The following is a 461,373-nucleotide window of genomic DNA, read 5'->3' on the forward strand; positions in this document are numbered from 1 at the left end:
GATATCTTCTTGTGTGATTGCATACGTGGCTGTGTACACTATTGTTCCAGCTCCTACTGCTAAATCTGCTAAATCCATATCTAGGTCTAAGTCCGCGCCTCCACTCTGATAAACTGGTGTTGGTAAACTACCCGTTCCTGTAAAGTCTGCTGCATCTTCAGATACACTTACATCAAATAAAGTCAAATCACCTGTGTTACTTACTGTATACGTATAGGTAATGATATCGCCTACACTTACAACGCCATCGGCTCCTAAGTCTAAACTACTCTCTTTTACAATACTAATATTTGGAACGCCACATTCAATAGAAATGACCGTTTCGTCATAGGCGCTAACATTATTTTGTCCTGTTGAAGCAACAACATCAGGAACTCCATTTCCATTGTTAACTACAACGTCTCCAAGGCTATCATCAGCATCTAAATCGGCTAAAGTAAATCCGCCATCAGCTTCAACCGCATCAGGACAACCATCATCGTCACTATCGGTATCTAAGAAATTCGGAATACCATCTTCATCATAATCCAGCTCAGTAGTTTGCGGATTAGAATAATTAGTAATACAACTAAATTCTAAGTTACTTCTTCGTTGTGTAAATACAATTGGAGCTTCAGAAATTTGAGCACCAACTCTAATATTAAATGACGATAAGTTTACGAATCTTCCAGAAAAATTCACTTGAGGATTAACATTTGTAGATCCTGGATAGTTAATTATTCCTGAAGTTGCAATTAACCAACCACCTTCGTAATCGAAGCTTAAAGTTGTTGGATTTTCGGTAGTATAGCTTTGAGGGTATTGTGTCCAGTTAATTTCCTGTAATCCAGTATTACCATCAATATCATTAAAATTAACAAAGAATTCAGGAATAGCAACCGGAGTTCCATCAATAGATGACACAAAATCGAAATTGTATTCTACAAAAGCAACATCACCAACAAATAAGTTTTGGTAATCTGTTAAAGGCGTAAAGCTTGCCGTGTTACCTGTATTATCATCTAAAGCTCCAATAGTACAATTCTCGATTTCTTGAATTGTAATAAGTGCATCAACGTTTGGAAGTACAGAGGCAATTCTAAACACTTCACCTTCTAAGAATGTTGATGGGTTTCCATCTCCTGATTCTTCAGTAGGTATTGCACTAAAATCTAAACTAGCTTCCGATCCACAATTTGGTTGCGTATTAGTAATTGGACCATTTTCATCAACATCAAGAAGTCCGTCGTTATCATTATCTTCATCACATCCATCTGGTACTAAATCGCCATCAGCATCAAATGCATCGTTAAATCCTTCACATAAATCTGCTGAATTTGGCACACCATCATTGTCACAATCGTTTGATGGGAAATCTAAACAATCTCCTATTTCGATGGTAACTTCTGCTGTATCACAAATTGTATTATCAACATCTAAACAGATTTGGTACTCTACAGTATATGTTCCTGGAGATGAATTAGCAGGAATGTTTAATGTTCCGTCGGTATTAATACTTACTCCTACTAAACCACCATTATCGGTGACACTAATATTATCAGCAATATTGCCATCATTTGCTGCAATACCATCTGCGGTATCTGTTCCATTGCCATTGTCTTCAAAAACACTGGCTGTAGTTCCGCCTGTATCAGGATTAAAAGCTGTACCACTGAAATCATCATCCTCTGCATTGATACTTGGATCCACTTCTATGATGACATCTGCTGTATCACAAATGGTATTATCTACATCTAAACAAATTTGGTAAGTAACTGTATAAGTTCCTGCAGTTGTTCCGGCTGGAATATCGATGGTTCCATCGGTATTAATAGACACGCCTGTTAAACCACCATCAGCAGTAATACTGATATTATCGGCAATATTACCATCGGTTGCTGCAACACCATCTGCGGTATCTGTTCCATTGCCATTGTCTTCAAAAACACTGGCTGTAGTACCGCCTGCTGCTGAATCAATTGGTGTCCCACTGAAATCATCGTCCTCAGCAATAACACTTGGATCTACTTCTATGATGACATCGGCTGTATCACAAATTGTGTTATCTACATCTAAGCAGATTTGGTAAGTAACTGTATAAGTTCCTGCAGTTGTGCCTGCCGGAATATCGATGGTTCCATCGGTATTAATAGACACGCCTGTTAAGCCACCATCAGCAGTAATACTGATATTATCGGCAATATTACCATCGGTTGCTGCAACACCATCTGCAGTATCTGTTCCGTTGCCATTGTCTTCAAAAACACTAGCTGTAGTGCCTCCTGCTGCTGAATCGATTGGTGTACCGCTGAAATCATCGTCCTCTGCATTGATACTTGGATCTACTTCTATGATGACATCTGCTGTATCACAAATGGTATTATCTACATCTAAACAAATTTGGTAAGTAACTGTATAAGTTCCTGCAGTTGTTCCGGCTGGAATATCGATGGTTCCATCTGTATTGATTGACACACCTGTTAAACCACCATCAGCAGTAATACTGATATTATCGGCAATATTACCATCGGTTGCTGCAACACCATCTGCGGTATCTGTTCCGTTGCCATTGTCTTCAAAAACACTAGCTGTAGTACCGCCTGCTGCTGAATCAATTGGTGTGCCACTGAAATCATCGTCCTCTGCATTGATACTTGGATCCACTTCTATGATGACATCTGCTGTATCACAAATTGTGTTATCTACATCTAAGCAGATTTGGTAAGTAACTGTATAAGTTCCTGCAGTCGTTCCGGCTGGAATATCGATGGTTCCATCTGTATTGATTGACACGCCTGTTAAACCACCATCAGCAGTAATACTGATATTATCGGCAATATTACCATCGGTTGCTGCAACACCATCTGCAGTATCTGTTCCGTTGCCATTGTCTTCAAAAACACTAGCTGTAGTGCCACCTGCTGCTGAATCAATTGGTGTACCGCTGAAATCATCGTCCTCAGCAATAACACTTGGATCCACTTCTATAATGACATCTGCTGTATCACAAATGGTATTATCTACATCTAAACAAATTTGGTAAGTAACTGTATAAGTTCCTGCAGTCGTTCCAGCTGGAATATCGATGGTTCCATCTGTATTGATTGACACACCTGTTAAACCACCATCAGCAGTAATACTGATATTATCGGCAATATTACCATCGGTTGCTGCAACACCATCTGCAGTATCTGTTCCGTTGCCATTATCTTCAAAAACACTAGCTGTAGTGCCACCTGCTGCTGAATCAATTGGTGTCCCACTGAAATCATCGTCCTCAGCAATAACACTTGGATCTACTTCTATGATGACATCTGCTGTATCACAAATGGTATTATCTACATCTAAACAAATTTGGTAAGTAACTGTGTAAGTTCCTGCAGTCGTACCGGCTGGAATATCGATGGTTCCATCGGTATTGATAGACACACCTGTTAAGCCTCCATCAGCAGTAATACTGATATTATCGGCAATATTACCATCGGTTGCTGCAACACCATCTGCAGTATCTGTTCCGTTGCCATTGTCTTCAAAAACACTAGCTGTAGTACCGCCTGCTGCTGAATCAATTGGTGTGCCGCTGAAATCATCGTCCTCAGCAATAACACTTGGATCTACTTCTATGATGACATCTGCTGTATCACAAATGGTATTATCTACATCTAAACAAATTTGGTAAGTAACTGTATAAGTTCCTGCAGTCGTACCGGCTGGAATATCGATGGTTCCATCTGTATTGATAGACACACCTGTTAAACCCCCATCAGCAGTAATACTGATATTATCGGCAATATTACCATCGGTTGCTGCAACACCATCTGCGGTATCTGTTCCATTGCCATTGTCTTCAAAAACACTGGCTGTAGTGCCTCCTGCTGCTGAATCAATTGGTGTGCCACTGAAATCATCGTCTTCTGCTACAATATTAGGATCAATAACAATCGTTGCTTCAGCTGTATCACAAATAGTATTGTCTTCATTTAAACAAATTTGGTACTCTACAATGTAAACTCCTGAGGTTGCATTGGCAGGAACATCTATGGTTCCGTCGGAATTAATACTCACTCCTGTTAAGCCACCATCATTAGTAATACTAATATTATCATCGATGTTAGCATCAGTAGCTGCGACACCATCTGCATCATCAACACCGTTACCATTATCATCAAAAACACTAGCCGTTGTTCCTCCTGAACTATCAAAAGGTGAACCACTAAAGTCATCATCTTGGGCAACTATAGTAGGTAAAGACACACAAAAACCTATGTCTGGAATTTCATCACAATCTAAAACTGTAATATCTGGAGGGTCAGAAACGCCACTTCCTAAATTTCCTTCAAGGGTATGTCCAACAAAACATGGCGCAGGGTTTCCTTGAATTTGTACTAAAGAGTAGTGACCTGACATTTCTAAATATATTGCGATATCAGTTCCTAAAGTAAAACCGGCAGGTATAACAGGTAGTACTTGATCTGCTGAAGCTGCACTAGAAAGCATTGAAAAGGAATTATCTCCCCAAAAATAAGGTGTACCATCATTAGTTATCGCTCCAATACCTCCATGACCATCAGAATTATCAGCTGCGTCAATAAAATATACGTCTTGTAAATTCCCTGTTCCTGTAGCGTTTTGAACTATAACCCAACTGGTTTGGTCAATAGTATTACCAATACCAAGTCTACCATCATTATTATCTCCTAAAGAATAAATAAAACCATTAGCAGGATTTAAAGCAAAATAACTTGGATCTGCTTCAGTCGTCAAACTAATCATACTAGGTATAACGCCTGGAAAAGGTGATGTCATCAAAACTGGTGTGGCACTTGAAGTAAGACCCGTTCCGTTTCCTAAATATATAGCACCTCCCCAAGTATAAAACTGACCTGTGGTTGTATAAGCAAATACGGCGTCTTCAGACACCTTAATACTTTCTACATTAGAAATTGAAGCCTGGTGCCATGTGGCATCTGTACCTGTAGTTGTTCCATCACCATATAAATCATCAGAATTTAATGCTCGTATCCACACATCACCACTGTTGGTTAAAATTCCCAAGATGTCATTTGATGCTTTTAATGATTTAACATCTGTTGGTAGTACCCCTACAGGTAGTGTTGTTGCTTGAAAAGTATTACTTGATGTTAAAGATGCATTGATAACTTGTCCCTCATTTCCCCAAACATATAAACCATCGGTTGTAAGTAAAAAACTTTGAGGATTAGAACTAGATATTTGATCTCCTAAAGTAGCTAATAAAGGTGTTCCAGTATAAATATATCCATTAACAGGTGCAATTTGCGTTGGCGAAGTCAATTCTGTCCCTGTTGCACTCATGGCATCTCCCCAAGCAAAGAATCCGTTAGTTGTTCTTGCTATTGTACAGTGATAACCAGCTACCCAAATTTGATCATCATTATTAAAAGGATATGATGCAGTACATTGGGCTGATAATTCATTTTGCCAAGCAAATGAAACCAAAATTAATAATAACGTAGCTACGTTTGTAAACGAGAATCGAGTAAAGATTTTCATATTATCTTAAAGTAAAATTATTTATATCTATATAATATCTAATTATTCAATACAAAGACTAATAACCTAACCTTAAAACATGACAACCTTAAACAATAAACAAAAAAAACCCACACTCATAAATGAGTAAAGGCTTAACATATTGGGGACATGTAAATCAAAATTATTGCTATTAATCTTATAGTAACAAAAATAATATTAATTCTATGAATTAATAAAATATAATTAACATTTATTTTATCGATTAAGTGTTTAAAATAATCGATGAAACGCAAATTTAAAGTTTTTTTTTATAAAACAAAGCCTTTACTGATAATTTCTGAAGAAAATCAAAATTAACATAGGTTAATTTTGATTTATAGATTAGAATTATTGCTAACAATTAATCAATCTCTATCAGTTATCATTTTAGACACGTATTTGTTTATTTAGGCACTTGCAATTACTACACCTACGGAAAAATTATAATTAAGGTTTTTAAATATTAATTATTTAATAGAATTATATTTGCAACTACTAAAAACAAGTATGAGTTTTATTAAAGAAATCAATAGGAGACGTACATTTGGAATTATCTCACATCCAGATGCAGGAAAGACAACATTAACTGAAAAATTACTACTATTTGGTGGTGCTATTCAAGAAGCTGGTGCTGTAAAAAGTAATAAAATTAAAAAAGGAGCTACGAGTGATTTTATGGAGATTGAGCGCCAAAGAGGAATCTCGGTAGCAACCTCTGTTTTAGCTTTTGAATATGATGGTATTAAAATAAATATTCTAGATACACCAGGCCACAAGGATTTTGCCGAAGACACTTTCAGAACTCTTACTGCAGTAGATAGTGTTATTGTTGTTATTGATGTCGCCAAAGGTGTTGAGGAACAAACCGAAAAATTAGTTGAAGTTTGTCGCATGCGTAATATTCCAATGATCGTATTCATAAATAAAATGGATCGTGAAGGTAAAGATGCTTTTGATTTATTAGATGAAATAGAGCAAAAATTAGGACTAACCGTTGTGCCTTTGAGTTTCCCTATTGGAATGGGATACGACTTTAAAGGCATTTATAACATTTGGGAAAAAAATATCAATTTATTTAGTGGCGACAGTAGAAAAGATATTGAAGAAACCATAGAGGTTAACGATTTAAAATCTCCAGAGTTGGAAAAGTTTGTAGGCGAAAAAGCCGCTCAAACCCTTAGAGATGAAATTGAGCTTGTAGAGGGTATTTATCCTGAATTTGATAAGGATGCGTATTTAAACGGCCAACTTCAGCCTGTATTTTTTGGTTCTGCTTTAAATAATTTCGGAGTAAGAGAACTTTTGGACTGCTTTGTTGACATTGCTCCTAAACCCAGACCTAAACAGAGTGAAGAGCGATTAGTGAAGCCAGAAGAAGATAAATTTACTGGTTTTGTTTTTAAGATTCATGCCAATATGGATCCAAATCATAGAAACCGATTGGCCTTTATCAAAATTGTTTCTGGTGAGTTTAAACGTAATACGCCTTATCTTCATGTAAGACATGACAAAAAACTCAAGTTTTCTAGTCCGAATGCCTTTTTTGCTGAAAAGAAAGAAATTGTAGACATCTCATATCCAGGAGACATCGTAGGCTTACAAGACACCGGAAACTTTAAAATTGGTGATACATTGACTGAAGGCGAAGTGCTTAATTATAAAGGCGTACCAAGTTTTTCACCTGAACATTTTAGATATATTAATAATGCCGATCCGTTAAAATCTAAACAACTTTACAAAGGGATAGACCAGTTAATGGATGAAGGTGTCGCTCAGTTATTTACCTTAGAACTCAATGGCAGAAAAGTAATAGGAACCGTTGGCGCCCTACAATATGAGGTTATTCAATACCGACTAGAACATGAATATGGTGCAAAGTGTACGTATGAAAACCTCAATGTTCATAAAGCCTGTTGGGTAGAAACCGACAATGTCAAGAGCACAGAGTTTAAAGAGTTCCTTAGAGTAAAACAGCGTTTTTTAGCTAAAGATAAACGCGGACAACTAGTGTTTCTGGCAGATTCAGCGTTTTCTCTACAAATGACACAACAGAAATACCCGAGTATAACCTTTCATTTTACTTCAGAGTTTGATTAAAAAAAACAGTGCCGTTCGTCTAAAATTTTCGAATAAATTTGTTTTTTACCGATGATTTTATACTTTTAATCGTTGATTAAGTTACGATAACGTTTTAGTTATCTAAATTTAAGATAGATTCAAACCCCAAAATTGATCTACACATGAAAACAAATCCTAACGTGTTCAGTAATAGCGATATTACTGTAACTTACAATCCGTGCAAATGCATCAACGCTGAGCGTTGTGCAAGAGAGCTTTCAAATGTATTCCGTCAATCTGTGATTCCGTGGATCGACTTAGACGGAGCATCTACAAAAAAAATTATTAAGCAAGTTAAGAAGTGCCCTTCTGGAGCGCTCCAGTTTTACGTCAATCAAGAAGTCGCCTAAATGATTTTCATCTTGATGAAGTTGCTATACAATTTTTTGAAGAAAAAGTATATGCAAAGAGTAAAGTTAGCTAAAGTAGCTTATGATTGATAAGTATATAGAATACATCCTTTCTAAACAATATATAACAATAGTCAAGCCGACTATACCCTACTTTATTTCATTAAAAAAGCCCTAACTAATTGTTAGGGCTTTTTTTATAGGCAAAACTAGGCTTGTCCTGTTGGTCCGAAATTTAAAGGTATGGGAGGCTGTACAAAAAAGTATTTTGAACACCTCTCCAACACAGTTTCAAATCTCGTTATATTAAAAATACTAGGCTTGTCCTGTTGGTCCGAAATTCAAAGGTATGGGAGGTTGTTCATAATCTTTGATTTCACCATGGGATTTTTCAAAACGCTGCACATTATCTCCCAGCGCTTTTAATAAGCGTTTCGCATGTTGGGGCGTTAAAATAATTCTGGATTTCACTTTACTTTTAGGTGTTCCAGGCATGATGCTTACAAAATCGATTACAAATTCTGAAACGGAATGGTTAATAATAGCGAGGTTAGAATAGGTGCCTTCGGCAATTTTCTCATCTAACTCAATATTAATTCCTGGTTTTTTATTTTTATTGTCTTCTGCCATCTTAAACTTGTTTAAGCTTCCATGAATGTGGAAGTCTAATTAATATTTATTTTAAAAGTAAAAAGTCCTACTAGTTTAGCAGGACTTTTTTATTATTAAAGAGATTCCAACCTGCGTTGGATTAAATTTGACTACCAGATGTCACTTCGCTTTTAGCTCGTGAAATCTGAATCTCATTTAATTATAATTCATCTCCTCTTTTGCTTTCATCATTTCATTAAATTCTTCTTTAGAACCTACAATGATGTTATCAAATTTTCTAACACCTGTTCCTGCTGGAATTCTATGACCAACAATCACATTTTCTTTCAATCCTTCAAGATCATCAACTTTAGCATTTACTGCTGCTTCGTTAAGAACTTTAGTTGTTTCCTGGAACGATGCTGCAGAGATAAATGATTTGGTTTGTAACGATGCTCTTGTAATACCTTGTAAGATAGGAGTTGCTGTAGCTGGTTGTGCATCACGTGCAGTAACCAGAGCTTTATCTTCTCTACGTAGTATCGAATTCTCGTCTCTTAACTCTCTTGAAGTTAAGATTTGACCAGCTTTCAGATTTTCAGATTCACCAGCATCTTCAACCACTTTCAATCCGAAAATTTTATCATTTTCTTCAATGAAATCCGATTTGTGAACCAGTTGATCTTCTAAGAAAATCGTATCACCAGAATCAATGATTTTAACTTTACGCATCATTTGTCTTACAACAACCTCAAAGTGCTTATCATTAATCTTCACACCTTGTAAACGATATACTTCTTGAACTTCGTTTACTAAGTACTGTTGAACAGCCGCTGGACCTTTAATATTTAAAATATCGTTAGGTGTAATTGAACCATCAGATAAAGGCATACCCGCTTTTACGTAATCATTTTCTTGTACAAGAATCTGATTTGATAATTTCACTAAGTATTTCTTAACCTCACCAAGTTTAGACTCAATGATAATCTCACGGTTACCTCTTTTGATTTTACCGAAAGACACCACACCATCAATCTCACTTACAACAGCAGGATTTGAAGGGTTACGCGCTTCGAATAATTCGGTTACACGAGGTAAACCACCTGTAATATCACCTGCTTTAGCAGACTTACGAGGAATTTTCACTAAGATTTTACCAACCTTAATTTTCTCTCCGTCGTCAATCATAAGGTGTGCTCCAACTGGTAAGTTGTAAGAACGTATAGTTTCTCCTTTTGAATCTTCAATATGTAATGTAGGAATCAATTTCTTATTTCTCGATTCTGAAATTACTTTCTCCTGGAATCCAGTTTGCTCATCAATTTCTACTTGGTATGTAACACCTTGCTCGATATTTTCATACTTCACTTTACCAGCAAATTCTGAAATAATCACACCGTTATATGGATCCCACTGACAAATAGTATCGCCTTTTTTCACTTTATCTCCTGGTTTAACATAGATAAATGATCCGTAAGGGATATTATTAGTACTTAATGTGATACCTGTTTTAGCATCGGTTAATTTTAATTCAGAAGTACGAGAAATAACAACGTCAACTTCTTTTCCTTCATTATCAGTACTCTTAACCGTTTTAAGATCTTCGATTTCAGCGATACCATCGAATTTCACAGTTAATTTATTCTCTTCTGAAATGTTACCTGCAATACCACCTACGTGGAATGTACGAAGTGTAAGCTGTGTACCTGGTTCACCAATAGATTGTGCTGCCACAACACCAACGGCTTCTCCTCGTTGTACCATCTTACCTGTCGCCAAATTACGACCATAACATTTAGAACAAATACCTTTTTTAGCTTCACAAGTTAATGCTGAACGCACTTCGATAGCATCTAATGGAGATGCCTCAATACGTTTTGCAATAACGTCGTCAATATGACCACCTGCTTCTACTAATAACTCTTCAGTAATTGGATCGTAGACATCATTTAATGAGGTACGACCAACAATTCTAGCTTCAAGAGTTTCGATAACTTCTTCGTTTTTCTTTAACGGATTAACTTCAATACCTCTTAATGTTCCACAATCTTCAGTGTAGATAATAACATCTTGAGATACATCTACTAAACGACGTGTTAAGTAACCTGCATCGGCTGTTTTAAGAGCGGTATCGGCAAGACCTTTACGCGCACCGTGAGTAGAAATAAAGTATTCTAAAATTGAAAGTCCTTCTTTAAAGTTAGATAAAATCGGGTTTTCAATAATTTCTCCACCACCAGCATTAGATTTTTTAGGTTTCGCCATTAATCCACGCATACCTGTCAACTGACGAATCTGTTCTTTAGATCCACGAGCTCCAGAATCAAGCATCATAAATACTGAGTTAAATCCTTGTTGATCTTCGCGAATACGCTTCATTGACAACTCGGTTAATTCAGCATTGGTAGACGTCCAGATATCAATAACTTGGTTATAACGTTCGTTATTAGTAATTAATCCCATGTTATAGTTACCCATAATACCATCAACTAAGCCATTGGCTTTGTCAATCATACTTTGCTTTTCAGCAGGAATAATAATATCACCTAAACTAAAAGATAAACCACCTTGGAAGGCGAACTTATATCCTTGCGTTTTAATCTCATCTAGGAAAGCAGCCGTTTCTGGCACACTTGTCTTTTTAAGAATACCGTGGATAATATCTCTTAAGGATTTTTTAGTTAAGACTTCATTGATATAACCAGCTGCAGCAGGAACCTTTTCGTTAAAAAGTACACGACCAACAGTTGTTTCAATAATTTGAGTGGTTAACTCACCGTCTTCATTGAAATCCTGAGTTCTTACTTTGATTCCAGCATTTAAATCAACTTTCTTCTCATTATAAGCAATAGTAACTTCTTCAGGTGAGTAGAACGTTAGGCCTTCACCTTTAACAGTGTAGTCTTTATCAGATTTTCTAAGCTTGGTCATATAGTAAAGACCAAGTACCATATCCTGAGAAGGAACGGTTACTGGCGAACCATTTGCAGGGTTCAAAATATTATGAGACGCTAACATTAATAGTTGCGCTTCTAAAATCGCTTCAGGACCTAATGGTAAATGTACAGCCATCTGGTCACCATCAAAATCGGCATTAAATGCAGTACACACTAATGGGTGTAACTGAATTGCTTTTCCTTCAATTAATTTTGGTTGGAAAGCTTGAATACCTAGACGGTGTAATGTAGGCGCACGGTTTAGTAATACTGGATGTCCTTTAAGAACATTCTCCAAAATATCCCAAACCACAGGCTCTTTACGGTCTATAATTTTCTTAGCAGACTTTACCGTTTTTACAATCCCTCTTTCAATCAGTTTTCTGATGATAAACGGCTTGTATAATTCGGCTGCCATGTTTTTAGGCAATCCGCATTCGAATAATTTTAATTCTGGTCCAACAACAATCACCGAACGCGCTGAATAATCAACACGCTTACCTAGTAAGTTTTGACGGAAACGTCCTTGCTTACCTTTTAAGGAATCGGATAATGATTTTAATGGTCTGTTAGAATCCGTTTTAACAGCAGAAGCTTTACGTGTGTTATCAAATAATGAATCAACCGATTCTTGTAACATACGTTTCTCATTTCGTAAGATAACTTCAGGTGCTTTGATTTCGACCAAACGCTTTAAACGGTTGTTACGAATAATCACACGACGGTAAAGATCATTTAAATCGGAAGTTGCAAAACGTCCACCATCTAAAGGCACTAAAGGTCTTAATTCTGGCGGAATGATTGGAATAGCCTTCATGATCATCCATTCTGGCTTATTCTCTCTATTAGCATTAGAATCTCTAAAAGCTTCAACAACCTGTAAACGTTTTAAAGCTTCAGTTTTACGTTGTTTAGACGTTTCAGTATTTGCTTTATGACGTAATTCGAATGATAATTCGTTTAAATCGATTCTTGACAAGAGTTCGATTAAACATTCAGCTCCCATTTTAGCGATAAACTTATTTGGGTCTGTATCATCTAAATGTCTGTTTTCTTGCGGAAGAGATTCCATAATATTAAGGTACTCTTCTTCTGTTAAGAAATCCATTTTTTGTAATGGTTCGCCTTCAGCATTTTTAGCTTCACCTGGTTGGATAACTACATAACGTTCGTAATAGATAATCATATCTAAACGCTTCGAAGGTAAACCAAGTAAATAGCCTATTTTGTTAGGTAACGAACGGAAGTACCAGATATGAGCTACAGGCACAACAAGATTGATGTGTCCTACGCGATCACGACGTACTTTCTTTTCGGTTACTTCAACTCCACAACGGTCACAAACAATCCCTTTGTAGCGTATTCTTTTATATTTACCACAAGCACATTCAAAATCCTTTACAGGACCAAAAATTCGCTCACAGAATAAACCATCACGTTCTGGTTTATGGGTTCGATAATTAATAGTTTCTGGTTTTAAAACTTCACCACGAGATGCTGCCAAAACAGATTCTGGTGATGCTAGACCAATAGAAATTTTACTGAATTTCTGTATTGTATTCTTATCTTGTCTTCTTGCCATTTTCTTTATAGTATTCAGTCGCAGTCGCAGTTTTCAGTTAGTAATATTTACCTTCTGTAAACTGAGACTGTCAACTATAAATTTATTCTTCTAATCTAATATCTAATCCTAATCCTTTCAATTCGTGCATAAGTACGTTGAAAGATTCAGGTAGTCCTGGTTCTGGCATTGGCTCTCCTTTTACGATTGCTTCGTAAGTTTTAGCTCTACCTATAACATCATCAGATTTAACAGTTAAAATCTCACGTAAAGTACTTGATGCTCCATAAGCTTCAAGTGCCCAAACTTCCATCTCACCAAAACGCTGACCACCAAATTGTGCTTTACCACCTAATGGTTGTTGTGTAATTAATGAGTAAGGTCCAATTGAACGTGCGTGCATCTTATCGTCAATCATGTGACCAAGTTTAATCATATAGATCACACCAACGGTTGCTGGTTGATCAAAACGATCTCCTGTACCACCATCATATAAGTACGTGTGTCCAAATCTTGGTACACCTGCTTCGTCTGTAAATGCATTGATCTGGTCTAGAGTGGCACCATCAAAAATTGGCGTCGCATAGGTGCGTCCTAATTTTTGTCCAGCCCAACCAAGTACCGTTTCATAAATCTGACCGATGTTCATACGAGATGGTACACCTAACGGATTTAATACAATATCAACAGGGGTTCCATCTTCTAAGAATGGCATATCTTCTTGACGAACAATACGAGCAACAATACCTTTGTTACCGTGACGTCCTGCCATTTTATCACCCACTTTCAATTTACGTTTTTTAGCGACATAAACCTTCGCTAATTTGATAATACCTGCTGGTAATTCATCACCGACTGAAATAGTAAACTTCTCACGACGTAATGATCCCTGAAGGTCATTTTCTTTAATCTTATAGTTGTGAATTAAATCGGCAACTAATGAATTTAAATGCTCATCGGTAGTCCAGGTTCCTGACGTTAAGTGTGTATAATCATCAACAGCATTTAACATCTTAAGGGTATATTTCTTTCCTTTAGGAATGATTTCTTCACCTAAGTCATTAAAGATACCTTGAGCCGTTTTACCATTAACAAGTGCAAATAATTTTTCAACTAAGACCGCTTGTAAATCATCAAACTTTTGGTAGTAGATATTTTCTAATGCTTCAATATCTTCTTTATCTTTTGCTCGCTTACGTTTATCTTTAATCGCTCTTGAGAATAATTTTTTCTCGATAACGACACCATGTAATGATGGCGATGCTTTTAAAGACGCATCTTTTACATCACCTGCTTTGTCACCAAAGATGGCACGTAATAATTTTTCTTCAGGCGTTGGATCAGATTCTCCTTTTGGTGTAATTTTTCCGATAAGGATATCCCCAGGCTTAATCTCTGCTCCAATACGAATCATACCATTTTCATCAAGGTCTTTAGTCGCCTCTTCAGAAACATTAGGAATATCATTAGTTAATTCTTCGTTACCTAATTTGGTATCTCTAACTTCTAATGAATATTCATCAATATGAATCGATGTAAATATATCATCGCGAACTACTTTTTCAGAAATAACGATCGCATCCTCAAAGTTGTAACCTTTCCATGGCATGAATGCCACTTTCATGTTACGACCTAATGCTAATTCGCCATTTTCGGTAGCATAACCTTGACAAAGGACTTGTCCTTTCTTCACCTTATCACCTTTCTCAACGATTGGCTTTAAATTGATAGACGTTCCTTGGTTGGTTTTTCTGAATTTTACCAGAGGATAAGTTTTGGTATCGCTATCAAAACTCACCATAGCTTCTTCTTCAGTACGTTCGTATTTTATAGTTATTTCATTAGCATCAACGTACTCAACTGTTCCGTCACCTTCAGCATTAATCAATACTCTTGAATCTGAAGCGACTTGACGCTCTAATCCAGTTCCTACGATTGGTGCTTGCGGACGTAATAATGGTACAGCCTGACGCATCATGTTAGATCCCATCAAGGCACGGTTGGCATCATCATGCTCTAAGAACGGAATCAATGAAGCCGAAATAGATGCAATTTGATTTGGTGCAACATCGGTGTAGTTTACCGTAGAAGGCTCAACTACTGGGAAATCACCTTCTTGACGCGCAATAATTTTGTCTTCAAGAATTTTACCGTTATCATCCACACTAATATTCGCTTGAGCAATTAGCATGTCTTCCTCCTCTTCAGCACTTAAATAGGTAGGCGCATTTTTGATATCTACAACCCCATTATCAGACTTTCTGTAAGGTGTTTCAATGAATCCCATTGAATTCACTTTAGCATATACAGATAAAGATGAAATTAATCCAATGTTTGGTCCTTCAGGAGTTTCAATTGGACATAATCTTCCGTAGTGCGTATAGTGAACATCACGTACCTCAAAACCTGCTCTTTCTCTAGATAAACCTCCAGGTCCTAGAGCCGATAGACGACGTTTGTGTGTAATCTCTGCTAGTGGATTGGTTTGATCCATAAATTGAGATAACTGGTTGGTTCCGAAGAATGAATTAATAACAGACGATAAGGTCTTAGCGTTAATTAAATCAATAGGTGTAAATACTTCGTTATCACGAACATTCATACGCTCACGAATGGTACGAGCCATACGTGCTAAACCAACACCAAACTGAGATGATAACTGCTCACCTACAGTACGTACACGACGGTTAGATAAGTGATCGATATCATCAATCTCTGCTTTAGAGTTGATTAACTCAATTAAGTATTTAATGATTGTTATGATATCTTCTTTGGTAAGTACTTGCTTATCCATTCCGATATCTAACTGTAATTTTTTGTTCATTCTATAACGACCTACTTCACCTAAAGAGTAACGTTGGTCTGAGAAGAATAATTTATCAATAATACCACGCGCTGTTTCCTCATCTGGCGGCTCAGCATTACGTAATTGACGGTAGATATGTTCAACAGCTTCTTTTTCAGAGTTTGTTGGATCTTTTTGTAAGGTATTATGAATAATTGCGTAATCTCCTTGTTGTGATGTTTCTTTGTGTAATAAAATAGTTTTTACACCAGCTTCAAGAATTTCTTCAATATTATCTTTATCAATAACTGTGTCACGATCTAATACAATTTCGTTACGTTCGATAGATACTACTTCTCCAGTATCTTCATCAACGAAATCTTCATGCCAAGTGTTTAACACACGTGCAGCAAGTTTACGATCGATCACTTTTTTAAGTCCGGATTTTGACACTTTAACTTCTTCAGCAAGGTCAAAAATCTCTAGAATATCTTTATCACGCTCAAAGCCGATAGCTCTAAATAAAGTTGTAACAGGTAACTTTTTCTTTCTATCAATGTAAGCGTACATCACTTGGTTGATATCTGTAGCGAATTCAATCCAAGAACCTTTGAAAGGAATAACTCTCGCAGAATATAATTTAGTTCCATTGGCGTGGAATGACTGACTAAAGAATACACCTGGAGATCTGTGTAATTGGGATACAACGACACGCTCTGCTCCATTGATACAGAAAGTTCCGCTAGGTGTCATGTAAGGGATTGTTCCTAAATATACATCTTGAACAATGGTCTCAAAGTCTTCATGTTCTGGATCTGTACAATACAATTTTAAACGTGCTTTTAAAGGCACACTGTATGTTAATCCTCTTTCGATACATTCTTCAATTGTATATCTTGGTGGATCAATGAAATAATCCAAAAATTCTAATACGAATTGATTACGAGTATCTGTAATTGGAAAGTTTTCCATGAAGGTATTATACAATCCTTCATTTCCTCTTTCTTCTGATTTTGTCTCTAACTGGAAAAAATCCTGGAAGGATTTAATTTGAATATCCAAGAAATCTGGGTATTCAGTTCTGTTTACTATGGAAGAGAAATTTAATCTTTCAGCTGTATTTGCTAACATCGATGAACGAGATTTTGATTAAAAAAATAATTAGTTTATTTGTGTACCTTTTTTATACACAAAAGGGTTTAGGTCATTCCGAGTATTTCGGAAGACCTAAACCATACTTTGTAGGTTAGTTAAGCTTACTTAAGCTCAACCTCTGCTCCTGCTTCTTCTAATTGAGATTTTAGAGCTTCTGCTTCGTCTTTAGCGACACCTTCTTTGATAGCACTTGGTGCTTCGTCAACTAAACCTTTTGCTTCTTTTAATCCTAAACCAGTTAATTCTTTAACTAATTTTACAACAGCTAATTTAGAACCACCTGCTGCTTTAAGGATTACGTCGAATTCTGATTTTTCTTCAGCGGCGTCTCCACCTGCTGCTCCGCCACCTGCTGCTACTGCTACTGCAGCTGCTGCTGGTTCGATACCATATTCGTCTTTTAATATTGTAGCTAATTCATTAACTTCTTTTACTGTTAAATTAACTAATTGTTCTGCGAAATCTTTTAAATCTGCCATTTTCTATCGTTTTAATAATTTTAATAAAATATAATTTGTTTAAGTGCGTACTTATTTGATTATCCTTCTTTTTCGGATAAAGTTTTGATGATACCTGCAATAGTTCCACCACCTGATTTAAGTGCTGAAATAACATTCTTAGCTGGTGATTGTAATAATCCAATGATATCTCCAATCAATTCTTCTTTAGACTTGATATCAACTAACATGTCTAATTGATCATCTCCAAGGTATATAGCCTCTTCAATAAAAGCTCCTTTAAGCAAAGGCTTATCAGATTTTTTACGGAAGTTTTTAATGACTTTAGCTGGAGCATTACCAGTTTCAGAATACATTACTGAGGTATTACCTTTTAAAACTGTTGGAAGGTCTCCGAAATCTTTATCAGAAGCTTCCATAGCTTTGGTTAATAATGTATTTTTTACTACGTTTAATTGTACGTTTGCTTTAAAACAAGCACGACGTAAATCTGAAGTGTTACTTGCGTTTAATCCAGAGATATCTGCTAAATAGATATTTGCATTGTCTGCTAACTGAGCAGTTAACTCTTCAATTACTTGTGATTTTTCTTCTCTTGTCATAATAATAAAGATTTAACTACTTATGCAAATTTTACATCAATTGCAATACTCGGGCTCATTGTACTAGACATGAAAATACTCTTCATGTAGACCCCTTTTGCAGCAGTTGGTTTTAACTTATTTAAAGTGGTTAACAATTCCATTGCATTGTCCTTTAATTTATCAGCACTAAATGATGCTTTACCTATTGGAGCGTGTACAATTCCTGTTTTATCAACTTTAAAATCGATTTTACCAGCTTTAACTTCAGATACTGCTTTAGCAACATCCATAGTAACTGTTCCTGTCTTTGGGTTTGGCATAAGTCCTCTTGGACCTAATACTCTACCTAACGGACCTAATTTACCCATGATAGCTGGCATGGTAACGATAACGTCAACATCGGTCCAACCACCTTTGATTTTCTCTAGGTATTCGTCTAATCCTACATAATCAGCGCCTGCAGCTTTAGCTTCCTCCTCTTTATCTGGAGTTACTAAGGCTAAAACCTTCATATCTTTACCTGTACCATGCGGAAGCGATACAACGCCTCTTACCATTTGATTTGCTTTACGAGGATCAACTCCAAGTCTTACAGCTAAATCAACAGATGCATCAAACTTTGTATAGGTAATTTCTTTTAATAATGCTGAAGCTTCTTCAAGAGAATATAATTTATTCTTCTCTACTTTAGCTCTTGCTTCTTTTTGTTTTCTTGTAATTGCCATTTCAAAAATTTTTAGTTAGGTGCTTCACCACCTTTAACTGTGATTCCCATTGATCTTGCAGTTCCTGCAACCATCTTCATTGCAGAGTTTACACTAAATGCATTTAAATCTTGCATTTTGTCTTCTGCGATAGCTTTCACTTGATCCCAAGTTACTTTTGCTACTTTCTTTCTGTTCGGTTCACCAGATCCTTTTTTTACTTTGGCCGCTTCCAATAATTGTACCGCAGCTGGAGGAGTTTTAATAACAAAGTCGAAAGACTTGTCTTTGTAAACTGAAATTACAACTGGAAGAACTTTACCAGGCTTATCCTGAGTTCTAGCGTTGAATTGTTTACAAAATTCCATGATATTAACTCCAGCAGCTCCTAAAGCGGGTCCAACCGGTGGCGACGGATTCGCAGCACCTCCCCGAACTTGTAATTTAACTACTTTACCTAATTCTTTTGCCATTTTAAAAATTTTAGTTTTGTATATCTTTTATTGTGGAAGCAAAAAAGACATACTATCTATATATGTAACAATTATTATACTTTTTCAACTTGCATATAGCTTAATTCTAATGGTGTTTTTCTTCCGAAAATCTTAACCATTACTTCCAGCTTACGCTTCTCTTCATTTATCTTCTCAATAGTGCCGTCAAATCCATTAAACGGACCATCAATAACTTTTACGGTTTCACCAATCGTGTAAGGTATAGCCACATTTGCATCAGCTTCTACAGCTAATTCATCTACTTTACCTAACATTCGGTTAACTTCAGATTGTCTTAATGGCACTGGATCTCCTCCTTTAGTTTCCCCTAAAAACCCAATAACATTCGTAATCGATTTTATAATATGAGGAATCTCACCACTTAAATTCGCCTGAATCATAATATATCCAGGAAAATAGACCCGTTCTTTATTGATCTTTTTTCCATTGCGAATCTGGATAACTTTTTCTGTAGGAACTAATACTTGATCTACATAATCTTCTAATCCTAATCTTGAAATTTCATTCTCGATATAGGCTTTGATTTTGTTTTCCTGACCACTTACAGCTCTAACAACGTACCACTTTTTATTTACATTTGTCTCTGACATTCCTCTGCGTTATTTTTAGTTAAATTAAATTAAAGTAAGCCTTAATCACTTTACTAAAAACAGTATCAACACCCCAAATAGCTAATGAGAATATAATTGAAAAAACAGCAACTAAAATGGTTAAACTTTGAGCTTCTGCTAAAGTTGGCCATGATACGTGGTTTTTCAATTCGTCAAAAGATTCTTTTATGTAATTTACTATTCCTGCCATTTGATTTTTAATTTGTACGATTAAGATTTTGTCTTACTTTAATTAGCACACATATCTTGCCTCGTATTTTAACTTGCACGGGTTGAGAGACTCGAACTCCCGACACCTGGTTTTGGAGACCAGTGCTCTACCAACTGAGCTAAACCCGTAAAAAGAAACAACATTTATTTATTGTTTCTAATTTGTTATTTCAATAAGTCTACCTAATTTTTCCTAGCGCTCAGTTCTGAGCCCTGCCTGCCGGCAGGCAGGTAAACCCGTAAATATAAATCAAGGCGTTCCGACAAATCGGAACACCTTAATTAATATTTATTTAATAAATATTTAGTCTAAAATTTCAGTAACCTGACCTGCACCTACTGTTCTACCACCTTCACGGATTGCAAAACGTAAACCAACGTTCATTGCAATTGGTTGAATTAATTCAACAGTAATAGTAAGGTTATCTCCAGGCATTACCATTTCAACTCCATCAGGAAGCGCAATGTTTCCAGTTACGTCAGTTGTACGTACGTAGAACTGTGGACGGTAGTTATTGTGGAATGGCGTGTGACGTCCACCTTCTTCTTTTTTCAAGATATAAACCTCAGCTTTAAATTTAGCGTGTGGTGTTACAGATCCTGGCTTAGTAATTACCATACCTCTAGAGATTTGAGTTTTCTCAATACCTCTTAATAAGATACCTGCATTATCTCCAGCTTCACCTCTATCAAGGATTTGACGGAACATTTCAATACCAGTAATAGTAGATGTTAACTTCTCAGCTCCCATACCGATGATCTCAACAGGATCACCTGTATTAGCAACACCAGTTTCGATACGACCTGTAGCAACAGTTCCACGACCAGTAATTGAGAATACATCTTCAATTGGCATTAAGAAAGGCTTGTCCATATCACGAGTTGGCTCTTCAATCCAGTTATCAACAGCTTCCATTAATTCCATTACTGTATCAACCCATTTTTGCTCACCGTTAAGTGCACCTAATGCAGATCCAGCAATTACAGGACCATTATCACCATCATATTCGTAGAATGATAATAAATCTCTGATTTCCATTTCAACTAACTCTAAAAGCTCATCATCATCAACCATATCCACTTTATTCATGAATACAACAATTCTTGGAATACCTACCTGACGACCTAAAAGGATGTGCTCACGAGTTTGTGGCATTGGACCATCTGTAGCAGCTACAACTAAAATTGCACCATCCATTTGAGCAGCACCAGTAACCATGTTCTTTACGTAATCGGCGTGACCTGGACAGTCAACGTGAGCGTAGTGACGATTAGCTGTTGCGTATTCAACGTGTGATGTATTAATTGTGATACCTCTTTCTTTTTCTTCTGGAGCGTTATCAATTTGATCGAATGATCTTGCTTCAGATAAACCTGCATCAGCTAATACTTTAGTAATAGCAGCAGTTAAAGTTGTTTTACCGTGATCTACGTGTCCAATAGTACCTATGTTAAGGTGTGGTTTTGAACGATCGAAAGTTGCCTTTGCCATGTTTAATTTATTTAATCTTAATTTATATTAGTGTTCAATTTAATTTTCAATTTGAAAAGAGCCAATGACGAGATTTGAACTCGTGACCTCTTCCTTACCAAGGAAACGCTCTACCCCTGAGCTACACCGGCGTAAAGTGTTTAATTCCTATTCTTTTTTGCGTTTCAATTCTTTACTATCACGCCAAAAAGAAGAGATGCCTGCCTCCGCAGGAATTTTGAGCGAGAGACCGGGTTCGAACCGGCGACATTCAGCTTGGAAGGCTGACGCTCTACCAACTGAGCTACTCTCGCATTTTATAACTGTTTTACCAGTTAAAGGTGTTCAATATTTCAAAGTTTGAATTACCTTGTCTAATAAAGTAATTCCGGATTGGCAATCCAATCCAAAGAATTTTAAAACGCAGTTTTACAAAAGCAAGCTTTTGACAACTTCTTATTTAAAATTCTTAGTGGGGAGAGCAGGATTCGAACCTGCGAAGACGTAGTCAGCAGATTTACAGTCTGCCCTCGTTGGCCGCTTGAGTATCTCCCCAATTTTAAAGAACTTTTGCTAAAAATAACTATTCCTATTTTCAGACTTTTTAAGAGCCGATGGAGGGACTCGAACCCACGACCTGCTGATTACAAATCAGCTGCTCTAGCCAGCTGAGCTACATCGGCTTTTATATAACTTTTTTGCTATAAAAAAAGCCCGCTATTTCTAACGGACTGCAAATGTAAAGATTTATTTATTTATTCAAAACATTTTTTGAAAAATTTTATCACATATGTGTTCTTAATTTTTCTTTTCGCCTTTTTAACTGTCGTTCTAAAGACGAAACGGCCATATCTGTCCCCTCTTCAAATGTTTTACATTGCTTTTTTACTACAAAGCTATCTCCTGGTACTTTTACTCGTGCTTCAAAGATTTTATTTTCTTTATCACTGGTGTTTTCTACTTTTAAATACACATCAGATTGAATAACTTTGTCATAAAACATATCTAGTTTATCCATTCGCTTCTGAATAAAATCAATTAATTTTTTGTCTGCAGTGAAATTTACAGATTGTGTGTTTACCTTCATAATCGTTCTTTATTGGTTAGACAATATTATTTTTTACTTCTTGGATGTGCATTGGTATACACTTTTTTTAATTCTGCTATACTATTATGGGTATAAACCTGAGTCGCTGCTAAACTTGAATGACCAAGAAGTTCTTTTACAGCGTTTAGATTTGCACCTTGATTAAGTAAATGAGTCGCAAATGAGTGCCTTAATATATGCGGACTCCTTTTTACTTTAGCAGACACCTTACTAAAGTAGTTATTTATAATTCTGTAAACAAGGGTTTCATAAATTTTAACGCCTTTTTGTGTTAGAAATAAATAGGATGTATCTCTAATTGTTTCTAAGTCATTTCTTTTATCTAAATAATCGTTAATGGTTTCACAGACCGAATCAATTAAAGGTATAAACCGTTCTTTGTTTCGCTTTCCTAAAACCTTTAATGTTTTATTTGACAAATCAACATCCGATAGCTTGAGATGCACCAGCTCAATGCGTCTAATTCCTGTGGCGTAAAACAATTCTATAATAAGGCGGTTTCTTATACCTTCAAAATCTGTTGCAGCATGTAATGCCTCAATCACTTGTTGCAGTTCTTCTTCGGAAAAGGGCACCTGTATTTTTTTACTCACCTTTAAAGCTTTGTGTTTATTTAAAGGATTAACCTTTATAGTCTTCGTTTTTAATAGGAATTTATAATAGGTGTTGAGTGAGGATACTTTTCTATTGATACTTCGGTTAGTTATTCCGCTTTGTACCAAACTTACAATCCAGTTGCGGATTTGTTGATAGTTGACTTGTTCGATGGAATCGGATTGAAATTCAGAAGAAATAAATTCCTTAAAAGCTTCCAAATCTGAAATATAGGCTTTGAGTGTTAACTGCGAATAGTTTTTCTCAAGCAGGAGGTAATCTGAAAATGCTTTAAAACTCATAGGTATCCTTTTTCTGAAGCATAAACTAAATGTACAACTTTTATTCTTACTTAGATTTGGGCTAAAAAAAATCCCGCTATAAAAAGCGGGATATATTTATGAAAAGCTAACCTTATACGGTTTCCTGATCTCTAAGACCTTGAATGTATTGAGCTTTTTGAACTTGTGCTCTACGTGCTACAGAAGGCTTTGTAAATTGCTTACGTTCTTGCAACTGATTTTTAATCGTTGTCTTCACAAACTTACGCTTGTAACGCTTCAACGCTCTATCTATATTTTCTCCTTCTTTTACTGGAATTATTAACATAGTTCTTAACCTCCTCTCTTTTAGAATTTTTAAGGCTGCAAATATAGAAACTAATTTAAAATGTCCAACTAATTTTTTTATAAAATTATAACTAGTCCTTAAATAAAGATGCTCTTTGACTTAAATCATCAATAAGTTTTTCGTCTTCTTCGCTCTCGAGAAGGATATTATAATTTTTCCAAAAGGCTTTGTCATAAGGTTTAGGTGAAAAAATATCCATATCCCAATCGTTATTTAAGGCTGTTTGTATGACCTCTTTATCTAATATAATTTCTGAAAATAATATTTCCTGAACCGTATAATAATAGCGTTCTTCTTTATTATAACGCTCTTTTTCTTCTTCACTTACTTTTTGATCGGCTTTAAAACCTACATTAACCAGCTTTGGTGTTTCGTAATACACATAATTAGGATACATCTTATCCTGATACTCCATATAATTAATAATCAACTTATGAGTCACCTGTGTATCAAAGAGTCGTTTGCTTCTTATTTTTTGTGCATCTGAAGCTGCTACCAATTCGTATTCTATTTTTTTAATCGCATAATTATCATAATAAATATAAAGCCATCCGTTTGCTTTATAACCTTCATTATAAATACCTTTAGTATCTAAGCCAACAAAATCCTTTCCTTCAGCTATTTTAATTTTATAGATTTTACGATCATTATCAACAAGAATTGTATCCAATTCAAATTGGTGCCTATCTAAAATATCATCACCAAATAAGGCCTTGGTATCTGCTGCATTCCTAAGTAAATTTAACTTACCCTGAAAAATATTCTGGAGTCCGTTAACACGATTGTCATTCCATTTAATAGCTTTAACCAACTGAGCCGTTTGGAGTTGATTTCGATTCACGTCTTTAGGCTTAATTCGGCTACGAGAATTTTGATTTTTATAGGACACATAAGAGAAAATACTATCTACATCTCTCAAATCGTAACTCTTACGCATTTGATCTACATTAATTTTCAGGTGTTCTGAACTTTTAGAACCGTAACCCGAATCATAAACAGTTATAGCACTTTCAATAAGCCATTTAAATTCGACTTTATTACGTTCTTTATGTCTTAAAAACCCTTTTTGAATATAAGCCGAATCTGGTAAGTTGACGTCTAGTTTCTCAATTGCTTTCAGCACAATATCGTTTCCTGTTTTTGGTCGTGTTTCAGCAATTAAAACAATTTCATCTAAGGAGGCAATATCTTCTTCGAGGTAAATTTCAACGGTATTATCAAATTCATTGACAGGTGTTTTAAAGCTCTTATACCCGATAGAAGAAATAATTAAAGTATCGGTAGAAAACTCATTAGGTACTTGAAGCACAAACTTTCCGTCAGAATTACTCACTGTACCAATGGTTGTATTTTTGATATAAATACTTGCACTCTCTATTGGTATTAGTGTGCCAAAATCTACAATTTTGTTTTTTATTTCAGTTTGAGAAAATCCTACTATTGAAACTAGTAGAACTGCAACCATAAGAAGTTGCTTTAGATGTTTACCTACCATATGCATTATTCAATTAAATTATTAGGAACAGCCTGTTCACTAATTTCTAAAACTATTAGGTGGCTGGCTTATAGTCCTTATTATCAATTACCATTTTAGCAAAATTGATTTACTATTTTCGCTAAAATAGCAATTAAACTTTTTAGGTGGCTGGCTTATAGTCCTTATTATCAATTACCATTTTAGCGATAATTTCTCGCAAAATTTCAGAGGTTCCACCGCCAATTGGTCCTAATCGGCTATCACGCAATAATCTTGCCATTGGGTATTCTTCCATATAGCCATACCCGCCAAGAAACTGTAAACATTGATAAATTACTTCATCTGCCATTTTGGTCGAACGCAGTTTAGAAATGGTCGCTTCTTTTACCACATATTCACCTTTATCCAATCGTTGCGCGACTGTATAATTAAACTCTTTACACATCAACATATCTGCATAGCAATCAGCAAAGGAATGACGTAAAGCCTGAAACTTATCAATCGATCGTCCAAAAGCCTGTCGTTCACTCATATATTGCTTGGCATAATCTAAGGCAAATTCGGCTCTAGCATGCGCATTAATTCCCATGATTAAACGTTCTAAAGCAAAATGTTGCATGATATAAGGAAAACCTTTATTCTCCTCGCCCATTAAATTTGAAGCAGGAATTGTAACATTATCAAAAGCAATTTCTCCAGTATCAGAAGCTCTCCAGCCCAATTTATCTAATTTAGTTGCCGAAATGCCAGGAGTGTCTCGATCCATAATAAAGATACTAATGCCTTTATTTCCAAGTTCGGGATTGGTTTTAGCAGCCACAACTAAATAATCACTATAAACGCCATTTGTAATAAAGGTTTTAGACCCATTTATAACATAGCTATCACCTTTTTTAACTGCTGTTGAGCGCATACCTGCAACATCACTTCCGCCAAAAGGCTCAGTAATACAAAGGCAGCCTATTTTATCACCAGAAATACTCGGTGTAAGATATTGTTCTTTAATGGCATGATCTCCTTCTTTATTGACATGCGTCATGGCCAGATAAGCATGCGCCCAGATTGCTGCTGCAAATCCGCCAGAATTTATTTTTTGAAGTTCTTCGAGCAAAATAACAGTATAAAACAAATCCAGGTTCATCCCACCATAGGCTTCCGGATAGGCTAATCCGAAAAATCCCATATCTCCAAACTGTTTCCAAATGAAACGTTCAATATGACCTGTTTCCTCCCATTTATCCAAATGTGGAACGACTTCTTTTTGCAAAAAATCTTTTAAACTTTGTCTGAATAATTCGTGTTCTTCGGTAAAGTACCTACTGCTCATAAGCTGTTCTTTTATCTAATCTATTTGAAGGTCAAATATAACTTAATTATCTCACTTTTTTTGAGTGGAAAATCTTTAACTTTTGTTAATTCCTCAAAAGACTTGAACCCTTCTCTTAGTGTACGTTGCTCGATAATATGATGCGCAATTTCATAATCGATATATTTTATGGTGACCAGTTGCTCTATTGTAGCTTCATTAATATTGATTTTAACAATGGGTTTTGCTGATTTTACAGTGAATTCGTTTAAAACACGATCAATAACTTCAGGAGATAAACCATAAACCTCTTGAAGTTGCACATCGGCTACAAAGCCGCCAGATTTATTTCTAAAATTCACAATGCGTTCGGATAGTTTTTCGCCAATCCCATAAATACGTTTCAGCTGTGCTGCAGAAGCTGTATTTAAATCTTGCTTTTGATCGTAGGTTTTAGGCTCCTTATCTTTTGAATAATTTGAACTATATGCTGGCTTCGGTTTTGGGTTTGTGACCCAATCTGGAAACTTAAAATAGGGCGCTATTGTGGCCAAAAGGGAATCGGAAACTTGGGTTACGTTTTGAAATTCTTTAGCAGAATTAACCCATTTGTTGGTGCTTCTGAAAGCGTGCAACCTATCTATTTCTTCATTAGACATGCCGAGCGTATAGCCTTTGTAATCGGTTATATAATTGGGATTAAACGGATAGATTTTAGGTTGACTATTGGCTATTTTCAGCTGCCTTAACGAATCTACTTCGGCTCTAAATTCTGCAATAAGCGGGTTGTTTGTTTCAATTTTTTCCGAAGAAAAATCAACAAAAAAGTAAAGACATTGACCAAATAAGATGAGTAATAACAATAAAAAAATCCCACTCCGTTGTTGTTTAGTAAACGTAAAGTGGGATTTAATTTGTGACATGAGTTTTTATGATTTATTGGCTTTTATAGCCGCCATATATTTATTTAATTCTTCTTTAACCTTAGGTGCTAAGAGTATCAGACCAATCATATTGGGTACCATCATGGCAAATACCATGGCATCTGAGAAACCAATTACAGAACCTAAGCTAGCTGCTGCACCAACGACAACGAAAACACAGAAAATAACTTTATAAGTATACTCTGCTTTTTTAGATCTTCCGAAAAGGTAGGTCCATCCTTGGAATCCGTAATAAGACCACGAAATCATGGAACTGAATGCGAATAATACAACTGCAACAGTTAATACATAAGGAAACCAGGAAATGGAAGATTCAAAAGCACTAGACGTTAATAAAATTGCTTGTGCATCATTAGCTGGCGGATTTAATGGATCAACAAATCCAGTTATAATTAATACCAAAGCAGTCATTGTACACACGACAACTGTATCAATAAAAGGTTCTAGTAAAGCCACCATACCTTCACTCGCTGCATATTTTGTTTTTACTGCTGAATGCGCAATAGATGCCGAACCAATACCTGCTTCGTTTGAAAATGCGGCACGTCTAAAACCTTGGATTAACACACCAACAGCACCACCTGCAATACCTTCTGGGCTAAATGCACCATTCCAGATTGCAGCAAAAGCGCTACCAATCATATCAAATTTTGCAAAGATGACAAATAAGGATGCAGCCACGTAAATAGCCACCATGAATGGTACAATTTTATCGGTAACTTTGGCAATTTTTTTAATTCCACCAATAATTACAATACCAACAAGCACAGCCATTACCAGACCAAAAGCCCAGCCATAACCATGTAAGAATGATTGTTCACCACCAGTAATATTTTCTACTAATTGAAAGGCTTGGTTTACCTGGAACATATTTCCACCACCAAAAGAACCTCCGATAACAAAAATGGCAAATAATACGGCTAATACCTTACCGAGACCAGCCATCCCTTTAGATTTTAAACCTTTGGTTAGATAGTACATCGGTCCGCCATAAACCGTTCCATCTTCAGCAATATCTCTATATTTAACACCTAGTGTACATTCTACAAATTTGGAAGCCATTCCTAAAAAGCCGGCAATAATCATCCAGAATGTTGCTCCGGCACCACCAATAGAAACTGCAATGGCGACACCTGCAATATTCCCTAAACCTACAGTTGCAGACAATGCTGCTGTTAAGGCTTGGAAGTGAGACACCTCTCCTTCATGTCCTTCCACTCTAATAGTATCAGGATTATCATCTTCATCAGTGAACGCAGATTTTTCAACTTCAACTTTATGGTTTTCTCTTCCTTCTAAATCATCGTATTTACCTCTAACGATATTAACTGAGGTGAAAAATCCTCTAAAATTTATAAAATTGAAATAGAATGTAAAATAAATCGCACCAATTATAAGTGGAAAAAGGACCCAATATACACTTATGGTATCAGTAAACGGGATTTGATAAAAAACAGCCTCTACAAACCATCCTGTGAGATCACCAAACTTTTCATCGATAACCTCATCAATGCCTTGCTCGGCATCTTGGGCAAAAGTTAATAATGGTAATGCGAATGTTAAAAAGGAAAGAAGATATTTCTTCATACTTGAATTATTTAAGTTAGTTAGTTTTATTATAATGTTACAAGATGCTAAAAAAAAACGACTTTAAAAAAAACACCTTGTTAAAATGAAATTTGGTCTATGTAATATCGTAAAGCGAATTGAGTTTTTGAATTTGCTCAGGCCTGCCTAAAACTATAATTTTTGAACTCGGCACTAATTTTAAATCGGCCTCAGGATTAACAATATACTCTCCGTTTCCATCTTTAAAACCAATGACTGTACAGCCTGTTTTCTTTCTAAGATCTAAGTCTCTAATGGTTTTTACATCAGAAGAATTATAAAGTTTTTCAACAGCGATTTCTTCTATATTGATATTTGTCTCACCAACAATTGACAGGTTATCGATAAACTCAATTAAATCTGGCACCACCACTAAAGACGCCATATGATCGCCTCCAATTCTATCGGGTAATATCACATTATTAGCACCAGCTAATTTTAATTTTTGATAGGACGTTTCTTGAGAGGCCCGACTTATAATATTCATCCCTTTATTTATTTGTCGGGCAGAAAGCACCACAAATAAATTATCGGCATCGTTAGGTAAAGCACTAATAAGTGTATCTGCTCTGTCGATTCCAGCTGTTAAAAGCACTTCGTCTTCGTTAGCATTACCTAAAACAAAAGGAACCATCTCACTTTGAAACTTTTCCAAAACCTCTTTGTTTTTTTCAATAACCACAAACGGTTTTTTGTAAGCTAAAAGTTTTTTGGCTGCTTGTTTTCCGTTTCTTCCGTAACCACAAATTATGATATGATTATTGAAACTATCGATTTTTTTTTGCATCTCTTTTTGTTTTAATTCTTCAATATCATTTTTGCTCAAAATATATTCAGTAATCACAGTAATGGCGTAACCCAAAATAATGACACTTGCTAAAATTAAAAAAATGGTAAATATTTTAGCATTGTCATCAAGAGGTTGTACCTCTCCAAAGCCCACTGTTGTAATGGTAATGACTGTCATGTATAATGAATCGACCCAAGTATAGTCTGACATGACCTTAAACCCTAAAACACCAACAATTAAAATTAAACACAATAAAAAGATTGCGGTATAAATTTTAGTTCTAAAAAATTTGATAAGTGGATTCATAGTTTACAAATCAAATACAGAGGAGCGTTTTGTGTAGATAATGTCTTTGATTCTTATCCAGAATGCAAAAAACAAATACAAAGCAAAACCAAAACCTAAGGTGACAAATGTAAGATACATAAATGAGGTACGCACCACCTTTGCTCTAATTCCGAGACGATCGGCAATACGCTGACAAACATAATAACCTCGTTTTTGGAAATAATATAGCATTTGATAAAATAACTTCATACTGCAAGTTAAAATTTATTTGCTTAATAGCGCATTTCCGATCGCACATTTTAAACATCTATTTTTATCGCAATATAGCGTTTTCAGTTCGAGAAGTGCCTGAGATTCTAAAGCAGATTCTGGCATTATATTTAATCGTTTAAAACCGTCAATGATTGTATTTTTTTCAGAAGTTATTTGACGCACAATATCAAGAATGATTTCGTCTTTCAATTCACCTTTCTGTTGATGATAACAAAATTTAATAGGTAAAATAGTATTGATGAGCAATAAATTAATGAATGATTTTGTCACTTTTTTTACTGAAGATTTGCCTTCTTTTCCAAAGGTAAAATGAGTTTCCCAATAGGGGTTTGTGGTTACTTCAAAAATCTGGTATAACTCTAACAGGCTGTTACTTATTATGACTTTAGAAAACAACTGTTGCTCCTGATGGTAAAGTTGTGCCAACTGTGACCATCGTATTGTTGGAAAATTTCTAGGTCGCAGTCTAAAAAATCGTAACGGCTGAACACCTTGATTGTTCAATTGAAACTTTTGCTTTAAAAACATATAGTCATTCTGAAGTTGCAAATAGTAAGCATCTAAACCATTAGTATTATCGAGCAACCCAGATTGCCCCAAGAATAAGGCTTCTAAAATCAAAGCATCTGAACTGGTTTTTCTAACAACAGAAAAATCAAAAGAATTAACAACACTAAAAAATGAATCACCATTAACTTTGAGTCCGAAATTTTTAGCAAGCATTTTAAACAAAGTGCCTTCCCAATCATTTTTCGAGGTTTTTAAGATCTCTAGTATCATGTCAGATTTGCGTTCTAAACGCTCAAAATACAAACGTTCGAGCCAGTTGCTGATTTTAAATTTTGATACACTTGTGATATCCTGCTCACAATTGATCCACTTATTATTAGATAAATACAGTTTATAATAAGTGTTTAAAAGCGTTGTATCAATGCGTGTTTTAAGCTCCAAAGTTGGAATAATTGTATTATCTTTTCTAAAAATATCAATATCATGCTCATAGACCACGTGTAATATGACATTATCATAGGACGCATCCTGTTCGTGACCATGAACAAACCAATTGCTGGATTTGATATGAATTTCAATATTACCTGCCCAGAGTTGATTGGCAATACGCAACTTACCATTGAAAAAATCTGGACCGCTATGGAAATTTAAAATTCCTCCAGAGATAATTTCCAATGGTTCATGTTGCGTAGTTTTTAAGTTGAGAATATTAAACTTTTTGTGTTGCCATATATAATGCAGAAAGTCCTCTTTCATTTTCAAAAATAAGAATATTATTTTAAATATAGAATATTTTCTACATAATAATTACCTCTTTTGGTAAGTTTTATTTATAAATGCGTTACAAAGTTTGTTCTGATGACCACAACTCAGGTCTACTGTAAGAAAACAGATGTTATAAATATCTCAAAGTAAATTGCTCTAAAAATTTTGTGATAAAGAAGTGAAGTAAAAGACTTATACAAATTCTGCTTCAAAAAGCGCTTTAAAATGCTTTATAAGTTTTGATTTTACTTCGGATTCGTCTATAGTTTCAACTCCTAATTCGACATTTAATGAAGTTACCGCTTTACCTCGAATTCCGCAAGGAATGATATTATCAAAATAGCCCAAATTCGCATTCACATTAAGTGCAAAACCATGCATGGTTACCCAACGACTCGCTCGAACGCCCATGGCACATATTTTACGGGCAAATGGTGTCCCAACATCTAACCAGACGCCTGTTTCTCCCGGACTTCGTTCAGATTTCAAACCATATTCGGCTAAAGTGAGAATAATAACTTCTTCTAAAAAACGAAGGTATTTATGAATATCTGTAAAGAAATTATCCAAATCTAAAATGGGATAACCCACAATTTGTCCAGGCCCATGATAAGTGATATCGCCTCCTCTATTTATTTTGTAGAATGTAGCACCTTTTTGCGTAAGCTGCTCTTCCGATAAAAGTAAGTTAGACATATCGCCACTTTTACCTAAAGTATACACATGAGGATGCTCAACAAACAGAAAATAATTATCGGTTTCTAATCCAGCCTCCTCACGTCTATTCTTAATTTTGGTATCTAGAATGCCCTTAAAAAGTTGCTCTTGATAATCCCAGGCCTCTTTAAAATCTTTGGTTCCTAGATCCTCAAATATGATATTTTTATTCAATGTATTAATCTTCTAAAACGACATCTAAAGTCATCATTTCTGGTGTCTTTAACATCTCAATAAAATTCATGCTAAGCGTGACCGTTTTTCCATCGTTACTAATTTTAGCATTCTCATTAGTCACCGATTTAACAGGTTTTGGGAAATTATAAACAAGCGTATAACTCATAGACTGAAACATCTCTTTCGATTCTTCTCCCATTTGAGCGATCTCATTATTTAAGCCCTCTAAATCTTGATTTGAGTCCTTATAATCTTCTTTTAAACGTCTTGAAAACGTTTTACCATCATAGGTAAAATCCAGATATTCAAACATGCCTTGAGAAGCTTTCGCTACTTCACTATCTCCCATTTTAGACATGGTTTGATCATTTGCAGAATTAAAAGATTTGGCTTGTTCAATTTTCTCTAATGCTTCAGGAAGTTCGGCTAAACTTTTAAACTTAGAACCAACGCCAATATTAAAAACACCCTTTTCTTCATCCATTTTCATTTTCATAACAATGTCTTCTAAAGACTTAATGCGGTCTTGTTCTTCCTGTGGAAGTTGAGCAATACTATCGGCTTTTTCAACCAGCATATCATTGAAATAAAACACACTATCAATTTTTACTTTTTCTTTACCTTCTTTTTTATTACCACCTCCCATTTGCTCTTCCATAGTTCGCATCACTTCACTCATATCGTAGCTCATTATAAACTCTCCAGAACCATCTTCATTAAAAGTGATTTCTTCAGTAAAGTTGCAACTGGTTAATAAAAAAAGGCTTGCGAATAAAAATAAATAATGCTTCATTGTAAATAATTTATTGAATTAGTGACGCAAAGATACAATTTATCTTTCAGGATTATTAAGAATTACTAATGCAGCAATAACGCCAGGAACCCAGCCACAAATCCATAATAAAAAAACAATAAATATAGATCCGCAACCTTTTCCAATAACAGATAACGGCGGAAAAATGATAGCCAGAATGACTCTCCAGAAACTCATAATATATAATTTGATGATTGATGTAATTATAGGACGTCTATTCACATTATTTGTTACATTTCAATAAAATATAGTAGTTTAGTGCTGTGAGATTTATACTATATATTATTATTTTTCTTTGCTTCGGAAACCACGCCTTTGCTCAATATCTTTTTAAAGGTCATATTGACAACGAGCGCTGGCAAAATGAAGTATACTTATCTGTAATTGAAGATTATCGGACGCTTGATGCTATTAATGATGAGCAAATCATTACGAAAGTGTCGACCGATGCTGCAGGATTTTTTCAGTTTAAAGGCAATCAACTTGACGACGTACAAAAAATCTACAAGTTGCACGTTGATAATTGCACCTCTTTTAATCAAGGCAGCAATCATTTTGAAGGGCACTGTACCGACAGCAATGCTATTTTATTTATTGCAAAAAGCACAGATACAATCTCATTTCCTTTATCGTTTGACGCGCAAATGTTTTGCGATATCGAATCGACCAATCCAAAAACGGCGGCTTTTATAAAAATAGATTCATTAAAAGAAGAAATGAAATTTGCCTACTCTGAATTTAGGAGCAAGGCGAATCGCGATCTCAATAACAAAAAATGGTTTAAAACACTTCAGGATTTTGGCTACAACCTCAACGAACCTTTAGCCGAACTGTACATTTATACTTTTTTATCAGACCGAAGTCATCAGTTTCATAATTATTATTTAGAGGATTTAAAAACAAATAGCTATTATGATGAATTATTGGAACGATTAGAAGATGCGTATCCTGATTCGCCTTATGCAAGGCAATATAAAGCGGAGTTGAATTCTGATAAATTCATCGTACAGCCTTCCGAAGCTACAAATAACCTGTTTTGGGTTTATATACTCATTGGTATTTGCCTCTTTTCTATCGCGCTTAATTTCTGGCTTCTCTATTCAGCAAAAAAGAAAAAAGCACAACAGCAAACTACAGCTAGAGAACAACTCACCAATCAAGAACAAAATGTATTGGATCTTTTACTAAACGATCATAGCAATAAAGCTATTGCCGAAACTCTTTTTGTAAGTGTAAGCACCGTAAAAACACATGTAAATAATGTCTATAAGAAACTTGACGTTAATTCAAGAGACGAATTAAAAACGCTGTTTTCCAGGTAGTTACAAAATTCAACCCAGGTACTAGTACCGATTTCCACCTTAATTTTTACCAATTTTACATCTATAAGTTTGATGTTTGTTTCATAGTAATCATTTAAAAATATCAATTATGAAACGAACTTTAAACATTGTAATCGTATGTGTATTGGCACTAAGTTTTTTTAGTGTTGCACCTATTAAATTTAATATACACGACTCTAAAGTCGCTGTTATTACATTTAAAACTGAAGTTGTTGACTACGGAACCATCATTCAAAACTCCGATGGCACAAGAGCATTTACATTTACCAATACAGGTGATGCGCCTTTATTAATAACAAATGTAAAAACCAGTTGTGGTTGCACCGTCCCAAGTTATTCTAAGACCCCGATTCAGCCTGGTGAGCAAGGTGAATTAAAAATCAAGTATGACACCAAAAAGCTTGGAGCATTTACGAAGACCATAACGGTAACGTCTAATGCTGAAGGCGGTAACAAAATCCTTAAAATCAAAGGAAACATCATCGCTTCAAAATAAGCTTTTAGCCATCATAGCTGTCCTGTTAAGTGCAGTCGATAATAAAAAGTAATATATCGCCTGCACTTAAACAGACAGCTTATTTTTCATCAATCAAAAAACGTACATTATGAAAATACACATGACTTGCCTCATCGTTGCCTTAACCTTTGTGTTTCAGATAGAAGCGCAAACTCTAAATCTTGAAATCAACAACGAAAACGATCAGCCCTTTTTATTAGGGAAAATTGACAAATCAGGATTAACGTCAGAACATTATAACAGCTGGTTTTCAAAAAACTATGAAGACTATGATGTCGACCAAACGACTATTGAAGCTTTAAAACCAATCTTAAAAGATTATCAAATCACACTGTTTATGGGAACTTGGTGTGGTGATAGCAAACAAGAAGTTCCTCGGTTTTATAAAATTCTTGAGGCTTGTAATTTTCCTGAAGACCAACTCACAGTAATCGCTCTAAGCAGTAAGCCTTATATGTACAAACAAAGTCCCAATCACGAAGAAGCAGGCTTAAATATTCATCGCGTCCCCACCTTTATTTTTTACAAAAACCGAAAAGAAGTCAATCGCATTGTAGAGCATCCTGTAAAAACTTTAGAAGAAGACATGCTTAATATTGTCACTAAAAACGATTACAAATCCAACTATCAAATTGTAAGTAAAATACATTTAATTTTAAAGGAAGATGGTCTTAACGGATTAAAAAAACAAAGCCGAAAATTAATCAAAACCTTTAATGCCAAAGTGTCCAGTATGTTCGAATTAAACACTTATGGTCGCATCTTATATGCTAATAACAACATAGCAGAAGCCATAGAAGTCTTTAAATTGAACACTAAACTATTCCCAAATGAACCTAGAACCTATATGAGTTTAGCCAACACTCTAGGCGTTTATAGTCATACTGAGGAAGCTATTCAAACTATCGAAAAAGCCATGCAGCTATTTCCAGATAACGACGACTTGGTCAAAAATCTTGAGGCTTTAAAAACGCGATAAATCCAACTTCAAATAATAACACCGTTAGGTTGATAAAACCTAGCGGTTTTTTTGTTCTAATTCTTGTAAATAATGTAATTTTGCAGCTTAAAATACATTTAGCATGCAGCTTTCAGAACAAGAATTAGTAAGACGCGATAAACTCGCAAAATTAAGAGCCTTAGGAATTAACCCGTATCCAGCAGATTTATATCCTGTAAACCACACGTCTAAACAGGTGAAAGACATGTATGAGGATGGTAAGAAGGTTATTATTGCTGGGCGATTAATGTCTCGACGAATTCAAGGAAGTGCAAGTTTTGCTGAGTTACAAGATAGTGCAGGAAGAATACAAGTGTATTTCAACAGAGACGAAATTTGTACTGGCGAAGACAAAAGCAAGTACAACGACATTTATAAAAAACTTCTTGATATAGGAGATTTTATTGGTATTGAAGGTGAACTTTTTACCACTAAAGTTGGAGAAAAAACAGTCATGGTTAAAGACTTTACATTATTAAGTAAATCTTTAAAACCCTTACCATTACCAAAAACCGATAGCGAAGGCAATACCTTTGACGAATTTAATGATCCGGAGTTACGCTACAGACAACGTTATGCCGATTTGGTCGTCAACCCAAATGTGAAACAAGTTTTTGTAAAACGTACAAAGCTATTTAATGCCATGCGTGAGTTTTTTAACAACTCAGGCTATTTTGAAGTTGAAACGCCCATACTACAACCTATTCCTGGAGGTGCCGCAGCACGACCTTTTGTAACGCACCATAACAGTTTAGATATTCCGTTGTATATGAGAATTGCAAACGAGTTATATTTAAAACGTCTTATCGTTGGTGGCTTTGATGGTGTGTATGAGTTTTCTAAAAATTTCAGAAATGAAGGTATGGACAGAACTCATAATCCTGAATTTACAGCCATGGAAATCTATGTATCCTACAAAGATTATAATTGGATGATGGATTTTTGCGAACGTCTTTTAGAACATTGTGCAATGGCCGTAAACGGAACTACTGAAGCAACTTTTGGCACACATAAAATCGACTTTAAAGCACCTTATGCTCGAGTCACTATGGCCGATTCTATAAAGCATTTTACCGGATTTGATATTACAGGAAAATCGGAAGCTGAAATTCGTCAAGCTGCAAAAGATTTAGGTGTCGAAGTTGATGAAACTATGGGCAAAGGGAAATTAATAGACGAGATTTTTGGAGAAAAATGCGAAGGCAATTATATCCAACCTACGTTTATTACTGATTATCCTAAAGAAATGAGTCCTTTATGTAAAGAACATCGCGATAATCCAGAACTAACAGAACGCTTTGAATTGATGGTCTGCGGAAAAGAAATTGCTAATGCCTATTCTGAATTAAATGACCCAATCGATCAACGCGAACGCTTTGAACACCAGCTTAAATTAGCGGCAAAAGGAGATGATGAAGCTACCGAATTTATTGACCATGATTTTTTAAGAGCATTAGAATACGGAATGCCTCCAACATCTGGTATGGGAATTGGAATGGACAGACTTATCATGTTTTTAACGAATAATCAATCCATTCAAGAAGTATTGTTCTTCCCTCAAATGCGACCAGAACGCAAACAAGTTGAGATGAGCGAAGAGGAAAAAGCTGTTTTTGCTATTCTGAAATCTAATTCGCCAATCGATCTTAACGATTTAAAAGCACAATCTGGATTGAGCAATAAAAAATGGGACAAAACAATTAAAGGTTTAACCGGAAAAAAAGTTGCTAAAGTCTCAAAGACTGATGATGGTTTGCATGTTGAAGTGTTATAAATCTGAGACCATTTTAACTTAACTATAATAAAAAAGGAATTGCATTACTGTGATTCTTTTTTTATTTGTAACACTTATATTTATACCTTCAATAACAATTCTAAATGCTAAAATACCAACAAATCAAGCTTAGCTATGTGGTTCCTGTCTACTTAGATCAAAACCTCGACGCTTTGCATCAGCTGCTTAAAACCTATGAAAATTATAATGCCTCACTTTTAAAGCAGATACACTTTATTTTTGTTGATGATCATTCTCCTGTCGAAGTAAAAATCCCTAAAAACTGTAAGCTCAATTATACCTTAGCTAAAATTTCAACAAATATTATCTGGAATCAAGGTGGCGCAAGAAACCTGGGAGTTCATCTGGCAAAATCTCAAAAAATGTTGCTTACCGATTTAGATCATACATTTCCAGAATCTGTTTTTGAATTTTTAATTAAGGCTAAGGTGCCCAATCATATTTTTACCTTTAAAAGAATTCGAGATAATGAAGTCACTATGCCGCATTTCAACACCTTCTTTTTAAGTAAAAGCACCTTTTATAAATCACTTGGTGTTGATGAAGAGTTTTGCGGACATTATGGTCACGAGGATGTATTCTTTATAGAATTTCAGAAACGTTTAGGCACTAAATTATATACATACAAACATCAAACTCTGTTCTCCCACGAACATAAAAACTCTAAACAGCCACAACATCAACTCCATAGGGATTCTAGCATTACAAAACCATTATTCGATGCAAAGTGTAATATTTTAAAAGACAAGAATAGAGATCCTTTTGATGCCCACAGCCGATTATTTTTAAACTTTGAATGGCATCAAGTCGAAGAGCACATTAAGCTTTAAAAGGAATAGCAAAGACTAAACCTTCATTGACTAAAGCTGTAATTAAAGGCTTTAGATTGGCTTCTTTAATATCGCTTTCAAAAAGATCATTTTGTACCAATTGCTCAAATTCTAATTGCTCAGCAGGCGCTTTAAATTCTAATAAAAGCTCTTTTTCCTTGGTATTCAACAGAAAGCCACGATTGGTGTTTTTAATCACTACTTCAGGATTAAATATAAACTTGATTTTTGTATTTTGGTCTGCTTCCATACTATTTTGAAGTAATTTATAAACTGCTGCAACAGCTTTATTAACTGTAATCGAGTGTAAACAAATACGATGCTCGCAAGCAATGGCTATATCGTATTTACATTTAATATTACAATGTCCTGGTTTTCCCCAAACCACTTCTCGGTTTTCTGCTAAAGTGGCCCAAGAACCTGGTCCCGTTAAACCATGAAACGAAACAGAAGGCACGTTGTAAACACCAGCAAAATGTGTTATTCCAGAATCATTACCAATATGAAATGTTGCACCAGAAAGACAAACAGCAACTTCATCTAAATTTCCAGTTTCAATGGTAACTCTGTCGATAGCTGCAAAATGTTTAGGCTCTGGATCATTAGGACCAATAATAACTGTACAACGGTACGTTGGAAACTTTTTCAGAAGCACTTCAATTAATTCGACATAGCGTTCGGTTGGCCACCATTTGGGTTTAAAACCTGCACCAGGATGTACTGTAAAATACGGTTGTTCTGTATTGGTATTACTTTTAAAATACGGGAATCCAGAATACGAATTATCAGCTTCAGGATGCATAGTTGCTATAGCATCAATATAGTGCTTTAAAGCGTGCTGTCTTAATTTATGATGTGTTTCATAATTAATAACACCTACATTTCTAAAACGTCTGCTTTTAGGATAATTCCCTAAATTTATAACTTTATCATAAGCCGAAAGGTCTGTCGTTTCAATATCCTTTATCGACATAAAGTTTAGGTCTTTGGTATGCGCCTTAAATACTTTAATCAAATTATCTGGCAATGCAACGGTAACTTGTTCTGAGACAGCTTGAAGTTTGTTAATCGCAGGAATAGCTATAAACTGATCGCCCAAACCTCCATAGCTTTTATATATTAAAGCGTGTTTAAACTTAGGCGTTGTTACTGTTTTTCTTAAGGCTAGATTGACCTGCTCCCAAAAATAAATTGGAGCATTTTGCATAAGTTGTCTGCCTTTTTCAATAGCATTGGGATAGAAATCATAGGAAAAAGTACCAACCCTTTCGTTTGAAATTATTTTAGCTCCAGACAAAAACGCTTCCGCTGCAACGCGCCCAGAAGGTTCAGGCCAGCGTGGTTTAAAGAAAAAATATTCTGTTTCGCCTAAGGCTTTTAAAATTTCAGTATTTGTTGTTTTTTCTTTAAAGCTAATATTATTCGGAATTTTCCGACGCAAGCGGTTTTTACCATAAACTGTAATGTGCTTTTCTGGATGGGTTTCGGCATATTCCAACAATTCATGTCCACCTTTAATAAATTTAATATCGCCTAAAAATAAGACCTCATCTTTCTTTTTTTCTTCGGAAACAGATAGCGCTTCAACCTGTATTGGTGGCGGAAGTACTATGTGATTGGTCACAGCTTCACCATACAAACGCTGGTGGTATTCAAAATGCATTGGTGATTGAAAAACGTTGAGTTTAGAATTGACAAAAAGATTTCGATACTGATGAAACCTATTTGTGTCACAGCAATTCTTAACTTTGGAATCTACATAACAATATATACTGCGCTTGGCGCAAAGTCCATAGTCATGTTCCCATTTTACATATGGAATATCATGTGCGATTAAATGCGTGATTAATTCAAACTCATAATCGCATTTAACGATATTATTCACAATGGCAACATCACAATCTGAAAGCCAAGTTTTAGTCTTTTCAAAATTGGTTAAATCGTCATAGAATATAGTATAACCAAGAGATTTTGCCGCATCAATAATTTTCTTATTAGATAATTCAGCGCCACCAATATAGTCCATTTCTACATCGTGTAAAAATGCAACTTTTAGCATATAAAAGGGTTTATAAAGAAATGAGAATAAAGTGACTATTAGTAGCCATCATCATAGTAACCATCATCGTAATAGCCATCATCATAATAACCATCATCGTAGTAACCATCGTCATAATAGCCATCATCATAATAACCATCATCATAATAACCGTCATCATAGTAACCATCATCGTAATAACCATCATCAAAAGAATCATCATCACTATCAGAACTACAAGAATTTAAAATGACCCCTGTTAGTGAAATGGTTGATGTTACTAAAATTGCTTTCCCGCTATTTTTTAAAAAATCTCTTCTTTTCATATGGTTTACTTAATAAGCTGACAAGATAAAAAAAAAGTTTTAGTTTAAAAAACATCCATCAGAGTTTTATTACAACAATAACTGCTATATACTGCATATCAATAAGATACAAAACAATTATCTCAACCACTCTAAACACCTCTAACAGCAACTCAAATACACCTAATAAATTCTTTTCAAAGTTAAAATTAGGCATCACGACGAAATAATCTTTTGCGTAAAAAAGAATTTTACTACATTCGCAACTAGCTATAAATCAGAAAAACAACCCAAATGTTTAAAAAAACCTGTCTACTCCTCTTATTCATAAGTGCTGTCGTTTCTTGTAATAATGACGATGATCTTATTGCTGCTTGTGATAACGTTACTAACGTATCTTCAAACACTATAACTAACAATTCTGCAACCATTACTTGGGAAGCTTCTAATGCTTCAGCCTTATACACTTTAGAATATGGTGTTTCGGGATTTGCTCTTGGCAGCGGTATAACGGTTTCAGAATCAGACACAGACGCAGAACTCACAGAGCTTCAAGCCAACACAACCTATGATGTTTACATTCAAACTATTTGTAGTGCATCTAACACAAGCATGTATACCGATGTATACAGCTTTACAACTTTAGCGCCAAGTGTGGTCACTGAATTCAGACCTACAATGTCTGAAATGAATTTATTCGCAGGAACTTTAGAAGATTTACAACCAACACCTTATGCCTTTGAATACGACTTAAACACAGCATTATTTTCAGATTATGCTCACAAACAACGTTTTATCGTATTACCTGAAGGAGAAAAATTAACCTATGATGGTGAAGGCTTACCGCTTTTCCCAGATAACACCTTAATAGCTAAAACATTTTATTTCAATAATGATGAAACCGATTTATCTCTAGGGAAACACATTATTGAAACCCGAATCCTTATTAAGATTGATGGTTCATGGGAAACAGGAGATTATGTATGGAATGAAGCTCAAACTGAAGCCGTTTTAGACTTAGATGGCGGCATTGTTCCTGTCACTTGGATTGATGCTAATGGTGAATCAAATAGTATTAACTATGAAATACCATCTGATACCGATTGCTTTACCTGTCATGCGACTTATGGTGAAAAAACACCAATTGGACCAAAACTACGAACACTTAACTTTAGCGTAAACGGAACGAATCAATTACAACAATTAATTGATAATAATCTTATCGAAGGGCTTACCGATCCATCATCAGTTAGTGTATTGCCTAGATGGGATGATGCTTCGCATTACTCACTTGAAGAACGCGCCAGAGCTTATTTCGACATCAATTGTGCGCACTGCCATATTCAAGGTGGTTTTTGCGAAGAACAATCTACCTTAAATTTAGCGTTTGAAACTGCTTTTGAAGAATCGAATATCTTACAAAGAAAAAACAGTATTTTAACAAGAATTCAAAGTACAATTCCTGAATACGGAATGCCTTATATTGGAACTACAATTCTTCATGATGAAGGTGTTGACCTTCTCATTGAATATTTAGATTCTATTTAATAAAAAAAACATACAATCATTTTCTAAGAGTCACTTTATAGTGGCTCTTAGTGTTTTAAGTCGTTATATTTAAGTTAAAATAGCATTAACTTTTTCTACACAAAACTAGATTGCTTATTTTAGGACACTAATTCAAAAAAAATCAACCACATTGAAAAACTTTTCTATTAAACTACTTCTTGTAGTTTCAGTATTCTTTGTTGCTGCATCATGTTCATCAACAAAAAAAGCAAGTAAATCAAAAGCAGGCGCAACCGCTGCCAAAGCTCCAGCTAAAAAACCTGGAAAGAATGACATTAAACCTTATAATAAGGTAATTACTAAAGACGCTAAAAGCGATGCCGGACTATTCACTGTCCATTCATTAGACGACAAATTCTACTACGAAATACCAGATTCTCTTTTTGACAGAGAAATGTTAATGGTGACTCGTATTTCTAAAACTGCCAGCGGATTAGGTTTTGGTGGCGGAAAGCAAAACGAACAAGTACTTCGTTGGGAGAAAAAAGGAAAAAAAGTTATTGCTCGCGTTGTATCCTACAACGTAACAGCAGCAGACTCACTTCCAGTGAATGAAGCTGTTAAAAACTCTAACTTTGAACCTGTACTATACACCTTCCCTATTCAAGCCTTTAGTAAAGATTCAACAAGCACTGTCATTGATGCAACACCTTTATTTGAAAAGGATGTTAAATCATTAGGTTTACCACAATTTAGAAGAACGCCGTATAGAGTTACGCGTTTAGAAAGTGATAAATCATTTATCGAAAGCATTAAAAGTTACCCTAGAAATATCGAAGCGAGACACGTTAAAACTTATGCTGCTGGTCGTCCGCCTTCAAACTCTAGCACAGGAACTATTTCTATTGAAATCAACAATTCCATGATTTTATTACCAGATACACCAATGAAGCGTCGTTATTTTGACGAGCGTGTAGGATGGTTCACAAGTAGCACAACCGATTATGGTCAAGAAGATCAAAAAAGTAAATCATTAACTTACTTAGATCGATGGAGATTAGAAGTTAGAGATGAAGATATTGCCAAATTTAATCGTGGTGAATTAGTAGTTCCTAAAAAACAAATTGTTTACTATATAGACAGAGCAACACCTGTTAAATGGAGAAAATATATCAAGCAAGGTATCGAAGATTGGCAAGTTGCTTTTGAAGCTGCCGGATTTAAAGACGCTATCATTGCTAAAGATCCGCCTACAGTTGAAGAAGATCCTGAATGGAGCCCAGAAGATGCGCGCTATTCTGTTGTAAGATATTTAGCATCTCCAATTCCTAATGCTAATGGACCTCACGTAAGTGACCCAAGAAGTGGAGAAATTTTAGAAAGTGATATCAACTGGTATCACAATGTTATGTCATTATTACGTGGCTGGTTCTTTGTGCAAACTGCTGCCATCAACCCAGATGCTCAGAGTCCGCAATTTAAAGATGAAGTTATGGGACGATTAATTCGTTTTGTATCTGCTCATGAAGTTGGACATACTTTAGGTCTACCTCATAACATGGGAAGCAGTGTGGCGTATCCAGTTGAAAAACTACGTGATGCAGCCTTCACAAGAGAATATGGTACAGCGCCATCAATCATGGATTATGCACGTTTTAATTATGTTGCACAACCTGGTGATGAAGGCGTTGCTTTAATGCCAAATATTGGTATTTATGACAAATACGCTATTGCTTGGGGTTATAAGCCTATTTTAAATAAATCTGCTGAAGAAGAAAAACCTATTTTAAACCAATGGATACTAGAGCACGCAGGTGATCCTATGTATCGTTTCGGACATCAACAAGCTGGTGATGTTGTGGATCCAAGTTCGCAAACTGAAGACTTAGGTGATGATGCCATGTTGGCTAGTTCTTACGGAATTAAGAACTTAAAACGTATCGTTCCTAACTTAATTGAGTGGACTACAGAAGCTGGTGAAGACTATGATGATTTACAAGAAATGTACGGTCATGTAGTATCTCAATTTAACCGCTACATGGGTCATGTCTCCAATAATATTGGTGGTGTTTACGAGCACTACAAAGCAGCCGATCAGCCTGGAGCAGTTTACACTCCTGTACCTAAAGCGAAGCAAAAAGAAGCAATGCAGTTTATTCAGGATAATTTATTTACAACGCCAGATTGGTTAATTAACAAAGACATTTTTGATCGTATTGAATTTACCGGATCTGTAGAACGTGTTAGAGCAATACAATCAAGAACACTTAGAAACATTATTAGCTTAGGTAAAATGCAACGTTTAACTGAAGCCCACACCTATGATGATAAGGCTTATTCACTACCAGAAATGATGAGCGATCTTCGTAAAGGTATTTGGAGTGAATTACGTACCGGTAGGAAAATTGATACTTACAGACGTAATTTACAACGTGCGCATATTGATAGATTAGGCGAAATGATGACGGCTGAAAACCAAAGCGGAAGATCATTCAGTCCTTACGTCAAAGTAACTGCTGTAAATACGAGTCAATCTGATATTAGAGCTGTGGTAAGAGCAGAACTAAAATCATTACGCAGCCAATTACGTTCGGCTCGTGGTGCTGATACCTTAAGCAGAATGCACATTGCTGATGCTATAGAGCGTATTGACGCAATTTTAAATCCGAATGGATAAAACAAATAAAACGTTTTGACATCTTAGCTGTTAAGACGATAGATATAAGAAAAGCTTCAGAGACCTCTGGAGCTTTTTTTATTTTATATTTACATGCGCTTAAAGCCTATAGAATGAAAATAACGCACCAAAAATACCCAGAGCATCATTTAGCCAACGAAACCGAACGTGGTGAAAACCTAGGAATAGATTTTATATTATCTTCAATTTTAGGTGTTGGCGCTGTGGTCATTTATTTTTTAATAATTGACGACTATGAACCCATTCCTTTTAAAATTAAAGCCACCGCTTTTTTAATCTATCTCGCTGTGCGCTTTGCCTATTACTTTTGTTTTGAAGCCATTTACGGCAGAACACCTGGGAAGTTTCAAACACAAACCAAAGTCGTTGATAAACATGGAAACAAACCGAACTTGTTTCAATTATTAATACGAAATTTAGTTCGGTTTATTTCGGTGCTTTCTGGTATTAGTGATGACGAACGAGCCATTCACGACAGCGCATCAAACACTTTTGTTGTTCAGGATAGTCAACTTAAAAGAATTGAATCCAGACAACCAATGATCGTTCTTTTCAATCTTTTAATAAGTGTTTTTTGGATCTACTACTTAACGAGAACAGCGGGAAAATCTGCTGAAGAAACAGCCTTACTCATAGCGCTTATTTTAACTACAGTTTATGCTATTGTTGTTGGCTTTAGGAGAATTGGCAAGAAATCAAACCTTAAAAAATACAGATAACAATCGCTAAAGAATGTGGTCTATTCCGTTAAGATAATCTTCAAATTCTATCAAATTATTATGGCTTCCGCCTTCAATCGTTATAAATGTTATGTCCTTTTTTGAAGCAACAGCTTTTAATTTTTCTGCGGAAGTATAAGGCACCACCTTATCTTCTGTTCCGTGGAAAATGGTAATCGGACAATCAACATTAACAATAAATTCGTTGGAAGGAAACTTATACTTCAGCAATATTGCTACCGGAAACACAGGAAATCGGTGCTTTGCCACATCCAGGATACTATAATACGGTGTTTCAAGAATCAACTGTTTCGGTTTGTTTTTTGACGCCAGATAGGTCGCTATTCCCGTACCTAATGAGCGTCCATAAAGCGTTATATCACTTTCAGAATACTGCTTCAGCAGATAATCATAACAGTATTGGGCATCGTCATAAAACGCCTGCTCGCTCAGTTTGCCTTTACTTTTTCCGTAAGAACGGTAATCCATAATAAAGACATCATAGTGTTTGTCGACAAAATATTCGGTAATTGTTCCCCAGCGACTCAAATCACCAGCGTTTCCATGGAAATACAAAATCACACCCTTAGGCTTTTCGGCTTTAAAATGAATGGCATTTATGGAAACATCCTCTGTGGGTTTCAAAAATAATTCTTCGAAATCAGCCTTGAATTCGAACTGATATTCCTGCTCCAAAACCGTTGGGAGAAACAATAATTTTTCTTGTAAAAAATAAAGTGATGCGCCTATCATAACATATAATATCAAAAGTATTTTGAATACTTTCTTAAGCCTTTTTTTTAGTCGGTTTTGAACTGTGAATGACATTGATACTTGTGGTTTCTAAATCGATGGTTTTGGGTGTTTTATTTAAAATATCGTCTAACATACTGTGGTAGGATTCAAAATTATTCAGGTTTTTATGACCGCCACCAATAACCGTATGCAGTTGGGTGCGTTTAGGGTTTACCTTAGACAATTTAATACTGGTTTTAAAGGGAATTAACTTATCATGAGTGCCGTGAATAATATGAATAGGACATTGCACATACTTTAGCCATTTATAAGTAGGTAATGGATATTTCATCAATAAGGACAAGGGCATAAAAGGCGCATAGCGGGCAGTGACCTTAGTTAAACTGTAATAAGGCGCATCTAATATGAGCATTTTAGGATGATTCATCGACGCCAGCTTGGCAGCAAAACCAGAACCTAGTGAGCGTCCGTAGAGAATAATACGATCTTCGGTGGTTTGCTCTTTTAATTTATTATAGACCAGTTGCAAATCACGTTTAATCGCTTTTTGTGAACGTCGTCCTGTACTCTTTCCGAAGCCGCGATAATCTACCATTAGCACATTATAACCATGTCTGGTAAAATCTACGGCAAATTTTCCCCAGCCTTTAATACTTTTAGAATTCCCTTTGAGATACAAAACCACACCTTTGCTTTCTCCTTTCGGAAAAAAACGCAAACCATTTATTAGGGCGCCATCACGAGTTTCTAAGTTGTACTCTTTGGTTTCCTGATGTTCATAATCAAACTGAAAATCGGCAGGCAACTTTTCTGGCTTAAACAACATATAGTCTTGCAAATAGTATAAGGCTACACTAATGGCAATGTAAATCACAAGAACAGTAATAACTATAGACAACCAATATGGCATGAAACAAATTTTATCTTAACAAGATAGGAAAAAATCACCATGGAAATCAAATACCTACTCCTCAACAAAAGTTGCAATAGGAATAGCATTGATAAACACATTGTCTAAAACCGCTTCTCCATTTTTCACATACACCAAAGCATAGGTATTGTTTGGCAGCGAATCTCTTGAGGCTTTTCTATGTGCTAACTCGGCACTATAAGCCTTGGTTTCATTCATATAAAACTCATTAAAGGGCAATGAAAAATGTAAAGTGCTATCGCGTTCTGTATACCAATCTACTTTTGCTTTTACATAATCGCCTGTTTCTGGTGCTTCCAAATCTGCTGAAATCACTTTAGCAAAACCCAAACTATCGTTAGCGATGGAAATATAAATATCCTGTTCTCTTTGCCATGCTTTGTTACTGGTTTTAAACCTATCCACTTGATATCTCAGAACGATATATTTTCCTTTAAACGGATCTGAAGGATCTATAGGTTCTGTATTAAATTTATAGGCCGTTCCTGTTTTTAGAATGTGCTCGCGACCAAAAATCATTTGCGCTGGCACTGCTATTTGCGCAATTGCTAAAACAGCAAATAGAATAAGTATATAATTACGTTTCATGAATTAATGTTTTAAAGATTCAACTTTTGACTTTTGTTTTTTAAGTAGGATATAATTGGTTAAAAAGAACCCTATACCAACAGACACAAACAATAAACCTCTGATAACAAAACTCATATTGGTATCAAAAAACCGACAGGTGACCAGAGCTGTTATAATTAGGAGTCCGTAGTTTAATATTCCGAAGTGGAATTTATCAGCACCAATTTTAATGGTCGTAATTCCTAAGGCTAAGACCATCAAATTAACCACAATAGTACCAACGATTGGAATATTTAATCCGAAGACATACAGTATAGAAAACAGAATAAATAAGTACTGAAATAAATTAAAAGTTTTTAACCATCCTTTTGAATAAGAATAGATCAGCAACCCAACATTAGCTGCACATAAAATTGCTGAGACATATGTTTCCTGTGCATTGAAAAAGAAACGTTCTAAATACCAAAAATCATCAAAACTCATCGTTAAAACCATTATCACAATTCCCAAAGATCCCTGGACGAGATAGCCATTACGACGCAATTTTTGTTCATTAAAAAACGGAAGCTTCCCCATATTATAATAAAGACTAAAGAGTAAGAGATACATAAGAAAGCCTAACTCTGAAAGCTGACTAACAAACGTTCCAAGCACAATGGTCACACTCAAGGGAAACAACCAATTAAATACAGATGTAATATTAGCGTTTGTGTGATTTTTAAGCAAGCTATAATAATGCGGTAGTATCAAAGTCATTAATACCAAATACAACCAAGGCGACTCACTAAATGAACTAAAACTGTAGCCAACTTCGCAAGCGTAATAGGTGATCGCTATCATATTCAATAAGGCAACTGTATTGGATTTGAGAATGTAAATTAATGGGAGACTCAACACAATCCAGGTTAAAATATAAGTACTCAAATTACCAGGAATATTATAAATCTGACTCACAAGCGCAATACTTGATCCTATAGCAAAGAATAAAAATGTTCCTGAAGACTCTTTCCAAACGCTGCTTTTTTTCTTCCAAACTGAAAATGCCACAAAAATCTGTCCGATAACTAATGGCAGAAAAGCGAAAACAGTTTTTATGCTTCTGGTAAAATTATCCCAATTATGGGCAAGAATTAAAATCACACCTAACCCAATTAAAAGCGATCCCAATACGCCAAATACGGTAAACAGTTTATTAGGCTTGTGTTGTTGTTTACTTAAAACGTATTGCTCTATTCTTGAAGCAGTATCTTGAGTAATGACCTTATTAGTCACTAAATCGGATAGTTCGTTAATTAGTTTTGAATTCATAATCTGTAAATTTTAAATTTATTTAAAACCCTTCAGGCTTTGACACCTGAAAGGTTTAAGGTTACTAACTAACCAATCATCAAAACAAAAAAATCATGTAGACGATAATACCTTCGGCTATTCCGGTGATGATGCTCATACCTAGAATATCTTTAATTTTACTTCTTAAAAAGAATACAGTACTTAAAATTGCCATAATAGCTGCCAGTAAAATTTCTAAAGCTTTAATTTCTGAAAGTAAATAGGTCACTCCAGTAAAAGCTGCGGTGATTCCTACGGTTATCAAACAGAATTTTATAATTTCATGTTTCGAATAATTTCCTTCTTTAAAACCTTTTCGTAAATCTCTAAGAATAGATAAAACAAATAATAGCGGGACTACAGATAAAAATGGTGCAAAAATGACTTTAATACCATTTATAATTGGCAAATCTTTATACAGAAAAAAAGCAATGACAGTAAAAGCCAGTAAAGCGACCACAATGATCGATTGAAATGTAAACAACAATTCTCTTTTATTAGAATTGGTTCTCGGTTTTGGAGGTTGAACAATTGGATTCATAATTTTAAATTTTTGATGATTTCACTTTAATTTTAGAGGTTGCGCGTTGCCCTTAATGACCTTCATTACTTGAGCAATTACAATTAAGCGGTTAAAAAAAACACATGTATAGCTAATGAGAGTAAGACGCCACTTAAAATTCCGTTGACTCTCAAATTGTTGTACAAAATATAATTAAGCACATAACTACTTAGGGTTGTAGAGTTGATAAGGTGCGCAAAAATTAGATGGTTTTCAAGCTTCTGCCCTGTCAACCATTCTATGAGTTGCATACTTACCACACCAATAACAACAGTTAGTAACAATAATAAGGTCGCTGGTTTTTGGTGCTTCAACTTGTATGCATCGGTGTTTAGTGGTAAAAAATGTTCTATTAAAACAAAACGCACAAAAAACAACATAGGAATTGGGAATAAAATGGATGCAATAATTTTAATCACGTCCTTTAAGGTTTTGATTTCATCATAGCCCAAAAACACTAAATAGATAAACACAACGACCGAAACACCAGTAGTGATTATAAATGCGGTATTTAATTTTTTAAGTTGCATTTTAAAAACCTATAGGATTGGTGCTTGTTAGTGTTTGACTTGCTAATTGAGCTACACAATAATTATAAGTTTCAATAAACTCATTTTGAATTTGTTTTGAAAACACAACTAGTGCACTTATGGCAACTATAAAAAGTGTGATTTTAATAAACTGTTTCATGGGTTTGTTTTTTTTGTTTGTTAATGACACTACAAATGTGCAACACTAAATGTGGCTAGCAAACACAGGTTTCACAAAAAACTGACGATTTTTTAATATCATTATTACTTTAAATGATTATTTTTACTGATATATTTTATATTTAACTGACGATTAAATGACAGATTTAAACGCTATTGTTTCGACGTTTTCTTCGGAAGATGAGCAACGTTTCATCAATTATTTAGAAAAAAAGAACAAACGCAATGACACCAAAAACATTGATTTGTTTAAACTCTTAAAAGCCGACGAACTCACTTCAAAAGAGATTTGCCAAAAACTATATGGCAACACTAAAAAAGATGCTTATCACGCCTTGAGAAAGCGACTATACCAATCACTTATAGACTTTATTGCCAACAGCAACTTAGAAGAAGAGAACTCAGTAGATATGCAAATTATTAAATACATTCTGGCATCGCGAACCTTCCTCATTCATAAAAAACCTAAAATTGCTTATCAAATCCTTGACAAAGCTGAAGCCTTAGCCCAAGAGCATTTTTTGTTTCCTATTTTAAATGAAATATACCATACTAAAATTCAGTATGCTTATATGAATCCTTCGGTAGATATCAATGCATTGATTAGTGATTTCCGAAGCAATCAAAAACAACATTTTCTTGAAGAAGAATTGAATTTGGTCTATGCTAAAATCAGGCAAACCTTAAGCGACATGACCTATAAAGGTAAAGTCATTGATTTTAATACTGTACTCAACGATACTTTAAAAGCACATAATATTGACAGCTCCGAATCGCTTTCTTTTAAATCCTTATACCAACTTATTAGTATTGTGAGCTTATCGGCACTGGCAACTAATGATTACCTTAAAATTGAACCGTTTTTAATCAGCACTTACGAAAAAATCAAACATCATAAAACCAGAGACAAGCAATTGGTTCACCATATTAAAGTCGTTTACATGATTGCAAACACCTTGTTTAGAAATAAAAAATTCACCGAATCTCTTGCTTATCTGAACATCATGGAAACACTTATGCTTCAGCAACGCAAAAAATATTACGCAACATTTAAGCTTAAATATGCCTTATTAACTGCTCTCAATTACAACTACATCAACAAGCAGGAGGAAGCTATTTCCGTATTAGAATCGGTTAAACAAAGCAAGCATGCCGACATAGAATCTCTGTTGGATATACACTTAGGGCTGGTGATGTTTTATATTCAGAAATCCGATTACAAAAATGCCAAAACCATTTTTTCGAAATTTTACCATACCGATAAGTATTATATTGAAAAAGCAGGAAAGGAATGGGTTATTAAAAAGAATTTAGCCGAAATCATCCTCTACATCGAACTCGGTGAATTTAATTTAGCCGAATCGAGATTACTCAGTTTTAAACGCTCCTACTTTAGCTACCTAAAGCAAATCAATCAGGCACGTGTCATTACATTTATTAAGTTGGTTGAATCGTATTTTAAACATCCCGATCAGGTGACTTCTGAAAAATTTAAAACCACAGTCGAAAATGCATTTGACTGGGTTGACGAAAAACATGAAGATATTTTTGTGATGAGCTTTTACGCATGGCTCAAAAGTAAAATGGAAAACAAGCCACTGTACCAAACTACTTTAGCCTTAGTTAGAAAAGCACAAAATGTTAATTAGAGGTTAAAATAGACAAACGCTTTAAACCAAATTAAAATTTGCAAGTCAAAAGAACAGTCAATTAAAAACATAACAATATTAAATTTTAAAGACATTATGAAAAAAATAATTTTAATCGCATTGGCATTTGTAACATTACAAGGCGTTGCACAAGACAAAAAAAGAGGAGATAGAGACGGAAAACGCGACATGGCGAAAGACATGTCTGCTGAAGACATCGCCACCTTAGGTTCAAAAAAACTGACTTTAGCACTAGATTTATCTGAAAAACAACAAGCTCAGGTTAAAGAAGTACTTTTAGAACAAGCGACTGCCAGAAAAGAAAAAATGGAAGAACGCCAAAAAGAGAAAGAAAAAGAAGATGCTAAAAAACCTTCAAAAGAGGAACGCGTTAAAATGATGAATGCACGCTTGGATGATCAAATTGCCATGAAGAAAAAAATGAAATCCATTTTAACAGCAGAGCAGTTTGAAAAATGGGAAACGATGCAAGCTAAGCGCCATAGCAACTCCAAAGGAAAACATAAAAAAAGAGGACAACGATAAGTTAGATTAGATTAGTAGTTTTTTTGTTAATTAGCATCGATTTTTAAAGTCGATGCTTTTTTATATCATAAAAATCCTTAATTTTAATCTTTTAGAACTATTTACAATACCAAAACGATGAAAAAAATATTTACACTTTGCTTTTTTGCAATAGCATTTCTGTTTAGCACTCAAAATACAACAGCTCAAAATACATTAGAAATTAATGAAGCGGCATCTGTAAAAACCAAAGAATTGAGAAAAACACTCAAGTTTGACAAAGAAAAAATGGACGATGTTTACAGAGCTTACCAAGAGTTTGGAAAAGCTTATAAAAAAATAAGCAACTCGTCTGGTGACCACAAAGAGCGTTTAGACAAAATTAATCATCTGCTGGATGAAAAACTAAGAACCATTTTAACAGCAGAGCAATTTGACCGCTACTTAGAAATTGAGAGAGGACAAACAGAATAATAACTCATTTGATATAACATTAAAAAAAGCGACTTAATTAAGTCGCTTTTTTATTTTATAAGGTTTGTGCTACTTTTTCAACAGCACTTATGGTTGCGTCTAAATCGTCGTAAGAAAGTGCATCAGTAATAAACCAAGTTTCAAAGGCACTAGGTGCAATATAAATACCTTCATTTAACATGCCATGGAAAAAGGATTTAAAAGTCTCATTATTTCCTTGGGCAGCCGAGCTAAAATCTACAACTTCGGTTTCAGAAAAATGAATAGATATCATTGACCCTTTCCTATTAATTGTATGTGTAATTTTATGTTTGTTTAACACTTCAGCACAACCTTTATGCAGGTAGGCTGTTTTATCTTCTAATCTTTTAAACAGGTCTTGGTCATTTTCAATGGATGTGAGCATCGCCAAACCAGCAGCCATAGCGAGAGGATTTCCACTCAATGTTCCGGCTTGATAAACCTTACCTAAAGGCGCTAAATGATTCATAATTTCATCACGAGCAGCAAAGGCACCAACTGGCAAACCTCCACCTATTACTTTTCCGAAGCAAACTATATCAGCATTCACTCCGTAGAGTTCTTGGGCGCCACCTTTGGCTAAACGAAAACCAGTCATAACCTCATCAAAAATGAGCAAAATCTGATGGGCATCACACAGAGCTCGCAATTGTTTTAAAAAGTCATCTTTTGGAGGAATACAACCCATATTTCCAGCAACAGGCTCGATAATAATACAAGCGATTTCATCTGTATTTGCTTCAATTAACGACCTCACATTATGAATATCATTAAAAGTAGCCAACAAGGTATCTTTGGCCGTACCTTCAGTAACACCAGGACTATTAGGACTCCCAAAAGTAACAGCGCCACTGCCGGCTTGAATTAAAAACGCATCACTATGTCCGTGATAACATCCCGCAAATTTTATAATTTTTTCCTTTCCAGTAAACCCTCTCGCTAAACGCACAGCACTCATACAAGCTTCAGTTCCAGAGTTTACAAATCGGATTTTATCAATATTCGGCACCATTGAAACCGCCAATTCAGCGATTTGAGTTTCAATTTCGGTTGGCATTCCGAAGGAAGTTCCTTGCTTTGCTTTTTCTATAACCGCATCTACTACTGGCGGATAGGCATGACCAAGCAGCATAGGCCCCCAAGAATTAATATAATCGATATAGCGATTTCCATCGGCATCATAGACATAAGCCCCTTTTGCTGAATGTGCAAAAATTGGCGTTCCTCCAACAGCTTTAAAAGCTCTAACGGGAGAATTAACACCACCTGGAATAACATTTTGTGCCGCTTTAAATAAGGCACTGCTACGTTGATATAACATATTATCTTGTTTTAATGATAAGCATTTGACCCAAAGAAAGATCATTAGTTTTTAAACCGTTAAGACGCTTTAATTCGTCAACCGTTGTGTTGTATTTTTTAGACAGAGAATACAAGGTGTCACCTTTAACAACTCGATGACTTACAGACACATAATCTTCAGGCAAATCGTCTTGAGTTGGAGACGGCCTATTATTTAAGACCATATCATCATATTTATAAAGTTGGTAGCGCTCAATTAAACTGATTAGTTTTTGAGGATATTTCTTATCAGTTGCATAGCCTGCAGCTCTTAAACCTTTAGCCCAACCCTTATAATCGTCTGGTCGTAGTTTAAATAAATTAGCGTAGCGACTTCGGCCTGTTAAAAATTCGGAATGATCTTCAAAAGAACTAAAGGCATAATCGTATTTTCTGAAACATTCTTGAGACTTATCATCGTCGTGATAGATTTTTTTTCCGGTCCACCCATGACATTTAATTCCGAAGTGATTATTAGCTTCTACTGACAAACGCCCTTTTCCAGATCCAGATTCTAAGATGCCTTGTGCCAATGTAATGCTTGCCGGAATTTTTGATGTACGCATTTCGTCCATCGCAATCGCATTATATTTCAGAATGTATATTTCGGTAGAATTTAAAGAAGAATTTGAAGGCACATCAGGTACTTTCGATGTATTTTCAGGAGTTGTTGTTTTTGGTTTGACAACGACTTGTTCCGTTTTCTGGGTTCGTTTATCTTTTTTAGTAATGATTCTTTTTTTTGATCCACAGCTAAATGCAATCAAACAGACGAGGACAACAACACATATTTTTTTCATAAACTTCAAACGATTAAAGGTCTATTTTGTTGTTTTAATTTTTGATTCATGCCTTCAACACCTTGCAACCCTCCAGTGTGAATTGCTAAAATTTTGGACTGCTTCGGAAAATAGCCTTTGTCAATTAAATTATAAATACCGAACATCATTTTCCCAGTATAAACTGGATCTAAAGGGATGGTATGCTTGCACTTAAATTGATTCATAAAAGCAATGAGTTCATCACTAATTTTTGCATAGCCTCCAAAATGGTAATCGGTAATTAATTCCCAATTTTTATTCTTTGCAAATTTAGTAATTTCTTCTTGTAAAAAATCACCTTTTAACGCCGGAAAACCAATAATTTTCTGATGAGACAAAGCAGAATTTATCAAGCCAGAAATCGTGCCTCCAGTTCCCACCGGACAACAGATAAAATCAAATTTAGCATCAGCCTTAGTTAAAATTTCTTCACAGCCTTTAACAGCCAATGTGTTTGTACCTCCTTCGGGAATTAAATAAAAGGCTCCAAACTCCTTTTGCAATTCAGAAATAAAAGCAGAATCAGATTTATTTTTATAAGCTTCTCGGGTTACAAATTTTAATGTCATTCCGCAAGATTGAGCAAAACGCAATGTAGGATTGAGCGACGTGTTTTTTAATTCTTCACCTCTAATAACACCAATGGTTCTAAAACCAAATTCTTTCCCTGCTGCTGCAACAGCACTTATATGATTTGAATAGGCGCCTCCAAAGGTTAACAATATCGTTTTACCTAAAGTTTTGGCCTCTAAAAAGTTATACTTTAGTTTGCGATATTTATTTCCAGAAATAAAAGGATGGATAAGGTATTCTGGTTTTATATAAAGCTGATTTTCAAGTTTTAAGTTACACTTGTCCTCGTTTTTCAACATGTTAACTATTTTTTTAAATAAATTTCAAAAAAAGTGTTAAGATTACCCTAATTTTTAATACTTTAACACTAATAATCCCCAAATCTATATTTTAAAGTATTTACCTACAAAATAACATTTTAATGATGTTATCGAATATGTATATCAAAAAATATAGTTTATGATTAAAAAACTACTCTTTATACTTTTCTTATCAGCAAACTTAGGGTTTTCACAAGGAACTGATGTCCTTGGTGCTGAACAATTTTGCTCAGGAACCTCTAAATTAATATTTAATAATGTTACAGGAATGCCTGACAATACTCAGGTAGGCTGTTTGGGATCTATTCCTAACGCCGCTTATTTCTATCTGGAAATTGATCAACCTGGTGATTTAATTTTTACGATTCAACAAGAGGATGCTGGAGGATTTCCTATTGATGTTGATTTTATTGTTTGGGGTCCTTTTACCGACCTTATTGATGCCGATAACACCATATCTTTTACCGACTGTCCAACATGCCCTAACAATACTGCAAACCCTGGGTATTATCCTTATTTAGATACCGCACCAAATCCTGACAGTCCAATTGTTGACTGCAGTTATGATACCGCTGCTGTTGAAAGAATGAGAATTACAAATGCATTGCAAGGTGAAGTTTATGTTGTATTAATAACCAATTATAATGGATCTCAAGGTATTATTGACCTTCAACAAACAGGCGGAAATGGCACAACAACATGTGCAAGCAGACCTGTATGTGGCAGTAATTTTTACGATTCAGGAAATACTGCAGGACCTTACTCTAGCAACGAATCAAATCTTGATGTGATTAATCCTTACTTTTCAGGAGGTACAGTTACTGTAGATTTTACCATGGTTGACATCCCAGATACTGGCGATGTATTAACCGTTTATAATGGTCCAGATGCCTCATACCCCGTATTAGGAACTGTTACTGGTCTACCTGCTACATTTACTTCAACCACAGTAGGAAACCCCACTGGTGCCATTTCTTTTGGATTTATAAGTGATGGTGATAGCAATGTTGGCTTAGGCTGGGCGGCAGATATAACCTGTACACCGCCTCCAACACCGCCAACATGTGGCCAAACTTTCTATGATAGTGGAGGACCAACTGGCAACTATTCTAACTACGAATTTGAGACGACTACATTTTATCCAGATACAGCTGGTGACGCACTCACAGCTACTTTTACATTATTTGATTTAGAATTTGCTGATGATTTATATGTATATGATGGACCAAATACTTCCTCGCCTCTTTTAGGCGTATTTAATGGTACGACTATTCCTGGTCCTTTTACGTCATCTCATCCCTCTGGAGCCTTAACTTTTGTATTTGATAGTGATTACTCTGTAACATATGATGGTTGGGCTGCAGATTTAACTTGTGCACCATATGTACCTCCAACAGTTTGTAATTCTACATTTACCGACAGCGGTGGAGCTGGTGGCAATTACTCAAACTATGAAAGCACAACAACAACATTAACACCTGATGTTCCAAATACGTTTTTAGAAGCTAATTTTACAACCTTTGGAACTGAAAACAATTATGATTATTTATACATTTATGATGGACCAGATGCGACTTTCCCAATTATAGGAACTTACACAGGAACAAATAGCCCAGGCACAGTAACATCTACACATTCTAGTGGTTCATTAACTTTCGTGTTTACAAGTGACTTTTCTAATACAAATATTGGATGGACAGCAGATATCACTTGTATAGATCAATGTAATTTAGCCATAACAGATACAGTATACCCATTAGGCGCAGATGAATGTAATCTCGATTATACCGAACTCACAACAAATGCTCCTATACCAGCTCCTGGAGCGACTGTTTATTCTGAATCTTTTGATGGTGCCACATTCCCTACGGGTTGGAATGTTTTCAACGGATCTACAAATGCAGCTTGGAGCATCTCAAATTCTAATAATGCAGGTGGAACAGCCAATGAAGCACATTTAGAATGGTTAACTGGTAGCCAAAACAGTAATTGGAGAATTACTTCTCCAGCCATAGATATTACTGGTCAAACCAATCTTCAACTGAGTTTCAAGCATGAATTAGATGTGTTTGGAGCTGGAACTGGAATTTCAATTCGTGTACAAACCTCCTTAACCGGAACTGGCGGCTGGACCAATCAATATGTCGTCACTAATGGAGGTGATATCGCAGCGACCACTCAAACCATTGATCTTTCAGCTCTTGATGGAAATACGACCTTGTATATAAGATTTCGATTAAATGGAAATTCTTATAACTTTAATGACTGGTATGTCGATGATATTTTACTCACTGCCGATGGACCGCCTTTACAACCTCAAGTAACCTGGTCTCCAACAGCTAATTTATACACAGACAACACCTTAACAACACCGTATGTTGGTGGTTTTGCAGGTACAGTTTACGCAGCTCCTAATGGTACTCAGGTTTATACAGCTACAGACAATAATGGCTGTACTGACAATGTAACGGTGCTTTATAATAAAAAGACTTGGAATGGATCTGTAGATGATAATTGGTACAGAGGTGCTAACTGGACACCAGCTGGAGTTCCAACTATTAATAATTGTATCGTCATACCTGATAATGCTTCTGTTCCTAATGATCCAATCTCTAATAAATTTTTAACACCTCCTCCTACACCTCCGCAGCCTGCACAAGGAAGAAATTTAACTCTTGAGGATGGAGCTTATCTTGAGGTTGAAACCAATACAGAATTAATAATTCAAGAATGGATTGATGTTCAAGGGACTGGAATCTTTAACTTAAAGAGTAGCGCCAGTCTTATTCAAATTGAAGATTCAGCAGTGAATTCTGGAAACATTCATGTACAACGTTCGCCAAACTTTGATGAAAGTGCAGTGGCTGGTAGTGAATATATTTACTGGTCATCGCCTGTTGCAAATTTTCAAGTAACCAACATATCGCCATCCTCTAGTTTATTATTTGATTGGACACCAACAGTTGTTGGCAACGGAGCCGGAAACCATGGCCAGTGGTATGCAGCTTCTGGCGCTATGACAAATGGAAAAGGTTATATTGTTAGAGGACTAGGTGGCACACCTGCTACAATTCCTGCAACAGCTTATCCTGTATCAAACAATACAGCCCTTTTTAGTGGCACGCCTAATAATGGCGTTATTACCAGAAACATCTTTCATGGTAATTGGAATGGTGGTGACTATCCTGGAATTGGAAACACAGCTACCGATCAAGATGACAACTGGAATCTAATAGGAAATCCTTATCCTTCAGCAATTTCAGCAAATGCATTTACAGATATAAATACTAATATCAACGGAACAATTTATGTTTGGCCTCATGATAATACGTATTCAGCAATTAATTTAGATCCGTTTTACGAAAATTACGTTTATAATTATGATGGCAATGATTATATTGAACATAATAATACTGGATCAAACCCTCCAGGAACCAATGATTTATTTATTGCTTCTGGGCAAGCCTTTTTTGTATTAATGAATCATGGCGCCACATCTGGCACATCTGTCACTTTCAACAATAGCATGAGGCAAGTACTGTCAACCTATGATAACAACACTTTTTTCAGAACTGAAAATCCACAAGAAGACAGCAGTCAAGTCATTGTAAACAAACATAGAATCTGGTTAGATTTATTATCTCCTAATAATACGACAAATACACTATTAGTGGGCTATGTAGCTAATGCTTCTAACGACTTTGATCGTCAATACGATGGTTATGATTTTAGCAGTGGTGATAATAGTGGCTTTTATTCTATTTTGAATGATGAATCGCTTTCTATTCAAGGTAGAGCATTACCGTTTTCTGAAGAAGACACTGTTCCTTTAGGACTTATTGCCAACGAAACAGGAAGTCATACAATTGCGATTAATACATTAGACGGTCTATTTTTAAATGAGGATCAAAATATCTACATTGAAGACACCGAATTAAACAGTATTCACAATATTAAAATGTCACCTTATACCTTCACAATAGATGCTGGTATTCATAACGACCGTTTTATTTTAAGGTATACAAATCAAACCTTGAATGTTAATACTTTTGATACTAACGATATCTTAATTACAGCTCCTAAAGGTGATTATATTAAAGTCACCACAGGGATTGGAACTATTAATACCGTTGCTGTTTATGATATAGTAGGTAAAGTTATATTCGCCTCTAAAAACATTAACCTTTCTGAATTTGTCTATGAAGAATCGAGACTGTCTGCTGGTGCCTATATTGTTAAAGTAGAATTGACTAATGGAAAACAAAAAATTCAAAAAGTAGTATTGCGCCAATAACTATAGGTAATTTATAAAACGAAACAAAGGCCTTGATTTTAGATAATTAAGGTCTTTTTCATTTGTATGAGCTTCCTTTTCAAAGGAAATACTTAAATAGGCTCTATGCCAGTGCTTTAATTTCATGAGTCGGATTAAAAACTCAACACCATAAATAATATAAAATGGAATAACAAGCAATTCAATTTGTTGTCTGAGATGAATTTGTTCGTGATTTAGTAATACAGCATTCGTTTTTAGATAATCGAATTTCAGAAAAATAAAAGGAAAAATAGTAATACCCACATACCCTTTTGGAACCATAAATTTTGAAATTAAAACCATATCAAACAAGAATCAAAAATCTTTCCAATTTACATTATCTTTGTGATATGAAGAAGATAATTCCAGTAGAAGAAGGTGATTTTTATTTAACACCAGAAGGTTACCGCTGCTTTACCGAGCAATATCACTTAAAAAGAGGATATTGTTGTGAAAGTGGTTGCAGACATTGCCCTTATGGTTTTAATCCTTCAACTGCGCTTAAGTCAAGTAAAACTACTTTAAAAAAAAAGTAATGCCAACAACTACATTATCATTCAAAGATCAAATAAAAGAAGGAATACCAAACGTTTTACCTCAATCTCAACCGTTTGACTCATCGATTAATCATGCCCCAAAACGAAAAGCGATTTTAACTTCGGAAGAACAAAAATTAGCTCTAAAAAATGCCTTACGTTATTTTGATAAGTCACAGCATGCTACTTTGTTACCCGAATTTAAAAACGAGCTTGAAACCTACGGAAGAATCTATATGTACCGCCTGCGACCTACTTATAAAATGTACGCGAGACCTATTGACGACTATCCTTCAAAATCAAAACAAGCCGCTGCAATTATGCTTATGATTCAGAACAATCTGGATAATGCTGTTGCGCAACATCCTCACGAACTGATTACCTATGGTGGCAATGGAGCTGTATTTTCTAATTGGGCACAATACAGACTCACGATGAAGTATTTATCTGAAATGACCGATGAACAAACTTTAGTGATGTACTCTGGGCATCCAATGGGTTTATTCCCTAGTCACAAAGAAGCTCCAAGAGTTGTAGTGACTAACGGAATGATGATTCCTAATTATTCGAAACCTGATGATTGGGAAAAATTTAACGCGCTAGGTGTGACTCAATACGGACAAATGACTGCCGGAAGTTATATGTATATTGGTCCGCAAGGTATCGTACACGGGACAACAATCACCGTTTTAAACGGATTTAGAAAAATAAAAAAATCACCTAAAGGTAACCTATTTGTAACCTCAGGTCTTGGCGGCATGTCTGGTGCTCAACCAAAAGCAGGAAATATTGCTGGTTGTATCACAGTTTGTGCCGAAATCAATCCGAAAATCACTCAAGTTCGTCTGGATCAAGGTTGGATTGATGAAAAAATTACCGATTTAAATGCGTTGGTTGCTCGTGTGCAAAAAGCAAAAACTGAAAAAGAAACCATTTCTATCGCTTATTTAGGAAACATCGTCGATGTTTGGGAAAAATTTGATCAAGAAAACATACATATCGATTTAGGAAGTGATCAAACGTCACTTCATAATCCTTGGGCTGGCGGTTATTATCCAGTCGATATGACTTTTGAAGCATCTAACGAGATGATGGCTAACCAGCCAGAATTGTTTAAAGAGAAAGTCCAAGAAACCTTACGAAGACATGCCGCTGCCATAAACAAACACACCGCAAAAGGGACTTATTTTTTCGACTACGGAAATGCATTTCTACTTGAAGCTTCTCGTGCCGGCGCTGATATCATGGCCGAAAATGGTATAGATTTCAAGTATCCGTCTTATGTTCAGGATATCATGGGACCTATGTGTTTCGACTACGGATTTGGACCATTTAGATGGGTTTGTGCTTCTGGAAAGCCTGAAGACTTAGTACAAACAGATACTATCGCATGTGAAGTTTTAGAAACTATAAAGAAAAACGCTCCGGAAGAAATACGACAACAAATGGCCGATAATATCCAATGGATAAAAGGTGCTCAAGAGAATAAACTAGTTGTGGGCTCGCAAGCCCGAATTTTATATGCAGATGCCGAAGGCCGTATGAAAATAGCCGAAGCCTTCAACAATGCTATTTCCAGAGGAGAAATTGGACCTGTAGTATTAGGCCGTGACCATCACGATGTCTCAGGAACCGATTCCCCTTATCGTGAAACCAGTAATATTTATGATGGCTCCCGCTTTACAGCAGACATGGCGATACATAATGTTATAGGCGATAGCTTTAGAGGAGCAACTTGGGTTAGCATACACAATGGTGGTGGTGTTGGCTGGGGCGAAGTCATTAATGGTGGTTTTGGTATGGTTCTTGATGGTAGTATAGAAGCATCACAACGTTTAAAAGCAATGCTTTTTTGGGATGTCAATAACGGAATTGCTAGACGAAATTGGGCTAGAAATGAAGGTGCCGTTTTTGCAATTAAACGTGCTATGGAAATTGAGCCTAATTTAAAGGTGACGATTCCTAATATAGTAGATGAGGACTTATTTAACTCGTTATAATTAAAAAAAATTAAACATTATGAAAAAACTACTCAAATTATTACCGATAGCTGTACTAACATTAGTTATCGCCTCATGTAGTTCTGTTAGGGTTGCAGCTGATTACGATAAAAATGCTGAATTTAATAACTACAAAACTTTTGCCTTTTTTAAAACAGGAATTGATAAAGCTGAAATTAGCGACCTAGATAAACGTAGAATCCTACGTGCTATCGAAAGTGAATTATTAGCTCAAGGCTTTACCAAATCTGAAAATCCAGATTTATTAGTCAGCATTTTTACAAAGTCTGAACAACGCGTAAACGTTTACAATAATGCCTGGGGCTACGGTGGCTGGGGCTGGGGAGGCTTCAGACCAGGTTGGGGCTGGGGCTGGAATACGCAACCATCTGTTTCAACGAGAACTGAAGGCACATTATATGTCGATTTAATTGACGCCAATAAAAAAGAATTGGTATGGCAAGGCATGGGAACTGGACTTTTGACTCAAAGAAGTGTTGAAAAGAAAGAAGCAAAAATTAAAGAATTTGTCACTAAGATTATGGAAAGCTATCCGCCTAACTTAGCACAATAAAGACCTTTAAACATCTAAAAATAATTAAAACGCTAATGTTAATTACATTGGCGTTTTTTTTGTAGCCTTAGTCAATATTTTACACTTCATTTCTAAAACGCTATATTTGCCGACTTTTAAATGAAGTATTATGATACTAGGCCAAACAACCAGAAAAAATTTTACCCAAAACCCAAAAAACGATATCCTTTCAGGATTAACTGTGGCTTTAGCATTAGTCCCAGAAGCTGTGGCTTTTGCATTTGTTGCTGGAGTAGATCCTCTTGTCGGACTTTACGGTGCCTTTATGATGGGTATAGTTACTGCACTTTTTGGCGGGCGTCCCGGAATGATTTCTGGAGCAACTGGAGCCATGGCTGTCGTCATGGTGCATTTAATCCAAAAAGGAAATGAGGTTGGTCTGGGATTAGATGTTCCTATAGAAAATCTAGGACTGCAATGGCTATTCATAACCTTACTATTTGTTGGAGGCATTCAAATTTTAGCTGGTGTTTTTAAACTAGGAAAGTTTGTCCGTCTCATTCCGCATCCTGTTATGATGGGATTTGTTAACGGTTTAGCCATTGTTATTTTCCTCTCGCAGTTGGGCTTATTCCCAAATGCTGTTCCTAAAGATATATCGATTTGGAAGAACACTTCTGAATGGTTTTCATACTTATTCTCTAATACAGCGCTATGGAAAATGTTAGCCTTCATTGGTTTAACTATGGGAATTATGTTTGGTTTACCAAAACTTACTAAAAAGATTCCTGCTGCGTTAATTGCTATAATTGTAGTCGCTTGTATTACTATTTTTGGTGGAATTGAAATGAGTACCGTTGGTTCATTTATTCAAGAAGGTGGCGGAAAAGGCCTCGAGGGTGGACTCCCAACATTTCAAGATCAAATATTTGGTCTTTTCGGAACCTTAGCTGGACATTGGGATCTTATTATTTCTACGGCATTTATTCTCGCTGCTGTAGGTTTAATAGAATCATTAATGACACTTAATCTTGTTGATGAAATTACCGAAACCAGAGGTAACGGAAACCGAGAGTGTATTGCTCAAGGTAGCGCCAATATGCTGAATGGCCTTTTTGGCGGAATGGGCGGATGTGCGATGATCGGACAATCGATTATTAATGTAGATTCTGGTGGTCGCGGACGATTATCTGGAGCTATTGCTGCTGTTGCCTTATTATGTTTTGTACTATTTGGCGCACCTCTAATTGAACAAATCCCGATTGCCGCTTTAGTTGGCGTTATGTTTATGGTTGTTATCGGTACATTTGCCTGGAGTAGTTTCAGAATTATTAGAAAAATACCATTATCAGATGCCTTGGTTTTAATTGCTGTATCTGCTATTACTGTTTGGAAAGATTTAGCAGTGGCTGTTATTGCAGGTGTTATTATTTCGGCACTTGTTTTTGCCTGGAAAAATGCAACCATGATTAGAGCTCGTAAACGCATTCAAGCCGATGGCACAAAAACCTACGAAATTTGGGGCCCATTATTTTTTGGTTCCATACAAAATTTCAATTCTAAATTTGATGTCAAAAATGACCCTCAAAATATAGAAATAGATTTTGTTGAATCTAGAGTTAGTGATCATTCTGCTTTGGAGGCTATCTTCAATTTAGTCAACAAATATGAAGCCGAAGGCAAGACCATTAAATTAAAGCACCTTAGTAAAGACTGCAAGGAACTCATGTATAAAGCTAGTCCTAAATTTAAAGAAGTCATCATTGAAGATATCGATGACCCAAGATATCACTTAGCCGCTGATCCAGAAAAGTTTACGAAACCTCTTTCTGAATACAACATATAAAAAAAAGTGACCATTTTGTGGTCACTTTTTTTATTTAATTAATACGCTATTTAATGAGCTGTCATCTTTTTGGTATAAAGCGCAAACTGTTCACTCGTTAATACTTTTTGTAATTGCTCATTAGTAAACTCATGAAGCTTTGTTAATTTCGCCTTTTGCTCAGCAGCATCTGTAATATTTTCTATAGCACTTTTCTTTTTATTTACGACAACAAAAACTTCATAAATCTCGTTTTTTTGATCCGAGCTTACCTTCGTCTCACGTTTTAGTAAATTTATGACTTTCAGCGCATCATTTTTAGCGGCATCATTTGTGTTCTTAATCGTTGTATTATCCTTACTAACTGCTTTTTGAGCAAATGATAGTTGGTTACCTGCAAATAAAAAACACGCGAATGTTAATAAGAGTAGTGACTTTTTCATAATAGTAGTTATTGTATTTAAAGGTTCAATATACAAAATTCAAAGAATTAATTTAAATAAATATAGTCTTAATAACTTAATAATTGTTTAATCTTAGCTTTTACTTTTTCTGTGGAAGGAATCATTGTTTCCTCTAAAGTTGAATTTAAAGGAATAGCAGGCATATTTTCACTACCAATGGTCATCACAGGTGCATCCAAATATTTGAAGCACTCTTCCTGAATTTTTCCAGCTAAAGCTCTTGCAAAACTGTTATTTGAAGGTTCTTCGGTAACTACTAAACATTTACCTGTTTTCTTTACAGACTTCATAATCGTGTCTTCATCCAATGGAAATAAAGTTCTCAAATCGATAATTTCAATCTGATCTCGCATATCCAGTTCTCCTGATGCATTATAAGCCCAATGCACACCCATTCCGTAGGTTACAATCGTTAGTGTTTCTAATTGCTCTTGCTTCCAGATTTCTTGCAATACCCACGCTTTACCAAATGGTAACACATAATCTTCGCTAGGCTCTACTGAAGTTGCGCCTTGAGTGCCTTTCACTTTAGACCAATACAAGCCTTTGTGCTCTAATATCACTACAGGATTAGGATCATAATATGCCGCTTTCATCAAGCCTTTTAAATCTGCGCCATTACTCGGATAAGCAATTTTAATCCCTCGAATATTGGTAATCACACTTTCTACCGATGACGAATGGTAAGGACCACCACTTCCATAGGCTCCAATAGGCACACGCAAAATCATACTTACAGGCCATTTTCCGTTGGATAAATAGCAACTGCGACTCACTTCAGTAAACAATTGATTTAATCCAGGCCAGATATAATCGGCAAACTGAACCTCAACGATTGGTTTTAAGCCGACAGCACTCATCCCAACAGTTGAACCTACAATAAAGGCTTCTTGAATAGGTGTATTAAACACTCTGTCGTCTCCAAATTTTTGAGCTAAGGTCGCAGCTTCTCTGAAGACGCCTCCCAAACGACCACCAACATCTTGCCCATAAAGCAAGCATTCTTTATGCTTTTTCATCAACTCTTCAACGGCAAACAAAGCACAATCAACCATCACGACTTTATCTGCGCCTTCTGGCGTACGCTCCCCTTGTTCTTCTGTAATTGGCGTTGGCACAAAATCGTTGGTAAATAAATCTTCTGGTTTTGGATCTTCTGCTTTTAAGGCGTTTTTGAAATCTGCTTCTACTTTCGCTTTCGCGGAATTTTCTATCGTTTCAATTTCTGTTTCCGTACAACCAGCATCTAGTAATTGTTGCTTCAAAACCGGATAAGGATCACGTGAACGTGCTTCCTCTAAATCATCACGATACCATTCCATGCGAACACCAGAGGTATGATGATTTAATAAGGGTACTTTAGCATGAACCAGAAATGGTCGTCTTTCCTCACGAATGGTTTTAATAACGGTTTCAAGCGCTTCATAACTTTCAGTAAAATTAGCGCCATCAATAGAAATGGCTTCTAAACCATGAAAGCCAGCAGCGTATTCTGCTGCATTTTGTGCTCTGGTTTCGGCTTCATTTGCCGAAATATCCCAGCCATTATCTTGCACTAAATACAAAATAGGCATTTGCTTTAAAGCAGCCATTTGAAAGGCTTCAGCAATTTCTCCTTCGGTTACAGAAGCATCACCTAAACTACAAACCACCAAAGGTGGCTCTATTATCTCACTCTTGCTGGAATTGTTATGTGGTATTCCTTGAAGTTCTTTATACTGCATACCCATAGCCACACCTGTTGCAGGAATAGTTTGCATGCCTGTTGCAGAGGATTGATGTGGAATTTTTGGTTTATCGTCATCCTTTAAACTCGGATGCGAATAATAAGTCCGTCCTCCTGAAAACGGATCGTCTTTTTTAGCCAAAAGCTGCAACATGAGATCGTAAGGCTCTAATCCAAATGCCAGTAGCATGGCATCATCTCTATAATACGGAAATGCATAATCCTGAGGTTTTAGCTGTAAGCCTAAAGCAACCTGAATCGCTTCGTGACCTCGTGAAGTCGCATGCACATATTTTGAAACCTGTTTAAAATTGGCTTCGTATAATTCGGCCATAGCCTTAGCTGTGCAAAGTTTTGAAAATCCTTTTTTAAGTATGTTTTTGTTCATTGTCTTTATTTTGTCATTGTAAGTCGTGAAACGATCTCGCAATCTTTTCAAAGATTCTTCGCTTCGCTCTGAATGACATTTTATTAAATTTCTCTATTGACATCAAATTGTTCGAAATAATCAGCTACACGACGTACGAAGCTTCCTCCTAAAAATCCGTCGACCACACGATGATCAAAAGACAAGGATAAGTACATCATACTGCGTATGGCGATTTCGTCACCTTTTTCGGTTGTGATAACTTCTGGTCGCTTTTTAATAATCCCAAGCGCTAAAATTGCGACTTCGGGCTGATTGATAATTGGCGTTCCCATAACACTACCAAACGTACCAACGTTTGAAATGGTAAACGTACTTCCTTTGATGTCATCACCAGCCAATTTATTGTCTCTTGCTTTTCCAGCGAGCTCATTGACATTTTCAGCTAAGGTTTTTAAATCTTTAGTATCTGCATTTTTAACCACAGGCACTATTAAATTCCCACTTGGCAATGCGGTTGCCATGCCGATGTTTATGTCTTCTTTTACGATGATAGCATGACCATCAACTGAGGCATTAATATTTGGAAAATCTTTAACCGCTTTGGCTACTGCTTCTACAAACAAAGGTGTAAAGGTTAATCGCTCACCATATTTTTCCTGAAAAGCCTTTTTGTTGGCATCTCGCCAGTTGACCATGTTGGTTAAATCGGCTTCTACATAAGCCGTAACGTGAGGCGAGGTATGTTTAGAATACACCATATGATCGGCGATCATTTGACGCATGCGATCCATTTCAATCACTTTGCCTTTGCCTTTATCGAACGACAACTGCGGAATACGATAGGCTGTTGGATCTTGTGCTACTGGCTGTGCAAATTTATAAGGTCGTCCGTCTTCTATATATTGAAACACATCGCTTTTACGCAAGCGACCTTCATGTCCTGTTGCAGGAATACGTGCCAACTCTTCAAAGCTAATGTGATGTTCTTTTGCGATTTTAATAATTAATGGTGAGAAGAAGGTATTAGAATTTGAAACCGAAAAAGACTTTGAAACTGAAGGTTTTTTTCTTTTTTCACTAGGCTTATTCTCGACTGTGCTCGTACTGACTGTTTTAGATGCCTTTTGAGTTTCCGATGTCAAATTTGGTTCCGACTTTAATTTCGTATCCTTTTCTGAAACTTCTAGAATTGCAATCACTTCACCAACAGGAACGACATCTTTTGCCTGAAACATGGTTTTTGTAAGTGTTCCTGAAGCTGGTGCTGGCACTTCATTATCTACTTTATCGGTAGCGACTTCCAGAATGATATCACCTTCATCAAAAGTATCGCCTTCATGTATCAACCAATTAATAATGGTTCCTTCTGTTATGCTTTCGCCCATTTTGGGCATTTTAAGTTCGAATTTCGACATTTGTATTAACTAGCGTTTGTTAGTTTGTTCTCTCTTGAAAGATGGTTCCATTTGCGTTAGCGATTGAAACGGCATCCTTTTTTATTTTTCTTAAAAAAGATATAGTGTAAAGCGCGACCCTTGCGGTAACGCCCAACTACGTCTTAAATGTATCTCTTAACGTTTTATAAGCCTCTTCCTGCATTGTCATGTTTTCTGGCACTTCTCTCAATGGCTCGACAGCTTTTAAAGTGTCATGGCAATCTTTGGGTAATTGCTGATATAATTGCGTTCCTTTTGTTTTCCAGGCAATCATCTCGTCGCTTACTTGCTTGATGACTTTTGCTGGATTCCCAACCACTAAACTGCGCTTTGGGATGATCGTTTCAGCCTTTATAAAAGCCATAGCTCCCACGATAGATTCGTCTCCAATTTCGGCATCATCCATAATGACGGTGTTCATGCCGATGAGGCAATTTCTCCCCAAATTAGCACCATGAATAATGGCGCCATGACCAACGTGCGCACTTGCTTTAAGCGTGATCGACTTTCCTGGAAACATGTGTATGGTACAGTTTTCCTGAACGTTGACACCATCTTCCAAAATGATTTGTCCCCAATCGCCACGAATGGCAGCGCCTGGACCGATATAACAGTTTTTGCCAATAATAACATTTCCTGTTACGGCAGCTAGTGGATGCACGAAACTGCTTTCGTGAACAACTGGTGTGTAGCCTTTGAATTCGTATATCATACTATTTATTTATGTTCATTTTGTCTTGAAACAAAACGAACCAAAAGTTCAAGTTGAAATGAGGAATTTTTCAATCTCTTACCGAGTTTGAAAACCAAAAATAAAACCTAAATTTCTTCCAAGGTTTCAGAAATTCTTAACGATTTGATTTTCATATTCTGCATTTCAACGATGACCTCCTGCCATCTTGGTTCTTACCCCTAACAGCGTAATGGTCTAATTTCTATCTTTTATTTAAATCCTTTCAATTTCTCTTTGGTAAAGTCTGACAATACTAATCGTCCGCTAGTTTGCGCGCGTTCGGCCAATAGTTCGTCCCAGTCATCAGTGCCTTTCCAGAAGACTTTTTTCATTTCCAGCATTGCTTCGGTATTATAGGTACACAAATGCTCAGCGGTTGTTTTTACAGCTTCATCAAGTTCTTCAGTACTTTCATAAACATGCGTATAGAGTCCTTTTTGTTTCGCCCATTCTGCTGGATAAAACGAATTGGCATCAATAGCGATTTGAGACATGGCGCTTAATCCCATTTTGCGCTCAATTGCTGGTCCGACCACAAATGGTCCGATCCCAATATTCAGCTCACTCAATTTGATGGCTGCAAATGTTGTGGCCATACAATAATCGGTTGATGCGGCTAATCCAACTCCTCCTCCAACGGTTTTCCCTTGGATGCGTCCGATGATAAATTTCGGACACTTGCGCATGGCATTGATGACGTTGGCAAATCCTGAAAAGAAGACTTTCCCTGTTGCTGCATCATTAATACTAATGAGTTCTTTAAAGCTTGCGCCAGCACAAAAGGTTCTGTCGCCTCCACTTTTAAGAACGATGACTTTAATAGCATCGTTTTGTCCTGCATCAGTAATGGTTTGTGCTAATTTCGCCAATACATCTCCTGGCAAAGAGTTATGAGCAGGATGAAAAAACTCGATGTATCCTACTTCGTTTTTAATGTCTAATGTTACGTATGGTTGTGTCATGATTTAAGAATCAAGATTTATAGAATCAAGAATCAAGACAATCTTGGTTCTTGATTCTTGTTTTTAATTATCTAATAATCCGAATTGTTCAAAATGATGGTTCAGATGTTTTCTTTCAAGCAAATACGATTCGTATTTATTTAATTCTCCGAACACTAAATTCTTTAGTTTAGCTTCCGGGTGTTCTTTGAAAAATTGAATATACTTTTCCCTTTGCTCCTTAAACTTTTCTATGGCTGTAGCTAAGTCTGGATGTTTTAAATCATCTAAGGTGTCTTTTTCCAAATGTGGAAAGTGACTGTTTTTTGGAAACTTATCATAGTTATACAGACTATGATGTACCTTTTCTAATATCTTTTCAGGGGTTGCGATTTCAAAATCCTGAATCTCTCCCGACGAAATTTTATAAGTGTATTCTAAATGCTCGATCATGTGTTGGGCAGTCATGATTCCCCATTTTGGTTTTGTATCTTCAGAAAGCTTAGATAAACATTCATTAATTTTAGCTTCAGTCATCTCCACAAACGTCTCTTGTTTTTTCTGAACCATCGTTAAAATAGTGGCTACAGCTACTAAAGGACTGTCTTTTTGATTTTTTTGACTTTCAGGTCTATTCTCAAAGTTGGCATCAAACACTTCGACATGCCATTTTACAATACCGCTTGGATGTTCGGCTGAAGCGACATCACGATCTACTTTTTCCTTACAGGTGAGTCGCACATCAATGGTGTCGTTATGATACAATGGTCGTAAAAAACGAATACTATCTAAACCGTAATTTGCGGCTACTGGACCTTTATTTGGGTAGACAAATAATCCTGCAGCTGCAGAAATAATGAAATAGCCATGCGCTGTTCTTTTTTCAAAAATACTTCCGTCGAGAGACGTGATATCGGTATGCGCATAAAAATGATCCCATGTGACATTGGCAAAGTTGATGATATCGGTATCGGTTATCGTACGCTTATGGGTTTTTAGCGACATACCTGGCTGGATGTCTTCCCAATGGTATTTAAATGGATGCTGTTCAGCTTCCTTATACTTTGCATTTTGTTGGTAAATCCCAGTGATTTCGGTAATGGTTGTTGGAGATCCTTGAATTGCTGTACGTTGCAAATAATGCTTAATACCACGCATGCCACCCATTTCTTCGCCACCACCAGCACGACCTGGACCACCATGAACTAAATATGGTAATGGTGAACCATGACCAGTACTTTCTTTAGCGCTTTCTCGGTTCAATACTAAAATTCTTCCATGATGACTGGCAGCATTAACAACATAGTCTCTAGCAATTTTATCATCGTTTGTTGCGATGGAAGATACCAAAGACCCTTTACCCATTTGCGCTAATGTAATGGCTTCGTCTAAATTTTTATAAGGCATGATTGTGCTTACTGGTCCGAACGCCTCACGTTCATGAATCACTGTATTTTGGAACGGATGATCGGCTCTTAATAAAATCGGACTAATAAACGCACCTTTTTTGGCATCTGCACCAATGGTTTCAATTTTGTCTAAATCGCCATACACAATTTGTGCTTCTTTAGCTAAGTCGTTTACAGAATCTCTAACTGCCTGAACTTGTTGACGGCTCACAAGCGATCCCATTCTGACTTCTTTTAATCGTGGATCTCCAATAGTGACTTTATCTAAAGCGTTTCCTAGAGCTATTTGTACGTCTTCAACTACGTTTTCAGGAACAATAATTCGGCGTATCGCTGTACATTTTTGTCCCGCTTTAACAGTCATTTCTTTACGAACTTCTTTGATAAACAAATCAAATTCTGGTGTACCAGGAACCGCATCTTCACCCAAAATAGAAGCATTAAGCGAATCGGCTTCCATAGTAAAAGGTACAGATTCCTGAATGAGTCTAGGATGCGCTTTTAATAAACGTCCCGTTTGTGCTGAACCTGTGAAGGTCACAACATCTTGAGATTCTACAGTATCGAGGATTGTTTTAACCGTTCCGTTTATAATTTGCAAAGCACCTTCAGGCAAAATTCCAGAATCGATGATCGTTCGTGCAACAGCCTCCGCCAAATAAGAAGAAGAAGGTGCAGGTAACACCACAGCCGGAACACCTGCCATCCAATTGACTGCACATTTTTCAAGCATGCCCCAAACCGGGAAGTTAAAGGCATTAATATGTACGGCAACACCTTTTTTAGGCACCATAATATGATGCGCCATAAAGCGTCCGCCACGAGATAAATCGATAGCATCCCCTTCGACATGAAAGGGTTGGTTTGGAAATAATTTTCTTAGTGAAGCATTGGCAAATAAGTTTCCGAAACCACCTTCGATGTCTATCCAGCTATCTACTTTAGTCGCTCCAGTTCTGTAGCTCAAATCATAAAATGCATCTTTACGCTTAGTCAGATATAATGCTAACTTTTTGAGCATATTACCTCTCTCTTGGAAGGTCATTTTACGAAGTTGCTCGCTTCCTTTGGTTCTTCCGTAGTTTAGTATTTCGGGAATATCCAATCCTTCAATAGCGACACTTGTAAATGCTTCACCAGTGATTGCATCTAGAATTGGTGTTCCTTCTTCGTTTCCTGTTGTCCAGTTTCCTTGGACGTAGTGTTGTATTTTGTTCATAACCAATGCCTGTCTTTCGACTCCGCTCAAGATAAACTCCAGCAGGTATCTTTTACTTATTAATTCTAAACTCTTTATTATCTAAATTCCAATTTGTACTTAAATCAAACCAACTTGGATTCATATCTACTATTAATTTCACTTTCCATTCACGTTTCCACTTTTTGAATTGTCGTTCTCTTACTCTTTCAACAATATTATCTGTTACACCATATAAATTACTCCACTTGGTTTATTTGTCATTATATAGACGTACCAATGTTTCATTCTTCTTTTTAATGAGATTCCTGCCTACGCAGGAATTCGTTCAATAATCGCAGCATACCCTTGTCCGACACCAATACACATGGTTACCAAGGCATATTTTTTATTTTGTTCCTGCAATTCTACAGCTGCAGAATAGGCTATTCGTGTTCCTGTGACTCCTAAAGGATGACCAATAGCAATCGAACCACCATTTGGGTTTAATCTTGGATCGTCATCTGCTAATCCCCAAGCTCTTGTACAGGCTAAGGCTTGAGCAGCAAAAGCTTCGTTAAGCTCGATAACATCCATATCGTCCATGGTTAATCCTGCTTTTTCCAAAGCTTTGTTAGACGCTTGAACAGGACCAATACCCATAATTCTCGGCTCGACTCCAACCACAGCAGAACTCACAATTCGAGCTAAAGGCTCAAGGTTATATTTTTTAACAGCATCTTCGGAAGCGATAATCGTAGCAGCTGCACCATCATTTAAACCTGATGAATTTCCTGCAGTGACGCTTCCGCCATCTTTTTTGAACGCAGGACGTAATTTCCCTAATACTTCTAAAGAGGTTGTTGGCTTCACAAATTCATCTTTTGAAAATCGGATGGGATCTTTTTTACGTTGCGGAATTTCTACGGTTACAATTTCTTTAGCAAGTCTTCCGTTTTCTTGAGCTTTGGTGGCTTTCATCTGACTCCAATGTGCAAATTGATCCTGATCTTCACGAGAAATATTATATTTTTCGACCAAGTTTTCTGCGGTGTTTCCCATTCCATCTGTGCCGTACATTTCGTGCATTTTCGGATTAACAAAACGCCATCCAAAGCTTGAGTCGTACATTTTAGAATCGTTGCCAAAACCACTTGACGGTTTAGCAATCACGTAGGGTCCACGTGTCATGTTCTCCACACCTCCAGAAATAAACAGATCACCATCGCCTGCTTTAATCGCTCTGTTGGCATGTATGATTGCAGATAATCCTGAACTACATAAGCGGTTTACCGTTTCTCCTGGGACTGTAAATGGCAATCCTGCTAACAGTGAAGACATTCGTGCTACGTTACGGTTGTCTTCTCCTGCTTGATTGGCGCAACCCATAATGACATCGTCATAAGCTTCTTTTGGGATGTTCGGATTACGTTTTACGACTTCTGAGATGACTAGAGCGCCTAAATCGTCTGTTCTAACGGCAGATAGGGTGCCTTTGTAATTTCCTATTGGCGTTCTTATGCCATCAATGATATATGCTTCTTTCATTTTAAATGCCTGCGAAAGCAGGTATCTTTTAATTATTAATATTCTTTTTAGCGTTCCCTAAAGGTCGGGCTTTCCGTTATATCTTTTTTACTTGTTCTCAATTCAAAATTGCTAAAAGCAATTTCACTCGAACGGATGTAAAAAAGGATGCCACATCAATCCCTAACGCACCTACTTGTTATGTTTTTTTTCTTAGTCAAAATTCATTTTCTTTCTACTAAGAGATTCCTGCCTTCGCAGGAATTTTATTCCCAATCTTTTTGAGTTCTATAGACAACCCCTTTAAAAAGGGCTACTAATTCGTCTCCGCGTTTCACTTCTATGATATTAAAACCGAGCTTATTGTTTACTTTCTCAATTACTGATTCTGCAACGATATAATCACCTTCGTCTAAAGCTTCAATATGATTGATACTGGTTTCAATAGATACCGCATATTTACCATGCGTATTAGCTGCAAAACCGAAAGCCGTATCTGCTAATGAATAACTAATTCCGCCATGTGCTTTATTCATACTATTCAACATGTCTTTTCGAATGGTCATAGCCACTTTACAACGTCCGATTTCACATTCTAGAATTTCGATCCCCAACCATTGGCTGTAGGCATCTTGTGATAGCATTTTATATGGAATTTGTTCTCCTTTCATGTTTACCTTCCTCTACTATAGAAACTCAGTTTTTATTAATTATGTGATACTGAAACACGTTCAGTATGACCTTATGCTTTATTAAAAAATGTTTTGTTTTCTCTATGCATTTTACGTAACAACGGACTACAACGATAGCGATCTTCGTGATAGTCGTTATATAATTCATCCATAGTATTGACACACCAATCGATGCCTTTTTCATCTGCCCAAGCCAATAATCCTTTTGGATAATTGACGCCTTTGGTCATGGCATTATCAATATCTTCTGCGGAAGCGATATTCAGAAACAACGCATCGGCAGCTTCGTTGATGAGCATGACTAAAACACGGTTAAAAATTTGTTCTGCCAACTCGGTATTATGAGATTCTGAAACACCTTCAGCATGACGTGATATTAGCTTTCCATTGGCATCGTAGTCATAATAACCTTTTCCAGATTTACGTCCTAAGTAACCAGCTTCAGCAAAACGTTTTTGAGTGAATGCTGGCTTGTATCTCGGATCGAAATAAAAGGCTGTAAACACGGTTTCCGTAACGGTATAATTCACATCATTTCCGATAAAATCCATCAATTCAAAAGGTCCCATTCTGAAACCTCCTAAGGTCTTTAAACTATAATCAATAGTTTCAAAATCGGCAATTCCTTCTTCATAAATTCTTAAAGCTTCACCGTAAAAAGGTCGCGCCACTCTATTGACAATAAAACCAGGTGTGTCTTTGGCTACGGCTACCACTTTTTTCCAATCGGAAATGGTCTCAATTGATTTTTGTAGCACCTCTTTAGATGTTTGAATCGCAGGAATCACCTCAACTAAATTCATTAAAGGCGCTGGATTGAAAAAATGAATTCCGATACAACGCTCAGGCTTCTTCAGTGATGCAGCAATGGATGCAATGGACAAACTGGATGTGTTTGACGCGATGATACAATCTTCAGACACATAGCCTTCAAGTTCTGAAAAGACCTTTTGTTTGATGTCCAGATTTTCAATAATGGCTTCGATGGTTAAGTTTGAATCACTTAAATCTTTTAAGCTATTGATATAATTGATATTACTTTGGATTCTGTTTTTTTCAGAAGCATCAATTCGTCCTTTTTCAATTAAACGTGATAAAATGTTTTCCAATGAAGCTTTTGCCTTGTCTAAAGCCGCTTGATTGGTATCGTATAATTTCACTTGACAACCAGCAGTGGCTGCCACTTGTGCGATGCCACTTCCCATTGTTCCACTTCCTATAATTCCTACGTTCATGTGTTTTCTTATATATTGAGATCCTGAATCAAGTTCAGGATGACGATTCAATGTTATTTGCCTTTAAAATTAGGTTTACGTTTTTCTATAAATGCAGCAACACCTTCGGCATAGTCTTCGCTTTGTGCTGCCTCTATCTGCAATTTAGATTCTAAAGCCAGTTGCGCCTCTAAATCATTGGTCATCGATTGATTGAACAATTCTTTAATCATACCCAACGCCTTGGTTGGCATGTTGGCTAGTTTTACAGCTAATTTTTCAATAGTTGTTTCAAATTCTTCTGTAGGAACACACTTGTAAATCATACCCATATCTTCAGCGTCACTTGCAGAAATTTTATCTCCTAACATCGCCAAGGCTAAAGCTTTCTGAAAACCGATTAATCTCGGCAAAAAGAACGTTCCTGCACTATCAGGCACCAAACCAATTAAACTAAACGCCTGAATAAAACTCACGTTTTCATGCGCCACTACAATATCACAAGCCAACGCAATATTTGCTCCTGCTCCAGCTGCTACGCCATTAACTGCTGCAATAACTGGTTTTTTTATAGCACGAATTCTGGTAATGATTGGATTGTAATGTTCGTCCAGAATTTTTTTAAATCCGGGATTTAACTCTGGGTCTGTGACTTCTTTTAAATCCTGACCTGCACAAAATGCTTTTCCGTTTCCAGTGAGCACGATGGCTCTCACCTCAGCATTGGTTTTGCAGTCATCTAAAACAGATTGAAGACTAAATGCCATCTCTCGATTGAAGCTATTAAAGACTTCTGGTCTGTTGAGCGTGATATACGCTACTTTGTTTTCAATTTTTAAAAGAATTGAATTATTGCTCATACCTATTATTTTTATCTCTTTTCTTTTTTCCATTGATGAAAAAAGAAACAAAAAAATCTAGACTGACTAAACCTTGACTAAATTTTTCTTTTGAATTCTTAATCTTCCGACCTTTTCAGCTAAAAAGCTGAATTCGAACAAGCGGAAGCCTTCAACGAATTCTTCAATTCAAATTTTACGTCAACCTTTAGTAGGTCAATTATTATATACAAAACCATTTTCGCGTTAGCGATTGAACGGTTTGTTTGAGCTCCTTGAAAAGAGCGAGTAGTGAAAGCGCGACCCTTGGGTAACGCCATACTTACTTTAAACATTTAAAATAGTCGAAAGGTTCCTGGCAATCGTCGCACTGAAATTGTGCTTTGCATGCTGTTGAACCAAACTGACTGACGAGTCGTGTGTTTTGCGAACCACAATGGGTACACTTTACGATTCGTTTACCGTTTAACAATACCTCCTTATCTGCTTCGGCATCTAAAGGTGCTGCTATACCGTAATCTTCTAATGCTTTTCGACCTCTTGGAGTGATCCAATCGGTTGTCCAAGCCGGATGCAAAATCAAATCAATTTCAGATTCATAACCTGCATCTTTTAGTGCTTTTTTTATATCATCGCCTATCACATCCATTGCTGGGCAACCACTGTAGGTTGGTGTGATTTCGACTTTAACTTTATTATTTATAATCACAGCAGAACGAACAACTCCCATATCCATAATAGATAATACTGGAATTTCTGGATCTGAAACCTGTTCCAGAATTGGAATTAAGATGTTGTCTATATTTTGTTCTGTTGTTGTCATAACTTAAAATGAGATTCTTCACTTTGCTCTGAATAACATCTAATTCTTTTTATGATGAGATCCTGAATCAAGTTCAGGATGACATTTCTTTTATCGGCTTATGAGATTCCTGCTTTCGCAGGAATTTTTACCACTCCATATTTGGATAGGTGCGTTGCATGTATTGCAAGTCGCTTAATAAATACCCTAAATGCTCTGTATGAATACCCTCTTTACCTCCTTTTTGGAACCATTTAGATTCAGGAATTTCGAGATTTGCTTCTTTTAGAAGCTCATTTACTTGTTTGTAATACTTCTCTTTTAATTGGGTTACGTCGACGCCAACGCCTTCGGCAACCATGGCTTTATCGGCTTCGGTTTGGTGAAATAGTTCGTCTGTATAGGTCCACAAATCGTTGATAGCTGCTTGCATTTTCTGGTTACTTTCTTCGGTACCATCACCGAGACGCTTTACCCAATCTGAAGAAAAACGCTCATGGTAACTCACTTCCTTTATGCATTTATTAGCAATGGCAGACAGGGTCAGGTCATTACTTTTTTGTAATTCTGCAAGGAATGCTAAATGATAAACATCAAATAAAAATTGGCGTCCGATCGTATAGGCGAAATCCGTATTAGGTTGTTCTACCAGCAATACATTTTTGTACTCACGTTCTTTACGAAGCATTGCGATATCATCTTCGGTTCTATCATCTCCTGCAATTTTGGCTGCATACTGGTAATAGCTGCGCACTTGCCCAAATAGATCTAAAGAAATATTGGTGCAAGCAATATCTGTTTCTAAAGTTGGTCCGTGTCCACAGAGTTCACCCATGCGCTGACCAAGGATGAGGCTGTTATCGGCTATTCCGAGGATGTAGTTGTATAAGTTTTCGTTTTTCATATTTAATCTTTAAATAATGAGATTCTGAAACACGTTCAAAATGACGTTAGCATTACATATGTTTTACTTCATCTGGTAAATCATAAAATGTTGGGTGACGATACACTTTATCCTGAGCAGGCTCAAACAATTCGCCATTATTTTCTGGATTGGACGCGGTAATGTGTTTGGATTCTACAACCCAAATACTCACACCTTCATTACGTCTTGTATACACATCTCTTGCATTTTCGAGAGCCATATCAGCATCTGCAGCATGAAGGCTACCAAAATGACGGTGTTCTAATCCGTTTTTACTTCTGACGAAGATTTCCCAAAGTGGCCAGTTTTTTTTATTTGACATGATGTTTATTGTTATTCCTATTTAATAGGAGTCTGTTTGTTGTATTTCTTTTTTCCTAATGAGATACTGAAACAAGTTCAGTATGACGTCTCTTGAACTAAACGGCTTGTTTTTCTTGGCGTTTTTGTTTCTTTTCAGCGTGAGCCATAGCGGCATCACGAACCCATTCGCCACGTTCCCATGCGCCTACTCTGGCTTTCATTCGTTCTTTGTTGCAAGGCCCATGACCTTTAACAACTTGCCAGAACTCATCCCAATCAATTTCGCCAAAATCGTAGCTTTGCCGTTCTTCATTCCATTTTAAATCGGGATCAGGAATTGTGAGTCCGATTAAATCCGCTTGAGGAACCGTTTGATCTATAAATTGCTGACGTAAGTCATCGTTTGATTTTCGTTTTAGTTTCCATTTCATAGATTGTTCTGTATGAACTGAGACATCATCGGTTGGTCCTAACATCATTAAACTTGGCCACCACCATCGGTTGAGAGCATCTTGAGCCATCTCTTTTTGCTCAGGTGTTCCTTTTGCTAATTTCATCATGATTTCATAGCCTTGACGTTGGTGAAAGCTTTCTTCTTTACACACACGAATCATGGCTCTGGCATAAGGACCGTACGAGGTGTTACAAAGCGGCACCTGATTGATAATCGCAGCACCATCAACCAACCATCCAATAGCTCCCATGTCGGCCCAAGTAATGGTTGGGTAATTAAAAATGGATGAGTACTTGGCTTTTCCTGAGTGCAACTGTTCGTAAAGTTCGTCTCTGGACACCCCTAAGGTTTCGGTAGCGGAATACAAATAGAGTCCGTGACCAGCTTCATCCTGCACTTTTGCAAGCAAAGCGACTTTACGTCTTAAGGAAGGCGCTCTAGTAATCCAGTTGCCTTCGGGTAGCATACCTACGATTTCAGAATGCGCATGCTGTGACATTTGTCGGATATGGGTTTTACGATACTTTTCGGGCATCCAGTCTTTAGGTTCGATTTTTTCGTCCCTTGCAATTCGTTCTTCAAATTGCTTTTCTAGATTTTTAATTTGTTCTTCACTCATTTTTTTAGCTTTTAGCTATTGGCGTTTGCCTTTAGCGTGTTGAACTTTTAGTTTTCTTTTTCAATATATTTTAAGGTTCCAATACCAATTTCACTCATACTTAATGATAGTGATGGAACTTATACTTTATTTTAATAATGTGATTCTGAAACAAGTTCAGAATGACGATTTGATTTACTTTGAGACTCCAATAGTTGCTTTGTAAATTACCACAAACCACCATGGACTCCTGTTTTTAACTTTTATGATGCCATTCTGAAATCAAAGATTCATGAATACCTTAATTTACATTAGATATTTATGAATAAACGTGTTCAGAATGACGTCTTTGTTTTTTTAAGGTTCAAAGGTTAGTTTATAACAAACCATAATGGACTCTTGTTTTTTTACTCTTATAATGTGATTCTGAAACAAGTTCAGAATGACGATTTGATTTACTTTGAGACTCCAATAGTTGCTTTGTAAATTACCACAAACCACCATGGACTCCTGTTTTTAACTTTTATGATGCGATTCTGAAATCAAAGATTCATGAATACCTTAATTTACATTAGATATTTATGAATAAACGTGTTCAGAATGACGTTCTTAACAAACACGTTTACACATCAAAATCGACCACCACTTTATCTGATGTTGGTACAGCCTGACAACTCAATACCAGATTCTGACTCACTTCTTTATCATCTAAAGCATAATTGATTTTCATTTCGACAGCACCTTCTTTCACTTCACATTTACAGGTACTACACACACCACCTTTACACGCAAAAGGCAAATCGGCTCCAGCACCTAAAGCTGCATCAAGGATATTGTCGTATTCTTTGGTCATGGTGAACACAAATTCTTTTCCGCCATCGACAATCGTGACTTCAATACCTTCAACATTTTGTTGCGCCAGACGTTCGGCACGTTTGATATCCTCATCTGACAATCCGGTAACAAACAATTCAAAATGCACCAATTCTTTTGGCAAACCAGCATTTATTAAATACTCACTTACATAATTGACCATTTGTTCTGGTCCGCAAAGAAACACTTCGCTGGTATCGGGAATATCAATAAATGTTTTGGTGAGGACTTTCATTTTTTCATCATCAAAACGTCCATTAAACAGTTCGATATCACGACGCTCTTTGGTTAGGAAATAATAGATTTCCAGTCGTCCGAAATAGGTATTTCTAAGTTGTTCCAGTTCTTCTTTAAAGATAATGGATTTTGCTGTTTTATTGACATAAAACAATTTACATGTCGAATTGGGTTCAGCTTTAAGATGCGCTTTTATCATTGACAAAACAGGTGTAATCCCGCTACCTGCTGCAAAAAACAAGTAATTTTTTGACGTTTCAGCGTTTACCTCAACACCAAAAGTTCCGCTAGGTGTCATAACTTCGAGCTGATCTCCTGCTTTTAATGTATCGTTGATGAAAGTTGAAAACTTTCCGCCAGGAATTAATTTTACAGCGACTTTCCATTGATTTTCAGATGGACTAGAACACAAAGAATATGAACGACGCACATCTTCGCCATTTATATCGGCTTTAAGAGTAAGATGTTGCCCTTGTCTGAATTTAAAGGTTTCTTGTAATTCAGATGGAATATCGAAAGTTACTACTGAGGTATCTTCAGTTTCTTTGTAAATATCTGCAATTGTTACATTGTGAAATTCTGCCATAACTTGTACTTAAAACAACAAACTAACAATTGTTAGTTTCGTTTACAAATTTACAAAATTATTTGATAACTATTTGTTAATTCCTTCAATGAGAACTTCACTTAAATTATCAGCCAAATCGTTTGACTTAAGATCTTCTTTTTTGGGAATCCACAAATACAATGAACGTAAAGTGGTTAGCATAGAGAACATGATGATTTCGGGATTACTATCTTTAATTTCTAAGGAAGAAACACCCTCTTTTATGATGTTAAGAAAATTAGCCTCGTAGTCATTCCGAAGTTGAAGATAGTAGTTCAATTGATCTTCAAGATGCATCCAGTCATTATTTAAAGATGCCATCCCATTAGTGTTGTTTGCTGTAATATTCACATGAAGTGTGACGACGCTTTTGAGTTTGGAAATACTCGAATCTTGAGACTGGATAATTGTTTCCATGCCGTTTGTAAACTCTTCAGCAATAGAAATGATAATTGCTTTTAGGATGTCTTGTTTAGAATTGATATGATTGTACAGACTTGCGGCTTTAATTCCCATAGCTGTTGCCAGGTCGCGCATAGTAACAGCGCTATACCCTTTTTCTTTAAAGAGTTTTGCTGCGGTATTTATGATTTCGTCTTTACGTGTTTCCTGTTTCAAAAACTAAGTATTGTAATTCTTCGTAAATTTAAACAAAAAAGACACTATGGGATTTTTAAGTTTCATATTTGGGGCGAAAAAGCGTCAGGTAGAGCAGTATATTGAAAATGGAGCCATTATTTTAGATGTAAGAACACAGCGTGAATGGGATCAAGGCCATGTTGAAGGTTCGGTTCATATTCCTTTAAATGAGTTAAATAATCGTGTTGGGGAAGTTAAAGCGCTTAACAAACCTATTATTGCATGTTGTGAAAGTGGTGTGCGCTCGGCAAAGGCTGCAAAGTTTTTAAACCTCAACAATATAGACGCCATTAATGGTGGCGGTTGGGTAAGCGTCAAACATAAACTATAATTTTAACGACTGCAGTTCTTCGGAAGACTCAATAGGATTTTGGTTATATTCTAGTGTCCAACCCATAGAATTGGTCAGAATATAAAATTTAGCAAGCTCACTAATGAGTCGGTTTTGGGCGTTTGATTTTAAATCGGAAGCCTCAATTTTTTTCATGAGTGATTTGTTGACGGTTTCTTTGATAGCATTATAATCTTTGGCTTCAAACTGATTGAGAAAATCGGCTTGAATATCGTAGTATTCAAAATCTGGACTGATTTTAATTTCTTCCTTTGGAATATTTATAATGCGAAGTGTTTTATTGAGTTCGTCAATTTCATATTCTATCAAGCTTAAGTCGTATCCAATGGTCACATCGGCATTGACGATAACAATAGCTTGTTTTTTAGCTTCGATTAAATCTGCAAAAACAGCCTTAGAATTTTTATAGGTAAAAACTTCACTAAAATGGCCTTCGGTAACGACCAGTTTACCAACATTTTTAATCTGTTCTCTGATGAGTGCTGTGTGTTCCTGAAGTATGATTTCATCTTCTTTTTGATCACCACAATATTTAAATGTGAAGAGCACAATTAATGTTACAACAACTCCAAATAGTATTTTTCGCATGTGTTAATATACATAAAAAAAACATTAGTTTTCTTCGACAGAGAAGCCTAACTAATGTCATTTAGTATTGAATTGACAGCAGTTCAAATATAGTCGATTTCTTCTTCAGCTATATTATCTAAGCTTTAACCAATGATTAAATAATTACTTTTGTTTTAATTCTAATTTTTCAGCAAAATAATCACAAAAATCTTTCATCGTCGCTGTCATTTTTTCATCTTGAGTTGCTCTGTGAAAAGTATTGCTCATTTCGACAAGGGTTTGATGAAAAAACTGCTTCATCTCATCGACAGGCATATCTTTTGTCCATAAATCGATACGCAACGTTTCTTTGGCTTTGGCATCCCAAACGGCAAGCATCATTGCTTTAGCTTCTTCATTTGAAATTCCGCCATCAGCGGCCGTCCAATGCAATTTTTCAGGAACTCTGTTTTCATCAAGTTCTACGCTTAATTCTATTTTTGAGGTATGTGTATTTGCCATTATTTTGGTGGTTTATAATTGGATTTATTAAATATATCGACTGCATCCGTCTGCAACATTTCTTTTAAAGAAACGTCATTGTTATTCATATAAGCTCTTACAATTTGCCATCCTATATATTGTCCGAGTCGTCCTGGAGTTTGGTTATCGAGTTCTAAATAAAATTTAGAAAACGGAGCATCAGCAATAAACCGAGCAGGCAAACTACTATCGGTATCATAAAGCATTTCTTTTTCAACAAATTGAGTCCAAATCATGGCTTCATTTGCTCTTGCGAATTCTAGCTGCTGAGAGGTATAGCCAATCTTTTCGGCATCAGTTTTAAACGGAATCATAACATCTTTGAAGTACAATTGCTTTCCGAAGTAAATCATCTCATCTAAAAACGTCTTTTTTTGAGGCTGAAAAATTTGTTGCTCACTATAGGCTTTTGCCATATCTACAACAATTTGTGAAGGCGTCATATTATCTACTAAATACCTTTGAATTCCTGAATAAATCTCATGATCAGTTCCTAAGTAATTATCAATAGCAATTAGTGCAATCGTATCTGTAACTATTAATTTTTCTCTGTAGTTTACAAAATTTGTTAGCGTAATAATACGTGGCTCCTGAAAGGTTTTATCATAGTATTTTAAATGCTGAAAAAGCCTTTGAATATCCTGAGTTACACTTTTAAAATCACCAAATTTTTCATGCGTAGCCGCATTTAAATGAAGCTGATTGGTATCGCGCATACGCTCTAACCAAAACGAATCTGGAATACTTTTAGAGAATAAAAAGGGGAATGCAGCCTTTAATTGTGATAAGTTTTCTGGTTTTGCGTTAGCAAATGCACGATCAAAACGCTCTACAGTTACATTGGTTTCTATTTTAGCAATTTCAGCCTCAATTTTATCATCATCTTTACAACTATATAAAGCGAGTAAAAAAAGGCAAAATGTCAGGATTCTTTTCATAGGCTTATTAACAAAAACTTAATCGTACTAAATTTTTATTACTAACGTGTTTAGGTTATTTTTGTTACACAAAGGTACTACATTAGATAAAAAAATTCATCAAAAATGCAAACAGAAAAAGTTGTTGACCATATTGTAAATTGGCTTAAAGATTATGCGACCAATGCAGGCGTAAAAGGATTTGTTATTGGAATTTCTGGCGGAATTGATTCTGCTGTCACCTCAACCTTATGTGCAAAGACAGGTTTAGACTTGCTTTGTATTGAAATGCCAATTCATCAGGCTGCCAGTCATGTGAGTAGAGCTCAGGAACATATTACCCAATTAAAACAACGCTTTTCCAATGTAAAGGATACGCGTGTTGATCTCACTCCTGTTTTTGAAGAATTTAGAACCGAAGTATCTCTAGAAGGCAAACAAGCTACTGTAGATATGGCTTTAGCAAACACGAGAGCTCGTTTACGTATGACCACTTTATATTATCATGCGGGTTTACTCGGACTTTTAGTTGCGGGAACAGGAAATAAAGTTGAAGATTTTGGGGTTGGATTTTATACCAAGTATGGTGATGGCGGCGTAGATTTGAGTCCGATTGCCGATTTAATGAAATCTGAAGTTTATGCTATCGGTGATTATTTAAATGTTCCAGAATCGATTATGAAAGCTGCACCAAGTGACGGACTTTTTGGGGATGCGCGTAGTGATGAAGATCAAATTGGAGCCTCTTACCCAGAATTAGAATGGGCCATGCAAATGAAAGATGAAGGTAAAACTGAAGCCGATTTTGAAGGACGCCATAAGCAAGTGTTTCAAATATTTATGAGATATAATCGTTCAAATACACACAAAATGGTTCCGATTCCTGTTTGCGAAATTCCTAAAGAATTAAAATAATCTTTGAATTTATCATTAAAAAAAGTCTGCTCTATTGTTTTTTTTAGTAATTTTACTGTGCAAATCTCCACATTCTTGAATTTATTTAGAAATAAGTTCTGGCACTCTTTACTAACTAACCAATTAAAAATGTATTATGATTAAGGTACTAGTCGTTGACAATCATCCTATCGTAACTACTGGCTTTCAACTTTTATATAACAATCACGATGAAATTCAAATTGTTGGAACAGTTGGAAGTGGAGTGGAGATATTTGAATTTGTAAGACGTCACGATGTCAATGTTATTGTTTCAGAAATTGAACTTCCCGAATTAAATGGTATCACAGCGCTTAGAGCCATTAAAAAAGAACATCCTCATATTAATATCGTCATGTTTAGCTACCATCCCGAAGAAATCTATGCGATTAGCACGATTAAAGCGGGATCATCTGGATATGTTTCAAAATCGGAACCAACCGATGTGATCACCAAAGCTATTAAATTGGCGCATCAAGGTGAAATACATTTAAGTGATAAAATGTCTAAACACCTCAATTACAACGACACTAAAAATTCTAAAAGCAGAATATACAAACGTTTATCAACACGTGAAGTTGAAGTTTTAAAGTTATTATCTTCGGGTAAAAAGAATAAAGAAATCGCTCAGGAACTCGATATTAATGAAAAAACGGTAAGTACTTACAAAGCTCGTTTATTTAAGAAATTAAATGTCAATAATCTTATTGATTTGGTCAATCAAGGCAAGCAATTAGACTTAACCTAGATTTTGCCTCCAATAACTTTTCCTAGTTTTCTTGAAAGCAGCATTTTTAAACCAACATAATCTCTTACATCTTCTAGTACACTTCTAGAATTAACACCTTCTTGTAGCGTCTCGTTTTGGTACTCGGCTACTTTTTTATCAATTAAATAACATCTTAAGGTTAAAATTGTTTGTGTAACCAATTGCGCAATGGTATGCTTTTTTTCTTTTGGAATGATATGATTGCGCTCCCAATCATGTAACCTGTAGCGTTCATCATTCATTAAAATGGTAGTTACATCGTTTGCCAATTGCTGATCCAGATTATTCACAAAATTCTTAGTAGAAAATTCTGGTTGCTGATGCAGCGTATCAATGATGGTATAGTAAAGCGTTTTAAAATTAGGGTTTGTAAATTGCATTTCATCTTCTTGCAAATCCAAATAAACCTTCTCAAAAACCTTAGCATTGTGAATCACAGGTTCTAATTGCAATTCACCATCATCTGCCTCTTTAAGTACCAAGTCTTCAAAATCTTCAGTTTCTGTGCCATAAAGCAAAAGAATTTCAATGATTTTCTGCTCTAATTCAAATTGTAAATCAACTTTAGGTGCTTTGACTTCAGGCTTAACCACATCAAAGGCCTTGTGCAATTGTGTTTTAAAATTTTTATTGGCCTCCTGAACTTCTTTTTTATTGATTTGAGCGAGTGTACTAAATAATACATCTTCACTAATATCCATAATGCGAGAACACTCCTGGATATAAATCTCTTTTTTAATTTGGTCTGGAATTTTAGAGATACTATTCACAATATCTCTAATGGTTTCTGCCTTTTTTATAGGATCATTATCAGCTTCCTTGATTAACAAAGAGGCTTTAAACTGAATAAAATCTTTAGAATTGTCGTTGAGATAAGTAGTTAATTCTTCGAGTGTATTTTGTCTTGCAAAACTATCGGGATCTTCACCTTCGGGAAAACCACACACCTTCACATTCATCCCTTGTTCTAAAATCAAATCAATACCACGAAGAGACGCTCTAATACCTGCAGCATCACCATCAAAAAGCACCGTAATATTGTTGGTAAGCCTATTAATAAGTCTTATTTGCTCTGGTGTTAAGGCTGTTCCTGAAGAAGCCACCACATTTTTGATTCCGGTTTGATAAAACTGAATTACATCTGTATACCCTTCAACCAGATAACAATTATCTTCTTTGGCTATGGATTGTTTTGCATGAAAAAGCCCATAAAGAATTTTACTCTTATGATAAACTTCACTTTCAGGAGAATTTAGATATTTAGCTGCTTTTTTATCCGTTTTTAAAATTCGTCCACCAAACCCTAAAACACGTCCGCTCATACTATGAATAGGAAACATGACACGACCTTTGAAGCGATCGAATTTTTTTTCAGGTTTAACAATGGTGAGTCCTGTTTTTTCAAGAAACTCCAGCTGATACCCTTTATTTAAGGCCTCATCTGTAAAGGCTTGCCATTCGTCTAGACAATAGCCCAAATTAAATTGTTTGATGGTTTCGTTTGTGAAGCCGCGTTCTTTAAAATAGCTCAATCCGATTGCCTGACCCTGATCGGTTTTAAACATGATTCGCTCAAAATATTCTTTAGCAAATTCATTGACCAGATACAAACTCTCACGTTCATTAGCTTCCTGCTTTTGCTCGTCGGTTTGCTGGGTTTCTTCAATTTCGATATTATACTTTTTGGCCAGATATTTTATCGCTTCAGGATAGGTAAAATGTTCATGCTCCATTAAAAATGTAACGGCATTTCCACCTTTTCCGCTAGAAAAATCTTTCCAGATTTGTTTTACGGGAGATACCATAAAACTAGGAGAGCGTTCGTCACTAAACGGGCTCAAACCTTTAAAGTTACTTCCTGCTTTTTTTAATTGTACAAAATCACCAATAACCTCCTCTACTCGAGCGGTTTCAAAGACTTGTTCTATACTGGATTTTGATATCAATTTTTGAACTAATTTGGAAACGTAAATTTAACAAAAAAGCTCCATTACTAAAGTAAATGAAGCTTTTTAATTGGAAATGTAATTAGACTAATCCAAATCAAATCTAAATCCTAATGATAAATTATTTTGATCAAAGGTTTGGTCTTTAAACATTGGGCTTAAGTCATACTTGGCATAAATACCAATGCCGCCATAACCTACATAAGCACTTAAACCATACACAAAAGGTGACGCATTATAATTTCTTCTGATTTTTTGTTTCACACGATCGCCGTCTTCTTCAAATCTCAGTTTTTGTTGCGTCCCAATATTAAAACCTGCGTAACCTCCAATACCGACTTTAACATGTTTACTAGTGGTATATCTAAAATAATTTTTGCGTTCAATTTTTTTGGATGGACCAAATTCAAAATGCACCGGAAACACAAGATTTGTTATTCTAAATTCCGATTCTTTGAGTTCGCTAGGAAAGGTTTCCAGGGTAGTTGTATTCCCATTTTGCACAAAATAACGATCATCTTTAGGGGTTAGCTTATTCCATTGCACTGAAAATCCGTACTTTAAACGAACGGCATTATTATCTTCAAACACGCGTGTTTTCCATGCCCAGCCTAACTCAACAAATCCCGAATGCATAAAATTGTATGCATCCCCAATTTTTTGTCCGTCACCAATAGCATTATTAAAACCCAGTGCAAATACTAAATCACTGGTGGTGCGTTTATCAAATTTTCTAGGCCTATTTCTAGAGTTAAACGTCAAACCAGTAAAGCTCCCAATACTCACTCCAAAGTTGAGTGATTCACTTGGATTATCATCATAATAGGCTTCATTGCGCTTCATTAATGCAATTTTATTATCTACAATTGCTAATCGGTTTTCAATATTCAGTGCTCTTTTTTTAGCGGCTTCCTTTTTTAATTTTTCGGCTTCTTCTTCGGTTATTTGCCCTTTTTCTAATTGTTGATTGATTAATTCAACTTCGGTTTTTAAGAACTCGCGTTCTTCTTCTTGAATTTTACTTTTTACCTCTTCTAATAGTTTAATTTTAGATTCTATCTTCTTAATGGATATAGAATCATTTTCAGTTTCTTGTGCCTTCACAATATTAACAATAAAGCATAAGGTGACCAGCACTACGTACTTTGTGATAGTGTTCATAATGTTTGTTTTAAATTGATGATTGTTTAATGGTTACGTTCGGCAACTGCAGTTTTTACCGTCTTGTAACTGGATTTTAAAGTTTCAAATACTTTGGTTCTAAACGACCGTTCGAGATCCTCTTCAACGTCTTGAAGTAAGGCATCTGCATTAACGGTTCGAGTAGTTTTATCATATATTCGTTGCTTTAAAATTTCTTTTTCAGCTTGCTTTAAAAGCGCTTCTATTTCTTGATCTGTTGCGGCGGTTCCATCTAAATCCAGTTCCTTGATTTTGTTAACTACATCAAGTACTTTTGCTTCTTCTAACGTTAACTTATTCGTTGCCACAACTTCATTTTTACTTGTGTTTTTTGTATCGATATTAGCAACAACTTCTAGTGTTTTAAAATCGTTAATAGGCGTTTCTTTCTTGGTTAAAGGCGTCGATTTTTCTTCGGAAAGCTGTGCTACTTTAGGTTCGTTTTTGATGGATGATGTTGGTATTGCAGATTTGACAGATGCTACGTTTTCTTTATTCTGAATAGCATCAGAATTTGAATTGGCAGTTGTATTTTCAGACTGCGCTGTACTGATGATATCTTCAGACGTCTCAGACTGTGTTTTTAGGTTAGTATCTACAATTTGTGGTGTAATGGTTGAGTCTTCCGAAGTATTAAAAAATACGGTCGTTACAAACAGAACACCCACAATACTTGCAGCAATTCCGAGGTATAGAAATAGATGTCTCGAATTTCTTTTTTTATGAGTATCGAGTTGATTAGAAAGTGTGCTCCAAGCATCATTTGACGGCTGTAACGTTCGTTTTTCTAATTTATCTTTTATGTTATTGTCAAATTTAATGGGTGCCATAACTTGTTGTATTGATGTCTTTAATTTTTTTCTGAAGCATTTGTCGTGCTTTAAATAATTGTGATTTTGAAGTCCCTAAAGAAATCTGAAGCATGTCTGCAATTTCATGATGCTTATACCCTTCGATGGCATACATTACAAATATCATTTTATAGCCTTCAGGCAACTCATCAATGAGTTGTTGAATTTGCGCCACCTCAATTTGAGATTCAATATTGTTGTATTGCTCCTGACGAACGGGCTCCTCTTCAACCGAAAATTCTATATGCTTTTCTTGTCTTAAAAAAGAAATAGATTCTCTAGCCATAATGCGTCTTAACCAGCCTTCAAAACTGCCTTCATTTTTAAAATTTTTCAGATTTGTAAACGCTTTGAAAAATCCGTTTAACATCACCGATTCTGCATTTTGCATATCTCTGATATAATATCTACACACACTCAACATTTTAGGCGCATACATTTCGAATAATGTATGTTGAGCATCACGCTTGCCCTTGGCTGCTTTTTTTATAAGCGCTGTGTTATTTTTGTGATGTAGTTGAATAACTTTCAAAATAGCTTTCGTTTGGTCTTCTATTTATAAAGACGTAAAAGTTAAGTAAATGGTTGCCCAGACTTTAATTTTTTATAAAAAAAATAAAATAAACGATGTATACACCGCTCTATGACACTGAAAATCAATTTACAATTATTTTGCCAATACGATATCATGATTCTATTATTTTATATTTTAAATAAAAAACAGCTATTTTTAACCCTTAAATCAAGTCACCTACCTTATGAAAAACTTTAGTTATATTATATTGTCAACACTAGTATTGTTTTGTAATTGCAAAAATGATGATGACCTTTTCATTGAAGAAGAAGAGGAGTTAATTCTAACTGAAAACATTGAAACTTATAATGGCGACCTTGTAGAAAACAGTCTTGTTTTTGCAGTAGAAAATGGCGGAAGCAAATCTTATCTTTTAGATAAATCGGGTAACAAAGTTAAAGAATGGAGCTTTAGTGACAACTTAGGCAATGATTTAGAATTACTCCCTGAAGGGCAACTCCTTGGCATCTTTAAAGTTGATGATCCTGCCTTTTTCTTTGGTGGCTATGGAGGTCTTATTAAAATAATAAATGATGATGGTTCAACAGATTGGGAATACGAATATGCCAGTTCTAATTACATTGCACATCATGATGTAGAGCTTTTACCCAACGGCAATGTATTATTCTTGGCCTGGGAAAAAATTGACACACCTGAAGCGCAATCAAATGGGGTTAGCACTACCAATCCTATATATCCTGAAGCGCTTATTGAGGTTAATCCAACAACGAACGAAATTGTATGGCAATGGCGAAGTTTTGACCATATTATTCAAGACCAGAATGCAGCAGCATCTAACTTTGGTAGCGTTAGTGACAATCCGCAATTAATAGACATCAATTATGATGTTATTGATAATGGAGACCTTATGCATGCTAATGGTATTGATTACGACTCAGATAAAGATATCATTTATATAAGTGTTAACTATTACAGTGAAGTTTGGGTTATTGATCATAGTACAACAACGGCTCAAGCTGCTACTAATAATGGCGGGAATTACAACAAAGGCGGTGATTTATTATACCGTTTTGGAAATCCGTCTGCCTACAAAAACACCGAAGGTGCACGTTTATTTTACAATAACCACTTTCCCAATTTATTAGAAATGAATGAGCCAGGTGCAGGCAATATTTTAGTTTATATGAACGGTGTTAACAACAACCAATCTGTGGTTTACGAATTTGAAATGCCTACTAATTTTGATCTCATTTCCAATACAGACAATGAACCTAGTGTTGTTTGGAGTTTTACAGATGCTGAATTGTTTCATGGAAGAATCTCAGGGGCGGTACGTTTGAGAAATGGTAATACTTTAATTGCTGAAGGTGATTACGGCTTTTGGGAAGTAACTCAAAACGGTGACATTGCCTGGAAATATAATGGTTTAGGTCCTAATTATTGGCGATGCTATAATTACAACCTCGATGATCAAGAAATTTTGGATCTTAATTTGGAATAGGATAAAAAATCAAACAATAGATTTTTTAAAAGGTAGAACTTTCTATTTTTTTCGTTCAATGACGTAATTCACCATTAATTCTAGAGCCGTTCGGTATTCTGAATCTGGATAGGTATTTAAAATTTCTAAAGCTTCCGATTGGAATTGCTTCATTTTACCTATCGCATATTCTAATCCGTTGTTAGCTTTCACAAAAGCAATAACGGCTTTCACACGTTTTTTATCTTTGTTATGATTTTTAACCGAATTGATGAGCCATGACTTTTCCTTTTTTGAGCAATTATTGAGCACGTGAATTAAAGGTAATGTCATTTTTTGCTCTTTAATATCAATTCCGGTTGGTTTGCCTATAGCTTCTTCTCCATAATCAAATAAATCATCTTTAATTTGAAAAGCCATTCCAATGAGTTCTCCAAATTTTCGCATCGCTTCAACATGATCGGAGTTTGGTTTAACTGAAGCTGCGCCTAAACTACAACAGGCTGCAATGAGTGTTGCTGTTTTTTGTCTGATAATATCATAATAAACCGCTTCAGTAATATCTAATTGTCTTGCTTTTTCAATTTGCAGAAGTTCACCTTCGCTCATTTCTCTTACTGCAACCGAAATAATTTTAAGCAAATCAAAATCATTATTATCAATAGAGAGCAACAGTCCTTTTGATAATAAATAATCACCAATGAGTACAGCAATTTTATTTTTCCAAAGGGCATTTATAGAAAAAAATCCGCGTCTGCGGTTACTATCATCAACCACATCATCATGCACAAGTGTCGCTGTATGGATTAATTCGATGACTGAAGCACCACGATAGGTACGTTCACTTACTTCTCCATTATTAACCATTTTAGCGACTAAAAACACAAACATTGGTCGCATTTGTTTCCCTTTTCGGTTGACGATGTAATGCGTAATTCGATTCAATAAAGCCACCTTACTAGACATTGATAACAAGAACTTTTGTTCAAAAAGTTCCATTTCATAGGCGATAGGTTGCTTTATTTGCTCAGTGATTTTCAATTATAGATAAGATTAGTTTCAAGTTTTTACAAAATTACTAATTAAGTAGCTATGCTTTTACATTAGTAATAATAATTAGTTAAATTTTAATTGTGAGAAAATGACTGTAAGAAATTTTTGTATATTTATTCGTCAATTAATTAAAAAACACACATTTATGAAAAAAATTACTTTATTACTTATTTTATTATCATTCTCATTTTCTTTTGGTCAAGTCCTAACGGAAGACTTTGAAGGTGGGTTAACAATTCCTGCAACATGGACTAATGATGATATTGCTGGAGGTGGCGAAACATGGGCTATTGCTACTGGAGGTGAGGCTGTTGGCTACCAACCTCCAAACACTATTTATTATACTGACGGACTTATGAGCGGGAACTATGCCTTATTTGATAGTGATGGTTTTGGCGGAGCTGGACCAGCTGAAGAAGCAGCATTAACAAGTCCGGCATTTAGTTGTGCAGGTCTTACATCTGTTAGGCTTTCTTTTAATCATTTTTTTACTGCTGGTTATGGTGGAGAAGGATTTGTTGAAGTTTACGATGGAAGCACTTGGGTTGAAGTTGCATATTATACTGGTGCAGCACAAGAAAACTCTTCTTTTGGATTTGAACAATTAGATGTTTCAACCGAATTAGCAGGTGTCACTAATGCCCAAGTACGTTTTAGATGGGTTGGTGATTATGCTTGGGGATGGGCATTTGACGACGTTATTGTAGAAGAAGGTCCTTCTTGTACAACACCATCTGATTTTGCAGCAGGGACAGTGACCACAACGACATTTGAATTAACCTGGTTAGATTCTAACCCAGGATCAACTTCATGGGAAATTGAATGGGGTGATGAAGGATTTACTCAAGGCACAGGTACTCCTGTATTTGGATTAACCACTCCAACTTATGATTTTATGGGATTAACTGCAGATACTGCTTATGATGTTTACATTAGAAGTAACTGTAGCGGTGGTAATGGTAACAGTGAGTGGGTTGGCCCATTAACATTTTTAACTCCATTTGATTGCACTACCTATGGAATTCCTTATTCTCAAGATTTTGATAATGACAATGCATTTGTATCTTGTTACACTATTGAAGATGTTGATGGTGATGCTATCGCATGGATTTCTCAGCAAGATTTAGATTTAGATGGAGACTTAGTTCCTGAAACATTTGCTACAAATGGTAATTCTACAGCTAACACTAAAAATGACTGGTTATTTAGCCCAGCGTTTTCATTAACTCAAGGTACTGAATATGAAGTTACAACACGTTTTAACACATTCCAAGGTAATGGAAGCTTAGAAGCGTTTATTGTAGATTCTCCTTCATCTACTGCAACCGTTCAAATTCCGTTATTTTCGGTAACAGATGTTCCAACTCAAGGTGAGTTCGAAACTCTTGAAACTATGGCTTATGAAGAGATCAATGCATTTACACCTTCTACAACTGGAGATTACTATATCGCCTACAGATCTTTTGGACCAGCAAACAGCGGATTTATTCTTATGTTTAATTCATCATTAGACACATCACTTAGTGTGGATGATTTTGATAGCAATAACTTCAGCTACTCTTACAACAAGACTACGCAAAAGTTAACTATCGAATCGTCTAACTTACCTTTTGATGGTATTGAAATTTACAGTCTTTTAGGTCAGAAAGTTATTGATAGAAGATTATCTCAAGCAACTGAGGTCATTGAAATGTCTCAATTAACTAAAGGCGTTTATTTAGCTACAGTTACAATTAACGGAAATAGTAAAACTATTAAGTTGATCAAACAATAAATAGTTGATATATCAAATAAAAAAGCGACCAATATGGTCGCTTTTTTTATTAACTTTTATTTGCCAATTGCCCGCAAGCGGCATCGATATCTTTACCTCGAGATCGTCTTACGGTAACGGTGATACGATTCTTTTCTAACAGCTCAACATACATATCAATAGCCTTAGAGCTCGCTTGCTGAAACTCACCATCGTCAATTGGGTTGTATTCAATTAAATTAACCTTACTAGGTGCAAACTTGCAGAATTTAATCAGTGCATCTACATCCTTTTTAGTATCATTAATACCGTCCCAAACCACATATTCATAAGTGATTTTCTGTTTTGTTTTGGCATACCAATATTCTAAAGCTTCTCTTAAATCTTCTAACGGAAACGTTGCATTAAAGGGCATTATTGACGTACGCACCTCATTAATCGCCGAATGCAAAGACACCGCTAAATTAAATTTTACTTCATCATCTGCCATTTTCTTAATCATCTTCGGAACACCAGAAGTAGAGACTGTAATACGTTTTGGAGACATTCCCAATCCTTCAGGCGAGGTGATTTTATCGATTGCTTTTAACACATTGTTGTAATTCATGAGAGGTTCTCCCATACCCATAAACACAATATTGGTTAGTGGTCTATCAAAATACAAACGGCTTTCATTATCTATAGCAACCACTTGATCAAAGATTTCATCTGGATTGAGATTACGCATGCGTTTCAGTCGCGATGTGGCACAAAATCGGCAATCTAAACTGCAACCTACCTGACTTGACACACAGGCGGTTGTTCTCGTTTTGGTTGGTATCAATACCGATTCGACGACCAATCCATCATGTAGTTTTACAGCATTTTTAACAGTTCCGTCTTCACTTCGCTGCATTTGATCGACTTTGATGTGGTTTATCACAAAGTGGTCTTCAAGCATTTGACGGGTCTCTTTGGAGATGTTTGTCATGTCTTCAAACGCATGGGCACCTTTATTCCATAGCCATTCATAAACTTGATTGCCTCTAAACGCCTTATCGCCTTGAGCGACAAAAAAGTCTCTCAATTGTACTTTGGTTAAGGCTCGTATGTCTTTCTTTTTGGTACTCATAAGTTGAAATGCTGATGCAAAAATAGATAAATATTATGACGAAGTCCGCATTAGCGGTTGAAACGGCATCCTTTTGTTTTTTTAAACAAAAGATATAGTGTAAAACGCGGCGCGCCGGAGCGCTAGCGGAGGCGGGAAATGCCCAAAACAAAAAAAGCCTTATCGTTACATAAGGCTTTTAACTTGATTTTATACGATTATATAATTAACATCGCATCACCATAAGTGTAAAAACGATATTTTTCTTTAACAGCTTCTTCATAGGCGCGCTTCATGAAATCATGACCTGCAAATGCAGACACCATCATTAATAGGGTTGATTTTGGTGTGTGGAAATTAGTAATCATACTATTGGCGATACTAAATTCGTAGGGAGGAAAAATAAACTTGTTAGTCCATCCCGAAAACTCATTCAATGTACCGCTTGATGACACCGAACTTTCAATGGCACGCATGGCTGTTGTTCCTACAGCACATACACGTTTTTTATTAGCGATACCGTTATTGATAATATCGGTTGCCGGCTGGGTTATGAATATTTCTTCGCTATCCATTTTATGCTTAGACAAATCTTCAACCTCAACAGGATTGAATGTTCCTAATCCAACATGAAGCGTCACTTCTGGCAACTCAACACCTTTAATTTCGAGGCGTTTTAGCAGATGTCTTGAAAAGTGCAAACCAGCAGTTGGTGCAGCAACAGCGCCTTCATTTTTAGCAAAAATGGTTTGGTAGCGCTCTTCATCTTCTGGTTCTACCTCTCTTTGAATATACTTAGGAAGTGGTGTTTCACCAAGTTCTGTTAATTTTCTTCTAAACTCGCTATACGAACCGTCATATAAAAAACGTAAGGTACGTCCTCTTGAAGTTGTATTATCTATCACTTCGGCTACTAGTGTTTCGTCGTCACCAAAATACAGCTTGTTCCCAATTCTGATTTTACGTGCTGGATCTACCAGTACATCCCAAAGGCGTTGCTCTTCGTTTAATTCTCTTAATAAAAACACCTCAATACGTGCACCTGTTTTTTCTTTGTTTCCGTATAAACGTGCAGGAAATACTTTGGTGTTATTTAAAATCATCACATCGCCTTCATCGAAATAATCAATAACATCCTTAAATAATTTGTGTTCTATAGTTTGATTTTTTCTATCCAAAACCATTAGTCTCGACTCGTCTCTGATATCTGATGGACGTTCTGCTAATAATTCTTCTGGAAGCTTAAAATTGAAGTGTGATAATTTCATTAGTTATTGTTTTATTATTTTTAATAAGTCGCACTGAATCTCTTGTCTTGTACTTTTGATTTATTTGCTACGGACTTATTTTTTTACAAGTTGCAAATATACAATCTCAACATAGGGGTTGTCAAGTAAATTGCCGTATTTATTTGGAAAATTTAAAACCCAAAGTTTTTAAATCCTCCCAAAAGGTAGGATATGATTTAGAAACCACCATATAATCTTCTATAAAAAGCGTGGTTTTTAAAGCCAATGGAGCGAAGGCCATAGCCATTCTATGATCGTTATAAGTAGCGATTTTAACCTGTTCGTTAATTTGAGAACAGGCATCTAAACGGAGTGTGTCTTCTGAAATAGCTACACTAGCACCAAGCTTTTCAAGTTCGGTTTTGAGAGCAACAAGCCTATCAGTTTCTTTAATTTTGAGCGTGTGCAAGCCTGTAAGATAACAAGCCACACCTAAGCCTAAACAGGTAACAGCGATTGTTTGAGCGATATCTGGAGAATCGTTAAGCTGAAATTCTAAAACGCGATTACTCACCATTGTTTCCTTTCTGATGGTAATGGAATTTGCTTTAAAAGTTGTTTCCACACCAAAGGCTTTATAAATTTCAACTAAAGCGGAATCACCTTGTAAGGATGACTGCTTATAAGATGACAATGTTATTTCGGTATGTAGCGGACTTAAAGCAACAATACTATAAAAATAAGAAGCGGATGACCAATCAGATTCAACTGTTAAATGGGTTGCTGAAAGTGCATCTGTTTTTGGTTGTACCTTTATCACCTGGTCTTTAAATTCGGCGTTAATCCCAACCTGGCTCAGCAGGTTAAGCGTCATATTAATATAAGGTACAGATGTGATCTTGCCTTCGAGCGTTAATTCTAATCCATTTTCTAAGCGTGACGCAATTAGCAATAATGCAGAAATATATTGACTGCTTACATTAGCGTTTAAACGAACTTTATCGTTTGTGATTTTTGTTCCTTTGATTTTTAATGGCGGACAACCAGCCGTTTCAAGATAAGAAATTTCAACACCTAATTGATGAAGTGCATCGACAAGAATTGCGATGGGACGTTCTTTCATTCGTTGTGATCCCGTAAGCGTCACTTCTCTTCCCTCCTGACAGGCAAAATAAGCTGTTAAAAAGCGCATGGCTGTACCTGCATGATGGATATCTATGAGCGAATCTTTTGAAGACAAAGCCTTTTGCATCACATTTGAATCATCAGAATTAGATACATTATCGATCTGCAATTCTGGATATAGCGCTTGTAAAAGCAATAATCGGTTAGACTCACTTTTAGAGCCTGTAATCGTAATATCAGACTGCTTTTTAAGGGATGATTTGTGAAGCTGTATCGTCATAAAAAAATCCTGCATTGAAGCAGGAATAGTTTATTTTAGTTTGTCATTGTTATGGTGCCTATCGTGATCTCGTTTGGTTTTTTTTGCCATTTTTTTATCAAAAGCACTTTGCAAATCTATTCCTGTTTGATTTGCTAAGCACAAAACTACAAAAACTACATCAGCTAATTCTTCACCAAGGTCTTTATCTTTATCACTTTCCTTTTCACTTTGTTCTCCGTAGCGTCTGGCAATAATGCGAGCAACTTCTCCAACTTCTTCAGTAAGCTGCGCCATGTTGGTCAACTCATTAAAGTATCTTACGCCATGGGCTTTTATCCAAACATCTACGTCTTTTTGAGAATCTTTAAGGTTCATTATATTTAAACTTTTTTCAAGACAATTTGCTCGCCTTGTTTTTCAACAACTTTTTCAAAATAATCTTTAAACAACGTATAATCTGTTGAATTGATAAACGATGAATTCATTTCAAAAGTAATCGTTAATTGCAAATATTTACCATTTTCTTTGATGATATATGTTAATTTTGAGTCATTACTTTTAAACTCAAAGGCTTCACTTTTTGGTAAAGATTCTACTTGGTAGCCTTCAGGCAGCATAATATTTATCACATATTTGTCTTCAAAAGGGAAAATAAAATCAATAGGATATTGACGCTCGTCCAACTTAAAAGGGCTCTCTTTTGTAGCCAGAAAAAATAATGGAGAGAAATATAAATTGTCACCTATTTCGTCAATACCATCGTTGAGTTTATAATCGTAGGTTAATTTAACAGGTTCTGTGATATTGATGTCATTTTCAAAATTTAGTTCAGAAATTTCGATATCACCTTTATTTTTTTCCAGTTGTTTGATATGCTCTGATTCGCTGGCTCCAGTAAAACTTTTTCTGTAGCTCAGTGCCAAATGATCTGTCAAACTTTTTCTCACTTTTCCTTCAAGGCTATAATCGTCGTTAATTTTCACATTTAACATGGTTGTTTCGGTTGCTTTTTCAGAAGGTCTTAACGACACCCAACCGGAACTTCCATCGTCTTTAATAAGTCGTCCTTGCCAATTGAGAGTACGTTGTGGTAATACATTAATCATACTATACACTTCGGTAGCATCTAACAAAGCATATCCACCTTCACTCTGCACCATACAAATCACATAATTAAAGCCTTTACGTGTTGGAAATAATGGCACACCATTACTTTTGGTACTCACTAAAACCGGATTCGCATTAATCCCTTGCGACCTGAGCATGGCAATCAACAACAGATTGATATCTGCAACATTACCTTCGCCATCTATATAAGCTTTTCGTGTCCCGTTTTGTGCTCTAAATCCGTAAAGCCCATTCCACTTTACTTTAGACTTTACAAAGCTTTGCAGCAGGAATGCTTTTTGAATGTCATTATTAACTGTAGCGACAAGTGCCGCAACATCATCTTTAAAAAAGTTAAATCGATTAAGTTGGTTTCCAAAATCTGAATCCTCATAAATAGATTTCGACACTTTTTCCCAAGAGGAGGAAAAAGACTTTTCGACAGCGCCATATTGGTTTAATATAGCTGATAATTCCATACTCATTTTAGCTCTGTAATTATCCATATTGCCAGCAAAAGCTTCGCCTTTAAGAGCAGGAACATTCAACTCTTCGGAACTAATTACTTGTTCTTCATATGAAAATGATCCTGCAGAAACATTGCTATTAGAAACCGTATTTTTACTTATATAATCTTTTCTATTGGTGTAATGAGCTGTACCTGAGCCTGTCGATTCTTTTAAAGCTGGGTAATAAAACGCTTTGGGATTTATTTCTTTATTATAGCGATAATATTCAGGTGTTGCGACTCTAAAATTAAACTTATTCATTGGTATCTCATATTGAAAATATATATCGTCAATATCTAAAAACGGAGAAATAATTTCGTACTCCAATTCTATAATACAACCATCCTGAATATTAGGCATTGTAATCGTATTAATTTCTATGAAATCATTAACCTCTTCTTCAAAAATACCATCCTTTCTTAGCTTGTCCTTAACAGTTTTACCATCTTTTAGATTGAATGTATATCCTTTTAGAGACGTTACTTTTTCCCTTTTAGCTCCTGTTTGTTGGTAGAGATAAATCTGCTCGGTTGCCCAATCATAACCTTCTTTATTGTAAATCTTTATGCGTTTATGTACTTCTCTGTGCTGCTCAAATCCGCTACTTTCATTATAGGTGAAATAAATGTTCTCATTTTTGTACAGTATCGCAGCATCTGCACTCGAATCTAAAGCATGTTGTTTTTCACTCAATTCTTCTTTGGATACTTTTCCAAACTTAAAATCTTGAGCATTAGCAGATAATACCATACTCAAAATGAGAATTGTTGTGATTAGTAGTCGTTTCATAATTTTTAGAGTTGATTAGTTATTTGGTAAGGACAATTTTAGTTTTATCATGTTTTACAATTGCAGACATAAAATCGCGGAAATCTTCGTAGTCTTCTTTTGAATAATATCCCTTGTTTAGAATGTGTGTTCGCTTGTATACGAGTTCGGTTTCAGAGCGTTTTTCAATTGAAAATTTATACACACCAAACTTATTTTCAATTTCTAAAGGTTTAGGCATGGCTTCAATGCGAACTTCAGGGTCTATTGTGAATACAAATTCGTCAACATCTTTATAACCGCGTTCAATTTCAAAATCTAAGGTCCGCTTTTCATAACGTGTTGGAATGCGCTTAATTCTATTAAAAGCATTAGGCTGAACTAATAAACGTTTGCCACTTTTGGTTACAAAACTTGAGGACGACACCTTAACTTTTTCAGTAAAAACCACATTATCTTTATCATTATCAAAATGTATATTTTCTACGGAAAGATTATTGATATAATCCCAATATTCTTTAAAGTATAATTCTTGGTCTCTTAATGACTTATTTTGAACTCCTTCATGAAGCGCATACTGATAACCCTGAGTAGTGATAGTCACATCTGCTTCAATAAAACCATTAGCAGACAGAGTGATATGAGCTTTAGTATCCTGAAGGTTTTCTTCGGTGTCATAGCTTCTTGTGTGAACAATTTTACCACCTTCGGGCGTGATTAGCAACGCATCTCTATCATCGGTAAAATTCGCTATAAATCCAAACGGATTTGTTTGACTGGTACATTCTAACCAGATATTATCCTCTTCATTTGGAATACATAAAACAACATGGTTTCCTTCGGTTGCTGAAAACTCGTTATCAATACTTGTTAGACTTCTTCCGCCGTAAATTACAGCATAATGAGACTCTACACCTACTTCTTTTAATAAGGCTTTGGTATAATTAGACAATCCTTTACAATCGGCATAGCCCAAACGCTCTACGTCTTCGGCCAGCATAGGTTTCCATCCGCCAATACCAACTTGAACACTAATGTAGCGTGTTTTTTCTTGCATGTAATTATAAACTATTCTAGCCTTTTCTTCATCTGTTGAAGCATTTTGGGTTAATGCTTTGATTTCTTCTTTGACAGCATTTGGCAACGCCTCTGTACCAGATAACAGTTTGTCATGCATCCACAGTCCGAAATCTTCCCAAGTATTGTTTATGCCTCGAACACCTTCCATATCAAACTCGGCTAGAGCCACTTTTAAAACTGGCGCAAAGGTTTCAAAAGGCGGACTATAAGCTTCGGGTTTTAAAGCGCTTAAATTTTCAGCTGAATAATGGTAATCATCGTGCTTCTCGATATTGAATTTATCAAAATTGACAGATTTCATTTTAATTTCAACATCAGAGTTATTGATGATTTTATAATTAGAATACTGAGTGCTTACATAAAAATCTTCAACGGGTTTCCAGCCTGGAAAAAAAGCAGTGCTTTTATAATCTACTTCAACTTCAAACTCTATCGTATACGGATAACTTGTAGGTGTATAGTTTAGGTATTTTATTCGGTCATCAGAATAAAGTGTTCCGCCACTTACAGCACTAACGTCTTCAAAATCATTTTTTTTAAACTTCTTGATTTCTTTTCCATTTTTATCATAGATCCGAGCTTCAAGCGTTTTAACAATTCTGTTCTTGTTGTAAGATACGCCTGCACCTTGATCTGAAATTCCTATTTCATTAAAAACAGTAACAATACGTTTGTTTTTTAGGGTAAATCTATTGTAAGCATCAACTTCGACAAGCACATCATTATAGCGAACAACAGCATTCGATTTTAGCTTTAATGGCAAAGGAATAGAGCTCGATTTATAAAGGTCTTTGTCTTGTGCTACAGTTATTGAAGTCAGCAACATGAAGAGCAATAGTAGTATAGGCTTTGAATACATAAGGTAAGTTTAGGCGCTTAAAATTTAGTAGGAATCTCAAATATAAAATATTTGATTAAACAAGATGTGTAAAAAATCGTAAAATCAAGCAGATTTACCAGATATAGTTGATTTTTTAAACACGAATAAGCATAGTAAAATGATGCCGCAGGGAATTGCGATATACTGAAGCTCACTTAAAATCACGCGAAGACCCCATTCTGAAAAAAACTTTTCAATACCAATTGGAGAGACTTTAATGATTCGCCAGGGAAAAAAATATCTTGAATTTTCAAAAGGAATAAAAAATCCAACACCACGTCCTCCAGTGGTCATAGCATCTAGCACACCATGCGAAATTGTTGATAGAAATATGACTACCATAAAAATAAGCTTTCTTGTTTTTCCGAAGCAAAAGGCCAACAACGCACTCCAAATTAAAGCAAACACAATAGAATGTGTCCACCCTCTATGTCCTAAAGGATGCATATAATCAATACCAAATTTAAAAGCAAGCACATCCAAATCTGGCAGCATAGAAGAACCAATGGCTAAAAACAATAAAAGCTTGCTCGTCTTTGAATCTATAACTTTTGCTGTGGTGTATGCCACTAAACCATGTCCGAAAACAGATGCCATCAGACTCTATTTTTGGTATCGATTATGATAGTTACAGGACCATCATTACAGAGTTCAACTTTCATATCGGCACCAAACTCACCAGTTTGAACCGTTTTGTTTATATCCTGTTCCAATTGCTTTACAAAAGCAGTGTATAATGGCACAGCAATTTCGGGTTTTGCAGCCTTAATGTAACTAGGTCGATTTCCTTTTTTTGTACCCGCATGCAATGTAAACTGACTCACTACTATGGCATCGCCTTCGGCTTGTATTAAGGACTCATTCATCACGCCTTTATCATCTGAAAATATACGGAGGTTTGCAATTTTGTTAGACAACCATTGAATATCCTCTTGAGCATCGTCATTAACAATTCCGAGAAGAATTAATAACCCAGAATTGATATTAGCGACTTTTTTTCCTTCAATAGTAACGGATGCTTTTGACACACGTTGAATTACTGCTTTCATTAAATTTTAAGTTTAATCTAATTGGTTTTTTTATTCATTATCCCAGTTATCGGTTCTATAGTGCGCCTCTTCGCCATCTAAGATTTGCAGGTAGCTTCTGTATCTTGAATAGGCAATTTCATCAGTATCTAAGGCTGCTTTAATCGCGCATTTTGGTTCTTCGATATGCAAGCAATTGTTGAATTTACAATCTTGCTTTAGTTTAAAAAATTCTGGAAAATAATCCCCTACTTCTTCTTTATCCATATCCACAACCCCAAAACCTTTAATTCCAGGTGTATCAATAATTTTAGCATTAAAACTCAAATCAAACATTTCAGCAAATGTTGTGGTGTGCTGGCCTTGACTATGCTGACTCGAAATGGCTTTGGTTTTTAAATCTAAACCTGGTTCTATGGCATTGACTAAAGTGGATTTTCCCACACCCGAATGCCCAGCAAACATACTCACTTTATCGACCATAAGTGCTTTGACCTTATCGACATTTTTACCGGTTTCGGCAGAGATCCCTATACATTCATAACCAATTTGTCTGTAAACATGTGCTAAGTACCTCACCTCATCAAGCGTCTCTTCGGAATAACTATCGACTTTATTAAAAAGAAGAATGGTTTTTACAGAATAAGCTTCGGCAGTGACTAAAAAGCGATCTATAAAACTGGTAAATGTTGGCGGATTATCAATCGTAATTAGCAAAAACACCTGATCAATATTTGAAGCGATAATATGTGTTTGCTTAGATAAATTAACCGATTTTCGGACAATATAATTGCTGCGATCATGGATATTATGAATCACACCTGTGGTTTCATCATTATTGGTTTCGAGTTCAAAATCGACATTATCTCCAACCGCAATCGGATTGGTACTTTTAATCCCTTTTATTCGAAATTTCCCTTTAATTCGGCATTGATATGCAGCGCCTAATTCGGTCTTAACTGTATACCAACTCCCTGTAGATTTATAAACTGTTCCTGTCATTTAACCAAAATATATAACAAAATAACGATTTTAATTTTTATGAAATCTTATATTGTGGACTTAATTTAAAAACTCAACAACATGAAAAAATTAGTACTATTAATTGCTTTAGGTTTTTTATGTTTTACGGACGCTTTTGCACAAGTAGAATATAAAATCATCACAAGTGTAGAATCTATTGTTCCAAATGGTTTAGGACGTTCACGAATTGTCTCAGCTACAGAAGACAGAGATTACAAAGAATTTACATCGTTACGAAGTGATGATAAAAAAGAGGATAAGAGAAATAAATCTGACCGAAGCGAGATTAGAGTCAAAAACTTTGAAGAAACCAAACTTTTAAACTTCTATAATTTAGGTGGTATTCGCTTTCAAAATATTGCAGCTAATGATGCTGTATTAACCTCAAAAGTAAACACGATGATAGAAGAAGGCTGGGAATTGGCTTTTGTAACCAGTGCTGTAGAAAGTGCCGGAAAAGGTGATGGCAATGGTATTTTTATCACTCGTTTTATATTTAAAAGAAACAAACAATAAGCAAAAAAAGACCATCAAATGATGGTCTTTTTTTTATCCGTTTATAATCTTTTCCTGGTGATTAATAGATTCTTGGTGAATCGCTTTAAACATACGTAAGATAAACTCTTCACTCAGGCCTCTTTCATCGCCTTCCAAAACCATTTTTCCTAAAATCTCGTTCCATCGTTTACTTTGTAAAACTGCTACATTTTTCTGTTTTTTAAGAGCACCAATACCATCAGCAACTTTCATTCGCTTTCCTAATAATTCGATAATCTGGTTATCAACGATATCAATTTGAGCTCTTAAATTATTAAGTTCTGTATTGTATTCGGCTTCAGGATCCGATTCTTTTCTAATTCTTAAATCCTCCATAATTTGTACCAATCGACTTGGTGTAACTTGTTGTGCAGCATCACTCCACGCGTTATCTGGATCTGTATGGGTTTCAATCATCAATCCGTCGAAATTAAGATCTAAAGCGGTTTGTGACACATCAAAAATCATATCGCGTTTACCTGTGATATGTGATGGATCATTAATGAGCGGCAAATCAGGAAACTTATTCTGAAATTCGATAGCCAGCTGCCATTCCGGAATGTTTCTGTATTTAGATTTTTCATAAGTTGAAAACCCTCTATGAATAGCTCCTAAATTTTTAATTCCAGCCGTATACAAGCGTTCAATACCTCCAAGCCATAAGGCTAAATCTGGATTAACAGGATTTTTTACCAATACGGTTTTATCGGTTCCTTTTAAAGCATCGGCAAGTTCTTGCATTATAAAAGGACTAACTGTAGAGCGCGCTCCAATCCATAATAAATCGATATCATGCTCTAAAGCCAGTTCAACATGGTTTCTATTTGCAACTTCTGTCGCTGTTTTTAAACCTGTTTCTGATTTCACTTTTTGCAACCATTTTAAACCAAGCGCACCAACACCTTCAAAATTTCCTGGGCGTGTTCTTGGTTTCCAAATACCCGCTCTGTAATAATTGACATCGGTATCTTTTAGCTCATGAGCAATTTTTAATACTTGTTCTTCTGTTTCTGCACTGCATGGTCCTGCAATTACTAGTGGATGATCTAATTTTAAATCATCTAACCATGTTCTCATTTCTCTTTTGTTTTCCATAATTTTCGATTAAGCAATTCCTTTTAAAATGTCTTTTATATGATTGGTGTTTTTCATTTCGTTATATATTTCTTCAAAATCGTCGGCTTCCATTAACGCTTTAAACTGTTTTAAATTAGTAATGTACTCGTCCAATGTTTCAATAACATTTATTCTATTTTGTTTAAAAATGGGTGTCCACATAGCTGGTGAACTCTTTGCCAAGCGGACAGTGCTCTCAAAACCACTACCTGCCATGTCAAAAATATCGCGTTCATTTTTCTCTTTTTCAATAACTGTTTTCCCTAGCATAAACGAACTAATATGTGACAAATGGGACACATAGGCAATATGTTTATCATGAGCTTCAGGATTCATATAACGAATACGCATTCCTAAGTCTGAAAACAATTGCAATGCTTTCTCCTGAAGTTTAAATGTTGTTTTTTCGACTTCGCAAATGATGTTTGTTTTCTTCTGAAACAAATCACGAATAGCAGCTTTTGGTCCAGAAAACTCAGTACCAGCAATAGGATGAGTAGCCAAAAAATTACGACGTCGCTTATGCTTTTCAACGGCATTGCATACTGGTAATTTTGTTGAACCTACATCAATCACAAGCGTATCGTCTGAAATGGCATCTAATACTTTTGGAAGTTCTAAAACAGCTGTATCTACAGGAATAGAAAGCACCACTAAATCGGCCCTTTCTAAATCGGCATAGCTTGCCTTTTCATCAATAATTTTGAGTTGCAGGGCTTCCTCCAGATGGTTGTTGTTAGAATCTACCCCGAAAATTTTCGCATGGCTATTGAGCGCTTTAATGTCTAATGCCAAACTGCCTCCTATCAACCCTACGCCTATGATGTATATGTTATTCATTCGTTATTTTAATCTTGCCAGTGCTTCCTCTAAATCTTCCTGAGGCGCACATAGTGATATTCTTATGTATCGGTTTCCATTAGAACCAAAAATGGTGCCTGGTGTAATGAAAATGGACTTTTCCTTTAGTATTAAATCAATATATTCTTCGGCATCCAGATAGTCGGGTAATTTCGCCCAAACAAACAATCCTGTTGCCATTTTATCATAGGTGCAATTAAGTGCTTCGGCAATTTGCCAAACAATTTCTCGGCGTTGCTCGTACACGCTATTCAAACTTAAATACCATATATCTGAACAATTGAGAGCTTCAATCGCACCTTTTTGAATTCCTAGAAACATTCCAGAATCCATATTACTTTTCACACGTAAAACCGCATTGATATAGTCGCCTTTTCCAACTAACATCCCAACACGCCAGCCTGCCATATTAAATGTTTTGCTCAGTGAATTGAGCTCCATACAAACCTCTGAAGCGCCTTTATATTTTAAAATACTTCTTGGGTATTTGTTTAAAATAAAACTATACGGATTATCATTTACAATTAAGATATTATTCCGTTTCGCAAAAGTGATTAGGTCTTCAAATAGTTTATTTGTTGCAGCAGCACCTGTTGGCATATGTGGATAATTTACCCACATTAATTTCACTTTTTCGAGACCTTGCTTTTCTAGTTCTATAAGATTTGGAAACCAGTTGTTGTCTTCGGTTAAATCGTAAAATCTCGGAACAGCACCAACCAAATTGGTGACCGATTTATACGTTGGATATCCCGGATTAGGAATAAGCACCTCATCACCTTCGTTTAAAAACGCCATTGAAATATGTAAAATCCCTTCCTTGCTTCCCATAAGTGGTAACACTTCGGTTAAAGGACTTAACGGCACATTGAAGTTTGTTTTATAAAACTGAGTGATAGCTTCTCTAAGCTCTGGAATACCTTGGTAACTTTGATACTTATGCGCACCATCTTCGTTAAACGTCTCAACCAAAGCATTTAGAACACGCTCTGGCGGATTCAAATCTGGGCTCCCAATGCCTAAATTGATTATGGGTTTACCCTGAGATTTGAGTATGCTTACTTCTCTTAACTTTTTAGAAAAGTAATATTCTTCAACGTTTTGTAATCGGTTCGCTAATGGTATCATTGTCTCGCGTTTTTATATTCTCCCAATACTTTAAAATCTTGAGCCATTATCATCATAATGGATTTAGCTTTTTCGAAATCTTTATAGCTTTCAAAAGTTAAATCTACAAAAAAGGCATACTTCCAAGGGGTTTCAATTTTCGGGAGTGATTGTATCTTCGTTAAATTTAACTTACAATCACTTAAAACATTCAAAATAGTCGCTAAACTTCCTCTTTTGTGGTCTAATTCAAATTTCACAGAAGCCTTATTGATTTGGTCTTCGGAAATTTCAGAATTTTTCGTCTTCACGATGACAAATCGGGTTTCATTATGTTTAATGGTTTGGATACTTTCTGAAATAATATCGAGTTCAAACAATTGAGCCGCCAATCGGGACGCAATAGCCGCTATATGTTTGGTTTGATTTTTTTGGATACGTTGCGCGACTTCGGCTGTATCTTTATCTTCAATGAGTTTAATGTGCGGATACTGTTTAAAAAACGCTTTACATTGCAATAATGCCATTGGATGCGAATACACTTCTTTAATATCACTGATTGTTTGATTAGGCAATGCCATTAGGTGGTGCTGAATATCTAAATAATGTTCTCCAACAATATGTAAATTATGTGAATCGATTAATGCATAATTTGGAATAATAGAACCTGCAATCGAATTTTCTATTGCCATAATTGCAGCATCGGTTTGCCGTTCTAAAATACTATCGACCACGCCATCAAATGTTAAACACTCCTGAACGCGAACCGTTTCATCAAAAAATTGCTGTGACACAATATGATGAAATGATCCTTTAACTCCTTGTATAGCGACTGATGTAATCATAAAAAAAGTCCCGATTTACATCGAGACTTATATTAAATTTATAGTTTATAAATTATACATACAACGTCTCTCTCTTTTCGCTAAAAAAGAAATAAAACCAGTTGTAATATGTATGATTTAATGTGTTCATATCCTTAAATATGCTGCTAATGTAATTATTATTTTAAGAAATCAAAATTGTTATAACAAATTTTTGCTTATTTCGTTTCAGTTTTAAAGAATTCCTAAATTAAAGTAGCGCATTAGTAATAATTACTATTTTTGAGTAAATAAATTGATATATGTCTATTGAGGTTGAAAACATATCTAAAATCTACGGCAAACAGAAAGCTTTAGATCAAATTTCCTTTTCGGTTAGCAAAGGTGAAATTGTCGGATTCTTAGGTCCGAATGGTGCAGGAAAATCCACACTAATGAAAATCCTTACCACTTATATCAAAGCTACAGAAGGTCTTGCTAAAGTAGACGGTCATGACGTTGAAAACTATAAAAAAGAAGTTCAAAGTACGATTGGTTACTTACCAGAACACAACCCTTTGTACCTCGACATGTTTGTTAGAGAATATCTCGACTTTAATGCTCGTATTTACAACACGCCTCAATCGAGAATCAATGAGGTGATTGATCTTACCGGACTTACACCCGAATCTCACAAAAAAATTGGGCAATTATCAAAAGGTTACAGGCAGCGTGTTGGACTAGCCAATGCCTTATTACATAATCCATCGGTATTAATATTAGATGAACCTACAACAGGATTAGATCCAAATCAATTGGTGGATATCAGACATTTAATTAAAACCATTGGACAAGATAAAACCGTATTTCTATCGACGCATATTATGCAGGAGGTTGAAGCGATTTGCGATCGTGTTATCATTATTAATAAAGGTCAAATTGTAGCCGATAAAAAGCTAAAAGACTTAAGAGATGATAAAGAGCAAACAGTTATTGTCGAATTTGACTATCGTGTTGAAGATGCATTTTTACTAAAACTACCTCACGCCAAAACTGTTAAAAACACCCATGATTTTAGTTATGAAATCACCTTTTCTACAGGTGAAGATATGCGATCTCATGTATTTGATTTCGCCCATGATAATCAGTTAAAAATACTTCAGCTCAATCAAAAAAATGCCAGCTTAGAAAGTCTGTTTAGAGAGTTAACCTCGTAATGAGTTATTCGTAAATAAGTGTTCCTGTATAAAACTCCTCTACAGCAACCACTATTGGCGTATTAACCAAAATAACATCGCCTGTGCTTCTAATTTCGCCTGTAAGCGATTGCTGTGCATTGATAATCATATCATTACTACTACGCTGAAAAATATTGACGTTCTGAGCGATTAAGTTTCGTCCTTCAAAACGTGCATCACCCGAAAAAAATCGTACCGAAAGCGAATTAACCTGCCCTGAAATAAAACAGGAAGACAAATTATTAACCACCACGCTAAAAGACTCGCCATCCAATTCCAAAATAAAATCGCCGTCGGTATTAAAAGCATCTTCTTCATTAAAATCTTCAGAGATCACTTGTAAATTATCATAGCTCAAAACACCATTACTTCGTACTGGTAACCCAGAGGCATTACGAATTTCGGTGATGTTTGGTGCGCTCACAAAAACTTTAGTCAAGCCATAATCTCTGGTCAAATTACAAGAATTATTATTGTAGAGTTCTAATCGGCCATCAACAACTCTCACTTCAATATCGTCCATTAAATATTCTCCCGTTTGCACTGTAACGCTTTGCACTGGCGCATCGGTCACAATTAATTCGACACGCTGAAAAGCCGTGATTTTAGTAAAAGCTTCAACTGCAAACTCCTTTTCAATAATCGCACCTGAGTTTTGAAAACAATCGGGAACGTTCTCACCGCTACAGGATACTAATACAATAGTTAATATGGTAATTAATAGATGTCTCATAGTCTAATGCCTATTCCAAATTCTACAGCTTCAGCTTTCGCACCATGCGATTTTAAGGTAATCGCTCCAAATAGCTTATCACCAAAATAACGTTTCAATCCGATACGATTATAAACACGTCCTTCAAAATCATAAGGATAATACACATAGTATCCCAATTGTGAAATGAATGACATTTTATTAATAAACAGCTCATGGCCTACAAAAACACCAACGCGCTTCCAGTCTTCATCACCACTAACATCCAATTCAGGAAAAGCCACCGAATAAAAATAAATCAATTCTTCCAGAAATTTAGAAAAGAACACGTCGGTTCCAAATTGAATGGCACTTTTTCGGTTTAAACGTTTATCGGCATAGGCTGATACAATATAAAATGGATACTGACCAACATCGATAATATCGCTTTCATTGACACCACTTCTAAACGCCAGATTGTATTTAATTGCTTCTTTATAAGTTTTCTCTTCGGAAGACGGGATATATTCAGGTTTATTTTGGTAATCAAATAAGTAATTGGTTCCAATATTAAAAGCAAATGTATTAGTAGAATTGTTTGGTGCTCTAAAATTTGCATTCGAATAATGCACAATTGAAATACCTGCCTGAAGACCAAATCCTTCAATTATATTTTCTTTTTTATAATTCAGCATGACATAAGTTGAACTGAGCAAATCTGAACCATAGGCATTATTTTGAAAGTTCTCAACCTTATGATAGGGTTTTGTAGCATAGGAAATCCCTTGTGCGATTCTGAAGTTTAAATGTCGTTTAAGAAAGTAAAAATTATAATGTGCATAAAGCCCATAATGCTCCCCCAAAAACTGGTCTTTCATATCCTGATAAACAAATGAAAACCCCCAATCTGGGTAATTATAACGGCTTTCCCAAGCTTTAAACCCGTATGTTTTTTTACTGAAACTTAAAATCAATCCTGTGGGATGATCGGTAATTAAATGTGAAATATCTGGATTGTGTTCTAAGATTGTTCCGTAGAAAAGATTAACATCCAGCGTAAATAAATTAGGCGTTTTATCTTGCGCTATTGAAGACAAACTAAACAAACAAAAAAAGCAGGCAAAAAATCGAATCATAGGTCTAGATAGAGCGTAAAAGTATGTAATTAATTTTAACGCTTTAAAATCTATACGTAAAAATAAAAGCCTGAGTTTTTAAAACAACGAAGAAGCCACTGCTTTTATATTATCGCTTTTTCCCATCGAATAATAATGCAAGACAGGAATTCCTGCTTTTTGAAGCGCTTTAGATTGTGTAATACACCATTCGATACCGACTTGTCTTACCTCACTGTTATCTTTACATTTTACAATCTCGATAATTAAATCTTCGGGCAAATCGACATGAAAACGATGCGGAATTAAATTTAACTGTTTTTTGGTTGCAATAGGCTTTAACCCAGGAATAATAGGTACAGTTATGCCTTCATTTCGACATTTTTCTACAAACTTAAAATACTTATCATTATCAAAAAACATTTGCGTCACGATATAAGACGCTCCATTTTTTATCTTCTTTTTCAAGAAATGAATGTCGCTATCCAGACTTGGTGCTTCCATATGCTTTTCTGGATAAGCACCAACACCAATGCAAAAATTCATTTGGGAAGTATTCTTCAATTCTTCGTCTAAATAGTTGCCTTTATTTAATTCAGAAATTTGACTCACCAAATCACTGGCATAGGCATGCCCTTCTTTTTCAGGTTTAAAATAAGTTTCAGTTTTAACGGCATCTCCACGAAGTGCCATTACATTCTCAATCCCTAAAAAATCGAGATCGATTAGAAAGTTTTCGGTATCCTCTTTTGTAAATCCGCCACATAAAATATGAGGAATTGCATCCACTCCATATTTATTTTGAATGGCCGCACAAATCCCAACCGTACCAGGTCGTTTTTTCACAATTTGCTTTTTCAACAGACCATTACCAACATCTTTAAAGGTATATTCTTCTCGGTGATACGTCACATCAATAAAAGGCGGTTTAAATTCCATTAAGGGGTCTATATTATCAAAGATAGACTGGATATGCTGTCCTTTTAAAGGTGGTAAAATCTCGAATGAAAACTGTGTGTTTCCGTTGGCTTTTTTAATATGTTCTGTAACTTTCATTTTAGTTTTATAAATGGGTATTTATGACCTTGAGCGACCTTATTGATCAGCACAATAAGCTAATTTTTAATTAGCCCTGCCAAGGTTAGAGCGACTGCTGTTAAAAGCAATAGCTGCAAAACAAACCTTATTTCTAATTTATACTTTTTCATTTTTTTTGAGTTTAGAATTTTATACAAGAGTATTGTATTAGCATATCTAAACCATTAGTTTATGTCTAACAAATTGTTAAGTTTCTGCAAGATTTGGGTTAAGCCATTTTTGGGCTGTATCTTCATCTATAGCTCTTCGCTTTGCATAGTCTTTTAATTGGTCTTCAGTAATTTTTCCTAAGCCGAAATATTTAGCTTCCGGGTTTCCAAAATAGTAACCACTTACCGATGCTGCTGGCCACATCGCCAGACTTTCAGTTAATTGTACACCTATATGCTTTTCGACATCTAATAGCTGCCACAAGGTGCGTTTTTCTAAATGGTCTGGACAAGCAGGATAACCAGGAGCAGGACGAATGCCCTTATAGCTTTCGTTAATTAAATCGTCATTTGTTAAGTCTTCATTTTTAGCATAAGCCCAATGCTTTGTTCGTACTTGTTTGTGTAAATATTCGGCAAACGCTTCCGCTAAACGATCGGCTAATGCTTTAATCATAATCGCATTATAATCGTCATTATCGGCTTCAAACTGCTCTGCTAACTCTTGAGTACCAAAACCAGTAGTCACACAAAAAGCTCCGATGTAGTCTTGAATTCCGGAGTCTTTTGGTGCAATAAAATCACTTAAGGCATAATTGGGAATACCGTCTCTTTTCTTTAATTGCTGACGAAGCGTAAGAAAGGTCGCCTGAACATCTTGTTTGTCATCATACACTTCAATATCATCATCATTCACTGTATTAGCAGGAAATAACCCAAACACCGCTTTGGCTTTTAACAGTTTTTCATCAAAAATGCGTTTTAATAAGAACTGAGCATCTTTGAATAAGTCTTGAGCCTGAACACCAACAATATCATCTTTTAAAATGTCTGGATATTTTCCGTGGAGATCCCAACTTCTAAAAAACGGACTCCAATCGATGAAGGCTTCTAATTCTCGAATATCAAATTTGTCAATCACCTGAATGCCTAATTGCTCAGGTTTTATAATTTCAGAAGTCGCCCAGTCGATTTGAAATTTATTCGTTCTGGCCGCTTCGATAGACCTGTATTCTTTACGTTTTCCTCGTGTTAAAAATTGCTCTCGAAACTTATCATACTCTTCCCTAATTTGTGCTTTATAAACACTATTATCTTTTTGAAGCAAATTTCCAACTACAGTTACAGCTCTAGAAGCATCATTGATATGCACTACAGTATGATCGTAATTTGGTGCAATTTTTACAGAGGTGTGTGCTTTAGATGTAGTGGCACCTCCAATGATTAACGGAATGGTTAAATTTTCCTTTTTCATCGCTTTTGAAAGATATACCATCTCATCAAGCGATGGTGTTATCAAACCACTTAAACCAATCACATCAACCTGTTCTTTGACGGCTGCTTCTATAATTTTTTCTGGCGGAACCATCACTCCTAAATCGATGATTTCATAGTTATTACATCCTAAAACGACACTAACGATGTTTTTTCCGATATCATGTACATCGCCTTTTACCGTTGCCATTAAAATTTTACCTGCAAACTCTTGTTTTCCGTCTTTTTCAGCTTCAATAAAAGGCTGTAAATAAGCCACTGCTTTTTTCATCACACGTGCCGATTTGACTACTTGAGGTAAGAACATTTTTCCGCTTCCGAAGAGATCACCAACGACATTCATTCCAATCATAAGATGGCCTTCAATAACCTCAATTGGCTTTTCAGATGCTTTACGAGCCTCTTCAACATCTTCAATAATAAAAGTATCAATCCCTTTAACAAGGCTGTGTGTAATTCGGTCTTGTAAAGCTTCGTTTCGCCATTCTAAAACCTTAGCGTTATCCTCTTTTTTATTGCCTTTTACGGTTTCAGCAAAGTCTAAAAGGCGTTCGGTAGCATCATCTCGTCTGTCGAACAAGACATCTTCGACATGTTCTAATAAATCCTTCGGAATTTCATCGTAGACTTCCAGCATCGTCGGATTTACAATGCCGAGATTCATGCCGTGTTGAATGGCATGATACAAAAATGCAGAGTTAATCGCTTCACGAACTGTGGTGTTTCCTCGAAATGAAAAAGACACATTACTAACACCGCCAGAAACATTAGCATAAGGCAAATGTTCGCGAATCCATTTCGTAGCCCTAAAAAAGTCCAAGGCATTTAAGCGATGTTCATCCATCCCAGTAGCCACAGGAAAAATATTGGGATCAAAAATGATATCCTGAGGTGGAAAGCCTACATGATCAACCAACAGCTTATACGAACGCTCGCAAATTTCAATTCTGCGTTCATAGGTATCGGCTTGACCAACCTCATCAAAAGCCATAACAATCACTGCAGCACCATAGCGTTTAACGAGTTTTGCCTGACGTATAAATTCGGTTTCGCCTTCTTTTAAACTAATTGAATTAACAACACATTTACCTTGAGCAACCTGAAGTCCGGCTTCAATAATTTCCCATTTAGAGCTATCAATCATTAATGGAATACGAGCAATATCAGGCTCAGAAGCAATCAGATTTAAGAATTTAACCATGGCGTATTTACCATCGAGCATGCCTTCGTCCATATTGACATCAAGAATTTGTGCACCACCTTCAACCTGATCTCTGGCAACACTTAAGGCTTCGTCGTATTTTTCGTCTTTAATTAATCTTAAAAATTTGCGCGAACCTGTCACATTGGTGCGCTCACCTACATTGATAAAATTACTTTCTGGTGTTACCACTAAAGGTTCTAATCCAGATAAGGTTAAATATTTTTTACAGTCAGATTCTGCCATTATGCGTAAACTTTAGTTGATCGTGGTTGATAATTCTGAGCGACTTCGGCAATCGCTTTGATGTGCTCAGGATTGGTTCCACAGCAACCTCCAATAATATTAATCAATCCGTCTTTAAGGTAATCTTCAATTAATTGCTGCATTTGTTTCGGACTTTGATCATACTCCCCAAAAGCATTAGGCAAACCAGCATTAGGATGCGCTGAAGTGTAAAAATCGGTTTCGTTAGACAAACGCTGTAAATAAGGTTTGAGTTGTTCGGCACCAAGTGCACAGTTAAAACCGACACTCAATAACGGCACATGTGAAATAGACGTTAGAAAAGCTTCTACGGTTTGGCCAGACAATGTTCTTCCCGAAGCATCCGTAATCGTTCCTGACACCATAATTGGAATATCTATTTGACGTTCTTCTTTAACTTCTTCGATTGCAAACAAGGCTGCTTTAGCATTAAGCGTATCAAATATGGTTTCTACTAAAAGCACATCAACGCCGCCATCAATTAGAGCTTCAACTTGTTGTTTGTAAGCGATGCGTAATTCTTCAAACGTAATGGCTCTGTACTCGGGTTTATTGACATCGGGAGACATACTTGCCGTTTTGTTGGTTGGGCCAATACTACCAGCAACAAATCGAGGTTGATTTGGTGTTGCTTTTGTAAATTCTTCAGCTACTTGTTTGGCAATTTTTGCAGATTCGTAATTGAGCTCATAGACCAAATCTTCCATGTTATAATCTGCCATTGCGATTGTGGTTCCTGAAAAGGTATTGGTCTCGACAATATCGGCTCCAGCTTCAAAATAAAGCCGGTGCACATCAGCGATAGCCTGAGGTTGTGTCAAAGACAATAAATCGTTATTCCCTTTAAGAGAGGTTGGATAGTCCTTAAAGCGTTCGCCTCTAAAATCTTCTTCAGAAAATTTATAGCGCTGCAACATGGTGCCCATGGCGCCATCTAGGACTAAAATACGTTGTTGTAAACTTTGTAATAAATCTGACATTTTAATAAGTTATAAAATGTCATCAGGAAAGTAAGAGAATTACTTCTGTGTTGTTTATCTGTCCTAAACTTCTGAATCTAATCAGATATAGGTAGAATTTAGCACCTTCTTTAAAATAAAGGGTTGCTAAGGCTTCACTGGGTCTATTCCCTCTGCCTTTCATGATAACAAATCAATAATTATATGAACTAAGGTGTAAATTAACGCATTAAATTTTAAATATAAAAATTTAAAAGTCTAAATAAATTTAGAGATAGCTTTTCACATTTTGCCAAGGGCCTCCATTAATTGCATCGATTTCATAATCTAGTAAAAGATCCTTGGCGTGTTCGCTTCGTGCGCCACTTCTACAACAGGTAATAATTGGTTTTTGTAGCGCTGTTAATTGCTCTATTTCATCTTCCAACTCATCTAAAACAATGTGTAAGGCGCCTTCGACGTGACCTTCATTATATTCGGCTTCTGTTCTTACATCTAAGACAATAGCACCTTTATCTAAGTATTCTTGAATCTGTTCAAATTCTTGGTTTGATATGCTCATGATTTTACGATCTGCTTTATGAAATTAGACGATGGCTTTTACTACGGCTTTAGGGGCTTCTTTTTTAGAACCATCAAATCCGTTAATACCACTTACGGTTGTATATTTTAAGACAAATTTCTTATTGGGATGAAGCCGCTTATAAGCTGACTGACACATTAAAGTCGCTTCGTGGAAACCACAAAGAATGAGTTTTAATTTCCCTTCGTAGGTATTAACGTCGCCAATGGCATATATCCCAGGGATATTGGTTTGATAATCTAAGGTATTGACTTTTATAGCATTCTTCTCGATATCCAATCCCCATTTTCCTATTGGTCCCAATTTTGGTGAGAGTCCGAATAACGGAATGAAATAATCGGTTTCCAGTAAAACTTGTTCATCACTTTTAGTAACAGTGACTGCTTCCACATGATTATTACCGTGAATTGCGGTTACTTCAGCAGGAGTCATCACATTAATTTTCCCCAGTAATTTTAATTCCTGAACACGTTCTACGGAATCTAATGCGCCTCTAAACTCGTTTCGTCTGTGAATCAAAGTGACTTCTGAAGCGATATCAGCTAAAAAAATACTCCAGTCTAAAGCAGAATCACCACCTCCAGAAATCACCACACGCTTATTTCGGTAGCGCTCAGGGTTTTTAATGAAATAAGCTACGCCTTTATCCTCAAAATTTTCGATAGTATCAATAAGTGGCTTTCGAGGTTCAAAGCTCCCTAAACCACCAGCAATAGCAACAATTGGTGCTTGATGCTGCGTTCCTTTATTGGTCGTAACCACAAAACTCCCATCAGCTTGTTCTTCAATGGTTTCTGCACGTTCTCCCAAGGTAAAACCTGGCTGAAATTGTTTTCCTTGTTCTAAGAGATTTTTGGTTAAATCACCTGCTAAAATTTCTGGCAATCCAGGAATATCATAAATAGGCTTTTTGGGATATAACTCAGAACATTGACCTCCAGGTTGTGGTAAAGCGTCTATGAGATGGCATTTTAACTTTAATAAGCCTGCTTCAAAAACTGTAAATAAGCCTGTTGGTCCGGCACCAATAATTAATATATCTGTATGTATCATTTTACTTTTGTATTAGATTTTCAGTAATTTTATTTAAGGCTGAAACTTTAGCCTCAAAATCCCCTTTGATTGTTTTTCGATATGCATTTAAATTTTGAACCATATGATTAATATCTTCTGGAATAACCGCTTCAAAAAACTGCCTCAAGCGTTTGGCTGTTGTTGGCGATTTTCCGTTGGTAGAAATAGCAATTTTCACATGGCCTTTTGTTACAATTCCTCCGAGATAAAAATCACATAATTCTGGTGTATCTGCCACATTAACTAGCAAATTTCTACGTTTTGCATCTTTATAAATTTGATGATTCACCTCAGGTCTATCAGTGGCAACAATCGCTAAATCCTTATCACATAAAAAGGATTCTTCATAGGCGAGATGGAATAATTTAATATGATAGGCTTTAGCAATGGTTAGGACTTCATCTTTAAAAGATGGCGCAACCATTGTGATGTTAGCTGTAGGGCTTGATTTTAGCAAAAATGTTAACTTCTCCAAAGCCACGTGTCCGCCACCAACAATAAGCACTTCTAAGGCGTGCATTTTTAAAAATATGGGATATAAGTTGTTACGTTCCATGGAATTTTATTTAGTTACTTGTGTTTCAAATTGTTTACAAATCGAACTGAGTGCTACACGTTCATTCACGACAGCTCCAATAACAATAATTGCAGGTGATGACAATTGTTTTTGAGCAACTATTGATTCGATGGTTCCTATGGTTCCAATTCCGACATTCTCACGTTCGGTCGTTCCATTTTGAATTACAGCCACAGCAGTATCGCTTTTATTTTCCGAAGAAAAAATCCGAACAATTTCAGTCAGTTTCCCCATGCCCATCAAAATCACTATCGTTGCAGATGACTTTGCTGCCAATGCAATATCTTTCGATATCTGATGTGATTTGGTCGTTCCGGTGATGACCCAAAAACTTTCTGATGTACCGCGTTTTGTTAGAGGAATTCCCTGATAAGCCGGAACAGCTATCGAAGAAGAAATACCTGGGACAACATAGGTTTCGATATCAAATTGTCTGGCGTATTCGATCTCTTCGGCACCACGTCCAAAAACAAACGGATCACCTCCTTTTAGTCTTACAACATGGCCATGACTTTTGGCTCTGCTTACAATAAGCTCATTAATTTGATCTTGTTGATAGGCATAACATCCTTTTCGTTTACCTACAAAAATGAGCTCAGCATTAGGCGAAGCATGGTCTAATAAATCGTTATTTATGAGTGCATCGTATAAAACCACATCAGCAGATTGAATGGCCTTAACACCTTTGATTGTGATGAGTTCTGCATCACCTGGACCTGCACCAACTATGGTTAATTTTGCTCTAGTACTCATAATATGTTTCATTTTTCACTAAGGTCTTGAACTCTAAACGCTCGTACGACTTCTAAAAATTCTTTTGCATTTTGAATGTATGCCTCTGCAAACTTTTCGGTAGGTGCATGTACTTTAATTTGATAAATCACATCTGAAAATGACAGACCTAAATTCACTTTTTTAGTAGCAACAAAACCGTCGTCAAATTGTTTGATTATTGCTGCCTGAGAATTGGTTGTAACACCTTCAGATAGTAAAACAGCTTTGGCAGAATTCACCATAGAACTGTAAGCATAATAAATGGCACTTGAGTAAACTTTATTAGAAAATGCTTGCTTTGCAGCATCTATTTTCTCTTCGCTTTCTAAAAACAATGTCGCAATAAGATCTATAACAACACCAGCACATTCACCAATTCCGATAGCTTTGACATAAGCCGTTTCGCTACCCCAATCTATAAAGTCCTCTTGTGTTAGATTTTCTATACTGGACAAATCAGTCAGGAGCTCGTAGAAGTATTTTTCGCCTTTTTCAGCATAGTAATCTTCGAACTTTTTATGGCTGGCAAATTGCTCATAATCATTGAGAATTCTGCGTAAGGCTTCCGGACCTCTTTTACTTGGCACTTTAACCACTTTGTCGGCAAAAACACCATGTCCGTTCCCTTTATTACCACCACCCAATAAAACCTGAAGTGCTGGCAGAACTAATTTATCTTTGGTACGAATAGACATCCCTTGAAAGCCTATGTTTGCCATATTATGTTGCCCGCATGCATTCATACAGCCACTAATTTTAATGACTAAATCGTCGTTGTTTAAATAGTGAGGATATTCCGTTTTTATGATGCGCTCTAGCTCTTCGGCAATTCCTGTACTACTTGCGATTCCAAGGTTACAAGTATCGGTTCCTGGGCAAGCTGTGATGTCAACGGCTTTATTATAGCCCAATTCTGTAAAGCCAAGTTTTTTTAATTCGGTATAAAACAGAGGCAGTAAATCTATTTTTACAAACGGGATCAAAATATTTTGACGTAAGGTCAATCTAATTTCACCAGCAGCGTATTGATCTACCAGATCTGACAATAATCTCGCCTTGTCTGTATAGAAATCGCCGAGTAACACTTTGATTCCTATGGCTACGTATCCGTTTTGTTTTTGCGGAATGGTATTCGTTTCTTTCCATAATTCGAAATCAGATGGATCATCAATATCTATGTTTGGAGCACTAACCGACACTGGCGTTGAAGTCTGATAAGCTTCAGCATCAATGGCAACCGACTTAAATTCAATGGCGTTTTGTTCCGCTTCTACTAAAGTTTTAAAAGCCTCTAAACCTATGGATTTAATTAAGAATTTTAATCTGGCTTTCGCTCTACTTTTTCGTTCGCCATGCCGATCAAAAATTCTTAAAACACCTTCCATCACAGGAATAATCTTATCACTAGGTAAAAATTCATATAAAACATCAGCATGTCTGGGCTGAGATCCTAAACCACCTCCTAACATGACTTTAAAGCCTCTTTCTTCATTTTTGATTTTAGCAATAAAGCCCAAATCATGCATGTAAGAAAGTCCGGTATCTTCATCTGAAGCAGAGAAAGACACTTTAAACTTTCGGCCCATTTCCTGACAAATCGGATTACGCAAAAAGAAACGAAATAAGGCATCGGCATATGGTGACACATCAAAAGGCTCGTTAACATCGATGCCAGCAGTTTCACTTGCGGTTACATTACGAACCGTATTGCCACAGGCCTCTCTTAAAGTTACCTGATCACGTTCTAATTCGGCCCAAAGTTGTGGTGTACGATCTAAATCGACATAATGAATTTGAATATCCTGTCGAGTGGTAATATGTAAGCGTCCGCGAGAGTACTCATCAGAAACATCTGCAATTCTTCGCAATTGATTGCTTAGAACCTTACCATAAGGCAACTTGATGCGAATCATTTGCACACCTTGTTGTCGTTGCCCATACACACCTCTTGCCAATCGAAGACTTCTAAACTTTTCTTCATCGATTTTACCATTATGAAACAGCTCAATTTTGTGAGCTAGTTCGATAATATCTTTCTCAACAACAGGGTTTTCTATTTCGGTTCTAAAACTTTGCATACCACTAATTTATTGGAGATGAATCCCACACTCTCTATTTTTCAAGGCTTTTATTGGGTCAAAATAACTATGATTTTTAGGTAAATTATGTGCTTCTAAATAATTGTCTAAATCATAGTCGGTCCAGTAATAAAACGGACTGATTTTTAAAATTCCGTCTTTGCTATAACTTAAAATGTCTTTTTTATTTCTCAACTCGGTTTGGCGTACTCTAATATTTGTAAACCATAAATCTGGTTGATGTTCTTGTAAAGCACGCCTGAAAGGTTCTAGTTTTACAACTTCTGAAAACTGCGCATGATTATCGTCTTCCAAACTAGGTAAACCAATAGTGGCATCAATATCTTCTTTACTCATTAAAGATTGATACTGATGTATATTCAAATCATATTGATCAATCAAGTGAGCAGCATGTTTGTAGGTATCTGGCGAATTATATAAGGTATCACACCAAACCACTTTTATCGCCTTATCATGCTTGCTCATAGTACTGAGCAAAATAGCAGAATACACCCCAAAACTTGTGGTTACGATTCTGTTTTCTGAAAGCGTTAAAGCCCATTTAATAATGTCGTCGGGCGTTTTATCTCTTAGCGACTTATTTAAAATTTCTAGATCTAAGTGTTTCATTTTCCCCATGTTATTTTATTCCATGTACGTTCATGAACATAGTACAACACTAATTTTGAAACCAACTCTATAAAGCCAATTGAAAATGCCAACGCCAAGGTGCCTGTAATGATATAGGAAATCACGACTGTTGAAAGTGTTCCTAAGGCTCTCCAGCTTATAGTTTTAGCTAAAGTTCGTTTTATTTTTTCTCCAGAACCAATGTCTTCAATCTGGTTCTTATTTACAATTTCAGTGTTTTGTATGACTGTACTCATTAGTAATTTATTTATTATTATAATTACCCTATCGACTTAGTAGGATATTATTACAAACCTATAGTATATTATTTAAAAAACTAGTGTTAATCTGTTAAAAATTCTTGGTTTTTGTTGCGAATATGCTAATTCGCAAGATCTGCTAATGTGGTATTTCTGAACACTTTAAGTGAATTATCTCGTATCTGAATCATTAGTCGATGTACAGCACATGTACCTTCATCGGGACAATCATCACATTTTTCATAATAGTTTAAACTCACACATGGCACCATCGCAATCGGCCCTTCTAAAACCCGCATTACTAAAGTCATAGGCACATCTTTGGGGTCTTTAAGTAAATAATAACCGCCTCCTAAGCCTTTTTTTGATCCTAAAATGCCGTTCTTTTTAAGTGTTAACAATATACTCTCTAAAAATTTCACCGAAATATTTTCACTTTTTGAAATCGTAGCAATCTGAACAGGCTTCCGACTATTTTGTCTCGCCAAAAAAGTTAGTGCTTTGATACCGTATTTTGTTTTCTTTGAAAGCATATGTCCAAAGATACTTTTTTAAATTAGTATTCTAAAGCCTGATTTAAATCGGCAATAACATCTGCAACATTTTCCAAACCAACCGATATACGCACCAAACCATCAGTAATGCCAACTTCCAAACGGTCAGCTTCGGTAAGTTTAGAGTGTGTCGTTGATGCTGGATGTGTTACAATGGTTCGTGTATCACCCAAATTGGCCGACAATGAGCACAATGCAATTCTATTTAAAAACTCACGCCCTGCTTCTAAACCACCTTTAACTTCAAAAGCGACCACATTTCCACCTAATTTCATTTGCTTTTTCGCGATGTCATATTGTGGATGTGATTTTAAAAACGGGTATTTCACCAGATTAATATTAGGATGCTTTTCTAAAAATTCGGCTACAGCTAAAGCATTCTCACAATGTTTTTCTAATCGTACGGCTAAAGTTTCTAAACTTTTAGATAGCACCCAAGCATTAAATGGTGACAAAGCTGGTCCTGTATTTCTTGAAAACAGATAAATTTCCCGAATCAAATCTGCTTTTCCAACGGTAACACCTCCTAAAACGCGACCTTGACCATCAATTAATTTGGTTGCAGAATGAATGACCAAATCGGCACTAAATTTTATCGGATTTTGCAAATATGGTGTAGCAAAACAATTATCAATGACCAGTAAGATATTGTGCTTTTTGGCTATCTGACCCAAACGTTCCAAATCGAGAATATCGACCGCTGGATTGGTTGGACTCTCAGCATACAGTATTTTGGTTTGAGGTTGAATTAGCGCTTCAATACTATCTAAATTATTGACATCAAAATAACTTGTTTCAATATTCCATTTAGGTAAAAACTTAGTAAAAAGTCCGTGAGTCGAACCAAAAATACTTCTTGCCGACACAACATGATCTCCAGCATTTAATAAAGCCGCAAAGGTTGAAAACACGGCAGACATTCCTGTGGCAAAGGCATAACCCGCTTCGGCACCTTCCATTTTACAAATCTTTTCAACAAACTCAGAAGTATTTGGGTTTGTAAATCGGCTATAAATGTTTCGTTGTTTTTCTTCGGAAAACGACGCTCTCATGTCTTCGGCATCTTCAAAAACAAAACTTGACGTCAGATATAACGGTGTAGAATGTTCTAAAAACTGAGAACGTTCCGATTGTGTTCGTATAGCAATAGTCTCAAAATTTTCAGTACTCATAACTTAATGTAATTGGTTAGAAAGCTTAATAATATCAGATAGTAATCCTCTTGCGGTGACTTCTTTTCCGGCACCAGCACCTTGAATCACTAAGGGTTGATCGCCATAGGCTTCAGTAAAAATTTCAAACAGTGAATCAGAGCCTTTTAATTGTCCGAGTGCCGATTCCCTTTCTTCAGAAACAAGCTTCACTTCTAAGGTTTCATCAGCAACATTTAATTCGCCAACATAACGTAACACCTGATCTTTTTGTAAACTTAATTTTCGTTCTCCAAACGGCTGGTCTAACTCCTTAATTCGTGATTTAAACTGATTCAAACTCGTCTTTCCGTTGAGTTGTTTTGGCACTAAGGATTCTATATGTATCTGCTGAAACTCTACCTTTAAGTTGAGTTCTCTGGCAAGAATGAGCAATTTTCTAGCAACATCATTTCCTGAAAGATCTTCACGCGCATCAGGTTCGGTTAAGCCTAAGGCCTCTGCTTTGGAAAGCACTTCTGAAAATGGCACATCTTCCGAAGAAAACGTATTAAACACATAACTCAATGAACCAGAAAACACACCTCTAATCTTTGAAATTGTATCTCCAGAATTGTAAATACTCCTCACAGTTTCAATGATTGGCAATCCAGCACCAACATTAGTTTCGTATAAAAACTTTTTATTATTGTCTTTTAAGTTTTGACGTAAAGCATTATAAAAATCTAAGGCTAAAGTATTGGCAATTTTGTTAGCTGAAACAATATGAAACCCATTTTGGATTAATGTCTTATAATGCTGAACAAAATCAGAGCTAGCCGTAGCATCTACAGCAATGACATGATCGTATTTCTTTTCATTGATATACTGAATAACCTCATCCATTTGATACGGATTTGAAAATCTGCTAAAATCACTTTCCCATGTGTTAGTTAGTGTGTTATCTTCAAAAAACACCAATCTTGAATTGGCTACAATAGGAATATGTACATCTATAGATTGCTCTTCTTTAAGTCGTACTTTGGCCTTGTTGATCTGATCAATTAATGTGCTTCCAACATTACCTATTCCGAATATGACGATGTGTATTTTTTTCATTTTTGATAAAAGTATTAGGTTGGAAAATGGGTTTTAAAAACTTGATAAGCTGTTCGTATTCGATTAAAAAAGCATCATGACCATGAATGGATTTAATTTCAGAAATGCTGACATTATCTTTTATAAGTTTGACATCAACATAAGTTTCCCAGTTTTCTTCAGACTTAAAAAATAAATCACTTGGAATTGTTATGATATGAATATGCGAACTTATGGTTTTAACAACGTCATCTAGAGCGCCTCTATTTTTAGTAATATCAATGGTTCTTAAAATCTGGTTCATCAGTTTGTAAGCCGATAAATTGAAGCGTTTGTTAAGCGCTTTTCCGTGATAATCCAGCCAGCTTTCGACATTAAAACGTGCTTTAGAAACTTCGGTACGTTGAAACTTTTGAGTTAAAGATTCTGGTGTTCTGTATAAGGTCATGGCATGCATACGAGCATCGGCTAAAGGCGCTTCTGAATGATTTAAAATCGCATCTTGAATATGACAATTAGCAATAAGCCAGTCGGTCGATTTCCAATCGCTGGCAATCGGAATTAAATGCGTAATCAAATTAGGTTTTAAAGCTGCCAGTTCCCAGGCAATTCCGCCACCAACCGATCCGCCAATCACAGCAAAAAGCGATGTAATATTTAAGGATTCTAATCCCATTGCAAAAATTTCGGCAATAGTGCGTGCTGTAAAATCTTTATAATTGTCGATGAGATGGGCTTCAATATTATCAAATCCATTTCCAGGAATATTAAACGCTAAAACGGTATAAACATTAGTATCGATACATTTGTTACTACCAATTAAATCATTCCACCAACCCTCCTTTCCGCAGACGTTAGAATTTCCTGTCAATGCGTGATTGACCATCACAATGGGTGCCTCATGTAAAGGTTTCCCAAAGGTTTGATAGGACAATTCTATCGTTTGACGCACACCAGACGGGAGTTCAAATTCTGAAATTGATATGTATTGTAATGCTGCCATTCGTAAATTTTAAAAGGTATAGATGCCACGCACAAAAATCGCACGTAGCATCAATTGAACACAAACAAATATGTTTTAAGCTAATACTGTTTTTTTAACGACTTCGAAAGCCTCTTTTAAATCGGCTTTTAAGTCTTCGATATTTTCAATACCAACCGACAAGCGAATTAAGTCTTTAGTCACACCTGTAGTTTCCTGAGCTTCATCACTCAACTGCTGGTGCGTTGTACTTGCTGGATGAATAATCAATGATTTGGTATCGCCAATATTGGCTAAAAGTGAAAATAGCTTAGTCGTATCGGCAATTGTTTTAGCCGATGCGTAGCCGCCTTCAACACCAAACGTCACGATACCGCTTTGTCCGTTTGGTAAATATTTTTCAGCCAAAGCTTTATATTTACTGGTTTCTAATCCAGGATAATTGACCCAATTAACTTCGGGTTGTTCTTGTAACCATTGAGCTAATTCGAGTGCATTTTCACTATGCTTTTTAATCCGTAATTCTAAGGTTTCAAGTCCTTGAATAATTTGAAAGGCATTAAACGGACTCAAAGCTCCGCCATAATCACGAAGACCTTCAATTCTAATTTTTGCAATAAACGCCGCATCTCCAATAACTTCACTGTAAACTAAACCATGATAGCCTGCTGAAGGCTCAGTAAACTCTGGAAATTTACCGTTGGTCCAGTCAAACGTACCTGCGTCAACGATGATTCCGCCAAGAGATGTTCCGTTACCATTGATGTATTTGGTTAACGAATGAATAACAATGTTGGCACCATAATCAATTGGATTGAGCAAATATGGTGTCGCTACTGTATTATCAACAATAAAAGGCACTTTATGAGCTTTGGCCTGACTGGCAATAGCTTCGATATCTAATACATCTAATTTTGGGTTTCCAAGGGATTCTACGAAAAAAGCTCTGGTATTTTCCTGAGCCGCTTTTTCGAAATTTTCAGGGTTAGATGGGTCTACAAAAGTTGTCGTAATACCATGTCTTGGTAAGGTTACATTTAATAAATTATAGGTTCCACCATACAAACTATTAGAAGCTACAATATGATCACCAGCTTTTAAAAGCGTTAATAATGTGGTTGAAATTGCTGCAGTTCCTGAAGCTGTAGCAACGGCTGCAATACCGCCTTCGAGAGCGGCAATACGCTGTTCTAGAATATCATTGGTTGGATTATTTAGACGTGTGTAAATAAATCCGGGAACCGATAAATTAAAACGCCCAGCGGCATCATCTGAATCATCAAAAACGTAAGCCGTAGATTGATAAATTGGAACCGCTCGTGTTCCTCCTGTTTGATTAACATCGTGTCCTGCGTGCAACGCTTTTGTTGCGAATTTTTGTGTACTCATTTTTCTAAGTTTTTGAGTTAAATACTAATTAAAACAAAAGCCAAATAAGCCTCATGAGAAGCGTACTTAATAGAAAAATGTTAAAAAGAAAATCGTAAATTACAGAAGAGTAATTACGTTTGAGTTATCTATCCGATTACACGATAAATGAATCGTGCTTTCAAGTAGAATTTAGCACCTTCTTAATAAATTTAAGGGTTGCTAAGGTTTCAGCGAGTCTAATCTCTCCACCTTTCTTGATAACATTTCAGTAAGTTATTGAACTTTGTGAGCACAAATATTGCAACATAAATTTTAATAATCCAAATGAAACCGAAAATTTTTCTAAATAATTAACATAATCGCAATAAAACCGAAATATTTTCTATAATTATGATTTTTATAGCTTTTTTATTCAGAAAACGAAACATATGTTATTAATCTCATTTTCAGCAGGTATTAGAAACAAAGACCTTATTTGTAAACATTCTTTTCTAGTTTCAATAATATCTGTACTTTTGTTGCCATTAAAGAGGAAAAATTTGTTCTGATTGCAACCTCATAAAAAAATGCTAAAGCAGTTAGTTTTCAACTTCTCTAGCGACTGAGCAATCTCAATTTATTTTTCATAACTAATAAAAATTTAAAAGGGATTTATGGCATATTTATTTACTTCGGAAAGCGTTTCTGAAGGACATCCAGATAAAGTAGCTGATCAAATTAGTGACGCATTAATAGATAATTTTTTAGCTTTTGACAAAGAGTCTAAAGTGGCTTGTGAAACTTTGGTCACAACAGGTCAAGTGGTATTGGCTGGTGAAGTAAAATCGAACACCTATTTGGATGTTCAAAAAATCGCCAGAGACACCATTAACAAAATTGGCTACACTAAAAGTGCCTATATGTTTGACGGTAACTCTTGTGGTGTGTTTTCGGCTATTCATGAGCAATCTGAAGACATCAATCGTGGCGTTGACAGAGCCAGCAAAGAAGAACAAGGTGCTGGTGACCAAGGAATGATGTTTGGTTATGCCACGCGTGAAACCGATAATTACATGCCTTTGGCTTTAGATTTATCACACCGTATTTTAAGAGAGCTTGCCGATTTAAGACGCGAAAATAAAGACATTACTTATTTACGCCCTGATTCTAAAAGTCAGGTAACCATTGAATACAGTGACGATAACGTACCGCAACGTATTGACGCTATTGTAGTTTCGACGCAGCATGACGAGTTTGGAGATGACGACACTATGTTGGCTAAGATTAGAAAAGATATTATTGACATTTTAATCCCAAGAGTTGTTGCTAAATTACCTGAGCATATTCAAATTTTATTTAATGACGATATCACTTATCATATCAATCCGACTGGGAAATTCGTTATTGGCGGACCTCATGGTGACACTGGATTAACAGGACGAAAAATTATTGTCGATACTTACGGTGGAAAAGGCGCACATGGTGGTGGTGCATTTTCTGGAAAAGACCCAAGTAAAGTAGACAGAAGTGCTGCCTATGCAACGCGCCATATTGCAAAGAACATGGTTGCTGCAGGTGTTTGTGATGAAATTTTAGTACAGGTAAGTTATGCTATTGGTGTGGTAAAGCCGACGTCAATTTTTGTAGATACATATGGCACTTGTCCGTTTAATATTACCGATGGTGAGATTGCCAATAAAATAGCACAACTATTTGATATGCGACCAGCTGCCATAGAAGAACGTTTAAAATTACGTCAGCCTATGTATAGTGAAACTGCGGCTTACGGACATATGGGACGTGAGTATCAAACCGTTAGCAAAACCTTTGAACAACCTAATGGCGACCCAGTCACTCTAGATGTTGAATTATTTACCTGGGAGAAATTAGATTATGTTGATAAAGTAAAAGCTGCTTTTGGATTAGCATAAGCCAAACAGTAACAGATTAAACAAAATCCTCGTAGCACTCAGTTACGAGGATTTTGTTTTTTAAATAATCAGAAATTTACGCAGCCACTTTTAAATTACGACACCTCATTAGAAAACTGTAACACATAAACACCTAACATGTAGGAGTTTTTAGTTATAAACTGTTACATTTATAACAACAAAACTTAACTCTATGAAATTCAAACAACTGTTACCTAAATCCATTTCCCTTGTTTTATTAGGCTTACTTTTTTGCCTCTCCTGCAATAATGATGACCTATTGAGTTCAACTCAAAATCAGGATCCAGACCCGACTGCTTTTGCTCAAAATTTTGGAAGTGAAATTTCTAGAAATTTTATAGGAACTATAGTAGACATCAATAACAACCCAATCGATAATGTGATGATTAGTATTGGAAGTTCTACGGCTATGACGGATGCTAATGGTGTATTCATTATTAACAATGCAACGGTAAACCAGCGTTTTGGATTCATAAAAGCCGAAAAAGCAGGTTACATTCATGCATCTCGTGCTGTGGTTCCTAGTAATGGCGTAAATAAAGTACGTATCATGATGCTCCCTGAAACTATCGCAGGAACAACCACAAGCGGCACACAAGAAACCATAAGTTTGCCTAACGGTTCTAAAGTAGCATTAGAAGGTGACTATATAAAATCTGACGGCACACTTTATGATGGTTCTGTGAATGTAATTATGCATCTTTTAGATCCTGCAGATGCCAATATGCAAGACCAAATGCCAGGCATGCTCTATGCAGCAAATGCTCAAAACGAAGAGCGTATGTTACAAACGTATGGGATGCTCGCTGTAGAATTACGAGGTGAAAGTGGCGAAGATTTAAATTTAGCTGAAGGATCGACTGCAGAAATCACAGTCCCATTAGATGCTAGCTTAATGGCAACTGCACCAAGCTCGATTCCGTTATGGTATTTTGATGAAGTAAATGGGTATTGGATTGAAGATGGAGTTGCTACACTCGTTGGAAATGCTTATGTAGGAACTGTATCACATTTCTCATTTTGGAATTGCGATATACCAGCCGAATATGTTGATTTTTGTATTACCGTAAATGACAGCAACGGAAATCCGTTAACGAATACTTACGTCACATTAACAAGCTCAAATTATGGTACGAGTAATGGTTACACCAATCAAAATGGTGAAGATTGTGGCAAAATTCCTAGTGGAGAAACACTAGAACTTAATATTTATGCTTTTGATCCTTGTGGTCAAATTCCGATACACTCAGAAACTATAGGTCCGTTTGATACTGATTCTAATATTAGTGTAACTATTGCTGATAATCCTAATATTATTTCTGAAACTGTTTCAGGTATTTTTAATGATTGTAACGGCAATCCTGTTACCAACGGTTATGTGCAATTGATTTATAACGAACACTATTATACAGAGGCTGTTACTGCTGGTAATTTTGAAATTAATTTGGTCCGTTGTGAGACAGAAAACACTTTTAAAATAAAGGCCTACGACTATGTCAATGTACAAGAAACAGATTTATTAAGTTATACCTTTACGACTCCTTTAACCAATTTAGGCACGATTCAATCCTGCAATTCAGTTGAAGAGTTTATCACTTATCAAGTTGATGATCATCCAGTAATTACGTATAACTTTAATATTCAAGGAGGTCTTGATGGTGATTATTTAACAGTGTATTATTTTTCTGAAAATCAAAATACTTCATTTAATTTATACTTTAGTGATTTTAACGGTCCTGGCACCTATACTAATAGCTACATAGATTTTTATGATATGAATGGCGATGCTACAACTTTAGAAGCGTCATTTGTAGGCGCAACCAACGTTACTGCTTTTGGTGACATTGGCGATTATATAGACATCAATTTTTCTGGTGTTATTGACGATTACAGCAGCGCAAATCAGATACCAATCTCTGGAACTATTCATGTGTTGAGAGATTATTAAAATACTATTAAATAAAAAAAGCCTTCCCTATTGAGAAGGCTTTTTTGTTTGCGTTAAGGATTGAAAGATTTGTTTGAGCTCCTCGTAGAGAGCGAGTCTTGAAAGCCTGCCAACCCTAGCCAAAGCTAGGGTTGGAACGCCCAAATCTTACAAGGTATAAATCACTCTAAAGGTGATAAACCTAGGTTGTATAAACGTTTCTGAGGTAAATACAGAAATATTACTCGTGCTATTGCTAATATTAGAATCGATATCCAGCAAGTTGGTTGCCTTCACTTCGTATTCCCATTTGGCATCTTTATCTTTTCTGTAGGCTAAACTCGCATCCCAGGTTTGGAAGGATTGCGCAGGTCTTACGCCATCATCTTGATTGGTATAGGTGAAATCGGTTCTAAAAGTTACCGATTTCCAGATATAAGCATCAAACTCGACAGAAGGTGAATTAACAACAAACTTTGTAGATGTTGTGCCCTGGTCGTTATTGGAAACCGAATAGGTATATCGTAAACGCACATTTGGTGCTTCTCTAAAGTTGGTACGTAATTCTGGTGTGTACGATTGCGTAAAACTTTCGCTCACTGTACGTATATCTTGAACAAACTGATTACGTTTAGAGTACGAAAAACGAGCACCTAACCTTGCTCTTATTTTTTTGAAAGTCCGCTCTACACGTCCAAACACACTTGCAGACTCGTCGGCAAAATTGGAGTTAAAATATGAACTTGTTCTAATGACATTATCAAAATTTGTTAAACTTCTGATTTGATCGACATTCTTACTATAATTAGCAAATGCAAAGACATTGGTATAATTAAAGAGGTTAAAACTGAAATATCTTAAACTCAAATTATGCGATAATGAGTTTTGCAGTTCTGGATTACCATAGCTTATGTTATTATAGCTGTTGAGAACCAGACCTTCGGCTAAACTTGTCACATCTGTAAAGGCATTGCTCATATTGTAACGGAAGGTTAAACTTTCACTCTTTTTAAATTGAATCAATGTTTCAAATTCTGGTAAAACTCTAAAGAAATTATCTTTGTACTCTGTACCAAACTGAGTGTTTTTATTACCGTAAGAGTGTAATGAAAACCCAGGTGTAATTGTAAATTTCCCTGTTTTTAATCGGTAACGAAAGCCTAAATACACATCACTAAAGTTGTACTCTGTATCATTTTCGTTGGTCAATAGATTTCCTTCGCCATCGGTTAAGGTCGCTACGGGATCAAAAAACGAACCGTCGTCTAAAAACTGAAAGATATTAGAATTAAATTTTTGGTTACTTAAAATCGTTCCTAAAGTTAAATTGATATTACTCTTATTATTTAAGATATAGTAATAATCTAATTTGGCATCTAACTGATTGGACTTGATACGTCTGTCTTGATTTAAGTTGTAGCCAAACTGATCTCTATCAAACCCTAAGGCTGAAGCGGTATTATCAAAGGCATCTTGATCTTGAGGATCATCGTCATTATTTGTTGGATCATTTACAAGTAAAGCATTGTAGAATGGATCTTCATCTTTAATTAAGTGCTGTGCTTCGAATGCAAAAATATTTTTCTCGTTAAGCGTATAATAGTAATTGAAGTTTTGATTGATACTAAATGGTGTAACTTCTTCTAACTGGTTGGTACTTCCTACGACAGAAGACAGGATGTTTTGTCTTTCTGAATCTTTAGACAAACGGCCAAGCAAATCATAATTTAATTGATTATTGGCATTAGGTTTGTATGATGCGCTTAATTTTGCAATTCCTTGGTTTGATGCTTCGCGTCCGGTTTCAACGGTTTCTTCATCAGGAATTCCTAAATCTGAATCGATATACCTTACATAACTTTCTTGACGTGTTCTTAAACGCGTACTATTGTAGATTAAGAATCCGCTAAGATCTAAGGCTTTATTTGGTGAATAACTAAAGTTACCTGCACCTAATTTTGTTTCAATTTCTTGGGCATTTCCTAAATTGGTCAGACCTCCAAGTCCGTTATCACCAAGATTAATACTCGTTCCGCTACTTTGGCTTGGCAGTCTAAATCCGCCACCAAAATTTCTAATATCACGATTGGTCAAAGCCACTTCTCCGATATTATTCATATCGCCAATAACGTTTATGCTGTATTTCGGACTGTAATAAAAGAGTTTAGGCTGCACCAAATAGAGTTCTTTATCTGGAGCAGTTCCAACACCTGCAGTGATATCTCCAAACCAAAAATTTTCTTTTCCTTCTTTTAATTTGATATTTATAGCCACATTATCCTGATTGTTTTGAACACCACTTAATTGTCCGACCTCAGAATAATTACGTAATACTTGGATTTTATCAACGGCATTAGACGGAATATTTTTTGTTGCTAATTTCGAATCGCCATCAAAAAAATCTTTTCCATTAACCATTAATTTATTGACGACTTTCCCTTCAACTTCGATTTGCCCATCATCATTAATTTCGACACCTGGTAATTTTTTCAGGACATCTTCGAGTTTTCGCTCAGAGCCATCTTTAAAAGAATCGGCATTATAAACCAGTGTATCGCCTTTAATAGTCACTGGCATTTCGTAGGTTAATTCGACTGCAGCTAGTGCATTATCATTTTGAAGGGTATAATCTTTTGAAATATTATCTTCTTTGGTAGAAATTTCTTCTGAAAGTGTTTTCATACCAATGTAACTTACTTGAACGGTATAGGTTTTATTTTTTTCTAAATCCAGTTTAAAACGCCCTTTATCGTTAGTAATGGCATAGGATGCCATGGTTTTAGTTTCTTTATTAATGGCAATAACATTTGCCAATTCTAAAGGCGTTCCGATGCTGTCTTTAACAACACCTTGAACCGTGATTTGAGCACTACAAATGCTCGTTACAAGCAGTAACGCTAGTATAAAAATATTTTTCATTTGGATTGGATTTTGTTTCAGTATGGTTTTATTTTATTGGAAAACTGAAACTTTAATTGTTGATTATTTTTTAATTTCGGCGACCACCTCTACCTCGTCCACCATACATTTCTCGCATTTCTTCGATTTTGTCTTTCATGATTTGATTGTATTCATCACGCGTTACAACTTCACCTTTTTCAGGTTTTTCGATGGTTTCTTTATTTTGAGGATTCATCACAATTTTAGTACATAGCATCACTGTTCTATCAGCTTGAACTTCTAATATCAAACCAGGCAAACCATGATAATCGGCAGGTCCAGCACTTACAGGGATTTGAGGTGTATACCAAGCCGTTACTACGACAAATTTAGGAACTTCTACATCATCAAAAATATCTTCAGATGTTGTTTTTGTGCTATCGGCAGTGGCTTCTCCTTCTTTCTTTTCGGCATCTTTATTAGCGTCATTATCTCTTCCGCCACGTCGACGCATACTCATAAAATCCATTTCATCAACCGGTTTAGTCGTGGTTGCTTTAAAGCAAGTATATTGACCAATTTGTTTGGTTTCATTTTCCAGTTTCCATTCTAATTTTGGAAGGGAATCTTTTACCAAAAATGATTTTCCGAAGAATTCTTGCTCTTGCAGAATCACATTTTCTTTGATGTTTTTGTATTGAGGTCCACCCGTAAAACTACTCACCATACCTCTCCAACGACCACCTCCAGCACCTGGAGCATCAAGCTTTTCTTCTTCTTTATAAGTTGATTCGCTACGATTAAAATTTAGCACGAACGTTTTCTCTAACATACTTTTCATACGTTCGGCAATTTGCTTTTTTTGTTGGTCGCTCATTTGACCGCCTCCAAAACTACTCATGTCGACCGTAGTCTTGGTTTGATAAATAGCTTGCCCTTGGAAGTCTTGTGCATTAAGGCTTAATGATACAAGCAACACTAATACAATGCTACTTATTTTGATGGTAAAATGTTTCATTCGATTAAAAGTCTTAGTCTTTATAAAGTTAAAATTAACTCTTTCTATTCCTGATTAGACTTTAAAACCACCAAATAGTTAAATCTTAAAAGGTTAAAATTTTCTTAAAGTATTTAACACACTTAACCTCCTATTCTAATCTCAAAACTTTCTCCATCACGATTTCTATCATTAGACCTGAAGCGTTCTTCCATTTCTTTTAACTTTTTTTCCATGATTTTATCATAAGCTTCTTGGGTTAATTCTTTTCCTTTATCAGGCTCAACAATGCTTGAAGCATTTTTAGGATTAATCACTATTTTACTACAGATGACGGTTTCACTGCCATCATTAACTTCTAAAATTAACCCAGGTAATCCATGATAATTTCCTGGCCCAGCACTGACTGGGATTTGAGGCGTATACCATGCAGTGATGGTTATCTCTTTCATTTTAGGTGCTTTATCGGCCGTACTTAAATCTTTATCACCATTAATACTGATACCACTTTCTACAATTTCAACTTCTCGTGTTGTTGTCGCTTTAAAGCAGGTATAATCGCCAATATTTTTCGTTTCAGATTCGAGAGTCCATGCAACATCTTGCAAATCATCTTTTATCAAAAAGAGCTTGCTAAACGATTCATTTTGATTGGTGTAACGTTTTTCTTTTAAGTTCTTGTAGAGCACATCTGACCCGCCACTAGTCACCATAACTACTTGCATTCCGCTTGGTTGTGGTGGCGAAATAGCTTCATCTTCTTTATATATAGATTCCTCTTTGTTGAACTTTAAGATATAGGTTCTTTCAAATTGCTTTTTAAGCATTTCCATCATTTGTTCTGCAGCGCCAGATGCTATTTGTGTGCTATCTAATTTAATATCAATTTTACGTTTTGACTTATACGTCGCTTCGCCTTGAAAGTCTTGAGCACTGACTTTACTGACTAATAAAAGGGTTGATACGATAATGAGTTTGACAAGTAATTTCATAAGTTTAATGGTTTTTTGATTTCTGTATTACAAATCTAATTATCACTTTTCTACATTTTAGTTAATGAGTGTTAACGAGTGTTAACCGATTAGTTTTTAAGGCTTTTAACATTTACTTTTGAGTTATGAACGATTCAAAATACAGATACATTCTCTATGTCATTATCATCGTAATTATATCGACTATTGGGATTCAAGCGTATTGGAATTATAAAAACTACCGCTCTAGTAAACAGCAGGTTATTAATGATATTCAAGCCAGTTTAGATAAGGCGGTTGATGATTATTATGCTAATCTTGCTGAAAACAGCACTATTGGTTTTACGATAAAGAATATGAGTCAAAAGGATTTTCTTAGTACTGAAAGCTTAGACAGTATTTTAGAATCTATAGAAACCTCAAACACGCATGGTTTTGGAACGCTGGATTCTATAAGTCCGAATTTAGTTGAAGGCATTTCAATCGTTAAAGGTGTAAAAGGAGATTCTACTCTTAAACATATCCACGTGGATAAACGATTTGAATTTAAGAGTGACTCCACAACACAACTGAAAACGATTATTATAGATTCATTTTCCAAACCACCTAACAAAGAAGCCTTAATAGGCTATTCAGAAAAAGATTTAAAATTTCTTACTTCAATGGTCATCACTTCAATGACTACAGACTCGCTATCGTTACAAGGAATTGATACACTTTTACAATCAGAATTTCGCCGAAAAGACATCGCTATCACCTACACAATCAAATACCAAGATCCTACTAATACTACTGCTTATTACGACTCCAACAAAAAACATATCACAAGTATAGATTCTACAGCCTACGGCAAACATATAACAACCCTATCGAAATCTGCTTTTTTGCCCAACAACAGTGAATTAAGCTTGTTATTTAGTGATGTATCTAATGATGTTTTTAAACGAATTATTTGGGGCATTTTGATTTCAATACTTTTAGTTTTGGCGGTCATCAGTTGTTTGTTTTACTTACTTAAAATCATCAAACATCAAAAACAATTAGCCGAAGTAAAAAACGACCTCATCAGCAATATCACCCACGAATTTAAAACACCAATAGCTACTATAGGTGTTGCTTTAGAAAGCATTCAAAATTTTAATGCCATAGAAAATAAAGACAAAACAAAAACCTATTTAGAGATGTCACGAGAACAACTTTCTAAATTAAATACTATGGTTGAAAAACTCTTAGAAACTGCGACATTAGATACTGAAAACCTAGAACTCAATAGTGAACGTTATCATATTTCAGAAGTGATAACCAATAGTGTTGTTAATTTTAAAATGCACCATCCAACTAAAGAGATAAGTTATTCTATTGAACCTGACGTTTACGCTCATGTCGATATTTTTCATTTTGAAAATGCAATCAACAACATAATTGATAACGCTTGTAAATATGGCGGCAATACCATTCATGTTGACCTTAAAAGCAATTCGTCACAAATTGAAATAGTAATTTCTGATAATGGTCATAGCTTAACACCTGCAAATAAAGAGCGTGTTTTTGAAAAATTTTATCGCATCCCAAAAGGGAACACTCACGATATTAAAGGCTTCGGAATTGGTTTGTATTACACTAAGAAAATTATCGAAAAACACAAAGGAAGCATTCAATTAAACCTCGATCATAATTTCACCAGCTTTAAAATCAAATTACCAAATGTCTAAAACCACCATCCTACTTGCGGAAGATGAGCCTGCTCTCGGACAAATAATTAAAGAGAGTCTTGAAACCAGAGACTTTAAAGTTTTACTCTGTGACAATGGCGAAAAAGCTCTCGAGACCTACCAAAATCAAGCTCCTAAATTATTGGTTTTAGATGTAATGATGCCCAAAAAAGACGGCTTCACCTTAGCAAAGGAAATTAGAGCAATTGACGATCATATTCCTATTATATTTTTAACCGCTAAATCTCAAACACAAGATGTTGTTGAAGGCTTTAGTATTGGCGGAAACGACTACCTAAAAAAACCGTTTAGCATGGAAGAATTGATTGTAAGAATCCATAATTTACTCCACAGAAAACAAGTTCAGGAAGCTTCAGAAATATTGAAAATCGGGATGTATACATTTGACTTTCCGAAGCAACAATTAATTTACGATAACAATATAACAGCACTAACACACCGGGAAGCGCACTTGCTTTTTCATCTGATTAAAAACAAAAATCAAGTCTTAGATCGTTCACTTATACTTAATAAACTCTGGAGAAATGACGATTTTTTCTCTGCCCGAAGCATGGACGTATTTATTAGTAAGTTGCGTAAAAAGCTAAGCCAAGATGACAGCATTCAAATTATAAATGTACGCGGATTTGGCTATAAACTTATTTGTTAGATTACAGACCTCCATTTTACTGCTAAGGTTTAAGAATTAGTGGCGCAATTTTTGTACTTTTCAAATCTATATATACTCTATGACCTATCTTAGATTTCTGTTTTTAATCCTACCAGGCGTTCTAGTAGCACAAAGTCAAATTGGGCTTACTAAAATAGATTCTACAGTTCTAAAAGCAGATCAGGTTATAGCTATTGATAATTTTGAAACCACTTACTACACGGCTAACACTATTTTCTATAAAAAAGCTAAAGACCAAACCGCGGTCAACTACAGCAATGTGCAATTAGGAGTACCCACAACGGTCAATGTTTTTAATCCGCTTAAAATTAATTTGTTCTATCAAGACTTTAATACTGTCATTATATTAGATAATCGTCTTGCTGAAATCTTTAAAATTGATTTTAACACCAAACAACCTTATAAAAATATCTCGCACATTTCTACGGGTTATGACAATACGCTTTGGATTTTCAATCAAGATCTTCAACAGTTGCAGTTATATGATTATAAAACCGATAAAATTAGAGCCACTACAGTGCCAGTGCAATCTCGAGTTTTAGATTTAAAAAGTGATTATAATTCCTGCTGGATGCTCACCGAAAAGTATTTATATCAATATACTTACTTCGGAAGCTTAATTTCTAAAATTGAAAATAAAGGCTATTCAGCATTAGCCATACACAATGAAAACATCATTCTTAAGGCAGAAAATTCCCTTTATTATAAATCCAAAAAAAGCGAAACTATTATTCCGTTAAAGACACCAAAATTGTTAATAAATCAGTTTTTACTAACCAATGAAACCTTGTATATTTACGATTCTAAAATACTTCATAAATACCAACTAAAAATCGAATAAGTATGCACGTTGCTGTCGCAGGAAATATTGGTGCTGGAAAAACCACACTCACAAAGTTACTAGCAAAACACTTTAAATGGGAGCCACAGTTAGAAGACGTTGTAGACAATCCTTATTTAGACGATTTTTACAATCAAATGGAGCGCTGGAGTTTTAATCTACAAGTCTATTTTTTGAATAGTAGGTTTCGACAGGTGTCACAAATTCGTCAAAGCGGAAAAGATATCATTCAAGATCGTACCATTTATGAAGATGCACATATTTTTGCTCCCAACCTGCATGCTATGGGTTTAATGACCAATCGCGATTTTGAAAATTACCGTTCCTTATTCGACTTAATGGAAAGTTTTGTAGAAGGTCCAGACTTGCTCATTTATTTACGCAGTTCTATTCCTAATCTGGTATCGCAAATTCACAAAAGAGGACGTGATTACGAGAATACTATCAGTATTGATTATCTAAGTAGGTTAAATGAACGTTACGAGGCATGGATTACCAAATACGACAAAGGCAATTTACTGATTATTGATGTCGACAATTTAGATTTTGTGGCTAATCCTGAAGATCTTGGAGATATTATCAATAAGATTGATGCCCAAATCAACGGCCTATTTTAAACACAACTTTTAATGTATAAAGTGATTTTCGCGAGCATGTGCAATGGCTTGTTCACTATTATCAACCAGCAACACAGGAATTTGTTTGTAATCTTTAAATAAAGATCTAACACGCAGCATTTTCTTTTTATGTTTGACGCTTCTCAAATAGATGGCTGCAACTTGCGACGGAAATTCATTAGCAACATCCATATAAATATCGGCATCGCGTTCGCCACTATCGCCAATTAATATAAATTTTAATTTTGGATAGGCCTTCAGAATATTCACAATCTCAATATGTTTTTGAGGTCGATCTCCTGATTTCTTCTTAAAAATATCCTTAAAACTCCGCAATAAAATAGGTCCTTTAGGAAAGGTGTTTTGCTTCAGAAAAAACTCGAGATAGCGGTATAAATTCCACGGACTATGACTCACATAAAAAATAGGATTAGCAAGCTTACCTGTTGACCCTCTGTGCAATCTATGGTAAAAATCTGATGCGCCTTCTAAAGGAATTCGGCTAGCAGCACTTTTAAAAATACTGTTAAGCAACACTTTCCATTTTAGGGTAGACACCACACCTGTATGAAGAATAGTATCGTCAATATCACTTATAACACCAAACTCGGCATCGGGTGACGGAATTAACAATTCTCCTGGAAAGCGATTTGAATTCTGAATATGTCGTTTGATATTCACATCATTATAAGCTACTTCAAAATTCAACCAGCCTTCTTCATTAGCTAAAGCATTTAAACCTTCTAATGGTTCGTCAACCTTAAAGTAACCATGATCATCGGTCATGGTCTTTAAAATGGTGCCGTTAGGTAATGTAATTTTGACTTCGGTGTGTTTGATTTCATCACTCTCAAAACGTTTCCATGAATTGATAAACAAACCAAATAACCCTTTCTGTTCTAAATCTATAGTTTCATCTTCCAGGGCACGTCCACGCATATAAAAATGAGTATCAGTACCATAACTTTGAAATGTAATAATTTGTAAAGGGTCTTTTTTAAACACTAACCGTTGAAATTAGACCTTGAAGATACTAAAATCATAAAAAATAAGACTTATAAATTGCTGTAATTGAGTTCAAGTTTGATAAGTTGCTCAATATCAGTCTTAATTTTTAATAACTGATTCATCAGTACATGATGTTCTGTTTTTAGAACACCTAAACTTTCTGTTAGATTGGCTTCTTTTTTTGAATCGGAATTGAGTTGGCAAAGTGAGCGTTCATGCTCTATATGACCCACACGATGGTCTAAAGCATAAATTTTAGTCACAACTGATTTAAATTCTGATTTTAGTGTTGACATTTGATGTTTACATTGCGGAAGATTTGATATCAACGTGTCTAAAACAGTCTCAAAATTAAGGTTTGCTTTAGAATGCGCACAGCCTAAACGTTTGTTTCTAAGTTTGGCATCACATAAATTAACCCGATTAAAAACAATCACACCGTCTTGTAAATTGTACTTCGGATGGTTGCGTTGGTCTGTTGCTACTTTTTCATGATGCATTTGGCATTGCACAATTTGAAAAGACCTAAGCGCTTCAAGTGTTTGTAGTATAGAATTACTGTGTTGCATTGTAACTATAAATGTACTGGAATGCAATGAATTCTCAATAGGTAAAAACACCTGTTTGTTAATCATAAAAAAAGCCACGATGATCGTGGCTTTTTATGTCGTATGTTAAGTAAAATTATTCTTTAATAACTTCCATTTTTTTTATCACTTCCTTAGTACCATCTGCTGTAGTAGAAATGTTCTTTTCAAAAGCTTCTAATTTGGCATTCACCTCGGCTTCAGTACCTGTAAATGTTTCTTCTTTAGTAACTTCTTCACCATTTTCAACAGTCGTATAAGTAATGGTAGCTTCAGCTAAATCTTTAGACACTTCAATCGTTTGTTCAACGTTTTCAATCTCACTATCAACTAATACCGTTTCAGAAGTATGTCCGCCTAAAATAGGAGCAATAACTAAACCGATTAAACACGTTAATTTAATTAAGATATTCATAGAAGGCCCAGAAGTATCTTTAAACGGGTCTCCAACAGTATCACCAGTTACAGCAGCTTTATGAGCATCAGAACCTTTATAAGTCATTTCGCCATTAATTTCTACACCAGCTTCAAAAGATTTCTTAGCATTATCCCAGGCACCACCAGCATTATTTTGAAATATGGCCCACAATACACCAGAGACAGTCACACCAGCCATATAACCACCTAACATTTCAGCAATTGCAACATGATTCATTCCAAATAACATGGGAACAAATGCGATGATAAGCGGAAATCCTATGGTTAATAAGCCTGGCAACATCATTTCTTTTAAAGACGCTTTCGTCGAAATTGCTACACATTTATCATATTCTGGTTTCCCAGTACCTTCCATAATTCCTGGAATATCTCTAAACTGACGACGTACTTCGTGTACCATTTCCATGGCTGCTTTACCAACAGCATTCATAGCTAATGCAGAAAACACGACAGGCACCATTCCACCCACAAATAGCATAGCTAAAACTGGAGCTTTAAAGATGTTTATACCGTCAATTCCTGTAAATGTTACATAGGCAGCAAATAAGGCTAAAGATGTTAATGCCGCCGAAGCAATGGCAAATCCTTTTCCTGTAGCTGCTGTTGTATTACCAACCGAATCTAAAATATCGGTTCGTTCTCTAACGATAGGTTCTTGTTCGCTCATTTCGGCAATTCCACCTGCGTTATCAGAAATTGGCCCGAAAGCATCAATCGCTAATTGCATTGCCGTCGTCGCCATCATCGCTGAGGCTGCTAATGCTACACCATAAAATCCTGCAAATGCATAAGAGGCCCAAATCGCTCCTGCAAATAATAATACCGAAGGGAATGTAGAAATCATACCCGTTGCTAAACCTGCAATGATATTAGTACCAGCACCAGTAGACGATTGTTGTACAATTTTTAAGATTGGCTTTTTTCCTAATCCAGTATAGTATTCGGTTACTGAAGAGATAACAGCACCAACAAATAAACCAACTAAAGTGGCATAAAATACACGCATTGAAGAAATCTCCTGTAGACCTTCTCCGAAGAAATTCATCTTCATAGTTTCAGGAAGCATCCAAACCACTAAACCAAAACAAGACACTGCAACCAAAATAATAGAGGTCCAGTTTCCTACATTTAAAGCGCCCATTACCTGAGCTTCTTTAGCATCGTTATCTTTGATTTTTACCAGCATGGTTCCGATAACAGAAATAATAATTCCTGCTCCAGCAATCGCCATTGGTAATAAGATAGGACCAATCCCTCCAAACGCATCAGAAATAGAGCCGCCCATATCTTTAATCACATAATTCCCAAGAACCATTGCAGCTAAAACTGTAGCCACATAAGATCCGAATAAATCGGCTCCCATTCCTGCAACATCACCTACATTATCACCTACGTTATCTGCAATTGTAGCAGGATTACGAGGATCATCCTCAGGAATTCCAGCTTCAACTTTACCAACTAAATCAGCTCCAACATCGGCCGCTTTTGTATAAATTCCACCACCAACACGGGCAAATAATGCGATAGATTCTGCACCAAGAGAAAACCCGGCAAGTGTTTCTAATACGATGGTCATATCGGCAGTTGTAGTCCAAGAACCATCCATAAAGTAATTAAAGAATATGATAAAAAATGCTGTTAAACCTAAAACCGCTAAACCAGCAACTCCAAGGCCCATTACAGTACCACCACCAAAAGAAATTTTAAGCGCGTTAGGCAGGCTTGTACGAGCCGCTTGCGTTGTTCTTACGTTGGTTTTGGTTGCTATTTTCATTCCGATATTTCCTGCATAAGCTGAAAATACAGCTCCAAAAATAAAGGCTATTACAATAAGCCAATGTGTTGTTTCAACGACCTGAGAAACTATAAAAAGTAAAACACTGACGATCACTACAAAAATAGCTAGTAGTCTATATTCAGCATTTAAAAAGGCTAAAGCGCCTTCGTAGATATGATCTGAAATTTCTTTCATTTTACCATCTCCAGCATCTTGTTTCATAACCCATGATTTTTTGATAACCATGTAAATTAATCCTAAAAACGCCAAAGCTATTGGCATGTAAATCATTAGTGATTCCATATAATAAATGTATTTGATTAGTTATTTAGCGCGGTAAAAGTAGTGAAAACGATTAAAACTAAAAAACCCTACGATTTTTAACACGTAGGACTTGATTTTTAAGTTTTTATTTTCTTAGATGGTAAAATCACCGTTTGTTTTATGCTCACTGTTTTCATAGCGATCTATACATTTGTTAAGAATAGCGTAGGCTTCTTTTGCATCGCCCCAACCACCAACATCAACTTTCTTCTTTTCTAAGTCTTTATACACTTGAAAAAAGTGTGTAATTTCTTTTTTTCTATGCGGATTTAAATCGGTAATATCATTATAACTATTCCAGATTGGATCGGTAACAGGGACACAAATTAATTTTTCATCGGGTCCTTTTTCATCAGCCATATGAAAAACACCAATAGGCTTTACTTCCATTACACACATAGGAAAGGTCGGTTCGGTTCCCATAACTAATACATCTAAAGGATCTCCATCTAATGCCAAAGTCTCTGGAATAAATCCATAATCTCCAGGATACATCATTGAAGAAAACAACATACGGTCAAAACGTATTTTGTTAAGTTCAAAATCGTACTCATACTTATTTCGGCTACCTTTTGGTATCTCTATTAATACATCAAATGTTAATTTTCCTGTTGCTGTCATATTTTTTATTCTCTTAATTTCGGGCTGCAAAGATAATGTAATGTTTGGGTTTAACAATTCAATAATTAAATCATTTAACTATTACATAATATAATACTAAAAGTACAATTAGAATTGCTTATCTTGGTTAAGTAACATTATAGTCAAAAATAGACCTGTATTTAGATTAACTCTAGAAATCAATGAGTACAAAAATAGGATTAAAAGAAGCCATTTCTATTGGTATTGGTGGGATGGTTGGTGGTGGAATTTTTGCAGTTCTCGGCTTGGCTGTGGCTTTAGCAAATGGTGGCACACCTGTTTCTTTTTTGATTGCCGGCCTTATTGCTTTTATCACTTCCTACAGCTATGTTAAATTATCACTAAGCTATCCCGACCGAGGCGGAACTGTAAAATTTATAAATCAGGGATTTGGTGTTGGAGTGTTTAGTGGCGGAATCAACAATTTATTATGGGTGAGTTATATTATCATGTTAGCATTGTACGCCTCTGCTTTTGGCTCTTATGCTCCTAATTTATTTCAAATCACAAGTGATAAAATCATAGATTCTCACATTTATGCGACGGTAATTGTAATATTAGCAACAGCCATCAATTATTATAGTATTTCTGTTGTAGGAAAAATTGAATCATATGCAGTGGTAATAAAACTGGTTATTTTATTAGCCTTTGTGGGATTTGGTTTGTACGGTCTTTTTGGGAATCCACACCTAGAACAATTGTCTCCAGAACATTGGGAATCTCCCTTTAAATTACTCACAGCAGGAATGGTCATCTTTGTGGCTTATGAAGGCTTTGAACTAATTGCAAATGCCGCACCTGATATAAAAAACCCTAAAGTTAATATTCCACGTGCATATTATTGGTCTGTTATTTTTGTAATATGCTTATACATTGTTATTGCAGCAATTACTGTTGGCTCTTTAGAGTTTAGTCAAATTGCCAGCGCTCAAGATTATGTGCTAGCAGAAGCAGCTAAACCAATGCTAGGGAAAATTGGGTTTACAGTAATTACAATTGCGGCCTTAATTTCTACCTTTTCGGCCATAAATGCCTCGCTCTATGGTGGTAGTAGAGTGAACTATGAAATTGCCGAAGATGATGAATTACCAAAAGAATTTACTCGTAAATTATGGAATCAACCCATTGGTTTAGGAATCACCGCTGTTGCTACTATAGTCTTAGTAAATACACTGAAACTTGAAAGTATTTCAACAGCAGGAAGTGTTGGCTTTTTATTAATATTCGCAGTAGTTAATGTGACAGGTTACAAACTATCCCATGACATTGGCGCAAAAAAAAGCATTCCGCTTCTTGGCGCTTTATTTTGTTTTATTGCCATGGTCGCTTTACTTGTTCAACACTTTTCGGTTAGTCCCTCCGATGTTTATATTGCTCTAGGGATTATTAGCTCTTGCTTTGTCATGGAGTACTTTTACAAAAAAATAGAGCCTAAAAAATGATTATGTCACCATTGATGATCTAACCTGAATACAGCTAAATATTACAAACTGATTTTCAGCCACTTCACTTTACAGAACAAAAACGTAATTCAACCCAATCTTTTCCTATATCTAAAATAAATATTGTTACTTGTTAAGTAATCAATTATTTAATATTATGCTACGTCATATAAAAACGGTCATTTCTATTCTTAAAGAAAGAGAGCATCCATTAAAAATTATTTGGGCCTATGTGCTCTTACGTACGGGATTGAATAGATATGTAAAAATTAAGCAGAATGGTTACAAAATAAATCTTTCGCAATCAAACTTGGCAATTACATTATTTGGAAACAAAAATTACGGCCATGAAGATGAAGGCTTTTTACGTAAAACACTAAAGCCAAATGACACCTATATAGATGTTGGCGCAAATATTGGCACATTGGTACTTACGGGTGCTATCTGTGTTGGAAATGAAGGCAAAGTGATTGGTATTGAAGCACACCCTAATACGTTTAATGTTTTACAAGCTAATGTTAATTTAAATAGTTTTAATAATATTAAGCTCATTAATTCTGCTGTTGGAAACGAAAAAGGCACACTTCATTTTAGTGATGCAAAATCTGATGATTCTAATAAAATACTTTTAAACTCTGATGAAGGCGTTAAAGTAGCTGTGAACACCTTAGATATGTTATTAAAAGAAATCAAACATATCGACCTATTAAAAATTGATGTGGAAGGTTTTGAAAAGCAAGTTTTTGAAGGCGCTACTCAAACTTTAAATAAAACGTCTTTAATCTACTTTGAATCTTTTGAACGAAATTTCACAAATTACAATTACCACACTGGTGATCTTATTAAATTACTAAATGATTCTGGTTTTTTCGTGTATAAAATGATCAACCTCCAGCAATTACAGTTATTAGATATTAATTACAAATCTGAAATATGTGAAAATCTTGTTGCAACCAAACACGCTTCTAGTTTAGAAAACACCTATAATTTTGAAATAATTTAATGAACAACGCAAAACTCAAATCGACACTCGATTGGTGGGAATCAAAACGAATTTATTTAATGTTCTTGTTGGCTTATCGGGCTTTATCGCTATACATTTAACCGGAATGTTTGAATTTATTGCCTTTGAATTACTAGGTATTTTAGCTTGGGGAATTCTAGCAAATATTCTATTTTCAACGGGTATTCTTATCGAACTTTTAAACGAGTATTACTTCAACGGAACACTAAAATTACAGCATTTAAGATGGCTATTTTTTATTTTAGGCACACTCCTCTATTGTTATGTAACCTTTAGCTATGCTGTATTTTACTACTCGCCTTTTATAGATTTTTTAATCTAGAAACTAAATCCGAAGCTTCCAGTCACACCAAAAGCTCTCGCATCTGGATTGGTTAGGTAGTTCCCTCTAAAGTTAAAATCAATACGCAATATTTTAAAGATATTACCAACACCAAAACTGTATTCGTAATAGATGTCCTCATTGGGAGCCACTAATGGAATTTCGACAGGATTTCCAGTAGTATTGAGGGCTCTGTTCTCATCAGACAAATCTCCCCAAACTCCTCGTATTCCAACAATAGCTCTTAAGTTGTATTTCTTAAGAAAAGGTATCCTCGAAAATATGCGTCCGTTAAAATTATGCTCCAAATGTAAAGAGGTATAGGTATCGGTTACAAATTCGTAAAAGTCTAGCTGCGGAAATGTATTATATATTGAAAAATACGATTGGTTACCCGGAACCACACTTAACAATCCGAGAGGTACTTCTCCAAATGTTTTTCCTGCTTCGATGGTGGTAGTTAAGCGCCCGAAACCTCCAACTTGCCATGGTTGAATATAAGAAAATTGCACTTTGGTATAATCAAAATCACTATCAAATAAGCTTTTATCTCCAAGGGTGACTTGCGCAAATAAACTTGCAAATCCGTCATTAGCATTTCGACGTTCTACACCAAAACCGGTCATTTTTCGTTTTGGGAAATACGATAAAGATAAAGCAGTTTCAAACTGTTTGATTTCTGAAGACACACCTGTTGAAGCATCAGGATCGTTATAATCTAAACTAAATGTAGGTGATGCCGATTCAAGAGTTCGATAAGTTCCGCTGGTTCTAATAACGAAGTTTTTAACAGGTTCAATTTCCATAGCTAAGGTCGTCAAATTCACGCTGGTTAATTTATCGTTGGTACTGGTTCCAACAACTGCCGACGATGCTAAGCTTCGTCCTAAAACATCGGTTGATGACGTCAAGTTCGCCCCTATTTGTTCTACATCGCGCCTATTTCCTCCAGAAATGATAAATCGGCTTTTTTTGTCGATTAGCCATTTTCCTGAAATACCATATTTAAATTTATCGTCTCTAAATCCGTAAGCTAAAAAACCTTCAACACGCCACAAATCGTTAGGACCAAAATAGGTTCGTCCTCCAGTTCTTAAGCGTAATCCTTCGACTTCATTAAATCCGAAAGTCGAGAAAATTGGTCCGTAATCAAAATTAATACTCGGAAATTCAACATAGCCTGACGCCAAAATACTTCCTAAATTATATAAACGCTTAAATTTCTTGACCGTTTTAAGCGTATCCAACATTTTGTAGACCCCTTTTTCATCTTTACTTAACGATTCCATCCGGTTTTGCGTCCAAAAGTCATCATCACGATTGTAAACATCTTCATTATAATTGTAGACTTCTTCATCGTAAAATTTTTCATCTTTAGGTTGATCGAAGACGTAATTATCGTATAGCGTAGTACGTTTTCCGTAGATACCACGAGACTTTTCCTTTTTATTTAAAGCAAAATCAGAAAGCATATAATCGCGCTTAATTAAGAATAAGGTATCATTGACCACTTCAAATTCTTGCTCGATATAAATTTCCTTCACCCAGTTGATGTTCGCACTTTTTGAAGCCTGCATATTAATATCCTTAATAGCATAGGTAGAATCGTTAACCCAAAAATCACCTTTAAAAGTCAGTTCGTTTTTACGTCTCGGGTAATAAATAATATTATAACACCATTTATTATCTATAAAAGCACTATCAGACAGTACATAATTATAGGTTTGTATACCTGTACGTGATAAAGGACTCACGAAACTCTTATCAAAAAATTTAAGGTAATTGTCATAAATATTGAAATCGGCGTACAAATCATCGACAAAATCAATAATGACTTGGTTATTGCTGAATCCTGAATTTTTGTTGCCTTTAAGATCTTCTTTTTCCTTGTTGATAATATTATCGCCATACACTTTACTCACAGCCTCATTGATAAACATAGGAAGATAGGTTTTTCCCGTAATGCTAGACGTGTCTACTTCTTCAAAAACAAACTCCATCCCTCTAAACAAACGGCTTTTTATAAGCGCACTATCGATGGTATTGATATCAAACTCTACTTTTTCATATTTATCGTACTCGTATTGCTTGAATTGTTTTAAACCATTTTGGCGTTTGCGTTCCCATATTTTTTTCAGGATTCCAATTGCGGGATTTTCAGAAGCTTTTTTAGATTGCTTTCCAGTTACGATGACGACTTCGTTAAGGGCTGATGCTTCTTCTTTGAGAATAAATTTTAAATCGTAATTCACCTTCTGAGCGAGTTGCACTTCTTTGAGTTCGTAGCCTAAAAAGGAAATCACGACAACATCCCAGGTATTTTCAGACTCTAAATAAAAACGTCCGTTTTCATTAGTGATTGTCCCTTCAGTAGAACCTTTAAACAAAACATTTGCAAAGGCGACAGGCTGGTTGTTCTCATCGTAAACGTGACCACTAACTTTGGTTTGAGCGTAGGATATTACTATTCCGAAGAATAAAAATAAAATAAGGAGCTTCTTTTTCATTTATATGGTATTTGCAATTGAAAGTCGGCAAAAACCTATTTTGCGTCCTCAACTTAATTGCAATCTAAATCTTAATATGTATTTATAATTAAAAAACTTCATCAACAATCGTGCTAACCTTTCTGCCGATGGTAGATGAAGTTCTTATAACGCAAATAAATGCGACTTATTTATTTGTACATCACTTTTTTTACTGCTTTTACAACATCGTCACTATTAGGCAACCATTCAGCTAGTAATACTGGTGAATAAGGTGCTGGTGTATCTGCTGTATTGATTTTAACGATAGGTGCGTCAAGGTAATCAAATGCTTCTGACTGCACAACGTAAGTGATTTCAGTAGCGACATTTCCAAAAGGCCAAGCTTCTTCAAGAACCACCAAACGATTGGTTTTTTTGACAGATTCTAAAATAGCGTTTCGGTCCATAGGTCTTACCGTTCTTAAATCGATAATCTCACAAGAAATGCCTTCTTTTTCTAATTCATCTGCAGCTTTGTAAGCCTCTTTGATAATTTTTCCAAAAGAGACGATGGTAACATCTGTTCCTTCTCTTTTAATTTCGGCAACTCCTAAAGGTATAGTATACTCACCTTCTGGTACTTCGCCTTTATCTCCATACATTTGCTCACTCTCCATAAAAATCACAGGATCGTCATCACGTATAGCCGATTTCAACAAGCCTTTAGCATCATAAGGATTAGAAGGCACAACAACTTTTAAACCTGGTGTATTTGCAAACCAGCTTTCAAAAGCTTGGGAATGCGTTGCTGCTAATTGACCCGCAGAAGCCGTTGGCCCACGAAATACAATCGGACATTTAAATTGCCCACCCGACATTTGTCTGATTTTTGCAGCATTATTTATAATTTGATCAATCCCAACCAGAGAGAAATTAAAGGTCATATACTCCACAATTGGTCGATTACCAGTCATTGTAGAGCCAATAGCTATACCAGCAAAACCTAATTCGGCAATTGGTGTATCAATAACACGCTTTGCGCCAAATTCATCTAACATCCCTTTCGAAGCCTTATAAGCTCCATTGTATTCGGCAACCTCCTCACCCATTAAATAAATGCTTTCATCTCTGCGCATTTCTTCACTCATGGCTTCGCAAATCGCTTCTCTAAATTGAATTGTCTTCATGTATCAGTTTTTAAACGAGTAGCAAAAATAATAATTATTGCTCATAAAATACCATAAAATTGAACTTGAAAACTAGAATCGTATTCTGAATGAGATTTGATAATCACTTAGAGTTATTAATTTGCTATATCATGTTGTACAAACCGCTGTTTGAAAATGTCTCAAATTTGAATATCTAGGAATTTTATTTGATCTCACTGAGAATTATGCAATTTAAACCTGCTAAAATTTGATTTTACAAAAAAATACTATGCATGCATAGTAAAATTCAAATTATTATAATTATCTTCGTGCTCAAGAAAAAATGAACACTCAAAATAAATAATTCCGATATGAAAATATTAGTATGTATTAGTCACGTTCCTGATACGACTTCAAAGATTAATTTCACTGATGGTGACACAAAATTTGACACCAATGGTGTCCAGTTTGTCATTAATCCTAATGACGAATTTGGTCTTACTCGTGCCATGTGGTTTAAGGAAAAACAAGGCGCCAATGTTACAGTGGTTAATGTTGGAGGTCCAGAAACAGAACCTACACTTCGTAAAGCCTTAGCTATTGGTGCAGATGCTGCCATAAGAGTTAACACCGAAGCCAAAGACGGATTTCAGGTAGCCAAAGAATTAGCCAATGTTGTTAATGATGGTGGTTACGATTTAGTGATTGCTGGTCGTGAATCTATTGATTATAACGGCGGAATGGTTCCAGGAATGTTAGCTGGATTAATTAAAGCAAATTTTGTAACCAACTGTATAAATCTAGAAGTTGAAGGTACAAATGCTACTGCCATGCGTGAAATTGACGGCGGAAAAGAAACGGTCTCTACAAGTTTACCTTTAGTCATTGCCGGACAAAAAGGATTGGTTGAAGAAAGTGATTTACGTATCCCAAACATGAGAGGTATTATGATGGCGCGTCAAAAACCATTATCGGTTGTTGAACCTACAAATGCCAGCGCAGAAACCAACTCGGTTAAGTTTGAAAAACCAGCGCCAAAAGGTGCTGTAACACTAGTAGATCCCGATAATATTGATGAATTAGTAAACTTACTTCACAACGAAGCTAAAGTGATTTAATCAACTTTTAAAAAGAAAAAAACATGTCAGTTTTAGTATATACAGAATCAGAACAAGGAAAATTTAAAAAGGTAGCTTTAGAAGTAGCATCCTACGCCAAAGCCGTTGCAGACCAGTTAGGAACAACGGTTACCGCAATAACCATTAATGCTGGAGACACTTCAGAACTAGGAAACTATGGTGTAGATAAAGTACTCCAAGTTACTAATGGTGATTTAGACAAATTCAATGCCAACAGCTATGCCAGTGTGATTGAACAAGCTGCTAAACAAGAAGGTGCCAATGTGGTTGTACTTAGTTCTAGTGCAGACAGTAAATATGTAGCGCCTTTGGTTGCCGTAGGTTTAGAAGCAGGTTATGCTTCTAATGTCGTTGAAGCACCATCAAGTACAGCTCCTTTTACAGTAAAACGTACCGCATTTACAAACAAAGCCTTTAATATGACATCAATTGATACCGCTCATAAAGTTATTGGGGTTTCAAAAAATGCATTTGGTTTAGTAGCATCTTCAGGAAATGCGTCTTCGGAAGACTTCTCACCTTCAATTCCTGCTTCAGGAGTTACAGTACAATCTATAGATAAAGCCACAGATAAAGTTACGATTGCAGATGCTGAAATCGTTGTTTCTGGAGGTCGCGGATTAAAAGGTCCTGAAAACTGGGGAATGGTTGAAGAACTCGCCGAAGTACTTGGCGCTGCAACAGCTTGCTCAAAGCCAGTATCCGATTTAGGCTGGAGGCCTCATAGCGAACACGTAGGTCAAACAGGAAAACCTGTAGCCTCTAATTTATACATCGCTATCGGAATTTCGGGCGCTATTCAACACCTCGCTGGTATTAATGCAAGTAAAGTAAAAGTCGTTATCAATACCGACCCAGAAGCTCCTTTCTTTAAAGCTGCCGATTATGGTGTCGTTGGTGATGCTTTTGAAGTTGTACCTGCTTTGATTGAAAAATTAAAAGCTTTTAAAGCGCAAAACGCATAATTTTTTATAAATTGTAGTTTGAAAAGGGCTGTTTTGATTTGGTTCTTTATATATAAATCTGCATTTTGCAGTTTGTAAAGTCCAAATTAAAACAGTTCTTTACATTTTATAAATTATGAGCCTAGTTAGATTAAATATTAAAGGAATTTCATACAGCCAAACTCAAAATGGTGCGTATGCTTTAATTCTGAATGAAGTAGATGGTGATCGAAAATTACCTATTGTTATTGGCGCATTTGAAGCCCAATCTATAGCCATTGCGCTCGAAAAAGAAATTAGACCGCCTCGCCCTTTAACTCACGATTTATTTAAAAATTTTGCAGATCGCTTTGACATTGTCGTCAAACAAGTCATCATTCATAAATTAGTGGACGGTGTTTTCTACTCGAGTTTAATCTGCGAACGTGATAAAATAGAAGAAATTATTGATGCTAGAACAAGCGATGCTATCGCCTTAGCCCTCCGTTTTAAAGCGCCTATTTTTACCTACAAAAATATTTTAGACAAAGCGGGCATCTACCTTAAAGTTAATCCGAAAAAAGAAAACGAAGATCAAGATTCTATCCTTGTAGACGATATGGTCGTTGAAGAAATCGAAGCGAGCATTCAAGACAACTATATGGATAAATCGCTTGAAGAATTACATACCTTACTCGAGGAAGCTGTTACCAATGAAGATTATGAAAAAGCAGCTAAAATTAGAGACGAAATTTCCAAACGCTAATCCCTTTCACATGAGACATTTTTTACTAGCTGTTACAGCTATTTTTTTTGGAATTACACTGACTTTCGGTCAAGACATTAACTACACTAATATAGACAGTTTAGCAACAGTTGAACAATTTCAAGAAATCAAAGATAATGTCGAATCATTAAAGGTTGAATTAACAAACACTGTTCTCAATGACTGGCAATTATTAAAGCATGAATCTTTTGACAACTATCCTGAAGATAAAACTGGAGATGTCAATTTTATTAAAGGAAAAGAGTTTTTAAATCTTAGCGAAGATGGTGAATATGAATCCATATTAAACAACAATTTCAATAAGGGGTTTTGGTTGCAAAATAATAACCTATTAGTATTCAAACAAAAAGCTCCAACCACAGTAGATGTTTATTACGAGATTGTAAACAAAAGTGACTCTGAATTAATTTTAAAAAATGCAAACGATGTGTACACATTCGTATCAGATAAACATCCTAACTACATACCGCAAGGTGAAGCCGTAGATGATATTATTAAAAGTGAAGGCTATAGTTTTAACAGCATTTGGAGAGGTGCTTTAGGTATGATTACGCTTTTAATCATTGCGTTTTTATTTAGTAGTAATCGTAAAGGCATCAATTGGAAAACGGTTGTGATAGGATTAGCGTTTCAACTGATTATTGCTATTTGTGTTTTGCAAGTTGAGTTTGTAAAAGACATCTTCGAATCCATAGGTCAAGTCTTTATAAACATATTGGATTTTACCAGAGCTGGAAGTGAATTCCTTTTTAGCGGAGTTATGGATGTTAATTCTTACGGATTTATATTTGCTTTTCAAGTGTTACCAACCATCATCTTCTTTTCTGCGTTAACATCTGTGTTGTTTTACTTAGGAGTAATTCAAAAAGTAGTTAAAGCTATGGCGTGGTTACTATCCAAAGCACTTAAAATATCTGGAGCTGAAAGCTTAAGTGTTGCTGGCAACATCTTTTTAGGACAAACCGAAGCACCGTTGCTGATTAAGGCATATTTGGAAAAAATGACCAAATCCGAAATTCTATTAGTCATGATCGGCGGTATGGCAACCGTTGCAGGTGCTGTATTAGCGGCTTACATTGGTTTCTTAGGAGGAGAAGATGAAGCCCTAAGACTATTCTATGCAAAGCACTTATTAGCGGCTTCTGTAATGGCGGCTCCTGGTGCTATTGTAATTTCAAAAATACTATATCCTCAAACTGAAAAAGTAAATACAGACGTTGCTGTTTCTAAAGAAAAAATAGGTTCTAACATTTTAGACGCGATAGCCAACGGCACAACTGAAGGTCTAAAACTTGCAGTAAACGTTGGAGCAATGTTACTTGTGTTTGTCGCTTTTATTGCCATGATTAATGGTATTTTAGGTTGGGTTGGTGATGTCACTACCCTCAATGAATGGATTGCAGGAAATACAGATTACCAAAGTCTATCTCTGGAACTTATTTTAGGATACCTTTTCGCGCCATTAATGTGGCTTATTGGTGTCGCCACCGAGGACATGGCTCTCATGGGGCAACTGCTTGGTATCAAATTGGCAGCTAGCGAATTTATTGGTTACATTCAATTGGCAGATCTTAAAAATGCTGCCAATGCAACACATCTAAAATACGAAAAGTCAATAATAATGGCGACCTATATGCTTTGTGGTTTTGCTAACTTTGCTTCAATAGGTATCCAAATTGGTGGTATTGGATCTTTAGCGCCTGGACAACGAACACAGTTATCAAAATTTGGCATGAAAGCTTTAATTGGTGGTACCTTAGCATCACTAATATCTGCAACTATCGCCGGAATGATTATAGGTTAGAAGCGAATTATCACCATGATATTATCGTACTCAGTATTTTTATTTGTTCGTTAATAACTTTTAATATTTATCTTTTTTTCAGCAGATTGAAACCTCTTCTTTTCTTTAAATTCGTATCTGCGATTTCAAGCTTTAAATTGTAAGAATAATATTAATTAAAAGAGATTCCCGCTTTCGCGGAAAAAGAAGATGAAGCAATATCACGACTTAGTAAAACATGTTTTAGAACACGGTAACGAAAAAGGCGACCGCACAGGAACTGGTACCAAAAGTGTTTTTGGTTATCAAATGCGTTTTGATTTAAGTGAAGGATTTCCAATGGTTACCACAAAAAAACTCCACTTAAAATCGATTATCTATGAGTTGCTTTGGTTTTTAAAAGGCGATACAAATATTAATTATCTTACTGAGAACGGAGTGCGTATTTGGAACGAATGGGCTGATGACAATGGTGATCTCGGACCTGTTTACGGTCATCAATGGCGCAACTGGAATAGTGACGAAGTTGATCAAATTAAAGACGTGATTGAAACCCTAAAAACCAATCCGAATAGTCGTCGTATGCTGGTTTCGGCGTGGAATCCTTCGGTATTACCAGACACTTCAAAATCTTTTGCTGAAAATGTCGCTAACGGAAAAGCAGCATTACCACCTTGCCATGCGTTTTTTCAGTTTTATGTCGCTGATGGCAAATTATCGTGTCAACTCTACCAACGAAGTGCAGACATCTTCCTAGGTGTCCCTTTTAATATTGGATCCTATGCCCTATTTACTATGATGATGGCTCAGGTTTGCGGCTACGAAGCTGGAGAATTTATACACACCTTTGGTGATGCTCATATCTACAGCAATCATTATGAGCAATTAGAATTGCAATTATCTAGAGACATTAGGCCATTGCCAAAAATGATTTTGAATCCTGAAGTAAAAGATATTTTCGACTTTAAATTTGAGGATTTTACTTTAGTAGATTACAATCCGCATCCACATATTAAAGGTGCTGTGGCCGTATAAATCAATATTTTGTCTTTTTTACTCATCATAATTAAGCCTTAAAACTGCAAATCTATTTTAAAACACAAGTTTCTTACTAGCAGTTAGACGGTCTAAATTAAACAGTTAAACACCTATGAAATTTTTATACACACTACTATTAGTAGGCTTGTCTTACTCTGTATCATCTCAAGAGCTTAGATTCCCTGTGTATAGAGGTTGTGATAAAACGGCAAATAATGAGGAATTAAAAAAATGCTCAGAGAAAAAAATCATGGATTTTATCAAATTAAAATTTGATTATGAGATGGCCGACCGTGTATTTCCTACCGAACAATCGACTAAGTTTCAACTTGATTTTGTAATTAATAAAAAAGGGCGAATTGAACAGGTTAATGCTAAAGCAAATCACAAAGCCATAGCTATTCATGCGATTAGATTGGCCAAGCAGCTTCCCAAATTTAAACAACCAGGAACTGTTGACGGTCAAGCTGTTGCTGTTCCGTTTAGCATTTTAATGACCGTTTATTTTCAATAAAAAAGCGCCCAGAAATTAATTCTGGACGCTTTAAAATTGTTTTAAACCCTTTATTATACGTTTAGAACACCATTTTCTGCTGCAGCAAAATCGCTCCATGCATAAGCATCAGCTTGGTCATCGTTGGTCCATTGACCATCTACAACATATCTAAACTCGTACGAGTTATCTTTTTCTAAATCTACAGTACCTTTAAAGGTTCCGTTTTTTAATTTCTTCAATTGAACAGCTTTTTTCTCGTTCCATTCGTTGAATGTTCCAACAACTGCCACCTTTTTAGCTTCTTCAGCAGGCACAGAAAATGTTACCTTACATACTGGCTTGCTTTTTAAGTATTGTTTTGTAATTGCCATAATAATTATGAATTAATTTCTGGGTCAAATGTATAAAAGAATTGTTCACACTCAAACGTTTAGCACTATCAAAACAAAAGAATTATCATTTTGATAAATATGACGTTACATTAGTTTAAAAAACAAAAAATTAAGGGTCATAATTTATGAGATTCGCAATAGCCTGACAGCACTTTAGATATTGATTTTCATGTAGTTAAACACTACAACGATTTCGTTTTTGACCCAATTCGGGATAAAAAAATAATTACAACGTTTGCGTTAAAAAGATTAACTTTACATATAGAAACTTTTGATTTATGTTCGGAAAAAAGAAACAAACACCTCAAATAGATAAAGAACAATTAGCATTAATTAAATATGCTGAAAAACGCATCAAACAAAAAAAGCGTGTTTACATACATTTTGTTGTTTTTTTAATTGGTGCTGTATTTTTAATATTAGCTAATACTGTTTTGGGAATTGGAAAAAATGTTACAATTGCAGGATTAGATTGGTTTGTTATAGCCATTATCTTCTGGCTGGCCTTATTTATATATCATTTTATAAGTGTCTTTATCACTCATAATTTTATGGGAAAAGATTGGGAAGACCAGCAACGTGAGGCCTTAGTCGCAAAGCAACAACAACGTATTGAAAAACTTAAGGCTCAATTTTTAAAGGAAGAAACTGAAATCGCTAAAACCCAAGCTTATAATGAGGTTTTAGAAGACAATAGTTCGAGTCAAAAAAAAAAATCTGAGCTAACCATAATTGTTGCTGCTGGAGAGAACAATGCCATAGGTAAAGACAATGATTTAATCTGGCACCTAAGCGACGATTTAAAGCGTTTTAAGTCTTTAACTAATGGTCACCATATCATTATGGGCAGAAAAACTTTTGAGAGCTTTCCAAAGCCTTTACCAAATCGCACACATATTGTAATTACAAGACAAGATAACTACAAAGCACCAGATGGGGTTATTATAGTCAATAATTTAGAAGATGCACTTGATGCTGCTCGGCATGATAATCAGCCATTTATTATTGGTGGTGGAGAAATTTACAAGCAATCGATGGCATTAGCAGATAAAATTGAAATTACGCGTGTCCATCATCGTTTTGAACAAGCAGACACTTTTTTTCCGGAAATTGACACCTCAACATGGAAAGAAATACATCGTCAGTTTCATGAGAAAGATGAAACCCATAAATTTTCATTTACCTTTTTGACTTATGTGCGTCAATAGTCAATTAAAAACAATTTACAAGTCGCTTTTTCTTATTGTATACCTCTTAATGAGTGCAAAAGGACTAAGTCAATCTCTGTATAAAACACCTTCAGGAAAAAAATATCATTTAGCAAGCTGTAGAATGGTTGAAAATGTTTCTGAAAAGATTACTATTGAAGACATTTCAGTATACAACCTTACAGCATGTAAAATTTGTAAACCTAAACTAAAAACACTATCTAATGCCTTTAGCAGTCCAAATAAAGCTGTTGGCGCATCTGCATCTGTACAATGTAAAGGGATTACAAAAAAGGGAACACGATGCAAACACAAAACACGATTGGCAAATGGCTATTGCTATCAGCATACAAAAAAAAACAACACATCTAATGGCCATCAACCATCGACTGAAACGACAACTACCTTATGTGGAGCTCGTACCAAATCGGGAGGTTATTGTAAACGAAAGGTTAAAAATGGTAGCAGATGCTATCAACATTAACACAGGGTTACACCTAAATACTTCAATACTTTTTTTAACCATAAAAAAAGCGAGATATTAAATAATATCTCGCTTTCTCTATAATACCAATAAGACTATTAATATTATACTTTAGTTAAGACAACTACTAATGGTACATCAGCTACACCACAACCACCTGAACCTCCTTCAAAGTCAAGCATATTAAGTGTAAGGCTTTCTGAATCATCACATGGCTGAGGTAAAATAGAACTTGAATCACCTCCAAGTGTTAAAAGCGTCGTACAACCAATGTTAGTAGACAACCCACTATCAATAATTACCTGACCGTTTGAAAAACCAAATGTTACAGTCATTGTATTATCTGAGCCTCCTGGTTCGTAAGCGACATCAAATTGTCTGCTAAAAGGTCCATTATCACCTTCATTAATTGTTACTACTTGATCTGCAAAAACAGGACCTCCAAAAAGACTATTACCAGACGTTACTGTTAAATTATAGTCTCCTACAAAGTTATTCGTAGAGGCGTCTAAAGTTGGACAAATCTGGATTCTGTAAGCAGTAGGTCTGTCAGAACCTTGAACACCAACAGTAACACCGTCTCTATCGGTAGCAGTCATAACAATATCGAAAACCATAGTTTCAGAGATATTAGCAGCTTCGGCTATATCAAACTGAATTCTAGGGAATTCATTAAACGTTAATGGATCTTTAGTACCTCCATTAGCAACATCTAAAACACCACCTTCTAAATCTGAAAAGAAAAAGTGTGTAGAGTTATTAGCAGGATTTACTAAAACACCATCATTAGAAAATACTGTACTCGGGTTTGGACCAGAGACCGCTACCAAATCATAACTGATTAATAATTCAGATTCTGAAATAGGCACATTAATAAATACAGGAACTTCCAATAAGTTACTTGTATCATAAGTATCTATTGATATACTTCCTGGTTGTCCAGAGGTGACAAACTGAACCCAACCAGTTCTAGGATTATCATCAAATTTACCTTCGTTTTCTCCTTCACTATTATCACAACTATAAGCAATTAATAATGTTAAAGAAAAAAATAATATTTTATAAAGATTTTTCATATGACTTATATTATAGTTTTGTTAATGTAAAGTTCTGAATTGACGTTTGCGAACATGAAGCAAAAGGGTCTTCAGTATAATTAATTGTATGTACAGTGTCACTTGATAGAGAATAACTACCATTGTTTGCTGTACCTGCGCTTGTTAAGATATAATATGGAGGATTTCCAGCCGTACAAGACACAGAAATATCAACATCATTACTTAAATCAAAAAGATTACAAGCTAAAGTAAAAGTAACATCAAGAACGGTATCTACACCTGAACCAGGTAAGAATGTCGTTTCGAATACACGTTCGGTTGGTGTTGGACCAACACGTACATTAACAACACCATTTGAAAAGTTACCATTACTATCTACTAAAGCATAATCACCTACTAGATAAGTATCTGGTACAGGACAAATTTCGAAAACGTTAATTACGATTCTATTTAGATCCATATCAACAGAATCTGGTAAATCTGATAATGAGAAAACAATTTGCTTTACATTAGCATCTACCAAACCATTATCTACACCTGTTACTGTTAAAACACCTTGATAAGAATTTGCAGGTATCATAACTGTACTTGGTAAATTATAAGTTAAAGGATCTGCAGTACTCTCAGCTTCTAAATTAATATTAAAGACTCTATCTGTTGAAGATACTGTACTTGAATTTAAAATAAGATCAACGCTACCTGTATCATCAATAGTGACCGGTAAATTAACTGTCGTATTTGCAAAAGTCAGGAAAGTTCTATTCTCCGATTCTACCCCATTATAAATAACTGGATCAATCGTTTCGTCACAAGACGTTATACTCAGCATGACACCGAGTACAACTATTAGTTTATATATATATTTCATGTTTTTATTTTTCATTTAAATTAGTATCCAGGGTTTTGCGAAATTGCATTATTTCCGTCAAGTTCATTTTGAGGAATAGCTAATGTAAATCTGAAATCGTTTACAGCTAAATTACAAGGTGCATTAAACGAACCACAATCTACTGGAAGTCTACTAACGCCAAGTCCAACATCTGGACCAATACGTTTAAGATCTAAGAAACGCTTACCTTCAAAACAAAACTCTTTACGTCTTTCATCTAAGATATCAACTAAGGCTTCATCTAGTGTAGCATAAGGTGTCGAAGGAGACGCTGCTCCAGTTCTCATATCACGTAAATCTTGAACAGTTTGCGCTGCATCACCTAAAGCGCCATTTCTAGCCTGAATTTCTGCTTTAATTAATTGAATTTCAGAAGATCTGATTAACTTGATATCGTTAACCTGTAAACCTCCAGAACCACCAGGATATTTATTGATTAGCAATTCATTTGCAGGATCATTTAATCCAACCACTGTACTAGCAGGTGCTAAGTTTACATTTCTTCTGATATCATTAGGAAGTTCAGACAATTCATTTAATAACTGATTAGACATTTCTAAAAAGCCATCAGATGGCATTACCTGGTTGAAATAGAATAATCCACCAACACCATTATCACCATTAACTCTTGCAAGTTTAAAAATGACTTCAGTAATATCACCATCAAAGAACATGGCTGCATATTGCGCTTGGTTAGCTAATGGATAAGCTGCTAATAATTCATTGGCTTTAGTTAATACATCGTTTCCAAAATCACCAGTATCAATAGCTAACTTAATTTGTAAAGCTTTGATAACATCATTATTGATATAAATTGGTGTCGATACTGTTGTATTACTAGGATCGATTAAGCTATTTGCTTCTTCTAAATCGGCATTAATAAAAGCAACCGTTTCTGCGACTGTGTTTCTTTCGAAAGCATCAGATGTAAGTGGTACAAAATCAACATTGATTACTGCTAATGCATCAGAATCTTGATAATCTACAGTAAAATATTCGAATAAATCTAAATGTGCTAATGCACGTAAAGCAAGTAACTGACCTTTAATATGATTCACTTCAGTAATCTCACTTGGAACTGTAAATGTTAGATTCCCCATAGCTCTTAATACACGGTTAACGCGATTAATTGTCGCATATCGGTTTGCCCAAATAGCACTAGCTGGACTTCCGCCACCAAAATCAACAAAATATGAATAATCCTGTGCTCCTTGTCCGTTACTAGCCTGACCAGCTTTGATATTATCTGATAAAATTGCATTTGTATAAATAGCATCTCCTGCTCCATTACCACCAAAATCTGGTCCATAGGCAGCATAAGCACCATTTAATCCTGATTGCAAATCTGCAACAGTTTGAAAAGCGACTTCTTCATTAAGCTCACCTTCTTGCACTACTTCGGTCGCATCTTCACAAGAGACCATAAATAGTACCGCTGCAATACTTAGTGTTTTTAAAATATATTTTTTCATTTTTCTTTTTTTTTAAAAATTTATAGTTGCTCCAAAAGTGTAAATTTTTGGCGTTGGGAATTGCCCTCTATTAGTCGCTCTAAAATTTGACTCAGGATCCCAACCTCTAAACTTAGTGAACGTTAAAAGATTTTCTCCTTGAAGGTAAAATCTAACACCTGAAATAGGTGTGTTCTCTAAAAACCTAGTAGGTATCGTATAAGCAAACGTTATGTTTCTCAATCTTAAATACGAAGCATCTTCTAAATATCTATCAGTTGAATTGATGTATCCAACACTAGAAATCGTTGAACCAACTCTTGGGATATCTGTAATATCTCCTGGAGTTTGCCATGCATTGTTTACAGTAACCGATCTGTTTCTACCATTATTAACTGATCCTACAGAAACTTCTTGTAAATCTGCATAATCTAAGTTATTTAACCATACATCAGCAACAAAAGACCATTGCGTAGATAATTCAAATCCTTTATATCTTACATCAGTACTAAAACCACCTTGCCATGTTGGGTAAAATGATTTATCGAGAAATACTCGATCATTTGCAGCATCTAACGTTTCAGTTACAGTGACACCATCAGCTTTTAAGAATAGTGGATTACCATTAGATGGATTAACCCCTAAATATCTTACTAAATAATAAGACCCTAATGCTTGTCCTTCACCTAAAGCAGTAGAACCACCTGTGTTTACTAAACCATTTGTAGATGGTGGCAATTGCTCAATTGTATTTTCATTGTACGATCCATTAGCTGCAACAGAAATTTTCCAGTCTTCATCAGAAAACACTCTGTAATTTAATGCTAATTCAATACCTTCATTTACTAATGACCCAATGTTAGACTGGATAGTAGACGTCGCATTAATTAATGAGATTTGATTGTTTTGGAATAAATCATCCGTTGTTTTGTTATAAACATCAACACTACCACTAAGTTTATTATCTAAGATTGCAAAATCAATACCTATGTTAGTTTGTGTTGTTTCCTCCCACTTTAAGGTTCTATTTTCTAATTGGCTTACTACCGTAGATACTGAACCATTATATCCAGTTCCTGCTACATATAAACTTCTTGTTTGGTTTAAGCCACCATAGTAACCACCTGTAATTCTATCATTACCAGAAACACCATGAGACGCTCTTAATTTTAATAAATCAAAACCAGATCCATCCATAAAGGCTTCATCGCTAATATTCCAACGTCCAGCAACCGACCAGAATGTTCCCCAGGCATTATCTTCAATAAATCTAAAAGAGTTATCACGTCTTATACCTGCAGATATTCCGTATCTACCATCGTATTCATAATCTAGAGTTCCGAAAACAGATAAGTTTCCTACTTCACTCGTAAATGAATTCACTACTGGAATATAAGGATTAACACCTTGTTCAACAGTCGTTCCTGGAATAAATGAAGTTCCTGTACCAACAAGTCTAGGATCTAAACCTGTTTGATCGAAATCAATACCATCTAAAAATCCTTTTGAGTATTCAAAATAAGCAGTAGCTGTAACATCATGCTTATCGTTAAACACATTAGAATAACTAATAGAAGGTGATACATTAAATCTGAAATCACGTGTATAAGTTTCTTCGTGAATACCACCAAATTGTGCTTGATTACCAATAACATTAGCTTGGAATGGTCCTAAAATACTGTTAGGATGTAAAATTTCTAATCGGCTTTCTGTACTTAAATCGGCACCCATTTGAACACGTGCATATAAGTTTTTAGCAAAGTTCCATTCAGAATTAAAAGAGGCTAAAATTTTAATTTCTTCCTCACGGTCTGTATTTAATGCAATACTATTTAATAGTACATATGGGAAGTTGGTTGCTCCATTAGAAAGAATCGCATTCGCATCACCAGGTGTAATTCCACCATCAATAGTTTGCGATCCATCAGCATCATAAATACTTAGATATGGTAATCCTTGTAATGCGGCACTAAATGGATTAAAGAATGTACTTCCACTACCTGCATTATCTAATTCGTTGGTTTCAGAAAATGCTAAGAACAAATTGAGTCCGTAGTTAAATTTCTCATCTTCTGTTTTTCCGTTGAAATTATTTCTTAAAGAAAAACGTTGAAAATCTGAACCAACAAAAATTCCATCCTGTTTAAAATACTGAAGTGATGTAAAGTTATTAGATTTTTCACCACCTGAAGTCATTGTTAAATCATGAGACTCTGTGCGTCCAGTTCTAAAAAAGACATCTGCCCAACTTGTATTAGCTTGTGCTGCAATGGCTGCAATTTCAGAATCTGTTAATCCAGCTCCAAGACCTGCGTTATTTGTTCTTTGAAATTGTAAAATCTCTGTTGAGTTCATTAATTCAAAAGGCTGATCTTGTAATTCACTGTTACCATAAGCAGCAGAGTATCTAAATTTCATACCTTCATTATAACGTCCTTTTTTAGTTGTAATAACAATAGCTCCGTTTGCAGCTCTGTTTCCGTAGATATTTGCTGCACCAGCATCTTTTAATACGGTAAATGTTTCAATATCGTTTGGATTTATACTTCTAAAGTTATCTTCATCTACTGGAATTCCGTCCACAATAAAAAGCGGCTCAATGTTACCATTAATAGAACCAGCACCTCTTAATATAATGGTACTATCTTCACCAGGTTGACCTGATCCTGTTGCAATATTTAAACCAGCAACTTGCCCTTGTAAGTTCTGCAATGCTGATGCATTGGCTCTATCTTCAAGAATTTCTGCTTTTACAGTACTAATTGCGGCAGGATTTTTCTTTAGTGTTGATACACCACCATAGGCAACAACAACTACTTCATCTAAAGTGTTATCGGCTTCCATGATGACATCAATAGTGCTAGTCTCACCTATTAATCGTTCTATAGTCTTTGTTCCTAAATACGAAAACACTAACGTTTCACCAGTACTAGCTTGAATAGAGTAGCCTCCATCAAAATCTGTTTGCTGACCTCTGGAAGTTCCTTTAACAATGACATTAACACCTATTAGAGGCATTCCGTCTTCGGCTGATGTAACCTTTCCTGTGATAGTCCTCTCTTGTGCGAAACTAGAAGTCACACTTAAAAACAAGAGCACTAACACTAAACCATAATTTTTTACTTTCATAAACTTTAATTTTTAATTATTACGAGTTAGTTATAGTGCAATTGAAAAAGGCAGACAGTGTCATTATTTTTAAAGACTAATTCAAAATAATTACTTATGTATGAAATTAAAGTTAACATGGATATTTCATAGTAGTAAGACAACACTGCCGTGCCTTGCAATTGCTAGTGTAAAAAAAGAGAAGTTTAATAGTATTTTCGGCAATTCCGATAATAGTTTACCACTTCCCGACATGTATTTACCACTTATTTTCCTGTAGCTGAAAACTGATAAGTTTACAATGTTAACATCCAGCTAATCTTAAAAAAGACAATACATTAGGAAGTAATTAGTTAGGAGATTGATTAAGCTTTGATATTGACTAAATCATTAAATTGTCATTAAATGTTGAAACTTAATTTAATTAAACTAGAATTTAGATTGATGTGTTTTGAGTTAGTGTACAGAATGGAATGAAATGACTATAATTTAGAATTATTGAAACCATTATTCGACATAGAATGACTTATGTATTAATCAAAAGATCTAAATAAAAATGAGGTGATTGTTTTTAATCAATAATAAATATCCAAGAGTAGTCTCTTGTTAGATTTTGGAATTAAAAGTATGAATGAATTGGTGCAGCGCGTAATTCACTAGACAGCTTGAGCCATTCTGGTTCTAAACTGAGTTGGTGTCATATCCATACGCTTTTTGAAAGCATTGTTAAAAGTGACTTTGTTATTGAAGCCCACTTCGTATAGAATTTCTGAAATCGTCATAGTACACTCATTATCCTGAAGTAATTCTTTAGCATCTTCAATTCTGAAATCGTTTAAAAAATCAAAGAAGTTCTCATTAAAGTGCTCGTTGATAATTTGAGACGTATTATGTTTAGTCGTTCCTAGCAAGATTGACAATTCTTCTAAATTTAAATTGTTGTTTTTATAGGCTTTTTCATCAATCATCAATTCGATAAGTTTTTGCTTTAACTCGGCAGCTAAACTAGGAATCAATCCCGATTTTTCATACTTAATAGCATTAAAAGCACCTTGAACATTAAAGCCCCAGAAAATTTGTGGCTGAACCAATCCAAAAACACCAATTAATATAATAAATGAAGAAATCAAAAGACAGGTAACATAATCCCAGCCACCACGGTAAAAGAAACTAAAATTACTTAAAATGGAATACAAGAAAAATGACAGCACAAATCCCCCATACATATATATCATATAATGTAGCCATTTAACCACATTGGCTCCAACACTATGTTTTGCCTTTTGAATAATTTTATATGCAACAACAAAATAGAAAAACATTTGGGCATTTCTCAACCAGTCATAATATACAATATCCATGAGGTCGTAATACAATTTGTTTTCAGGTTTCAAAAGATGAAAAGACGCATAAAAAGAAAATGCAATAAAAAACAGAGAAAAATGCAACAACTTATTCTTGTAAGTATATTTTAGTTTGAACAAATCCTTGACATAGAACAGTAATAAAGGACCTAAAATGAACAGTGCTGGCACCCACAACTTTCTAAAAAGCACAAACGGGTATTCATAAAGGTAACGACTCTTGTATAATACGTAGAAAATTAAAATACACGAAAATGTCAAGACGAATAAACCTAAACTTTTATTGGCTTTTGAGCTTCCTTTTCGCCTAAAAAACATGATTACAAAAAGCAAAATACCTTGAAAAGCTATAAATAAAAAAATGCTAGTCCATATGTTTAACTTAGGTCTATACGTATCTAATAATTTTACAAATGCTTCATTTTCATTTAAGCTGGTAAAAGGATCGACTTCAAAGCGCTCTGGTTTTGCTTTTCGATCTAAAGCTTTTTCTATATAACCCAAAGAGGCATCAATGTCTCCTAATTTTAGTTCAGCTTTTGCTAAATGAAAGTATAAATCTGGTTTTATATAATAACCATTGACTTTAGCTTTGATCAAACTATTTTTAGCAGACAAAAAATCGCCTACTTGTTCTTCACAAAGGCCTTTAAAAAACCAAAAATCTGCTGAATTGACATTAAGCGCTATAACATCTTCAGAAACAGGAAGAATAGCACTAGAAGTTCCATTTTCATAATTACTCTTTAGAATTTTTACTATATCCTCATTTTGTGCATTTAGCTGAACACCAAATGCCAAAAAACAGATAAGAATAAAGTTTCTAAATTTCATTTCACTTTTTGTTTTAAAAATACCAAGTTATTTTCATAAATGTTTTAGAATTGGTAAAAAAAGGTAAATCCCGATGTATTTTTACCTCGTTTAACATAAATTAACATAACTTATCTGTCGATTAACATAAAATTAAGTTATTCAATTTCACGACTATAAAACCATTAAAATTTAAATTAGCATCTTATTTATAACTAATTTCGTGAAATGATAAAAGAATTGCAACTTCGCCTTACACTTCAGGAAGAACGTCAACCAAATATTTTAATTCATAAGGTTTCACAATTTTTGAATGTGGAAACTGAAGCCATTTCCGCAGTAAAAATTCTTCGGAAATCTATTGATGCTCGAAAAAAAACAATCATTTTAAATTATAAATTGGAAGTCTACATCAACGAACTTCCTCCAGATAAATCAACTTACACATTTCATTACAAAGATGTTTCTAATGCCAAACCAATTCATATTATTGGCTTCGGTCCTGCAGGAATGTATGCTGCCTTACGCTGTATCGAACTCGGATTTAAACCTATCGTTTTAGAACGCGGAAAAAATGTTCAGGATAGACGTCGTGACTTAAAAGCTATCAACCAAGACCATCATGTGAATGAAGACTCCAATTATTGCTTTGGAGAAGGTGGCGCAGGCACGTATAGCGATGGCAAACTATACACCAGAAGTTTAAAACGAGGCGATGTTAGAAAAATATTTGAAAACCTAGTTTATCATGGTGCTACTGAGCAAATTCTAGTTGATGCGCATCCACATATTGGCACCAATAAACTTCCCAAAGTTGTAAAAAATATACGTGAAACCATTATAAAGTATGGTGGTGAAGTGCATTTTGAAACTCGTGTCACCGATTTTAATATTAGCAACCAAACTATTCAATCGATCATACTACAAAAAGGTGATGAACTCAAAGTTGATCAAGTTATTTTAGCAACAGGTCATTCGGCTCGTGATATCTATTATTTATTACACGACAAAAACATTAAACTTGAAGCCAAATCCTTTGCTATGGGTGTGCGAGTAGAACACCCACAAGCTATTATTGACGGCATTCAATACCACTGCAAAGGCGACGTACGAGACGAATTATTACCTGCTGCTTCCTATAGCTTAGTGCAACAAGTTAACGATAGAGGCGTCTATTCATTTTGTATGTGTCCTGGCGGATTTATTGTTCCGGCAGCAACGGCAAATGGTGAAGTTGTTGTAAACGGAATGTCACCATCTAAGCGAAATAATGTGTATGCCAATTCTGGAATTGTCGTTGAAATTAATGCCGATAAAGACCTTTATAAATATGAGCATTTTGGCGCATTAAAAGGATTAGAATATCAAAAAGATTTAGAGCGTTTAGCTTTTACTTCTGGCGGACGATCACAAACGGCACCAGCGCAAAGATTAACCGACTTTGTTGAAGGCAGATTATCGAGTAGCTTAAACTCGAGCTCTTATCAACCCGGAATAAAATCGGCACCTCTACATTCCCTCCTACCCAAACTTATCGGAAGTTCTCTTCGGAAAGGGTTTAAAGCCTTTGGAGATAAAATGCATGGCTATTATACCGCTGAAGCGAACATTATTGGTGTAGAATCTAGAACCTCATCACCTGTAAATATCCCTCGAACCGAGACTTTAGCGCATCCAGAACTCTCTAATTTGTTTCCTTGTGGCGAAGGTGGTGGTTATGCGGGAGGCATTATATCTGCAGCTATGGATGGCGAACGCTGTGCCGAAGCAGCTTGCTCTTAAAATTTTCAGTCTCAATCGCAGTTGAGTGTCAATCATAACATAACTGAAAACTGCAACTAAACTCTATAATTGATTATAATATTATTCCTATTTTTGCAACTTAAATTAAGACTAAAAACATGAACGCATATATTTTTCCAGGTCAAGGTGCTCAGTTCTCAGGAATGGGATTAGACCTTTACGAAAACTCAGCTTTAGCACAAGAATTATTTGAGACCGCAAATAACATCTTAGGCTTTCCTATTACAGATGTTATGTTTGAAGGTTCTGCTGAAGATCTAAAAGAAACTAAAGTAACCCAACCTGCTATCTTTTTACATTCTGTAATATTAGCTAAAACTTTAGGTGATAACTTTAAACCAGATATGGTTGCAGGTCATTCACTAGGTGAATTTTCTGCTCTTGTTGCCGCTGGCGCATTAACTTTTGAAGATGGTTTAAAACTGGTCTCTCAACGTGCCCAAGCCATGCAAAAAGCCTGTGAATTACAACCAAGTACTATGGCTGCTGTATTAGGTTTAGATGACGATGTTGTTGAAAAAGTATGTGCTACAACCGAAGGCATTGTCGTTGCAGCAAATTATAACTGTCCGGGTCAATTAGTTATTTCTGGTGAAGTTGACGCTATTAATAAAGCCTGCGAAACCTTAAAAGAAGAAGGTGCGCGTCGTGCTTTGGTTCTTCCGGTAGGAGGAGCTTTTCATTCACCTTTAATGGAACCTGCTCGTGAAGAGTTAGCGGCAGCGATTGAAAACACAACGTTTAGCAAACCTAATTGTCCTATATACCAAAATGTAACAGCAACTGCCATTACTGACGAAAATGAAATTAAAGCAAACTTGATTTCTCAGTTAACAGCACCTGTTCGATGGACCCAATCTGTTCAGCAAATGATTGCAGATGGTGCTACACATTTCACCGAAGTTGGTCCAGGTAAAGTATTGCAAGGACTTGTTAAGAAAATTGACAGACAAGCAGAAACAGCTTCAGCATCTATAGAAACTAATGCCTAAAGACTCCCCATATTTTGAATAGAAATTTATTTATCTCACTCCTTATTATATTTAATATTGCTATTGACCAGATTTCAAAAATCATTGTTAGAGCAACTATAGATCCTGGTGAACGTATTCAAGTTATAGGTGATACCTTTTTAATGATGAATGTAGAAAACGAAGGCGCTTTTTTGGGTATGGGAAGCGACATGAATGATACGCTTAAACTTCTACTTTTAAAAATTTTACCCATAGCCGTTTTATGTTATCTGGTCTATTACATTATAAAGAATAAATCTTTAGACAAGCTGAGTTTAATTGCCTTATCTTGTATTGCTGGAGGAGGAATCGCAAACGTTTTTGATCGTATTGCCTTTGGTTCGGTTACCGATTTCTTTCATTTAGATTTTGGTGGCGTCTTTAGAACAGGAATCTTTAACGTAGCAGATATGTCGGTTACTTTTGGAATGCTTATTCTACTCTATACCGTATTATTTACAAAGAAAACCAAGACAAGTACAATATAAAAAAAAAGCCCTGACAAATTTGTCAGGGCTTTTTTTTATGCTATTTCGCTAAGCTAATATTTTCACAATCTTTGACTTCACCGTAATAGGTTTCTCTATACTTATGAAGTGTTTTGTAAGGAAAATTTAAAAATTGTTTTTTGATGTAGGTTACATTTGTTGACAATGCGCCCATCTTTTTGGTAAACCTAACTTCAGGTTTTGTTTCTCTTTTAATACTTATCAATTTCATTGGTTTTCATTTATCATTAGCGCCAAAGAAACGAAGACTAATAGCCAACTCCAAGTTATAAGTATTAAATCATTGTTAATCAATATGTTAAATAACAGACTCGCAATGATAGTCGAATTTTATTAAAAAATCAATAATCAAAACCCTGTTTCATTAACATATTAACATTCTAATTTTTATAGATATTTCCTGATTTCATGACAAACACAACATTTTCAAGTGTTGAGATATTTGCAGTTGGATCGTCATTAACGGCAATGATATCAGCAAAAAAACCTTCATTTATTTGCCCTAATTCTTGTTCCATATTTAACAACATAGCATTTGTTATGGTTGCACTTTGAATAGCTTCCATCGCAGGCATTCCTGCTTCAACCATATATCCAAATTCTTTTCCGCTATCGCCATGTTTAAAAACGCCTGCATCGGTTCCAAAGGCAATTTTCACCCCTTTTTCATAGGCGCGTGCAAAGGTACCTTGTATTTGAGGTCCAACCGCCAAAGCCTTCGGAACAACAATATCTGGATAAAAGCCTTTGACTTTAGCCTTTTCCTCAACTTCCTTTCCAGCCGTAATAGTAGGCACCAGATAGGCGTCGTGTTTTTTCATCAATTCCATAGTCTCATCACTCATATAAGTCCCGTGTTCTATGGTTTTAACACCTCCAATGATAGCGCGTTGCATACCATCATCACCATGCGCATGAGCTGCAACATGCATACCGTAATCCTTGGCAGCATCACATATGGCTTTCACTTCTTCTATAGTAAATTGAGGATTGTCTCCACTTTTCGCAACACTTAACACACCTCCTGTTGCTGTGATTTTAATTAAATCGGCGCCATTTTTATAGCGTTGTCTTACGGCTTTTTTAGCATCGTCCGTACTATTCACCACACCGTCTTCTGGACCTGGATCATCAAGAAGTCCTTTTTTAGCACCATTAGTAAAATCACCATGCCCACCAGTAGAACTTATAGTTTTACCTGCTGTAAAAATTCTAGGACCATCAATTTTGCCTGCATTTATAGCATTTCTAATTGAAATATTTACTCCAGATCCACCAAGATCTCTTACTGTTGTAAATCCTGATAACAAAGTTGCTTTTGCATATACAACAGAATTAAATGCGACATCAGATTCGTTCAATATATAACGTTCTAATCGCGTACCAGGGTTAAATTCCATTTCGATATGAACATGCATATCAATAAGACCAGGCATCACTGTCTTAGTTTTAAGATCAATGACGACATCTGTAGCTGATGCAGGTTCGACATATCCATCTTCTAAAGCAATAATTTTATCTCCTGAAACTACAATCGTTTTTTCAGTTAGTACTCTACCTTTTTTAGTATCTATTACTTTTCCGCAATGCAAATAAGTGTTTTGTCCAGTTACTGAAATGGTTAGCAAAAGGATAATGAGTTGTAGTATTCTTTTCATTGGTATTAGCTATTTATAAGTTTCTAATCTTCTTCTCCCAGTTCCATGCAGATAACATGGCATCATCTAAAGTTAATCTTGCTTTCCAACCTAAAACATTGTTCGCCTTATCTGTATTTGCATAAGCAGAAACGACATCACCTTCACGTCTTGGAGCAAATTTATAATTAAGGGATTGCCCTGATACTTTGTCGAAAGATTTAATAACTTCTAAAACCGAACTACCAAGACCTGTCCCTACATTAAAGGTCTCAAAATTGGAGGTGTTTTTCTTATCGAGTAAACGCCTCAATGCAATGACATGTGCTTTAGCCAGATCAACCACATGAATATAATCACGAATACAAGTACCGTCAGGTGTCGAATAATCATTTCCAAAAACAGATAAACTTTCTCTTAACCCAGCAGCTGTTTGTGTAATAAATGGCACTAAGTTTTGAGGCACACCTATTGGTAATTCTCCTATTTTAGAACTAGGATGCGCTCCAATAGGATTAAAATACCTAAGTGCTATCGCATTAAATTTAGGTGCTATTTTACAGGTATCTTTAATGATTTCCTCACCAATTTGCTTGGTATTTCCATAAGGAGATTCGGCGGGCTGAACGGGCGCATTTTCGGTGATTGGCATTTTTTCAGCTTGTCCATAAACAGTACAAGATGAGCTAAAAATAAAATTAGAAGCGTCTAAGCCAAGTATTTCCTTTAAAACATAAACCAGAGTATTGATATTGTTTTCATAATAGAGCAAAGGCTTTTCTACACTCTCTCCTACAGCTTTACTAGCCGCAAAATGAATAACACCAGAAAGGTTATGATGCTTTTTAAAAAAGCGTTCTACATCAGCTTTTTCCTTTAAATCTAATTCTTCAAAAACTGGTTTTTTCCCGGTAATAGCTTCAATGCCGTCTAAAACATCGGTTGATGAATTTGACAAATCATCAATAATCACAACTTCAAAACCTTCTTCTTGTAATTCAACAACGGTGTGGGAACCTATAAAACCTAATCCTCCGGTAACAAGAATTTTCTTCATATTAAGAATTTACAAATTTTATAACCGTACTTGTAATAAACTCAATTTGCTCATCATCTAATTCGGTATGCATTGGTAATGATATAACTTCTTTAACTAATTGGTTGGTGACTTTAAAGTCTGCTTCATTATATCTAGAATCTTGATATGCTTTTTGTCGATGCAACGGAATTGGATAATAGACTCCACAAGGGATACCTTGTTCATTTAAGTGCTTGACCAAAGCATCGCGATCACTATTTAAAATCCGTAATGTATACTGATGAAAAACGTGGCTATTTTCAATAGGCTCTCTAAAAGGCGTCACGATATTCTCGTTTCCTTTAAAGGCGTCATCATAGGCATTTGCTGCTTTTAATCGCGCCTTATTATAGCTGTCTAAATTTTTAAGTTTAATATCTAAAATGGCTGCCTGAATTGAATCTAATCTCGAATTTACTCCAACAACATCGTGATGATAGCGTTCGTACATACCGTGATTTACAATACCTCTAATCGTATGCGCTAAATCGTCGTTGTTGGTAAAAATTGCACCACCATCACCATAACAACCTAAATTTTTGGAAGGGAAAAAAGAAGTTGAAGCAACATGCCCAATGGTTCCTGCCTTTACTTTTCTTCCATCACTATAGGTATAATTAGAGCCAATGGCTTGAGCATTATCTTCGATGACATATAGATTGTGATCTTCTGCAATGCTCATAATTGCTTCCATATTGGCGCACATCCCAAATAGATGTACAGGAACAATCGCTTTAGTTTTAGGTGTGATCGCTTTTTTAACAGCGTCAACATCAATATTAAACGTCACAGGATCAACATCTACTAATACAGGAGTGAGCTGTAACAGCGCAATAACTTCTACGGTTGCAGCAAAGGTAAAATCGGCTGTAATCACCTCATCACCTGGTTTAAGACCTAAGCCCATCATTGCTATTTGCAAGGCATCAGTCCCATTTGCACAAGGAATAACATGTTTTACACCTAAGTAGTGTTCTAGATTTTTTTGAAACTCATGAACCTTTGGTCCATTGATGTAAGCTGTAGAATCTAAGACCTCGAGAACCGAGTCATCTACCGCTTCTTTTATTTTGCTATATTGACCTTTTAGGTCAACCATTTGTATTTTTTTCATATGCAACGAAATTACAAAATTCGTGAGCATTAAGCAATGAAAATATATCAAAGAACCCTATTTTAGCATGAACTAAAAGATTAACTATTGTACGACTTAGGAATATATCTACTTTCATTTATACTCAAGGTTCTCGCCATCTTTAACACAAAGATTAAATTAGGTGTTAAAGGTCGAAGGCAAACCTTTGATATTCTGAGGCAAAAAATAAAAAAAGAAAAGCGCACATTTTGGTTTCATTGCGCTTCTTTAGGTGAATATGAACAAGGGCTTCCTGTTTTTGAAATGCTTCGGCAAACCTATCCTGAACATCAAATTGTTCTTACTTTTTTTTCGCCTTCAGGTTATGAAATACGAAAAAACACAAAGGTCGCAGATGTTGTTGTCTACCTTCCTTTAGATACCAAGACAAATGCCAAACAATTTCTAGAATTAGTACAACCAGAATTAACCTTATTTGTCAAATATGATATTTGGCCAAACATTTTACTGGAACTTAAACATCAAAACAGACGTGCTATTTTAATTTCAGCTTTATTTAGAAAGCAGCAGTCGTATTTCAAATTTTATGGCGGAAAACGCAAACAAGCATTATTTGCTTTTGAACACATTTTCGTACAGAACGAGAGTTCTAAAATCTTACTGAGCTCTATTGACTACAATCATTCTACGATTGCTGGCGACACACGATTTGATCGCGTAAGTAATCAATTGACCCAGAATAATAATCTTGATTTTATTTCAGAATTTAAACAACAAAGCACCTGTATTGTTATTGGAAGTTCCTGGCCTGAAGATGAAGACATTCTTATTCCTTACATAAACAAACATGCTTCTGAACGGTTAAAATTTGTTATCGCACCTCATGAAATAAAAGCGAATCATATAAAAAACATCTTATCAAAATTAGAGATTGAGGCTGTATTGTTTTCTGAAAAAGACGTAAAAACTATTACCGATTACCATGTATTCATTATTGATACCATTGGCTTGCTAACTAAAATTTACAGCTATGCAGATATAGCATACGTTGGTGGCGCCATGGGATCTACGGGTTTACATAATATACTAGAGCCCGCCGTATTTGGAGTACCAATCGTTATAGGCAAAAACTACGAGAAATTTCCTGAAGCTTCTGTAATGATTGAAAAAGCTGGCGTTATTTCGGTAAAAAACGAGAGTGATTCAAAAACAGTCTTTGAATCATTAACCTCATCACAATCACTTCGAGAGTCCTTTGGTAGTAAAAATGCTAATTTTATTAAAGAAAATAAAGGAGCTGTCGTCCAAATCATGGATTACTTACGTATATAGAACACAATTGAATTGAGAAAAACTTAATAAATGTTAATTTTTTTAACACAAATTCAATTTAAGTTATTAATTTCGTGTATTAACAATATTTAACACTAAAACTATTACAATGAAAAAATTGATTTTAAACATCGCATTAGTATTGGCACTTATCGTGTCTGTAACATCATGTAGAGAAACTAAAGAAGGGGCTGAAAATGCAGCAGATGCTGTAGAAAACGCTGCGGAAGAAGCTGGTGACGCTTTAGAAGATGCTGCCGAAGCTACAGAAGACGCTTTAGAAGATGCTGCGGAAGACGTTGAAGAAGCTATGGATTCTACTGGAGCTGCGATTAAAGAAGGTGCTAACAAAGTAAAAGAAGGTGCTGAAAATGCAGTAAACGCTGCTGGTGATGCTATCAAAGAAGGCGCTGACAAAGCTAAAGAAGAAGGTGCTAAAGCCTTAGATAAAGCGTCAGATAAATTGAAAGAACAACACTAAATTTAATCTTCAATGAAAAAACTTATTTTAAATATCCTATTAGCATTGGCACTTGTAGTGTCTGTAACTTCATGTAGAGAAACTAAAGAAGGTGCTGACAATGCTGCTGACGCTGTTGAAAATGCTGCGGAAGAAACTGAAGGCGCATTAGAAAAAGCTGGAAAAGCTATTGATAATGCTGTCGAAGAAACCGAAGAAGCTGCTAAAGCTACTGAAGAAGCCGTAGAAGAAGTAACTGGCGATGACAACTAGTTTGTCATCAAAATCATAAAAAAAAAGGTCTGATTTGTATCAGACCTTTTTTTTGTGAGCTCATAGAAAAACAAAAAACTTCTTTTATACGATTACCAACCAAATCGGGCAGCCCATTATACGAATTGTAAATTTTATAGAATTTTGAATTGTGTTTCAATACACCTTCTTCCGAAGCAATCCACACATTACCTAAGCTATCATTCGCAACAGCATATGTAATGCTTTGAGTGGGCACATTCTCTCCTCTTAACTGACGAAATTCAACAGTATTCTGAGCAGAAGAAAACATCCAAAAAAAGTTAATTAATAATAAAAGGATGTTAGATTTCGACCTCAATATTTATAATTTGTTTAGTTTTGAAAGTTAAATGTTTACCTAATGGCTTTTCGAATCCTGATTAAAAATTTATTAGTACTACTCCCTATCTTATTTTTTTTCAACTGTAAAACTGAAACTAAAGAAAAAGATATAAAATCATCACTAAAAGAAGAGCGTCCCTATAAGATTTTAAAAGAACAACCATCATCTATTACAACACCAGAAGGTATGGTATGGGTTGAAGGAAAAACTTTTTTACAAGGCGCAAAAGCAGGAGATAAATTTGCAATGATGAGAGAAAAACCAGCACATCAAGTTACCGTTGACGGTTTTTTTATTGACATTACTGAAGTAACCAATAAAGCTTTTAAAGCCTTTGTCGAAGCCACAAATTATATCACCGTTGCTGAACGTCCTATCGATTGGGAAGCAATGAAAGCAGAACTTCCTGAAGGAACCCCTAAACCTCATGATTCTATTCTTCAACCCGGAAGCTTAATATTTAATAAAAATGTAAATGCAGTTGCAAATATGGAAAATTATAGCCAGTGGTGGACCTGGAAAATTGGTGCTAATTGGAAACACCCTGAGGGGCCTAATAGTTCAATTGAAGGTAAAGATGATTATCCTGTTGTTCATATTGCTCTAGAAGACGCTCAAGCCTATTGTAAATGGGCTAATCGTCGATTGCCTACCGAAGCAGAATGGGAATCTGCGGCTCAAGGTACAGCAAATGATAATATTTATACTTGGGGTAATAATGATAACGATTTGGTTAAAAATGCAAATACTTGGCAAGGTACATTTCCTATAAAAAATGAGAGTATTGATGGTTTTGAACTCATAGCACCTGTTAAGTCTTATGCTCCTAATAGTATTGGACTCTATGATATGATGGGAAATGTTTGGGAAGTTACAAGTGACCTTTTTAATATCAACTATTATAAAGAATTAGACACTTCTAAGGTTTTAATCAATCCTAAAGGGGCTGCAAAATCTTACAGTCCAGATAACCCTTATCAAAAAGAACATGTCATGAAAGGCGGTTCTTTTTTATGTCACGCTTCGTATTGTGCGAGTTTTAGAATTTCAGCAAGAATGGGGGTTAGTACAGACTCAGGATCTGATCATACCGGATTTAGAACTGTTGCTACGATAAATATGTTAGAAACCCATAAATAAGAGCATTAAATTATTTCAAAACAAAAAAGCCGAAACTTTCGTTTCGGCTTTTCATTTGTACTGAAGACGGGAATTGCCAATGGCGAGTCCCATATCAACATTGTGAGAAAAGCCAATCCAAAGATTTGGATTTCTTTTTTGTTTTCAAAATCATTTCTGAAGTAAAACTTCCAACGATTTTGAAAACAAAAAAGCCGAAACTTTCGTTTCGGCTTTTCATTTGTACACTACATGGGCCTATTCTCGAATCAAACCCTCAATTTATTTATATCACTAATTAATCTAAATAAATGAGGATAATTACAGAAAATAATAGGTTTCATAAACATCAATTAAAACTTAAATAATTACGAAATCATAGGCTAATTCTAGCCTTGATTGGTCTAGCCGGTTTGTTTTTAGTCAAAATAGGTTTAATGAAAATCAAACATTTAGTATAGGAATATATTCAACAAGTATATTATATATATTGTATTTGTTAAATAGACTTTACTGTTTTTTATTAAAACGAATTTACCATGAATAAGCTGTTATTTATCTCACTATTATTTCCTGCTTTACTTTTTGCGCAAGTAGGTATTGGAACCACTTCACCTAATTCATCTTTAGATATTAGATCCTCTAATCAAGCTACACCAGCAAATACAGATGGAATTTTAATTCCTAAGGTTGATACCTTTCCTGCAACTGACCCTAATACACCTCAGGACGGTATCCTAATTTATCTAACGACTAATGCAACACACAATAGTATTGCATATACCAAAGGGTTTCATTATTGGGATGACACAGCGACTCGTTGGGTTCCACTGTCAAGTATAGAACGAATTAATGATTTATTAGATGGTAAATCTGATGTAGACGGATCTAATGATGGCTCCTCCATTTTTCTTGGAATTGGTGCTGGTGAAAATGATGATAGTTCACATAATAAAAATATAGGAATCGGATATCAATCTCTTAATTCTACTGTAGGTGCTGATGCCAACGACCCAGAAGGTATAAATAACGTCGCTATTGGTTTTCAATCCCTAAGATTAAATACTACTGGCAGACAAAATGTTGGGATTGGATCTTTTACCTTAGATGAGAACACAACAGGATTTAACAATACTGCAGTCGGACATAATGCCCTTAATTCAAACGTTGACGGCTTAAGAAATACTGCCTTAGGTCAATCTGCTCTATCATCAAATATAAGTGGAAATAACAATACTGCTGTGGGAGGAGCCGCACTTTCATCAAATACTTCTGGTTTATCAAATGTCGCTATTGGTGCTTTCTCATTGACTAGAAACGAAACTGGAATCAATAACGTTGCCGCTGGAAATCAAAGCCTTAGATTTAATTTAGATGGAAGTGGAAATGTTGCATTAGGTGATTATGCTGGACGATCTCTGGATGATACTAGTGGAACGGTTCATGATAACAATGTCTACATAGGTAGTAGAGCTGGTGATTCTGATGTAGAGTCATCTAATAATGTTTATATAGGGTTTCAAGCTGGTGCTGGTAATTATAATCCAGAAGACAATACTGGGACTGCTGAAACCAAAAGTGGTAATATCTTTATTGGATTTCAAGCTGGACTTAGTGAAACCACAAGTAATAAATTAATCATATCAAATTCTGATACCGATATTTCAAACTCTCTTATATATGGCAACTTTGGCAACAATAAACTTAGAGTTAATGATTTTCTCGGAATAGGAAAGAATGCTACCACAAATGCATTAGAAGTTAACGGCGAAGCTTCTAAAACTACAGCTGGAGCCTTTATAGCTAATAGTGATCGTAGACTTAAAAAAAATATTAACACTATTAAAGGAGAAACAGCACTCGAAACGTTAAATAAATTACGTGGTGTGACTTATGAATGGAATGATAATAGTACTGGAAATAACAGACCAAAAGGCATCCAATATGGATTTATTGCTCAAGAACTTAGGGAAGTATTTCCTGAAAAAGTCTCTCAAGATAAACTCGGATTTTATCAAACAGCTTATGGTGATTATGATGCTTTTTTTGTTGAAGCCATTAAGGAACTTCATGATAAAATTAAAAGATTGGAACTTGAAAATAACAGATTAAAACAAGCAGAAAACAAACTTCAGGAATTGGAAGCAAGACTCTTAAGTCTTGAAAGTACAGCAAACAAAATTGAATCTTCAATTATACTAAGTGATTCGGGAGGTAAATGAACAAAGACATTATTCAATTTTTATATTAATTAATAAGGCTTGCATCTGCAAGCCTTATTAATTATGTCTACTGTATTCACTTATTTAAAGTTAAGCGTAGTAAATGTAAACACTAATAACTATAAGTACGATTAAAACTCCTGTAAGCTTGGCATGTTTCCATGGTGTAATATCTACTTCTTGGGTGAACTTTTGTTCATAGGCAATTGCTCTCGGTTTAAAATAACCAATGATGAGCATGATTAAGATATTAAGTAAAAATAAAATAGCCATAATGTGTAGAAAGTGCGGATAAGCATCTACTTCAATGGCTTTTAATGCTTCAGAAGATGTAATGCCGTTAAGACTGGCTTCAGTTAAAGCATTTTCAACTCTATTAGGACGGATAAAAAATTCGCTTATTATATAAAATATTGATCCCGACAACAAACCTACTTTAGCCGCTATTGCTGGAACTCGTTTAGTCACAAAACCAACAAATATAATAGTCAAAATAGGGATACTGTAAACACCATTTACTTGTTGTAGATAACTAAAAATACTATCCAAATCTGATAAAAAAGGAGCTATTAACATCGCACCAATAGCTAAAATAACCCCAAAAAGTTTTCCGTATTTTACTGTCGTTTTTTCATCGGCTTCCTTATTAATATGCGCTTTATAAATATCAATACCAAACAAAGTCACCGAACTATTGAGTACACTATTAAAAGAGCTTAAAATAGCACCAAAAAGAACTGCAGCAAAGAAACCTATCAATTCTGGTGGGAGCACTCTTTTAACTAATTCGCCATAGGCTTGATCTGGTGTAGAAACATCTAACAATCCTTTTTGATTCATGTAAAATGCTACAATACCTGGAACAACAACAATTAAAGGTCCTAATATTTTGATAAATGAACCAAGGAGAAGTCCTTTTTGACCTTCCTGAAGATTTTTAGCACCTAAGGCTCTTTGAATGATTTGCTGATTGGTTCCCCAATAAAACAACTGAACCAACATCATACCTGTAAATATCGTAACAAATGGTACTGATGCTGTTTTATCTCCTATTGAGTTAAACTTCTCTGGAATCTCTGTTTGTAAATTCGTTATTCCATCTAATAAACTTCCACCTCCTACGATTATTAAACCAAAAATTGGAATTAATATTCCTCCAATTAATAATCCAATAGCGTTTATAGAATCTGATACTGCTACAGCTTTTAATCCACCAAAAACAGCATAGACAGAACCAATAATTCCAATGGCCCAAATACAAATCCATAGTGCTGCTTTTTCGGATACACCCAGAAGTTCTGGCACGTCGAACATGCCACTTATAGCTAAAGATCCGGAATAAAGAATTGTTGGTAGTAATACCACTACATATCCTGTAAGAAATAATCCAGAGGTTAGTGTTTTTGTGGCGACATCAAATCGTTTAGCTAAAAATTGAGGAATTGTAGTTAATCCTCCTTTTAAGTATTTAGGCAATAAGTAAAGCGCTGTTACTACCATTGCGATAGCAGCTAAGGTTTCCCAAGCCATTACCAATATCCCTTCAGAATATGCTGCGCCATTGAGACCAACTAACTGTTCTGTAGATAAATTAGTTAATAATAATGATCCTGCAATGACTCCTGCTGTTAAACTTCTTCCTCCAAGAAAATAACCATCAGATGATGACTCATCAGTTTTACGGGTTGCATAATAAGAGATTATGGCTACGAGCACTGTAAAGCCAACAAATGAAATTAGTCCTATCATAGTAAGCGCTATTTTTAAGATGTTTAATGAGGTTAAACTATTATATTTCCATGTTGAAATAAAAAAACTGGGATTCCATTTTACAATTGAAACCCCAGTTAAAGTCGCTTTATTAATTATTCAACCAACAACTTTTTTATTACTGATGCTTTAGAGCCACTTGTAACTTTCACTAAGTAACTACCACTATTTAAAGTCGATACATCAATTGTATTTAAATTTTCAAAATATTTTAAAATACTTCGGCCTTGAATATCAATAATTTCAACTGAACTTAAATCGTGAACACCTTTAATATTTAAAATATTCTTACTAGGGTTTGGATATAACACTAAGTTATTGAACACACTATTTTCAACATTCAAATTAGGCTCTTTATTGAACTCTATTCTGTCAATGATAAAGTTACCTTCAGATGCTCCATTATTGGTTACATCATCATTTTCTGTATCTCTTACGATAATTTGAAAATCTTGCACAAACCCTATCCATTCATCTGGTCTTGCGATTGCTAAGTTTACCGATAAAGTTTCAAACTCAGTCATGCTTTGACTAATAGCAGCATTGGTGCCAACATAAGCAGTGTAGCCATCTGCTGGATATCTAAACTGAATTCTCACTTGGTTATTCAATGCAGATTCATTTTTGTAAACAATATGAATAAAATCATTTTCTTCAGCTTCAACTGAATTTTCGCCCTGCACTATCTTAGCCGCAGCATCAACTTCTGGAACTAAGGTAAGTAGACCTCCTGAGACACTTATAATGCTATTTGTTTCTGACCATCCTTCAGTGTCGCCGTCTGTATTAAATTCATACATTGTTTTTTCAGGCCTTGTTCCTGCAGGAATTTCAGATAAAAACTCGATTTTATCAATTTCTATCGTTTCTCCGTCGCTGACATGATTAGTACCTGCTGTTGTTCCGTCATCATCTTTAAACTGAAATCTAATATCGTCTTCAATACCAGACCATTCGGCATCTGTCACATCGATGTAATAGGTAACAAAATCAGTTTCTGAAGGGTCTAACACTGCTGGTTTATAAACATATCCACCTGCAGCTTTTGGAATTCTTACTCTAACATAAGATGGTCCTCCAGCGCTTATTCTTAATGTAATTGCTGCAATGGTATTGGCATCGGCATCTATTCCAGAAGCGGTATTAGTTAGATTTGGATTGTTGCCACCATTTGTTGTCAAAGTCCATGCATCTGGACCAACTGCAGCAGTACATCCTCCTCCTTTTACCCAGCCGTCTTCGGTATTTGTAAAGTCCCACGGACCTTGAGCCATAGCCATGATTGGAATCACCAATAATAGTAATAGTATGTGTTTTTTCATAATTTCTTGTGTTGATTTAGTTAGTAAATTCAACATAGTAATTAAGCTATGGCAGGTTTGGGAATTGACTTTATTATTTGATAATCAATTTCTTGACCATAATATTATTGTTTGTATCAGCTAATCTTAACACATAAATACCAGGTTTAAATGTTGAAACATCAACCTGATTGTTACTTAATTGATTGCTTTCAAAAACTTTCTTTCCTAGTACATCAAACAATTGAACCTTAGATAGGTTATTAAATCCTTTAATATTTACGACCGTGTTTGCTGGATTAGGAAATATTGAAACATTAGAAAAACTCAAGTCATCTAAGCTTAAAGTGGTATTGTTGTTAAAAATAATTCTATCCACCACAAAATCACCATCTGCATTTGAAGCATTACCGCCATTGTTCGTATTTCTAATTGCTAATTGAAAATCTTGAGCAGTACCTACCCATTCTGTTCTTATTGTTGCTAAATCCAAAGAAATCGTTTCAAAATCGGTCATCCCTGAATTAATAGATGTATTAGTCCCAAAGAAACCTGCATAATTATCAAAAGTTGACCTAAATTGAATTCTTAATTGATTATTTGTAGGTGATTCATTTTTGTATACAATGTGCATGTGAGAATTAGCACCAGCATTGACAGAGTTAACTCCATTTGTCACTTTTGCAATGGCACCTCCATCTGGAGTTATAACAAGGTTTCCTCCAGACACATCTGTGCTAGCATCCACCAAATTACTAAATCCTTCATCATCACCTGGAGTGTTAAATTCATAAGCTAATTTTTCTGGTCTAGGTTGAACATCAACAAAAATAATTTGATCTATTTCTATCGACCCAGCAGCATCAATACTATTGTCGCCACTAGTTCCTCCTGGCTCTCTAAACGCAAAGTCAATTTCGTTTTGAGTTCCACCAGCTCCAGCATTATCCCATTTATCTTGTCCTGAAAGATCGATATAATAGGTTTGAAATTCAGTGTCATTAGCAGAAATAGGAATTACTGTCCCTGAAGTACCGCTTCCAGCTTGAAGATTTTGATAAACAAATCTGAACTCTGTCGCAGAAGAATTATTTTTTAAAGTGATTCCAATAATTCCATTAGTTACTGGATCAGTAACATTTGCAGCAAGATGTCTTAATTTAGGATCGGTATCTGCATCAAAGCTAATGGTGACAGTAGATCCGTTTTCTACTAAGGTAGACTGAACACCAGTCCATCCTTCCGCAGTATTAAAATCGAAAGTTTGGCCCATACTCAATAAGGGTAAAATGAGCAATAAGGTAATACAAGTAATTTTTTTCATGATTGTAAATGTTTTGAATTAATATTTATGTTTAGAGTATCTGTTATTAAAGAAGTTAGGCTAGCACTTATCCACACCCTACATTTGGTAAGTGCTTTACCTACTTGCTAAAATCAATTCTTAATTTTTGACTTTTTCTTTACCAGCTTTTCTGGCTTTCTTTTGCTTTTTAGTTAAAATCTCTTTATAAATCTTTTGATTGTACTTTTGGTTCACTTCTTTTTTTGCTGCTTTATCACCTCCATCTTTATTTACTTTTTTTAGCGCTTGTAAACGTTCAATATGTAGGTTATAGATTTGTTCTTTTTGTGCGTCGGATAATGCTAACGATTTATCGCCAGCTACAATCTCTGCATTCAATTGCTCAACTTTTTCAGTTGCTTTTTCTTTCATCTTAGCAGATTGTGCAAAACCTGTCATGGTTAATCCTAAAAAAAGGATACATGTAAATAGTATTTTTTTCATCTTGTTTATTTTATATTAATTATATACTTTGAAGTTATCTAACCTCCATTGTGTTTTCCAAAACGTATCATCAATGGTTTGATTCACCCTAACTGCAACATAGAAATTGTCATTTGAAGTAATATTCATAACCTTCCTCTTATAATCATTAGTGCCAAAGCCATTTGTATTCAAACCTTCCGCTGTTTCTGAACCCATTACGATCCATTCAGATTCATTCCATGTTCCAGAACCATCATAGGTTTCAGAATAATAAAATGTAACTACTGCATTATTAAATTGAGGTGCTTGGCTATATGTTATATCTATTGATACAGTAACATCTCCTGTTACATCCATGATAGGTGTTATAAGCAAATTATCTAAAGTTCCATTTCCATTTTGAGTATTACTATAAAACACTACTAATCCACTATCTGAACTTTGGGTTACATCATCAACATCAGAATATTTTCCCGCATTCTGATTATAATTGAATTTCTTATTGTTAGGTAAGTCTTGTGCTGGTAATAAAAAGGATTCATAACCAATACTTGCTAAATCAGTAGCAGTTTCAAACGTCTCAACATAATTAAAAGCTACATCATCATTATCTATTAGAGTTAATGTTTGTGACAATAAATTAACACCAAAATCTAAACCACCAGTTACAGAAGTAATGGTTAAAACAATTGTTTCATCTGTTTCTAAAACAGCATCATCAACCATTGTAATATCTACGCTTCCAGTTGTTGATCCTGAAGGAATAACAAATGTGTATGGATTAGCATTACTACCACTAAAATTAAAATCTGAAGCATCAGCTGTACCAGAGGTCGTTAACTCTATAGTAGCGTCTGATGTGGTCTGATCTGACACCTCAAAATTTAACGTTACTGTACCAGCATCCTCATTAAACGTTAGTGTATTAGATGCACTAAAGTCTATCACAGGATTTGGTGGCGAATCATCATTTAATATGGTAACAACTGTTTGCGTTGTTACACCTGCTGAAAGTCCACCAGACACTTCACTAATAGTAAATGCTACCAATTTATCTGATTCAAAATCGGCGTTATCAATTGGGAGAACATTAAAGCTAGCTGATGTAGCACCTGCAGGAACAGTAATGCTAAAGTCTCCTGCACTTTGACCTTCAATAGTGTAATCTGTACCATAAACAGCAGCTCCAGAAGACGAAACTGTAATAGTTCCGCCATCTGTAGTTGCCTGATCAAAAGGGATATTAATTGTTAGGGGATTTGAAGAATTCTCTTCAATTTGATCAGCTTCGTTTTCAAAACCAACCATTGCTATTAAAGGGTTGTCATTATCTAATATGGTAAACGTAAGTGTCGTGTTATCTCCCAACTCTAAAGCACCAGTTACACTACTTAGGGTAATAGTTAATACTTTATCTGTTTCTATAAGGTCATCATCTATTGGAATAATACTAAATGTAGACACCAAGCTTTGTGGCGAAACGTCTAAAGTAAAAGTGGCAGAACCTGTACTAGTGTCGTAGTCACTACCATAATCTGCACCAGAAATTGTAACCTCTATAGTACCACCACTATGGTTAAAATTATCAATACCAACATTAATTACTAAAGGATCAGTTGCATTCTCCACTTCAACGAGTTCAGTAATTGAGAAGTTTACAACACCTGTCCCATTAAGGTTTTCGTCGTCTTCCTCACATGATGTGAATGCTATCAGAGCAATAATTGATAAAAGTAAGAGTCTCGTATTCATAATTTAAAAATATAATCTGGTTGAGTTTTAACTTTGATAAATATCTAAAATAGTAGACCTAATGAGGTTCAAAATATGTCAGATACCGTTTGTTTAATGTAAAAAATGCTTGATTTTAGTCTATTATAATCTTTTTGGTTACGTTTTTCCCTTCATTTCCAATTTGAACGACATAAATCCCAGAAGAAATATAGTGCATCTCAACTGTTTGTTGATTTAACGAAGGTTCTAAAGCAAATGATTGCATGAGTCTTCCTTGAATATCGTATAACCTGAGTATTGAATTATCAGACACATAACCATGAACCATAATTGATTTATTATTTGAAAATATTAGGATATCACTTATTTCATTTTGGATCGTTGAAAGTGCATTATCACCAACTCGCAGGAAAAACCTACCTGTTCCGTTGAGATTTGTATTTGGTGTAATGATGTAATCTGAATCGTTAAGCAAGGTAAACGAGTTTAGCTCAGTATCCTCTATATAAACCATAGTACTGTTTGGCAAATTTAGATTAGAAAGCGTAAAGGTAATTTGCTCACCTTGCCCAGCATTAACTCCCAAAGGTATTATAGTTTGAGTTATTTCATTTGGTCCTAATGTTTGTATCGCCAAAGGTGAATTGGAACTATAATCTACCAATGTTGAGTATAGGGCAAAACCAGATACCGATTGTCCAAAATGAGTAGCATCATAACCTGCGTCTAATTCACTAGTTCCATTAGTATTGAAGTAAATATCCGTAGTATAAGAATTAGCATTACTTGTAAGTTTCAAAGTAAAATCACCAAGATGATTGCTTTGTTGATTTCTTCCCAATATAAAATCATCTGAATCACCAATGGTACGCATATCTGTAGTAAAATCAACTGTGCCTCCGCCGTTTTTAGAAGCAACGAAAAACCCTTGACCTGGCGTTATTAATGTATTCGGATTAGCATCTGAATATGCTTGATTCCAAATGGTCCACTTCGATCCATCACCAGTCGTATCATTATCATATCCATAAACTCCAGATGATGTAACATCAAACTCTGAGTTATTCGCAGCCAAAAAATCTGCTAAAGTAATGTAAGACGTATATGGGTTTCCGATTAGATTCCAATTACCAAAATTCCCAGTTTCTGAGGTTATACCCACACTAACATCGGTTGTTATTATTGAACCATGAAAATTTAAAGCAGAGGTTTCTGCCAAGTCACCATTAGTTCCCATACGGTAACCTACTCCAGGAATTAAAGGTGTGGTAGCGTCAAAATCCCAGTTTTCATAAACTCCAGGATTACCAGCGTTATTAAATGGGCCAAACAACACAGCATCACTATTGGTGTCTTCAACAAAGAAAGAGGCATTGTCTGTATAAAAATCATTAAAAGAAGCCATAGACACAGGTGAGGCAATAAGATCGTTACCAGCAGATGCTTCAACATCGTTAACATAACGTCTAAATCTTATGTCGCCTGTCGAAGTCCCTTTGACAATTAAACTAGAAAACTGATTCGAATCACCACGTAAAACGAGACTATTATTCACTCCAGAATCTGTTACCAAATCCCCTTCAATAGTTACAGAATTCCCTTTATTAACCAACAACTCTTTACCAGACAAAATTGTTAGGTTGTTGGCGGCGACATCATTATTCACAGTCACGACATGGCCAATAACGACATTGTCTCCAGCTAAAGGAATCACACCACCAACCCAAGTTGCTGTATCATTCCAGCTTCCATCTTGCATCGATTGAATAGCGGCAGGAATCGCTGGATTTAGATCGTAATAATCAACAATTACAGATACATTATCAAAATCAAATGTGTCGCCTAAACTAGCCGAGGCTACATTAGTTTTTACGCGCAATGCCACTCTAATTTCATCAAAATCGCTACTTAGTGATCGGTTTATACTGTATGATGCCCAAGAATTAGTTAAACTTTCATTGCCATTAAATTGATTAGTTTCTGAACCTGATAAAGAATGTGAAATTTGTACACCAACTGTAGCTGTAGTATTATTGGATTGTGCATCAAAATTTACAGTTACTTGGTTAACTTGTTCTAATTCATTTGTATTGAATATAAAATAAGAATTTTGTAGGGTGTTATTTGTTGTTGCATTTTGGTCAAACGTCAATCGACCTGCACTACCGCCATTATGACCCGTTGTTAAAGATGCTGAAACATCAGGCCCATTAGCCATCCATGGTGCTAGTTCACCTCCGTTATTTTCAAAATCACCATTGGTTGCAATATCAACCGATAAAGTATTAACAATTACAAACTGGTCAATTTTAAGTGTTCCGGCAAGATCACCTGCAACATTTAGTTGAATTCTTAATCCGATTCTATCTAAAATCCCTGTATTATCTGAATTTGGTGGAATGGCAAAATCTAAAGTTTGAAAACCTGGACCATAAGGAATAGTAATATCAGAAGACTGCTCTGCATTCCCTGCATTCTGATCTCCTATATCATAATTTACAATTCTAAAAGTCTCGTGATTTCCACTTGTACCTGTCAAAAGATTTTCAACAACCAGACGAACAATAGTATAATCGGATTCTACAAGATTTAATCCTTCAGGTGTTCTGATTTGCTGAAAACCGCCCGTGTAATCATTTGGTGAATCGGTTGCTTCCAACACGCCTCCGAATACATTCAAACTTGGTATTCCGCCTTGCGTAAACCCTTCAAAGTCACCATCACTATCAAAATCGTAATAATAACTTTGTGAAAACACTACAAAGGGTGAAATTAGCAAAAGGAATATTGTAATTTTTTTCATCATCAATTAATTAATTCACCAAAACTAAAACAAGAATGTCCTTTTGGGGTTTATTAATTGTCAGATAACGTTTGAATAAAGTGAATAAAGCTATAGGGCTTGACTTAGTCTAATTGCATTAAATTTTTCAGACCATTTTCATTGGCTTCTAAAATATGTTCTGGATCACCACCTTTTACATGTCCTAAAATCCCGAAAGGACCATTATAACCCAAATTCAATAATTGCTGAATCATGCTTTTTTCTAAATCACCTTGTCCTATAGTGATGATTTTTGGACCTTCAGATTTCATACCATTGAGATTGACACACCATAAATAAGGAAATAACTTTTTGATATTTTCTGAATAGTCTTCTAAGGCGTCATGTGCATGATGAAAATTTAAAACAACACCTAAATTTTTATTTGGAAGTGCTTTGATTATTTTTAATTGATTCTCTGGTTTTCCATACCAACCTCCATGGTTATACAACGCAATCTTACAACCTAGTTTTTTAGCTCGTTGCGATAAATATGTAATCATATCTTTTGCTTGACGTAGAGATTCTTCTTCTGATAAATCATCAAAATATTTAGGCTCAAATCCTACCCAAATCTGAGTTTGCAATCCTACGACTTTTAGGTTTTCAAAAACAGCTTCGCTTTCTGGTTTTAACTTACCTACTTTATCCTTCTTAAGGTTGATATACAACCAAACTGCTTTAACAGCAATGTTTTTTTCTTTTGCCAGTTCCCATTCCTGTTTCATGGTCGGAATATGTTTGGGTCTATTTCCGTAGGCATATTGTTTATATCCTAAGCGTTCTAACATTTCCAATCGCTGTTCTGGTGTACGTTCTTTCACATCGAATCCAACGATGGACCAAGGAATGAGATTATCTTTACTGAATAAATCTGCTTTAGATTGATGTTGGTTAGTGCCAACGCTTTTGCATGAAACCAAAGACAGCGCTATAAAAGCATAAACCAATAAAAACAAACGTGAAACCAGAACTTTGACCATTATAAAATTTCTATAGAAAATGAACAATTAAAGGTGTCATTTGGTGCTAATTTCATCACCCCATCTTTTTGCCTATAATCTTTGTTATGGTCTTTTCTGTCGGCAATGCCATACCAAGGTTCTATACACACAAATGGCGAACTGTCGTTTGGTGACCATATTCCCAAATACGGAAAACCCTTAAACTCAACACTTAAATACTTTTTTTGAGTTGGCTCGTGTACAAAGATTACTTTTGAAAACTTATTAGGATTGAAAGTCAAGGATCCTTTATCAAAAATAGTATCGGGTAATTTCATAATACCATCTTCTTCAAAAACCTCATAGGTATCGCCTTCATAAAGCCCTTTGACGTTGGAATGAAATTTTGGTGAAATCTTTTCATCAAATACCAATTGGTATTCGTTTCGTTTTTGCCCCTCTTCAAACGGACAATTAAATCCTGGATGCGCTCCAATGGTAAAGTACAAATCTTCAGATGTCGAGGGATTTTTCACTATATATTCTGTTTGAAGTGATTTACCTTCAAGTATATATTTTACTTGCAATACAAAATCAAACGGATAAATGGTCTTAGATTCATCGGTCGCCACTTGCTCAAAGGTGATGCTGGTTTCTGTTTTTTCAACAACCTTAAAATCATTATCCCTTGCAAAACCATGCTGTTTCATTGGGTATGTTTTGTCCTTATAGGTATACTCATGGTCTTTTAATCTCCCAACTATAGGAAACAAAATAGGCGCATGCCTTGGCCACACTTCAGGATCTGCCTGCCAAACATATTCTAAATCGTCTGTTTTAAAGCTTATCATTTCAGCACCTTTAGTTTTAAATGATGCAGAAGTTTCATTGTTTTTGAGTGTATGGATAGCCATGGTGTTTTCTAAAGTTAAATCGTTCTTTTCAGTTATTTTTACATTGACATCATTGATATCTTTTAACTGTTCCTTTTTATTATTACAACTTACTAGCAAGATAAGCATACAAAATATTTGAAAAGAACGTATGATTACTTTTTTCATTGTTATCATTTTTTTATTGTAAATTCATCAAAAGTTTTTCCGGTGTACGAGTCAATTCCTTTAAACCTCAACACGTTACCATCAATTAAAATCAACGCAAAACTCGGAATGTGTTCAGCATAAGCAACAATAGAACCATCTATGCAGTTTTTAGGATCATTAGGATCTGCAGCCCACTTCTTATTGATTTTTCCACCTGCTCCAATGGTAACAGAAACAAATCTGCTATCTAAATTTTCATATGCTGTTTCATTCACTCTCAACAAATCAACATCTCCATTTTCGTCATATGGCTTTAAGCGTTCGTAGGTATGTGCGTGTCCATTCAAGACTAAATCTACCTTGTTGTTGGCAAATATTTTATAGAGGTTTTCAACATGTTGGTAATCTTTTTTATAGGTACAACTTTTGCCATTATGGTGTAAATAAACCACTATCCAATCAAATTTGCTTTGGTTTTCTTTTAATGTTGCTGTTAACCAAGCGACTTGTTCTTCTACATTATAAAAATCACCATTACTAGAATCTAATCCAATGAACAATGCGTTAGAATAGTTAAAACTATAGTAATGCTCGTTATTAGGCAATGCCCATTCCTTTTCAAAATTCTTTTCAGGGTCCGAAAGCCAATCGTGGTTTCCTGCTACTGGGTAGAACGGAATATTTTTAAAAACCTCTTGAAAGGGTTTAAACAAATGGTTATCATAGTTTTTACTTTCACCTTTAGGATATACGATATCTCCCAATCCTAATCCGAAATCTGGCTTCACTGCTAATTCGGTAATTCTAGTTGCTGGCTCTTTGGCAAAACTACCTTGTTCTTTTGCTCCAATATCGCCTAATGCATAAAAAGAAAATGCAGTCTTCTTATTATCTGGTGCAGTTGTGAAATGATAATCTTCTCCACTTGCCAATAAATGACCGTTTGAGTAAATATTGTAATTGTACGTTGTATAAGGTTTTAAGTTAGTTAGTATAGATTCATTAAACTTATTACCTTCATGGCTGACCAAATTCCCTTTTACAACAACTTTTTCAGTCGTTCCCTTTTCATTAAACTCAACAAAACAATTTTCAGAAATCGAATCGGTTTTCCAGGTAATGGTTGTAGACGTAGGTCTCACCATTTGCAAATAAGGCTCACGAATTAACATTGGCTTTTCACCAAAGGCTTCAATTTTTACAGTTTCGCCAAATTTTTTTACTGATTTACATCCAATTAATACAGTAACAACGACTAAAAGCAAAATATTTTTTTTCATTTTAATTTTTGTTTTCTTGCCCTTCAATATTCTCTTTATAAATTGAGTGTAGTATATTCTTTAACTCTAAAACCACTGTTTTATATTCTGAATCATTCACTACATTTTCATTTTCTTCTTTATCAATTCTATGGTCATAAAGCATTGACGTAATTAGTGAATTATCTTCCGCTTTTATGAATTCGGTGTAACTAAAATCGTTTGTTTTTAGTGTAAAACCATTTCCTTTTTTTATAAAAACATGGTTCTTTCCTTCAGATTTTGGATTTTCAAGCACAGAAACCATACTTTTTCCGTCTAATTGTGACGCTGGAATTTCCAAACTACATAATTCTGCTAATGTTGGATAAACATCAACCAAGGTCACTAAAGCATTGGTTGTTCCTTTTACTTCGGAAAGCGGATTATATATAATCATTGGTACTTGCGTCGATGTATTGTAACTTGTGAATTTTGCCCATTGGGTATGTTCTTGCAAATTATAACCATGGTCAGAAACAAAAACCACAATGGTATTTTTATCTAATCCGGCCGCTTTTAATGCGTTTAAAATCTTTCCTATCAGTGCGTCGGTATAACTAACGGTTGCATAATAGCCGTGAATTAAATCAATAGCTATAGAATCATTCACTTGACCTTGCTTTGGTATGTTAGAATACATTCGCATCTCTGGCCAATTGCTAATGCTTATTTTTGGTGCATTCTTCGGAATATAATTGTAGTTTTCGGGTTGCTTGATTTGGCTTCTATCATATAAATCCCAATATTGTTTTGGCGCATTAAATGGTAAGTGAGGCGCAATAAAACCTGCAGTTAAAAAGAAAGGTTTGTCTGAATCTTTTAGCTTATTAATATCTCTTATCACCTTTTCGGTCATTAAACCATCAATGTAAATGGAATCGTTCACATCGGCACTTTCATAAGCAGGACCAGTATTTGTCGCTTTATATTCGGCAATATTTTCTGGTAGCTGATAATCTTTCCAAAGGGATTGCCAATAATCTGTTGGTGCTAAGCCTTGATTATTATTATCAAAGGCATAAGGTCTGTAAATGGCATCCCAATCGTTTTCTCGGTCATCTAAATGATGATAAATTTTACCGTTGGAAATCGTCGTATATCCGTTTTGTTTAAATAACTGCGGAAGCGTAACAGCATCAGGTGTTTCTTTTTCTACAAAAGTGTTATAGTTCAAAAATCGGTTTTTTGTGGGCAACATTCCTGTAAGCATACTAGCACGTGAAGCGCCACAAACAGGGACATTACAATAGGCATTGTTAAACTGCACACCCTTTTCTGCCAAGGCATCAATATTGGGTGAAATGATTTGCGATTGACCATAGCTTGACAATTCTGGACGTAAATCATCCATATACAACAATAAAATATTGGGTTTTGAAGCCTTATCAACATTTGACGGTTCCTCTTTACAAGAAACAAATAATACTAATAGCCCTAAAATGATTAATCGCTTAAATGACATTTTAAAAATTCAGATTCTTTTTTACAAAATTACATCTAACTTCAAAAGTTTTGGTTTCATAATTGTCAATACAATTCCAACAACGGACAATTATTATACCTAATCGGTCTACCATGCAACCTTAAAAGGTTGAAATACGAATACATTTGTTTTAGTAAAAAAATCAATATGAAAAATTTATACTCCAAAATTTTAATACTTACTTCAGTAGCTATTTTGTCTGTTTCCTTTGCATCTGCACAAATGGACATGATGAATGCCTTGCCGTCAAATCTAGCCACACATACAGCTGTACAAAATGGGGATTGGTTTAGTGCTTCAACTTGGGATGCTAATACTGTCCCATCGACAGGCGCCATAGTTTACATTCCAAATGGTATAACTGTAAATTATGAAGGTACTTCTGGCGACCATATTTTTGCTATACGTGTTGATGGAAATTTCAATATGACACAAACCAACTCAGGTTCGACTACTCGTATTAAGTTTGATACATTTTTTGCAATGAGTTCGTCTTACGTAAAGATTCTTGCTAACAATTCAACCGACGGAAACATCATAGTCAATATTGAACCTTTTGACATTGAAGCGTATCGCTCTGGTGCTAACATCTGGTCTGCAGCTGCTTTAAATCATTTTAGAGATAATGGTGTGGTAACATTTAAAACCAGAACAGGACAAGGTGATGACAGATATAATACCTATCAAGAAGCCATTAATGGTGATTTTCAAATTGTAGAAAGTGGTGCAACTAACATTGATGATGGTAAGGGTATTTTAGGACGATATAATTGGGATCCAACACAATTAAGTTTGGGTATGGTTACAATGGGACAATTGGAAATCATTGGCCAAGAAAAATTAAACATGGTAAAACTCGCTGCAGATGCCAGCTCTGGTCAAAGCAGCATTCAAGTAGCTCAAATTCCTACAGGTTGGGAAACAGGTGACGATATCATCATTACGAGTGGTGGCAATGCTTCGACCTCTAACAATGGTGAGGACGAAGCTATTATTCAAAGTATTTCTGGAACCACCATAAACCTAGAATCCAACCTCTCAAGAAATCATGAAGGCAGACCTTCTGAAGGTTTACACTGCTATGTTGGTAATTTAACCAGAAACATAGTTTTTAAATCGCCTTCAACAACGATAGTAAGTCGCAGAGGACATATTATGGCCATGCATAATGACACCAATGTTCAGATTAAAAATGCACAGTTTTTACGATTAGGACGTACTGACAAATCAAAATTATTAGATGATTTTGTTTGGAACAATTGGTTAGAACCAAAAGTATTTACCTCTAAAATTTCAGCTTTAGGACAAGAATGTGCCGAGATGAGAGCCATTCCAGAAAATGAAATGACCAATCCTAGAGGACGCTATTCCATTCACTTGCACAAATTAGGAACAGCCTTTGGAGCTAATATGGCTCAAGTGACAGGCAATGTAGTTTGGGATAATCCTGGATGGGCCATTACGCATCACGATTCTCATGCAAACGTCTCACAAAATGTGGTTTACAATGTGGTTGGTGCTGGAATTGTTTCCGAAACTGGTAGCGAAACTGGCACTTGGGACAATAACCTTGTGGTAAATGTTTCACAAGGCCATACAACAGATCCTTACACTGCTTCATTACACCATGATGATTATTTGTTCTCTGGAGAAGGCTTAGCCATGAAAGGACGTGCCGTTTTATGTAGAAATAATGTTATTGCAAACGTTGTACGCGGTGTTGGTGTCATTAACATGAATAATTCTACAAAAAATTTAGACCGATTAGATGCACAGGCTTTAGCTACAACACGACCAGGTTATGAGGTTGATAATTTTCCATTGAGCGTTAATGGTTATAGCAAGGAAGAAGATGGTGTTTTGCCTGTTGAAGCGGCCTTAATAATGGAAAACACAACAGTTATTGATGCTAACTTCGGATTGCGCTCTATTGAAAGAGATATGGGTGTAAACAGTGAAACACGTTCTATTTTTGATGGTTTTAAGGCTTGGGGAGTAAGAAATGGCATCCGAATTACATATCAAGCAGACTACTCCTTTAAAGATGTTTATATTTCTGGAGATAACCCAAATAGCGCAGTTGGAATCGATATGTGGAAACATTCGCACAACCAAACTTTTGAAGGTTTAAAACTCGTAGATTTAAATTACGGCATTCAAGTCTCAAAAACTGTTTTAAGCAATAGCGAAGAACCAAAAACAAGAAACAATGGGTTTACTCCTTGGGTTTTTGTAGACCTAGAGACCAATAACGTTAATGAATTATACCAAATAGTTGTTGACAACCCTAGCTTGGATCCAAGTTTTAACTATACAGAACATACGGACAATACGATTCATTTAAGCTCAGCAGATATTACTTCTAGGCCAACCACATTTACCATTTTAGATGACTCCACATTGGAGGTCGATTATTCTGAAACTGGTGAAGATGCTTTGCGTTTTGAAGTTGATGGCGTTATTACCGACGACTTTGGAAGTTATGATATGGGCATCCAGCAAGCCTTGGCTCAAGGTAATTTAAGAGAAGGGTATCCAAAACGCATTTATCAATTTGCGTCTCATGCCAAATTTGAAGAATACTTACAAAACAATGGTGTCTATAAAGATGAAAATGATAATGACCAGTTATACTTCATCCTTAATGAAAGTTTGCCTAACCGACGTACATTTGAATACACAACCTTCCCTGTTCGAGTAAAAATCATGAATGCACCAAGTTCAGGTGTGTTTGCTAACCCGCAGGTTGAAAGCGCTACAGCTCTTGCACCAAAAAACCAACTTATAAGTCGACTAGCCACAGTTTCACAAAGCACAACGAGAAGCAATTTAAGCTATGACGATGGTACACATGCTACAGCGACCATTACTTTAGAAGCCGAAAAAGCTGTAGATGGTAACAACAACGGTCGTATTAATGCACAATATTACCAAAGAGGTTTAGTGCCTGTTGGCAGTTTTTCGCACACGCAAAATTCAATAGAGCCTTACTACGATTTAGATTTTGGCGAACTTAAAACCATTGACTATTTTGATATTTGGAATACCGTTGAAATCAATGGTTCTGATCTAGAAACACCATCAAACCACTTTAAGAATTTCTCAGTATTTATTTCAGATACACCTTTTACAGGAACAACATTTGCAGAATCTCAAGCCCAAGCGGATTATGAGTATGTAAAGAATTCAACTCCAACTTTAAAATTCTCTCAAAACAACTTAAATGCCGTAGGTCGCTATATGCGCATACATTCCTATCACACAGGCAACATTAAAATAAAGCTAGCTGAAATTGAAGTCATAGGAAGAACCTACGAAGAAACTTTATCTACAGAAAATCCAGTAGAGGAAACATCTATTAAAGTATATCCAAATCCAACAGATGGATTCGTTACTATCAAATTAAATAAAACTTACTCTGATGTTACGATTGATGTCATCAACATTTTAGGGCAACGTATATCATCAAATACATACGAATCTCTTGATACAACACAAATAGCTGTTGGAAAACAGTCAGGAATCTATTTTGTACAAATTAGAGGTGGCAAGGATTTAAACCTTACAAAGAAGATTATTAAGCAGTAGTTAGTCAAATAAAAAAAGCCTGTAGCGCGTATACGTTACAGGCTTTTTTTTATTCGAACTTATCTTATAATTGTTGTGTAACAATAGTGCTTTCTTTATAGCCTATGCGCTCTGCCATAGTGTACAAATACTGCCCTTTTCTAACCTTAAAAGGTTTACTGTATAGTTGCCAACCACTATCAAAATTAACATCATTTAAGGCTTTATCTGAAACGATATAAGCAATGGAAGCTCCTTTGGTTTGTGTTGATAGCGAAACCTTTTCGTCTTCAATAACCATTTCAACTGCATTTGTTGTAGGTTGCTCAAGGTTAGGCCACATACTTCTAATCATTTCTACTTCAGGCTGTAGTGCTCTATCTTCAAAACGGTTTTCTCTAAACTCAGTTAATAGGTTGCGTCCTTTTTCTAATTCTGATTTATAATCTAAATTTTCAGCTAAATTAGTAAGATTGTGAGGGTCCGTTTTTCTATTGTATAGTTCTTCTTTCGGTTTATCACTAAACCATTCTAGTTGTGTTGCATTGAGTTTTCTTGCATCACGAAGTTGAAGTATTTCAGCCATCATGGGTACTTGCTTTCTGTAACCAACATCTTTATACCACATTTTATCAGGAAAATCATTTTGGATGTAGATAAAATCATCGAAATAAACGGTTCGGGAACGGTCTGTAAATTCATCAAAACGATCTGAAGTACCAAAAGCAGCTGCTCTTTTTTGATTTAGGTTTTCACCTAAAAATGGTTTGCCTTGAAGATGCTCTGGTATGTCCACACCAGCAAGATGTAATACCGTTGGTGCCAAATCTACAAATGATACCATAGCACTACTGCGTCCTTTTTTACCATCAATTCCTTTGATCATGAATGGTACATGCAATCCACTTTCATAAAGCTCCCGCTTTTGCCTTGGCAATGGTCCACCATGATCGCTGTAGAAAAATATAATAGTGTTATCGTAAAGCCCATCTGCTTTAAGTTCTGCGATTAACTTTCCAACTTGCTTATCTAACAATTCTATATTACTGTAAACTCTTGCTATATCCTTTCTTGAAGTTTCTGTATCTTGATAATATGGTGGCACAGGCACTGTTGATGGCTCTACAGTTAACGGTTTGTCGTCATTTTTCCAGATTTTACTTTCGTGAGTCACATCAAAATTAAATACTGAAAAGAAAGGTTGTCCGTCTTTTCTATTTCGCCAATGTGCATTATTATTATTTTGATCCCAGGCTGTAACTGGTGCCGCAAATTGGTAGTCGGTTTTTTTATTATTTGTTGTGAAGTAACCGTCATTACGAAGGTATTCCGTAAAGCATTTTACATTTTCTGGGATGACTGCGCTGTATTGTATCACTTCTTCTCCTTCCAAATCAAAACGATTGGTATCTGTTTTGTATTCGCGCTTTCCCCAAGATTGTATATCCAGACCTGTTCGCATGTGCATAGTGCCAATGCTTGTTGGGTACATTCCTGTTATAATGGACGAACGACTTGGGCCACAAACGCCAACCACAGAAAAAGCATTATCATACACAACACTTTCTTTTGCCAATGCATCCAAATTTGGGGTTTTAGCGGTAGTGTCACCGTAAAATGATAACATCGGACTAATATCTTCGCAAACCACCCAAAGGATGTTAGGTTGTGATTTTGAAGCCGAACTTGAATCTGAAGTTGATTGCGAATTTGGTGTCGAATTGCACGACATTAAAATAAGAGCAAAAAGTGCTAATAATCTATTCATTATAATTCTATTTTATGAAAATTGGATTGTCTTGGTTTTAGCTGAAACGTTCCAGTAACAACTTTGCCATTTTCAACAAACGAATATTCGTACTCCCCAAAAAAACCGATTCCTGAAACAGTGCCTTCTTCAGAGGTTGTTCCACTTAGGTTGGTATTCCATGCATCATGAACTAGTGAGAAATAGGCTTTTCCCATAACGCCAATTTCATTATCGGTATTAAAAATATCTGATTTTTTACGACCATCTTCGGTATTTCCCCAAAATAGAAATTCTGATACATTTGGATGACTAAAAGCGGCTATCATAAAATCGCGTGTGTATTGCTCACGTACTTTTGGATCCTGAACATCCATTGTAAACTCTGAAATACTGATTTGCTTTCCTAAAGTAGCATAAAACGATAAAATTTCAAGCACACGTTCTGGTGGTGTTAAGTCACTTCCTATATGGCTTTGAATGCCTATGCCTTGTACCAATCCGCCAGTGTTTTCATCAATTCGCTTAATGAAATCATAATACCATTGTTGCTTTTGGGTGTCAATTCCGCCTTTACTTATAATCCCATATTCGTTGGTAAAACGTTTAACATTGGGTTGTTTTTGAGCAATAGTTCTAAATCCGTTGTAAAGAATCTCTTCACTTCCAGTAATCTTTTGTAAATCTCTATTAGTATAGGCTTCATTAACCACATCCCAATGCGTTAGTTTCCCTTGGGTTGCATCTAAAATAGCATTAACATGGCTTTCAATTATTTCTATAACTTTTTCAGGATTGTTTTTGTTTTGTCTCACTTCTGGAGTGAGATAATTAAATCCTGGCCAGATTAGCACATGACCTTTTACAGGATAGCCATCTGCTTTTAAAACTTCCAAAGCCTTTAAAGTCATTTCACGCTTATCTTCTCGTTGCCAATGTTTAATCTTGAGATCATTACCAAGAACCAAACTATTGAATGCTTTTTTAAAGTTTTTGTAATCGTCGGTATTGTTTACAATATCTTCGGCAGCCATTCGTGCACCAAAAGGAAACAAATGGTTTTTTAGTTTTACATTAAGCGATTTATTTTTAATGGGTTGGCCGTCTTTATAAAACTGTAACGTGAATTTCCCTTGCCTAATCGTTTCAATACGTTTTATGGCATCTTTTCGCCATTGCGCATCAGCTTCCATACCTGCGTAGGTAATTTCGGTTTTAGGTAGATCTCCTAATTTAGTACCTTCTTGAAAGACTTCAAATTTAATATCCTTAATAGAGAACGACTGCGGTCTGTAACCATACTGCATCACAAGTGCTAAATCCTCTTTTTTTATGTATCTATCAGCTTCAAAAGGCAAATAGTAGGTTTGCCACTCCGAAGAAAAACTCTGTGTATAATCGATATTACCTTTGTAATCTCCAGTTTGCTTAAAGATTATCAGTGCTTTAGCCTCACCTGTTTCAAGGCTTGCTGTTTCGGTTTTTGCTTTAAAGGACAATAAAAAAACGGTTCCCTTTTTATAGCCTTTTTGTTTGATTGGTATACTTGTCGCACACTTATATATAAACTTTGGTTCCTTAACCGTTTCTATTAAGTATTGTAATCTACCTGTATCATCTTTAGATTTTTCAATGCTTGCAAACTCGCTTTTGGTTTTCAATAAATTAATTCGCTTTTGATCTATGATATCTTCTCCAACAGGTTTTTGCTGGGCAGATGTAAATCCGTAAATAAATAAGATAAGTAGTATGGCTAATTGTTTTTTCATTCTAAAAGTGTGCTTTCCAATTATTAAGTTCGGCTAATAATGCTTGAGTTATTTCAGGATTTTCTTTTGAAATATCATTAGTTTCAGAAGGATCCTTTTCAATATTATAAAGTTCTGTACGTCCTTTTTCGTACCAATTGATGAGTTTGTAGTTACCTTTTCTAACAGCTGATGATTTGGTGTCACCAGTGTTTACAGGTCTTGCTTTAGACGAATGCCAAAACACAGTTCTATCGGTCCATTGTTCTTTATTTTGAAGAATTGGTAGAAAGCTTTTTCCGTTGGTTTGTAAAACCTTTTGAGCTGTGATATCTAAAACCGTTGGAAACACATCCATGAGCATTACCAAAGATTCGTTATCGATTTTTGGTTGAAATTTTCCATTCCATTTTACCATTAACGGCACTTTGATACCACCATCGTACAACCAACCTTTTCCTGCGCGAAGCGGATGGTTTGTGGTTGCTAAATGACGTTGTTTTGTTCCGTCGTTGGATAAACCTCCATGATCTGAAGAAAAGATAACAATAGTGTTGTTAGCAATATTCAAATCTTTTAAAAGTTGCAGCAATTTGCCAACGTTGTCGTCCATGGTTTCCACCATAGCTGCGTAAGTTGCGTTATCCTGACGCATTTTGGTACGACCAGTTCCTTCTTTGATGTATTCTGGCTGATTTCCGAAGTCAAAATTTTTGATTTCAGTTTTATTTCTAGCAATATCTTTTTCCTTTGCTTCTAAGGGCTGATGTACTGCATAAAACGAAAACATGGCCATAAACGGTTTGTTCTTGTCTGCATTTCTAATGTATTTCGCCACATTATCGGTCATCACATCCATAAGGTAATCACCTTCTTTGCTTATTTCATCTACATCTGGAATGGGTGATTTTTTGGTTTTACCGTTGCGTTTCAGTTCATTAAAAGGATACAAAAAACTAATTGGCGAACCTGCATGACCAGCAGCAAAACTAAAATCGTAACCAAAATCTTTTAAGCTTTCCTCGCTTCCTAAATGCCATTTTCCAAAATAAGCCGTTTGGTAACCAGCTGTTTTAATATTCTTAACAAAATTCTTTTGATCTGGAACACTATTCATTTCAAACCCATCATCTGGAACATCACCATTTTGCACAGGATAATTGCCTGTCATCATCGCATATCGTGATGGCACGCAACGCGGATAATTAGCATAGGCATTATTAAATACAACCGATTCCTTTGCCAACGCATCAATATTTGGCGTTTGATAAATCTGGCTACCATTCATACTCAAATCGTGAAAACCTAAATCATCTACATGAATAATGAGAATGTTAGGTTTTGTTTCAGTTAAAACTGAAACTGAAGTCTGGGTAGTTTGTTTAGGCTTGCAACCTAGAAACAGTAAAACAATAAGTAAAATGCTTGGCTGAAAAAACCTCATTTAGTTTTTCTTTTTATTATTTCCTTGCCCCTTATTACCGCCTTTGTTTTTCTTACCAACATTCAAGCGCTCTGGAACAAGGTATTCCTTTTTCCAATCTTTTAACAGTTCCAGCATTTGTTTCGCTTTTGCTGATTCTTTTTCGGCTAGGTTATTTTTTTCTGAAATGTCTTCCTTTAAATTATAAAGTTCAATGGCTTTGGTTTCTAGATATTGAACTAATTTATAATCGCCAGAACGTACGACAGCCATTTTACTGTCTCCAGTACTGTGAGGTCTTGCTTTTTTTGAAATCCAAAATACGGTTCTGTCTTTCCAGTTGTCTTTTCCTTTTAAAACAGAAGCATAACTTTGTCCATCGACACCTTCAACCTTTTTGTTTGCTGCTAACTCTAATAAGGTTGGAAAGACATCCATCCCTAAAACAATAGACTCACCATCTACACGAGGTTTTAAGTGATTGTCCCATTTAACAAATAATGGCACACGAATACCACCTTCATACAACCAACCTTTTCCTGCACGAAGCGGAATATTAGTTGTAGCCAAATGACGATCACCTTTGTGACCATCGTTTGACAGACCACCATGATCTGAAGAAAATACGATAATGGTATTTTTATCGATTCCTAAATCTTTAAGCGTTTGTAATAATTTACCAACATTTTCATCGACGTTCTCAACCATTCCTGCATAAGCAGCATCATCTTGACGCATTTTACGACGCCCTTCACCTTCTTTGATATACTCTGGTGTATCGCCAAAATCCATAGATTTCAACTGCTCTTTATTACGAGCTTCATCTTCTGGCTTTGCTTCAATGGGTGTATGTACCGAATAGTAGGCTAAAACAGCTAAAAATGGTTTGTCTTTTGGATTGTTTTTGATGAAATTGATGGTTGCGTCAGTTAACATATCTGAAGCATAATCACCTTCTTTTCCATCTCTTTCTAAATCTGCAACTTGCTCTTTATGTTTTTTACCATTTTTGTTATAGTTAAATGGGAAAAATCTACTGCCAATTCCTCCAGCTCTTCCTGCCGCATACGAATCTGTAAACCCAAAAGGCTGTGGATCACTATCCCCTTCTCCTAAATGCCATTTTCCAACATAATAGGTATTATAACCAGCTTTATTAAATTGCTTAATGAAGTTTTTTTCTTCGGGAATGGCTCCCAAATTTCCTTTGTTTTCATTGACTGGATAAGTACCAGTAATCATACCATAGCGCGAAGGTGTACAACGTGGATAACTGCTATAGGCGTTTGTAAAATTAACCGATTCTTTAGCTAAGGCATCAATATTTGGTGTATCATACAACTCTGAACCAGTAATGCTTAAATCGTGATAACCTAAATCATCCGTATGGATAATTAAAATGTTTGGTTTGTCTTGTGCAAAAACTCCAATTGTCAGACAAAATACTAGTAAAAAAGTTATTTTTTTCATGGTGTTAATAAATGTTGTTATCAATAAGTCCATGTCATTAGACATGTAGTTGTTGTGTTAGTTTAATTCAGAAAGTGTGCCAAAAAAAGCGATAATAGAATATCGCTTTTGATGTGTTACTGAGCAAGGTGCGATTTGAGCTTTGACTTTAAATCTGCAACAATAGCTTTATATTTTGAATCATCAACCCAGTTTTTTGTTTCCAAAGGATCGTTTTCATAATCATAAAATTCACGCCCAACAATGTTTTCCTCTTTATAGGTTTTATAACTTCTGTACTCATTATCGTGCCATTCAGTATAGCGGTATTTGTCTGTTCTCACTGAATAACCCATACGTTTACCACGAGCATATTGGTGATATGCATAATCCATAGTAACTGTTGTTGCAGGATCATTGTCTAAAAGCGGCACTAATGATTTGCCATCGGTTTGTGAGCTTTGTGGTACATTAGCTAATTCGAAAACTGTTGGAAATAAATCTACAAGATTTACTGGATGATGAGATTTTTGGTTCTTCTCAACACCAGGACCTGCAAACATAAACGGAATGCGTGTTGCTTGCTCAAAGTTTGAGTGTTTACACCATTCGGTATGGTCACCTAAATGCCACCCATGATCTCCCCAAAGCACAATTATGGTATCGTCTAAAATGTTACGTCTTTCTAATTCATCTAATAACTTACCTATTTGCGCATCTATATAGGATATACAAGCCATATAGCCGTGAATGAGTTCACGTTGTTTTGCTTCAGGTAGAACATCTCCCTGACGCAATTTATTATCGATATCTGAAAATGCACGTAACTCTCCGAAAGAGTGAAATGCAAATTTTGGTGTGCCTTCTGATAGTTCTTGAAATTGAGCTAATTCAATTTTATCTCTGTCATATAAATCCCAATATTTTTTTGGGGCTACAAATGGTAAATGTGGCTTTTGGTAACCGACACCTAAAAACCAAGGTTTTCCAGATTTTTCTAAATCATCTAATTGTTTAAAAGCGGTTTCAGTGTATAAACCATCTTGATAAGCTGTATCACTAACATCTGCACTTTCGGTTGAAGGCTTTAAATGCTTAAACACATAGGCTCTGATTTTACCATTCTTAGTAATGCCTTTGGCTTTTGCTTCAGCTTCGAGTGCAGCCATTTGACGTTTTGTCTCTGGGTTTTGATAGTAAGAAAACGCCGCTTCGCCAGCAGCAGGATCAAAATTATTTGGCAATTGATGAGGCATCGACCAACTTTTTCCATCATGTCCAGGTGCTGAAGATCCTTTATGGTATATTTTCCCTACTGCTGTAGTTGCATAACCTTGAGAGATCAAATATTCTGGCATTGAAATTAAATCTGAAGATGTTCTAAAATCGGTATGTAAATCCCAAACTTTTGTACGGTCTGGGTTAGCTCCTGTCATCACACTTGCACGAGATGGTCCACAAACCGCATATTGCACATGTGCGTTTGTAAAGGTCATACCCATTTTTGCCAAACGGTCAAAATTAGGTGTATGCATTTGCGAGGCTCCATAATTTGAAAGTAATGGTTTTAAATCGTCAATGGCAAAGAAAAGAATATTCTTCTTTTGACCATTTGGTTTCGTTTCCGTTTTAATTGTAGTTGTTGAGGTAGAAGATTTTTGTGCATTACACGCTACCAAAGTCACAAGAACAACTAATGTTGCTATGGTTAGTATTTTTTTCATTTTTATACTATCTATCAGTTAATACATCTTGAACAGAGGTTTCATCGTCTTCTCTATCAATAATAGAACCAAAATCTTTATCTGTAATTTTTCGGAAATCTACCAACGATTTATCGTTTTCATATTTCTTCATTAGGTCTTTTAATTCAACTTTTAAATCTGCTACTACTTTAGTATACTGCGGATCGCCAATAATATTATTTATTTGGTTTGGATCATTTTCTAAATCATACAATTCCCAAACATCAATATTATAATAGAAATGTGCCAGCGTATACTTTTGAGTTCTGATCCCATAATGAGGCTGTACATGATGCCAATAAGGAAACTCGTAATAGTGATAGTACATTCCTTTTTGCCAATTTTTCGGTTGTTTCCCTTCTAAATTAGATTTAAAACTAACACCTTGCATTTTTTGTTCGGTTTCAATATTTGCTAAATCCAATAATGTTGGTGCAAAATCGATATTAGTAATAATATCTTCATTAACTGTACCAGCTTTAACTTTCGCTGGATACCTTACCATAAATGGCATGCGCAAAGATTCTTCATAGATAAAACGCTTATCAAAGAATCCGTGGTCTCCTAGATAAAATCCTTGATCTGAAGTTAATACAATGATTGTATTTTCAGTTAAATTATTATCATCTAAATATTTTAATACGCGGCCAATGTTATCGTCAACAGACTTGACACAAGCCAAATAATCTTTAATATAGGTTTGATAACGCCATTTTCTACCTTCTTCGGCAGTCATCCCTTCTGGCTGGACAATTTCTCCTGGTTTTGCACCATAGAAAGCCCACTTGATTTTTTCTTTTCCTTTTAAATTGGCTGGTTCTTCAAATTTCATATCTCTTCTTGAGAAATATTCCATAGTCATTTCTGTATCTCCAGCTGTTAACTCACGTCCTTTATAATCATCGTTAAACGTTGCTGGGTAAGGCATTTCAATATCTTCCCAAAGTTTTTCATATTTGGTATCTGGTTGCCATGGTCTATGAGGTGCTTTGTACTGTAAGACCATCATAAAAGGAGCGTCTTGCTTTCTTCCGGTTTCTAACCAATTCATAGCAAAATCGGTACTCAAATTCGTTGAGTAGCCTTCTACTTTTACATCTGTGCCATTTTCGTTATAAACTGGATTCCAATAATGTCCTTGTTGTCCTGCCGAATTATGATATTTAAACATATCAAAACCTTTCGGCTCTGTGCCTAGATGCCATTTTCCGAAAAGAGAAGTTTGATAGCCATTTTTTTGAAATTCTTGAGGGAATGTCCATTGTGTTTCATCAAACTTACCTCCACTTTCATTTTTGTAATAGCCATTTAGGTTACTATAATTACCTGTTAAAATGGCGGCACGTGAAGGTCCGCAGATAGCATTTGTACATAACACATCTTGGAACAGCATCCCTTCCTTGGCAATCCTGTCAATATTTGGTGTAGGCGCTATATCACTATATATCCCACCATAAGCACTAATGGCTTGTGTTGTTAAATCATCTGCCATGATGTAGATAATGTTAGGTTGCTGTGTCTCTTCTGCTTCAATATAATTTAAAGCTTGATCTTTATTCGTTTGCTTGCAAGCAACCATAAGCAGCATGCATAGAACACCTAATTTTAATGTCTTTAACATATTAGTTTACTTTTTCAATGGTGAAACCATTCTTCACAGAAATGGTTGTTGTCTTTAAATCTTTATCAGCAGAGGAATTCCCTGTCATTATAGTAAAATCTCCAGGTTCAACTACAAAGTTGAAATCTTTATCGTACATGGCTAAACTTTCTGCAGTAATAGGAATACTTACTGTTTTAGATTCACCCGCTTTCACAAATACACGTTTGTAACCTTTTAGTTCCTTAACTGGTCTTGTGTATGAACTTCTGTTATCTCTCACATACATTTGTACAACTTCTTCGCCATCAACATTACTTGTGTTATTGACAGTAACTTCAACAGTGATGGTATCATCAATTCCTGCAAAATCAGCTTTTGAAACTGTAGGTTCAGAAAATTCGAATTTTGAAAAGCTTAAACCAAATCCAAATGGGTGTAATGGTACTTTCTTTTCGGTATTATACTTATGAATGTAAGCCGTTGGCTTATGATTATATATCATTTGTAACTGACCAACACTTCTTGGTACAGTTAATGGTAACTTTCCACTTGGATTAACTTCTCCCGTTAAGATTTCTGCTACTGCTTGTCCGCCAAATGCTCCAGGTTCCCATGCATTTACTACAGCTTTTGCACGTTGCTCTAACCAAGGCTCTGCAATAGGGCTTCCACTTACGTAAACTACAACAACAGGTTTATTTAGTTCAAATAGTTTATTTGCTAATTTTATTTGATTGCCAGATAATGCTAAAGTGGCGCGGTCAATGTTTTCACCTGTGGTTTTGTTTTTCCAATCGTGTCTGTATGAGTTTTCACCCAAAACCAATATGATGATATCCGATTGTGCTGCCCTTTGCTTTGCAGTGGCAATATTCTCATCTGTAATCCATTTTGAACGTTGACCACAATCGTAATAATCTGTTGCGTAGTTATACTTTTCAGCCAAATTATCAATACCTTCTTTTATGGTAACATAGTTATCTTCTGGTTGTGGTGATGTCCAATCACCAAGCGTTGTCATATTATCTGCATTAGGACCAGTGATGAAAATTTTCTTTCCTGATACATTTTTTAGTGGAAGAAAACCATTGTTTTTTTGAAGCACAACACCTTTTCTAGCCTGTTCTAAAGCTGTCTGTTTGTGTTCTTCGGTAAAAATTTTGCTTTTTATACTCTCTAAATCGATAAATGGGTTTTCAAAAAGTCCTAATCTAAATTTCGCTTCCAGAATTTTATAAACAGCATCATTTACACGCTCTTCACTTAGCTTACCTTCATTAACTAACTCAACTACATAATCTTGAAAATAGGGTCCGTGCATATTCATATCCATACCCGCTCCAACCGAAAACTGAACAGATTCTTTAAAGTCTCTAGCAACATGATGCCATTTTGCGATACGTGAAATATCATTCCAGTCGCTCACATAAAATCCTTTAAAGCCCCAACGGTCACGCATTAAGTCGGTCATCATGAACTCATCCATATGTCCTGGCATCCCATTTACTTCGTTGTGTGCAGCCATAATAGAAAACACGTTAGCTTCTTGAACCGCTCTACGATAAGGTGGTAAGAACATTTCAAAAAGTGTTCGTTTTGACACATCGGTTGGTGAAGCATTGAGTCCATTGACAGACTGGCTACCCGCAATTAGATGTTTTGCACAAGCAATAACTTTATCACTTCCAGAAAAGTCATCACCTTGCAATCCTTTGATCGCCGCAACACCCATATTCCCAACAAGGAATGGATCTTCACCATAGGTTTCACCTGTTCTTCCCCAACGTGGATCTCTTAATACATCAATATTTGGTGTAAAGGTCCATTGGGTTCCTGTAGCTCGCATTTCTTTAGCTGTTTGCTGACTTGCTTTTACCATTAAAGAGTCATCAAATGTAGCTGCTTGTGTAATTGGCGTTGGGTAAACGGTTGCGCCACCTTGATAATAGGCATTACCATGGATAGCATCTATACCAATTAACAATGGAATTTTTAAAGGTGATTCTTGAGCTAATTCTTGAAGTTCATTGGCTTCTTCAGCAGTTAATACGTGAAGAAAAGAACCTATTTTACCTTCTCTTGTAAGTCTGGCAATATCAGTAGTTTTAAACCCAGGGTAAAAGCCTTGTGCATCATTTTTATCTAATTCTTCTTCAGATAAATCTCCTAAAGCCTTGCGCATATGTTCCATACCAACATACTGACTCATTTGCGCTGCTTTATCTTCAAGCGTCATACGAGACATCAAGTCTTCAATTCTATCTTCAACTGAAGCTGATGCTTCCAGGTAAAGTGGATTTTGATCGTTTCTAGAATTTTGTGTTTTCTTTTCATTACACGAAATTATTAATGTAGTTACAACAATAATAATAGACATGTATTTAAATAGGTTTTTGATCATTATTTAAAATATTAGTATCCAGGGTTTTGATCTGCCTGAGAGATTTCGGTATTGTTTGATAGTTCAGTTGAGGGAATAGGCAATAACATGTTTTTTACAGAAACAGGGTATATATAATCTCGATTTCCAAGGTTAGAGAAGTTATTATGTGTCTCAATGACCTCTTCCAAGAAATATTCGTAACCACGTCTTCTCGTATCAAACCATTCATGATTTTCGCCTAATAATTCATATTGGCGTTCTCTCATAATTCTATTTCTAAATTCATCTTGTGCCATACCACTCCAATCAGCTGGTTCTGCTGCTTGAGTACCATCTGCTTGCGTTCTTGCTCTAGTTAAAACTTCGTTAACATATTGATAAGCATTTGAAGGACCATTAAGTTCATTCTCTATTTCTGCTAACATTAAGAGTAAGTCAGCATACCTCATCTTTAACATATTTCGGCTTGTAGTAGAGCCATTGAAGCTAGGGTCTAAATATTTTTTTAAACCTGTATAGCCATTATTTCCATTAATTTGAATTGGGTAAAGATTTTGAGTTGAGCCGTTTACTTTTGTATAAGAATCATAAATAAACGTCGCCTCTATTCTTGGGTCTCCAGGATACTGATTAGCATGCTGGTCATACACTTCCTTATTAGGTCTAACACGACCAAATGTAGGATAGTCAAAAAAATCTTGAAGTGTATAAGTTCTAATGATATCTGAATTTCTTTCGGCACCGTTAGCACCATACTGAATTTCAAAAACTGCTTCTGACGTGTTTTCATTGCTTGGGTCATAAAGACTTTCAAAAACCGGCACCAAACTATATTGGCCATACACCTGAATTGCTTCATCGTAAGCAGCTTGCCACATTGCCATATCATTATTCTCACCGGCTAGAGTCATATACACTTTAGCCAAAAACATGTTTGCTGCGGTCTTAACAGGTCTGTCAGACAAATATTCTCCCGGACTAGGAAGCATTAGTTTTGCCTTTTCAAAATCTGATATCACAAGGCTATAAACATCTTCTTTAGAGCTTCTGCCTGTATTCAAACTATCGATGTTTGCAGGTAATGTTTTAATAGGTACACCACCAAAATAACGTACCAAATCAAAATAAGTGGCAGCTCTTATAAAGTAAGCTTGACCCAATGTTATATCTCTGTTTGGAAGTTCAGAGTCTTCCATATTAAAAATTATTGTATTTGCGACATTGATTGTAGCATACATTTGGGGCCACATACGTGTAAGCCAAGTATTATTTGGCAATGTATTTAAGCTTGTTGCATCTTCACTAGCACCTTGGTTAGAAAAAAACTTACCTGAAACAGGTGCAATAAAAGTATGGATTGAAGACCCGTGATAACCTGGTCCTGAATAACTTTTATACAAACCATTTATGGCAGTTTCTACACCTTGTTCGGTCGAAAAGACCTGTTCTTCTTCAAAGAAAGTTTCATAATCTTCTTCTAAATAATCGTCACACCCTACATATGTTAGGCAAAATGTAACTATTCCGATAATTGCTATATATTTTTTCATTTTCATTTTTTTAGAATGTTAAATTAAGTGCTAATGTGAAGGTTCGCTGATTAGGAAAAGAATTCCAATCAACTCCTACTCTTCCTGGATCGAAAGTGAAACTAGCACCTTCAGGATCAAAGCCACTATAATTTGTAAATAGCAGTAAATTTTGACCTGAAATAGAAATGTATGCGTTGTCAAGAACTGAGGTGTCATTAAAAGGAATTCTGTATCCTAATGTGACATTAGACAGTCTTAAAAAGCTTCCGTCCTCAACAATTCGGTCTGTAAAACCAGTTTCATCAGCTAAGTCATAACCTACTCTTGGGTACGTACCATTTGGATTATCTGGTGTCCAAGCATTAAAATACGCTTCGCTTCTTACATTAGTAGAACCATTATCTGCGTAAGCTTCTCGTAATAAATTACCATTAGCGATGTCATTTCCATATACACCGTTAAATAAAGCACTCAATGACCAATTTTTATATTCGAAACTCGTTCCAAAGCCATAATTAAAATCAGGGTTTGGGTTACCTATGATTGTTAAATCATTATTATTTATGATACCATCTCCATTTTGATCGACGAGATAAACATCCCCTAATTGCGCTGGTGTTCCATTAAAACTTGCTGCATTATCAACATCGTCTTGATTGCTCACGATTCCATTTGTTGCATAACCGTAAAACAAACCAGGTTCTTCTCCTTCGATAAAAATGTTCGCTTCTGTTTTAAAGAAATTTCCACCTGAAATCTGGCTTCCTAGATATGCGCTGTAAGTTTCTGTTCCAAATTGATTTGGAGAAAAGCCTATATCACCAACTTCATTTCTATTGAATGCAATATTTCCATACACATTCCATTTAAAGTTGTCGTTACTCACGATATCAGCGTTAATTGAGATTTCAATACCTTTATTGATAAGCTCTCCTCTATTAAAAAACGTAGTTTCAAAGCCATTAGATGGAGCAATAGGCGCATTTAACAATAAGTCATAAATGTTCTTATAATACACATCTACTGATCCTGTTACTCTATCATTAGCCATCCCAAAATCTAGACCAGCATTATATTGACTCGTGGTTTCCCATTTTAATTTAGGGTTGCTAAGGTTTTGCGGCACTAAAGATGTCACAGGGTTACCCTCGGCATCAGAATAAGGCGTTTCGGTTAGATTAAAACGTGTAATAGTACTATAAGGATCTATGGCCTGATTACCTGTTAACCCCCAACCTATTCTTAGTTTGGCTTGTGATATAAATTTAGAATCTTTAAGAAAGTTCTCTTCTTTCATTTTCCAAGCGAACGCAAATGCTGGGAAATAGCCCCAACGGTTATCGCCTCTAAATTTTGAACTACCGTCTGCTCTAAATGTAGCCGTAAATAAATACTTATTAAACATGGTATAGTTAAGTCGTCCTAGATAAGACAAGAGCGACTCTTCTTCAGTATAATAAAATGTAGGCTGTTGGTTTTGACCTGTAGTAATCCCATCTGCCCTTAAATCTTGTAAAGGAAAGTTTGTAGCAGAAGCCGTTGTAAATTTAGTTTGTCTTTGATCAACGATAAACCCAACAGTTCCATTAATTCTATGGTTACGATTAAATCTATGTTTAAACATTAATGTATTATCTATGTTGTATCTAAATCTCTCAAGATTACTTAAACCAGCTTCACCATTACTAAGTGCACCTCGTCTTAAAGCTGTTCCATACCACACCTGTCTTTCTTTAACTCTATAATCTGTACCAATAGCAACTCTATATGTAAAAGCATTGGAAATTTTGTAGTCTAATTTTAGTGACCCTAACAATCTCGTTTCTTTAGATTCATCATCATAATCTGATATCCATGCTCTAGGACCGTCTAAGCTGATATCAAATTCGTCTCCTTCAAAATTATCTTCTTGTCCTATGATAGGTGCTCCTGATACGACTTGTCTAATTAAGCTATTACTTGTACCACCAAGATTTTCTGTCCCTTTAGAAGCAAAGTTTTGAGTAAATTGTGCCGCTATTTTAGTGGTCAATTCTAGTTTATCTGTTAAATTATTGGTGAGTTTTGCATTAAAATCAGTGCTCTTCGCAATAGCTCTTGGTACAATGCCTTCATTTTGAAGATATCCAGCAGAAATATAATAGTTACCATTATCACCACCTCCAGAAACGGCAAGTCTATACTTGTTTGTTATAGCTGTTCTGTAAGTATCATCAGTCCAATCTACACCTTCAATTCTTTCAATGGTATTAGCATTATCAATCATAAATTGTTCATCAACTTCAAATAGAGCGATACTTCCGTCAGGATAAGTATAGTATCTAGGGTTGAAGCCTTGATTTGCTCTTATGTCATTTTGATACTGCACGTATTGTCCCGTGTTTAACACATCAATATTATTAGTAATATGACCTATTCTTGTAGATGTATTAAATGTAAACTTAGCTTCTCCTGGCACGCCTTTTTTGGTTGTTATGATGATAACACCATTGGCACCACGAGAACCGTAAATTGCTGTTGCAGAAGCATCTTTAAGAACTTCAATGTTTTCAATATCCCTTGGATTTAATCCTGTAATACCACCTTGTGGAGACAAGTAACTATTGCCACTCGACAGTGGATCTAAGGTGTCTTCCGTAGCAGAATCGACAATAATTCCATCAATAACATAAAGTGGTTGTGTATTCCCTGTAAGACTATTTAGACCACGAATTCTAATGCTATTTGCTGCTCCAGGTTCAAAAGAACTTTGCACCAAAACACCTGCAGCTCTACCTTGTAAAAGTTCTTCTACATTATTGGATTGTGAGACTAAATCTTCTTTTTTATTTACTGAAGAGATGGCACCTGTTAGGTCTTTTTTATTAACCTCTCCATAACCAATAATCACAACCTCATCTAAAGTTTGTTTATCTTCCTCTAAAACAACCTTTATGTTTGTTTGAGAGTTGATAATGACTTCTTTAGACTTAAATCCTAAATAACTTATTACTAAGGTTGCTGGTGTCTCATCTAAAGTAATGGTAAACTTACCATCAATATTTGTTATCTCTCCTTTTGTTGTCCCTTTAACTATAATTGAAGCTCCTGGTAGTGGGAAATTTGATTCGTCTGTTACAATTCCAGTTACTTGTAGTTGAGCAAAAGTAATTAGTGGAAGTAAGAAAAGGATTAGACCAAAGTATTTTCTCATAATTGATTAAATTAGTTTTGGCTAAACTAACCCAAAGCTTTTAGTTAAGGGTTTAAAAAAATATCACAAAAGGTCTATTAATTGTCAAATATCACAAAAAGCCTATATAAAACGGTATAAAGAACACATCTCAGATTTGTTGATGTATAGTAAAAAAATTACTTTTTCAAACTTTCAAGAAACCCTGTTGGAGTCATTCCATAGAATTTTTTAAACGATGTACTGAAATATTTTGGATTAGAAAATCCAGATAGATATGCAACTTCCTTGATACTATGTTCTCCTTTGATTAATAAATTTTTTGCATGTTTAAGTTTAGTATGGATAACAAAATCTTGTGGTGATAAATCCACTAAATTTTTGAGTTTCATATATAGTGATGTTCTACTCATCCCAAAACTACTTGATAAATCATGAACTGAGAAGTTATTATTCTCAATATTTTCTATCACAGTATTTTCAAGATTCGTTAAAAATTCATGATCATTTTTGTTTCTGTATATTTCTGCACTATCTGCATCGCTATCATGAACATATTTTATTCTGAGTTTTTGTTGCCACTTTAAGGTATTAATAATTTTTGCAAGCAAGTATTTTATATCCACTGGTTTTTCAAGGTATTCAGTAATACCCGTTTCAATACTTTCAAGTTTTTGTTCAGAATTTTGTAATACCGTAAGCATAAATACAGGAATATGATTTAAGCTAATATCCTCTTTTAAATGTTTAGCCATTTGCATACCATCCATTTCGGGCATAATGAGGTCTGTTAAAATAAGATCTGGAAAAATTGTTGAAGCGACCTCAAGACCTTCTTTCCCGTTTTTAGCTTCAAAAATTTGAAAGTAATTACCTAAGGTGTTCGATAATAAATTTCTCAGTTCGTCATTGTCTTCAACAATTAATATTTTGCTGTTACTAAAATCTGTTAGCACTTCATGATCTTCTATTTCATCAATGGGCGCCGTAACTGTTTCCTTCTTTGAACTTAGAGCTTTATCATATTCGTATTTTAAATTTTTCATCAAAATCGTAAAAGTGGTCCCTTTATTTTCTTGACTTTCAAAAGTTATTGAGCCGTCGTTTTTTTCAAGCAATTTTTTTACCATCATTAAACCAAGCCCTGTTCCTGGACGTTGACTGTTAATAACATTTCTAGCTCTGAAATAACGCTTTAAAATAAATTTTTGTTGATCTTTTGGAATTCCAATACCTTCATCAATAACTTCAATTTTTAAATCTCTCATTTGTGTTTTTGAGGCATTGATTGTTATTTTTCCATTTTCAAAAGAATATTTTATCGCATTAGATATGAGATTAAGCATAATCTTATCAAAACTATCTTTATCATAGTAAAAGTCTTCATTCCAGTTATTATTCAATACGATTTCAATATTGTGTTCTTCGGTTAAGGGTTTAAAATTATTTATTCTTTGTTGTATATGAGCATAGACATCTAACTTGGAAACATCTTGATCAACATTATTAGCAGAAGTTACCTTTTGAAAATTAAGCATTTGTTCAAAAAGAGAGTTAATGCGCTTGACAGTTGTTTTAATTCGCTTTTTAGAGTCATCTTCATTATTAATATTTTCAGTGACATTATCTAAAGACGAAATTAATATGGTTAGCGGTGTTTTTATTTCATGCGTTATATTGTTAAAAAAGTCTATTTGTTCATCTGCGTTTTTCTTCTTAATGATAACACTAGTAAAATGAATAATTGTATAAAACAATGCAATTAGAGCAAAAGCGTATAAAACATAAGCGCGATTTGTAGCCCACCAAGGTGAATTGATAGTGATTTTTAATTGACGTTCGTTGCCATAGTTACCAAACTTATTATTGGCTTTAACTTTAAATGTGTAGTCTCCTGGATTTAAGTTTGTATATGTTGCAATATTAGTACTAGATGGTATTGACCAAGTCTCATCAAAACCTTCCAAAATCCATGAGTATTTAACTTTAGAAGACGAACTATGTAATATCCCAGTAAATTGAATTTCTACAGAATTATCTTTATGATTTAAAGTAATGTTTTTTGTTTTATCAATATGTTTTTCAAGTGGTGCTTGTCCGGGATTAATAACTTTGTTGGACAGTTTAAACGTATCAAAAACTAATCTAGGTTTATAGCTTTCATTCTTAATAGTATTTGGATTAAACATAGTGACACCATCTATACCGCCAAAGGCAATTAAATCATCATCAAGTTTCTTAAAGCTTCCGTAATTAAATTCTGTACTGGCAAGCCCATCTTTTTTATCATAAATATTAACAATAGTGTCGTTTTCTTCTATTTTAATATTGACAAGACCTTTGGTAGTACTAGCCCAGAGGTTATTTATATTACATACAATTATACCTTGGATAATATCTGAAGGCATTCCAGATTTAATCTTTAGTTTTTTTAGGGTTCTATCTTCTGGACTATAAAACACTAAACCTTCACCATTGGTTGCTAAAATAAGTTGACCATTTTGAGTCTCATATACCGTATTTATAGTAGAATACGCTAATGATTTTTTTTCTGGTATAAGATCTTCAATTAACCCAAATGTTTCTAATTGATGATTAATTTTAAATACCCCTTGCCGACCAGACACTAATATTTCGCCAGATTTGATTTCTGAAATGGATTTAATTTGTTGTATTGGATACGTCGTAATTTTATTATCAGAAGAAATGACGTTTAAGTCTTTTTCTATACCACCAGCCCATATATTATTTTTAGAATCTTTATGAATTGAGTATACCTTATCTATAATGTGTTCTGAAACTTCTGAATTATAATGAATCCTTTTGAATGTGTCAATATTTATCTTATACAGCCCTTCATTGTAGGTTCCTGCCCACATAAAATTATTATCTGGTTCAAGAGCCAATACAATAACATCTTCGTTAAGATTTGAATTTGACAAGTTCTTAATATGTTTCCAAGAATTATTCTTTAGATCTAAAATGCTAATTCCCTTTTTTGTACCAAACCAGATATTGCCGTTTTTGTCTTCAGCTATGGTTCTTGTAAAGTTGGTAACAATACTATTTTCGTCATTTATTTTATGGCGAATATTTTGAAACGGAAGTTCTCCTAAGTTAATATAATTTAAACCACCTCCATAAGTAGCTGCCCATAAAATTCCCTCTCTATTTAATTCAATATCATAAACACCATTGCTAGAAATAGAATATATTTCATTTGGATTTTCAGTGTAATGATCAATTATATTAAAATCTGAAGTCAGTTTATAAATCCCATCACCATCAGTAGCTAAAAAGAAAGTATTAGGTGAATTTTTAATAATATCTGTTATAGCGTTTGACAATTGAAAATCAAAATTAACTTGAGACGTTGCTTTTTGTCCGTTTTCAATTTTATAAAGGACACCCGTTTTTGTACCAATTAAAATTTGATCGTCAAAACTTGTAATAAATCTAATATTTTTTTCTTCGGAATCGATTCCGATCTCTTCTAACAAATTGGTTTTATAATTATAATAGAACGCTCCTCTTTGAGTGCCAAAAATAAGATTGCCTTGATGATAATGAAGTGCCTGAATATTATAATTCCCGAGGACTCTATTAAAATTTCCACTGTTTTCTTGTTCATCATATTTCCAAAGTCCATTAAAACCACCTACCCAAATAATATGATTATCATCTTCAATAATAACATCAACTAATGATGGATTTAAGCCTCCTGAACTTTCAACAAATTCAAAAACATCCAAATCAGCATTATAAAGACAAACCCCTTTTTCTGAACCAATCCATACACGTTGCTTAGAGTCAACAAAAACTTCTTTTATACGATTACCAACCAAATCGGGCAGCCCATTATACGAATTGTAAATTTTATAGAATTTTGAATTGTGTTTCAAAACACCTTCTTCCGAAGCAATCCACACATTACCTAAGCTATCATTCGCAACAGCATATGTAATACTTTGAGTGGGCACATTCTCTCCTCTTAACTGACGAAATTCAACAGTATTCTGTGCAGAAGAAAACATCCAAAAAAAGTTAATTAATAATAAAAGGATGTTAGATTTCGACCTCAATATTTATAATTTGTTTAGTTTTGATAGCTAAATGTAGTCAAAATATAATTTACTTAATAACCTATTATTACCAAATGACTTTTCGAATCCTGATTAAAAATTTATTAGTACTACTCCCTATCTTATTTTTTTTCAATTGTAAAAATGAAACTAAAGAAAAAGATGTAAAATCATTACAAAAAGAAGAGCGTCCCTTTAAGGTTTTAAAAGAACAACCATCATCTATTACAACACCAGAAGGTATGGTATGGGTTGAAGGAAAAACTTTTTTACAAGGCGCAAAAGCAGGAGATAAATTTGCAATGATGAGAGAAAAACCAGCACATCAAGTTACCGTTGACGGTTTTTTTATTGACATTACTGAAGTAACCAATAAAGCTTTTAAAGCCTTTGTCGAAGCCACAAATTATATCACCGTTGCTGAACGTCCTATCGATTGGGAAGCAATGAAAGCAGAACTTCCTGAAGGAACCCCTAAACCTCATGATTCTATTCTTCAACCCGGAAGCTTAATATTTAATAAAAATGTAAATGCAGTTGCAAATATGGAAAATTATAGCCAGTGGTGGACCTGGAAAATTGGTGCTAATTGGAAACACCCTGAGGGGCCTAATAGTTCAATTGAAGGTAAAGATGATTATCCTGTTGTTCATATTGCTCTAGAAGACGCTCAAGCCTATTGTAAATGGGCTAATCGTCGATTGCCTACCGAAGCAGAATGGGAATCTGCGGCTCAAGGTACAGCAAATGATAATATTTATACTTGGGGTAATAATGATAACGATTTGGTTAAAAATGCAAATACTTGGCAAGGTACATTTCCTATAAAAAATGAGAGTATTGATGGTTTTGAACTCATAGCACCTGTTAAGTCTTATGCTCCTAATAGTATTGGACTCTATGATATGATGGGAAATGTTTGGGAAGTTACAAGTGACCTTTTTAATATCAACTATTATAAAGAATTAGACACTTCTAAGGTTTTAATCAATCCTAAAGGGGCTGCAAAATCTTACAGTCCAGATAACCCTTATCAAAAAGAACATGTCATGAAAGGCGGTTCTTTTTTATGTCACGCTTCGTATTGTGCGAGTTTTAGAATTTCAGCAAGAATGGGGGTTAGTACAGACTCAGGATCTGATCATACCGGATTTAGAACTGTTGCTACGATAAATATGTTAGAAACCCATAAATAAGAGCATTAAATTATTTCAAAACAAAAAAGCCGAAACTCTCGTTTCGGCTTTTCATTTGTACTGAAGACGGGAATTGCCAATGGCGAGCCCCATATCAACATTGTGAGAAAAGCCAATCCAAAGACTTGGATTTCTTTTTTGTTTTCAAAATCATTTCTGAAGTAAAACTTCCAACGATTTTGAAAACAAAAAAGCCGAAACTTTCGTTTCGGCTTTTCATTTGTACTGAAGACGGGACTTGAACCCGTACGTCCTAATGGACATTGGATTTTAAGTCCAACGTGTCTACCAATTCCACCACTTCAGCATTTAGATGTACATAATGTACAAATTGGTATATCTTCTAGGCTTAGAGCGAAAGACGGGATTTGAACCCGCGACCCTCACCTTGGCAAGGTGATGCTCTACCCCTGAGCTACTTTCGCATTATAGCAATTATTTAAATGAACGTTTGTTGTAATTGCGAGGGCAAATTTAAGACTTTTATCAGAAATGCAAAGCCTTTTTAATAAAAAAAATCACTTTTTTTATGCACGCTTCTTTTTCAGTAACATACGCTTAATTTCATTGAGTTTCATAAGCGCTTCTACAGGTGTTAATGTATCAATATCTAAAGTTACTATTTCGTCTTTTATCTGTTCTAGTAAAGGATCATCCAAATTAAAGAAGCTTAATTGCAGGTCGTTATCTAAAGTTTTTACCTTGTTCGTTAACTCTTCACTGGAATGTGATTTTTCTAACTGTTTCAATATTTTATTTGCACGATGAATCACTTGCTGTGGCATTCCTGCCATTTTAGCTACATGAATACCAAAACTGTGTTCACTTCCACCAGCAACTAATTTTCTCAAAAATAAAACCGTATCCTTTAGTTCTTTTACAGACACATTAAAGTTTTTAATACGCTCAAAAGTTTCAGACATCTCATTGAGTTCATGGTAGTGTGTCGCAAATAAAGTCTTTGCTCTGCTTGGATGTTCGTGCAAATATTCACTAATAGCCCACGCAATTGAAATCCCATCATAGGTACTCGTACCACGACCTATCTCATCAAGCAACACCAAACTTCGTTCGGATATATTATTTAAAATTGACGCGGTTTCATTCATTTCAACCATAAACGTTGATTCGCCCATCGATATATTATCACTTGCGCCTACACGTGTAAAAATCTTGTCGACCATACCAATAGTTGCCTTTTCAGCAGGTATAAAACTTCCCATTTGAGCTAACAAAACAATTAGAGCTGTTTGACGTAAAATAGCCGATTTACCAGACATATTCGGACCTGTAATCATGATGATTTGCTGCTCGTCTCTATCTAAATACACATCATTAGCTATAAAAGGCTCTCCATGTGGCAATTGCTTTTCAATGACCGGATGGCGCCCGTTTTTGATGTCTAATTCAAAGCCATCAGACAGTGTTGGCCTTGTATAGTTGTGCTCTTTAGCTAATTGGGCAAAACCTACCAAACAATCTAATTGGGCAATAAGTGCCGAATTTTTCTGAACAGGTCTTATAAACTCACTGATCCAGATTACTAATTCGGTAAACAACTGCTGCTCTATAGCTAAAATACGTTCTTCAGCACCTAATATTTTAGCTTCGTAATCTTTGAGTTCTTCAGTTATATAACGTTCTGCACTGACCAATGTTTGCTTTCTAATCCAGTCTTCAGGAACTTTGTCTTTATGGGTGTGACGGACTTCAATATAATAACCAAACACATTGTTGGATGCAATTTTAAGTGAGGTGATTCCGGTACGTTCACTTTCCCGCTCCAACATTTTATCGAGATAATCTTTACCTGATGCCGACAAATCTCTGAGTTCTTTTAATTCCGCAGAAAAATCAGAAGCGATCGTATTTCCTTTTAAAATATTGACAGGAGCATCTTCGTTTAAAGTCGCTTTGATGCGCTCACGTAATGTTTCGCAAACATCCATTTGCGTTCCTAAATGCTGTAAAGCCTTATTATTAGTCTGGATTGCCAAAGCTTTGATAGGAACAATAGCCTCAAGCGCATTTTTTAGCTGAATGACTTCCCGAGGTGAAATTTTTACTGTGGCTACCTTAGAAATAAGACGTTCAATATCGCCTATTTGTTTAAGTTGCTGCTGAAACTTATCTATTAATACAGTATCATTTTTTACATAATCGACGACATCAAGGCGTTGGTTAATTTGATCTTTATCTATTAACGGTAATGCCAACCAGCGCTTTAGAAGTCGGCCACCCATTGGCGAAATCGTTTTATCAATCACATCTACAAGCGTGACAGCATTTTGATTGGTAGATTGATACAACTCCAAATTTTTAATCGTAAAACGATCCATCCAAACATGCTCCCCTTTAGACAATCGCTGTATCGATGTGATGTGTTGTAACTTGTGATGTTGTGTTTCTCCCAAATAGTGTAAAATAGCACCTGAAGCGACAATGCCTTCATATAAATCGTCAATTCCAAAACCTTTTAAAGATTTGGTGTTGAATTGTTTTAATAAGGTTTCATTGGCATAATCATCCTGAAACACCCAATCTTCCAGGTAAAACGCATGAAAATCATTTCCGAAGTTTTCATTGTAAATCTTTCGGCTGGGTTTCGCAACCAGAACTTCACTTGGTCTAAAATTTTGAAGCAATTTATCAACATACTCACTATGACCTTGAGCGCTAAAAAACTCACCTGTAGACACATCTAAAAAGGAAACACCAATCGTGTTAATTCCAAAATAAACTGCAGCTAAAAAATTGTTGGTTTTAGAATGTAAAATATCATCATTAAGCGCTACACCTGGTGTCACCAATTCTGTGACTCCACGTTTCACAATGGTTTTTGTTTGTTTGGGGTCTTCTAATTGATCACAAATCGCAACACGCTCTCCAGCCTTTACCAATTTAGGCAAATAAGTATTTAAGGAATGATGCGGAAAACCTGCTAATTCGGTTTCGGTTGCACTTCCAGCGCCACGTTTTGTAAGTATAATATCTAATATTTTGGAAGCTCTAACGGCATCCTCACCAAAGGTTTCATAGAAATCGCCCACTCTAAACAGCAGCAAAGCATCAGGATATTTAGCCTTGATGGCATTATACTGCTTCATTAACGGTGTTTCCTTTTTTACTTTTTTAGCCAATGGTTTTATGTATTTTTGTGAACATTGTAAGACTGCTAAAGTACTTATATTTTGAAGTTCTATAAAGTCTAAAAAGGATAAGTTATCTACAATTATTTGTAGATTTTAACAATAAAGTGAGGAGATTGCCACGTTCTTTGTCCTCACAATGACAAAATTATGCGAAAACTAAAAAACAGCGAACTTGACAGATTAAATATTGACGAATTTAAATCGGCAAAAAAAACACCGCTCATTATTATTCTTGATAATATTAGAAGCTTAAACAATATTGGTTCGGTATTTAGAACGAGTGATGCTTTTTTGGTTGAGAAGATTTACCTCTGTGGTATCACAGCAAAACCACCTCATAATGACATTAGAAAAACCGCTTTAGGAAGCACTGAAACCGTAGCCTGGGAATATGCCGAAGATACGCTTGATGTTGTCAACACTTTAAAATCTCAAAATGTAAAAGTCATCTCAATCGAACAAGCCGAGCGTGCCACGATGCTAAACACCTTTCAACCTGAAGCCAATCAAATCTATGCCTTAGTTTTTGGAAATGAAGTCAAAGGTGTAAGTCAAGAGGTTGTTGATGCCAGCGATATGGTCATTGAAATCCCTCAATTTGGAACCAAACATTCCTTAAACATTTCGGTGAGCTGTGGTGTTGTGGTTTGGGATGTTTTTAGTAAACTAACACAGAAATAATTGCGTAAACCATCAAAAACTCCTTGGCCTACAGAAGCTGTCATGAATCAAATTTATGAACAGCATTTTTGGGGTGGAAACCGTTTTGACTTTTATTCTGGTGAAGGCTCTCATGATCCCAAAATTATAGTTCCATATTTAGAAGCCGTCACTTCTTTTTTAACATCTCATCACCCTACTTTAACCGTTTGCGATTTAGGTTGTGGCGATTTTAATATAGGAAAACACCTCACAAAGCACACTAAAACTTATATAGCTGTTGATATTGTAGACCGTCTTATTGAACGAAACAAAACAAAATTTAAAGAAGCCCATCTTGAGTTTCAGTGTTTAGATATTGCAAACGATCAATTACCTGCTGCAGATTGCGTCATTATAAGACAAGTATTTCAACATTTATCAAATGCAGAAATTAATTCGGTAATTAAAAAATTAAGCTGTTACAAATACATCATCATCACCGAACACATTCCTAACGGACATTTTAATCCGAATAAAGACATTATTTCCGGACAAGGCATACGTCTGAAACACAACAGCGGTGTTGACTTGCTTAAAGCGCCTTTCAACTTAAAGATTACTGAGCAATCTCTATTAAACACCTATGTTTTGGAATACAATAAAGGCCAGATTTTAACCACACTCTATACCTTATAATTCCTTTTTATCAGAATCACAAATTTCACCCAGCAACCACAAATAATCGGCTCGGTTTTTTACAAAATCCTTATCGGATATATCAATAATTTTCACGTTGAGTTCCGATTGATTTTTCAAAAAATCTAAATATCCCGAATTGATTTTTTCCAGATATTCATCTTCGATATTTTGCTCGTAATCACGACCGCGTTTTTTAATATTTGCCTGCAAACGCTCAGTATTTTGATATAAATACACATACAGCTCTGGCTTGGCAATATCTTTATACATTAAGTAAAACAACTTTCTGTAAAGCTTAAATTCGTCTTCAGGCAAAGTGATTTTTGAAAAAATAAGCGATTTGTAAATATCGTAATCGCTCACCATAAAATCCTTAAACAAGTCCAATTGTGATAAATCGTCACTAATTTGCTGGTAACGATCGGCAAGAAATGACATTTCTAAAGTAAACGCATAACGTTGAGGCTCTTCGTAAAACTTTGGTAAAAAAGGATTATCAGCAAAGCGTTCTAAAATCAATTTTGCATTAAAATCGTTTGAAATTAAATGCGCTAAACTTGTTTTTCCTGCACCAATATTACCTTCAATAGCGATATAATTATACTTAGAAAAATCAAATTGCTTGGAAGGGTTTTTCAACCAGATTTTAATCGCTTCAAGTTCACTTTGATCCTCACACTCACCAACTAAAGTTTCAACAGTCTTATTTAGTTTAGGGTGTACTACTTTTAAGGCAATATCTTTTAATGGCTGCAAAACAAATTGTCTGTTTTGTAATTCTGGATGTGGCACTTGCAATGTTTTAGTCTGAATAATTTCAGCATTAAAAAAGAGAATATCCAAATCTATTGGTCGCGATTCGTAGGTTTGAGATAGTGATTTTTCACGCCCTAATTTTGTTTCTATGGTTTGCAATTTCTCTAACACCTCTTCTACAACACACAGGGTTTCTACATAAATGCAGGTATTTAAAAAATCATCACCTTCAAAACCAAAAGCTGGTGTGTTGTAGACTTTGGCAATACTGTTGACCTTACCAATTTCAGTAAAAATCAAATCAACAGCGTCCTGCAGATATTTTAATCTGTCGCCTTTATTACTCCCAAGAGCGATGTAAACGTGGTTAGTTAAATTCATATAGAACGTCAAAATAATGAAAAGAAATCCGTTTTATCTTATATTTACAGTAACTTTTTATTCACAATTTATGACCTTAAAAGACAAACTTGCCGCACAGAAAATTTATTTATTTCTTGCTGCCTTGTTTATCACGTCATTGGTGGTTTCCAATCTTATTTTTAAGAAGTTTTTTTATTGGCATCCGTTTGATGTAGAAATTTTTGGCGCTAAGCTTTTTGAAATTTCTGTTGGGATTCTACCCTACCCAATTACGTTTTTAATTACCGATTTGATTAGTGAAATCTACGGAAAGAAACGCGCCAACCAAGTAGTCATTGCTGGTATATTTGCTTCGGTATTTTCATTGCTAATTATTTTGGTCGCAGACAGCGTACCTGCAATTGCAAGTTCGCCTATAAAAAATGACATGTTTTCTAAGGTTTTTGGTAATTCGGCCATAGCTGTTTTTGCAAGTATGACCGCTTATTTATTTGCACAATTTATCGACATTCACATTTACCATTTCTGGAAGCGACTTACCAAAGGAAAACATTTATGGTTGAGAAATAACTTTTCTACATGGCTCTCACAGTTTATTGACACCTTTTCTATTGTTTTTTTATTGTGCAGTTTCGACATATTACCCTGGAGCAGCTTTAAAGGGCTACTCATTAGCGGATTTTTATTTAAAGTGTTAGTAGCAGCATTAGATACGCCGTTTTTATATTTGGGCGTTTACCTCTTTAGAAAGCGATTTAATTTAAAAATTAATGAAGAAATTGAATTAATCTAAAGCACCAATAATCCTATCAAATGGGTTAAAGTTTTACTAAACTTTTGTTTTAATTGAGCCTAAATTTTATTCTGTACGTATATAGATTATAAAACAACCACATGAAGAAACTATTAAAAATCACCGGAATTACATTACTTATTATAATCGCCTTACTTGTAGCCATTCCGTTTGCCTTTCAAGGTCAAATTAAGGATATGGTTAAAGCCTTTATCAATGAGAATCTCAATGCAAAAGTTGAGTTTAGCGATGTAAGTTTGAGCTTTATACGAAGCTTTCCGCAAGCTCACGTTACCGTTGATGATTTGGTGATTACCAATTTCAAGCCATTTGAAGATCAAACCTTTGCTACCGCAAAAAACATCGCTTTTACTATGTCTGTAAAAGAGTTATTTAAAAGCGCGAATGAAGATCCTATTGTTGTGAATTCTATTTCGGTAGACGAGGCCCTTTTAACCTTAAAAACAGACGCCTTTGGCAACAATAATTATGATATTACCAAAGAAAAAGAGCATGCGTCAACTACTGCAGATTCGTCAAGCGGATTTGCCTTCGATATCGAAAACTACGTGATTAACAATAGTGCATTTACCTATATAGATGAAAAATCGAATACTGAGATTTATATTTCGGAGCTCAACCATTCTGGTAACGGAACGTTTTCCGAAGAAAAATCTGAACTCGACACCAAAACAGCGGCGAATATTAGCATGAGTATTGACAGTACAAAATACCTCAATCAAAATGCAATAAAATTGGACGCTTTAATTGGCATGAATCTCAAAGAACAGAAATACACATTCATGGAAAATAAAGGATTTATTAATCAGCTTCCTTTAGTTTTTAATGGCTATGTACAACAATTGGAAGACGGTCAAGATATCGATCTTAGGTTTGAAAACCCGGAGTCATCTTTTAAAGATTTTCTGGCTGTGATTCCTGAAACCTATTCTAAAAACATTGAAAATGTTGATACTTCGGGTGATTTTAAAGTCAGCGGTATCGTTAAAGGCAAGCTTACTGAAACAACGATTCCTACATTAGATGTCAATATTTCATCTGATAATGCGTCGTTTAAATATCCCGATTTACCTAAGCGGGTGAGCAATATCACGATTAATACATCGATAAAAAACACGACCGGAAATGCTGATGACACCTTTGTAGATATCAAAACGCTCAATTTTAAAATTGACGATGATGTGTTTAAATCTAATGCTATCATTAGAAACCTAACCGATAACATGTTGGTAAACGCCAATATTGATGGCGTTCTAAATTTAGCAAATATCACTAAAGCGTATCCTATCGATTTTGACAAGCAATTAAGTGGTATTTTAAAAGGAAAACTCAATACGTCATTTGATATGAATGCTATTGAAACTAATGCTTATGAACGTATCAAAAATAACGGAAGTGTGCAATTGAGTGATTTTGTGTTTTCTTCGGAAGACATTGTGAATCCTATTCAAATTAATACAGCACAAATGACTTTCAACCCTGGAAATGTATCGCTCAATAGTTTTGACGCCAAGACGGGAACCAGTGATTTTAATGCGACAGGAACGATTAAGAATTTACTCGGATTTTTACTGAGCGATAAAAAACTACAAGGGAATTTTAAAGTTAATTCTAACACTTTTGTGATTAGTGATTTTATGGTTGAAGATGAAGCTGCTAATGAAAGCTCCAACAAAACGACATCTGACGAAGCTTCATTAAAAATTCCTGCGTTTCTGGATTGCACTATTAATGCCAATGCAAAAACAGTCGTCTACGACAACCTAACACTAAAAGATGTAAATGGGACCCTTCAGATTAAAGATCAGGAAGCCGATTTAACAAAACTCACCTCAAATTTATTTAACGGTGTTTTAGCCCTAACCGGAAAGGTGTCTACTAAAACCGATATTCCTGTGTTTGATTTAAATCTCGCTGCTGAAGATTTTGACATTTCGCAATCATTTAAAGATTTAGAATTACTTCAAAACTTAGCACCAATAGCAAAATTATTACAAGGAAAACTCAACACCGTTATTAAACTTCAAGGGACACTTGACAACGAATTTTCACCAAACCTTTCCACCCTATCTGGTGATGCCTTTGCCGAATTATTGACAACTAACATAAAAAATAATGAAGCCTCAATTTTAAACAAATTAAATGGAGCGCTCAATTTTATAGATTTTGATAAATTGGATTTAAAAGATATTAAAACACGATTGGATTTCTCTAATGGTCAGGTGAATGTCAAACCGTTCAATTTAAAATATAAAGACATAGAAATTGTAGTTTCGGGAAATCATGGATTCGACAAAAGTCTCAACTACAATGCAGTGTTTCAGGTTCCTGCAAAATATTTAGGCAGTGAAGTAAACCGCTTAATAGGCAAGATTAATGATCCTGAAGTGAATAAAATCACAATTCCGGTTACCGCCAATATTACAGGCAGCTATACAAACCCTCAAGTACAAACCGATTTAACAAGTGGTGTTTCTAATTTAACCAAACAACTCATTGAAATTGAAAAGCAAAAACTCATCGACAAAGGCACCGACAAAATAAAAGATTTATTGGGTGGTGTTATTGGCGGCACAAAAAATGAAACTACCAAAGATTCAACTTCTGTGCAAACCGATACTTCTAATGTAAATACGGTCAAAGAAAGTGTTAAAGGAATTCTTGGCGGACTCATAAAAAACAGAAAGAAAGCGCAAGACTCCACAAAAAAACAGTAAGATAAAGCCTGAAACGTTAATAAAACCCTAAAAAATCGACGTTTTTGATATTTTTTTGTAAAGAAGTTACTTTTTATTTGCTTTTTTCATTTTAAAAGTTACATTACACTCTTGCAAACTATTTAAAACAAGATAGAATATATGAGGCAATTAAAAATTACCAAACAAGTTACCAACCGTGAATCTAAATCTCTAGATAAATACCTACAAGACATCAGTAAACTCCCAATGATTACTGCTGAAGAAGAAGTAGAACTTGCCCAGCGCATACGCGAAGGCGACCAGGTTGCTTTAGACAAGCTCACGACTGCTAACTTACGTTTTGTGGTTTCTGTTGCTAAGCAGTATCAAAATCAAGGCTTAACCCTTCCCGATTTAATTAACGAAGGCAATGCTGGATTGGTTAAAGCTGCGAAACGCTTTGACGAAACCAGAGGTTTTAAGTTTATCTCTTATGCCGTTTGGTGGATTAGACAAGCAATTTTACAAGCTTTAGCAGAACAATCTCGAATAGTTAGATTACCTTTGAACAAAATTGGTTCTATTAATAAAATCAATAAAGCGTTTTCGTTCTTAGAACAAACACATCAACGTCCGCCAAGTGCACAAGAAATTGCACAAGAATTAGACATGACAGTTTCTGAAGTGAAGCAATCATTGAAAAATTCTGGAAGACATTTATCAATGGATGCCCCTTTAAAAGAAGGGGAAACATCAAGTTTATATGATGTTGTAAAATCTGGTGAGTCACCAAATCCAGATAGAGATTTGATGAAAGAATCGCTTAATGTTGAAATTAACAGAGCATTAGACACCTTATCTCAAAAGGAAAGCGATGTTATTCGTTTGAATTTTGGTTTGAGTAATGAGCCACCAATGACTTTAGATGAAATTGGAGCTACTTTCGATTTAACTCGGGAGCGTGTAAGACAAATTAGAGAAAAAGGAATCAAGCGATTACGCCAAGATTCAAAAAGCAAAATATTAAAAACTTATTTAGGATAGTCCTAAAACAGATAACCACAATAATTACAATGATAAAAATTTTAGTTAAAGAAGGAGAAAGCATCGAACGTGCTCTAAAGCGTTACAAAAGAAAACACCGTAACGTAAAAACGATGCAAAATATTCGTGAAAATCAGTTTTTCACTAAACCATCAGTAAAAAGAAGACGTGAGATACAAAAGGCTGGTTATATCCAAGGCTTGAGAGATCAGGAGGATATTTAATAGTTTTTTGACACTATATAAAAAAAGCCCAAACTTAAAGTTTGGGCTTTTTTTATGGGCTGTATCTATTAGATATTAATCAAATACAACTTCAGTATTTATAGCCGCTTTATTGATATTAATAATAGAATTATCTGAAGCTACCAACATAGCTACAATCTCTAAATTATTTGGATTTCCTACAGAACCTGCTGGTACATTATAATTAATCTTGGTTCTATACGTATTATTTGCAACCGATTCACTCGCTGGAATCGCATCTCCTAATACATTTGTAAACGAATGACGTAATACATGGTTATGCACAAAATTAGGAACAGGGTTTTGACCTCCATAATATTCTGGATAATAATTCGCCTGATTTAAAACCAAACCATTTTCTAATAAGAAAATAACAAGTTTAGAACCATTCATTGTTTCTCCAAAGCCTACATTTACCATAAACGACAGGCTGCTCCCTTTAGAAGCCGAAGTGATAGAAATCCCACTAGTCATAGTCCCTTGAGCTTTACTTGTCACCTGAGCAACATTGTTAGTTTCAGGGAAAACCCAATCTTCTTGTCTATTAACTATAGCTGTTGGTAATCCTGTGACACCAGCATTATCAGCCATTTGTAAACCATATTGGTTTTCATAAGGATCGCCATTAAATACATGAGTTGCAACAATAACAACATCATCACTAGCCTCTTCAACCATTTCTATAGCAACAGCAACTCTAGTACAATAACCACACCAATCACCTGTATAATCTTCAATTAAAGCCCGTCTATTATAGGTTGCAGGCGTGCCTGCATTGTCTTCCACAGTAACCATTACTGGTTCAGTTGTAAACGTATCAAAAGTTGCATAAGCACTTACTGTACCAACAGCATCAGGAATATAAGCGCCTCCTGTTACAGATTGTGTGTCATTGATATAGATATTTGAAGCACTTGTAATATCTGTATCATTCCCTTGAGTATCTGTAGCAGTAACAGTATACTTAATTCTAGACCCCAAATTAAGTGTTGATTGATTCGCTGTAATAGAAACAGCATCTATAACAGCCAGTACTTGCACTGTTACAGGCTGACTTGTTAGGTCTCCATAAATTGCAGTTATAGTATACGAACCAGAGTTAGCCGCAGTATACACATTGCCAGTTATAGGTGTCCCATTAACACGAATTGTTGATTGCGATGTCACATTATCACCTTCGTTTGTCGTTACTTCAAAGGTTACAGACTGACCAAAATCCACAAAAAGTGAACTAGCATTAACGCTTATTGAGTTTGGACCATTACTACCTCCATCACCTCCGTCTCCACTGTCGGAAGAACTACATGAGAAAAGTGCAGCAACAGCAACAAACAGAAAAATTTTAGTTAAACTTTTAATCTTCATAATATTAGTTTGTAATTAGTATTTGAATTAGTCGCACGAATATAAAAATATATTTCTAGTTTTATTAACTAATAAATGTATAGTTGGCAAAAATTTTAAGAATCCTTTAATAGTTTTTAAAAAAAATTAACTTTGTCCTTCTAATAATTAAAATTTCATAATGAAAATCCTAAACACACTAATTCTAACCCTAATGTTTACCTCGCTTGTTTTTGCTCAGGATGTACTTCCAAGAATGCAGGTAAAAACATTAAATGGTGATCAAATTCAATTAGAAGACATCTCAAAAGATAATCAATTGGTAATCATCTCTTTATGGGCAACTTGGTGTGTGCCTTGCAAAAAAGAACTTGATGCTATAAGTGATGTTTATGATGATTGGGTTGACGAAACCAATGTAAAACTTTATGCTGTTTCGGTTGATGACTCTAGGACTGTAAAAAGAGTGAAGCCTCTCGTAAGCGGTAAAGGCTGGGAATTTGACATTCTCCTCGATACTAATAGCGACCTCAAACGCCAACTTAATGCACCAACTATTCCTTTGACCTTATTAGTTAAAAACAATAAAATACTTTACAGACATTCAGGTTACACACCGGGAAGCGAAGACGAACTTTTCGAAAAAATTAAAGAATTCTCTAAATAATTAACGAATCCCTCAACCCACAACTAAATGAATCGCTACAAATTAATAGTCTTATTGCTATGTATTCCCTTTTTTGCCAGTTCGCAAGATGATGAAAAAAAAGACTACGGAAAACTTAGTGGTGGTATCGAATCAAACTCACAATATTACGTTGATGATGCTAAAACTGGAGATTTCGAACAGGAAGATCCTTTTAGATCAAATAACTACTTGAGATTAAACTACACTTACAAAAACTGGTTTGCTCATGTGCAATTAGAATCTTACGAGCCTAATGCAATACTTAATTTTTATCCTAAGTATAATGGTACCGATATAGGAACCTTTGCGGTTGGTTATAAAAATTCAAAAATTGAAGTTACACTCGGTCATTTTTACGAGCAATTTGGTAGCGGACTCATATTGCGCTCATGGGAAGACCGACAATTAGGAATCAATAACGCTATTAGAGGTGCAAATGTAAAATATAGACCAACACATAGTTTAGAATTTTCGGCGCTCTACGGTAGACAACGTGACGGCTTCGAAGTATCTGACGGCTCCATTTTTGGTTTTAATGCTGAAATTGGATTGGCTACGCTCTTTAAATTTGAATCTACAGGTTTGAATCTTGGTTTGAGCTATGTTGGAAGAGATGAAGATTTAGATATTGACAACCCTAATTTTGAATCTTTGACTAATTCATTTTCTGCGCGATTAGATTTTTCTGAAGGAAATATTTATTCTTCAATTGAATATGTCAAAAAGGGAGAAGATGTTTATGCTGAATTAGGGAACATTATCGACGACAAATATTTTGACGGAAGCGCTATCCTTTTCAATATTGGTTATGCCGCATCCGGATTAGGAATTGACGCGACTTTTAGACGTATGGAGAATATGGCTTTTTTCTCCGAACGTGACGAATCAGCAAATGTATTTAACCAAAATTTCATCAACTTTATTCCTGCCTTAACCAAACAACATGATTACGGCTTAACTAATATTTTTGTTTATCAGTCACAACCACGTTTAACGTTTAATCCTTTATTTAAATCAGGTGAAATTGGAGGTCAAGTAGACATCTTCTACAACATAAAAAAAGGAACAACATTAGGTGGTAAATACGGTACAAAATTAGCCTTCAATTTTTCAACCTGGTCAGGACTCAAAGGTGATTTCAACATCAATGATCGCAGTTATGAAGACACCGATTTATTTGGTTTCGGAGATAAGTATTTTGAAGAATTTAGCTTAGATATCAAGAAGAAATGGTCTCCAAAATGGTCATCTATTTTCTCCATAGTTAATACATATTATAATGCACGCTATGTTGAAGATCGCATTGGCGAAGTTAATGCTACAGCTGTGGTTGGTGAAGTGACTCGAAAATTTGACGGCGGAAAATCATTAAGAGCAGAATTATCCCACTTGTTTTCTGATGATGAAACCACTGAAAGAGCTAAAAACTGGGCTGGCGGAACTTTAGAATACAACTTTAGCAGCAGACTTAGCGTTTTTGCCACAGATATATGGAATTACGGTAATCCTGATGAAGACCAACAAGTGCATTACTATACATTTGGAGGTAGTTTTACAAAAGGTGCAACACGTGTTATGGCTAGTTATGGAAGACAACGTGGCGGACTCGTTTGTGTTGGTGGTATTTGCAGATTTGTTCCAGAAAACACCGGATTTACTTTAAACCTTTCGACATCGTTCTAAGCTGAAAAAATTTCAATACAGGATTGACTATAAACTTTTAACCACGATACTTTAAAGGTAAATGCACGACCTTTTTAGTATCAAAAAAGTCCTCGTTATAATAGTCGCTAAGATTATAAATTGTAGCCGTTTTGTAGGTTTTCAATTCTTCAGACAAGTCACCGCCTTTTAGGTATAATATGCCGTTTTTGAGGTCGTGAAGTTGCGTTTTTGAGATTTTTCCTTTGACCCAATTTACAAATGCAGGCATTGCTGTCACTGCACGACTTACGATGAAATCAAACTGTTCGTCAATAGCTTCTACTCGACTGTGGGTTGTCTTGACGTTGGTAAGGCCAATCCCTTCAGCAACACCATTAACAACTTTAAGTTTTTTGGCAATACTATCTACCAAATGAAACTGACAATCGGGATGTAAAATTGCTAACGGAATTCCGGGAAAACCGCCTCCAGTACCTACATCCAGAATATGAGCACCAGGCTGAAACCTCATAACTTTTGCAATCCCTAATGAGTGAAGTACATGACGTAAATACAAGTCGTCAATATCTTTACGAGACACGACATTAATTTTTGTGTTCCAATCCAAATACAGCGCTTCAAGTTGTTCAAATTGATGCTTTTGCACCTCGGTTAAATCAGGAAAATATTGCAGTATCAGCTCCATTTATTAAAATTTCAACAAAAATAGACAATTTTATGTGGATATTTTTAGTATTTTCTTACCATATCGGCAGCATTTATTACATATCTTTGCGCCTTAATATGATAACGTAATTTTATGCGTTACTATTAAAATTAATAGCGATGACAAAACAAACTTTATCCTTCTCAAGATCTGACTCTGCTAAATTCTTTAGAACATTAAACAAGCGAGTTAATAATTACTTCAAGGAAAACAATATAAAACGTACAGGAAATTGGAAACTATGGCTTAAAACCATTGTGATGTTTTCATTATTTCTATCACCTTATTTTTTAATTCTCACTTTAGATATTCCAGGTTGGTTACAACTTATTCTCACTGTAATCATGGGAATTGGAATGGCTGGAGTTGGGATGAATGTCATGCATGATGGTAATCATGGCTCATTTTCAAATAAAGACTGGATCAACCGTTTAATGGGAAGCAGTATTTATATTCTAGCTGGAAATGTTTACAACTGGAAAGTACAGCACAATGTTTTACACCATACTTATACTAATATTCATGGGCATGATGAAGATTTAGAAGCTGGACGTATCTTGCGTTTTTCTAAGCATTCTGAATGGCGTAAGCATCATAGATTTCAACATTATTACTCGGTATTACTTTACGGTTTACTTACAATTAACTGGGCAATTACTACCGATTTTCAGCAAATGTACCGCTATATGAAGCGTAAATTAGCCTACGGAAAACTACCAAATCCGGTCGTAAACTGGAGTAAATTAGTGATTTCGAAGTTGATTTACATTTCTATATGGATTGTAATTCCTATGTTAGTTTTAGATATTGCCTGGTGGAAAATTTTACTCGGATTTTTCATTATGCACTATGTAGCGGGTTTAATTTTAAGTGTTGTTTTTCAATTAGCACATGTTATGGATGAAGCTGAGATGCATGTTCCAGACGAAAGTGGTACCATGAAGAATTCCTGGGCTATTCATCAATTAAAAACTACGGTCAACTTTGGTGCAAAAAATAGAATTGTAAACTGGTATACTGGTGGCTTAAACCATCAAGTGGAACATCATATTTTTCCGCATATTAGTCATATTCACTACGGAAAAATCTCTAAAATTGTTAGAGACACTGCCAAAGAATTTAATTTACCTTATAAAGAATACGAATCCACTAGAAAAGCGGTTATTGCTCATTTTAAATTCTTAAAAGAAATGGGAATGAAACCTGCAATAAGCTAGAATAAGCACTATTTTTTTAAATGACACAACTTTCAGAAAGAGTTCTTAATATGGCAACATCTGCCACATTAGCCATGGCTGCAAAAGCCAGAGAACTAAAAGCAGAAGGCAAAGATATTATAGGTTTAAGTTTGGGAGAACCCGATTTTAACACGCCAGATTTCATTAAAGATGCTGCGATTCAAGCGATTAATGACAACTATAATTCGTACACTCCTGTTGATGGTTATGTGGAGTTAAAGGATGCTATCATCACTAAATTCAAAAGAGACAACAACCTCAATTATCAACGTTCGCAAATTGTCGTATCTACTGGTGCAAAACAAGCTTTAGCTAATATTGCTGCAGTGCTTTTAAATAAAGGTGACGAGGTTATTTTACCCTGTCCTTACTGGGTCAGTTACAGTGATATTGTAAAACTTAATGAAGGGATTCCTGTAGAGGTTAAAACTTCAATTGAAAACGATTTTAAACTTACTCCGCAACAATTGGAAGCTGCTATCACACCAAAAACAAAAATGATTTGGTACAGCTCTCCTTGTAATCCTAGTGGTTCGGTTTACAGTCAGGATGAGCTTAGAGCTTTAGCTGATGTACTTCAGAAGTATCCTAACATTATTGTAGTTTCTGATGAGATTTATGAGCATATCAACTTTATTGGTGGTCATGCTAGTATGGCACAGTTTGACGATATGTTTGATAGAACAGTGACCGTAAATGGTGTCTCTAAAGCATTCGCTATGACAGGTTGGAGAATTGGATATATTGGTGCTCCTGAAACAATCGCAAGAGCTTGCAATAAGATGCAAGGTCAAATTACAAGTGGAGCTAATTGTATTGCTCAACGTGCTGTGATTACTGCATTAAACGAATCGCCTTCTCGCGTACAATTTATGATTGATGAATTTAAGGCTAGACGCGAATTAATCTTAGACTTATTGAGTGCTATTGAAGGTTTTAAAACCAATGTTCCTGAAGGTGCTTTTTACGTATTTCCTAATGTGTCTTATTTCTTTGGAAAAACTTTAAAAGGACAACTCATCGAAAATGCAACCGATTTTTCATTGTACCTGCTAGAACATGCCAATGTAGCAACAGTAACAGGTGCCGCTTTTGGAAACCCTGATTGTATTAGAATTTCTTATGCAGCCTCTCAAGAACAGATTATTGAAGCGATTAAGAGAATTAAAGACGCTGTATCTTAAAGTACATCATAGTAGTACACAACCATAACTGCAAGAAGAAAGAAGAGCAAAAAGAACGTGACAAAAATGAACTCTTGCCGCTTTGAGTCTCTTCTTGTTTTATGTCGTATCTGTTCTAATAATTCATTGTTCGCTTCAGGAAAATCGAATTCAACTTTACGATTTTTGTTATAGCCACCAAGCGTCTTTCTAAACCTTGAAGATTTATCAAGCTTAATACTGTTATTACTCTTTAACGAGCTAATCATTGATTCTCCTAAAGGCATCGTTTTAATTTTAAGTTATTATCAATACTACAAACAAGGTAATACTCTAATTGCTTGGCAGCTAATTTATTTCTAAAAACACATTATTTAAAGACGCTATCATATAGCATTGCTTCGCCTAATAATTATTGACTCAGATACATAACATAAACGATCATTACTACTAAGGTTACAAAACCAATACTAATTTTCTTGATTAATAAACGTCTGTTTTCTCTTTTGGTTTTTATACGCACACGTCTTAATACATGCGGAAATACTTCAGGTAAGACATAAGGCTTATACAGTCGAGGCTTACCTGAACCACCATTCATTTTAGTAAAAGGTTTGCGTTTTCCGTTTTTCAATAATTTTCTATTATTATTGATGGTAGCATTCATTGATGAGATTCCCATAATTGTATGATTTATTCTGAATTAATTTCAGAAATCCAACCGTTAACATTAAAGTATATCAAACCTTTCGGTACTTGTAATTATACCAAAATTATATTGACTTAGAATGTAAAAGATAGTTGAGTGAGAACTCAATCGTACCAGTTAAAAAGGTCTATAGTATAGCTTAAAAGATTAAGGCTAATACTGTTGCAAAAACAGACAGTTTTAAGAGGGTATCGATACTTGAAGTAAATTGATATTGTCTGCTTTTTATACGTTGCTTAATACCAGATATAGATGTTGAATTTGCGTGATGCTTTTGACATCTTGCTACGCTTTTGTAGCTTGAATTTAATAAACCTCCTGGTTCAATAAATTCTGTTTCTAATCTACGTTTGGGTGAAGGCTCTAATTTTTGTGATGTTAATACTAATTCCATGATTGGTTGATTTAATTGATTACACCTATATGACGCACATACCGTTAAAATGTTACACACATACAAAACCCTAACCCCTTAAAAACCAATACAAAAATCCCGAAATACCTATAAATATTAATAATTCCGAATAAAAAAATATTTGAAAATAATTTGAAAATTTATCGATTTCGCCAGAAAAAAGGTGTCAATAATATCAACACAGTGAACAATTCTAGTCGTCCGATGAGCATCAAAAATGCCGACCACCATTTTCCTAATGCTGGTAATTCGCCATAGTTATTTACAGGACCATAATTACCTAATGCCGGACCGACATTACCTAAACTGGAAGCCGATAAACCAATAGCCGATTCGAAATCAATCTGAAACATAGAAAACACCAAAGCTCCAACAATAAAAGACAACATATACAAAATAAAGAAGCCCAGAATATTAAATACAATCCCTTTTGACACAGCTTTTTTATTGTAGCGTACAGGAAGAATCGCATGAGGATGAAGTGCGCGTTTAAACTCTAAAAATCCGTTTTTGATCATAATCATATGGCGCACAACTTTCACGCCTCCTGAAGTACTTCCTGCCGAACCACCCAAAAACATGAGTCCGAAAAAGAACACCACCAAAAAGGGTGTCCATAAGGTATAATCGGCGGTTACAAATCCTGTGGTTGTTATAATAGCAATCACCTGAAAAAGACCATGTCTAAACGAAGCTTCAGCCTTACCTAACACCATGGGATGATCTATTGAAGAAATCGAAAAATCGGCATTAAAATAAATAATCAAAGCCGCAATAATGGTGAACAATGCTATAAATTTAAAGTACAATTTAAACTCTTCATCACGAATGGCTTTTTGAACTTTTCCTTTAAAAGCAAAGTAGCTTAATACAAAGTTTGTTCCTGCCAAAAACATGAATACAATTATAATATACTGAATCACAGGCTGACCGTTCCAATAAGCCACACTAGCATTTTTAGTCGAAAACCCTCCAGTAGACAAAGTACATAATGAATGGTTAATCGCATCAAAAAACGTCATTCCTGCCACCTGAAGCAAAATAGTTTCAGCAGCTGTATAGCCAAAATAAATGAGCCATAGTCGCTTTGCCGTATCTGTAATTCTTGGGTGTAATTTATCGGCATTAGGTCCTGGTGCTTCCGCAGCAAACAATTGCATTCCTCCAATACCAAGTAAAGGCAAAATAGCAATCGCTAAAACAATAATTCCCATACCACCAATCCAGTGTGTCATACTTCGCCAAAACAAAACGCCTTTAGGCATGGCTTCGATATCGTTTAAAATACTGGCACCTGTTGTGGTATAGCCAGACATCGTTTCAAAAAAAGCATTAGTAAAACTCGGAATCGAACCTGTAATCACATAGGGCAAAGTTCCTGTTAAAGCCATGACAATCCACCCAAAAGCGACCACAATATAACCATCCCTTTTATTGAGTTCTTTTTTATGATCTTTGGTTAGATACATGGCAATGGCACCTAACAAGACAACAATAACTCCTGCCCCAAGTAGCTCAATTGTAACCCCATCGTTATAGATCAAACTTATGAGTGTCGACAAGAGCATAAAACCGCCATTAAACAAACATAGCAAGCCGAAAAAGTGAAAAATAATTTTATAGTTGAGTTTCATGAGTTTGTTTAAAAAAAGAAACGTTCAACTTGAGTGATGGATCTTGGCAAACAACATACAACTACCTTATCTCCTAGTTCTATTTGAAAATCACCTAAAGGAATGATGCCAACATCGTTTCTAATAACACCTCCTATAATTGCCGAACGCGGAAAATCTAAATCTTTGATTTTCTTTTGAGTAATCTTTGATTTAGAATTGATTTTAAACTCTAGCAATTCTGCATTCATATTGGTTAGTTTTGTCATAGCAACCACCTCACCACGCCTGATATATCTAAAAATATTATTGGCTGCCAGTAGTTTTTTATTGATAAGCGTATCGATTCCGATAGATTGCGATAACTGGTAATAATCCATATTTTCAACTAAAGCAATCGTCTTTTTCACACCTTTAGATTTAGCTACTAAACAAGACATGATATTGGTTTCAGAATTACCAGTCACCGAAATAAAGGCATCCATATCTGAAATACTTTCTTCATCTAAAAGCTCCACATTTCTACCATCACCATTAATCACCAATGCATTAGGTAAATCATCGGCACATTCAAAAGCGACTTCTTTATCACTTTCAATCAATTTGACTTTAAATTTGCCTTTACAAAGATCGCGAGCTGTTTTATACCCAATTTTACTTCCGCCTAGAATCATGATGTTTTTAAGTTCGGTTTTCACTTTACCTGAAAGCTCAAACAACTCTTCATCACCTCCTTTTGAAGTCATAAACACCACCTTATCACCTTCTTTAAATTCGGTATCGCCTCTAGGAATAATCGTGTATTGGGTTCCAAAACGCTGAATGGCTATGGGCACAAAATGCAGTTCGGGAAATACTTGAGCCGCTTCACGCACTGTTTTACCTACAAAGCTTGCCGTTCTAGACAAACGCAAACTCAACATGGTTAATTTGCCTTCTTCAAACTCATAAGTATCGTTAAATCCGTACTGATTTAAAAGTAATTCTATCTCGGCAGCTGCCAGTGCTTCTGGTGAAATTAATTCATCAATACCAAATTTGGTAAACCCAACTTCGGTTTGATCTAAGAATTCAGAATTAGAGATTCTGGCAATGGTTTGTTTGGCGCCCAATTCTTTAGCAAGAACACAAGCTGTAATATTTGTAGTTTCAGATGAGGTTACTGCTATAAACAATTCGGAAGTATTAATTCTCGCCTCATTTAATATCGTAATAGAGGTGACATCTCCTTTTATTACTCGAATATCTAAGTGGTCATTGGCATAAGCTAAACTGTTTTTATCAGTATCGATTAAGGTAATCTCTTGAGATTCATAAGACAATAATTTTGCCAAATGAAATCCTACTTCTCCTGCACCTGCAATTATTATTTTCATTGATCTGTTTATTCAAAAAAACATACAAATATACTACATTATTATGTGATTGGCAGTGTTCTAAAAGTAAGCTACAAATTATTTAAAGCTATTAGTTTTAAGTATATTTGCAAAAAAAAAGGAATGTCCTCAAAAGTTACTCCATATAAGGATAGTGATTTAAACAAAAAGCAACAAGTCACTCAAATGTTTGATAATATTTCAAAAGAATACGATGGCTTAAATCGTGTTATTTCTTTTGGAATCGATATAAAATGGCGTAATAAAGTGGTCGACATTGTTTCTAAAACAAACCCTGAACGCATTTTAGACATCGCCACAGGAACTGGTGATTTGGCCATAAGCCTTGCCAAAACCAACGCCAAAGAAATAATTGGCTTAGACATTAGCGATGGCATGCTCGAAGTAGGCAGAAAAAAAATCAAGAGTAAAGCACTTGATAATCGCATCTCAATGGTGATTGGCGATTCGGAAAATTTACCTTTTGAAGACCATAGCTTTGATGCGATAACCGTTGCTTTTGGTGTTCGTAATTTTGAAACATTAGAAACTGGTTTAGCCGAGATTTTTAGAGTCTTAAAACCCAATGGAACTTTTGTGATTCTAGAAACTTCGGTTCCAACGAAAACACCTTTTAAACAGGGCTATAAATTTTACACAAAACATATATTACCTGCTATTGGAAAACGCTTTTCAAAAGACCAGTCGGCTTATACTTATTTATGCGAATCTGCATCTGTTTTTCCTTATGGTGAGGTTTTAAACAATATTTTGCGTAAAATTGGGTTTATTAACGTGCAAGACAAACCTCAAACTTTTGGTGTTGCAACTATTTATATTGCATCAAAAGCCTAAGTGTTTCCAAGTCATTATCGTGAATTTATGAAGAAAATACTAATAATTTTAACCTTGTTAATTGGATCTCAGACAGCCTCTGCTCAATTATTTAGTAAGGAAAAAATAAAAAATAATGAAAACTTTGATAAGCAATTATTGAGTTGGGGATTTTACCTCGGACTCAATAGTTACGATTATCAATTTAATTATGAACAGGATCAACCTGATATTTTAACCGAAACTAATCTTGGCTTTAGTGTGGGATTAATTTCAAATCTTAGAATCAACGATCATTTAGATTTACGTTTTGAACCCGGACTTTATATTACAACCCGAACACTTCAATACGATCCTACCTATTTTGCAGGTATGGAGTTTTCTAATGCCGATTTAATGCGTGAAGTCAAATCGACTTATGTTCATTTTCCGTTATTATTAAAAGTATCGACCAAACGCCTCAATAATTTTAAGCCTTTTATTATTGGAGGTTTCTCTACAGCTTTAAACTTATCCAGTAATGAAGAAAATCCTGATGACAATTCCGCAGGGCAATTTAGAACCAAAAAAAGTGTCCTCTTTTATGAGCTGGGAATTGGGATAGATTTTTACAATCAATGGTTTAAATTCACACCATCTATTCGTGGCGTATTTGCACTCAATGACGAGTTGATTAGAGATGAAGATCCTAATAGTCCGTGGACTCAAAACGTTACGACGATGAAGACACGCGGAATTTTCTTGAATTTCACCTTTCAATAGACAGACTTAAACCTCTCAGATATTTTGAGCCATTGAAATAGTTAGCGTTTAAACTCACTGAGTATAATTGCTGTTGCTGTTGCGACATTTAAGCTTTCAGTCACCTTAAGGTTCCCAAATCTAGGAATACTCAGTTTTTTAGTGACCAATTTTTCGATAGCTTCTGAAATGCCATTGGCTTCATTTCCCATGACAATGACACCTTGATCTGGTAAGGATTCCGAATAAACCGTGTTTCCATCCATAAAAGTTCCGAAGACAGCATGTGCATAGGTTTTAAGATAAGCTTCCAAATCTAAATATTGAATATTGACACGCGTTAACGAACCCATTGTCGCCTGAACCACCTTAGAATTATAACAATCTACAGTCGCCTTGCTACATAACAACTGTTTAATTCCAAACCAATCACAAAGCCTGATAATCGTTCCTAAATTTCCTGGATCGCGCACATCGTCTAAAGCGAGTATTAATCCGGTAGGCGCTGTAGGTATGTCCTTCGGAATTTTAAATAAAGCCACAGCAGTATTAGGCGTTTTAAGTCGGCTTATTTTATGAAGTTCCTGTTCAGAAATAAGAGTACTTTCTACGTCAAATATAGCCGCTGTTGAAAACAACTGGTACAATTCAAAATGCGAATTCAAAAACTCCTGAATACCTTTTATACCTTCAACAACAAATAATTGATGTTGTACTCTAAACTTTTTTTGGTGGAGACTTGTAATTAATTTAATCTGACTTTTGGCTAACATTAAATTCGGTATAATTTTGTGATATCCTAATGAAAATACAAAGTAATACTTTTTTGGTCTATTATTTGTTATGATAAGAACTTAACCAAACAATAAATTGTAAATTTGGATTGAATTTAAATGCAAACAGCTTCCTTATTGAAACTTAACGCTTCCAAGATATTAATCTGTATAATCATTTGCAGCACATTTTCATGTGATGTTATGAAGCGCGTCAAAAAAAATGAACACTTATTGACGAGCAACACCGTTTTAGTTAATGATAAAAAGAATAACTCTGAAACCGTAAACAATCTTATTTATCAAAAACCAAATGGGAAACTCTTAGGAATTCCGTTACGAGTTCATATCTACAACCTGGCCAGACCTAATATCGATTCGATCCTCAATGCCAAATACAGAAATCCGGAAGACCCAAAAGAAGGCTTAAAAAACTTCTTATCTATCAAACAATATGAAGCGCTTATAAGGTCTAAGAAAAACTTCAATAGCTGGTTAAAAAAGACAGGAGAAGCTCCAGCCGTTTATAAAGAAAATCGCGCAGAAAGAACAGCACTTGAACTTAAAAAATATTACTTCAGCAAAGGTTGGTTTAATGTCAAAACATCGTTTGAAACTGAAAAAGACAGCAATCAAAGAGCAAAAGTCACTTACAAAGTAGAAACTGGCGATCCTTACTTTTTAGATTCGATACATACCATTATCAAAACACCAATCGTCGATTCACTATACCAATCTAAGTTGAAAAAAGGCTCATTAATTGCCAAAGGCCAACAGTATGACGAAGATAATTATACGGCAGAACGTGACAGAATAACAACCGAGTTACGAAATTCTGGTTTGTATCATTTTGGACAAGATTATATCACTTTTGATCTTGATACTATTAACACTAACAAAAAAGTAAAAACAGATTTATTAATTGCACAAAGAGCCATTAGAACGGAAGATTCGGTAGCACATGTGCCGTTCAAGATTTATAAAATTAAAGATGTCAATATTTACACCGATTATAAAAATGCCTATCAGGATTCGACAATCACAGATTCTGTGCAATACAAAAACTTTAATTTGTATAGCTACGAAAAGCTAAAATACAGACCAAAAGCGATTACTGATGCTGTTTTTATTAATAAAGATCAGGTGTTTAGAGACATTGATCGTACCCGAACCTACAGGTATTTAAGTGAATTACAAGCATTTAGATATCCGAGAATTACTTATATCGAAAATGAAAGCGATACAACTTTAACCGCAAATGTGTATTTGGTTCCTCGGAAGAAATTTGAGCTCACGACCAGCTTTGAAGTCTCGCAAAGCAATATTCAAACAGTTGGTTTTGCTTTTAGTAGCGGTCTATTAATTAGAAACATTTTTAGAGGTGCCGAAACTTTAGAGATTTCGGCTTTGGGAGCCATTGGATCATCAAAAAATGCTTCCGATAGTAAAGATCAATTTTTTGATATCAACGAATTGGGTGGAAATTTACGATTAAATATTCCGCGATTTTTTCTTCCTTTTAAAACCGAGAAAATCATTCCCAAATACATGTCGCCAAGTACGAGAATTAGTCTCAATGCAACGAGCCAGCGTAATATCGGTCTAGACAAACAAACCTTTACTGGCACCTTAAACTACAACTGGAACCCAACCACCAAAGTGACCAATAATCTGGATTTATTTAATGTTCAATTTGTAAAAAACTTAAATACTGCGAACTATTTTGGAGTGTATACAAATTCATTTGAAAGCTTAAATGACATTGCGATATCTATTGGTGCTATAGAAGATGGTGAGATTTTAAAAGACCCTGAGAGTGAAGGAGGCTCATTTTCACCTGCAGATGAATTTATTAACGATGTCGTTAGTGGCAACACTTCATTAACGCCCAGTGATGAGGACTATATTACTGTAAACAATATTAAACAGCGTAAAGACCGACTAACAGAAGACAACCTTATCTTTTCTTCCAGCTTTAACTTTGTTAAAAACCGAAGAGAAAACATTTTTGACAACGACTTTTCTATTGTTAGACTACGATTAGAATTAGCCGGAAATTTATTGTCTAATTTATCAAAAGTATTCGATTTAAATAAGAATGCCGATGACAAATACGAAGTCTTTGGCGTTCCATTTTCTCAATATGTAAAAGCCGAAATCGATTATGTGAAACACTGGGATTTAGGCAGAAAAAACGAATTTGCTATCCGCACCTATTTTGGAATTGCCATTCCGTACGGCAACTCAAACAGTATTCCGTTTGCTAAAAGTTTCTTTGCAGGTGGACCAAACGACATTAGAGCATGGACTGCTTATAACTTAGGACCAGGAAGTTCCTTATCCACTAATGAATTTAACGAAGCCAATATGAAAATCACCTTAAGTGCCGAACAGCGCTTTAATTTATTAGGCCGATTTAATGGTGCATTCTTTGTCGATGCAGGAAACATCTGGAACGTGTTTGATAATGTTGAAGACGAACGTGCTACATTTAACGGTTTTGATTCTCTAAAAGATATAGCTGTTGGTTCTGGTTTTGGGATTCGCTATGATTTTAGCTTCTTTGTATTGAGAGGTGATATCGGATTTAAAACTTATGACCCTTCAAGACCACTCGGAAATCGCTGGTTTAAGGATTATAACTTCAGTAACGCCGTTTATAATATTGGTGTTAACTATCCTTTTTAAGATTCCTGTAATTTACTTTAAAACGATAACGTTTGCGTAGGTTTTCATTGATTCAAAGTCTTAAAAATTCACCCATAGTATGCAAATTTTACTTATTTTTGAGTTTTAAATTTTCAACTAAAACAAAACCATGAGTCATACAATCAAAGCAGGAGTTGCAACAGGACGAGAAGTACAAGAAATCTTTAAACTAGCAAAAGAAAAAGGGTTTGCTTTACCAGCCGTAAATGTTATAGGGTCTAACACCATCAATGGTGTTTTAGAAACTGCCAAAGCATTGAATGCCCCAGTGATTATCCAATTTTCAAATGGAGGCGCCCAATTTAATGCCGGAAAAGGCCTAAGTAACGATGGTCAAAAAGCAGCTATTGCAGGTTCTGTAGCAGGTGCAAAACATGTACACTTAATGGCAGAAGCTTATGGTGTTCCTGTGATTTTACATACCGATCATTGTGCTAAAAAACTTTTACCATGGATTGATGGCTTACTCGATGCGAGTGAACAACATTATAAAGAGACGGGAAAACCACTTTACAGCTCTCATATGATTGACCTTTCGGAAGAACCTCTAGAAGAGAATATCGAAATTTGCAAAAGGTACCTTGAGCGTATGAGCAAAATGGGAATGACTTTAGAAATCGAATTAGGCATTACTGGCGGTGAAGAAGATGGTGTTGATAATACCGATGTTGACGATTCTAAATTATATACACAACCTGAAGAAGTAGCCTATGCTTATGAAGAATTAAGTAAGGTTAGCGATCAATTTACAATTGCTGCTGCCTTCGGAAATGTTCATGGTGTCTACAAACCAGGTAATGTAAAATTAACCCCAAAAATTCTTAAAAACTCTCAAGAGTTCTTATCACAAAAGCATAATTTACCTCACAATCACATCGATTTTGTATTCCATGGCGGATCAGGTTCTACTGTTGAAGAAATAAGAGAAGCGATTGGATATGGTGTTATAAAAATGAATATTGATACCGACATGCAATATGCGTTTATGAGTGGTGTTCGTGATTATATGGGCGAAAAAGAAGCGTATTTAAAACAACAAATTGGAAATCCTGAAGGTGATGATGTGCCAAATAAAAAGTACTATGACCCAAGAGTTTGGCTTAGAAAAGGGGAAGATGCATTCGTCGAACGCTTAAAAAAGGCGTTTGAAGACCTAAATAATGTAAATACTTTATAACTTTGCATTACTAACTACTAATTAAAATTATTTTTAATGTCTTGGTTTAAAAGGAAAGATAAAGGTATTCAAACAACAACCGAAGAGAAAAAAGACACACCCAAAGGGTTGTGGTACAAGTCTCCTACTGGTAAAATTATTGATACTAAAGAATTAGAACAAAACTTCTATGTGAGTCCAGAAGATGGTTATCACGTTAGAATTGGAAGTAAAGAATATTTCGAAATTCTTTTTGATGATAATAAATTCAAAGAATTAGATGCAGGTTTAACCTCTAAGGATCCATTAAAATTTGAGGATACAAAAAAATATCCAGACCGTTTAAAGGCTGCTCAAGAAAAAACCAAATTAAAAGATGCGGTAAGAACAGCTGTTGGAAAGTCTAAAGGAAAAGACTTGGTTGTTGCTTGTATGGATTTTTCTTTTATTGGAGGTTCAATGGGAAGTGTTGTAGGTGAAAAAATTGCCAGAGCAGCAGAACATTCGTTAAAGAACAACATTCCATTTATGATTATTTCCAAATCTGGAGGTGCTCGTATGATGGAAGCTGTGTTGTCATTAATGCAATTAGCAAAAACTTCTGTAAAATTAGCGCAATTAGCAGATGCTGGAATTCCTTACATATCGCTATGTACTGATCCGACTACTGGTGGAACTACGGCCTCATTTGCTATGCTCGGCGACATCAACATTAGTGAGCCTGGAGCATTAATTGGTTTTGCCGGACCTCGTGTTGTAAAAGATACAACAGGTCAAGATTTACCTGAAGGTTTTCAGACTTCAGAGTTTTTATTAGAACACGGTTTTCTTGATTTTATAACACATCGTAAAGACTTGAAAAACAAGGTAAATTTATATATTGATTTGATTTCAAATCAGTCCTTAAGAGATTAAGAAGATAAATTCAACATATATAAAAATCCTATGGGTTATCTAAACTTATAGGATTTTTTTATTTTTATTCTATTCATCAATCTATCCAATGAAATATTTAGGCTTTTGGTTTCTCGTTATATGTAACTTTACCTCATGTATAAAAAGTAAATCTGTTGAATTTCATAAAGGAATTGTTCACTACGGCCAGATTGAAAGTAAATCTTTGGGTGATACGATTGGTCCTGACTTTAATTCATATTTAGTATTTGACAACAACCATTCGTATTATGTATTTGCTAAGGATTCATTAGAGAAAGCTACACATTTTAAAAAAAGATATTATAGCAAAGACAGCTTATCAATTAGGTCTTATGCGTTTCCAATGACTTCTCGTTATGGCAAACAAGTCTACTATAACCGAAAAAGCGATAGTTTATATTGGCGCAAATGGGAAAAATATTATGTCTCTGAAAAAACACCTCAGATTGATTGGGAATTAATTAGTAAAACTAAGACCATACAAAAGCATACTGTTTACAAAGCCCAAGGACAATTTAGAGGAAGAATTTATACCGCATGGTACACCAAAGACATTGCTTTACCCTATGGTCCATGGAAACTACAAGGCTTACCCGGTTTGATTTTAGAAGCCTATGACGAAAAAAAAGAAATGTATTTCTATTTAAAAAATTTAGAATATCCTACAAAAAACAACACTTCTATAACTCAAGTAAAACGTCCTGAAGGTCATCCAAAGGACTGGAATACTCTTGAAGATTTTGAAAAAAGAGTGAATTTCTTTTACGAAAAATTTTTACAAAATTCGGTGTCGGCTAATGAAAACACGATACCAAGTGATATCTTTATTGAATCTTTTTAAACCCATTAATGTTTAACAAAAAAACGAGCCTTTGAGTTATATTAATTAACCAAGGGCTCGCTTTTAAATTGACTAAAACTAAACAATCAAATTAATTTAACGTCACATCAATCTCATTACCATTATTAAAAGTAAAAGTGGCTTGATTATCACAATCGCCATTACCATAGTCAAAGGTTCCGCCAAAATTTGTACGTTCAACTTGCACACTTCCACTCACAAAATAATAACAAATCACTTCACGTCGTAATGGTGTTAGTACATCATAAGAATGGGTATTACCATTTACAAAGGTTGTAGACCAGTTCCCAGTAACTTCAAACACATTATCGCTAAACACACCACTTCCAAAACCTTCAATCCATTCTCTAATTCTAAGTCCGTCTCGACTCGCTTCGGCACCATTTGGCCAAATAACAGTCATGTCTAAGGTATGCGTGAATTGCGGATTCCCATTATCGTTTGATAATTCTTTTAATAAGGTCTTACTTCCAATAATGTTTTTAGCATCTAAGAAAAAGTCTACCAAATCATAGGTTAATAAAACCTCTTGCGCATCGGGATTTCTCGTATAAGAAAATACGATTTGACCTTTGAGTAAATGGCCAAGCACCTCACAACCTTCATCAACAAAATCTACGGTGACCTCTCTAAATCCTTGTTGTGCTACTACTGTAACCGTCACACAATTAGGTAAGCCGTTTCGCTGTTGTCCTTCTGCCAGCCTTCCGGTTTCACTGAGCTCCTGACCTTCATAAGCATCGATAATAATATCGCCTACGACGCTTGCTGCTTTGTCAATTTCTGAAGACAACCTTACTTCAGTAAGATCTTCATTTTGTTCTTCTTGAGCAACAGAATCTTCGTTGCTACAACCTGTAAATGTCAAACCTAAAACCACTAAGGTGAACATTAATTTTGTCATTGCTTTCATAATTTAATTTTTGATGTTAATATAATGTTAAGACCAATCAAAGCTGAAAACGTTTAATTTCAGCATAAAAAAATAAAACTAGACTTCGTAAATAGTTGCAAATCATTAAAAATTACTATATTTGCCGCTTGAAAGAAAGACTTTCAACGTACATAACAATCATTTACAATAATATTAGCATGTATTTAGATCAAAAAGAAAAAGAAGCCATCTTTAAAAAACATGGCAAAAATGCACAAGACACTGGAACTGCAGAAGGTCAAATCGCATTATTCACTTACAGAATTAACCACTTAACTGAGCACTTAAAAAACAATCGTAAAGATTTTAATACTGAGCGTTCTCTGGTAAAGTTAGTAGGTAAGCGTCGTGCATTACTTGATTACTTAACGAAAAAAGATATCTTAAGATATCGTGCCATAGTTAAAGAATTAGGATTAAGAAAATAATATTAAAGAGGCTTCGTGCCTCTTTTTTTTATATAATAACTCGTACGACAGAGTATAAATGTCGTAAATAAGAAGCTAGATCTCGAATCAAGTTCGAGACAAAAGGTTTTTCATTGGTCATGACTTTCGAGTCTCACAACAACAACTACAACACAACGACCATTGTTTAACATTTTTTGCTGTGCATTTTGATATGGCTCAATGCTCAGTAAAAATAGAATTAAAAAATTTATGATTCCAAAAGTTTTTAGAGAGGTCATTGACCTAGGTGACGGTAGAGAAATTTCTATCGAAACCGGAAAATTAGCAAAACAAGCACATGGTAGTGTTGTTGTGCAATCTGGAAAATGTATGTTATTATGTACAGTCGTTTCCAATTATAAACAAGCAGATGTAGACTTTTTACCTTTAACAGTAGATTACAGAGAAAAATTTGCTGCAGCTGGACGTTATCCTGGAGGATTCTTCAAAAGAGAAGCCAGACCAAGTGACGGTGAAGTTTTAACCATGCGTCTAGTAGACCGTGTTTTACGTCCGTTATTCCCAAAAGATTACCATTCTGAAACACAAGTTATGATTCAATTAATGTCTCATGACGACGATGTAATGCCAGATGCTATGGCAGGATTAGCGGCTTCTGCAGCCATTCAGTTATCCGATTTCCCTTTTGAATGCCCAATTTCTGAAGCCAGAGTTGGACGTATCAACGGTGAGTTTGTGATTAACCCAACACGAGCACAATTATTAGAGTCTGATATCGATATGATGATTGGAGCTTCTGCTGATTCGGTCATGATGGTTGAAGGTGAAATGGATGAGATTTCTGAAGAAGAAATGACTGAAGCAATTAAATTTGCGCACGAAGCTATCAAAGTGCAATGTGCTGCTCAAGTAAGATTAGCTGAAGCTTTCGGTAAAAAGGAAGTCCGTGAATACGAACCAGAACGTACCGATGAAGATTTAGCAAAGAAGATTCACGATATGGCCTACGATAAAGTATATGCTGTAGCAAAAGCAGGGTCTTCAAAACACGAAAGAAGTGCTGCATTTGCAGAAATTAAAGAAGAAATTGTAGCCTCTTTTTCTGAAGAAGAAATAGAAGATTTTGGTGGTTTAATTTCCAAATACTACAGCAAAGCTGAAAAAGCGGCTGTACGTGATTTAACATTAAACGAAGGTTTACGTTTAGACGGTCGTAAAACTGATGAAATCAGACCAATCTGGTGTGAAGTAGATTATTTACCATCGACGCACGGATCGTCAATTTTCACACGTGGGGAAACTCAAGCATTAGCGACAGTTACTTTAGGAACTTCTAGAGAAGCCAATCAAATTGATATGCCATCTTTTGAAGGTGAAGAGCGTTTCTATTTACACTATAACTTCCCACCGTTTTCAACAGGAGAAGCACGACCAATTCGTGGAACATCTCGTCGTGAAGTTGGACATGGTAACCTTGCACAACGTGCATTAAAAGGAATGGTGCCTGAAGATTGTCCGTATACAGTACGTGTCGTTTCTGAAGTATTAGAATCTAACGGTTCGTCATCTATGGCAACTGTATGTTCTGGAACCATGGCATTAATGGATGCAGGTGTACAATTAAAGAAACCGGTTTCGGGAATTGCGATGGGATTAATTTCTGATGCCGACTCTGGAAAGTATGCTGTTTTATCTGATATTTTAGGTGATGAAGATCACTTAGGAGATATGGATTTTAAAGTTACAGGTACTGCTGATGGTATCACAGCCTGCCAAATGGATATCAAAGTTAAAGGATTAAGCTACGAGATTTTAGTGAATGCGTTAAAACAAGCTCGTGATGGTCGTTTACACATCTTAGAGAAATTGACTGATACGATTGCTGCTCCTAATGCAGACGTTAAAGATCATGCGCCTACTATGGTAACTAGACGTATCCCTAATGAATTTATTGGTGCGTTGATTGGACCTGGTGGAAAAGTCATTCAGGAACTACAAAAAGAAACAGACACTACTATCGTTATCAACGAAGATCCAGTGACTGAAGAAGGTATTGTTGAAGTTTTAGGTGTTGGTAAAAAAGGAATTGATGCTGTTATGGCAAAAATTGATGCCTTATTATTTAAGCCTGAAGTTGGTAGTGTTTACGAAGTTAAAGTCATCAAAATGTTAGACTTTGGAGCGGTTGTTGAATATACTGAAGCACCAGGAAATGAAGTTTTATTACACGTTTCTGAATTGGCTTGGGAACGTACTGAAAATGTATCTGATGTCGTTAACATGGGAGATGTTTTTGATGTGAAATACTTCGGAATAGATTCAAGAACTCGTAAAGAGAAAGTATCTCGTAAAGCTATTTTACCAAAACCTGAAGGTTATGTCGCTAGACCTCCTAGAGACAATAATCGTGGTGGACGTGATAATAACAAAGGAAGAGATAATCGTGGGCGTGATAATCGTCGTGATGATCGCAAACCTAGAGAAGATAAAAAAGATTAAGTTCTTTTTATAATCCATTACAAACCTCACTACTCATCTAGTGAGGTTTTTTTTATGTTAATACGGTCCAATAATTGCCCCTGAAAAAAGGTTTGGACTCCAAGTATGGATAAAAATTACAACCGTAACTGCAGTAATCGAAACAAGTACTACGACAACACCCATTATTTATAATAAACAAACAACCTTAAATGATACGTTTATAGGACTTACTTTGCAAGCGTGTTAAATAAAAATTAAAAAAAATCTAAAAGTAAAAAGTGAACGTAAATCTAGCAACAACAGGATTTAAAACAATTCACAACGATTAATAATTTTAGATAAAATGCCACAAATCAACACGAAGTCTGCACCTACTTCAAATCACAAAACCACGCCAAAAAAAAGCAATTCATTAATTATACGATCCATTAAATTTTTAAAGAAAACCTTCACACGTGTAGAAGGTGCCGTACTATTAAGTAGTGTAATCTTAATTGGTATTGGCATCTATTTTTTTAGTGTATTCTATGGCGACTACGACCTCCTTCACATAGAACGTATGACCTCGTTTTGGGGACTTGTTTTAATGGGTGTCTTCTCAATTTTATTAGTGTATAAAGTAAGCTTGTTTTTATTTATGCTCGTTAAATACATTCAGTATAAACCCATCGCTTCAGTAACTGATCAAGAATTACCAACCTGCACCATTATTGTTCCAGCCTATAATGAAGGAAAACAAGTTTGGGATACTTTAATGAGTTTAACTCAAAGTGATTATCCGCAAAACAAACTAGAATTACTAGCCATAGATGATGGTAGTAAAGATGACACCTGGGAATGGATGTTAAAAGCAAAAACACAACTTGGCGACCGTCTAGTGATTCTTCAACAACCCGAAAATAAAGGAAAACGACATGCCCTTTATAGAGGTTTCAATTTAGGTACGGGATCTATTTTTGTAACAGTAGATAGTGATTCGGTTGTAAAAGAAGATACACTTAGAAATCTTGTTAGTCCTTTTGTAAACAATGACACCTGTGGTGCTGTGGCAGGAAACATTAGAGTGCTCAACAATAAAAAGGAAATGCTTCCTAAGATGTTAGATGTGAGTTTTGTACAAAGTTTTGAGTTTATCAGATCTGCAGAAAGCAAATTAAATTCTGTGCTGTGTACACCTGGTGCATTAGCAGCTTATAGAAGTTCGGCTGTTCATCAATGCCTGCCCGAGTGGATTAACCAATCATTTATGGGAAATCCGTCAGATATAGGAGAAGATCGCGCCATGACCAATATGATTCTTAAGCAAGGAAAGCATGTTTTATTTCAAAGCAATGCTGTTGCCTATACTAATGTTCCTGTAGAATACACTGGCTTGTACAAAATGTTCATCCGCTGGGGACGAAGTAATGTCCGCGAAAACATTGAAATGTCAAAATATGTATTCACCAACTTTAGAGACGGAAAAAAATCGGGAGCGCGCTTATTATTTGTAAGCCAGTTTTTAGAAATTATGATGAGCTTTCCAGTACTATTCTTAATGCTATTTTTTATTGTAACACATCCTTTATTATTTATAGGCTCAACATTTTTAAGTATTCTGGTGATATCGACATTTTCGGTGATATTTTATGCTTACAGTTATAAAATAACAGAAGCCTTTTGGGCCTATTCGTATAGTATTTTATACACCTTCGGATTGTTTTGGATCACACCTTATGCCATTGTTACAGCGAATAGAAGAGGCTGGTTAACACGTGGTTTAGCTGAAAAAAAATAACAATATTACTGTTTGATTTTCAAAGTGTTATAAAATATTTCCAACTTTTTTATAACAAACGGAATCATTTCACGCAACCTTTTTGATATTCTCAAGACTATAGGGAAACAAGTCTTTATGAATATCCATAAATTTTCAATCGTATTAGGTCTCATTTTAATCACTTCTTGTGCTTATGATCAGGACGACCACCTTAATCAGATTCCTGTTCTAGAGACTCATGAAGCTATAGCTGCAGATTCTGATTTATTTGAAAACCTGAAAGGCATTGCTTCCCATGATGAGCGTCCCGATAAAAGCATCGTATGTATTGATTTTATATATCCGCTTACGCTGTTTGTGTTTGATGAAAACACCAACTACCTCTATACATCTCAACTCAATAACGATCAGGAGTTTAGTAGTTTTTTAGAAGCTATAGATCTTAACTATACAATTAGTATGAGCTTTCCCATTACGAGCACATTAGACTCTGGTGAAGCGTTCACAATTAATAATAAAGAAGAACTTAAAAATGCCATTGATAGTTGCTTGAGTAATGAGTTAGTCTATGAATGTGGAGAGCTTATACGACATTGTGTATGGAAAATTGGTTATAGTTTTGAAGATAGCAATCCTTATTTAGGCAGTGTGTTTCAAGAGGATGACGGATTTACAACTCTTGCTATTGACGGCGATCTGCTTAGTGGTTCCTGGTCGCCTTTTACCATAGAAAACGAACTTCATATCAATATCAACATCAACGATACTACTGCTATTGCTGATTATTTTAATCGCGATTGGAAAGCTACATACATCGATGCTAATTCTTTAAAACTAACACATTTGGATCATGAATTGATATTAAATCAACGCTGTGATCCTAATTTTTCAAGCTGCGGAAATTTCAACTTTGAAGCTTGCGAAACCGAATTAAATTCTGGAAGCGCTGAATTTATTCTGAATGATTATAGCTTCTGTATTTTCGATACGCTTGAATTTGATGATGAAGACTTTAACATCGTATATTTCGAAACCGAAGACGATGCCTTAAGCATGAGCAATCCCATCAATTCTGAAGCGGTATTCACAACAACCGAAGCCCATCAAACCATTTATGTTCTGGTTAAGTCTATTGAAACCAACCTTGATTATTATCTATCTATAACTCTTTCAGCCATACAGTGCTAATTAAATTTATAACTTAAATAAACAATATATTATGAAAACATCAATCTATACTTTAATTTCAATTAGCATTTTTACACTCAGTTGCCTTTCTTGTTCATCTGATGATCCTGAAGTTGCTGCTAACGAACCAAGATTAACTAATTATATTTATAAAACCTATAATGTTTCAAATACTCCAAATACAGTACTTGATTCTACAAACTACAGCATTGAGGATAACAAAATTGTGAGTGCTTCTGGCTTAAATCTGGAAACTTCATTTCAGCGCAATTCAACTTACACCTACTTAGATGATAAAATCGATAAAATCCAATCCTTTAGCAATGGATTGCTTACAAGAGTTCAGTCCTTTACTTATGACGCTAATGATGATCTCATTGCATATCTTTCAGAATCTATAGACACCGATAATCAATCGTCTAGTTTCGAAAAACATGAATTTACTCATACAACAGATACCATTTTTTCTAGTACGACCAGAAGTAGCGACGGCATTAATTTTGACACCAATGTTTCAGAAGCAAAAATTGTGTTAGACGCCAATAACAATAGAACCTATTATGAAATGTATAGTCATTTTAATGAGGAAACCACATTTGAGATTAACACCTACGATGCTAATTCTAACCTTATCAATGAGGCAAAGTATTTAATTTTAGATAATGGTAACGAGGTACTTTCTTTTGAAAACAATGTTGCTACAAACAACTCAGAAAATCTATTTTACAGCATTAATGAGACTACTTTTACCAGAAAAAATTTAATGTTGTTATATCATTTACAATCTAATGCTGTCAATACAATTAATGGTAAAAGCATTACTCCAAATGCCATAATTACCTTTGCCAGTACTTGGGGAAATTCTTTTGCGACGTTTGAAATTTTGAATACCACTAACGACACTGGATTGACTATTTATAGTGATTTTAAAACTACAATTGCAGGCAATTTAATTTCAAGATTTTCACAAGACTATAGCATCCAATACTAATGTAAAAGCTTATATTAACCATCAACACACCTTAGACCGAACACTTGAGTTTAGACCATTTAATAAAAGCGTGTAAAAAGCATAACCTAAAAGCACAAAGTCAATTATACCAAATGTATAAAGATGACCTCTTTACTTTATGCTTAAAATATTGCAAAAACAGAGAAGAAGCTCAAGATAATTTACAAGATGCCTTTCTGGAAATCTTCAGAAAAATCAAAACCTACAAAGGTTCGGGTTCTTTTGAAGGCTGGATAAAACGAATCACGATTAATAAAGCCATAGATAAATATAAAAAGGATAGTCATTTAAATATTGTGATTAATAACGACCTACTTGAAGATCACAACTTAATGGACATAGAGACACTTGAGCGTATTCCCTTGGACCAAATTTTAAAACATATTCAAGAGTTGCCACCCAGATATCGGTTGGTATTTAATCTATACGAATTAGATGGCTATTCTCATAAAGACATTTCAAAACTCTTAAACATAAGTGTAAACACCTCAAAATCAAACTTACATAGAGCGAAGAGTTTATTAAAAACCAAGATGCAAAATCCAACTCATGTATCTCCTAAAAACCTGACATCTAATGGAAACTAAAAAAGATTTCGGAGCTGCTGTAAAACAGAAACTAGAATCCTATAAGGATCGTCCAGATGATTTGGTTTGGACTCATATTGAAGCGCAGTTAAAAAAGAAAAAGAAGCGAAGAGGATTCATTATTTGGTTTTTTGGAGCAGGACTTGGCATATTATTAGTGACTTTATTACTAATTAATCCGTTTAAAAACTCAATAGAAAACAGCCTAGAAAACACAGACACAACTCCTGTAAACCCAACAACAGAACAACAAAGAACAACCAAAATTAAGCTTGAGACTGAAACTGAGACTGAGACACAGACTATAACTGAGACCGAGACTGTGACTGAAACTGAGACTGAGACTGTGACTGAGACTGAGACTGAGGCTGAGACTGAAACCAAGGCTAATTTTGTAAATACAAATACAATCAAAAATTTTGAGAATCAGTCAGCAAACACACATCATCTATATCAAACTGAAAATTCTAACACCTCCAACATTAAAAAACAGCAACTACAAGAGCCACCCTCGAATTCAGAAGCTTTAGAAACGACTAAAGAACCTAGCGACAACGTTTCAGCAGCAGACAAAACACAGATGAAACGAGAACGTGCTATAGCAAAACGTGATAGCCTGATTGCACTAAAAAACAAAATGAGAGATTCGATTAGAGAACAGCGCGAATCGAATCGACTGACTTCCGAAGAACTATTAAAAGAAAAAGCCAAGGATAGTAGTGAGCAAGACGATCAATCCCGATGGAGTATTACACCTCAGGCGATCGTATCGTATTATGGCGCATTAAACGCCAAAACCTCAGATAATATCTCTATAAATTACGGGGTATTGGCTAGTTATCGAATGACCTCTGACACCTATTTAAGACTTGGCGTAAGAAAACTCTATTTAAATCAAACCCTATCTGAGGATAATTCAGAAAGAACCGTTGAATATTTAGAGTTTCCATTAGAAGTCAAATACGCGCCCTTTAATTCTCAATTTAATCCTTACTTCACTGGAGGCTTGAGTTATTTTAAGCTGCGTGAGGGTTCTAATTCTGATACCAACAGTTTTGAATATAAGGCGACGATGGGACTAAATTTAGGTTTGGGCATAGAAACCAAAGTATTTAAGAATTTCTTTTTTAACCTCGAATCTAATTTTAATTATCAATTGAAGCCCTTTACTCAAAAAAACAGTATCGATCCTTTTATTTTCTCCCTAAGTACAGGTCTCGAATATCGATTTTAGTTCATACATTAAAAGGTAGAAATTTGGTTTTCTCACCTTTTTTTCGTATACTAATAGCTATGATACACGCGGACAAAGAAAAATATAGAGACATCTTAGAGAACTCGGTAGAATACCTTGAGCAACATGGATTTGAAAACATCAAAGCCGACACTGAAGGTTACGAAACACCAAAATCATTTGCGAAAAAAGGTAGCGACATCACTATTACTCCTGATATTGTTGCCGAAAAAGAAGGTCGTAAACATTATTTTGACATTAGCTTAAAAAGTGAAAAGCCTAAACTTTTAAAATCAAAATGGCTATTTCTTAACACCTTAAGCACGATAAAATCTCGTCCTTTTAGATTAATTACCACAAGAGGTCATTATAAATTTACTAGCGAAATGCTTGATGACATCAATCTCAACAACAAAAAATTAATCAAAATTTAAATTAATTTCGTTTTCTTGTAACATTTTTGGTACTTGCTACGTATAACTATATAGTATTATACATGTACCCCAATTTAAAAGGAGATAATTAAATGAGACAACTAAAAATTACGAAGCAGGTAACTAACAGAGAAACCGCTTCGTTAGATAAATATTTACAGGAAATTGGAAAGGTTGATTTAATTACTGCTGATGAAGAAGTAGAATTAGCTCAACGCATCAAAGCAGGTGATCAATTAGCTTTAGAGAAATTAACTAAGGCCAACCTACGTTTCGTTGTTTCTGTAGCAAAACAATATCAAAATCAGGGCTTAACCTTACCAGATTTAATTAATGAAGGGAACTTAGGTTTAATTAAAGCCGCTCAACGTTTTGATGAAACACGTGGATTTAAATTCATATCTTATGCTGTATGGTGGATTCGTCAATCGATTCTTCAAGCTTTAGCTGAACAGTCACGTATTGTACGTTTACCATTAAACAAAATTGGATCTATTAATAAAATTAATAAGACCTTTGCCTTTTTAGAGCAAAGTCATGAGCGTCCGCCAAGTGCTGAAGAAATTGCAAAAGAGTTAGACATGACTATTAACGATGTTAAAGAGTCAATGAAAAACTCTGGACGTCACGTCTCAATGGATGCGCCTTTAGTTGAAGGAGAAGATTCTAACCTTTACGATGTATTGCGAAGTGGTGAATCTCCAAATCCTGATAAAGATTTATTACATGAATCTTTACGCACTGAAATTGAACGTGCCCTAGAAACTTTAACACCTCGTGAAGCCGATGTTATTCGCTTGTACTTTGGATTAGGAAATCAACATCCTATGACATTAGAAGAAATAGGAGAAACATTTGATTTAACTCGCGAACGTGTTAGACAAATTAAAGAAAAAGCGATTCGTAGATTAAAACATACGTCTCGTAGTAAAATATTAAAAACCTATTTAGGATAGTAATTTTTTTAATAAATTACGCTAAATAACGACAACAACAGTTACAAAACATAACTGTTCGTTTTTTGATTGATGAAAGAACCCAGAGCTGATTACTCTGGGTTCACTTCTTTTATAGACTATCGTAATGACAAGGTGCTTATATCCAACCAAAAAGCACAAACAATCCGTAAAGCACACCTGTCGCAACCAGTATAACTAGCAATGACTGTATCAAAAGTCCGAACAGTTCGCTAAAAAATAATTTAATTTTTTTGTCCATAAACTAATCTAATAAAATTTAAAGGCATTACAAAATAAGACTGTATCTTTGCCAAAACCAAGCAGATTTTAACATGTCTAAAGTACTTATAGCACCTTCAATGCTAGCTGCCGATTTTGGCAACCTTCAACGCGATATAGAAATGGTAAATAAGAGTGAAGCCGATTGGTTTCACATTGATGTTATGGATGGTCATTTTGTACCAAACATCTCTTACGGAATGCCTGTAATTCAAGCCATAAAGAAACATGCCACCAAACCTTTAGATGTCCATTTAATGATTGAAAAACCCGAACGTTATATTGAAGAATTTGCTAAAGTTGGGGCAGATATTATTACCGTACATCATGAATCGACCATTCATTTACATCGTACACTAACTCAAATTGAAGATGCAGGTTGTAAAGCTGGTGTTGTCTTAAATTTAACAACGCCTGTTAGTGTTTTAGAAGACATCTTACCAAAATGTTATATGGTATTATTAATGTCTATCAATCCTGGTTTTGGTGGTCAAAAGTTTGAAGACATGACTTATAATCGTGTCAAAAAATTGCGTCAAATGGCTAACGAAAAAGGCTTAAATACACGTATTGAAATTGATGGCGGTGTCACCGATAAAAACGCAAAAGCCTTAGTTGATGCTGGTGCTGATGTTCTTGTTGCTGGAAGTTATATTTTTAGAAGTGAAGATCAATCTGAAACTATCAAACACTTAAAAGCAGTAGCGAATCGTTAATTGTTATTCATTACTACTTCCGTAGCCATAACCATAACCATAGTTATACGAGTATCCATAAGACCTACTTGCGCCTACACCATTGATAACATAAGCCATATTCTTAATTTTTCCGCTTTGAGATAAATCCTTAGAAAAATCTAATAAATTTTTCTCCGTATGCTCAGCTCTTAACAAATAAATGGTCGCATCAGCGTATTTAGAAATCAATAAGGTGTCTGTCACCAAGATGGTTGGTGCTGTATCAATAATAATATAATCATAGAGCGCCTTAGCCTCTTCTAAAAGCATTTCAAATCTTCCATTGGTAAGCAATTGCGTAGGATTTGGAGGAATATCACCAGACAACAATATTTCATGGTTAGGATGCTTTTCAAACCCTTTTACAACGATGTTTTTCCAATCCAGAGATTCATCATGCAAATAATTTGACAAGCCTTGAAGGTTTTTATCTTTTGAAATATAAGTATGGATCTGCGGATTTCTTAAATCGGCTCCAATAAGTAACACTTTTTTATTGATACTTGATAAAGCTAAAGATAAATTAATACCAACATAGGTTTTTCCTTCTCCCTTAATAGTCGAGGTGCAATAAATGACTTTTCCAACGTTTTCGCCTGTTGGAATAATATAATTGACATTAGCACTCAAAATACGGAAGGCTTCAGATTGTACCGAACGATCTGTTGGATTATCAAACACCAAGTTTTTTTGCTTCTTAATTCTAGGCAATTCAGCTAAGATTGGAATATTACCAGTTCTAGACGTGACATCATCTTTGCCCTTAATTTTAGTATCTAATAAATTATACGCATAAATGGCTCCAAACGGTAAAAATAAGCCAGCAACTAGTGCAATTAAATAGATGTTTTTAGAATTTGGTGATATTGGGCTTCCACTAGAAAGCGCATATTCTACTACTTTGATTGATGGTTCGGTTATCGCTAAATTGATAGCAGCTTCTTCACGTTTCTGAAGTAAAAACAAATACAAACTCTGCTTAATCGCTTGTTGACGTTCTCTGGAGCGCAATAACTTTTCCTTTAATGGTAAACTTGAAACCTGATAAGTATATTTCTGGTTTTTACTAACCAATTGTTGCTTGGTTGCATTTAATTGCGATTGATACGAATTTATACTCGTACTTATATTAGATTTTACACTCGATATTTTATCGTTAAGAATTTTAACCGTTGGATTATTTTCCCCTGCACTTGTCACCAATTTATCACGCTCAAAAACCAAATCATTATGTTGATTAACTAAGGTGTTAATATTAGAATTGTCTAAACCAATATTAGTAGGTAATAAATCTGAATCGGTGTTGGTTTGATGAATTGTTTCATCTAATAAGTCTGATAACACCAATTGGTTTTCAACTTCAAAGACTTCAGTTTCTGAAACAGCTCTTTGTGACAGTCCTAATTCGGCATCAGACTCAATATTAATAATATTATTAGATTTTTTAAAGTCTTTTATATCGACTTCAATAGAATCTAATTCTTCAGCTAAAAACTCAAAACGTTCATCAATAAATTTGATGGTTCGCCTAGATACTTGCTGCCTATCGGTGACTCCATCTTGATTAAAAACCTCAACCACATTATTCACAATAACACTCGCCAAGGTTTTACTTTGATTAGAAAAGCCTAAAGTCAATAAGTCACTATCTTTACCCAATTTACTAACATCAATTTGTGACTTTAACTTACGTGTGGCGCTAGAAACTGGTATTAATTTTAAGATAAAAGTTTTACCAACATTAGCTGAGGCAGCAGCTGGGTTTTCAAATTGAATTTCAAAAGGCAAGTTGTGATTAACATTATACGAATTGAATTCTGGAATCACTATAGCAGTATCTGAATCGCCTCTGGAAATATTAAATTCATTTTTACCAACAACAATCCTAAAAGACGAAAAATTGATAATGCTATCATTAGGTTTTGTTTTGACTAACTTAAACGGAAATCTGTCAATTTGAGTCGTTAAAACGGTTCCTTCTTCGTAGTATTCTACAGTTAAGTCTAACTTTTCTACGACCTCTTCAATGATTCTGTAGGATTTCAGAATTTCAATTTCATTTTCAAGGTTGATATTCGATCGGTTAAACACAAAAGCCGAAGATGGTAATTCAAGGCCTTTTGTTTTATTAAGAATTTTAATCTTAGCTGAAGATGAATAAATTTTTGGTGTGTAACGCAAGTATAAATAAGCGCCAATTAGTGCCAATATTATACCCAGAGCAAACCAATACCAATAGCGTAAGTACTTCTTGATTTCATACTTGATCGTTTCACCTTGATCATTCTTTTTATGTAATATAGGATTTAAATCTTCACTCATAATTATCTTGTAATAAGAACAATAGATGTTAAAAGAATAGACACAACAGAAATCACTGTTGAAGTGTTTCCTATAAAACCTGCACTTTTAACTTTGGGGTTATTTTGACCAACATAAATCACATCGTTAGGCTTGATTTGATAGAATTCACTATTCAAAAATTCACCAGAAGTCAAATCAATTGTTGACACTATACGATTGCCATCTACTTCCCGAATGACTTTCACATCTTCACGTTTTCCATTAATAGTCAAATCTCCAGCATATCCTAAGGCTTGTAAAAGAGTGACACTGTATTCGGTGAAATTATAGGTTCCTGGTTGATTCACCTCCCCTAAAATGGTGACTTTCGCATTTAACAAACGTACATTCACATTGGGACGCTTTAAATGACCACCATCTTCCAAGAGTTTTTTAATATGTTCACTTAACTCTACAACTGTTTTGTTTTCGGTAGAAATAATTCCTAATTCAGGAAAATTAATGGTATTGTCTTGAGACACTAAATAGCCTTCAAGCTGCATCATTTCTACTGAAGCACCAACATTTGTATTTGATTTATTATAAGGTTTTGCTGATTCCTCAATTAATGCACCAACTGTAATATTTAGAATATCATTGGGTTGAATTTTCGGACTAGAAAATGTAATAGGTTTATTGTTATAATTTTCAATATCCTGAACATACAATATTTCTTTTTTGGAAGCGCAGGAGTTGACAAGCACAAAAATCAAACAAAAACTTAGAATAGACTTCATTAACATAGATTTAATCAGGTACAAATATAAGCTCAAATATAGGATTGCCAAAAGTTGCGCTCATATTAAATATATAAAGCGTTTAAGTTCGCATGGATTCTGGCAACCATTTTTTTATGACCAACCAGTTATAAATGAATAAAGAAGAATAAAGTAATACACCAACAATCACCATTAAAATAAATTGAACAATAGTTTCTAAATGACCTATTTGATAGACAAAAGCGATGAGCATTAAGTTTAATACAACAATAAAAATTGTTGTTTGCGCATGCGAGAGCCCTAGCTTTAAATAGCGATGATGTAAATGGTTCTGATCTGCTGAAAAAGGACTTTTCTTAAGAACCACAAGTCTGATTATAAAAATTCTAAGGGTATCTAACAATGGAAAAAAAGCAATGGATAAGGCTAAAATTGGTGCCGATTCAAAAAACTCTGATTTCGGATTAAGTTCTGTAGTATTTATAAAACGTACCGCACAAAATGCAATTAAAAAACCAATAATCATAGATCCTGTATCTCCCATAAATATTTTTTTACGCTTAGAAAAATTTAAACGTAAAAATGGAATAATTGCTCCAATAGCAGCCACTGTAAGCGTCGACATTGTGATATCACCAATTTTAATATATAAAAAAGCAAATGAAGCACAACCTGCAACAGCAAGACAACCTGCTAAACCATCGACTCCGTCAATCAAATTGTAGGCATTGATTACTAATACATAAACAAAAAGTGTAAATAACACAGACAGCCAATAAGGTAATATTGTAATACCAAAAACACCTGACAACCCTAATATTCGTGTATCTGTAAAAATAATAAGTAAGGATGCAGCCATTAACTGTCCAATAAACTTTTTCTTAGGAGATAGTATTAATAAATCATCTTTTAAGCCTAAAAAGAAAAGCACAGTCATACTACCTAAGACTAATAATAAAATTTTGGTATCTAACAAGGCTCCAATAGTCGTGATGACAACTGCTAAACTTATAAAAATCCCAACACCTCCAAGCGTAGGAGTTTTTTTAACATGCACACTCCTATCATCTGGCTCATCCATTAAATGCTTAGCAATAGCAACTTTAAAGATGGCGGGATAACTACTTAGTGACACAACAAAAGCAATTAAAAAAGCTATAAAAAGCCATAATGCTTGGTAATCTAAAGGATTAAAATGCTTGAGTAATTCTTGTATCATAGTTTAATAAATAACTCGCTTATTTAAATTCATTTTTTACATAGGCGAGCATGCAAATATACAGCATACTATTGGTTTATGATAAAAAAATGTTAAAAACAGAGGTGTCAAGTGTTAAATCTAAGTCTAAAATATTTAAACAAAAAAAGATTAGGTTGATATAACATAAACTTAAAATCGTTTTAAACTCTATTTCTTAAGCCATTGAGGAATCTTCGATAAATTTTTCATAAGTACAACTCCAAAGGGAAATGACAAGTGATTGGTTTTAGCCGCTTTAAAATCTTCTTTCGTTTTTTGTATTAAATTTTTAAGGCTCTTATTACTGGCGCCTCCTACTCTCATTTTTACTATCGTTTGAGGTAAATAGTAAAACTTATGATTGGGATTATTAAAAATTCTAAGTATAAAATCATAATCTGCTGCAATTTTATAATCTAAATTAAAATGCCCAAAACGATCGTAAATTGACTTTTTAAGGAATAAGGTTGGGTGTGCCGGCATCCAACCACGTTTTAACAACTTCGGATGAAACGGCTGACTTACCCAATTTCGAATCACTTTTTCAGGGTTTTTAAAAGACACATAATGTAAGTTACTATAAACGCCTTCAACTTGATGTGTTTTAAAAGCTTGTACAATTTGTGCAATACACTCCGTATTTGCCAAGTAATCATCAGAATGTACAAAACCCACAACAGCTCCAGTGGCTTTAGCGATTCCTTTATTTAAAGCATCATAGATCCCTTTATCAGGTTCAGAAGACCACACGATATTTGAAAAGTCTTTAGCTTTAGATTTAATCAAATCTAGTGTTCCATCTGTAGAACCGCCATCAACAACTACATATTCTATATCTGAATAGGTTTGATTCAACACCGAATTCATACAAAATTCAAGTGTTTTTTCACTATTATAAGTTGCTGTAATAATTGATATCTTCATGAATCTTGAATTCTTTTAAGGAAAAAAGGGGGTTTACTTCTGTTGAAGTCGTTTTAATTCTTTAAACTTTATAGCAATCATCCATTCATAAGTTTTCCTTAATTTACAATAGGTATAGCCTGCTTTACCATTTAAGAAACCGCCTTTCAAAATATAAAAGGCCAAAAATATTAAAGTAGGTCTAAAAGGCAATCGGTAACTCAATCGCTTTTGTGCTTTTCGTCGTTCTACAGGATTTTTAGACCATAAACTGGAAAAATGTACAGGTTCTTTAATTTCATCGAGCATTTTCTGAGCTTCCATTTCTGAATACCGATTATGCTTATCAAACCACCAGGTTAAACCTTTATTGAATGGGTAATGTATGAGATGCTCTTGTAATAAACCTTCGGTTCCTGTCGTGATATATTCTTCATTGATCTCTCTTGCAACAGTAACACATCCATTTTTAAACAAACGCGGAAACCAGGTCGGATAACCACTACTCTGCTTGATCCATTGATCCTGAAACATATCCTTTCGCCTTACACGATACATGGTATGACCGTCTTGTAACTTAAGTACTTTTAAAATTTCTGCTTTTAATTCTGAAGTAACAATTTCATCAGCATCTACCATAACAATCCAATCACAGGACTCTGAAACAGATGCTAAAGCTGCATTTCTCTGGCTCGCATAATTGTCAAATTTTCGTTGTACAATTCTGGCATTAAACGAGGCCGCAATATCAAGTGTCTTATCGGTACTATACGAATCAAATACAATAATTTCATCTACAAAATGTAGTGCCTCTAAACACTTTGCAAGTATAATTTCTTCATTATATGTTAAGATCAGTGCGCTAATCATTAATCACTCGGTCTTTAATATATTTAGCCGGATTACCACCAACGATAGTCCAAGGTGCAACATCTTTAAAAACGCAAGCTCTTGCGCCAACCACCGCACCTTGCTTAATGGTGATTCCCATACCGCCTACAAAAGCTTCAGTAGCTATCCAAACCTGATCTTCAATAGTTAAAGGTGCACAAACCATTGGAAATTTTGGATCGTTAAAATCGTGAGATCCCGGACATAAATAAGCGCCTTGAGAAATTGTAGTATGCGCGCCAATTTTAATCTTTCCAGTGTTATACACATTAACGCCTGCTGCCAAAGCAGAATAGGCTTCCATTTCTAAATTCCATGGTGCCCAAATTTTAACCGAAGCATACACATGCGCTTTAGGATGCAGCTTCGCACCAAAACATCGTAATAAAAACAAGCGCCAAGGATTAAAAACCGATAAAAAAAAGGGTTTAAAAAAGATAAAACTCACCAATATCCAGGCAGCTCTTCCTAATTTATTTTTTCTACTTAGCCAATTCTCAAATTTAGAAAGGTCTACTTTTATCTCGCTCATTTCATTACGCTTTTATATCTACAAAGGACGGTATTTCTTTAGTATCTGTAAGAATCCATTCATAAAAAATAGTCATCATCGCACTCACTGCTTCTCTAGAATATTTATTTTCTACTAATGCTCTTCCGTTTTTACCCATTTTTAAACGTTTCGTTTCATCTAATTGTATCGCTTCAAGAAGCGTGGTACTTAAACGTTCTAAATCACTCTCAACCCACCAACCACATTGATGTGTTTCTAATTCTTCCCAAGGTGTTCCTTTGGAAGCTATCACAGGAATTTCTCTAGCTAAGGCTTCAGGAACTACCATTCCAAAATTTTCACTTTTACTCGGCAACACCAAATAACTCAGTTGTTGCATCACCTCTTCTTGGGCTTTACCTGACAAAAATCCCGTAAAAGTAATATTTTCAATGTTTTTTTGAGCAATTAAAGCTTTAAGTTGGTCTACATATTGCACCTCACCATCTCCAATAATAACCAATTCGGCATCAGGATTGGCAGCATTTGAGTTCTTCCAGGCATGAATTAATAACTCCAAATTTTTAATAGGTGCCAATCGTCCCAGAAATCCAATTTTTCGTTTGTCGCCATGAGGTTCTGTGATGTTTTTAGAAAATGCATTCACATCTATAGCATTTGGAATCACTGCAATGGGTTGTGACAATCCGAAATCACGTATATAAGATTTTTCTTTAGTGCTGGTCGCATGAAACGCTGTTGCTTTGATTAAATCTTTCTTCTGAAATAAAGCCAGGGCCAACTTTTTAAACCATTTTGATTTCTTCAAGCCTTCGGGATAGAGCATCCCGTGAGGTGAGACTACATAAGGTTTATTATGTTTTTGAGCATGCTTTGCAGCTGCATGAGAAGCATATTGCCAAAGGGCATTGGTATGATATAATTCGTAATCATTATGCGTTTTAAGCCACATCTTTAAGACCTTAGAATATCCATACCTTGGATGCTTAGGTGGCGGCAAAATTTTCATAAAGTTTTCCCTACTGATAATCTCATCATGAGACTCGGCATCAAAAGTTAACAAATCAACCGCAACAGACTGCGCTATTAATCCTGTTAAGAGATTATAAGTACAGGTGGTTGGACCTCCAGATTTTAATCCCATCCCTGAGATTACTTGTAGTACTTTCATGCGCTTGCTATGTTCATATTAAATCGGTTTTTCATCATTTATCTCTTGTCATCTGGATGCACATATTGCTTTCGTTTGTACCAACCAAAAAACGGACTCATCGCTCCGTTGATAATGGCCTTAAATTCGGAAGGCGACGAAAATTGCACTAAATTTCTATAGACCAAACCATCATTTCGGGTATTAAAATAATTTCCAGGCAAAGAACTGTAGAGCTTAGTATAACCCGCTGTTTTACAAAACTGAAGCACTCGATTAGAAAAATAACCAATCGGGAAACATATTTCTTTGACTTCCTTGTGTAGCAAATCTTCGAGATATTGCTTGGAGGCTTGCAATTCGAAATGCAAATCTTTATCATTAAAAGAGGTTAGGTTTTCGTGCGCATAAGCATGCGACTCAAAGATAAAGCCCAAATCTTGTAATTCTAATATATCTGAAGTTGTCAAATAACCTTCCTTTCCAATAAGACTAATGGCCAAAAAAACGGTGGGTCTAATTTGGTGCTCAACAAAATAGGCTTTGTTATCGTAAATTCCTTTAAATCCGTCGTCAAAATTAATCTGAATTTCAGCATTCGGATTTTTAATTTCAGGAACAATTATATAGCCTTCAGCCTTGAGAATGTCGATATGCTGTTTAAACAAATCCATAGGTGTCGACATATCGGTATGACAGCGATTAGGCGCATGTACATCATGGTAAAATATAATTTTACTTTGGGTATTAGCGTTTAATTTTCCACTTAATACAAATGCTATTTCCTTGATTTTTTTTAGCATGCTTTAGTATTGTATTGTTTTTGTTTTAGCAGCACTTCCTTTTTGTTCTATCTGAAATTTCTCCCAAGGCGGCAATGGACGTTCACCTTTCTTTTTATAATGAAAATTGATAATATCAATCAAATATTGCGCTACTTGTTGCCCATTAAGATAGCGACTATAATTGAGTATATAATCACGATCGATTTGATCTTTTTCAGCAATTGACTGTTCTAATTTTTGGGTTAGCGATTCAGGAGTATTGCTCTTAAATACCTGTCCTATTTTATCATTAACCAATAAAATTGACGCGCCACAGGTATCACTGCATATAACTTTAAGTCCGGAAGCAATCGCCTCATTAACCACTGCTCCCCAACCATCAAAACGGCTTGGTAAAATTAAAATATGATGTTGCCCAACTAAGGTTCGCAATTCTTTATTATTAACAACACCATTAAGGCTGATCTGATCGCTGAGACCAAGTTCTTCAACTAAATTTGAAATTGTGGCTTCGTCTTCACCTTCGCCATAGACATCCAGACTCCAATTTTGATATTTAACTTTAGAGAGCGCCTGTACTAAAATATCCAAACCTTTTCTATGGATAAGCTGGCCTATAAATAAGAATTTTAATGTTTCGGAAGTTACTGGCGTATTATTGGGTGCTTTAACGTCTTCAATACTGTACAAAAACGAATAAAAATTCTCTGGTTTTACACCACATTCGAGGTACCATTTTTGAGTACTGGCTCCAGAACCTAAAACGATATCATAGTGCTTTTGGTAACGTCTTTCAATTAAAAAAGAAGCCAATCGACGCGTTAAAGCGCGCTTCCCATTTAGGTTAATCGTTTCGGTGAGCAATAGTTTGTGTAACTGGTATTTTAAACTTTGCTGAAAAGCTTTGTATACTAATGGTATCGCTCTGATACCAGAAAAGACATGGTAACTGTTAGGCATATCTTCTTGCAACAATGCCTCGATAGTGGCTTCGGAAGGATGGACATGCAATTCAAATTTTTCACTTTCATTGACATGGTTCTCCCAACCTTGCTTTTCCAGTTTCTTGTACAATAGTTCTTCAACAATCAACACAAATTTAGTCACCTCATCAGAAGCTGCTAAAGCATTCCAATACGGTAATTTATGCTGACTGACGATATTTTCCCAAAAAACAATTCTCATAATTAGTAAATGGTGATTTCTTTTTCTTTAATCCTATTTTTAATAACCCCTAGTAATAACCAAATATAAAAGAACATAAAACTTCCCGATCCTAAAATATAGCCTTCAACCACCATATGAATGGTAAAAAAGAATAGTAATGCAAAGAGCAGTTTTCCTTTATTTAAATAATCTTCTCGCTGGTATAATTTTTTAAAATAAGATATAAATAAAATAATTAGTGGTATCGCACCTAAAATCCCTAATTGTGCAAACAAAACGCCCCAGCTTGTACCAGGTTCAATGCGTCCGTTGACGGTATTAATTTCCCCTTTGTTTGCCGAAGCAAAACCAATTCCGATCACAGGAGATTGTTGAAATTCTTCATAACGATAGCCCCAAAGTTCACTACGTGACGCGAAATTGTCACCTTCCTCTTGAGCATATTCGTTTTTTTTATCAATATTAGCTGTATAAACACTCCAATACGGGACCGTTGCTGCCAAAAGCAAGACCAGGAATACACCAAGTTTGATTAATTTACTAAAGCTACGTCTAAATGCTAATACTAAAAGTACAATTGCAGAAAGCATCCCTCCAATGAGAGAACCTCGCGAACCAGAAAGCAACAACGTATATAAACAAATGAGAACTATAGCGATACACACCAACAACACTTTTCGTTTCACCTGATCCTGACTCCCTTTCCAAACCGCCATAAGCATGACGATACTCGCTATAGGGCCTAAAAGCATGGAGTGCGATGTGAGCCCTTGAAACATATCAGACCTGCCAATTCCTGAAAATGCGCCTGTGACATTTCCTAAAAAGGATAACACCACAACAGCGATAAGCAAAAGGTTGGTGTACTTAAAAATATAACGTCGTATTTCTGAAAGTGAATTATTAAAAAACCAGGGACTCAACAAACAAAAGATAAGCAGAAAGGAAACAAAACGCTGTTCGGCCTTAAAATAATCGGGAATAGTATTTCCAACAAGGCTAAAAATAATAGCGAGTACAAACAAAGTGATGACACCATCAAATCTTGGTTGTTCTGCTATAATCCCTAAAACAAATACCACACCAAACACGGCATAGTAGGCTGCCATTGGTAAACCTGGAGTCACAGTAATAATATTATTCACTGCAAGAATTGCTAATATGAGTCCGAGATATTTATACAACAGCGATCCTATTTAAATGGTCTAAATAATCTGTAACAAGCGAATTAATATCAATTGATGTTACGAGTTTTTGAGGCGTTCGGTTGGTAATATACGAATTAATAAGAGCTGCCAATCCTTGACTATCTTTAGGTGCAATGAGCCATTTACTTTGATCGTTTTGCGGAATAAGCTCAGAAATCCCTTGGTCTTGTACAGCCATAAACGGCACACCACAAGCATATGCTTCGGTATACACACAGCCAAAAGCTTCATAATAGGATGGCATGACATATAAATCTAAAGTATTATAAAACACATTTAATTCCTGATGTGTCACTTCATCCTGAAACGTGATATGTGATTCTAATTGATGTTGAGCCACGTAAGCCTTACAGGTTTCTAAAAGGTCGCCACTACCAATAAAATCGACTTTTAAATTGGTGATGCCTTGCTTTATAAGGTGATGTGTGGCTAAAATTAAAGTCATTTGATCTTTTAAAGGCCAGAAATTAGCGATACACCCTATCTTAAATACGCTGTTATCTTTGAGACCTTCTATAGGATAAAACTTAGTAGTATCAACCCCATTATACAGGACATATGTTGCATTGATAGTAATCTCAGGAAATGCCGAAACACAACTTAGTGTTTTGCCGCTCACACCTAGATGTAAGTCTATTTTATTACAAATAGCAACACCAAAGGCTTTTACCCATTTTTTATGCCAGGTTTGCTCTCTTAAAATACCATTTTCTAAACTCAACACATCAAAACCATGATGCTGTAAGGTTGTTTTAATTTTAGGGTTTTTGGCTTTCAAGCTATTGGCATACATGCCATTTTGGGTGACGTGCGCATGTACGACATCAATATTGGCAGGATTTAAACCTAATTGTTTTAGCTTTTTAAAAAAGAAAAAACGACTCAAGCCTTTAAACAGACCTGGCAATATATTTGAAGGTAAAACCACGCGTTTAAAATAGTGTACGTTGACACCATCAAATTCATAATCTTGCTCCTTAGAAAATAAAGCTTTGGGTTTTAAAACAGTGACTTTATAAGCACTGTTATTTTCAATCGCTTTGACTTGGTCTAACACATAAGGCCCTCTAAAATTAGCTTTAGAAGGGAAAAATGGTGTTATGACTACATAATTTTCTTTTTCAGAACAACTTAAATCCTTAGGCATATTTAATTAAAATTTATATCCTAAATTCTCAATATCATCACGATAATAGCGCTCTACTATTTTACGTGTTTTTTTGTTATAGTATTTTTGATATGAATTATCACTTCGTGATTTATTGATATGACTAAACTCTTTAATATTAATATTTAATTTCTTGTTTAAGAAATCAATATTATCACTCATATTTTCAAGTTTCAATATTTTATCTACTAATAATTTCCCATTTCTATCTGTGATATCACTCCACATTGAGGCCGTATGCGTTGCCAAAGCTCTGTGGTGTTTATGCTCCCATTCTCTAGGCAGTTGTTCAAGAAAATATTGAAAACTTAATTTTTTATAATAATTTCTTGGGTTAGTAATTAGCTTACTAATATTTTGATAGCCATAAAAATACTTCCAGCAAGACACCGCTCTATCATAAGGGTTTCTTACTATAACAAATTTGAACATATTGTCAAATTCTTCTGGTGTAAATAAAAACTTCTTAGCAAACAACATTCTTTTATAATCATAGTCTCCAAGCGGAATTCTATAATTATTTAAAGCATCATTCCATTCCTCCTTAGGCAAAGCAATAAATGGTCTACAGTTATCAACTTTATCGGTTTGCACATAAGGTGGTGTAAAGGTCTTTCTAAAACTTTCACCGCCTGCTTTTTTAATATGCAACCAAAAAAAATCATTCATATAATCTGAAACGTATTTATATTTAAAATTGATAATCGAATAGTGATATATCGTCCTTATACAAACTCCTAATTTTTTCTTTCATTTCTGGAGTATATACCTCACGATAAGAAGTGTTTTTAGAATTATTTGTTTTGTTATGATGTCCTAATTCTACAGGCATTTTCAGTTTTTCTGCTATAATTTTAAAGTCTGATTCAAAATTTTCAAATTTACCAACAAAATCGACAACCAACGCCATATTTCTATCAGTAATAAATTGGTATTGGGGTTTAAAATGTATCCAATTTTCAATATTATCAGCATTTAACCAATTCATCACAAACGATTCAAAATCGGGATAATCTATTAAAACTTCATTACAAAAAGCTTTATCCAGATGATTCATTCCTCCTTTTTTTAAAAAACTATAGGCCGAATATAAGCGGTCCCACGGATTTCTGACAAAGGTAAATTTAAAATATTTGTTATAGTCGCTCTTCCCAAAGAGTTTTAAAAAACGCTGATAAGTAGGATGTCCAAACCCATTTGCTTGCTCACCATATAAACTTTTAATAATTGAAATCCCACCAGCTTTAGGGATATGTACAAAAATACTTTGCGTGACATCAAAACGCTGGTATACGTGTCCTTCCTGATGCCTTAAGTTTTGATAGCCTCGATATTCTTGATATTCCTTTAGCTTTTCTCTGAATCGCAAAGGAACTACCGTTCTATATATTTTTTTTATCAGCATCTCTTTCTATTGTCTTGATTTTCTTTGCTGGAACACCACCATAAATACAATAGGCATCCACATCTTTTGTCACTACTGCACCTGCACAAATCACAGCGCCTTCACCAATCGTCACATCCTGTAATATGATAGCACCAGCACCAATCCATACTTTATCTTTAACAGTAATAGGTTTATAAATTGTACCTCTACCCTTTATGTCGTCATGGATTAAACCATGATTTACAGTTTCAAACAATACATTAGGACCAATAGCGACATTATCTCCAATGGTTATCTTTGCATTCGGGCAAGCGAATCTGCAGGACATGTTTATAAATGTATTCTTCCCAATTGAAATATTCCCGCTTCGTCCTAAAGGCGCTATAAATATTGGAGATAATATCATTGATTTTCCAGCAAAATTAACCCCAGCCAACTTAAGTAGTTTGTAGCGTCTTAGGTTAAAAAACCTAACCCTTGGCAAACAATTTGCCAAACTAATACATAAAATATTAAAAAACGTCCTCATTATTTCTTTACTGATTTATTAATCAACGATTTTATAAACTGTCTATCTTCCCGAGCGCTAAAAACTAAAAATACCATTACAAAAAACGCATAGGTAGTACAAAGTGCAAGTAACAACCAAGCAGGGCTACCAAAATTATCTAATACACCGCTTCCAAGATAATAATAACCAAAAGCCAGGACGACAAATAAAATAATCACCCTTATATAGTTTTGACTGAATGGTTGAATATTCTGATTTGTATACAACATGTAGACTGCATAAATACCTTGTAAAGTCATCATAATCATCTTTACTATTCCTATTCCAATTAAGCCATATTTTGGAATCAAAACTAAATAACCTATGATACTTAAAATAGCCAAGACTACTGTGCTGTTTCTACTCACACGTTCTAAACCTGTCATATTGAGCATCATGCCTACCGAACCTGTACTGGTATTAATAACCTGAGCTATTAACAATAAAATCAAAACCTGACCTCCCAGCTTAAATTCTTCACCAAACACATTTAACATAGGTTGATTAAACACTATTAAAAACACAATCAAAGGGATCGTTAATACAAAGATATATTTACAACTGGCTTGGTAGTACTTTTTAAGTTCTTGCATGCGCTTTTCGGTATGTAATTGCGATATGATTGGTGTAAAAATGGCATTAACAGACAATAAAACGGTAGGTACAAAAGCCGTTAAGGTTAAGGCTATAGAATAAATTCCCAAATCTGTGGTCGTTAAATAAATCGCTAACACAATTTTATCACCTTCACTTTGAAGCAATCCAACTGTATTTATGAGTAGCATATTATTACCAAAAGTGCGTTCTTCTTTATTGATCTTACTGCTAGCCTTTAAAGATAGTTTAGGCATTTGCTTTGGCAGTAATTTCTTAATCAACCAGAAAAACAACCCTAGAGCCACGATAGCTCCAATAATTTCGGCCCAGATATAACCACGTAACTGATACCCCATTGTGATGAGTCCTACAGCAATTGCTATTTTTAAAGGTAACCGAATAAAATGACCAATTAAGGTGCTTTTTCGAACTTCCTGTAAGCCTCTAATGGTTTGATCACAAAGAGTTATAACCGCATTGATAACAAGTAAAATTCCGAAGTAGGGTAAATAAGGTGTCAACTCCGGAGAATTTAACAACTGCACCGAAATAAACTTAGGAAAAACAACAAATATCATGGCGCTTAAAGCAGACATTACCAATGTTATTTGCAATGTTTTTCGTAAATAAGTATGCAATTGGGTATAATTTTCTTGAGCGATATACTTGGATACAAATCGCACGAGACCATTACCCAAACCTAAACTTAAAAACACAGACAGGACTGCAACAACCGTCATCCCAAGCGCATAAATACCCAGCATATCGGCGCCTAGTTTTTTTGAAATATAGATTTTAAAGAAAAAACCAATGGCTACAGAAAACAGCGTGCCTGCAAAGTAAATTCCTGCTTGTCCTGTTATTTTTTTAGCAATCGACATTAACTATGGTATAGGTTTGAGATTTCTTGTTCCCATTGTTTAATCACAATGTCCCAATCAAATTGTTTGCCCAAAGCTATGGTGTTTTTAGAATTAAGCTGTAATAATTCAGAATTTTCTTCAAGCTCTTGTATCATCTGAAACATTTGCTCTAAAGTTTCGACGACAAAACCATTATGACGATGTTCTATCCACTCTTGAGCACCATAGTCAGCATAAACAATTGAAGGCACTCCTGCTGCAGCCGTTTCTAAGGTGACTTTAGGGAATCCTTCAGAACGTGATGGTAACAGATGCAAATCCATAGTTTTTAAAAGCGTACTTAAAGCGGTATGATCTAAAACACCATGTAGCTTTACATTAGTCAGTTGCTGTTGAGTAATATGTTTTTTAATAGCCTCTCTTTCCTGACCATCGCCTACCAAGTGAAACTGTAACTTTGGAAACGCTTTGGCAGCATCTAAAACATCATAAACCCCTTTTCGTTCTAATAAACGACCTATATAAACAATATTCTTTAAGTCGTTTGTTCTCTTTTCTGGATTTAAAAAAGGGACCAAATCCAAGCCTAAATACAAGATCTTGTCTTCAGAAATTATTCCATGATGTTTAAAATTATAAGCTTTGAGGTAGCTTGTTATAGAATACAGTTTGTCAAACTTTTTATAATGCCTCAAAAAGGTCTTATAATTTTTATGTGTTTGTAGAGCAGATTCTAAGTTTTTATCATCTAAAATCCCTTCGACAGTACTGATACTTTTTTTATGAAACAGGCTTAGCCAAAAAGAATTCCAGCTTACAATTTCTCCCTTTGGAAGGTAAGCAACATCACACCAAAACAGCCCTAAAAAGTAAGCCCAATATTTTAATAGCTTATGTGGTTTTCTAACTTTTATACAGTCAACACCGTCAATATCAGACACTAAAAGATTACCAGAATATAATGACATCGCTTTCACCTCAAATTGTTTTTTATCAATGTATTTCGCAATCGCTAAACAATTTAAATTTTGAGCATTGGTACTATTTATATAGGCGCCCAGAAAAAGTTTAATCTTTTTATTTTTCATGTTATACATCTTTAGTAGCACTTACTAAATCTAAAAAACATTCCTGATTTAGAGGTTGAAAGAAACGACTGGACCATAGACGGACTAAATGACTATGTTCTAACCAGGTTTGCCTATTATTTTTATAGGTCTGCCAAAGTTCTATTAAACTATGCTCTTGTAAAATTGGGTATTTATAATCTTCTAAAAAATCTGTTTTTCCATTGGGAACACTTTCAGTATATAAAAAATAGGAAGGTATCCCATCTGCTGCTAAATCAAAGGCTGTTGTAGAATAAAAAGTGACATTGATTAGGCAATTCTCAGATTTAAATGACTCCCCATCGGCTAAAACCGAAACATAATCGAAACGTACGGACAATGGATTTAAATCAATACAATTATTATGTCTGGGATGATGTTTTAAAATTATTTTTGGCTGTTCTTCAGAATCTAAATTCTTAAATTGTTCTAACGCAAGCTTTAATTCTTCAAACATTTCATGGTTTCGTTGATCGCCTTGGTCTGGCAAAAACTGTAATGTAAAAATGATTGCATTTCGGTTATGCATTTCTGCTTTTGATGAACTTACCGATGGCGCTTTGAAATAGCCTAACGCATGTACCTTATTTTTATAATAAGAACCATCTTGATTAAATACATTAAGGAAACCTTCTCCCCAAACCGCTACTTCTTTTTCATTATAAGATATATGTAAAGGTGCTTTACCATTTTCAAAAAAACCTGGTTGCGTTTTATTAATGATGCCATGCTGATAATCTATAATTCTAGAATGAGAATTGTATCCTCTCCAAAAACCACCCAGCGGATTACTAATTGTTATAATCGTATTAGCCTTATACTTTTTAAATGTTAATAGGCGCACCAGAACTCCTATAAATTGCTCTCTTGATTCAAAATTTTTAAAAAATAGCAATGGTAATAATTTTCTTAAAACAATAACTCTAAAAATATTAAATCTTGAAGCTTCTGGGTTTTTAGGAAAACTTGTTTTGTCATCAGGCTCCTCTAACAATAGATAATCGATATTATTATTTTGGCAGATTTTAATTAAAGGCTCAAAAAAAGGGTTCGTTCCCTTATCACTCCTATTAAAATGCTGCGGATAATAAAAAATAACTTTCTTCTTTTTAGACATTAGACAAGCAACACTTTGGTTTGTAATTAGATAACTTTAGCTGGATTTCCAACAGCAACCACGCCTGATGGAATTGATTTTGTAACAACAGATCCAGCTCCAACAACAGAATTTTCTCCTATTTCAACACCAGGAAGAATGGTCACATTGGCACCAACCCAACATCCTTTTTTTAAAAGAATAGGTTGAGAATCGGTATGTCCCTGATTAATTATAGGAATGTTAGGGTTTTCAAAGTTATGGTTACCTACGTAAAAATGAACACATGATCCAATGAGCACGTCATCTTCAATAGTAATTCCTGCGCCATTTTCTCTAGGATCAGCAAAAAGCATAGTTCCTGGTCGAATAACAACACGTTCGCCAATACTAATTTTTGAACAAACCACAGCATATGCACCTGGTCTAAACTCTGATGAATCGCTAAAACTTTTGAATTTCTTTTTACAAAGCTTAAGCATTGATTTTTTAAAAAATAATTTCCAGTGCGTAAATGGGATATCAGGACCTAAACGATCTGCGCTTTTATCAAATTTTCGTTTATTAATTAAGTCTTTTAAAAGCATAGTATCAAATATTAAATTGCAGTCCAACCGCCATCAACAATTAAATTCTGACCTGTAATATATTGGGCGTCTTCAGACAATAAAAACGCGACAGATGGTGCGATATCTTCAGGTGTGCCCAAACGTTTCATAGGGACTTTCTTTTCATAATTTTTTACAAAAGCCTCATGTTGATGGTCAAAAATGCCACCTGGAGAAACACAATTGGTTCTAATGTTATAGCTTCCGAAGTAAGATGCCAGATAACGTGTAAAATTTATGATGCCTCCTTTTATCGCTGCATACGCAGCTGGTGATGTACCACCTGTACCTTCATACACTGTAAAATCATTGCCTACTACGCCATAAATAGATGTGATATTGACGATAGAGCCGCTTCGTTGTTCTTTCATGTGTTCGAGTACTTTTTGACAAGTATAAAACGAACTATTCATTTGCATATCGACATTATCTTTCCAGGATTGAAATGGAATATCTTCAAATTTAGTACCCCAATCTTTAGTTCTTGGATAAGCATTATTTACTAATCCGTCAATAGTTTTATACTTATCTACCACCAAAGCAATAGCCTTATCAATAGAATCTTGATCTGTAATGTCGCAATACAGTTGAGACAAATCTTCGTTAGTCTCATGATTGATGTCCATATTAACACAAAAAGCACCTTCCGCTTTAATTCGGCTAACCATTGCTTTTCCTAATAAGCCATTACCTCCAGTAACGATGATGATTTTGTCTTGTAATCTGTTAGTCATGTTGTAAACAAATTTTCAGGTTTTTTATAGATTCGTTAAACGAGTTCATAGGCTGTATGTTCTGCTTCAGCACATCTGTAAAATACTTTAATTGTGATTCATAAGTGCGTTGGATAGAGTAATCTTTAGCTTCAAATAAAGTCTTTCCTAAATCACTTACAACCGTATTGTTGATCAAATCTACAGTTATAGTTTCCATATCCAGAACCAATTCAATCTCTCGTTTTGCTTTTCGTCTGTAATAATTTAACACGATGTTTGCTGTAAAGGTATCGTATTCCAGAATGTAATTCGCATAGTCATAGGCATTGATATCTATAGAAGATGTGCTTCGCAACACCGATGAACTTTTATTAGGAAAGCCAAACAACCATGTTGTATAGTCTATTTCATGAAACAAATCTAAATGAACTCCGCCTCCCATATCTGCATTGGCACTGTAAATAGACTTATAATCTTTATTAGCACGCCACTCTGGCAAGTAAGAGCCACAGTACACATTCACTTCATTAATACGTAATTGCTCTCTTTGTAATGTATCCCATAAAAAGGATAAGCAAGGATGGAACCTTAAGTTACAGGCAACATAAGTAATGAGGTTATTGTCTTTAATTATTTGAGTTAAAGTTTCTGAATTATCTAACGTGTGAACTGCAGGTTTTTCAATAAACAACGGAATATGTTTTAAAGCCAAACGCTCTATAAACTCAAAATGTAAATGTGTTGGATTAGAAATTATGGCAAAATCAAAAGAAACATCTACAGCTTCTAAATCGAAAACATTAATAACGTTTTCAACTTTTGACGCATTGGCATCAGATCGTAATGCATAAATTGTAGCATCCAAATTTAGATGCTCTAAAGCTTTAATATGCTTTTTTGCAATAGACCCTAAACCAACGATTAAGATATTCATAATTCAAAATCTAATTTATCATTTTTAAGCAAGTATTCCATAAATAAGAAATCGACCGGATGATCTAAATCAAAACACATATGTTTCATCTCGTATATAAGTGCTTTATCTGTAAATACACTTTTGGTATTTAAGTCAAAAAAACGACGTCTATACCAATAAAACGAAGCATTTAAATCATAAACTTCAGGAGCTGCTTGTCGTGACATTACGGTTCCATTTGGATTCGTTTTCACTAGACCATAGTAACCTTCACTGTTTTTTTCAACCATATTAAAATAGGGATTTCTCGCAGCTTTATTTACTGAAAACAAATTATAAGCTTCAGGATTATCCAGCATGATCTGTAAAGCATTTTGTAAATCTTCGATGGTTCTTAAAGGCGAAGTCACGTCCAAATCTAAGACGAAATCAAAACGTTTATTGGCTTTAGTTTCTTCGTACTTTACGATATCGGCTATGGTTTCTATTTTACCAACAGTATCGGTTGCCAATTCATCTGGTCTTGTATAATCTGAAAAGACACCAAATGCTTCAGCCGTTTTTTTTATCGAAGCATCATCGGTAGAAATCGCGATTTTTGCATTGATTTTTTCTGAAAGTTTTTTGGCTTGCTCAATCGTGTAACCAATAAGCGGTTTACCTGCTATAGGCTTTATATTTTTTCCGGGAATGCCTTTTGAACCTCCTCGTGCACAAATTGTAATTAAGGTTTCCAAATTAAAATTTTATAGTGTTAATATCCCTTTGCGCTTTTTCAAAATCTTCATGCTTACCAACATCAAGCCAGTAACCTACTAAGGGATAAGATACAACCTTTTTATTTTCTGAAATTAATTTCTCCATCAAATCTGTAGCGTTAAAATGGGTGTTTTTAGGGATATATTCTAATACCGAACGCTTCATAAGGTAAATTCCACCATTAGAATAATAGGTATAAGTTGGCTTTTCTTTGAAATCCATAACATGTCCGTTAGACGTTTCTAAAACAGCATAAGGAATGCTCACATTATACGGAATGGTCACCACAGCAAAATCGGCTTCCTTACTTAAAAAATCCAGATAGAAATCTTCATAATCTAAATTGGTTAACACATCAGAATTAGACACCAGCACATGCTCATGTTCAAAATTATCAATTTTGGATACCGAACCAATCGTTCCCATAGGTTCATCTTCCCATACATAGTGAATGGACCTATTTTTATGAGTGCCGTCACCAAAATAATCCACAATTTGATCTCCTAAATATTTTACTGAAAACCAAAAATCATCAATCCCATACAGGGCTAAGCGATCTACATTATGTTCCATTATAGACTTGTCACCAACTTTTAATAAGGGTTTAGGCGTTGTATCTGTTAACGGTCTTAAGCGCTGACCTCTACCTCCTGCCATAATGATGGCATCGATAGGCAAATAGGATCGCATAAATCTGAAATTGACAATATTAACCACTTTATCCTGAGCATCAATCACAGGTATGATTCTGAAATTTTCATTTCTATAGGCAATAATTTGATGTACATCTCTGGCGCCTTTCCGAATAAATTTAGGATGATCCTGAATAATTTTACTTACAGGTTCTTCGATAGTGACTCCTTTTAACAAACCACGTCTCACATCACCATCGGTAAGCGAGCCTTTTAAGCGACCTTCTTCATCAATCACAAACACAATGGCATCTCTGGCCAAAACATCTAGCCGTTGTAAAGCGTCTCGAATAGACGTTCCGGTTGTTAATAAATGATCTCTAAAATTAACCATGTTGTTTAATTGTATTTATAATTGCTTCAGCTGTTGCTGCTTTATAATATATATTGCCATCGACAAAATTAGGCATCTTTAAAACTTCTTGTGTTTTTTCAACAATCTTTTTTGAATCAAATGCCACATCAAACACATTTGAGCCTTGAGCTCTTCCTTGTTGTCTAGATCCTACATTAATCACATACTTACCAAATGAAGCGGCTTCAATAATACCACTAGATGTGTTTCCAATTAAAACTTCAGCATAATGCATGGCTGTAAAATAATTAGCCTTTCCAAAATTTTCAATCAGTGTCACTTTCTCTGGAACCTCTGAGTGTAGTTGCTCTAATTGCTCACGATAAACACTTCCAAGCGTATCAGCATTAGGCATTGTGACAATAATATGAATCGTGTTTGAAAGTTCGGCTAAAGCCGATTTCATATGCAATGCATAAGTTTTATTTGAATGGACTGCCACCGTTTCCGGATGAAATGTAACAAGTGCATAAGGTGCATCTTTAAGCTGAAAGGTTTTCAAAAACTTAGACTTTTCAATAGGCTCAAAGTTGTTGATATTATCCAAACTCAAGGCACCTACATTGTATATGTTTTCTGAAGTTCCCGTTAGCGCTGCTACTTTTTTCTTATAATCGGCTGTAGAAACAAAGTGCAGTTGTGATGCCAGCGTTATTTGATGGCGATAAATATTATCAATAGCTCCCAATGTGGTTTCGCCACCATGAATATGTGCTAATTTGACGCCAAACGGAATGCTCGCTTGAACCGCAGCACTCATTTCAAAGCGATCGCCAAGACAAAACACCAAATCGAAACTATGGTTTTGCCAAAAATCAGCAAATTTTAAAACCGTATTGCCATATGATTTAGTAATCCCTTTTGTACTATCATCTGCTTCTAAGGATTCAATGCTATGAATCACCTCAAAAGCATCATTTTCAATAGCTGTTAAGGTGTAACCATGAGTTTTAGACAAATGAGTTCCGAAGGCAATAATTTCTAATTGAAAAAAATCGTCTGTTTTCAGTTGCTGAAGTAATGGTAAGTAAATCCCATAATCGGCTCTCGAACTTGTTAACACGCCTATTTTCATGATAAATCTTCCCAAGTTAGTAAATCATGCTTTTTTAAATCTCTGGTTGTGGTTTTACCTAAAACCGTATTCCACTGCATAGGAGAAATCCCATGTCCTGGACGTAGCGGAATTAAATCTGCTTCAGAAATCACTGTCCCAGCTTTTAAGTCTTTAGATAAATGAATACTTTTTCGGGCAATAGAAATATTCTTTTGCTCACTGGTTGAAGGTGCTTTAATCCCATCACCAGAAATAGCAGCCTCTATATTTCTAATAGCAAGAACCATGTCCTTTAAAGCGTCTGGCTCTAAGGAAGCTTTGTGATCTGGACCAGGTAGTGTATTATCCAATGTAAAATGCTTTTCAATCACACAAGCTCCTAAGGCAACTGCCGCAATTGGGACTTCAATGCCTAAAGTGTGATCGGAATATCCAATATTGACCTCAAACTGCTTTTTTATGCTGTTCATGGCATGTAAGTTCACATCGGTCATTGGCGTTGGATATTCGGTATTACAATGCAGTATAGTGAGCTGTTCTTTTTTTGTTCCGAAATTTGAAAGGACCTCAATAGCCGCTTCTATATCGTTCATACTTGCCATTCCTGTCGACAAAATCACAGGTTTTTGGGTTTGAGCAATAGCTCGTAAATACGGAAAATTAGTAATCTCTCCACTTGGCACTTTAAAAAGCTGCAATCCTAAATTATTCAAATAAGTCACGCCTTCAACATCAAAGGCACTGGACAAAAACTTGACGTTTTTGAGTTTACAATACGCCATTAATTCGTCGTGATCACTTTCGCTTAACTCCAGTGTTTTTAGCATTTCATATTGCGATTGCTCATGATCTCCAGTATTTTTAGACTGATAATCGGCTTTTTGTGCTGACCGACTTACAATGGTGTCGGCTTTAAAGGTTTGAAACTTCACATAATCAACCTCAGCATAAGCTGCTGCATCAATTAGTTGTTTTGCTGTATTTAAATCGCCATTGTGATTGACGCCTGCTTCAGCAATTATAATAACTCTATCCATATTATATAGCTCTACCTGGATTTCCTACAATTTTTGAACCCTCAGAAACATCGTTTAACACGACAGCTCCCGCTCCAATAATAACATTTTGCCCTATGGTTACATTTTCTTTTATCACTGCATTTGCGCCAATAAACGACTGCGACCCTACACTTACATTACCGAGCAACACAGCACCTGGAGCGATGTGCACGCCATTTGAAATACGACATTCATGCTCCACAATACACCCTGTGTTTAAAATGCAATAATCATCAATAGCAGCCAAGGCATTTACTACTACATTTTTAGCAATAAAGTTCCCTTGTCCTAAGCTTATCACTTCGGAAATATTAGCACTTGGATCTATCGCATTTAATAGTGTTTTATTCTTACTAAGAATTAATTGTGCTACTTTTTTTCGGATGGTATTGTCTCCTATTCCTAAAATATAATCATAGGGTTGGTCCCACTCTGAAAAGGATGCATCACTCTCAAATCCGAGATATGTCAACCCAAAAGGATTCGTTGTCATTGGTTCTTTTTCAGTATAAAACTGAAGATTCATCAGACCAGCCTTAGCTGTTTCAGCAACAACAAAACCATGACCTGAATATCCTACTAAAACAATTTTATTACTTGACACTACTTGGAATATTTACAATTCGTTCCTCTAAAAATATAGCATTTTTTTGACTATCCCTTTGAAAGTCCTTATACATTGGCAATCTAAACATCAATTGCCAAATAGGTCTGGTCATGACATTTTCACTGTTTGTGTATTTTAAAAAAGCTTCTCTTTCTTGTTTATTTTCAAGTTCAACACACATGAGCCAATAGTTGGCTTTTGTGTCTGGCAACTCGGTTCTAAACTTGATACCTTGAGTTTTAAAAAAGTCAGCATAGGCTTGAGCGATGCTTCGCTTTTCAGCTAAAAAAGCATCCAGCTGTTCTAATTGCGCACAAGCTAAGGCTGCATTCACATTAGGCATTCTAAAATTATAGCCCAATTCATCATGAAAATACTCATAAGGATGTGGTTGCTTTGCGGTTGTAGTAAGATACTTTCCGCGTTCGGCAAGAGCAACAGCATTACTCACAATAGCGCCTCCACCTCCAGAAGTGACAATCTTGTTGCCATTAAATGAAAACACACCTAAGGTTCCAAAACTTCCTGTGGGTTTACCTTTGTAAGTACTTCCCAGAGATTCGGCGGCATCTTCAACGATAGGAACATGCCATGTATTACAAACTGAAATCAACTCGTCTAAATGCACTGGGAAACCGAAAGTATGCATAGGCAAACACGCACTGATTTTTCGGCCTGTTTTTTTATTGTAACAGCCATCAGCTCTTAATTCGCCATTTTCTTCTAAAAAAGCAGCGACAGCCTTTGGCGATAATCCCATCGTATCTAAATCGACATCTAAAAATACAGGATGTGCCTGATTATAAATAATGGCATTTGCAGTAGCGACAAATGTGAGCGCTTGGGTGAGCACCTCATCACCTGGCTTCACGCCTGCTAAGCGAAGTGCGACTTGTATTCCGGCAGTTCCATTAACAACAGCAACCGCTTTTTTTGTTTTTGAAATTTGCGCCATCTGTTCTTCAAACTGGTCTACAAATTTCCCGACACTAGATACAAAAGTTGTATCAATACACTGTGCTAGATAGTCTTTTTCTTTGCCTCGGAATTTAGGCACGTGAAGCGGAATAAAATCACGCGTTCCATATAATGATTTAATATATTCTGTGACGGTGTTATAGTTTCCCATTACATTTTTGAATCTAGATATTTACCAGTTTCTTTATGACCAAAATCGGGTATCATATGATGGAATAAAGCAACTAAATCCTGCTTTTTCCATGATTTCTGAGATTTGAGTTGTTGGATCGTTTCCGAAAAATGATTCAGTTTATCATTGTCGTAGTTAGGCTCATTTTTAATAATGCCTATGCCGCTAAATCGATTCATATCTAAAACTTCAGCATCTGTAAAAAATTCTTCATAATCCTTCTCTCCTGTGGTATCACTTTTAGTAAATAAACACGGCCATTTTTTATTAGCAATATGGGTTTCAATATCGGCTCTTGCTTCATCCTCACTCTCGCACAAATACGGTTCGTATCCTAAGTTTTTTAAATATTTCACTGCAATATCAGCAAAGGAAATTAAGTGTAAAGACTCTTCAAGTTTCGGAAAAAATATATCTCTATTATCTCCTAACAAACAAGACGACAAACACAATTCGCCAGCTTCCTGAGGCACTACAAAATAACGTTTGATATCATTTGGCGCAACAATAGGTTGCTTTTTTTGAATACGCTGGTTAAAGCCATGTAATAAAGAGCCGTCAGAAAAAGCCACATTAGCAAAACGCGCTGTAGATATCTTAATGTCTTTACTTCTACGCATTAAAAACATTTCCATAATGCGCTTAGAAGCACCCATCATATTCACAGGATTAGCCGCTTTATCGGTAGAGACACAAAAATATTTTTTAGCCTTATTATCGATAGACTGCTGAATGGTTTTATCGGTATTAAAGATATTTACATTAATCATTCGCATTAATGTGTAAGGATCTTTTTCGCTTCTTACATGTTTTAAAGCTGATAAATTTAAGATGTAATCATATTGACCATCAGCTTCAATAAAAGCATCGTATTCTATGGAGCCAATATCTAAAGCAAAGGTTTTAAAATCACCTTTGATGTATCCAAATGAGCTTCGGATATCTCTAACCAATTCGACTAAATTATTCTCACTAATATCAACAACGTGTAACTTTTGAGGATCTCTTTTAAATATTTCTTTAGTAACTGCCTGCCCTATGGAGCCTGCGCCTCCTAAAACTAAAAATTTTGACGTAGATACTTTAGTATATAATTCTTTTTGATTAAACTGAATATCTTTGGTAAACAACATATTTTCTCTACCAATAAGTCCTAATGGTACACTCATAAATTATTACAATTGTTTTAGAAATTTTTAGCTCGCTTTTTTACTTGTAATTAATTGGGTACAATGATACGACAATTTGCCAAGGCTTAAAAGGTTAAAGCTATTCTTTCTCTTGTTTGAAGAGGTTAACTTACGGCTTAAAATTAAGCATCCAGATATTTTGAAATCACTTCTAAAACACGCTGTGTCGCTTTACCATCCCATAATTGAGGAATTTGGCCTTGCTTGTACTGTCCTGAAATTATCTGTTGAACACTCTCTAAAATTTTATCCTGATCAAAATTCAATAAGGTATTAGATCCCAGGTCTATAGTACTCGGTCTTTCGGTGTTTGGACGAAGTGTTAAACATGGAATTTGCTTATAGGTCGTTTCTTCCTGAATGCCACCACTATCGGTTAACACCATAGCACTATTATGAATTAAATTCTGAAAACTAAAATAATCCATTGGTGCAGCTATCGTTAAATGATCTACAGCTTTAAAAGCATCTTCTAAACCATAAGACTGTATATTTTTCAACGTTCTGGGATGCATCGGAAACAGAACATGTTTCTCTGAAGGCAAATTTTGAATAAGTGCTAAAAGCCCTTCCAAGCCTTTTTTATTATCAACAGTCGCTGGCCTGTGAATGGTCATTAAAATATAGTCACCTTTTTTCAAATTATAGGTCGATAACAGTTCCTGATTTTCAATATCATTTTCAAAAGCACATAAGGTATCGATCATGGTATTTCCAACGAAATAAATCTGATTTTTCGATTTGCCTTCATTGATAAGATTATCTATTCCACTTTGTTCGGTCACAAAATAAAAATCGGTAATCTCGTCTACTAAAATCCGGTTAATTTCTTCAGGCATGGAGCGATCAAAACTGCGTAGTCCGCTTTCTAGATGCCCTAACTTCACACCCAATTTATAGGTTGTTAATGCTGCCGCTAAGGTAGAGTTGACATCACCAGGCACCAACACCATATCGGGTTGATAAGTGTTTATGATATTTTCGAGTTTGACCATGATCTCACCCACTTGCGAATTGGCAGATGCAGGTTTTATATTGAGAAAAAAATCAGGCCAAATACCTAACTGATGAAAAAAAACATCTGCCATTGAGGCATCAAAATGCTGACCAGTATGCACAATTTTAATATCGAATTGATTCGGAAATTGCTTAGCAGCAACCGACTTAAATTGAGTGATTTTAATATAATTTGGTCGCGTTCCAACAACAATTAATAGTTTCTTCATCTGTAAATGGATCTAAATCTGCAACAAAGATATTTTAATATTTGGAATCAACTAATAGTCATCCTTCTTGTAGCTGTATAACACTTTTACCTAACGTTAGCTTTTTATCATCATGCAATTAACATGAGAATCATACCCTACATCATGACATTGAGTTAGAACTAATTATCGTACAAAAACGATAAAAACATCAGCAAATTACCTCAAAATTATCAATTGCGTCCAAAAAAACAGCAAATAAGGCAATATTTCCTTAGAAAATCCAACAAATAAATTTAATCGATAAAATCTTTTAGTATCTTTGCAAAACCCTCTGTTTACTAACAATCTCAATCATATAACAAACAATTGAGATTTTATAATGACAAATACAAAACGCTATGAAACATTGCTACTTAACAACATTAGCTCTACTTCTTTTTGCTTTTGGCTTCAGCCAATCTACAATCGTTACCGTTGATAGACCCAATATTATTGGTCCTACAGCTACTGGAAATTCACCAGAAATAGCTTCAACAGGACTTTTTAGAGGCTCTGGAGTTTCACTGGCCAGTACAGGAGCTAATTTCACATCGAATCAATGGAATGGTACTTCTCAAGCAGAAGCAGCAACTAACAATGACTATATTGAATGGTCGGTAAGCGCTAGTGCTGATAACAGTATTGAAATTACCGAATTTGATATTCGTACTAGAAGAAATGCTAACGGTCCTACAAATTGGCAAGTATTTTACAGTCTGGATAATTTTACAACTCCAGGAATTGCAGCCATCCCTGTACAGACATCGACTGCCACAGCTTCTAACTTCAATTTTAACGGCTTAAGCATTATCTCAGGTACTGCTAGCACTGTGACTTTTAGGTTGTACGCATGGAATTCGGTTACCAATAATGGATGGTTTAGAATTGCAGCCAGAAATGCCTGGTCAGATTTCGGAATCGCCAGTCCGGGTTTACGAATTATCGGTACCATAACAACAACGACATTAAACAGTACTGAATCAAACATTATCGCTACGGCTTTTGACCCAACAGATAATATTGATTATTCATCCTATAATGCGACCTCTGGTTTAACAACGTCTAATGCCATTAAAATAGGCGAGTTTACAATTCAGGATGGTGGGAATGATTTAACCGACACCGATGTGGTTGCAACACTATTAACCGGATTAAGTTTCGATATTACTAATAGTGAAAACATTGCTGCCTTAGCTTTATTTGATGGTTCGACTAATATTTCTGAAGTAACCTCAATATCAAGCACTGTTGACTTTAGTGGCATTACAGGGCTTTCGGCTCCAGATGAAGGCACAAAAACTTTTGATGTATATGCAACATTCAATTCGGTAGTTACCGATAATGATCAAATCCAACTTACGATCAGTTCGGCATTAGCTGATGCTGTTCTAGGTTCAACGTTCAACGATTTTGATGCTGGTGCTGCTCAAACACCAATTGCAGGAGATGACAACCGTATTGAAGTTACAGCGACTGCATTCGCATTTGACCAACAACCAACCGATACTTATCAATTTGAAATCATGACACCTTTCCCAATTGTTATTGCTATTGATGGAAATGGCAGTCAGGATTTAGATTATAATGGTATAATTTCTGTTGTTGCTGCGGGTTCTTTAGAGCCTTCGCTTATCAATTACACGATGACTAATGGTAGCGCAACATTTGATTCCATTGTCTTTACTGAAAAAGAAACCGTAACAACCTTATTAGCCTTTGGAGGTGGTTTATCACCTGCAGTAAGTGATCCTTTTGATGTCAATGGCCCTTTAATTTGTATTGCTGTTCAGGATTTTGATACTTCAACACCAGAATGGAATTATTCTACAAACGTTGCAACATTTGATAACGGCTGGGGAACCGATGGTTATTATGGCCCTATTGATATTTCAAGCGCTGCACCTTTAGATAATCCAGCATTTTCTAATACTATTTTTGGCGAAAATGATCTCAACGATGAAGGCGACAATGGCACAACGGGTTTTGCTACTTTAACGTTAGACCCTATTGATATTAGCAGCTTCGAAAACGTAAAATTATCATTTGATTGGGATGTTCATGGCTACGTCAACAATAGTGATGATGCCCAATACCGATTAATCTATGACGGCGTTAACCAACCTATTGTTTTTCTGTTAGACGGAAATGGAGCAATAGATACTGATGAAGGAACAGTGTCTATAGATATTCCTGATGCGGTTTCAACTATTGCTTTACAAATTAGAGTTCGAAATAACGGTATTAACGGTTATTCAGGTTTTGATAACTTTAAATTAGTAAGTGTTTTTGATGGCTTACTTTACGTAGACAATGGTTGGTCTCCTAATCCGCCTTCCAACACGACAGGAACCGACAATGCCTATGTATTAGATGGGACTTATAATGTCGCAACAAATATTGAGCTTAATAATTTATATGTCAATACTGATGCTGCTACTTCAATTAGTGCTGGACAATCCATAACTACTAATTCTGGACTTGTCAATAATGGTACTTTTGAATTAAACTCCGTTTCGACCTCCTATTCTAGTTTAATTGTAAACGGATCGGTTGATGGGAATGTGATTTATAAAAGACATGTCAATATAACATCTGACCCTGGAGAAAGTGGTGAAAATGATTTAATATCGGCACCTGTGTATGGTCAAACCTTTGGAGATTTTGCCGCAGCAAACTCTAATATTGTAGAGAATTCTTCTGATATCTCTGTAAAACTATTTGGTCCTTTTAATAAATCTACCGGACTGTATCAAACCTATGACCTGGATATTCCTGCTGATGCCAATGCTGTTTTAGATGTAGCTAATGGTTATAGAGCTGCTTCTACCAATTCAAGCACCTTTAGCTTTGAAGGTTTGGTGGCAAACACAGTAATTTCAAAACCTATAGTTGTTTCTGGTCCTCATTCACCAGAATGGAACCTGATAGGAAACCCATACCCGTCGTATTTAAAACTATCTGATTTTTTAGTTGCTAATAATTCAGAATTTGAACCAATTAGCTCGGGTATATACGGATATGATGGTGATGCTTCTGATGGATGGCAAATATGGAATTTGGCCTATTCGGATGCAAACCCTAATGCAAAAATCACACCTGGACAAGGCTTTTTAGTAGCTTCTAAAGCAGGAGGTGCGACGATTACCTTCTCGCCTGCTATGCGTACTATTGGCACAACAGACGATTTTATTGCTGGAAGAAACGCCAGTCAAAACTTAGCACATTTAAAGCTTCAATTGCACACAACAGACGCGTCTTATAACACCAACATCTATTTTAATGATAATGCGTCATTAGGAATGGATCACGGTTATGATGCCTCGTTATTTAATAACAGTACACCAGAATTTGCACTTTATTCGCACTTAGTTGAAAATAATTCTGGGGTTAACTTAGCTGTCCAATCGGTAAATTATGACGCATTAAACGATGTGATTATTCCGTTAGGTGTTCATGCCAATCAAGGCGAGCAATTAACGTTTAGTATTGCTGAATCTGATATTCAAGAGGGTATTGATATTTATTTGGAAGACACGCAAACCAATACGTTTACCTTATTAACAGCTTCAGAATATGTATTAACTCCAAATACCAACTTATCTGGAACGGGACGTTTTTACTTAAGATTTTCGGGCGAGGCTTTATCAACTTCTGAAAATAGCTTTGAAACGATTCAAATCTACACGACAAAAACACCGAAGACCTTATTTATTAAAGGGACTTTAAGTGCAAACACAACGGCTGAGATTTATGATATTCAAGGCCGACTGATTTTAAATTCTAAATTAGACACTAGTCAGATCAATAATCAAATTGATTTATCTAATGTCACCAAAGGTATTTATGTCGTTAAACTAAATAATGGTATTCAAGAAAAATCTCAGAAGATTATTATTCAATAAGAATACCAACTTCATTTACATTAAAAAAGCACACTTTGAGAAGTGTGCTTTTTTGTTTGTTAAACATTTAATAACACAATGAAATATTGTAATTAGGAAGTTTTAGTATATTTGCAATCCCTTATTCTCAAAGCGTTTAGGGGATTTTTGAGGTTTTAACGATTAACGACACATTTTATCGACATATGAAACATTTTTACGCATTTTTAGCACTTTTATTTATTTCAAATTTTGGTTTTGGACAGACGACTATTTATTCCGAGAACTTTACAGGTCAAAATGGGAAAGGAGCTGTCGGACCAGGACCATCAGTTGATTTAACTGGAGTAGATTGGACTATTGACATTTCTTCATCAGCTTTAACAGCTACAACAGATTGGTTTCAGGTTGTTAATCAAAGATTTGAAGCGAGAGATGTTGATGGAGAATCTATTTGGCTATCTCCTTCTATATCAATCAACGGTTTTACAAACGTTAGTTTATCTTTATTAGCAACTTCGCAAGGAGGTATGGAGCCATCTGATGTACTTATATCTGAATATAGAATTGATGGTGGTAGTTGGACTGTATTTTCAACAAATGGAAGTCTCAACGATGACTTTAATTCAGCTACGGCTACTGAGTCTGGTTTATCTGGAACAACATTAGAAATTAGAGTTAGAATGAATAATGGAGCAGGTTCTGAAATTCATTCAATAGATAATATTATTGTCGAAGGTATAGCTACTGCTTCTGGCCCAAGCAACCCAGATGCCTTTTCAGCAGCAGTAGTATCCTCATCGCAAATCAATTTAAACTATGACGATAATACAGATGGTGACGATGTGGTGATTGTATTTAATACCGATAACAGTTTTGATACACCAACAGGTACACCAATTGAGGGTAATGATTTTGGCGATGATGAAATCTTATTTGTAGGCAACACCTCAGGAACGATAAACCATACCGGATTAACCGAAAACACCACTTATTACTATAGAGCCTATTCTTATGATGGCACCGATTACTCTTTAGGGTTAAGCGCTGATGCTACAACACCTTGTAATGCTATTGTCGTTACCAATGGGAGTCCGTTTCAAGAAGGCTTTGAAGGCGGAACGGTTCCTCCAAGCTGTTGGGCATCTTTTAGAGGTACAAATGGTTTAGGAACTGATCAAGATTGGGAACTTAGTACTACACCAAATTCTGGAATCAATGCTGCTTTTGTGAGATACGAGAATGTAAATGGTGGAAATGCAGAAGACTGGTTAGTAACACCAGCATTAGATCTAAGTACATTGACAAATACAGAATTATCTTTTTTCACTAGAGATGCTGGTTTTGGTGATGATAGCGATTATTCTATTAGAGTTTCTACAACATCACAAACAGATCAAGGGACATTTTCAACAGTGAATTCATATACCGCTTTTGGAAATACTTACATTAATGAAATAGTTGATCTATCTAGTTTTGATGGTCAAACCATTTACATCGCCTTTGTAATGTCTCAAGATAATGGAGATAGTTGGTACCTAGATGATATTGAAGTTAAAGAAGGAACTTCAAAACTATCTGATATCGTTGAAGCAAACTATGACGAACCTAATAATATTGATTATACCTTATTTCCTAACGCAACACCTTTAACAACTAGTAATGCCATTAAAATTGGAGAGTTTACTATTAGAGATGAAGGCGGAGCACCAGATACTGATGGATTAGGAACAACACTTACAGATATTACGTTTACTGTTGATGGATTCGAAAATATAGATGCGCTTGCTTTATTTGACGGACCAGCAAATGTAGGGGAAGTGACTAATGTTACTGCAAGCACAACATTCAATAGTTTAAATTCTGGAAGTGGAATTACAGCTACAACTGGTTCAAGTACTACATTTTGGGTATATGCTACATTTAAAACAACAGTTACTGATAATGATCAAATTCAATTAACAATAAGTTCAGCTACGGCAGATTCAAGTGGTTCAACCTTTGCGACATCAGATGCTGGTGGCGCAACAAATGATCTTACTGAAACAGATGATAATAGAATTGAAGTTACAGCTAGTCAATTAGTGTTTTCTCAACAACCACCTTCTTCAGTTGCAATCAATGCAGCTATGGCTGACGTCATTGTTGAAGCGCAGGATATCAATAATAATGTTGACAGTGATTTTGTTTCTAACATAGATATTACCTCAACAGGTGCATTAAGTGCAAGTCCAGTTTCTGAAACGGCTATAGCAGGTAATGCTACGTTTAGCACGATAACACATACAGCTGCTGATACAAATTTGCAATTAACAGCGACTGACGGTACTTTTCTGGTAACTAGTACTACATTTGATGTTTCTGTTTTACCATCAGTAATTGCCATTCAAGATTTTGAGACAAGCCCACAAACACCTGTATTTAATTACTCAAATACAAATGGAGGGTTTGCCACAGGATCTGGCCCTGTACCTAATGATGATAATTTCGTATCTGGCACCAGAGGATGGGAAGCAAATAATGAGATTTCAACACTTACTTTTGGGCCTATTGATGTTTCGGGCTACACTGATATTGAATTAGATTTTAGACTAGCTGCTTTTGCCACATCTACAAACGGACTTGATGCTGGAGATAACGTTCTTGTAGAAGTTAGTTTAGATAATGGAGCTACATTTTCTGATGAAATTGAGATTAATGGTAATGCAAATGCCAAGTGGTCTTTTGATACTGGTGAGGCTTCTGCAACAGTTGTTTATGATGGTGATAATAGTCAAGCTAGTTTTGCACCTGCTGGAGGAGGAAATAGAACTACTGATGGCTATTCATTTATTTCAGTTACTGATATTACAAATTCAAGTCAATTAGTCATACGAGTAACAATGGCTAATAATAGCAGTAATGAATTTTGGGTTATAGACGATGTAATACTAAGTGGTATTTTACTTCAAACTAATGACAGTGACTCAGAAATTTATGCAGCTACTCCACAAATAAGCAATTCAACAATAATTGCTGCTAACTCAACTACAATTGCAACCGATGCTGAAGTATTTGGTTTCGTTATCGATGACCAAGGTTCTGGTGATGGTTTAGCAACCAACGTAACAAAAATGCGTTTTGTACCTGGCTCAGCCAACACGGCTTTATGGTCGACAGCTATTGAAGGTATTACGCTTTACGATGAAAATTTAGTGGATTATACGCCAACAGTTACTATTTCTGACACTGAAATTATACTAGATTTTGGTACGCCTATTTCTATTACGGACGGTGGTTCATTGGAGTTTGTATTAGGGTTCTACTTAAAAACTACAGGTATTGTCGATAATAGTATTGTTCAATTTCAAGTCGATGATTCTGCCAATGGATTTACAGCTGATACTTCAGGTTCTGGTTTTATTGACCCATTGACTTCAGGAACCTTCACTGGTCCAGAAACGACAATTAATGTTGTGGCTAGTGATCTCGTATTTAGTCAACAACCTTCAAATACTGAAATCAATATAGCTATTGATCCTGCAGTAATTGTTAATGCTGTTGATACTAATGGCAATCTAGATTTAGACTATACAGACCCTATTGACTTAACTATAACTACGCTCACCTTTGCTGGGAGCGCAACAACATCTGTAAACGCCATCAACGGTAGTTCTACGTTTGATAATTTATTAATAAATTCAACAGGAGTTGGCAACTTAACTGCTAGTTCAACTGGGTTGAATGACAGCCCGTTAAGTGATCCATTTGGTGTGGCTCCAAACCGCTCTAACATTTGGTGTGAAACTTTTACGGATAACTCTTTATACAATGTGACTCTTGGAGGTGAAGGAAAAGGTCCTGATACAATTGAAACCGATTATTTCCATATCACTGACGGTTCAGATATTGACATAGCTTATAATGGAAATAATGGAAACTTTTTCGCTGCTCAGGATATTGATGATGGATCATGGACTGGAAGTGCTAACCCAAGTCAGTTAACATGGACTGGTATTAACATTGAAGGTTATAGTGGCATACGCTTTTCAGGAAAATTTGCTTCTGCTGCTCTAAGCTCAATCGATCCTGCTGATGAAGTTTTAGTTGAATACCGAACAAATGGAACGGATCCATGGGTAAGTTTTTTAGCTTTTAAAAACAACGGCATTGATAATAATACTTTTTTCCAAGAAGACACAGATTTTGATGACATAGGAGATGGAATACAGTTAACTGATACATTTCAAACATTCAATAAATTATTATTGACAACGGCTTCAGATACAACAATTGATTTGAGATTAACTGTAAGAGTGAATTCTGGAGAAGAGGATGTCGCTTTTGAAGACTTCAAAATAGAAGGTATTGGAGGAACATATCCAGGGAATGCTGCTACAGGTTTTGATGGCCCATTAGGCACTGGGAGTTTTGAAATTGATGCTAGCTCTGGCTCTACAATAAATTTCATCTATAATAGAGGTGTAGGTGGTACTCTTGGATTATTTGAAAACCACATCGTAGTATATATAGATAGTAAAGCAGGTGGAATTACTTCAACTACCAACTTAATTGATGCAGATGACGATGGAAGAAAAGCTATCTCTGGATTTGATGGTAATCTTTTAAGATCTGTTGTCAATTTTCCTCCAGGTTTTGAACCTGATTATGCGATATCACTTCATAAAGATTTTGCAGGCTTATTTGAAATAATTGAAAATGGGTCTCACAACTTTATACAAAGTGCAAACTTAAGCCCTTTAGGAAGTAATAACAATGCTAATTATACCTTTAATATCGACTTTTCTAGTATTAATGCATTAGCAGGAGGTGAAAGCTTTAAGTTTTTAGCTACATATATTAATGCTGCTGGAGCATTTAGATCTAATGAATCTATAGGTGATAACACTGCCACAGGCAATCCTGGTACAAATCCAATTGAATTCACAACCTATTATCAAGCATCTAGCAGAAAGAAAGGTGGATTAGCACCATCTACAGCTAATGGATTATGGACAACAAGTGAAACTTGGGTTAATGGTAATGCGCCTTTAGATGGTGATGAAATTATAATCAACAATACGGTTAACCTTAACACAGATTACACCACAAATAACATAGAAATTACTGCTACAGGAATTTTCACTGTTAATACGGCTTCTGATTTTGAAATCACTGGAGGTGTTGTTGGTAGTGGACTATTTAATGTGAATGGTGATTTAATTATTTCTGAAGGTGGATTCACAAACATAGTACCAACATATACAACAGGTTCTAGTTTAACTTATAATAATATTCTTGCAACATATAATAGATTTAACGAATGGCAACCTGGAACAACAGTTGGATTAGGTGTGCCAGACAATGTTATTATTGATAACTCTGATTTAGATCTTAGCAATCCTAGTGCAAATACAACTGTTGAAAATTTCGCTGTTGGTAATAATGTATCTGTCTTCAATGGCGGAAACCTAAATATTGACCCAACAAAATCATTAACTGTAAATGGTGATTTCGCTAATGTGATTTCAACAGTTAATATGAATTCAAATTCTCAGAAATATTCTAGTTTAATAGTTGGTGGCACTTCTATTGGTGAGGTAACGTATAAACGTCACGTTAATACATTTAATAACACTACTGGAACTACTACTGGTCAAAATGATTTAATATCAGCCCCAGTTACCAATAGTAGTCAAACATTTTTAGCTTTTAGAACAGTAAACACTAATATTCCTACAGGAACAATTGGTGGTGTTCCATCATTTTTATTCGGTCCTTTTGATAATGACGCTAACGCTTATATTAACTATAATGCATCTAATGATAGTGATGTTTTAACTGCTGGAGTTGGATACCGCTCTGCTTCTACTAATACTTCAACATTTACATTTGTTGGAAATGTCGAAACTAATAGTGTTACAGCTGGTATTGATGTTGGTGCGTTAAGCCAATGGAATCTTATTGGTAACCCTTATCCATCTTACATCTCAATGTTAGAGTTTTTAACAGAAAACGATGGCGCTTTTAACAGTTCATCTTCTGGAATTTATGGATATGATGGTGATGCTACTGACGGATTTGTTGTTCGTAATTTAGGATATTTTGTGTTAAACCCTGATGAGCTTATAGCACCAGGACAAGGGTTTTTAGTAGCCTCTGTTAATCCTTCAGCTACAGTTAATTTTACACCAGCTATGAGAATGACTGGTTCTTCTGATGATTTTGTTATGGGTAGACAAGGTATTTCTGAAAATGCCTTTATCACTTTAGAAATAAGTAAAGACGATGTAATGTATATGACAGATTTGTATTTCTTAACAGAAAATGTATCTCTAGGGCTTGATCCAGGATATGATACTAGTGTATTTGGAAACGTAGCTCCTGATGATTTTGCAATTTTCTCTCATCTTATTGAAAGCAATGAAGGGATTGACATGGCAATTCAATCATTACCTTCATCTAGTTTATCTAGTGTAATTGTTCCTTTAGGTGTTAATGTAAATAATGGCGAGCAATTTACTATCAGTATCAAAGCGTCGAGTTTACCTGAAAGTGTTGATGTATATTTAGAAGATACTGTAAACAATACACTTACGCTACTAAACAATAGTGACTATGTGTATACAGCAACTACTGATATTAAAGACACTGGGAGATACTTTTTAAGATTTACTGAAAACTCATTATCAACTCAAGAAAACAGTTTTGATAACTTAAACATCTACAATTCGAAAACAACAAAAGAAATTGTAATTAATGGACAATTATTAGAGAACACTATATGTAACATCTATGATATTCAAGGTAGAATTATATTCTCTACTACTGATTTAGATTACACCTCTCTAGAAAACAGAATTGACGTTTCAACCGTCAGTACTGGTATTTATATTGTGAAAATACAAAGTAATAATCTTGAGAAAACTCAAAAACTGGTTATAGAATAATACTAAATAACCAACCGTATATTAAAGACATATAGCCCTTGTACTATATGTCTTTTTTTTGCTTAAAGGTTGTTAACAAAAGTAAATATGTGACCATTTAATCCAATTATGATCTAATCTATAAATACTTATCAACACGAAAACGTTTTCGCTTTTTTTGTAAGTTCAAACTACTCTATATTTACATATCTTACTTTAAATGAGTTAGAAAAAACCACACTATGATGAAACATTACTTGACCTTAAAAACGAATGCGCTTTTAATACTAGCCTTGTTAATCTCACTTCCAGTTATTGGGCAAAATACACCCAAAACTGTTAGTATGAGTGCTTCAGAAAATAACAGTACCGCATTTTCTGCAGAAGGAACCATCGCAACATCAATTACGACATTTTATACACATTGGGATGCTAATTATTTATACATTGGCTGGTCTGAAGGTCGCACAAACTACTCCTCAGACATGTATTATGTCGCCATAGATACCGATCCAAACACAGCTTCAGGAACAAGTAATGCTATAGAAGGCGTGGGATTTGCTACGGGAAACAACTTACCCGATTATTATGCGGTATTTGAAAATAATTCTTCATTCTATGGCCTACCAGCAGGTAATGGAAATGCTATCGAATTTTATAACGGAACTTCAGGTACTTGGAACTTTGTTAGCAGAATTGATGGTAATGATACGGTAGAATCTAAAATAGATTTTCAGGATTCCCCTAACGGTGAAGTAAGAATCCGAATTTCATGGGCTGCTTTAGACTTTACTCCTGGTGATGATAAACCTATTGGGTTAACCTATTGGACCAACAATTCGAGTGGGAATTTTATGTGGTCTCGATTTCCAAATGCAAACCCGAGCACAGGAGCGACTTCAAAAACATTGACCCATCAAATTATATTCAATTCGACTGGTGCAGGTGTTAATCCTTCAACAGCATTCTATGAAAATGCTTTGTCAGAACACACAAAATACACTTCGGTTGCCGATGGAAACTGGAATACAACCAATAGCTGGTTATATGGAGGTATTCCTTTAAATGGTGGAGATATTACAGTAAATCACGATTTAACTTTAGATACTGATGCTTCTATTAATAATGCAACCGTAAATCCTGGCACAAGCTTAACCGTAAATACAAGTCAGACCTTAACAGTTGAAGATGAATTTGTATTAGAATCTGTTTCAAACAACTATTCAAGCTTAATCGTTGATGGTACCATTACCGGAAACGTTGTTTATAACCGTTACGTCAATAATAATGCGTTAAGTGGTGGTAACGATTTAATAAGTGCACCGCTTTCTAGTCAAGCCTTTAACACGTTTATAGGTAACAATAGTAATATATTAGCCGAACCAGATCCTGGTACTAGAATTCTCTTCGGAAGTTTTGACAGAGATGATAATGCTTACGAATTATGGGATGAAACAGATACAACACCACTTGAAGCCGGAAAAGGATATCGCACTGGAATAGATGATTCAGCCGCTAGTAATCTTGTTAGATTTGAAGGAACTGTTAGTACATTAACAGAGAGTATTGCAGTAAACACAGGAGCCATTAGCAAATGGAATTTAATTGGAAACCCATTTCCTTCTTACTTAAACGCACAAGCCTTTTTAACTCATAATGCAGCATTATTAGATCCAAGCGCGACCGCTATTTATGGATATAATGATAATACAGATATGGCTGCTGCAGGTATTTACACCATTATCAATAACCTCTCACCAAGCTATAATTTAGCACCCGGACAAGGTTTCTTTGTTGCTTCAAGTGCAGTAGGCGGTACGGCAGAATTCTTACCTACAATGCGCAATACCAATGGAACCGATGATTTTATTCTCGGACGTGAAAGCAATGCAATTACAAATTTAAAATTAGTGCTAAGCAGTGCTTCAGATGATTTTTTAACCGATATTTATTTCACTGAATTTACAACCCAAGGTCTAGACCCTGGTTATGATGCCTCTCTTTTTGGCGGTAACATTCCTGCATTTGCACTCTATTCGCATTTAGTAATGGATAATTCGGGAGTTCCATTTGCAATTCAAGCGCTAGCAGAATTAGACTATAATGATGTTACTGTTCCGTTAGGGGTTAGTGCTGGTGCTGGTGTACAATTAACCTTTACCATCGATTCGTCAACTTTACCAAGTACTGTAGAAGTATTTCTCGATGATACTGTTGAAAGCACATCAACGTTATTAACGAACTCTGATTATATTTTCACAACGACGTCGGCTTTATCTGGTACTGGACGCTTCTTTTTAAGATTTAAAGACAACGCGTTAAACGTACAGGAAAATGATTTTGACACGTTAAACATTGTGAGTTCTAAAGACACCAAAGAAATTATCATCAATGGGCAACTTAAACAAAATACGCCTCTTGAATTATTCGATGTACAAGGACGTTTAGTTTTAACTACACCCTTACAAAGTTCACATTTAGAAAACCGAGTTGATGTTTCTAACGTAAATAGTGGTATATACATCATAAAATTGAAAAATTATTCTCGAAAAGTCATTATATATTAAGCCTTGTTTAAATTATAGCTAATTAAACACTATAATTATAATATTTTATTTATTTTTGACCTCTATTTATAACATTGTAATGAAAAGAAATAGTCCTCAAGATCAAATTACACGTAAGGATGCCATCAAGAAAATGGGAAAGTACGCTGCACTAACTGCTGTAGGTACATTTCTAATTCTTAATCCTAAAAAGGCACATGCCTCTTCTCCCCCAGATCCGGGAGGAAATCCTTTTGACTAATTTATAATCTATTTTGAAAACGGATTTAGCTCCGAAGTATACGCTTAAGATTGATGCGACCTCTATTTTATGGTTTCAAAAGTCTAATAGGTATATTGTTGTTTCTGAAAGTATTTATACTTTAATCAGCTTGTACTTGGAAGTTACTAGTAAAGCCGACTTTATAAATGAACTACAAGATGTTTTGCAGATTGATAATTCTGAATGCGAAACTATATATACGGAAATCTCCAACTTTTTAATAGATGCAAACAAGTCCTATGAAGACGATGCTGAAGCCACCGTTTTGCAAAGCATTCCTAAGATTACGAGAGCGCAGACATATGATTTTGGCGGAAAAGTTATTCGGATAAATTTTCAATCTGAAATCATCGAAAGCCTGATTCATCCACAAATAGAACATCATTTAACAGATCACAGCAAGCATTTTGATATTGAATTTGATGTTTTTAAAAGATCTGACACTCTGTACTTATTCAAAAATAAAAGTTTTGTTTGCAGTTTTAAAACTGAAGCCTTTCACTTACTGCAAGGACGCTTTGCTCTAGAACTCACCAATGCGATTCACAATACAGACCCTCATAAATGGGTAGCAACGTTTCATGCTTCGACGATCACCAATACTTCGGAAGCCATTATGATTATTGGTGATTCCGGAAATGGCAAAAGCACATTATCTGCACTATTGATGGCCAATGGCTTTGAACTTTTAGCAGATGATTTCTCTCCATTTTATGAGACTAAAAACGTCTTCAGATATCCCGCTGCAATTTCAATTAAAAAAGGTGCTTTTGAAATTTTAGAACCTCATTTCAGAGGGTTTAACAAACTCAAAACCCATATGAATGGTCCGAAAAAAGTAAATCTAAAATATTTACCTCCAAAATCCAATTTCAATAGTTCGCCATCAAATTTTCCTTGTCAGACAATTGTAAGTGTGAAATATGACCAGACTAAGGCCTCTGAATTGAAGCAAGTTTCCGTAGAAAAGATAGTATCTACCTTAATTCCTGATTCCTGGATTTCACCTAACGAAACTCATGCACATCTGTTCTTAAACTGGCTAAAACACGTCAAATGCTACGAACTTAATTATAGTGATTCAGCTTTTGCCCTATCCAAATTTAAGACACTGTTTGACGAATAGAGAATTGTTTGCTTACATTTGAAATGCTAAATCGTTAAGAGTGTCTTCAAAACAAAACACATACCAACAAACTCTGGAATTAATCGCTGCCATTTTAAGCTTTGAGACCTCAAATGAACTCTTAAGCCAACGACTAGAATCTAATAATATTGACTGGGAGCAGTTTGTTAAGCTATCGAGCGAGCAATTAGTAATGACTACATGCTATTGTAGGTTAGCACAAAAACAGGCATTGGATGCTATTCCAGAAGATTTAAAGTTGTATCTCGAAGAGGTGACTTCAATTAACCGACAAAGAAATCTTAAATTAATTGATGAGATTAAAGTAATCACCCAAACATTTAACACTAACAACATCGATTATGTGCTTCTTAAAGGTGCTGCCCTATTGATGGGAAATTCGTTTCAGGATATTGGTGAACGCATGGTTGGTGATGTCGATATTTTAGTATCGTCTAAACATATTAATAAGGCGTTTCAACTTATTAGCACCATAGGATATGATCAATCTAAAGATTTCAACTATACCATTAATGACTTTAGGCATTTACCCAGACAGTTTACAGACGATAAACTCGCCGTTATTGAATTACATAGTTCAGTACTCGACCCAAAATTTAAACATCTCTTAGATGATGACGCTGTTTTAAATACTAAAATAGCACAACATAATGTTTTTATTCCAACACCTTATTATGCTAACCTGATAAATATCATGGGTTTGCAAGTAAACTCTAAAGGTTATCAGTACCGACATTGGTTTTTACGGAATATGTATGACAGCTTAGTACTGAAATTGGATTCCCAAACCGATTTGCTTCTTGACTATAAGGATAATTTATACGTTATAGATTACCTATCAAAATGTCAAGCCATTTTTTCATCTGTTACTTTTGAGCCTGAAAACCAAAACGTGAAACGCAAAACCAAATACTACACCTTTAAACTGAAGCATTTTTGGTGGCATCAACTACTGTATAAATCAAAATATATTTTTTATAGTATTTATGACCGAATTCGTTTATTTATTAAAAATTCTAGTTACAGAAAACTCCTTTATAGGCATTTGTTTAACAAATCAACCTCGTGTTTTTAAGCCTGCATCTATGATTATCTGGAAATTTCTTGGCTTGTAGTACCAGAATTTGTTTTATTGACAATCTAAAACAGCATTAATTGATTGATATTTATTTGATACGCCAATTTATTATGAAAAAACAGATGGTCTTTACCTAAAAAATTATAACTTTGGCATCTGTTTTAAAGCCGTTATTTACAATGGTTATTTTAAAATATTTTAATATGAAAAAAATAGTATTGTTTTTATTATTGATTGTAGTCATTAGTTATGACTGTAGTTCTCAATCGTTAACAAAGAGCCAACTAAGAGGTGAAGATTCTTGGGTACTTAGTGTAGGCGTGAATGCCATAGGAAGTTTAGGTACTAGAAATCCTGTTAAAGATTTAGGTGATTTCCAATTTAAGCGTCCGTTTGCATTGGCTATCCAACACAGATGGTCTAGAATCTTTTCTATTGAACAAGATTTTACAATGAATAGATTTACAGAAAACACCATAATTGATGGTAATCCTGTTCCTGAAGATTATAACTACTACTCTACAAACACTTATCTTAAGTATTATATATCTGATGACTTATTTAGAACTGCAACATGGTTTGATGTCTTTGTTGGTGGTGGACTAGGTGTATTTACTATTGATGAATTTAACACCTCTGCAAATGCAGTTATTGGAGGAACATTCTGGGTGAATCAAGATATTGGAATAAGGCTTCAAGGTGTCGGTAAATTTGCATTTAACCATAAAGACAATTTGTTTGATAACAACCACTTGCAATACATGATTCAAGGCGTATTTAGGTTCTAAACAAATAAAAATATCCTAATTAAAAAGTCCATATACATCTAGTATTTGGGCTTTTTTTATTTAAAAAACTAGTAGCCTGTAAAATTAAAACCTAACATCGTTTTGACTTTCCCATATATACCTGGAAACTGATTTTTAAAAGGCTCAGGAGATTCGATAAACGTTTCTATGATAACCGATAAAAATTCAAACTGGTTGGTAAACGCATAATCCCTCAAAAACTTTGAGGCAATAAGTTTTGATTTAAGTTCGGCATTAGCATCGAGCATATTACTAAGTTCAACATAAGCATCTAAAAATATAGCAGCACTTGTGCTATGACGCCTTGCACTCATATAATAAAAGTGTATAGCATGTGTAAACTCATGTATGGCCAAATTTATATTATCATCTTCGATAGCATAACCATATAATACATCTTTCCATGAAAACACAAGGGCCTTTAAACCTAAATTAAACTCTCCTTTATGGTAAGCTTTATTAGTTTGTGAGTAAAATTCTTCAGGATATAATATAATACGTTCTACCGATTTAATGTTGTAATCTCTTAAACCAAAGGTCAATTTAATGAGTGTCGCAGCGATGAGCATTTTCATCTCCTCAGTAATTTTAATATCCTTACCAATAAACTCCGTTTTTCTTACAAATTGACTAACCCTATGCTCAAAATAAGCTTTCTGTTTTAAAGGTAGTCTTCTGTAGAACTTAAAATTTCTATTCAGAATTGATTTTTGATCTTTAGATAATTTTCGTTTTCTGAAATAAATATGATTAAAAAATAGGCGCTTATTGATGTATTCGACATAAGCCATTTCAAAGAAATTAAAAATTCTACCTGCAAAAAACAACAAGGCTAGTACAACAGCAACTACTATGAAATAATCAGCTATTATTTTTTCGTCTTCCGAAAGCTTATTATACTGAATACATAAAACAACATTGAAAAGTAGATTCATTAATGGGTTGGCTGTGTTTTCCTTTTTCTATTCTAAAACCTTAGAAGGCTCTATTTTCAGAAATTAAATTCTTTATTAGAATGTAAAGTTACGCATTGTATTAGAATTAACGTCAAACCACAAAGTTATGCTTCTTACATAAAATTGAATCAAGCTTATAGCATTTCACTAACGAATGCAATGAGGATGGACTTGCTTCGCTCGTCTTTCCTCAAAGCGCCGCTTTGAAAATAAAAAACCTAAGCTTATAAATTCATGCAAGCTTATAGCGTGCTCATTAATAAATGCAGTTTGGATTGACTCACTTCGCTCGTCTTTCCTCAAAGCTCCGCTTTGAAAATAAAAAACCTAAGCTTATAAATTCAAGCAAGCTTGATTTAACACTTAGGTTTTTTATTTATTCGTGACCTCGAGAGGATTCGAACCTCCAACCCTCAGAGCCGAAATCTGATATTCTATCCAGTTGAACTACGAGGCCAAAATTTCCTACAAAAGATAGGAGAGTATTTTAATTTTTGATTATAATTATGATAATTTTGCTTTGACTATAGCCGAAATAGCCTTACCGTCGGCTTGTCCAGCCAGTTCTTTACTTACAATTCCCATGACTTTTCCCATATCTTTCATTCCTTCAGCTCCAATTTGATCTATCGTCATTACCACTACCTTTTCAATCTCTTCTTCGCTTAATGCTTCTGGTAAAAACTGACTAATCACTTCAGCCTGATCAATTTCAGGTAATGCTAAATCTTTTCGATCTTGTTCTAAATAAATCGCAGCACTATCTTTACGTTGCTTTACTAACTTAGACAAAATCTTGATCTCTTGTTCTTCGGTTAAATCGCCTCCTTCTCCTGAAGTTTGTGCAAGCAACAACTCCGATTTAATAGCTCTCAATGCCGCTAAAGCCACTTGATCTTTCTCTTTCATCGCTGCCTTCATAGCAGTCATGACATCATTTTGTAAACTCATAATACATGATTTTATTGAAATGCGAAGATATGAAAAACTTACTGGTTTTTATGGATCTTCAAAACACTAAAAAATATAAAAAAACCCGAAAAATCTGTTACAACTTTTCGGGTTTGACAAAGTGTGAAACACTAAACTAAATTTGCTATTAATCTACGTTGTCGTGTAAAAATGAATTATTACTTCTTAACTGAACGTCATCGTTCTCATCTGTAGAAACGGATGTTCTAGAAGCGTTGGTTTCTGATGAATGCTGTGCATCCTCTAAATTCACACCTTGTCTTTTGTATGCAGGTTCTTTTTCAATTTCATCTATTTTTGCCGTATTAAACTTGTAATTGAAATCTTTCATTTTACGGCGTCTTTCATCGGCTCTTTCTTTTAGCAATTCTGAAATCGGACTGTTCATTGGGTCAATCTCTTCTCCAATTGCCGCTTCATTGACTTCAGATTCAATGACTTTTTTCTCAAATACAACTTCGTCTTCAACTTCGGGCTGAGGCTTCGTTTTGGTTTCCTGCTCATTCATCGCTGATTCATAGGTCATGAAATCATCTAAAGCATATCGCTTTTCGCCTTCTTCATTCGCTTCAGTAACAGGAATTATTTCAACATGCTCTTTCACTTCAAAGTCTTTAACTTCTTCGTCTAAAGAAAAAATAGTCTTCTCTTCTTCTACTTGATTTTCAGGCGTTACTTCATCTTCCGAAGCACCAAAAGACAATGGCAAATCGAAGGTGAGCGTAATTTGTTCTTCTTCAACTTCTTGAATGCTCTCTTCTTTTACTTCTTGAACTGGCGTAATAATAAAGTCGTCGTCTTGAGTTTCTTCAGCTTTATGATCTAAAACTTCGTCATAAACCACATTGATGTTTCTTATAATATCAGTTGTTGTGATCAATTCGGTTTCTAAAGCTTCATTAGACACTTCGTCTAAATCGTCTTCATCATCCATTAAAGTATGAACCACAACTTCAGGAGCTTTATCTTCTTCCTTTTCAAGAATAATATCTGGCGTTATAATTGCCGGCTCACTTTCTTTAACATGCACGTCATCATTTCTATCATCTTCTAAAGCGTGAACCACTTTCTTTTGTTCGGTGTTTGAAATTTCATGCTGTTGATCTAAATCAAAACCCGTAGCAATAATAGTTACAGAGATTGACTCTTGCAGTGATTCGTCTTCACCAACACCCATAATAATATTGGCACCATGACCAGCTTCGGTTTGGATATGATCATTGATTTCTCCAATTTCATCAATAGTAATTTCCTGAGAACCCGAAACGATAAGCAACAGTACGTTTTTAGCTCCAGTAATTTTATTATCATTTAACAGCGGTGAATCTAAAGCTTTCATAATTGCCTCTTGTGCTCTGGTTTTACCCGAAGCGGTTGACGACCCCATAATGGCAGTACCACTATTACTCAATACGGTTTTAGCATCACGCAAATCGATGTTTTGCGTATAGTGATGTGTGATGACTTCTGCGATTCCTCGAGATGCTGTAGATAAAACTTCATCTGCTTTTGAGAAACCTGCTTTAAAACCAAGGTTTCCGTAGACTTCACGTAGTTTATTATTGTTGATAACCACCAAAGAATCTACATGAGAACGAAGCGTTTCAATCCCTTTTAAGGCTTGTTCGTTTCTTGTTTTTCCTTCAAATTGGAATGGCATCGTCACAATACCTACTGTTAAAATATCTAATTCTTTAGCAAGTTTAGCGATGATTGGCGCAGCACCTGTTCCGGTACCACCACCCATTCCCGCAGTGATAAATACCATTTTTGTATTGGTATCTAACATACGACGTAAATCTTCTAAACTCTCTACGGCAGCCTGCTCTCCTACTTCAGGATTTGCTCCGGCTCCTAAACCTTCGGTTAAATTAACTCCTAACTGGATTTTGTTTGGGACACCACTGTTTTGCAGTGCTTGGGCATCTGTATTACAAATCACAAAATCAACACCTTTAATCCCTTGTAAAAACATGTGATTAATTGCGTTGCTTCCACCACCTCCAACTCCAATAACCTTGATGACGTTGGATTGGTTTTTTGGTAAATCGAATGCAATGTTGCCTAACTCATTGTTGTTGCTCATAAAATTACTTTTATACTCTATTTAAACTATATTTTCCCCAAATATCTCCGATAGTCCTACCCAATCGAAGCTATTCTAATGTATTTATTCGGCGTTATCTAAAAAATCTTTAACGCGTTCTGTTAACTTATCTAAAAAGGACTTACGTTCCTTTTTTGGTGGCTCAATCACCTCTTCCTCTTGCACAGGAGCATCTTCGGCATGATCGGCTATCACGTGCTCCATTTCTTCAACTTCTTTTTCTACACGTTTACGTTCTTGACGCTTTAATCCGTCCATAACCAATCCCACTGCTGTGGCAAACAACGGACTCGCAATATCATCGTCACTATCGCCAGCGAGGTGCTCATTGGGATACCCAATTCTGGTATCCATCCCAGTGATATATTCAACCAATTGCTTTAAATGTTTTAACTGGCTTCCTCCACCTGTAAGTACAATTCCGGCAATTAATTTCTTCTTCTGTTCTTCGTGCCCATAATTTTTAATCTCTACATAGACCTGCTCTATAATTTCAACGACACGCGCATGGATAATTTTAGACAGGTTTTTTAAAGTGATTTCTTTAGGCTCACGACCACGTAATCCAGGAATGGACACTATTTCGTTGTCTTTATTCTCTCCTGGCCATGCAGATCCAAACTTTATTTTTAATAATTCTGCTTGCTTTTCGATAATAGAACAGCCTTCCTTGATATCTTCAGTTACCACGTTTCCTCCAAAAGGAATCACGGCTGTATGACGAATGATGCCGTCTTTAAACACCGCCAAATCGGTTGTTCCTCCTCCTATATCAATAAGTGCAACTCCTGCTTCTTTTTCTTCCTGACTCAGTACCGCATTTGCAGATGCTAAAGGCTCCAAGGTGATCCCTTCAAGTTCTAAACCCGAACTTTTTACACAGCGCCCGATGTTTCTAATCGAAGACACCTGACCTACAACAACGTGAAAATTAGCTTCTAGTCGTCCACCATACATTCCGATAGGCTCTTTAATTTCGGCTTGCCCATCAATTTTGTATTCTTGTGGCAACACATGAATAATTTCTTCACCTGGAAGCATTACTAACTTGTGAACCTGATTAATTAAACGGTCAATATCTTCATCATCAATAACCACTTCAGAATTAGCTCTAGTGATATAATCGCTATGTTGTAAACTACGGATATGCTGACCAGCGATACCCACAGTAACCTCTTCTATTTTTAAACCAGCTTCGGCTTCGGCTTCTTGAACCGCTTGCTGAATGGATTGAATCGTTTGGGTAATATTATTGACTACACCTCTATGAACTCCTAAACTTTTGGATTTTCCAATCCCTAAAATTTCGGCTTTGCCATATTCGTTTTTACGACCAATCATGGCCACAATTTTTGTGGTTCCGATATCGAGTCCTACTGAAATTTTATTATTCTCCATCACTTACTTTTTGGTGCAAATCACTTGTTTGTCAAATTTTAAATTCACTAGTTTATAATTATCCAGTGCATCATCTTTCATTGCTTTTTTATAAAACGCTTTAAGATTATTTATTTTTTTATCTAATAATTTTAAAGTTCCTAAATGAATATTAAAATCATGTGATCTAAATTTTAAATCAATGGTTTTATCTTGATTTTGATGAATTTCAACCACATGCTTTGTCAAAAATTCATCGCTTTGAACTTTTTTAGCTACAGCATGTACAATAGCCAAATCATTCTTCTCAATATATCCAGTAACAAGAGGCACTCGTGCAGTATAATTTGTTGATAAAGGCATAAAAGAGCCTGTATCATCAATGTAATAAGATGCATTTGTGCTTACTCTTGCAATAGGTTTTTTCTGTTCAATTTCAGCAGTGATTAAGCCGTCAACACTCATAAACACTTGTGCACGCTTAATCATTGGATTAGAGTTTAGGGCAGATTCTAATTCGTTCAAATCTATAATATCTTTAGGCTTATTCGTAACAGTCTCTTGATTTTGTATTAACAATTTACTAACAGTCTCATGCGTGACAAAAAGATTATCGTCTCCAACAAATTTTATGGCTGGAGTTGCTACTTTTCGTGATGAATTTCTAACTGTAGAAAAGGCACACAAAAACACCACTACCACTAGTAACAATACAACTTTTATGTAGTTATAATTAACTCGCAAGACTCAATGCTTTTTTAATATGTTTTACTTCTTCTCCTATATCTCCTGCTCCAATAGTTAATATGATTGGTGCATCCTGAGATGTTATCGCTTGAATTAATTCAGATTTTTGAACTAATTTTTTATTGTCATTTTTAATTTTTCCTAAGAGCCATTCTGAATTAACCCCTTCAATTGGCAACTCACGTGCCGGATAAATATCTAGCAGAAACACCGCATCAAATTTTGATAAGCTTTCAGCAAAATCGTCGGCAAAATCTTTAGTTCTGCTGAATAAATGCGGTTGAAAAACAGCTAGCACTTTTTTATCAGGATACATTTCTCTAACCGCTTGATGTACCGCGTTAATTTCTTCCGGATGATGTGCATAATCATCGATATACACTAAATCATCGGTTTTAATCTGGTAGGTAAATCTGCGTTTTACACCTTTATAAGATGCTAATCCCTTGGCGAGCTGCGGATGAGGGAGTCCATATTCTACAGACATCGCCAAGGCTATTAATGCATTCGACAGGTTATGTCTACCAGGTAGGCTAAATTTGAAATTTTCCAGTAGTGCATTTGGTGTTTTGACATCAAACACATAACTACCATTTATGATTTTAATATTTTTTACCGAATAATCTGAATCGTCTTCAATACCATAGGTAATTCCTTTGATTGGCAATCCGTTTTTAACGAACAGTTTTCCGTTGGGTTTTATTTTTTTTGAAAAATCTTCGAAAGATTTCACCAGTTCTGAAGCATCACCATAAATGTCCAAATGATCAGCATCCATCGAGGTTATACAAGCAAAATCTGGAGACAAGGTTAAGAATGAACGATCAAATTCATCAGCCTCTACAACTGTAACCTCTGTTCCGTTTAGAATGAGATTAGAATTATAATTTTCGCTAATTCCGCCTAAAAAAGCAGTCACTTCAACATCACAAGCATTTAACAAATGTCCGAGAATACTTGTCGTTGTGGTTTTACCATGTGTTCCTGCAACCGCTAGACAAAATGTTTGTTTTGTAATTTCTCCTAAGACTTGAGATCGCTTTAATACCTCAAATCCGTTCGACATAAAATACGTTAATTCGCTGTGCGACTTCGGAATTGCAGGTGTATATACAATAAGCGTTTTATTTGCGTCTAAAAAACGAGGTTCAATCTGTTTTACATCATCATCAAAATGTATGGCAACCCCTAAATCAACTAAAGCATCAGTAAGATCAGTTTTGGTTTTATCATAACCACCAACCGCCACTCCTTTAGCCATAAAATAACGCGCCAAGGCCGACATACCTATGCCTCCAATTCCTATAAAATAAACGTTATTTAATTGTTCTAATTTCATTTAGCGTTGTAACAGTTTTTCAACTTCGTCTGCGATATCGCTGGTAGCATTAATTAATGCCAGTTGCTTTATATTGGTTCCTAAAGTTTTTCGTTGTTCTGGCGATGCCATTAATGCATCAAAATGGGTTTCAAATTGCGCGTCTAAATCAGACTCTTTTATTAAAATTGCTGCCTCCTTATCGGCAATCGCTTTGGCATTTTTTGTTTGATGATCTTCCGCTACGTTTGGTGACGGAATAAAAATCACAGGTTTCCCAACAACACAAAGTTCAGAAACCGAGCTTGCTCCCGCTCGAGAGATAATAATATCTGCCGCAGCGTAAGCCATATCCATTGTATTTAAAAAGGCATGAACTTGCACATATTCCATGTCATTATAATGCTTGTATTGTTGATAATACAGTTTACCGCATTGCCAAATCAATTGGATATTTTGTGATTGAAAATACGTCAACTTTTCTTCAATAAGCTGATTCACACGTCTTGCTCCCAAACTGCCACCTAAAACCAAAAGTGTATGCTTACTATGAATTAAAGTAAAAGCATCTTTACCTTCGATATGTTTCTGCTCAACATTCAATAAATCCTTACGAATTGGGTTGCCTGTTAATATGATTTTGTCCTTCGGAAAGAACTTTTCTAAACCTTCATAAGCCACACAAATCTTATCGACGTGTTTAGATAACAATTTATTGGTGATCCCTGGATATGAATTTTGTTCCTGAATCAAACTCGGCACACCTTTAGATGTTGCCGTTTTTAATAGTGGTCCACTAGCAAATCCTCCTGTACCAATAACAACATCGGGTTGAAAGGTATTGATGATTTTACGAGACTTGAGCAAACTGGACAAAAGCTTAAGCGGAAACATGAGGTTTTTAAGTGTTAATTTTCGTTGAATGCCAGAAATCCACAATCCTTCAATATCATAACCAGCTTGTGGCACCTTTTCCATTTCCATACGATCTGAAGCACCAACAAATAAGAACTCAGCATCAGGAAAGCGCGATTTTAATTCGTTTGCAATCGCAATCGCAGGATAGATATGTCCACCTGTTCCGCCACCTGATAATATGATTTTATACGTACTCATTAAATTGTTTCACTTAAAATTTCTAATGGATTGTCCTCATTAATTTCCTGTTCTTTTATTTGTTCACGTTTAGCACTTACACTTAATACAATGCCAATCGCCAAGCAGGTCATCCAAATGGATGTTCCACCACTACTAATTAAGGGTAAGGTTTGTCCTGTTACCGGAAACAATTCCACAGCAACAGCCATATTTATGAGGGCTTGAAATATAATAGGCAAGCCAACGCCTAAAACCAGGAGTTTTCCAAAAACTGTATCCGACTTTTGTGATACGATGACGATTCGGAATAATAACCAGGAGTACAGTACGAGCAAAAACAAGCCTCCAATTAAGCCATATTCTTCAATAATAATCGCAAAAATAAAATCGGAAGACGATTGTGGTAACACGTTTTTTTGTCGGCTTTTACCAGGACCCAAACCTTTAATACCACCAGAAGCTATAGCGATTTTAGCATTTTCAATTTGATAATCGGCTTCAGTATCTTCACCATTAGCAAAATTCTCAATTCTACTTGTCCACGTGTCCACACGATTATCCATTAAATTTGGAAACGCTTTAGCCACGAGAATAAATAAAGTTAACGCAACGATGCCACTACCAATAACAATGCCCAAATATTTTATAGGATAGCCACCAATAAACGTTAACATCATCACCATTAAAAAGATAATAGCTGTTGTAGAAAAATTAGCTGGTAATATTAGTATTAACACAAAAAACACGGGTGCCCAAAGTGGTAATAGTGTTTCGACAAAAGTGACGTTTTTATCTTGAATTTTAGACAGGTATCGCGCCACGTAAACCATTAACACCACTGCCGCCAATGTAGAGGTTTGAAATGACATCCCGACAAATGGAATTTGAATCCACCGACTTGCATTAGCGCCTTCGATGGTTGTGCCTTGAAGCATTGTAACGATTAACAAGACGATAACAATAGGAATCATCACCATAGACAATCCTCTAAAATAGCGGTACGGAATTTTATGCACGCCGTACATAATTGCAAAGCCCAAAAAGAGATGCATAAAATGTTTTACAAAAAAGCCAAAGGTATTTCCGGCACCACCAACATAAGCCAAATTACTAGCAGCACTATATACAGGAAGAAATGAGAAAATTGCCAACAATGCAGCAATTGCCCAGATTAATCGATCTCCTTTTATATTTGTAAATAGTGTTTGCATTTTATTTTTAAATCATTCTCATGTTGTCATTCAGAGCAAAGCGATGAATCTAAAAATTAGATTCTTCAGTCGCAACTTCAACTGAATGGCATTTTTATATTTATAAGTTTCTAACAGCGTCTTTAAACTGACGGCCTCTATCTTCGTAATTTTCAAACAAATCAAAACTTGCACATGCAGGCGACAACAATACATTATCTCCAGCTTCAGCCACTTTATAAGCAATTTTAACCGCTTCACTCATAAACTGAGTTTCGATGATAATATCTACCATTCCACCAAAACTTTCAATTAGTTTTTCATTGTCTACACCTAAACAAATGATTGCTTTTACTTTTTCATTTACAAACTGAAAAAGCTCTTTATAATCATTTCCTTTATCAACACCTCCAACAATCCAAACCGTAGGTGCATCCATGCTTTCAAGAGCATAATAAGTAGCATTTACGTTGGTTGCTTTAGAATCGTTGATGTATTCAACTTTATTTATTTTTAAAACATGCTCTAAACGATGTTCTACGCCTTGAAAATTTTCCAAACTCTCTCGTATTGTTTGTTTTCTAATTTTCAGCAAGTGGGCTACTGTCGAAGCAGCCATTGCATTTTTAATATTGTGTTTTCCCTCTAATGCTAAATTTGCTGTTGGCATAATTATCTGATTGTTATCTATTGTTATTTTTATATTGTCTTTATCTAAATACGCACCATTTTCAATAGTTTTTGTTAATGAAAATGGCAATAATGTGGATTGAACAGGATGCGCTTCCAACCAACTGGAAATAACTTCATCATCGGCATCATAGATGAAATAATCGCTTGCTGTTTGGTTGTTTGCAATTCTGAATTTTGAAGCGATATACCTTTCAAACTGATAGTCATAGCGGTCTAAATGATCTGGTGTAATATTGGTCAAAACTGCAATATGCGGCCTAAAGTCAACAATATCATCCAACTGAAAACTACTAATCTCCAACACGTAGTTTGGATAGTCTTGCTCTAAAATTTGTTTTGCAAAACTGTCACCAATATTACCAGCCAAACCCACTTCTATTTCTTGTTTTAACAAGTGATGCGTAAGTGTTGCTGTGGTCGTTTTACCGTTACTTCCTGTAATTCCTACAATGACTGCAGTGGTAAAGTTTGATGCAAATTCAATTTCAGAAACCACGGTGATTCCTTGCGCTCTAATTTGTTTAATAAGTGCAACTTTATCAGGAATTCCCGGGCTTTTCATGACGATATCAGCATTCAGAATTTTATCTTCGGAATGCATTCCATCTTCAAATTCAATCTCATTATGTATAAGAACTTGTTTGTACTTTTCTTTTATTTGTCCTTTATCAGAAACAAATACGGTATAGCCTTTTGCCTTTCCTAAGAGTGCTGTTCCAACTCCACTTTCGCCACCTCCAAGAACTACCAGCTGTTTCATTTATCTTATTTTCAGTGTCACAATTGAAATAATTGCTAGCAGAATTCCTATAATCCAAAATCGCGTCACTATTTTACTTTCATGATATCCTGATTTCTGATAATGATGATGTAAAGGCGACATTTTAAAAATGCGCCGGCCTTCACCATATTTTTTTCTTGTGTATTTGAAATAGCTCACCTGCATCATCACGGATAAGTTTTCGGCTAAAAAGATTCCGCACAACACCGGAATCAACCATTCTTTACGAACTGCAATGGCGATAACTGCTATGATTCCTCCAATAGTCAAACTTCCCGTATCACCCATAAATACTTGAGCCGGATAAGTATTGTACCATAAAAACCCGATTAAGGCTCCAACAAAAGCTGCGATGTATATGGTAATTTCTTCCACTCTGGGGATGTACATGATATCCAGGTATTCTGAAAAAATAATATTACCCGAAACCCATGCGAATATGCCTAATGTAAGCACAATTATCGCCGAAGTCCCGGCGGCCAGACCATCGATTCCATCAGTAAGATTCGCGCCATTTGAAACAGCCGTGATGATAAATATGGAAGCCAGAATAAAAATGACCCAAGCATATTTCTCTAAATCTGGACTGATCCAGGTGATTAAATCGGCATAGTCAAACTCATTAGATTTCATGAAAGGTATCGTCGTTTTTGTCGACTTTTCTTCTTTATCAAACAGCTTAGATGGCGATATATTAGGATCTTGAGCCAGAAGCACTGTTTGCTGGTCTTCAGGCAGTTTTTCTTTAATCGTCACATCACTGTGAAAGTACATCGTTGCTCCTACGATGATCCCTAAACCAACCTGTCCTAAAATTTTAAAACGCCCTTTCAATCCATCTTTATTGTTTTTAAATTTCTTCAAGTAATCATCGATAAACCCAATAATTCCCATCCAAACCGTCGTTACAATAAGTAAAATGATATATACATTTGCGAGCTTTGCCAATAACAATACCGGAATGAGTGTAGCTAAAATGATAATAATTCCACCCATGGTTGGTGTTCCTGCCTTTTCAACCTGACCATCCAAACCAAGATCACGAATGGTTTCTCCAACTTGTTGTCTTTGCAGAAAACGGATAATACGCTTACCAAATATTGTAGAGATGAGTAACGATAAAATTATAGCCACAGCCGCTCTAAAGGTTAAAAACCCAAAAAGAGAGGCTCCAGGAAACTGAAACTCTTGTTCTAAATAATCAAATAGGTAATACAACATATTATTTCTACTATTTTTATACTGCTTTTGATTGGCTAAATACTACTCGCCATTTAAAATTCATCTTTAACATTAAGGGTTTAAACGCACTCATTTTTGCAACTGTTTTAAACACTCCTGAACTATTTTATAATCATCAAAATCAAAGCGTTCTCCTTTAATTTCCTGATAGGTTTCATGACCTTTTCCTGCGATTAGAATGATATCATTTGGATTGGCTAATTGACAGGCTGTTTTAATTGCTTGCTTTCTATCAACTATAGCCAAAGTCTTTTTGAAGTTTTGAGGCTCTACGCCTTTTTCAATATCCTCAATAATGGTTTCAGGTACTTCACTTCTAGGGTTATCACTTGTAAAAATCACCTTAGTACTTAATGCTGAAGCGATATGCCCCATTTTAGGTCGTTTGGTTTTATCACGATCGCCACCACAACCAACTACTGTAATCAATTCTTCATTCGTGGTACGAATACTATTTATAGTTTCCAATACATTTTTTAGAGCATCAGGCGTATGCGCATAATCTACAATAGCGGTAACTTTTTCTTCAGAAATGAGATACTGAAAACGACCACTCACACTTTCCAGCTCACTAATTAGCCTGAGCACTTCCACTTTTTCAAGGCCAAGCAATTCGGCAGCTCCATAAATTGCAGTCACATTATAGGCATTGAAATTCCCGATGAGCTTAGTCCATAATTCACTATCATTGAGTTTTAATAGCAATCCGCTAAATTCATTCTCTAATACTTGCGCCTTATAATCGGCATAAGTTTTAAGCGCATAAGTCAACTTTTTAGCCTGTGTATTTTGCAGCATGACTAATCCGTTTTTATCGTCAATGTTGACTAAGGCAAATGCCTTTTTAGGCAGATGATCAAAGAATGATTTTTTAACATCACGATACTCAGCAAAAGTGTCATGATAGTCTAAGTGATCGTGTGAAAGGTTTGTAAAAATCCCGCCAGCAAAATGCAACCCATCGGTTCTGTGCTGATGGATGCCATGAGAACTTACTTCCATAAAACAAAACTCAACACCTTCATCATTCATCCTCTTTAAATACTTATTAATTGTCAAAGAATCTGGCGTGGTATGTGTTGCTTTATACTCGGTGTTATCAACCATGATCCTAACCGTAGAAAGCAACCCAACTTTATATCCTGCCTTTTTAAATAGCTGATATAATAGTGTGACAATTGTGGTCTTTCCGTTAGTTCCTGTAACACCAACTAATCTTAGGTTTTCTGAAGGATTTCCGTAGAAATTTGCAGCCATAAACGCTAAAGCCTGACTGGCACTTTCGACTTCTATATAAGTAATATTATCGTGTAATTGAGCCGGTAGGGTTTCACATACAATGGTAGTTGCTCCTTTTTCAATAGCCATTTCAATAAAATCATGACCATCAGCCACAACCCCTTTGATAGCCGCAAAGACATCGCCTTTTGATATCTGTCGCGAATCAAAATGCAGTCCGTTAACAACAACACTTGTGCTTCCTGCAACAGCATTAATAGTAACCTTATACAATATGTCTTTTAATTGTAGCATTATGTTCCTAAAACAACTATTTGGTTAGGTTTTACTTTAAGTCCCTGATTTATGGATTGTCTTTTTACTGTTCCTACACCTTCTAATTTTACTTTGAGCCCCATATTCTCTAGCAATGCTAAGGCGTCCATAGTTGGCAGACCTATAACATTTGGCATGATCGTTTTATAGGTTTGTCTTGTTTTATAATACGCTTCATAAGCTTCATCAACATTGGTATTAACAACTTCTAAAGACTCTACTTCATCAATGAGTGGCGTTTCGGTATATATTTTTTGAGCGATTCTTTTAAAAACTGGACCAGACACATCCGCACCATAATAGCCAACACTGGTACTTGGACGATGAATCACTACGATACATGAATATTTGGGGTTATCTGCCGGAAAATACCCAGCAAAAGACGAAATATACCTTGGGTTTTCCTCCCAATCTTTCATCCAATATTCAATTCGGGCGGTACCTGTTTTTCCTGCCATTGAAAAATTTTCGGAGTACATACGCTTTCCTGTACCTCTAACAACTACATTTTTTAGTATGTTACGAATCTCATTTAATGTTTTATCAGAGCATATTTTCTGATTAATAACTTCTTTATCAAAGACTTCAATTTCTCTACTAAACTCTTTAACCGACTTTAAAAACCGAGGCTTCACCATTTCACCATCATTAGCAATAGCATTGTAAAATGCTAAGGTTTGTAGAGGAGTCATTTCTAAACCATACCCATAAGCCATGGATGGCAATGCATTCTTACTCCATTTTTTATGTCCGGGCTCTGGAATATCTGGCTTCCCTTCGCCAATAATCGAAACACCAAGCGTGTTATGGAGATTCCAGCTTTTTATTCGGTTGATAAATTTCTTAGGTTGATTTGCATAATTATCATCGATGAGTGTAGCCAAACCAATATTTGAAGACACCTCTAAAGCACGTGCCGCAGAAATCTTTCCGTAGCCACCTCTTTTAGAATCATGAATATTGTATTTATAAAATCGTTTAGTTCCATTTTTTGTATCCACTACTGTAGATGTGTCGATAACTTTATCCTCAAGCGCAGCCATTAAAGCCATGACTTTAAATGTAGAACCAGGCTCGTGACTTTCACCAACGGCATAATTAAGGCGTTCGTAATAATTTCCGTTTTTATTGCGACCTAAATTAGAAATTGCTTTGATCTCACCTGTTGCAACATCCATCACCACAGCACAACCATGTTCTGCCTCATATTTTTCTAACTGCCCCAATAAAGAATGATGCGCAATATCCTGAATATTAACATCAATAGTCGTATAGACATCATAGCCATCTTGAGGTTCGACTTGGTTATAATCTACAATAGGCTTCCATTGGCCATTTCCAATTTTTTGCTTCAATCGTTTTCCATTCGTACCTCGCAAATATTTGACTCCAAAAGCACCATCGATACCAGGTCTGGTTACGTTTCCGTCTTCATCAACTTTATCATACCCAATAGTTCGTTCAGCAATTCCTCCCATTGGATGTTCACGTCTAGTCGTTTGCTCTACTATGAGTCCGCCTCGAATCGCACCAAGCTCCAACATAGGAAAGTTTCGTATTCTTATATAATCTGAATAACTAATATTACGAGCCAAGAGAAAGTATCGGTTCTTGTTAAGACGTGCTTTTTTAATTGTATTTAGATGATAACTAGATGGTTTTCCTGTGTATTTTGAAAGTGAATCAGATAAAGGTTTTATCAATTCATTAAAAACTTCTTGCTTTGGTTGCATCGCGTCAATACGAATATCGTACTTAGGAATTGAGGTTGCTAACAAGCTGCCATCAGCAGAATACACATTACCTCTGTTAGCAGGAATATCAAAATTTTTCTCCGTTCGTTGCTGTGCCAAACTTCTGTATTCATCCCCTTGAATAAACTGAATACTACACAGCTTAAACACAACAGCTAGTGCGAAGACAAACATACTGCCAGCCACGAAATACAATCTGTTTAATATGTTAGTTTCGGTTGTTGCCACGTTATCAATCCTGTGATTTAACTTTTATTTTTTTTGGCGGAATCTCTGATATTTTAATTCCTTTTTCTGCTACTTTTTCTATGATTGACGATTCCATTTTAAGTCTCATCAATTTTGAGCGTCCGTCAACAAATGATGACCTCAACTCTTTTGCTTCATTTTTTAATCGAGCAATCTCATACACTTTTTGATCGGCACTATGAGAACTTGCTATCATTATAATTGCTAATACTGAAATAAATATGATAACCCTCCAGTTTTTAAAGGAGTCATCACTGACTAAAAATTTACCTCTTAAAACGCTGTAAATATTCTTTTTCATAACTTCTCAGCGATTCGCAATTTTGCGCTTCTTGCCCTATTATTTAATTTTATTTCCTCTTTAGTTGGCACTATCAAACCTCCAACTTTTTTGAGCGGAACTTCGAAATTCCCAAAGACATCACGCTCTGGCTCACCTTCAAACAAACCGTTTCTTATGAAACGTTTTGCTAAACGGTCTTCTAAAGAATGATACGATATCATGCTCAACCTTCCGCCTTTAACTAAAATCTCTGGTGTTTGCAGCAAAAACTCTTTTAAAGCTTCTATCTCCTGATTCACTTCGATTCGAATCGCCTGATAAATTTGCGCTAACACTTTATTTTCTTTTTTATGATTTAAAAACCGTTTAAGTACAGCCTTTAATTGTTCACTTGTTTTAATTGGTTCATCACGTCGCGCTTCTACAATATCTCTTGCCATTGCTGGCGCTTGTCTCAGTTCGCCATATTGAGATAATACACGCTTAATTTGCTCCTCTTCATAATCGTTAACTACATGATAAGCCGATAAGCTATCATCCTGATTCATTCGCATATCTAAGTCGGCTTCAAAACGCGTTGAAAATCCGCGTTCAGCAACATCAAACTGATGAGATGATACACCAAAATCGGCCAGAATACCATCAACTTGTTTAGCGCCATAGAATCTTAAAAAACGTTTGATATATCTAAAATTCTCATTAATCAATGTGAAGCGTTCATCATCAATTGTATTTAAAAGAGCATCTTTATCTTGATCAAAAGCAAACAATTTTCCTTTTGCGCCCAGATGTTTTAATATTTCTCTGCTATGACCACCACCTCCAAAAGTGACATCGACATAAATTCCGTCAGGTTTTATATTTAAACCTTCAACCGTTTCCTTGAGTAAAACTGGGTTATGATATTCCATCGTCATCGTCTTGTCCCATAACTTCTTCAGCTAAATCAGCAAAATCTCCAGTAGCATCATCAATAGCTTGTTCATACTTGTCTTTATCCCAAATTTCAATGATGTTAATTGCTGAAGCCACAACGATATCTTTTGTAATTCCGGAGAAAGCCACCAGATCTTTTGGGATTAACAATCGTCCCGCAGCATCCACCTCAACTTGCTTTAATCCAGCCGTGAAACGTCGAATAAAGTCATTGTTTTTCTTTTTAAAACGATTGAGTTTATTCACTTTTTGCATTAGCAACTCCCACTCACTCATTGGATACAACTCCAAACACGTTTGAAATACAGCACGTTTCAATACAAACCCATTTTGCAACATAGGAAGCAACTGCTTTTTAAGCGCAGCAGGAAGCATAAGCCTTCCTTTGGCATCCACTTTACATTCGTATGTTCCGATTAAAGGGTTCAAAATGATTGATTTACTTAGAGTAACGATTAAGATTCAAATATATTGAAAAATTTACCACTATTTACCACGTTATCCCACTTTTGTTGATAAATTTATATTTGAATGATTTTTAAACCCGAAAAAAAATCGCGAAAAGTTGTCTAAATTATTTATTATCAGCATAATAAGTTCTTAATATGTCATCCCATTCCTTTTGTTAACATCTTAAAAAGAACTAAGGCTAGTCTAAATAAATATTATACGATTCTTTTCATGGAATTACCTATATTTGTTTTTATCAAAATGACTAACTAATACATGGCGCACCGATTAAAAAAGGAAAAAGATTACAGTTATATTGAAGTTGGAGAAGGCACACCAATCATTGTGCTTCATGGATTAATGGGTGGATTAAGTAATTTTGATGCGGTCACTGATTTTTTTAGCCAAAAAGGCTATAAAGTATTAATTCCTGAACTTCCAATATACACGATGTCGCTTCTCAAAACGAATGTAAAGAGCTTTGCAAAGTACTTACATGACTTTATAGAATTTAAAGGCCTCGATCAAGTTATTTTACTTGGAAATTCACTTGGTGGCCATATCGGTTTATACCACACAAAGCTTTATCCGGAAAAAGTAAAAGCACTGGTTATCACTGGGAGTTCTGGATTATATGAAAGTGCCATGGGAGGTGGTTACACCAAACGTGGCGATTACGAAGTCATAAAGAAAAAAGCACAAGATGTGTTTTACGATCCTGCTGTAGCGACCAAAGCTATTGTTGATGAAGTTTACGAAACTGTTAACGACCGAAATAAACTTATAAAAACCTTAGCAATTGCCAAAAGTGCAATTAGACACAACATGGCTAAGGATTTACCGAAAATGGACTTACCTGTTTGTATTATTTGGGGAAAGAATGATACTGTAACACCTCCAGAAGTTGCCACGGAATTTAATGAACTTTTACCTGATTCTGATTTATTTTGGATTGACAAATGCGGACATGCAGCTATGATGGAGCATCCTGAAGAATTCAATGAAATTCTTAATGACTGGCTTAAACAAAGAGGCTTTTAAGTTTTTGAATTTCTAAAACTTTAAAAAATCAATAAAATGGTTATTAAAACTGCTGAATTTGTAATAAGCAATTCTGATGTGGATAAATGTCCGAAAGATCAGCTACCTGAATATGCGTTTATAGGTCGGAGTAATGTTGGAAAATCGTCTTTAATCAACATGCTGACCAATCATAAAAATTTAGCTAAAATATCTGGAAAGCCAGGAAAAACGCAGTTAATCAATCATTTTTTAATTAATAAAGAATGGTTTTTAGTTGACTTACCAGGCTATGGTTATGCGCGCGTCTCTAAAACAACCAAAAAGAAGTTTCAGAAGTTTATTACCAATTATTTTGAAAAGAGACGACAATTAGTCTCTGCTTTTGTATTGGTTGACGTGAGACATGAACCTCAAAAAATTGATTTGGAGTTTATGGAATATCTAGGTGTTAATCAAATTCCGTTTTCAATCATTTTTACTAAAGCCGATAAACTCAAACCAAAGGCAATAGAACGCAATGTTGATGACTATTGCAAAGAACTTCTTAAAACCTGGGAAGAAACCCCAAATTACTTCATTACCTCTTCATCAAAAGCTATTGGAAGGGACGAAGTTTTACAATTTATAACAGCTACAAACTCAGAGATTGAAGCGATGCGTTAGGGCTACGATTTCACATCAAGAGCATCACGTAAAGCATTTCCAACGAGCATAAAAGCCATCACTAAAATCATGATGCACAGCCCCGGAATTAGTGCCAGATAAGGTTTCCCTAAGATGATATAATTATAATGATCTTTTATCATGGCTCCCCAACTTGACATTGGTGGTTGCGCGCCTATACCCAGAAAACTCAAACCACTTTCTATTAAAATAGCTGCTGCAAAATTAGCGGCGGATATTACTATAATTGGCGCCATGATATTAGGCAGAATATGCTTTATAATAATTCTTGAATCTTTAAACCCTAAAGCGCGAGCTGCGGTGACATATTGCATTTCTTTGGCACTAATAATTTGACCTCTTACAACTCTGGCAACTTCAACCCACATGGTTAAACCTACAGCTATAAAGACCTGCCAAAAGCCTTTTCCCAAAGCTAAAGTAATTGCAATAACTAAGAGTAACGTTGGGATTGACCAAGTCACGTTGATAACCCACATAATAAACGCATCTACTTTTCCGCCGTAATAACCAGCGATGCTTCCCATAAAGATTCCGATAACCAATGAGATAAAAACAGCGATAAAACCGATAGAAAAAGATATTCTGGAACCTATTAAAATTCTGCTCAATAAATCACGTCCGTATTTGTCGGTTCCCCAGAGAAACGTTTTATCTTCAACATAAACATCATCCCGATTTTTGTAGGTCGATAAATCTACACTCTTTTCAACACCAACAAGACCATCAGCAGCATATTGAGTATAGGTTAGCTCATCATTTGAGATTGTATATTCAGAAATAGGGATTTCTATATCTGTTGAAGTTTTCCCAAATAACAGTTCCGAAAAACGGGATTGATCTGCTGTATTTTGAGAAGGCAAGTGTAGCATTTGGACTTTAAATCCGGGACGCTGAGAATGAATCGACAAATGCATTTGATTGGCATTTTGAGAATCGTCTGGAGCAATCACATAAGCCAAAAGCGACATAACACCTATAGAAACGATAAGCCAAAAACTCAAAACGCCCCAAAAGTTCTTTTTAAACTTTCGGAGCGCTAATTGTGTTAATGAGTCACTTTTATTACTCATTTTAATTTTTTACAGATGTCGCCACTTTTTTAATTTCGTAAGTCATTTTCAAATCGTTTAACACATTAAGTGCTTCTTCAATATAAACATCCTTACTTAAACTAGCATGCCAACGGTCTCTTTTTTCTTTTAAGATTGAATCTTTACTCATCAATTCAACTTCATAAGGCAAAGAAGTAAATGTTAAGTTTGTCTTATAATCTGAAAGTTTTTCAAAACGTTTAGATTCTTGTTCGTTTGCCTCTAAAGCTTTTTTATACTCTTCATAGTTTAAAGAATAAATTTCTCTATCTCTAATTTTCTTAACCCATTGCGCATTGGCATCAATTAACTTTAATTGTTCATTATTAGCCATACGTGCTTTACTCTTAGCGATAGTAGTGTCATAATCGTAATAACTTCCCCACAGCTTATAATCGACTGGATCAATTTTATCCCATTCTAATGGGTTTTCTTGATCCTTTTCTCCAATATTGATGTAGCTATAGCGATCTGGGACAACCACATCACTTTTAACACCTTCTAACTGCGTAGAACCTCCATTAATTCTGTAGAATTTTTGAGTAGTAAATTTCAGTGCTCCCATGTCACCATTGCTGCTCTGCCTAACCATGCGGTTTAAATCCAGTACGTTTTGCACTGTTCCTTTTCCGTAGGTTTGCTTACTTCCTATAACAATAGCTCTCTTATAATCTTGCATTGCTGCGGCTAAAATTTCGGAAGCTGATGCCGATAATTCATTAACTAAAATCACTAAGGGTCCATCCCAAACGATAGACTTGTCTTTATCTTTTAAAACTTCTTTAGCTTCTCCGGCTGTTTTTACCTGAACGATTGGACCATCCTCAATGAATAATCCGCCCATATCTACAACTGTTTGAAGCGACCCTCCTCCATTATTTCTTAAATCGAGTACCAAACCTTCAACACCTTCAGCTTTGAGTCTTTCAATTTCTTTTTTGATATCAGAAGCTGCATTTCGCTTGTTGTAATCTTCAAAATCCACATAGAATTTAGGCAAGTTAATCACCCCAAATTTCTTATCATCTTTAATTACTGTTGATGATTTCGCATAGGTTTCTTCTAACTCAACAATATCTCTCGTGATAGTAATATCTTCTATTGTACCATCAACTTTCTTCAAGGTAAGGGTTACATCTGTGCCTTTAGGCCCTTTGATAAACTTAATCGCATCATCAAGTCGCATGCCTACAATTTTAATGCCTTCGGCTTCGTCTTCTTGGCGAACTTTAATAATTTGGTCACCAACTTCCAGTTTATTTTGTCTCCAGGCAGGACCACCACTTATAATTTCATTAACGGTAATAGCATCCATTTTCTTCTGAAGTCTAGCGCCAATTCCTTCGAAATTACCAGACATAGCCACATCAAAACGGTCTTTATCTTCTGGTGCAAAGTAGAAGGTATGCGGATCAAATTCCTCAACAATAGCATTGATATATACCGAGAACCAATCTTTACGTTGTCTGTCATCAATAAAATCGTAGAGCTCATCTAATGATTTTTGGGTTGCTAAACGCGCTTCTTTTTCTAAATCAGATTTAGATTTTGAAACGATTGAATTCTCTTCTTTATCTTCAGAAAATGCTTTAGACGGCAAATTTTGCTTTTTTGCCTGCTCTTGATCGCTCAATAAATCATCATAATTAGCAATAGTCGAAAATTTCAGTTGCTGTCTCCAACGTTCTTTCATTTCCTTTTTAGAATTGACATAGCTCAGTTTTTCATAGTCTGTAGAAAATTCTTCAGCTACTGAAAAATCAAAAGATTCAGACAGTACATCTTTGTACATGGCTTTAGACTCTTCAATTCTTTGTAACAACCTATCATGTGTCAAATTAAAAAACGCAATATCATAAGCTTTTATTTGATCGTCTAATTGCATTTTATAGGCTTCAAACTCTTTAATATCAGAAGCATAAAAATAACGCTTAAACGGATCTAATTGTTCTAGATAGTCTGTAAAAACAGCTTCAGAAAAATTATCATTAAGGTCTTGCGGATTAAAATGTCCTTGTTCTAAAACATAAGTAATAAGCTGTATTAAGAGCTTATCTTTATTTGGGTCTTCAAACTTTTTGGTCGTAAAACTGCATGAGGCAAAGGCTAAAAGCAATACTAATAGCGGCAGTTTATAATTCCTCTTCATCATATTTATCATATTTTTTTAATGTAAAATGTAATTGAAACTTAATAAATTAGGTATCCATATACACTGTAGATAATTTACATAATTTCTACTAAAGTAGTAGAAAAAATCATGCCAATAAAAAAGCAAGCTAATAAATTTTTGTTAAACCTCTATTTATAGGAATTTCAAGCGTGTTTATGTATTTTAGCAATGCAAACTAGCTTACACTTTATTATGCCAAAAAAGCCTCTTATATTAGTTACTAATGATGACGGAATCACAGCACCAGGTATTAGAACTTTAATTAAAGTTATGAATACCATTGGAGATGTTGTTGTTGTTGCTCCCGATAGTCCTCAAAGTGGTATGGGGCATGCCATTACGATAAACTCAACCTTACATATTGAAAAAGTCACGATAGATGATGGTCCTCAAGAAGAATACAGCTGCTCTGGAACGCCTGCAGATTGCGTAAAACTTGGGGTTAGAGAAATATTAGACCGAAAACCTGATTTGTGCGTTTCAGGCATTAATCACGGCTCGAATTCTTCAATTAACGTTATTTATTCTGGAACAATGAGTGCTGCAATCGAAGCTGGTATAGAAGGCATTCCTGCGATTGGATTTTCACTATGCGACTACAATTGGAGTGCCGATTTTAAGCCTTGTAAGCCTTATATTAAAACTATAGCAAAGCAAGTTTTAAAACACGGTTTGGATAGCGGAACTGTTTTAAATGTTAATTTTCCGAAATCCGATAAAAAAGAGATTAAAGGCATAAAAATTTGCAGGCAAGCTCGTGCCAACTGGGAAGAAGAATTTGACAAACGTCAAAACCCCTATGGAAAAGATTATTATTGGCTAACCGGAAAGTTTGTCAACTTAGATCATGGGGAAGACACAGACGAATGGGCTTTAGCGCATTATTATGCTTCGGTTGTTCCTATTCAATTTGATTTAACCGCGCACCAAAGTATTCAGTATTTAAACACATGGAATTTAAATGAAAAATAAACATATCATATTAGGCATCATCATAGGGTTAGTAGCAAGTACTCTCGGATTACTTTTGGTTTTATTGTTTTTTGGGACAGGAAACTCGTTACCCGATTCCTTAGAAATTGCAATCAATCAAGGCGTATTTACTAAATTGATGAGTATGGGTGCGATTTTAAACCTCGCTGCATTTTTTCTGTTTATAAAAAGAAAAGAAGATGCACGAGCGCAAGGCGTACTTATTGCCACTGTAATTGTTGCCTTAATAACATTAATTATCAGATTTATATAACGTGAAATATTACATTATCGCTGGCGAGGCCTCTGGAGATTTACACGGTTCTAATCTAATGAAAGCATTACAACAACAAGATGTCAATGCAGCATTTAGATTTTGGGGTGGCGACTTAATGCAAGGGGTTGGAGGCACATTAGTAAAGCACTACAAAGAACGTCAGTTTATGGGGTTTGCTGAAGTGATTACCAACCTTAGAAAAATTCTCAGTCTGATTAAATTTTGTAAAAGTGATATTGAAACTTACCAACCCGATGTTATCATCTTTATTGACAACTCTGGTTTTAATCTCCGAATAGCCAAATGGGCAAAAGAAAAAAACTTTAAAACCCATTATTATATTTCACCTCAGGTTTGGGCATCCAGAGCCAGTCGTGTTGAAAAAATCAAACGTGATGTAGATGCTATGTATGTGATTCTTCCGTTTGAAAAAGAATTTTACAGCACTTATAATTATGATGTACATTTTGTAGGTCATCCGCTTATTGATGCCATTGCAGATAGAACGCAGGTTGACGAATATAAATTTAGAGAACAGTACGAACTAAATAGTAAACCTATTATAGCCTTACTTCCTGGAAGCAGAAAACAGGAAATCACCAAAATGCTTGGCGTTATGCTTAGTGTGGTTGATGATTTTTCTGATTATCAATTTGTGATTGCTGGTGCTCCTAGTCAGGATTATAGTTTTTACAAACCTTTTATCAAACAAAATAATGTAGCTTTTATAGCTAATAAAACTTATGATTTGCTTAGTGTTTCTACAGCAGCATTAGTCACTTCTGGAACAGCCACTTTAGAAACCGCTTTATTTAAAGTCCCTCAAGTGGTTTGTTATAAAGCGAATTCTATTTCATATCAAATTGCAAAACGCATTATCACTCTTAAATATATTTCTTTGGTTAATTTAATTATGGATCGTGAAGTTGTCACGGAACTGATTCAAGCTGATTTAAACACCAAACGTCTTAAAAAGGAACTTCACAACATTTTAGACGAAAACCAACGTATTAAATTCTTTATAGAGTATTACGATTTGGAAAAAAAGCTCGGTGGAAAAGGTGCAAGTAGAAAAGCTGCAGAATTAATTTACCAAAGCCTTCAAACCAAACATAAATAACACCATAAAGTAAGACTTAAACTAGAGTTGCTTTCAGAATTAGATCTACATCACATCGCTAATTCTGAAATGTTGTAAATAAGATTGTTGAAAACCCAAACGTTATCCTTATACTAAACTCTAAGAAATCTATATTTTTAGGCATAATTTCCTACCTATGAAAAACATTATTTTGCTTTTAATCTTAGCCATTAGCTTTACGAATTGTAAATCGTCAAAGCGCATTGTAACTAAAAAGACTAAAACAACTAAAACAACGACTCGAAAGTCGGCACCTACCACAGCCAGTACAAAAACCATTGAGAACATTATAGATTATGCTAAAACTTTTGAAGGAACACGCTATAAGTATGGCGGCACAACCAAAAGAGGTATGGATTGCTCTGGATTAGTAGTTACAGCATTTAGTAAAGAAAATATCATACTACCACGTACCACAAGCGATTTGTCAAAACGTGGTGAATGGATTGACGTAAAAGAAGTCCAAGAAGGCGATTTATTGTTTTTTGCTACCAAAAAGAACAGCCGTAAAGTCAACCATGTTGGCATTGTTTCAAGCGTTAGACCTGGATATGTAGAGTTTATACATTCTACTACAAGTCGTGGTGTTATTACTTCAAAATTATCTGAACGCTATTGGTATCAGGCCTATGTTCAAGCCCGACGCGTAATGTAGTTTATTTTCTATATATAGAATATTTACTATATTAAGAGCGTGAAACCTCTTAATTTTATAATCATCAAACTCACACTTTGCTTTACACTTGGCATTGTGTTGTCCTATTACTCTTCTATAAGCAGAAACACCTTATTCATTTGTATTTGTAGTGCTCTCGCCCTATTTGTCTGTTCTTTTATAATAGCCAATCGTCAATTGAAAAAGAGCATTTGGTTTGGACTTGCTGCCTATGTATTTATGATGAGCCTTGGAGCGTTAACACTTCAGCTTCATCATGAAAAAAACCATAAAAATCATTATACCAAATTAGTAGCTTCAGAAAACAATCAGCCAAAAACAATCATTTTTAAAATCCGCGAGCAGCTTAAACCATCTTTGTATTACAACAAATATATTGCAGAGCTCATCAGCATCGACAATAAATCAGTTACTGGCACCACCTTGCTTAACATCACTAAAGACAGTATTAACAAAGTGTTGACTATAGATGATGTCCTCTTGACTTATGCAGAATTCAAACCCTTACCATTACCTTTAAATCCGAATCAATTTAATTATAAAGCCTATTTAGAAAAACAGGATATTCACCATCAGCTCGTTATAGAACCCGCTTCATTATTAACTATAAATTCAGAACCACACACCATAATTGGCTATGCTTCCATATTGCGGAATACAATAAACAAACAACTTATAACCTATAACTTCAAAGCCGATGAGCTAGCCATAATTAATGCCCTTTTGCTTGGTCAGCGTCAAGATATGAGTAAAGATCTGTATGAGCATTATGTCGATGCAGGAGCTATTCATATTCTGGCCGTTTCAGGATTACATGTTGGTATTATATTACTATTACTCAACCAAACCCTTCGACCTATAGAACGATATAAAAGAGGAAAATTTATTAAGGTTGTTATCATTCTTATGCTATTATGGTCCTTTGCGGTTATAGCCGGACTTTCGGCATCGGTTACCAGAGCTGTTACGATGTTTAGTATTGTTGCTATTGCGATGCATTGGAAACGCACAACCAATATTTACAACACATTAGCAATTTCAGTGTTAATGCTTTTAATATGCAAACCCATGTTTGTGTTTGATGTTGGATTTCAAATGAGTTATCTGGCTGTTTTGGCTATCGTAAGCATTCAACCACTACTAGCGAAGTTGTGGCAGCCACGCTGGAAAGTTATCAATTATTTCTGGCAGATATTAACTGTTACCTTAGCAGCTCAATGCGGAGTCGTTCCTATAAGTTTATACTATTTCCATCAATTTCCAGGTCTATTTTTCATTTCCAATTTAGCCATCATTCCTTTTTTAGGTATTCTCCTTGGGCTTGGTATTCTAGTGATTGTTCTAGCGCTATTGAATAGCCTTCCGGAACTACTCGCGACGCTCTTCGGAACCATGATTGCCTGGATGAACTGGATTGTTAATTGGGTTGCAAAGCAAGATGTTTTTCTACTGAAAAATATTTCCTTTGAACTCCCTCAGGTACTGGTTTCGTACCTATTACTTATAACGACTGTTTTAGCGATTAGAAAACGGACCGCTAAGCGGATGTCATGGGTATTAATTAGTCTTATTATGGCACAAGCTACCGGATTAATATTGAACCATAAAAATGCAAATCAAGCATTTACTATTTTCCATAAAAGCAGATCCAGTATTTTAGGTCATAAGGTAGATTCTGAGCTGACTATATATCACAATGTTGATACCAGTACAATTTCAAACAGCCAAATAATCACCAATTATTCGGTGGGAAATCATATTTCTAAGCTGAATCAAGAGGTATTACATTCGGTGTTTATTTTTCAGAATAAAACGATACTTGTGATAGATAGTTTAGGTGTTTACAATATAAAATCCTTTAAGCCAGATTATGTTCTGCTGCGAAACTCTCCAAGAATTAATTTAGAACGGATGATCGATTCTATTCAGCCTAAATTTATCATTGCCGATGGCAGTAACTACAAATCCTATATCAAACGCTGGGAACTAACCTGTGTTAAACGACAACTCCCTTTTCACCAAACTGGCAAAAAGGGAGCGTTTATCATTAAGTAAGTTGTATATTACTCTTGAAACTCAGGCTTGAATGCTTTGTAATAGGCATTAAATTGCTCCTGAGTTGTGATGTCTTTATAGTCATCTGTATGAAATAACTTGAGGTATAGCTCGATTTGTCTCGGTTTCATATACCCGCTTATAGGTTGTATTTTCTCACCTTTTTCGTCAAAATAAACGATGGTTGGATAAGCTCTAATCCCTAACACACGAGTTAATTCGTGCGCACCATTGCGACGATTTTTTAATTCTTCCTTATAGTTAGGATTGGTGTAATTTTTTCCTTTATAGCTAACTTCAGAATTCCCTTCACCATTAAACTTTACTGCATAATAGTTTTTATTGATGTACTCCACAACATCTTTATTGCGAAAAGTATTTTTATCGAGCATTTTACATGGACCACACCAATTTGTATAGACATCCATCATAATTTTTTTAGGCTTTTTCTTTTGTGCAGCCAACGCTTCTTCAAAAGTCATCCAGTTAATTTCTAGCGATTGTGCGATAACAGTACTTGATGATAACAAGGCTACTGCTAATATTAAAACTATTTTCTTCATAATCTGATTTGTTGCAAAAGTTATTCCGAACTTACAAAAAATGCTCCTAATCAGGAGCATTTTGCGTTATTTTAACGATTTTATTCGATTATCGTACACCATGCATTAATCTTTTTAGCACAGGATTAAGCACCATTGAAACAAGACCAACAGCTGCGGGAACCAAAGTAAAGATTAAAAAAAACGTACTTAGTGAGTGCTCTTCAGTGATTTTATCAATCATTCCTCCCATTTTTCCTGCCGATTTTTGACCAATTGCAATTGCCAAATACCAAATACCAAACATAAAACCAATCATACGACCAGGAACCAATTTACTTAGGTAAGATAAGCCTACAGGTGATATACATAATTCACCCATAGTATGGAACAAATAAGCCAAGATTAAAAATATCATACTTACAGAGGCTGTTTTGGCGCCTTGAGGAATACCCATAGTACCAAACACTAATATCCCAAACCCTAAGCCTAATAGAATAAGTCCGATCCCATATTTCATGGCAGCACTTGGGTTGTATTTGCTTTCCCACCACCTTGAAAAAAAAGGTGCCAGTGTGATGATAAAGAAGGAGTTTAATATTCCAAACCATGATGCAGGTACTTCGGTAGCATCTTTACTAAATTCGTTATTTACTTTATAAAACACAACGTACCATAAAAAAACGAAGGTAAGCGCTAGTATGATATTTGAATAAGGAATTTTTTTATACGTCTTTTTGAATAATAAATATAATACCCAAGTAATAATTGCTAATGGGACTACCGTTAGAATCAAATCTATGATTTTGAAAATTGTTGCTGAATTACCTGTAAGTGCACGTTCAGTATAATCACGAGCAAATAAGGTCATCGATCCAAGCGATTGCTCAAAAGCAGCAAAAAAGAAAACTGTAAAAACACCAAAAACAGACACAGCAATAATTCGATCTCTGACGATTTTTGAATACCTCGAAATTCTTGAAATTATTAAAAATAAAAACAAAGCTAATGCTACTAAGATAGTAACATTAGAACCATTCATATCTCCAATAGAAAACGGTAAAAGATCAACATCTCCTATAATTGACAACGGATCATTAAAAAGGTAAAGTAAACCACCTAAGGAGGATAAAACAATTAGGATCTTATCTAAAGTTGTAAACGGATTTAACTTTTCAGCATCATCGTCTCTAATATGTGCTTTCGGACTCTCTTCATTAATGTTTTGCGGCAATTCGACTTCATGTATTTTAGTGGGTCTTTCTCCAATTTGACCAAATAAGTCTTTCGCTAACCAAAACTGAATTAATCCTAACAACATAAATATTCCAGCCAAACCAAAGCCATAACTCCAGCCTATATTTTCGGCTAAATAACCACAAAGCATCATTCCAAAAAAGGCTCCTGCATTTACACCCATGTAATAAATGGTATAAGCGCCATCTTTTTTGGATTCTTTGCCTTTATACATTTCAGATATCATCGAGGTCATATTCGGCTTAAAAAATCCAGTTCCGATGATTAATAAAGCAAGACCTAAATACAAGGACCAAGGTGTTTCAAATACCATTGCAGCATGCCCTAGCATCATGATAAAGCAACCAATAATTACTGCCCATTTATAGCCTGTAAATTTATCGGCAAGCCAACCACCAACTATTGGTGTTAAATATAATAAAGCACCGTAAGTTCCAATGAGTGATAAGGCATGTTCACGTGGCCAGTCCCATCCAGGGTTATCACTAATAATTGGAGCTGTAAGGAAAAGCACCAAAAGAATTCGCATTCCATAGAACGAAAAACGTTCCCACATTTCTGTGAAAAATATCACAAACAATCCAGCTGGATGCCCAATAACTTTGTCTTTAAATAGATTTTCAATATCTGTACTCATAGGAAGCATATTTAGTTAAAACATAGAACCTCTTATAACATAGAAATTATAAGAGGTTTAAATTTATAGTTTATTCGTTTAAGTCTGGATCTGCTAATTCATAACCCTCTTGCTCCAAAATTTCTCTTTCATTGTCTTCAGCACCATGGGTTAGGGTTTCTAATTTCTTTCTAAACACTAAAACTAACAGTCCGAAAAGCACACAAAACCCAGCTATACCAGTAAAAATAGTGAACTCTCCTAACTTTTCGGAGGCTTCACCTAATAATCCAGCAAGCTTATTACCAAATCCAGTCATAGCAAAATAGACGCCCATCATTAGAGAAGCATATTTTAATGGCGCTAATTTTGTTATATATGATAAGGCTACAGGAGAAATACAAAGCTCACCAATCGTGTGGAATAAATAAGCTAAAACTAACCAATACATTGCAGAAGATCCTGAACTTTCAAATTGTGATGACGCAGCAGACATGAAAAAGAATCCGGTCCCCATAATAATCAATCCAATAATCATTTTAAATAATGACGTTGCAATTTTTCCTTTAAGTTTTCTTCGTGCCCAATAAGCAGCTACAGTCGTTCCTAAGAAAATGATAAACATGGCATTCAAAGATTGAAACCAGGATGCAGGCACTTCCCAACCTAATAACATCCTATCAGTGTTATCCATAGCATATATATTCATTAAACCTCCAGCTTGTTCAAAGGCACCCCAAAATACGATGACTAATAAAAACGATATGAACAATACTATAACACGATCTTTTTCTACTTTAGTTAAAGGACGTTTCATCGCCGCTTTTTCTTCTTCATTGTCTGAATTTCCGGTAAAATTCCCAACATGAGTCAAGTACTTTTGACCTACTAAATATTGTATCAAACCAAGCGCCATACCAATCCCAGCTAACCCAAAGCCATAATGCCATCCATGCACTTCTCCAACATAACCAACAATTAAACTTGATAAAAAGGCACCAACATTAATTCCAATATAAAATATTGTAAACCCTTTATCTCTTCTAATATCGCCTTGTTTATACAAACCTCCAACCATAGTTGAAATATTCGGTTTTAACATTCCAACTCCAGCGATAATTAATCCGAGACCTGTATAAAAAGCCCACATTTGCTCTATCGCTAAAATGCTGTGACCTGCAACAAGCAATATACCGCCATATAATACCGATTTTTTTTGTCCTAAAAACTTATCAGCTATCCATCCACCAGGAATAGAAGCTACATAAACAAGCATGGTATACCAACCATATAATGCTAATGCCTCACCATTAGTCCATCCTAATCCTGCATTATCTTCTTGAGTTGCTGCAACTAAATAAAGCACTAAAATAGCTCGCATTCCGTAATAGGAAAAGCGCTCCCACATTTCTGTGAAAAATAACACATATAAACCTACTGGGTGTCCAAATAGTTCTTTTTGATGAATTGGCTTTGCTGTTGTTGACATAATTTTAAGTATTAGTTAGTATTTTATCCTTTAATTTTGACTTGCTTCTCTTCAGATGCTGTATCCATTTTACGATCTTTTCCTAAGGTATCGTGAATGAAGTTCGTCATTTTTTTATAGAGGTGTAATCTTGTGTTTCCTCCGTAAATTCCATGATTTTTATCTGGGTAAATCATCCATTCAAATTGTTTATCGGCCTGAATCAAAGCCTCAACCATACGCATGGTATTTTGAACATGAACATTATCGTCACCTGTACCATGAATCAATAAAAAATCGCCTTTTAATTTATCAACATGATTGATTGGCGAGTTTTCATCATAGCCTGAAGGATTTTCTTGAGGCGTCGTCATATAGCGTTCTGTATAAATAGTATCATAAAACCTCCAGCTGGTCACAGGTGCGACTGCGATAGCCATAGAAAAAGTATCATTCCCTTTAAATAAGGCGTTACTACTCATAAATCCGCCATAACTCCAGCCCCAGATTCCGATATTATTTTCGTCAATATACGGTCGCTTAGCCAATTTCTTAGCCGCTGCAATTTGATCTTCAACTTCGTATTTTCCTAATTCATTTTGTGTCACTTTTTTAAAATCGGCACCTTTAAGTCCGGTTCCTCTTCCATCAATACAAACCACAATATAACCTTGCTGCGCTAAGTGTTGATACCAATAATCATTAGGACCATTCCAGCGATTCACTACTTGCTGAGAGCCAGGTCCAGAATATTGATACATAAACAGGGGATAGCGTTTTGTCTCATCAAAATTTGCAGGTTTAATCATCCACATATTTAAGTCGTTACCATTAACATTGATGGTAGAAAATTCTTTTTCAGAGGTCGTATAGCCTGCCACCTTTTGTGCTAACTTATCATTGTCTTTAATACTCTTCACTAAATCTCCGGTTTTAGAGTTGTTTAGTGTGTATTCTGGCGGATTGGTAGCACTAGAAAAGGTATTGATAAAGTAGGTAAAATCTGCACTAAATGCTGCGGAATTGGTTCCTGTAGTTTTGGTCAGGCGTTGCTTCTTTTTTCCGTTAAGTCCGATAGAATAAATGCTTCTGTTGATGGAGCCATCTTCAGTAGATTGATAGAAGATACGCTTTGTCTTTTCATTATAACCATAATAATTAGTGACTTCCCATGATCCCGAAGTCACCTGATTGATTAATTTCCCGTTCTTATCATAGTGATAGATATGATTCCATCCATCTTTCTCGCTGGTCCAGATAAAGCTGTTATCTTTTAAAAATGTGAGATTAAATGTGACATCAATATAAGCCTTGTCGGTTTCGGCCAACACCAAATCCCCTTTTAGGGTTTCAGCATTAATCATCCATAAATCCAATTCGTTTTGATGCCTGTTCATGTATTGGGCACTTAAGGTATTTGCAGCATTGGTCCATTTAATTCTTGGGATATAAAAATCTTTATAAGTCTTGTCTAGCTGAACTTGCTGAGCTTTATTTGAAGCTAAATCATAGATATGTAAGGATACTTCAGAGTTAGTTTCTCCTGCTTTAGGATACTTAAACACTTGCTGTGTCTGGTAGAGCTGACTTCCGTAGACATCCATAGAAAATTCCGGAACATTAGTTTCATCAAAACGTATAAACGCAATTTTATTTCCAGAGGCATTCCATTCAAAAGCGCGAACAAAACTAAATTCTTCTTCATAAACCCAGTCTGTAATCCCATTAATAATCTTATTTTTTTCGCCATCAAATGTAATCTGGCTCGTTTTTCCTGAAGCTAAATCTTTTACATACAAGTTATTATTTAAACCGTAGGCTATTTTAGAACCATCGGGTGAAAATGTAGGCTCTTGAATTTTATCCTCAGCAACTAAAGTCGTCTGTTGTGTTTTAGTGTCGTAAATAAAGTATTGTCCTAGAGAGGAACGTCTAAAAATAGGCTCAACATTTGTCGCTAGTAAGACTTTAGATTCGTCATCACTAAATGTATAATCGGTAAAATAATCAATTGCATTAATATCGGCCGAGCTCAAAAGCGTTTTAACCTTACGCAGTGTTTTGTAGTCGTAAATATCGATTTGAGAGGTTCTGTCTTCATAATTCAAAACCGAGTATTGTTGTCCGTTTTTCATCGAATGCAAAGCATCCATTCTTTCGGTTCTAAAGGTACCATCCCAAATTTCTTCTAATGTAATTTCTTTATTTTGTGCTGAGGCTAAAGCGGTTATAAAAAACAGAAGTAGTGAAACCGATTTGAATATGTTCATAGGGTTATTTTTATGATAAAATAATGCCAAGTTTACTAAAAATAATGCAAAAAACAGTAACTATTGCATGTTAAATAGTCAATATTATCATTAGGCATCAATAATAATACCAAGAATAGTATCTTTGCATTTTGCATTTGTAAGCAGTTTCTTGCCTACAAATTTTAAATAGTAGAGATGAACAAAACCATTACTGGCTTTTCTAAATTATCAAAATCTAAAAAAATTGATTGGATTGCCGATACTTATTTTACTGATTCCGAATCGGCTAAAAACCTGATAAAACAATATTGGAATTCTGATAAAAAACTACAGCAACTTCACGATGAGTTTATAGAAAACACCATTACTAATTATTATTTGCCTTTGGGTGTTGCACCAAATTTTTTAATTAATGACAGCGTTTATACAATTCCAATGGCAATTGAAGAAAGTTCTGTTGTTGCTGCTGCCAGTAAAGCCGCTAAATTTTGGTCTGATCGCGGCGGATTCAGAGCTGAAGTACTTTCTACGGAAAAAATTGGTCAAGTCCATTTTACCTATAAAGGCGAAACTGAAACCCTACAATCCTTCTTTAAAATCCTAAAACCCCAACTGATAAAAGCTGCTCAACCTATTACACATAGTATGGAACAGCGTGGTGGTGGGATTATAGATATAACACTAAACGACAAAACAGACTCTTTAGAACATTACTATCAATTGCATGCTACTTTTGAGACTTTGGATGCGATGGGTGCTAATTTTATTAATTCTTGTTTAGAACAGTTTGCTAAAACACTGAAGCAAGAAGCCGCTAAAACTCTGGAGCATGACCTTATAGTTATCATGTCTATTCTCTCCAACTATGTTCCTAATTGTTTGGTAAGAGCTGAAGTGAGTTGTAAGGTAGAAGAATTGACTGACAATTCTACAATTTCGGGCGAAGCCTTTGCTGAAAAATTTGTTCAGGCGGTTCAAATTGCTGAAGTAGAGCCGTATCGGGCTGTCACTCATAATAAAGGTATTATGAATGGAATTGATGCCGTGATTTTAGCAACAGGAAACGATTTTAGAGCCGTTGAAGCTGGCGTTCATGCCTATGCGTCAAGACTTGGCACATACAGCAGTTTAACCCATGCCAAAATAGAACAGGGTGTGTTTAAGTTTTGGATGGAAATCCCACTCGCCTTAGGAACCGTTGGTGGTTTAACAAAACTTCATCCATTAGTTAAACTTGCGCTTGAAATGTTAGGCAATCCTTCGGCAAAAGAACTCATGAAAATAGTTGCTGTTGCAGGTTTAGCTCAAAATTTTGCAGCCTTACGTTCGTTAACAACAACGGGGATTCAGGAAGGACATATGAAAATGCATTTGATGAATATTTTAAATCAGTTTGAAGCCACTTCCGAAGAAAAAGCAAGCCTCGTAGAACATTTCAAAACCCATACAGTAACTCATAGTGCTGTAGTGAGCGCTATTGAAAAACTAAGACAATAAATGAGACGTTTCTACAGCCACGGAAAATTATTATTAACTGGAGAATACCTAGTTCTTGATGGCGCTTTGGCTCTAGCTGTTCCAACAGTTTACGGACAATCACTAGTTGTTAAAAAAGGAGATCTTGGCAAATTAAAATGGACAAGTAAGGATGAAAACGGAGCTGTTTGGTTTGAGACGGAATTTGATTTACAAAACAATGAGATTCTGAAACAAGTTCAGAATGACGAACCGATTTCTGAACGATTATTACACATACTAAAAGCGGCTCAACAGCTCAATCCTGAATTTTTAAACACTTCCGAAGGCTATCACATTAAAACTGTATTAGAATTTCCGAGATATTGGGGTTTAGGAACATCTTCGACTTTAATTCATAATATAGCGCGTTGGGCAAAAGTAAATCCGTACCAACTCTTAGAAGCAACTTTTGGTGGAAGTGGTTACGACATCGCTTGTGCCAGTGCAGATTCTAGTCTGACGTATCAATTACACACAACCCACTCAGATGCGACCCTGAAACCAGTTCAGGGTGACGAGCAACGTTCAGTAAAAACTGTAGATTTCAATCCGTCCTTCAAAAACAACATCTACTTTGTACATCTGAATCAGAAACAAAACAGTAGAGAAGGTATAGCGCACTACAGAGCAAATCGATCCAACATATCAGCTTCAGTGGCGGCAGTAAATACTATAACCGAGCAGATGCTCACTTGTAATTCACTATCGGCTTTTCAAAAGTTAATGGAAACCCACGAACAGCTCATTTCAGAAGTCATTAAACAAACCCCTGTAAAACAAGTCCTTTTTAGTGATTTTAATGGCAGTATTAAAAGTTTAGGCGCTTGGGGAGGTGATTTTGTGATGGTCGCCTGTGAAGCACATCCAGCAGCCTATTTTGAGGCTAAAGGTTATACAACGATTCTCTCCTATTCAGAACTGATTAAATATTAAAAAAGCTCCACAAATAGTGAAGCTTCTTTAAATATTACAAGTTTAGATTTTAGTAAAATCTAGCTCTATTATCTTCGATATCGGCTGTTTCTTTTAAAGCGTTATAGACTTTAGTTTGAGCAGCATTAACTCGCGTTGTACTTAAACGATTTGCAATAGCCTGGTAGTTATCAAGTTTAGTAGCTTGATTAACTTTGGTTACCTCTACCATAAACACACCTTTATTACCATCGATTAAACCAGAGGTTTCACCTTCAGCTAAGCCAAACACAACCCCTACAACTTTAGGTTCAGAACCTGCACCAGAAACGGTTGGAGTCTTCATATTTAATTCTACAGCAGTACTTGTTGGACGGTTTTGGTTTTTAGCAACCTCATCAACAGTAGTTCCTGTGATTTTTTCACGAATCATTTTCGCTTTCTTTTCTTTTCTGATATCATTAAGAACTGTTGCAGATGCATTCTCAGGACTCATTAATCCCTTTTTCGTTTTCTTCACTAATTGCACTACAGCATAACCGCCGTTAGCAACAGAAAAACGTTTGTAATCTCCTACTTTAGTTCCTTCTTCAAATGCCCAGCGAACCATTGGTCGTTGTACGCCTAAGCCTGGAATGTTCTCGTCTAATACTTTAATGCCGTTTACCGGACTTACCTTTAGGTTACGCTCTTCGGCTACAGCCTGAAAATCGGCATCTTGTATAGCGATTTCAAATTTAGAAGCCTCTGTAAAGATATTATCTATTGTTTCTTCTGAAGGCTCAATCTTTTTAGCGATAGTCGCAACTTTCACTGCTTTAGACGATCCTTTTTGGTCTAATATTTCGATGATATGAAATCCAAATTGAGTTTGTACAACATCAATATCTCCTACATTATTCTGAAATTCAAAATCACTAAAAGGCTTAACCATTTGTGTGCTTGGGTGAAAATCGTATTCACCACCATTAGCCACACTACCAACATCTGAAGATAAGGCTGTAACTAATTCAGAGAATTTAGAACGATTCGCTCTTACAATTGCTAAAACACTATCGGCAGTTACCTTAGCCTGCGCTTCCGTTTGAGTAACTTCTGGTGCCGCTCTTGTAGCGCCCATATGCGGAATTAATATATGACGAACTTTAGCTGAATCTGGTAATTGTCTCACAGCAACCATTTTCGTTAATTTCATCATATCACTGTCTTTGTAAGGTCCGTAAACATCACCAACATTTAAGTTGAATAAGGTATCGGCCACAACATCTGGTAATCCGGTTTTCTTAACGAAAGCATCGGTATAAGCAACATCAGATTCGGCAGTAAAATTGATATAATTTTCAAGATCTGAAGCTTTTACAGTAGCGAATGGTTTGATGGTATCATTACGCCCATTATCAAATTCCACTTTTCCGTTGATATATTTATCAAAGCTCGCTTTTAAATCTTCTTCATCTTTCAGGCTAGGTGCTTCTTTAAATTCAACAAAAACAACATCACGTGATGCTTCCACTTCAAATTTCTTTTTATTATCACCTATATAGGCATTGATATCAGATTTTGTAACCTGAACCAAACTATCATTGATTGTCGTATAAGGAACTTGCACGTATTTGATATCGCGTGTTGAGTTTTCTAACATAAAATCGACTTCAGCTTCATTTAAGGTTGCATTCACACCAGCTTTCACCATATTGTAGTAAGCACGCTCTTGTGCACCAATAGCAATCGAGTTTTCGTTATTAACCCAATCATTATAGCTTAGTTGGAAGTTTCCAAGAAGTGCTCTTTCACCATTTAAGGCTTTAAGGTTAGCGATGAACTCTGTTAATTTATTTTCATCAAAAAGCCCTGCTTCATTTTGAAATTCAGGATACGCAGAAAAATTTTGTTTTAATAAATCTTTCATTTGATCTTGCTCAACGCTCAATCCTAATTCTTCAAATTGCGTTGCCATAATTGCACGACGTACTTCCTGATCATAAACTCTGTTCATAGCTTGTGTAGACGTTGCATTAGGACCTAACTGTCTTTGCATACTTTCTACTCTCGACATGAAATCGATTCTATTGATGTTTTTTCCATTTACAGTTGCAACTACATCTTGAGAACCTCCAAATAGTGCATCACTATTTTTAAACAGGTCTGTAAGTACAAATGAAAATAACGCTAATGCGATGATAAGTATCAAAAACAGGGAACGTTGTCTAATTTTATTTAAAACTGCCATTTTAATGTATAATTTATCGAATAATAAGTGGGCGAAAATACCATTTTCTATTAAATAATAAAAGTAGAATTATGTTTTTATTACCGATTTTTATTGGGTTTCATCGAATGTTAGGCAAAGCTGAGGCTTTCAAAGCAGAATAAGCTTACAAGCTAAAAATTAAAAACAAAGTTAGAATCACCAAAATCGCAGAGCGCATACTAGTCTTCATGAAGAATATGAAGAGTTACCAAATCTATTTTTGTTGAAGACACTTCGAGAATGGTAAACTTAAAATTCTCAATAAATACCTCATCATTTACCTGCGGAATTTCTTCAGCCTCGTCAACTATGAGCCCACCAAGAGTTTCATAATTCTCACCTTCTGGAAGGTTTATTTTGTAAGTCTCATTGATATAATCGACTTCCAATCGCGCAGAAAACTTGTAGTTTTCATCGTCTATTTTTTCTTCTATAAGTGCAACACTATCGTGTTCGTCTTCAATTTCTCCAACCAATTCTTCAACAATATCTTCAATAGTCATAATGCCCGCTGTACCACCATATTCATCAATTACAACAGCCATACTTTTTCGCTTTTTAGTCAGAATATTAAGCACATCTTTCACCAACATCGTTGCTGGCACATAGACGACAGGCTTGGTTATTGATTTAATCGATTTTGGTTTTTTAAACAACTGAAACGAATGCACATAGCCCGAAATATCATCAATATTATCTTTATAAACCAGAATTTTTGAAAGTCCAGAATCGATAAACAGGGTACTGATATTTTTGATACTATCATTGACTTCAACAGCAATAATTTCGGTACGAGGCACCATCACTTCGCGTGCTTTGACTTCGGAAAATTCTAAGGCATTCTGGAAAATCTGTATTTCACTATCAATTTCATCGTGCTCTTCAACCGATTCCATTTGCTCGCTGATATAATTTCCTAATTCTACTTTGGTCATCGCTAACTGAACATCATCGCCTTCCGTTTTAAAAAACCGCTTTAAAATCATATCAGATAACCAAATAATAAATGAAGACACAAACCAAAACAGCAAATAAAATAAATAGGCTGGAAAGGCAAAAATCTTTAAAAATGAATTGGCATAGATCTGAAAAAAGACTTTAGGTAGAAACTCGGCTGTAATTAAAATGATAATCGTAGAAATAACTGTTTGTGATAACAGACTTAATTCTGAAAGCAAATAATTGACCACCTGATATTGTGATGGTAACATCGACTGAAACCAATCGACTAAAACATCGCCCATAACAAAGCCGTAAACTACCAGTGCTATATTATTACCAATAAGCATGGTGGCAATAAATTTGGATGGTTTTTCGGTAAGTTTGGTTAAAATGTTAGCCAGAAAATCACCTTGCTTCTTTTCAATTTCGATGTGAATTTTGTTGGAGGATACGTAGGCGATTTCCATTCCAGAAAAAAATGCTGAAAGCAACAGCATAACAACAATAATCACAATGCTAAAGTCCATGATTAGGAATCATTTCTATTACCAAATTTGTTTCTGAATTTTCTTCTGAAGAAAAACATAAATATCGCTAAAGCTGCAAATACGAAAGAAATAATAGCTCTATTGCCATCTTGACCTAAATTAGAAATGCCATCATAGATAAATATGACTGCAAAAAATAAGTAGACGTATTGAAAAAACTGAAGTAGTTTCATTTTTAAATTTAAAGTTTACAGTACAAAGATAAAGATGTTTTACAAACAATTAGTCTTTTAATATCATATCACCTCGACCTTCAAGTATGGTGTAGTTTTTAAACTTGGTATCGGAGTCAAAAATATCGCCATGACCGTTATTTGCTGTGGCCGATTTTAGGCGTACTGGCAGATTGGTAAACAACCATTCGCGTTTTTGGTCGTAATATAACTGCTGAGCGAAAAGACTATCTTTTTGTGGTGTAATTAAAATCACATTGCCTTGCAAATCGATTAAATCGGTAGCATTATAAACAATGGCATAATCTGCCAAGACTATATTTTTTTGATTATTCTCATCGTAAAGTGAGAGGCGAACACCATCTGGAAATTCTGAAAACGAAAACTCCCTATTAGAATAATCCAGCATTTTCGGGCTTTCTAAATTGGCAATGACTTTACCTATAGAATCTTCGGCTTCGGTATATTTTAAATTGATGTTTTTGGCTTCACCAATCGGTTGGTTTTGAAGCACACCAATTTTATCTATTTCTTTTAAATCGTTTTTACATGAAAAAAACATAGTCACAACAATTGCTGTGACTATGTATATATTAGTATGTAAAACTTTCGTTTGCATTTATAGGCTAGGCACTTTAACGCTTCCACCTATCCAACATCCGATAGAAATTGTTTCACCTGCATTTCCTTTTGAAAAGATTTCAGATTTAGTAGGCGCATTAGCTCTATAAGAGTTTGCAGCTTGATTGGCAGCACCTTTTAAATTAGGATCTACTTGTCCTGCTTTTAGAGCTTCTTGTGCAGCATACCAGAATACAGCTCTTTTGCTAAAGTTATCGGCACCACAATTATTTGCACTCTTCGCATACATAGATGCGATTTGTAAGTGAGGCGTTCCATCAGATGGGTTTAACTTTAAAGATTCTCTGTAGTAAGTTCTTGCCGAACCATAGCTACCACGTTTTTTGAAATCGTTAGCAATTTTCTTAGCTAATCTCGCTTTCTTGAACGGATCTGTTTGCAAGTCGTATGATTGCTTTATATAATCATCGGCTTCTCTATCTTTTCCTTGCTTACGTAATATTGTAGATACAAAGTATTTTGTTTCAGCAGAAGGATCAACCTGATCAAATGCTTTTACCAAGTCAATGTATAAAGGATCATCAGTACAATCTTTGTTGTACATTCTACTTACCGCTCTTTTTAACCAAGTTGCATCGTTTTTATACGTAGGGAAATCTTTTTTGTATAATGGGATTAAGTTTTCACAGTTTGCCAACTCACCAATATACGAATCTAAACTTCCTGCAATCTTTTCGTTAGCCTCTAACTTATCTTGATAGTACTTTTTGTAACGTGCTTCTTTTTTTGCTAAAGTAGCACCACCTTCTTCTTTTTTAATAAGTTCATTTAATGACTTAGCATACTTCTCATTTAAGTTTTCTAATTGCTCATTAACATCATCATACTTATCAAAAACTTTTTGAAGTTCAAACTTTTTAGCTTTAAATAAATCTACTGTTTTTGTAAAGTAAACATATAAAGCTTTCGTGCTTTTAAAGTTTTCTAAATCTTCTTTATAGGCTCTGTCAAAAACATTGTATACGTCCATATCAGACTTTCCTAATTCTTTCTGATTATCGTAGATCATAACACCTTGCTTCTCTAGAACTTCTCCTAAAGGATATCTTGATGCATAATACTCTCTACCTTTTTCTAAAAGCACCATATAATCTTCAATAAATGCTACTTTCTCTGCACCAGAAGCATTATCGATTTTATGATTTAAGATTTTCTCTCCATACTGGTAAATAGCCGCATTAAATTTTGGACATTTATTTCTAACAGCCATCCAAGGTTCATACGCCTGATCGTACTTCTTACTCTTAACGTAGTCGTTCATCATCGTCAAGTTAAGCATACACTCTTCATCTTGCTGTGCAAAACCGAAGTTCGTAGCCATAAACAAAGCCGCTAGTATTAATGTGATTTTCGTTTTCATCTTCTTTTATTTTACGTTAGTTATATTTTAATTTTTGGAACCATCTATCATTTAATGACAGACTTAAAGTAAAGTTGAAAAAGTTTTCTTGTATCAAATTTTGGTCTGTTGTTCCTCTTCGTCCGAACTCAAAACCAATATTAGCATTTGAGAAAGTATTTCCAACTGGTAATCCTACTCCAAAAGACATGCCAAACTCATTAACAGCTTGGTTATTAATCTCTAGACCTGTGTTTTCAAAATGAAATCCAGCTCTGTAAGTTACGCGTTTCCAATAATTTGAAAACGACGAATAATCTGGGACAAAGAAACCACCAATAGAAATATTAGAGGCGTTTACAAAATTAGCATTTTCTATTGAAACAATCGGATTTGAAAAATCACTCGTGTTTTGTAGCGTATATTCAGCACCTAAAAACCACTTTTTTGGCGCACCTATTCCAGCTCCAAACGAAAACCTAGAAGGCAATGTCAAATCAGTTTCAGCAAGACCATCGGCTTCTAAATCGGCATCAAACTCATTAACAACAAATTCTTGTCCTGTAGTTTGATTAATCAATATCGTCGCAAACGATCGTTCATTTTTTGAAGACAAATCACTTGTAGGCGAATAAGTTAATCCGGCTTGCAGCTCTAATTTATCACTAATCATAGACTTATAAGTTAACCCAAGGTTAAAATTGAGTCCGCTTAAATCAGAGCGATTACTTTCTCTCGATTGGTATTGCACCAGGTTTCCATCTTCATCATATACAAATTCGATGGCGCTGTTTTGAATGTTCCCGAAGTTATAGTTAAGGTCAACACCAAAACTTAATTTTTTAGTTATTTGATAACCTAAGCCAAAAAACGCTCTATTGACGCCACCTTCACCTCTATATCTATTTTGAATAACATTATTATCGGAATCTTCCAACTTATAACCTACTGATGTATAAGGCACTAATCCAAATCCGAATCCAAATTTACCTACAGGTATTGAAAGTGCCAGATAATCAAAAGTAGTGGCGCTCACCTTAGAATCTCCAGATTGAGCTTTCAGTTTTAAACTGCTATTACTTGCTGCTACTGAGAATTTCACCGGACGATTTTCATCGTTCCAAATGCTTAGATTAGGGCTAACATAGGCAGCAGGATTACGTAAATTAACGTGAATACTATCGGTGTAGATACTGAGTCCGCCCATACTTCTATTTTCGACTGTACCTTTAAATTTTAAACTTCCTATTCCGTAAAATGAATATGGAGAAGCGGTTCCTTCTTGACCATACGATTGCAATGCAAAAAAGGCAATTAAAACTATTACAAGTTTTCTTATCATTATCTCGAGTTATATTCTAAAATGAAATTCAAACCTTCTAAAAGAAAATTTGAGTTGGCAAATATGCTATTTTTTAATTGGTTTGACAAGAATTTAGTATCTCCTCCTGTTAAAATAACTGTTAAATCTGTATAATTTTTAACATAATCGTCAATAACACCATCAATTTCTTTTAAAACACCAAATACAACTCCCGAATGGATAGCGTTTTGAGTCGAATCACCTAAAATATCTTGAGGCATTTTAGTGTCTAATAAAGGTAAATTAGCGGTTAAATTATTTAGAGTTCTATATCGCAATCGAATACCAGGAGAAATAGCACCACCTAAGTATTCATTTTTGGTATTAATAAAATCGTAAGTAATACACGTTCCTGCATCAATAATTAATACATTGTGATCTGGAAACTGTTCTACTGAAGCACTTACCAAAGCAATACGATCAACACCTAAAGTTTGAGGGGTTGTATATAAATTTTTAAATGGTAATTGGAGGTTATGCGAAAGTTCTACAACGTCTAAACGATCTTCTAATATATTAAGTTGAGTCTTTTTTAATTTCCCTACGGAAGACACTATCGCTCTATCAATACTTGGAAACGTTTTAAGCACATCATGTGCGATGCTTTCAAAATCCTTTAGCTCTCCTACTACTTTCTCCTTTAGCTTGCCTTGCTTATAGACCGCAAACTTGACATATGTGTTACCAACGTCAACAATTAAATTCATAACTATTTTAAAACGTTAAAACTACGAAATGAAGATTCATTTCTGTCTATTAATTAACCAAATTATAACATTATTTTGATTGAAATCAACGATTTAAGCCTGGATTCAAATATTTAGTTTAAATTTTTATGGTTTCTTTTTGTGAATATTAAAAATGAGTCTATATTTGCACTCGCATTTTTATGCAACTGGTGCCTTAGCTCAGTTGGTAGAGCAAAGGACTGAAAATCCTTGTGTCCCTGGTTCGATTCCTGGAGGCACCACCATCAAAAACCCGATTCATCCGAATCGGGTTTTTTGGTTTATATACTTTCATTTTCCCTAAATAATTTAAGTTTTAACACTGCCTTTTTTCCCTTTTAAATTCTATACCCCAGCACATTAAAAGATGAAAGCCAATTCTGCCCGATGCATAAAATTCAATCCTATATCTAAAAAAAATAACTATTGAACATCATAATAATATGATCGTATTTAACTTATTATCAACTATTTAACACAATCTCTGTAGCATTGAATTTAGCGACATAGGCTTAAAACAAAGACCAAAACTCAATACAAAACCTAATTTTATTCCTTTAAATCAGTGTTGCCTAAACAAAACTATGAGTTCATTAAACAAATACAGTAAAACCGTTACCCAAGACCCAACACAACCTGCTGCGCAAGCCATGTTACATGCCATCGGGTTAACCAAGGAAGATTTTTTCAAGCCTATAGTAGGTATTGCAAGTACTGGATACGAAGGCAACCCTTGTAATATGCATCTTAATGATTTAGCTAAACGAGTAAAAGAAGGCACAAAAAATGAAGATGTAGTTGGCTTGATTTTTAATACCATTGGTGTTAGTGATGGGATTTCTATGGGAACTCCCGGAATGCGCTATTCATTACCATCTCGTGACATTATCGCCGATTCTATGGAAACTGTTGTACAGGCTATGAGTTACGACGGACTCATAACTGTAGTTGGCTGTGATAAAAATATGCCTGGCGCTTTAATGGCAATGATTCGTTTAAACCGACCTAGTATTCTTGTTTATGGAGGCACGATAGATTCTGGTTGCCATGAAGGAAAAAAATTAGACGTTGTTTCTGCATTTGAAGCTTGGGGAAGTAAGGTCGCAGGTACCATGACCGAAAACGAATACCAGAATATTGTTGAAAAAGCCTGTCCTGGCGCTGGTGCTTGTGGTGGCATGTATACTGCAAATACAATGGCTTCAGCAATTGAAGCTTTAGGCATGACCTTGCCTTATAATTCTTCTAACCCAGCATTGAGCCATGCCAAACAACATGAATCCATAAAAGCTGGTGAAGCGATAAGAGTGCTACTCGAAAAAGACATCAAGCCTTCAGATATCATCACAAGAAAATCTTTAGAAAATGCTGTTAGACTAGTGACCATTTTAGGTGGTTCTACCAACGCTGTTTTACACTTTTTAGCCATTGCAAGAGCTGCTCAGATTGATTTTACACTCAAAGATTTTCAAGACATTAGTGACAACACGCCATTTTTAGCCGATTTAAAACCAAGCGGAAAATACCTTATGGAAGATGTTCATGCTGTGGGCGGAATTCCAGCAGTTTTAAAATACCTTCTGAAAAAAGGACTCATTCATGGCGACTGCCTTACAGTTACAGGTAAAACCATTGCCGAAAACTTATTAGAAGTTGACGATTTAAAAGAAGGTCAAGATGTGATAAAACCTATAGAAAAACCTATTAAAGTTTCTGGACACTTAAGAATGCTCTACGGAAATTTAGCATCCGACGGAAGCGTTGCCAAAATCACAGGCAAGGAAGGCTTAAATTTTAAAGGAAAAGCAAAAGTTTTTGAAGGGGAATATGCGGCAAACGACGGAATTAGAGATGGAAAAGTTGAAAAAGGAGACGTTGTCGTTATTCGCTATGAAGGCCCAAAAGGCGGACCAGGTATGCCCGAAATGCTTAAACCAACTGCTGCCATTATGGGCGCTGGATTAGGTAAAGATGTCGCTCTAATCACAGATGGAAGATTCTCTGGAGGCACCCACGGATTTGTTGTGGGACACATCACACCAGAAGCTCAAGAAGGTGGTACAATTGCCTTAGTGGAGGATGGTGATATTATTTCTATCGATGCCGAAACAAATTCTATTTCACTTGAAGTTTCTGAAGTAGAACTACAAAAAAGACGTCAACAATGGAAAGCTCCAGAGCTAAAATTTGAACGTGGCGTTCTATACAAATATGCAAAAACAGTATCCTCAGCTTCAAAAGGCTGTGTGACTGATGAATTCTAGTTCCTGCGAAAGCAGGAATCTCTCAGTCAAAAAAACCAATAGCTGAGAAAAAAAACGAAAACAAACCTCAAGCGAAGCGAGGGGTATAAAATAAAAACCATAAAACGGTAGGATGAGATTCCTGCCTTCGCAGGAAAATATGGAAACAAAAACAATAAAAGACGAATCAAAGGACACTCAAACTACCGAACGTATTTCTGGTAGCGAAGCCATTATCAAATGCTTATTAGCAGAAGGTGTCGATATCCTTTACGGATATCCTGGCGGTGCGATTATGCCTGTTTATGACGAACTTTATAAGTATCAAGATCAAATTCATCATGTCTTAACACGTCATGAACAAGGCGCAACACATGCTGCTCAAGGCTATGCGAGAATTTCAGGTAAAGTGGGTGTTGCTATAGCAACTTCTGGTCCTGGTGCCACCAATTTAATTACTGGTATTGCAGATGCACAAATCGATTCTACACCAATGGTTTGCATAACTGGACAAGTCGGTTCGCATCTATTAGGAAGTGATGCTTTTCAGGAAACAGACATCGTCGGTATTTCAACACCAGTCACAAAATGGAATCATCAAATTACTAAGGCTTCTGAAATTCCTGAAGTATTTGCCAAGGCCTTTTACATAGCCAAAAGCGGAAGACCAGGACCTGTACTTATAGATATCACAAAAGATGCGCAGTTTGAAACATTCGACTTTACATATGAAAAATGCAAAGGCGTAAGAAGTTACAAACCTGTACCAGACACAAACGAGGACACACTAAAAGCCGCTGCCGACTTAATAAACAATGCTAAAAAACCATTGATTGTTTGGGGACAAGGAGTCATTTTAGGGCAAGCTGAAGAAGAATTTAAGGCCGTAATTGAAAAAGCTGGAATTCCTTCTGCATGGACCATCTTAGGTGCTTCGGCTATTCCTACTTCGCACCCCTTAAATGTTGGCATGGTAGGCATGCATGGCAATTATGCACCAAATGTACTAACTAACGAATGTGATGTTTTAATCGCCATCGGAATGCGCTTTGATGATCGTGTAACCGGAAATCTTGCCACCTATGCTAAGCAAGCCAAAATCGTTCACTTTGAAATCGATCCTGCCGAAGTTGATAAAAATGTTCAAACGGATGTCGCTGTATTAGGTGATGCTAAAGCCAGCCTAAAGGCTTTATTGCCATTATTGAATAAAAATTCTCATACAAAATGGCATCAACAATTTAAAGATTTATACCAGATAGAATTTGAAAAAGTCATAAAAAACGATTTACATCCTGTTAAAGATGGTCTAACTATGGGAGAGGTATTGAAAGAAATCAATAGCCAAACCAAAGGTGAAGCAGCCATTGTAAGTGATGTTGGTCAGCATCAAATGATTGCTTGTCGCTATGCCGATTTTAATGTGTCGAAAAGCAACATCACATCGGGTGGCTTAGGAACCATGGGGTTTGCTTTACCGGCTGCTCTTGGCGCAAAAATGGCAGCACCCGAAAGAGAAGTGATTATGATTGCTGGCGATGGAGGTTATCAAATGACCATACAAGAACTGGGAACCATTTTTCAGCAAAATATCCCTGTAAAAATCGTAGTTCTTAATAATGAATTCCTCGGAATGGTTCGACAGTGGCAACAACTGTTCTTTGATAAACGCTATGCTTCCACCGAAATGGTCAATCCAGATTTTGTGGCCATTGCAAAAGGATATCATATTGAAGCCAAAAAAGTAACCGAAAGAAAAGATTTAAAAAGCGCTGTCAAAGAAATGGTCGACTGTAAAGGTCCTTATTTTTTAGAAGTTAGAGTCGAAAAAGAAGACAATGTGTTTCCTATGATTCCAACAGGTGCAAGCGTTTCAGATATAAGATTAGAATAATTATGGAGAACGAAATAAAACAATTTACAGTTTCGGTGTATACTGAAAATAATATTGGCTTGTTAAATAGAATTTCAGCCATTTTTCAAAGACGTCACATTAATATTGAAAGTTTAAATACGTCCCTTTCCGAAATTGAAGGCGTTTCTAGATTTACCATTGTTGTCAACGTGACAGAATCTCAAATGAAAAAAATTCAAGGTCAGATTGAAAAACAAGTGGAAGTCATTAAAGCGTATTATCACACCGAAGAAGAAACTATTTATCAAGAATCATGTTTGTTCAAAATCAAATCTGATTTATTATTTGATGAACGTCAAATTCAGAATATCATCAAAGAAAGTAACGCTAGAATTGTAACAGTTAACAAAGATTTTTTTGTTTTAGAAAAATCGGGACGAAGAGAAGAACTCGAATTATTATATAGAGAATTAAGTGTCTTTGGCATCATGCAGTTTACGCGTTCAGGTCGAGTTGCTGTTACTAAAGACGAAATGAAAATATCAACCATGCTCAAAGCATTTCAACATTAAAAAAGAAAAGAAAATGTCAAATTACTTTAACACATTACCATTAAGAAACCAACTTGATCAATTAGGAAAATGTCGTTTTATGGATGCTTCAGAATTTGAAGATGGCGTCAACGCATTAAAAGGAAAGAAAATCGTCATCGTTGGTTGTGGTGCTCAAGGTTTAAATCAAGGGCTAAACATGCGCGACTCTGGCTTAGATATCGCTTATGCTTTACGCCAAGTAGCCATTGATGAAAAACGCGATTCTTATAAAAATGCGACATCAAACGGTTTTAATGTTGGGACTTATGATGACTTAATTCCGACGGCAGATTTGGTATTAAACTTAACGCCAGACAAACAACACACCAATGTTGTAAAGGCAGTTATGCCTTTAATGAAAAAAGGAGCAACCTTAAGTTATTCTCATGGCTTTAATATCGTTGAAGAAGGCACTAAAATTCGTGAGGATTTAACCGTAATCATGGTTGCACCAAAATGTCCTGGCACCGAAGTTCGTGAAGAGTATAAACGCGGATTTGGTGTACCTACACTTATTGCTGTGCATCCAGAAAATGATCCAGAAAATAAGGGTTGGGCTCAAGCTAAAGCTTATGCTGCGGCGACTGGCGGACATAGAGCTGGTGTTTTAGAATCGTCTTTTATTGCTGAAGTCAAATCTGACTTAATGGGTGAGCAAACCATTCTTTGTGGTTTATTGCAAACAGGAGCTATCCTATCGTTTGATAAAATGGTTGAAGAAGGTATTGAACCTGGCTATGCAGCAAAATTAATTCAGTTTGGATGGGAAACCATAACCGAAGCGTTAAAACATGGTGGTATTACCAACATGATGGATCGTTTATCAAATCCGGCAAAACTTAAAGCCTACCAATTATCTGAAGAATTAAAAGATATTATGCGTCCTCTATTTGAAAAACATATGGACGATATCATTTCTGGTCATTTCTCAAAAACCATGATGGAAGACTGGGCAAATGACGATGTCAATCTTTTAAAATGGCGAGCAGAAACAGGTGAAACCGCGTTTGAAAAAACAGCTTTAACATCGAACCATATAAGCGAGCAAGAATATTTTGATCATGGTGTTTTATTGGTTGCTTTTGTGAAATCTGGTGTAGAATTAGCTTTCGAAACCATGGTAAGCGCTGGTATTATTGAAGATTCAGCCTATTACGAATCTTTACACGAGCTGCCATTAATTGCGAACACCATTGCAAGAAAGAAATTATTCGAAATGAACCGTGTTATTTCTGATACTGCGGAATATGGCTGTTATTTATTTGATCATGCTTGTAAACCTTTATTGACCGATTTTATGAAAACTGTTGATACATCGATTATCGGAACAGCATTTTCAAAATCAAATAGCGTTGATAATGTCGAATTAATCGCAGTAAATGACGCTATTAGAAATCATCCAATAGAAGCGGTTGGAAAACGTTTACGTGCTGCTATGACAGCGATGAAAGTGATAAAAACAGAAGCTGTAAAAGCGCAAGATTCAGTATTAGTATAAACACATTTTATCACTCATTGAAGCTGATTTAGTAGCTCTAAAACATGGAAAAAACCACAATATTATACAAACCAACCTTAAAAGCCATTGAAGCTGCTGCTAAAAAATTAAAAGGTATTGCTTCGGTCACACCTTTAATTAAAAACGCACATTATTCTAAGCAGTTTGGTGCCAATGTTTACTTTAAAAGGGAAGACTTACAAGAGGTGCGTTCGTATAAAATCCGTGGCGCTTATAATAAGATTTCATCCTTATCAGCTTCCCAAATAGAAAATGAAATTGTATGCGCCAGTGCTGGAAACCACGCTCAGGGCGTTGCTATTTCATGTAAACTATTAAAAATTAAAGGCACTATTTTTATGCCTTCACCAACACCTAATCAAAAAATTGATCAGGTCAAAATGTTTGGTGAAGATTATATCGATGTGATTTTAGTTGGCGATACATTTGATGATGCCTACCATGCTGCTATTGAGACATCTGAACGTTTAAACAAAACGTTTATCCATCCGTTTAATGATGAAAAAGTTATTGAAGGACAAGCAACAGTTGGTTTAGAAATAATAGATCAAGCAAAAACGCATCCTATACATTATGTGTTTGTACCAATTGGTGGTGGAGGTTTATCTGCTGGATTATCGAGTGTTTTTAAAATCTTATCACCACAAACAAAAATTATTGGTGTCGAACCTAAAGGTGCTCCATCCATGTTGACATCACTAAAAAACAATCGAAACACCGAACTTAAGTCTATCGAAAACTTTGTAGATGGTGCAGCCGTAAAACGTGTTGGTGATTTAAATTTTGCTATCTGTAAAGAGACCTTAAGCGATGTGGTTACTGTTGATGAAGGTAAAATTTGTCAGACCATTTTAGATTTATATAATAAAGACGCCATTGTGGTAGAGCCTGCAGGTGCTTTGAGTATTTCTGCTCTGGAGCAATTTTCAGATGACATTAAAGATAAAAATGTCGTATGTGTTATTAGCGGCAGTAATAACGATATCACACGTACTGCCGAAATTAAAGAACGCGCCCTACTCTACGCAAACCTCAAACATTATTTCATTATAAAATTCCCGCAACGTGCCGGAGCTTTACGTGAATTTGTGGTTGATATTTTAGGACCAACAGACGATATTACCCATTTTGAGTATACTAAAAAGGTAAATCGCGAAAATGATGTTGCTGTTGTCGGTTTAGAACTCAAGTCTCCATCAGATTTAGACCCTTTAATTACTAAAATGAAGCTTCATAATTTTTATGGGGATTATCTAAACGACAAACCCGATTTATTTCAATTCTTAGTATAACTTAACATTAACGTAAACCATTCAATAGATATATGATGTATCTTTATTTTAATGAAAACAAAAACAAGTGATTATGACTTCAACATTTGTAGACATTCCTGAACAGTTTCAAATCAAAGACTTAACCCATCAATCCACCTATTTAGTCGATGGGAAGTTAGTAAAATGGGAAGGCGAAACGTCTGAAGTCTACTCCACAATTTCTTCAACTAAAGATTATAAACCAACCCTACTAGGAAGCATTCCTACACTTACTGAAAAGGAAGCATTGAGCGCTTTAGATGCTGCTGTAAATGCTTACGACAAAGGGCAAGGCTTATGGCCAACAATGAAGGTAGCCGATAGGATTGCTTGTATGGAAACGTTTGTCGAACAAATGAAAACCAAACGCGAAGAAGTCGTTAAATTATTAATGTGGGAAATCGGAAAAAACTTACCAGATTCTCAAAAAGAATTTGACAGAACTGTCGAATACATCTATGACACCATTGAAGATTATAAACAAATGGATCGCGATAGTGCCAAGTTTGAAAAACATGATGGTGTTCGAGCGCATATCAGAAGAGGTCCTTTAGGTGTTGTATTGTGCTTAGGTCCTTACAATTATCCTTTAAATGAAACCTTTGCCTTATTAATTCCTGCGATCATGATGGGAAACACGACTATTTTTAAACCTGCAAAACATGGGGTTTTATTATTGACGCCATTGTTAGAGGCCTTTAGAAATAGCTTTCCAAAAGGTGTGGTTAATATTATTTATGGTCGCGGACGAACTGTTGCGTCACCAATTATGCAATCTGGTAAAGTTGATGTATTAGCCTTGATAGGAAACAGTAAGTCTGCAAATGCCTTACAAAACCAACATCCTAAAAGTAATAGATTGCGCCTAGTACTTGGTCTGGAAGCTAAAAACCCAGCCATTGTTTTAAAAGATGCGGATTTGGATTTAGCTATCGACGAATGCATTGCTGGAGCGACCTCGTTTAACGGACAACGTTGTACCGCTTTAAAAGTGTTATATGTACATGATGCCATTGTAGATGAGTTTAACAAGCGTTTTTCTGAAAAAGTAGACGGTCTTAAGTTTGGAAACCCATGGGAAAATGGCGCTAAACTAACGCCGTTACCTGAACCGGATAAACCCGCTTATATTCAAGAATTGATTGATGATGCTCTGGATAAAGGCGCTACAATCATAAATGAAAAAGGTGGAAAAACTACCGAAAACTATATTTTCCCAGCTGTATTATATCCTGTTTCAAAAGACATGCGTGTTTATGAAGAAGAACAATTTGGACCAGTAATACCTGTTATTCCGTTTTCAGATATTGAAGAGCCTTTAGACGATATGGCTGCTTCAAATTATGGCCAGCAAGTGAGTTTATTCGGAAAAGACATTAAAACCTTAGCACCTTTAATTGATACCTTGGTCAATTTAGTTTGCAGAGTTAATTTAAATAGTTCTTGCCAACGCGGACCTGATGTTTATCCGTTTACTGGAAGAAAAGATTCAGCAGTTGCAACATTGAGTGTGCACGATGCTTTACGCTCATTTTCTATTAGAACCTTTGTCGCTTCAAAAGACAATGATTATAACAATGCTATTTTAAAAGATTTATTAGACTCCAGAGCTTCAAATTTTGTGAGTACCGATTATATACTTTAATAAAAAGCAGCCTAATTATGAGATATTTATAATATTTAAGTCATTTATTTAGAATATCGTAAATCTTATAAGAAACTCGTTTTCAGGTATGGTTGTTTATAATTTAATATGTAGTTTAGCCATATGTTTACACTAAGACACAAATATAGAGCACCCAGACCCACAGGTCTTGATTTGACAAAACGCCGTCGCTAATTCTTCTATTTAGCAAACTCTATATTCATTTTTATTTTTTTACTGTGTACAACTCAACATTTAAATATCAAATTCAAACCTTAATTATCTCAACAGATAATCATAGCGTATTGCGTCCCATTTTGCGTCGTCGCCCTTAAGGGTGTACTTCTATTTATGGAGCTTAGGTGAGTCCGGCTCTGCTTTCAAAAAACCAAAATCTTTACATATTTAATAAACACATCAATTACAATGGAAATTGTTATTGCTAATAAATCGCATAGTATTTATGCAGACATTATTTGCCAAACTATTGCAGATGCCGCTTTAGTTAGAGGAACAGGAATTGCAAAACGCAAACCTGAATACATCATTACCAAACTGGAAAATGGCAATGCCGTGATTGCGTTAGATGGTGATAAGTTTGCAGGATTTTGCTATATCGAACAATGGAGTCATGGGAAATTCGTAGCAAATTCTGGATTAATTGTTCATCCCGATTATAGAAATCTAGGTTTAGCCAAACAAATAAAACAAGTTATTTTTGAGCACTCCAGATCAAAGTTTCCTGAAGCAAAAATTTTCAGTATTACAACCGGACTTGCGGTTATGAAAATGAATAGCGATTTAGGTTACAAACCTGTTACGTTTTCAGAGTTGACCACCGATCAAACCTTCTGGAACGGCTGTCAGACTTGCAAAAACTACGATGTACTTCAACGAACAGAGCAAAAAATGTGCTTGTGCACAGGGATGCTATACGATCCTTCAAAAGAAACCAATAACACCCCAAAACATACTTATGACAAAAAGGTGTGGACCAGATTGAAAAACATTAAACAAACAAGATTCCTTAAAAAAGAAAAGAAAAATGAATAACAAATTAGTCATCGCCTATAGTGGCGGTTTAGATACATCTTACTGCGCTGTAAGTCTGAGTAAAGCTGGATATGATGTACATGCTGTAAGCGTAAATACAGGTGGATTTTCTGAGGAAGAAATTGCTTCAATAGAAAAAAACGCCTACAAAATGGGTGTGTCGACCTATAAAAACATAGACGCCATTTCATCGTATTACCATAAGGTTATTAAGTTTTTAATCTTCGGAAATGTGCTAAAAAACAACACCTACCCACTATCTGTTAGTGCCGAACGTATTATTCAAGCCATTGAAATTATTGAATATGCAAAAAGTATCGACGCTCAATATATTGCTCACGGAAGCACAGGAGCCGGCAACGATCAGGTACGCTTTGACATGATTTTCCAAACCTTAGCGCCAAACATCAATATCATCACGCCAATTAGAGATGGTCAATTAACGAGACAACAAGAGATTGATTACCTCAAAGAAAACGGCATTGATATGTCTTGGGAAAAAGCGAAATATTCAATTAACAAAGGACTTTGGGGCACAAGCGTTGGCGGTTCTGAAACTTTAACATCGGAACAACCATTACCTGAATCAGCATTTCCTTCGCAATTAAAACATGTCAAAGACGAAAAAGTAACGCTTACATTTTCTGAAGGCGAATTGGTTGCTGTAAACGGAATAAAAAACAATCCAGAAGTCAATATTGAAGTGCTTAACAATTTAGCTTCGGCTTATGCTATTGGCAGAGACATTCATGTTGGAGACACTATTGTAGGTATTAAAGGACGTGTTGGTTTTGAAGCTGCAGCAGCCATCATTACAATTAAAGCACATCATTTATTAGAAAAACATACGCTTACCAAATGGCAATTACAACACAAAGAGTACTTGGCTAGTTTCTACGGAATGCATCTTCATGAAGGTCAATATCTGGATCCCGTGATGCGAGACATGGAAGCCTTTTTACAAAGCAGTCAAGCTAAAGTCTCAGGCGATGTTTTTATAACACTTAAACCTTATCATTTTAATTTAGATGGTATCGACTCTAAACACGATTTAATGAATGCCAAATTTGGAAGTTATGGTGAAGAAAATAAAGGCTGGACTGCTGATGAAGCTAAAGGCTTTATAAAAATTATAGGCAATCAAAACAAAATCTATCAACAAGTAAATTCTTAAAGCATGTTAGACATAGGAATCATTGGAGGCGCAGGTTACACCGCAGGAGAACTCATTAGATTGTTGCTGAATCACCCAAAAGTCAACATCAATTTTATTTACAGCACCTCAAATGCTGGCAATAAAATATCAAAAGTGCATCAGGATTTGATAGGCAACACAGATGTAGAATTTACTAATAAAATTAATCCTAAAGTAGATGTGCTATTCTTATGTTTAGGACACGGAAATTCAAAAGCATTTTTAGAAAATAATTCGTTTGCTGCAGACACTAAAATCATTGATTTAAGTAACGATTTCAGATTAGCTAAAGACGCTGTTTTTAAAGATAAAACTTTTGTCTATGGCTTACCTGAATTGAATAAAGAAGCAATTACAAAAGCAAATTACATTGCCAATCCGGGATGTTTTGCTACGGCAATTCAATTAGCATTATTGCCATTAGCTAACTCCAAAATTTTACATGACGACATACATGTGAATGCCGTTACAGGAGCCACAGGCGCTGGCACTTCCTTATCGTCAACAACTCACTTTACATGGCGAGATAATAACGTTTCACATTACAAAGCATTTACGCATCAGCATTTGGGTGAGATTAATCAGTCGGTGACATCATTGCAATCAACTTTTGATTCAGATATCAACTTTTTACCAAACCGAGGAAATTTTTCCAGAGGAATTTTCGCCACATTATACACTAAATATGAAGGCAACTTAAGTGAAGCCAAACAGCTGTATTCAGAATTTTATAAAGCTGCCGCATTTACAGTTGTTTCAGACGAAGAGATTCATTTAAAACAAGTGGTAAACACAAATAAATGCATTCTTCATCTACACAAACATGACAACAAATTACTGGTAACCAGCATCATTGATAATTTATTAAAAGGTGCTTCAGGACAAGCCATTCAAAACATGAATTTGATGTTTGGTTTTGAAGAAACTGAAGGCTTACAATTAAAGGCTAATTATTTTTAAAGACAACAAGAAAAACATGAAAATAGCAATCATAGGAACAGGAAACTTAGGAAAATCTATCGCCAAAGGGTTAATTACCAATAACGCAATCACCAGCTTATATTTAACCAAGCGGAATCTAGACGCTATTCAAGAGTTTGATGGGTATAAAAATGTGTATTTAACCACAGATAATCTCGAAGCTGTTAAACATTCAGATATTCTGATTTTTGCAGTTCAACCTGCCCATTTTGAGCACATTTTAAATGATATCAAACCGCATCTCACCGAAAATCATGTCTTGATTTCAACCATTACAGGTTATGTGATTTCTAAAATCGAAAGTCAGCTTGGCACAGATCAATTTATCATTCGTGCCATGCCAAATACTGCCATTGCCGTAGGCAAATCGATGACCTGTTTGTGTAGTAATACCAAAGGTGAAAAGCGCATTAAAATTGCTGAAGCTATTTTTAACCGATTAGGACATACACTCGCCATTCCGGAATCTCAAATGCAAGCAGCAACTGTAGTGTGCGCTAGCGGAATCGCCTTTTGGATGCGTCTAATAAGAGCGACAACACAAGCTGCCATTCAACTGGGATTTGATGCCAAAGAAGCTCAGGAATTAGCCATGTACACTTCCGAAGGTGCTGCCAATTTATTAATCACTAACGGAAATCATCCTGAAGAAGAAATTGACAGAGTTACCACTCCTAAAGGCTGCACGATTGAAGGCTTAAACGAAATGGAGCACAAAGGCCTAAGCTCGTCTTTAATTCAAGGTATGGTAGCATCGTTTCAGAAAATAAACAATATTAAAAAAGAACAGATATGAGTTTATTTAAGGTTTACCCACTTTTCGACATTACACCTGTAAAGGCCAAGGACGTGTATGTTTACGATGAAAACGGTGTTGAATACTTAGACTTATATGGTGGTCATGCTGTGATTTCTATTGGACACTCGCATCCTAAATATGTCAAAAATATCAGCGATCAGGTTGCCAAACTAGGGTTTTACAGCAACTCGATTCAGAATCCGTTGCAAGTTGATTTAGCCGAAAAACTTGTGCAATTATCTGGCTGTAAAGATTACGAATTGTTTTTATGCAATTCTGGTGCTGAAGCCAATGAAAATGCCTTAAAATTGGCATCCTTTCACAACGGAAAGAAAAAAGTCATAGCCTTTAAAAACGGATTCCACGGTCGAACCTCAGCCGCCGTAGCTGCAACAGACAATGCAAAAATCATTGCACCAATTAACGCTCAGCAAGAGGTAGAGCTGTTAGACTTAGGTGATTTGGACGCTTTGGAAAAAGCATTAGCCAACAATGATGTTTGCGCTGTAATTATTGAATGTATTCAAGGTGTTGGCGGTTTGGATGAAAGTACTGCCGAATTCTACGAAGGCATCGACAAACTTTGTAAAACCTACAATACTTGTTTTATTGCCGACGAAGTCCAATCTGGTTTTGGAAGAACTGGTGACTTTTTCGCCTTTCAGCACTACAATGTCACTCCAGATATAATTGCTATGGCGAAAGGCATGGGCAACGGATTTCCGATTGGTGGAATTTTAATTCATCCGAATATAAAAGCGTCTTTTGGTTTATTAGGCACCACTTTTGGCGGTAATCATCTGGCATGTGTTGCCTCGTCTACCGTTTTGGAAGTCATTGAATCAGAACATTTGCTGCAAAATACAAAAGACATTTCAGCATATTTTATTGAGAAAGCACAAGGTATTTCAGCAATAAAGCATTTAAAAGGACGTGGTTTGATGTTAGGTTTAGAATTCGATTTTCCTATTGCTGAACTTCGGAAAAAGTTAATCTTTAAGCATCAGATCTTTACCGGAAGCTCCAAGAATCCTAATTTAATTCGCATACTTCCGCCTTTAACCATTCAGAAAAAACATATTGACCAGCTCTTTGAAGCTCTAAAAACTGAATTAGATACGTGATTCAGAAGCATGCCATTTCAATTGAAAAGGGATACAAATTCAGCTTTACAAAAATTAAATTAATGAAACATTACACCAACATAAAAGATATTAGCAACCTCACCGACACGATAAAGGAAGCTATTTTATTAAAAATGAATCCCTATGAGTTTTCAGATTTAGGACAACATAAAACGCTCGTTATGCTGTTTTTTAATGCCAGTTTACGTACGCGTTTAAGTACTGAAAAAGCAGCTAAAAACTTAGGTATGAATGTTATGATTTTAAATGTAAATGACGCCTGGAATTTAGAGTTTGAGGATGGTACCATCATGAATGCAAATACTTCGGAGCACATAAAAGAAGCCGCTCAGGTGATTTCACAATATGCCGATGTGATTGCTGTAAGAGCATTTCCTAGTTTAACAGACAAACAAAAAGATGAAAGTGAATTGGTGATGAATAGCTTCTTGACACACGCAACGGTTCCTATAATAAATATGGAAAGTGCTACTGCTCATCCTTTGCAAGCTTTAGCCGATGCGATTACCATTTCAGAATTGACCGAAAAAGCAAAACCTAAGGTCGTTCTATCCTGGGCGCCTCATCCTAAAGCATTACCTCAGGCTGTTGCTAATTCGTTTGTGGAAATGATGCAAAACATGGCTGTTGACTTAACTATTACACATCCTAAAGGTTATGAATTGAGTGAAGCAATCACAAAAAATACGCCCGTTATTTACGATCAAAATGAAGCCTTAAAAGATGCCGATTTTGTCTATGTAAAAAACTGGAGCAGTTATAAAGACTACGGAAAAGTTCTAAATCAAAATGAAAATTGGATGATGACCAAAATAAAATTAGGCCACGCAAAATTTATGCATTGTTTACCTGTAAGACGGAATGTTGTGGTTGAAGATGCGGTTTTGGATAGTGAGCAATCTGTAGTGATTCAACAAGCAAATAACAGAACCTTTGCTGCACAAATTGTATTGAAGCAAATTTTAGAAGAATTATAAGACATGGTAATATTACAAACCGACGTCATTCTGAACTTGTTTATTCTTAAATATCTAATTCAAATAAAGGTATTCATGAATCTTTGATTTCAGAATCACATCAAAAAAATAAACACCGTCATTCTGAACTTGTTTCAGAATCACACATACAAAAAACAAAATAATGAGAAGCTGAAACCAGTTCAGCTTGACGAGTACAACGTATGGAAACACTAAAAATCATAAAAATAGGCGGAAACATTATCGATGATGATACTGCGCTACACCTATTCCTGAAAGATTTTTCCTCTTTAAAATCACCAAAAATTCTGGTACATGGCGGCGGAAAATTAGCATCAAAACTAGCACAACAAATGCAAGTTGAAGTTAAAATGGTCGATGGACGACGCATAACTGACGCTGAAACTTTAGAGATCATCACCATGGTGTATGCAGGAAAAATCAACAAGACCATTGTGGCACAATTACAAGCTCACCAATGTAACGCAATTGGGTTCTCTGGAGCCGATGGTAACACCATAGTTTCCCAAAAAAGACCTGTCACAACTATTGACTATGGTTTTGCTGGAGATGTAAAACAAGTCAATACAGAACCTTTAGAGTTACTGTTAAAAAACAATTTAACACCTGTGTTTTGTGCGATGACTCATGATCAAAACGGACAATTATTAAATACCAATGCCGATACTATAGCTTCTGAACTAGCCATAGGTTTATCCGAAATTTTCAATGTAGAATTATATTACTGCTTCGAGAAAAATGGCGTTTTAAACGATGTAAATAATGACGACTCTGTTATCGAATTAATCACACCTGATACCATTCAGCAATTAATAGATGACCACATTATTTTTGAAGGTATGCTACCAAAAATTAAAAACTGTTTACATGCTGTTTCCAATCGAGTTTCAAAAGTTTGTATTGGCAAATCGGATATGCTTTTCAATAAAAACATCAAACACACAACCATTACGAGATGATAGATAAATTAACAACAAGAGCAATTCAATTGTTAAAAGCGCTTATTGAAACACCGTCTTTTTCTTCGGAAGAAGACAAAACAGCGCAACATATCGAGCAATGGTTCAGCCATCAAAACATCGCGTTTAAACGAACACAAAATAACGTTTGGGCAACGAACAAATATTTTGACAACAGCAAACCCACACTGTTATTAAACTCGCATCACGATACGGTAAAACCCAATAGTGGCTACACCAAAGACCCTTTTAAAGCTATTGTAGAAGACGGGAAATTATACGGTTTAGGGAGTAATGATGCTGGAGGTTGTCTGGTGAGTTTATTGGCGACTTTTGGGTATTTTTATAATAAAAAGAACTTAAATTACAATCTGGTGATGGTCGCTTCCGCAGAAGAAGAAAGCAGCGGAAACAATGGTTTAAACAGCATGCTAAGTGTGATTCCAAAAGTCGATGTCGCTATTGTAGGAGAACCCACTTTAATGAATTTGGCAGTGGCCGAAAAAGGCCTGGTGGTTTTTGATGCTGTTGTAAAAGGAACACCAAGTCATGCTGCACATCCCAATAATGACAATGCGATTTACAATACGATTTCGGTTTTAGAATGGTTTAAAAATTACACGTTTGATAAATCGTCTGAAGCTTTGGGCGATGTGAAATTAACCGTTACACAAATCAATGCCGGACAACAACATAATGCAGTTCCTGCAGATGTAAAATTAGTAGTTGACGTTCGTGTTAATGACAAGTATACAAACCAAGAAATCGTTTCAATTTTACAAAAAGAAGCGCCTTGTGACCATATTATTCCGAGAAGCACAAAACTTAATTCCTCATCCATTCCTATCGATCATCCATTAGTGACTGCAGGAATTGAAATTGGCAGAAGCACTTATGGCTCACCAACTCTATCAGACCAGGCTGTGTTGAGTTGTCCGTCTTTAAAATTAGGACCTGGTGATAGCACACGATCGCATTCTGCCGATGAATTTATTCATATTAAGGAGATTGAAGAAGGCATTAAAATTTATATTGAATTATTAGAAAAAGTACTGTAAAAAAAAGAGTCCAAAACAAAAAAATCAAATTATGAAACTCTGGGATAAAGGCATAAGTATCGACAAAAAAATTGAACAATTCACCGTTGGAAACGACAGAGAAATTGACTTACATATTGCAAAATATGATGTACAGGCATCTTTAGCACACGCCATCATGCTGGCCTCTATTGGGATTATTTCTTCGGAAGAATTACAGCAACTCAAAAACGGACTACACCTACTTTCCGAAGCGATTGAAAATGGCACGTTTAGTATTGAGGCGACATTTGAAGATGTACATTCAAAAATTGAATATGAGCTAACGCAATCCCTTGGTGAAGTTGGCAAAAAAATCCATACAGCACGTTCCAGAAACGATCAGGTTCTGGTAGCGCTTCACTTGTACTACAAAGACAATTTAAATGAGATTCACCAAAAAACCAAAACACTTTTTGACACACTTCTTAGTTTAGCAGACACACATAAAAAGGCTTTACTTCCAGGATATACGCATTTGCAGGTTGCCATGCCGTCTTCTTTTGGGCTATGGTTTTCGGCTTATGCTGAGCTATTGATTGATGATGTTTATTTATTAAATGCAGCCTTAAAAACGGTAGATCAAAATCCGTTAGGCTCTGCTGCTGGCTATGGAAGTTCATTTCCTATTGACAGACAATTGACCACAGAAACATTAGATTTTTCAACCTTAAAATACAATGTAGTTGCAGCACAATTGAGCAGAGGAAAAAGCGAACGAACACTAGCTTTAGCTCTGGGAAGTTTATGCAATACGATGGCGCGCTTTGCTATGGATATTTGCTTGTATAACAGTCAAAATTTCGGTTTCATAGCATTTCCAGATGAATTAACGACAGGCAGTAGCATCATGCCTCATAAAAAGAATCCTGATGTGTTTGAACTCATTAGAGGGAAAGCTAACAAAATTCAAGCTTTACATCATGAAATGCTATTAATCACTAACAATTTACCAAGTGGTTACCACAGAGATTTTCAGTTGCTGAAAGAAAATACCATTAAAGCTATTGAAGATGTGAAAGACTTATTAGACATTTTTAATTATGCCATTCAGCAAGTAATTATAAAAGACATCGATTTAAATGATTCCAAATACCAGTACTTATTCACTGTAGATAATATCAACACCTTAGTAGTTCAAGGTATGCCGTTTAGAGAAGCCTATCAAAAAATTGGAAGTGAGGTTGAAAATGGCACTTATAAGCCTGACACCTCCAAACAACATACCCATATGGGTAGTATGGGCCATTTATGTTTGGATGAAATTAAAAGGAAATTTCCAGAATAAATACCTCTTAAAACAAAAAGCATCTTTAAATAAGATGCTTTTTGTTTGCACTAGAATAAATTCCTTAACCCTAAAACTAGTGACTTCCCTTAAAGTTTAAATTCGTGGCAAATCATTGTCATCTTTTAATGGCAAAGTAGATTCTCCCATTAAATAAGCATCAACGTGATGTGCTGCTTGTCGTCCTTCAGAAATAGCCCAAACAATGAGTGATTGACCACGACGCATATCTCCAGCGGCAAAAATTCCAGGTATATTAGTCTTATAATCTTTGGTTGAAGCTTCAATATTAGTTCTAAAATCCATTTGCAAACCAAACTGTTCAGCTAATGTTTTTTCGGCACCTGTAAAACCGAGTGCCAATAGCGCTAAATCACATTTCCATTCTTTTTCTGAACCTTCAATTTCTTTAAGCTGAGGACGCTCACCTTGTTTAAATATCCATTCGACTTCAACCGTTTTTAATGCTTTTAAATTTCCTTTATCATCGCCTAAAAATTCTTTAGTTGAAATACTAAAAAAACGCTCCACACCTTCTTGATGCGATGTAGTGGTCTTTAGTTTCATGGGCCAATACGGCCAGGGTTGATGTGCTGGTCGCCCTTCTGAAGGTTTGTTTAGAATTTCAAAATTAGTAACCGATGTTGCACCATGACGGTTAGAAGTTCCAATACAATCACTTCCTGTATCACCTCCACCAATTACAATAACATCTTTTCCTTTTGCTGAAATAACATCCTTAAAATCAACCAAACCATCTACATACTGGTTATTGAGTTTTAAAAAATCCATGGCTTGTGTCACTCCTTTTAAATCGGATCCAGGAATAGGAATATGTCGTCTAACCGTAGCGCCTCCGCATAAGACCACAGCATCAAAGGTCTCTTTAATTAGATTTGCTTCGGTGTTAACTCCAACATGTGCATTTGTTTTAAACACAATACCTTCGTCTTCCAACACTTTTATACGTCTATCAATCACGTGTTTTTCCATTTTAAAATCTGGAATTCCGTAACGTAATAAGCCGCCTACTTTTTCATCGCGTTCAAAGACAACAACCGAATGCCCTGCCCTATTTAATTGTTGCGCAGCTGCTAATCCTGCTGGTCCAGAACCGATAACTGCTACTGTCTTTTCGGTTCTCACTTTAGGTGGTTTTGCTGTAATCCAACCTTCTTTAAAGGCGGTTTCAACAATATTTTTTTCGATATTTTCTATAGTTACCGGATCTTCATTTATACCCAAAACACAAGCTTCTTCGCATGGTGCGGGACATAAACGTCCGGTAAATTCTGGAAAGTTGTTCGTTTTATGTAAAATTTCGGCAGCTTCCTTCCATTTACCCTTATAGACTTTATCATTAAAATCTGGAATTAAATTCCCAAGCGGACAACCACTATGGCAAAAAGGAATTCCGCAATCCATACAACGTGCCCCTTGGTTTTTAAGTTTATCTTCTTTTAACGGAACTGTAAACTCTTTATAATTTTTAATCCGTTTTTTTGGCTCAACATAACTTTCGTCTTGGCGCTCATACTCTAAAAATCCTGTTATCTTTCCCATAATTTACGCTAATTCTAATTCTTCTTGTTCTAATCTTAATAAAGCTTGCTTGTATTCTTCTGGTAATACTTTTTTAAACTTCGGAAGGTTATTTTTCCAATCCTCTAAAAGGCGTTTGGCTAACGGACTTCCCGTTGCGTTGAAATGATTTTCAACCAGCTGTTCTAATTGCAACTGATCTTCAACCTGAGTTACTGGATCGATATTTAAATCTTCTGAATTACAGAAGGATTTAAACGTGTTGTTTTCATCTAAAACATAAGCAATACCACCACTCATTCCTGCTCCAAAATTTCGACCAACACTTCCGAGGATCACAGCAACTCCACCTGTCATATATTCACAACCATGGTCTCCAATACCTTCAACAACAGCTTTCGCACCTGAGTTTCTTACACAAAAACGCTCTCCAGCTTTTCCGTTGATATAAACCTCACCTGCCGTTGCACCATATAAGGTTACGTTTCCAGTAATAATATTGGCTTCAGGAACAATTGTACTTTCTTCAGGAACTTTAATAATCAATGTGCCACCAGATAAGCCTTTTCCTAGATAATCGTTGGTATTTCCATGAACAGTCATGCTCACTCCTTTGGTCGTAAATGCCCCAAAACTTTGTCCGGCAGAACCTTTAAAATCAATATTAATTGTATGATCTGGTAGGCCCTGAGCGCCATAAATTTTAGATATTTCATTACTTACAATCGCTCCAACAGCTCTATCTATATTGGTAATTGGCAATTCTAAATGCGTTTGTTGCCTTCTGAATAAGGCTTGATGCGCTTGCTTGATAATTTTAAAATCTAAATGGGTTTCGAGGTTATGATTTTGTGTTTCTGTATTGTATAACTTAACATCTTCAGCCACTTCTACTTTATGTAAAATAGGTGTCAAATCGATACCTGAAGCTTTGTAGTGTTCTATGGCTTTATTGCGATTTAATTTTTGAACCTGACCAACCATTTCATTAATAGTTCTAAATCCGAGTTTAGCCATAATCTCTCGCAATTCTTGGGCTACGAAATACATGTAGTTCACGACGTGTTCTGGTTTTCCTTTGAATTTTTTACGTAATTCTGGGTTTTGAGTGGCAATACCTACAGGGCAAGTATTTAAGTGACAAACCCGCATCATAATACAACCAGAAGCTACTAAAGGCGCTGTTGCAAATCCGAATTCTTCCGCACCAAGCAAACAAGCTATAGCCACATCACGTCCCGTTTTTAATTGTCCGTCACACTCCAAAACAATACGATTTCTAAGATCGTTCATCACTAAAGTTTGTTGTGCTTCGGCGATACCAAGTTCCCAAGGTAAACCCGCGTGTCGTAAAGATGTTAAAGGAGACGCTCCTGTTCCTCCATCAAAACCTGAAATTAAAACCACATCGGCTTTAGCTTTGGCAACACCAGCGGCAACGGTTCCTACGCCAACTTCAGAAACAAGCTTGACATTAATTCGTGCTTCTCTATTGGCCGATTTTACATCATATATAAGTTGGGATAAATCTTCGATTGAATAAATATCATGATGTGGTGGCGGAGAAATTAAGCCCACATAAGGTGTCGAATTTCTGGTTTTAGCAATCTCAGGATTCACTTTAGCACCTGGCAATTGTCCGCCTTCTCCTGGTTTCGCTCCTTGAGCAATTTTAATTTGAATTTCATTGGCACTCGTTAAATAGTTTGAGGTCACACCAAAACGACCGGAAGCGACTTGCTTTATTGCCGAATTACGCCAATCGCCTTGAGAGCTTTTATAGAAACGCTCTTGGTCTTCACCTCCTTCACCAGAATTTGATTTACCACCAATCCTGTTCATTGCAACAGCTAGATTCTCATGAGCCTCTTTACTTATCGAACCATAAGACATTGCTCCGGTTTTAAATCGCTTAACGATTTCGGTCCAAGGCTCTACTTCATCTAATGGAATAGGATCAAATTGATCAAACTCAAACAAGCCTCGTATGGTCATTAAATTTTTGGATTGGTTATTAACCAACTCAGAATATTCTTTAAAAGTTGCCGCTTTATTCGTACGTACAGATTCCTGAAGTTTAGCCACAGTAAGTGGATTAAACATGTGTTTTTCTTGTCCGCGACGCCATCGATAATCACCTCCAATTTCAATGTCTACATTTGTATCATTAGTCTGAAAAGCCTTTTTATGACGTTTTACAATCTCTTGTTCGATTTCTCTTAAGCCAATCCCTTGAATACGTGTTGGCGTATTGGGGAAGTACTTTTCAACCGTTGCTGTATTAATACCAATACATTCGAATAATTGTGAGCCTCTATAGGAGTTAAGTGTCGAAATTCCGATTTTATTCATCACTTTAAGAATCCCTTTTCCTATAGCTTTGTTATAATTTTTAATCGCTGTGAGATATTCTAAATCGGTAACATCTTTATTATTAATTTGTTCCTGTACAATTTCGTTAACGATATACGGATTTACAGCACTGGCACCAAACCCAAATAATAATGCAAAATGATGTACTTCACGAGGTTCGGCAGACTCGATAATAAGACTAATTTTAGAGCGCTTTTTTAATTTATGCAAAGCATGATTAAGGTATGAACATGCTAAAAGCGCTGGAATTGGCGCATGATTTTCATCGACATACCTATCAGAAAGAATAATGATATTTGCACCATCGTCAATAGCTTTTGAAGCTTTAGTCACTAAGTTATCGAGCGCGACTTCAAGTTCGTTCAAACCTCGATTAACTTCATATAACATTGAAATAGATTTGACCTTAAAATCGGGATTGACATCATAATTTCTAATTTTATCTAAATCGTGTTTAGAAATAACCGGATTTTGGATTTTCAGTTTCTTGCAATGTGCTGCATTGATATCAAATAAATTGACATCACTTCCTAAAGTTAGGCTTATATCGGTTATCAATTCTTCGCGAATTCCATCTAATGGCGGATTAGTAACCTGAGCGAATAATTGCTTGAAATAGTTATAGATTAATTGCGGACGTTCTGATAAAATAGCAATTGGAGCATCACTTCCCATGGACCCGATGGGCTCTTTCCCTAATTGCGCCATAGGTCTGATGATGGTATTTAAATCTTCTTGGGTGTAACCAAAAACGATTTCACGCTTTTTTAGTTCTATTTCATCATACTGAATTGGTCCTTTTTTTGCTGAAATATCACGTAAATGAACTAAATTTTCATCCAGCCATTGTCGATAAGGATGTCTAGAAGCGATTTCTTCTTTTATTTCTTCGTCATTGACAATTCGGCCTTCATTCATATCAACCAAGAACATTTTTCCAGGTTCCAAACGGCCGTGATATTCTACATTTTCTGGCTTAATATCGACCACACCTGTTTCTGAAGACATGATGACATTTCCTTTTTTAGTCACTGTATATCGCGACGGACGCAATCCGTTTCTATCTAAAACAGCTCCAATATAATTACCATCAGTAAACGGAATAGAAGCGGGTCCATCCCAAGGCTCCATCAAACATGAATTATATTCGTAGAATGCTTTTTTAGCATCCGACATATCTGGATTTTTCTCCCAAGCTTCAGGCACTAACATCATCATAGCTTCTGGAAGTGAGCGACCAGACATCAATAGTAATTCAACAACCATATCTAAGGTAGCAGAATCAGATTTTCCTTTTAGTATCGTAGGAATAATTTTTTTGATATCGTCACCAAAGGCCTCACTTTTCATAATTTCTTCCCTAGAAAACATTCGAGACACATTTCCTCTTAAAGTATTGATTTCACCATTATGACAGATGTATCTAAATGGTTGTGCCAAATCCCAGGTTGGAAATGTATTGGTAGAAAAACGTTGGTGCACTAAGGCTAAACGCGTGTCTAATGCCGAATTGAACAAATCGAGATAGTATTCGTTGATATGCTCAGGTTTTAAAAGCCCTTTAAAGATGATAATCTTTGTAGACAAACTAGGGACGTAAAAGAATTTAGATTCTGACAATTTAGAATCGTAGATCGTATGTTCTGCTATTTTACGAGCAGCAAACAATTTTAGGTTAAAGTCTTTATCGGATTGGTTCGCATCAGATTTACCAATAAAAATTTGCTTTACAAATGGCTCAGTTTGTTTCGCAATCTCTCCAAGTATAGCACTATTAACTGGCACATCTCTCCAGCCTATTAATTTCAAACCTTGATTTTGAATTTCATGTTCAAAAACATCAATACAAAATTGACGCTGGTTATCTTTTTTAGGAAGAAACACATTGCTCACAGCATATTCGCCAGCTTGTGGCAATTCAAAATCGCAAAATATCTTAAAAAACTTATGAGGAATATCGATTAAAATACCGGCACCATCACCAGTCACACCATCAGAACTTACAGCACCACGATGCTCGAGTTTAACTAAAATTTCTAGCGCTTTATGAATGATATCATTAGAACGTTTACCCGTTAAACTACAAATAAATCCAGCACCACAATTATCGTGTTCAAATTCTGGCAAATAAAGTCCTTGTTTCTTCAGCATATCTCAGAGAATTTAAAGGTTTTTTCAACCCTTGTTAAACAACTAATATATACCCTAGAGCCCAATAAAAAAAAAAGCAGAATCACTTTTCTCGAATTCACAAAACACCTCTGTTTAATTACAATATTTACAATTTAATTGTCTTTTAACTGCAAAATTACTAATGAAAAAAATTCAACAAAAATCAACTTTTATTGCGAAAACGTTTTCGCTATTTAAGAAATATTGAATATTAAATAAAAATTTAACCGCTTTTGCAACATTTCGTCGAAATGACGATTATCAATTTTACAAAATAATCACTTTAAAATATTTTTACCCCTAAATTTTAGGGGGTTAAAATTTCAAATTCATAAAAATAAAATATTAAACCCCTTTTTTGTAAGGGTTAAAAATGTTTTTATATAGATTTATCGCTTTCAAACTATAAATTTTAACTTATATGAAACATTTAATTACCCTCACTGTATTGCTTACACCAATACTATTTTTTGCCCAAGAAAGCTCAGAAGACACATCTGATAAAAAATTCTCCATATCGGGAAGTGTTGATGCCTATTTTAGAACCAATCTTACAGGACCCAATGAAGCCTTTGAAGATGGCGACGATACCTATTTTTTAAATCCGGGAACGTCCTTTGCAAATAGAAGCGGGTTTAGCTTAGGCATGGCAAACGCTATCATTTCTTATGAAGGCAGTAAAGTAGGCTTTGTTGCAGACCTTGTATTTGGACCTAGAGGTGAAGATGCTGTTTTCTTATCAATGGGCTCCAGCAATATAGTTAACCAATTATACATGTACTATAATGTGAGTGACAAGTTAACACTAACCTTAGGAAACTTCAATACGTTTTTAGGCTATGAGGTGATTTCTCCTACAGCTAATTTCAATTACAGTACTTCTTATATGTTTTCTAACGGACCATTCTCACATACAGGTCTGAAGGCAGACATTACTTTATCTGATGATTTTTCTTTAATGCTTGCTATAATGAATAGTACAGATTTTACTGAAATCAATCTTGACGGAAGCTATACTGCAGGCGTACAGTTAGGTTATAAAAATCAATTCTTGAATTTTGTCTACGGAAATCAAACCGGAAATAGCGAACCTACATTTCAAGTGGACTATACGGGCGGAACAGATTTAAGTGACAGCTTTTTTCTAGGAATAAATGCAACATACAACGATACAGACGGCAGCGGCTTTTATGGCGCAGCGCTTTACCCACAATACACTTTATCTGAAAAACTTGCTTTAGGATTAAGAGGTGAATATTTTGGTTTTCATCAGGAAGATTTTGACGACAACACCGTTTTTGCAGCCACATTATCTGCCAATTATAAGGTTGACGATTTAACCATCATTCCTGAAATAAGACTCGATAGCTGGAATGAAGAATTTTATTTTGACAACGATTTAGAGTCGACTAAAAGCTTAGCATCTTTTCTCGTTGCAGCAGTATATCAATTTAACTAACACTAAATACATTATGAAAAAAGTTGAAGCAATCATTCGGAAATCAAAATTTTCCGCAGTAAAAAAAGCATTACACGAAGTAGGTGTGAACTTTTTCTCCTATTGGGATGTTACAGGATTGGGTAACGAAAAAGAAGGCCATGTCTACAGAGGTGTTTCTTATAGCACAAGCGATATTCAACGTCGCTACCTCTCAATTGTAGTGAACGATGATTTTGAAGACGTCACTATAAAAGCCATTCTTGAAGCAGGCTCAACTGGAGATGTTGGCGATGGAAAAATATTCGTCTCGACCATAGAAGAGGTATACAGAATACGAACTGGAGAAAAAGGAGGAAACACTTTAAAATAAGACACATGGAATTACTTACTACAAATAATGTATGGATGATGATCTGTACAGCACTCGTTTTCTTTATGCATTTAGGATTTGCATTTTTAGAAATCGGTTTGACACGTCAAAAAAACACGATCAATATCCTATTTAAAAATATTTTTATAATTACTATCGGACTCCTACTGTACTGCTTAGTAGGTTTTAATCTGATGTATCCTGGTTTTGCTGATGGCGACATAGGTCTTTTTGGCTTTGCAGGGTTCGGATTAGACGCACCGCTTACCGAAGCAGGCGCATTAGATTTAGCTTACAATGAAGGTTACACCTATTGGACCGATTTCTTATTTCAAGGCATGTTTGCTGCTACTGCAGCGACAATTGTTTCTGGAGCTGTTGCAGAGCGCATGAAAATCGGCCCTTTTATGATATTTACTATACTTTATGTTGGCCTCATCTACCCAATAGCAGGATCCTGGAAATGGGGAGAAGGTTTCTTACATACTTTAGAAACGCCTTTTTATGATTTTGCAGGTTCTACTTTAGTCCACTCTGTTGGTGGCTGGGCTGCATTAGTAGCTGTGTGCTTATTGGGTTCTAGAATTGGCAAATTTAAAGACGGAAAACTACAAGCTATCCCTGGACACAATATTCCTTTAGCAACTGCTGGTGTAATTATATTATGGTTAGGTTGGTTTGGATTTAATGGTGGCTCTGTATTATCAGCCGATCCAGGTCTAACCTCTTTAACCTTAGTTACAACTTGTTTAGCCGCTGCTTCTGGTGGTGTTATCGCTGCATTAGTATCATTCTTAAAATATAAAAATATGGATTTAACTATGTTTTTAAACGGAATTTTAGGTGGCCTCGTTGGTATTACTGCAGGAGCAGATCAAATGAGTCCAACAGACGCTATTATTATTGGAGCTGTTGCCGGTGCCATTATTGTGTTTGCTGTATCCTTAATTGACCGATTAAAATTAGACGATCCTGTTGGAGCTATTGCGGTGCATTTGGTTTGCGGAATTTGGGGAACATTAGCAGTTGGAATTTTTGGAGCACTTGCTAGTGGCGCACAATTTGTTAGCCAGTTGATTGGCGTCGTATCCTACGCAGGAATATGTATCATATCTTCATTTTTAATCATTTTTGTTATGAAGAAAACAGTTGGTATCAGAGTTTCTGAACGCGAAGAATTAGAAGGGCTTGATGCTCACGAACACGGAATGGATGCTTATCCAGATTTTAGATTAAATGAACATTAAATTGTTGTTTTATTAATTAGTTAGGAAGGCAACCCTCAAGATACATTTTGAGGGTTTGCTTTTATTTGCCCACAGAAAAAGACCTGTCAGATTTATTTCTAACAGGTCTTTTTATATTCCATATTAAAACGCTTTCTTACTAGGCTGAATTTCGGCTGGCATTAATGTTTCCAAATAATGAACGCGTTACCATCTTTTGAAAAACTTCAATCTCTGCTCCAGATGTGACACCTTCTTTTTCCAGTTCTTGAATCTTCTTTAATGCATACTGCTGAATCGTTAAAAGTGGTAAAACAATAGATTCTCTCATAGCAATAGACCCTTTTCCTGCTGGCTCTTCTTCCATTAATTCTTTATAGCCTGTCAACTTTAAAATAAGTCGTTTACTGGTTTGGTATTCTTCAAAAATAAGCTTCCAAAAGGCACCATATTCTGCGTCTTCAGACATATATTTCGTTAAATCAAAAAACGATTTAGACAAGGACATCATACTATTTTCAATAAGTGTTTTGAAAAAATCTGATGTTTTAAACAAGTGTTGCGCTTTGTCAAATTTACCGGCATCCTCATAATGTTTAAGCGCTGTACCTACGCCAAAAAAGCCTGGCACGTTTTGCTTTAACTGGCTCCATGATCCCACAAACGGAATCGCTCGTAAATCTTCAAAAACCAATCCTTCAGCCTTTCCTCGTTTAGAAGGACGACTTCCAATGTTTGTTTTCGCATAGTATTTTAATGTACTCATGTGTTCTAAGTACGAAATAAATTTAGGATGTGCTTTAAAATTACTGTAAGCTTTATAACTTAATTGCGCCAAATCTTCCATCACTTCTCTATTTTCAGGAAGCATACTTAAATCGGCGTCACTTAAACTATTATAAATCCCAGAACTTATTAGTTGCTCTAAGTTATATTGCGAGGATTCTAAAGTTCCAAAATTTGAACTAATCGTTTGCCCTTGAATCGTCAATTGCACTTCTTTATCTTCAATTGTTGGTCCTAAAGAGGCATAAAAATTATGAGTTTTTCCACCACCACGTGCTGGAGGTCCACCACGACCATCAAAGAAAATTACAGTAACCCCATATTTTCTAGATACCGCTGTTAGATTTTCCTTTGCTTTATAAATTGCCCAATTAGCCATGAGATAACCACCATCTTTCGTTCCGTCACTAAAGCCGAGCATGATTGTTTGTTTATTTCCGCGAGATTTTAGGTGCGCTGCATATTCAGGATTGGTATACAAAGCCTCCATAACAGAAGGCGCATTTTCTAAATCGGTAATAGTTTCAAATAAAGGACCAATATCAACTGTCAATTCATCCTGAAACGCCACCAACTTGAGCATTGCAAACAATTGCATCACATTTAATGTGGTTTGATTGTTACTAATAATATAGCGGTTAGCCGCTTGCTCTCCATTGGTTTCTTGAATGGTTTTAATTGCCTTCATTGTATTTAAGGCTTTCAGGGTTTCCTCGTCCTTTATTAAAGACAAATCGACAACACCTTGAACCTTAGACAAGATCTCAATCTGTTCTTTTTCTGATAATTGGTGATAATTCTTCGGAAACATCGAACTTCCGTTGGCAATAAGCGCGTCGACCATATCATTAAAAAACTGATTATGTTTTCGGCTATCTTGACGAATATCCAAGTTGGCAAAGTGAAATCCGAATAGGTGAATTTTATTTAAAAGACTATTCACTTCGGCTACATAAAGCGACTGATGCTTATCTACAATAATTGCCTTTATCGCTTTTATTTCTGAAGTAAAATGATCTAATGTTAAGCTCGACTTTTTATTCGTAATCATTTTGTACAACTCTGTTTCCAAAGCAATAATTCGATCTTCAACCCCTTGAAAGGTTAATTTACGTCTTAATCGTCGTGCGTCTCTATAATAGTTTTTAATGATAGTTTCCCGTAATCTATTCGCCACTTTAAGCGTTATTTCTGGGGTTACGAACGGATTTCCATCGCGATCACCTCCTGGCCAAAAGCCTATATTAATGATGTCGTTACCTATTTGTTTTCCATCAAAAATATTATCCTGAATATAATCGTAAATTGTTCCGAAGGACTTATAAAACACATTTTCTAAGTACCAGATCAAGCTTACAGCTTCGTCGTAAGGTGTTGGTTTTTTATGCTTAAAAAATGGCGTTTTCCCAAGTTGCGCCAACAAATCATTAATACGCAATAAATCATTTTCTCGAACCGCCTCAGTTAAATCGGTAATAATACCTAAAACCGAACCTGGATAAAACTGTGTTGGATGCGCTGTAAGTACAATTCTAACCTTAAACTCTTCCAGGTAATTTTGAAGAGTTTCTAATTTGTTATCAGCAGAAACCGATTCTTTTAAACTTCGCAAAGTACCAATCCCATCCATATTATTTACTATCGGAAATGCAGCATCTTCAATAGCATCAAACAATACGACTTGACGTTCGATATATTGTATGAATTTAAACAATAAATCAATCTGACTTTGCGTCGAGCGTCTGGCCTGGTACTTTTTAAAAAATGTATTAACTATAGTGGTTGGATTGTCTCCATTTTCAAAACCATTCTTACAAGTTTCGTGAAACAAAGGCAATAACGCACCTGTTTTTGTAATTGTATCAAAAGGCAGGGTCATGAATATACTGTTGTAAATCTGATATTTAGACAGTACATTTTGATTAAATCTAGTAAGTTTTGGCTGTGTTGGCATTTAATTATATGATTGTTGATTGCCCCAAATGAATGTTTGTAAAATTCATATTGGAATCTTCTGGATTATTAATAAAATCCTCAATAAAGTCACCAACCTTGCTCGTGGTTATAGTATCGTATTTTGAATTGATATCTGGTGTTGAAATATGCAATTTCAAGGATTTCTCTACAGCAATTTTAATGAATTGCGCTTCATTAAACAAATCAAAATGTTCTAATAACATCGCAGCAGATAAGATTGAGGCGATTGGATTAGCAATCCCTTTTCCTGTTGCCTGCGGAAACGAACCATGAATAGGTTCGAACAACGCATATTTTTCTCCAATTGAAGCCGATGCCAACAAACCTATTGACCCTCCAATGACACTCGCTTCGTCACTAATAATATCTCCAAACATGTTTTCGGTTAGAATCACGTCAAATTGCTTAGGGTTTAGTATCATTTGCATGGCAGCATTATCAACGAATAGAAAATCTAAAGTGACATCTTTATAATTTTTAGCCACGTCTTTAACTACTTTTCGCCATAATCTTGAGGACTCCAAAACATTTGCCTTATCAACCAAAGTGACTTTATTGTTTCTGTTTTGAGCGGCTTCAAATGCTAAATGAGCAATACGTTCAATTTCATATCTTGAATATTCACATAAATCTGAAGCAACATTACCATCGTCGCTTAACTGTTTTTTTCCGAAGTAAATTCCACCAGTCAACTCGCGATAAATACTAATATCTGTACCTTTTATAATATCTCGTTTTAGAGGTGATTTATTTAACAGTGTATCATAAGCTTTTACTGGTCGGATATTTGCAAACAACCCAAGCTCTTTACGCAACTTAAGCAAGCCCTGTTCTGGACGCACTTTTGCCGATGGATCATTATCGTATTTAGGATGACCAATAGATCCAAATAAAATAGCATCACTCGACTTACATAAATCCAAAGTTTCGTCGGGCAACGGATTGTTATGCTTGTCAATGGCAATAGCTCCTACATCTGCGTTTTTAAATGTGAAGTTATGATCAAATTCTGATGCTATCGCTTTTAAAACTTTGACAGCTTGATTCGTTACCTCTGGACCAATGCCATCACCAGGCAAAACTGCTATATTTAATTTCATAGGTTGTATTAATATGTTTTTTGAGCTTCAAAAGCTTCAATTAATTTTTTATTATTGACTAGGTAATCGATATCGTCATACCCATTTATCATACATGTTTTTTTGTAGGCATCAATCTCAAAAGTTTCAGTTATCTCAGAGTTTTTCACTGAAATGGTCTGATTTTCAAGATGAACTTCCAGTTCTGTTTCAGGGTTTTGTTTTACCAATTGCAATACTTGTTTTAGAAAATCTTCTGAAACCTGAACAGGCAACAAGCCATTATTTAAAGCGTTTCCTTTAAAAATATCTGCAAAAAAACTTGAGACGACAACCTTAAAACCATAGTCGGTAATTGCCCAAGCAGCATGTTCTCTACTCGATCCGCAACCAAAATTATCACCAGCAATTAATATACTACCCGTAAATTTAGGATTATTGAGTACGAAATCTGTATTTACAGAGCCATCATTGTGAAACCTCCAGTCTTTAAACACATGATCTCCAAACCCCTTACGATCGGTTGCTTTAAGGAAACGTGCCGGAATAATTTGATCGGTATCCACATTAGCAATATCTAATGGAATAGCAGTAGAGGTTAATGTTTTAAATTGTTCCATGTTATACGGCTTCTAATACGTCAATGGTTTGTGTTACATCTATAATTTTTCCTGCCACAGCAGTTGCTGCAGCCACTAAAGGACTGGCTAATATGGTTCTTGAGCCTTGACCTTGCCGACCTTCAAAGTTTCTATTGGAAGTTGATACGCAATACTCTCCTTTGGGGATTTTATCATCATTCATCGCTAAACATGCTGAGCAACCTGGCTGTCGCAGCTCAAATCCTGCAGCATCAAAAATAGCTTTCAAACCTTCGTCTATAATTTGAGCCTCGACTTGTTTACTTCCAGGCACTAACCAAGCTGTAACATTATCGGCTTTTTGCTTGCCTTTTATATAGCTTGCCGCAACTCTAAAATCTTCAATTCTAGAATTGGTACAGCTTCCAATAAACACATAGTTAATAGGCTTATTTATCAAGCTTTCACCTGCTTGAAAATTCATATAATCAAGTGACTTTTTAAACGAAGCGTCTGTTTCTTCCGGAATAGATTCTGAAATTTTGATGCCCATACCTGGATTTGTTCCGTAGGTAATCATTGGCTCAATATCTTCAGCATCAAAAACATATTCTTTATCAAACTGAGCATCTATATCTGTAGCCAAAGTTTTCCAATAGGCTACCTTTTTATCAAATTCACTTCCTTTAGGTGCAAATTCTCTTCCTTTGATATAATCATAAGTGGTTTCGTCTGGCGCAATCATTCCGCCACGAGCACCCATTTCAATACTCATATTACACACGGTCATACGACCTTCCATACTCATATTTTCAAAAACATCTCCTGCATATTCACAGAAGTATCCAGTCCCAGAGTTGGTTCCTAATTTTGAAATAATATAAAGAATGACATCTTTAGGTAAGACGCCATTCTTTAACTTGCCATTAACCGTAACTCTTAAACTTTTAGGCTTGGTAAGCAACAAGCATTGACTCGCAAAAACTTGCGCGACCTGACTCGTTCCAATCCCAAAAGCAATGGTGCCAAAAGCACCATGTGTTGATGTGTGACTATCTCCACAAACCATAGTCATTCCGGGTTGTGTAATTCCTAACTCAGGCGCCATCACATGAACAATACCATTATATTTATGACCTAACTCGTACAAGGTAATATGGTTTGTTTTACAGTTTTCTGAAAGTTGGGCAAGCTGCTTTCTTGATAATTCATCCTTAACAGGCAAATGTTGATTTTGCGTTGGTGTATTATGATCTGCAGTCGCCACAATCTGATCAGGTCTAAATACGGGGATATTTCGCGCTTTTAATTCGTTAAATGCCTGCGGACTTGTAACTTCATGAATTAAATGTTTATCGATATATAAAATTTGCGGTCCATTAGCGATTGAATCAACCACATGTGCATCCCAAACTTTGTCAAATAAGGTCTTTCCCATTAGGCTGAAATTATTTGTTGATAAGCGTTACTCGTCTCAATAATTTGATGAATATCGTTATCGTTAATCTCTTTCTTTTTATCTGCGAAACTCAAAAAATTAGCATAGACCTCATCCAGTTGAATTTTGGTTAACTCATAACCAACATGCTTTGCACGATAGGCTAATGCTGCTCGGCCACTTCTTGCTGTAAGAACAATCGCCGATTCGGTGACACCCACATCTCTAGGATCAATAATCTCATAGGTTTCACGATTTTTTATAACACCATCCTGATGAATTCCAGAACTATGAGCAAAAGCATTAGCACCAACAATAGCCTTATTTGGCTGGGTATAAATGCCCATGCTATCACTTACCAACTGACTCATACCGTACAACATTGAGGTATTGATATTGGTATCCAAATTGAGGTAAGGATGTTGCTTTAATACCATCACAACTTCTTCTAAGGCTGTGTTTCCAGCACGCTCACCAATACCATTGATTGTACATTCAATTTGTCGGGCGCCATTGATAACGCCTTCTATCGAATTTGCAGTGGCTAAACCAAGATCATTATGACAATGGCATGATAATATTGCTTTATCAATACCTTTTACATTTTCTTTTAAGTATTTAATTTTTGCGCCATATTCACTAGGCAAACAGTAACCTGTAGTATCAGGAATATTTAAAACTGTTGCACCTGCTTTTATTGCAGCTTCACAAACTCTTGCTAAATAATCGTTGTCTGTTCTACCAGCATCTTCGGCATAGAACTCCACATCTTCAACAAATGACTTTGCATATTTAACAGCACTCACAGCACGTTCAATAATCGCATCTCTGTTGCTTTTAAACTTATGTTTGATATGTGAATCGGACGTCCCAATTCCCGTATGAATTCTTGCATTTTTAGCATAAGCCAAGGCCTGCGCAGCCACTTTAATATCATTTTCTACTGAACGGGTTAAACCACAAACCGTAGCATGTTTTACGATTTTTGAAATCGCTTCAACCGATTTAAAATCACCTGGACTCGACACAGGAAAACCAGCCTCAATAACATCTACACCTAGTAAATCTAACTGTTTGGCAATAATAACTTTTTGATCGGTATTCAGTTTACAACCTGGCACTTGTTCGCCATCGCGAAGTGTGGTATCGAAAATTTTTACGTTGGAATCAGACATTTATCAAAATATATTTTTCTTTTGTCTTACGAATGTATATTTTGGATTTGTTTTAACACATACAACTCTATTTGGTTTTACGATGTTCAAACAAAATTTAATTTATTATTAATCTGATTTTCAATACATTAAAACAACATTTGTTTGATGACTAAAGACCAAAAAGATAATTTGTTTTTACTAATTAAATCGCTTTCAAAATCTGAAAAGCGACAATTTAAATTATATGTTGGTCGACTTGGTGTCAATTCGGATTCTAAATTCTTGAATCTTTTCAATCTCCTTGACAAATCAAATGTGTATGATGAAACCGTAATTTTAAAAAGCGGAATTGTAAAAAAACAGCAACTGGCTAATGTGAAGTCACATTTATACAAACAAATATTAATCAGTTTAAAACTCAATCCGTCACATCAAAATATCAGATCTCAAATTAGAGAACAATTAGATTTTGCTTCTATCTTATACCATAAAGGTTTATATAAACAAAGCTTGAAAATCCTGGATAAAGCCAAAGATGTTGCCATTCAGAATGAAGAAAAAAACCTGGCTTTTGAAATTGTAGAACTCGAAAAAATCATTGAAGCTCAATACATTACACGAAGCATCAGTACCAGAGCCGATGAATTAGCTATTCAGGCCAAAGAATTAAGTTCGCTTAATGTTATTGCCAGTAAACTTTCAAATCTATCTCTTCAGCTTTACAGCATCATATTAAAAACAGGCTACGTAAAAAACGAAAAAGAAAGTAAAGAGGTTACCAAATATTTTAATGACCGACTTCCAAAAATCAAACTAGCACAACTCGGATTCAGAGAAAAACTCTGGCTTTACAAAGCGCATTTATGGTATAGTTTTTTATTACAGGATTTTTTAAACTGCTATAGATATGCGGCAAAATGTGTCGATTTGTTTTCGCAATATCCTAAGATGGTGAATTTGAATCCTGTGTTTTTCTTAAAAGCAAACAACTATTTACTAGAGTCTATTTTTTTCATCAAAAACAAACCTAAGTTTACAGAGGTTCTTTCTAACCTGAAATCTAAAGTCGAAGGTAAATCCTTCCCAAAAGACGAAAACGTTCAGGCTTTAACCTTTTTGTATTTCAATTTTCACGACATCAACAAACATTTTATTGATGGGAGTTTTCACGAGGGTTTGAAATTGATTCCGAGTATAGAAAAAAACTTAACGCAGTACCAAAATCGCATTGACGAACATCATAAAATGATTTTTTATTACAAGTTTGCCAGTATGCATTTTGGAGCTGGAAACAATAAAGAATGTATCAAATATTTAGATAAAATTATTTCCAACAAGTCCCTTTCTATGCGTGAAGATTTACTTTGCTTTTCGAGAGTTCTAAACCTTGTGGCACATTATGAAGCTGGGCTGGATTACCACTTGGACACCTTACTGAGAACGACCTATAAGTTCTTAATAAAAATGAATGAACTTCATGAGGTTCAAAAAGAAATGATCAAATTCATTAAAGGCTTACAAGATATTTATCCGCATGAACTTAAAAATGCTTTCATCGAGCTACATGCCACACTAAAACAATATGAAGATCATCCTTTTGAAAGACGTGCTTTTTTATATTTAGATATTATTTCGTGGCTAGAAAGCAAAATCACAAATACACCTGTAGACCAAATTATTAAGACTAAATATTTAGAAAACTACGCCTAGAAGGCATTACGATCTCAATTTCTTTAATTTCAGCAAAATAGTAGCTATAAAAACAGTAATTTAGTAAGCGTTGACTTATCAAGACAATGACTCACGAATTTAAAAATATCGTATATCAGGCAAAACTCAATCAGCAAAACGGATTGAAAAACGTACTCGCTACGGTAGTTCACCTCGAAGGATCATCTTACAGAAAACCTGGTGTAAGAATGCTCATTTCTGAAAACGGAACCATGGTTGGTGCTGTTAGTGGTGGCTGTGTTGAAAATGATATCAATACACGCGCGCAATCTGTGTTTGAAACCAACACGTCAAAAGTCATGACTTATGATGGTCGTTACCGTTTGGGATGCGAAGGCATTTTGTACATTTTAATTGAACCCTTTTACATTTCGGATGTGTTTCTAAAAACCTTTCAGCATATTTTAGAATCACGTCAAGAGTTTCAAATCCAGTCATATTATCAAAAAAAGGATGATGCTATCGGTGCTTTTGGAAGTTGCTTATTAGTAGCTAATAATCAAAGTTTTACCTTTTCCGAAGCTATTGATCCAAAAAATAATGGCTTAGACGTCTTTTCTCAAACCCTAAAGCCAAGTCTCAAACTGCTTATTATTGGTGGCGAACATGATGCTGTAAAACTTTGTGTTATGGCGAATTTACTGGGTTGGGAAGTAGATATCATCACATCGATTAAAGACCCAAAATCCCTTTCTGATTTTCCTGGAGCCAAATCGGTTACGGCTCTAACACCCGAAATTGCCGATTTACACATAGATTCGGAAACGGTTGTTGTACTCATGACACATAATTATGTTCAGGATTTAAAATACCTTTTAAAACTGGAGCCTTTTCAACTTAAATACATAGGTATAATCGGATCTTCGAAACGGCGAAATCAATTGGAAAACGAACTCTTAAATTATAATCCGGATATAAAAGAAAACTTCCTCAATTCTATTTACAGTCCGGCAGGATTACACATAGGTGCCATTACACCAGAGGAAATCGCACTCGCAATAGTTTCTGAAATTTTAATGGTCATCAGACAAACCAAGCCTATGTCTTTACGCTCTATAACTGTAAAATCAGTGAAGAAATGAGAATTGCTACATTGATTCTTAGCGCTGGAAAATCCACCCGAATGGGAACTGCAAAACAGATATTAAAAGTTGGCGACACAACGCTTTTGGGACAAAGTATTGAACAAGCTTTACAATCGAAAGCCAACAGTGTTTTTTGTGTACTTGGTTCAAATTATGAGGTTATAAGAGATGCTATCAAATCATACGACGTAACACCTATTATCAATACAAACTACGACAAAGGTTTAAGCACTAGTATTTATGCTGGAATTGACCACATCAAAGACAAAAATTTCGATGCTGTATTAATCCTTCTTGGTGATCAACCTAAAGTGGATACAAATTTTATTAATATGCTCATTGATTCATTTGAAACGAATCCCAATCAGATTTCAGCTTCGGGTTATTCGGGTAGTATTGGTGTTCCGGCGATATTTCCGAAGACTTATTACAAACAACTTCAAAACTTAAAAGGTGATCAAGGCGCAAAAGAACTCCTCAACAAATCACACACTAAAGTAATTCCGATTAGCAATGACCAATTAATTGATATCGACACCAAAGAAGACTACCATCAGTTCTTAAAATCTCTTGGTAAAACATCCTAATCAAAAAGCGTTAAATTCAAACATAAAAATATCATTATCAGTTATTTTAAGGGAAATATTCTTTAACTTTAGCTGAATAATTCTAAGTTCTATGGCAAGTTATAATTTAAAGATTAACGGAAAGGCGGTTGCTGTAACTGTCGATGACGATACACCGCTACTTTGGGTGCTTCGTGACGAACTCAATTTAGTAGGCACCAAATTTGGTTGTGGCATTGCACAATGTGGCGCTTGCACTGTGCATCTCGATGGCACTGCTGTGCGAAGTTGTTCTATTCCTATGGCGAGTTTAGAAGGCGCAAATATCACAACTATTGAAGGATTATCTGATGATAAATTACATCCGGTTCAAGAAGCCTGGAAAGAACTTGATGTTCCGCAATGTGGATATTGTCAAGCCGGTCAAATTATGACGGCAACCTCATTTTTAAAACAAAATCCTAATCCTAATACCGAACAAATTAGAACTGCCATGAACGGCAATTTATGCAGATGCGCAAGTTATAACCGAATTGAAAAAGCAGTGGCTTTAGCTGCTAAAAAAATGTCTTAAGCTAAGAAACCATGGAAAATCAAAACAAATTCACCTTAAGCAGACGAAACTTTATTCGTACATCTGCTCTGGCTTCTGGAGGCTTATTAATTGGGTTCAATTTCTTAACATCTTGTGGTGAAACTGCGGCACCTCCTGTCGATATTACAAAATTAGATTTTAAAGATTTTAATGCTTTTATTAAAATTGCTGAAAACGGCTATGTCACTATTTTTTCACCAAATCCTGAAATCGGTCAAGGCGTCAAAACATCTATGCCTATGATTATTGCTGAAGAGCTCGACGTCCCATGGAACCATGTTTCTGTTGAACAAGGCGCTTTAGATACTACCAATTTTTCCAGACAAGTGGCTGGCGGAAGTCAATCCATACGTTTTGGATGGGATGCTCTACGTCAAACCGGAGCTACTGCAAAACAAATGCTCATTAACGCCGCTGCTGCTAAATGGGGTGTTGAAGCTTCCACGTGTTCGGCTTCTAACGGCATTATTAAAAATTCGAATGGTGATGAATTAGGCTATGGCGATGTGGTTAATGAAGCAGCACATCTTGAGGTCCCTGAAGATGTAACATTGAAAACGACTAAAGACTATAAAATTATCGGGAAAGATGCGATTAATGTTGACATGAATGCCATCATAACAGGCAAACCGCTTTTTGGTTTAGATTATGTCGCCGAAAACATGTCCTATGTTTCCGTAATGAGACCTCCGGCTTTTGGTCAAAAAATAAACACATTTGACGATACTGCCGCTAAAGCTGTAAATGGTGTTTCTGAAGTTGTTCAGTTTGGAGATAAAATTGCCGTTTTAGCCTCAAATACATGGGCTGCCATGAAAGGAAAAAAAGCATTAAAAGTACAATGGATCAACGACAGTAATTTGGAAAATACGGCTGATCATGATGCTGAATTATTTAAAATATTAGACGGAAAAAATCTTGAAATACGTCGGGAAGATGGCAATGTAAAACAGGCTTTTGCAGAAGCAGATAAGGTGTTGGAACGGACTTACGAGTCGCCTTTTTTACCGCACAACTGTATGGAACCTATGAATTTTTATGCCAATGTTACTGCTGACAAAGTGCATTTGGTTGGTCCTATTCAAACGCCTGCAGGCACTGCAAGACGAATTGCTGATCTTATTAATCGCAGTGAAGAAGATATTCATTTAGAGATGACCAGAATGGGTGGTGGATTTGGCCGAAGACTCTATGGTGATTTTGCACTAGAAGCTGCCGAAATATCCAACCTCACAAAACAGCCTGTAAAAGTAATTTTCTCCAGAGAAGATGATATGGCTGCAGGTATTTACAGACCTGCGATAAAATATCGAATTGCAGCTTCTATTAAAGACGGAAACGTGACAGGCTACCATTTAAAAGAAGCCGCCATCAACTCTAATATGTATGGACTTATTCCGCATTTCTTTCCTGCTGGTGCGATAAAAAACTACAAAGTTGAATCTGGAAATTACCAAAGCAATATTACCACAGGAGCCTGGCGCGCCCCTTACACCAACTTTCTGGCATTTGCTGAACAAAGCTTCTTTGATGAGCTTGCCGAACTTCTGGAAACCGACCCAATACAATTGCGTTTAGACTTGTTGAAAAATGTTAAAGATGGTGAAGACCCAAATATTCAATATTCAGCAAAACGAATGACAGATACCATAAATCTCGTAGCTCAAAAAAGTAATTGGGGCAACACAAAAGACGGTATTTATCAAGGCTTTGCCGCTTATTACAGCCACAACACTCATGTTGCCGAAGTCGTTGATATCACCCTAAAAAATGGCTTACCTTTAGTTGAAAAAGTGACTGTTGCTGTCGATTGTGGTATTGTGGTCAATCCAACAGGCGCAAAAAATCAAGTTGAAGGTGGTGTTATTGACGGTATTGGACACGCGATGTATGGTGATTTTTCTTTTGAAAATGGCCAACCTCAAGATGTCAATTTTAATACCTATCGTTTAATCAGAATGAAAGAAACTCCTATTGTAGAAACGTATTTTGTAGACAACAACCTATCTCCTACTGGTTTGGGAGAACCTGGATTACCGCCTGCTGGAGGCGCTTTGGCAAATGCTATTAAAGCAGCTACCGGACAAATATTAACGAAGCAACCTTTTGTTAAAACGCTGCAAAAGCACGATGCGAGTTTTAAGGCTTAAATTAGACCTTAATCCTAAAGCAATCAGCCAGCATCTTGTAAAGTTCTGGGTGCTTTCGTTTCATGAGTTTTGGGTTTTCAAAAAAATATTCTGATGCCACCGCAAAAAATTCAGCTTGTTTGGTGCCACCATAAGCTCTGATATCTGATTTATCTTTATTGATGGCTTCCATTTCATCATGAACCAATTTCAACCACGGAATCGTATACGCATTCTGCATTAACACTTCAGGAATCCCATCAACATTATCATCCATTTTATCAATTAAATGTACAAATTCGTGAATGGCGGTGTTGCGTTTATCATTCGTGTTTTTAAATCCGTGATACAACGCTTTTCTAGATAAAATCATCTTCTTTTCTAAACGCCCTGTACCAACCACACCAGCTATTCGTTTAGATTTACTTTGATCTGAAAACTGAAAATCTTCATTAAAATTATCTGGATAAATTATTATACCGCTAAGTGTTGGGTAATGCCATTCAGCAAACGAAAACACAGGAATTACAGCACTCGATGCAATTAATATCTTATCTAATTCTTCTATTTCAAATCCGACACTATCAATATAAACTTCACTCAAAAATTGCATCATCCTAGTTTGAAAACGCTTCTGTTCACTTGGCTCTAAGTTTTTATAATACCTGACTTCTTTAAGCAATATAGCATGCCAATGACTAGGAAATTGCTCGATATTTCTGGAGTATTTCTTATAAAAGACATACACAACAAAAACTAAAAGCAAAACAAAAACAAGAATATACAGCATAAAAACAGTCAATTAAATAAGACTTCTAAACTAATGATTTTCACTCGTATTAATCTTAAAACTGACAAAAAATGAATATCTTTTCAGTACCATAATCGACCAACAATGAAAAAGTCATATATTGATATTCACTGCCATCCTTCTTTAAAACCTTACGGAAAGAGCTTTAAATACACGCCTACAAAACAAAACAATTTAAACGCTGGCAGAAAAAATTCCATTTGGCATTATAGTCCGCCAAACTTTATAGAGCGTCAATTCAATCAATTACTTACGCTAACAAAATTCACACAAACCGATTTAACTGCGTTAGCCAAAGCCGATTGTAATATTGTGGTTATTTCTCTCTACCCTTTTGAAAAACATTTCCTAAAAGACAAAATGCTCGGTGTAAAATTCATCCCAGATTTGCTCGTTAATCTGGCTGCTGGTGTAAGTCAGAAACGCATCGACAACCTAAGAAATCACAACAGTTATTTTCAGGATTTAAACGATGAATACGACTATTACAAACAGCTCGACAATTTCGCTCAGGTAATTGATGGGATTACATTTACCTATCGTTTGGTAAGCAATTATACCGACATATCCACAAACATTACCACTTCGACCAGCACCAGAAAAATCATCAGTCTGGTTCCAACTATTGAAGGTGCTCATGCCTTTGAAACAGGACTGCATAAAGATAAAGACACTGCTGACGAAACCACTGTTTTAAAACATATAAATACTATAAAAAACTGGGAACACCAGCCTTTTTTTATCACCTTAGCCCATCACTTTTACAATGAAATTTGCGGCCACGCGAGAAGCATTAGCATTGGATTGATTAAGGACAATCAAAATCGTGGATTAGACACTGATATTACAGCATTAGGGTTTAAAGTAATCGATAAGCTGCTAGACAACACGTCGCAAAAACGCATTCTTATCGATGTTAAACACATGAGCAAAGCCTCAAGAACTAGCTATTACAAACTCCTCGACACTAAGTATGTTAATGAGAATATTCCCATAATTGTGAGTCATGGTGCCGCCAATGGAAAACGGTCTTTTGCTGAACCAACTCAAACCGATTCCGAACAAAGTCAATATTTTAGAGAAGATGACATTAATTTTTATGACGAAGAAATCTTGCGTATTGCAAAGTCAAAAGGTATTTTTGGATTACAGTTAGACGAACGTCGGATTGCCAACAAAAAGGCCATTAGAAGTTCTAGAATTTATTGGCCAAGTAAGAAGAGACGTTATAAAAACAAATCCGATTTAATTTGGCGACAAATTCGCCATATTGCTGAATTATTAGACAAGAATGGTTTATTTTGTTGGGAAACTGTGGCAATAGGTTCCGATTTTGACGGTATCGTTAATCCGATAAAAGGACTTTGGACAGCCGAAAACATTAAAGACATTAAACCTTATTTGATCGAAAAAGCCGACAACTATCTAAAAGACCATACATCTAACTTACAGACACAAAATCAAATTTCAGCAACCGAAATTATAGATCGTGTGCTGTTTATAAATGCTAACGAATTTTTGAAAACAAACTTCAAATAAAACATCAAATTTCAGAAGAAAACTACTATGACAGATAAAGAACAATTTATGAAAGAAGCTGTGAACGCAGCATTAAAAGGAATGAACAATAATGAAGGCGGTCCATTTGGTTGTATCGTTGTTAAAGATGGAAAAATTGTAGGACGTGGAAATAATAAAGTAACCTCAACAAACGACCCAACAGCACATGCTGAAGTAACCGCTATAAGAGATGCCTGTAAAAACTTGGATTCTTTTCAATTAGACGGTTGCGAAATTTATACCTCATGCGAACCTTGCCCAATGTGCCTAGGCGCGATTTATTGGGCACGACCAGACAAAGTTTATTACGGAAGTAATCAGGTAGATGCTGCAAATATTGGTTTTGATGACGAATTCATCTACAAGGAAATTCCTTTACCATACGATAAAAGAAGTATTCCCTTTGAGCAACTCGCACGTGACATTGCTTTAGAACCCTTTCAGGAATGGACAAAAAAAGAAGATAAAACGGAGTACTAATCTATGATTACATTCATCCTAAATAACAAAACCATAAGAACTACAGAGCATTCAGGGATGACCTTATTGGATTTTGTACGCTATGAGCAACGTCTTACTGGCACCAAAATTGGCTGTCGTGAAGGTGATTGTGGTGCTTGCACTGTTTTGGTTGGCACCCTAAGTCAAAACTCAATGACCTATCAAAGTATAACGTCTTGTATTTCGCCTTTAGGAAACGCACATGGCAAGCATATTGTAACGGTTGAAGGTACCAATCTAAAAGACAAATTAACTAAGGCTCAAGAGGCCATGAAAGCAAATTACGCGACGCAATGCGGATTTTGCACACCTGGTTTTGTTGTTGCCCTTACAGGTTTTGCATTGTCAAATTCTGAACATAATTACAACACTGCTCTGGATGCTATTAGCGGAAACATTTGTAGATGCACAGGTTATAAAGCGATTGAAAAAGCAGCGTATCAGCTTGTTGACAACTTAGAAAATCAAGACAAACATACTATCAGTTGGCTAATTAATAATGAATTTATTCCTGACTATTTTGAAACTATTCCGCAGCGTATAAAAGATATTGAAGCTAAAGACTTCAACCAACCTCAAGGCAAATATGTGTCTGGCGGAACCGATCTCTATGTACAGCAAGCAGACCATTTAGCAGATAATGAAGTACATCTTATTGCGGCTAAAGATAAATTAAAAGGCATCACGATTGAAAACAAGAGCTGTACCATTGGTGCAAACTCTACAGTGTCTGATTTATGGAATCATACTGAAATCAACAGCTACTTTCCAAAACTAAAACAACATCTTAAACTCGTATCATCGGAGCAAATTAGAAATATGGCTTCATTTGGTGGCAACCTCGTAAACGCCTCTCCTATTGGCGATATGACTATTTTCTTTTTAGCCTTAAACAGTGACGTCACCATTTTAAATGACCATGGAAATGAGCGCACAATGCCACTTAAACATTTCCATCAAGGCTACAAAACCTATGATTTAAACGATGGTGAACTCATTAAAAGCATTCATTTTAAATTACCAACGAACAGCTCATTTTTCAATTTTGAAAAAGTCTGCAAACGAACCCATTTAGATATTGCAAGTGTCAATTCTGCAATACATCTCACCATTGAAAATAATACCATTTCAGAAGCCCATGTATCTATTGGTGGTGTTGCAGCTATTCCGAAGTATTTACATGAAACTTCAACATTTTTAATTGGTAAACCCTTGACTTCAGAAACAGTAATAAATGCCAATGCTGTACTTCAGGATGAAATCGCACCTATTAGTGATGTTAGAGGAACGAGTGACTACAAACGACTGTTGGGCCGACAATTATTTTTCGCCCATTTTACGGCATTATTTCCGAAGCAATTCACCTTAAACGATTTTGTTCAGCATGCATAAACACAACTCAAATAAGGCTTTAGATTCAAAACTGGATGCGGTTTCCATGTCAATTAAACAGAGCATTAAAAACTTAGATTCGTATACGCATGTTCGTGGCGAATCCTTATATGTTGATGATGTGAACATTAGACAAGGTACTTTTCATGCTGTTGTTTTTGATTCGCCAAAAGCCCACGGACATATAAAACATATCGATTATTCTAAAGCAGAAGCTCTTGAAGGTGTTGTCCGTATTTTTACTTATAAAGATATTCCTGGTAAAAATCAGATTGGCGGCATCATTCCTGACGAACCTTTATTTGCTGAAGACGAAGTTCACTTTTGGGGCATGCCCATTGCTTTAATCGTTGCTGAAACCGAATTTATTGCACGAAAAGCCCGAAGTTTAATCGACATAGACATTGAAGAATTACCTGTTATTACTACAGCCAAACAAGCCAAAGCGAAAGGAAGTTTTATTAATGCACCACGATCATTTAGTTTAGGCGATACCGAAAAAGGATTTGCAGCTTGTGATTATATTTTTGAAGGCGAAACCTTCTCTAACGGCCAAGAGCATTTATATATCGAAGCTCAAGGCGCCTATGCCGAACCTCTTGAAAATGGAAACATAAAAATCACCTCATCAACTCAAGGCCCAACAGCTGTTCAAAAAACAACGGCTCAGGTTTTGGGTGTTGCCATGCATAAAATTGAAGTGGATGTCACGCGCCTTGGTGGTGGATTTGGCGGCAAAGAAGATCAGGCTACTCCTTGGGCTGTCATGGCGGCTTTAGCGACGTATCACCTTAATCAGTCGGTAAAATTGATACTGAATCGTCATGACGATTTACGAATGACAGGCAAGCGTCATCCTTATGAAAGTACTTATAAAATTGGCCTATCCAAAGATTTGAAAATCCTAGCTTATCAAGCTGAGTTTCTTCAGAACTCTGGTGCTGCTGCCGATTTATCACCTGCTATTGCTGAGCGCACCTTATTTCATGCGACCAATAGTTATTTTGTTCCTAATGTAGAAACTACAGTCATTAGCTGTAAAACAAATTTACCACCTAACACTGCCTTCCGAGGTTTTGGTGGTCCGCAAGGCATGTTCGTCATCGAATCTGCCATCGCCAAAGCGGCTCATGAAATTGGTGTAACGCCAAGACAAATTCAGGAAGTGAATCTTTTAGATGAAAATGACACCTTTTCCTATGGTCAAATTGCAAAACAGGTCGAGGCAAAAAACACATGGAATTCTGCAACAGCCATATATAATATTGAAGCTTTAGAGCAAGAGGTTGAAGACTTTAACAAACAGCATTCAGACTTTAAAAAAGGCCTAGCGTTAATGCCTATTACTTTCGGAATTTCATTCACCAACACACCCATGAATCATGCACGTGCTCTGGTTCATATTTATCTCGACGGAAGTGTTGGTATTAGCACAGCTGCTGTCGAAATGGGACAAGGCGTAAATACCAAAATGATGCAAATTGCAGCACAAGTATTTTCGATTCCTATAGAACACATAAAAATTGAAACCACCAATACAACACGAGTTGCAAACACCTCGCCTTCTGCTGCAAGTTCTACGGCCGACCTTAACGGAAAGGCAACTTTAAAAGCTTGTAACGCACTACTCCAACGATTAAAACAAGTCGCTTCAGAAGATCAGAAGGTTTCCGAAGATACAATTGAACTAAAAGATGGATTTGTTTATTGCAATGGTAAAAAATCAGAATTATCATGGACAACACTCATCAGTAAGACCATGTTAAAACGTGTTGCGCTGACTGAAAATGCCCATTATGCCACTCCTGAAATCCATTTCGATAAAACTAAAGAAAAAGGCCATCCGTTTGCTTATCATGTGTACGGAACTGCCATCATTACAACCACAGTAGATTGCACTCGCGGCACCTATGAATTTGATTCGGTTAAAATTGTACACGACTACGGAAAAAGCATGAGTGAAGGTATTGATCTGGGACAGGTTGAAGGTGCTTTAGCTCAAGGAATTGGTTGGATGACCATGGAAGAAATTGCCTATAACGATGATGGCAAATTACTTTCGAATGCGTTGTCTACTTATAAAATTCCGGATATTTTTTCGGTACCAAAAGAGGTTGAAGTGATTCCCGTTGAAACTAAAGGTCATGATTTGGCGATTTTAAAATCGAAAGCTGTTGGTGAACCGCCTTTGATGTATGGCATTGGTGCTTATTTTGCGATTCAAAATGCTATCAAAGCCTTTAATCCCAATTATAATTTAAAGTTTCATGCACCTATGACGCCCGAAAAGGTATTACTAAGTTTATACGATAATCAGCCAAAATAATACTCATGAGTACACAAGTTAACGAGGCGGTTTTTAAGACGTTTCCGGAGTTAGAAAGTGAACGCTTGCAATTTAGAGCTTATAACTTAAATGATGCAAAAACATTGTTAGACCTTAGAAGTCATGAGGCGGTTTCCAAATATATGGATACTGCAATTCCGACTTGTACCGAAGACACCGAAAAACGTATCAAAGGCTATTATACAGCATTTGAAGAACACCAAGGTATAACCTGGGCAATCATCGAAAAGAACAGTGGGAAGCACATCGGCGATTTTGGCATTTGGCGTATTGATAAACAAAATTCCAGAGGTGAAATTGGATACATTTTACATCCCGAGTATTGGGGAAAGGGATTTATGACTGAGACGCTAAATACTTTAATCCGTTTTGGATTTCGCAAACTAAACCTTCATAGCTATGCAGCCAATGTCAATACTGAAAATGAAAACTCTAAAGCGTTGTTACTTAAATTCGGTTTTAAATTAGAAGCGTATTTTAGAGAAAATTTTTATTATGATGGTCGCTTTTTAGATAGCGAGATTTATTGCTTACTAGAATCCGACTTAAACTAAAACTGCTATCGCACTACACTATAAAAAATCCAACATTCTTAAAGGCGCATTAATTTATAGTGCTGGAGATACAATTGCAGCTTTATTGCTGAATGAATTTTCATGGTATCGTCTCTTGGGAATGATGTGTATTGGCGCTACAATTTACGCCTTCGAAATCCCAAACTACTTTGATTGGATTGTCAAAAAAACGCAGTTTTTAAAAGGCATTAAGGCGACTTTAAGCAAAACGCTTTTGGCAATCTTGTATTTTAATCCGTTGTGGATAGCCAGACATTTAGTGTTTATCAAAATATTTTCTGGTCAATTTGAAGCTATTGGCTTGTCGCTTTTAGAGATTGCCTTTTGGTCGTTTTTGGCTAATATTCTGATTTCATTTGTGGCCAATTACATCATTCAGAATCGCTTTAAACTCAAATGGCGTTTTTTGGGATCTGCTATATTTTCGGCTTTAATGGCGATTTATTACGCCTTAAGTGAAACGCTGTTTAGCTAACACATCACTTCAATAGCTTTAAATCGGTTGTATTCAAAAGTGAATATTCGGTAATGTCATAATGCTTTCTAATATCATCAACCAAATAATCACGTACAACCAGAATGAGATGTTGTGTTTGATCCTGTTTATATGTTGTAATTAATGTTGGAGCTGCAGCATGTAAACCTTCATTCTTTAACTCCAGCTTTCCTAATTCGTCAAGGATGAGATATTGAAATACTCTTGATTTCGCAGCTTCTAGCAGGTATTCATTAGCAGTCTTAAAAGCAGATTTTAAAAACTTAAAACTTCCTATGGCAATGACCTCTTCAGTTTCAAGTTCGGTTTCAAGTTCAAATTTGGTTTTAGACTTTAGTTCTAAAAAATAGCGTTTTCCATCACTTCCATCAGGACAAAGCAATCCGTCAACATCAGTTCTAGAGGCACACCAATCTAATAAGGCTGTTGTTTTTCCTGAACGAATGGCTCCTGTGAGAATATAAATCATTCCGAAGGGATTTTAAAATGAATACAATTAGAAATACTATTTGCCATAAAATGTTTAAATCGGGTATAGCCTTTTAAATGCTTTGTATCACGCCAAGAGTATGAAATAATTTGCCTGAAATACGGAAATAAATCCATCGCATTACTGATATCTTCTTTATACTGTGATTCTTTTTTGCTGAGATATTTTTGAACCAGTTTCAATAAAAAAGGTCCGATAACCAGATACCAAAGCAATAATATTAAGAAGCTACGCAACATCAGATACACGCCTTTTTTCCAACCCAATAAATCGCCTCCAAAAAAAGCAAAAGCTAACACCATACCAGCAACGGTTATCAACCACACCCAAATCACTTTGGTTTTAAATTTTACTTTTGAAGGACTGGCATTTTGAGTCAAATCTTCGGGTTCGATATAAAAATCACGGTCTTTATGTTGCGCTATAATTTCAATTAAACTCTTAATAAACAATCCGGCAAGAATACCACAAATACCATACACCAAAAGATAAAGTGTCACTAAAACTGAAGTGGTAGACGTTTCTGAAACAAAATTCATCTTGCTCTGAACCCAGGCACCATAAATATTGATAGCATCCCAAAGTGCGGTTCCGTAGACAATGGTAAGTATTAATAACTTCTGAAGTGCCGATTCTAAAAATGTCACCATTCCTAAAATCATTAAGGTAACCCCTTTCCATGAAAATTTAGAAAACAAAAATGCGCCAAATATAGCCTGAAAACTCACAGCGACATAGGCACCAAATGGTGAGTACGGACTTACAGCCATCTTTATAATTAAAACAATAAGCAATGCTTTTAATATAGCCTGCCATTTATTTTCGGCATAGTAGGCAATTAAACTAATGAGCAAAATAGCAATACCGCCAACAATTAAACCCGTAAAAGGCGTATTAAATACATGCAAAAATCCACCAAGACCCGACTCGTTTAAAGCCCAGAGCGCTGTTAATTTATCAATGATAGATTTGTTGTTCTTCATTTTTTATAATGCACTTCAAGCAACTGCGCAGCAACATCAATTGCTATTTCTTTAGGAGAATCACCACCAACTTGTAAGCCTATCGGACAAACAACAGTATTCATACCGTCCTCAATATTCATATCCTTCACCAACATATTATGAAAACGTACACGTTTGGTTTTACTTCCAATCAATCCTAAAAATTTGGTTTCATTTCGGAGAGCCATGGCAATAATTTCAAAGTCGACCGAATGATCATGAGTCAAGACCAACACATAGCAATTCTTTCCCCAATGAACAGCATCTCTAAAGGTTTTAAAGTCGGTTATAGATACTTGATTCAAAACAATACTGTCGTCTAATGTCAGTTGTTCAAACCAGTCTTCCCGCGAATCTATAAGATGAACGCGAAAAGGCGTATCTACTAAAATTTTGGCGATTTCTTGTCCGATATGTCCAGCACCAAATAAAAATAATTCAGGAGATTGATTCATAGGTTCTATAATAAATTCAACTTTTCCGCCACAGCATTGTTCAAACTCAGGACCCAATGTATAACTCGATTCTATAATTTGATTCTCACGAAGTGCCTTCATCGCTTCATCGGTTGCTAAAAACTCGAGTTTTCCACCACCAATGGTTCCGTAAAGTGTTTGGTCTTTTGTAATCAGCATTCGAGACCCAACCACACAAGGTGTTGAACCTAAGCACTTCGTAACCGTCACCAAAGCAACAGGTTCGCGCTTGTGTTTAAATTCAGATAATAAATCAATCCAGTTCTTCATGCTAAGCCTAAACAGGTTTTAAAAGTAAGACTTTTTTACTGCAAACCATATTTCGTTTTTGCGATAAAAAATAAATTAGCTTTCTGCTAAATTTTCTGTTAAGTTTGATAATTAATAGCGACAAAAACTCGACATCTCTTTTTTACGTACATAATAATAACCACTGAAATTTTAAAACCATGTCAAAAACATATTACGATCCTGCCGACCTTAGAAAGTTTAGCAAAATCACCGAATGGAGTGAAGAATTAGGCAACAAATTCTTTGAATATTACGGAAAAGTTTTTGAAGATGGCGCACTTACCGCTCGTGAAAAATCCTTAATCGCCTTAGCTGTAGCACATACAGAGCAGTGCCCTTATTGCATTGATGCCTACACCAAAGACGGTTTGCAAAGAGGTGTGACCAAAGACGAAATGATGGAAGCCATTCATGTTGGCGCTGCGATTAAAAGCGGAGCAACCTTGGTGCATGGCGTTCAAATGATGAATAAAGTAAATAAATTAGACGGTTAATAGTTTAGCGTTACCACAAGGGTCAGGCTCTCGGCAGTCGCTCTCTTCGAGGAGCTCCAACAAAGCCTCCATCCTTAACGCAAATGGTAACAACTAAGCTTAACCTTAGCATAGCTATGACAAAAGTAAAAACCCAATCCCTACAAAAAAAAGGAAGCGACTTAGCGCAAAGTAACAGGCAGCTTGAAATATTATCTAACGGCATTTTTCAAAGTGGCGAACTCCCGACGTTTAAAGCCAAAATTTCTGAAACGAGCCAGTTTCCACTTAAAGCTAAAAAGCTTGAAATTCTGCAAATTAATGTAGGTTACATGTGTAATCAAGTCTGCGAGCATTGTCACGTTGATGCTGGTCCAGACCGAAAAGAAATCATGACACGCGACACGATGAGACAGTGCTTAGAAGTGATTAAAAATTCTGGTGCACATACCCTAGATTTAACTGGAGGCGCACCCGAAATGAATCCAGATTTTAGATGGTTTGTCGAAGAAGCGGCCAAAGTTGGGATTAAAGATTTTATTGTACGCTCTAATTTAACCATTATCAGAGCCAATAAAAAATATTACGATTTACCCGAATTTTTCAAAAAACACAATGTTCATGTCGTGAGTTCAATGCCACACTGGACACGTGGTAAAACCGATAAACAACGTGGTGATGGTGTTTTTGACAAATCGATAAAAGCTTTACAAGAACTCAATGCAGTAGGCTACGGTATGCCCGATAGCAATTTGAGATTAGATTTGGTATACAATCCGTCAGGTGCCTTTTTACCAGGTGATCAAATGTCTATGGAAAAAGATTTTAAAAAGGCATTAATGGAAGATTTTGGCATCCAGTTTCATAATCTTTTTGCGATTACAAATCTTCCTATAGCACGTTTTCTGGATTATTTAATTGCTTCAGAAAACTATGAAGATTATATGTATCAACTGGTTGATGCCTACAATCCTGCCGCAGTAAAAAATGTTATGTGTACCAATACCTTATCTATAAGTTGGGATGGCTATTTATTTGATTGTGATTTTAATCAAATGCTAGAACTGCCTGTAAACAGTAAGGCTAAACATATTTCAGAATTTAACGAAGAATTATTAGAAGGACGTAATATCGTCATTTCACAACATTGTTACGGTTGTACTGCTGGTGCAGGCAGTAGCTGCCAAGGTGTTGTTGCTTAATCTATGAATAACAAAACAGCCATATTAATCTTTGCAAATTCTGCCAGATTTGAAGCGCAGCAAAAACCGTTTCAATCGTCAGAAGTATTGTTCAATGCGCTTAATGCACATACCATAAAGATTGCAAAAAAAACAGGGCTGCCTTATTTTTTATCTTCGGAGACCAACCAGATAGGATCTACCTTTGCCGAACGATTTACAAATGCGATTCAAGCAGTGTACAACCAAGGCTTTACTTCGGTGATTAGTATTGGAAATGATACACCACACTTACGGTCTGAACACATTTTAAAAGCCGCACATCGCTTACAAGACAAAGCTATTGTTTTGGGACCATCAAAAGATGGTGGTTTCTATTTAATGGGATTTCAGCAATCGTATTTTAATTCTGAAACCTTCTTAGCATTACCATGGCAAACCTCAGGATTGCGTCAAAGTTTTTCGAGAGCAATGGCGTCGCAACAGTTGGATGTCTTATATCTAGAGCAGCTTTCAGATATTGATACCATTTCAGATATACAACCAATTCTTGAGAGTTTCCGAAGGCTTTCAGCAAGCCTAAAACAACTTTTACAACATTATATTTCAGTAGTAAAAAAGAGGATTAACTCATTTTTTATTGCTGTTGAATCGCCTTTACAAACCCTTCAGTTTAATAAAGGTTCTCCACAATTACTTCATTTATAAAAGCCATAAATTTCTGATTCTTTCAGAATAATTTTCACCCTTTACTAATCTAATTAAATGAAGCAAATCTATGTTTGCATCTTGCTATTACTGTCTGGTTTTAGCTATGCACAAATCACAATCACAGGCACAATCACAAGTGAACTTGACGGGAAACCTCTGGCCTATGTAAATATTAGTTCCACCTCTGGAAGTGGCACCATCTCTGATGAATTTGGCAAGTATGAAATCGAGGTAGCATCTCCAGAAGATCAAATCCGCTATTCGTATTTAGGATACCATCTCATTATTGCTGTGGTTGGCAATCAAACAGTCATAAATATCACGATGACCGAAGACACCTCGTCTTTAGATGAAGTAGTCATTACGGCACTTGGTCTCGAACGCGAAACTAAAGAATTAGGTTATGTTGTTCAAGAACTAAATTCTGAACGCTTAACCGAAGTTAAAACCGTAAATTTCCTGGATAATATTGCTGGTAAACTTGCAGGTGTTACCATTTCACAAGGCGCCACAGGCGTTGGTTCTTCTTCAAAAATTACGATTCGTGGTGAATCATCGTTTTCTAATAATAATCCGTTATTTGTAGTTGACGGTACACCTATTAATAATGAAACTGTTTTTAATTTTACCAACGAAGCTGCTGCTGGTTTTCAGGAAGTTGACTTCGGAAATGGTGCTATGGAAGTCAATGCAGACGACATCGAATCGGTGACTGTTTTAAAAGGTGCTAATGCTGCAGCTCTTTACGGCACACGAGCTTCAAACGGTGTTATCGTCATAAAAACTAAAGATGGACGACACGCAAAAGGTCTTGGTATTAGCTTTAATACCTCGCTTTTTATAGATACGGCTTTTCGACTGCCGGATTTTCAAAATCGATATGGTCAAGGGCAATCTGGAGCTTTTGAATATGTTGACGGTTTAGGAGGTGGTATCAGTGACAACATCACCTACTCTTGGGGACCAGAACTGGATGCTGGAATATTAATTCCGCAGTTTGATAGTCCGGTACAACTCGCCAACGGCACTTTTGTTCGTGGTGGTGACACGGCATTATATTCTGGACTACCTATAACGGCCACACCTTTTCAATCCCATCCAGACAACCTTAAAGATTTCTATCAAACTGGTGTGACTACTATTAATAATGTATCGATTTCCAACGGATTTGAAACTGGAAATTACCGCTTATCCTTTACCGATCTACGTAGCGAATCTATCATTCCTGGAGTGAATCTCGACCGACAAACTGTGGCAGCAAAGTTGAACTTTGAACCAACTGATAAAACAACGATAAACACCTCAATAAACTACACCAATTCTAATAGTGATAATCGGCCTTCAAATGGTTATGGAAGTGAAAATGTTAACTATTCGCTAGTAGCCTGGGGACCACGCTCCTTGAATATTAATAGTCTGAAAAATTACTGGCAACCTGGTTTAGAAGGTGTTCAGCAATACTCGTTTAACTATACCTTTTTTGACAATCCGTATTTTATTCTACTAGAAAATAGAAATGCTTTTGAACGTGATCGCATCTTCGGAAATATTAATGTTAAGCATCAAATCACCGAACATCTAAGCCTCTCGCTACGTTCGGGAATGGACTATAGTAGTGAAACACGACAGTTCAGGCGTAATTTCAGCAGTAATCGATTTCAAAATGGTGCGTATGCCGAACACGATGTTAAGTTTAGAGAAATTAATACCGATTTTTTAATTAATTATAACAATCAATTTGGAACTATTTCTTTTGATGCTTCTCTTGGCGGAAATCGTCTCGATCAAAATGCCTCAACCAAACAATTACAAACCGTAAATTTAGCACAACCCGGAATATTTAGCTTAAACAACGCAGCGTCTCCGATTGAAGCTTTTGAATTTGAAAGCAAAAAACGTATCAATTCACTTTACGGGCTTGTCAAACTGGGTTATAAAGACTTTCTCTTTTTAGATATAACAGGACGAAATGATTGGTCTAGTGCTTTGGCAACGCCATTTTCGGTAGATGGAACATCTTTCTTTTACCCTTCGGTATCTACAAGTTTTATAGTCTCGAATGTGACAGAATTGCCAAAAGCTATATCATTTGCAAAATTAAGAGCCAGTATTGCTCAGGTTGGTAACGACACTGGCGCCTATCAAACGTCAGGAGCGTTTGTGGCTCAAACTCCTTTTAATGGGCAACCAACTTTTAGCGATCAAAATTTTATTCCGAATGCTAACTTAAAACCCGAACAAACCACCTCGTTTGAAATTGGTACAGATTTACGATTCTTTAAAGACCGTTTAAAATTTGACCTAAGCTATTACAATGCAACAACTAAAGATCAAATCATCTCCTTACCTATTGCAATTTCTTCTGGATATAATCAACAAGTCGTAAATGGCGGAAAAGTAAACACACAAGGTGTCGAAATTATAATGGTAATTACGCCTGTAAAAACTCAAAATTTTAGGTGGAACAGCCTCTTTAACTTTGCTACAAGTCGTGCTACGATTAAAGATTTACCACAGGCTGACGGACGTTTAACACTAGCTTACAGCCGAATTTATGACAGCGCCAACCAAACGGTATGGTTCCAGGTTGAAGAAGGCGGACGCCTAGGTGATATCTATGGAACAGGATATCTAAAAAATGAAAATGGCGATTTTATAATTGATGATAACGGTCGTTTTATAGCTGATAATGACCTTAAAAAATTAGGAAATTATAATCCTGATTTCACCTTAGGATGGTCGAATAATTTCACTTATAAAAACTGGAATTTAAGTTTCCTGTTCGACTGGAGACAAGGTGGCGAAATAGTGTCACGAACCCGAGCACTCGGGAATGTTGGTGGCCAGTTAGCCGAAACTGCGTTTAGACCAGAAGATGGCATTATCGCCCAAGGGGTTAATCAAACGACGGGATTACCTAATGCGGTTGCAGTTTCTGCCGAAAGTTATTACCGCCAATTTTATGATAGAAACCATGAAGAAAATAATATTTATGACGCCTCCTTTTTAAAACTTCGGCAGTTTTCAATTGGTTATGATTTTAAGCTGAAAGAGGGCTTTTTGGGACTTAAAGAAGGTGCCGATTTAAGTCTATCTATCATCGGAAACAACCTTTTTGTCATTACCGAAAATCCGCATTTCGACCCAGAGCAACTTGCCGTTCAGGGCAATAATTTTGTGAGTGGCGTTGAAGATATGAGTTATGCAACGTCACGTAGTATCGGATTTAAAGCTGGATTTAATTTCTAAAAAAAAGACTATGAAAAACATCAAATATCTATTCATAATATTAAGCCTTTTTACAACGCTAAGCTGTACTAAAGACTTTGAAGACATTAATACCAATCCGAATGCTCCAGGAACAGTACAACCTAGTTTACTGCTTCGTCAGGTCATTTACGATTTTGGTGAAAATATGAGTTACGAAGGCTTTGTTGCTGGCGATTTACTTTCACAACATCGAACCGCTTTAGATTTCAACCTATTTGATCGGCATGCTTTAAAATCACCACAATTGGGTGGTAATCCGTGGCCAGTTTTTTACACAAATCTTCGGGATAATGAGATTATATTAAACCAAGCCAGAACCGTTGAAACCTTTTCGGTTTATGAGGGTCCAGCACTCATTTTAAAAGCCTATATGGCTGCAGGTTTAACCGATTTATTTGGTGATGTTCCTTATTTTGAAGCTTTTAATGGCGTCAATGGAACTGTAACACCTGCTTACGATTTACAAGAAGACATTTACTTGGACGACAACGGGATTTTAGATAATCTCGACAGAGGTATTGCTGCTATCGAAAGTTACACTGATGTTATTCCGCTGGAAGGTGATATTTTATTTGATGGTGATTTAAACGCCTGGATACGGTTTGCTAATTCATTAAAAATAAAACACCTACTTCGTATATCTCAGCAAGTGGATGTTTCCGAAGCACTTCAAACTATTTTTAACGACGGAAACTATATTATTTCTAACGCTCAAAATGCCATTTTTAATTTCACCAATACAGATCCTAACAGTTTCCGATTAGCGCAGTTACGTATTGGCGACTTTAATAATTTTGTCTTGTCTGAAACTATGGAAGACCTGTTAACCGATTTAAATGACACAAGAATTGAAACACTTTTCAGACCCTTTTCAAATTCGGAGGCTAATGAGTTTAACGGATTGCTAAACGGAATTGACCCTTCGGAAACTACGGTAGCTTTAGCCGATTACTCTTTAGCTGGAACTATGTTTCGCGAAGACACATCGACACTAGATGCTAATTTTATAACCGCTTGGGAAGTTCAATTTGCGCTGGCCGAAGCGGCAGCTAGAAATCTCATTGTAGCAGATGCTCAAGCACTTTATGAACAAGGTGTGGTACTCGCCTTCGATTACTGGAATACCGAAATGCCTTCAAATTATTTAACAGGAAATGCGGCCTTCAATGCTCCAGGTACCACACCTGTACAGCAAATCATCACTCAAAAATGGATTGCCAATGTGATTAATGGTTATGAAGGTTGGATTGAATATCGCAGAACAGGATTTCCAGCATTGCGAACTATTTCAGCAAGTTTCAATAATGATATTATACCGATTCGCATGCCTTATCCCGCTGAAGAAGAAGCTTTAAATAACGAAAATTATATGGTTGCTGCGGCCACAACCAATGATAATAGTATTAATGTTCCCGTTTGGTGGAATGAATAAATAATATGGAAACACTACATTGGCAATGGACCTTAATAATCGTATCAAGTTTGATATTGTTTTTAGTGTCGCCTTTAGCAAAAACCAGAGATCAGTTTTTTAAAGCTGTGAACAACCGAAAAGCACCAAATACGTTAGTGCTTACTGGTAGTTTAATTATCTCATGGATTTTTGCTAAAAGCATTACCAATGCAGCAAATCTCGGACTCGATTTTGGGATTGTTGGTGGCGTGGCTTATGCTGGTTATTATTTGTCGTTTGCGGTTGCCGGACTTCTTATTTACCAGATGCGAACTAAAGGTGGTTTTGAAAGTATTCATCAGTTTTTAAGTTCGAAATTTGGAAAAGGCGCAATGGCCATTTTTTCTATTCTTATTGCTATTCGGTTGTTTAATGAAGTATGGAGTAACACCATGGTTATTGGAAGTTATTTTGGTAATACTGGAAGCCTGCCTTACTACACAGCCATTATTGTATTTACCGTTCTTACATTAGCTTATGCCATCAAAGGCGGATTGAGTAGTTCGATATTTACAGATGTGATACAAATGATTTTATTTTCGGTATTGTTGATTGTCATATTATGGAATGTCTTCTCTGCCGAAGATTTTTCAGCGCAGACAGTAGTTTCCTCCGGAACCTGGAGTTTTGAACTTGGGCTCAATTTATTTTTTGCCGCTATCATTCAGTCGTTTAGCTATCCGTTTCACGATCCTGTTTTAACCGATCGCGCGTTTATTAGCTCACCAAAAGTAACCCGTCGCAGCTTTATACTGGCTAGTATTTTGGGTGCTTTATGTATTGTTTTATTTAGTGTTATTGGTATTTATGCACAATCACAAGGCATGAAAGGTCAGGCAGCCGTTGAAGTTGGAAAAGCCTTTGGCGTCATTATTTTACTGGTGATTAATTTCATTATGATTACCTCAGCAGCATCCACTTTAGATTCTACATTTTCATCATTTTCCAAATTATTGGCTGTCGATTTAAACATGGGAATAGACCTCACATTTGGTCGCGCCAGTATGGCTGCCATCGCCATTCTAGGAACACTCCCTGTTTTTCTCGATGCTGAAATTTTATCGGCAACGACCATTTCTGGAACCATGGTTATAGGCTTAACACCTGTATTTGTGTTTTGGAATATGAAAGTACCAAAAGTTAGTTTTTACTTGAGTGTTATCTGCGGATTGCTATTTGGGTTCGTATTAGTATTTGGGTTATTTCCAAAAGCTCTAATCCTTACTGAAGGCAAATACGCCGATTTACTTTGGGTTAATGTTTGGGGCATTTTAAGTTGTATCATTTTATATATCATACCAAAATGGATAAAAAAATAGACGATATAGGAACACTTTCGGGTAAAGTATTGCTCTTTGGAGGTGTGTATAGTAATCTTCAAGCACTTGAGGCTTTAAAACAAGTTGCTGAACGCGAGCATATTTCACCCGAAAACTGTATTTGTACTGGAGATATTGTAGGCTATTGCGCGCAACCTGAAGAAACCGTTCAGTTGTTAAAACTATGGCGTGTGAAAAGTATTGCTGGAAATGTTGAAATTCAATTGCGAGAAGGTGCCGAAGATTGTGCTTGTGATTTTAGAAAAGGTTCACGTTGTGACGGATTTTCACAGCAGTGGTACCCGTTTGCCCAAAGTAAACTATCTAAAAATTCTCTGGCGTTTATGGAAACACTCCCAGATCATATCACCTTTAAATATGCCGAAAAACAAGTTACTGTAGTTCATGGCTCTTATTTTAATGCTTCGGAATTTATCTTCAAATCAACAGACTGGAAGCGTAAGCAACCTAACTTTGAAACGACTAAAAGTGATGTGATTGTTGCTGGACATTGCGGACTCCCATTTCAGCAAAAAAACAATGGGAAACTCTGGCTAAATCCTGGTGTTATTGGAATGCCAGCTAATGACGGAAATCCTAGCGTTTGGTATGCCATTTTAGAAGATGCTTCAGGAGAATTTAAGGTCAAACATCACACCTTAGACTACAACTATAAACTCACAAGCCAATTGATGGATAACGGATTACTACCACAAGAATATGCACGTACCATCGTCACTGGCATTTGGGATAATACCGAAATTTTACCTGAAGTTGAAAGTGGTTTGCAAGGCTTCGGAATTCAACTATAAAACAATGAAAATACGACTCATCTTTCTATTAGGACTATTCACGTTTACGCTTCAGGCGCAAGAATCGTTAGACGATTTACTGAAACGTTATAATAAAAATGATATTCCTTACATTTCGGTTCAGGAACTCGCCATGCCTAAAACTAAGTGCATAATATTAGATGCTCGCGAACCTGAAGAATACGAAGTAAGCCACCTTAAAGACGCTGTTTTTATTGGTTATACGCATTTTAAACTGAATGATTTTATGACAAAATTCCCTAATACAGATGAAGCAATCGTTGTATATTGCTCTCTGGGAATTAGATCTGAAACTATTGCTAATCAACTTAAAAAAGCAGGCTATACCAATGTTCAAAATCTATATGGCGGTATTTTTGAATGGAAAAACCATGATTTTAGCATTTATAATTCCGAAGACAAAGAAACCGATAGTATTCACACCTATTCTAAAGCCTGGAGTAAATGGTTAAAAAAAGGACAAAAAGTATACCCTAAACTCTTAACTAAAAGCAACCAAAATTGAAAAACGCCTTAATTATATTTACGAGAAATCCTGAACTCGGGAAATGCAAAACACGCTTAGCCCAAACTCTTGGCGATGTAGCAGCACTTCATATCTATAAATATTTGCTTCAGCATACTGCAAATGTAGCTAAGACTGTAAAGTCAGGTCGCTATGTATTTTATTCTGAAACTATCAATGATAATGATATTTGGAGCAGTGACTATTTCAGCAAAAAACAGCAAAAGGGTAAGGATTTAGGAGAACGCATGCATCATGCTTTTAACGAATTATTGGATTCGGGTTACGAAAAAGTCATCATCATTGGCAGTGATTTATTAGATCTAAACGCAGCCATCATTGAACAAGCCTTTTTGGAATTAGAGGCTAACGATGTGGTTATTGGTCCTGCTCTAGATGGTGGTTATTACCTGTTAGGAATGAAAACCTTACATCCTGAATTATTTAAAAACAAAGCCTGGGGTACAGAAACAGTTCGTCGTGACACTTTAAAAAATTTACAAAATAGTAAAGTCTTTTTACTGAAAGAATTGAATGATATTGATACATTTGAAGATATGAAACATTATGACCAACTCAAACGATTTTACACCACCAATGATTAAATTTATTACTGAAACAGCCGATTATTTAAAATCTAAAGGTTTTGACAATCCTGAAATTGGCATTATTCTGGGCACAGGTTTAGGCCAGTTAACCAATAATATTGATATTATTCAGGAAGTGAGCTACAATCACATTCCAAACTTCCCGACAGCTACCGTAGAGTTTCATAAAGGCAAACTTATTTATGGAACCTTAGGCGATAAAAAGGTCATAGTTATGCAAGGCCGATTTCATGTCTATGAAGGCTATACGCTTCAAGATGTAACTTATCCTGTGCGCGTCATGAAAGCGTTAGGTATTTCAACTTTATTAGTTTCTAATGCTTCTGGAGCCATTAATTTAAACTTTAAAAAGGGTGAATTAATGCTTATTGACGATCATATTAACCTACAAGGAAGTTCGCCACTTGCGTTTAAAGGCGTTGCCGAATTAGGTGAACGTTTTGCCGATATGAGTGCTCCATATAACCTCGAGATTAATGCAAAATTTAAAGCGATTGCTAAGGCGCATGACATCAAACTTCATGAAGGTGTTTATGCTAGTGTTGTTGGTCCGCAATTGGAAACCCGAGCCGAGTACCGCATGCTTAAAATTATTGGTGCCGATGCAGTGGGCATGAGTACAGTCCCTGAAATTATAGTAGCTAATCATTTAAATCTTAAAGCTGCAGCGATTTCGGTGTTAACCGACGAGTGTGATCCCGACAACCTAAAGCCTGTCGATATTGGAGAAATCATTGCCATGGCTGGGAAAGCAGAACCAGACATGATTACCTTATTTACCGAATTGATAAAGATCTTATAATTTTATGCGAATAAAGCCTCATCTTCTACTATTCGTTTTAATATTACCTCTTTTTAGTGTTTGTCAAGACCTACAAAAAGGAACAATTATTAAAGATCGTCAGTTTTTAATTGACAAGAAAGAATTAACGGCCAATGATGTACAAGGCAACTTTGTGTCTATACGACCTCATCATATTAATGGTACCTTACGCAATTATCATGTTGAATTTTTTGAAGGTTTAAATTTCAAAAATCGTATAGAAATTGAAACTCAGAATGACACGAGTATCCTTGATGTTTTTATCTTAGACGAAAAGGCGCATGTTTTTATAAAAGAACGCGTAGACCAATCTATCGCATTAAGACTGGATATTATTGATCTCAAAACTCAAGCCTTTTCAAAAAAAGTACTGCTTCAAATTGATAAGGACAGTGACAAATCTGTTTTTAAAGCTTTAAAGGACGATTATTTTATCGATCTAAAAACGACTGATTATCTCATTTTAAACTTTCCTGTTGTAGAAGACAAAATAACCTATGCCTATGTTAAAGTGTTTTCTAAAACTCTAGAAGAAATGACTCAAATTAAGGTGTATGCAGATGAATCAATTTCACATCGCAACACCAGTTTTTTAAATGCAAAATATATTAACAACACCCTTTTTACACTTTTTCAGCTTAGTCCTAACGGTGATGAAGAACAGCGTTTTTATCGATTAATAGAACTCACTACAACGACAAAACGCTCTTTAGATATAGAGATTCCAGCTGATAGTTACGAGTTAATTAATTCTGAAATAAAGCAAAATCATATGATTATTGCTGGCTTGTATTCGCATACAAGAAAAGGCGGTTATCAAGGGTTTACCTATTACAAAATTGATTTAGAGGCGTTTGAAGTTACATCGCAACACCAATCTCCATTTCTTAATGAGAGCGCAAAAAAGTACTTTACTGGATGGTTTAAAGGCAATCGCAATATCGATATTAATAATATTTTTATTGATGACGAACTAAATGCTTATGTTGTTGGCCAGTTTTATATTCTGGTTAAGCAGAGTGTTCCTATCGGTCTTCCCATAGCATCGTTTACTGTTGGTGGTATTTCAGCTTTTATAACCGTTAATCCTGTGAGTTATAGCTACAAAGTTTTTGATGATATTTTAGGCGGAAAAATAAATCCCGAAGGAGAAATTGTTTGGGATAATGTATTGCAATTAAGACAAACTGAAAAGATCAAAGCCAAATCTAATAAACGTGACTCGTCTACTTTTACTTTTTTTGCCAATAATGAAATTCACATTTTTATTAATGGCTATATCGATATGGAAAAAAAGCCTTTCATTGTAAAACAAGACAAGCGATTAAATAAGACCAATTTTTACGATATAACGGTAAATCAACATGGCGGAATTACTCCAAATATCGTATTCCCAAATGCAGATTCTGACATTATTTTTAGAGCTGAAAGCGCTGTGAAATCTGGCGCTACCATTCATATTTTAGGTCAAGGCAATATGCGAAAGCAATTATTGAAATTGAAAATATAAACAAGAAAAAAGGAGCTTAATTAAGCTCCTTTTTTTATCTAAGACTAGCTTTTCCTGATATAAATATTGCCTGATATGGTTTCCATTTCTAAAGGAAGGGTTCCGCCATTAACTTGTTTTGATACTTTATTATGAGAACCATTATACGACTTAGCAGCATTATTTTTTTCAAATTCTAAATCTGAATATATGGTTCCTGTCAACGATTTGGCATTCAGCTTTGCTTTATTTACCGTCACATCTAATGCACCACTAATGGTTTTAAGTCTTAATTCGCCATTGTACTTTTTAATCGTCACATCACCAGATATTAAATCGGTAACCAAATCCCCTTGATAACTATCTATAAAGACGCTTCCGGAAATACTTTTTATTTTTAAATTGATATTTTTAGGTACTGTAACAACGTAATTAATTTCGGTTGTGTTATTGCATTTCTTTCGGTTTTTATCCTTCCATTTATTTTTGAAATAATCACCAAAATCTGAATATATTTTTAACTGTCCCGAAGCCTTATCTGTGTTGATACTAAAGGCATCATTTCCTTCACCATCATCTATGTTTACTGATGCTTTTATTTTGACTTGATTGGTATTTCCATGCTCAATTTTTATGTCTTGAGCAAACTGAAAATGAAGATAAACCTCTTGGTTATTTGAGATGCTTTCATTGATCTCAACATGACGTTGTGCCTGTAGTGTTGCCACACTTAATAAGGCTAAAATGATTAAATTTTTCATTGGATTGTGATTTTTGATTGATTATTGTTTTCTTAAATAGACATTACCAGTAGAAGAGCGCAGTACAATTTTAACGCCTCCATTATTGAGTTTAGCTTCAATTTTCCGAGTAGCTCCAACCACTTTCATGCCATCTTTAGATGGTTTTTGCAGCTCAAAATCGGTATAAATAGTGCCCATGGTTGAATGTAATTCTAAATCGGCTTTTGTATTTGAAGGTAGCGACACATCGACAATCCCTGTTGAACTGCTTAAAGTAATTGGTGAGGACTGGCTAACACTAGAAAAATCGACATCAATAGTTCCTGTACTGGTATGCGCAGTAATTGGACCGGTTACATCTTTAAGAACGATTCGCCCAATATTTGTGTTAACCTCGATTTCTGATGAAAACCCTTTTATAATTGCACTTCCTAGATTACCACAATCTAAATGGATATCCATGGTTTTTGGCAGGACAATTTGCAGTCCTCTACGTTGAAAATTTGATTTTAAATCTTTGATACGTAACACCGCTCCTTCTTGCTCTATCATCATTCCAAACCCTGTATTATCAACACCTCCTGAATACACCGCTTTTAAACCTTTAGAGCGATCGTCCTTATTATTATGCTCACAATCATCACACTCCACATGATGTTCATGGTCGCAATTATCATGATCGTGGTCGTCGTTATCATACACATATTTTGTGAGCTTCAACTCATTAGTTGTTCCTGCAATAATTTTTACATAAGTCCCTGTCTCAATATGTACTTTAGTGACACCGTTTAGACTCTTTGTGTAATCGTCTTGAGCCTTAGAGCTCATAAAGCATAATAGCGCTATAAAATTTAGTATAATTCCTGTTCGTTTTATTTGTTTCATTGTTTTGATTTTTTTGAATTGATCTATTAAATAATTTCAGAAATACCACTATTCACCTGCGCTTTCACAAAGTCTGGTGTATCCTCATGCTCTAATAATTGTTGCATAGGAGCAATCGCGCGTTTCTCCTGGATTTTTACCAAAAATTGAATAATTGCAATTTGTAAACTTGGATCTTTCTGGGTGGATAGGGCTTCAATAAACGCTTCTTTTACTAACGTTGATTTTGGAAATTCTGATAATGCTTCTGCTGCAGCGAGTCGCACATTCATGTTTCCGTCGTATTGCATACGTTCTATTAAAGCTTCTAAAATTTTGATATCGGGTTTTGCAAAACTTTCAGTAAAGTTAACCGCTTGAATACGTTTACTAGGCGACTGGTTTTCAATCATTGCCAACATCATCCCTTCACGCAGTTTCATAGTTTCTTGTTGCAATTCTGAAATTTCCTGATGAGCTGTTTGTTCAGAATTATAGCTTCCTAAAAAGTAGCCTCCTAACAGCAATACAATTGAAGCTGCCACTTGAAAGGCTTGTTTCCAAGGGACTGTTTTGTCTGGCTTTGAAAGTGACACAACCTTAACGTTAAGCAGTTGTTTCTCTTCCTCTAATAAGTTGTAAAACCCTGTTCTTAAATCATCGCTTGGTGAGGCTTCTGGCACATTTTCAAATGCTGAAAAAAGTGCTTTTGTGTCATCATAAACAGCTTTGCAATGTCTACATGAGGCGATGTGCTGCTCAATGATTAGCATATCTTCCGCAGATAACTGTCGGTCAATATAATCTACAATTTGATGTTCAATATGTTTACAATCCATGGTTATATGGTTTCTAGATAAACGGTTTTTAATTTTTTTATAATGCGATGTACTTTGACTTTAACTGCTCCTTCGCTACTTCCTACGATATCGGCTATTTTAGCATATTTTATACCTTGTATTCGGTTTAAAACAATAAGTTCTCGTTCTTCAATACTTAGAGTGTTTAAAGCATTTTGCAAATGTGCTAAATCATCATTTCGGTCTATTTTATTCTCTGTACTTGTACTAACAACACGTTCAAGATTTTCGTTATTTGAGGTTTTCTTTGATTTTTGATACTGGTCTGAAAACACATTTCTAGCAATCTTGAAAATCCACGATACAAATTGTCCGCCTTTATAAGAGGTTCGATAACGTATCACTTTGTAAAACACGGTTTGCGTCATATCTTCACAAATCGCTTTATCCCTAATCATCTGAAAATAGAAATTGTACAACCGCTTGTTATAGCGCTCAAAAATATGAGCCATAGCATCCAAATTACCTCGAGATACATCGAGCATTAACTCTTCGTCGGTTAGTTTTTTCAATTCTAGTTGTTGGTTATTTAGCATGAAGACCTATAATTTACAAAAAGGTTACATGAGCCTGATAATTTTTTTTAAAAATGTATCTTTAATGCCTATGGAAAAGTATATCGACATTATAAAAAATTCGTATTCTGGGTATTGGAATTATCTCAAAAACGAGATTCTTCTTCAAAACCATTGGGATAACTATTTTTATGGTCTTATTGCAATTTCACTCCTTGTCTGGTTGCTTGAAATCTTATTTCCCTGGCGAAAAAATCAAAGTTTATTTAGAAAAGATTTTTGGCTGGATACCTTTTATATGTTCTTCAATTTTTTTCTTCTGAATTTAATTGTATTCATCGCATTATCAAATACTGCTGCTGCGCTTTTGAATGATGGCCTCGGACTTATTGGCCTTTCCATATCAAGTTTTCAATTATTCGATGTGGACAATTTACCTAAATGGCTCGGACTCCTTATTTTCTTTTTGGTTTCCGATTTTGTACAATGGAACACCCATCGTTTGTTACATCGCGTGCCTTGGTTGTGGAATTTTCACAAAGTACATCACAGCGTCAAAGAAATGGGTTTTGCAGCGCATTTACGTTACCATTGGATGGAACCTGTAGTTTATAAATCACTATTATACATTCCGATTGCCATCATAGGCGGATTTGATGCTCAAGATGTGGCGATTGTATATTTCTTCGCTATTGCTATTGGACATCTTAACCATGCTAACCTAGGCTGGGACTACGGAATATTGAAATACATATTTAATAATCCCAAGATGCATATCTGGCATCATGCAAAAGAACTTCCATCTCATGTTAGGTTTGGTGTAAATTACGGACTAACATTAAGTCTTTGGGATTACATTTTTAAAACCAGTTATGTACCGCATAACGGAAGAGACATCGAATTAGGTTTTGAAGGTGACGAACACTTCCCAAAGGATTTTTTACACCAAGAATTATATCCGCTTAAAACCAAAAATTAAAGGTTTACGTAAGTGTTTATAATTGAAAACCTTATAAAATGAAATATTTACTTGTGGTATTACTTTCAGTGAGCGCTTACAGTTGTTTTTCGGCTAAAGGACTTCCTATTAAAGAAGTTAAAGCGCCAACGACTACAAACATCAATTCAACATCTAACACTTCAACTACTGAAGCTCTATTAGATCATTCGTCCTGGGATGCTTTGTTAAAAAAATACGTAGCTAAAAATGGTGATGTTGATTATAAAGGTTTTAAAAGTGATGCTCAAAAATTAGATGAATACATCAACTATTTAGCCTCAAAAGTTCCTGAAAAAAACTGGAATTTAAATGAGCAATTAGCCTATTTTATTAATGTGTATAACGCGAATACGATTAAGTTAATTATTGATAACTATCCTACAAAAAGCATCAAAGATATTGGTAATCCGTGGATGAAAAACCGACTTAAAATTGGAGATGAGGACTACTCTTTAGCAGATATTGAAAACGGTATTCTTCGGAAAATGAACGAACCAAGAATTCATTTTGCTATCAATTGCGCCTCTTATTCTTGTCCGAAATTACTAAACACCGCCTACACTGCCGATAATGTGCAAGAGTTGATGGAACGTGCGACTAAGGAATTTATCAATAATTCTGAAAAAAATAAACTATCGGCAACGCAACTCAAATTATCCGAAATCTTTAAATGGTATAAAAGTGATTTTACTGAAAATGGTTCGTTAATTGATTATATCAATCAATATGCTGAGACTAAAATTTCAGCAGATGCCAAAATCGATTATATCGATTACGACTGGAATTTGAATGAACAAAACTAAGCCTCCATTTTTTTCGTATAGATTTATATGATAAGTATTATTATTCCCATTTTAAATGAAGCTGAAACTATTGAAAATTTACTTTTTCATTTGATCGACCATGCGTCTTTAGATCATATTTCAGAAATTATTGTTGTTGATGGTGGTAGTACTGATGGGTCTCAAGCTCTTGTTAAAAACAGCGGTTTAAAAATCAAATTATTACATGCGCCAAAAGGTCGCGCCAAACAAATGAATTTTGGTGCCAAACATGCAACAGGACGCATTTTGTATTTTCTGCATGCCGATTCTTTTCCGCCAAATCGCTACGATCAACTCATTATTGACGAAGTAAAAAAAGGACATCAAGCGGGCTGTTTTCGTCTAAAATTTGATAGCAATCATTGGTGGTTGCGACTCGCTAGCTGGCTCACTCAATTTAGCTGGAGAGCCTGTCGTGGTGGTGATCAAAGTCAGTTTATCACTCGAGAATTATTTGATGAGATTGGTGGCTATGATGAACGTTTTATCATTTACGAAGACAATATGCTAATTAACGAGCTTTATGCCCGACAGCAATTTGTGGTCATCAACAAACAACTAAAAACTTCGGCACGTTTGTATCGCAAACATGGTATTTGGAAACTCCAATACCACTTCTGGACTATTTATGTCAAGAAATGGTTTGGTGCTTCGGCTGATGATTTATTTGTGTATTATAAAAAGCATATTTGCTAAAAACTAACACTGCAAAAATCTCTATTATGGTCAAATTTCTTGGTCATCTTCCGAAAGCATAATATTAGATTTAAGATTTTATACGCTGTCTAATATGCTTCAAATCTTCATCAATCACTAATTGCCCATCACGAAAGACTTCTTTTAACGCACCACGTTGCTCTTCTTCCCAGGACACCTGATCTTTGAGCTGATAACTTCCATCGCGTTTTTCAATCTTAATTAAGCCTTTAGCCGATTTTTTTGTGCCGTCATCAGTAATCGGATCTTTATAAATTTCGCGACCTTCACCATTCACTTCGCCATAAGTTGCTTTCATCGCAAACCCAAAAGTATCTCGCGTATTATATTGATAGGTAAAAGACCCAATACCTAAAACCACATTGGTCGACGCGAAGCCTTTTTCTTTCAGGCGTTCACAAATTTGAGTCGCTCTTTCTAAAGTGATACTATCGCCATAAATAGCACCAATATGTGAGTCGAGTTCTTTATAACCTTTAGCATTTGTGGTACCACCAAAAATATCCCAAAGGAGCTCGATAACCCCTTTTTTCTCTTCGGAAGTTGTTCCGTGTTTATTTCCACAAATAATATCCACAGGATCACCAGAATCTGGTCTGATTACTACTTTTCCGTCACGCGCTAAGACTTCATTTTTTAAATTCGGAAGGTATTCTGTGAGTACTTTCCAGAGGTCCCAAGTATCAGAAACAATCGAAACAATGCCGTGAGGATAGACTTCAGTAATTAAACGCTTGAAGGTTTCTTCTTCGCCAGAATTAGTTCCCATACACATTACAGAATGTTCGGTTGCAGCGACAGAACCGCCTACCAATTCGGTATCCGAATTAGCATTATAATAGGTTTCCAGAAAATCGATCGTAGGAATTGTATCGGTTCCTGTAAAACTCAATAAATGACCAGCAGCAGAAAGCATAGCGGCTTCTAAACCTGCCATACCACGCATTGAAAAATCGTGACCTTGCCAATCGACAAACTCTGGAATTGATGACGTTTCATTAGCATAAGCATCTAAAATTTTTCGGTATTGTTTAGCGATGGTTGCCGAATTACAAGGCATCCAAAGTGTGGTTGACAATAGCGTTTCAAAATAATTTGTGAGCCAGAAAAACTCGGCTTTGGTGTTGTACATCGTTACCATTGGCACACGAATAGGTACTTGAGCGCCTTCGGGTAAGGCTTTGATCACCATTGGCAAATAGCCTAAATCGTGAAGTGCTTCGATATGAGAAATCCCAACTTGATTCGGACCTAAATAATTATTGATGCGTCTGGTGTAGCGTTTACAAATTTCGGCTTTGGGCTGGTTGAAGAAGTTGGTATTAAAATCTTCTATCATGTATTTTTTGATGAAGTATTGCAATCCGAAAAACACCACTTCGTCAACGCCTTCGATACGGCTTTTTCGTGGTGTCCAGTTAGAATACACAAGTGTTGTGCCTTCAGGATATTGTCTTCTGTGGTCAACTTTGTAACCGTCGGTATATAGGAGTGGGTTCATAGGTTTTTTATAATTTCTACAGTAGTAGTTCCGAAACTTCGGAATGGTTTTAGTTGGTCTTTAATTCATTATAGGTTTTGCTATTTCGTCCTGTTTCTTCAGGATAGAATGACATCACAGCATCACTTTGAAATACAGTTTTTGTCTCTAAATCTAATGCCGACAATTTTCCTGTAAATGCAGCGCCAGTATCGACATTCCACACATTAATTGCATTCATAGGTTGATCTTGATTGAAATTAATAGTTGGTGTGTGGCCAATATAGATTTCATGGTAATGTTTTAATCGGTTTGGATACAATTCAGAATGCTTTTCAATGCGCTTATCCATCGTTAAAGCCATTTCCCAAAGCGTACGGTCAAAATAAAAATTCTCTTTATGCACTTCACGTTCTACACCATGCATCGATGTAAATCCTGCGTGAAGGAATAATCGGTTTTGAGCATCTATATGGTACAAATCCATATCCTCAAAAAAGTACAAATGTTGTTTTTTATCGGCTTCGGAAAAGGTTGCATAACTTTCTATCGTCTCTTTACCGCCATGATTAAACCAAACACCATTGATATCGCCAGTGCGTAACCATTGCTCACACCACACATCGTGATTGCCTTTGATAAAAACACAATCGTTGGTCTTTGAAAGTTCGATGATATACTGAATGACTTGAGCAGATTCGCTCCAACCATCTACATAATCGCCCATAAAAATGAGTTCATCATCTTTGGTAAGTTGCAGTCGTTCAAGCAGTTGTTTTAAGGCTTTTAATCCGCCATGAATATCGCCTATGGCTAGTGTTCTTTTCATGTGTCTAATTTATACATAACATCGGTTCGTAATACATATTTTATTCCTGAAATTATTTCTTTTCCTTCGTGACGTACAGGATGATGAAATACTAATGCCATTCCTGTTTTTGGTTTGACTGTTGCGATCTTTCTGAATTCTGTTTCTCCACCTTCAAAATCATCATTCAAGTATATTAAAAAGGATAGAATACTAAACTCGGTGTCGTTTCGTTCGTAACTTCCATCACGATGCATTTTAAAACGTTGACCCGCTTCGTATCGGTAAATCCTGAACATTTCATTGAGTCCGATAGCAACACTAGAACCAATAGATTCTGGTACAAAGGGTTTTAGTTTTAACCATAAATCTTCAGCCAAATTTGTATCGAAAAAGAGCAATCTGTCGTTATTCCGAACCATTTTATTCATGACCTGATTGCCTTGCATATTGACTTTAGCTTCTTCGAAATTTTGCAATTCAGCTTTTTCAATATAATTTGAACATGCCTCAACTGACAAGAAATCATCAACTGTAAATATTTGCGGATGTAGATCTATCTTTTTCATTTTACTTAAATTCTATAAATGCAACAGGCACATGATTGGTAAGCCATACGTTATTTTCTGAACAAAAAAACGCAAATCCTTTCTTATGCATCTCGCCTGACGCTATTTTTAAAATAATGGCATTACCTCGCCGACTTCCGACTTTAGTAGCCGTTTCTAAATCTTCAGATAAATGGACATGTTGCCTACTTCGTTTTTGTAATCCTGTTTGTTGAATTGAACTTATAAATTTTTCTACAGTACCATGGTATAAAAATTCAGGTGGTTTTATGGCTTCTAATTGTAGATCTACAGTCTTAACCGAATGACCTTGACTTGCTCTAATCATTGATTTATCATCATTAAATGCAAAACGTTGTTTATCATTGGTTGCTACGACTTCGGCTAATTCTTCCGAAGAAAAATTCATATGTCTCGTTCGCGCTTTTTCGATTAATTCATCAATATTAGCCCAACCGTTAGCATTTAACTGTAAGTCAATATATTCTGGTCGATGCCTTAACACCAGACTCAAAAATTTACTTATATGTTTTTTGTCTTTGTCGGTCATTGCAATCGTAATCGTCGTTTCAAATTATCATCGGTTAGTACAAATGGATGTTCTTCAGGAACCAACAAGTGATCAAGTTGATTGTTTAAAACAAATTGATACTGCTCTTTTACAAAACCTGAAATATCTTCTATTTCTAAAATATCATCATTTGCATAGGCTTTAACTTCCGCTCCTCGAATTCCTATTTGTATTGCTCTTCGCTCAAGTTTTGCTCCATACGGATCATGATCCGGATCCCATTGTAATCGTATAGATGAGTTTTTCACCTGTTCTTGCCAGGCTTCTTTTGTTTTGTATATGTCTTTTTGAAAACTAGAATAAACGGCTTGTTTTAAGTAACGTTCAAAAGCTTCTCTTTTTAAATGTATCGCTAAAACAACTTCTTGTCCTTCTTTTTGTCCCCAACCATTTCTATACATCATCCATAAAAAATTAGGTTTGATCCATGTCATACGATTAAGACTAAACGCACCTCCAAAACATTGATGTTGCACTGCAAAGCTCCCTATTTCTGGCCTATAGGATTGGTATACAACAATTTCTTTATCATTGTATTGCGCCATGATATGATGACCTGTTTGCGGCCAATCTTTTAGTTGTTTTATATAAGGTTTTATTTTGAGTTTCATTGTAATAATTCTTTTAATGTTATCTGCACAATACCATCTTCTTGTAAATCTTTAAAACTATCGGTCGTATACATGGTAGTGAAATGTTGATTTAACACGCTAACGCCTTTATTAAAAATACCATGACTTACTGCCAGATATAAACGACCCGCATTTTTCGTTTTGAGTTCTTCAGCTAAACCGATAAATGTTCCGCCGCCATCACAAATATCATCAACGATAAGACAATCTTTTCCGAAGAGATCATCTTCATAAACTTTAAAGCCTTCAAGTTTTCCGTTTTTGACATTGCGTTTTTTAGAACATTCGACAACAGGTAAACCGCCTAAAAATTCAGACACCTTATAAATCTTTTTTAAAGCACCTCCATCTGGTGAAATGAGAATAACTTCAGAATTAATATCTTTTATCACCTGCTCAATAAACTTATAATTTGAAATCACTTTACAATTGTTGAGTAAAGCTGGTGCGACTTCAGAATGCGGATCAAAAATGGTAACCGATTCTAAATTCAGGCCATTAATCATATCAGCATACACCTTAACCGACAAACTTTCTCCTGGAATCATAACACGATCCTGACGTGCAGCTGGCATATATGGCAACAACAAATGAATGCGTTTGATAGCCATTCTGCGTAAAGCATCAACAGCAATTACTAATAATCCCAAATCATTAAATGACTGGATTCTTGTAGTTACTGAAACCTCATCAATACCATTTAAATTGGAAAGGATTTTGATATGTGGCTCACCTCCTGAAAAGGTAAAACTTTCAAACTGAATCGTGTGCTCTTGTCCTAAAGGCTGAAACGAAGGGTCTAAATTTAAAATCATTTGCGTTAATTTTACACAAATGTAAATCGAATAAATGTATTGACAAAATATTTTGCGTAATATTTACACAAACTTAATATCGAAATAAAATCCGTCGTCTAATAACGCATCATATTTTTGCTTATTAAACTTGAAGAGTTTTGCAGGTCTTCCGCTTCCTACCTGTTGAATTTTATCGGTTGCTTCTACAAAGCCGAAGCTCATAATTTTTTTTCTGAAATTACGACGGTCGATGTCTTGACCTAAAATAGTAGTGTACAAATGTTCTAAATCTGAAAACGGAAATTCTTTACTCAGTAAGTCAAACCCAATAGGCTGATATAATAATTTACTTTTGAGGCGTTTTTCTGCTGTTTGAAAAATGATATTATGATCAAAGGCCAGTTTTGGTAAGTCATTTACAGGAAACCATTGGGCTTCATCGGCATCGGTATCGGCTTTGATTTTAAAATGGTTGGGACGCACTAAGCCAAAATAACTCACAGAAATTACTCGGTTTCTGGGGTCACGTTTTGGCTTTCCAAAGGTATACAACTGTTCTAAGTAATCTATGGTGACACCTGTTTCTTCCTTTAACTCGCGTTTTACAGCAGTTTCTAATGCTTCATTTTCCAGCACCAAACCGCCTGGTAAAGCCCAGATATTCTTGTAAGGTTCTACACCTCTTTTGATTAATAAAACCGATAAGTTTCCTTTAGATTCGTAACCAAAAACAACGGCATCGACTGCCACTTTGATTTCTTGTTGTAAGGCCATTTTATTTTGTGTACTATGAACACAAATGTAGCGATTTTAAAAGAGATGAGATTGATCAAAAAGATATTTACGAGTAAAACAAACTTCAAGCGAAACTCTTATACATGCATAAAGCTGCTGTAATTGAACAAAATAATTAATATGATTATCCCGTTCTTCAACGGGATTTAATTCGACCAGCAAAACAAACTTCGAGCGAAGCTCTCACACATGCATGAAGTTGCTGTAATTGAACAAAATACTTAATGTGATTTGATCCCGTTCTTCAACGGGATTTAATTCGACCGGCAAAACAAACTTCGAGCGAAGCTCTCGTTTGTTTTGGGTCTCATTAAAAGTACTGACCAATGCCAAACACCAATCCTTGGGTAGAACTATCTGTAATTCCTATTCCGTAATCGATTCTAAAAATGGCATTAAAGATTCTTTTATGAATAAACCGGAGTCCGATACCAGGATACACGCGAATGTTTTGGGATTCGCTAAAATCACCAAAATCACCGCCTGGATTTCGCCAGCTTCCGGCATCAATAAAGGCATTGCCTTGTAATGAGAACCATCCTTTTTCGTATAAAGTTTGACGGTATTCGGTATTTAATACGATCGCAGCAGTACCACGATCGATGGTATTACCAACACCTCGTATATTTAAATTATTATCTACGGAAAATGGTGCAAATGGCGTGTCGTTATTTGTAGCAACTCCTAATCGCAAACGGTTGGCCCAATTACCTTTCGTTCCGAAGCGTTTAAAATACTGAAAGTCATTCCATCCTATTAAAAAATCGGGTAATTGGTCTTCATTTCTGGATGTGACATATTGAAAATTAAAGATGCTTCTAAAGCCTTCTACATATTGAAAATCGTAATCTAAAGAATTGTATTCGTAGATCAGTTTATACAATAATTTATGAACGCGTAATTGTTGTGGTACGTCTGGACTAGTCGCTCCAAATTTGTATTCGTAATCTTCGGTAAAATAATTAACACCTAACTCAAAGCGATTATTAAAATTAAGCTGAAATAAAGCCAGTACTTCGGTAGAGTTATTATTATATTTATAATCTGCAGTTGTATTATCAAAAAACACTGGTTCTTGAGTAGTTAAATCCTGATAATTAACTGCCAGACCTAATTGTCTTGAAAACAAGTATGGCGCTCTAAAATTTAAGGCATAGGAACTGTAAATATCTTTCTGGTAAAATCCTCCAAAGGTCATATTTTGACCAAAAAGATTAAACTCATACAAGCCTAAACGATAGGCAAATTCGTCATCATTAGTTGTATATACATTCGCTGAAGGAATAATGGTAAAATTTTCTTCTATATTATAAAACACATTGTAGCTATTGTCTCCTGCTGGAAAGACCTGATAATATGCATGTGCAATTGATGGCAGTCGTTTAAGGAGTTTGATATCGGCTTCAATAACTGAAGAGTCGAGAACAACGCCTGCCTTTATATTTGATATTTTTTTTACAAAAGCAGTTTTAAGTTTTTTATTCCCTTGTACTTTTAAATCGGCTACTTTATATTCTTGGGCGTGAGCAAAAGTGAGGCACAGAAGTGCGACAGTGATAAGTTGTTTCATGTGACTGATTATTACGGTAATTGGTCGGTCACATTGTATTTCCTTACGTAAAAAGTAATGAAATTTACTGTCTTGAATAAAAGGATTGAATAACCGTCTCTGCAGGTTTATTTTGCGGCGTAAATTGGTTGTCATTTTCACCACCAACCCTATCATGAGCGTGAAACCATTTCCAAACAAAGCCTCCAGCAAACCAGTCTTCATTCCAGAATTCTTCAAATAAAGCTTGTGTAGCATTGGCTTGGCCTTCAAAATTTAAAGATTCAATTTTGTGGTCACTAACCCAAGGTTCTTTTCCTGTAAAATCCATACTACGATAGCCATATTCGGTGAACAAAATGGGTTTGTTATGTTTTTCTGAAAGGGATTTAATGATGGCTTTATGAACTTTCCATCCGGCTTTACAATCTGCAACACTTGGCGTTTGTTTATCACTTACAGGAAAGTAGGCGTCAACACCAATAAAATCGACAGCGCTCCAAAATGGCGTGCGTTTAAATTCGTCCCAATTGGCGGCATAAGTTAATTTTCCTTTATAAACAGTTTTTATTTTTTTAATGAGATTATGCCAGTAATCGGGACGCTCTTTAATGAAGTTTTCTAATTCGGTTCCAATACATAAAATTTCGGCCTTGGTTTCCTGAGCTAATTCGGCATATTCTAAAATAAAACTCGAATAGGAATCCTCAAATGCTTTCCAATCGGCTTCACTAGTCATTTTTATAAAACCTGTAAATTCCCCATGTCGAATCCAAATTTGGGGTTTCACCATGATTTTAATCTGTTTTTTTCTGAGCTCTTCAATGTACTGTTTACCTCCAGATCGCGTTTCACCAAACCATTGGCGATTGGTATTATGAACAATTTCGGGATGATCTATACTTTTAACAAAGCCAAAAGGCATAATTGCAGCATAATTAGCGCCTACCTGAACGACAGGATTGGTATGCACTTCGGAAACAGCATCACGAGAAGCCACAAAACTTACACCGTTAATTTTCGCTTGCTGAGCAGCACATGATGAGAGGATACAACATAAAAAAAGGAGTCTAAAAATCATATATAAAATGTTTTGACTCCTAATTTACTACTAATCACTAAAACAAGGCTCTTAAGCCTATGTTAAATGTTTGTCCGAGACCCGTATTATTCCCGCGAACAAAGTTGGTATATAAGGTCTCAATATTTAGTACTTTGGTTAACTGATACTTTGCACCACCGCCAACAGCTGTAAAATCTTGTTCAAAATCATTACCTGTATCAATGCGTTGTGAGTGTTGTACTAGTCCTAAAATGGTAAATTTCTGACTTGGGAAATAGCTCAAGAACACACCAGGTGTTAACGACAAGCTATTATTAGCAAAGCTATCTTCTTTTTTTCCGAAGTTATATTCGGTATTTAACTCGGTAAACACTTGCCATTTGTCGCCTGGAAAGGTATAATCATAGAAAAATCGGTTTTGAAAAATAAATCCTTTTTGATCTAGAAACACACCATTTTCGGTTTCATTATCGACCAGTGGAATATGAAAAGCCGTTTGAATTGTAAAATTGCTTATACTTTTAATCGGGTTAAATTTTACTGCAGGAGCAAAGGATGTAAATCCCGAACGTGCTGTTCCGCTTTCGCCATCAAAAGCAAATACATCTAGGGCATTTCGGTCATTTATCACATTAGATCGAAATTCTAAAAGCAGACCTATATTAAAGTTGCTTGAATTTGAAATCCCTGTAAAAATATCTACAGTCGATGTAAAAAATGTTTGTCGTAGCTCAGTGCCTTCAGAAAATGTGCTTTCGGTTTGGGTATATAAGTTGTTAAACCATTTGATATCCCATTGGCCTTTATTTAATAATTTAGATGGTGTATACTCTTGGATAACACTCTTTTCCTGATTAGATTTGTCTTGTGAAAACCCTGAAAAACTAAGACTTAGTGTAACTAAAAATGTGATTATTTTTTTCATTTCAATTTTGTTTGGTTCTTTTAATATGATTTATTGTTGGTTTAAATTCCAGTTATAGGCGTAGTAAGAAATTTTAGTTTTTGGAGTGATTTTTTCGGTTCTAAATCTGTTGATATAATCGATTTCACTGCCGCTTTTTACAAAATCTTCCTTATACCATTTAAAAATTTCTGAAAGCTCGACTTTAGACGTCTTAACCTTTATAAAATTTGGATTGCTTAAGGCTAGTTCTGTTTGTTGTTGCAGCTGCGTTTCTAAAGTATGTGGCAAATAGGCTTTGTTAATTAGAGGCGGACAACCAACAGCGCCACAAACCAATACAAAATGAAAACGTGCATCAGAAAATTGAGCTCTTAATTTTTTATTCTCAATGGTATTTAGCGTTAGAGATTCGCCCGCAATTTTGTAAACTGTTTTATCAAAAAAGCCGACTTTATCTAGTGGTGAATTGATAGGATAATGATCTATAATTCCTTTGATGACAGAAATATTATAAGCGTTAATCCAAAACGCCTGATAGGTTTTTGAATCTGATGTCGATACTGAAACCGTTTCAGCTAAGTTTACTAATTTGTCTAATACTTCTGGGTTTTCATGTAGTTGTGCATAAGCGACTTTTCCGTTGGAAACATGAGCTTTAAAGAAGGCATCTGCGGTTTTAAAAAATTCGGCAGTGCTTTGAGAAAATACAGCACTATTAATTCCGAAAACTGCGATTAAGATGATTATTTTTTTCATTATTACTGAGTCTTAAATTAATAATTTTACAATCGCTAAGTCGTTCAAAACACCTTTACTTACAAGGATTTTAAAAAAAATTGAGCGTCTTATTTCCGAAGAAAACCTTACAAAAAATGTTTAATTTAAAATTGATATAAATTAGAAAGCGTAATTAAGTTCTTACCTTTAGTTTCGACAGAAGCGTCATAACAACCAAACTTTATGGAACACATCGTTATTATAGGAAACGGAATTTCTGGTGTCACACTTGCGAGACATATTAGAAAACTTTCTGATAAAAAAATCACAATCATATCTGCAGAAACCGATTACTTCTTTTCTCGTACAGCACTGATGTATGTGTATATGGGTCATATGAAATTTGAACACACACAGCCTTATGAAAACTGGTTTTGGAAGAAAAACAGAATTGAACTTCGTAAAGCCTATGTTGAACAGATTGACACCGACAACAAAGCGTTACAGTTTGCAAACGGTGAAACGCTCAACTATGACAAACTTATCATTGCCACTGGAAGTAAGCCCAATAAATTTGGCTGGCCAGGTCAGGATTTAAACGGTGTTATGGGCATGTATCATAAACAGGATTTAGAAAATCTTGAAAAGCATGCTCCAAATAATGAGGTTTGTAAACGTGCCGTAATTGTTGGTGGTGGATTGATTGGAATTGAGCTGGCTGAAATGCTAAATTCCAGAAATATTCCTGTAACTTTTTTGGTAAGAGAATCCAGCTTCTGGAATGGCGTATTACCTGAAGGGGAAAGTCAAATGATTAACAGACATATTAAAAATCACCATATTGACTTACGCTTATCTACCAATTTAAAAGAAATTAAATCGGATGAACACGGAAAGGTTAAATCGGTAGTTATAGAAGAAACAGGTGAAGAAATTCCTTGTACTGTTGTAGGACTCACAGCTGGTGTTAGTCCAAACATAGACTTTATAAAGTCATCAAAAATTGAAACAGATCGCGGTGTAAAAGTCAATCGTTACCTTGAAACAAACATTCCAGATGTCTACGCTATTGGCGATTGTGCCGAGCAACATGAAGCTATTGGAAACCGCAGACCTATTGAAGCTGTTTGGTACACAGGTCGTATGATGGGAGAAACGTTAGCACAAACCATTTGCGGAAATCGTATCGCATATAAACCAGGGCATTGGTTTAATTCGGCTAAATTTTTAGACATCGAATACCAAACCTACGGATGGGTTTTTGGCGAACGTGGTCGCCCGGATTACGAAACTCATTTTCACTGGAAACATGATGATGACACCAAGTGCATCACAGTAGCTTATAACAAAAACACCAATGAGTTTTTAGGAATTAATACCTTCGGAATACGGATGCGTCACGAAACTTTTAACAGATGGCTTACCGAAAAACGAACTGTAGATTATGTGATGAAGCATCTCTCAGAAGCAAATTTTGATCCTGAATTTTACACACATTTTGAAAAAGACATTTTAAACGCCTACAACAACCAACTACAAACCGTAACATCATGAGTAATAAATTAAACCCTAGTATGTCTTTAGCAAAACCTGATGCTCAAGATTTATCTCTAAAACAAAAAGTAGCTGTAGGAATGGGAGTTATCGGACTCTTTATTCTGGTGTTGGCATTGTTCAATTTAGACTTACCTAATAAAGCAACCTTTTTAACCATTTCATTATCCTTAATTACCATCGGAACTATTATTTATGCAAATGATGCTTATCTCACCAAATTAAAAGGGATTAAAAATGATGGTGTATGGTTTAAATCTATATCGTCAAGAGGGACTTTAGGCTGGATTACGGGTCTCGTATTAACCTCATTTTACGTTGTACTCTATTTTTATGAAGGTCTCTTAGGTGCTGGATCTGATGGTGCAGAAAATACAGGCTTAATTGCTTTATTTGACCCTTTGAGCAAACTGCTTAGTGGCAGACCTGCAAGTCAGTGGTTTGTATATGGCACCTTATATACGGTAGCCATTCTAGCCTTTGGTTATAAATTTATATTGAAATATCGCCATAATCGCTATGAGCAAATTAGGACCATTTCGGTGATGTTTTTTCAGTTGGCTTTTGCATTTTTAATTCCGGAATTTATGTTTGTTATGAATTCTGATTTACCCTATTACGACCTTAAAAACGTATGGCCTCTGAACTACTATAACTTTGAGCAGTATCGTGTAGATGCATTTATTAATGGAGGAACCATAGGAATGGCGATGCTTATTTTTGGAATCCTTTCTATTTTTGTAATTACACCTATCCTAACATTTAAATATGGTAAACGTTGGTACTGTTCCTGGGTTTGCGGCTGTGGTGGTTTAGCCGAAACTGCTGGAGATTCGTTTAGACATTTAAGCGACAAAAGCCAGAGTGCATGGAAAATAGAACGCTGGGTAATTCACAGTGTTTTAGTATTTGTTGTTTTGATGACCACAGCAGTGATTTACACCTATTTAGGCTACGACCCAAATAAATACTGGCTCACAAGAGACATTTTCTTATTTTCTGTAGCTGGATTTTTAACCTTGGTTTTTGCACTCACTATGATTTTTAAACGTCAGGAACTCGGAAAAGATGCTAAATATGGTGCTATTGGTTATTTCGTTATCATCATTGCACTTATAGGGATTCATGTATTTAGTTCGGAAACGAAACTATTCCTTTTTAAAGCAGAAACTCTAAGATCTACTTACGGTTTTCTAATTGGAGCTATTTTTTCTGGCGTTATTGGAACCGGCTTCTATCCTATCTTCGGAAATCGCGTTTGGTGCCGTTTTGGTTGTCCGATGGCAGCAATTTTAGGATTTCAACAGCGCATGTTCTCACGTTTCAGAATTACAACTAATGGCGGACAATGCATTTCGTGTGGTAATTGTTCGACCTACTGCGAAATGGGAATCGACGTTCGTGCTTATGCTCAAAAAGGTGAAAATATTGTACGTTCCAGTTGTGTTGGCTGTGGTATTTGTTCGGCTGTTTGCCCAAGAGGTGTGTTAAAATTAGAAAATGACAGTATGAAAGGCCGAATTAATCCGACTGAAGTTTTATTGGGTAACGATGTTGACTTAATAGATTTAGTCAATCAAAAATAAGCCTCAGGTCGTTTTAATTAATAAATAAGATGAAGTACATTGCTAGCATTTGCCTTCTATTGCTAAGTTTTAATAGTATGGCACAAAAAACATATCAAAAAAACTATTTTGATGATGGTACCTTAGCTTCAGAAGGTTGGCTGCTTAATACGAAAAAGACTGATTATTGGAAATTTTATCATTCTAATGGTAACATTCAGCGCGAAGGGCATTTTGCGAATGGAAAAGAAACCAAGTACTGGCGCTTTTACAGAGCTAATGGCACCAAAGAAAGTGAAGGACATTATAACAATGGCCAAAGGCAAAAATGGTGGCTTTTTTATGATTCCGAAGAAAAAATAAATCATAAATGTCAGCTAAAAAACAATCAAAAAAACGGATATTGCCTCATGTATAAAAATGAGAAACTAATCGCTGCCGTTAAATTTTCTGAAGGAAAGAAGATTAAAACCTGGACCGATTATCGCTCATTTAGAAAAGAGAATAGCTTAAAAGACCTTCAATGACCAATATAAAAGTCATCATTCCGGCTTATAATGAAGCCGATTCTATTGCATATGTGATTAAGGATATTCCAGAGATTGTTAGTGAAATTATCGTGGTGAGCAACAACTCTAATGATGATACCGAAATTAATGCTAAACATGCTGGAGCTACGGTTCTGAAAGAAACCAACAGAGGTTATGGCTATGCCTGTTTAAAAGGCATGGATTATATAGCAAATTTGAATACTGAACAGCAACCAGACATCATCGTTTTTTTAGATGGCGATTACAGTGATTACCCTGAAGAACTCACTAAAATCGTGCATCCTATTATAACAAATAATACCGATTTTGTTGTTGGTGCTCGTGTAAAAGCCTTACGAGAAAAAGGTGCGATGACTGTACCTCAAATTTTCGGAAACTGGCTTGCAACAACACTTATGTCGATTTTATTTAGAGCAAAATTTACAGATTTAGGTCCGTTTAGAGCCATTAAATATGATAAGCTGCTTCAGTTAAAAATGGAAGACAAAACCTATGGCTGGACGGTCGAGATGCAACTCAAAGTATTGCGCCAAAAATTAAGTTATACCGAAGTCCCTGTAAACTACCGAAATAGAATAGGTGTCTCAAAAGTTTCAGGTACGGTAAAAGGTGCTATATTTGCAGGCGTAAAAATCTTAGGTTGGATTTTTAAATACAGTTTTAAAAAATGATTCTCGAAACACTAATTATAGTCATTTACACCATTGCGATTTTGCTCATTTTCATGTATGCATTAGCGCAACTAAATTTGCTCTATAATTACTTGTCGTCAAAGAAAACTATTGACGATTGTGAGACTTTTGATTTATCTAAGCCAAATGAAATTCCTTATGTAACCATTCAGCTTCCTGTATATAACGAAATGTATGTTATGGAGCGTTTGTTAGATAATATTGCGCTTCTCGATTACCCAAAAAACAAACTTGAAATACAGGTGCTTGATGATTCGACAGATGAAACTGTTGCATCGACTCGAGAGCAAATTGAAAAACTACAATCTACCGGATTGGATATCAAGCATATTACCCGAGTGGATCGAAGCGGTTTTAAAGCTGGTGCTCTTAAAGAAGGATTAAAGATTGCCAAAGGAGATTTTATTGCCATATTTGATGCCGATTTCCTTCCGCAGAAAAGCTGGTTAAAACGTACCATTTTATATTTTAAAGACCCTGAAATTGGCGTAGTACAAACACGTTGGGGACATATCAACAGAAATTACTCAATCCTTACTAAAATACAAGCCTTTGCTTTAGATGCGCATTTTACCTTAGAGCAAGTTGGGCGAAACAGCAAAGGGCACTTTATCAACTTTAATGGAACAGCAGGTATCTGGCGTAAAGAATGTATTATTGATGCCGGAAACTGGGAAGGCGATACACTTACTGAAGATTTGGATTTAAGTTATAGAGCTCAGCTTAAAAACTGGAAATTTAAATACTTAGAAAACGTTGAAACACCTGCCGAATTACCAGTCGTTATCAGTGCGGCACGTTCACAACAGTTTCGATGGAATAAAGGTGGTGCAGAGAACTTTAGAAAAATGCTGTGGCGTGTTATAAAATCTAAAAATATCTCAACCAAAACAAAAATCCACGGCTTGCTTCATTTATTGAATAGTACCATGTTTTTAAATGTATTTATTGTGGCTATTTTGAGTATCCCAATGCTTTACATCAAAAACGAATATGCACACCTGAGGTTCTACTTTTACTTTATGAGTTTCTTCGTGATGAGCACCATTATTTTCTTTATTTGCTATTGGTTTATGTACAAGCAGATTTATGGGAGCGGATTTAAAAAATTCTTTGGTTATATAGGTATGTTTTTTACTTTTTTCTCGATAGCCATGGGCTTTTCACTTCATAATTCTATTGCAGTTTTAGAAGGTCATATGGGTAAACGAAGTGAATTTGTTAGAACCCCAAAATTCAATATAAGCACGATAAGAGACTCATGGAAAGGCAACAAATATCTTCGCAAGAAATTATCACCTCATGTGATTATTGAAGGCATTTTAATGTTATATTTCGGATTTGGCTTATACAGTGCTTTTGTTGTAGGTGACCAAGGTGGTGATTTTGGTTTGTTTCCATTTCACCTGATGTTATTTGTAGGCTTTGGTTATGTCTTTTTTAAATCGCTCAGTTCTAAAGTATAATGCAGTTTTGGAGACTTTATAAGGTTCCGTTATTGCTCACTTGTGTTAGCTTTTTTCTCTATGGTTTGTTTGCCTATGATTTAGTTAGAACCAATTACACCAAACTCATTCTACTTTACAGCTCACTTTGGATTGTCTTTCTTTTACTACTGAAATATGCTCAAAACAACATTAGGTTTTTAGGTCTTGTTGCGTTTATAAGTCGTGCTGTTTTTATCCTCGCAATTCCCAATCTGTCTCAGGATTTCTATAGATTTATTTGGGACGGACGCATGATTTTAGAAGGATTTAACCCTTACTTATACCTACCACAATCGTTTATAGAAGCTGGTGGCGAATTGCCGGTTGCTGAAGCGGAAGCGCTATATGCTGGCATGGGAGAACTCAACGGAAGCCATTACACAAATTATCCGCCAGTTAATCAATTGTGCTTTGTCATTGCTGGTTGGTTTTCCGGACAGAGTATTTTAGGTGCTGCTATTGTGTTGCGTCTATTGATTATCGCGGCAGATTTTGGAACTTTTGTCTTCGGAAAGCGATTGCTCAAACATTTAAATATACCTGAAAAAAACATCTTTTGGTATCTTCTCAATCCGTTTATCATCATCGAATTAACCGGAAACCTACATTTTGAAGCCGTAATGATTTTCTTTTTAGTGTGGAGTTTATACCTTTTACACACAGGCAAATGGAAATGGGCAGCCGTTGTTTTTGCCTTGTCTATTTCGGTGAAGTTAATTCCATTATTGTTTTTGCCTTTGTTCTTTTTCTGGTTTAAAAAGGCTTCAAATACGAAATCTATTAACTTCAAAAAACTGATCATTTTTTATACCATAGTTGGTGGTGTTAGCCTTGTATTATTTGCTCCGTTTTTCTCTTCAGAATTTATAAATAATTATGCGCAAACCGTCGGACTCTGGTTTCAGAATTTCGAATTTAATGCCAGCATCTATTATCTTGCTCGTGAAATTGGATACCTATTTAGAGGTTATAATGAAATAGCCATAATAGGTAAAATTTTAGCGGTTCTGGTGTTTCTAATGATTATGGGATTGTCACTTTTCCGAAGAAAAACAAGCACTAAAGACCTCATCGTTAATATGCTATTTGCGTTTACGATTTACTTGTTTCTTAGCACAACTGTTCATCCCTGGTATGTGGCAACACTTTTAATATTAAGCGTATTTACACATTATAAATATCCTTTGATTTGGAGCTTTGTCATCATTCTCAGTTATCTCGCCTATATCAACCTCAATAAAGCAGACAAGTCTGAAAATCTATGGATTATTGCTTTAGAATACCTGGTTGTATATGGTGTATTTATTTGGGAAGTGTTCATAAAAAAGCCAACTCAAAAAGAGTTGGCTCCATCATAAATTGATATTAAAACTAGAGTTTTTTTAGGGCTGTAATAACGTTGGTTTCAATCTCTTCTTCGTAACCATCTTCATCCTCTACAGTTTCCATTTTAGTGATGTAAGTTACAGAAAATTTGGCCCCATAAAATTTGTTTGAATTTAAATCGTAGGCTTTTAAAGCAGCCTCTTCAATCTCTTGAAAAGTAATCATGTACTCTTCTTTTTCTTCGTCGATTCCAATAAAATTATAGCCATAATCTTCTTTACCATCGTAAACAACTTCAATTGTTATTGGATCTTGAATCGTAGTTACAGAGGTAAATGCAATAAGGCAAACTATTAAAAAGCTAGCGAATGTAATTGATTTTGTTTTCATTTTTTTGATAATAATAAGTCGTTAAATGTTTTTTGTTTTCTTCGGAATTTTGCCACTTCAAGTCCGAAAGCACTTTTAGTAATATCATCATGATGATTTACATGTGAACTATTATATATACGATTTTGCTGAAAGTTTAGATTAAATTCATCAAAAACAAAGGTATCTCGATTAATTCCTATGCTGTTCAATAATTCAACCTAATACTAAATCTGTTAATTAGTCTTCATCATCGATTTCGTCTGTTTCCAAATCTGGATCTTGAACCGCTTCTGGATCGTCTTCATCAAAATCTTCATAATCATCTTCATCATAATTTTCCATCGTCACCTCTAGTTTCGTACTTACTTTAACTAAATACTTGGTGTCAACAGTAGTGACTTCAACAGCTTCAACAATTTCATTATTGGCATTTTTAAATGAGATGATATGGTCATCATCGTATCCATCAGGATATTTTTCTACCAATAAAGCCAGAATTTCAGGAGTCAATTTTTTAAAATCAACAATTACGCGTTTTAAGTTTTCGTCTTTTCGTTTCATTTTACTATAATAATTGGAGCTAATTTTGGATTTAAATATACTACTTATTCTTTAACACGTATAACGTTATAAACATCTTTTCTTCTATCCTTCAAATTTTTTACGGCACCAAACGAGTGTAGTTCTCTTAATAAACTTAAATCGACATCGGCCACAAGTATCATTTCGGTATTGGTTGTAGCTTCGGCTTTAATTCCGTTACTCGGAAACGAAAAATCACACGGTGTAAATACAGCTGACTGGGCATATTGAATATCCATATTATTAACATTAGGCAAATTACCTACGCTTCCAGCTATTGCGACATAGCATTCATTTTCTATGGCACGTGCTTGGGCACACAATCTTACGCGTGAGTATCCGTTTTGCGTATCGGTTAAAAAAGGCACAAATAAAATGTCCATTCCTTCATCTGACAGCAGTCGGGATAATTCTGGAAATTCAGAATCATAACAAATTAAAATACCAATTTTACCAGCATCTGTTTCAAAGGTTTGAAGTTTATGACCTCTTTGCATTCCCCAAACTTTTGCTTCATCTGGCGTGACATGAATTTTTTCATAACGTTCCAAACTTCCGTCTCTACGACATAAATAGCCTACATTATAGAGTTTACCATCGCTGAGCTCGGGCATACTTCCCGTAATGATATTGATATTATAGGAGATGGATAATTGTTGCATTTTCTCGACGATAACCTGAGTATATTTTGCCAATTCTCTAATCGCATCAGGCTCATACATATGATTATACTTTGCCATTAAAGGCGCATTGAAAAACTCAGGAAACAACGCAAAATCTGATCGGTAAGCCGCGACGCTATCCACAAAATATTCTACCTGCTGCATCAATTCTTCCAAACTGTTATAGGTTCGCATTTGCCATTGAATCAAACCGAGACGCACCACCGTTTTTACCGAACTTGCTTTTTTTGTTTTTTTTGTATAATAAATATTATCCCACTCCATTAAAACCGCATATTCATTGGATGCTGTATCGCCTTCCAGATATCCTTTTAGAACACGAACTGGGTGAAAATCATTTGAGATTTGAAAGTTTAAAACCGGGTCATGGATTTCTTTACGCTTTACTTTTTCAATGTATTCTTTAGGTGTTAAGGTTTTATGCTTGTGGTAATTTGGCATTCTTCCGCCAAAAACGATGCCTTTAAGATTTAATTCTTCACAAACTTCTTTTCGATAATCATAAAGACGACGCCCTAAACGCAAACCGCGATATTCTGGTTTTATAAACACGTCAATGCCATAGAGCACATCGCCTTCGGCATCGTGTATTTTAAATGAATCGCCTTGAATGATATCAGCATAAGTATGATGGTCATCAATCTTATCATAATCTACGATAAGTGACAATGCACAGCCAGCAATATTCCCATCAATTTTAATCACTACCTGACCTTTGGGAAAAATGGTTGTTAATTGCTCTATATGGTGCTTTTTCCAGTAGGAATCTAAAACACCACTGTAAGATTCAAGAGTTGCTGATTTTAGTTCTTCAAAATCATTAACCGTTAAATACTTTAATTCTATATTTTCAATTTTATGCTCTTCCATTACATACCCAGAAGATAAGCAAAAATTAAAGGAGCCACAATAGTTGCGTCACTTTCGATGATGAACTTAGGTGTATCAATATCCAGTTTTCCCCAAGTGATTTTTTCATTTGGAACCGCTCCCGAATACGATCCATAGCTTGTTGTAGAATCACTTATTTGACAAAAATAGCTCCAAAATGGTGTATCTGTGCGTTCCATATCTTGATACAACATTGGCACCACACATATAGGGAAATCGCCAGCAATACCACCACCAATCTGGAAGAACCCAATACCTTTATTGGAGTTATCGGTATACCAATCTGCTAAAAAGGTCATATACTCGATACCCGATTTCATGGTACTAGCCTTTAATTCTCCTTTAAGAACGTAGCTCGCAAAAATATTACCCATGGTACTGTCTTCCCAACCCGGACAAACAATAGGAAGGTTTTTTTCTGCAGCGGCATACATCCATGAGTCTTTTAAATCAATTTCATAATGCTCTTCTAATACGCCAGAGAGTAATAATTTGTACATGTATTCATGAGGCAAATAACGTTCTCCTTTAGCTTCGGCATCTTTCCATATTTTCACAATATGCTCTTGAATTCTTCGGAAAGCTTCTTCTTCAGGAATACAGGTGTCTGTAACTCTATTCAAGCCTTTTTCTAACAAATTCCATTCGTCTTGAGCCGTTAAATCACGATAATTAGGCACGCGTTTGTAATGAGAATGTGCTACTAAATTCATAATATCTTCTTCGAGGTTCGCACCTGTACAAGACACAATATGAACTTTATCCTGACGGATCATTTCTGCAAATATCTTTCCTAATTCGGCAGTACTCATAGCTCCTGCAAGAGATACCAGCATTTTTGAACCCGACTCCAATTGAGCTTCATACCCTTTTGCTGCATCCACCAAAGCGGCTGCATTAAAGTGCAGGTAATATTTTTCTATAAATTGTGAAATACTTCCTTTAGTTGTCATCGTCGTCATTAAATTTAGAAAATTTGTTAATCCCTATATTGGCTTCATTAAAATTATTATCGTAATCGTCGTCGGCGTCATCATTTAAAAACTTATAAGTTAACATTTTATAATACAACTTCGCTGCAAGAAAGTCTGAAGATTTTTCTTTAGGATTAGGACATAATTCTACAATATCAAATCCAACTACGTTTTTTTCTTCAAAAATCTGACGTAAAAATTCGATTGTTTCATACCACAACAAGCCACCTGGTTCAGGAGTTCCTGTTGAAGGCATAATTGAAGGATCAAAAGCATCCAAATCGAATGTGATATATACATTATCTGTCATTTGGTCAATTGCCGAATCCATCCAGTTATCATCTTCTGCCATTTCGTGAGCAAAATATGTTTTATCTGAATCCATCACAGTAGTTTCCATGACGTCCATACTACGAATCCCAACCTGAATTAAGTTCGTGGTTTGACTCGCTTCATACACCGCACAAGCATGATTACACTTACTGCCTTGATATGATTTTCGCAAATCGGCATGAGCATCAATTTGGACAACAGTAAGATTGTCAAAACATTCATTAAATGCTCTAATCGTCCCAATAGCGATGGAATGTTCCCCTCCAAATGTGGTGACAAATTTATTCTTCTTAATATATTTTTTTACAGATTCATGAACGGCATCCACCATACGTTCTGGTGATTCGTTTTCGGTAATGGCATCGGCTAAGTAAACGCCTTGCTTATAGACTTCGGTTTGTGTTTCGATGTCGTAAAGCTCCATATTTTCTGAAGCGTTTAAAAAAGCCTCTGGCCCTTTATCGGCTCCTTTTTGCCAAGTACTTGTACCATCATATGGTACTGGAATTAGAACAATTTTAGAACTGTCTAATTTAGAATATTGGTCTTCTATTCCTGCGTAAGTTTTAGTTTTCATTTTGAAATAATTATTGAATCTTTAGAGACGTTTCAAGTGTGTTTTTTTGAGTTTCAGAAGCGTCTTTTGCTGTATTATATCCTAAAATATTAAGTAAGTCTTCACTTTTTTGTTGTTCACTAAATAATTTTGTGGTTAGCTTTCCATCGGCATCTTTATCTATTAATATATGCTTAGGAGACGGAATCAAACAGTGTTGCAAACCTCCAAATCCGCCGATAGTTTCTTGATAAGCACCAGTATTAAAAAAGCCAATGTACAAGGGTTTCTCTTTATTATACTTTGGAAGATAAATAGCGTTCATATGCTGCTCGCTGTTGTAATAATCATCACTATCACAAGTTAAACCGCCTAAAAGCACACGTTCATAACTGTCGTTCCAGCGGTTAATTGGAAGCATAATAAAGCGTTTATTGATGGCCCAAGTGTCTGGCAAGGTTGTAATGAAAGACGAGTTAATCATGTTCCATTTTTCACGGTCGTTTTGCTGTTTCTGATATAATATTTCATAAATAGCACCGCCACTTTCGCCTACTGTAAAGCTGCCAAATTCTGTAAAAATATGTGGCACATCTACACCTTCTTCATCACAAACTAATTTAATTTGGTTCACAATCTCATCTACCATATAAGCATAATCAAAATCAAATGCTAATGAGTTTTTAATAGGAAATCCGCCTCCAATATTTAAACTGTCTAAAGATGGGCAAATCTTCTTCAGGCTCGTATAGACTTTTAAACATTTAGACAATTCATTCCAATAATACGCATTATCACGAATCCCAGTATTGATAAAAAAGTGCAACATTTTAAGCGCTACCTTTTCATTGTTTTGAATTTGATTTTTATAAAATGGTACAATATTCTTGTAGCCTATTCCGAGTCTGGAAGTATAAAACTCAAATTTTGGTTCTTCTTCCGAAGCAATTCGAATTCCGACATTAAATGGTCCTTCAATTTCGGCTGACAGCAATTCAATTTCTTCGTAATTATCGATAATTGGAATGGCGTTTTTATGACCATTATTAATCAATCTCGCAATATTAGTCACATACTGCGCGCGTTTAAATCCGTTGCTAATCACAAAGGTTTCGTTTGTAATTTTTCCTTCGGCTTTAAGGCTTTCTACGATATCAATATCAAATGCTGAAGAAGTTTCAATATGAATATTATTCTTTAGAGCTTCATCTAACACATGTTTAAAATGTGAGCTTTTAGTGCAATAACAATAGTTATAGTTTCCTTTGTAATCGTTCTTTTCAATCGCATCAGCAAACCATTTTTTTGCACGATTAATATTATTAGAAATTTGAGGTAAATAGGTAAATTTCAAAGGTGCTCCATACTGTTCAACCAATTGCATAAGGTCAACATCATGAAATGCTAATGTTTTATTTTCAAGTTTAAATTCTTCTTGTGGAAAATCAAAAGTTTGATTAACCAAATCAATATATTTTGTGTTCATTATAGGATTATAAAAGTTAAATGTAAATGGCGAAGGTTATCTCAAAGTTAAGCCAATAAAATCTTAATATCAAAACGACAGCAATTTGTCATTTTAAAATTAAAAAACTTAAATAACAGTTTAAATCACACTTGTATTTGAGGATGGGTCGTTGGAATAAAGCCATACAAATGTTGGCTCATGATGATGTAGTAAGCGGAAGTTAGCTCTAAAATTCGGTTACTTAATCTATAAGCTGCTTTTGAATATGACTTCCTAATTTTCAAAAACCCGAACGTAAAAACACCTTTCAATTTGTTCAGCTATATGCTTGGCTTTAGAGCGTAAATTAATCTCAAAAAGCGATGCAAATGTAAATTATTTTTTGACACGCAACACTTTTTTTTATTTTTTTTGATTTTATTTTTAACTATTATTCTCTGTGTGTTAAATATTTAATCTTTAATTTTATAACTTACTCAGTCATAAGGCTGTTTGACGGCTTAAAAAGTGTGCTTAACTCATTGCTATTTGAAAACCTTTTATAGCGTCTTTAAATTTGATACAAACAAAACAATTATAATTATGAAAACACTAACAATGAAAAACATTGTACGAGGTATGAGTTTGATGGCTATTGTAATGATGGCCGGACTTACGTGCAATTTGATGTATGCACAAAGCCCGACGATGGCTTTGGCCACTGTTGCAGATCAACAATTAACAATTAAAGGAAAAGTAAGTGACGATAAAGGTGCTTTACCTGGCGTAAACATTGTGCTTAAAGGCAGTAAAGTTGGCGTTGTTACCGATGAAAATGGAGCGTTTACATTTCCGAGAGCATTAAGTGCTGGTGATGTTTTGGTATTTAGCTTTTTGGGTTATGAAAAACAAGAAGTTAAAATTGATGCCGACACCACTTTTATCAATTTAATTTTAACATCTGATCTTGTTGAGATTATGGGTGCACCTAATACCGACAAACCTTATAAATCAAAACGTTCAAATTAAGGTCTATTATTGATTTGTTAATCAAAACAATGAAATATTTATGGCTCTTCATTTTTGTATTTCAATCTCATGCTCAACGCTCTGATTTTGATCATATCAATTTTCAAAAGGCAGATAGTATCGCATTGACATGCAAAGATGAAGGGCTTTATAATTTGCCCCAACTAGCTTTTAAACTCACTTCCAATTTAACGACAGATGTTGAGCGCTTTAGAGCAATCTATAAATGGGTTTGCACAAATATTGCCAACGATTATAACCTCTATTTAAGAAATAAACGAAAGCGAACAAAGTTTAAAAACGATAGCCTAAAACTTACCGAATGGAATACGCGATTCAAAAAGGAAATCTTTAGGAAACTCCTAAAACAAGAAAAAACAATTTGCACGGGTTATGCCTACATCGTTCAGGAGCTTTCTAAATTAGCCAACATAGACTGCGAAATTGTACATGGCTTTGGCAAAACCAGCACAACACATATTGAAAAATCTGATCCTCCCAACCATTCATGGAATGCTGTAAAATTGAATAATAAATGGTATCTCTGTGATCCAACTTGGGCTAGTGGCATCCCCAACCCAGAAACCAATGCATTTAAGTTTAAATATAACGATGGCTACTTTTTAGCCAATCCAAAACTTTTTGCTGTGAATCATTTTCCGTTAGAACGCCAATGGGCATTAATAGAATCGGCACCTACATTTGATGAGTTTTTAGCTGCACCAATACTTTACGGCAATGCGTATGCCAACTTAACGGGTCACAATGCTCCAAAAGAAATGTATCATTTAATTCATAAATATGAAACATTACAATTTGAGTACGAGCTTCAAAGCGTTGTAAATACTGAAACGATTCGCTTCTTGATTGACAATGGCCACCACAGTCAAAAAGTAAAACCAACATCTATTCATCTCGAAAATCAATCGCTTATTTTAGAACAGCAGTTTGACGTGAAAGGGTTTTACGATGTTCATCTTTATATTGGCGATGATTTGATTTCTACCTATACGGTTAAAGTAAAAAGCTAATAAAGGTATCTTTTAAAGCATTTGTAAGGTATTCACCTCTTGTTCGGTAAGATGTTTCCAATGGCCACGAGGCAAGTCTTTTTTGGTAAGATGGCCAATTTGCACACAATCTACACGAATGATATCATATTTTAAATGATCAAAAATGGTATGTAAAATTGTGTTTCCGGTGTTCTTTATTTTAAGGCCAATTTTGGTTTTTGGTTGCCCGTCGATATAACTAATCTCTTCTACGGAAACCAATTTGCCTTCTATTTTGAATCCGTCCTGAATTTTTTTATAATCTTCAAACTTCAAGTTTTTATCTAATTCAATCTCAAATAAACGCGACACACCGTTTTTAGAATTAGTGAATTTTTTTACAACAACATCGTCATTTGTAAACAATAATAATCCTGTAGAGTTTCGACCTAAACGACCTATCGGTTTTATTCGTGCATTGGTTGCATTAGCGACCAAATCCATAACCGTTCTACCTTTACTCTCACTAGTTGTGGTAGCAAAGCCTTTGGGTTTATTAAGCAAGACATAGGTTTTCTTTTCCGGATTTATTCTAGCGCCATCAAATCTAACCTCATCATCTAACTTCACTTTGTAGCCCATTTCGGTGACTACTTTTCCGTTTACAGTTACACTTCCTACAGAAATATGCATATCGGCATCTCTACGTGAGCAAATACCCGAATTTGCGATGTATTTATTCAATCTGATTTCATCAGGATTTGATGATTTTGAAGCGGTAGCTGGTTTCTTTTTTACAGGTGCATTGCCGCGTGCAAAACTTTTTCCTTTAGCATTATCGCCACCTCTACCCGATCGCTTATTGGTCGGTTTACTTGCTCCTCTTCCTGATGGTTTTCCTTTTCCGCCACGTCCTTGCTGTCTGCTCATTATAACTAATTTTTCCGCAAAGATACCGTAACCAAATCTCAAAACCTAGTTTGGAATTAAAATTGTAAATAACCAATTTTTAAAACCTTTAGCTTATATAACACTTCCTACATATTTTAGCTAAGTTTTTGAAATACAACAACTAGACTAAATTAAGAAAGTTGAGTTGGGAATTTGACTAATTGCTTGTTTAAGATTTAAATGAAACCGTAGATTGGCGTTCACGATTTACAACCAATTTAGTGACATCAGGTCTGGAATAATGACCTACAGGATCAAAATTTTGGCGTTCTTCTAAAACACGATTAAAATCAATAGTTTGATAAATCAGTCCTTTTTTGTGTAAAACAGGCGCTACAATCCATTCGCCATCTGGTCCCGCAATACAGCTTCCGCCATTAGCTAAAATTTCAGGGGCTTTTTCCAAGATAAGATCCAGATGTGGTGTATCTTTCGGAAAGTCTTCCGCAGTCATTAAACCCGATACCGAAATTACAAACGAACGTGATTCTCTGGCTATAAAACGGGTAATATCCTTGGTATTATGATCACTTCCTGGCCAAACTGCAATATGTAAATTTTCACCTAAACCGTAGAGTGCTGCTCTGGGTAAAGGCATCCAATTTTCCCAACAATTTAAACCGCCAACTGTAAATGCTTTTAATGCATGTACTTGTAAGCCGTTTCCATCACCTGGCGCCCAGGTTAAACGCTCATCATAAGTAGGTTGAAGTTTTCGATGTACAGATTGAATGACTCCTTCCTGATTTATATAAACTAGTGACGCATAAATACTATGACCTCCACGATCTTCAGGACGTTCGATAACACCCAAATACACAGCCATTTTATGGTCTTTGGCTAATTGACAAATGACATCTAAATCTCCCTTTTCAATACTAACAGAATTGTTAACATAATGAGCGTGCAATTCTTTATTTACCTTGGTATCCCACTCTGCGCCTCCGGTTAAAGCCAGCCAAAACGGATATCCTGGCACTAAACCTTCTCCAAAAACAATCAGCTCGGCATTTTCTTTTGAGGCTTCCAGGATGGTTTGCTCTACTCTTGACAGAGTTTCAGATTTATGCAACCAAACTGGTGCAATCTGAGCTAAAGCAACTTTGAGTTGATGATTCATTTAGATGCGATTTAAAACAACGTTGACATTTATTAAAACGATACAAAACACACCAGCCACAATAATAAATTTTAAGATATTATGAAGGATAAGATAATGTGTTTTGGTATTCGATTTCCAAAGTAATAGTAGAAAAATAAGGAGTAAAATTACAGAGAGGTAAAAAAATAAATCCATATGGCCAACATCATAACGATAGAGCAACAGATATACAGGAATACTTGTAAGTAGAATTAACAAGCTTAGCATCACTTTTGAAGCTTTCTCGCCATAGACAATTGGAATGGTTTTGTAGTTTAATAACAAATCGCCTTTCATGTTTTCTAAATCTTTGGTCAGTTCACGCATAGAAATCATTAAAAACAAGAAAACTGCATGCACAAAAATGACCGTTTCGAAATTTTTGTAATAAAGAAAAATGGCAAAAAATGGTAGAATGGTCAATACTGCGGAAGTGAGATTTCCAATAAATGGAAGCTTTTTCAGTTTATGCGAATAAAACCATATACCAAAAATATAAACAGAGAAAAATAACACCGCATTAAACGACACATAACTCGCCATAATTACGGCGGAAAAATTTAAGACAAAATAAAACGACAGCTTTGTATTTTGACTGACCAACCGATCGAGTTTGGATTTATTAGGTCGATTAATTAAATCCTTCTCCGAGTCGTAGAAGTTATTAATGATATATCCTGCAGCTATCGTTGCGGCAGAAGCCAAAACCAGCATTAAGAGATTGATATCAAATAGAATGCTTTTAAGAGGTTTGTCATGTGCTAAAATATAGATTGATGTCAGATATTGAGCAATCACAATTATAAGAATGTTATAACCACGAACGACAGAAAACATGCTAAAAAACTTAAGTAGAATATGTTTTTGTCTTCGGTTAAACATAAAAAATGGTTGATGAGATTCTGAAACGAGTTCAGAATGACAAGAGATTAGAAGTTATAAACCACTTCTAATTTATAATCTTTTAGCGATTGCTTAGCCGTTTCTATATCCTGGGTAAATCCTAAGATATAACCGCCACCACCAGAACCACAAAGCTTAAGGTAATACTCATTGGTTTCTATTCCTTTTTTCCAAAGCTCATGAAATTGCTTCGGAATCATAGGTTTAAAATGATTTAATACCACTTTAGATAATTGCTTCGTGTTTTTAAATAATGATTTAACGTCACCTTTTAAGAAATCCTCTACACAAGCATCGGTATGCTTGATAAACTGATCTTTAAGCATACTTCTGAAGCCTTCCTGCTTCATATTTTCCATGAAGATACGAACCATAGGTGCCGTTTCTCCAATAATTCCAGAATCTAATAAAAACACAGCTCCTTTGCCATCGGTTGGCTGCGCAGGAATTCCGGTAGCTTCAATATGATCTTTAGAATTGATTAAAATTGGAATACTCAAATAGCTATTCAAAGGATCTAGTCCAGATGATTTACCGTGGAAAAACGATTCCATTTCAGAAAAAATCGCTTTGAGTTTTAATAATTTTTCTCTGGTTAAATTCTCTAAAACAGTAATTTTATCCTGAGCGTATTTATCATAAATAGCAGCAACTAAAGCACCACTACTCCCAACGCCATAACCTTGCGGAATTGAAGAATCAAAATACATACCTGCTGCAACATCTTGAGCTAAAGTTTCAATATCAAAAATCACTAAATCAGCATCAATATTTTTTAAATACGATACGAATCGGTTGAGACTTTCATTAGACTTAATAGCCTCTTGTGACGGATTTTCATCGGTCTTTAAAGCACCATTATAAAAATTATAAGGAATGGATAATCCTTTGGAGTCTTTGATGATGCCGTATTCGCCAAACAATAAGATTTTAGAATAAAATAGAGGTCCTTTCATGTATTTTGAGCAATTTCCTTTAACAAATATACGTATTAAAATTGTATTTGGTTTGCACCAAAGCCAATTTGGTCGCTAATATAATGTTCGTTTTGACAATATACAACTAATTCATTCTTAATGAATTCCATAACCGCTTCCGATTCATTTTTTGGATAAAGCACATGCACATTCGCGCCTGCATCTAAAGTAAAGCAGACCTTAGAATTGGTTGCTGATCTAAAAGACCAAATCTTATTAATAATTTCTAAGGTATTGGGCTTCATCAAAATAAAATAAGGCAAACTGGTCATCATCATGGCATGCAAGGTTAGAGCCTCACGCTCAACAATTTCAATAAAAGCGTCTAAATTGCCTGTTTTAAAAATTGAAATCAATTCTGACATATGTTCGTGAGCTTGCTCAAAACGTCGATTTGCAAAGGGATGATTATGCATTAAATTATGACCAACTGTACTACTCACCTGCTTTTCACCTTTATCGACCAGCAAAATAGTGTCTTGATAATTTTTAAAGTTATCATGGACTTCAAACGGATATGTCACGCCGTACAAATTGGAACTATCATCAATATCCTGATGCGCTCCCCAAACAATGAGATCGCCTTCAATACTTCGGCAAGCGCTCCCAGAGCCCAAACGTGCTAAAAAAGAGGCTTTTTTATTGAAATAATCAGAAGACATTTCGGTTTGATACATGGCTTTCTCAATACTCATTAAACATAAAGCCAAAGCACTCATTCCTGAAGCCGACGAAGCAATACCTGAACTGTGAGGAAACGAATTGGAGGTTTCAATCTTAAAATGATAATCCTTTAAAAATGGCAAATAACTTTCAATACGCTTAAAAAACGTTTCAATTTTGGGTTTAAAATCGTCTTTAACTTTCCCATCTAAAAGCACTTCAAAAGAAAAATTTTGATCATTTTCCCTTTCAGAAAAACTCAGACTTGTAGTTGTTTTACAATAGTCTAAGGTAAAACTAACCGAAGGGTTTTCGGGAATTTGGTGTGCCTTTTTTCCCCAATATTTGACCAAAGCAATATTACTCGGAGCGGCCCAGATAAACCTTCCGTTTTTTAAAGTTTTGGAATACCGTTTTGGGATAAAATCTTTTTCTGTCATAGCAACTAATCAGAAGACAAAGACTGTTCAAAACAGACTTTTATAATTATTTAATTTATGTTGTACAAAAGTAAGCATTATCTAATGGTCTTTTTCATTTTCAGAAGACATTGCTATTAACTTCACCATTGTTTTATAATTTCTAGAGGTGGCATTTACTTTTAATTTTTTCTCAAACATATTCATGTTGAATTTTGAATTACCGTAGCCTATTGACGCATAAAAATAAAGGCAGTCATCCATAATATGAAATACTTCATTATTATAGGTAATTTGATTGACCTCGTCTACCTTTTCAGCATCAGGAATATCACTCAGTAAAATAAAATAGCTGTTTTCCATTTGTTCTTCGGAAAAGGGGCAAGCTTCAAAAATTTGTATTAATTCGCTTCTGGTTTTAGCAATCACAGAAACTTCAAATCCGAAATGCGATTGTATAGCCGTTTTGACTTTCGCTTCAATTTGAACGGCAGTCTCAGACGACTGAAGAATAATATTTCCGGATTGAATATAGGTGTTCACCTCTTCAAATCCGGTTTCAGTAAGTAACTCACGTAATTCGGCCATGGGTACTTTTTTATAGCCGCCAACATTAATTCCTCTTAATAATACAATATAAGTTCTCATGATTGTGATATGTGTTTTGCAGCGATATAAGCACCAGACCAGGCGTTCTGAAAATTAAATCCGCCCGTTACCGCATCAATATTCAAAATTTCGCCAGCAAAATAGAGGTTGTTGTAAAGCTTACTTTCGAAGGTTTTAAAATTCACTTCCTTTAAATTAATTCCGCCAGCAGTGACAAACTCTTCTTTAAAGGTGCTTTTTCCTGTGACTTTAAAAATGGCTTGGGTAAGCTGTGATGCCAAATCTTCCATTTGAGATTTATTAAGATTGGCCCATCGGGTTTCCTGAGTCATGTGAGCCGCTAGTACCAACTTTTGCCACAAGCGTTTAGGCAATTCAAATTGTGCCGATTTGAAAACTGTTTTTTTAGCTAAATCTTGTTTTAAAAGTTTCAACTGACTAAGGCAATCTTCAAAAGTTTGTTTTATAAAATTGATTTCTATCTCAAAATTATAATCCCGTTTTGCTAATTCAACAGCACCAAAAGCAGAGAGTTTTAAAATGGCTGGAGCGCTCATTCCAACGTGCGTAATTAGCAAAGGACCTTCACTCCACAAGTTAGAATTAACCACTTTAACCTCAACATCTAAAGCGACAACACCAGGAATCCCTTTAATACGTTGATCTTTAATATCGAAGGTAAATAATGAGGGTACGGGGTTTGTAATTGTATGATTTAAATTCTCTAAAAGCGACCATATTTTTGGATTACTTCCTGTAGCGAGCATTACTTTTTTAGTAAAAAAATCGCCTTGAGAAGTTTCTAAAAGCCATTGGTTGTCAATTGGAGACAAGGATTTCAACGCATGATTATACAAAATCTCTACCTGATGCTTTTCAGCTTCATTAAGAAAGCAATCAATAATAGTTTGAGAACTATTGCTCACCGGAAACATGCGTCCGTCCTCCTCAATTTTAAGCGCGACACCTCTATCTTCAAACCATTGAATTGTATCTCCAGTCATGAACTGATGAAAAGGTCCTAAGAGTTCTTTTTCGCCTCTGGGATAATTTTGCACCAGTTCCGAAGGTATAAATTCGGCATGAGTCACATTACAGCGTCCACCTCCTGAGATTTTAACTTTCTGGAGTCCGCTTTTTCCACGTTCAAGGATGGCTATTTTTAATTTCTGATTTTGTTCAGCAATATTGATCGCTGCAAAAAAACCCGCAGCGCCACCTCCAACGATTATAACGTCGTATGTATTCATAATTTTTCGGGATAATCTGAAATTATAGCATCAACTCCGTAGGATACCATACGTTCTATGGATTCTTCATCATTAACCGTCCATGTAATTACTTTATAGCCTTCATCTTGAGCTAATTTCACATTCGCCTTTGTAAGTAAAGCATAATTTGGATGTAGTGCATAAGCATTTACGGTTTTAGCAAACTCTAAAGCATCATTGACACTAGCTTTGGTTAAAACACCTATCCTATATTTGGGCTGTGTTTTGAATACGTTCTCCAGCTCATGATGCTGAAAACTGGAGATTAAAAAATCGTCAATTGCCCATTCGTTTTTATCTATATACTGTGAGATGACACGGCAGGTTTCAAGAGCTGTATTACTCCCTTTGAGTTCAATATTAAGTAAGCAACGTCTGTTAATGACTTCCAATACTTCCTGAAGCGTTGGTATTTCAAACTGCGCACTAACTTTTAGAGTTTTCAATTCAGTTAAAGTCTGTTTTGAGACTTCACCAGTCCCGTTAGTCATTCGATCTAAAGTGAAATCATGAAAAACAACCAATTCTCCAGAGGCACATCTATGCACGTCAATTTCAATGCCGTCTACACCTATGTCTAATGCTTTTTCAATAGATGCTATTGTATTTTCGGCAGTATGAGCTTTAGCCCCTCTGTGCCCTATTTTGAGAGTTTTTTGCATAGGCTATAAAAGTATTAAATTCAAGCTATAGAAACTTAAAAAAATAAGTTTTATATAATCTTTAAGAGTTTAGATTTTTGATTCTGAAGAAAAACTCATTTATTTATTTTATAATTTTAACCTATGCATTTCAATATACTTCTCCTAATCCTAAGCCTGTTTTTTACCACATCGTGTCAAACCGGAAAATTAACACCACTCGCAAGTTTGCCTGCTGGTTTAAAAGAAATTTCGGCCATAGAAAAAACACAAAACTCAAATATGCTATGGGTCATTGAAGATGCGGGAAATAAAAATAATTTGTATGGTTTAGATACTAAGGTTAAGGTTGAAAAAAATCTCGAAATTGAAAATGTTCAGAATATTGACTGGGAAGATTTAACTTCAGACACAGACGGTAATATCTATATTGGCGACTTTGGAAACAATTCGAAAAAGCGAAAGAATTTTGCCATTTATAAAGTCTCGCATCCTGAAAATGCTGAAGGATCGTCTGTTACTGCCGAAGTGATTACTTTTAAACTTCCTAAAGACATGAAATCGGAAGATTTTGAATCGTTTTTTCTATATAATGGCAATTTCTATATGTTTAGTAAAGACCATAAAAAATGTGAGCTCATTAAGGTTCCTAATCAAGTTGGCGATCATGTTGCGACTTATATTTCTGAAGTAAAATTAAAAGGAAAAAACACTAAAGTGACCTCAGCAGATATTAGTGATGATGGCAAAACTGTAGTATTACTGAACCATGAACGCCTTTGGAAACTTACCGATTTTACTGCTGACGATTTTTTAAGCGGCACTATAGAATCGCAAACATTTGAACATAAGTCTCAAAAAGAAGGCATCAATTTTATCAGTTCAAACAAAGTGCTTATTACTGATGAACAAACCAAAAACGAAGGCGGGAATTTATATAGTTTTAATTTAGACTAATACCAAGGCTATTCTAACAACTTATGCACTTTTACATAACTGTAATTGATGTCACCTAAATGTTTGTAACGTATTTCGTCACCTTGCAATTCTCCCCAACCAAAATTGCGTTTGATATCCTTAGGTTGGTATTGGTTTAATACATTTTCTGAAATTAATAAGTATTCATTTTCTTCGATGTCATTTTTTAATAAGCGATGGGCAACAATGACATCTTCTCCCATAAGCTTGATTCGATTTCCGATTTGAACAGACTCTACATGTTCTCCATAATGCAGAATAATTTTCAATCCAAGTTTTGGTACTTGATCGATACCATGTTCTTCACTGTATTGTTGAGACAAGGCTTCTAATTGCAGATAAAATTGAGTGAAAAATGTTTTACACTGACTTATTAAATCTTCAAACGAAGGGAGTTTTCCTTTTTTAAAAAACAAGATTGCATCACCTTCAATTTCAGAAACTCTTAAACCAATTTCATTAGCATAAATAATTTTATTTAAAAGTGCAGGAATAACTTTGGCACTTAGCTCAATATTGGTATCGCTCATAAAACGCGTAAATCCGCTAATGTCTGGGATGCATATTAAAGTTGGGTTAGAAGCCATAGCATAGAGTTTTATGTGTTAATGAATCATGTGTTTTATGAGTGTTAAATCGGCATCATTTTTTAAACTTCCCGTAGCGTCTTCTCTAAGGTTATTTAATTCCTGCTCGACAGCAGTTATGTAGCTTTGTAACTTAACTCCTTTGCGAGTTTTGAGAAAATTAAGCATTAGAACGAGTTTTTGAACAATAATTACATCATGCTTACAGTAGGTTCTTAAAGCTGCCATGACCTGAAATAATAAGTCTTTAAAATCAACAGAATTGATTTTTAAGACAGGTACATCATCTGAATTACAAACGATATTTGAGTCGTATTTTTGAAGTCTAATTGCAAATAATTCAGTTAAATAATCAATGGCATTGATTGCCGTTCCTGGGTCGTTAATACCTGGAGACATAGCTTTCACTGCGATTTCAGTTATCTGTTTAAACGCGAGTAAATAATTATCTTCAACCAATTCACTTCTTGAAAAACGAAATGTACTACAAACTTCATCAATCACATCATCATTCAATGTTACATTCGATTTAGCTAAAGGTAGACCTTTTAATACATACCTTCCTTTAATAGGTATAATTTCTAATTTTAAATTTTTAGATTCTGAAATTTCTTTAAGTGCATTAATATTTAAGTCTTGAAAATAACCAGACTTGGTTGAATATATGATAGTCCAGTTTGATGAATCTTCAAAATCTGCTTTCACTTGCGACTCTATAAGAATTTTCAATCTACACTTAGCGGTCTCAAAAATACGATCCATGATATTATTGACTTGAATTTCCTGAGATATTGAATGTATAAAATAAATAAAAGCTGCTAGGCAACATGTCATCGCAAAAATAGCCAAGAGTACTGAAAATCCAGGTAGCTGATATTTATTCCCATCGGGTTCTATAGACACTAAAGTAAAGATGCAGTAGAGTAAAGTAAAATTATAGACTCCGAGTATGATTTGATGCCTTCTATTGGAAATTAAACCTGGTAATATTCTTGGAGAAAAATTACTTGAGGCCTGATTAAGTAATATCATTACCATTGAAAAACTAAAGACCATTATTGAAATTAAACCTGCAATAAACGTAGTGAGCAGGCTTCTTGCAGTTTCAGTATCATTAACTACTAAAACAGGTGCATTTTCGAGTAAGTATTTAGAAATCCCTTTGCTTTCTAAATAAAACATTACAAAAGCAAATAGCAGTCCTACAAGACTCAATACCGAAGGATAGAACGCTATTTTACTTTCCAGCTTAAAAATGTAAGATAATGTTGAACTTATGTAGCGTTTCATCAAGCTTAGAAATTAAGCCCAAATCCAAACGAGAATCGCAGACCTTCGGTACTGTTAAAAAGGTTGAATGTTCCTGAAAGGCTTTCAGCAGCAGTAATCCAAAATCCGCCACCATAATCGTTATGCCATTTATCAGAATAATCTCCTTTGATCCATACACGACCCACATCAAATCCACCAAAAACTCCAATTTGAAGTGGTAAGGTTTTGGTTTTAAACGATTCAAAACTATAGCGTAAATCGGCACTACCAACAAATGAATTTTTTCCTGTAAAACGCTCGGTTCGGTAACCTCGTAATCCGTTTCGTCCACCAATATTAGCCGCTTGGTAGAACACTAAATCATCACCAACCCTTACTTGTAATCTCGCATCTGTTTTTAAAACTAGTTTTCTATCTCGGCTTAAAGCGTTATAAAAGCCTAAATTAGAATTGAGATACCCATAGGTGTTTTTTGTGTCTTTAAATTCGGTTTTACCACCAACATTGAATAAAAATGTCATGCCTCGAGTAGGATTGAGTTTATTATCAAAACTTGCATATTTATATTCGGCTTCTAAAGCACCAAAGAGACGTCTTTCATAAAATTCTTCAAATGATGATGGGACAAAATCGGTTATAAATCTGTCTGGTGTATCTTCAATTTCAATCGCTTCAAAAATGGCTCTAAAACCATAATCACTACCAAAATTTCCTTTTTTCAGAATTCCGGCTTTAGCCATATAAATACTTGTTTTGACTCGGTTATAATCGAGGTCCAGCTCATCATCTAGGTTTTCGGTTTCATTTCCGTAGCCAAAAAAGTTATTGGTGAAATTTTCTGAGGTAAACTGACCACCTACGTGTAAATTCCAATCGTTCATAATATTGGCAAACTCCCCATCATACAGAAGTGAAAATCCGCTAGTAGCAAAAAAATAACCTCCTCTGAAGCGATGCTGTTGAGAAAACGGATTACGCTGAAACCCATTTTTAGTCTTCACAAACTGCAACCCTAGCGACATTCCGTCATCTGGATTAAAGCCAATTGCTGGGGTAATCACACTTTTATTTACAATATGTTTTTGATAATCGAAGAGGTTGAGTTTATAGATATCGGTTAATCTAATTGTGCCTCCTTTATTTTCTTTAATAGTGTTGGGTTTGCTTTCGTGGTCATAAACTTTAACTCTTCGACCAGATTTAATGATATAAGTATCATTTTCCTGCCCACCAATAAGTCTTGTAAAAATGAGATTATTAGCTTTACCTGTCACTTCAAAAACATCTTTATCGTCTAAACCGTAAATCCAAATCTCTTTCGTGATGTTTTTATTAAAAGTTTTGTCGACAATCACCTCGCCTTTTTCACCATCTTTAATTCTGGATATTTTAACATGGGTTTCGTTGTCGCCAATTCTGTTAACTTCGATATAATCATCTTTATCGGTTCCTGTTAAAATAACCAGTTCGTTTAATACTTCATAATATCTAGCAGCGATGTCCAGTAGATTAGAACGTCTGCCTTTAAGTTTCTTTTTTATATCCTCTAAAGTCTCGTCATGAACGGCTTCAGGAACTTTTGAGAAGGCTTTTTCAATGACTTCATCGGTTATATTTTCCTGTAAAAACTGAGCGTGTTCTAACCATTTTTCTTTCGTTGCCTGCTGAACCATGACACGGTCAAGTTTTATACCTGCAGCATTCATCCACTCAATATCTTTAAGTTCTTCATCATACACTTGTAATTGCTTGGTGGAACCTGAAATAATTCGCATAACATCTAATAAGGCACCATCAAAATTAGAAAACACCTGATCTCTATCTCTTGGTATAGGACGAAACCACTTGTCACCATTTTCCTGATCAAACTGTGCCCAACGCCATTGGTCTTGATGTCTATCCCAATCTCCAATTAGCATATCAAATAAGCGTGCTCTTACGTAAGCATTATCATCAATTTTATATTTTTCATCTTCTCTCACTTTCTCAATAATATCGTGAGTACTTTCAATATCATCAGCAAAACCAAAGTTGCGCTCGTCGGTGTAATTTTCTTCTGGACGCTCTTCAATCATATACAATTCATCGCCATAGTCATTATTGTATTTTCCTAAGTGCTTATGCTTTGGTATATAATATATTTTAGGATTGGTATGATAAATTTGTGCAGCGTCAGACAAATCTGGAACCACCATAAACGCATAGGGATGAGCAGCAGTATAAAAATCTTGTATCAATCCTTCAACGGCAGTTTTTTCAAATTCATCTTCAATATATGTATCTTTAAATACAACTGCTTGTAAATACTGTGTGGCGCTCTTTTTTAAAGCACGCATATTGAGTTCTCGACCATCTTTGGTTTTTAAACGTATAGATCGAGTTTGGTGACCGCCACCTGCTCTTACAACTTCAAGTCCTCCATACAAAGTATCTAATGTTGCCACTTTCGCTGTGATTGTTGTACTGTAGACATCACGATAGTGGTCACCCCAAACAGATTCAAAAAATTTCGATTTATCGGTCGCTTCTTTTGTATAGATTGACGTTTCTATCTCCTGCGGAAATGTATCTGGTAATTTTGAGACGTCATAATCTTTTGTTGGCTCGTAAATTTCTTTGGCA

387 protein-coding genes, 9 tRNA genes and 2 riboswitches (1 of these 398 only partly in view) are annotated in these 461,373 nt (G+C 35.5%); of the genes, 147 read left to right on the forward strand and 249 right to left on the reverse strand.

Features of this window, described 5'->3' with window-relative positions; translation table 11 throughout:
• Positions 1-5,511 (reverse strand): hypothetical protein (locus N4270_RS00005; RefSeq protein ID WP_260094752.1); only part of this gene is annotated, 5,511 nt, incomplete at its 3' end.
• Positions 5,512-6,039: 528 nt separating this feature from the next.
• Here N4270_RS00005 and N4270_RS00010 point away from each other — a divergent pair.
• Together N4270_RS00010 and N4270_RS00015 are read left to right on the forward strand one after the other, a co-directional pair.
• The gene (locus N4270_RS00010; RefSeq protein WP_260094753.1) at positions 6,040-7,629 is read left to right on the forward strand and encodes a peptide chain release factor 3; all 1,590 of its coding nucleotides are present in this window, start codon (positions 6,040-6,042) and stop codon (positions 7,627-7,629) included.
• Between the two features lie 143 nt (positions 7,630-7,772).
• Complete coding sequence (locus N4270_RS00015) at positions 7,773-8,000, forward strand: (4Fe-4S)-binding protein (protein WP_260094754.1); 228 nt, start codon at positions 7,773-7,775, stop codon at positions 7,998-8,000.
• Between the two features lie 315 nt (positions 8,001-8,315).
• On the opposite strand, the gene N4270_RS00020 is transcribed toward N4270_RS00015, so the two are convergent.
• From N4270_RS00020 to N4270_RS00155, 28 genes are all read right to left on the reverse strand, one after another.
• Complete coding sequence (locus tag N4270_RS00020) at positions 8,316-8,630, reverse strand: DUF3467 domain-containing protein (protein WP_260094755.1); 315 nt, start codon at positions 8,628-8,630, stop codon at positions 8,316-8,318.
• 177 nt (positions 8,631-8,807) lie between these two features.
• Positions 8,808-13,109 (reverse strand): DNA-directed RNA polymerase subunit beta', encoded by a 4,302-nt coding sequence (gene rpoC / locus N4270_RS00025; RefSeq protein WP_260094756.1) that lies wholly within the window; start codon positions 13,107-13,109, stop codon positions 8,808-8,810.
• Between the two features lie 82 nt (positions 13,110-13,191).
• On the reverse strand, positions 13,192-17,004 hold the full coding sequence (rpoB, locus tag N4270_RS00030; RefSeq protein ID WP_260094757.1) for a DNA-directed RNA polymerase subunit beta: 3,813 nt from the start codon (positions 17,002-17,004) through the stop codon (positions 13,192-13,194).
• Between the two features lie 125 nt (positions 17,005-17,129).
• On the reverse strand, positions 17,130-17,507 hold the full coding sequence (gene rplL, locus N4270_RS00035) for a 50S ribosomal protein L7/L12 (RefSeq protein ID WP_230936951.1): 378 nt from the start codon (positions 17,505-17,507) through the stop codon (positions 17,130-17,132).
• A 59-nt stretch (positions 17,508-17,566) separates the two neighbouring features.
• On the reverse strand, positions 17,567-18,088 hold the full coding sequence (gene rplJ, locus N4270_RS00040) for a 50S ribosomal protein L10 (RefSeq protein ID WP_260094758.1): 522 nt from the start codon (positions 18,086-18,088) through the stop codon (positions 17,567-17,569).
• Positions 18,089-18,108: 20 nt separating this feature from the next.
• A complete protein-coding gene (gene rplA / locus N4270_RS00045) occupies positions 18,109-18,795 on the reverse strand; it encodes a 50S ribosomal protein L1 (protein ID WP_204346859.1) in 687 nt (228 codons plus the stop codon).
• 11 nt (positions 18,796-18,806) lie between these two features.
• Positions 18,807-19,247: a 50S ribosomal protein L11 gene (gene rplK / locus N4270_RS00050; protein ID WP_204346858.1), complete on the reverse strand. Its 441-nt coding sequence runs from the start codon at positions 19,245-19,247 to the stop codon at positions 18,807-18,809.
• Positions 19,248-19,321: 74 nt separating this feature from the next.
• A complete protein-coding gene (gene nusG / locus N4270_RS00055; protein ID WP_260094759.1) occupies positions 19,322-19,879 on the reverse strand; it encodes a transcription termination/antitermination protein NusG in 558 nt (185 codons plus the stop codon).
• Between the two features lie 19 nt (positions 19,880-19,898).
• Positions 19,899-20,090, reverse strand: a complete 192-nt coding sequence (gene secE, locus N4270_RS00060; RefSeq protein ID WP_260094760.1) for a preprotein translocase subunit SecE — start codon at positions 20,088-20,090, stop codon at positions 19,899-19,901.
• 76 nt (positions 20,091-20,166) lie between these two features.
• Positions 20,167-20,239 (reverse strand) — tRNA-Trp (locus N4270_RS00065).
• 175 nt (positions 20,240-20,414) lie between these two features.
• Positions 20,415-21,602: an elongation factor Tu gene (gene tuf, locus N4270_RS00070; RefSeq protein ID WP_260094761.1), complete on the reverse strand. Its 1,188-nt coding sequence runs from the start codon at positions 21,600-21,602 to the stop codon at positions 20,415-20,417.
• Positions 21,603-21,661: 59 nt separating this feature from the next.
• Positions 21,662-21,733, reverse strand: a tRNA-Thr gene (locus N4270_RS00075).
• Positions 21,734-21,822: 89 nt separating this feature from the next.
• Positions 21,823-21,895, reverse strand: a tRNA-Gly gene (locus N4270_RS00080).
• Between the two features lie 159 nt (positions 21,896-22,054).
• A tRNA-Tyr gene (locus N4270_RS00085) sits at positions 22,055-22,136 on the reverse strand.
• A 54-nt stretch (positions 22,137-22,190) separates the two neighbouring features.
• Positions 22,191-22,264, reverse strand: a tRNA-Thr gene (locus N4270_RS00090).
• Positions 22,265-22,365: 101 nt separating this feature from the next.
• Positions 22,366-22,668: a ribosome-associated translation inhibitor RaiA gene (gene raiA / locus N4270_RS00095; RefSeq protein ID WP_260094762.1), complete on the reverse strand. Its 303-nt coding sequence runs from the start codon at positions 22,666-22,668 to the stop codon at positions 22,366-22,368.
• Between the two features lie 26 nt (positions 22,669-22,694).
• On the reverse strand, positions 22,695-23,585 hold the full coding sequence (locus tag N4270_RS00100) for a tyrosine-type recombinase/integrase (RefSeq protein WP_260094763.1): 891 nt from the start codon (positions 23,583-23,585) through the stop codon (positions 22,695-22,697).
• Positions 23,586-23,697: 112 nt separating this feature from the next.
• Positions 23,698-23,892 (reverse strand): 30S ribosomal protein S21, encoded by a 195-nt coding sequence (gene rpsU, locus N4270_RS00105; RefSeq protein ID WP_260094764.1) that lies wholly within the window; start codon positions 23,890-23,892, stop codon positions 23,698-23,700.
• A 91-nt stretch (positions 23,893-23,983) separates the two neighbouring features.
• On the reverse strand, positions 23,984-25,378 hold the full coding sequence (locus tag N4270_RS00110) for a carboxypeptidase-like regulatory domain-containing protein (RefSeq protein WP_260094765.1): 1,395 nt from the start codon (positions 25,376-25,378) through the stop codon (positions 23,984-23,986).
• Positions 25,379-25,550: 172 nt separating this feature from the next.
• Complete coding sequence (locus tag N4270_RS00115; protein ID WP_260094766.1) at positions 25,551-26,717, reverse strand: acyl-CoA dehydrogenase family protein; 1,167 nt, start codon at positions 26,715-26,717, stop codon at positions 25,551-25,553.
• A 20-nt stretch (positions 26,718-26,737) separates the two neighbouring features.
• A complete protein-coding gene (locus N4270_RS00120) occupies positions 26,738-27,619 on the reverse strand; it encodes a helix-hairpin-helix domain-containing protein (RefSeq protein ID WP_260094767.1) in 882 nt (293 codons plus the stop codon).
• Between the two features lie 6 nt (positions 27,620-27,625).
• Positions 27,626-29,227, reverse strand: coding sequence for a sodium:alanine symporter family protein (locus N4270_RS00125; RefSeq protein ID WP_260094768.1), 1,602 nt, complete (start codon positions 29,225-29,227; stop codon positions 27,626-27,628).
• Positions 29,228-29,324: 97 nt separating this feature from the next.
• Positions 29,325-30,344 carry a TrkA family potassium uptake protein gene (locus tag N4270_RS00130; protein ID WP_260094769.1) on the reverse strand — a complete coding sequence of 340 codons (1,020 nt, stop codon included), beginning with the start codon at positions 30,342-30,344 and terminating at the stop codon, positions 29,325-29,327.
• Between the two features lie 3 nt (positions 30,345-30,347).
• Positions 30,348-30,575 carry a PspC domain-containing protein gene (locus N4270_RS00135; protein ID WP_040251450.1) on the reverse strand — a complete coding sequence of 76 codons (228 nt, stop codon included), beginning with the start codon at positions 30,573-30,575 and terminating at the stop codon, positions 30,348-30,350.
• A 15-nt stretch (positions 30,576-30,590) separates the two neighbouring features.
• Positions 30,591-31,865, reverse strand: a complete 1,275-nt coding sequence (locus N4270_RS00140; protein WP_260094770.1) for a DUF2851 family protein — start codon at positions 31,863-31,865, stop codon at positions 30,591-30,593.
• 201 nt (positions 31,866-32,066) lie between these two features.
• Positions 32,067-32,765: a lipoyl(octanoyl) transferase LipB gene (lipB, locus tag N4270_RS00145; protein ID WP_260094771.1), complete on the reverse strand. Its 699-nt coding sequence runs from the start codon at positions 32,763-32,765 to the stop codon at positions 32,067-32,069.
• 4 nt (positions 32,766-32,769) lie between these two features.
• On the reverse strand, positions 32,770-33,561 hold the full coding sequence (locus N4270_RS00150) for a hypothetical protein (protein ID WP_260094772.1): 792 nt from the start codon (positions 33,559-33,561) through the stop codon (positions 32,770-32,772).
• Positions 33,562-33,600: 39 nt separating this feature from the next.
• Positions 33,601-33,759 carry a YqaE/Pmp3 family membrane protein gene (locus tag N4270_RS00155; RefSeq protein ID WP_230936973.1) on the reverse strand — a complete coding sequence of 53 codons (159 nt, stop codon included), beginning with the start codon at positions 33,757-33,759 and terminating at the stop codon, positions 33,601-33,603.
• Positions 33,760-33,845: 86 nt separating this feature from the next.
• On the opposite strand from N4270_RS00155, the gene N4270_RS17170 reads away from it, so the two are divergent.
• From N4270_RS17170 to N4270_RS00180, 5 genes are all read left to right on the forward strand, one after another.
• Positions 33,846-34,904, forward strand: coding sequence for a LuxR C-terminal-related transcriptional regulator (locus N4270_RS17170; protein WP_260094773.1), 1,059 nt, complete (start codon positions 33,846-33,848; stop codon positions 34,902-34,904).
• A 109-nt stretch (positions 34,905-35,013) separates the two neighbouring features.
• Positions 35,014-35,421 (forward strand): DUF1573 domain-containing protein, encoded by a 408-nt coding sequence (locus tag N4270_RS00165; RefSeq protein WP_260094774.1) that lies wholly within the window; start codon positions 35,014-35,016, stop codon positions 35,419-35,421.
• 109 nt (positions 35,422-35,530) lie between these two features.
• On the forward strand, positions 35,531-36,421 hold the full coding sequence (locus N4270_RS00170; RefSeq protein WP_260094775.1) for a thioredoxin family protein: 891 nt from the start codon (positions 35,531-35,533) through the stop codon (positions 36,419-36,421).
• Positions 36,422-36,524: 103 nt separating this feature from the next.
• Positions 36,525-38,216 carry a lysine--tRNA ligase gene (lysS, locus tag N4270_RS00175; protein WP_260094776.1) on the forward strand — a complete coding sequence of 564 codons (1,692 nt, stop codon included), beginning with the start codon at positions 36,525-36,527 and terminating at the stop codon, positions 38,214-38,216.
• A 104-nt stretch (positions 38,217-38,320) separates the two neighbouring features.
• Positions 38,321-39,067, forward strand: coding sequence for a glycosyltransferase family A protein (locus N4270_RS00180; protein WP_260094777.1), 747 nt, complete (start codon positions 38,321-38,323; stop codon positions 39,065-39,067).
• Here N4270_RS00180 and N4270_RS00185 read toward each other — a convergent pair.
• On the reverse strand, positions 39,057-41,126 hold the full coding sequence (locus N4270_RS00185) for a glycosyltransferase family 9 protein (protein WP_260094778.1): 2,070 nt from the start codon (positions 41,124-41,126) through the stop codon (positions 39,057-39,059). The genes N4270_RS00180 and N4270_RS00185 overlap by 11 nt on opposite strands.
• A 38-nt stretch (positions 41,127-41,164) precedes the next feature.
• Complete coding sequence (locus N4270_RS00190) at positions 41,165-41,431, reverse strand: hypothetical protein (protein WP_260094779.1); 267 nt, start codon at positions 41,429-41,431, stop codon at positions 41,165-41,167.
• 273 nt (positions 41,432-41,704) lie between these two features.
• Here N4270_RS00190 and N4270_RS00195 point away from each other — a divergent pair, with 273 nt between their 5' ends.
• The 3 genes from N4270_RS00195 (at position 41,705) to N4270_RS00205 (ending at position 46,336) form a co-directional block, all read left to right on the forward strand.
• Positions 41,705-42,958: a fibronectin type III domain-containing protein gene (locus N4270_RS00195; RefSeq protein WP_260094780.1), complete on the forward strand. Its 1,254-nt coding sequence runs from the start codon at positions 41,705-41,707 to the stop codon at positions 42,956-42,958.
• 151 nt (positions 42,959-43,109) lie between these two features.
• Entirely contained in the window at positions 43,110-45,596 is a 2,487-nt protein-coding gene (locus N4270_RS00200) for a zinc-dependent metalloprotease (protein WP_260094781.1), read from the forward strand.
• Between the two features lie 113 nt (positions 45,597-45,709).
• The gene (locus N4270_RS00205; protein WP_260094782.1) at positions 45,710-46,336 is read left to right on the forward strand and encodes an RDD family protein; all 627 of its coding nucleotides are present in this window, start codon (positions 45,710-45,712) and stop codon (positions 46,334-46,336) included.
• Between the two features lie 6 nt (positions 46,337-46,342).
• On the opposite strand, the gene N4270_RS00210 is transcribed toward N4270_RS00205, so the two are convergent.
• From N4270_RS00210 to N4270_RS00240, 7 genes are all read right to left on the reverse strand, one after another.
• Entirely contained in the window at positions 46,343-47,089 is a 747-nt protein-coding gene (locus tag N4270_RS00210; protein WP_260094783.1) for an alpha/beta hydrolase, read from the reverse strand.
• Between the two features lie 34 nt (positions 47,090-47,123).
• The gene (locus tag N4270_RS00215; RefSeq protein WP_260094784.1) at positions 47,124-48,002 is read right to left on the reverse strand and encodes an alpha/beta hydrolase; all 879 of its coding nucleotides are present in this window, start codon (positions 48,000-48,002) and stop codon (positions 47,124-47,126) included.
• Between the two features lie 54 nt (positions 48,003-48,056).
• A complete protein-coding gene (locus N4270_RS00220) occupies positions 48,057-48,611 on the reverse strand; it encodes a GDYXXLXY domain-containing protein (protein WP_260094785.1) in 555 nt (184 codons plus the stop codon).
• A 3-nt stretch (positions 48,612-48,614) separates the two neighbouring features.
• Positions 48,615-49,901, reverse strand: a complete 1,287-nt coding sequence (locus N4270_RS00225) for a DUF2157 domain-containing protein (RefSeq protein WP_260094786.1) — start codon at positions 49,899-49,901, stop codon at positions 48,615-48,617.
• Positions 49,902-49,980: 79 nt separating this feature from the next.
• Entirely contained in the window at positions 49,981-50,463 is a 483-nt protein-coding gene (locus tag N4270_RS00230; protein WP_260094787.1) for a hypothetical protein, read from the reverse strand.
• Between the two features lie 83 nt (positions 50,464-50,546).
• On the reverse strand, positions 50,547-51,014 hold the full coding sequence (locus N4270_RS00235; protein WP_260094788.1) for a hypothetical protein: 468 nt from the start codon (positions 51,012-51,014) through the stop codon (positions 50,547-50,549).
• 1 nt (position 51,015) lies between these two features.
• Positions 51,016-51,174 (reverse strand): hypothetical protein, encoded by a 159-nt coding sequence (locus N4270_RS00240; protein WP_260094789.1) that lies wholly within the window; start codon positions 51,172-51,174, stop codon positions 51,016-51,018.
• Positions 51,175-51,331: 157 nt separating this feature from the next.
• On the opposite strand from N4270_RS00240, the gene N4270_RS00245 reads away from it, so the two are divergent.
• The 3 genes from N4270_RS00245 (at position 51,332) to N4270_RS00255 (ending at position 53,842) form a co-directional block, all read left to right on the forward strand.
• A complete protein-coding gene (locus N4270_RS00245) occupies positions 51,332-52,843 on the forward strand; it encodes a hypothetical protein (RefSeq protein WP_260094790.1) in 1,512 nt (503 codons plus the stop codon).
• A 96-nt stretch (positions 52,844-52,939) separates the two neighbouring features.
• The gene (locus tag N4270_RS00250; protein ID WP_260094791.1) at positions 52,940-53,389 is read left to right on the forward strand and encodes a hypothetical protein; all 450 of its coding nucleotides are present in this window, start codon (positions 52,940-52,942) and stop codon (positions 53,387-53,389) included.
• Between the two features lie 117 nt (positions 53,390-53,506).
• Positions 53,507-53,842, forward strand: coding sequence for a hypothetical protein (locus N4270_RS00255; RefSeq protein ID WP_260094792.1), 336 nt, complete (start codon positions 53,507-53,509; stop codon positions 53,840-53,842).
• 55 nt (positions 53,843-53,897) lie between these two features.
• Here N4270_RS00255 and hemL read toward each other — a convergent pair whose 3' ends face one another.
• The 3 genes from hemL to N4270_RS00270 are packed head-to-tail and all read right to left on the reverse strand — an operon-like array spanning position 53,898 to position 56,897.
• The gene (hemL, locus tag N4270_RS00260) at positions 53,898-55,184 is read right to left on the reverse strand and encodes a glutamate-1-semialdehyde 2,1-aminomutase (protein ID WP_260094793.1); all 1,287 of its coding nucleotides are present in this window, start codon (positions 55,182-55,184) and stop codon (positions 53,898-53,900) included.
• Position 55,185: 1 nt separating this feature from the next.
• Positions 55,186-56,004 carry a glucosaminidase domain-containing protein gene (locus N4270_RS00265; RefSeq protein WP_260094794.1) on the reverse strand — a complete coding sequence of 273 codons (819 nt, stop codon included), beginning with the start codon at positions 56,002-56,004 and terminating at the stop codon, positions 55,186-55,188.
• A 5-nt stretch (positions 56,005-56,009) separates the two neighbouring features.
• Positions 56,010-56,897, reverse strand: coding sequence for a 1-aminocyclopropane-1-carboxylate deaminase/D-cysteine desulfhydrase (locus N4270_RS00270; protein WP_260094795.1), 888 nt, complete (start codon positions 56,895-56,897; stop codon positions 56,010-56,012).
• A 160-nt stretch (positions 56,898-57,057) separates the two neighbouring features.
• Between N4270_RS00270 and N4270_RS00275 the strand changes: the two genes are divergently transcribed.
• A complete protein-coding gene (locus N4270_RS00275; RefSeq protein ID WP_260094796.1) occupies positions 57,058-61,212 on the forward strand; it encodes a CUB domain-containing protein in 4,155 nt (1,384 codons plus the stop codon).
• On the opposite strand, the gene N4270_RS00280 is transcribed toward N4270_RS00275, so the two are convergent.
• Positions 61,213-61,515, reverse strand: coding sequence for a hypothetical protein (locus tag N4270_RS00280; RefSeq protein WP_260094797.1), 303 nt, complete (start codon positions 61,513-61,515; stop codon positions 61,213-61,215). It abuts the gene before it with no gap.
• A gap of 68 nt (positions 61,516-61,583) precedes the next feature.
• Between N4270_RS00280 and N4270_RS00285 the strand changes: the two genes are divergently transcribed.
• The 4 genes from N4270_RS00285 (at position 61,584) to N4270_RS00300 (ending at position 66,150) form a co-directional block, all read left to right on the forward strand.
• Positions 61,584-61,769 (forward strand): DUF5522 domain-containing protein, encoded by a 186-nt coding sequence (locus tag N4270_RS00285; protein WP_260094798.1) that lies wholly within the window; start codon positions 61,584-61,586, stop codon positions 61,767-61,769.
• On the forward strand, positions 61,769-63,769 hold the full coding sequence (locus tag N4270_RS00290; protein ID WP_260094799.1) for a urocanate hydratase: 2,001 nt from the start codon (positions 61,769-61,771) through the stop codon (positions 63,767-63,769). Before N4270_RS00285 ends, N4270_RS00290 begins: the two co-directional genes overlap by 1 nt.
• A gap of 19 nt (positions 63,770-63,788) precedes the next feature.
• Positions 63,789-64,343: a DUF4136 domain-containing protein gene (locus N4270_RS00295; RefSeq protein WP_260094800.1), complete on the forward strand. Its 555-nt coding sequence runs from the start codon at positions 63,789-63,791 to the stop codon at positions 64,341-64,343.
• A gap of 130 nt (positions 64,344-64,473) precedes the next feature.
• Positions 64,474-66,150 carry a SulP family inorganic anion transporter gene (locus tag N4270_RS00300; protein WP_260094801.1) on the forward strand — a complete coding sequence of 559 codons (1,677 nt, stop codon included), beginning with the start codon at positions 64,474-64,476 and terminating at the stop codon, positions 66,148-66,150.
• Between the two features lie 50 nt (positions 66,151-66,200).
• Here the strand turns inward: N4270_RS00300 and N4270_RS00305 are convergent, their stop codons facing one another.
• The 16 genes from N4270_RS00305 to N4270_RS00380 form a co-directional block, all read right to left on the reverse strand.
• A complete protein-coding gene (locus N4270_RS00305) occupies positions 66,201-66,572 on the reverse strand; it encodes a hypothetical protein (RefSeq protein ID WP_260094802.1) in 372 nt (123 codons plus the stop codon).
• A gap of 68 nt (positions 66,573-66,640) precedes the next feature.
• Positions 66,641-68,707, reverse strand: coding sequence for a thiamine pyrophosphate-dependent enzyme (locus tag N4270_RS00310; RefSeq protein ID WP_260094803.1), 2,067 nt, complete (start codon positions 68,705-68,707; stop codon positions 66,641-66,643).
• An 83-nt stretch (positions 68,708-68,790) separates the two neighbouring features.
• Positions 68,791-70,104: a dihydrolipoamide acetyltransferase family protein gene (locus N4270_RS00315; protein WP_260094804.1), complete on the reverse strand. Its 1,314-nt coding sequence runs from the start codon at positions 70,102-70,104 to the stop codon at positions 68,791-68,793.
• A gap of 136 nt (positions 70,105-70,240) precedes the next feature.
• Positions 70,241-70,837 carry a transferase hexapeptide repeat family protein gene (locus tag N4270_RS00320; protein WP_260094805.1) on the reverse strand — a complete coding sequence of 199 codons (597 nt, stop codon included), beginning with the start codon at positions 70,835-70,837 and terminating at the stop codon, positions 70,241-70,243.
• A gap of 230 nt (positions 70,838-71,067) precedes the next feature.
• Positions 71,068-71,820 carry an enoyl-CoA hydratase/isomerase family protein gene (locus N4270_RS00325; protein WP_260094806.1) on the reverse strand — a complete coding sequence of 251 codons (753 nt, stop codon included), beginning with the start codon at positions 71,818-71,820 and terminating at the stop codon, positions 71,068-71,070.
• 63 nt (positions 71,821-71,883) lie between these two features.
• Complete coding sequence (gene paaZ / locus N4270_RS00330; RefSeq protein ID WP_260094807.1) at positions 71,884-74,427, reverse strand: phenylacetic acid degradation bifunctional protein PaaZ; 2,544 nt, start codon at positions 74,425-74,427, stop codon at positions 71,884-71,886.
• Between the two features lie 291 nt (positions 74,428-74,718).
• Positions 74,719-75,933: a 3-oxoadipyl-CoA thiolase gene (gene pcaF, locus N4270_RS00335; RefSeq protein ID WP_260094808.1), complete on the reverse strand. Its 1,215-nt coding sequence runs from the start codon at positions 75,931-75,933 to the stop codon at positions 74,719-74,721.
• 245 nt (positions 75,934-76,178) lie between these two features.
• On the reverse strand, positions 76,179-76,583 hold the full coding sequence (locus tag N4270_RS00340) for a PaaI family thioesterase (RefSeq protein WP_260094809.1): 405 nt from the start codon (positions 76,581-76,583) through the stop codon (positions 76,179-76,181).
• Positions 76,584-76,654: 71 nt separating this feature from the next.
• Positions 76,655-77,839, reverse strand: a complete 1,185-nt coding sequence (locus N4270_RS00345; protein WP_260094810.1) for a 3-hydroxyacyl-CoA dehydrogenase NAD-binding domain-containing protein — start codon at positions 77,837-77,839, stop codon at positions 76,655-76,657.
• Positions 77,840-77,892: 53 nt separating this feature from the next.
• Positions 77,893-78,678 (reverse strand): enoyl-CoA hydratase-related protein, encoded by a 786-nt coding sequence (locus N4270_RS00350; protein ID WP_260094811.1) that lies wholly within the window; start codon positions 78,676-78,678, stop codon positions 77,893-77,895.
• Positions 78,679-78,979: 301 nt separating this feature from the next.
• Complete coding sequence (gene paaD / locus N4270_RS00355) at positions 78,980-79,480, reverse strand: 1,2-phenylacetyl-CoA epoxidase subunit PaaD (protein ID WP_204346991.1); 501 nt, start codon at positions 79,478-79,480, stop codon at positions 78,980-78,982.
• 127 nt (positions 79,481-79,607) lie between these two features.
• The gene (gene paaC, locus N4270_RS00360) at positions 79,608-80,363 is read right to left on the reverse strand and encodes a 1,2-phenylacetyl-CoA epoxidase subunit PaaC (protein ID WP_260094812.1); all 756 of its coding nucleotides are present in this window, start codon (positions 80,361-80,363) and stop codon (positions 79,608-79,610) included.
• A gap of 52 nt (positions 80,364-80,415) precedes the next feature.
• Positions 80,416-80,706, reverse strand: a complete 291-nt coding sequence (gene paaB / locus N4270_RS00365) for a 1,2-phenylacetyl-CoA epoxidase subunit PaaB (RefSeq protein WP_204346989.1) — start codon at positions 80,704-80,706, stop codon at positions 80,416-80,418.
• Between the two features lie 97 nt (positions 80,707-80,803).
• Positions 80,804-81,760, reverse strand: a complete 957-nt coding sequence (gene paaA, locus N4270_RS00370) for a 1,2-phenylacetyl-CoA epoxidase subunit PaaA (protein WP_260094813.1) — start codon at positions 81,758-81,760, stop codon at positions 80,804-80,806.
• Positions 81,761-82,361: 601 nt separating this feature from the next.
• On the reverse strand, positions 82,362-83,435 hold the full coding sequence (locus N4270_RS00375; RefSeq protein WP_260094814.1) for an FAD-binding oxidoreductase: 1,074 nt from the start codon (positions 83,433-83,435) through the stop codon (positions 82,362-82,364).
• 69 nt (positions 83,436-83,504) lie between these two features.
• On the reverse strand, positions 83,505-84,074 hold the full coding sequence (locus tag N4270_RS00380; protein WP_204346986.1) for a TetR/AcrR family transcriptional regulator: 570 nt from the start codon (positions 84,072-84,074) through the stop codon (positions 83,505-83,507).
• A 46-nt stretch (positions 84,075-84,120) separates the two neighbouring features.
• Here N4270_RS00380 and N4270_RS00385 point away from each other — a divergent pair, with 46 nt between their 5' ends.
• Positions 84,121-84,426: a rhodanese-like domain-containing protein gene (locus tag N4270_RS00385; protein ID WP_260094815.1), complete on the forward strand. Its 306-nt coding sequence runs from the start codon at positions 84,121-84,123 to the stop codon at positions 84,424-84,426.
• On the opposite strand, the gene N4270_RS00390 is transcribed toward N4270_RS00385, so the two are convergent.
• The 3 genes from N4270_RS00390 to gldB all read right to left on the reverse strand — a co-directional run bounded on the left by N4270_RS00390 (position 84,421) and on the right by gldB (position 86,477).
• The gene (locus tag N4270_RS00390) at positions 84,421-85,035 is read right to left on the reverse strand and encodes a DUF4230 domain-containing protein (protein ID WP_260094816.1); all 615 of its coding nucleotides are present in this window, start codon (positions 85,033-85,035) and stop codon (positions 84,421-84,423) included. The genes N4270_RS00385 and N4270_RS00390 overlap by 6 nt on opposite strands.
• A gap of 144 nt (positions 85,036-85,179) precedes the next feature.
• A complete protein-coding gene (gene gldC, locus N4270_RS00395) occupies positions 85,180-85,518 on the reverse strand; it encodes a gliding motility protein GldC (protein WP_260094817.1) in 339 nt (112 codons plus the stop codon).
• The gene (gldB, locus tag N4270_RS00400; RefSeq protein ID WP_260094818.1) at positions 85,518-86,477 is read right to left on the reverse strand and encodes a gliding motility lipoprotein GldB; all 960 of its coding nucleotides are present in this window, start codon (positions 86,475-86,477) and stop codon (positions 85,518-85,520) included. The genes gldC and gldB overlap by 1 nt, the downstream gene beginning before the upstream one ends.
• Before the next feature lie 105 nt (positions 86,478-86,582).
• Between gldB and nadE the strand changes: the two genes are divergently transcribed.
• A complete protein-coding gene (gene nadE, locus N4270_RS00405; protein ID WP_260094819.1) occupies positions 86,583-87,371 on the forward strand; it encodes an NAD(+) synthase in 789 nt (262 codons plus the stop codon).
• 136 nt (positions 87,372-87,507) lie between these two features.
• Positions 87,508-88,137, forward strand: a complete 630-nt coding sequence (locus N4270_RS00410) for a response regulator transcription factor (RefSeq protein WP_260094820.1) — start codon at positions 87,508-87,510, stop codon at positions 88,135-88,137.
• Here the strand turns inward: N4270_RS00410 and dnaG are convergent.
• The 4 genes from dnaG to N4270_RS00430 form a co-directional block, all read right to left on the reverse strand.
• The gene (gene dnaG / locus N4270_RS00415) at positions 88,134-90,104 is read right to left on the reverse strand and encodes a DNA primase (protein WP_260094821.1); all 1,971 of its coding nucleotides are present in this window, start codon (positions 90,102-90,104) and stop codon (positions 88,134-88,136) included. The two genes, N4270_RS00410 and dnaG, sit on opposite strands and share 4 nt — an antisense overlap.
• 87 nt (positions 90,105-90,191) lie before the next feature.
• Positions 90,192-91,265 carry a hypothetical protein gene (locus N4270_RS00420; protein ID WP_260094822.1) on the reverse strand — a complete coding sequence of 358 codons (1,074 nt, stop codon included), beginning with the start codon at positions 91,263-91,265 and terminating at the stop codon, positions 90,192-90,194.
• Positions 91,266-91,291: 26 nt separating this feature from the next.
• On the reverse strand, positions 91,292-92,116 hold the full coding sequence (locus N4270_RS00425) for a hypothetical protein (RefSeq protein ID WP_260094823.1): 825 nt from the start codon (positions 92,114-92,116) through the stop codon (positions 91,292-91,294).
• Complete coding sequence (locus N4270_RS00430; protein WP_260094824.1) at positions 92,103-92,669, reverse strand: RNA polymerase sigma factor; 567 nt, start codon at positions 92,667-92,669, stop codon at positions 92,103-92,105. The genes N4270_RS00425 and N4270_RS00430 overlap by 14 nt, the downstream gene beginning before the upstream one ends.
• 226 nt (positions 92,670-92,895) lie before the next feature.
• Here N4270_RS00430 and N4270_RS00435 point away from each other — a divergent pair, with 226 nt between their 5' ends.
• On the forward strand, positions 92,896-94,173 hold the full coding sequence (locus N4270_RS00435; RefSeq protein ID WP_260094825.1) for an arylsulfotransferase family protein: 1,278 nt from the start codon (positions 92,896-92,898) through the stop codon (positions 94,171-94,173).
• 42 nt (positions 94,174-94,215) lie between these two features.
• Here N4270_RS00435 and N4270_RS00440 read toward each other — a convergent pair whose 3' ends face one another.
• Positions 94,216-95,193, reverse strand: a complete 978-nt coding sequence (locus N4270_RS00440; RefSeq protein ID WP_260094826.1) for a polyprenyl synthetase family protein — start codon at positions 95,191-95,193, stop codon at positions 94,216-94,218.
• A gap of 157 nt (positions 95,194-95,350) precedes the next feature.
• Here N4270_RS00440 and N4270_RS00445 point away from each other — a divergent pair, with 157 nt between their 5' ends.
• A complete protein-coding gene (locus N4270_RS00445; protein ID WP_260094827.1) occupies positions 95,351-96,979 on the forward strand; it encodes a T9SS type A sorting domain-containing protein in 1,629 nt (542 codons plus the stop codon).
• Positions 96,980-97,028: 49 nt separating this feature from the next.
• On the opposite strand, the gene rlmN is transcribed toward N4270_RS00445, so the two are convergent.
• The 9 genes from rlmN to rsgA all read right to left on the reverse strand — a co-directional run bounded on the left by rlmN (position 97,029) and on the right by rsgA (position 107,038).
• Positions 97,029-98,069: a 23S rRNA (adenine(2503)-C(2))-methyltransferase RlmN gene (rlmN, locus tag N4270_RS00450; RefSeq protein ID WP_260094828.1), complete on the reverse strand. Its 1,041-nt coding sequence runs from the start codon at positions 98,067-98,069 to the stop codon at positions 97,029-97,031.
• A gap of 197 nt (positions 98,070-98,266) precedes the next feature.
• Entirely contained in the window at positions 98,267-99,316 is a 1,050-nt protein-coding gene (queA, locus tag N4270_RS00455; RefSeq protein ID WP_260094829.1) for a tRNA preQ1(34) S-adenosylmethionine ribosyltransferase-isomerase QueA, read from the reverse strand.
• 139 nt (positions 99,317-99,455) lie between these two features.
• Positions 99,456-100,682 (reverse strand): 3-phosphoshikimate 1-carboxyvinyltransferase, encoded by a 1,227-nt coding sequence (locus tag N4270_RS00460; RefSeq protein ID WP_260095543.1) that lies wholly within the window; start codon positions 100,680-100,682, stop codon positions 99,456-99,458.
• 30 nt (positions 100,683-100,712) lie between these two features.
• On the reverse strand, positions 100,713-101,039 hold the full coding sequence (locus tag N4270_RS00465; RefSeq protein ID WP_260094830.1) for a nucleotide pyrophosphohydrolase: 327 nt from the start codon (positions 101,037-101,039) through the stop codon (positions 100,713-100,715).
• Between the two features lie 5 nt (positions 101,040-101,044).
• Positions 101,045-103,069 carry a DUF3857 and transglutaminase domain-containing protein gene (locus N4270_RS00470; protein ID WP_260094831.1) on the reverse strand — a complete coding sequence of 675 codons (2,025 nt, stop codon included), beginning with the start codon at positions 103,067-103,069 and terminating at the stop codon, positions 101,045-101,047.
• Positions 103,070-103,088: 19 nt separating this feature from the next.
• Positions 103,089-104,987 carry a DUF3857 domain-containing protein gene (locus N4270_RS00475; protein WP_260094832.1) on the reverse strand — a complete coding sequence of 633 codons (1,899 nt, stop codon included), beginning with the start codon at positions 104,985-104,987 and terminating at the stop codon, positions 103,089-103,091.
• Positions 104,988-105,071: 84 nt separating this feature from the next.
• Positions 105,072-105,605 (reverse strand): metal-dependent hydrolase, encoded by a 534-nt coding sequence (locus N4270_RS00480; protein WP_260094833.1) that lies wholly within the window; start codon positions 105,603-105,605, stop codon positions 105,072-105,074.
• Positions 105,605-106,057: a D-aminoacyl-tRNA deacylase gene (gene dtd / locus N4270_RS00485; RefSeq protein ID WP_260094834.1), complete on the reverse strand. Its 453-nt coding sequence runs from the start codon at positions 106,055-106,057 to the stop codon at positions 105,605-105,607. Before dtd ends, N4270_RS00480 begins: the two co-directional genes overlap by 1 nt.
• A 30-nt stretch (positions 106,058-106,087) precedes the next feature.
• The gene (gene rsgA, locus N4270_RS00490; protein ID WP_260094835.1) at positions 106,088-107,038 is read right to left on the reverse strand and encodes a ribosome small subunit-dependent GTPase A; all 951 of its coding nucleotides are present in this window, start codon (positions 107,036-107,038) and stop codon (positions 106,088-106,090) included.
• Between the two features lie 81 nt (positions 107,039-107,119).
• Here rsgA and N4270_RS00495 point away from each other — a divergent pair, with 81 nt between their 5' ends.
• Positions 107,120-107,575, forward strand: a complete 456-nt coding sequence (locus tag N4270_RS00495) for a hypothetical protein (RefSeq protein WP_260094836.1) — start codon at positions 107,120-107,122, stop codon at positions 107,573-107,575.
• Between the two features lie 33 nt (positions 107,576-107,608).
• Here N4270_RS00495 and N4270_RS00500 read toward each other — a convergent pair whose 3' ends face one another.
• Genes N4270_RS00500 through N4270_RS00515 form a run of 4 tightly spaced genes read right to left on the reverse strand, consistent with a single transcriptional unit; the run spans position 107,609 to position 111,525 of the window.
• On the reverse strand, positions 107,609-108,691 hold the full coding sequence (locus N4270_RS00500) for a bifunctional 3-deoxy-7-phosphoheptulonate synthase/chorismate mutase type II (protein ID WP_260094837.1): 1,083 nt from the start codon (positions 108,689-108,691) through the stop codon (positions 107,609-107,611).
• A gap of 9 nt (positions 108,692-108,700) precedes the next feature.
• Complete coding sequence (locus tag N4270_RS00505; RefSeq protein WP_260094838.1) at positions 108,701-109,552, reverse strand: prephenate dehydrogenase; 852 nt, start codon at positions 109,550-109,552, stop codon at positions 108,701-108,703.
• A gap of 3 nt (positions 109,553-109,555) precedes the next feature.
• Positions 109,556-110,701 (reverse strand): pyridoxal phosphate-dependent aminotransferase, encoded by a 1,146-nt coding sequence (locus N4270_RS00510; RefSeq protein ID WP_260094839.1) that lies wholly within the window; start codon positions 110,699-110,701, stop codon positions 109,556-109,558.
• Entirely contained in the window at positions 110,698-111,525 is an 828-nt protein-coding gene (locus N4270_RS00515) for a prephenate dehydratase (RefSeq protein ID WP_260094840.1), read from the reverse strand. The genes N4270_RS00510 and N4270_RS00515 overlap by 4 nt, the downstream gene beginning before the upstream one ends.
• A gap of 281 nt (positions 111,526-111,806) precedes the next feature.
• Here N4270_RS00515 and gldA point away from each other — a divergent pair, with 281 nt between their 5' ends.
• Positions 111,807-112,700 (forward strand): gliding motility-associated ABC transporter ATP-binding subunit GldA, encoded by an 894-nt coding sequence (gene gldA, locus N4270_RS00520; protein WP_260094841.1) that lies wholly within the window; start codon positions 111,807-111,809, stop codon positions 112,698-112,700.
• Between the two features lie 4 nt (positions 112,701-112,704).
• Here the strand turns inward: gldA and N4270_RS00525 are convergent, their stop codons facing one another.
• From N4270_RS00525 to N4270_RS00605, 17 genes are all read right to left on the reverse strand, one after another.
• Positions 112,705-113,454: a head GIN domain-containing protein gene (locus N4270_RS00525; protein WP_260094842.1), complete on the reverse strand. Its 750-nt coding sequence runs from the start codon at positions 113,452-113,454 to the stop codon at positions 112,705-112,707.
• Positions 113,451-114,548: an acyloxyacyl hydrolase gene (locus N4270_RS00530; protein WP_260094843.1), complete on the reverse strand. Its 1,098-nt coding sequence runs from the start codon at positions 114,546-114,548 to the stop codon at positions 113,451-113,453. The genes N4270_RS00525 and N4270_RS00530 overlap by 4 nt, the downstream gene beginning before the upstream one ends.
• A 78-nt stretch (positions 114,549-114,626) precedes the next feature.
• A complete protein-coding gene (gene metF / locus N4270_RS00535; RefSeq protein ID WP_260094844.1) occupies positions 114,627-115,583 on the reverse strand; it encodes a methylenetetrahydrofolate reductase [NAD(P)H] in 957 nt (318 codons plus the stop codon).
• 228 nt (positions 115,584-115,811) lie between these two features.
• A complete protein-coding gene (metH, locus tag N4270_RS00540; protein WP_260094845.1) occupies positions 115,812-118,496 on the reverse strand; it encodes a methionine synthase in 2,685 nt (894 codons plus the stop codon).
• A complete protein-coding gene (locus N4270_RS00545; protein WP_260094846.1) occupies positions 118,496-119,497 on the reverse strand; it encodes a homocysteine S-methyltransferase family protein in 1,002 nt (333 codons plus the stop codon). The genes metH and N4270_RS00545 overlap by 1 nt, the downstream gene beginning before the upstream one ends.
• 51 nt (positions 119,498-119,548) lie before the next feature.
• Positions 119,549-119,668: riboswitch (SAM riboswitch) on the reverse strand.
• A gap of 76 nt (positions 119,669-119,744) precedes the next feature.
• Entirely contained in the window at positions 119,745-120,038 is a 294-nt protein-coding gene (locus N4270_RS00550) for a rhodanese-like domain-containing protein (RefSeq protein ID WP_260094847.1), read from the reverse strand.
• Between the two features lie 24 nt (positions 120,039-120,062).
• On the reverse strand, positions 120,063-121,112 hold the full coding sequence (locus N4270_RS00555; protein WP_260094848.1) for an NAD(P)/FAD-dependent oxidoreductase: 1,050 nt from the start codon (positions 121,110-121,112) through the stop codon (positions 120,063-120,065).
• A 1-nt stretch (position 121,113) separates the two neighbouring features.
• Positions 121,114-121,689, reverse strand: a complete 576-nt coding sequence (locus tag N4270_RS00560; RefSeq protein ID WP_260094849.1) for a bifunctional precorrin-2 dehydrogenase/sirohydrochlorin ferrochelatase — start codon at positions 121,687-121,689, stop codon at positions 121,114-121,116.
• Between the two features lie 6 nt (positions 121,690-121,695).
• Complete coding sequence (gene cobA / locus N4270_RS00565; RefSeq protein WP_260094850.1) at positions 121,696-122,463, reverse strand: uroporphyrinogen-III C-methyltransferase; 768 nt, start codon at positions 122,461-122,463, stop codon at positions 121,696-121,698.
• Positions 122,464-122,471: 8 nt separating this feature from the next.
• Positions 122,472-124,562, reverse strand: a complete 2,091-nt coding sequence (locus N4270_RS00570) for a HEPN domain-containing protein (protein WP_260094851.1) — start codon at positions 124,560-124,562, stop codon at positions 122,472-122,474.
• Positions 124,563-124,571: 9 nt separating this feature from the next.
• Positions 124,572-125,192: a phosphoadenosine phosphosulfate reductase family protein gene (locus tag N4270_RS00575; protein WP_260094852.1), complete on the reverse strand. Its 621-nt coding sequence runs from the start codon at positions 125,190-125,192 to the stop codon at positions 124,572-124,574.
• Positions 125,189-125,449, reverse strand: coding sequence for a DUF2061 domain-containing protein (locus N4270_RS00580; RefSeq protein ID WP_260094853.1), 261 nt, complete (start codon positions 125,447-125,449; stop codon positions 125,189-125,191). The genes N4270_RS00575 and N4270_RS00580 overlap by 4 nt, the downstream gene beginning before the upstream one ends.
• A 125-nt stretch (positions 125,450-125,574) precedes the next feature.
• Positions 125,575-125,985, reverse strand: a complete 411-nt coding sequence (locus N4270_RS00585; RefSeq protein WP_248412884.1) for an Rrf2 family transcriptional regulator — start codon at positions 125,983-125,985, stop codon at positions 125,575-125,577.
• Positions 125,986-126,008: 23 nt separating this feature from the next.
• Positions 126,009-127,178: a PLP-dependent aspartate aminotransferase family protein gene (locus N4270_RS00590; protein ID WP_260094854.1), complete on the reverse strand. Its 1,170-nt coding sequence runs from the start codon at positions 127,176-127,178 to the stop codon at positions 126,009-126,011.
• Between the two features lie 3 nt (positions 127,179-127,181).
• On the reverse strand, positions 127,182-128,255 hold the full coding sequence (locus N4270_RS00595) for an aspartate kinase (protein ID WP_260094855.1): 1,074 nt from the start codon (positions 128,253-128,255) through the stop codon (positions 127,182-127,184).
• Positions 128,218-129,237: an alpha/beta fold hydrolase gene (locus N4270_RS00600; RefSeq protein WP_260094856.1), complete on the reverse strand. Its 1,020-nt coding sequence runs from the start codon at positions 129,235-129,237 to the stop codon at positions 128,218-128,220. The genes N4270_RS00595 and N4270_RS00600 overlap by 38 nt, the downstream gene beginning before the upstream one ends.
• Before the next feature lie 75 nt (positions 129,238-129,312).
• Positions 129,313-130,605, reverse strand: a complete 1,293-nt coding sequence (locus tag N4270_RS00605) for an O-acetylhomoserine aminocarboxypropyltransferase/cysteine synthase family protein (RefSeq protein ID WP_260094857.1) — start codon at positions 130,603-130,605, stop codon at positions 129,313-129,315.
• 121 nt (positions 130,606-130,726) lie between these two features.
• Positions 130,727-130,851, reverse strand: a riboswitch (SAM riboswitch).
• Positions 130,852-131,240: 389 nt separating this feature from the next.
• Between N4270_RS00605 and metK the strand changes: the two genes are divergently transcribed.
• Positions 131,241-132,497 (forward strand): methionine adenosyltransferase, encoded by a 1,257-nt coding sequence (gene metK / locus N4270_RS00610; protein ID WP_260094858.1) that lies wholly within the window; start codon positions 131,241-131,243, stop codon positions 132,495-132,497.
• A gap of 193 nt (positions 132,498-132,690) precedes the next feature.
• The gene (locus N4270_RS00615) at positions 132,691-134,466 is read left to right on the forward strand and encodes a hypothetical protein (protein WP_260094859.1); all 1,776 of its coding nucleotides are present in this window, start codon (positions 132,691-132,693) and stop codon (positions 134,464-134,466) included.
• A 147-nt stretch (positions 134,467-134,613) separates the two neighbouring features.
• Here N4270_RS00615 and N4270_RS00620 read toward each other — a convergent pair whose 3' ends face one another.
• From N4270_RS00620 to N4270_RS00630, 3 genes are all read right to left on the reverse strand, one after another.
• Complete coding sequence (locus N4270_RS00620) at positions 134,614-137,364, reverse strand: carboxypeptidase regulatory-like domain-containing protein (protein ID WP_260094860.1); 2,751 nt, start codon at positions 137,362-137,364, stop codon at positions 134,614-134,616.
• 70 nt (positions 137,365-137,434) lie between these two features.
• Entirely contained in the window at positions 137,435-138,343 is a 909-nt protein-coding gene (locus N4270_RS00625; RefSeq protein ID WP_260094861.1) for a GLPGLI family protein, read from the reverse strand.
• 122 nt (positions 138,344-138,465) lie between these two features.
• A complete protein-coding gene (locus tag N4270_RS00630) occupies positions 138,466-139,314 on the reverse strand; it encodes a GLPGLI family protein (RefSeq protein WP_260094862.1) in 849 nt (282 codons plus the stop codon).
• Positions 139,315-139,439: 125 nt separating this feature from the next.
• Here N4270_RS00630 and N4270_RS00635 point away from each other — a divergent pair, with 125 nt between their 5' ends.
• The 4 genes from N4270_RS00635 to N4270_RS00650 all read left to right on the forward strand — a co-directional run bounded on the left by N4270_RS00635 (position 139,440) and on the right by N4270_RS00650 (position 143,154).
• Positions 139,440-141,005, forward strand: a complete 1,566-nt coding sequence (locus N4270_RS00635; RefSeq protein WP_260094863.1) for a sensor histidine kinase KdpD — start codon at positions 139,440-139,442, stop codon at positions 141,003-141,005.
• Entirely contained in the window at positions 140,998-141,675 is a 678-nt protein-coding gene (locus N4270_RS00640) for a response regulator transcription factor (RefSeq protein WP_260094864.1), read from the forward strand. The genes N4270_RS00635 and N4270_RS00640 overlap by 8 nt, the downstream gene beginning before the upstream one ends.
• 79 nt (positions 141,676-141,754) lie before the next feature.
• Positions 141,755-142,537, forward strand: a complete 783-nt coding sequence (locus N4270_RS00645) for a hypothetical protein (protein WP_260094865.1) — start codon at positions 141,755-141,757, stop codon at positions 142,535-142,537.
• 2 nt (positions 142,538-142,539) lie between these two features.
• On the forward strand, positions 142,540-143,154 hold the full coding sequence (locus N4270_RS00650; RefSeq protein ID WP_260094866.1) for a deoxynucleoside kinase: 615 nt from the start codon (positions 142,540-142,542) through the stop codon (positions 143,152-143,154).
• 9 nt (positions 143,155-143,163) lie between these two features.
• Here the strand turns inward: N4270_RS00650 and N4270_RS00655 are convergent, their stop codons facing one another.
• From N4270_RS00655 to N4270_RS00670, 4 genes are all read right to left on the reverse strand, one after another.
• On the reverse strand, positions 143,164-144,093 hold the full coding sequence (locus N4270_RS00655) for an App1 family protein (protein WP_260094867.1): 930 nt from the start codon (positions 144,091-144,093) through the stop codon (positions 143,164-143,166).
• Between the two features lie 116 nt (positions 144,094-144,209).
• Positions 144,210-144,797, reverse strand: a complete 588-nt coding sequence (locus tag N4270_RS00660) for a hypothetical protein (protein WP_260094868.1) — start codon at positions 144,795-144,797, stop codon at positions 144,210-144,212.
• A 49-nt stretch (positions 144,798-144,846) separates the two neighbouring features.
• Positions 144,847-147,267 (reverse strand): sodium-translocating pyrophosphatase, encoded by a 2,421-nt coding sequence (locus tag N4270_RS00665; protein WP_260094869.1) that lies wholly within the window; start codon positions 147,265-147,267, stop codon positions 144,847-144,849.
• Between the two features lie 114 nt (positions 147,268-147,381).
• Complete coding sequence (locus tag N4270_RS00670; RefSeq protein WP_260094870.1) at positions 147,382-147,909, reverse strand: inorganic diphosphatase; 528 nt, start codon at positions 147,907-147,909, stop codon at positions 147,382-147,384.
• A gap of 182 nt (positions 147,910-148,091) precedes the next feature.
• Here N4270_RS00670 and N4270_RS00675 point away from each other — a divergent pair, with 182 nt between their 5' ends.
• From N4270_RS00675 to N4270_RS00685, 3 genes are all read left to right on the forward strand, one after another.
• Positions 148,092-149,372, forward strand: a complete 1,281-nt coding sequence (locus tag N4270_RS00675) for an APC family permease (protein ID WP_260094871.1) — start codon at positions 148,092-148,094, stop codon at positions 149,370-149,372.
• A gap of 157 nt (positions 149,373-149,529) precedes the next feature.
• Positions 149,530-150,375 (forward strand): FkbM family methyltransferase, encoded by an 846-nt coding sequence (locus N4270_RS00680; RefSeq protein ID WP_260094872.1) that lies wholly within the window; start codon positions 149,530-149,532, stop codon positions 150,373-150,375.
• Between the two features lie 34 nt (positions 150,376-150,409).
• Positions 150,410-150,718 (forward strand): hypothetical protein, encoded by a 309-nt coding sequence (locus N4270_RS00685; RefSeq protein WP_260094873.1) that lies wholly within the window; start codon positions 150,410-150,412, stop codon positions 150,716-150,718.
• Here the strand turns inward: N4270_RS00685 and N4270_RS00690 are convergent.
• Complete coding sequence (locus N4270_RS00690; protein WP_260094874.1) at positions 150,715-153,225, reverse strand: DUF5686 and carboxypeptidase-like regulatory domain-containing protein; 2,511 nt, start codon at positions 153,223-153,225, stop codon at positions 150,715-150,717. The two genes, N4270_RS00685 and N4270_RS00690, sit on opposite strands and share 4 nt — an antisense overlap.
• 170 nt (positions 153,226-153,395) lie before the next feature.
• Positions 153,396-154,373, reverse strand: coding sequence for a pyruvate dehydrogenase complex E1 component subunit beta (locus N4270_RS00695; protein WP_260094875.1), 978 nt, complete (start codon positions 154,371-154,373; stop codon positions 153,396-153,398).
• A 332-nt stretch (positions 154,374-154,705) separates the two neighbouring features.
• On the opposite strand from N4270_RS00695, the gene N4270_RS00700 reads away from it, so the two are divergent.
• From N4270_RS00700 to N4270_RS00725, 6 genes are all read left to right on the forward strand, one after another.
• Entirely contained in the window at positions 154,706-155,452 is a 747-nt protein-coding gene (locus N4270_RS00700; protein ID WP_260094876.1) for an electron transfer flavoprotein subunit beta/FixA family protein, read from the forward strand.
• 23 nt (positions 155,453-155,475) lie between these two features.
• On the forward strand, positions 155,476-156,438 hold the full coding sequence (locus tag N4270_RS00705; protein ID WP_260094877.1) for an electron transfer flavoprotein subunit alpha/FixB family protein: 963 nt from the start codon (positions 155,476-155,478) through the stop codon (positions 156,436-156,438).
• 115 nt (positions 156,439-156,553) lie between these two features.
• A complete protein-coding gene (locus tag N4270_RS00710) occupies positions 156,554-157,162 on the forward strand; it encodes a bifunctional nuclease family protein (RefSeq protein ID WP_260094878.1) in 609 nt (202 codons plus the stop codon).
• 10 nt (positions 157,163-157,172) lie between these two features.
• Entirely contained in the window at positions 157,173-158,987 is a 1,815-nt protein-coding gene (locus N4270_RS00715; RefSeq protein ID WP_279309178.1) for a NupC/NupG family nucleoside CNT transporter, read from the forward strand.
• Positions 158,988-159,176: 189 nt separating this feature from the next.
• Positions 159,177-160,001 (forward strand): thymidylate synthase, encoded by an 825-nt coding sequence (locus tag N4270_RS00720; protein ID WP_260094879.1) that lies wholly within the window; start codon positions 159,177-159,179, stop codon positions 159,999-160,001.
• A gap of 115 nt (positions 160,002-160,116) precedes the next feature.
• The gene (locus N4270_RS00725; protein WP_260094880.1) at positions 160,117-160,518 is read left to right on the forward strand and encodes a hypothetical protein; all 402 of its coding nucleotides are present in this window, start codon (positions 160,117-160,119) and stop codon (positions 160,516-160,518) included.
• Positions 160,519-160,571: 53 nt separating this feature from the next.
• Here N4270_RS00725 and N4270_RS00730 read toward each other — a convergent pair whose 3' ends face one another.
• Positions 160,572-160,871, reverse strand: a complete 300-nt coding sequence (locus tag N4270_RS00730; protein ID WP_260094881.1) for an isoamylase early set domain-containing protein — start codon at positions 160,869-160,871, stop codon at positions 160,572-160,574.
• Positions 160,872-161,170: 299 nt separating this feature from the next.
• On the opposite strand from N4270_RS00730, the gene N4270_RS00735 reads away from it, so the two are divergent.
• Together N4270_RS00735 and N4270_RS00740 are read left to right on the forward strand one after the other, a co-directional pair.
• Positions 161,171-162,100 (forward strand): dihydrofolate reductase, encoded by a 930-nt coding sequence (locus N4270_RS00735; protein ID WP_260094882.1) that lies wholly within the window; start codon positions 161,171-161,173, stop codon positions 162,098-162,100.
• A gap of 49 nt (positions 162,101-162,149) precedes the next feature.
• Positions 162,150-162,584: a DUF5763 domain-containing protein gene (locus N4270_RS00740; protein WP_260094883.1), complete on the forward strand. Its 435-nt coding sequence runs from the start codon at positions 162,150-162,152 to the stop codon at positions 162,582-162,584.
• 104 nt (positions 162,585-162,688) lie between these two features.
• On the opposite strand, the gene N4270_RS00745 is transcribed toward N4270_RS00740, so the two are convergent.
• From N4270_RS00745 to N4270_RS00765, 5 genes are all read right to left on the reverse strand, one after another.
• Positions 162,689-163,660 (reverse strand): hypothetical protein, encoded by a 972-nt coding sequence (locus N4270_RS00745; RefSeq protein ID WP_260094884.1) that lies wholly within the window; start codon positions 163,658-163,660, stop codon positions 162,689-162,691.
• Positions 163,661-163,670: 10 nt separating this feature from the next.
• Positions 163,671-164,510 (reverse strand): hypothetical protein, encoded by an 840-nt coding sequence (locus N4270_RS00750; RefSeq protein ID WP_260094885.1) that lies wholly within the window; start codon positions 164,508-164,510, stop codon positions 163,671-163,673.
• 20 nt (positions 164,511-164,530) lie between these two features.
• The gene (locus N4270_RS00755; protein WP_260094886.1) at positions 164,531-166,003 is read right to left on the reverse strand and encodes a RagB/SusD family nutrient uptake outer membrane protein; all 1,473 of its coding nucleotides are present in this window, start codon (positions 166,001-166,003) and stop codon (positions 164,531-164,533) included.
• A 12-nt stretch (positions 166,004-166,015) separates the two neighbouring features.
• On the reverse strand, positions 166,016-169,111 hold the full coding sequence (locus N4270_RS00760; protein ID WP_260094887.1) for a SusC/RagA family TonB-linked outer membrane protein: 3,096 nt from the start codon (positions 169,109-169,111) through the stop codon (positions 166,016-166,018).
• 635 nt (positions 169,112-169,746) lie between these two features.
• Positions 169,747-171,288, reverse strand: coding sequence for an AraC family transcriptional regulator (locus N4270_RS00765; protein WP_260094888.1), 1,542 nt, complete (start codon positions 171,286-171,288; stop codon positions 169,747-169,749).
• Between the two features lie 207 nt (positions 171,289-171,495).
• On the opposite strand from N4270_RS00765, the gene N4270_RS00770 reads away from it, so the two are divergent.
• From N4270_RS00770 to lspA, 3 genes are all read left to right on the forward strand, one after another.
• On the forward strand, positions 171,496-173,049 hold the full coding sequence (locus N4270_RS00770) for an NAD(P)/FAD-dependent oxidoreductase (RefSeq protein WP_260094889.1): 1,554 nt from the start codon (positions 171,496-171,498) through the stop codon (positions 173,047-173,049).
• A 119-nt stretch (positions 173,050-173,168) separates the two neighbouring features.
• On the forward strand, positions 173,169-174,062 hold the full coding sequence (gene fabD, locus N4270_RS00775) for an ACP S-malonyltransferase (protein WP_260094890.1): 894 nt from the start codon (positions 173,169-173,171) through the stop codon (positions 174,060-174,062).
• A gap of 14 nt (positions 174,063-174,076) precedes the next feature.
• Positions 174,077-174,571, forward strand: a complete 495-nt coding sequence (lspA, locus tag N4270_RS00780) for a signal peptidase II (protein WP_260094891.1) — start codon at positions 174,077-174,079, stop codon at positions 174,569-174,571.
• Between the two features lie 40 nt (positions 174,572-174,611).
• Here lspA and N4270_RS00785 read toward each other — a convergent pair whose 3' ends face one another.
• The 4 genes from N4270_RS00785 to N4270_RS00800 form a co-directional block, all read right to left on the reverse strand.
• On the reverse strand, positions 174,612-174,803 hold the full coding sequence (locus N4270_RS00785; protein WP_260094892.1) for a hypothetical protein: 192 nt from the start codon (positions 174,801-174,803) through the stop codon (positions 174,612-174,614).
• Between the two features lie 169 nt (positions 174,804-174,972).
• Positions 174,973-176,250: an amidohydrolase family protein gene (locus N4270_RS00790; protein WP_260094893.1), complete on the reverse strand. Its 1,278-nt coding sequence runs from the start codon at positions 176,248-176,250 to the stop codon at positions 174,973-174,975.
• 13 nt (positions 176,251-176,263) lie between these two features.
• Positions 176,264-177,286, reverse strand: coding sequence for a UDP-glucose 4-epimerase GalE (gene galE / locus N4270_RS00795; RefSeq protein ID WP_260094894.1), 1,023 nt, complete (start codon positions 177,284-177,286; stop codon positions 176,264-176,266).
• A 1-nt stretch (position 177,287) separates the two neighbouring features.
• Complete coding sequence (locus N4270_RS00800; RefSeq protein ID WP_260094895.1) at positions 177,288-178,421, reverse strand: DegT/DnrJ/EryC1/StrS aminotransferase family protein; 1,134 nt, start codon at positions 178,419-178,421, stop codon at positions 177,288-177,290.
• 87 nt (positions 178,422-178,508) lie between these two features.
• Between N4270_RS00800 and N4270_RS00805 the strand changes: the two genes are divergently transcribed.
• From N4270_RS00805 to N4270_RS00815, 3 genes are all read left to right on the forward strand, one after another.
• Positions 178,509-179,735 (forward strand): 3-deoxy-D-manno-octulosonic acid transferase, encoded by a 1,227-nt coding sequence (locus N4270_RS00805; RefSeq protein ID WP_260094896.1) that lies wholly within the window; start codon positions 178,509-178,511, stop codon positions 179,733-179,735.
• A 109-nt stretch (positions 179,736-179,844) separates the two neighbouring features.
• The gene (locus tag N4270_RS00810; protein WP_260094897.1) at positions 179,845-180,216 is read left to right on the forward strand and encodes a hypothetical protein; all 372 of its coding nucleotides are present in this window, start codon (positions 179,845-179,847) and stop codon (positions 180,214-180,216) included.
• 12 nt (positions 180,217-180,228) lie between these two features.
• Positions 180,229-180,468 carry a hypothetical protein gene (locus N4270_RS00815; protein ID WP_260094898.1) on the forward strand — a complete coding sequence of 80 codons (240 nt, stop codon included), beginning with the start codon at positions 180,229-180,231 and terminating at the stop codon, positions 180,466-180,468.
• A gap of 13 nt (positions 180,469-180,481) precedes the next feature.
• Here the strand turns inward: N4270_RS00815 and N4270_RS00820 are convergent, their stop codons facing one another.
• Positions 180,482-180,760, reverse strand: a complete 279-nt coding sequence (locus N4270_RS00820) for a hypothetical protein (RefSeq protein WP_260094899.1) — start codon at positions 180,758-180,760, stop codon at positions 180,482-180,484.
• Between the two features lie 90 nt (positions 180,761-180,850).
• Between N4270_RS00820 and N4270_RS00825 the strand changes: the two genes are divergently transcribed.
• Positions 180,851-181,972 carry a formylglycine-generating enzyme family protein gene (locus N4270_RS00825; RefSeq protein ID WP_260094900.1) on the forward strand — a complete coding sequence of 374 codons (1,122 nt, stop codon included), beginning with the start codon at positions 180,851-180,853 and terminating at the stop codon, positions 181,970-181,972.
• 518 nt (positions 181,973-182,490) lie between these two features.
• A complete protein-coding gene (locus N4270_RS00830) occupies positions 182,491-184,173 on the forward strand; it encodes a tail fiber domain-containing protein (protein WP_260094901.1) in 1,683 nt (560 codons plus the stop codon).
• A 90-nt stretch (positions 184,174-184,263) separates the two neighbouring features.
• On the opposite strand, the gene N4270_RS00835 is transcribed toward N4270_RS00830, so the two are convergent.
• The 10 genes from N4270_RS00835 to N4270_RS00880 all read right to left on the reverse strand — a co-directional run bounded on the left by N4270_RS00835 (position 184,264) and on the right by N4270_RS00880 (position 198,323).
• Entirely contained in the window at positions 184,264-185,922 is a 1,659-nt protein-coding gene (locus N4270_RS00835) for a solute:sodium symporter family transporter (protein WP_260094902.1), read from the reverse strand.
• A 116-nt stretch (positions 185,923-186,038) separates the two neighbouring features.
• Positions 186,039-187,265, reverse strand: a complete 1,227-nt coding sequence (locus N4270_RS00840; protein WP_260094903.1) for a T9SS type A sorting domain-containing protein — start codon at positions 187,263-187,265, stop codon at positions 186,039-186,041.
• A gap of 73 nt (positions 187,266-187,338) precedes the next feature.
• Complete coding sequence (locus tag N4270_RS00845) at positions 187,339-188,568, reverse strand: T9SS type A sorting domain-containing protein (RefSeq protein ID WP_260094904.1); 1,230 nt, start codon at positions 188,566-188,568, stop codon at positions 187,339-187,341.
• 120 nt (positions 188,569-188,688) lie between these two features.
• Positions 188,689-189,033 carry a hypothetical protein gene (locus N4270_RS00850; RefSeq protein WP_260094905.1) on the reverse strand — a complete coding sequence of 115 codons (345 nt, stop codon included), beginning with the start codon at positions 189,031-189,033 and terminating at the stop codon, positions 188,689-188,691.
• Positions 189,034-189,048: 15 nt separating this feature from the next.
• Positions 189,049-190,767 (reverse strand): Calx-beta domain-containing protein, encoded by a 1,719-nt coding sequence (locus tag N4270_RS00855; protein ID WP_260094906.1) that lies wholly within the window; start codon positions 190,765-190,767, stop codon positions 189,049-189,051.
• Between the two features lie 115 nt (positions 190,768-190,882).
• Positions 190,883-193,552, reverse strand: a complete 2,670-nt coding sequence (locus tag N4270_RS00860) for a T9SS type A sorting domain-containing protein (protein WP_260094907.1) — start codon at positions 193,550-193,552, stop codon at positions 190,883-190,885.
• A 104-nt stretch (positions 193,553-193,656) separates the two neighbouring features.
• Positions 193,657-194,556, reverse strand: a complete 900-nt coding sequence (locus N4270_RS00865) for a sugar phosphate isomerase/epimerase (RefSeq protein ID WP_260094908.1) — start codon at positions 194,554-194,556, stop codon at positions 193,657-193,659.
• Positions 194,556-195,578 (reverse strand): aldose 1-epimerase family protein, encoded by a 1,023-nt coding sequence (locus N4270_RS00870; RefSeq protein ID WP_260094909.1) that lies wholly within the window; start codon positions 195,576-195,578, stop codon positions 194,556-194,558. Before N4270_RS00870 ends, N4270_RS00865 begins: the two co-directional genes overlap by 1 nt.
• Before the next feature lie 5 nt (positions 195,579-195,583).
• Positions 195,584-196,840 (reverse strand): metallophosphoesterase family protein, encoded by a 1,257-nt coding sequence (locus tag N4270_RS00875; RefSeq protein ID WP_260094910.1) that lies wholly within the window; start codon positions 196,838-196,840, stop codon positions 195,584-195,586.
• A 1-nt stretch (position 196,841) separates the two neighbouring features.
• Positions 196,842-198,323, reverse strand: a complete 1,482-nt coding sequence (locus N4270_RS00880; RefSeq protein WP_260094911.1) for a sulfatase — start codon at positions 198,321-198,323, stop codon at positions 196,842-196,844.
• Between the two features lie 168 nt (positions 198,324-198,491).
• Between N4270_RS00880 and N4270_RS00885 the strand changes: the two genes are divergently transcribed.
• A complete protein-coding gene (locus N4270_RS00885) occupies positions 198,492-201,932 on the forward strand; it encodes a T9SS type A sorting domain-containing protein (RefSeq protein ID WP_260094912.1) in 3,441 nt (1,146 codons plus the stop codon).
• 64 nt (positions 201,933-201,996) lie between these two features.
• Here N4270_RS00885 and N4270_RS00890 read toward each other — a convergent pair whose 3' ends face one another.
• The 10 genes from N4270_RS00890 to N4270_RS00935 all read right to left on the reverse strand — a co-directional run bounded on the left by N4270_RS00890 (position 201,997) and on the right by N4270_RS00935 (position 222,747).
• On the reverse strand, positions 201,997-203,679 hold the full coding sequence (locus N4270_RS00890) for a sulfatase (RefSeq protein ID WP_260094913.1): 1,683 nt from the start codon (positions 203,677-203,679) through the stop codon (positions 201,997-201,999).
• Positions 203,679-205,427 (reverse strand): endo-1,4-beta-xylanase, encoded by a 1,749-nt coding sequence (locus N4270_RS00895; RefSeq protein ID WP_260094914.1) that lies wholly within the window; start codon positions 205,425-205,427, stop codon positions 203,679-203,681. Before N4270_RS00895 ends, N4270_RS00890 begins: the two co-directional genes overlap by 1 nt.
• Before the next feature lies 1 nt (position 205,428).
• Positions 205,429-206,850: a sulfatase gene (locus N4270_RS00900; protein ID WP_260094915.1), complete on the reverse strand. Its 1,422-nt coding sequence runs from the start codon at positions 206,848-206,850 to the stop codon at positions 205,429-205,431.
• Positions 206,851-208,299, reverse strand: coding sequence for a sulfatase (locus tag N4270_RS00905; RefSeq protein WP_260094916.1), 1,449 nt, complete (start codon positions 208,297-208,299; stop codon positions 206,851-206,853).
• 116 nt (positions 208,300-208,415) lie between these two features.
• Positions 208,416-210,002, reverse strand: coding sequence for a sulfatase (locus N4270_RS00910; protein ID WP_260094917.1), 1,587 nt, complete (start codon positions 210,000-210,002; stop codon positions 208,416-208,418).
• 7 nt (positions 210,003-210,009) lie between these two features.
• Positions 210,010-211,644, reverse strand: a complete 1,635-nt coding sequence (locus N4270_RS00915; RefSeq protein WP_260094918.1) for a sulfatase — start codon at positions 211,642-211,644, stop codon at positions 210,010-210,012.
• A gap of 1 nt (position 211,645) precedes the next feature.
• Complete coding sequence (locus tag N4270_RS00920; protein ID WP_260094919.1) at positions 211,646-214,003, reverse strand: glycoside hydrolase family 3 N-terminal domain-containing protein; 2,358 nt, start codon at positions 214,001-214,003, stop codon at positions 211,646-211,648.
• 35 nt (positions 214,004-214,038) lie between these two features.
• A complete protein-coding gene (locus N4270_RS00925; protein ID WP_260094920.1) occupies positions 214,039-215,559 on the reverse strand; it encodes a RagB/SusD family nutrient uptake outer membrane protein in 1,521 nt (506 codons plus the stop codon).
• Positions 215,560-215,569: 10 nt separating this feature from the next.
• Positions 215,570-218,734, reverse strand: coding sequence for a TonB-dependent receptor (locus tag N4270_RS00930; RefSeq protein WP_260094921.1), 3,165 nt, complete (start codon positions 218,732-218,734; stop codon positions 215,570-215,572).
• Positions 218,735-218,892: 158 nt separating this feature from the next.
• Complete coding sequence (locus N4270_RS00935) at positions 218,893-222,747, reverse strand: ATP-binding protein (RefSeq protein ID WP_260094922.1); 3,855 nt, start codon at positions 222,745-222,747, stop codon at positions 218,893-218,895.
• A 122-nt stretch (positions 222,748-222,869) separates the two neighbouring features.
• Here N4270_RS00935 and N4270_RS00940 point away from each other — a divergent pair, with 122 nt between their 5' ends.
• Complete coding sequence (locus N4270_RS00940; RefSeq protein ID WP_260094923.1) at positions 222,870-223,991, forward strand: formylglycine-generating enzyme family protein; 1,122 nt, start codon at positions 222,870-222,872, stop codon at positions 223,989-223,991.
• A 223-nt stretch (positions 223,992-224,214) separates the two neighbouring features.
• On the opposite strand, the gene N4270_RS00945 is transcribed toward N4270_RS00940, so the two are convergent.
• The 3 genes from N4270_RS00945 to mutS form a co-directional block, all read right to left on the reverse strand.
• Positions 224,215-224,298: transfer RNA gene (locus tag N4270_RS00945), tRNA-Leu, on the reverse strand.
• A 46-nt stretch (positions 224,299-224,344) separates the two neighbouring features.
• Positions 224,345-224,416 (reverse strand) — tRNA-Gly (locus N4270_RS00950).
• A gap of 102 nt (positions 224,417-224,518) precedes the next feature.
• Entirely contained in the window at positions 224,519-227,131 is a 2,613-nt protein-coding gene (gene mutS / locus N4270_RS00955; protein WP_260094924.1) for a DNA mismatch repair protein MutS, read from the reverse strand.
• A gap of 159 nt (positions 227,132-227,290) precedes the next feature.
• Here mutS and N4270_RS00960 point away from each other — a divergent pair, with 159 nt between their 5' ends.
• Positions 227,291-227,824 carry an RNA methyltransferase gene (locus N4270_RS00960; protein WP_260094925.1) on the forward strand — a complete coding sequence of 178 codons (534 nt, stop codon included), beginning with the start codon at positions 227,291-227,293 and terminating at the stop codon, positions 227,822-227,824.
• A complete protein-coding gene (locus N4270_RS00965; RefSeq protein WP_260094926.1) occupies positions 227,825-228,481 on the forward strand; it encodes a class I SAM-dependent methyltransferase in 657 nt (218 codons plus the stop codon).
• On the opposite strand, the gene folK is transcribed toward N4270_RS00965, so the two are convergent.
• Entirely contained in the window at positions 228,476-229,621 is a 1,146-nt protein-coding gene (gene folK, locus N4270_RS00970; RefSeq protein ID WP_260094927.1) for a 2-amino-4-hydroxy-6-hydroxymethyldihydropteridine diphosphokinase, read from the reverse strand. The genes N4270_RS00965 and folK overlap by 6 nt on opposite strands.
• Positions 229,622-229,691: 70 nt before the next feature.
• Here folK and N4270_RS00975 point away from each other — a divergent pair, with 70 nt between their 5' ends.
• From N4270_RS00975 to rpsU (N4270_RS00990), 4 genes are all read left to right on the forward strand, one after another.
• Complete coding sequence (locus N4270_RS00975) at positions 229,692-230,396, forward strand: queuosine precursor transporter (protein WP_260094928.1); 705 nt, start codon at positions 229,692-229,694, stop codon at positions 230,394-230,396.
• A gap of 101 nt (positions 230,397-230,497) precedes the next feature.
• Positions 230,498-233,134, forward strand: coding sequence for an AsmA family protein (locus tag N4270_RS00980; RefSeq protein ID WP_260094929.1), 2,637 nt, complete (start codon positions 230,498-230,500; stop codon positions 233,132-233,134).
• A 141-nt stretch (positions 233,135-233,275) separates the two neighbouring features.
• Complete coding sequence (locus N4270_RS00985) at positions 233,276-234,139, forward strand: RNA polymerase sigma factor RpoD/SigA (protein WP_260094930.1); 864 nt, start codon at positions 233,276-233,278, stop codon at positions 234,137-234,139.
• A gap of 29 nt (positions 234,140-234,168) precedes the next feature.
• A complete protein-coding gene (gene rpsU / locus N4270_RS00990) occupies positions 234,169-234,363 on the forward strand; it encodes a 30S ribosomal protein S21 (protein WP_040281277.1) in 195 nt (64 codons plus the stop codon).
• A 75-nt stretch (positions 234,364-234,438) separates the two neighbouring features.
• On the opposite strand, the gene N4270_RS00995 is transcribed toward rpsU (N4270_RS00990), so the two are convergent.
• Positions 234,439-235,749 carry an Omp28-related outer membrane protein gene (locus N4270_RS00995; RefSeq protein ID WP_260094931.1) on the reverse strand — a complete coding sequence of 437 codons (1,311 nt, stop codon included), beginning with the start codon at positions 235,747-235,749 and terminating at the stop codon, positions 234,439-234,441.
• Between the two features lie 160 nt (positions 235,750-235,909).
• On the opposite strand from N4270_RS00995, the gene N4270_RS01000 reads away from it, so the two are divergent.
• Entirely contained in the window at positions 235,910-236,395 is a 486-nt protein-coding gene (locus tag N4270_RS01000) for a TlpA disulfide reductase family protein (RefSeq protein WP_260094932.1), read from the forward strand.
• A 27-nt stretch (positions 236,396-236,422) separates the two neighbouring features.
• On the forward strand, positions 236,423-238,099 hold the full coding sequence (locus N4270_RS01005; RefSeq protein ID WP_260094933.1) for a DUF6029 family protein: 1,677 nt from the start codon (positions 236,423-236,425) through the stop codon (positions 238,097-238,099).
• Between the two features lie 37 nt (positions 238,100-238,136).
• Here the strand turns inward: N4270_RS01005 and rsmG are convergent, their stop codons facing one another.
• The gene (rsmG, locus tag N4270_RS01010) at positions 238,137-238,766 is read right to left on the reverse strand and encodes a 16S rRNA (guanine(527)-N(7))-methyltransferase RsmG (RefSeq protein WP_260094934.1); all 630 of its coding nucleotides are present in this window, start codon (positions 238,764-238,766) and stop codon (positions 238,137-238,139) included.
• Between the two features lie 140 nt (positions 238,767-238,906).
• Here rsmG and N4270_RS01015 point away from each other — a divergent pair, with 140 nt between their 5' ends.
• Together N4270_RS01015 and N4270_RS01020 are read left to right on the forward strand one after the other, a co-directional pair.
• Positions 238,907-240,004 carry an acyl-CoA desaturase gene (locus tag N4270_RS01015; RefSeq protein ID WP_260094935.1) on the forward strand — a complete coding sequence of 366 codons (1,098 nt, stop codon included), beginning with the start codon at positions 238,907-238,909 and terminating at the stop codon, positions 240,002-240,004.
• A 20-nt stretch (positions 240,005-240,024) separates the two neighbouring features.
• Entirely contained in the window at positions 240,025-241,209 is a 1,185-nt protein-coding gene (locus tag N4270_RS01020) for a pyridoxal phosphate-dependent aminotransferase (protein ID WP_260094936.1), read from the forward strand.
• Here N4270_RS01020 and N4270_RS01025 read toward each other — a convergent pair.
• The 5 genes from N4270_RS01025 to trkA all read right to left on the reverse strand — a co-directional run bounded on the left by N4270_RS01025 (position 241,206) and on the right by trkA (position 245,301).
• Positions 241,206-241,475, reverse strand: coding sequence for a hypothetical protein (locus tag N4270_RS01025; RefSeq protein ID WP_260094937.1), 270 nt, complete (start codon positions 241,473-241,475; stop codon positions 241,206-241,208). The two genes, N4270_RS01020 and N4270_RS01025, sit on opposite strands and share 4 nt — an antisense overlap.
• 125 nt (positions 241,476-241,600) lie before the next feature.
• Positions 241,601-241,870 (reverse strand): hypothetical protein, encoded by a 270-nt coding sequence (locus N4270_RS01030; RefSeq protein ID WP_260094938.1) that lies wholly within the window; start codon positions 241,868-241,870, stop codon positions 241,601-241,603.
• Positions 241,871-242,036: 166 nt separating this feature from the next.
• The gene (locus N4270_RS01035; protein ID WP_260094939.1) at positions 242,037-242,291 is read right to left on the reverse strand and encodes a hypothetical protein; all 255 of its coding nucleotides are present in this window, start codon (positions 242,289-242,291) and stop codon (positions 242,037-242,039) included.
• 161 nt (positions 242,292-242,452) lie between these two features.
• The gene (locus N4270_RS01040; RefSeq protein WP_260094940.1) at positions 242,453-243,946 is read right to left on the reverse strand and encodes a TrkH family potassium uptake protein; all 1,494 of its coding nucleotides are present in this window, start codon (positions 243,944-243,946) and stop codon (positions 242,453-242,455) included.
• An 8-nt stretch (positions 243,947-243,954) separates the two neighbouring features.
• Positions 243,955-245,301 (reverse strand): Trk system potassium transporter TrkA, encoded by a 1,347-nt coding sequence (trkA, locus tag N4270_RS01045; protein ID WP_260094941.1) that lies wholly within the window; start codon positions 245,299-245,301, stop codon positions 243,955-243,957.
• Between the two features lie 123 nt (positions 245,302-245,424).
• On the opposite strand from trkA, the gene ubiE reads away from it, so the two are divergent.
• Both ubiE and N4270_RS01055 read left to right on the forward strand, forming a co-directional pair.
• Positions 245,425-246,156 (forward strand): bifunctional demethylmenaquinone methyltransferase/2-methoxy-6-polyprenyl-1,4-benzoquinol methylase UbiE, encoded by a 732-nt coding sequence (ubiE, locus tag N4270_RS01050; protein ID WP_260094942.1) that lies wholly within the window; start codon positions 245,425-245,427, stop codon positions 246,154-246,156.
• Positions 246,157-246,183: 27 nt separating this feature from the next.
• On the forward strand, positions 246,184-246,897 hold the full coding sequence (locus tag N4270_RS01055) for a porin family protein (RefSeq protein WP_260094943.1): 714 nt from the start codon (positions 246,184-246,186) through the stop codon (positions 246,895-246,897).
• 41 nt (positions 246,898-246,938) lie between these two features.
• On the opposite strand, the gene N4270_RS01060 is transcribed toward N4270_RS01055, so the two are convergent.
• Complete coding sequence (locus tag N4270_RS01060) at positions 246,939-247,649, reverse strand: RNA methyltransferase (protein WP_260094944.1); 711 nt, start codon at positions 247,647-247,649, stop codon at positions 246,939-246,941.
• A gap of 204 nt (positions 247,650-247,853) precedes the next feature.
• Here N4270_RS01060 and N4270_RS01065 point away from each other — a divergent pair, with 204 nt between their 5' ends.
• From N4270_RS01065 to N4270_RS01080, 4 genes are all read left to right on the forward strand, one after another.
• Positions 247,854-250,337 (forward strand): outer membrane protein assembly factor, encoded by a 2,484-nt coding sequence (locus N4270_RS01065; RefSeq protein ID WP_260094945.1) that lies wholly within the window; start codon positions 247,854-247,856, stop codon positions 250,335-250,337.
• Between the two features lie 130 nt (positions 250,338-250,467).
• A complete protein-coding gene (fbaA, locus tag N4270_RS01070) occupies positions 250,468-251,535 on the forward strand; it encodes a class II fructose-bisphosphate aldolase (protein WP_260094946.1) in 1,068 nt (355 codons plus the stop codon).
• Positions 251,536-251,571: 36 nt separating this feature from the next.
• Positions 251,572-252,429: an acetyl-CoA carboxylase, carboxyltransferase subunit beta gene (gene accD / locus N4270_RS01075; protein ID WP_260094947.1), complete on the forward strand. Its 858-nt coding sequence runs from the start codon at positions 251,572-251,574 to the stop codon at positions 252,427-252,429.
• 88 nt (positions 252,430-252,517) lie between these two features.
• Complete coding sequence (locus tag N4270_RS01080; protein WP_260094948.1) at positions 252,518-253,291, forward strand: GLPGLI family protein; 774 nt, start codon at positions 252,518-252,520, stop codon at positions 253,289-253,291.
• 91 nt (positions 253,292-253,382) lie between these two features.
• Here the strand turns inward: N4270_RS01080 and N4270_RS01085 are convergent, their stop codons facing one another.
• Positions 253,383-254,225 carry a hypothetical protein gene (locus tag N4270_RS01085; RefSeq protein WP_260094949.1) on the reverse strand — a complete coding sequence of 281 codons (843 nt, stop codon included), beginning with the start codon at positions 254,223-254,225 and terminating at the stop codon, positions 253,383-253,385.
• A 179-nt stretch (positions 254,226-254,404) separates the two neighbouring features.
• Between N4270_RS01085 and rpsO the strand changes: the two genes are divergently transcribed.
• The 10 genes from rpsO to rpe all read left to right on the forward strand — a co-directional run bounded on the left by rpsO (position 254,405) and on the right by rpe (position 265,305).
• On the forward strand, positions 254,405-254,674 hold the full coding sequence (gene rpsO / locus N4270_RS01090; RefSeq protein WP_260094950.1) for a 30S ribosomal protein S15: 270 nt from the start codon (positions 254,405-254,407) through the stop codon (positions 254,672-254,674).
• Positions 254,675-254,905: 231 nt separating this feature from the next.
• On the forward strand, positions 254,906-257,155 hold the full coding sequence (locus tag N4270_RS01095; protein ID WP_260094951.1) for a polyribonucleotide nucleotidyltransferase: 2,250 nt from the start codon (positions 254,906-254,908) through the stop codon (positions 257,153-257,155).
• 325 nt (positions 257,156-257,480) lie between these two features.
• A complete protein-coding gene (locus N4270_RS01100; RefSeq protein WP_260094952.1) occupies positions 257,481-258,914 on the forward strand; it encodes a glycosyltransferase family 2 protein in 1,434 nt (477 codons plus the stop codon).
• A gap of 117 nt (positions 258,915-259,031) precedes the next feature.
• A complete protein-coding gene (locus N4270_RS01105; protein WP_260094953.1) occupies positions 259,032-260,084 on the forward strand; it encodes a hypothetical protein in 1,053 nt (350 codons plus the stop codon).
• A 31-nt stretch (positions 260,085-260,115) separates the two neighbouring features.
• Positions 260,116-261,075: a hypothetical protein gene (locus tag N4270_RS01110; protein ID WP_260094954.1), complete on the forward strand. Its 960-nt coding sequence runs from the start codon at positions 260,116-260,118 to the stop codon at positions 261,073-261,075.
• Between the two features lie 44 nt (positions 261,076-261,119).
• Complete coding sequence (locus N4270_RS01115) at positions 261,120-261,683, forward strand: RNA polymerase sigma factor (protein ID WP_260094955.1); 564 nt, start codon at positions 261,120-261,122, stop codon at positions 261,681-261,683.
• Positions 261,673-262,917, forward strand: a complete 1,245-nt coding sequence (locus tag N4270_RS01120; protein WP_260094956.1) for a PorT family protein — start codon at positions 261,673-261,675, stop codon at positions 262,915-262,917. Before N4270_RS01115 ends, N4270_RS01120 begins: the two co-directional genes overlap by 11 nt.
• Before the next feature lie 59 nt (positions 262,918-262,976).
• Positions 262,977-263,351 (forward strand): hypothetical protein, encoded by a 375-nt coding sequence (locus N4270_RS01125; protein WP_260094957.1) that lies wholly within the window; start codon positions 262,977-262,979, stop codon positions 263,349-263,351.
• A 92-nt stretch (positions 263,352-263,443) separates the two neighbouring features.
• The gene (locus N4270_RS01130) at positions 263,444-264,307 is read left to right on the forward strand and encodes an RNA polymerase sigma factor RpoD/SigA (RefSeq protein ID WP_091423042.1); all 864 of its coding nucleotides are present in this window, start codon (positions 263,444-263,446) and stop codon (positions 264,305-264,307) included.
• 335 nt (positions 264,308-264,642) lie between these two features.
• Positions 264,643-265,305, forward strand: a complete 663-nt coding sequence (rpe, locus tag N4270_RS01135) for a ribulose-phosphate 3-epimerase (RefSeq protein ID WP_260094958.1) — start codon at positions 264,643-264,645, stop codon at positions 265,303-265,305.
• Between the two features lie 3 nt (positions 265,306-265,308).
• Here rpe and N4270_RS01140 read toward each other — a convergent pair whose 3' ends face one another.
• The 28 genes from N4270_RS01140 to wecB form a co-directional block, all read right to left on the reverse strand.
• On the reverse strand, positions 265,309-267,648 hold the full coding sequence (locus N4270_RS01140) for a tyrosine-protein kinase family protein (RefSeq protein WP_260094959.1): 2,340 nt from the start codon (positions 267,646-267,648) through the stop codon (positions 265,309-265,311).
• A gap of 2 nt (positions 267,649-267,650) precedes the next feature.
• On the reverse strand, positions 267,651-268,406 hold the full coding sequence (locus tag N4270_RS01145; protein ID WP_260094960.1) for a polysaccharide biosynthesis/export family protein: 756 nt from the start codon (positions 268,404-268,406) through the stop codon (positions 267,651-267,653).
• An 82-nt stretch (positions 268,407-268,488) separates the two neighbouring features.
• The gene (locus tag N4270_RS01150) at positions 268,489-269,607 is read right to left on the reverse strand and encodes a glycosyltransferase family 4 protein (RefSeq protein ID WP_260094961.1); all 1,119 of its coding nucleotides are present in this window, start codon (positions 269,605-269,607) and stop codon (positions 268,489-268,491) included.
• Positions 269,608-269,796: 189 nt separating this feature from the next.
• Positions 269,797-270,552, reverse strand: coding sequence for a glycosyltransferase family 2 protein (locus N4270_RS01155; RefSeq protein WP_260094962.1), 756 nt, complete (start codon positions 270,550-270,552; stop codon positions 269,797-269,799).
• 33 nt (positions 270,553-270,585) lie between these two features.
• Positions 270,586-271,401: a glycosyltransferase family 2 protein gene (locus N4270_RS01160; RefSeq protein WP_260094963.1), complete on the reverse strand. Its 816-nt coding sequence runs from the start codon at positions 271,399-271,401 to the stop codon at positions 270,586-270,588.
• On the reverse strand, positions 271,394-271,954 hold the full coding sequence (locus N4270_RS01165; protein WP_260094964.1) for a putative colanic acid biosynthesis acetyltransferase: 561 nt from the start codon (positions 271,952-271,954) through the stop codon (positions 271,394-271,396). Before N4270_RS01165 ends, N4270_RS01160 begins: the two co-directional genes overlap by 8 nt.
• A 4-nt stretch (positions 271,955-271,958) precedes the next feature.
• Positions 271,959-273,107 (reverse strand): glycosyltransferase, encoded by a 1,149-nt coding sequence (locus N4270_RS01170; protein WP_260094965.1) that lies wholly within the window; start codon positions 273,105-273,107, stop codon positions 271,959-271,961.
• 38 nt (positions 273,108-273,145) lie between these two features.
• Positions 273,146-273,889, reverse strand: a complete 744-nt coding sequence (locus N4270_RS01175; RefSeq protein WP_260094966.1) for a polysaccharide deacetylase family protein — start codon at positions 273,887-273,889, stop codon at positions 273,146-273,148.
• A gap of 3 nt (positions 273,890-273,892) precedes the next feature.
• The gene (locus tag N4270_RS01180) at positions 273,893-275,056 is read right to left on the reverse strand and encodes a glycosyltransferase (protein ID WP_260094967.1); all 1,164 of its coding nucleotides are present in this window, start codon (positions 275,054-275,056) and stop codon (positions 273,893-273,895) included.
• 2 nt (positions 275,057-275,058) lie between these two features.
• A complete protein-coding gene (locus N4270_RS01185; RefSeq protein WP_260094968.1) occupies positions 275,059-276,222 on the reverse strand; it encodes an O-antigen ligase in 1,164 nt (387 codons plus the stop codon).
• The gene (locus N4270_RS01190; protein ID WP_260094969.1) at positions 276,215-277,393 is read right to left on the reverse strand and encodes a glycosyltransferase; all 1,179 of its coding nucleotides are present in this window, start codon (positions 277,391-277,393) and stop codon (positions 276,215-276,217) included. Before N4270_RS01190 ends, N4270_RS01185 begins: the two co-directional genes overlap by 8 nt.
• Before the next feature lie 6 nt (positions 277,394-277,399).
• A complete protein-coding gene (locus N4270_RS01195; protein WP_260094970.1) occupies positions 277,400-278,083 on the reverse strand; it encodes a sulfotransferase family protein in 684 nt (227 codons plus the stop codon).
• Positions 278,084-278,105: 22 nt separating this feature from the next.
• Positions 278,106-278,819 (reverse strand): sulfotransferase family protein, encoded by a 714-nt coding sequence (locus N4270_RS01200; RefSeq protein WP_260094971.1) that lies wholly within the window; start codon positions 278,817-278,819, stop codon positions 278,106-278,108.
• The gene (locus tag N4270_RS17115) at positions 278,797-279,207 is read right to left on the reverse strand and encodes a DapH/DapD/GlmU-related protein (RefSeq protein WP_279309179.1); all 411 of its coding nucleotides are present in this window, start codon (positions 279,205-279,207) and stop codon (positions 278,797-278,799) included. Before N4270_RS17115 ends, N4270_RS01200 begins: the two co-directional genes overlap by 23 nt.
• 122 nt (positions 279,208-279,329) lie before the next feature.
• The gene (locus N4270_RS01210) at positions 279,330-280,829 is read right to left on the reverse strand and encodes a flippase (RefSeq protein WP_260094972.1); all 1,500 of its coding nucleotides are present in this window, start codon (positions 280,827-280,829) and stop codon (positions 279,330-279,332) included.
• Complete coding sequence (locus N4270_RS01215; RefSeq protein WP_260094973.1) at positions 280,829-281,899, reverse strand: glycosyltransferase family 4 protein; 1,071 nt, start codon at positions 281,897-281,899, stop codon at positions 280,829-280,831. The genes N4270_RS01210 and N4270_RS01215 overlap by 1 nt, the downstream gene beginning before the upstream one ends.
• 1 nt (position 281,900) lies before the next feature.
• Positions 281,901-283,037, reverse strand: coding sequence for a hypothetical protein (locus N4270_RS01220; protein ID WP_260094974.1), 1,137 nt, complete (start codon positions 283,035-283,037; stop codon positions 281,901-281,903).
• 26 nt (positions 283,038-283,063) lie between these two features.
• On the reverse strand, positions 283,064-283,603 hold the full coding sequence (locus N4270_RS17120) for an acyltransferase (protein WP_279309180.1): 540 nt from the start codon (positions 283,601-283,603) through the stop codon (positions 283,064-283,066).
• An 11-nt stretch (positions 283,604-283,614) separates the two neighbouring features.
• Positions 283,615-284,358, reverse strand: a complete 744-nt coding sequence (locus N4270_RS01230; protein WP_260094975.1) for an oxidoreductase — start codon at positions 284,356-284,358, stop codon at positions 283,615-283,617.
• Positions 284,351-285,274: a Gfo/Idh/MocA family protein gene (locus tag N4270_RS01235; RefSeq protein ID WP_260094976.1), complete on the reverse strand. Its 924-nt coding sequence runs from the start codon at positions 285,272-285,274 to the stop codon at positions 284,351-284,353. Before N4270_RS01235 ends, N4270_RS01230 begins: the two co-directional genes overlap by 8 nt.
• Positions 285,271-285,993: an acylneuraminate cytidylyltransferase family protein gene (locus tag N4270_RS01240; protein WP_260094977.1), complete on the reverse strand. Its 723-nt coding sequence runs from the start codon at positions 285,991-285,993 to the stop codon at positions 285,271-285,273. Before N4270_RS01240 ends, N4270_RS01235 begins: the two co-directional genes overlap by 4 nt.
• A gap of 1 nt (position 285,994) precedes the next feature.
• Positions 285,995-287,041 (reverse strand): nucleotidyltransferase family protein, encoded by a 1,047-nt coding sequence (locus N4270_RS01245; RefSeq protein WP_260094978.1) that lies wholly within the window; start codon positions 287,039-287,041, stop codon positions 285,995-285,997.
• Entirely contained in the window at positions 287,034-288,137 is a 1,104-nt protein-coding gene (gene neuC / locus N4270_RS01250) for a UDP-N-acetylglucosamine 2-epimerase (protein WP_260094979.1), read from the reverse strand. Before neuC ends, N4270_RS01245 begins: the two co-directional genes overlap by 8 nt.
• Positions 288,134-289,156, reverse strand: coding sequence for an N-acetylneuraminate synthase (gene neuB / locus N4270_RS01255; RefSeq protein ID WP_260094980.1), 1,023 nt, complete (start codon positions 289,154-289,156; stop codon positions 288,134-288,136). The genes neuC and neuB overlap by 4 nt, the downstream gene beginning before the upstream one ends.
• 1 nt (position 289,157) lies before the next feature.
• Entirely contained in the window at positions 289,158-289,781 is a 624-nt protein-coding gene (locus N4270_RS01260) for an acetyltransferase (protein ID WP_260094981.1), read from the reverse strand.
• A complete protein-coding gene (locus tag N4270_RS01265) occupies positions 289,771-290,913 on the reverse strand; it encodes a LegC family aminotransferase (protein WP_260094982.1) in 1,143 nt (380 codons plus the stop codon). The genes N4270_RS01260 and N4270_RS01265 overlap by 11 nt, the downstream gene beginning before the upstream one ends.
• Positions 290,913-292,103 carry a UDP-N-acetylglucosamine 4,6-dehydratase gene (locus N4270_RS01270; RefSeq protein WP_260094983.1) on the reverse strand — a complete coding sequence of 397 codons (1,191 nt, stop codon included), beginning with the start codon at positions 292,101-292,103 and terminating at the stop codon, positions 290,913-290,915. The genes N4270_RS01265 and N4270_RS01270 overlap by 1 nt, the downstream gene beginning before the upstream one ends.
• Before the next feature lie 143 nt (positions 292,104-292,246).
• A complete protein-coding gene (wecB, locus tag N4270_RS01275; RefSeq protein ID WP_260094984.1) occupies positions 292,247-293,350 on the reverse strand; it encodes a non-hydrolyzing UDP-N-acetylglucosamine 2-epimerase in 1,104 nt (367 codons plus the stop codon).
• A gap of 380 nt (positions 293,351-293,730) precedes the next feature.
• Between wecB and N4270_RS01280 the strand changes: the two genes are divergently transcribed.
• The 7 genes from N4270_RS01280 to N4270_RS01310 all read left to right on the forward strand — a co-directional run bounded on the left by N4270_RS01280 (position 293,731) and on the right by N4270_RS01310 (position 310,002).
• Positions 293,731-297,273 (forward strand): T9SS type A sorting domain-containing protein, encoded by a 3,543-nt coding sequence (locus N4270_RS01280; protein WP_260094985.1) that lies wholly within the window; start codon positions 293,731-293,733, stop codon positions 297,271-297,273.
• Positions 297,274-297,458: 185 nt separating this feature from the next.
• On the forward strand, positions 297,459-304,181 hold the full coding sequence (locus tag N4270_RS01285) for a T9SS type A sorting domain-containing protein (RefSeq protein WP_260094986.1): 6,723 nt from the start codon (positions 297,459-297,461) through the stop codon (positions 304,179-304,181).
• 221 nt (positions 304,182-304,402) lie between these two features.
• Positions 304,403-306,727 (forward strand): T9SS type A sorting domain-containing protein, encoded by a 2,325-nt coding sequence (locus tag N4270_RS01290; RefSeq protein WP_260094987.1) that lies wholly within the window; start codon positions 304,403-304,405, stop codon positions 306,725-306,727.
• A gap of 79 nt (positions 306,728-306,806) precedes the next feature.
• A complete protein-coding gene (locus N4270_RS01295) occupies positions 306,807-306,968 on the forward strand; it encodes a hypothetical protein (RefSeq protein WP_260094988.1) in 162 nt (53 codons plus the stop codon).
• A 13-nt stretch (positions 306,969-306,981) separates the two neighbouring features.
• Positions 306,982-308,115, forward strand: a complete 1,134-nt coding sequence (locus N4270_RS01300) for a hypothetical protein (protein WP_260094989.1) — start codon at positions 306,982-306,984, stop codon at positions 308,113-308,115.
• A gap of 40 nt (positions 308,116-308,155) precedes the next feature.
• Positions 308,156-309,211 (forward strand): nucleotidyltransferase family protein, encoded by a 1,056-nt coding sequence (locus N4270_RS01305; RefSeq protein ID WP_260094990.1) that lies wholly within the window; start codon positions 308,156-308,158, stop codon positions 309,209-309,211.
• 206 nt (positions 309,212-309,417) lie between these two features.
• On the forward strand, positions 309,418-310,002 hold the full coding sequence (locus tag N4270_RS01310) for a hypothetical protein (protein ID WP_260094991.1): 585 nt from the start codon (positions 309,418-309,420) through the stop codon (positions 310,000-310,002).
• A 68-nt stretch (positions 310,003-310,070) separates the two neighbouring features.
• Here N4270_RS01310 and N4270_RS01315 read toward each other — a convergent pair whose 3' ends face one another.
• From N4270_RS01315 to mraZ, 16 genes are all read right to left on the reverse strand, one after another.
• Positions 310,071-310,958, reverse strand: coding sequence for a zinc-dependent peptidase (locus N4270_RS01315; RefSeq protein ID WP_260094992.1), 888 nt, complete (start codon positions 310,956-310,958; stop codon positions 310,071-310,073).
• 404 nt (positions 310,959-311,362) lie between these two features.
• Positions 311,363-311,436: transfer RNA gene (locus N4270_RS01320), tRNA-Arg, on the reverse strand.
• 47 nt (positions 311,437-311,483) lie between these two features.
• On the reverse strand, positions 311,484-311,930 hold the full coding sequence (locus tag N4270_RS01325; protein ID WP_260094993.1) for a GatB/YqeY domain-containing protein: 447 nt from the start codon (positions 311,928-311,930) through the stop codon (positions 311,484-311,486).
• Between the two features lie 148 nt (positions 311,931-312,078).
• Positions 312,079-314,037, reverse strand: coding sequence for a cell division protein FtsZ (ftsZ, locus tag N4270_RS01330; RefSeq protein ID WP_260094994.1), 1,959 nt, complete (start codon positions 314,035-314,037; stop codon positions 312,079-312,081).
• Positions 314,038-314,121: 84 nt separating this feature from the next.
• Positions 314,122-315,456 carry a cell division protein FtsA gene (gene ftsA, locus N4270_RS01335; RefSeq protein ID WP_260094995.1) on the reverse strand — a complete coding sequence of 445 codons (1,335 nt, stop codon included), beginning with the start codon at positions 315,454-315,456 and terminating at the stop codon, positions 314,122-314,124.
• Positions 315,457-315,459: 3 nt separating this feature from the next.
• Positions 315,460-316,179, reverse strand: a complete 720-nt coding sequence (locus tag N4270_RS01340) for a cell division protein FtsQ/DivIB (protein ID WP_260094996.1) — start codon at positions 316,177-316,179, stop codon at positions 315,460-315,462.
• Positions 316,169-317,521: a UDP-N-acetylmuramate--L-alanine ligase gene (gene murC, locus N4270_RS01345; RefSeq protein WP_260094997.1), complete on the reverse strand. Its 1,353-nt coding sequence runs from the start codon at positions 317,519-317,521 to the stop codon at positions 316,169-316,171. The genes N4270_RS01340 and murC overlap by 11 nt, the downstream gene beginning before the upstream one ends.
• Positions 317,522-318,616: an undecaprenyldiphospho-muramoylpentapeptide beta-N-acetylglucosaminyltransferase gene (gene murG / locus N4270_RS01350; RefSeq protein WP_260094998.1), complete on the reverse strand. Its 1,095-nt coding sequence runs from the start codon at positions 318,614-318,616 to the stop codon at positions 317,522-317,524.
• Complete coding sequence (locus tag N4270_RS01355; RefSeq protein ID WP_260094999.1) at positions 318,616-319,809, reverse strand: FtsW/RodA/SpoVE family cell cycle protein; 1,194 nt, start codon at positions 319,807-319,809, stop codon at positions 318,616-318,618. Before N4270_RS01355 ends, murG begins: the two co-directional genes overlap by 1 nt.
• Before the next feature lie 100 nt (positions 319,810-319,909).
• Positions 319,910-321,241 (reverse strand): UDP-N-acetylmuramoyl-L-alanine--D-glutamate ligase, encoded by a 1,332-nt coding sequence (gene murD / locus N4270_RS01360; RefSeq protein ID WP_260095000.1) that lies wholly within the window; start codon positions 321,239-321,241, stop codon positions 319,910-319,912.
• Positions 321,242-322,483: a phospho-N-acetylmuramoyl-pentapeptide-transferase gene (gene mraY / locus N4270_RS01365; RefSeq protein ID WP_260095001.1), complete on the reverse strand. Its 1,242-nt coding sequence runs from the start codon at positions 322,481-322,483 to the stop codon at positions 321,242-321,244. It abuts the gene before it with no gap.
• A gap of 90 nt (positions 322,484-322,573) precedes the next feature.
• Positions 322,574-324,037 (reverse strand): UDP-N-acetylmuramoyl-L-alanyl-D-glutamate--2,6-diaminopimelate ligase, encoded by a 1,464-nt coding sequence (locus N4270_RS01370; RefSeq protein WP_260095002.1) that lies wholly within the window; start codon positions 324,035-324,037, stop codon positions 322,574-322,576.
• Positions 324,037-325,986 carry a penicillin-binding protein gene (locus tag N4270_RS01375; protein WP_260095545.1) on the reverse strand — a complete coding sequence of 650 codons (1,950 nt, stop codon included), beginning with the start codon at positions 325,984-325,986 and terminating at the stop codon, positions 324,037-324,039. Before N4270_RS01375 ends, N4270_RS01370 begins: the two co-directional genes overlap by 1 nt.
• Before the next feature lie 58 nt (positions 325,987-326,044).
• Positions 326,045-326,362, reverse strand: coding sequence for an FtsL-like putative cell division protein (locus N4270_RS01380; RefSeq protein ID WP_260095003.1), 318 nt, complete (start codon positions 326,360-326,362; stop codon positions 326,045-326,047).
• Positions 326,359-327,255 (reverse strand): 16S rRNA (cytosine(1402)-N(4))-methyltransferase RsmH, encoded by an 897-nt coding sequence (gene rsmH, locus N4270_RS01385; protein ID WP_260095004.1) that lies wholly within the window; start codon positions 327,253-327,255, stop codon positions 326,359-326,361. The genes N4270_RS01380 and rsmH overlap by 4 nt, the downstream gene beginning before the upstream one ends.
• Positions 327,242-327,709, reverse strand: coding sequence for a division/cell wall cluster transcriptional repressor MraZ (gene mraZ / locus N4270_RS01390; protein WP_260095005.1), 468 nt, complete (start codon positions 327,707-327,709; stop codon positions 327,242-327,244). Before mraZ ends, rsmH begins: the two co-directional genes overlap by 14 nt.
• A 297-nt stretch (positions 327,710-328,006) precedes the next feature.
• Between mraZ and N4270_RS01395 the strand changes: the two genes are divergently transcribed.
• Together N4270_RS01395 and yihA are read left to right on the forward strand one after the other, a co-directional pair.
• Positions 328,007-328,771 carry an alpha/beta fold hydrolase gene (locus tag N4270_RS01395; RefSeq protein WP_260095006.1) on the forward strand — a complete coding sequence of 255 codons (765 nt, stop codon included), beginning with the start codon at positions 328,007-328,009 and terminating at the stop codon, positions 328,769-328,771.
• 36 nt (positions 328,772-328,807) lie between these two features.
• A complete protein-coding gene (gene yihA / locus N4270_RS01400) occupies positions 328,808-329,416 on the forward strand; it encodes a ribosome biogenesis GTP-binding protein YihA/YsxC (protein WP_260095007.1) in 609 nt (202 codons plus the stop codon).
• Between the two features lie 2 nt (positions 329,417-329,418).
• Here the strand turns inward: yihA and N4270_RS01405 are convergent, their stop codons facing one another.
• Positions 329,419-330,510, reverse strand: coding sequence for an ABC transporter permease (locus tag N4270_RS01405; protein ID WP_260095008.1), 1,092 nt, complete (start codon positions 330,508-330,510; stop codon positions 329,419-329,421).
• A 1-nt stretch (position 330,511) separates the two neighbouring features.
• Positions 330,512-332,680: a carboxy terminal-processing peptidase gene (locus tag N4270_RS01410; protein WP_260095547.1), complete on the reverse strand. Its 2,169-nt coding sequence runs from the start codon at positions 332,678-332,680 to the stop codon at positions 330,512-330,514.
• Positions 332,681-332,896: 216 nt separating this feature from the next.
• On the opposite strand from N4270_RS01410, the gene surE reads away from it, so the two are divergent.
• From surE to N4270_RS01435, 5 genes are all read left to right on the forward strand, one after another.
• Positions 332,897-333,676, forward strand: coding sequence for a 5'/3'-nucleotidase SurE (gene surE / locus N4270_RS01415; protein WP_260095009.1), 780 nt, complete (start codon positions 332,897-332,899; stop codon positions 333,674-333,676).
• Positions 333,666-333,950: a hypothetical protein gene (locus N4270_RS01420; protein ID WP_260095010.1), complete on the forward strand. Its 285-nt coding sequence runs from the start codon at positions 333,666-333,668 to the stop codon at positions 333,948-333,950. Before surE ends, N4270_RS01420 begins: the two co-directional genes overlap by 11 nt.
• Position 333,951: 1 nt before the next feature.
• On the forward strand, positions 333,952-335,073 hold the full coding sequence (lpxB, locus tag N4270_RS01425) for a lipid-A-disaccharide synthase (protein WP_260095011.1): 1,122 nt from the start codon (positions 333,952-333,954) through the stop codon (positions 335,071-335,073).
• A 157-nt stretch (positions 335,074-335,230) separates the two neighbouring features.
• Positions 335,231-335,749 carry a C40 family peptidase gene (locus tag N4270_RS01430; protein WP_260095012.1) on the forward strand — a complete coding sequence of 173 codons (519 nt, stop codon included), beginning with the start codon at positions 335,231-335,233 and terminating at the stop codon, positions 335,747-335,749.
• A gap of 96 nt (positions 335,750-335,845) precedes the next feature.
• The gene (locus N4270_RS01435; RefSeq protein ID WP_260095548.1) at positions 335,846-337,825 is read left to right on the forward strand and encodes a ComEC/Rec2 family competence protein; all 1,980 of its coding nucleotides are present in this window, start codon (positions 335,846-335,848) and stop codon (positions 337,823-337,825) included.
• Between the two features lie 8 nt (positions 337,826-337,833).
• Here the strand turns inward: N4270_RS01435 and N4270_RS01440 are convergent, their stop codons facing one another.
• From N4270_RS01440 to N4270_RS01455, 4 genes are all read right to left on the reverse strand, one after another.
• Complete coding sequence (locus tag N4270_RS01440; protein WP_260095551.1) at positions 337,834-338,391, reverse strand: thioredoxin fold domain-containing protein; 558 nt, start codon at positions 338,389-338,391, stop codon at positions 337,834-337,836.
• 85 nt (positions 338,392-338,476) lie between these two features.
• The gene (locus N4270_RS01445; RefSeq protein WP_260095013.1) at positions 338,477-340,261 is read right to left on the reverse strand and encodes a peptide MFS transporter; all 1,785 of its coding nucleotides are present in this window, start codon (positions 340,259-340,261) and stop codon (positions 338,477-338,479) included.
• Positions 340,262-340,331: 70 nt separating this feature from the next.
• Entirely contained in the window at positions 340,332-341,729 is a 1,398-nt protein-coding gene (locus N4270_RS01450; RefSeq protein WP_260095014.1) for a peptide MFS transporter, read from the reverse strand.
• Between the two features lie 23 nt (positions 341,730-341,752).
• A complete protein-coding gene (locus tag N4270_RS01455) occupies positions 341,753-343,978 on the reverse strand; it encodes a S9 family peptidase (protein ID WP_260095015.1) in 2,226 nt (741 codons plus the stop codon).
• A gap of 177 nt (positions 343,979-344,155) precedes the next feature.
• On the opposite strand from N4270_RS01455, the gene N4270_RS01460 reads away from it, so the two are divergent.
• Both N4270_RS01460 and N4270_RS01465 read left to right on the forward strand, forming a co-directional pair.
• Complete coding sequence (locus tag N4270_RS01460) at positions 344,156-345,457, forward strand: hydroxymethylglutaryl-CoA reductase, degradative (RefSeq protein ID WP_260095016.1); 1,302 nt, start codon at positions 344,156-344,158, stop codon at positions 345,455-345,457.
• Positions 345,458-346,411, forward strand: a complete 954-nt coding sequence (locus N4270_RS01465) for a GYDIA family GHMP kinase (RefSeq protein WP_260095017.1) — start codon at positions 345,458-345,460, stop codon at positions 346,409-346,411.
• Between the two features lie 49 nt (positions 346,412-346,460).
• On the opposite strand, the gene N4270_RS01470 is transcribed toward N4270_RS01465, so the two are convergent.
• From N4270_RS01470 to N4270_RS01500, 7 genes are all read right to left on the reverse strand, one after another.
• Complete coding sequence (locus N4270_RS01470) at positions 346,461-348,620, reverse strand: SurA N-terminal domain-containing protein (protein WP_260095018.1); 2,160 nt, start codon at positions 348,618-348,620, stop codon at positions 346,461-346,463.
• A gap of 200 nt (positions 348,621-348,820) precedes the next feature.
• Positions 348,821-350,110: a hemolysin family protein gene (locus N4270_RS01475; protein WP_260095019.1), complete on the reverse strand. Its 1,290-nt coding sequence runs from the start codon at positions 350,108-350,110 to the stop codon at positions 348,821-348,823.
• A gap of 2 nt (positions 350,111-350,112) precedes the next feature.
• Entirely contained in the window at positions 350,113-350,304 is a 192-nt protein-coding gene (locus tag N4270_RS01480; protein ID WP_260095020.1) for a hypothetical protein, read from the reverse strand.
• Positions 350,305-350,353: 49 nt separating this feature from the next.
• The gene (gene lptC / locus N4270_RS01485; RefSeq protein ID WP_260095021.1) at positions 350,354-350,923 is read right to left on the reverse strand and encodes an LPS export ABC transporter periplasmic protein LptC; all 570 of its coding nucleotides are present in this window, start codon (positions 350,921-350,923) and stop codon (positions 350,354-350,356) included.
• A complete protein-coding gene (locus N4270_RS01490; protein ID WP_260095022.1) occupies positions 350,924-352,306 on the reverse strand; it encodes a hypothetical protein in 1,383 nt (460 codons plus the stop codon).
• A 16-nt stretch (positions 352,307-352,322) separates the two neighbouring features.
• A complete protein-coding gene (locus N4270_RS01495) occupies positions 352,323-353,627 on the reverse strand; it encodes a hypothetical protein (protein ID WP_260095023.1) in 1,305 nt (434 codons plus the stop codon).
• A complete protein-coding gene (locus N4270_RS01500) occupies positions 353,627-354,355 on the reverse strand; it encodes a type III pantothenate kinase (protein ID WP_260095024.1) in 729 nt (242 codons plus the stop codon). Before N4270_RS01500 ends, N4270_RS01495 begins: the two co-directional genes overlap by 1 nt.
• Positions 354,356-354,545: 190 nt before the next feature.
• Between N4270_RS01500 and N4270_RS01505 the strand changes: the two genes are divergently transcribed.
• The 16 genes from N4270_RS01505 (at position 354,546) to argH (ending at position 373,038) form a co-directional block, all read left to right on the forward strand.
• Positions 354,546-354,621 (forward strand) — tRNA-Phe (locus tag N4270_RS01505).
• 339 nt (positions 354,622-354,960) lie between these two features.
• Complete coding sequence (gene ilvD, locus N4270_RS01510; RefSeq protein WP_260095025.1) at positions 354,961-356,640, forward strand: dihydroxy-acid dehydratase; 1,680 nt, start codon at positions 354,961-354,963, stop codon at positions 356,638-356,640.
• 139 nt (positions 356,641-356,779) lie between these two features.
• Positions 356,780-358,513 (forward strand): biosynthetic-type acetolactate synthase large subunit, encoded by a 1,734-nt coding sequence (gene ilvB / locus N4270_RS01515; protein WP_260095026.1) that lies wholly within the window; start codon positions 356,780-356,782, stop codon positions 358,511-358,513.
• A gap of 2 nt (positions 358,514-358,515) precedes the next feature.
• Complete coding sequence (gene ilvN / locus N4270_RS01520; RefSeq protein ID WP_260095027.1) at positions 358,516-359,046, forward strand: acetolactate synthase small subunit; 531 nt, start codon at positions 358,516-358,518, stop codon at positions 359,044-359,046.
• Between the two features lie 13 nt (positions 359,047-359,059).
• On the forward strand, positions 359,060-360,565 hold the full coding sequence (gene ilvC / locus N4270_RS01525; RefSeq protein WP_260095028.1) for a ketol-acid reductoisomerase: 1,506 nt from the start codon (positions 359,060-359,062) through the stop codon (positions 360,563-360,565).
• 44 nt (positions 360,566-360,609) lie between these two features.
• Positions 360,610-361,878 carry a threonine ammonia-lyase gene (gene ilvA, locus N4270_RS01530; RefSeq protein WP_260095029.1) on the forward strand — a complete coding sequence of 423 codons (1,269 nt, stop codon included), beginning with the start codon at positions 360,610-360,612 and terminating at the stop codon, positions 361,876-361,878.
• A 73-nt stretch (positions 361,879-361,951) separates the two neighbouring features.
• Entirely contained in the window at positions 361,952-363,544 is a 1,593-nt protein-coding gene (locus N4270_RS01535; protein WP_260095030.1) for an NADP-dependent glyceraldehyde-3-phosphate dehydrogenase, read from the forward strand.
• A gap of 426 nt (positions 363,545-363,970) precedes the next feature.
• Complete coding sequence (locus tag N4270_RS01540; protein ID WP_260095031.1) at positions 363,971-364,597, forward strand: GNAT family N-acetyltransferase; 627 nt, start codon at positions 363,971-363,973, stop codon at positions 364,595-364,597.
• Positions 364,590-365,771 carry an argininosuccinate synthase gene (locus tag N4270_RS01545; protein ID WP_260095032.1) on the forward strand — a complete coding sequence of 394 codons (1,182 nt, stop codon included), beginning with the start codon at positions 364,590-364,592 and terminating at the stop codon, positions 365,769-365,771. Before N4270_RS01540 ends, N4270_RS01545 begins: the two co-directional genes overlap by 8 nt.
• 3 nt (positions 365,772-365,774) lie before the next feature.
• On the forward strand, positions 365,775-366,752 hold the full coding sequence (gene argC, locus N4270_RS01550; RefSeq protein WP_260095033.1) for an N-acetyl-gamma-glutamyl-phosphate reductase: 978 nt from the start codon (positions 365,775-365,777) through the stop codon (positions 366,750-366,752).
• 16 nt (positions 366,753-366,768) lie between these two features.
• Positions 366,769-367,569 carry a pyrroline-5-carboxylate reductase gene (proC, locus tag N4270_RS01555; protein WP_260095034.1) on the forward strand — a complete coding sequence of 267 codons (801 nt, stop codon included), beginning with the start codon at positions 366,769-366,771 and terminating at the stop codon, positions 367,567-367,569.
• Positions 367,566-368,696, forward strand: coding sequence for an aspartate aminotransferase family protein (locus tag N4270_RS01560; RefSeq protein ID WP_260095035.1), 1,131 nt, complete (start codon positions 367,566-367,568; stop codon positions 368,694-368,696). Before proC ends, N4270_RS01560 begins: the two co-directional genes overlap by 4 nt.
• 62 nt (positions 368,697-368,758) lie before the next feature.
• The gene (locus tag N4270_RS01565; protein ID WP_260095036.1) at positions 368,759-369,694 is read left to right on the forward strand and encodes an acetylornithine carbamoyltransferase; all 936 of its coding nucleotides are present in this window, start codon (positions 368,759-368,761) and stop codon (positions 369,692-369,694) included.
• A gap of 203 nt (positions 369,695-369,897) precedes the next feature.
• Entirely contained in the window at positions 369,898-370,674 is a 777-nt protein-coding gene (argB, locus tag N4270_RS01570) for an acetylglutamate kinase (protein WP_260095037.1), read from the forward strand.
• Entirely contained in the window at positions 370,671-371,732 is a 1,062-nt protein-coding gene (locus N4270_RS01575) for a M20 family metallo-hydrolase (RefSeq protein WP_260095038.1), read from the forward strand. Before argB ends, N4270_RS01575 begins: the two co-directional genes overlap by 4 nt.
• Positions 371,733-371,763: 31 nt before the next feature.
• Positions 371,764-373,038, forward strand: coding sequence for an argininosuccinate lyase (argH, locus tag N4270_RS01580; RefSeq protein ID WP_260095039.1), 1,275 nt, complete (start codon positions 371,764-371,766; stop codon positions 373,036-373,038).
• Positions 373,039-373,134: 96 nt separating this feature from the next.
• Here the strand turns inward: argH and N4270_RS01585 are convergent, their stop codons facing one another.
• Positions 373,135-374,601 carry a glutamate synthase subunit beta gene (locus N4270_RS01585; RefSeq protein ID WP_260095040.1) on the reverse strand — a complete coding sequence of 489 codons (1,467 nt, stop codon included), beginning with the start codon at positions 374,599-374,601 and terminating at the stop codon, positions 373,135-373,137.
• Between the two features lie 3 nt (positions 374,602-374,604).
• Complete coding sequence (gltB, locus tag N4270_RS01590; RefSeq protein WP_260095041.1) at positions 374,605-379,104, reverse strand: glutamate synthase large subunit; 4,500 nt, start codon at positions 379,102-379,104, stop codon at positions 374,605-374,607.
• A 442-nt stretch (positions 379,105-379,546) separates the two neighbouring features.
• Here gltB and N4270_RS01595 point away from each other — a divergent pair, with 442 nt between their 5' ends.
• From N4270_RS01595 to N4270_RS01605, 3 genes are read left to right on the forward strand one after another with little or no spacing between them, the layout of a single operon-like run.
• Positions 379,547-380,584: a porin gene (locus N4270_RS01595; RefSeq protein ID WP_260095042.1), complete on the forward strand. Its 1,038-nt coding sequence runs from the start codon at positions 379,547-379,549 to the stop codon at positions 380,582-380,584.
• 13 nt (positions 380,585-380,597) lie between these two features.
• Positions 380,598-380,936: a P-II family nitrogen regulator gene (locus N4270_RS01600; protein WP_260095043.1), complete on the forward strand. Its 339-nt coding sequence runs from the start codon at positions 380,598-380,600 to the stop codon at positions 380,934-380,936.
• Positions 380,937-380,941: 5 nt separating this feature from the next.
• Positions 380,942-382,183, forward strand: coding sequence for an ammonium transporter (locus N4270_RS01605; RefSeq protein WP_260095044.1), 1,242 nt, complete (start codon positions 380,942-380,944; stop codon positions 382,181-382,183).
• A gap of 139 nt (positions 382,184-382,322) precedes the next feature.
• Here the strand turns inward: N4270_RS01605 and N4270_RS01610 are convergent, their stop codons facing one another.
• The 5 genes from N4270_RS01610 to N4270_RS01630 are packed head-to-tail and all read right to left on the reverse strand — an operon-like array spanning position 382,323 to position 389,198.
• A complete protein-coding gene (locus N4270_RS01610) occupies positions 382,323-384,902 on the reverse strand; it encodes a phosphoenolpyruvate carboxylase (RefSeq protein WP_260095045.1) in 2,580 nt (859 codons plus the stop codon).
• Positions 384,903-384,906: 4 nt separating this feature from the next.
• Entirely contained in the window at positions 384,907-386,025 is a 1,119-nt protein-coding gene (leuB, locus tag N4270_RS01615) for a 3-isopropylmalate dehydrogenase (RefSeq protein ID WP_260095046.1), read from the reverse strand.
• 8 nt (positions 386,026-386,033) lie between these two features.
• Positions 386,034-386,624, reverse strand: a complete 591-nt coding sequence (gene leuD / locus N4270_RS01620; RefSeq protein ID WP_260095047.1) for a 3-isopropylmalate dehydratase small subunit — start codon at positions 386,622-386,624, stop codon at positions 386,034-386,036.
• A 1-nt stretch (position 386,625) separates the two neighbouring features.
• Positions 386,626-388,023, reverse strand: a complete 1,398-nt coding sequence (gene leuC, locus N4270_RS01625; RefSeq protein WP_260095048.1) for a 3-isopropylmalate dehydratase large subunit — start codon at positions 388,021-388,023, stop codon at positions 386,626-386,628.
• Positions 388,023-389,198: a 2-isopropylmalate synthase gene (locus N4270_RS01630; protein ID WP_260095049.1), complete on the reverse strand. Its 1,176-nt coding sequence runs from the start codon at positions 389,196-389,198 to the stop codon at positions 388,023-388,025. Before N4270_RS01630 ends, leuC begins: the two co-directional genes overlap by 1 nt.
• Positions 389,199-389,345: 147 nt before the next feature.
• On the opposite strand from N4270_RS01630, the gene N4270_RS01635 reads away from it, so the two are divergent.
• From N4270_RS01635 to N4270_RS01655, 5 genes are all read left to right on the forward strand, one after another.
• Positions 389,346-390,890, forward strand: a complete 1,545-nt coding sequence (locus tag N4270_RS01635) for a hypothetical protein (protein ID WP_260095050.1) — start codon at positions 389,346-389,348, stop codon at positions 390,888-390,890.
• Between the two features lie 86 nt (positions 390,891-390,976).
• The gene (locus tag N4270_RS01640) at positions 390,977-391,993 is read left to right on the forward strand and encodes an XdhC family protein (protein ID WP_260095051.1); all 1,017 of its coding nucleotides are present in this window, start codon (positions 390,977-390,979) and stop codon (positions 391,991-391,993) included.
• On the forward strand, positions 391,990-392,583 hold the full coding sequence (locus N4270_RS01645) for a nucleotidyltransferase family protein (RefSeq protein WP_260095052.1): 594 nt from the start codon (positions 391,990-391,992) through the stop codon (positions 392,581-392,583). Before N4270_RS01640 ends, N4270_RS01645 begins: the two co-directional genes overlap by 4 nt.
• 91 nt (positions 392,584-392,674) lie before the next feature.
• Positions 392,675-393,136, forward strand: a complete 462-nt coding sequence (locus tag N4270_RS01650) for a (2Fe-2S)-binding protein (RefSeq protein ID WP_248412571.1) — start codon at positions 392,675-392,677, stop codon at positions 393,134-393,136.
• Between the two features lie 11 nt (positions 393,137-393,147).
• Entirely contained in the window at positions 393,148-395,307 is a 2,160-nt protein-coding gene (locus N4270_RS01655) for a xanthine dehydrogenase family protein molybdopterin-binding subunit (RefSeq protein WP_260095053.1), read from the forward strand.
• Between the two features lies 1 nt (position 395,308).
• Here N4270_RS01655 and N4270_RS01660 read toward each other — a convergent pair whose 3' ends face one another.
• Entirely contained in the window at positions 395,309-396,076 is a 768-nt protein-coding gene (locus N4270_RS01660; protein WP_260095054.1) for a zinc-dependent peptidase, read from the reverse strand.
• A gap of 105 nt (positions 396,077-396,181) precedes the next feature.
• Between N4270_RS01660 and N4270_RS01665 the strand changes: the two genes are divergently transcribed.
• The 6 genes from N4270_RS01665 (at position 396,182) to N4270_RS01690 (ending at position 402,947) form a co-directional block, all read left to right on the forward strand.
• Positions 396,182-397,636 carry a membrane dipeptidase gene (locus N4270_RS01665; protein WP_260095055.1) on the forward strand — a complete coding sequence of 485 codons (1,455 nt, stop codon included), beginning with the start codon at positions 396,182-396,184 and terminating at the stop codon, positions 397,634-397,636.
• A 27-nt stretch (positions 397,637-397,663) separates the two neighbouring features.
• Positions 397,664-398,137, forward strand: a complete 474-nt coding sequence (locus N4270_RS01670; protein ID WP_204343954.1) for a nucleoside deaminase — start codon at positions 397,664-397,666, stop codon at positions 398,135-398,137.
• Positions 398,138-398,140: 3 nt separating this feature from the next.
• Positions 398,141-399,550, forward strand: a complete 1,410-nt coding sequence (locus tag N4270_RS01675; RefSeq protein WP_260095056.1) for an FAD binding domain-containing protein — start codon at positions 398,141-398,143, stop codon at positions 399,548-399,550.
• Positions 399,543-401,876 (forward strand): xanthine dehydrogenase molybdopterin binding subunit, encoded by a 2,334-nt coding sequence (locus N4270_RS01680; RefSeq protein ID WP_260095057.1) that lies wholly within the window; start codon positions 399,543-399,545, stop codon positions 401,874-401,876. The genes N4270_RS01675 and N4270_RS01680 overlap by 8 nt, the downstream gene beginning before the upstream one ends.
• 5 nt (positions 401,877-401,881) lie before the next feature.
• Positions 401,882-402,451, forward strand: a complete 570-nt coding sequence (locus N4270_RS01685) for a GNAT family N-acetyltransferase (protein ID WP_260095058.1) — start codon at positions 401,882-401,884, stop codon at positions 402,449-402,451.
• An 85-nt stretch (positions 402,452-402,536) separates the two neighbouring features.
• Positions 402,537-402,947: a hypothetical protein gene (locus N4270_RS01690; RefSeq protein WP_260095059.1), complete on the forward strand. Its 411-nt coding sequence runs from the start codon at positions 402,537-402,539 to the stop codon at positions 402,945-402,947.
• A gap of 4 nt (positions 402,948-402,951) precedes the next feature.
• On the opposite strand, the gene N4270_RS01695 is transcribed toward N4270_RS01690, so the two are convergent.
• The 3 genes from N4270_RS01695 to xdhC are packed head-to-tail and all read right to left on the reverse strand — an operon-like array spanning position 402,952 to position 405,208.
• Positions 402,952-403,437, reverse strand: a complete 486-nt coding sequence (locus tag N4270_RS01695; protein ID WP_260095060.1) for a nucleoside-triphosphatase — start codon at positions 403,435-403,437, stop codon at positions 402,952-402,954.
• Positions 403,434-404,441, reverse strand: a complete 1,008-nt coding sequence (locus N4270_RS01700; RefSeq protein WP_260095061.1) for a hypothetical protein — start codon at positions 404,439-404,441, stop codon at positions 403,434-403,436. Before N4270_RS01700 ends, N4270_RS01695 begins: the two co-directional genes overlap by 4 nt.
• Entirely contained in the window at positions 404,438-405,208 is a 771-nt protein-coding gene (xdhC, locus tag N4270_RS01705) for a xanthine dehydrogenase accessory protein XdhC (RefSeq protein ID WP_260095062.1), read from the reverse strand. Before xdhC ends, N4270_RS01700 begins: the two co-directional genes overlap by 4 nt.
• A gap of 179 nt (positions 405,209-405,387) precedes the next feature.
• On the opposite strand from xdhC, the gene N4270_RS01710 reads away from it, so the two are divergent.
• From N4270_RS01710 to N4270_RS01760, 11 genes are all read left to right on the forward strand, one after another.
• On the forward strand, positions 405,388-405,723 hold the full coding sequence (locus tag N4270_RS01710) for an arsenosugar biosynthesis-associated peroxidase-like protein (RefSeq protein ID WP_260095063.1): 336 nt from the start codon (positions 405,388-405,390) through the stop codon (positions 405,721-405,723).
• Between the two features lie 116 nt (positions 405,724-405,839).
• A complete protein-coding gene (gene arsS / locus N4270_RS01715; protein WP_260095064.1) occupies positions 405,840-406,904 on the forward strand; it encodes an arsenosugar biosynthesis radical SAM (seleno)protein ArsS in 1,065 nt (354 codons plus the stop codon).
• A 3-nt stretch (positions 406,905-406,907) separates the two neighbouring features.
• Complete coding sequence (locus tag N4270_RS01720) at positions 406,908-407,591, forward strand: DUF2064 domain-containing protein (RefSeq protein WP_260095065.1); 684 nt, start codon at positions 406,908-406,910, stop codon at positions 407,589-407,591.
• A 57-nt stretch (positions 407,592-407,648) separates the two neighbouring features.
• Entirely contained in the window at positions 407,649-410,843 is a 3,195-nt protein-coding gene (locus N4270_RS01725; protein WP_260095066.1) for a SusC/RagA family TonB-linked outer membrane protein, read from the forward strand.
• A gap of 10 nt (positions 410,844-410,853) precedes the next feature.
• On the forward strand, positions 410,854-412,296 hold the full coding sequence (locus N4270_RS01730) for a SusD/RagB family nutrient-binding outer membrane lipoprotein (protein WP_260095067.1): 1,443 nt from the start codon (positions 410,854-410,856) through the stop codon (positions 412,294-412,296).
• Positions 412,297-412,301: 5 nt separating this feature from the next.
• Positions 412,302-413,636: a sodium:solute symporter gene (locus N4270_RS01735; protein ID WP_260095068.1), complete on the forward strand. Its 1,335-nt coding sequence runs from the start codon at positions 412,302-412,304 to the stop codon at positions 413,634-413,636.
• Positions 413,621-414,448 (forward strand): metallophosphoesterase, encoded by an 828-nt coding sequence (locus tag N4270_RS01740; protein WP_260095069.1) that lies wholly within the window; start codon positions 413,621-413,623, stop codon positions 414,446-414,448. Before N4270_RS01735 ends, N4270_RS01740 begins: the two co-directional genes overlap by 16 nt.
• Before the next feature lie 4 nt (positions 414,449-414,452).
• Positions 414,453-414,974, forward strand: a complete 522-nt coding sequence (locus tag N4270_RS01745; protein WP_260095070.1) for a rhodanese-like domain-containing protein — start codon at positions 414,453-414,455, stop codon at positions 414,972-414,974.
• Positions 414,971-415,579: a TIGR04282 family arsenosugar biosynthesis glycosyltransferase gene (locus N4270_RS01750; protein ID WP_260095071.1), complete on the forward strand. Its 609-nt coding sequence runs from the start codon at positions 414,971-414,973 to the stop codon at positions 415,577-415,579. Before N4270_RS01745 ends, N4270_RS01750 begins: the two co-directional genes overlap by 4 nt.
• A complete protein-coding gene (locus N4270_RS01755; protein WP_260095553.1) occupies positions 415,572-416,384 on the forward strand; it encodes a purine-nucleoside phosphorylase in 813 nt (270 codons plus the stop codon). Before N4270_RS01750 ends, N4270_RS01755 begins: the two co-directional genes overlap by 8 nt.
• Positions 416,385-416,388: 4 nt before the next feature.
• Entirely contained in the window at positions 416,389-417,915 is a 1,527-nt protein-coding gene (locus tag N4270_RS01760) for a hypothetical protein (protein WP_260095072.1), read from the forward strand.
• Between the two features lie 44 nt (positions 417,916-417,959).
• Here the strand turns inward: N4270_RS01760 and N4270_RS01765 are convergent, their stop codons facing one another.
• Genes N4270_RS01765 through N4270_RS01780 form a run of 4 tightly spaced genes read right to left on the reverse strand, consistent with a single transcriptional unit; the run spans position 417,960 to position 420,873 of the window.
• Positions 417,960-418,655 carry a hypothetical protein gene (locus tag N4270_RS01765; protein ID WP_260095073.1) on the reverse strand — a complete coding sequence of 232 codons (696 nt, stop codon included), beginning with the start codon at positions 418,653-418,655 and terminating at the stop codon, positions 417,960-417,962.
• Between the two features lie 21 nt (positions 418,656-418,676).
• Entirely contained in the window at positions 418,677-419,522 is an 846-nt protein-coding gene (locus N4270_RS01770; RefSeq protein WP_260095074.1) for a DUF4097 domain-containing protein, read from the reverse strand.
• 26 nt (positions 419,523-419,548) lie between these two features.
• The gene (locus N4270_RS01775; RefSeq protein WP_260095075.1) at positions 419,549-420,340 is read right to left on the reverse strand and encodes a HEAT repeat domain-containing protein; all 792 of its coding nucleotides are present in this window, start codon (positions 420,338-420,340) and stop codon (positions 419,549-419,551) included.
• A 2-nt stretch (positions 420,341-420,342) separates the two neighbouring features.
• A complete protein-coding gene (locus tag N4270_RS01780; RefSeq protein ID WP_260095076.1) occupies positions 420,343-420,873 on the reverse strand; it encodes an RNA polymerase sigma factor in 531 nt (176 codons plus the stop codon).
• Between the two features lie 94 nt (positions 420,874-420,967).
• Between N4270_RS01780 and N4270_RS01785 the strand changes: the two genes are divergently transcribed.
• From N4270_RS01785 to N4270_RS01795, 3 genes are read left to right on the forward strand one after another with little or no spacing between them, the layout of a single operon-like run.
• Positions 420,968-421,855, forward strand: coding sequence for a sterol desaturase family protein (locus N4270_RS01785; RefSeq protein ID WP_260095554.1), 888 nt, complete (start codon positions 420,968-420,970; stop codon positions 421,853-421,855).
• Positions 421,856-421,893: 38 nt separating this feature from the next.
• Positions 421,894-422,679 (forward strand): DUF547 domain-containing protein, encoded by a 786-nt coding sequence (locus N4270_RS01790; protein ID WP_260095077.1) that lies wholly within the window; start codon positions 421,894-421,896, stop codon positions 422,677-422,679.
• Positions 422,680-422,706: 27 nt separating this feature from the next.
• A complete protein-coding gene (locus N4270_RS01795; protein ID WP_260095078.1) occupies positions 422,707-423,396 on the forward strand; it encodes a TIGR04283 family arsenosugar biosynthesis glycosyltransferase in 690 nt (229 codons plus the stop codon).
• Between the two features lie 70 nt (positions 423,397-423,466).
• Here the strand turns inward: N4270_RS01795 and N4270_RS01800 are convergent, their stop codons facing one another.
• From N4270_RS01800 to N4270_RS01850, 11 genes are all read right to left on the reverse strand, one after another.
• The gene (locus N4270_RS01800; protein WP_260095079.1) at positions 423,467-424,918 is read right to left on the reverse strand and encodes a nicotinate phosphoribosyltransferase; all 1,452 of its coding nucleotides are present in this window, start codon (positions 424,916-424,918) and stop codon (positions 423,467-423,469) included.
• A 49-nt stretch (positions 424,919-424,967) separates the two neighbouring features.
• Positions 424,968-425,726, reverse strand: a complete 759-nt coding sequence (locus N4270_RS01805) for a metallophosphoesterase family protein (RefSeq protein WP_260095080.1) — start codon at positions 425,724-425,726, stop codon at positions 424,968-424,970.
• Positions 425,723-426,274, reverse strand: a complete 552-nt coding sequence (locus tag N4270_RS01810) for a 2OG-Fe(II) oxygenase (protein WP_260095081.1) — start codon at positions 426,272-426,274, stop codon at positions 425,723-425,725. The genes N4270_RS01805 and N4270_RS01810 overlap by 4 nt, the downstream gene beginning before the upstream one ends.
• A gap of 1 nt (position 426,275) precedes the next feature.
• Positions 426,276-426,824 (reverse strand): RNA 2'-phosphotransferase, encoded by a 549-nt coding sequence (locus tag N4270_RS01815; RefSeq protein ID WP_260095082.1) that lies wholly within the window; start codon positions 426,822-426,824, stop codon positions 426,276-426,278.
• Positions 426,821-427,456, reverse strand: a complete 636-nt coding sequence (locus tag N4270_RS01820) for a DUF4291 domain-containing protein (RefSeq protein WP_260095084.1) — start codon at positions 427,454-427,456, stop codon at positions 426,821-426,823. The genes N4270_RS01815 and N4270_RS01820 overlap by 4 nt, the downstream gene beginning before the upstream one ends.
• Complete coding sequence (prs, locus tag N4270_RS01825) at positions 427,453-428,292, reverse strand: ribose-phosphate diphosphokinase (RefSeq protein WP_260095085.1); 840 nt, start codon at positions 428,290-428,292, stop codon at positions 427,453-427,455. Before prs ends, N4270_RS01820 begins: the two co-directional genes overlap by 4 nt.
• A gap of 63 nt (positions 428,293-428,355) precedes the next feature.
• Entirely contained in the window at positions 428,356-429,048 is a 693-nt protein-coding gene (locus N4270_RS01830; protein WP_260095086.1) for an NUDIX hydrolase, read from the reverse strand.
• Positions 429,049-429,379: 331 nt separating this feature from the next.
• Positions 429,380-430,639 carry a POTRA domain-containing protein gene (locus N4270_RS01835; RefSeq protein WP_260095087.1) on the reverse strand — a complete coding sequence of 420 codons (1,260 nt, stop codon included), beginning with the start codon at positions 430,637-430,639 and terminating at the stop codon, positions 429,380-429,382.
• Between the two features lie 64 nt (positions 430,640-430,703).
• Positions 430,704-431,699 (reverse strand): glycoside hydrolase TIM-barrel-like domain-containing protein, encoded by a 996-nt coding sequence (locus tag N4270_RS01840; protein ID WP_260095088.1) that lies wholly within the window; start codon positions 431,697-431,699, stop codon positions 430,704-430,706.
• Between the two features lie 37 nt (positions 431,700-431,736).
• Complete coding sequence (locus tag N4270_RS01845) at positions 431,737-432,606, reverse strand: transporter (RefSeq protein ID WP_260095089.1); 870 nt, start codon at positions 432,604-432,606, stop codon at positions 431,737-431,739.
• A 30-nt stretch (positions 432,607-432,636) separates the two neighbouring features.
• The gene (locus N4270_RS01850) at positions 432,637-433,344 is read right to left on the reverse strand and encodes a DUF547 domain-containing protein (RefSeq protein WP_260095090.1); all 708 of its coding nucleotides are present in this window, start codon (positions 433,342-433,344) and stop codon (positions 432,637-432,639) included.
• 204 nt (positions 433,345-433,548) lie between these two features.
• Between N4270_RS01850 and N4270_RS01855 the strand changes: the two genes are divergently transcribed.
• From N4270_RS01855 to N4270_RS01880, 6 genes are all read left to right on the forward strand, one after another.
• Entirely contained in the window at positions 433,549-434,859 is a 1,311-nt protein-coding gene (locus N4270_RS01855) for an NAD(P)/FAD-dependent oxidoreductase (protein ID WP_260095091.1), read from the forward strand.
• Positions 434,856-436,445, forward strand: a complete 1,590-nt coding sequence (locus N4270_RS01860; RefSeq protein ID WP_260095092.1) for a 4Fe-4S dicluster domain-containing protein — start codon at positions 434,856-434,858, stop codon at positions 436,443-436,445. The genes N4270_RS01855 and N4270_RS01860 overlap by 4 nt, the downstream gene beginning before the upstream one ends.
• 77 nt (positions 436,446-436,522) lie before the next feature.
• Positions 436,523-436,951 carry a toxin-antitoxin system YwqK family antitoxin gene (locus tag N4270_RS01865; protein WP_260095093.1) on the forward strand — a complete coding sequence of 143 codons (429 nt, stop codon included), beginning with the start codon at positions 436,523-436,525 and terminating at the stop codon, positions 436,949-436,951.
• Entirely contained in the window at positions 436,948-437,646 is a 699-nt protein-coding gene (locus N4270_RS01870) for a glycosyltransferase family 2 protein (RefSeq protein WP_260095094.1), read from the forward strand. Before N4270_RS01865 ends, N4270_RS01870 begins: the two co-directional genes overlap by 4 nt.
• Positions 437,643-439,133 (forward strand): cellulose synthase family protein, encoded by a 1,491-nt coding sequence (locus N4270_RS01875; protein ID WP_260095095.1) that lies wholly within the window; start codon positions 437,643-437,645, stop codon positions 439,131-439,133. The genes N4270_RS01870 and N4270_RS01875 overlap by 4 nt, the downstream gene beginning before the upstream one ends.
• Positions 439,133-440,512, forward strand: coding sequence for a glycosyltransferase 87 family protein (locus tag N4270_RS01880; protein WP_260095096.1), 1,380 nt, complete (start codon positions 439,133-439,135; stop codon positions 440,510-440,512). The genes N4270_RS01875 and N4270_RS01880 overlap by 1 nt, the downstream gene beginning before the upstream one ends.
• A gap of 13 nt (positions 440,513-440,525) precedes the next feature.
• Here the strand turns inward: N4270_RS01880 and N4270_RS01885 are convergent, their stop codons facing one another.
• The 6 genes from N4270_RS01885 to N4270_RS01910 form a co-directional block, all read right to left on the reverse strand.
• Positions 440,526-440,870, reverse strand: coding sequence for a hypothetical protein (locus N4270_RS01885; RefSeq protein ID WP_260095097.1), 345 nt, complete (start codon positions 440,868-440,870; stop codon positions 440,526-440,528).
• Positions 440,871-441,089: 219 nt separating this feature from the next.
• Positions 441,090-441,413, reverse strand: coding sequence for a hypothetical protein (locus N4270_RS01890; RefSeq protein WP_260095098.1), 324 nt, complete (start codon positions 441,411-441,413; stop codon positions 441,090-441,092).
• A gap of 44 nt (positions 441,414-441,457) precedes the next feature.
• Complete coding sequence (locus N4270_RS01895; RefSeq protein ID WP_260095099.1) at positions 441,458-442,987, reverse strand: bifunctional GNAT family N-acetyltransferase/carbon-nitrogen hydrolase family protein; 1,530 nt, start codon at positions 442,985-442,987, stop codon at positions 441,458-441,460.
• Entirely contained in the window at positions 442,987-443,961 is a 975-nt protein-coding gene (locus N4270_RS01900; protein ID WP_260095100.1) for a deoxyhypusine synthase family protein, read from the reverse strand. Before N4270_RS01900 ends, N4270_RS01895 begins: the two co-directional genes overlap by 1 nt.
• Positions 443,951-444,892, reverse strand: a complete 942-nt coding sequence (gene speB / locus N4270_RS01905; RefSeq protein ID WP_260095101.1) for an agmatinase — start codon at positions 444,890-444,892, stop codon at positions 443,951-443,953. Before speB ends, N4270_RS01900 begins: the two co-directional genes overlap by 11 nt.
• Before the next feature lie 10 nt (positions 444,893-444,902).
• Positions 444,903-446,357 (reverse strand): arginine decarboxylase, encoded by a 1,455-nt coding sequence (locus N4270_RS01910; protein WP_260095102.1) that lies wholly within the window; start codon positions 446,355-446,357, stop codon positions 444,903-444,905.
• A 564-nt stretch (positions 446,358-446,921) separates the two neighbouring features.
• Here N4270_RS01910 and N4270_RS01915 point away from each other — a divergent pair.
• Together N4270_RS01915 and N4270_RS01920 are read left to right on the forward strand one after the other, a co-directional pair.
• On the forward strand, positions 446,922-447,347 hold the full coding sequence (locus tag N4270_RS01915) for a carboxypeptidase-like regulatory domain-containing protein (protein WP_260095103.1): 426 nt from the start codon (positions 446,922-446,924) through the stop codon (positions 447,345-447,347).
• Positions 447,348-447,376: 29 nt separating this feature from the next.
• Complete coding sequence (locus N4270_RS01920) at positions 447,377-448,378, forward strand: transglutaminase domain-containing protein (RefSeq protein ID WP_260095104.1); 1,002 nt, start codon at positions 447,377-447,379, stop codon at positions 448,376-448,378.
• Positions 448,379-448,390: 12 nt separating this feature from the next.
• Here N4270_RS01920 and N4270_RS01925 read toward each other — a convergent pair whose 3' ends face one another.
• The 8 genes from N4270_RS01925 to N4270_RS01960 form a co-directional block, all read right to left on the reverse strand.
• Positions 448,391-449,269: a pseudouridine synthase gene (locus N4270_RS01925; RefSeq protein WP_260095105.1), complete on the reverse strand. Its 879-nt coding sequence runs from the start codon at positions 449,267-449,269 to the stop codon at positions 448,391-448,393.
• Between the two features lie 190 nt (positions 449,270-449,459).
• Positions 449,460-450,410: a carbon-nitrogen hydrolase family protein gene (locus N4270_RS01930; protein WP_260095106.1), complete on the reverse strand. Its 951-nt coding sequence runs from the start codon at positions 450,408-450,410 to the stop codon at positions 449,460-449,462.
• A complete protein-coding gene (locus N4270_RS01935) occupies positions 450,411-451,313 on the reverse strand; it encodes a geranylgeranylglycerol-phosphate geranylgeranyltransferase (protein WP_260095107.1) in 903 nt (300 codons plus the stop codon). It abuts the gene before it with no gap.
• 47 nt (positions 451,314-451,360) lie between these two features.
• Positions 451,361-452,290 (reverse strand): mevalonate kinase, encoded by a 930-nt coding sequence (locus tag N4270_RS01940; protein ID WP_260095108.1) that lies wholly within the window; start codon positions 452,288-452,290, stop codon positions 451,361-451,363.
• 35 nt (positions 452,291-452,325) lie between these two features.
• Positions 452,326-453,414, reverse strand: coding sequence for a diphosphomevalonate/mevalonate 3,5-bisphosphate decarboxylase family protein (locus N4270_RS01945; RefSeq protein ID WP_260095109.1), 1,089 nt, complete (start codon positions 453,412-453,414; stop codon positions 452,326-452,328).
• Positions 453,415-453,495: 81 nt separating this feature from the next.
• Complete coding sequence (locus tag N4270_RS01950) at positions 453,496-454,041, reverse strand: DUF1697 domain-containing protein (RefSeq protein ID WP_260095110.1); 546 nt, start codon at positions 454,039-454,041, stop codon at positions 453,496-453,498.
• Entirely contained in the window at positions 454,038-455,252 is a 1,215-nt protein-coding gene (locus tag N4270_RS01955; RefSeq protein ID WP_260095111.1) for an NAD(P)/FAD-dependent oxidoreductase, read from the reverse strand. The genes N4270_RS01950 and N4270_RS01955 overlap by 4 nt, the downstream gene beginning before the upstream one ends.
• Positions 455,249-455,935 carry a glycerophosphodiester phosphodiesterase family protein gene (locus tag N4270_RS01960; protein ID WP_260095112.1) on the reverse strand — a complete coding sequence of 229 codons (687 nt, stop codon included), beginning with the start codon at positions 455,933-455,935 and terminating at the stop codon, positions 455,249-455,251. The genes N4270_RS01955 and N4270_RS01960 overlap by 4 nt, the downstream gene beginning before the upstream one ends.
• 123 nt (positions 455,936-456,058) lie before the next feature.
• Here N4270_RS01960 and N4270_RS01965 point away from each other — a divergent pair, with 123 nt between their 5' ends.
• Positions 456,059-456,871: a hypothetical protein gene (locus N4270_RS01965; RefSeq protein WP_260095113.1), complete on the forward strand. Its 813-nt coding sequence runs from the start codon at positions 456,059-456,061 to the stop codon at positions 456,869-456,871.
• Positions 456,872-456,879: 8 nt separating this feature from the next.
• Here N4270_RS01965 and N4270_RS01970 read toward each other — a convergent pair whose 3' ends face one another.
• The 3 genes in view from N4270_RS01970 to N4270_RS01980 are tightly spaced (at most 18 nt apart) and all read right to left on the reverse strand, a layout consistent with a single transcriptional unit that may run on beyond the window.
• Positions 456,880-457,479, reverse strand: coding sequence for a DUF2652 domain-containing protein (locus tag N4270_RS01970; protein ID WP_260095114.1), 600 nt, complete (start codon positions 457,477-457,479; stop codon positions 456,880-456,882).
• Positions 457,480-457,497: 18 nt separating this feature from the next.
• On the reverse strand, positions 457,498-458,769 hold the full coding sequence (locus N4270_RS01975) for a DUF2254 domain-containing protein (RefSeq protein ID WP_260095115.1): 1,272 nt from the start codon (positions 458,767-458,769) through the stop codon (positions 457,498-457,500).
• Positions 458,770-458,774: 5 nt separating this feature from the next.
• On the reverse strand, positions 458,775-461,373 hold the 3' portion of the coding sequence (locus tag N4270_RS01980; protein ID WP_260095116.1) for a metallophosphoesterase. The gene runs 1,109 nt beyond the window's last position; 2,599 of the gene's 3,708 nt are visible here — the last part of the coding sequence; the start codon falls outside the window, past its right edge; its stop codon occupies positions 458,775-458,777.

The organism is Psychroserpens sp. SPM9 (assembly GCF_025153525.1).
In the GTDB taxonomy this organism is placed as follows: Bacteria; Bacteroidota; Bacteroidia; order Flavobacteriales; family Flavobacteriaceae; genus Psychroserpens.

What these genes read in the sequence shown, in the direction of transcription:
- N4270_RS01215 (WP_260094973.1), bottom strand. Translation starts at nt 281,899, where the DNA reads ATGAAAAATAAAAAGATTAAACTTTTTCTGGGCGCCTATATAAATAGT.
- N4270_RS01865 (WP_260095093.1), top strand. Translation starts at nt 436,523, where the DNA reads ATGGCACAAAAAACATATCAAAAAAACTATTTTGATGATGGTACCTTA.
- N4270_RS00910 (WP_260094917.1), bottom strand. Translation starts at nt 210,002, where the DNA reads ATGAAAAAAATACTAACCATAGCAACATTAGTTGTTCTTGTGACTTTG.
- N4270_RS01740 (WP_260095069.1), top strand. Translation starts at nt 413,621, where the DNA reads ATGGATAAAAAAATAGACGATATAGGAACACTTTCGGGTAAAGTATTG.
- N4270_RS00465 (WP_260094830.1), bottom strand. Translation starts at nt 101,039, where the DNA reads ATGAACCTTAAAGATTCTCAAAAAGACGTAGATGTTTGGATAAAAGCC.
- N4270_RS01675 (WP_260095056.1), top strand. Translation starts at nt 398,141, where the DNA reads ATGATTACATTCATCCTAAATAACAAAACCATAAGAACTACAGAGCAT.
- rplA (WP_204346859.1), bottom strand. Translation starts at nt 18,795, where the DNA reads ATGGCAATTACAAGAAAACAAAAAGAAGCAAGAGCTAAAGTAGAGAAG.
- N4270_RS01575 (WP_260095038.1), top strand. Translation starts at nt 370,671, where the DNA reads ATGATAGATAAATTAACAACAAGAGCAATTCAATTGTTAAAAGCGCTT.
- N4270_RS00900 (WP_260094915.1), bottom strand. Translation starts at nt 206,850, where the DNA reads ATGAGGTTTTTTCAGCCAAGCATTTTACTTATTGTTTTACTGTTTCTA.
- N4270_RS17115 (WP_279309179.1), bottom strand. Translation starts at nt 279,207, where the DNA reads ATGATATTATCTCCAATATTTATAGCGCCTTTAGGACGAAGCGGGAAT.
- proC (WP_260095034.1), top strand. Translation starts at nt 366,769, where the DNA reads ATGAAAATAGCAATCATAGGAACAGGAAACTTAGGAAAATCTATCGCC.
- N4270_RS01655 (WP_260095053.1), top strand. Translation starts at nt 393,148, where the DNA reads ATGGAAAATCAAAACAAATTCACCTTAAGCAGACGAAACTTTATTCGT.
- N4270_RS00700 (WP_260094876.1), top strand. Translation starts at nt 154,706, where the DNA reads ATGAAAATATTAGTATGTATTAGTCACGTTCCTGATACGACTTCAAAG.
- N4270_RS00280 (WP_260094797.1), bottom strand. Translation starts at nt 61,515, where the DNA reads ATGGTTCCAAAAGGGTATGTGGGTATTACTATTTTTCCTTTTATTTTT.
- N4270_RS01155 (WP_260094962.1), bottom strand. Translation starts at nt 270,552, where the DNA reads ATGAAGATATCAATTATTACAGCAACTTATAATAGTGAAAAAACACTT.
- N4270_RS01165 (WP_260094964.1), bottom strand. Translation starts at nt 271,954, where the DNA reads ATGAGCGAGATAAAAGTAGACCTTTCTAAATTTGAGAATTGGCTAAGT.
- N4270_RS00110 (WP_260094765.1), bottom strand. Translation starts at nt 25,378, where the DNA reads ATGGTTGCAGTTCTACTAGTTTCAATAGTAGGATTTTCTCAAACTGAA.
- N4270_RS01930 (WP_260095106.1), bottom strand. Translation starts at nt 450,410, where the DNA reads ATGAATCATCAACTCAAAGTTGCTTTAGCTCAGATTGCACCAGTTTGG.
- N4270_RS00835 (WP_260094902.1), bottom strand. Translation starts at nt 185,922, where the DNA reads ATGATAGGACTAATTTCATTTGTTGGCTTTACAGTGCTCGTAGCCATA.
- N4270_RS00420 (WP_260094822.1), bottom strand. Translation starts at nt 91,265, where the DNA reads ATGAACACTATCACAAAGTACGTAGTGCTGGTCACCTTATGCTTTATT.
- N4270_RS00705 (WP_260094877.1), top strand. Translation starts at nt 155,476, where the DNA reads ATGTCAGTTTTAGTATATACAGAATCAGAACAAGGAAAATTTAAAAAG.
- N4270_RS00135 (WP_040251450.1), bottom strand. Translation starts at nt 30,575, where the DNA reads ATGAAGTTATTTTATCAAATGCTATATTATTTCCAAAAACGAGGTTAT.
- N4270_RS00875 (WP_260094910.1), bottom strand. Translation starts at nt 196,840, where the DNA reads ATGAAAAAAAATATTTTGCTTTTAGTCGTTGTTACTGTATTAATTGGA.
- N4270_RS00695 (WP_260094875.1), bottom strand. Translation starts at nt 154,373, where the DNA reads ATGAAGACAATTCAATTTAGAGAAGCGATTTGCGAAGCCATGAGTGAA.
- ftsA (WP_260094995.1), bottom strand. Translation starts at nt 315,456, where the DNA reads ATGGAGAATAATAAAATTTCAGTAGGACTCGATATCGGAACCACAAAA.
- N4270_RS00480 (WP_260094833.1), bottom strand. Translation starts at nt 105,605, where the DNA reads ATGGCATCTGTTTTCGGACATGGTTTAGTGGCATACACCACAGCAAAA.
- N4270_RS00745 (WP_260094884.1), bottom strand. Translation starts at nt 163,660, where the DNA reads ATGAAAAATCTTTATAAAATATTATTTTTTTCTTTAACATTATTAATT.
- paaZ (WP_260094807.1), bottom strand. Translation starts at nt 74,427, where the DNA reads ATGAACAAAATACAACACTACGTCCAAGGAAACTGGACAACAGGAAAC.
- N4270_RS01800 (WP_260095079.1), bottom strand. Translation starts at nt 424,918, where the DNA reads ATGAACCCACTCCTATATACCGACGGTTACAAAGTTGACCACAGAAGA.
- N4270_RS00870 (WP_260094909.1), bottom strand. Translation starts at nt 195,578, where the DNA reads ATGAAAAAAGTAATCATACGTTCTTTTCAAATATTTTGTATGCTTATC.
- prs (WP_260095085.1), bottom strand. Translation starts at nt 428,292, where the DNA reads ATGATTTTAAATTTAGACCCTTCGTTTCAGCCTTTAGGACAAGAGCAC.
- N4270_RS00205 (WP_260094782.1), top strand. Translation starts at nt 45,710, where the DNA reads ATGAAAATAACGCACCAAAAATACCCAGAGCATCATTTAGCCAACGAA.
- N4270_RS00010 (WP_260094753.1), top strand. Translation starts at nt 6,040, where the DNA reads ATGAGTTTTATTAAAGAAATCAATAGGAGACGTACATTTGGAATTATC.
- N4270_RS01235 (WP_260094976.1), bottom strand. Translation starts at nt 285,274, where the DNA reads ATGAATATCTTAATCGTTGGTTTAGGGTCTATTGCAAAAAAGCATATT.
- N4270_RS01820 (WP_260095084.1), bottom strand. Translation starts at nt 427,456, where the DNA reads ATGAAACTCAAAATAAAACCTTATATAAAACAACTAAAAGATTGGCCG.
- N4270_RS00675 (WP_260094871.1), top strand. Translation starts at nt 148,092, where the DNA reads ATGAGTACAAAAATAGGATTAAAAGAAGCCATTTCTATTGGTATTGGT.
- N4270_RS01880 (WP_260095096.1), top strand. Translation starts at nt 439,133, where the DNA reads ATGCAGTTTTGGAGACTTTATAAGGTTCCGTTATTGCTCACTTGTGTT.
- N4270_RS00190 (WP_260094779.1), bottom strand. Translation starts at nt 41,431, where the DNA reads ATGAAAAGAAGAGATTTTTTAAAAAATAGCGGGAAAGCAATTTTAGTA.
- N4270_RS01460 (WP_260095016.1), top strand. Translation starts at nt 344,156, where the DNA reads ATGAACAAAACCATTACTGGCTTTTCTAAATTATCAAAATCTAAAAAA.
- N4270_RS01065 (WP_260094945.1), top strand. Translation starts at nt 247,854, where the DNA reads ATGAAGCGCGTCAAAAAAAATGAACACTTATTGACGAGCAACACCGTT.
- ilvB (WP_260095026.1), top strand. Translation starts at nt 356,780, where the DNA reads ATGGAAACAAAAACAATAAAAGACGAATCAAAGGACACTCAAACTACC.
- N4270_RS01645 (WP_260095052.1), top strand. Translation starts at nt 391,990, where the DNA reads ATGAGAATTGCTACATTGATTCTTAGCGCTGGAAAATCCACCCGAATG.
- N4270_RS01285 (WP_260094986.1), top strand. Translation starts at nt 297,459, where the DNA reads ATGAAACATTTTTACGCATTTTTAGCACTTTTATTTATTTCAAATTTT.
- N4270_RS01595 (WP_260095042.1), top strand. Translation starts at nt 379,547, where the DNA reads ATGAAACATTTAATTACCCTCACTGTATTGCTTACACCAATACTATTT.
- N4270_RS01130 (WP_091423042.1), top strand. Translation starts at nt 263,444, where the DNA reads ATGAGACAACTAAAAATTACGAAGCAGGTAACTAACAGAGAAACCGCT.
- N4270_RS00295 (WP_260094800.1), top strand. Translation starts at nt 63,789, where the DNA reads ATGAAAAAACTACTCAAATTATTACCGATAGCTGTACTAACATTAGTT.
- N4270_RS00255 (WP_260094792.1), top strand. Translation starts at nt 53,507, where the DNA reads ATGAAAAAAATATTTACACTTTGCTTTTTTGCAATAGCATTTCTGTTT.
- N4270_RS00445 (WP_260094827.1), top strand. Translation starts at nt 95,351, where the DNA reads ATGAAAAAAATTACTTTATTACTTATTTTATTATCATTCTCATTTTCT.
- N4270_RS01230 (WP_260094975.1), bottom strand. Translation starts at nt 284,358, where the DNA reads ATGACTAACAGATTACAAGACAAAATCATCATCGTTACTGGAGGTAAT.
- leuB (WP_260095046.1), bottom strand. Translation starts at nt 386,025, where the DNA reads ATGAAATTAAATATAGCAGTTTTGCCTGGTGATGGCATTGGTCCAGAG.
- rpoC (WP_260094756.1), bottom strand. Translation starts at nt 13,109, where the DNA reads ATGGCAAGAAGACAAGATAAGAATACAATACAGAAATTCAGTAAAATT.
- N4270_RS00905 (WP_260094916.1), bottom strand. Translation starts at nt 208,299, where the DNA reads ATGAAAAAAATAACTTTTTTACTAGTATTTTGTCTGACAATTGGAGTT.
- rsmG (WP_260094934.1), bottom strand. Translation starts at nt 238,766, where the DNA reads ATGGAGCTGATACTGCAATATTTTCCTGATTTAACCGAGGTGCAAAAG.
- N4270_RS01900 (WP_260095100.1), bottom strand. Translation starts at nt 443,961, where the DNA reads ATGACAACTAAAGGAAGTATTTCACAATTTATAGAAAAATATTACCTG.
- N4270_RS01725 (WP_260095066.1), top strand. Translation starts at nt 407,649, where the DNA reads ATGAAGCAAATCTATGTTTGCATCTTGCTATTACTGTCTGGTTTTAGC.
- N4270_RS00250 (WP_260094791.1), top strand. Translation starts at nt 52,940, where the DNA reads ATGAAAAAAATAATTTTAATCGCATTGGCATTTGTAACATTACAAGGC.
- N4270_RS01875 (WP_260095095.1), top strand. Translation starts at nt 437,643, where the DNA reads ATGATTCTCGAAACACTAATTATAGTCATTTACACCATTGCGATTTTG.
- ftsZ (WP_260094994.1), bottom strand. Translation starts at nt 314,037, where the DNA reads ATGAGCAACAACAATGAGTTAGGCAACATTGCATTCGATTTACCAAAA.
- yihA (WP_260095007.1), top strand. Translation starts at nt 328,808, where the DNA reads ATGGTTATTAAAACTGCTGAATTTGTAATAAGCAATTCTGATGTGGAT.
- N4270_RS00580 (WP_260094853.1), bottom strand. Translation starts at nt 125,449, where the DNA reads ATGAGTACAGTCATACAAAACACTGAAATTGTAAATAAGAACCAGATT.
- N4270_RS00620 (WP_260094860.1), bottom strand. Translation starts at nt 137,364, where the DNA reads ATGAAAAATATTTTTATACTAGCGTTACTGCTTGTAACGAGCATTTGT.
- N4270_RS01630 (WP_260095049.1), bottom strand. Translation starts at nt 389,198, where the DNA reads ATGTCTGATTCCAACGTAAAAATTTTCGATACCACACTTCGCGATGGC.
- N4270_RS00375 (WP_260094814.1), bottom strand. Translation starts at nt 83,435, where the DNA reads ATGGCAGAATTTCACAATGTAACAATTGCAGATATTTACAAAGAAACT.
- N4270_RS01920 (WP_260095104.1), top strand. Translation starts at nt 447,377, where the DNA reads ATGAAATATTTATGGCTCTTCATTTTTGTATTTCAATCTCATGCTCAA.
- N4270_RS00435 (WP_260094825.1), top strand. Translation starts at nt 92,896, where the DNA reads ATGAAAAACTTTAGTTATATTATATTGTCAACACTAGTATTGTTTTGT.
- N4270_RS00505 (WP_260094838.1), bottom strand. Translation starts at nt 109,552, where the DNA reads ATGAATAACATATACATCATAGGCGTAGGGTTGATAGGAGGCAGTTTG.
- N4270_RS00640 (WP_260094864.1), top strand. Translation starts at nt 140,998, where the DNA reads ATGTCTAAAACCACCATCCTACTTGCGGAAGATGAGCCTGCTCTCGGA.
- N4270_RS01710 (WP_260095063.1), top strand. Translation starts at nt 405,388, where the DNA reads ATGTCAAAAACATATTACGATCCTGCCGACCTTAGAAAGTTTAGCAAA.
- rpe (WP_260094958.1), top strand. Translation starts at nt 264,643, where the DNA reads ATGTCTAAAGTACTTATAGCACCTTCAATGCTAGCTGCCGATTTTGGC.
- N4270_RS01535 (WP_260095030.1), top strand. Translation starts at nt 361,952, where the DNA reads ATGACTTCAACATTTGTAGACATTCCTGAACAGTTTCAAATCAAAGAC.
- N4270_RS00570 (WP_260094851.1), bottom strand. Translation starts at nt 124,562, where the DNA reads ATGCAAAGTTTTAGAACCGAAATAGAAAACCCTGTTGTTGAGAAAGAT.
- N4270_RS01100 (WP_260094952.1), top strand. Translation starts at nt 257,481, where the DNA reads ATGCCACAAATCAACACGAAGTCTGCACCTACTTCAAATCACAAAACC.
- N4270_RS01975 (WP_260095115.1), bottom strand. Translation starts at nt 458,769, where the DNA reads ATGAAACGCTACATAAGTTCAACATTATCTTACATTTTTAAGCTGGAA.
- N4270_RS00545 (WP_260094846.1), bottom strand. Translation starts at nt 119,497, where the DNA reads ATGTCAGATTTATTACAAAGTTTACAACAACGTATTTTAGTCCTAGAT.
- N4270_RS01375 (WP_260095545.1), bottom strand. Translation starts at nt 325,986, where the DNA reads ATGTTTGTCTTCGCACTAGCTGTTGTGTTTAAGCTGTGTAGTATTCAG.
- gldA (WP_260094841.1), top strand. Translation starts at nt 111,807, where the DNA reads ATGTCTATTGAGGTTGAAAACATATCTAAAATCTACGGCAAACAGAAA.
- N4270_RS00690 (WP_260094874.1), bottom strand. Translation starts at nt 153,225, where the DNA reads ATGAAAAAGAAGCTCCTTATTTTATTTTTATTCTTCGGAATAGTAATA.
- N4270_RS01405 (WP_260095008.1), bottom strand. Translation starts at nt 330,510, where the DNA reads ATGAGTAATAAAAGTGACTCATTAACACAATTAGCGCTCCGAAAGTTT.
- N4270_RS01895 (WP_260095099.1), bottom strand. Translation starts at nt 442,987, where the DNA reads ATGGAAGAGCATAAAATTGAAAATATAGAATTAAAGTATTTAACGGTT.
- N4270_RS00790 (WP_260094893.1), bottom strand. Translation starts at nt 176,250, where the DNA reads ATGAAAAGAATACTACAACTCATTATCCTTTTGCTAACCATTTCAGTA.
- N4270_RS01965 (WP_260095113.1), top strand. Translation starts at nt 456,059, where the DNA reads ATGCATTTCAATATACTTCTCCTAATCCTAAGCCTGTTTTTTACCACA.
- N4270_RS01480 (WP_260095020.1), bottom strand. Translation starts at nt 350,304, where the DNA reads ATGAAACTACTTCAGTTTTTTCAATACGTCTACTTATTTTTTGCAGTC.
- N4270_RS00665 (WP_260094869.1), bottom strand. Translation starts at nt 147,267, where the DNA reads ATGGAATCACTAATGATTTACATGCCAATAGCTTTGGCGTTTTTAGGA.
- N4270_RS01960 (WP_260095112.1), bottom strand. Translation starts at nt 455,935, where the DNA reads ATGCAAAAAACTCTCAAAATAGGGCACAGAGGGGCTAAAGCTCATACT.
- nadE (WP_260094819.1), top strand. Translation starts at nt 86,583, where the DNA reads ATGCAAACAGAAAAAGTTGTTGACCATATTGTAAATTGGCTTAAAGAT.
- N4270_RS00895 (WP_260094914.1), bottom strand. Translation starts at nt 205,427, where the DNA reads ATGAAAAAACAATTAGCCATACTACTTATCTTATTTATTTACGGATTT.
- N4270_RS00130 (WP_260094769.1), bottom strand. Translation starts at nt 30,344, where the DNA reads ATGAATCCACTTATCAAATTTTTTAGAACTAAAATTTATACCGCAATC.
- paaA (WP_260094813.1), bottom strand. Translation starts at nt 81,760, where the DNA reads ATGAGTGAAGAACAAATTAAAAATCTAGAAAAGCAATTTGAAGAACGA.
- N4270_RS01735 (WP_260095068.1), top strand. Translation starts at nt 412,302, where the DNA reads ATGGAAACACTACATTGGCAATGGACCTTAATAATCGTATCAAGTTTG.
- N4270_RS01265 (WP_260094982.1), bottom strand. Translation starts at nt 290,913, where the DNA reads ATGGGAAACTATAACACCGTCACAGAATATATTAAATCATTATATGGA.
- N4270_RS00350 (WP_260094811.1), bottom strand. Translation starts at nt 78,678, where the DNA reads ATGAGCAATAATTCAATTCTTTTAAAAATTGAAAACAAAGTAGCGTAT.
- N4270_RS00285 (WP_260094798.1), top strand. Translation starts at nt 61,584, where the DNA reads ATGAAGAAGATAATTCCAGTAGAAGAAGGTGATTTTTATTTAACACCA.
- cobA (WP_260094850.1), bottom strand. Translation starts at nt 122,463, where the DNA reads ATGAGTACTAGAGCAAAATTAACCATAGTTGGTGCAGGTCCAGGTGAT.
- N4270_RS00315 (WP_260094804.1), bottom strand. Translation starts at nt 70,104, where the DNA reads ATGTCGAAATTCGAACTTAAAATGCCCAAAATGGGCGAAAGCATAACA.
- metH (WP_260094845.1), bottom strand. Translation starts at nt 118,496, where the DNA reads ATGGCAGAATCTGACTGTAAAAAATATTTAACCTTATCTGGATTAGAA.
- N4270_RS01605 (WP_260095044.1), top strand. Translation starts at nt 380,942, where the DNA reads ATGGAATTACTTACTACAAATAATGTATGGATGATGATCTGTACAGCA.
- N4270_RS00890 (WP_260094913.1), bottom strand. Translation starts at nt 203,679, where the DNA reads ATGAATAGATTATTAGCACTTTTTGCTCTTATTTTAATGTCGTGCAAT.
- N4270_RS01450 (WP_260095014.1), bottom strand. Translation starts at nt 341,729, where the DNA reads ATGTCAACAACAGCAAAGCCAATTCATCAAAAAGAACTATTTGGACAC.
- N4270_RS00340 (WP_260094809.1), bottom strand. Translation starts at nt 76,583, where the DNA reads ATGAAAGGAGAACAAATTCCATATAAAATGCTATCACAAGATGCCTAC.
- N4270_RS00510 (WP_260094839.1), bottom strand. Translation starts at nt 110,701, where the DNA reads ATGATACCATTAGCGAACCGATTACAAAACGTTGAAGAATATTACTTT.
- N4270_RS01635 (WP_260095050.1), top strand. Translation starts at nt 389,346, where the DNA reads ATGACTAAAGACCAAAAAGATAATTTGTTTTTACTAATTAAATCGCTT.
- galE (WP_260094894.1), bottom strand. Translation starts at nt 177,286, where the DNA reads ATGAAGAAAATTCTTGTTACCGGAGGATTAGGTTTTATAGGTTCCCAC.
- N4270_RS00880 (WP_260094911.1), bottom strand. Translation starts at nt 198,323, where the DNA reads ATGTCATTTAAGCGATTAATCATTTTAGGGCTATTAGTATTATTTGTT.
- rlmN (WP_260094828.1), bottom strand. Translation starts at nt 98,069, where the DNA reads ATGAGTACCAAAAAGAAAGACATACGAGCCTTAACCAAAGTACAATTG.
- N4270_RS00115 (WP_260094766.1), bottom strand. Translation starts at nt 26,717, where the DNA reads ATGAGCAGTAGGTACTTTACCGAAGAACACGAATTATTCAGACAAAGT.
- wecB (WP_260094984.1), bottom strand. Translation starts at nt 293,350, where the DNA reads ATGAAGAAACTATTAATTGTTGTTGGAACGCGACCAAATTATATTAAA.
- N4270_RS01720 (WP_260095065.1), top strand. Translation starts at nt 406,908, where the DNA reads ATGAATAACAAAACAGCCATATTAATCTTTGCAAATTCTGCCAGATTT.
- N4270_RS00920 (WP_260094919.1), bottom strand. Translation starts at nt 214,003, where the DNA reads ATGTCTATTATTATTGTTGTAACTACATTAATAATTTCGTGTAATGAA.
- N4270_RS00575 (WP_260094852.1), bottom strand. Translation starts at nt 125,192, where the DNA reads ATGAAACACTTAGATCTAGAAATTTTAAATAAGTCGCTAAGAGATAAA.
- queA (WP_260094829.1), bottom strand. Translation starts at nt 99,316, where the DNA reads ATGAAATTATCACACTTCAATTTTAAGCTTCCAGAAGAATTATTAGCA.
- fbaA (WP_260094946.1), top strand. Translation starts at nt 250,468, where the DNA reads ATGAGTCATACAATCAAAGCAGGAGTTGCAACAGGACGAGAAGTACAA.
- N4270_RS00615 (WP_260094859.1), top strand. Translation starts at nt 132,691, where the DNA reads ATGAAATTCAAACAACTGTTACCTAAATCCATTTCCCTTGTTTTATTA.
- N4270_RS00290 (WP_260094799.1), top strand. Translation starts at nt 61,769, where the DNA reads ATGCCAACAACTACATTATCATTCAAAGATCAAATAAAAGAAGGAATA.
- N4270_RS00245 (WP_260094790.1), top strand. Translation starts at nt 51,332, where the DNA reads ATGACAGATTTAAACGCTATTGTTTCGACGTTTTCTTCGGAAGATGAG.
- N4270_RS01005 (WP_260094933.1), top strand. Translation starts at nt 236,423, where the DNA reads ATGAATCGCTACAAATTAATAGTCTTATTGCTATGTATTCCCTTTTTT.
- N4270_RS01325 (WP_260094993.1), bottom strand. Translation starts at nt 311,930, where the DNA reads ATGAGTTTACAAAATGATGTCATGACTGCTATGAAGGCAGCGATGAAA.
- dtd (WP_260094834.1), bottom strand. Translation starts at nt 106,057, where the DNA reads ATGAAAGCAGTAATTCAACGTGTGTCAAAAGCATCCGTTACTATTGAA.
- N4270_RS01315 (WP_260094992.1), bottom strand. Translation starts at nt 310,958, where the DNA reads ATGAATCTACTTTTCAATGTTGTTTTATGTATTCAGTATAATAAGCTT.
- N4270_RS01150 (WP_260094961.1), bottom strand. Translation starts at nt 269,607, where the DNA reads ATGATACAAGAATTACTCAAGCATTTTAATCCTTTAGATTACCAAGCA.
- surE (WP_260095009.1), top strand. Translation starts at nt 332,897, where the DNA reads ATGCCAAAAAAGCCTCTTATATTAGTTACTAATGATGACGGAATCACA.
- N4270_RS00820 (WP_260094899.1), bottom strand. Translation starts at nt 180,760, where the DNA reads ATGTTTTCTTCTGCTCAGAATACTGTTGAATTTCGTCAGTTAAGAGGA.
- N4270_RS00925 (WP_260094920.1), bottom strand. Translation starts at nt 215,559, where the DNA reads ATGAAAAAATATATAGCAATTATCGGAATAGTTACATTTTGCCTAACA.
- N4270_RS01870 (WP_260095094.1), top strand. Translation starts at nt 436,948, where the DNA reads ATGACCAATATAAAAGTCATCATTCCGGCTTATAATGAAGCCGATTCT.
- N4270_RS00460 (WP_260095543.1), bottom strand. Translation starts at nt 100,682, where the DNA reads ATGACGATACAGCTTCACAAATCATCCCTTAAAAAGCAGTCTGATATT.
- N4270_RS01585 (WP_260095040.1), bottom strand. Translation starts at nt 374,601, where the DNA reads ATGGGAAAGATAACAGGATTTTTAGAGTATGAGCGCCAAGACGAAAGT.
- N4270_RS00865 (WP_260094908.1), bottom strand. Translation starts at nt 194,556, where the DNA reads ATGGTCAAAGTTCTGGTTTCACGTTTGTTTTTATTGGTTTATGCTTTT.
- N4270_RS00305 (WP_260094802.1), bottom strand. Translation starts at nt 66,572, where the DNA reads ATGAAAAAGTCACTACTCTTATTAACATTCGCGTGTTTTTTATTTGCA.
- N4270_RS01125 (WP_260094957.1), top strand. Translation starts at nt 262,977, where the DNA reads ATGATACACGCGGACAAAGAAAAATATAGAGACATCTTAGAGAACTCG.
- N4270_RS00670 (WP_260094870.1), bottom strand. Translation starts at nt 147,909, where the DNA reads ATGACAGCAACAGGAAAATTAACATTTGATGTATTAATAGAGATACCA.
- N4270_RS00635 (WP_260094863.1), top strand. Translation starts at nt 139,440, where the DNA reads ATGAACGATTCAAAATACAGATACATTCTCTATGTCATTATCATCGTA.
- N4270_RS01220 (WP_260094974.1), bottom strand. Translation starts at nt 283,037, where the DNA reads ATGTCTAAAAAGAAGAAAGTTATTTTTTATTATCCGCAGCATTTTAAT.
- N4270_RS01475 (WP_260095019.1), bottom strand. Translation starts at nt 350,110, where the DNA reads ATGGACTTTAGCATTGTGATTATTGTTGTTATGCTGTTGCTTTCAGCA.
- N4270_RS00265 (WP_260094794.1), bottom strand. Translation starts at nt 56,004, where the DNA reads ATGAAAAAAATATGTGTTGTTGTCCTCGTCTGTTTGATTGCATTTAGC.
- N4270_RS00210 (WP_260094783.1), bottom strand. Translation starts at nt 47,089, where the DNA reads ATGATAGGCGCATCACTTTATTTTTTACAAGAAAAATTATTGTTTCTC.
- N4270_RS00590 (WP_260094854.1), bottom strand. Translation starts at nt 127,178, where the DNA reads ATGAGTACTGAAAATTTTGAGACTATTGCTATACGAACACAATCGGAA.
- N4270_RS01495 (WP_260095023.1), bottom strand. Translation starts at nt 353,627, where the DNA reads ATGATAAGAAAACTTGTAATAGTTTTAATTGCCTTTTTTGCATTGCAA.
- N4270_RS01455 (WP_260095015.1), bottom strand. Translation starts at nt 343,978, where the DNA reads ATGAACATATTCAAATCGGTTTCACTACTTCTGTTTTTTATAACCGCT.
- N4270_RS01180 (WP_260094967.1), bottom strand. Translation starts at nt 275,056, where the DNA reads ATGAGAATTGTTTTTTGGGAAAATATCGTCAGTCAGCATAAATTACCG.
- N4270_RS01670 (WP_204343954.1), top strand. Translation starts at nt 397,664, where the DNA reads ATGACAGATAAAGAACAATTTATGAAAGAAGCTGTGAACGCAGCATTA.
- rsmH (WP_260095004.1), bottom strand. Translation starts at nt 327,255, where the DNA reads ATGGAATATCATAACCCAGTTTTACTCAAGGAAACGGTTGAAGGTTTA.
- N4270_RS00825 (WP_260094900.1), top strand. Translation starts at nt 180,851, where the DNA reads ATGGCTTTTCGAATCCTGATTAAAAATTTATTAGTACTACTCCCTATC.
- rplK (WP_204346858.1), bottom strand. Translation starts at nt 19,247, where the DNA reads ATGGCAAAAGAATTAGGTAAAGTAGTTAAATTACAAGTTCGGGGAGGT.
- N4270_RS00845 (WP_260094904.1), bottom strand. Translation starts at nt 188,568, where the DNA reads ATGAAAAAAATTACTTGTATTACCTTATTGCTCATTTTACCCTTATTG.
- N4270_RS01030 (WP_260094938.1), bottom strand. Translation starts at nt 241,870, where the DNA reads ATGGGAATCTCATCAATGAATGCTACCATCAATAATAATAGAAAATTA.
- N4270_RS01840 (WP_260095088.1), bottom strand. Translation starts at nt 431,699, where the DNA reads ATGATTTTTAGACTCCTTTTTTTATGTTGTATCCTCTCATCATGTGCT.
- rpsO (WP_260094950.1), top strand. Translation starts at nt 254,405, where the DNA reads ATGTATTTAGATCAAAAAGAAAAAGAAGCCATCTTTAAAAAACATGGC.
- N4270_RS00750 (WP_260094885.1), bottom strand. Translation starts at nt 164,510, where the DNA reads ATGAAATATATATATAAACTAATAGTTGTACTCGGTGTCATGCTGAGT.
- N4270_RS01945 (WP_260095109.1), bottom strand. Translation starts at nt 453,414, where the DNA reads ATGACAGAAAAAGATTTTATCCCAAAACGGTATTCCAAAACTTTAAAA.
- N4270_RS01950 (WP_260095110.1), bottom strand. Translation starts at nt 454,041, where the DNA reads ATGAGAACTTATATTGTATTATTAAGAGGAATTAATGTTGGCGGCTAT.
- murG (WP_260094998.1), bottom strand. Translation starts at nt 318,616, where the DNA reads ATGAGTACGTATAAAATCATATTATCAGGTGGCGGAACAGGTGGACAT.
- paaD (WP_204346991.1), bottom strand. Translation starts at nt 79,480, where the DNA reads ATGACAACAACAGAACAAAATATAGACAACATCTTAATTCCAATTCTG.
- paaB (WP_204346989.1), bottom strand. Translation starts at nt 80,706, where the DNA reads ATGTCAAATAAAAAAAACTGGCCACTTTGGGAAATCTTCGTCAGAAGT.
- lysS (WP_260094776.1), top strand. Translation starts at nt 36,525, where the DNA reads ATGCAGCTTTCAGAACAAGAATTAGTAAGACGCGATAAACTCGCAAAA.
- N4270_RS01080 (WP_260094948.1), top strand. Translation starts at nt 252,518, where the DNA reads ATGAAATATTTAGGCTTTTGGTTTCTCGTTATATGTAACTTTACCTCA.
- N4270_RS01830 (WP_260095086.1), bottom strand. Translation starts at nt 429,048, where the DNA reads ATGGCCTTACAACAAGAAATCAAAGTGGCAGTCGATGCCGTTGTTTTT.
- N4270_RS01245 (WP_260094978.1), bottom strand. Translation starts at nt 287,041, where the DNA reads ATGGTTAATTTTAGAGATCATTTATTAACAACCGGAACGTCTATTCGA.
- N4270_RS01395 (WP_260095006.1), top strand. Translation starts at nt 328,007, where the DNA reads ATGGCGCACCGATTAAAAAAGGAAAAAGATTACAGTTATATTGAAGTT.
- N4270_RS01060 (WP_260094944.1), bottom strand. Translation starts at nt 247,649, where the DNA reads ATGTTAGCCAAAAGTCAGATTAAATTAATTACAAGTCTCCACCAAAAA.
- accD (WP_260094947.1), top strand. Translation starts at nt 251,572, where the DNA reads ATGTCTTGGTTTAAAAGGAAAGATAAAGGTATTCAAACAACAACCGAA.
- N4270_RS00600 (WP_260094856.1), bottom strand. Translation starts at nt 129,237, where the DNA reads ATGGCAGCATTACAATACATATCAATTTCAGAATTTGAACTCCCGTCT.
- N4270_RS01160 (WP_260094963.1), bottom strand. Translation starts at nt 271,401, where the DNA reads ATGATTAGCGCACTGATCTTAACATATAATGAAGAAATTATACTTGCA.
- N4270_RS00495 (WP_260094836.1), top strand. Translation starts at nt 107,120, where the DNA reads ATGAAAAAATTAGTACTATTAATTGCTTTAGGTTTTTTATGTTTTACG.
- ilvN (WP_260095027.1), top strand. Translation starts at nt 358,516, where the DNA reads ATGGAGAACGAAATAAAACAATTTACAGTTTCGGTGTATACTGAAAAT.
- N4270_RS00170 (WP_260094775.1), top strand. Translation starts at nt 35,531, where the DNA reads ATGAAAATACACATGACTTGCCTCATCGTTGCCTTAACCTTTGTGTTT.
- N4270_RS00935 (WP_260094922.1), bottom strand. Translation starts at nt 222,747, where the DNA reads ATGTTTTCTTCTGCACAGAATACTGTTGAATTTCGTCAGTTAAGAGGA.
- leuC (WP_260095048.1), bottom strand. Translation starts at nt 388,023, where the DNA reads ATGGGAAAGACCTTATTTGACAAAGTTTGGGATGCACATGTGGTTGAT.
- N4270_RS01540 (WP_260095031.1), top strand. Translation starts at nt 363,971, where the DNA reads ATGGAAATTGTTATTGCTAATAAATCGCATAGTATTTATGCAGACATT.
- N4270_RS00100 (WP_260094763.1), bottom strand. Translation starts at nt 23,585, where the DNA reads ATGAGTTTTAAAGCATTTTCAGATTACCTCCTGCTTGAGAAAAACTAT.
- N4270_RS01600 (WP_260095043.1), top strand. Translation starts at nt 380,598, where the DNA reads ATGAAAAAAGTTGAAGCAATCATTCGGAAATCAAAATTTTCCGCAGTA.
- N4270_RS00425 (WP_260094823.1), bottom strand. Translation starts at nt 92,116, where the DNA reads ATGGCACCCATTAAATTTGACAATAACATAAAAGATAAATTAGAAAAA.
- N4270_RS00720 (WP_260094879.1), top strand. Translation starts at nt 159,177, where the DNA reads ATGAAGCAATATCACGACTTAGTAAAACATGTTTTAGAACACGGTAAC.
- N4270_RS00515 (WP_260094840.1), bottom strand. Translation starts at nt 111,525, where the DNA reads ATGATTACATCAGTCGCTATACAAGGAGTTAAAGGATCATTTCATCAT.
- N4270_RS01610 (WP_260095045.1), bottom strand. Translation starts at nt 384,902, where the DNA reads ATGCCAACACAGCCAAAACTTACTAGATTTAATCAAAATGTACTGTCT.
- N4270_RS01120 (WP_260094956.1), top strand. Translation starts at nt 261,673, where the DNA reads ATGGAAACTAAAAAAGATTTCGGAGCTGCTGTAAAACAGAAACTAGAA.
- N4270_RS00525 (WP_260094842.1), bottom strand. Translation starts at nt 113,454, where the DNA reads ATGAGACATCTATTAATTACCATATTAACTATTGTATTAGTATCCTGT.
- N4270_RS00655 (WP_260094867.1), bottom strand. Translation starts at nt 144,093, where the DNA reads ATGCGTGGACGTGCCCTGGAAGATGAAACTATAGATTTAGAACAGAAA.
- N4270_RS00980 (WP_260094929.1), top strand. Translation starts at nt 230,498, where the DNA reads ATGAAGAAACTATTAAAAATCACCGGAATTACATTACTTATTATAATC.
- N4270_RS00960 (WP_260094925.1), top strand. Translation starts at nt 227,291, where the DNA reads ATGCGAAAACTAAAAAACAGCGAACTTGACAGATTAAATATTGACGAA.
- N4270_RS01795 (WP_260095078.1), top strand. Translation starts at nt 422,707, where the DNA reads ATGATAAGTATTATTATTCCCATTTTAAATGAAGCTGAAACTATTGAA.
- N4270_RS00860 (WP_260094907.1), bottom strand. Translation starts at nt 193,552, where the DNA reads ATGAAAAAAATTACAATATTCCTTTTGCTAATTTCACCCTTTGTAGTG.
- N4270_RS00785 (WP_260094892.1), bottom strand. Translation starts at nt 174,803, where the DNA reads ATGAAATTGATAAGTATTAAAAGAGAAACAAAACCTGAAGTTAGGTTT.
- N4270_RS00235 (WP_260094788.1), bottom strand. Translation starts at nt 51,014, where the DNA reads ATGCAACTTAAAAAATTAAATACCGCATTTATAATCACTACTGGTGTT.
- N4270_RS01170 (WP_260094965.1), bottom strand. Translation starts at nt 273,107, where the DNA reads ATGAAAGTACTACAAGTAATCTCAGGGATGGGATTAAAATCTGGAGGT.
- N4270_RS00185 (WP_260094778.1), bottom strand. Translation starts at nt 41,126, where the DNA reads ATGCTAAAAGTTGCATTTTTACACGATGTAGAAATGGACTATATTGGT.
- N4270_RS00625 (WP_260094861.1), bottom strand. Translation starts at nt 138,343, where the DNA reads ATGAAACATTTTACCATCAAAATAAGTAGCATTGTATTAGTGTTGCTT.
- N4270_RS01190 (WP_260094969.1), bottom strand. Translation starts at nt 277,393, where the DNA reads ATGCCTAAGGATTTAAGTTGTTCTGAAAAAGAAAATTATGTAGTCATA.
- neuB (WP_260094980.1), bottom strand. Translation starts at nt 289,156, where the DNA reads ATGGATAGAGTTATTATAATTGCTGAAGCAGGCGTCAATCACAATGGC.
- fabD (WP_260094890.1), top strand. Translation starts at nt 173,169, where the DNA reads ATGAACGCATATATTTTTCCAGGTCAAGGTGCTCAGTTCTCAGGAATG.
- argH (WP_260095039.1), top strand. Translation starts at nt 371,764, where the DNA reads ATGAAACTCTGGGATAAAGGCATAAGTATCGACAAAAAAATTGAACAA.
- N4270_RS01025 (WP_260094937.1), bottom strand. Translation starts at nt 241,475, where the DNA reads ATGCCTTTAGGAGAATCAATGATTAGCTCGTTAAAGAGTAATAACAGT.
- N4270_RS00475 (WP_260094832.1), bottom strand. Translation starts at nt 104,987, where the DNA reads ATGTATTCAAAGCCTATACTACTATTGCTCTTCATGTTGCTGACTTCA.
- murD (WP_260095000.1), bottom strand. Translation starts at nt 321,241, where the DNA reads ATGAAACAGCTGGTAGTTCTTGGAGGTGGCGAAAGTGGAGTTGGAACA.
- gldB (WP_260094818.1), bottom strand. Translation starts at nt 86,477, where the DNA reads ATGAAAAGAATCCTGACATTTTGCCTTTTTTTACTCGCTTTATATAGT.
- N4270_RS00240 (WP_260094789.1), bottom strand. Translation starts at nt 51,174, where the DNA reads ATGAAACAGTTTATTAAAATCACACTTTTTATAGTTGCCATAAGTGCA.
- N4270_RS00140 (WP_260094770.1), bottom strand. Translation starts at nt 31,865, where the DNA reads ATGAAAGAGGACTTTCTGCATTATATATGGCAACACAAAAAGTTTAAT.
- lptC (WP_260095021.1), bottom strand. Translation starts at nt 350,923, where the DNA reads ATGCAAACGAAAGTTTTACATACTAATATATACATAGTCACAGCAATT.
- N4270_RS00715 (WP_279309178.1), top strand. Translation starts at nt 157,173, where the DNA reads ATGAGACATTTTTTACTAGCTGTTACAGCTATTTTTTTTGGAATTACA.
- N4270_RS01860 (WP_260095092.1), top strand. Translation starts at nt 434,856, where the DNA reads ATGAGTAATAAATTAAACCCTAGTATGTCTTTAGCAAAACCTGATGCT.
- N4270_RS01910 (WP_260095102.1), bottom strand. Translation starts at nt 446,357, where the DNA reads ATGAACACAAAATATATTGATTTGGTTAATCAAACTTTTGATTTTCCA.
- N4270_RS00500 (WP_260094837.1), bottom strand. Translation starts at nt 108,691, where the DNA reads ATGGAAAACAAAAGAGAAATGAGAACATGGTTAGATGATTTAAAATTA.
- N4270_RS01355 (WP_260094999.1), bottom strand. Translation starts at nt 319,809, where the DNA reads ATGCAAACACTATTTACAAATATAAAAGGAGATCGATTAATCTGGGCA.
- N4270_RS01680 (WP_260095057.1), top strand. Translation starts at nt 399,543, where the DNA reads ATGCATAAACACAACTCAAATAAGGCTTTAGATTCAAAACTGGATGCG.
- N4270_RS00385 (WP_260094815.1), top strand. Translation starts at nt 84,121, where the DNA reads ATGGGATTTTTAAGTTTCATATTTGGGGCGAAAAAGCGTCAGGTAGAG.
- N4270_RS01310 (WP_260094991.1), top strand. Translation starts at nt 309,418, where the DNA reads ATGAAAAAAATAGTATTGTTTTTATTATTGATTGTAGTCATTAGTTAT.
- N4270_RS01695 (WP_260095060.1), bottom strand. Translation starts at nt 403,437, where the DNA reads ATGATTTATATTCTCACAGGAGCCATTCGTTCAGGAAAAACAACAGCC.
- N4270_RS00470 (WP_260094831.1), bottom strand. Translation starts at nt 103,069, where the DNA reads ATGAAACGACTACTAATCACAACAATTCTCATTTTGAGTATGGTATTA.
- N4270_RS17120 (WP_279309180.1), bottom strand. Translation starts at nt 283,603, where the DNA reads ATGCTTTTAAAAGACTTAATTAATAAACGAAAATTTGATAAAAGCGCA.
- N4270_RS00660 (WP_260094868.1), bottom strand. Translation starts at nt 144,797, where the DNA reads ATGATTAACAAACAGGTGTTTTTACCTATTGAGAATTCATTGCATTCC.
- N4270_RS01835 (WP_260095087.1), bottom strand. Translation starts at nt 430,639, where the DNA reads ATGAAACAACTTATCACTGTCGCACTTCTGTGCCTCACTTTTGCTCAC.
- N4270_RS00760 (WP_260094887.1), bottom strand. Translation starts at nt 169,111, where the DNA reads ATGAAAGTAAAAAATTATGGTTTAGTGTTAGTGCTCTTGTTTTTAAGT.
- arsS (WP_260095064.1), top strand. Translation starts at nt 405,840, where the DNA reads ATGACAAAAGTAAAAACCCAATCCCTACAAAAAAAAGGAAGCGACTTA.
- N4270_RS01955 (WP_260095111.1), bottom strand. Translation starts at nt 455,252, where the DNA reads ATGAATACATACGACGTTATAATCGTTGGAGGTGGCGCTGCGGGTTTT.
- secE (WP_260094760.1), bottom strand. Translation starts at nt 20,090, where the DNA reads ATGGCAGGAATAGTAAATTACATAAAAGAATCTTTTGACGAATTGAAA.
- N4270_RS01640 (WP_260095051.1), top strand. Translation starts at nt 390,977, where the DNA reads ATGACTCACGAATTTAAAAATATCGTATATCAGGCAAAACTCAATCAG.
- ilvC (WP_260095028.1), top strand. Translation starts at nt 359,060, where the DNA reads ATGTCAAATTACTTTAACACATTACCATTAAGAAACCAACTTGATCAA.
- N4270_RS01035 (WP_260094939.1), bottom strand. Translation starts at nt 242,291, where the DNA reads ATGGAATTAGTATTAACATCACAAAAATTAGAGCCTTCACCCAAACGT.
- N4270_RS00855 (WP_260094906.1), bottom strand. Translation starts at nt 190,767, where the DNA reads ATGAATACGAGACTCTTACTTTTATCAATTATTGCTCTGATAGCATTC.
- N4270_RS01685 (WP_260095058.1), top strand. Translation starts at nt 401,882, where the DNA reads ATGAGTACACAAGTTAACGAGGCGGTTTTTAAGACGTTTCCGGAGTTA.
- N4270_RS00020 (WP_260094755.1), bottom strand. Translation starts at nt 8,630, where the DNA reads ATGGCAGAAGACAATAAAAATAAAAAACCAGGAATTAATATTGAGTTA.
- N4270_RS01210 (WP_260094972.1), bottom strand. Translation starts at nt 280,829, where the DNA reads ATGTCGATTGCTAAAAAAATAACAGGACAAGCAGGAATTTACTTTGCA.
- N4270_RS01845 (WP_260095089.1), bottom strand. Translation starts at nt 432,606, where the DNA reads ATGAAAAAAATAATCACATTTTTAGTTACACTAAGTCTTAGTTTTTCA.
- N4270_RS00800 (WP_260094895.1), bottom strand. Translation starts at nt 178,421, where the DNA reads ATGAAAAAAATACAAATGGTTGACCTAAAAGGTCAATATAGCAAAATA.
- N4270_RS00765 (WP_260094888.1), bottom strand. Translation starts at nt 171,288, where the DNA reads ATGAAATTTAGAAACTTTATTCTTATCTGTTTTTTGGCATTTGGTGTT.
- N4270_RS00345 (WP_260094810.1), bottom strand. Translation starts at nt 77,839, where the DNA reads ATGAACGTAGGAATTATAGGAAGTGGAACAATGGGAAGTGGCATCGCA.
- xdhC (WP_260095062.1), bottom strand. Translation starts at nt 405,208, where the DNA reads ATGAAGAACTGGATTGATTTATTATCTGAATTTAAACACAAGCGCGAA.
- N4270_RS01195 (WP_260094970.1), bottom strand. Translation starts at nt 278,083, where the DNA reads ATGAATGATTTTTTTTGGTTGCATATTAAAAAAGCAGGCGGTGAAAGT.
- N4270_RS01430 (WP_260095012.1), top strand. Translation starts at nt 335,231, where the DNA reads ATGAAAAACATTATTTTGCTTTTAATCTTAGCCATTAGCTTTACGAAT.
- N4270_RS01465 (WP_260095017.1), top strand. Translation starts at nt 345,458, where the DNA reads ATGAGACGTTTCTACAGCCACGGAAAATTATTATTAACTGGAGAATAC.
- N4270_RS01765 (WP_260095073.1), bottom strand. Translation starts at nt 418,655, where the DNA reads ATGAAAAATTTAATCATTTTAGCCTTATTAAGTGTGGCAACACTACAG.
- N4270_RS00165 (WP_260094774.1), top strand. Translation starts at nt 35,014, where the DNA reads ATGAAACGAACTTTAAACATTGTAATCGTATGTGTATTGGCACTAAGT.
- N4270_RS01745 (WP_260095070.1), top strand. Translation starts at nt 414,453, where the DNA reads ATGAAAATACGACTCATCTTTCTATTAGGACTATTCACGTTTACGCTT.
- N4270_RS00680 (WP_260094872.1), top strand. Translation starts at nt 149,530, where the DNA reads ATGCTACGTCATATAAAAACGGTCATTTCTATTCTTAAAGAAAGAGAG.
- N4270_RS01940 (WP_260095108.1), bottom strand. Translation starts at nt 452,290, where the DNA reads ATGAAAGGACCTCTATTTTATTCTAAAATCTTATTGTTTGGCGAATAC.
- gldC (WP_260094817.1), bottom strand. Translation starts at nt 85,518, where the DNA reads ATGGCAAATACACATACCTCAAAAATAGAATTAAGCGTAGAACTTGAT.
- murC (WP_260094997.1), bottom strand. Translation starts at nt 317,521, where the DNA reads ATGAAATTAGAACAATTAAATAACGTTTATTTTATAGGAATTGGAGGC.
- N4270_RS00940 (WP_260094923.1), top strand. Translation starts at nt 222,870, where the DNA reads ATGACTTTTCGAATCCTGATTAAAAATTTATTAGTACTACTCCCTATC.
- N4270_RS01040 (WP_260094940.1), bottom strand. Translation starts at nt 243,946, where the DNA reads ATGAAACTCAACTATAAAATTATTTTTCACTTTTTCGGCTTGCTATGT.
- N4270_RS01970 (WP_260095114.1), bottom strand. Translation starts at nt 457,479, where the DNA reads ATGGCTTCTAACCCAACTTTAATATGCATCCCAGACATTAGCGGATTT.
- N4270_RS00740 (WP_260094883.1), top strand. Translation starts at nt 162,150, where the DNA reads ATGAGTGCAAAAGGACTAAGTCAATCTCTGTATAAAACACCTTCAGGA.
- N4270_RS00770 (WP_260094889.1), top strand. Translation starts at nt 171,496, where the DNA reads ATGATAAAAGAATTGCAACTTCGCCTTACACTTCAGGAAGAACGTCAA.
- neuC (WP_260094979.1), bottom strand. Translation starts at nt 288,137, where the DNA reads ATGAAAATAGGCGTGTTAACAAGTTCGAGAGCCGATTATGGGATTTAC.
- N4270_RS00015 (WP_260094754.1), top strand. Translation starts at nt 7,773, where the DNA reads ATGAAAACAAATCCTAACGTGTTCAGTAATAGCGATATTACTGTAACT.
- N4270_RS00195 (WP_260094780.1), top strand. Translation starts at nt 41,705, where the DNA reads ATGTTTAAAAAAACCTGTCTACTCCTCTTATTCATAAGTGCTGTCGTT.
- N4270_RS00150 (WP_260094772.1), bottom strand. Translation starts at nt 33,561, where the DNA reads ATGAAGCATTATTTATTTTTATTCGCAAGCCTTTTTTTATTAACCAGT.
- N4270_RS00270 (WP_260094795.1), bottom strand. Translation starts at nt 56,897, where the DNA reads ATGTTGAAAAACGAGGACAAGTGTAACTTAAAACTTGAAAATCAGCTT.
- N4270_RS01700 (WP_260095061.1), bottom strand. Translation starts at nt 404,441, where the DNA reads ATGAAGAACAACAAATCTATCATTGATAAATTAACAGCGCTCTGGGCT.
- N4270_RS01280 (WP_260094985.1), top strand. Translation starts at nt 293,731, where the DNA reads ATGAAACATTGCTACTTAACAACATTAGCTCTACTTCTTTTTGCTTTT.
- N4270_RS01925 (WP_260095105.1), bottom strand. Translation starts at nt 449,269, where the DNA reads ATGAGCAGACAGCAAGGACGTGGCGGAAAAGGAAAACCATCAGGAAGA.
- N4270_RS00120 (WP_260094767.1), bottom strand. Translation starts at nt 27,619, where the DNA reads ATGTCACAAATTAAATCCCACTTTACGTTTACTAAACAACAACGGAGT.
- N4270_RS00630 (WP_260094862.1), bottom strand. Translation starts at nt 139,314, where the DNA reads ATGAAATTACTTGTCAAACTCATTATCGTATCAACCCTTTTATTAGTC.
- metF (WP_260094844.1), bottom strand. Translation starts at nt 115,583, where the DNA reads ATGAAAGTTACAGAACATATTAAAAAAGCCAACGGAAACACACAGTTT.
- pcaF (WP_260094808.1), bottom strand. Translation starts at nt 75,933, where the DNA reads ATGAAAGAAGCATATATCATTGATGGCATAAGAACGCCAATAGGAAAT.
- N4270_RS01105 (WP_260094953.1), top strand. Translation starts at nt 259,032, where the DNA reads ATGAATATCCATAAATTTTCAATCGTATTAGGTCTCATTTTAATCACT.
- N4270_RS01295 (WP_260094988.1), top strand. Translation starts at nt 306,807, where the DNA reads ATGAAAAGAAATAGTCCTCAAGATCAAATTACACGTAAGGATGCCATC.
- N4270_RS00650 (WP_260094866.1), top strand. Translation starts at nt 142,540, where the DNA reads ATGCACGTTGCTGTCGCAGGAAATATTGGTGCTGGAAAAACCACACTC.
- N4270_RS00230 (WP_260094787.1), bottom strand. Translation starts at nt 50,463, where the DNA reads ATGAATCCAATTGTTCAACCTCCAAAACCGAGAACCAATTCTAATAAA.
- ilvA (WP_260095029.1), top strand. Translation starts at nt 360,610, where the DNA reads ATGGAAAAAACCACAATATTATACAAACCAACCTTAAAAGCCATTGAA.
- N4270_RS00595 (WP_260094855.1), bottom strand. Translation starts at nt 128,255, where the DNA reads ATGAAAAAAATACACATCGTCATATTCGGAATAGGTAATGTTGGAAGC.
- gltB (WP_260095041.1), bottom strand. Translation starts at nt 379,104, where the DNA reads ATGCTGAAGAAACAAGGACTTTATTTGCCAGAATTTGAACACGATAAT.
- N4270_RS01560 (WP_260095035.1), top strand. Translation starts at nt 367,566, where the DNA reads ATGAGTTTATTTAAGGTTTACCCACTTTTCGACATTACACCTGTAAAG.
- N4270_RS00995 (WP_260094931.1), bottom strand. Translation starts at nt 235,749, where the DNA reads ATGAAGATTAAAAGTTTAACTAAAATTTTTCTGTTTGTTGCTGTTGCT.
- N4270_RS00840 (WP_260094903.1), bottom strand. Translation starts at nt 187,265, where the DNA reads ATGAAAAAACACATACTATTACTATTATTGGTGATTCCAATCATGGCT.
- N4270_RS01850 (WP_260095090.1), bottom strand. Translation starts at nt 433,344, where the DNA reads ATGAAAAAAATAATCATCTTAATCGCAGTTTTCGGAATTAATAGTGCT.
- N4270_RS01490 (WP_260095022.1), bottom strand. Translation starts at nt 352,306, where the DNA reads ATGAAAACGAAAATCACATTAATACTAGCGGCTTTGTTTATGGCTACG.
- N4270_RS01730 (WP_260095067.1), top strand. Translation starts at nt 410,854, where the DNA reads ATGAAAAACATCAAATATCTATTCATAATATTAAGCCTTTTTACAACG.
- N4270_RS00215 (WP_260094784.1), bottom strand. Translation starts at nt 48,002, where the DNA reads ATGCCATATTGGTTGTCTATAGTTATTACTGTTCTTGTGATTTACATT.
- rpsU (WP_040281277.1), top strand. Translation starts at nt 234,169, where the DNA reads ATGATAAAAATTTTAGTTAAAGAAGGAGAAAGCATCGAACGTGCTCTA.
- N4270_RS00530 (WP_260094843.1), bottom strand. Translation starts at nt 114,548, where the DNA reads ATGATTCGATTTTTTGCCTGCTTTTTTTGTTTGTTTAGTTTGTCTTCA.
- N4270_RS01855 (WP_260095091.1), top strand. Translation starts at nt 433,549, where the DNA reads ATGGAACACATCGTTATTATAGGAAACGGAATTTCTGGTGTCACACTT.
- N4270_RS01370 (WP_260095002.1), bottom strand. Translation starts at nt 324,037, where the DNA reads ATGCTACAATTAAAAGACATATTGTATAAGGTTACTATTAATGCTGTT.
- N4270_RS00975 (WP_260094928.1), top strand. Translation starts at nt 229,692, where the DNA reads ATGACCTTAAAAGACAAACTTGCCGCACAGAAAATTTATTTATTTCTT.
- N4270_RS01915 (WP_260095103.1), top strand. Translation starts at nt 446,922, where the DNA reads ATGAAAACACTAACAATGAAAAACATTGTACGAGGTATGAGTTTGATG.
- N4270_RS01015 (WP_260094935.1), top strand. Translation starts at nt 238,907, where the DNA reads ATGACAAAACAAACTTTATCCTTCTCAAGATCTGACTCTGCTAAATTC.
- N4270_RS01755 (WP_260095553.1), top strand. Translation starts at nt 415,572, where the DNA reads ATGATTAAATTTATTACTGAAACAGCCGATTATTTAAAATCTAAAGGT.
- N4270_RS00310 (WP_260094803.1), bottom strand. Translation starts at nt 68,707, where the DNA reads ATGAACAAAAACATACTTAAAAAAGGATTTTCAAAACTTTGCACAGCT.
- mraY (WP_260095001.1), bottom strand. Translation starts at nt 322,483, where the DNA reads ATGTTGTATTACCTATTTGATTATTTAGAACAAGAGTTTCAGTTTCCT.
- ubiE (WP_260094942.1), top strand. Translation starts at nt 245,425, where the DNA reads ATGTCCTCAAAAGTTACTCCATATAAGGATAGTGATTTAAACAAAAAG.
- N4270_RS00885 (WP_260094912.1), top strand. Translation starts at nt 198,492, where the DNA reads ATGAAAAATTTATACTCCAAAATTTTAATACTTACTTCAGTAGCTATT.
- N4270_RS00180 (WP_260094777.1), top strand. Translation starts at nt 38,321, where the DNA reads ATGCTAAAATACCAACAAATCAAGCTTAGCTATGTGGTTCCTGTCTAC.
- N4270_RS00220 (WP_260094785.1), bottom strand. Translation starts at nt 48,611, where the DNA reads ATGAAACGTAATTATATACTTATTCTATTTGCTGTTTTAGCAATTGCG.
- N4270_RS00320 (WP_260094805.1), bottom strand. Translation starts at nt 70,837, where the DNA reads ATGATATACGAATTCAAAGGCTACACACCAGTTGTTCACGAAAGCAGT.
- N4270_RS01200 (WP_260094971.1), bottom strand. Translation starts at nt 278,819, where the DNA reads ATGCTGATAAAAAAAATATATAGAACGGTAGTTCCTTTGCGATTCAGA.
- rsgA (WP_260094835.1), bottom strand. Translation starts at nt 107,038, where the DNA reads ATGACAGGAACAGTTTATAAATCTACAGGGAGTTGGTATACAGTTAAG.
- leuD (WP_260095047.1), bottom strand. Translation starts at nt 386,624, where the DNA reads ATGGAACAATTTAAAACATTAACCTCTACTGCTATTCCATTAGATATT.
- N4270_RS01545 (WP_260095032.1), top strand. Translation starts at nt 364,590, where the DNA reads ATGAATAACAAATTAGTCATCGCCTATAGTGGCGGTTTAGATACATCT.
- N4270_RS00815 (WP_260094898.1), top strand. Translation starts at nt 180,229, where the DNA reads ATGAAAAAACTTATTTTAAATATCCTATTAGCATTGGCACTTGTAGTG.
- argB (WP_260095037.1), top strand. Translation starts at nt 369,898, where the DNA reads ATGGAAACACTAAAAATCATAAAAATAGGCGGAAACATTATCGATGAT.
- N4270_RS00410 (WP_260094820.1), top strand. Translation starts at nt 87,508, where the DNA reads ATGATTAAGGTACTAGTCGTTGACAATCATCCTATCGTAACTACTGGC.
- N4270_RS01110 (WP_260094954.1), top strand. Translation starts at nt 260,116, where the DNA reads ATGAAAACATCAATCTATACTTTAATTTCAATTAGCATTTTTACACTC.
- N4270_RS00585 (WP_248412884.1), bottom strand. Translation starts at nt 125,985, where the DNA reads ATGCTTTCAAAGAAAACAAAATACGGTATCAAAGCACTAACTTTTTTG.
- tuf (WP_260094761.1), bottom strand. Translation starts at nt 21,602, where the DNA reads ATGGCAAAGGCAACTTTCGATCGTTCAAAACCACACCTTAACATAGGT.
- N4270_RS00225 (WP_260094786.1), bottom strand. Translation starts at nt 49,901, where the DNA reads ATGAATTCAAAACTAATTAACGAACTATCCGATTTAGTGACTAATAAG.
- N4270_RS01410 (WP_260095547.1), bottom strand. Translation starts at nt 332,680, where the DNA reads ATGAAGAGGAATTATAAACTGCCGCTATTAGTATTGCTTTTAGCCTTT.
- metK (WP_260094858.1), top strand. Translation starts at nt 131,241, where the DNA reads ATGGCATATTTATTTACTTCGGAAAGCGTTTCTGAAGGACATCCAGAT.
- N4270_RS00725 (WP_260094880.1), top strand. Translation starts at nt 160,117, where the DNA reads ATGAAATTTTTATACACACTACTATTAGTAGGCTTGTCTTACTCTGTA.
- N4270_RS01380 (WP_260095003.1), bottom strand. Translation starts at nt 326,362, where the DNA reads ATGAAAAAGAATATTTACAGCGTTTTAAGAGGTAAATTTTTAGTCAGT.
- N4270_RS00560 (WP_260094849.1), bottom strand. Translation starts at nt 121,689, where the DNA reads ATGGAACGTAACAACTTATATCCCATATTTTTAAAAATGCACGCCTTA.
- hemL (WP_260094793.1), bottom strand. Translation starts at nt 55,184, where the DNA reads ATGTTATATCAACGTAGCAGTGCCTTATTTAAAGCGGCACAAAATGTT.
- N4270_RS01020 (WP_260094936.1), top strand. Translation starts at nt 240,025, where the DNA reads ATGACACAACTTTCAGAAAGAGTTCTTAATATGGCAACATCTGCCACA.
- N4270_RS01665 (WP_260095055.1), top strand. Translation starts at nt 396,182, where the DNA reads ATGAAAAAGTCATATATTGATATTCACTGCCATCCTTCTTTAAAACCT.
- N4270_RS01760 (WP_260095072.1), top strand. Translation starts at nt 416,389, where the DNA reads ATGCGAATAAAGCCTCATCTTCTACTATTCGTTTTAATATTACCTCTT.
- speB (WP_260095101.1), bottom strand. Translation starts at nt 444,892, where the DNA reads ATGAAAACTAAAACTTACGCAGGAATAGAAGACCAATATTCTAAATTA.
- N4270_RS00300 (WP_260094801.1), top strand. Translation starts at nt 64,474, where the DNA reads ATGATACTAGGCCAAACAACCAGAAAAAATTTTACCCAAAACCCAAAA.
- N4270_RS00830 (WP_260094901.1), top strand. Translation starts at nt 182,491, where the DNA reads ATGAATAAGCTGTTATTTATCTCACTATTATTTCCTGCTTTACTTTTT.
- raiA (WP_260094762.1), bottom strand. Translation starts at nt 22,668, where the DNA reads ATGAAGGTAAACACACAATCTGTAAATTTCACTGCAGACAAAAAATTA.
- N4270_RS01175 (WP_260094966.1), bottom strand. Translation starts at nt 273,889, where the DNA reads ATGCTAAAAAAAATCAAGGAAATAGCATTTGTATTAAGTGGAAAATTA.
- N4270_RS00755 (WP_260094886.1), bottom strand. Translation starts at nt 166,003, where the DNA reads ATGAAAAAATATATTTTAAAAACACTAAGTATTGCAGCGGTACTATTT.
- rplJ (WP_260094758.1), bottom strand. Translation starts at nt 18,088, where the DNA reads ATGACAAGAGAAGAAAAATCACAAGTAATTGAAGAGTTAACTGCTCAG.
- paaC (WP_260094812.1), bottom strand. Translation starts at nt 80,363, where the DNA reads ATGAAAAACGAAAACTTATACAACTACATCCTCGGAATAGCCGATAAC.
- N4270_RS01660 (WP_260095054.1), bottom strand. Translation starts at nt 396,076, where the DNA reads ATGCTGTATATTCTTGTTTTTGTTTTGCTTTTAGTTTTTGTTGTGTAT.
- folK (WP_260094927.1), bottom strand. Translation starts at nt 229,621, where the DNA reads ATGAATTTAACTAACCACGTTTACATCGCTCTTGGGAGTAATAAAGGC.
- N4270_RS01565 (WP_260095036.1), top strand. Translation starts at nt 368,759, where the DNA reads ATGAAACATTACACCAACATAAAAGATATTAGCAACCTCACCGACACG.
- N4270_RS01500 (WP_260095024.1), bottom strand. Translation starts at nt 354,355, where the DNA reads ATGAATTTAATTGTTGACGTTGGTAACACATATGTCAAGTTTGCGGTC.
- nusG (WP_260094759.1), bottom strand. Translation starts at nt 19,879, where the DNA reads ATGTCAGAGACAAATGTAAATAAAAAGTGGTACGTTGTTAGAGCTGTA.
- N4270_RS00325 (WP_260094806.1), bottom strand. Translation starts at nt 71,820, where the DNA reads ATGACACAACCATACGTAACATTAGACATTAAAAACGAAGTAGGATAC.
- N4270_RS01445 (WP_260095013.1), bottom strand. Translation starts at nt 340,261, where the DNA reads ATGAGTACAGATATTGAAAATCTATTTAAAGACAAAGTTATTGGGCAT.
- N4270_RS01785 (WP_260095554.1), top strand. Translation starts at nt 420,968, where the DNA reads ATGGAAAAGTATATCGACATTATAAAAAATTCGTATTCTGGGTATTGG.
- N4270_RS00810 (WP_260094897.1), top strand. Translation starts at nt 179,845, where the DNA reads ATGAAAAAATTGATTTTAAACATCGCATTAGTATTGGCACTTATCGTG.
- N4270_RS00710 (WP_260094878.1), top strand. Translation starts at nt 156,554, where the DNA reads ATGAGCCTAGTTAGATTAAATATTAAAGGAATTTCATACAGCCAAACT.
- N4270_RS01140 (WP_260094959.1), bottom strand. Translation starts at nt 267,648, where the DNA reads ATGAGTGAAGATTTAAATCCTATATTACATAAAAAGAATGATCAAGGT.
- N4270_RS00735 (WP_260094882.1), top strand. Translation starts at nt 161,171, where the DNA reads ATGTTCGGAAAAAAGAAACAAACACCTCAAATAGATAAAGAACAATTA.
- N4270_RS01000 (WP_260094932.1), top strand. Translation starts at nt 235,910, where the DNA reads ATGAAAATCCTAAACACACTAATTCTAACCCTAATGTTTACCTCGCTT.
- N4270_RS00850 (WP_260094905.1), bottom strand. Translation starts at nt 189,033, where the DNA reads ATGAAAAAAATACTATTTACATGTATCCTTTTTTTAGGATTAACCATG.
- N4270_RS01470 (WP_260095018.1), bottom strand. Translation starts at nt 348,620, where the DNA reads ATGGCAGTTTTAAATAAAATTAGACAACGTTCCCTGTTTTTGATACTT.
- N4270_RS01775 (WP_260095075.1), bottom strand. Translation starts at nt 420,340, where the DNA reads ATGGATTGTAAACATATTGAACATCAAATTGTAGATTATATTGACCGA.
- N4270_RS01935 (WP_260095107.1), bottom strand. Translation starts at nt 451,313, where the DNA reads ATGTTTAACCGAAGACAAAAACATATTCTACTTAAGTTTTTTAGCATG.
- N4270_RS01145 (WP_260094960.1), bottom strand. Translation starts at nt 268,406, where the DNA reads ATGAAGTCTATTCTAAGTTTTTGTTTGATTTTTGTGCTTGTCAACTCC.
- N4270_RS00555 (WP_260094848.1), bottom strand. Translation starts at nt 121,112, where the DNA reads ATGATACATACAGATATATTAATTATTGGTGCCGGACCAACAGGCTTA.
- N4270_RS01810 (WP_260095081.1), bottom strand. Translation starts at nt 426,274, where the DNA reads ATGAAAAAGATAGATCTACATCCGCAAATATTTACAGTTGATGATTTC.
- N4270_RS00390 (WP_260094816.1), bottom strand. Translation starts at nt 85,035, where the DNA reads ATGCGAAAAATACTATTTGGAGTTGTTGTAACATTAATTGTGCTCTTC.
- ilvD (WP_260095025.1), top strand. Translation starts at nt 354,961, where the DNA reads ATGAGTTCATTAAACAAATACAGTAAAACCGTTACCCAAGACCCAACA.
- N4270_RS00125 (WP_260094768.1), bottom strand. Translation starts at nt 29,227, where the DNA reads ATGAAGAAATATCTTCTTTCCTTTTTAACATTCGCATTACCATTATTA.
- N4270_RS00930 (WP_260094921.1), bottom strand. Translation starts at nt 218,734, where the DNA reads ATGAGAAAATACTTTGGTCTAATCCTTTTCTTACTTCCACTAATTACT.
- N4270_RS01290 (WP_260094987.1), top strand. Translation starts at nt 304,403, where the DNA reads ATGATGAAACATTACTTGACCTTAAAAACGAATGCGCTTTTAATACTA.
- rplL (WP_230936951.1), bottom strand. Translation starts at nt 17,507, where the DNA reads ATGGCAGATTTAAAAGATTTCGCAGAACAATTAGTTAATTTAACAGTA.
- N4270_RS01890 (WP_260095098.1), bottom strand. Translation starts at nt 441,413, where the DNA reads ATGAAACGAAAAGACGAAAACTTAAAACGCGTAATTGTTGATTTTAAA.
- N4270_RS01650 (WP_248412571.1), top strand. Translation starts at nt 392,675, where the DNA reads ATGGCAAGTTATAATTTAAAGATTAACGGAAAGGCGGTTGCTGTAACT.
- N4270_RS00985 (WP_260094930.1), top strand. Translation starts at nt 233,276, where the DNA reads ATGAGGCAATTAAAAATTACCAAACAAGTTACCAACCGTGAATCTAAA.
- N4270_RS01790 (WP_260095077.1), top strand. Translation starts at nt 421,894, where the DNA reads ATGAAATATTTACTTGTGGTATTACTTTCAGTGAGCGCTTACAGTTGT.
- N4270_RS00915 (WP_260094918.1), bottom strand. Translation starts at nt 211,644, where the DNA reads ATGTTAAAGACATTAAAATTAGGTGTTCTATGCATGCTGCTTATGGTT.
- argC (WP_260095033.1), top strand. Translation starts at nt 365,775, where the DNA reads ATGTTAGACATAGGAATCATTGGAGGCGCAGGTTACACCGCAGGAGAA.
- N4270_RS01420 (WP_260095010.1), top strand. Translation starts at nt 333,666, where the DNA reads ATGAAAAATAAACATATCATATTAGGCATCATCATAGGGTTAGTAGCA.
- trkA (WP_260094941.1), bottom strand. Translation starts at nt 245,301, where the DNA reads ATGAAAATAATAATTGCAGGTGCAGGAGAAGTAGGATTTCATTTGGCA.
- N4270_RS00645 (WP_260094865.1), top strand. Translation starts at nt 141,755, where the DNA reads ATGACCTATCTTAGATTTCTGTTTTTAATCCTACCAGGCGTTCTAGTA.
- N4270_RS00275 (WP_260094796.1), top strand. Translation starts at nt 57,058, where the DNA reads ATGATTAAAAAACTACTCTTTATACTTTTCTTATCAGCAAACTTAGGG.
- N4270_RS01095 (WP_260094951.1), top strand. Translation starts at nt 254,906, where the DNA reads ATGATTCCAAAAGTTTTTAGAGAGGTCATTGACCTAGGTGACGGTAGA.
- N4270_RS00550 (WP_260094847.1), bottom strand. Translation starts at nt 120,038, where the DNA reads ATGAGCATATCAAACCAAGAATTTGAACAGATTCAAGAATACTTAGAT.
- N4270_RS01885 (WP_260095097.1), bottom strand. Translation starts at nt 440,870, where the DNA reads ATGAAAACAAAATCAATTACATTCGCTAGCTTTTTAATAGTTTGCCTT.
- N4270_RS01085 (WP_260094949.1), bottom strand. Translation starts at nt 254,225, where the DNA reads ATGAAAGCAATGACAAAATTAATGTTCACCTTAGTGGTTTTAGGTTTG.
- N4270_RS01055 (WP_260094943.1), top strand. Translation starts at nt 246,184, where the DNA reads ATGAAGAAAATACTAATAATTTTAACCTTGTTAATTGGATCTCAGACA.
- N4270_RS01270 (WP_260094983.1), bottom strand. Translation starts at nt 292,103, where the DNA reads ATGAGTGTACCATTAGGACTTATTGGTAGAGAAAATATGTTGTTTACC.
- N4270_RS01815 (WP_260095082.1), bottom strand. Translation starts at nt 426,824, where the DNA reads ATGACCGACAAAGACAAAAAACATATAAGTAAATTTTTGAGTCTGGTG.
- N4270_RS00155 (WP_230936973.1), bottom strand. Translation starts at nt 33,759, where the DNA reads ATGAGTTTCTGGAGAGTCATTCTGGCTATCATTTTTCCGCCGTTATCT.
- rpoB (WP_260094757.1), bottom strand. Translation starts at nt 17,004, where the DNA reads ATGTTAGCAAATACAGCTGAAAGATTAAATTTCTCTTCCATAGTAAAC.
- rpsU (WP_260094764.1), bottom strand. Translation starts at nt 23,892, where the DNA reads ATGTTAATAATTCCAGTAAAAGAAGGAGAAAATATAGATAGAGCGTTG.
- N4270_RS01770 (WP_260095074.1), bottom strand. Translation starts at nt 419,522, where the DNA reads ATGAAACAAATAAAACGAACAGGAATTATACTAAATTTTATAGCGCTA.
- N4270_RS00605 (WP_260094857.1), bottom strand. Translation starts at nt 130,605, where the DNA reads ATGAGTACACAAAAATTCGCAACAAAAGCGTTGCACGCAGGACACGAT.
- N4270_RS00730 (WP_260094881.1), bottom strand. Translation starts at nt 160,871, where the DNA reads ATGGCAATTACAAAACAATACTTAAAAAGCAAGCCAGTATGTAAGGTA.
- N4270_RS01805 (WP_260095080.1), bottom strand. Translation starts at nt 425,726, where the DNA reads ATGAAAAGAACACTAGCCATAGGCGATATTCATGGCGGATTAAAAGCC.